292 protein-coding genes, 8 tRNA genes, 4 pseudogenes and 1 riboswitch (1 of these 305 only partly in view) are annotated in these 326465 nt (G+C 71.8%); of the genes and pseudogenes, 214 read left to right on the top strand and 90 right to left on the bottom strand.

Annotation, left to right across the window (positions count from 1 at the left end):
- Window positions 1-962, bottom strand: partial view of a DUF4331 domain-containing protein gene (locus ACTWJ9_RS26985; RefSeq protein WP_279336865.1) — the 5' portion only. It extends 571 nt beyond the left edge of the window; only the first 962 of its 1533 coding nucleotides appear in the window; its start codon is at window positions 960-962; its stop codon lies beyond the left edge, outside the window.
- A gap of 221 nt (window positions 963-1183) precedes the next feature.
- Here ACTWJ9_RS26985 and ACTWJ9_RS26990 point away from each other — a divergent pair, with 221 nt between their 5' ends.
- The 3 genes from ACTWJ9_RS26990 (at window position 1184) to ACTWJ9_RS27000 (ending at window position 2948) form a co-directional block, all read left to right on the top strand.
- Entirely contained in the window at window positions 1184-1729 is a 546-nt protein-coding gene (locus ACTWJ9_RS26990; protein WP_279338111.1) for a sigma-70 family RNA polymerase sigma factor, read from the top strand.
- Window positions 1726-2562: an anti-sigma factor gene (locus ACTWJ9_RS26995; protein WP_279336866.1), complete on the top strand. Its 837-nt coding sequence runs from the start codon at window positions 1726-1728 to the stop codon at window positions 2560-2562. Before ACTWJ9_RS26990 ends, ACTWJ9_RS26995 begins: the two co-directional genes overlap by 4 nt.
- Window positions 2563-2684: 122 nt before the next feature.
- A complete protein-coding gene (locus tag ACTWJ9_RS27000; RefSeq protein ID WP_279336867.1) occupies window positions 2685-2948 on the top strand; it encodes a hypothetical protein in 264 nt (87 codons plus the stop codon).
- 197 nt (window positions 2949-3145) lie between these two features.
- On the opposite strand, the gene ACTWJ9_RS27005 is transcribed toward ACTWJ9_RS27000, so the two are convergent.
- From ACTWJ9_RS27005 to hmgA, 3 genes are read right to left on the bottom strand one after another with little or no spacing between them, the layout of a single operon-like run.
- A complete protein-coding gene (locus tag ACTWJ9_RS27005; protein ID WP_387038798.1) occupies window positions 3146-4411 on the bottom strand; it encodes a type ISP restriction/modification enzyme in 1266 nt (421 codons plus the stop codon).
- 25 nt (window positions 4412-4436) lie between these two features.
- Complete coding sequence (locus ACTWJ9_RS27010) at window positions 4437-5186, bottom strand: GntR family transcriptional regulator (RefSeq protein WP_279336869.1); 750 nt, start codon at window positions 5184-5186, stop codon at window positions 4437-4439.
- A 28-nt stretch (window positions 5187-5214) separates the two neighbouring features.
- Window positions 5215-6567 (bottom strand): homogentisate 1,2-dioxygenase, encoded by a 1353-nt coding sequence (gene hmgA, locus ACTWJ9_RS27015; RefSeq protein ID WP_279336870.1) that lies wholly within the window; start codon window positions 6565-6567, stop codon window positions 5215-5217.
- A gap of 420 nt (window positions 6568-6987) precedes the next feature.
- Here hmgA and ACTWJ9_RS27020 point away from each other — a divergent pair, with 420 nt between their 5' ends.
- Entirely contained in the window at window positions 6988-8376 is a 1389-nt protein-coding gene (locus ACTWJ9_RS27020; protein WP_387038801.1) for an aldehyde dehydrogenase family protein, read from the top strand.
- A gap of 15 nt (window positions 8377-8391) precedes the next feature.
- Complete coding sequence (locus ACTWJ9_RS27025) at window positions 8392-9486, top strand: Zn-dependent alcohol dehydrogenase (protein ID WP_387038803.1); 1095 nt, start codon at window positions 8392-8394, stop codon at window positions 9484-9486.
- A 150-nt stretch (window positions 9487-9636) separates the two neighbouring features.
- Here ACTWJ9_RS27025 and ACTWJ9_RS27030 read toward each other — a convergent pair whose 3' ends face one another.
- Window positions 9637-10275, bottom strand: coding sequence for a TetR/AcrR family transcriptional regulator (locus tag ACTWJ9_RS27030; protein ID WP_279336873.1), 639 nt, complete (start codon window positions 10273-10275; stop codon window positions 9637-9639).
- Window positions 10276-10335: 60 nt separating this feature from the next.
- On the opposite strand from ACTWJ9_RS27030, the gene ACTWJ9_RS27035 reads away from it, so the two are divergent.
- The 3 genes from ACTWJ9_RS27035 (at window position 10336) to ACTWJ9_RS27045 (ending at window position 12575) form a co-directional block, all read left to right on the top strand.
- A complete protein-coding gene (locus tag ACTWJ9_RS27035; RefSeq protein ID WP_279336874.1) occupies window positions 10336-11487 on the top strand; it encodes an acyl-CoA dehydrogenase family protein in 1152 nt (383 codons plus the stop codon).
- 59 nt (window positions 11488-11546) lie between these two features.
- Window positions 11547-11834 (top strand): YiaA/YiaB family inner membrane protein, encoded by a 288-nt coding sequence (locus ACTWJ9_RS27040; RefSeq protein ID WP_279336875.1) that lies wholly within the window; start codon window positions 11547-11549, stop codon window positions 11832-11834.
- A 96-nt stretch (window positions 11835-11930) separates the two neighbouring features.
- The gene (locus ACTWJ9_RS27045) at window positions 11931-12575 is read left to right on the top strand and encodes a TetR/AcrR family transcriptional regulator (RefSeq protein ID WP_279336876.1); all 645 of its coding nucleotides are present in this window, start codon (window positions 11931-11933) and stop codon (window positions 12573-12575) included.
- On the opposite strand, the gene ACTWJ9_RS27050 is transcribed toward ACTWJ9_RS27045, so the two are convergent.
- Window positions 12566-13027 carry a MaoC family dehydratase gene (locus ACTWJ9_RS27050; RefSeq protein WP_279336877.1) on the bottom strand — a complete coding sequence of 154 codons (462 nt, stop codon included), beginning with the start codon at window positions 13025-13027 and terminating at the stop codon, window positions 12566-12568. The two genes, ACTWJ9_RS27045 and ACTWJ9_RS27050, sit on opposite strands and share 10 nt — an antisense overlap.
- A 132-nt stretch (window positions 13028-13159) precedes the next feature.
- On the opposite strand from ACTWJ9_RS27050, the gene soxR reads away from it, so the two are divergent.
- The gene (gene soxR / locus ACTWJ9_RS27055; RefSeq protein ID WP_279336878.1) at window positions 13160-13720 is read left to right on the top strand and encodes a redox-sensitive transcriptional activator SoxR; all 561 of its coding nucleotides are present in this window, start codon (window positions 13160-13162) and stop codon (window positions 13718-13720) included.
- Between the two features lie 39 nt (window positions 13721-13759).
- On the opposite strand, the gene ACTWJ9_RS27060 is transcribed toward soxR, so the two are convergent.
- The gene (locus ACTWJ9_RS27060) at window positions 13760-14362 is read right to left on the bottom strand and encodes a hypothetical protein (protein WP_279336879.1); all 603 of its coding nucleotides are present in this window, start codon (window positions 14360-14362) and stop codon (window positions 13760-13762) included.
- A 627-nt stretch (window positions 14363-14989) separates the two neighbouring features.
- On the bottom strand, window positions 14990-16258 hold the full coding sequence (locus ACTWJ9_RS27065) for an exo-beta-N-acetylmuramidase NamZ family protein (protein WP_279336881.1): 1269 nt from the start codon (window positions 16256-16258) through the stop codon (window positions 14990-14992).
- A 287-nt stretch (window positions 16259-16545) separates the two neighbouring features.
- Here ACTWJ9_RS27065 and ACTWJ9_RS27070 point away from each other — a divergent pair, with 287 nt between their 5' ends.
- Window positions 16546-17319 carry an SDR family oxidoreductase gene (locus ACTWJ9_RS27070; RefSeq protein ID WP_279336882.1) on the top strand — a complete coding sequence of 258 codons (774 nt, stop codon included), beginning with the start codon at window positions 16546-16548 and terminating at the stop codon, window positions 17317-17319.
- Window positions 17320-17593: 274 nt separating this feature from the next.
- Window positions 17594-18187: a TetR/AcrR family transcriptional regulator gene (locus ACTWJ9_RS27075; RefSeq protein ID WP_279336883.1), complete on the top strand. Its 594-nt coding sequence runs from the start codon at window positions 17594-17596 to the stop codon at window positions 18185-18187.
- Between the two features lie 18 nt (window positions 18188-18205).
- On the opposite strand, the gene ACTWJ9_RS27080 is transcribed toward ACTWJ9_RS27075, so the two are convergent.
- Complete coding sequence (locus tag ACTWJ9_RS27080) at window positions 18206-19420, bottom strand: acyl-CoA dehydrogenase family protein (protein WP_279336884.1); 1215 nt, start codon at window positions 19418-19420, stop codon at window positions 18206-18208.
- Between the two features lie 6 nt (window positions 19421-19426).
- Entirely contained in the window at window positions 19427-20452 is a 1026-nt protein-coding gene (locus ACTWJ9_RS27085) for a phosphotransferase family protein (protein WP_279336885.1), read from the bottom strand.
- A 177-nt stretch (window positions 20453-20629) separates the two neighbouring features.
- Between ACTWJ9_RS27085 and ACTWJ9_RS27090 the strand changes: the two genes are divergently transcribed.
- Entirely contained in the window at window positions 20630-21583 is a 954-nt protein-coding gene (locus ACTWJ9_RS27090; RefSeq protein ID WP_443294878.1) for an NADP-dependent oxidoreductase, read from the top strand.
- A gap of 46 nt (window positions 21584-21629) precedes the next feature.
- Here ACTWJ9_RS27090 and ACTWJ9_RS27095 read toward each other — a convergent pair whose 3' ends face one another.
- Genes ACTWJ9_RS27095 through ACTWJ9_RS27105 form a run of 3 tightly spaced genes read right to left on the bottom strand, consistent with a single transcriptional unit; the run spans window position 21630 to window position 23001 of the window.
- Window positions 21630-21971 (bottom strand): DUF202 domain-containing protein, encoded by a 342-nt coding sequence (locus ACTWJ9_RS27095; RefSeq protein ID WP_279336887.1) that lies wholly within the window; start codon window positions 21969-21971, stop codon window positions 21630-21632.
- A complete protein-coding gene (locus tag ACTWJ9_RS27100) occupies window positions 21968-22360 on the bottom strand; it encodes a YidH family protein (protein ID WP_279336888.1) in 393 nt (130 codons plus the stop codon). Before ACTWJ9_RS27100 ends, ACTWJ9_RS27095 begins: the two co-directional genes overlap by 4 nt.
- Before the next feature lie 53 nt (window positions 22361-22413).
- Window positions 22414-23001: an NUDIX domain-containing protein gene (locus ACTWJ9_RS27105; RefSeq protein ID WP_443294879.1), complete on the bottom strand. Its 588-nt coding sequence runs from the start codon at window positions 22999-23001 to the stop codon at window positions 22414-22416.
- Window positions 23002-23655: 654 nt separating this feature from the next.
- Here ACTWJ9_RS27105 and ACTWJ9_RS27110 point away from each other — a divergent pair.
- Window positions 23656-24606 (top strand): hypothetical protein, encoded by a 951-nt coding sequence (locus ACTWJ9_RS27110; protein WP_279336890.1) that lies wholly within the window; start codon window positions 23656-23658, stop codon window positions 24604-24606.
- Window positions 24607-24677: 71 nt separating this feature from the next.
- Window positions 24678-26219: an APC family permease gene (locus tag ACTWJ9_RS27115; RefSeq protein ID WP_279336891.1), complete on the top strand. Its 1542-nt coding sequence runs from the start codon at window positions 24678-24680 to the stop codon at window positions 26217-26219.
- A gap of 99 nt (window positions 26220-26318) precedes the next feature.
- Here the strand turns inward: ACTWJ9_RS27115 and ACTWJ9_RS27120 are convergent, their stop codons facing one another.
- Both ACTWJ9_RS27120 and ACTWJ9_RS27125 read right to left on the bottom strand, forming a co-directional pair.
- Window positions 26319-27716, bottom strand: coding sequence for a GntT/GntP/DsdX family permease (locus tag ACTWJ9_RS27120; RefSeq protein WP_388707147.1), 1398 nt, complete (start codon window positions 27714-27716; stop codon window positions 26319-26321).
- A gap of 184 nt (window positions 27717-27900) precedes the next feature.
- Window positions 27901-28419: a gluconokinase gene (locus ACTWJ9_RS27125; protein ID WP_387041862.1), complete on the bottom strand. Its 519-nt coding sequence runs from the start codon at window positions 28417-28419 to the stop codon at window positions 27901-27903.
- Between the two features lie 138 nt (window positions 28420-28557).
- On the opposite strand from ACTWJ9_RS27125, the gene ACTWJ9_RS27130 reads away from it, so the two are divergent.
- Entirely contained in the window at window positions 28558-29259 is a 702-nt protein-coding gene (locus ACTWJ9_RS27130; RefSeq protein ID WP_279336894.1) for a FadR/GntR family transcriptional regulator, read from the top strand.
- 26 nt (window positions 29260-29285) lie between these two features.
- Here ACTWJ9_RS27130 and ACTWJ9_RS27135 read toward each other — a convergent pair whose 3' ends face one another.
- From ACTWJ9_RS27135 to ACTWJ9_RS27155, 5 genes and pseudogenes are all read right to left on the bottom strand, one after another.
- Window positions 29286-29660, bottom strand: coding sequence for a YchJ family protein (locus ACTWJ9_RS27135; protein ID WP_279336895.1), 375 nt, complete (start codon window positions 29658-29660; stop codon window positions 29286-29288).
- A gap of 632 nt (window positions 29661-30292) precedes the next feature.
- Window positions 30293-30784, bottom strand: a complete 492-nt coding sequence (locus tag ACTWJ9_RS27140; protein ID WP_279336896.1) for an HAD domain-containing protein — start codon at window positions 30782-30784, stop codon at window positions 30293-30295.
- A 29-nt stretch (window positions 30785-30813) separates the two neighbouring features.
- A pseudogene (locus ACTWJ9_RS27145) lies at window positions 30814-31101 on the bottom strand (IS256 family transposase); the annotation flags it as partial.
- A gap of 75 nt (window positions 31102-31176) precedes the next feature.
- Entirely contained in the window at window positions 31177-31890 is a 714-nt protein-coding gene (locus ACTWJ9_RS27150) for a VOC family protein (protein ID WP_279336898.1), read from the bottom strand.
- 167 nt (window positions 31891-32057) lie between these two features.
- Window positions 32058-32145, bottom strand: a tRNA-Leu gene (locus tag ACTWJ9_RS27155).
- A 209-nt stretch (window positions 32146-32354) separates the two neighbouring features.
- Here ACTWJ9_RS27155 and ACTWJ9_RS27160 point away from each other — a divergent pair.
- From ACTWJ9_RS27160 to ACTWJ9_RS27170, 3 genes are all read left to right on the top strand, one after another.
- A complete protein-coding gene (locus ACTWJ9_RS27160; RefSeq protein WP_443294880.1) occupies window positions 32355-33680 on the top strand; it encodes a M20/M25/M40 family metallo-hydrolase in 1326 nt (441 codons plus the stop codon).
- 149 nt (window positions 33681-33829) lie between these two features.
- Window positions 33830-34063 (top strand): chaplin ChpH, encoded by a 234-nt coding sequence (gene chpH / locus ACTWJ9_RS27165; RefSeq protein WP_387041874.1) that lies wholly within the window; start codon window positions 33830-33832, stop codon window positions 34061-34063.
- A gap of 165 nt (window positions 34064-34228) precedes the next feature.
- Window positions 34229-34984: a chaplin gene (locus ACTWJ9_RS27170; RefSeq protein WP_387041876.1), complete on the top strand. Its 756-nt coding sequence runs from the start codon at window positions 34229-34231 to the stop codon at window positions 34982-34984.
- 81 nt (window positions 34985-35065) lie between these two features.
- On the opposite strand, the gene ACTWJ9_RS27175 is transcribed toward ACTWJ9_RS27170, so the two are convergent.
- The gene (locus ACTWJ9_RS27175; RefSeq protein WP_020276814.1) at window positions 35066-35254 is read right to left on the bottom strand and encodes a DUF5703 family protein; all 189 of its coding nucleotides are present in this window, start codon (window positions 35252-35254) and stop codon (window positions 35066-35068) included.
- A 47-nt stretch (window positions 35255-35301) separates the two neighbouring features.
- Between ACTWJ9_RS27175 and ACTWJ9_RS27180 the strand changes: the two genes are divergently transcribed.
- On the top strand, window positions 35302-36006 hold the full coding sequence (locus ACTWJ9_RS27180) for a hypothetical protein (RefSeq protein WP_279336902.1): 705 nt from the start codon (window positions 35302-35304) through the stop codon (window positions 36004-36006).
- A gap of 85 nt (window positions 36007-36091) precedes the next feature.
- Here ACTWJ9_RS27180 and ACTWJ9_RS27185 read toward each other — a convergent pair whose 3' ends face one another.
- Both ACTWJ9_RS27185 and ACTWJ9_RS27190 read right to left on the bottom strand, forming a co-directional pair.
- Complete coding sequence (locus tag ACTWJ9_RS27185) at window positions 36092-38347, bottom strand: helix-hairpin-helix domain-containing protein (protein WP_443294881.1); 2256 nt, start codon at window positions 38345-38347, stop codon at window positions 36092-36094.
- On the bottom strand, window positions 38344-39330 hold the full coding sequence (locus tag ACTWJ9_RS27190) for an aldo/keto reductase (RefSeq protein ID WP_279336904.1): 987 nt from the start codon (window positions 39328-39330) through the stop codon (window positions 38344-38346). The genes ACTWJ9_RS27185 and ACTWJ9_RS27190 overlap by 4 nt, the downstream gene beginning before the upstream one ends.
- A gap of 179 nt (window positions 39331-39509) precedes the next feature.
- Here ACTWJ9_RS27190 and ACTWJ9_RS27195 point away from each other — a divergent pair, with 179 nt between their 5' ends.
- Both ACTWJ9_RS27195 and ACTWJ9_RS27200 read left to right on the top strand, forming a co-directional pair.
- Window positions 39510-40565, top strand: coding sequence for an LLM class F420-dependent oxidoreductase (locus tag ACTWJ9_RS27195; RefSeq protein ID WP_279336905.1), 1056 nt, complete (start codon window positions 39510-39512; stop codon window positions 40563-40565).
- 285 nt (window positions 40566-40850) lie between these two features.
- Window positions 40851-41639 (top strand): ferritin-like domain-containing protein, encoded by a 789-nt coding sequence (locus tag ACTWJ9_RS27200; protein WP_279336906.1) that lies wholly within the window; start codon window positions 40851-40853, stop codon window positions 41637-41639.
- A 32-nt stretch (window positions 41640-41671) separates the two neighbouring features.
- Here the strand turns inward: ACTWJ9_RS27200 and corA are convergent, their stop codons facing one another.
- Complete coding sequence (gene corA, locus ACTWJ9_RS27205; RefSeq protein ID WP_279336907.1) at window positions 41672-42667, bottom strand: magnesium/cobalt transporter CorA; 996 nt, start codon at window positions 42665-42667, stop codon at window positions 41672-41674.
- Between the two features lie 110 nt (window positions 42668-42777).
- Here corA and ACTWJ9_RS27210 point away from each other — a divergent pair, with 110 nt between their 5' ends.
- The 4 genes from ACTWJ9_RS27210 (at window position 42778) to mshC (ending at window position 46408) form a co-directional block, all read left to right on the top strand.
- The gene (locus ACTWJ9_RS27210) at window positions 42778-43464 is read left to right on the top strand and encodes a histidine phosphatase family protein (protein WP_443294882.1); all 687 of its coding nucleotides are present in this window, start codon (window positions 42778-42780) and stop codon (window positions 43462-43464) included.
- A 129-nt stretch (window positions 43465-43593) separates the two neighbouring features.
- Complete coding sequence (locus tag ACTWJ9_RS27215; RefSeq protein WP_279336909.1) at window positions 43594-44184, top strand: DUF3090 domain-containing protein; 591 nt, start codon at window positions 43594-43596, stop codon at window positions 44182-44184.
- Window positions 44148-44981 (top strand): SCO1664 family protein, encoded by an 834-nt coding sequence (locus tag ACTWJ9_RS27220; protein WP_443294883.1) that lies wholly within the window; start codon window positions 44148-44150, stop codon window positions 44979-44981. The genes ACTWJ9_RS27215 and ACTWJ9_RS27220 overlap by 37 nt, the downstream gene beginning before the upstream one ends.
- 197 nt (window positions 44982-45178) lie before the next feature.
- On the top strand, window positions 45179-46408 hold the full coding sequence (gene mshC, locus ACTWJ9_RS27225) for a cysteine--1-D-myo-inosityl 2-amino-2-deoxy-alpha-D-glucopyranoside ligase (protein WP_279336911.1): 1230 nt from the start codon (window positions 45179-45181) through the stop codon (window positions 46406-46408).
- A 78-nt stretch (window positions 46409-46486) separates the two neighbouring features.
- Here the strand turns inward: mshC and ACTWJ9_RS27230 are convergent, their stop codons facing one another.
- The 5 genes from ACTWJ9_RS27230 to ACTWJ9_RS27250 form a co-directional block, all read right to left on the bottom strand.
- Window positions 46487-47473, bottom strand: a complete 987-nt coding sequence (locus tag ACTWJ9_RS27230) for a PAC2 family protein (protein ID WP_279336912.1) — start codon at window positions 47471-47473, stop codon at window positions 46487-46489.
- Window positions 47474-47693: 220 nt separating this feature from the next.
- A complete protein-coding gene (locus ACTWJ9_RS27235; protein ID WP_279336913.1) occupies window positions 47694-49310 on the bottom strand; it encodes a glycerol-3-phosphate dehydrogenase/oxidase in 1617 nt (538 codons plus the stop codon).
- 29 nt (window positions 49311-49339) lie between these two features.
- Window positions 49340-50875: a glycerol kinase GlpK gene (glpK, locus tag ACTWJ9_RS27240; RefSeq protein WP_279338112.1), complete on the bottom strand. Its 1536-nt coding sequence runs from the start codon at window positions 50873-50875 to the stop codon at window positions 49340-49342.
- A gap of 110 nt (window positions 50876-50985) precedes the next feature.
- Entirely contained in the window at window positions 50986-51780 is a 795-nt protein-coding gene (locus tag ACTWJ9_RS27245) for an MIP/aquaporin family protein (RefSeq protein WP_279336914.1), read from the bottom strand.
- Between the two features lie 395 nt (window positions 51781-52175).
- Window positions 52176-52940, bottom strand: coding sequence for an IclR family transcriptional regulator (locus tag ACTWJ9_RS27250; protein WP_279336915.1), 765 nt, complete (start codon window positions 52938-52940; stop codon window positions 52176-52178).
- 291 nt (window positions 52941-53231) lie between these two features.
- On the opposite strand from ACTWJ9_RS27250, the gene metH reads away from it, so the two are divergent.
- The 3 genes from metH (at window position 53232) to ACTWJ9_RS27265 (ending at window position 59660) form a co-directional block, all read left to right on the top strand.
- Complete coding sequence (metH, locus tag ACTWJ9_RS27255; protein WP_279336916.1) at window positions 53232-56753, top strand: methionine synthase; 3522 nt, start codon at window positions 53232-53234, stop codon at window positions 56751-56753.
- A 129-nt stretch (window positions 56754-56882) separates the two neighbouring features.
- On the top strand, window positions 56883-57611 hold the full coding sequence (locus tag ACTWJ9_RS27260) for an HAD family hydrolase (protein WP_279336917.1): 729 nt from the start codon (window positions 56883-56885) through the stop codon (window positions 57609-57611).
- 444 nt (window positions 57612-58055) lie between these two features.
- Entirely contained in the window at window positions 58056-59660 is a 1605-nt protein-coding gene (locus ACTWJ9_RS27265; RefSeq protein ID WP_279336918.1) for an ABC transporter substrate-binding protein, read from the top strand.
- 123 nt (window positions 59661-59783) lie between these two features.
- Here ACTWJ9_RS27265 and ACTWJ9_RS27270 read toward each other — a convergent pair whose 3' ends face one another.
- Both ACTWJ9_RS27270 and ACTWJ9_RS27275 read right to left on the bottom strand, forming a co-directional pair.
- The gene (locus ACTWJ9_RS27270; RefSeq protein WP_279336919.1) at window positions 59784-60455 is read right to left on the bottom strand and encodes a response regulator transcription factor; all 672 of its coding nucleotides are present in this window, start codon (window positions 60453-60455) and stop codon (window positions 59784-59786) included.
- 14 nt (window positions 60456-60469) lie between these two features.
- Window positions 60470-61447 carry a RecB family exonuclease gene (locus ACTWJ9_RS27275; RefSeq protein ID WP_443294884.1) on the bottom strand — a complete coding sequence of 326 codons (978 nt, stop codon included), beginning with the start codon at window positions 61445-61447 and terminating at the stop codon, window positions 60470-60472.
- A gap of 275 nt (window positions 61448-61722) precedes the next feature.
- Here ACTWJ9_RS27275 and ACTWJ9_RS27280 point away from each other — a divergent pair, with 275 nt between their 5' ends.
- The 3 genes from ACTWJ9_RS27280 to ACTWJ9_RS27290 all read left to right on the top strand — a co-directional run bounded on the left by ACTWJ9_RS27280 (window position 61723) and on the right by ACTWJ9_RS27290 (window position 65126).
- Window positions 61723-63363: a site-2 protease family protein gene (locus ACTWJ9_RS27280; RefSeq protein ID WP_279336921.1), complete on the top strand. Its 1641-nt coding sequence runs from the start codon at window positions 61723-61725 to the stop codon at window positions 63361-63363.
- Window positions 63364-63420: 57 nt separating this feature from the next.
- Window positions 63421-64323 carry a tRNA (adenine-N1)-methyltransferase gene (locus ACTWJ9_RS27285; RefSeq protein ID WP_279336922.1) on the top strand — a complete coding sequence of 301 codons (903 nt, stop codon included), beginning with the start codon at window positions 63421-63423 and terminating at the stop codon, window positions 64321-64323.
- Window positions 64324-64538: 215 nt separating this feature from the next.
- Window positions 64539-65126 (top strand): hypothetical protein, encoded by a 588-nt coding sequence (locus ACTWJ9_RS27290; RefSeq protein ID WP_279336923.1) that lies wholly within the window; start codon window positions 64539-64541, stop codon window positions 65124-65126.
- A 71-nt stretch (window positions 65127-65197) separates the two neighbouring features.
- Here ACTWJ9_RS27290 and ACTWJ9_RS27295 read toward each other — a convergent pair whose 3' ends face one another.
- Window positions 65198-65497, bottom strand: coding sequence for a ferredoxin (locus ACTWJ9_RS27295; protein WP_279336924.1), 300 nt, complete (start codon window positions 65495-65497; stop codon window positions 65198-65200).
- A 251-nt stretch (window positions 65498-65748) separates the two neighbouring features.
- Between ACTWJ9_RS27295 and arc the strand changes: the two genes are divergently transcribed.
- The 6 genes and pseudogenes from arc to prcA all read left to right on the top strand — a co-directional run bounded on the left by arc (window position 65749) and on the right by prcA (window position 71613).
- Complete coding sequence (arc, locus tag ACTWJ9_RS27300) at window positions 65749-67515, top strand: proteasome ATPase (RefSeq protein ID WP_279336925.1); 1767 nt, start codon at window positions 65749-65751, stop codon at window positions 67513-67515.
- Window positions 67516-67750: 235 nt separating this feature from the next.
- On the top strand, window positions 67751-69262 hold the full coding sequence (gene dop / locus ACTWJ9_RS27305; RefSeq protein WP_341483702.1) for a depupylase/deamidase Dop: 1512 nt from the start codon (window positions 67751-67753) through the stop codon (window positions 69260-69262).
- Between the two features lie 188 nt (window positions 69263-69450).
- Window positions 69451-69669 (top strand): ubiquitin-like protein Pup, encoded by a 219-nt coding sequence (locus ACTWJ9_RS27310; RefSeq protein WP_109380473.1) that lies wholly within the window; start codon window positions 69451-69453, stop codon window positions 69667-69669.
- Window positions 69670-69792: 123 nt separating this feature from the next.
- Window positions 69793-69984: pseudogene (locus ACTWJ9_RS27315) on the top strand (endonuclease domain-containing protein); the annotation flags it as partial.
- A complete protein-coding gene (gene prcB, locus ACTWJ9_RS27320; protein WP_279336926.1) occupies window positions 69936-70781 on the top strand; it encodes a proteasome subunit beta in 846 nt (281 codons plus the stop codon). The pseudogene ACTWJ9_RS27315 and the gene prcB, both read left to right, overlap by 49 nt.
- A gap of 64 nt (window positions 70782-70845) precedes the next feature.
- Window positions 70846-71613, top strand: coding sequence for a proteasome subunit alpha (prcA, locus tag ACTWJ9_RS27325; protein ID WP_279336927.1), 768 nt, complete (start codon window positions 70846-70848; stop codon window positions 71611-71613).
- 64 nt (window positions 71614-71677) lie between these two features.
- Here prcA and ACTWJ9_RS27330 read toward each other — a convergent pair whose 3' ends face one another.
- On the bottom strand, window positions 71678-72694 hold the full coding sequence (locus ACTWJ9_RS27330; RefSeq protein ID WP_279336928.1) for a LacI family DNA-binding transcriptional regulator: 1017 nt from the start codon (window positions 72692-72694) through the stop codon (window positions 71678-71680).
- A 129-nt stretch (window positions 72695-72823) separates the two neighbouring features.
- Between ACTWJ9_RS27330 and ACTWJ9_RS27335 the strand changes: the two genes are divergently transcribed.
- The 17 genes from ACTWJ9_RS27335 to ACTWJ9_RS27415 all read left to right on the top strand — a co-directional run bounded on the left by ACTWJ9_RS27335 (window position 72824) and on the right by ACTWJ9_RS27415 (window position 90340).
- Window positions 72824-74083 (top strand): MFS transporter, encoded by a 1260-nt coding sequence (locus ACTWJ9_RS27335; protein ID WP_387039171.1) that lies wholly within the window; start codon window positions 72824-72826, stop codon window positions 74081-74083.
- A gap of 9 nt (window positions 74084-74092) precedes the next feature.
- Window positions 74093-75454, top strand: coding sequence for a Pup--protein ligase (pafA, locus tag ACTWJ9_RS27340; RefSeq protein ID WP_279336930.1), 1362 nt, complete (start codon window positions 74093-74095; stop codon window positions 75452-75454).
- A 135-nt stretch (window positions 75455-75589) separates the two neighbouring features.
- Window positions 75590-76591, top strand: a complete 1002-nt coding sequence (locus tag ACTWJ9_RS27345) for an FKBP-type peptidyl-prolyl cis-trans isomerase (RefSeq protein ID WP_279336931.1) — start codon at window positions 75590-75592, stop codon at window positions 76589-76591.
- Window positions 76592-76651: 60 nt separating this feature from the next.
- Window positions 76652-77023 (top strand): FKBP-type peptidyl-prolyl cis-trans isomerase, encoded by a 372-nt coding sequence (locus tag ACTWJ9_RS27350; protein WP_030835713.1) that lies wholly within the window; start codon window positions 76652-76654, stop codon window positions 77021-77023.
- Between the two features lie 162 nt (window positions 77024-77185).
- Entirely contained in the window at window positions 77186-78139 is a 954-nt protein-coding gene (locus ACTWJ9_RS27355; protein WP_279336932.1) for a helix-turn-helix transcriptional regulator, read from the top strand.
- Window positions 78140-78156: 17 nt separating this feature from the next.
- Window positions 78157-79152 carry a helix-turn-helix transcriptional regulator gene (locus ACTWJ9_RS27360; protein WP_279336933.1) on the top strand — a complete coding sequence of 332 codons (996 nt, stop codon included), beginning with the start codon at window positions 78157-78159 and terminating at the stop codon, window positions 79150-79152.
- A gap of 61 nt (window positions 79153-79213) precedes the next feature.
- Entirely contained in the window at window positions 79214-79507 is a 294-nt protein-coding gene (locus ACTWJ9_RS27365) for a hypothetical protein (RefSeq protein WP_109380463.1), read from the top strand.
- A 34-nt stretch (window positions 79508-79541) separates the two neighbouring features.
- Window positions 79542-79736 (top strand): hypothetical protein, encoded by a 195-nt coding sequence (locus tag ACTWJ9_RS27370; RefSeq protein WP_279336934.1) that lies wholly within the window; start codon window positions 79542-79544, stop codon window positions 79734-79736.
- A gap of 253 nt (window positions 79737-79989) precedes the next feature.
- Window positions 79990-80292 (top strand): Sec-independent protein translocase subunit TatA, encoded by a 303-nt coding sequence (gene tatA / locus ACTWJ9_RS27375; protein ID WP_279336935.1) that lies wholly within the window; start codon window positions 79990-79992, stop codon window positions 80290-80292.
- Window positions 80293-80340: 48 nt separating this feature from the next.
- Window positions 80341-81294, top strand: a complete 954-nt coding sequence (tatC, locus tag ACTWJ9_RS27380) for a twin-arginine translocase subunit TatC (RefSeq protein ID WP_279336936.1) — start codon at window positions 80341-80343, stop codon at window positions 81292-81294.
- A gap of 31 nt (window positions 81295-81325) precedes the next feature.
- Window positions 81326-82216 (top strand): diacylglycerol kinase, encoded by an 891-nt coding sequence (locus ACTWJ9_RS27385; RefSeq protein ID WP_279336937.1) that lies wholly within the window; start codon window positions 81326-81328, stop codon window positions 82214-82216.
- A 40-nt stretch (window positions 82217-82256) separates the two neighbouring features.
- On the top strand, window positions 82257-85112 hold the full coding sequence (locus ACTWJ9_RS27390) for a DEAD/DEAH box helicase (RefSeq protein WP_443294886.1): 2856 nt from the start codon (window positions 82257-82259) through the stop codon (window positions 85110-85112).
- Window positions 85113-85647: 535 nt separating this feature from the next.
- Window positions 85648-87276: a sensor histidine kinase gene (locus ACTWJ9_RS27395; protein ID WP_443294887.1), complete on the top strand. Its 1629-nt coding sequence runs from the start codon at window positions 85648-85650 to the stop codon at window positions 87274-87276.
- Entirely contained in the window at window positions 87273-87680 is a 408-nt protein-coding gene (locus ACTWJ9_RS27400; protein WP_202279050.1) for a roadblock/LC7 domain-containing protein, read from the top strand. Before ACTWJ9_RS27395 ends, ACTWJ9_RS27400 begins: the two co-directional genes overlap by 4 nt.
- The gene (locus ACTWJ9_RS27405) at window positions 87677-88081 is read left to right on the top strand and encodes a DUF742 domain-containing protein (RefSeq protein ID WP_279336940.1); all 405 of its coding nucleotides are present in this window, start codon (window positions 87677-87679) and stop codon (window positions 88079-88081) included. Before ACTWJ9_RS27400 ends, ACTWJ9_RS27405 begins: the two co-directional genes overlap by 4 nt.
- Complete coding sequence (locus tag ACTWJ9_RS27410; RefSeq protein WP_279336941.1) at window positions 88062-88682, top strand: GTP-binding protein; 621 nt, start codon at window positions 88062-88064, stop codon at window positions 88680-88682. The genes ACTWJ9_RS27405 and ACTWJ9_RS27410 overlap by 20 nt, the downstream gene beginning before the upstream one ends.
- Window positions 88683-88774: 92 nt before the next feature.
- Window positions 88775-90340, top strand: a complete 1566-nt coding sequence (locus tag ACTWJ9_RS27415; RefSeq protein WP_443294888.1) for a cytochrome P450 — start codon at window positions 88775-88777, stop codon at window positions 90338-90340.
- A gap of 208 nt (window positions 90341-90548) precedes the next feature.
- Here the strand turns inward: ACTWJ9_RS27415 and ACTWJ9_RS27420 are convergent, their stop codons facing one another.
- The 4 genes from ACTWJ9_RS27420 to ACTWJ9_RS27435 all read right to left on the bottom strand — a co-directional run bounded on the left by ACTWJ9_RS27420 (window position 90549) and on the right by ACTWJ9_RS27435 (window position 93848).
- Window positions 90549-91502, bottom strand: a complete 954-nt coding sequence (locus tag ACTWJ9_RS27420) for an RluA family pseudouridine synthase (protein ID WP_387039180.1) — start codon at window positions 91500-91502, stop codon at window positions 90549-90551.
- Between the two features lie 19 nt (window positions 91503-91521).
- Window positions 91522-91809, bottom strand: a complete 288-nt coding sequence (locus ACTWJ9_RS27425) for a hypothetical protein (protein ID WP_387039182.1) — start codon at window positions 91807-91809, stop codon at window positions 91522-91524.
- A gap of 159 nt (window positions 91810-91968) precedes the next feature.
- Complete coding sequence (locus ACTWJ9_RS27430) at window positions 91969-92823, bottom strand: siderophore-interacting protein (RefSeq protein ID WP_387039184.1); 855 nt, start codon at window positions 92821-92823, stop codon at window positions 91969-91971.
- Between the two features lie 95 nt (window positions 92824-92918).
- Window positions 92919-93848 carry a 5'-3' exonuclease gene (locus ACTWJ9_RS27435; protein WP_279338114.1) on the bottom strand — a complete coding sequence of 310 codons (930 nt, stop codon included), beginning with the start codon at window positions 93846-93848 and terminating at the stop codon, window positions 92919-92921.
- A gap of 231 nt (window positions 93849-94079) precedes the next feature.
- On the opposite strand from ACTWJ9_RS27435, the gene ACTWJ9_RS27440 reads away from it, so the two are divergent.
- The 6 genes from ACTWJ9_RS27440 (at window position 94080) to ACTWJ9_RS27465 (ending at window position 101609) form a co-directional block, all read left to right on the top strand.
- Complete coding sequence (locus tag ACTWJ9_RS27440; RefSeq protein ID WP_279336946.1) at window positions 94080-95168, top strand: quaternary amine ABC transporter ATP-binding protein; 1089 nt, start codon at window positions 94080-94082, stop codon at window positions 95166-95168.
- Complete coding sequence (locus ACTWJ9_RS27445; RefSeq protein WP_279336947.1) at window positions 95161-97782, top strand: ABC transporter permease/substrate binding protein; 2622 nt, start codon at window positions 95161-95163, stop codon at window positions 97780-97782. The genes ACTWJ9_RS27440 and ACTWJ9_RS27445 overlap by 8 nt, the downstream gene beginning before the upstream one ends.
- Window positions 97783-98162: 380 nt before the next feature.
- Complete coding sequence (locus ACTWJ9_RS27450) at window positions 98163-98732, top strand: helix-turn-helix domain-containing protein (protein WP_279336949.1); 570 nt, start codon at window positions 98163-98165, stop codon at window positions 98730-98732.
- The gene (locus tag ACTWJ9_RS27455) at window positions 98729-99457 is read left to right on the top strand and encodes a helical backbone metal receptor (RefSeq protein WP_279336950.1); all 729 of its coding nucleotides are present in this window, start codon (window positions 98729-98731) and stop codon (window positions 99455-99457) included. Before ACTWJ9_RS27450 ends, ACTWJ9_RS27455 begins: the two co-directional genes overlap by 4 nt.
- 30 nt (window positions 99458-99487) lie before the next feature.
- Window positions 99488-100426 (top strand): LysR family transcriptional regulator, encoded by a 939-nt coding sequence (locus tag ACTWJ9_RS27460; protein WP_279336951.1) that lies wholly within the window; start codon window positions 99488-99490, stop codon window positions 100424-100426.
- Window positions 100427-100706: 280 nt separating this feature from the next.
- The gene (locus ACTWJ9_RS27465; RefSeq protein WP_279338115.1) at window positions 100707-101609 is read left to right on the top strand and encodes a DUF2510 domain-containing protein; all 903 of its coding nucleotides are present in this window, start codon (window positions 100707-100709) and stop codon (window positions 101607-101609) included.
- Window positions 101610-101646: 37 nt separating this feature from the next.
- On the opposite strand, the gene ACTWJ9_RS27470 is transcribed toward ACTWJ9_RS27465, so the two are convergent.
- Window positions 101647-102849, bottom strand: coding sequence for an amino acid deaminase/aldolase (locus ACTWJ9_RS27470; protein ID WP_279336952.1), 1203 nt, complete (start codon window positions 102847-102849; stop codon window positions 101647-101649).
- A gap of 266 nt (window positions 102850-103115) precedes the next feature.
- On the opposite strand from ACTWJ9_RS27470, the gene ACTWJ9_RS27475 reads away from it, so the two are divergent.
- Window positions 103116-104714 carry a hypothetical protein gene (locus tag ACTWJ9_RS27475; RefSeq protein WP_443294890.1) on the top strand — a complete coding sequence of 533 codons (1599 nt, stop codon included), beginning with the start codon at window positions 103116-103118 and terminating at the stop codon, window positions 104712-104714.
- Window positions 104711-105886 (top strand): type VII secretion-associated serine protease mycosin, encoded by a 1176-nt coding sequence (gene mycP / locus ACTWJ9_RS27480; RefSeq protein WP_279336954.1) that lies wholly within the window; start codon window positions 104711-104713, stop codon window positions 105884-105886. Before ACTWJ9_RS27475 ends, mycP begins: the two co-directional genes overlap by 4 nt.
- Before the next feature lie 70 nt (window positions 105887-105956).
- Here the strand turns inward: mycP and ACTWJ9_RS27485 are convergent, their stop codons facing one another.
- Window positions 105957-106772, bottom strand: a complete 816-nt coding sequence (locus tag ACTWJ9_RS27485; RefSeq protein ID WP_443294891.1) for a serine hydrolase — start codon at window positions 106770-106772, stop codon at window positions 105957-105959.
- A 69-nt stretch (window positions 106773-106841) separates the two neighbouring features.
- Between ACTWJ9_RS27485 and ACTWJ9_RS27490 the strand changes: the two genes are divergently transcribed.
- Complete coding sequence (locus tag ACTWJ9_RS27490) at window positions 106842-107573, top strand: SseB family protein (protein ID WP_279336955.1); 732 nt, start codon at window positions 106842-106844, stop codon at window positions 107571-107573.
- 14 nt (window positions 107574-107587) lie between these two features.
- On the opposite strand, the gene ACTWJ9_RS27495 is transcribed toward ACTWJ9_RS27490, so the two are convergent.
- Window positions 107588-107965 (bottom strand): DUF1844 domain-containing protein, encoded by a 378-nt coding sequence (locus tag ACTWJ9_RS27495; protein ID WP_279336956.1) that lies wholly within the window; start codon window positions 107963-107965, stop codon window positions 107588-107590.
- A gap of 407 nt (window positions 107966-108372) precedes the next feature.
- Here ACTWJ9_RS27495 and infC point away from each other — a divergent pair, with 407 nt between their 5' ends.
- The 10 genes from infC to ACTWJ9_RS27545 all read left to right on the top strand — a co-directional run bounded on the left by infC (window position 108373) and on the right by ACTWJ9_RS27545 (window position 119577).
- Complete coding sequence (gene infC, locus ACTWJ9_RS27500; protein ID WP_279338117.1) at window positions 108373-109062, top strand: translation initiation factor IF-3; 690 nt, start codon at window positions 108373-108375, stop codon at window positions 109060-109062.
- Window positions 109063-109172: 110 nt separating this feature from the next.
- On the top strand, window positions 109173-109367 hold the full coding sequence (gene rpmI, locus ACTWJ9_RS27505; protein WP_109380440.1) for a 50S ribosomal protein L35: 195 nt from the start codon (window positions 109173-109175) through the stop codon (window positions 109365-109367).
- Between the two features lie 101 nt (window positions 109368-109468).
- Window positions 109469-109852 carry a 50S ribosomal protein L20 gene (rplT, locus tag ACTWJ9_RS27510; protein ID WP_065002829.1) on the top strand — a complete coding sequence of 128 codons (384 nt, stop codon included), beginning with the start codon at window positions 109469-109471 and terminating at the stop codon, window positions 109850-109852.
- Between the two features lie 97 nt (window positions 109853-109949).
- Window positions 109950-110840 (top strand): TrmH family RNA methyltransferase, encoded by an 891-nt coding sequence (locus tag ACTWJ9_RS27515; RefSeq protein ID WP_388707211.1) that lies wholly within the window; start codon window positions 109950-109952, stop codon window positions 110838-110840.
- Window positions 110841-110970: 130 nt separating this feature from the next.
- A complete protein-coding gene (locus tag ACTWJ9_RS27520; RefSeq protein ID WP_279336958.1) occupies window positions 110971-112116 on the top strand; it encodes a sensor histidine kinase in 1146 nt (381 codons plus the stop codon).
- 150 nt (window positions 112117-112266) lie between these two features.
- Window positions 112267-113388, top strand: coding sequence for a phenylalanine--tRNA ligase subunit alpha (gene pheS / locus ACTWJ9_RS27525; protein ID WP_279336959.1), 1122 nt, complete (start codon window positions 112267-112269; stop codon window positions 113386-113388).
- Window positions 113388-115934, top strand: a complete 2547-nt coding sequence (pheT, locus tag ACTWJ9_RS27530; protein ID WP_443294892.1) for a phenylalanine--tRNA ligase subunit beta — start codon at window positions 113388-113390, stop codon at window positions 115932-115934. Before pheS ends, pheT begins: the two co-directional genes overlap by 1 nt.
- 248 nt (window positions 115935-116182) lie before the next feature.
- Window positions 116183-117235: a PP2C family protein-serine/threonine phosphatase gene (locus ACTWJ9_RS27535; protein WP_279336961.1), complete on the top strand. Its 1053-nt coding sequence runs from the start codon at window positions 116183-116185 to the stop codon at window positions 117233-117235.
- Window positions 117236-117509: 274 nt separating this feature from the next.
- A complete protein-coding gene (locus ACTWJ9_RS27540) occupies window positions 117510-118850 on the top strand; it encodes a transcriptional regulator (protein ID WP_279336962.1) in 1341 nt (446 codons plus the stop codon).
- 181 nt (window positions 118851-119031) lie between these two features.
- The gene (locus ACTWJ9_RS27545) at window positions 119032-119577 is read left to right on the top strand and encodes an NUDIX hydrolase (RefSeq protein ID WP_279336963.1); all 546 of its coding nucleotides are present in this window, start codon (window positions 119032-119034) and stop codon (window positions 119575-119577) included.
- Between the two features lie 49 nt (window positions 119578-119626).
- Here the strand turns inward: ACTWJ9_RS27545 and ACTWJ9_RS27550 are convergent, their stop codons facing one another.
- Window positions 119627-120487 (bottom strand): 3-hydroxybutyryl-CoA dehydrogenase, encoded by an 861-nt coding sequence (locus ACTWJ9_RS27550; protein ID WP_279336964.1) that lies wholly within the window; start codon window positions 120485-120487, stop codon window positions 119627-119629.
- A gap of 264 nt (window positions 120488-120751) precedes the next feature.
- On the opposite strand from ACTWJ9_RS27550, the gene ACTWJ9_RS27555 reads away from it, so the two are divergent.
- Entirely contained in the window at window positions 120752-122011 is a 1260-nt protein-coding gene (locus ACTWJ9_RS27555; RefSeq protein ID WP_443294893.1) for a glycoside hydrolase family 10 protein, read from the top strand.
- Window positions 122012-122032: 21 nt separating this feature from the next.
- Here ACTWJ9_RS27555 and ACTWJ9_RS27560 read toward each other — a convergent pair whose 3' ends face one another.
- Window positions 122033-122227, bottom strand: coding sequence for a DUF1918 domain-containing protein (locus ACTWJ9_RS27560; protein ID WP_279336966.1), 195 nt, complete (start codon window positions 122225-122227; stop codon window positions 122033-122035).
- 176 nt (window positions 122228-122403) lie between these two features.
- Window positions 122404-123399 (bottom strand): DMT family transporter, encoded by a 996-nt coding sequence (locus tag ACTWJ9_RS27565; RefSeq protein ID WP_387039702.1) that lies wholly within the window; start codon window positions 123397-123399, stop codon window positions 122404-122406.
- Here ACTWJ9_RS27565 and ACTWJ9_RS27570 point away from each other — a divergent pair.
- Both ACTWJ9_RS27570 and ACTWJ9_RS27575 read left to right on the top strand, forming a co-directional pair.
- Complete coding sequence (locus ACTWJ9_RS27570; RefSeq protein ID WP_443294895.1) at window positions 123398-124897, top strand: aminotransferase-like domain-containing protein; 1500 nt, start codon at window positions 123398-123400, stop codon at window positions 124895-124897. The two genes, ACTWJ9_RS27565 and ACTWJ9_RS27570, sit on opposite strands and share 2 nt — an antisense overlap.
- Window positions 124898-125001: 104 nt before the next feature.
- Window positions 125002-125595, top strand: a complete 594-nt coding sequence (locus ACTWJ9_RS27575) for a histidine phosphatase family protein (protein WP_279336969.1) — start codon at window positions 125002-125004, stop codon at window positions 125593-125595.
- Here the strand turns inward: ACTWJ9_RS27575 and ACTWJ9_RS27580 are convergent.
- Together ACTWJ9_RS27580 and ACTWJ9_RS27585 are read right to left on the bottom strand one after the other, a co-directional pair.
- The gene (locus tag ACTWJ9_RS27580; RefSeq protein ID WP_279336970.1) at window positions 125577-126017 is read right to left on the bottom strand and encodes a DUF6314 family protein; all 441 of its coding nucleotides are present in this window, start codon (window positions 126015-126017) and stop codon (window positions 125577-125579) included. The two genes, ACTWJ9_RS27575 and ACTWJ9_RS27580, sit on opposite strands and share 19 nt — an antisense overlap.
- Before the next feature lie 235 nt (window positions 126018-126252).
- Window positions 126253-126807, bottom strand: coding sequence for a DoxX family protein (locus tag ACTWJ9_RS27585; protein ID WP_279336971.1), 555 nt, complete (start codon window positions 126805-126807; stop codon window positions 126253-126255).
- Between the two features lie 204 nt (window positions 126808-127011).
- On the opposite strand from ACTWJ9_RS27585, the gene ACTWJ9_RS27590 reads away from it, so the two are divergent.
- Window positions 127012-127656 (top strand): alpha/beta hydrolase, encoded by a 645-nt coding sequence (locus ACTWJ9_RS27590; protein ID WP_279336972.1) that lies wholly within the window; start codon window positions 127012-127014, stop codon window positions 127654-127656.
- 63 nt (window positions 127657-127719) lie between these two features.
- Here the strand turns inward: ACTWJ9_RS27590 and ACTWJ9_RS27595 are convergent, their stop codons facing one another.
- Both ACTWJ9_RS27595 and ACTWJ9_RS27600 read right to left on the bottom strand, forming a co-directional pair.
- Entirely contained in the window at window positions 127720-128106 is a 387-nt protein-coding gene (locus ACTWJ9_RS27595; protein WP_443294896.1) for a VOC family protein, read from the bottom strand.
- Window positions 128103-128396, bottom strand: coding sequence for an ArsR/SmtB family transcription factor (locus ACTWJ9_RS27600; protein WP_279336974.1), 294 nt, complete (start codon window positions 128394-128396; stop codon window positions 128103-128105). The genes ACTWJ9_RS27595 and ACTWJ9_RS27600 overlap by 4 nt, the downstream gene beginning before the upstream one ends.
- Before the next feature lie 193 nt (window positions 128397-128589).
- Between ACTWJ9_RS27600 and ACTWJ9_RS27605 the strand changes: the two are divergent.
- Window positions 128590-129009 (top strand): annotated as a pseudogene (locus ACTWJ9_RS27605) (Scr1 family TA system antitoxin-like transcriptional regulator); the annotation flags it as partial.
- Window positions 129010-129469: 460 nt separating this feature from the next.
- On the top strand, window positions 129470-130708 hold the full coding sequence (locus ACTWJ9_RS27610; RefSeq protein WP_388707223.1) for an RNA-guided endonuclease InsQ/TnpB family protein: 1239 nt from the start codon (window positions 129470-129472) through the stop codon (window positions 130706-130708).
- Here ACTWJ9_RS27610 and ACTWJ9_RS27615 read toward each other — a convergent pair.
- Entirely contained in the window at window positions 130668-131384 is a 717-nt protein-coding gene (locus ACTWJ9_RS27615; RefSeq protein ID WP_443294897.1) for a glycosyltransferase family 39 protein, read from the bottom strand. The two genes, ACTWJ9_RS27610 and ACTWJ9_RS27615, sit on opposite strands and share 41 nt — an antisense overlap.
- Before the next feature lie 236 nt (window positions 131385-131620).
- Between ACTWJ9_RS27615 and ACTWJ9_RS27620 the strand changes: the two genes are divergently transcribed.
- Window positions 131621-132301 carry a response regulator transcription factor gene (locus ACTWJ9_RS27620; protein ID WP_279336977.1) on the top strand — a complete coding sequence of 227 codons (681 nt, stop codon included), beginning with the start codon at window positions 131621-131623 and terminating at the stop codon, window positions 132299-132301.
- Window positions 132288-133748, top strand: a complete 1461-nt coding sequence (locus ACTWJ9_RS27625; RefSeq protein ID WP_387039690.1) for a sensor histidine kinase — start codon at window positions 132288-132290, stop codon at window positions 133746-133748. The genes ACTWJ9_RS27620 and ACTWJ9_RS27625 overlap by 14 nt, the downstream gene beginning before the upstream one ends.
- Before the next feature lie 86 nt (window positions 133749-133834).
- Here the strand turns inward: ACTWJ9_RS27625 and ACTWJ9_RS27630 are convergent, their stop codons facing one another.
- Window positions 133835-134266, bottom strand: a complete 432-nt coding sequence (locus ACTWJ9_RS27630) for a hypothetical protein (RefSeq protein ID WP_387039689.1) — start codon at window positions 134264-134266, stop codon at window positions 133835-133837.
- Between the two features lie 653 nt (window positions 134267-134919).
- On the opposite strand from ACTWJ9_RS27630, the gene argC reads away from it, so the two are divergent.
- From argC to ACTWJ9_RS27655, 5 genes are all read left to right on the top strand, one after another.
- Window positions 134920-135948, top strand: a complete 1029-nt coding sequence (gene argC / locus ACTWJ9_RS27635; protein WP_443294898.1) for an N-acetyl-gamma-glutamyl-phosphate reductase — start codon at window positions 134920-134922, stop codon at window positions 135946-135948.
- On the top strand, window positions 135945-137096 hold the full coding sequence (argJ, locus tag ACTWJ9_RS27640) for a bifunctional glutamate N-acetyltransferase/amino-acid acetyltransferase ArgJ (protein WP_387039685.1): 1152 nt from the start codon (window positions 135945-135947) through the stop codon (window positions 137094-137096). The genes argC and argJ overlap by 4 nt, the downstream gene beginning before the upstream one ends.
- The gene (argB, locus tag ACTWJ9_RS27645) at window positions 137093-138016 is read left to right on the top strand and encodes an acetylglutamate kinase (protein WP_387039683.1); all 924 of its coding nucleotides are present in this window, start codon (window positions 137093-137095) and stop codon (window positions 138014-138016) included. Before argJ ends, argB begins: the two co-directional genes overlap by 4 nt.
- Window positions 138013-139221, top strand: a complete 1209-nt coding sequence (locus ACTWJ9_RS27650) for an acetylornithine transaminase (protein ID WP_279336983.1) — start codon at window positions 138013-138015, stop codon at window positions 139219-139221. The genes argB and ACTWJ9_RS27650 overlap by 4 nt, the downstream gene beginning before the upstream one ends.
- A gap of 100 nt (window positions 139222-139321) precedes the next feature.
- Window positions 139322-139861, top strand: a complete 540-nt coding sequence (locus ACTWJ9_RS27655) for an arginine repressor (protein WP_279336984.1) — start codon at window positions 139322-139324, stop codon at window positions 139859-139861.
- 46 nt (window positions 139862-139907) lie between these two features.
- Here ACTWJ9_RS27655 and ACTWJ9_RS27660 read toward each other — a convergent pair whose 3' ends face one another.
- The 5 genes from ACTWJ9_RS27660 to ACTWJ9_RS27680 all read right to left on the bottom strand — a co-directional run bounded on the left by ACTWJ9_RS27660 (window position 139908) and on the right by ACTWJ9_RS27680 (window position 144506).
- On the bottom strand, window positions 139908-140645 hold the full coding sequence (locus ACTWJ9_RS27660) for an FAD:protein FMN transferase (protein ID WP_388708612.1): 738 nt from the start codon (window positions 140643-140645) through the stop codon (window positions 139908-139910).
- Window positions 140646-140700: 55 nt separating this feature from the next.
- Window positions 140701-141876 (bottom strand): FMN-binding protein, encoded by a 1176-nt coding sequence (locus ACTWJ9_RS27665; protein ID WP_387041976.1) that lies wholly within the window; start codon window positions 141874-141876, stop codon window positions 140701-140703.
- A 39-nt stretch (window positions 141877-141915) separates the two neighbouring features.
- Entirely contained in the window at window positions 141916-143298 is a 1383-nt protein-coding gene (locus tag ACTWJ9_RS27670; RefSeq protein WP_279336987.1) for a ferredoxin reductase family protein, read from the bottom strand.
- A 136-nt stretch (window positions 143299-143434) separates the two neighbouring features.
- Complete coding sequence (locus ACTWJ9_RS27675; protein ID WP_443295928.1) at window positions 143435-144004, bottom strand: pyridoxamine 5'-phosphate oxidase family protein; 570 nt, start codon at window positions 144002-144004, stop codon at window positions 143435-143437.
- Window positions 144005-144062: 58 nt separating this feature from the next.
- On the bottom strand, window positions 144063-144506 hold the full coding sequence (locus tag ACTWJ9_RS27680) for a hypothetical protein (protein ID WP_443294899.1): 444 nt from the start codon (window positions 144504-144506) through the stop codon (window positions 144063-144065).
- Window positions 144507-144771: 265 nt separating this feature from the next.
- On the opposite strand from ACTWJ9_RS27680, the gene ACTWJ9_RS27685 reads away from it, so the two are divergent.
- The 3 genes from ACTWJ9_RS27685 (at window position 144772) to ACTWJ9_RS27695 (ending at window position 148596) form a co-directional block, all read left to right on the top strand.
- On the top strand, window positions 144772-145965 hold the full coding sequence (locus tag ACTWJ9_RS27685) for an argininosuccinate synthase (protein ID WP_279336989.1): 1194 nt from the start codon (window positions 144772-144774) through the stop codon (window positions 145963-145965).
- Window positions 145966-146121: 156 nt separating this feature from the next.
- The gene (gene argH / locus ACTWJ9_RS27690; protein WP_279336990.1) at window positions 146122-147549 is read left to right on the top strand and encodes an argininosuccinate lyase; all 1428 of its coding nucleotides are present in this window, start codon (window positions 146122-146124) and stop codon (window positions 147547-147549) included.
- Window positions 147550-147624: 75 nt separating this feature from the next.
- The gene (locus ACTWJ9_RS27695) at window positions 147625-148596 is read left to right on the top strand and encodes an aldo/keto reductase (protein WP_279336991.1); all 972 of its coding nucleotides are present in this window, start codon (window positions 147625-147627) and stop codon (window positions 148594-148596) included.
- Window positions 148597-148664: 68 nt separating this feature from the next.
- Here the strand turns inward: ACTWJ9_RS27695 and ACTWJ9_RS27700 are convergent, their stop codons facing one another.
- Window positions 148665-149336: a lysophospholipid acyltransferase family protein gene (locus tag ACTWJ9_RS27700; RefSeq protein WP_279336992.1), complete on the bottom strand. Its 672-nt coding sequence runs from the start codon at window positions 149334-149336 to the stop codon at window positions 148665-148667.
- A 510-nt stretch (window positions 149337-149846) separates the two neighbouring features.
- Between ACTWJ9_RS27700 and ACTWJ9_RS27705 the strand changes: the two genes are divergently transcribed.
- The 3 genes from ACTWJ9_RS27705 to ACTWJ9_RS27715 all read left to right on the top strand — a co-directional run bounded on the left by ACTWJ9_RS27705 (window position 149847) and on the right by ACTWJ9_RS27715 (window position 152189).
- Window positions 149847-151046 carry a glycerophosphodiester phosphodiesterase gene (locus tag ACTWJ9_RS27705; RefSeq protein ID WP_279336993.1) on the top strand — a complete coding sequence of 400 codons (1200 nt, stop codon included), beginning with the start codon at window positions 149847-149849 and terminating at the stop codon, window positions 151044-151046.
- Between the two features lie 75 nt (window positions 151047-151121).
- On the top strand, window positions 151122-151625 hold the full coding sequence (locus ACTWJ9_RS27710; RefSeq protein WP_279336994.1) for a sigma factor: 504 nt from the start codon (window positions 151122-151124) through the stop codon (window positions 151623-151625).
- A gap of 57 nt (window positions 151626-151682) precedes the next feature.
- Entirely contained in the window at window positions 151683-152189 is a 507-nt protein-coding gene (locus ACTWJ9_RS27715; RefSeq protein WP_279338119.1) for a GNAT family N-acetyltransferase, read from the top strand.
- Between the two features lie 11 nt (window positions 152190-152200).
- Here the strand turns inward: ACTWJ9_RS27715 and ACTWJ9_RS27720 are convergent, their stop codons facing one another.
- The gene (locus tag ACTWJ9_RS27720) at window positions 152201-152638 is read right to left on the bottom strand and encodes a hypothetical protein (protein WP_279336995.1); all 438 of its coding nucleotides are present in this window, start codon (window positions 152636-152638) and stop codon (window positions 152201-152203) included.
- Window positions 152619-152978 carry a hypothetical protein gene (locus ACTWJ9_RS27725; protein WP_109379514.1) on the bottom strand — a complete coding sequence of 120 codons (360 nt, stop codon included), beginning with the start codon at window positions 152976-152978 and terminating at the stop codon, window positions 152619-152621. Before ACTWJ9_RS27725 ends, ACTWJ9_RS27720 begins: the two co-directional genes overlap by 20 nt.
- A 69-nt stretch (window positions 152979-153047) precedes the next feature.
- Between ACTWJ9_RS27725 and ACTWJ9_RS27730 the strand changes: the two genes are divergently transcribed.
- The 9 genes from ACTWJ9_RS27730 to ACTWJ9_RS27770 all read left to right on the top strand — a co-directional run bounded on the left by ACTWJ9_RS27730 (window position 153048) and on the right by ACTWJ9_RS27770 (window position 165540).
- The gene (locus ACTWJ9_RS27730) at window positions 153048-153698 is read left to right on the top strand and encodes an HAD-IA family hydrolase (protein WP_387040452.1); all 651 of its coding nucleotides are present in this window, start codon (window positions 153048-153050) and stop codon (window positions 153696-153698) included.
- Between the two features lie 408 nt (window positions 153699-154106).
- Window positions 154107-155180: a methionine ABC transporter ATP-binding protein gene (locus ACTWJ9_RS27735; RefSeq protein ID WP_443294900.1), complete on the top strand. Its 1074-nt coding sequence runs from the start codon at window positions 154107-154109 to the stop codon at window positions 155178-155180.
- A complete protein-coding gene (locus tag ACTWJ9_RS27740; protein WP_388708582.1) occupies window positions 155177-155914 on the top strand; it encodes a methionine ABC transporter permease in 738 nt (245 codons plus the stop codon). Before ACTWJ9_RS27735 ends, ACTWJ9_RS27740 begins: the two co-directional genes overlap by 4 nt.
- A gap of 104 nt (window positions 155915-156018) precedes the next feature.
- Entirely contained in the window at window positions 156019-156846 is an 828-nt protein-coding gene (locus tag ACTWJ9_RS27745) for a MetQ/NlpA family ABC transporter substrate-binding protein (protein WP_387040447.1), read from the top strand.
- A gap of 174 nt (window positions 156847-157020) precedes the next feature.
- Window positions 157021-157662 (top strand): GNAT family N-acetyltransferase, encoded by a 642-nt coding sequence (locus ACTWJ9_RS27750; protein ID WP_279337000.1) that lies wholly within the window; start codon window positions 157021-157023, stop codon window positions 157660-157662.
- Between the two features lie 153 nt (window positions 157663-157815).
- Window positions 157816-159027 carry a precorrin-6y C5,15-methyltransferase (decarboxylating) subunit CbiE gene (cbiE, locus tag ACTWJ9_RS27755; RefSeq protein ID WP_279337001.1) on the top strand — a complete coding sequence of 404 codons (1212 nt, stop codon included), beginning with the start codon at window positions 157816-157818 and terminating at the stop codon, window positions 159025-159027.
- A gap of 381 nt (window positions 159028-159408) precedes the next feature.
- Window positions 159409-163221, top strand: coding sequence for a nicotinate-nucleotide--dimethylbenzimidazole phosphoribosyltransferase (cobT, locus tag ACTWJ9_RS27760; RefSeq protein WP_443294902.1), 3813 nt, complete (start codon window positions 159409-159411; stop codon window positions 163219-163221).
- Window positions 163222-163373: 152 nt separating this feature from the next.
- Window positions 163374-164633, top strand: a complete 1260-nt coding sequence (gene cobA / locus ACTWJ9_RS27765) for a uroporphyrinogen-III C-methyltransferase (RefSeq protein ID WP_279337003.1) — start codon at window positions 163374-163376, stop codon at window positions 164631-164633.
- A gap of 88 nt (window positions 164634-164721) precedes the next feature.
- Complete coding sequence (locus tag ACTWJ9_RS27770; RefSeq protein WP_279337004.1) at window positions 164722-165540, top strand: TrmH family RNA methyltransferase; 819 nt, start codon at window positions 164722-164724, stop codon at window positions 165538-165540.
- Window positions 165541-165602: 62 nt separating this feature from the next.
- Here ACTWJ9_RS27770 and ACTWJ9_RS27775 read toward each other — a convergent pair whose 3' ends face one another.
- Window positions 165603-167057, bottom strand: coding sequence for a serine/threonine-protein kinase (locus ACTWJ9_RS27775; RefSeq protein WP_279337005.1), 1455 nt, complete (start codon window positions 167055-167057; stop codon window positions 165603-165605).
- A gap of 196 nt (window positions 167058-167253) precedes the next feature.
- On the opposite strand from ACTWJ9_RS27775, the gene ACTWJ9_RS27780 reads away from it, so the two are divergent.
- From ACTWJ9_RS27780 to ACTWJ9_RS27795, 4 genes are all read left to right on the top strand, one after another.
- The gene (locus ACTWJ9_RS27780; protein ID WP_443294903.1) at window positions 167254-167484 is read left to right on the top strand and encodes a hypothetical protein; all 231 of its coding nucleotides are present in this window, start codon (window positions 167254-167256) and stop codon (window positions 167482-167484) included.
- Window positions 167485-167770: 286 nt separating this feature from the next.
- Window positions 167771-167980: a hypothetical protein gene (locus tag ACTWJ9_RS27785; RefSeq protein WP_109379504.1), complete on the top strand. Its 210-nt coding sequence runs from the start codon at window positions 167771-167773 to the stop codon at window positions 167978-167980.
- 301 nt (window positions 167981-168281) lie between these two features.
- A complete protein-coding gene (locus ACTWJ9_RS27790) occupies window positions 168282-169214 on the top strand; it encodes a phosphotransferase (RefSeq protein ID WP_387040669.1) in 933 nt (310 codons plus the stop codon).
- Between the two features lie 79 nt (window positions 169215-169293).
- Window positions 169294-169578 carry a TFIIB-type zinc ribbon-containing protein gene (locus tag ACTWJ9_RS27795; RefSeq protein ID WP_279337008.1) on the top strand — a complete coding sequence of 95 codons (285 nt, stop codon included), beginning with the start codon at window positions 169294-169296 and terminating at the stop codon, window positions 169576-169578.
- Between the two features lie 57 nt (window positions 169579-169635).
- Here the strand turns inward: ACTWJ9_RS27795 and ACTWJ9_RS27800 are convergent.
- The 5 genes from ACTWJ9_RS27800 to ACTWJ9_RS27820 form a co-directional block, all read right to left on the bottom strand.
- Window positions 169636-169710, bottom strand: a tRNA-Val gene (locus ACTWJ9_RS27800).
- Between the two features lie 43 nt (window positions 169711-169753).
- Window positions 169754-169825 (bottom strand) — tRNA-Val (locus ACTWJ9_RS27805).
- Window positions 169826-169844: 19 nt separating this feature from the next.
- Window positions 169845-169916: transfer RNA gene (locus tag ACTWJ9_RS27810), tRNA-Val, on the bottom strand.
- Window position 169917: 1 nt separating this feature from the next.
- Window positions 169918-169991, bottom strand: a tRNA-Cys gene (locus ACTWJ9_RS27815).
- Window positions 169992-170027: 36 nt separating this feature from the next.
- A tRNA-Gly gene (locus tag ACTWJ9_RS27820) sits at window positions 170028-170100 on the bottom strand.
- A gap of 155 nt (window positions 170101-170255) precedes the next feature.
- Here ACTWJ9_RS27820 and ACTWJ9_RS27825 point away from each other — a divergent pair.
- From ACTWJ9_RS27825 to ACTWJ9_RS27835, 3 genes are read left to right on the top strand one after another with little or no spacing between them, the layout of a single operon-like run.
- Window positions 170256-171302 (top strand): chorismate-binding protein, encoded by a 1047-nt coding sequence (locus ACTWJ9_RS27825; protein WP_443294905.1) that lies wholly within the window; start codon window positions 170256-170258, stop codon window positions 171300-171302.
- A gap of 2 nt (window positions 171303-171304) precedes the next feature.
- The gene (locus ACTWJ9_RS27830) at window positions 171305-172126 is read left to right on the top strand and encodes an aminotransferase class IV (protein ID WP_443294906.1); all 822 of its coding nucleotides are present in this window, start codon (window positions 171305-171307) and stop codon (window positions 172124-172126) included.
- A gap of 52 nt (window positions 172127-172178) precedes the next feature.
- Window positions 172179-173009, top strand: coding sequence for a GNAT family N-acetyltransferase (locus ACTWJ9_RS27835; protein WP_387040665.1), 831 nt, complete (start codon window positions 172179-172181; stop codon window positions 173007-173009).
- A gap of 58 nt (window positions 173010-173067) precedes the next feature.
- Here ACTWJ9_RS27835 and ACTWJ9_RS27840 read toward each other — a convergent pair whose 3' ends face one another.
- On the bottom strand, window positions 173068-173586 hold the full coding sequence (locus ACTWJ9_RS27840; RefSeq protein WP_279337012.1) for a DsbA family protein: 519 nt from the start codon (window positions 173584-173586) through the stop codon (window positions 173068-173070).
- 253 nt (window positions 173587-173839) lie between these two features.
- Between ACTWJ9_RS27840 and ACTWJ9_RS27845 the strand changes: the two genes are divergently transcribed.
- Together ACTWJ9_RS27845 and ACTWJ9_RS27850 are read left to right on the top strand one after the other, a co-directional pair.
- Entirely contained in the window at window positions 173840-174289 is a 450-nt protein-coding gene (locus ACTWJ9_RS27845) for a hypothetical protein (RefSeq protein ID WP_387040662.1), read from the top strand.
- A gap of 192 nt (window positions 174290-174481) precedes the next feature.
- Window positions 174482-174634, top strand: coding sequence for a hypothetical protein (locus tag ACTWJ9_RS27850; RefSeq protein WP_181383571.1), 153 nt, complete (start codon window positions 174482-174484; stop codon window positions 174632-174634).
- Window positions 174635-174782: 148 nt separating this feature from the next.
- Here the strand turns inward: ACTWJ9_RS27850 and ACTWJ9_RS27855 are convergent, their stop codons facing one another.
- A complete protein-coding gene (locus ACTWJ9_RS27855) occupies window positions 174783-175343 on the bottom strand; it encodes a CGNR zinc finger domain-containing protein (RefSeq protein WP_279337014.1) in 561 nt (186 codons plus the stop codon).
- A 286-nt stretch (window positions 175344-175629) separates the two neighbouring features.
- The gene (locus ACTWJ9_RS27860) at window positions 175630-176043 is read right to left on the bottom strand and encodes an SsgA family sporulation/cell division regulator (RefSeq protein ID WP_279337015.1); all 414 of its coding nucleotides are present in this window, start codon (window positions 176041-176043) and stop codon (window positions 175630-175632) included.
- Between the two features lie 191 nt (window positions 176044-176234).
- On the opposite strand from ACTWJ9_RS27860, the gene ACTWJ9_RS27865 reads away from it, so the two are divergent.
- The 9 genes from ACTWJ9_RS27865 to ACTWJ9_RS27905 all read left to right on the top strand — a co-directional run bounded on the left by ACTWJ9_RS27865 (window position 176235) and on the right by ACTWJ9_RS27905 (window position 184611).
- Complete coding sequence (locus ACTWJ9_RS27865; RefSeq protein WP_279337016.1) at window positions 176235-176696, top strand: TIGR02611 family protein; 462 nt, start codon at window positions 176235-176237, stop codon at window positions 176694-176696.
- Between the two features lie 78 nt (window positions 176697-176774).
- Window positions 176775-176846: transfer RNA gene (locus tag ACTWJ9_RS27870), tRNA-Val, on the top strand.
- Between the two features lie 405 nt (window positions 176847-177251).
- Window positions 177252-178574: an ABC transporter substrate-binding protein gene (locus ACTWJ9_RS27875; RefSeq protein WP_387039707.1), complete on the top strand. Its 1323-nt coding sequence runs from the start codon at window positions 177252-177254 to the stop codon at window positions 178572-178574.
- Window positions 178574-179575 (top strand): carbohydrate ABC transporter permease, encoded by a 1002-nt coding sequence (locus ACTWJ9_RS27880; RefSeq protein WP_387039709.1) that lies wholly within the window; start codon window positions 178574-178576, stop codon window positions 179573-179575. Before ACTWJ9_RS27875 ends, ACTWJ9_RS27880 begins: the two co-directional genes overlap by 1 nt.
- A complete protein-coding gene (locus tag ACTWJ9_RS27885) occupies window positions 179572-180504 on the top strand; it encodes a carbohydrate ABC transporter permease (protein WP_279337019.1) in 933 nt (310 codons plus the stop codon). The genes ACTWJ9_RS27880 and ACTWJ9_RS27885 overlap by 4 nt, the downstream gene beginning before the upstream one ends.
- A 42-nt stretch (window positions 180505-180546) precedes the next feature.
- Window positions 180547-181146, top strand: coding sequence for a hypothetical protein (locus ACTWJ9_RS27890; RefSeq protein ID WP_443295929.1), 600 nt, complete (start codon window positions 180547-180549; stop codon window positions 181144-181146).
- 116 nt (window positions 181147-181262) lie between these two features.
- Window positions 181263-183998 carry an exo-rhamnogalacturonan lyase family protein gene (locus ACTWJ9_RS27895; protein ID WP_443294908.1) on the top strand — a complete coding sequence of 912 codons (2736 nt, stop codon included), beginning with the start codon at window positions 181263-181265 and terminating at the stop codon, window positions 183996-183998.
- A 40-nt stretch (window positions 183999-184038) separates the two neighbouring features.
- Window positions 184039-184500 (top strand): SRPBCC family protein, encoded by a 462-nt coding sequence (locus ACTWJ9_RS27900; protein ID WP_387039711.1) that lies wholly within the window; start codon window positions 184039-184041, stop codon window positions 184498-184500.
- A gap of 39 nt (window positions 184501-184539) precedes the next feature.
- Window positions 184540-184611 (top strand) — tRNA-Val (locus tag ACTWJ9_RS27905).
- 77 nt (window positions 184612-184688) lie between these two features.
- Here ACTWJ9_RS27905 and ACTWJ9_RS27910 read toward each other — a convergent pair.
- Window positions 184689-185414 (bottom strand): exonuclease domain-containing protein, encoded by a 726-nt coding sequence (locus ACTWJ9_RS27910; RefSeq protein ID WP_279337022.1) that lies wholly within the window; start codon window positions 185412-185414, stop codon window positions 184689-184691.
- Between the two features lie 341 nt (window positions 185415-185755).
- On the opposite strand from ACTWJ9_RS27910, the gene thrS reads away from it, so the two are divergent.
- Window positions 185756-187732 carry a threonine--tRNA ligase gene (thrS, locus tag ACTWJ9_RS27915; protein WP_279337023.1) on the top strand — a complete coding sequence of 659 codons (1977 nt, stop codon included), beginning with the start codon at window positions 185756-185758 and terminating at the stop codon, window positions 187730-187732.
- 149 nt (window positions 187733-187881) lie between these two features.
- Complete coding sequence (locus ACTWJ9_RS27920) at window positions 187882-188430, top strand: HIT family protein (RefSeq protein ID WP_279337024.1); 549 nt, start codon at window positions 187882-187884, stop codon at window positions 188428-188430.
- A 57-nt stretch (window positions 188431-188487) separates the two neighbouring features.
- Here the strand turns inward: ACTWJ9_RS27920 and ACTWJ9_RS27925 are convergent, their stop codons facing one another.
- Together ACTWJ9_RS27925 and ACTWJ9_RS27930 are read right to left on the bottom strand one after the other, a co-directional pair.
- Complete coding sequence (locus ACTWJ9_RS27925) at window positions 188488-190143, bottom strand: hypothetical protein (protein ID WP_279337025.1); 1656 nt, start codon at window positions 190141-190143, stop codon at window positions 188488-188490.
- Between the two features lie 265 nt (window positions 190144-190408).
- Entirely contained in the window at window positions 190409-192604 is a 2196-nt protein-coding gene (locus ACTWJ9_RS27930; RefSeq protein ID WP_387039714.1) for an elongation factor G-like protein EF-G2, read from the bottom strand.
- A gap of 460 nt (window positions 192605-193064) precedes the next feature.
- Here ACTWJ9_RS27930 and pgsA point away from each other — a divergent pair, with 460 nt between their 5' ends.
- The 15 genes from pgsA (at window position 193065) to ACTWJ9_RS28005 (ending at window position 208568) form a co-directional block, all read left to right on the top strand.
- A complete protein-coding gene (gene pgsA / locus ACTWJ9_RS27935; protein ID WP_443294909.1) occupies window positions 193065-193796 on the top strand; it encodes a phosphatidylinositol phosphate synthase in 732 nt (243 codons plus the stop codon).
- A complete protein-coding gene (locus ACTWJ9_RS27940) occupies window positions 193793-194704 on the top strand; it encodes a phosphatidylinositol mannoside acyltransferase (protein WP_279337029.1) in 912 nt (303 codons plus the stop codon). Before pgsA ends, ACTWJ9_RS27940 begins: the two co-directional genes overlap by 4 nt.
- On the top strand, window positions 194701-195864 hold the full coding sequence (locus tag ACTWJ9_RS27945; RefSeq protein ID WP_279337030.1) for a glycosyltransferase family 4 protein: 1164 nt from the start codon (window positions 194701-194703) through the stop codon (window positions 195862-195864). The genes ACTWJ9_RS27940 and ACTWJ9_RS27945 overlap by 4 nt, the downstream gene beginning before the upstream one ends.
- A gap of 88 nt (window positions 195865-195952) precedes the next feature.
- Window positions 195953-196495: a hypothetical protein gene (locus ACTWJ9_RS27950; RefSeq protein WP_279337031.1), complete on the top strand. Its 543-nt coding sequence runs from the start codon at window positions 195953-195955 to the stop codon at window positions 196493-196495.
- Window positions 196496-196630: 135 nt separating this feature from the next.
- A complete protein-coding gene (gene pdxS / locus ACTWJ9_RS27955) occupies window positions 196631-197542 on the top strand; it encodes a pyridoxal 5'-phosphate synthase lyase subunit PdxS (protein ID WP_202276752.1) in 912 nt (303 codons plus the stop codon).
- A gap of 2 nt (window positions 197543-197544) precedes the next feature.
- Window positions 197545-198150, top strand: coding sequence for a pyridoxal 5'-phosphate synthase glutaminase subunit PdxT (gene pdxT / locus ACTWJ9_RS27960; protein ID WP_387039721.1), 606 nt, complete (start codon window positions 197545-197547; stop codon window positions 198148-198150).
- A 78-nt stretch (window positions 198151-198228) separates the two neighbouring features.
- The gene (locus ACTWJ9_RS27965) at window positions 198229-198987 is read left to right on the top strand and encodes a YebC/PmpR family DNA-binding transcriptional regulator (RefSeq protein WP_279337033.1); all 759 of its coding nucleotides are present in this window, start codon (window positions 198229-198231) and stop codon (window positions 198985-198987) included.
- A 204-nt stretch (window positions 198988-199191) separates the two neighbouring features.
- Entirely contained in the window at window positions 199192-199749 is a 558-nt protein-coding gene (gene ruvC / locus ACTWJ9_RS27970) for a crossover junction endodeoxyribonuclease RuvC (protein ID WP_279338121.1), read from the top strand.
- Window positions 199746-200354 carry a Holliday junction branch migration protein RuvA gene (ruvA, locus tag ACTWJ9_RS27975; RefSeq protein ID WP_279337034.1) on the top strand — a complete coding sequence of 203 codons (609 nt, stop codon included), beginning with the start codon at window positions 199746-199748 and terminating at the stop codon, window positions 200352-200354. Before ruvC ends, ruvA begins: the two co-directional genes overlap by 4 nt.
- Before the next feature lie 104 nt (window positions 200355-200458).
- Entirely contained in the window at window positions 200459-201526 is a 1068-nt protein-coding gene (gene ruvB, locus ACTWJ9_RS27980; protein ID WP_279337035.1) for a Holliday junction branch migration DNA helicase RuvB, read from the top strand.
- A 162-nt stretch (window positions 201527-201688) separates the two neighbouring features.
- On the top strand, window positions 201689-202198 hold the full coding sequence (gene yajC, locus ACTWJ9_RS27985) for a preprotein translocase subunit YajC (protein ID WP_443294910.1): 510 nt from the start codon (window positions 201689-201691) through the stop codon (window positions 202196-202198).
- A gap of 128 nt (window positions 202199-202326) precedes the next feature.
- Entirely contained in the window at window positions 202327-204129 is a 1803-nt protein-coding gene (gene secD, locus ACTWJ9_RS27990) for a protein translocase subunit SecD (protein ID WP_279337037.1), read from the top strand.
- A 3-nt stretch (window positions 204130-204132) separates the two neighbouring features.
- Window positions 204133-205260 (top strand): protein translocase subunit SecF, encoded by a 1128-nt coding sequence (gene secF, locus ACTWJ9_RS27995; protein WP_279337038.1) that lies wholly within the window; start codon window positions 204133-204135, stop codon window positions 205258-205260.
- Window positions 205257-205805 (top strand): adenine phosphoribosyltransferase, encoded by a 549-nt coding sequence (locus ACTWJ9_RS28000; RefSeq protein WP_279337039.1) that lies wholly within the window; start codon window positions 205257-205259, stop codon window positions 205803-205805. The genes secF and ACTWJ9_RS28000 overlap by 4 nt, the downstream gene beginning before the upstream one ends.
- 195 nt (window positions 205806-206000) lie before the next feature.
- A complete protein-coding gene (locus tag ACTWJ9_RS28005; protein WP_279337040.1) occupies window positions 206001-208568 on the top strand; it encodes a RelA/SpoT family protein in 2568 nt (855 codons plus the stop codon).
- A 144-nt stretch (window positions 208569-208712) separates the two neighbouring features.
- On the opposite strand, the gene ACTWJ9_RS28010 is transcribed toward ACTWJ9_RS28005, so the two are convergent.
- Both ACTWJ9_RS28010 and ACTWJ9_RS28015 read right to left on the bottom strand, forming a co-directional pair.
- Complete coding sequence (locus ACTWJ9_RS28010) at window positions 208713-209942, bottom strand: DUF349 domain-containing protein (protein ID WP_279337041.1); 1230 nt, start codon at window positions 209940-209942, stop codon at window positions 208713-208715.
- A gap of 137 nt (window positions 209943-210079) precedes the next feature.
- Complete coding sequence (locus ACTWJ9_RS28015; RefSeq protein WP_387039989.1) at window positions 210080-210901, bottom strand: peptidylprolyl isomerase; 822 nt, start codon at window positions 210899-210901, stop codon at window positions 210080-210082.
- A gap of 203 nt (window positions 210902-211104) precedes the next feature.
- On the opposite strand from ACTWJ9_RS28015, the gene ACTWJ9_RS28020 reads away from it, so the two are divergent.
- The 18 genes from ACTWJ9_RS28020 (at window position 211105) to nusB (ending at window position 229707) form a co-directional block, all read left to right on the top strand.
- Window positions 211105-211815: an MBL fold metallo-hydrolase gene (locus tag ACTWJ9_RS28020; protein ID WP_279337044.1), complete on the top strand. Its 711-nt coding sequence runs from the start codon at window positions 211105-211107 to the stop codon at window positions 211813-211815.
- 12 nt (window positions 211816-211827) lie between these two features.
- Entirely contained in the window at window positions 211828-213090 is a 1263-nt protein-coding gene (hisS, locus tag ACTWJ9_RS28025; protein WP_443294911.1) for a histidine--tRNA ligase, read from the top strand.
- A 282-nt stretch (window positions 213091-213372) separates the two neighbouring features.
- Complete coding sequence (locus ACTWJ9_RS28030; RefSeq protein WP_279337047.1) at window positions 213373-214029, top strand: vitamin K epoxide reductase family protein; 657 nt, start codon at window positions 213373-213375, stop codon at window positions 214027-214029.
- A gap of 43 nt (window positions 214030-214072) precedes the next feature.
- Window positions 214073-215428 carry a replication-associated recombination protein A gene (locus tag ACTWJ9_RS28035; RefSeq protein ID WP_279337048.1) on the top strand — a complete coding sequence of 452 codons (1356 nt, stop codon included), beginning with the start codon at window positions 214073-214075 and terminating at the stop codon, window positions 215426-215428.
- A 330-nt stretch (window positions 215429-215758) separates the two neighbouring features.
- On the top strand, window positions 215759-216373 hold the full coding sequence (rpsD, locus tag ACTWJ9_RS28040; protein ID WP_279337049.1) for a 30S ribosomal protein S4: 615 nt from the start codon (window positions 215759-215761) through the stop codon (window positions 216371-216373).
- A 277-nt stretch (window positions 216374-216650) separates the two neighbouring features.
- The gene (locus tag ACTWJ9_RS28045; protein ID WP_279337050.1) at window positions 216651-217094 is read left to right on the top strand and encodes a DUF948 domain-containing protein; all 444 of its coding nucleotides are present in this window, start codon (window positions 216651-216653) and stop codon (window positions 217092-217094) included.
- A gap of 7 nt (window positions 217095-217101) precedes the next feature.
- A complete protein-coding gene (locus tag ACTWJ9_RS28050) occupies window positions 217102-217473 on the top strand; it encodes a hypothetical protein (protein ID WP_279337051.1) in 372 nt (123 codons plus the stop codon).
- Window positions 217473-220142, top strand: a complete 2670-nt coding sequence (alaS, locus tag ACTWJ9_RS28055) for an alanine--tRNA ligase (protein WP_279337052.1) — start codon at window positions 217473-217475, stop codon at window positions 220140-220142. The genes ACTWJ9_RS28050 and alaS overlap by 1 nt, the downstream gene beginning before the upstream one ends.
- Window positions 220143-220165: 23 nt before the next feature.
- The gene (gene ruvX, locus ACTWJ9_RS28060) at window positions 220166-220630 is read left to right on the top strand and encodes a Holliday junction resolvase RuvX (RefSeq protein ID WP_279338122.1); all 465 of its coding nucleotides are present in this window, start codon (window positions 220166-220168) and stop codon (window positions 220628-220630) included.
- Between the two features lie 124 nt (window positions 220631-220754).
- Complete coding sequence (mltG, locus tag ACTWJ9_RS28065; protein ID WP_387041717.1) at window positions 220755-222539, top strand: endolytic transglycosylase MltG; 1785 nt, start codon at window positions 220755-220757, stop codon at window positions 222537-222539.
- Window positions 222520-223359: a shikimate dehydrogenase gene (locus ACTWJ9_RS28070; RefSeq protein ID WP_387041715.1), complete on the top strand. Its 840-nt coding sequence runs from the start codon at window positions 222520-222522 to the stop codon at window positions 223357-223359. Before mltG ends, ACTWJ9_RS28070 begins: the two co-directional genes overlap by 20 nt.
- 217 nt (window positions 223360-223576) lie before the next feature.
- Window positions 223577-224761, top strand: coding sequence for a chorismate synthase (aroC, locus tag ACTWJ9_RS28075; RefSeq protein ID WP_279337055.1), 1185 nt, complete (start codon window positions 223577-223579; stop codon window positions 224759-224761).
- A 26-nt stretch (window positions 224762-224787) separates the two neighbouring features.
- On the top strand, window positions 224788-225270 hold the full coding sequence (locus ACTWJ9_RS28080) for a shikimate kinase (RefSeq protein WP_279338123.1): 483 nt from the start codon (window positions 224788-224790) through the stop codon (window positions 225268-225270).
- Window positions 225267-226361 carry a 3-dehydroquinate synthase gene (gene aroB / locus ACTWJ9_RS28085; protein WP_387041712.1) on the top strand — a complete coding sequence of 365 codons (1095 nt, stop codon included), beginning with the start codon at window positions 225267-225269 and terminating at the stop codon, window positions 226359-226361. The genes ACTWJ9_RS28080 and aroB overlap by 4 nt, the downstream gene beginning before the upstream one ends.
- A gap of 213 nt (window positions 226362-226574) precedes the next feature.
- On the top strand, window positions 226575-227447 hold the full coding sequence (locus ACTWJ9_RS28090) for a Pro-rich N-terminal domain-containing protein (protein WP_279337057.1): 873 nt from the start codon (window positions 226575-226577) through the stop codon (window positions 227445-227447).
- A 92-nt stretch (window positions 227448-227539) separates the two neighbouring features.
- Window positions 227540-228646 carry an aminopeptidase P family protein gene (locus tag ACTWJ9_RS28095; protein ID WP_443294912.1) on the top strand — a complete coding sequence of 369 codons (1107 nt, stop codon included), beginning with the start codon at window positions 227540-227542 and terminating at the stop codon, window positions 228644-228646.
- 57 nt (window positions 228647-228703) lie between these two features.
- On the top strand, window positions 228704-229270 hold the full coding sequence (gene efp, locus ACTWJ9_RS28100) for an elongation factor P (protein ID WP_279337059.1): 567 nt from the start codon (window positions 228704-228706) through the stop codon (window positions 229268-229270).
- 2 nt (window positions 229271-229272) lie between these two features.
- Window positions 229273-229707: a transcription antitermination factor NusB gene (nusB, locus tag ACTWJ9_RS28105; RefSeq protein WP_388707752.1), complete on the top strand. Its 435-nt coding sequence runs from the start codon at window positions 229273-229275 to the stop codon at window positions 229705-229707.
- Window positions 229708-229966: 259 nt separating this feature from the next.
- Here nusB and bldD read toward each other — a convergent pair whose 3' ends face one another.
- Window positions 229967-230470, bottom strand: coding sequence for a transcriptional regulator BldD (bldD, locus tag ACTWJ9_RS28110; protein WP_279337061.1), 504 nt, complete (start codon window positions 230468-230470; stop codon window positions 229967-229969).
- 274 nt (window positions 230471-230744) lie between these two features.
- On the opposite strand from bldD, the gene pyrR reads away from it, so the two are divergent.
- The 14 genes from pyrR (at window position 230745) to ACTWJ9_RS28180 (ending at window position 247559) form a co-directional block, all read left to right on the top strand.
- Window positions 230745-231311, top strand: a complete 567-nt coding sequence (gene pyrR, locus ACTWJ9_RS28115; protein ID WP_279337062.1) for a bifunctional pyr operon transcriptional regulator/uracil phosphoribosyltransferase PyrR — start codon at window positions 230745-230747, stop codon at window positions 231309-231311.
- A gap of 108 nt (window positions 231312-231419) precedes the next feature.
- Window positions 231420-232394, top strand: a complete 975-nt coding sequence (locus tag ACTWJ9_RS28120; protein WP_279337063.1) for an aspartate carbamoyltransferase catalytic subunit — start codon at window positions 231420-231422, stop codon at window positions 232392-232394.
- 4 nt (window positions 232395-232398) lie between these two features.
- On the top strand, window positions 232399-233685 hold the full coding sequence (locus ACTWJ9_RS28125) for a dihydroorotase (protein ID WP_388707757.1): 1287 nt from the start codon (window positions 232399-232401) through the stop codon (window positions 233683-233685).
- Window positions 233682-234254: a PH-like domain-containing protein gene (locus ACTWJ9_RS28130; RefSeq protein ID WP_279337065.1), complete on the top strand. Its 573-nt coding sequence runs from the start codon at window positions 233682-233684 to the stop codon at window positions 234252-234254. The genes ACTWJ9_RS28125 and ACTWJ9_RS28130 overlap by 4 nt, the downstream gene beginning before the upstream one ends.
- A complete protein-coding gene (carA, locus tag ACTWJ9_RS28135; protein ID WP_387040339.1) occupies window positions 234251-235432 on the top strand; it encodes a glutamine-hydrolyzing carbamoyl-phosphate synthase small subunit in 1182 nt (393 codons plus the stop codon). The genes ACTWJ9_RS28130 and carA overlap by 4 nt, the downstream gene beginning before the upstream one ends.
- Window positions 235425-238733 carry a carbamoyl-phosphate synthase large subunit gene (gene carB, locus ACTWJ9_RS28140; protein ID WP_279337067.1) on the top strand — a complete coding sequence of 1103 codons (3309 nt, stop codon included), beginning with the start codon at window positions 235425-235427 and terminating at the stop codon, window positions 238731-238733. The genes carA and carB overlap by 8 nt, the downstream gene beginning before the upstream one ends.
- Before the next feature lie 72 nt (window positions 238734-238805).
- A complete protein-coding gene (locus ACTWJ9_RS28145) occupies window positions 238806-239912 on the top strand; it encodes a quinone-dependent dihydroorotate dehydrogenase (protein WP_279337068.1) in 1107 nt (368 codons plus the stop codon).
- Window positions 239909-240754, top strand: coding sequence for an orotidine-5'-phosphate decarboxylase (gene pyrF / locus ACTWJ9_RS28150; RefSeq protein ID WP_279337069.1), 846 nt, complete (start codon window positions 239909-239911; stop codon window positions 240752-240754). Before ACTWJ9_RS28145 ends, pyrF begins: the two co-directional genes overlap by 4 nt.
- Window positions 240755-241011: 257 nt before the next feature.
- On the top strand, window positions 241012-241335 hold the full coding sequence (locus ACTWJ9_RS28155; RefSeq protein WP_279337070.1) for an integration host factor: 324 nt from the start codon (window positions 241012-241014) through the stop codon (window positions 241333-241335).
- Between the two features lie 60 nt (window positions 241336-241395).
- Window positions 241396-241989: a guanylate kinase gene (gene gmk / locus ACTWJ9_RS28160; RefSeq protein ID WP_279337071.1), complete on the top strand. Its 594-nt coding sequence runs from the start codon at window positions 241396-241398 to the stop codon at window positions 241987-241989.
- Between the two features lie 84 nt (window positions 241990-242073).
- The gene (gene rpoZ, locus ACTWJ9_RS28165) at window positions 242074-242346 is read left to right on the top strand and encodes a DNA-directed RNA polymerase subunit omega (RefSeq protein ID WP_006382157.1); all 273 of its coding nucleotides are present in this window, start codon (window positions 242074-242076) and stop codon (window positions 242344-242346) included.
- A 275-nt stretch (window positions 242347-242621) separates the two neighbouring features.
- Window positions 242622-243824 carry a bifunctional phosphopantothenoylcysteine decarboxylase/phosphopantothenate--cysteine ligase CoaBC gene (gene coaBC, locus ACTWJ9_RS28170; RefSeq protein ID WP_388707763.1) on the top strand — a complete coding sequence of 401 codons (1203 nt, stop codon included), beginning with the start codon at window positions 242622-242624 and terminating at the stop codon, window positions 243822-243824.
- 236 nt (window positions 243825-244060) lie between these two features.
- Window positions 244061-245284 (top strand): methionine adenosyltransferase, encoded by a 1224-nt coding sequence (gene metK / locus ACTWJ9_RS28175; RefSeq protein ID WP_279337073.1) that lies wholly within the window; start codon window positions 244061-244063, stop codon window positions 245282-245284.
- A 127-nt stretch (window positions 245285-245411) separates the two neighbouring features.
- Complete coding sequence (locus ACTWJ9_RS28180; RefSeq protein WP_388707766.1) at window positions 245412-247559, top strand: primosomal protein N'; 2148 nt, start codon at window positions 245412-245414, stop codon at window positions 247557-247559.
- A gap of 21 nt (window positions 247560-247580) precedes the next feature.
- Here ACTWJ9_RS28180 and ACTWJ9_RS28185 read toward each other — a convergent pair whose 3' ends face one another.
- Window positions 247581-248150, bottom strand: a complete 570-nt coding sequence (locus tag ACTWJ9_RS28185; RefSeq protein WP_279337075.1) for a hypothetical protein — start codon at window positions 248148-248150, stop codon at window positions 247581-247583.
- 233 nt (window positions 248151-248383) lie between these two features.
- Between ACTWJ9_RS28185 and fmt the strand changes: the two genes are divergently transcribed.
- The 9 genes from fmt (at window position 248384) to ACTWJ9_RS28230 (ending at window position 259448) form a co-directional block, all read left to right on the top strand.
- Entirely contained in the window at window positions 248384-249316 is a 933-nt protein-coding gene (gene fmt, locus ACTWJ9_RS28190) for a methionyl-tRNA formyltransferase (protein WP_279337076.1), read from the top strand.
- A gap of 118 nt (window positions 249317-249434) precedes the next feature.
- The gene (locus ACTWJ9_RS28195; protein WP_443294913.1) at window positions 249435-250853 is read left to right on the top strand and encodes an RsmB/NOP family class I SAM-dependent RNA methyltransferase; all 1419 of its coding nucleotides are present in this window, start codon (window positions 249435-249437) and stop codon (window positions 250851-250853) included.
- 91 nt (window positions 250854-250944) lie between these two features.
- Window positions 250945-251631, top strand: coding sequence for a ribulose-phosphate 3-epimerase (gene rpe, locus ACTWJ9_RS28200; protein ID WP_387041316.1), 687 nt, complete (start codon window positions 250945-250947; stop codon window positions 251629-251631).
- 78 nt (window positions 251632-251709) lie between these two features.
- The gene (locus tag ACTWJ9_RS28205) at window positions 251710-252756 is read left to right on the top strand and encodes a sugar-binding transcriptional regulator (protein ID WP_279337079.1); all 1047 of its coding nucleotides are present in this window, start codon (window positions 251710-251712) and stop codon (window positions 252754-252756) included.
- Between the two features lie 282 nt (window positions 252757-253038).
- Window positions 253039-254481, top strand: a complete 1443-nt coding sequence (locus tag ACTWJ9_RS28210; RefSeq protein ID WP_279338124.1) for a GuaB1 family IMP dehydrogenase-related protein — start codon at window positions 253039-253041, stop codon at window positions 254479-254481.
- Between the two features lie 89 nt (window positions 254482-254570).
- Window positions 254571-255023, top strand: coding sequence for an Lrp/AsnC family transcriptional regulator (locus ACTWJ9_RS28215; protein ID WP_109379437.1), 453 nt, complete (start codon window positions 254571-254573; stop codon window positions 255021-255023).
- Between the two features lie 320 nt (window positions 255024-255343).
- Entirely contained in the window at window positions 255344-256546 is a 1203-nt protein-coding gene (locus tag ACTWJ9_RS28220) for an MFS transporter (RefSeq protein WP_443294914.1), read from the top strand.
- Window positions 256547-256891: 345 nt separating this feature from the next.
- A complete protein-coding gene (locus ACTWJ9_RS28225) occupies window positions 256892-257680 on the top strand; it encodes a carbon-nitrogen hydrolase family protein (RefSeq protein ID WP_443294915.1) in 789 nt (262 codons plus the stop codon).
- Window positions 257681-257735: 55 nt separating this feature from the next.
- Window positions 257736-259448, top strand: coding sequence for a flavin monoamine oxidase family protein (locus tag ACTWJ9_RS28230; protein WP_388707781.1), 1713 nt, complete (start codon window positions 257736-257738; stop codon window positions 259446-259448).
- Window positions 259449-259519: 71 nt separating this feature from the next.
- Here the strand turns inward: ACTWJ9_RS28230 and ACTWJ9_RS28235 are convergent.
- Window positions 259520-260212 (bottom strand): annotated as a pseudogene (locus ACTWJ9_RS28235) (DUF5995 family protein); the annotation flags it as partial.
- Between the two features lie 173 nt (window positions 260213-260385).
- Between ACTWJ9_RS28235 and ACTWJ9_RS28240 the strand changes: the two are divergent.
- Window positions 260386-261519 (top strand): glycoside hydrolase family 6 protein, encoded by a 1134-nt coding sequence (locus tag ACTWJ9_RS28240; protein WP_279338125.1) that lies wholly within the window; start codon window positions 260386-260388, stop codon window positions 261517-261519.
- Here the strand turns inward: ACTWJ9_RS28240 and ACTWJ9_RS28245 are convergent.
- Window positions 261501-262976 carry a uracil-xanthine permease family protein gene (locus tag ACTWJ9_RS28245; protein WP_279337084.1) on the bottom strand — a complete coding sequence of 492 codons (1476 nt, stop codon included), beginning with the start codon at window positions 262974-262976 and terminating at the stop codon, window positions 261501-261503. The two genes, ACTWJ9_RS28240 and ACTWJ9_RS28245, sit on opposite strands and share 19 nt — an antisense overlap.
- Window positions 262977-263151: 175 nt before the next feature.
- On the opposite strand from ACTWJ9_RS28245, the gene ACTWJ9_RS28250 reads away from it, so the two are divergent.
- Complete coding sequence (locus tag ACTWJ9_RS28250) at window positions 263152-263610, top strand: acyl-CoA thioesterase (RefSeq protein ID WP_279337085.1); 459 nt, start codon at window positions 263152-263154, stop codon at window positions 263608-263610.
- Here ACTWJ9_RS28250 and ACTWJ9_RS28255 read toward each other — a convergent pair.
- Window positions 263570-264775, bottom strand: a complete 1206-nt coding sequence (locus tag ACTWJ9_RS28255) for an MFS transporter (protein WP_279337086.1) — start codon at window positions 264773-264775, stop codon at window positions 263570-263572. The two genes, ACTWJ9_RS28250 and ACTWJ9_RS28255, sit on opposite strands and share 41 nt — an antisense overlap.
- 181 nt (window positions 264776-264956) lie before the next feature.
- Here ACTWJ9_RS28255 and ACTWJ9_RS28260 point away from each other — a divergent pair, with 181 nt between their 5' ends.
- Window positions 264957-266156, top strand: a complete 1200-nt coding sequence (locus tag ACTWJ9_RS28260; protein WP_279337087.1) for an ROK family transcriptional regulator — start codon at window positions 264957-264959, stop codon at window positions 266154-266156.
- A gap of 58 nt (window positions 266157-266214) precedes the next feature.
- Here ACTWJ9_RS28260 and ACTWJ9_RS28265 read toward each other — a convergent pair whose 3' ends face one another.
- Window positions 266215-266973: an SDR family oxidoreductase gene (locus ACTWJ9_RS28265; RefSeq protein WP_387038446.1), complete on the bottom strand. Its 759-nt coding sequence runs from the start codon at window positions 266971-266973 to the stop codon at window positions 266215-266217.
- A 448-nt stretch (window positions 266974-267421) separates the two neighbouring features.
- A riboswitch (FMN riboswitch) is annotated at window positions 267422-267552 on the top strand.
- 143 nt (window positions 267553-267695) lie between these two features.
- Here ACTWJ9_RS28265 and ACTWJ9_RS28270 point away from each other — a divergent pair.
- The 9 genes from ACTWJ9_RS28270 (at window position 267696) to ACTWJ9_RS28310 (ending at window position 275345) form a co-directional block, all read left to right on the top strand.
- On the top strand, window positions 267696-268310 hold the full coding sequence (locus tag ACTWJ9_RS28270; RefSeq protein WP_279337089.1) for a riboflavin synthase: 615 nt from the start codon (window positions 267696-267698) through the stop codon (window positions 268308-268310).
- A complete protein-coding gene (locus ACTWJ9_RS28275; RefSeq protein WP_279337090.1) occupies window positions 268307-268951 on the top strand; it encodes a nicotinamide mononucleotide transporter family protein in 645 nt (214 codons plus the stop codon). The genes ACTWJ9_RS28270 and ACTWJ9_RS28275 overlap by 4 nt, the downstream gene beginning before the upstream one ends.
- On the top strand, window positions 268948-270237 hold the full coding sequence (locus tag ACTWJ9_RS28280; RefSeq protein WP_279337091.1) for a bifunctional 3,4-dihydroxy-2-butanone-4-phosphate synthase/GTP cyclohydrolase II: 1290 nt from the start codon (window positions 268948-268950) through the stop codon (window positions 270235-270237). The genes ACTWJ9_RS28275 and ACTWJ9_RS28280 overlap by 4 nt, the downstream gene beginning before the upstream one ends.
- Window positions 270238-270304: 67 nt before the next feature.
- On the top strand, window positions 270305-270790 hold the full coding sequence (ribH, locus tag ACTWJ9_RS28285) for a 6,7-dimethyl-8-ribityllumazine synthase (RefSeq protein WP_279337092.1): 486 nt from the start codon (window positions 270305-270307) through the stop codon (window positions 270788-270790).
- A gap of 34 nt (window positions 270791-270824) precedes the next feature.
- Complete coding sequence (locus ACTWJ9_RS28290) at window positions 270825-271097, top strand: phosphoribosyl-ATP diphosphatase (RefSeq protein ID WP_010046365.1); 273 nt, start codon at window positions 270825-270827, stop codon at window positions 271095-271097.
- A gap of 49 nt (window positions 271098-271146) precedes the next feature.
- The gene (hisG, locus tag ACTWJ9_RS28295) at window positions 271147-272010 is read left to right on the top strand and encodes an ATP phosphoribosyltransferase (protein WP_279337093.1); all 864 of its coding nucleotides are present in this window, start codon (window positions 271147-271149) and stop codon (window positions 272008-272010) included.
- A gap of 25 nt (window positions 272011-272035) precedes the next feature.
- The gene (locus ACTWJ9_RS28300) at window positions 272036-272524 is read left to right on the top strand and encodes a PH domain-containing protein (protein WP_279337094.1); all 489 of its coding nucleotides are present in this window, start codon (window positions 272036-272038) and stop codon (window positions 272522-272524) included.
- Between the two features lie 257 nt (window positions 272525-272781).
- A complete protein-coding gene (locus ACTWJ9_RS28305; protein ID WP_443294916.1) occupies window positions 272782-274146 on the top strand; it encodes a hemolysin family protein in 1365 nt (454 codons plus the stop codon).
- Window positions 274143-275345, top strand: coding sequence for a hemolysin family protein (locus ACTWJ9_RS28310; protein ID WP_279337096.1), 1203 nt, complete (start codon window positions 274143-274145; stop codon window positions 275343-275345). The genes ACTWJ9_RS28305 and ACTWJ9_RS28310 overlap by 4 nt, the downstream gene beginning before the upstream one ends.
- A gap of 27 nt (window positions 275346-275372) precedes the next feature.
- On the opposite strand, the gene ACTWJ9_RS28315 is transcribed toward ACTWJ9_RS28310, so the two are convergent.
- A complete protein-coding gene (locus tag ACTWJ9_RS28315; RefSeq protein WP_279337097.1) occupies window positions 275373-277244 on the bottom strand; it encodes an AAA family ATPase in 1872 nt (623 codons plus the stop codon).
- A gap of 432 nt (window positions 277245-277676) precedes the next feature.
- Window positions 277677-278339 (bottom strand): hypothetical protein, encoded by a 663-nt coding sequence (locus ACTWJ9_RS28320; RefSeq protein WP_279337098.1) that lies wholly within the window; start codon window positions 278337-278339, stop codon window positions 277677-277679.
- A gap of 302 nt (window positions 278340-278641) precedes the next feature.
- Between ACTWJ9_RS28320 and ACTWJ9_RS28325 the strand changes: the two genes are divergently transcribed.
- From ACTWJ9_RS28325 to ACTWJ9_RS28340, 4 genes are all read left to right on the top strand, one after another.
- Window positions 278642-280030: a peptidase C39 family protein gene (locus ACTWJ9_RS28325; RefSeq protein WP_387038436.1), complete on the top strand. Its 1389-nt coding sequence runs from the start codon at window positions 278642-278644 to the stop codon at window positions 280028-280030.
- Between the two features lie 149 nt (window positions 280031-280179).
- Entirely contained in the window at window positions 280180-280338 is a 159-nt protein-coding gene (locus ACTWJ9_RS28330) for an SCO1431 family membrane protein (RefSeq protein WP_279337100.1), read from the top strand.
- 64 nt (window positions 280339-280402) lie between these two features.
- Complete coding sequence (locus tag ACTWJ9_RS28335; RefSeq protein WP_279337101.1) at window positions 280403-281059, top strand: TetR/AcrR family transcriptional regulator; 657 nt, start codon at window positions 280403-280405, stop codon at window positions 281057-281059.
- Window positions 281060-281459: 400 nt separating this feature from the next.
- Window positions 281460-282635: an acyl-CoA dehydrogenase family protein gene (locus ACTWJ9_RS28340; RefSeq protein ID WP_279337102.1), complete on the top strand. Its 1176-nt coding sequence runs from the start codon at window positions 281460-281462 to the stop codon at window positions 282633-282635.
- A 379-nt stretch (window positions 282636-283014) separates the two neighbouring features.
- Here the strand turns inward: ACTWJ9_RS28340 and ACTWJ9_RS28345 are convergent, their stop codons facing one another.
- Window positions 283015-283449, bottom strand: a complete 435-nt coding sequence (locus ACTWJ9_RS28345; protein WP_388707800.1) for a hypothetical protein — start codon at window positions 283447-283449, stop codon at window positions 283015-283017.
- A 267-nt stretch (window positions 283450-283716) separates the two neighbouring features.
- Between ACTWJ9_RS28345 and ACTWJ9_RS28350 the strand changes: the two genes are divergently transcribed.
- The 4 genes from ACTWJ9_RS28350 to fxsA all read left to right on the top strand — a co-directional run bounded on the left by ACTWJ9_RS28350 (window position 283717) and on the right by fxsA (window position 287993).
- Window positions 283717-284157 (top strand): Lrp/AsnC family transcriptional regulator, encoded by a 441-nt coding sequence (locus ACTWJ9_RS28350; protein WP_109379411.1) that lies wholly within the window; start codon window positions 283717-283719, stop codon window positions 284155-284157.
- A 126-nt stretch (window positions 284158-284283) separates the two neighbouring features.
- On the top strand, window positions 284284-285912 hold the full coding sequence (locus tag ACTWJ9_RS28355; protein ID WP_387038429.1) for an amidohydrolase: 1629 nt from the start codon (window positions 284284-284286) through the stop codon (window positions 285910-285912).
- A 550-nt stretch (window positions 285913-286462) separates the two neighbouring features.
- Entirely contained in the window at window positions 286463-287302 is an 840-nt protein-coding gene (locus ACTWJ9_RS28360) for a polyprenol monophosphomannose synthase (RefSeq protein ID WP_279337105.1), read from the top strand.
- A 109-nt stretch (window positions 287303-287411) separates the two neighbouring features.
- Window positions 287412-287993: an FxsA family membrane protein gene (gene fxsA / locus ACTWJ9_RS28365; protein ID WP_279337106.1), complete on the top strand. Its 582-nt coding sequence runs from the start codon at window positions 287412-287414 to the stop codon at window positions 287991-287993.
- A gap of 106 nt (window positions 287994-288099) precedes the next feature.
- Here fxsA and ACTWJ9_RS28370 read toward each other — a convergent pair whose 3' ends face one another.
- The 4 genes from ACTWJ9_RS28370 to yczE form a co-directional block, all read right to left on the bottom strand.
- Window positions 288100-288474 (bottom strand): RNA polymerase-binding protein RbpA, encoded by a 375-nt coding sequence (locus ACTWJ9_RS28370; protein ID WP_003977404.1) that lies wholly within the window; start codon window positions 288472-288474, stop codon window positions 288100-288102.
- Window positions 288475-288740: 266 nt separating this feature from the next.
- Window positions 288741-290093, bottom strand: a complete 1353-nt coding sequence (locus ACTWJ9_RS28375; RefSeq protein WP_443294917.1) for an MFS transporter — start codon at window positions 290091-290093, stop codon at window positions 288741-288743.
- A gap of 47 nt (window positions 290094-290140) precedes the next feature.
- Window positions 290141-290908: a glycerophosphodiester phosphodiesterase gene (locus ACTWJ9_RS28380; RefSeq protein ID WP_279337108.1), complete on the bottom strand. Its 768-nt coding sequence runs from the start codon at window positions 290906-290908 to the stop codon at window positions 290141-290143.
- Window positions 290905-291570, bottom strand: coding sequence for a membrane protein YczE (yczE, locus tag ACTWJ9_RS28385; protein ID WP_384207276.1), 666 nt, complete (start codon window positions 291568-291570; stop codon window positions 290905-290907). Before yczE ends, ACTWJ9_RS28380 begins: the two co-directional genes overlap by 4 nt.
- Before the next feature lie 99 nt (window positions 291571-291669).
- Here yczE and ACTWJ9_RS28390 point away from each other — a divergent pair, with 99 nt between their 5' ends.
- Window positions 291670-293169 (top strand): SCO1417 family MocR-like transcription factor, encoded by a 1500-nt coding sequence (locus ACTWJ9_RS28390; RefSeq protein ID WP_279337109.1) that lies wholly within the window; start codon window positions 291670-291672, stop codon window positions 293167-293169.
- 65 nt (window positions 293170-293234) lie between these two features.
- Here ACTWJ9_RS28390 and ACTWJ9_RS28395 read toward each other — a convergent pair whose 3' ends face one another.
- Both ACTWJ9_RS28395 and ACTWJ9_RS28400 read right to left on the bottom strand, forming a co-directional pair.
- Entirely contained in the window at window positions 293235-294914 is a 1680-nt protein-coding gene (locus tag ACTWJ9_RS28395; protein ID WP_279337110.1) for a hypothetical protein, read from the bottom strand.
- A gap of 49 nt (window positions 294915-294963) precedes the next feature.
- Window positions 294964-295158: a hypothetical protein gene (locus ACTWJ9_RS28400; protein ID WP_279337111.1), complete on the bottom strand. Its 195-nt coding sequence runs from the start codon at window positions 295156-295158 to the stop codon at window positions 294964-294966.
- A gap of 322 nt (window positions 295159-295480) precedes the next feature.
- On the opposite strand from ACTWJ9_RS28400, the gene ACTWJ9_RS28405 reads away from it, so the two are divergent.
- The 8 genes from ACTWJ9_RS28405 (at window position 295481) to ACTWJ9_RS28440 (ending at window position 308646) form a co-directional block, all read left to right on the top strand.
- On the top strand, window positions 295481-295873 hold the full coding sequence (locus ACTWJ9_RS28405) for an ankyrin repeat domain-containing protein (protein ID WP_279337112.1): 393 nt from the start codon (window positions 295481-295483) through the stop codon (window positions 295871-295873).
- Window positions 295874-296301: 428 nt separating this feature from the next.
- Window positions 296302-297720, top strand: a complete 1419-nt coding sequence (locus ACTWJ9_RS28410; RefSeq protein ID WP_279337113.1) for a HEAT repeat domain-containing protein — start codon at window positions 296302-296304, stop codon at window positions 297718-297720.
- Between the two features lie 162 nt (window positions 297721-297882).
- Complete coding sequence (locus ACTWJ9_RS28415) at window positions 297883-299016, top strand: glycosyltransferase family 4 protein (RefSeq protein WP_279337114.1); 1134 nt, start codon at window positions 297883-297885, stop codon at window positions 299014-299016.
- 8 nt (window positions 299017-299024) lie between these two features.
- A complete protein-coding gene (locus tag ACTWJ9_RS28420; protein ID WP_443294918.1) occupies window positions 299025-300299 on the top strand; it encodes a glycosyltransferase in 1275 nt (424 codons plus the stop codon).
- Window positions 300296-301159 (top strand): SGNH/GDSL hydrolase family protein, encoded by an 864-nt coding sequence (locus tag ACTWJ9_RS28425; RefSeq protein WP_279337116.1) that lies wholly within the window; start codon window positions 300296-300298, stop codon window positions 301157-301159. The genes ACTWJ9_RS28420 and ACTWJ9_RS28425 overlap by 4 nt, the downstream gene beginning before the upstream one ends.
- A 200-nt stretch (window positions 301160-301359) precedes the next feature.
- Window positions 301360-302886 carry a hypothetical protein gene (locus tag ACTWJ9_RS28430; protein WP_387040013.1) on the top strand — a complete coding sequence of 509 codons (1527 nt, stop codon included), beginning with the start codon at window positions 301360-301362 and terminating at the stop codon, window positions 302884-302886.
- Window positions 302887-303001: 115 nt separating this feature from the next.
- Window positions 303002-303883, top strand: a complete 882-nt coding sequence (locus ACTWJ9_RS28435; protein WP_279337118.1) for a hypothetical protein — start codon at window positions 303002-303004, stop codon at window positions 303881-303883.
- 128 nt (window positions 303884-304011) lie between these two features.
- On the top strand, window positions 304012-308646 hold the full coding sequence (locus ACTWJ9_RS28440; protein ID WP_443294919.1) for a hypothetical protein: 4635 nt from the start codon (window positions 304012-304014) through the stop codon (window positions 308644-308646).
- A 45-nt stretch (window positions 308647-308691) separates the two neighbouring features.
- On the opposite strand, the gene ACTWJ9_RS28445 is transcribed toward ACTWJ9_RS28440, so the two are convergent.
- Window positions 308692-309282 (bottom strand): hypothetical protein, encoded by a 591-nt coding sequence (locus ACTWJ9_RS28445; RefSeq protein WP_279337120.1) that lies wholly within the window; start codon window positions 309280-309282, stop codon window positions 308692-308694.
- A 417-nt stretch (window positions 309283-309699) separates the two neighbouring features.
- Between ACTWJ9_RS28445 and ACTWJ9_RS28450 the strand changes: the two genes are divergently transcribed.
- The 6 genes from ACTWJ9_RS28450 to ACTWJ9_RS28475 all read left to right on the top strand — a co-directional run bounded on the left by ACTWJ9_RS28450 (window position 309700) and on the right by ACTWJ9_RS28475 (window position 318202).
- Entirely contained in the window at window positions 309700-312396 is a 2697-nt protein-coding gene (locus tag ACTWJ9_RS28450; RefSeq protein ID WP_388707819.1) for a nitrate- and nitrite sensing domain-containing protein, read from the top strand.
- A gap of 13 nt (window positions 312397-312409) precedes the next feature.
- On the top strand, window positions 312410-312844 hold the full coding sequence (locus tag ACTWJ9_RS28455) for a roadblock/LC7 domain-containing protein (protein WP_279337122.1): 435 nt from the start codon (window positions 312410-312412) through the stop codon (window positions 312842-312844).
- A 9-nt stretch (window positions 312845-312853) separates the two neighbouring features.
- Window positions 312854-313249, top strand: coding sequence for a DUF742 domain-containing protein (locus ACTWJ9_RS28460; protein WP_279337123.1), 396 nt, complete (start codon window positions 312854-312856; stop codon window positions 313247-313249).
- A 24-nt stretch (window positions 313250-313273) separates the two neighbouring features.
- Window positions 313274-316960: a hydantoinase B/oxoprolinase family protein gene (locus tag ACTWJ9_RS28465; protein ID WP_279337124.1), complete on the top strand. Its 3687-nt coding sequence runs from the start codon at window positions 313274-313276 to the stop codon at window positions 316958-316960.
- The gene (locus tag ACTWJ9_RS28470) at window positions 316941-317546 is read left to right on the top strand and encodes a GTP-binding protein (RefSeq protein WP_279337125.1); all 606 of its coding nucleotides are present in this window, start codon (window positions 316941-316943) and stop codon (window positions 317544-317546) included. The genes ACTWJ9_RS28465 and ACTWJ9_RS28470 overlap by 20 nt, the downstream gene beginning before the upstream one ends.
- 113 nt (window positions 317547-317659) lie before the next feature.
- Complete coding sequence (locus ACTWJ9_RS28475) at window positions 317660-318202, top strand: NUDIX domain-containing protein (protein ID WP_279337126.1); 543 nt, start codon at window positions 317660-317662, stop codon at window positions 318200-318202.
- Window positions 318203-318224: 22 nt separating this feature from the next.
- Here the strand turns inward: ACTWJ9_RS28475 and ACTWJ9_RS28480 are convergent, their stop codons facing one another.
- Window positions 318225-320585: a glycoside hydrolase family 31 protein gene (locus ACTWJ9_RS28480; RefSeq protein ID WP_443294920.1), complete on the bottom strand. Its 2361-nt coding sequence runs from the start codon at window positions 320583-320585 to the stop codon at window positions 318225-318227.
- Between the two features lie 211 nt (window positions 320586-320796).
- Between ACTWJ9_RS28480 and ACTWJ9_RS28485 the strand changes: the two genes are divergently transcribed.
- Window positions 320797-322773, top strand: coding sequence for an acetoacetate--CoA ligase (locus ACTWJ9_RS28485; protein WP_279337129.1), 1977 nt, complete (start codon window positions 320797-320799; stop codon window positions 322771-322773).
- 126 nt (window positions 322774-322899) lie between these two features.
- On the top strand, window positions 322900-323790 hold the full coding sequence (locus tag ACTWJ9_RS28490) for a hypothetical protein (protein ID WP_279337130.1): 891 nt from the start codon (window positions 322900-322902) through the stop codon (window positions 323788-323790).
- A 120-nt stretch (window positions 323791-323910) separates the two neighbouring features.
- On the opposite strand, the gene ptsP is transcribed toward ACTWJ9_RS28490, so the two are convergent.
- Window positions 323911-325581 (bottom strand): phosphoenolpyruvate--protein phosphotransferase, encoded by a 1671-nt coding sequence (ptsP, locus tag ACTWJ9_RS28495; protein ID WP_279337131.1) that lies wholly within the window; start codon window positions 325579-325581, stop codon window positions 323911-323913.
- A gap of 79 nt (window positions 325582-325660) precedes the next feature.
- Window positions 325661-326110 (bottom strand): PTS sugar transporter subunit IIA, encoded by a 450-nt coding sequence (locus tag ACTWJ9_RS28500; RefSeq protein WP_279337132.1) that lies wholly within the window; start codon window positions 326108-326110, stop codon window positions 325661-325663.
- Window positions 326111-326465 lie beyond the last annotated feature (355 nt).

Raw genomic sequence — 326465 nt, forward strand, 5'->3', positions numbered from 1 at the left:
GGGTGTGTGACGTTCTTCAGGAACCGGGCGTCGTCCCACGGCGCGGACGCGTTGAAGGTGTCCTTGTCCTTCAGGGGGTTGACGACCTCGTTCACCAGCGGGTTCCCCAGCCGTGACACCTGGGTGAACTTCCCCTTGGCGTTCTTGCGCTGAGTCGTGGACCAGAGGCCGACGACCGGCTGGTCCGCCGACTCGGTGATCATGTGCGTAGGGACCTGGAGGGCCAGGGAGTTGACGTTGTAGCCCTTGAGCGTGTCGTTGCCGACCTCGGAGAGGTTCCCGCCGTACAGCAGGTCGAAGACGCGCAGATCCAGGAAGAACGGGTCGTCGGCCTGGCCGGCGAACGTCGTGGCGCCGCCCGCCAGTTCGTGCACGGCCTGCTCACGGAGCGTGCCGTAGTCCGGCATGGACGCCTTGCCGACGTTCGACGGCGCCACAGGGACGTCGTCCGCGATCTTCGTACGGGACACCAGGTGCTGGTCCTTCAGCTTCAGCAGCTCGATGTCGTAGGTCTGGGTGATGTTGAGGTCCGGGTCGTCCAGGCTGGTGACCGGGCCCGTGTTGTAGAGGAACGTCTTCTCGTTCTTCGTGTGCGTCCTGAAGGTGTAACGGAACAGCAGTTCGCCCTGCGCGTCGCCGTTGTTGTCGATGTGGATGTCGTACTGCGCGTCCTCGGCGAACGTGAAGAAGTTCGGTCCGCCGGCCGGCTCCTCGAACGGGATCCAGTTCGCGATGATCGTCGTCGTGTCCGGTTTGTCGGGGCTGACGAACGCGTACAGATCGGTGTTGTCGTACTGCGGGGTGCCCGAGATCAGTGGGGCCTCCCGGTGGCTGGAGGCGGAGGCCGCCCCCGGTTCCAGCGCAGTCGTGCCGACGGCGGCGAGGCCGCCGGCGGCCAGCGCGCCGCAGATCAGTGTTGCGAGGCTCCTGCGTCCCGCGCCGGTCCTGGAGTTAGGTGTCATGCCGTCCGTCCTCAGTGTCAACTTGCCTGACGCACCGGGATTCGGAGCGGAGTCCCGGCCGGATTGGTCGAAACTCGGGACGGGGTGGAACGTCCGTATTATTTTCCGCTGTTCGACCCGCGTTTTCGGGCCGCTGATCCGTAATCCCATCCGGAGGCATGATCATGGTGAACGCCTCGGTGACCAGGTGGCCCCCGCGGGGCTGGGAGAGGGGGTGCGCGTTGGAGGCGGACGAGCTTCTGGTGCGGGTGGCGGGCGGCGACCAGAAGGCATTCGAGACGCTGTACGGGCTGGTGTCCGGACCGGTGTACGGGCTCGTGCACCGGGTGGTGCGTGATCCCGCCCAGTCGGAGGAGGTCGCGCAGGAGGTGCTGCTCGAACTCTGGCGCTCCGCCGCCCGGTTCGACCCCGGGCGGGGCAGCGCACTGTCCTGGGTCCTCACGCTCGCCCACCGCCGGGCCGTCGACCGGGTGCGCAGCGCCCGCGCGGCCGGTGAGCGCGAACGTCGTGAAGCCGCCCGGCACGGCAGCGGGCCCGCTTTCGACCAGGTCGCCGAGGAGGTCGAGGCCGGTCTGGAACGCGAGTGGGTGCGCCGCTGCCTGGACCGCCTCACCGCCCTGCAACGACAGTCGGTCACCCTCGCCTACTACGACGGCTACACCTACCGTGAGGTGGCCGAACGGCTCTCCCTGCCGCTGGGCACGGTCAAGACACGGATGCGCGACGGCCTCACCCGACTGCGCGACTGCCTGGGAAGTGCCGCATGAGCCTCCTGGACCGGTTGTTGCGCCGAGAAGACCTCCACTCCCTGGCCGCCCCCTACGCGCTCGACGCGCTGGAACCCACCGAGCGCGTCCGCTTCGAGAGGCACCTGAGCACCTGCCGCCGCTGCGCCGCCGAGGTGCGCGTCCTGGCCGAGGACGCCGTCCGCCTGGCCTGGTCCACCGCCGCCCCGGCACCGCCCGCCCTGCGCGACCGGGTACTGGCCGCTGTACGGACCACCCCGCAGGACCCCGCACCCGAAGCCGTGCCCGGGTCCCCGGGACGGAACGGCGTGCAGGCCCCGCAACTGCCACCCCACGTATGGGGTGCCGAGCCCGTGCCGCGGGTCCGGGAACGGCGCCGGATGCCGCTGTTCGTCCCCTTCGCGACGGTCACCGCCGCCGCGGCCCTCGTGGTCGCCTCGCTGTTCGCCGTCCAGGCGGGCCGGACCCAGGACGAACTGAACGCCGAACGGGACCGTTCACGTGAGATCGCACACGTTCTCGCGGCCCCGGACGCCCGCGCGAGCAGCGGCCGGGGTGCGGCGGGCGGCACGATCGGAGTGATCGCTTCCGTATCGGCGGGGGGCGCGGTCGTCACCCTCGGCGGATACGGCAACCCGCCGAACGGACGTGTGCGCCAGCTGTGGCTGATGCGCCCGGGCGCCGCACCGCGCTCCCTGGGGCTCTTCGAGGCCGACACGCCCCTGGTCGCCTCCGACCTCGACAGATCCGCGACATCACTCGCCGTGACCGTCGAGCCTGACGGCGGATCACCGCAGCCCACCACCCGGCCTGTCGTCCAACTCGCCCTGAAAGCGGTCGGATTCGGAGAGTAATCGTCGAGTGTTCGTCAACCTCCTTACGGGGAAGGTGAATCCTGAGAGCGCGATACACGAGTGCCCGTACGGGGCGATAGGGTTACCCTGCCCGGGGTGGACTCGTACGGGTGGGGAGTGACATGGAACGGATAACGGTGCACAGCAGGGCCAGGGTCCCTGCGATCACCTGTGGAAGCAGCGCGACCAGTACGCGCTTGGACCGCCACCTCTCGGTGCTGGCGGGACCCGCCGTCCCGCAGCGGGAGACGGCCGAGGCGACGTCGCTGATGCGTGAGCTGACCGCACGCGACCACGGAGCCAGAGGCGCGCGGGCACGGACGAGCCGTGTCTCGCTCTTCGCCCCGCTGCGTCGGCTGCGTCGCTCCCTGTTCGGCAGCCGTTAGACCCGCGCCCGGACGGGCCCACCGTCCTGGCGCGGTACCACGCGCGTCCCTGTCACCCCACGGCACGCGACGCACACCCCGACACCCGGCACGTCGCCCCCCTTCCACACACCTTCCCCGGCCCACGGTTCCGCGATGTCGTCCCCCGGCGCATCCGTCTCGGCCGCCGTCCGGGCGGCACGCCGCCGTCCGGCGCGTCAGAGCAGGGCGAGCTGGCCCTCCGGCCCCTCCTCGCGGGCGTCCAGCACCGAGGCGGGCCGGTACGCGGATCTCGGCGCCGGGAGCACGCCGGCCCGGCGCAGTTCCGCCGACGTGATCGGGTCGGCCGTCGAACGGACCCTCGACGCGACCTGACGCGGGCGCAGTTCGGCCATGAGCGCGAGGATCGTGATCAGCTCCAGGAGCTCCGAGGTCCAGGTCTGCGGCCAGACGGCCGGACGGATCGCGTCCAGAGTGCCCGGCTCGGCCCCGTCGGTGCGGGCCGCGCACCACCGCTCCAGCACCCGGACCCCGGCCACCTCGAACTCCCAGACCGCCGGCGGCACCGGCGAGATGCGGCCCTCGCCGAGGAACAGGGCCTCCTCGTCGGGTTCGTAGCGCACGGTCAGCGGTCGGGAGGGGAGCGGGGCCCGGACGTAGGGGCGGCGTCCGCCCGGGAGCCGGGGGCGCTCCCCGTCGCGCCGCATCAGCCACAGCAGTCGGTGACCCACCTCCACGCCCGTGGCCCACACCTCGGCGTCCCCGGTGAGCGGCACCGTGAGCCCACCGGGCCCGTTGCGCACCACGGTCATCGTCCAGGCCAGCACGTCGACGGCCGGGACCTTCCGGCCGAGCCGTGCCGCGAGGTGCTCGGTCAGGGCCGGGGCCAGGTTCGGTTCCGTGCCTTCGGGCCGGCGGTACAGCGGGCGGACCCGGCCGGGGCGCAGCACCGGCAGCAGGGACGTGGCGAGCAGCAGCGGACCGGCGGGGTCGTCGGCGCCGGCCCCACCGCTCCCGGCGCGTCCCCCCGGCGGGCGGTCGCTCGGCGCGCGTTCCCCCCGTGGGCGGTCGCTCCGTTCCGTGGTGGCCTCGACGACGAAGATCTGCCGCTCGTCGGTCACCCGCCACAGTTCGGGGCGGGCCGCGTCGATCAGCCGCTGGTCGGGGATCAGCCACTGCTCGTCGAAGGGGGAGCACAGCACGCGGACCGGTTCGGGGCACGGGCCCGAGGCGCGCGCCAGCTTCTCCGTGCCGCCCGACCGGCCCGGCAGTTGCCCGACCGCCGTGTGCGCCGTCCGTGAACGCGTCGGCTGGAACAGGGCTTCCCGGTCGGGCCCCACGGCCTTCAGCAGGGCGTTCCAACGGGCTTTCAGCGCCCCCGGGTCGGGGGCCGCCGGCCACCCCCGGCCGAGTCGCGGCGGTGCGACGGACCACGGCATGAGGTCCGCCAGCAGCGGAGCGTCGTCGTGCGTCACGCTGGGCATCGTACGGCCTGAAGGGCCGACCGGATCAGGTGGCTTCCAGGGTCACCGTGAAGGAGAAGCGGTCACCCCGGTAGTTGATGACGGCCACGTCCAGGACCCGGCCGTCGGTGTCGTAGGTGACGCCCGTGTAGTGCAGGATCGGGCTGAGCAGCGGGACCCGGAGCAGCCGGGCCGTCTCCGGGTCCGCGAGCCGGGCCTCCACCGTGTCCGTGATGCGGCTGATGTCCGCCCCGACGGCGTCCCGCAGCACCTTGGTCATCGGCCAGCGCACCAGGTCGTCCAGGTCGATCCGGGCGGCCAGTTCGGGCCGGACGTAGTTGCGGGCGTGGTTGGTCGGCTCGCCCGTCTGCTCGTCGCCGCGCAGTCGGTGGTACGCCGCCGCCTCGGACAGGTCCGGGAAGTGCTCGGCGAGTTCGGCCGGCACCGGCGCCGGACCGTGCTCCAGCAGTTCGGTCGTCATCCCGGACTGCTGGGCCACGATCGCGTCCACCGAGCCCAGCAGGCGCACCGGGGCGCCCCGCCGGGCATCCGGCTCGATGAACGTGCCGCGCCGGCGGTGGCGGGTGATCAGCCCCTCGTCCTCCAGTTCCTTCAGCGCCTGCCGCATGGTCAGCACGCTCACCCCGTAGTGCCCGGCCAGCTGTTCCTCGGTGGGCAGGCGCAGCGGGTCCCGGGGCGAGCGGCCGAGGATCGAGGCGCGCAGCGACTGCGACACCTGGTACCAGAGCGGCAACTTGCGGTTCAGGACGATCGAGTCCGGAGCGAAGGAGGTCACGAGGTTATCCGTACCGGTCGGGGAACGTTCAGTGCAACGGGCGGAAGTGACGCTCGAGGCCCCGCCACACGTCGTCGTAACCCTGCTGCAGGTGCTCCGCCCGGGCCGCCTGGGGGGTCAGGGACAGCGGCCAGCGGGTCTCGAACATGAAGGCCAGGCCGTCGTCGATCTTCTGCGGGCGCAGCTCGGCGGAGCTCGCCCGCTCGAAGGTCTCCCGGTCCGGGCCGTGCGCCGACATCATGTTGTGCAGCGAGCCCCCACCGGGGACGAAGCCCTCCGCCTTCGCGTCGTACGCGCCCTCGATCAGGCCCATGTACTCGCTCATCACGTTCCGGTGGAAGTACGGCGGCCGGAAGGTGTCCTCGCCCACCAGCCAGCGCGGGGCGAAGACCACGAAATCCACCCCGGCCAGCCCCGGGGTGTCGCTCGGCGAGGTCAGCACCGTGAAGATCGACGGATCCGGGTGGTCGTAGGAGAGGGTGCCCATCACATTGAAACGGCGCAGGTCGTAGGCGTACGGCACATGGTTGCCGTGCCAGGCGACGACATCCAGCGGGGAGTGGTCATAGGTGGCCGACCACAGGTTGCCGCAGAACTTGTTCACCACCTCCACCGGCCCCTCGACGTCCTCGTACGCGGCGACCGGGGCACGGAAGTCCCGGGCGTTGGCCAGCCCGTTGGCGCCGATCGGACCGAGGTCGGGGAGCCGGAACGGCGCCCCGTAGTTCTCGCACACATAACCGCGGGCCGAGGAGTCCAGCAGCTCCACGCGGAAGCGCACCCCGCGAGGGATCAGCGCGATGTGTCCCGGCTCCACCTGCAGCAGCCCGAACTCCGTGCGCAGCAGCAGCCCGCCCCGCTCCGGGACGATCAGCAGCTCACCGTCGGCGTCGCTGAACACCCGCTCCATCGAGGCGGTCGCGTGGTAGAGGTGCACCGCCACTCCGGTGCGCCGGGTGACGTCGCCGTTGCCGCCCAGCGTCCACAGACCGGCCAGGAAGTCGGTGCCCTCCGCCGGTGCGGGCAGCGGGTCCCAGCGCAGGCGGTTGGGGTCGGGCACGGTCTGGGTGAAGGGCGCGCTGCGGAGTGCGCCGTTGCCCGTGCGGGTGAACGCCGGGTGCGCGGCCGACGGGCGGATCCGGTACAGCCAGGAGCGGCGGTTCTCGGCCCGCGGCTCGGTGAACGCCGTACCGCTCAGCTGCTCCGCGTACAGCCCGAGCGGCGCGCGCTGAGGCGAGTTGCGTCCCTCGGGCAGGGCGCCCGGGAGCGCCTCGGAGCTGTGCTCGTTGCCGAAACCGGAGAGGTGGTCGAGTCCCTCGGCGGCCTTGCGCGCTCCCCCGCGCTCGAATGCGCTCGCGCGGGCGGTGCCCCCATCGCTCATCTTCACTGCTCCCTTGCGTGTGATTCCTATGCAGCACCGTAGGATTGCGGTTTCCCCGGCGCAAGGGGGCGGCACGATCCCGCCCCTCGTGTCGCGGCCGCGCCCGCTCCAGGGGCACGCGCTCACCCCTTGGCGGACGACGGGAGAACCCGACTCCAGGGGGAATCCGGGAGTCCGCGCCTCGCCGGTCGGCCGGTCCCCGCGCATCGCGATGCCGCGGGTCGTCGTGGCGTCGGGTCCGCCCGTTCCCGTGGTCTCCGCGTCCCGGCCGGCACGGCGAAGGTCGGGCTCGGTGACCGCGGCGGCTCCGCCCCGGAGCGGCAGCTCTGCCCGAACGAGTGACGCGGTCCCTCTGGCGCCAGGAAATTAGCATCGCTAGTTTATGTGGCGGACGTCGACCCCTGCCCCGGAGGAAGCACGATGAAGGCATACGACGGCATGTACATCGACGGCGCCTGGCGCCCCGCAGCCGGCCCGGACGTGATCGAGGTCGTGAACCCGGCCGACGGGCAGGTGATCGCCACCGTCCCCGCGGGCACCGCCGAGGACGTGGACGCCGCCGTACGGGCCGCCCGTGCCGCCCTGCCGGCCTGGGCCGCGACGCCGCCCGCCGAGCGCGCCGCCCGCCTCGCCGCCCTCCGTGACGTGCTGGTGGCCCGGCAGGAGGAGATCGCCCGGACGGTGACGGCCGAACTCGGCGCGCCCCTGAAGCTCTCGCAGACCGTGCACGCGGGCGTGCCCGTGGCGGTGGCGGGCTCGTACGCCGAACTGGCGGCGACGTACCCCTTCGAGGAGAGGACGGGCAACTCGACCGTCCTGCACGAACCGGTCGGTGTGGTCGGTGCGATCACCCCCTGGAACTACCCCCTCCACCAGATCGTCGCGAAGGCCGCCCCGGCGCTCGCCGCCGGCTGCACGATCGTGGTCAAGCCCGCCGAGGACACCCCGCTGGTCGCCCGGCTCTTCGCGGAGGCGGTGCACGAGGCGGGGGTTCCGGCCGGCGTGTTCAACCTGGTCACCGGCCTCGGCCCGGTGGCCGGCCAGGCCCTCGTCGAACACCCGGGCGTCGACCTGGTCTCCTTCACCGGCTCCACCGCCGTCGGCCGCCGGATCGGCGCCGTCGCCGCGGGCGCGGTCAAGAAGGTCGCCCTCGAACTGGGCGGCAAGTCCGCCAACGTGATCCTCCCCGGCGCCGATCTGGCCCGGGCGGTCAACGTCGGGGTCGCCAACGTGATGTCCAACTCCGGCCAGACGTGCAGCGCCTGGACCCGCATGCTGGTCCACCGCGACCAGTACGACGAGGCCGTCGAGCTCGCCGCGGCCGCCGCCGTGAAGTACGGCGACCGCATCGGCCCCCTCGTCAACGCCGCGCAGCAGGAACGCGTACGCGGCTACATCGAGAAGGGCGTCGCCGAGGGCGCGCGCCTGGTCGCCGGAGGCCCCGACGCCCCGCGCGAGAAGGGGTGCTTCGTCAGCCCCACCGTCTTCGCCGACGTCACCCCGGACATGACGATCGCCCAGGAGGAGATCTTCGGGCCCGTCCTGTCCGTCCTGCGCTACGAGGACGAGGAGGACGCCCTGCGCATCGCCAACGGCACCGTCTACGGACTCGCCGGCGCGGTCTGGGCCGGCGACGAGGCCGAGGCGGCGGCGTTCGCCCGCCGCATGGAGACCGGTCAGGTCGACATCAACGGTGGCCGCTTCAACCCCCTCGCGCCGTTCGGCGGTTACAAGCAGTCGGGCGTGGGACGCGAACTCGGCGTGCACGGCCTGACCGAGTACCTCCAGACCAAGTCCCTCCAGTTCTAGGGGAGTCCAGCCGACATGTCCGTCCGCGCCGCCGTACTGTCCGCCGTCGACGCCCCGTTGGAGACCACGGGGATCGACCTGCCCGAGCCCGGCCCCGGTCAGGTCCGGGTCCGGCTCGCCGCCGCCGGTGTCTGCCACTCCGACCTGTCCCTGACCAACGGCACCATGCGCCTTCCGGTCCCGGCCGTGCTCGGCCACGAGGGCGCCGGCACGGTCGTCTCCGTCGGCGAGGGCGTCACCCATGTCGCCCCCGGCGACGGCGTCGTCCTCAACTGGGCGCCCTCCTGCGGCGCCTGCCCCGCCTGCGCACGCGGCGAGGTGTGGCTGTGCGCCGACGCCCTGAGCGGTGCCGCCCGGGTGCACGCCCACCGCGCCGACGACGGCACCCCGCTGCACCCCGGCCTGAACGTCGCCGCCTTCGCCGAGGAGACGGTGGTGCCCGCGTCCTGCGTCCTGCCCGCCCCGGACGGCGTCCCGCTCACCGACGCCGCCCTGCTGGGGTGCGCCGTGCTCACCGGCTACGGCGCCGTCCACCACTGCGCGAGGGTCCGGCCGGGCGAGTCGGTCGCGGTGTTCGGTGCCGGGGGAGTGGGCCTCGCCGCCCTCCAGTCGGCCCGGATCGCCGGCGCGACGACGATCGTCGCGGTCGACGTCTCCCCGGCCAAGGAGGAACTGGCGCGCTCCGCCGGGGCGACCCACTACCTCGTCGCCTCGGACACCACGGCCCGCGAGATCCGCGCCCTCACCGGGAAGCAGGGCGTGGACGCGGCCGTCGAATGCGTCGGCCGCGCCACCACCATCCGCACCGCCTGGGACTCCACCCGGCGCGGCGGCCGCACCGCGGTCGTCGGCATCGGAGGCAAGGACCAGCAGGTCACCTTCAACGCCCTGGAGATCTTCCACTGGGGCAGAACCCTGTCCGGCTGCGTCTACGGCAACTCCGACCCCGCCCGGGACCTCCCCGTCCTCGCCGGACACATCCGGGCGGGCCGTTTCGACCTGGGAGCCCTGGTGACGGAACGGATCACCCTGGACGGCATCCCGGCGGCCTTCGACACCATGTCGGCGGGCAAGGGCGGACGAGCCCTGGTGGTCTTCCAGGGGCCCTGAACACGGGGGGAGTCCGATCGGCTCGCGGCGCCAGCGGTGTCACGGGGGTCTCCCTGCTCGCGGCGTTCGGGGGAGTGCGTGCCGGGCGTCGCGAGCCGGGCTCCCCTTGCGCGCGGATATGTGCGGATGTATGCGGATGCGTGCGGAGCTCTAGGAATCCCGCACCCGCTCGTACTGCTGGGCCAGACCGTCCAGCAGCGCCGTCAGTCCCGTCTCGAAGGCCCGCTCGTCGATCTTCTCCTGTTTCTCGGCGAGCAGATGGGCCTGCCCGAGGTGGGGGTAGTCGGCAGGATCGTAGGCGCCGGCGTCGTCCACGAAGCCGCCGGCGAAGGAGCCGAGCGCCGATCCCATGATGAAGTACCGCATCAGCGCGCCGATGGACGTGGCCTGCGCCGGCGGCCAGCCGGCCTCGACCATCGCGCCGTAGGCCGCGTCGGCGAGCCGCAGGCCGGCCGGGCGGCGGCCGGGGCCGCGCGCCATGACCGGCACGATGTTGGGGTGGGCGCGCAGTGCGGCGCGGTAGGAGACGGCCCAGTCGTGCAGCGCGGTCCGCCAGTCCCGGCCGTCCTCGAACATCGACAGGTCGACCAGCGCGCTCACCGAGTCGGCCACCGCCTCGAGGATCTCGTCCTTGGTGCGGAAGTGGTTGTAGAGCGAGGGTCCGCTGACCCCCAGCCGTGCGGCGAGCCGCCGTGTGGAGACGGCCGCGAGGCCCTCCGCGTCCACGAGCGCACGGGCCGTCTCGACGATCCGGTCGGGGCTGAGCAGGGGCTTGCGCGGTCGGGCCATGGCGCACATAGTAGGGCTGCAACAGAAAACTAGCAGTGCTAATCAATTGGGGTGGCCGTCATGAACCTGGAGCTCAGCGAGGAGCACCGTGCCGTCCGCCGGCTCGCCCAGGACTTCGTGGAGCGGGAGGTCGTCCCCCACGCCACGGCCTGGGACCGGGCCGAGGAGGTCGACCGCGGCATCGTGAGGAAGCTCGGCGAGGTCGGGTTCCTCGGGCTGACGATCGACGAGCGGTACGGGGGCTGCGGCGGCGACCACCTCGCGTACTGCCTGGTCACCGAGGAGCTGGGCCGCGGCGACTCCTCCGTGCGCGGGATCGTCTCCGTGTCCCTGGGGCTGGTGGCCAAGACGGTCGCGGCCTGGGGCGACGAGGAGCAGAAGCGGACCTGGCTTCCCGGGCTCACCTCGGGCGCGTACGTCGGCTGCTTCGGCCTCACCGAGCCGGGCACGGGTTCGGACGCCGGGAACCTCTCCACCCGTGCGGTGCGCGACGGCGAGGACTACGTCATCAACGGCACCAAGATGTTCATCACCAACGGAACCTGGGCCGACGTGGTCCTGCTCTTCGCCCGTTCCACCGACGCCCCCGGCCACCAGGGGATGTCCGCGTTCCTCGTTCCCGCCGACACCCCCGGCCTGACGCGTCGCGCCCTGCACGGCAAGCTCGGTCTGCGCGGTCAGGCCACCGCCGAGCTGGTGCTGGAGGACGTGCGCGTGCCCGCGTCCGCGATGCTGGGCCCCGAGGGCAAGGGTTTCCCGGTCGCCATGTCCGCCCTCGCCAAGGGGCGCATGTCGGTCGCGGCGGGCTGTGTCGGCATAGCCCAGGCCGCGCTCGACGCGGCCGTGCGGTACGCGGGCGAGCGCGAGCAGTTCGGGAAGACCATCGCCCACCACCAACTCGTCCAGGAGCTGCTCAGCGACATCGCCGTGGACGTCGACGCCGCCCGGCTGCTGACCTGGCGGGTCGCGGACCTGGTCGACCGCGGACGGCCGTTCGCCGTGGAGTCCTCCAAGGCCAAGCTCTTCGCCTCGGAGGCGGCCGTCCGCGCCGCGAACAACGCCCTCCAGGTCCACGGCGGTTACGGCTACATCGACGAGTACCCGGCGGGCAAGCTGCTGCGCGACGCCCGCGTCATGACCCTCTACGAGGGCACCAGCCAGATCCAGAAACTGGTCATCGGACGCGCCCTGACCGGGGTCTCGGCGTTCTGAGTACCACCTGAGTATCCGAGCGGATGTGGCCGCGGACGCATCCGCCGATCCTTGTCCCCATGAGCGACACACCGGTCAAGCAGCAGAGCACGGCCGCCTTCTACGGTCAGGCCGTGGCGTCCTTCGGAGTGGCCATGGGAGCCACCGCGGTCGGCATCCTCAACCTCGAGACCGATGTCTGGGTCCGCGCCTTCCTGGGCATCGCGGTCATGTACCTCGTCACCTCCGCCTTCACCCTGGCCAAGGTCATCCGTGACCGCCAGGAGGCCGGGCAGATCGTGAACCGCGTCGACCAGGCCCGGCTGGAGAAGCTCCTCGCCGAACACGACCCGCTGCAGAAGCTCTGACACGGGGCGTGCCGGGGCCCTTCGGGCAGACCGGCCCTAAGCGCCCGCTCACCCTTGCCGGTATGGTGTTACCCCTGTCGGCGAATGAGGTGAGCGATGAGTGCGGCGCAGGACACGGCCGGCGGTGAGGCGCAGCCGTGGGGCGAGGTCACACCCGACGCGGCGCGACGGCTGCTGCTCGCCGCCGTGGAGGCGTTCGCGGAACGCGGCTACCATGCCACGACGACCCGCGACATCGCGGGCCGCGCCGGCATGAGCCCGGCCGCGCTCTACATCCACTACAAGACCAAGGAAGAGCTGCTCCACCGCATCAGCCGGATCGGCCACGAGAAGGCCGTGGACATCCTGCGCACCGCGGCCCGTGCCGAGGGCGGCCCGGCCGAACGGCTCGCCGAGGCGGTGAGCTCCTTCGTCCGCTGGCACGCCGGCGGGCGCACCACCGCGCGGGTCGTGCAGTACGAACTCGACTCGCTCGGTCCCGACGCCCGCGCCGAGATCACCACCCTGCGCCGGCAGGTCGACGCCGAGGTGCGCGGGATCATCGAGGAGGGCGTGCGCACGGGCGAGTTCGACGTCCCCGACGTGCGGGGCACCACCCGCGCCGTGCTCTCCCTCTGCGTCGACGTGGCGCGCTGGTTCACCATCGACGGCGACCGGACCCCCGAGGAGGTCGGCGCCCTCTACGCCGACCTCGTGCTGCGGATGGTCGGCGCCGACCGGACGGGCACCGTTCAGAGGTAGTAGCGGGCCACCGACTCGGCCACGCACACCGGCTTCTCGCCGCCCTCGCGCTCCAGCGTGAAGGCCGTGGTCACCTGGACGCCGCCCGCCACCTCGTCGACGGCGGTGACCTTCGCGGTGGCACGCACCCGCGACCCGACGGGGACGGGCGCGGGGAAACGCACCTTGTTCGTGCCGTAGTTGACGCCCATCTTCACGCCCTCGACGGAGAGCAGCTGCGGGCCGAACAGCGGCAGCAGCGACAGCGTCAGATAGCCGTGCGCGATGGTCGTGCCGAACGGCCCGGCCGCCGCCTTCTCCGGATCGACATGGATCCACTGGTGGTCACCGGTGGCCTCGGCGAACAGGTCGATCCGCTTCTGGTCGACCTCCAGCCAGTCCGTGTACCCCAGTTGCTCGCCCACCGCCGCCTTCAGGTCGTCGACGGAGGTGAAGATCCTCGGCTCTGCCATGTCCCGGCCTTTCGCGTCACGTGATCGCACGCACCCACCCGCGCACGTCTGCCTAAGCGACTGCTTAGCATGGTCGGCCGTGCGGCCCTTGTCAACGGACCCGGGCCGTGCGGGACGGGTAGGCTTCGAGGGGTGCCCCAGATTCCGGAGAAGATCCACGAGCTCACGGTCGGCCAGCTCTCCGCGCGCAGCGGCGCCGCCGTGTCGGCCCTGCACTTCTACGAGTCGAAGGGCCTGATCGGCAGCCGCCGCACCACGGGCAACCAGCGCCGCTACAGCCGTGACACCCTCCGTCGGGTGGCGTTCATCCGGGCCGCCCAGCGCGTCGGCATCCCGCTCGCGACGATCCGCGGGGCGCTCGCCGAGCTCCCCCAGGAACGTACTCCCACCCGGGACGACTGGGCGCATCTCTCCGAGGCCTGGCGCGCCGAACTGGACGAGCGCATCAAGCAGCTCAACCGGCTGCGCGATCACCTCACCGACTGCATCGGCTGCGGCTGCCTCTCGCTGGACACCTGCGTCCTGTCCAACCCGGACGACGTCTTCGGCGGACGCCTGACGGGCTCCCGACTGCTGCCTGGGGCACCCGAGAAACCCGAGAAGCCCAAGAAACCCGAGTGCACCGAGAGCACAGTCGGTGGGCGATCGGGCGACCAGGCGGGCGGGGGCCCGTCCGGGCGGGGATCCGGGTGACAGTGGGGGCGCGGCATCCCCGGCGCGCCCCCACACCCCTCAGGCCGACACCAGCAGTTTCGACCGCCTGGCGTCCGCCAGTGCTTCGGCGGTCAGGACGGGGCGCGGCACCAGGATCCCGCAGTCCGTGCAGACCGGACCCGTCGACGGCTCGTGGTCCAGGTCGTACCGCCACCTGAGCCGTTCCCCCCGGCACACGGGGCAGGCCGAACCCGGCTCTCGCTCCAGCGCGGCGATCAGCCGTCGCAGCACCTCGGCCAGCGGCTCACGCGGATGTACGCGCGGGTCGTCGCACCAGGCCACGCCGAAACCGCCCCAGGTCAGCCGGTGCCAGTCGTCCACGCTGCCCGGCCTGCGCAGGCCGTCGTGCTTCTCCTTCCTGCGGCGCTCGGCGAACTCGACCTCGTAGGACTGCCAGACCGCCCGGGCCTCCTCCAGTTCGTCCAGTGCGGCCACGAGCCGCGCCGGGTCGACGGAGCGGTCCTCGGGGTCGAACCCGGCACGGGAGCACAGATGGTCCCAGGTCGCCCTGTGTCCGTACGGAGCGAATCGCTCAAGGCACTTGCGCAGCGAATAGCGCCGCAGCGCCAGGTCGCACCGTGGATCTCGGACCTGTCTCGCCAGACTTCGGAAACCGGCCATCGTCCTGCACCTCCGTCACACCTGCACCTGTAATCCGGTCACTTCGGCGTCGTCGAACGGACGTCGTCGAGTAGACGTATCGACACGCGGATCGGCTCCATCTTTTTTCGACGGCCCCCGTCGGGCGGTCACGGACCGGCCGTCGGCCGGTCATGGTGAGTCACCGGTCAACTCCCGTGTCCGATGATTCAGTTGTGGTTCCGTGTGGTCATCTTCAGCACCGCCGCAGCGGAAGGTGGCGCGTGTTCACCTTCCGTCGCGGGGACACCGGCGGTAGCCTCCCGCCCCGTCCCCGTCGGGAGGAGCCCCCGTGCCGCGGCGTGCCGCGCACACCCCTCGACAGTCTGAGAACTCCCCGCAGCCTCCACGGGTTCCTGAAGAACGCGACGTTATGCGCACCGATCGCTTCCCTGATCACCCCGCTGTCCCCGGCGGACGCGGCCGAGGCGGCATCGCCGCAGGTGACAGAGGTGAACGACCTGGGGAAGCCGAACGGCGGCGGGCCACTGTCCGGCCCGCCGCCGTTCCTGTCGCTGTAGCCGCCTCAGCCGTCTCAGCCGTCTTAGCCGCCGTAGCCGCCGTACGGCGCGTGCCCGGCGGACTGCCCGCGAGGCGGACGCCCGTGCGTCAGCGGTACAGCAGGTACTCCCGGCGCATCCGACGGAACGCCGCCAGTTCGTCCCGCCAGCCGGCCACGACCTCGTCCGTGTCCGCGCCCGCGTCGATCATCGTGCGCACCCGCGTGGAGCCGGTCAGCTTGTCGATCCAGTGGTCCGGACGCCAGGCGAATCCGCTCCACGCCCGCTTGGCGGTGACCAGCAGCCCCACTCCCGTACGTACCGGATCGAACGCGTCCCGGTCGTGCACGTGGAGCTGCACGCCCCCGACGGTCCTCCCCTGGAACTTGGAGAACGTGGGCGCGAAGTACGCCTCACGGAACCGCACACCCGCCAGGCCGAGCCCGTTCGCCTCGGCCGCCCAGCGCCCGTCGATCCCCTCCGCGCCCAGCAGTTCGAACGGCCGGGTCGTCCCGCGCCCCTCGGACAGGTTGGTGCCCTCGAAGAGGCACGTCCCCGCGTACACCAGGGCCGTCTCGGGCGTCGGCATGTTGGGGCTGGGCGGTACCCACGGCAGCCCCGAGGCGTCGTAGAAGTCGGACCGCCGCCAGCCCGACATCCGTACCGTCTCCAGCCGTACCGGATCGGCCAGGAACTCCGCGTTGAACAGTCGCGCCAGCTCCGCCACCGTCATCCCGTGCGCCTGCGCGATCGGCTGCCGCCCGACGAACGTCGCGAACTCCGGATGCAGCACGGGCCCCAGCGCCGCCCGCCCGGTCATCGGGTTCGGCCGGTCGAGGACGACGAACCGCTTGCCCGCGAGCCGCGCCGCCTCCATGCAGTCGTAGAGCGTCCAGATGTAGGTGTAGAAGCGGGCGCCCACGTCCTGGATGTCGAAGACGACCGTGTCGACGCCGGACGCGGTGAAGACGTCGGCCAGGGGCCGGCCGCTCTTCAGGTACGTGTCGTAGACGGGCAGGCCGGTCGCCGGGTCGTCGTGGCGGCCCTCGGAGCCGCCCGCCTGCGCGGTGCCCCGGAAGCCGTGCTCGGGTCCGAACACGGCGGTCAGGTCCACGCGGTCGTCGGCGTGCATGACGTCGACGATGTGCCGTACGTCCCGGGTGATGCCCGTCGGGTTGGTGACCACGCCGACGCGTCGGCCGTCGAGCAGCGCGTAACCGTCCGCCGCGAGCTGCTCGAAGCCGGTGCGCAGCCTCCGGCCCGCGGCGGGGGCCCGGCCGGGGGCCGCGTGCGCCGGGACGGTGGTGGCGGCGGTGGCCGCAGTGGCCGAGAGGGCAGCCGTGGTGGTGGCGAGCAGGCTCCGTCTGGACAGCTTCATACCGTGACCTCCGTGATCGCTGCGGGTGTCATGCCCACGCACGTTAACGCGCGTGAACCGCGCCGGGGAACGAGCAGGGCCCGGCCGGTTCACGTCTTCTCCTTCCGCCCGGCATACCGACCGGTTAGTCTGGCGTGATGCGGGCGGCGTGACGGCGGCAACGCGGCGCGTCACCGCCGCGGCCGGGCCGAGAGCGCCGAGATCGCCGGGATCACCGGGATCACCGGGATCACCGGGAAACAGAGCCGGCCGGGCAAGCGGTCGGCCGGTCGCGTCGAAGGAGTCCGATGGTGGAAGCCGTGCAGGGTGCGAAGGTGGTCGTCACGGGTGCCGGGGGCGGCATCGGGGCGGCACTCGCCCGTCGCTTCGCCGGCCAGGGGGCCCAGGTCGTCGTCAACGACCTGGACGCCGACCGGGCCGAGGCCGTCGCCGAGGAGATCGGCGGCATCGCTGTCCCGGGCGACGCGTCCCGCGTCGTCCCCGAGGCCCTGGACGCGCTCGGCGGCAGGATCGACGTCTACTGCGCCAACGCGGGCGTCGGCCGTGACGGCGGGGAGCCCGGCGGGCCGCTCGACGAACAGGGCTGGACGCTCTCCTGGGACGTCAACGTCATGGCCCACGTCCGCGCGGCGCACGCGCTGCTCCCCGACTGGCTGGAACGCGGCAGCGGCCGTTTCGTCTCCACCGTCTCCGCCGCCGGACTGCTCACCATGATCGGCACCGCCCCCTACAGCGTCACCAAGCACGGCGCCTACGCCTTCGCCGAATGGCTGTCCCTGACGTACCGCCACCGCGGTGTGAAGGTCCACGCGATCTGCCCGCAGGGGGTGCGCACCGACATGCTCACCGACAGCGGCAGCGCGGGCGAGCTGGTGCTCAGGCCGACCGCGATCGAGCCCGAGGACGTGGCCGAGGCCCTGTTCCGCGGCATCGAGGAGGACCGCTTCCTGATCCTGCCGCACCCCGAGGTCGCCGAGTACTACCAGGCCCGCGCGGCCGACCCGGAGCGCTGGCTCGGTGGCATGAACCGCATCCAGCGGCACTGGGAGGCCACCCGGTGAGCCGCCGGGCCGGTCATGACCGGCCGTGACCGCACGCGAGCCCGCGCGGCAGCCGGAGATCCTGCCCGACGCGCCGCGGACGGCAGGTGGGAGGATCCCCGTCGGGGAACCGTTTTCCCCCGACGCGGGACGGCCGACGGCACCAGCGGCGACGACCGGTGGTGACGACGGCCGGTAGCGGCGACGATCAGCGGCAGCGACCGATGACCAGTGGCCAGTGACAACGATCAGCGACAACGAACAGTGACAACGAAACGGAAGGCAGGTGGCGGCAGTGCCCAGGACGACGGACGGTGACGGGCCCCCGGTGCCGCAGCGGCTCCTGGCCGCCGCCACCCGGCTCTTCGCGGAGCAGGGCTACGACCGCACCTCCGTGCAGGAGATCGTCGAGGCGGCCGGTGTCACCAAGGGCGCGCTCTACCACTACTTCGGCTCCAAGGACGACCTGCTGCACGAGGTCTACGCGCGTGTGCTGCGCGTCCAGCAGGAACGCCTGGACTCCTACGCGAACGCCGACGAGCCGATCGAGAAGCGCCTGCGCGGTGCCGCGGCCGACGTGGTCGTCACGACGATCGAGAACCTGGACGACGCGTCGATCTTCTTCCGCTCCATGCACCATCTGAGCCCGGAGAAGAACAAGCAGGTACGGGCCGAGCGCCGCCGCTACCACGAGCGCTTCCGCGCCCTGGTCGAGGAGGGCCAGGCGGCGGGCGTGTTCTCCACGGCGACCCCGGCCGACCTGGTGGTGGACTACCACTTCGGCTCCGTGCACCACCTGTCGACCTGGTACCGCCCCGACGGGCCGCTCACGCCGCAGCAGGTCGCCGATCACCTCGCCGACCTGCTGCTGCGCGCACTCCGCCCCTGAGCCGCCGGAGCTCCCTGCCTACAGGTACTTCTTCAGCTCCCGGCGCGCCAGCGACCGCTGGTGCACCTCGTCCGGGCCGTCGGCGATCATCAGCGTGCGGGCGCCGGCGTACAGCTCGGCCAGCGGGAAGTCCTGGCTGACCCCGCCGGCCCCGTACAGCTGGATGGCCCGGTCGAGGATGCCGACGACCGTGCGCGGGGTGGCGATCTTGATGGCCTGGATCTCGGTGTGGGCACCTCGGTTGCCCACGGTGTCCATCATCCAGGCCGTCTTCAGCACCAGCAGCCGCAGCTGCTCGACCGCGACCCGCGCGTCCGCGATCCAGTTCTGCACCACGCCCTGCTGGGCCAGTGGCTTGCCGAAGGCGTCACGGGACACGGCCCGCCGGCACATCAGCTCGATCGCCCGCTCGGCCATGCCGATCAACCGCATGCAGTGGTGGATCCGGCCGGGGCCGAGCCGCGCCTGGGCGATGGCGAAACCGCCGCCCTCCTCACCGATCAGGTTCGCCACCGGCACGCGCGCACGGTCGAAGACCACCTCGGCGTGGCCGCCGTGGGAGTGGTCCTCGTAGCCGAACACCTGCATGGCGCGCTCGATCGTGACGCCGGGCGTGTCGCGGGGCACGAGGATCATCGACTGCTGGCGGCGGATGTCCGCCCCGTCCGGGTCGGTCTTGCCCATCACGATGAAGATCCTGCAGTCCGGGTGCATCGCCCCGGAGATGTACCACTTGCGGCCCGTGACGACGTACGAGTCGCCGTCCCGCTCGATGTGCGTGGTGATGTTGGTGGCGTCCGAGGAAGCCACCTCCGGCTCGGTCATCGCGAACGCCGAGCGGATCTCCCCCGTCAGCAGGGGCTCCAGCCACTGCTTCTGCTGCTGCTCGTCGCCGAACTGGGCCAGCACCTCCATGTTCCCGGTGTCGGGCGCCGCGCAGTTGGTGGCGGTGGGCGCCAGCTGCGGGGAGCGGCCCGTGATCTCGGCGAGCGGGGCGTACTGGAGGTTGGTGAGGCCGGCACCGTACGTGGAGTCGGGCAGGAACAGGTTCCACAGCCCCTGCCGGCGGGCCTCGGCCTTGAGGTCCTCCACCACGGGGACGGTGTCCCAGGGCGAGGCCAGCCCGGCGCGCTGCTCGTGGGCGACCTGCTCGGCCGGGTAGACGTACTCGTCCATGAAGGCGAGCAGTCTGGCGCGCAGCTCCTCGGTGCGCGCGTCGAACGCGAAGTCCATGTCCCGTCAGCCTTCCTGAAGAGTGGTCAGACCGTGCTCGATGAAGACGGGGACCAGTTCGCCGATGCGGTCGAAACCGCGGCCGACCGTCTGGCCCAGCGTGTAGCGGTAGTGGATGCCCTCGAGGATCACGGCGAGCTTGAACCAGGCGAACGCCGTGTACCAGGACACCGCGCGGACGTCGCGTCCCGAGCGGGCGGCGTACCGCTCGATCAGCTCGGCGGGCGCCGGATGCCCGGGTGCCTCGGCCGTCGTGGAGACGGGGGAGTCGGGCATGGCCAGCGGCATGCTGTACATCACCAGCAGACCGAGGTCGGTCAGCGGATCGCCGAGCGTGGACATCTCCCAGTCGAGGATCGCCTTGATCTCGTCGTCGTCCTCGCCGATCAGGACGTTGTCCAGGCGGTAGTCACCGTGCACCACGGCCGGAGCGGGGGAGCGGGGCAGCTTCCGCCCCAGCGCGGCGTGCAGTTCGTCGATCCCGGCCAGCTCCCGGTCGCGGGAGGCGTCCAGCTGTTTGCCCCAGCGCCGCAGCTGCCGGTCCAGGAAGCCCTCGGGGCGGCCGAAGTCGGACAGGCCCACCTCGCCGGGGTCCACCGCGTGCAGGTCGACGAGCGTGTCCACCAGGCCGAGCACGGCCCGACGGGTGCGCTCCGGCCCCAGCGGCACCAGCTGGTCCGCCGTCCGGTACGGGACGCCGTCGACGAACTCCATGACGTAGAAGGGTGCCCCGAGCACCTCCTCGTCCTCGCACAGCAGCTCGGTGCGGGGCACCGGCACGGCGGTCGGGTGCAGCGCGCTGACCACCCGGTACTCACGCCGCATGTCGTGCGCGGTGGCCAGTACGTGCCCGAGCGGCGGGCGCCGTACCACCCACCGCGCGGTGCCGTCGGAGAGCGCGTAGGTGAGGTTCGACCTGCCGCCCTCGATCAGCCGGCCGGAGAGCGGGCCGTTCACCAGACCGGGGCGCTCCCGCTCGAGCAGGGCACTCAGCCGGTCGAGATCCAGTCCGGGCGGGTGGTCGGGGCTCATTCTCGCTCCTACGGGCAGGTGACGGTACCCGACACATGATGCCGACCGGTCGGTATGTCGTCCAGGGGGTGGGCGAAACGTGATCGGATCCACGCCCCGTCCACCGCACGCGCACACGACACGCCCGTTCGGCCATTCGGCTTGCGCGGCGGGAGGCGACGCCGGAGGGTCTACCCCATGAAGGCGATCAGTTATGCGCGATACGGCGGTCCCGAGGTGCTCGAGTACGGGGAGGTCGACGATCCCCGGGTCGGCCCGGACTCGGTCCTCGTGAAGGTGCGGGCGGCGGCCGTCAACCCCGTCGACTGGAAGTGCCGCGAGGGTTATCTCGACCCGGTCCTGGCCCCGGTGTTCCCGGTGATCCCCGGCTGGGACGTCTCGGGTGTGGTCGTACGGCCCGGTGTCGCGGTCCCCGAGTTCGCCGCGGGCGACGAGGTCATCGGCTATGTGCGTGAGGACTTCCTCTCCCGCGGCACCTTCGCCGAGTACGTGGCCGCCCCGGTACGGGCCCTCGCGCGCAAGCCGCGCAACCTGTCCTTCGAGGAAGCCGCCGGACTGCCCCTCGCCGGACTCACCGCCTACCAGGTGCTGTACAGGGCCCTCGAGGTGAAACGGGCCGAGACCGTCCTGGTGCACGCCGCGGCCGGCGGCGTCGGCTCCCTCGCCGTCCAGCTCGCCGTGCACCTCGGCGCCCGGGTCATCGGTACGGCCAGTGAGCACCACCACGACTTCGTCCGCGAGCTGGGCGGGGAACCGGTGTCCTACGGCGACGGCCTCGCCGAGCGGGTGCGGGGGCTCGCCCCCGCAGGCGTGGACGCGGTGTTCGACACGGTCGGCGGCGACGCCCTGAAGGTCTCGGCCAACCTCCTGGCCCCCGAGGGCCGGCTCGCGTCGATCGCCGACCACGAGGCGGTGGGCCACGGAGGCCGCTACTGCTTCGTCCGCCCTGATCCACGGGATCTCGGACACCTGTCCGAACTGGCGGAGCAGGGCGCGGTGCGCGTGCACGTCTCGAAGACGTTCCCGCTGGAACGGGCGGCGGACGCCCACCGGCTGAACCAGGAGGGCCGGACCAGGGGCAAGATCGTGGTCACCGTGGGAGGGGAGCCCGGGGAGCCGGAGAACCGGTGAGGCCGCCTTCCGGGAGCCACGCCACCGACCTGTCGGGACGGCGCGGCTAACTCCGGTCCAGCAGGACGAGGGCCGCCCCGGACGCGGCCAGGGCCCCGGTGCAGAGCACCGCCGCGGTGAGCCGCCGGGGGGAGGGCGCGGCCGGGGCGGCCGTGGCCGCGAGGGCGTGGATCCGGCGGTGGGCGACCAGGAGGAACCCCAGCCAGCAGGCGCAGCACAGCGCGCACAGGACCGCCCCGGCGGCCGACAACCCGCCGTGCAGCGCCATGCGCACCGCGAGCACGGACGCGACGGTGCACGCGAGGGTCGTACGCCGCCACGCGAGCCGGGTCCGCTCGGGCTGCAGCCCGGGGTCCCGGGGCGCCGGGGCCCCGGCCGGCCCGCTCACACCTCCCACCCGACGAGCACCACGACGACCATCGCGACGGCGACGACGGCGACGACGAGACTCAGCAGCACCGGGAACCGGGACACCGGCAGGTCCTCGCCGCGCCGCATGGCCCGCTCGCAGCGCACCCAGTGGTCGACCGCGCGCAGTGCGCACAGCACCCCGGCGGCGAGCAGCGTCAGCGCGAGCCCGACCCGCCAGCCCCAGCGCAGGTTCGGCAGGAACTGGTCCACGGCGAAGCCGCCGCCGATCAGTGCGAGGGCGGTGCGCAGCCAGGCCAGGAACGTACGCTCGTTCGCCAGCGAGAACCGGTAGTCGGGCGTGTCCCCCTCCTGCCGCACGTCCTCGGGCGCGAACCAGAGCCGGACGTTCCGTACGAAGTCGATCACGCCGCGACCCTACCGGGACGCCCTGCCCGGACAGCACCTGGCCCGGACGGCACCTACCCCGGACGCTCCGGCTCCCGGGCCCGGGCGGCCCTGAGCCGTTCGTACGCGGCCCGACTGTCCGGTGTCCACGTCCACCCGGTCCGCTCGGTCCGCTCGGTCTGTTCGGTTCCCTTGTTCAGGCGCCGCTCCAGCTCCGCCTCGGTCAGGAAGGCGTGCCAGGCCACCTCCTCGGCCTGGGGACGTACGGGCAGGTCGCAGCGGACCTCGTACACCGCGGACCACCAGCTCCGGCCGGCGCCGTCGTCGTACAGGAACTTGAAGAGGTACTCGGGGCGCGGCAGCCCGGACACGCCCAGTTCCTCCTCGGCCTCACGCAGGGCCGCCTCGTCGTAGCTCTCCCCGGCGCCCACGACCCCGCCGACGAACATGTCGTACAGGGAGGGGAAGACCAGCTTGGTCGCGGTGCGGCGGTGCACGAAGATCCGGCCCTCGGCGTCCCTGACCAGGACGAACGCGCAACGGTGCCGCAGTTTCCGGGCGTAGGCCTCCCCGCGCGGGGACCGGCCGGTCATCCGGTCGTCCTCGTCCACGATGTCGAGGATCTCGTCGGCGGCCCGCGCAGGCCCGTCAGCGGCACTCATGACACCCATCCAAACACCGTTCCTGAAGACTGAGCAGGAGCGAGCCCACTCGGTCGCACGCCCCGAACGGTCTTGGGCGCACTGGTCCCCGGCGTACTCGACCCCGGGGCGGCGACACGCATCCTGTGCGTGGTCCGGGCCCGGGAGGCCGGTTCCCTCACGACCTGGCCATATGGGTGTGGCCAGAGGCGACGGGGAGGCCCCGAACCATCACTCCGGTGGAGCGGGGGCCCCGCACGCTGACGCCACACCCGGCGTCCCAGATCGCACGCTCACGCTAGCCCAGTCGGCCCAGGGCACCACAAGCTCACGAACGAACCATCACACGATCGAGCTAACGCGACCTCGTGCGCACTCCCCGGCGAGCAGTTACCCACCCCTCCAAGCAGGACCGGCCGTCCACGGCGGGTACGACATCCGGGAACCGCCGGCTCCGTCCCGCCGGAAGGACGTGGACCCGGCCACCGGAACCCAAGTGACCTGTCCGTGACGCTGGTTGACGCGTGTAATGACTCGGGCGCCCTTGACGTCAACTGTTGGCTGCCGGTTTGCTGTGCGTGATCAGTCCATGGCTATCGGCAGCCGACCACTGCCGTACCGACCGTGCGTCCGACATGGGCCGAGCCACAAGAAGAGCGCGTGAGGAAGTCCGCGGTGTCTCCACCCCCGCCTCCCCTCGGCCGTGCCCGCAGACGTGCGGCACAGGCCTTCGACGAGGCCCTCGACGACGAGGAGCTCGTCGCCGCGCGGGCCGCGCTGGCGCAAGGCCGGTGGCAGACCGCCCGCTCGCTGCTCGTCCGCACGGGGGACGACTGGGACCGCCGCGGACACCGGATCACCGCGCTCGCCCGGGAGTCCTCCAGTGCCGCCTGGGTCCGCGACTGGCTGCTCGCCGAGCCCGACTCCGAGGACGCGTCGGTCCTGCTCGCCCTGGCCCAGGTGAGGCGCGCCCTGCGCGGAAAGGAGAAGCCGGCCCAGGCGCGCGAGGCCTGCCGCCGGGCGGCCGCGGTGTCGCCCGCCGACCCCACGCCGTGGCTCGGTCTGCTGCTGCTGGAGCGCGCCCAGGGCGCCGAGGGCGACGTGGTGCGGATCTTCGAACAGGTCCGCACCCGGTACGCGGACCACCACCACGCCCACCACCTGGTGGTCGCCTGGCTCGCCGAACGCCGCGTGGAGACGGGCCCGGACCCGCTGCACGAGGTCTACGACTTCGCCAACTGGTCCGCCGAACAGGCACCCGCCGACTCCCCCCTGGCGATGCTGCCGGTCATCGCGCACGCCGAGCGCTACCGCGCACTCGCCGCCGCCGGCCACGAGCGCGCCGATCCGGCTGCCTCCGGCCACTGGGTGGGCCGCCGTGCCCGGCAGGTGATGAAGGCCGCCTTCGACTGGTGGCTGGAGTGGGAGCACGAAGGCCATCCGCGCCGTCTGATCGACCTGAACTTCCTCGCCCACGCCAAGGTCTGCGAGGGCCGGGGCGCCGAGGCCGCCGCCCTGTTCCACCGCATCGGCGACAAGGCCACCCCGGCCCCCTGGTCGTACCCCGACCGCGACCCGCTCACCGCCTTCCGCGCCGCACGGGCCACCGCCCTCGGCACCGGATGACCCCGCACGCGTCCGATCCAGCTCACCGCATCACGCCCGACACCCACTCCCGACCCAAGGACGGTCTTCCGATGACCACGGACAGTTCGAGCCCGAGCAGATCCGCAGCGGACGGCATCAGCACCTTCAAGGGGCAGGAGCGCGCCCTGCGCGCCGACCGCCTCGGCACGGGCGGTCTGCTGCTCTCCGTGCTCGCCGCGACCGCCCCGCTCATGGTGGTCGCAGGTGTCATGCCCACTACATTCGCGGTGATGGGCATCGTCGGCCAGCCCCTGCTCTTCGTGGTCCTCGGCACCGTGCTGGTGCTGTTCAGCCTCGGCTACGCCGAGATGAGCCGGCACGTCCACAACGCCGGCGCCTTCTACGCGTACATCTCCCGCGGCCTCGGCGGCACCGCCGGCGCGGGCGCCGCCATGGTCGCGCTGGTCGCCTACAACGCGCTCCAGGTCGGCATCTACGGCATCTTCGGCTTCGAGGTCTCCGGGCTCTTCGCCACCTACGCCGGCCTGGAGGTCGCCTGGTGGATACCGGCGCTCGCGGCCGCGGCCGCCGTCGGCGTGCTGGGCTGGCTGAAGATCGACGTCAACGCGCGCGTGCTCGGCGTCCTGCTGGTCATCGAGGTGCTCCTGGTCGTCGTCTTCGACGTCGCCGCCATCGCCGACCCCGGCAAGGAAGGGCTGTCCCTGCACGCCTTCAACCCGGACACCCTCACCGGTGCCGGCGTGGGCACCGCCCTGTGCTTCTGCATCGCCGCCTTCCTCGGCTTCGAGCAGGCCCCGGTCTACGCGGAGGAGACCAGCCGGCCGCACATCCTGGTGCCCCGCGTGATGTTCCTCGCGGTCACCGGCGTCGCCGTCTTCTTCGCGATCAGCAGCTGGGCGCTCACCGTGGCCACCGGCCCCGCCGACATCGTCGCCACCTCGCAGGAGCAGAGCGCGGGACTGCTCTTCCACCTGACCGAGGCCCGGCTCGGCGGCACCTTCACGGACGTCCTGCACGTCCTCTTCGTGACCGGCATGTTCGCCGCGCTGCTCAGCTTCCACAACGTCGTCGCCCGGTACGCCTTCGCCATGGGCCGCGAGGGCCTGCTGCCCGGCGCCTTCGGCCGCACCACCGGCACCAGCGGCGCCCCCGGCACCGGTTCGCTGCTCCAGACGGGCATCGCCGTGGTGCTCGTCCTCGCCTTCGCCCTCACCGACGACAAGCCGATCGGCGACCCGACCGCGCCGGTCCTGCACCTGTTCACCTGGGGCGGCAACATCGGCGCCCTCGGCGTGATCGTGCTGATGGCGATCGCCTCGCTGTCCGTCGTCGTCTTCTTCGTCCGCCGCGGGGCCGCCGGCGCCCAGGCCTGGCGGCTGGTCACCTCGGCGCTGGCGGGCCTCGCCCTGGTCGTGATCGCCGGCTACACCGTCAAGGACTTCGACGTGCTCGTCGGCGCCGGCCCCGGCTCCGCGCTGAGCCGGCTGCTGCCCGGCATCATCGGGCTGGCCCTCGTCGCCGGCCTGGTCCAGGGCCTGGTCCTGCGCGCCCGCGCCCCCGAGGTCCACGCCCGCATCGGGCTCGGCAACGAGGCGTTCCAACTGGACAAGGAGGCCGAGCGCGACGCGTAGGCCCGGCCCTTCCGAAAACGGCCTCGGCCGCGGTACCGCACATGCGGTACCGCGGCCGAGGCCGTGTCCGAAGGGCCGACCGGCAGGCCGACCGGTCACCTATATGACCAGCGACAGGAGCAGCACCAGAGCACCGGCGACCACCGAGATGATCGTCTCCATGATCGACCAGGTCTTGATGGTCTGGCCCACGTCCAGCCCGAAGTACTCCTTCACCAGCCAGAAACCGGCGTCGTTGACATGGCTGAAGAAGACCGAACCGGCACCGATGGCGAGCACCAGCAGAGCGGCGTGCGTGGTCGACATGTCAGCCGCGAGCGGCGCCACCAGACCGGCCGCCGAGATGGTCGCGACGGTCGCCGAACCGGTCGCCAGCCGGATCGCCACCGCGATCAGCCAGCCGAGCAGCAGGGCCGGGATCGCCCAGTCCGCGGAGATGTCGAGGATCATCTGACCCACGCCCGAGTCGATCAGCGTCTGCTTGAAGCCGCCGCCCGCGCCGACGATCAGCAGGATGCCGGCGATCGGGGCGAGGCCCTTCTCGACCAGCTGCGAGATCCGGCTCTTGTCGTATCCGGCGGGCAGGACCAGCGTGAAGATGCCGACGAGCACGGACGCGAGCAGGGCGATCATCGGGGAGCCGGCGACGTCGAAGACCCGCTGGACGTTGTTCTCGGGGTCGTCGATGACGATGTCGACCAGTGCCTTGGCCAGCATCAGCACGACCGGCAGCAGGATGGTGAACAGCGTCGGGCCGAACCCGGGGCGCTTCTCCAGGTCCTCGGAGGCGCGCTGCGGGATCATCCGCTCGGGGGCCGGGACGTCCACCCAGCGGGCGGCGTACTTGGAGAAGAGCGGACCGGCGATGATCACCGTCGGGATGGCGACGAGCACACCCAGCGCGAGCGTCACGCCGAGGTTGGCGTCGAGCGCGTCGATCGCGACCAGCGGGCCGGGGTGTGGCGGCACCAGGCCGTGCATCACGGACAGACCGGCGAGCGCCGGGATGCCGATCCGCATCAGGGAGTAGTTGCCGCGCTTGGCGACCATCAGCACGACCGGGATCAGCAGGACGACGCCGACCTCGAAGAACAGCGGCAGACCGATCACCGAGGCGATCAGCACCATCGCCCAGGGCATGGTGCGGCCGTTGGCCCTGGCGAGGATGGTGTCGACGATCGTGTCGCCGCCGCCGGAGTCCGCGAGCATCTTGCCGAGGATCGCCCCGAGGGCGATGAGCACGCCGACACCGGCGACGGTGGAACCGAGTCCGGCGCTGAAACTGGCGATGACCTTGTCCAGCGGTGCCCCGGCGAACGCGCCGAGGGCCAGCGAACCGATCGTCAGGGCCAGGAAGGCGTGCAGCTTGAAGCGGGTGATGAGCAGGACGATGACGGCGATACCCGCCAGGACGGCGATGCCCAGCTGGGTGTGGCCGGCCGAGGTGATCGCCTCGGGTGCGTCCGCTGCCAGCATCTCGACTCTGAGTCTGGTCACGGTGAATCCCTTGTGAGTACGGGGAGAACCCCTGGGAGTACGGGGGAACTACGGGGAACCGGGGCGTGGGGGAACCTCGGGGCGTATGGGGTCCCCGGGGGAGCGGGGACCGGTGGAGACGGCTCAGGGCGGGGACCCGTGAGCCGGCTCGGGGCAGGCCCGGAGCGGGCCTGCGGCAGGGGAACTACGGGGCCGGCTCGGCGAGGGCCGACAGGGCGGTGACCGCCTGTTCGGCGATCTCCTCCGGGCTGCCCGACACGTCGACGGCGACCCCGAACTCGTCCTTGCCCAGCGGTTGGAGCGTGGCGAACTGGGAGTCGAGCAGGGCCGTGGGCATGAAGTGCCCCTCGCGGTGCGACATCCGGTCCTCGATGAGCGCGCGGTCACCGGTGAGATGCACGAAGACCACACCGGGCGCGGCCGCCCGCAGCCGGTCGCGGTACGACCGCTTCAGCGCCGAGCAGCTGACCACCCCGCCGAGACCGGACCGCCCGTGCGCCCAGTCACCGATCGCGTCCAGCCAGGGCAGCCGGTCCTCGTCGGTGAGCGGGGTGCCGGCCGACATCTTGACGATGTTGGATTCCGGGTGGAAGTCGTCGGCCTCGGCGTACGGGACGTCGAACCGGGTCGCGAGCAGGGGACCGATGGTGGTCTTGCCGGTGCCCGCGACGCCCATGACCACTACGACATGGGGGGTGTTCATCGCTGCCTCACAGTCTGTTGTCGCCCTCGACAACCTGATGTCGACCGCAACTGAAACCTATAGGTAAGACAATTTCAAGACTGTGTGACGAATAAGTCTGACCTTTTGCTTCCGTGATCCGCCCCGTACTCTGTGTGGATGAGCACCATGGGCCGGGGTCTGCACGGCCGCGTACTGGACACCCTCGGCCCCGAGATCACCGGAGGCGAGTACCCGCCCGGCAGCGTTCTGCGTACGGACGAGCTCGCGCAGCGTTTCGACGTGTCACGTTCCGTGATGCGTGAGGTCGTGCGCGTCCTGGAGTCCATGCACCTCGTCGAGTCCCGGCGCCGCGTCGGTGTGACGGTCCTCCCGACCCGCGAGTGGAACGTCTACGACCCCCAGGTCATCCGCTGGCGACTGGCCGGCGCGGACCGGCCCCGGCAGCTGCGCTCGCTCACGGTGCTGCGCTCGGCCGTCGAGCCGGTCGCGGCCGGGCTCGCCGCCCGCAACGCCACCGCCGAGCAGTGCGCCGAACTCACCGAGTGCGCTCTCGGCATGGTCGCCAACTCACGCGGACAGCGGCTGGAGGGATACCTCTTCCACGACATCGCCTTCCACCGGGTGATCCTCACCGCGTCCGGCAACGACATGTTCGCGCGCCTCGGTGACGTCGTCGCGGAGGTCCTCACCGGCCGTACCCGCCACGACGTGATGTTCGACGATCCCGACCCGGCCGCGGTCACCCTGCACGTCCAGGTCGCCGAAGCGGTCCGCGAGCGCGACGCCGCCCGCGCGGAGCACCTGACCCGCGAGATCACCGTGGGGGCGCTCCAGGAACTCGACATCCTGGCACCCTGAGGGCGCCGTCAGTCGAGGAAGTCCCCTCAGTCGAGGAAGTCCCCGTCGACGTACACCCACGCCCCGTCCACCCGCTCGAAGCGGCTGCGCTCGTGCAGTGAGCCGCCCCGGTGGGACGCCCGGAAGGTCACCGTCCCGGTGGTGTGGAAGGCGGAGCCGCCGGTCGTGTCCAGGATCTCCAGCCCGGTCCACCGCATCCCGGGATCGAGGTCGACCCGCTCCGGCCGCGTCCGCGGATGCCACGTGCGCAGCAGGTAACCGGCGTCCAGCCGCACGAAGGCGCAGTACCGCGACCGCATGAGCCGCTCGGCGGTCGGCGCGACGGCCGTCCCCGCGTGGAAGCGGCCGCAGCACGCCTCGTAGGTCTCGGGGAGTCCGCAGGGGCAGGAACGCGTGGTCATGTCGGCCATTCTGCCCGGTCCGTTCCGAGTCTTGACGGCGGCCCGTGAGGTGGTGCGGGACCGAGCTCCTGGGACGCACTGTCCCCGCCTGCCCGTCGGATGGTGGCTGGCGGTTGCATCCGCACGAACAGCTCTGTGTCTCATGCGGAGCTGACGTGGAACTGGCTGGTGCGGTGGGGACGTTGATGGTTCGGAGGGGACAGAGTGGTCTGTGATTCTGGACAGGCGGATGGCGGAGTGACGATCGCCGTGTTGCCGGATCATTGATACGAGAGGGTGGGAAACGGTCGATTTTCATGGCCTCGGGGAACGCGGGGGAGACCTCGCGGCAGAAGACTGCGGACATCATGAGGAGGAAGGTAGGCCGGTCGGTGATGCCTGCGGCGCGGCATTGTCGATGGTGACGTGACTTTCACCGAGGTCGGCTCCATGGGCCTCCGCGTCCGTCATGGCGACCACGACCCGTACCTGCCGACGAGTCGGCTCGGCGCGAGTATCGCCGCTTGATGACGCGCATGACCTGCGTCACCGTCGTGATCGCGGCTACCCCACAGGGTGGACACGACCGTCGTGGCCGGCCGCTCAGGCGCGGACCTTGGCGTGCCTGAGCGGGTGGATCACCGCGGTGAGTCTCAAACAGCCCGTAGCCATTGATCGAGGACTGCGAAGTCTTCGTCGGTGAGGCCTCGGGACGACGCGACGGGGTGGAGGAGAGCCGGGGCGGGATGGTGAGTGGATACCCAGTCCCGATCGGCGTCGGTGATCTCGTCGTCGACCCAGACGAACGGACGTCCGTCCGCCCATGCCACCAGGGCTCGGGTCTTCCAGTGGAGCCCGAACCACTGGTCCTCGTGCGCGTCGGAGGGTTCCGGCCAGTTCACGACCGGCAGTTGCGGTAGGCCGAGCCGTGGTGCTAGCTCGGTGTTCGCCTCCTCCTCCCAGGTTGTGGCCCAGACCAGTTCGCACGGCAGCGCCGCGAGCCGAGGACCGACACGTGGGTCGAGCCGTGCCAGGTGCGAATCTGACGCGGTGCCCGATGGCTCGCACTGCGGGCCGTCGCCGAACGGCAGGAGAGGTCCGTCGACGTCCAGGAACAGCAGCGGGCGTTCTTCGCGCTCACTCATGCCACGGTGTCCTGCTCATGCTCGACCGGATGGATGCCGTCGGCCCGCACGTACACGCGTCGGGTGAGGCCGGGGCCTGGTTCTGGGAGGCGGTGTGGTCGTCCTGCCACTGCTCGGTCAGCCGGGTCACGGTCGCCGCTGAGAGCTCGGCGGCCGAGCCGGGTAACTGCTCCATGGCGGGCGCGAAGCCGCCGGAGGACCGGCCGGGCAGGTAGAGCAGGGGCAGGACCTTGCTGATCTCCAGGTACTTCCGGCACCAGGAGGTGAGGATCTTCGACGAGGAACCGCTTGCGCTCGCCCGTCACGCCGTCACCGCGATCGACCCGGCGACGGTGGAGGTGCTGGAAGGTACGGACTCTGCTGCGCAATTCGGCTGGGTGTCGGTTCCGGCTTCACCGGCGCGTGAGCACGCGGAACTCGTTGCCGTCGGGGTCGGCCAGCAGCACCGCGCCGTCCCCTCCACGGGCGGATTCGAGACGCTGCGCCCCGAGGGAGAGCAGGCGCTCGACCTCCGCTTGCTGATCGCCGTCCGGGGCGAGGTCCAAGTGCAGGTCCTTGCCGGGGTCCGGCATCAGCGGCGGACCGCCCCACGTGATCTTCGTACCGCCGTTCGGTGACTGGACGGCGGTCTCCTCGCCCTGGTCCCAGACCAGCGGCCAGCCCAGCGCCTCGCTCCAGAAGTAGCCCACGGCCTGCGAACCATCGCAGGCGAGCGCTCCGATGAGACCGCAGCCGGCCAGGAAATCGTTGTGCGGCTCGAGGACACAGAACTCGTTGCCCTCGGGGTCGGTGAGCACCACATGGGACGCGTCCGGTCCCTGGCCGACGTCGGCGTGCTGCGCGCCGAGGTCGAGCGCTCTGGCCACGGTCTCCTGCTGGTTCTCCAGGGAGGAGCTGGTCAGGTCGAAGTGCAGCCGGTTCTGGGCGACCTTCTGCGCCTGGGAGGGACGGAAGCCGAGGCGGTAGCCGGCGTCATTCCCGGACAGCAGGGCGACGCCGTCGTAAGGATCGTCGGCTCTCTCCAAGCCCAGGACGCCGGACCAGAAATGCGCCAGGCGCTCGGGCTGGTGAGCGTCGAAGAAGACTGCGAAGAGTCGGCTGCTCATTGCGCCACGCATCCTCGGTCCGCTGAGTGCCAACTGTCGGCAGGGCGCCATGTCAGCGCCTCGAACGAGGATCCTCATTCGCATCACCCGAGGATCCCGCGCATGACCTGTCGGTCGGTCGGGCAATGAAGAAGGGCCCTTGGGGATCAAAGGCCCTTCGTTCCTGCTGGTGTCCGAGGGGGGACTTGAACCCCCACGCCCGATAAAGGGCACTAGCACCTCAAGCTAGCGCGTCTGCCATTCCGCCACCCGGACAAGGTGTCTGACGCGCGGGTTTCCCCCGCTGCGACGACGTAAACATTACCAGGCTTTCCGGGGTGGCCGATCACCCCGGTGGGCGCGTTGCCGGGCCTGCTCCGTCCCGGCGTGAACGCCGTGCGACGGGCCGGGTCCGGTCTTGGGGCGGACGCGTTCTGGGGAGAGGATGAGGGGGACCCACCAGCAGTGACAGCGGGAGGAACCACGTGAGCGTGACGGACACGGCCAAGGGCGTCACCGGTGAGGACGAGGTCGTGGACCTCTGCCGCGACCTGATCCGGATCGACACCAGCAACTACGGCGACCACTCGGGCCCCGGCGAGCGCAAGGCGGCCGAGTACGTCGCCGAGAAGCTCGCCGAGGTGGGCCTGGAACCGCAGATCTTCGAGTCCCACAAGGGCAGGGCCTCCACCGTGGCGCGGATCGAGGGGGAGGACCCCTCGCGGCCCGCGCTGCTGATCCACGGCCACACCGACGTCGTACCGGCCAACGCGGCGGACTGGACCCATCACCCCTTCTCCGGCGAGATCGCCGACGGCTGCGTGTGGGGGCGCGGCGCCGTCGACATGAAGGACATGGACGCGATGACGCTGGCCGTCGTCCGCGACCGCATGCGCAGCGGACGCAAGCCCCCGCGCGACGTCGTCCTCGCCTTCCTCGCCGACGAGGAGGCCGGCGGCACCTACGGCGCCAAGCACCTGGTCCACAAGCACCCCGAGCTGTTCGAGGGCGTCACCGAGGCGATCGGCGAGGTCGGCGGGTTCTCCTTCACTGTCAACGAGAAGCTGCGCCTCTACCTCGTCGAGACCGCCGAGAAGGGCATGCACTGGATGCGGCTCACCGTCGACGGCACGGCGGGCCACGGATCGATGACCAACGACGACAACGCGATCACCGAACTCAGCGAGGCGGTGGCCCGGCTCGGCCGGCACCAGTGGCCGGTACGGGTCACCAAGACCGTACGGGCCTTCCTGGACGAGCTCTCCGACGCGCTCGGCACCGAGCTCGACCCGGAGAACATGGAGGAGACCCTCCCCAAGCTCGGCGGCATCGCCCGCATGATCGGCACCACGCTGCGCAACTCGGCGGCGCCCACCATGCTCGGCGCCGGCTACAAGGTCAACGTCATCCCTGGCCAGGCCACCGCCCATGTCGACGGCCGCTTCCTGCCCGGGTACGAGGAGGAGTTCCTGGCCGACCTGGACCGCATCCTCGGCCCGCGGGTGAAGCGGGAGGACGTGCACGCCGACAAGGCGCTGGAGACCGACTTCGACGGCCGGCTGGTCGACGCCATGCAGCTGGCGCTCGGCGCCGAGGACCCGATCGCGCGGGCGGTGCCGTACATGCTCTCCGGCGGCACCGACGCCAAGTCCTTCGACGACCTCGGTATCCGCTGCTTCGGCTTCGCCCCGCTGAAGCTGCCGCCGGAGCTGGACTTCGCCGGCATGTTCCACGGGGTCGACGAGCGGGTGCCGGTGGACGGACTGAAGTTCGGGGTGCGGGTGCTCGACCGGTTCCTGGACGCTTCCTGAGGTAATTCGACGGTTCCAACAATCGTGCAGACGTGCGGAGTTGACCGGGAAGAGTGAATGCGACGATAAGCTCGTAGCCTCATTACTCCTTCCTCGTTACCCATGATGTGATCCGCGACTTGGGATCGCATTGCCAACGAGGAGGAATAATGATCAAGAAGGTCGTCGCTGTCGCCGCCGCCACCGGTGGACTGGTTCTCGCGGGTGCGGGCATGGCCGCCGCCGATTCCGGTGCCCAGGGTGCCGCCACGCACTCCTCGGGCGTCCTCTCGGGCAACGTCGTCCAGGCCCCGGTGCACGTCCCGGTGAACGTCTGCGGCAACACGGTCTCCGTGATCGGGCTGCTGAACCCCGCCGCCGGCAACGTCTGCGTCAACCAGTGACGTTGTGCCTCGCCCCTTAGGGCAAGCACTTTCCAGGGTTTGAGCTCGTCGGCCCCGGAGCGCGCGCCATGCGCTCCGGGGCCGACCGGTCTCGCAGAACGTCGCAACACCGGGAATCCGACGGACGGAATTCCCGGCACAAGGTCGAAGGCAGGGATTTCAGCTATGCGACAGGTCACCCGCAAGGGCCTGATGACCGTGGCCGCCGCCACCGGCGTGATCGCCGCCGCGGGCGGGGTCGCCCACGCCGACTCCGGCGCGCAGGGTGCCGCCGCGGGTTCGCCCGGCGTGCTCTCCGGGAACACGGTGCAGGCGCCGGTGCACGTGCCGGTGAACGTCTGCGGCAACACCGTCGACGTCGTCGGTGTCCTCAACCCGTCCGTGGGCAACTCCTGCGCCAACCAGGGTGGTCCCACCTCGGCCGGCCACGGAGAGTCCGGCCACCACGGAGAATCCGGCCAGCACCGTGACTCCGGCGGCCACCGGAGTCACGGTGGCCACGGCGGTGCGCATGCCGACGGACACACCGCCGGCTCGCCCGGTGTGCTCTCCGGCAACCAGATCCAGGCGCCGGTCCACATCCCGGTGAACGTCTGCGGCAACACCGTCGACGTCATCGGCGCCGGCAACGCCGCCACGGGCAACGACTGCACCAACGGCGCCCCGGACGCTCCGGACGCCCCGGCGGAGCCGCAGGATCCCGGTGGCGAACCGAGCACGCCGTCCGCTCCGCGCGAGGAAACCCCGGCCGGCCCCGCGCAGGACAACCAGCCGGGCCCTCGGTCCGTCGCCGCGCCCCAGGCCGAGGCGCAGCTCGCCCGGACCGGCAGCGAGCTGCCGATGGGTCTCGCCCTGCCGGTCGGCGCGGGCGCGCTGCTCGCCGGAGCGGTCCTCTACCGCAAGGCACGGGCCGCCGCGTGACAGGGGTCACAGGGAGCGGGCCCCGCGACCGCGGGGCCCGCTCCCCGACCGATCTCACGGCTGTCGGCAGGTGGCCCGAGCTCACCAGGTCGCGCGTACCTGGCGGATGATCCGCCGCCGCAGCCGCACCTTGCGGCTGCCGTCGCGCAGCAGGCTCAGACGGTCCAACTCCCAGTGACCGTACTCTGCGTGGTCCGTCAGCAGACGTGCCGCCTCCTTGCGGGAAACCCCGCGCGGTACGTACACGTCGACAAATTCGTATTCCGGCATCGCATCTATTGTGCGTGCTGGGCCCCGGTACGGATAGCGTCTGCACTATGTCTGATGCTGCGCAGCCCACCGCTGCCGAGGTACGCGCCGCCGCCGAGGCGGTCAAGACCGCGCTCGACCGCCACCTGGCCGCGGTCGAGCGCCGGTCGGGTGAGGACGACCCGGCCGTCTACGAGGCGTTCAACGAGCTGGCCGTAGCCGCTGAGGCGTACGACGAACTGCTCTACGACCGCCACGACGAGGTGACGCCCTTCGAGATCCCCGGTGCGGAGGACGCCCTGCCGCCCTACACCGGACCGGAGGAGCCGAACGCGCTGAGCGTGCTGATCCGCCGCGACTACGCCGTCGTGGAGCCGCAGCGGCTGCTGGCGCACGCCCAGCGGATCGAGGCGGCGGACGACGAGGAGGGCTCGGACGCCTCGGACACCGTCCACGGCGCGCTCGGCGTCCTGTTCGGCGAGTTCGAGCCGGACGAGATCGCATCCCGGCACAAGGAGTTCGGCCTGGAGGAGGGGGACTCCACGCTCTGGGTGACGGCATCGGACGAACCGGCGGAGCCCGGTGAATGGCTGGCGGCCCCGTTCGAGCAGGTGGACCCGGCCCGGGTCGTGTGCCGCTTCGACGTCAGCGCGGTCTTCGACGAGGACCTGGACGACGACCTCGACGACGACAGGGACGACGGCCTCGAGGCCGGGCAGGTGCGGATTCCGGACGAGGACGAGGATCTGGAGCCCCTGGACGCGGATCGCTGAGCGGGCCCGGGCCCGGGTCCCGGACGCAGGGTGAGGGCGGTGGCACCGAGGGTGTCACCGCCCTCACCGTTGCGGGCGGCGGCAGTCAGGCGGCGGCTGCCGGAATCTGCGGCGCCAGCAGTACCGGGAGCCGGGTCGTCCGGGGCTTGGCCGCCACCTCCGCCACGGCGCGCGGCAGCGCCTGCTCCACACCGTGCACCACGGACAGATGGCGGTCCGCCCGGCTGAACGCGGTGTACACCCAGGGCCGGCTCAACGCCGGAACGGCATCGCCCGGCAGCACCACGACCACCGCGGGCCACCGGCACCCCGCGGCCTGGTGTGCGGTCAGCGCCCATCCGTGCCGTACGGACTGCTCCACGCGCTCCTGCGGCACCACGAGGGCCTCGCCCGCGCAGGACAGGTGCAGGCCGTCGGCGTCGGCCCGCACCACCCGGCCCGGCACCGTACGCCCCCGGGCGGGGGAGTAGGCGATCCGGTCGCCCGGGTCGAATCCGCCGAAGCGCCCCGGCCCCGGATTGAGCCGCTCCTTCAGCGCGGCGTTCAGCGCGCGCGTGCCCACCGCGCCCCCGTGCCCCGGGGTGATCACCTGCGTCTCCTCGGCCGGCACCCCGATCGCGCGCGGCACCGAGTCCACCACGAGCTGCACGGTCCGGTGCACGGCCTCGCCCGCGTCCCGCACCGGCACGATGACGACCTCCTTGCCGGGCGCCGCCACCTGGCTCAGCTCACCGGCGCCGATACCGGAGACCAGTTCGCCCAGAGGCCCCGGATCCGGCCGCCGGGAGGCGATCTGCGGGCAGACGCGCGCCGCCAGCAGATCGGCGAACACCCGTCCCGGCCCGACGGACCACAGCACCCCCGGATCCCCGGCCAGCACCAGCCGGGCACCGTCCGGCAGCGACTCCGTGACCAGCGCGGCCGCCTCGACGTCCAGCCGGGGAGCGTCCAGGACGACGAGCAGATCCAGCCGCAGCGCCCCGTCGGAGTCACGCCCCGGCCCCTCGGCACCGGACAGCAGCCCGGCGACGGTGGCGGTCCCGGGGCCCTCGGCTCCGGCTTCGTCGGCCGTCCCGGCACCCCCGGCCGCGGCAGCCTCCAGCAGGGCCGCGAACCGGGCGCGCCCGGCCGGATCGTGCGCGGCGGCCCAGGCGCGCAGCCCGAGACCGTGCGCCGCCCGCAGCAGGGCCGCCGGCTCGGCGAGGGACGCCTGCCCACCGGTGTGCAGGACGAGACCGTGGCCGGCGACCGCACGGATCAGCTCACCCCCGGAGCCGCCCGCCGCGGCGGCGGCCCGCTCCCACTCCGCGTCCGGACCGTCCTGCCGGGGAGCGGAGCCGACGAGCCGGGCCAGGCCGTCGGCGAGGCTCTCCTCGGCCATCGCGTACCGCTCCAGCCCCACGAGGACCCGGACGGGCCGCTCCCGGTCCGCTCCGTCCGCTTCCTCCGTACCGTCCTGGCCTTCCCCGGCTCCGGCACCGACCCGCTGCGGTGCGGGAGCGCCCGCCTCCGGCAGCGGGTCCTGGAAGACGAGGACGTCGCCGTCCGAGATCGCGTCCCGCACGGCCCCCTCGGAATCCGGCACTCCCTGTTGCTCGAGGGCGGCGGTCAGCACGGACATTTCCAGCGCGGTGTGCCCGGCCGCCGCGGCCTGCTCCAGCAGCCACCCGGTGACGGCCCGCACCCGCCGCGCGTCGTCCGGCCCGGCGGCGGAGCCGAGCAGCGCACGGGCGAACCCGTCCGCCTGCGGAGGCCGTACACCGGCCACTCGCAGCAGCTGCCACGGATCGGCGCGCAGGGCTTCCGCGGCCCCCTCGCCCAGCACTCCGGCGGTCTGTACGGCGAGCGTCTCGGGTGCCCCGCCCTGGGCCAGTACCGCGCGTACGGCCGCGACCACTTCGGTGGCGGGGGCCGCCTCGACGGTCACCGGCGGCGCCGGTCGCGCCGGTTCGGGAGCGGGTCGCCGCGGCGCGGGCGCCGCCTCCTCGAACACGGCGGTCACCGGCTGCTCGCCGCTCTCCACGGCCCGCACGGCGGCGAGCAGGTCGGCGGCCCGGCCGCTCAGCTTGGCGCCGGCCTCGATCGGCTCCCGCCGCTCCGCCTTCCGCCGCTCGATCCGCTCCCGCTCGGCCCGCTGCGCGAGCAACTCGGCCTCGCTCTCGGACACCTGCCGCCCCTCGGCCGCGTCCCCGCCTTCCTCGGCTGCGTCCCCGCTCTGCTCGGCCGGGCCTCCGCCCTGCTCGGCCGGGTCGGTCTCCGCCCCGGCCGGTTCGGTCCGAGCCGGCTCGTCCGGCGTCCCCGGCTCGACGTCCTCCGCGGTCTCGGACGGCTCCGTGCTCACAGCGTGCTCCAGTCGTGATCGGGATAGCGGTGCACGGGCGCCGACACGTCGTCGAGCGCCCGGCAGATCTCGTCAGGAAGAGTAAGCGCCTCCACTGACAGTGCCGCCGTGAGCTGCCGCGCGTTGCGCGCGCCGACGACGGGAGCGGCCACGCCCGGCCGGTCCCGCACCCACGCGAGGGCGACCTGGAGCGCGGTCACGGCGAGCCCGTCCGCCGCCGTGGTCACGGCGTCCACGATCCTGCTCGCCGTGTCGTCGAGGTACGGCGCGACGAACGGCGCCATGTGCTCGGAGGCGCCCCGCGAGTCCGGCGGCAGGGCGTCGTTCCGGTACTTGCCGGTCAGTACGCCCCGCCCGAGCGGCGAGGACGGCAGGATCCCGATCCCCGTGTCGACGGCCGCCGGCAGCACCTCCCGCTCCACACCCCGCTGGAGCAGCGAGTACTCCATCTGGGTACTCGCCAGCCGGGCCCGCACCCCCGGCGCGGCGAGCTGCCAGGTCGCCGCCTTGGCCAGCTGCCAGCCGCAGAAGTTGGACACCCCGGCATAGCGGGCACGCCCGCTGGCGACGGCGATGTCGAGGGCCTGGAGCGTCTCGTCCAGTGGGGTGGAGGGATCGTAGGCGTGGACGTGCCACACGTCGACGTGATCGGTGCCGAGACGGGCGAGCGAGGCGTCCAGGGCGGAGAGCAGATGACCGCGCGAACCGTCGAATCTGCGCTCCGGGTCCGGTACGCTCCCGGCCTTCGTCGAGATGACGAGGTCCCGGCGCGGCACCAGCCCGCCCATGAGCTGCCCGAGCAGGTACTCGGCCTCCCCGTCGCCGTACACGTCGGCGGTGTCGACGAGGGTCCCGCCCGCTTCCCAGAACGTCTTCAAGAGGTCCGCGGCGTCGTGCTCGTCGGTGTCCCGACCCCAGGTCAGGGTCCCGAGACCGATACGGGACACGCGCAGGCCGGTACGGCCGAGATGCCTCTGCTCCATGAACGCCGAGATTACTGGCCGACACCCGCGGTGTGGGTGCCTGTGGACAACCGTTTTCCCCGAGTCCCCCAGGTCACCCCCGGGCCCGGCCTCCCGCGGCGCGGCACCGCCCCCGGCCCGGCCGACGGCGGTATAAGGTCACCGCAAGCGACGTTACCGATGAGTAAGGGGAGAGGGCCATGCAGCTCGGGATCAACCTCGGCTACTGGGGTGCCGGAATGGACTCGGACAACCTCGCCGTGGCACAGGAGGCCGACCGCCTGGGATACGCGGTCTGCTGGGCCGCCGAGGCCTACGGCTCCGACGCGGCGACCGTGCTCACCTGGGTCGCCGCCCAGACCGAGCGGATCGACGTCGGCTCGGCCATCTTCCAGATCCCGGCCCGCCAGCCCGCGATGACCGCGATGACCGCCGCCACTCTCGACTCCCTCTCCGGCGGCCGGTTCCGCCTCGGTCTCGGCGTGTCCGGCCCGCAGGTCTCCGAGGGCTGGTACGGCGTCAAGTTCGACAAGCCCCTCTCACGGACCCGCGAGTACGTCGAGATCGTCCGCAAGGCCATGACGCGCGAGCGTCTCTCCCACGACGGCGAGCACTGGACCCTGCCCCTGCCCGGCGGTCCGGGCAAGCCCATCAAGCTCACCGTGCACCCGCAGCGCGAGCACATCCCCCTCTACATCGCCGCGATCGGCCCGAAGAACCTCGAGCAGACCGGTGAGATCGCCGACGGCGCGCTGCTGATCTTCCCCTCCGCCGACCACCTGGAGGAGACCGCCGTCAAGCACATCAGGGCGGGCCGCGAGAAGGCGGGCAAGACCCTCGACGGCTTCGACGTCTGCCCCACGCTCCCGCTCGCCGTCGGCGACGACAAGGACGTCGCCGCCCTCGCCGACACCTTCCGTCCCTACACCGCGCTGTACGTCGGGGGCATGGGCAGCCGCAAGCAGAACTTCTACAACCAGCTCGCCGGGCGCATGGGCTACGAGCGGGAAGCCGCCGAGATCCAGGACAAGTACCTGTCGGGCGACAAGCAGGGCGCCGCCGCGGCCGTGCCGCACGACCTGATCGACTCCACGACACTGCTCGGCTCCGTGGACCGCATCGCGGACCGGATGAAGGCCTACGCGGCAGCGGGGGTCACCACCCTCACCCTCGCCCCCGCGGGCTTCACGCTCGACGAGCGCCTCGCCTCCCTGCGCGCCGGCACCGAGGCGCTGGAGCGCTCGGGCCTGGCATAGGCCCTGCCCGGGGCACCGGGCGCCGCACACGAAGTTTCCGCGGCCGTGGCGGGGGCTCGGGGGTCTTCCCCGCCACGGCCGTCACCCACCACAACGCCCGGCGGCCCCCTCCGGTTACGCCCCCGGGCCCCCGCGCCCGTCCTCCTTTCGGCGGAGTCGCCGGGCGCACCTGTTGCCGGGCGCGCCTCCTCGCCATTGACTCGTTCTTCGCGGACCACGGACTTCACGGATCACGGAACCACCGGACCACGGAACGCGCGGAATCGTTGTGGAGAGGGGCCCAGGATGCTGTCGGCCAAGAGTCTGTTCCAGGAGATCCTCGACGACGACGACTCCTTCGCGCTGTTCTGCTCCATCGCCGCCGGCGGCGAGTCGCAGGGCGGCTGGGAGAACGCCCGGATCGCGGCCCTGGTTCCCGAGAGCCAGCGCGGACTCGCCCCCAAGATCACCAGGCACGGCGCCGACGAGGACAAGCACGGCCGCATCTTCGACGCCCTGATGAAGAAGCGCGGTGTGCGACCGGTCCCCGTCCCGCCCGAGACCGACTACACGATCCTCCTCGAGCGGAGCGGCATCGGCCTGGCGCACGACAGGCTCAGGCGCGACGAACCGCTCACCGTCCAGGACATCGTCGTCTACCTCGCGCACAGCCGCGTCACCGAACAGCGCGCCTCCGAGCAGATGGAACTGCTCCGCAAGCACTTCGCCGACCACCCCGGACTCGGCCGCGCCGTCACGATGATCTCCCGCGACGAGGACAACCACCTCGCCTACTGCCACGAGGAACTGCTGCGCCTCGCGTACGCCGGACACGGCCGCGCCATCCAGCGCACCCTGCGCGCGTGCGCGCTCACCGAGATCCGCGTCCACCGCGACGTCAGCCTCGCGGTGATGGCCCGGATGGGAGACATCCTCGGCTGGTCCCGGGCCAGAGGGGCGCTCCTGGCGGCCGGCATCCACGCGGTGTACGCCTACGAGCGCCTGGGCGGCTGGCGCCGCATGGTCTCCCTGCGGATGCCGGAACGCCGCAACGCCCTGGGCGGCCCCGCGAGCAGCGCGCCCGAGTTCGCCTGACCCTCCCCGGGCGGGGCCGTGGCCCCGCCCGGCTACATCCACCCGCGCCGCTTGAACAACCGGTACAGGAACACCTCCAGCGCGGCCATCGCCAGGATCACCACCGGATAGGACCACTCCCACCGCAGTTCCGGCATGTGCTCGAAGTTCATGCCGTAGATCCCCGCGAGCATGGTGGGGATCGCGGCCATGGCCGCCCACGCGGAGATCTTCCGCATGTCGTCGTTCTGGCGGACGCTCACCTGGGCCAGATGCGCCGAGAGGATGTCCGAGACCAGCCGGTCCATCCCCTCCACGGAGTCGTTCACGCGTGTGAGGTGATCGTGCACGTCACGGAAGAAGGGGCGCGCCTCCTTGGACACGAAGGGCACCGCCGCGCCGAACGAGCCCGCCTCCGTCAGCCGCGCCATCGGCGGGGTCAGCGGCCCGGTCGCCCGGCGGAACTCCAGGACCTGCCGCTTGAAGGCGTAGATCCGGGACGCGGTGAGCTGGGTACCGGCGCCCTCCGGTGAGAAGACCTCCGCCTCCAGCTCCTCCAGATCGGTCTGCAGCTCGGCCGCCACGAGGAGGTAGTGGTCGACGGCGGCGTCGGCGATCGCGTACACCACCGACGTCGGCCCGTTGCCCAGCAGCTCCGGTTCGTGCTCCAGCCGGCTGCGTACGGCGTCCAGCGGGAATCCCTCGCCGTGCCGGACGGTCACCACGAACGAGTCACCCAGGAAGATCATGATCTCGCCGGCGGAGACGGTGTCGCCGTCCGGTTCGTACTCGACCGGTTTGAGGACCATGAACAGCGAGTCGTCGTACACCTCCAGCTTGGGCCGCTGATGTGCCTTGAGGGCGTCCTCGACCGCGAGCGGATGAAGGCCGAACTCCTGCGAGACCAGGGCGAACTCGTCCGCCGTCGGCTCGTGCAGCCCGATCCAGACGAAACCCTTCGCCGCCCGCGCGCCCTCCAGCGCGCCGGAGAAGTCCTCGGACCCCTCCGTACGGTGCCCGTCCCGGTAGATGGCACAGTCGACGATCACGGAACGCATTCTCCTCTCACCCGCCGGCCGGCCCACCCGGCGGCACCACCGCGGGCCCACCCGGCACAGCACCTGACGGCACCCACGTGCGTGCGCCTACCCTGGTCCGCATGCCCACATTGCTCCTGGTCCGGCACGGACGATCCACCGCCAACACGGAGGGGCTGCTCGCCGGCTGGTCGCCCGGCGTCGCCCTGGACGGACGCGGGGCCGCGCAGGCCGCCGCGCTGCCCGGACGGCTCGCCGAACTGCCCCTCTCCGAGATCGTCGCCAGCCCTCTCCAGCGCTGCCAGGAGACGATCCGGCCGCTGCTGAAAGCCCGGCCCGGCCTCACCGTCCACACCGACGAACGCATCGGGGAGTGCCACTACGGCGACTGGACCGGCCGCAAGCTCGCCGAACTGAAGGACGAACCCCTCATGGAGGTGGTGCAGGCCCACCCGTCGGCGGCCGCCTTCCCCGGCGGGGAGTCCCTGCGCACCATGCAGACACGCGCCGCCGAGGCGGTGCGCGAGTGGAACGCGCGCGTGGAACGTGATCACGGCCCCGACGCCGTGTACCTCATGTGCTCGCACGGGGACATCATCAAGTCCCTCGTCGCGGACGCACTCGGACTTCACCTCGACCTCTTCCAGCGGATCTCCGTCGAGCCGTGTTCCGTCACCGCGATCCGGTACACACGGCTGCGTCCCTACCTCGTCCGGCTCGGCGACACCGGTGACTTCGCCTCCCTGGTGCCGCGCGAGGAACCGCCCGCCGACGACGCCCCGGTCGGGGGCGGTGCGGGCGCACCGTGATCGTCGGCCGCAGTAGGGTGAAGCGGTCGCAGCAGCGCCGTGTCAGCCGTCGCCGCCGTTGCAGCAGCCGAAGCCGTCGCCACTGCCTCGACTGATACCCGTACCCACCACTCTCAATGGAGACAGGACGTGTCCCGTCAGGTGTTCCTCTACGACCAACCGGAACGTTTCGTGGCCGGTACGGTCGGACTGCCAGGGCGCCGTACGTTCTTCCTCCAGGCCTCAGCCGGCTCCCGGGTGACCAGCGTGGCTCTGGAGAAGACCCAGGTCGCCGCGCTCGCCGAGCGCATGGACGAACTGCTCGACGAGGTCGTACGCCGTAGCGGGGGCAGCGCCGCGGTGCCCGCCGTGGCGCCGACCGAGATCGCCGACACCGCCCCGCTGGACGCCCCGGTGGAGGAGGAGTTCCGGGTCGGCACCATGGCCCTCGCCTGGGACGGCGAGGAGGAGTGCATGATCGTCGAGGCGCAGGCGCTCGTCGAACTGGACGCCGAGTCCGAGGAGGACCTCGCCGAGGCGGAGGAGAGGCTGCTCCAGGACGAGGAGAACGGCCCCCCGATGCTCCGGGTCCGGCTCACCGGGGTCCAGGCCCGTGCCTTCGCCAAGCGCGCCCTCGACGTCGTCAACGCGGGACGGCCGCCGTGCCCGCTGTGCAGCCTCCCCCTCGACCCGGAAGGACATGTATGTCCGCGCCAGAACGGATACCGCCGCGGGGCGTGACCACCGCCGGCCCCGCCGACGCGGTGCTGCTCGCCGAGGGCGAGCTGACCGTGCGCGGACGCCTCCGTGAAGCATCGAACGCGGCGCTGTACTGCACCGTGACCCACGACGGCCGCGAGGCCGCCTGCGTCTACAAGCCCGTCGCGGGGGAGCGCCCCCTGTGGGACTTCCCCGACGGGACGCTCGCCGGGCGCGAGGTCGCGGCGTACCAGGTCTCCGAGGTGACCGGCTGGGGACTGGTGCCGCCCACCGTGCTGCGGGACGGGCCGTACGGCGAGGGCATGTGCCAGCTGTGGATCGACGCCACGCCGGAGGCGGAACTGCTCGCGCTGGTGGACCGGGAGGAGCCCGGACCCGGCTGGAAGGCGGTCGGGCTCGCCGAGGTGGGCGAGGGGCGCACCGCGCTGCTCGTGCACGCCGACGACGTACGGCTGCGGCGGCTGGCCGTGCTCGACGCGGTGATCAACAACGCCGACCGCAAGGGCGGACACCTGCTGCCCACGCGGGACGGCCGGCTCTACGGCATCGACCACGGGGTCGCCTTCAACGCCGAGGACAAGCTGCGCACCCTGCTGTGGGGCTGGGCGGGGGAACCGCTGACCGAGGAGGCACGCGACGTCCTCGAGGCCCTCGGGAAGGCACTCGCCGAAGGCGGCGCGCTGGCCGCCTCGCTGGCCCCGCTGATCACCCGCGCGGAGATCGACGCGACCCGCGAGCGGGTCGCGTCCCTGCTCGCCTCCGGTACCCATCCGCAGCCCGGCGGCCGATGGCCGGCGATCCCCTGGCCACCCGTCTGACCCGACCGTCGGCCCGAGCGCCGACCGTTTGACCCGGGCGCCGGCTGTCCGACCCGGGCGCCCGTCGCCGGCCCGGGCGCCGGCACGCGGCTCCCGCGCGACGGGGCACGTCCGGCGGCGGAGCGCAAGAGCGTCTTCTCGGTCGTCCGAGCCGCTCCGGTTCGTATCGGGGACCGCGGTCCGGTTACGCTCATGAGATGCATGCCTGGCCCGCTTCCGAGGTCCCCGCCCTTCCCGGTCAGGGGCGCGACCTGAGGATCCACGACACCGCGACCGGGGGTCTGACCCCGCTCGACCCCGGCCCCGTCGCCCGTATCTACGTCTGCGGCATCACCCCGTACGACGCCACCCACATCGGACACGCCGCGACGTACAACGCGTTCGACCTCGTGCAGCGCGTGTGGCTCGACAACAAGCGGCAGGTTCACTACGTCCAGAACGTCACCGACATCGACGACCCGCTGCTGGAGCGGGCCGAGCGGGACGGCGTCGACTGGGCCGCGCTCGCCGAGCGGGAGACCCGGCTCTTCCGCGAGGACATGACGGCCCTGCGGATGCTGCCGCCGCAGCAGTACATAGGCGCGGTGGAGGCGATACCCGGCATCGTCCCGCTCGTCGAACGACTGCGCGACCTCGGCGCGGCGTACGAACTCGAGGGCGACGTCTACTTCTCCGTGGAGTCCGACCCGAACTTCGGGCGGGTCTCGAACCTCGACGCGGCCGCCATGCGGCTGCTGTCCGCCGAACGCGGCGGCGACCCGGACCGCCCGGGCAAGAAGAACCCCCTCGACCCGATGCTCTGGATGGCCGCCCGCGAGGGCGAACCCAGCTGGGACGGCGGGTCGCTCGGCAGGGGCCGGCCCGGCTGGCACATCGAGTGCGTGGCCATCGCCCTCGACCATCTGGGCATGGGCTTCGACGTCCAGGGCGGCGGTTCCGACCTGGTCTTCCCGCACCACGAGATGGGCGCCTCGCACGCCCAGGTGCTCACCGGCGAGTTCCCCATGGCCAAGGCGTACGTCCACGCCGGCATGGTCGCCCTGCACGGCGAGAAGATGTCCAAGTCCAAGGGCAACCTGGTCTTCGTGTCCCGGCTGCGGCGCGACGGCGTCGACCCGGCGGCGATCCGGCTGGCGCTGCTCGCCCACCACTACCGTGCCGACTGGGAGTGGACGGACCAGGTCCTCCTGGACGCCGGGACCCGGCTCGAGCACTGGCGGGCCGCCGTCTCCCGCCCCGACGGCCCGCCCGCCGAGGCGCTCGTGGAGGAGATCCGCGAGGCCCTGTCCAACGACCTGGACGCCCCGGCCGCCCTGGCCGCCGTCGACCGCTGGGCCGTGGCCCAGGAGCAGGACGGCGGCACGGACGCGGGCGCGCCCGGCATCGTCTCCCGCGCGGTGGACGCCCTGCTCGGCGTGGCACTGTAGCCGCCGGGCACCACGACAGGCGCGAACGGCCGAAGGGGGCGGCCCCGTCCATGGACGGGGCCGCCCCCTTCGTGCCGGTCAGTCCTCCGAGGAATCCTCGCCGTCCGCGTCCGGCTTCGGCGGATTCGGCGAGCGGGGCCGGCTGCCCGGGCCCTCCCGCCGGAACGACGGGCCGTCCGCGCCGTCGGCCGTGGCGTGCCCACCGGGTTGCGGCGGGCCGGACCCACCGTCGCGGCGGCGCAGATAGCGCTCGAACTCGCGGGCGATCGCCTCGCCGGACGCCTCCGGCAGTTCGGCGGTGTCCCGGGCCTCCTCCAGCGACTGGACGTACTCGGCGACCTCGCTGTCCTCGGCGGCCAGTTGGTCCACTCCCACCTGCCAGGCGCGCGCGTCCTCGGACAGTTCGCCCAGCGGGACGCGCACGTCGATCAGGTCCTCGAGCCGGTTCAGGAGGGCCAGCGTCGCCTTCGGGTTGGGCGGCTGCGACACGTAGTGCGGGACCGCCGCCCACAGCGAGACCGCGGGGACACCGGCGTGCGTGCACGCCTCCTGGAGGATGCCGACGATCCCCGTGGGGCCCTCGTACCTGGTCTCCTCCAGGTCCATACGGCGGGCCAGGTCCGGATCGGACGTGGTCCCGCTGACCGGGACCGGACGGGTGTGCGGGGTGTCGCCGAGCAGGGCGCCCAGGACGACCACCATCTCCACCCCGAGTTCATGGGCGAACCCCAGCAGTTCGTTGCAGAACGAGCGCCAGCGCATGGACGGTTCGATACCGCGGACGAGGACCAGGTCGCGTGGCTTGTCGCCGCCGATCCGGACCACCGACAACCGCGTCGTCGGCCAGGTGACCTTACGGACCCCGCCGTCCATGAACACCGTGGGCCGGTTGACCTGGAAGTCGTAGTAGTCCTCGGCGTCCAGCGCCGCGAACACCTCGCCCTTCCACTCCCTGTCCAGATGCGCGACCGCGGTGGAGGCGGCGTCGCCGGCGTCGTTCCAGCCCTCGAACGCGGCCACCATGACCGGGTCGATCAGCTCGGGAACCCCCTCGAGCTCGATCACCCAGCGCCTCCTTCCGACGTGCCCTCGCGTACGCACCAACCTTACGGCGTGCCCAGCGGACGTACGCAGCCCCCTCGCAGGGGGAACGACCGAACACTGCCCCGGGGGACACCCGGAAACACCCCGCGGTGGCCGGAGCCGTCCGGGAGCGCGAGCGGCCCGGCGCCGGTCCTTCCCGGCACCGGCTCCCGAGGGGGAACCGGTGCCGGGCCCCCTGCCTCTACTTCTCGTCGAGCAGGTCCTGGACACCGGCGCGGACCTCGTCCGTGGCCAGTCCCCGGACGGTCAGGGTCGTACGGCGGCGGAGCACGTCGTCCGTCGTCTCGGCCCACTCGTGGTCCCGGGCCCAGACGACCTGCGCCCAGATCTCCGGGGCATCCGGGTGGACACGCCGGGCCAGCCGCGGGTCGTCATTGGCCAGCCGGGCGATGTCGAAGGCCAGCGAACCGTAGTGGGTCGCCAGGTGGCGGGCGGTGTCCGCCGCCATCCGCGGGCCGGGTGCCGGGTGGTCGACCAGCAGCCGGTGGGCGACCGCGCGCGGATTGGCCACCCCGGGCAGCGGCAGTTTCCTCGGCAGCGACGCGACCGGCTCGAAGTCGTCGCCCAGCGGCCGGCCCGGCAGCTCCTGGAGCTTGCGCATCACCGTACGGCCGATGTGACGGAAGGTGGTCCACTTGCCGCCCGCGACGGACAGCATCCCGCCGCGGCCCTCGCTGACGACCGTCTCCCGCTTGGCCTTCGAGGTGTCCCCGGGGCCGCCCGGAAGCACCCGCAGGCCCGCGAACGAGTACGTGATCAGATCGCGGTCCACCTGCTGGTCGCGGATGGAGAACGCGGCCTCGTCGAGTATCTGGGCGGTGTCCTTCTCGGTGACCGCGACATCCGCCGGATCGCCCTCGAACTCCTCGTCGGTCGTGCCGAGCAGCAGCATGTCCTCCCAGGGCAGGGCGAAGGTGATGCGGTACTTGTCGATCGGCGTGGCCAGGGCGGCCTTCCACGGGGAGGTCCGCTTCAGGACCAGGTGCGCGCCCTTCGACAGCCGGATGGACGGTGCCGCGTTCGGGTCCTCCATCCGGCGCAGGTGGTCGACCCACGGTCCGGTCGCGTTCAGCACGAGGCGGGCGTCGACGCCGAACTCCTCGCCCGACAGCCGGTCGCGCAGCTCGGCGCCGGTCACCCGGCCCCGGGTGAACCGCAGACCGGTCACCTCGGCGTGATTGAGGACGACCGCGCCCGACTCGGCCGCCGCGCGGACCGTCATCAGCGCCATCCGCGCGTCGTTCATCTGGTCGTCGCCGTACACGGCCACGGCCTTGAGGTTGTCGGTGCGCAGCTCCGGCACGTCCCGCGCGGCCCTGGCGGGGGAGAGCAGATGGCCGACGCCGTCGCCGAACGCCGAGAGCGCCGAGTACGCGAGGACACCGGCGCCGAGCTTCGCCGCGCCGTGCGGCCCGCCCTTGTACACGGGGAGGTAGAAGGTGAGCGGGTTCGCCAGGTGGGGGGCCACCCGGCGGGAGACCGCACGGCGCTCGAAGTGGTTCTCCGCCACCAGCTTCACCGCGCCGGTCTGCAGATAGCGCAGGCCGCCGTGGAGGAGCTTGGAGGAGGCGGAGGAGGTGGCGCCGGCGAAGTCGCCGGCGTCCACCAGTGCCACCCTGAGGCCGGACTGCGCGGCGTGCCAGGCGGTGGAGATGCCCAGGATGCCGCCGCCGATCACGAGAAGGTCGTACGACGCCTTGGCGAGCCGCTCCCGGGTCTCGGCCCGGCTCGGGTTCGAGCAGGAGGCCGGGCGCGTCCCCAGGGCAGGCACGGACTGCAGGGTGGACTGAGTGGTCATGTCGGGTTCTTGCTCCTCGTCGGGCGGTGTCAGTCTTCGTCGCCGAGCCAGCCCATGGTCCGCTCGACGGCCTTGAGCCAGCTCTTGTACTCACGGTCGCGGATCTCCGCGTCCATGCGGGGGGTCCACTCGGCGGCCCGGCGCCAGTTGGCGCGCAGGTCGTCGGTGCTGTTCCAGAAGCCGACGGCGAGGCCGGCGGCGTAGGCGGCGCCGAGGCAGGTGGTCTCGGCGACCATGGGGCGCACCACGGGCGCGTCCAGGAAGTCCGAGAGGGTCTGCATCAGCAGGTTGTTGGAGGTCATGCCGCCGTCGACCTTGAGGGCGGTCAGCTCGACGCCGGAGTCCTTGGTCATGGCGTCGGCGATCTCCCGGGTCTGCCAGGCGGTGGCCTCCAGGACGGCGCGCGCCAGGTGCGCCTTGGTGACGTACCGGGTCAGGCCGGCGATCACACCGCGGGCGTCGGAGCGCCAGTACGGGGCGAACAGACCGGAGAAGGCCGGCACGAAGTAGGCGCCGCCGTTGTCCTCGACCGAGAGCGCGAGCGTCTCGATCTCGGCGGCGGTGGAGATCAGGCCCATCTGGTCGCGCATCCACTGCACCAGCGCACCGGTGACCGCGATGGAGCCCTCCAGCGCGTAGACCGGCTTCTGGTCGCCGATCTGGTAGCCGACGGTGGTCAGCAGGCCGCTGTAGGAGTTGATGATCTTGTCGCCGGTGTTCATCACCATGAAGGTGCCGGTGCCGTACGTCGACTTGGTCTCGCCCTCGGCGAAACAGGTCTGGCCGAACAGGGCGGCCTGCTGGTCGCCGAGCGCGGAGGCGACCGGGATGCCGCCGAGCAGCTCGCCCAGGCTGCCGCCCCTGATCTCGCCGTAGACCTCGGCGGAGGAGCGGATCTCGGGCAGCATCTCCGTCGGGACGCCGATGGACTCGGCGATCTTCGCGTCCCACTGCATGGTGTGCAGGTTCATCAGCATGGTGCGGGACGCGTTGGTGACGTCGGTGACGTGCCTGCCGCCGTCCGCACCGCCGGTCAGGTTCCAGATGACCCAGGTGTCCATGGTGCCGAAGAGGATGTCGCCCGCCTCGGCGCGCTCCTTGAGCCCTTCGACGTTGTCGAGCAGCCAGCGGGCCTTGGGGCCGGCGAAGTAGGAGGCGAGGGGGAGACCGGTCTCGCGGCGGAAACGGTCCTGGCCGACGTTGCGGCCGAGCTCGCGGCACAGGGCGTCGGTGCGGGTGTCCTGCCAGACGATGGCGTTGTGGACGGGCTCACCGGTGTTCCTGTCCCACAGGACGGTGGTCTCGCGCTGGTTGGTGATGCCGATGGCCTTGATGTCGTCCCGGGTGATGCCGGCCTTCTCGACGGCACCGGCGACGACCTCCTGGACGTTGGTCCAGATCTCGGTGGCGTCGTGTTCGACCCAGCCCGGCTTGGGGAAGATCTGCTCGTGTTCCTTCTGGTCGACCGCGACGATGCGGCCGTCGCGGTCGAAGACGATGCAGCGGGAGGAGGTCGTGCCCTGGTCGATGGCGGCGATGAACGGGCCGTGGCCGTGGGAGGCGATGCCGGCGGTCTGGTCGTCGGTCACTGTGTGCTCCTGGAGGTTCCTTGATTACGGGACTGTGTGGACGGCGCTTCCACAAGACGCGGGGTCGCGCGGCGGCAGGGTCGCTGTCAGGCGAGGACGATGTTGTAGAAGCCTGCCGCGAGGGCGCCGCCGATCAGCGGACCGACGACCGGAACCCAGGCGTAGGACCAGTCGGAGCCGCCCTTGTTGGGCAGCGGCAGCAGGGCGTGCACGACGCGCGGACCGAGGTCACGGGCCGGGTTGATCGCGTAGCCGGTCGGGCCGCCGAGGGACAGGCCGATGGCGACCACCACGAGCGCCGTGATGAGACCGCCCAGCACCCCGAGACCGTTGCCCTCGGCGTTCAGGCCCTGGGTGAGCACGGCGAGCAGCAGCACCATGGTGCCGATGATCTCCGTGGCGAGGTTCTGCACCGCGTTCCGGATCTCCGGACCGGTGGAGAAGATGCCGAGCACGGGACCGGCGCCCTTCTCCTGTGCCTCCACGGCCTTGGCCGCGGTGGCCTGCGCGCCCGGACCGCCGACGATCTCCTGGTCGGTCAGGTGGGCCTGGAACTGTCCGTAGTACGCCACCCAGACCAGCGCCGCGCCGATCATCGCGCCGAGGAACTCTCCGGCGAAGTAGACCGGGACGTTGCTCCACTCGCCGTCCTTGATGGCGAGCGCCAGGGTCACGGCCGGGTTGAGGTGGGCGCCGGAGAGCGGCCCCGCGATGTACACCGCCGTCATGACGGCGAAGCCCCACCCGAAGGCGATGGCGAGCCAGCCGGCGTTACGGGCCTTCGAGGCCTTCAGCGTCACGGCGGCGCAGACGCCGCCGCCGAGCAGGATGAGTATGGCGGTACCGAGGGTCTCGCCGATGAAGATGTCGGAGCTGGACACCCGCGACTCCTTTGTCCTTCGTCCAGGGAAGCCGACCCCCGGGTCCCGCCGGGGATGGGCGCCCTCGGGGATGAGAGCGATGTCGGCCTTTGGCGTTGTCACACCCTAACGTGTATTGCCGGTAGCTGTTCGACAATGCCGACCGATGGACGGGAGTCTTTCTCCGCCTCGCACGTGCGTCAAGGGTTCGGTTGTCGAAAGTGCGATCGTTATCGATCGCGTCGATTGCGCCGAGTCATCTGCGCCGAGTCATCGATCTTCGCCGGGGATCCGTCACGTCCACCGGTCTCCGACCGGTTCGCCCGGGTCCGGGCACGACGACGACCGGGACGCCCTGCGGCGCCCCGGTCGGCTCTTCGGTGTGTGTGCGTCCCGCCGGTGCCTGTCCGGCCCGCTCAGAACCGCCGGGCGCCCAGGTCCCGCGACACCGCGCGGGCGCAGTCCCGCACCGCCGCGATCAGCTCCGGGCGCAGCTCGCCGTCCTGCCGCAGCCGCTCCACCGCGCCCGTGACACCGACCGCGCCGACCGGCATCCGCCGCCGGTCGTGGACGGGGGCCGCGATCGAGGCCACGCCCTCCCAGGTCTCCTCGACGTCCGCCGCGTACCCGCGCGCGCGGGTGAGGTCGAGGATGTGCTCGAAGGCGTCCGGCTCGCACACCGTGCGGTCGGTGAACGGCTTGCGGTCGGCCTCCAGGGCCTCGCTGTGCGCCACCGGGTCGTAGGCCGACAGCACCTTGCCCAGGGCCGTGGAGTGCAGCGGCTGCATGGCCCCTATCTCCAGGACCTGCCGGCTGTCGTCGGGACGGAACACGTGGTGCACGATCAGCACGCCCTGCTGGTGCAGTACGCCGAGGTAGACGCTCTCGCCGCTGGAGCGGGCCAGGTCGTCGGTCCAGACCAGGGCGCGTGCCCGCAGCTCGTGCACGTCGAGGTACGTGGTGCCCAGGCGCAGCAGTTCGGCGCCCAGCTGGTAGCGCCCGGAGGCGTCGTCCTGCTCGACGAAGCCCTCGTGCTGGAGGGTGCGCAGGATGCCGTGGGCGGTGCCCTTGGCGAGGCCCAGGGACGAGGCGATGTCCGACAGGCCGAGCCGCCGCTCGCCGCCCGCCAGCAGGCGCAGCATCGCCGCCGCCCGTTCGAGCGACTGGATGTTCCGTGCCATCGCCGTGCTGCCTCCGTCCCCTGCGACCAACGCGCGCGGCCGCTGCCACTGTTCGGCAATGCCGAACACTACCGCTCGATGCCGACCTCCCGCCAATGGTCCGCCGCCATCCGTCGTGCCCCCCGCGTGCGTACATACGGGTCCCGGCCATCTTCGTCCGACCAGTGGACGTGCTGAGCGTCGGGGCGCGGTCCCCGATACGCTGGCGGCGTGCCTCTGCCCGGGAGCACCACGAGGGTGCTCTTCGGACAGGCAAAGCCGACAGCCGTCGCATCTGAGGGAGCCCCGTACATGGCCTCGTTGCCGCTGACCCCTTCCGCCGACAGCCGGACCCGTGTGTCCGCTCTCCGAGAGGCGCTCGCCACCCGAGTGGTGGTCGCCGACGGAGCGATGGGCACCATGCTCCAGGCACAGGACCCCACGCTCGAGGACTTCGAGGACCTCGAGGGTTGTAACGAGATCCTGAACCTGACCCGCCCGGACATCGTCCGTTCGGTCCACTCCGCGTACTTCGACGCCGGTGTCGACTGCGTCGAGACCAACACCTTCGGCGCCAACCTCACCGCCCTGGGCGAGTACGACATCGCGGACCGCGTCGTCGAACTGTCCGAGGCGGGTGCGCGCATCGCCCGCGAGGCGGCGGACGAGTTCACGACGCGGGACGGCCGCCCCCGCTGGGTGCTGGGCTCGATGGGCCCCGGCACCAAGCTGCCCACCCTCGGCCACACCACCTTCGCCGCCATCCGGGACGCCTACCAGCAGAACGCCGAGGGCCTGCTCGCGGGCGGCGCGGACGCGCTGCTGGTGGAGACGACCCAGGACCTGCTGCAGACCAAGGCCTCCGTCATCGCCGCCCGCCGTGCGATGGAGACCGCCGGCCACGAGGTCCCGCTGATCGTGTCGGTCACGGTGGAGACGACCGGCACGATGCTGCTGGGCTCCGAGATCGGTGCCGCGCTCACCGCGCTGGAACCGCTGGGCATCGACATGATCGGCCTGAACTGCGCGACCGGCCCGGCCGAGATGAGCGAGCACCTGCGCTACCTGGCCCGCCACTCCCGCATCCAGCTGTCGTGCATGCCGAACGCCGGTCTGCCGGAACTCACCAAGGACGGCGCGCGGTACCCGCTGTCCCCGCAGGAGCTGGCGGACGCACAGGAGAACTTCGTCCGCGACTACGGGCTGTCCCTGGTCGGCGGCTGCTGCGGTACGACGCCCGAGCATCTGCGGCAGCTCGTGGAGCGCGTGCACGGCCTCGCCCCGGCGGAGCGCGACCCGCGCCCGGAACCCGGTGCGGCCTCCCTCTACCAGACCGTTCCCTTCCGTCAGGACACCTCCTACCTGGCGATCGGTGAGCGGACCAACGCCAACGGCTCCAAGAAGTTCCGTGAGGCGATGCTCGAGGGCCGCTGGGACAACTGCGTGGAGATGGCCCGGGAGCAGATCCGCGAGGGCGCGCACATGCTGGACCTGTGCGTGGACTACGTCGGCCGCGACGGCGTCGCCGACATGAAGGAACTGGCCGGCCGGTTCGCCACCGCCTCCACCCTGCCGATCGTGCTGGACTCCACCGAGGTCCCCGTCATCCGGGCCGGTCTGGAGAGGCTCGGCGGCCGGGCGGTCATCAACTCGGTCAACTACGAGGACGGCGACGGCCCCGAGTCCCGCTTCGCGCGCGTCGCGCAGCTGGCCCAGGAGCACGGTGCCGCGCTGATCGCGCTGACCATCGACGAGGTGGGCCAGGCCCGCACCGCCGAGAAGAAGGTCGAGATCGCCGAGCGCCTGATCGCCGACCTGACCGGGAACTGGGGCATCCGCGAGGAGGACATCCTCATCGACTGCCTCACCTTCACCATCTGCACCGGCCAGGAGGAGTCCCGCAAGGACGGCAGCGCCACCATCGAGGGCATCCGCGAGCTGAAGCGGCGCCACCCCAAGGTGCAGACCACCCTGGGACTGTCGAACATCTCCTTCGGCCTCAACCCGGCCGCCCGCATCCTGCTCAACTCCGTCTTCCTCGACGAGTGCGTCAAGGCGGGCCTGGACTCGGCGATCGTGCACGCGTCGAAGATCCTGCCCCTCGCCCGCTTCAGCGAGGAGGAGGTCACCACCGCCCTCGACCTGATCCACGACCGGCGCCGTGAGGGCTACGACCCGCTGCAGAAGCTGATGCAGCTCTTCGAGGGCGCCACCGCCAAGTCCCTGAAGGCCGACAAGGCCGAGGAACTGGCGTCGCTCCCCCTGGACGAGCGGCTCAAGCGGCGGATCATCGACGGCGAGCGCAACGGCCTGGAGACCGACCTCGACCAGGCGCTCGAGACCCGCAAGGCCCTCGACATCGTCAACGACACCCTGCTGGACGGCATGAAGGTGGTCGGCGAGCTGTTCGGCTCGGGCCAGATGCAGCTGCCGTTCGTGCTCCAGTCGGCCGAGGTCATGAAGGCGGCCGTCGCCCACCTCGAACCGCACATGGAGAAGCTCGAGGACGGCGAGGACCTGGGCAAGGGCACCATCGTCCTGGCCACGGTCCGCGGCGACGTCCACGACATCGGCAAGAACCTGGTCGACATCATCCTGTCGAACAACGGCTACAACGTCGTCAACCTCGGCATCAAGCAGCCGGTCTCCGCGATCCTGGACGCCGCCGACGAGCACAAGGCCGACGTCATCGGCATGTCCGGGCTGCTGGTGAAGTCCACGGTGATCATGAAGGAGAACCTGGAGGAGCTCAACCAGCGCGGGCTGGCCGCCGACTACCCGGTCATCCTGGGCGGCGCCGCCCTGACCCGCGCCTACGTCGAGCAGGACCTGCACGAGATCTACCAGGGCGAGGTCCGCTACGCCCGCGACGCCTTCGAGGGCCTGCGCCTGATGGACGCCCTCATCGGCATCAAGCGCGGCGTGCCCGGCGCCAAGCTGCCCGAGCTCCGGCAGCGCCGGGTCCGCGCGGCCACCGTGGAGATCGACGAGCGCCCCGAGGCCGGGCACGTCCGCTCGGACGTCGCCACCGACAACCCGGTCCCCACCCCGCCGTTCCGGGGCACCCGGGTGGTCAAGGGCATCCAGCTCAAGGAGTACGCGAGCTGGCTCGACGAGGGCGCCCTGTTCAAGGGCCAGTGGGGTCTGAAGCAGGCCCGCACGGGCGATGGGCCGACGTACGAGGAGCTGGTGGAGACCGAGGGACGGCCCAGGCTGCGCGGCCTGCTGGACCGGCTCCAGACGGACAACCTGCTGGAGGCGGCCGTCGTGTACGGCTACTTCCCGTGCGTCTCCAAGGACGACGACCTGATCGTCCTGGACGAGGCGGGCAACGAACGCACCCGCTTCACCTTCCCGCGCCAGCGCCGCGGCCGGCGCCTGTGCCTGGCCGACTTCTTCCGCCCGGAGGAGTCGGGACAGACGGACGTCGTCGGCTTCCAGATCGTCACCGTCGGCTCCCGCATCGGCGAGGAGACCGCGCGGATGTTCCAGGCCAACGCCTACCGCGACTACCTCGAACTGCACGGGCTGTCCGTGCAACTGGCCGAGGCACTCGCCGAGTACTGGCACGCGCGGGTCCGCTCCGAGCTCGGGTTCTCCGGTGAGGACCCGAGCGCGATGGAGGACATGTTCGCCCTGAAGTACCGGGGCGCCCGCTTCTCCCTCGGCTACGGCGCCTGCCCCGACCTGGAGGACCGTGCCAAGATCGCGGAGATGCTCCAGCCGGAGCGCATCGGCGTCCACCTGTCCGAGGAGTTCCAGCTGCACCCCGAGCAGTCCACGGACGCCATCGTGATCCACCACCCGGAGGCCAAGTACTTCAACGCCCGCTGACCCCGCCCGGCGGTTCGCCCGGGCGTGTGACAAGCGACTGCGTCGTGCGCGACGTACACTGGTCGGTCCACCGCAGGCCGGTTCCCCTTGTGGGAACCGGCCTGATCGTCCCTTGAAGGAGGTACGTGGATGACCAGTACGGTTCCGGCCACCGCGCTCGGCACTCTCCCCCAGGCCCTCGGCGCCGCCCCGGCCGAAGGCTCCCCCCTGCAGGCCGTGCTCCTGGACATGGACGGCACCCTGGTCGACACCGAGGGCTTCTGGTGGGACGTCGAGGTCGAGGTGTTCGCCTCCCTCGGCCACGCCCTCGACGACTCGTGGCGCCATGTCGTGGTCGGCGGCCCCATGACCCGCAGCGCGGGCTTCCTCATCGAGGCGACCGGGGCCGACATCCCCTTGACCGAACTGACGGTCCTGCTCAACGACGGCTTCGAGGACCGCATCTCCTGTGCCCTGCCGCTGATGCCCGGCGCCGCCCGGCTGCTCGCCGAACTGTCCGAGCACGGCATCCCCACGGCCCTGGTCTCCGCCTCGCACCGACGCATCATCGACCGCGTACTGGGCTCGCTGGGCGCCCACCACTTCGCGCTGTCGGTCGCGGGCGACGAGGTCCCGCGCACCAAACCGCACCCCGACCCGTACCTGACCGCCGCCCTCGGTCTCGGCGTGGACCCGGTGCGGTGCGCCGTCGTCGAGGACACGGCGACCGGCGTGGCCGCCGCCGAGGCCGCGGGCTGTCACGTCGTGGCGGTGCCCTCCGTGGCCCCCATCACGCCGGCCGCCCGGCGGACCGTCGTACCGTCGTTGGAAACGGTCGATCTGACTTTTCTGCGCGGGCTGATGACGGAAATGCGCTAGGCGTTCACCCAGTGTGGAGCGGGTGGGGGGACCGGAATTCCCCAGGGCCCGTGTTCCGGTCGGCGGGTTGTGTGTCCGAAGGAATTCGGAGCGCTACCGGCTGGTGAATTCCGGTACCGCCCGGCCCGGTTCCGCTGTGATGTTCACCACCTTTCGAGGGGTCGGCAGGGGGGTCGGCATGTGGTGTCCGCGTCATTTCTGAGGCGGTCCGCGTTCCCTTGTGTCCCGATTGGTTGAACGCTGCCCCAATCCTTCCCCGTCCACGTTCGCCGGTGCGTTCACACCCGGTTCCACTGCGTGATGGAGGCTCAACTCCGGTCGCCGCGCCCCTCCCTACGGGCGCGGACTAATCTCATCGCGAGAACATCGCCCCATCCCCGTGGACGGCAGTGACAACCCCGTATGCCGCATACACGGAGTCGACAGCTCTGGAGAAACTCGAGCATGAACCGCAAGACTTTGGTGCTGGCGGCCGCGATCGGCCTGCTCGCGCCGGTACTCGCCGGCTGTGGCGACACCGGTGGTGGGAGCGGCGGCGGTGACGCGATCGTCGTCGGCACCACGGACCGGTTCACCGTCTCGGAGGAAGAGCCCGCTCCGGTCGACCCGGCGTACGCCTACGACGTCGGTACCTGGAACATCCTGCGCCAGACGGTGCAGACCCTGCTGGTCCAGCCGCGTGGCGACGGTGAGCCGGTGCCCGAGGCCGCGGAGAGCTGCGGCTTCACCGACACCGGCAACGAGCGGTACAGCTGCACCCTGCGCGAAGGCCTGAAGTTCTCGGACGGCTCGCCCGTCACCGCCGCCGATGTGAAGTTCTCCATCGAACGCGCCCTCGCGATCCAGTCCGACAGCGGTGTGTTCGCACTGCTGTCCACGATCGACACCGTCGAGACCAAGGGCGACCGCGAGGTGATCTTCCACCTCACGTCGGCCGACGCCACCTTCCCCTACAAGCTGTCGACCCCGGTCGCGGGCATCCTCAGCGAGAAGAAGTACGACAAGGGCAAGCTGCGCGAAGGGTTCGACGTCGACGGCTCCGGCCCGTACACCATCGAGACCGAGGTCAAGGACGGCGAACTGGTCCGCGCCACCTATGCCAAGAACCCCTCCTACAAGGGGTCCCTGGAAGTGGCCAACGACAAGGTCGAGGTACGCAGCTTCGAGAGCGCCGAGGCCATGGGCCAGGCGCTCGAGGACGGCGACGTCGACCTCATGACCCGCAGCATGTCGCCGGAGCAGATCCGGGAACTCGCCGGCAACAACGAGGACGCCATCGACCTCGTCGAGTCGCCGGGTCTGGAGATCCGCTACCTGGCCTTCAACACCGAGGCCCCCAGCGTGGAGACCAAGGCCGTCCGCCAGGCCATGGCCCAGATCATCAACCGCAGCGAACTGGTCGCCAAGGTCTACGGCTCCCAGGCCGAGCCGCTGTACTCGCTGGTTCCCGCGACCGTCACCGGCCACTCCAACGCGTTCTTCAACAGGTACGGCGACCCGGACGTCTCCAAGGCCCGCCAGTTGCTGGAGAAGGCCGGTGTCACCACCCCGGTGAAGATGACGCTGCACTACACGACCGACCACTACGGTCCCGCGACCAAGGCGGAGTTCGAGCAGCTCAGCAAGCAGCTCAACGACAGCGGCCTGTTCGAGACCGACATCAAGGGCGCGGCCTGGGAAACCTTCCGTCCGGCCGGCAAGGAGGGCAAGTTCGACGTCTACGGCATGGGCTGGTTCCCCGACTACCCGGACGCCGACAACTTCCTCGCCCCGTTCCTGGACAAGGACAACTTCCTCAACTCGCCGTACGCCAACAGCCGGGTCAGCAAGGAACTCATCCCGGAGTCCCGCCGCCAGGCCGACCGGCTCTCCGCGGTCGGCAGCCTGAACGACATCCAGAACATCGTCGCGGAGGACGTGCCCGTGCTGCCCCTGTGGCAGGGCAAGCAGTACGGCGCCGCACGTGACGACATCACCGGCACCGCCTACATGCTCAACTCCTCCTCCACGCTCCAGCTGTGGGAGCTGGGACGAGGCGTGAGCGGCTGACGCCGCGGAGCCCCTGGCGGGCGCGCACACACCAGAGGGCGCCTCCGACTTCCCGTCTTGCGGAAGCCGGAGGCGCCCTCTGGTGTGTGCGGAGTGGAGCCGGGGTGCGGACCGGAGCGGGAGCTACTGCGCCCCGGGGCGCACCAGACCGCTCTCGTACGCGTACACCGCCGCCTGTACCCGGTCACGCAGCCCCAGCTTCGTCAGGACATGACCGACGTGCGTCTTCACGGTCGTCTCACTGACGAACAGGTCCGCGGCGATCTCCGCGTTGGACAGCCCCCGTGCCACCAGCTTCAGCACCTCGACCTCACGGTCGGTCAGGGTGTGCAGCGTGTCCGGCATCGGCTCGTCACCGGACGGCAGATGCGTGGCGTACTTGTCCAGCAGCCGGCGGGTGATGCTCGGGGCCAGCATCGCCTCACCGGCGGCCACCACCCGGATCGCCTGCACCAGTTCATTGGCCGGGGCGTCCTTCAGGAGGAAGCCGCTGGCACCCGCCCGCAGCGCCTCCACCACGTACTCGTCGAGATCGAACGTCGTGAGCACCAGCACCTTCGCCGGGCCGTCCCGCTCCGGGCCGGTGATCTGCCGGGTGGCCTCCACCCCGTCCATCCGCGGCATGCGGATGTCCATCAGCACCACATCGGGCTGCAGCGCCCGCACCTGGTCCTGGGCCTGGAGGCCGTCTCCGGCCTCACCGACGACCGCGATGTCCTGCTCGGCCTCCAGGATCATCCGGAAGCCCGTACGCAGCAGCGGCTGGTCGTCAACCAGTAGGACGCGGATGGCCACGTGACTCTCCTTCGCTAGTCCGCCCCCATTGTGCCCTGCGTGCCCTGCCCCTCCTGCCTCCGGGGCGCACCGGCCGGAGCCGGCCCGGACGCCCGTACCGGCAGCGGATACGGCGGGGGAGTGCCGCCGAACTCCGGGCAGTGCGCCTGGTGGTCGCACCAGCCGCACAGCTTGGTGGGACGTGGCCGCCAGTCACCCGTCTCCGTGGCCAGCCGGATCGCCTCCCACAGGGCCAGCAACTTGCGCTCCACGCGCTCCAGATCGGCGCGGACCGGGTCGTACGTCAGCACATCACCGCTGCCCAGGTACACGAGTTGCAGCCGGCGCGGGATCACCTGCTTCAGCCGCCACACCACCAGGGCGTAGAACTTCATCTGGAACAGCGCGTCCTCCGCGTACTGAGGCCGGGGCGCCTTGCCCGTCTTGTAGTCGACGAGCCGCACCTCGCCGGTGGGCGCCACATCCACCCGGTCGATGATGCCGCGCAACCTCAGCCCGGAATCCAGCTCGGCCTCGACGAACAGCTCCCGCTCGGCGGGCTCCAGCCGGCTCGGATCCTCCAGGGTGAACCAGCGCTCGACCAGCAGCTCCGCCTCCGCCAGCCAGCGCGCCAGCCGCTCACCCTCCGGGTCCTCGGCGAACAGCTCCGCGACCTCCGGCCTCGACTCCCGCAGCCGGTCCCACTGGCCCGGGACCAGCTGCTTCGCCCGCGGTGCCGTGCGCTCGGCGGCCGGGGCGTCGAAGAGGCGCTCCAGCACCGCGTGCACCAGCGTGCCCCGGGTCGCCGCCTCGCTCGGTTTCTCCGGCAGGCGGTCGATGACCCGGAACCGGTACAGCAGCGGACACTGCATGAAGTCACCGGCACGCGACGGGGACAGCGAGACGGGTGGCGCGGCGGCCACTTCGGGCGGGGCCCCGGCCACCACCGGCGGATCCGCCGCCACGACCGGCATGCTGTCGGGCCGTCCCGCGCCCTCGGTGCTCGTCTCCATGCCCACAGACCTTACGGCCCGGTACTGACAGGGACCCGCACACCAGGGGTGGCCACAGGGAGAAAGGGTGGCCACAGGGGGAAGGGGAAAGGAAGAGAAGAGAGCGAAGGGGGAAAAGGGGGAAAAGGGGCAGGAGAGGAGAGGGCGAGCGGGCGCGGCGCCGGACGGCAAGAGACAGGGGTGCCGGGGCGAGACGTGGGGCGACGGCCGCATACCATCGATACCAGACCCTCCCGTCCGGCAGGCACGGGAAACGCAGCGACGAGGGGACACCGGTGGACGCAAGCGGCGGAGGCGGGCAGCCGCGATCCGGCAACGACGAGCCGGACGAGCGCCACATGAGGGCCACGGAGGGCCGACCCCCCACGGACGGGGGCCGCCTCGACCCGCCCGAAACCGCCCCGAGCACCCCCGACGACCGCACCGACGACCGTGATCCGTCGGCCTCCGGCGACGCTCCGTCACGGACCGGAGGCGCCCCGGCGGAGACCGGGGAGCCCTCGGCCCCGGCGGACACCGACGGGGCCACGCCCCGGAACGGGGAGCAGCCCGCGCGACCTCCTGCCCCGGACACCGACGCCCACCCGCAGAACCCGCGGTCCCCGGACGACGGCTGGTCCGAGCCCCCTGCCCCCGCGGGTGCTCCGTCCGAGAGGGCTCCGCGGGACGACGGTCACCGGTCCGCGCCCTCCGAGCCCCACGGCACCGACCGCACCCTCGCCCACTCCGGATCCGGCAAGGGGCCCGCACCGCGTCCCCCGGAGCAGCAGCGCGGTGGACTGCTGATGGGACGCCCGTTCGGCGTGCCCGTCTACGTCGCCCCCAGCTGGTTCCTCGTCGCCATCCTGATCACCTGGGTGTTCGGCGGCCAGATCGACCGTGTGCTGCCCGAACTCGGCGCCGCCAGCTATCTGGTCTCGCTGTTCTTCGCCGTCGCCTTCTACGCCTCCGTACTCGTCCACGAACTCGCCCACACGCTCGCCGCCCTCCGCTTCAAGCTGCCGGTGCGCCGCATCCAGCTCCAGTTCTTCGGCGGCGTCTCCGAGATCGAGAAGGAGGCGGAGACTCCCGGTCGGGAGTTCGTACTCGCCTTCGTCGGCCCCCTGCTCTCCCTCGTCCTGTCCGGCCTGTTCTACGTCGCCCTGCTCGCCGTCGAACCCAGCTCCGTCCCCGGCGTCCTGCTGGCCGGCCTGATGATCTCCAACCTCATCGTGGCCGTCTTCAACCTCCTGCCCGGCCTCCCCCTCGACGGCGGACGCATGCTCCGCGCGGTCGTCTGGAAACTCACCGGCAAGCCGATGAGCGGCACCATCGCCGCCGCCTGGGTGGGCCGCGTCCTCGCCGTCTCCGTCCTGATCGGCCTTCCCCTGCTCACCCAGTCCGGAGCCCTCGGCTCCGCCGCCGAGGACAGCGTCGGTATGGACACCGTCCTCGACGCGCTGCTCGCCGCCATCCTCGCCGCGATCATCTGGACCGGCGCCGGCAACAGCCTGCGCATGGCCCGCCTGCGCGAACACCTTCCCGAACTGCGCGCCCGCGCCCTCACCCGCCGTGCGGTGCCCGTCGAGACGGACACCCCGCTCTCCGAGGCGCTGCGCCGCGCCAACGCCGCCGGCGCCCGGGCCCTCGTCGTCGTCGACCCCGACGGCACCCCGCTCTCCCTGGTGCGCGAGGCCGCCATCGTCGGCGTACCCGAACACCGCCGCCCCTGGGTCCCGGTCAGCGGGCTCGCCCAGGACCTCACCGACGGCATGCGCGTCTCCGCCGAGCTCGCGGGAGAGGACCTCCTCGAGGCCCTGCGCGCCGCCCCCGCCACCGAGTACCTGGTCGTCGAGACCACCGGCGAGATCTACGGCGTCCTGTCCGCGGCCGACGTGGAACGAGCCTTCGTCAAGGCCATGGCCCGCCCCGCCTGACATCCTCCCCGCCCTCGGGTGGTCAGTGGCCCACGTGGGGACCGGTAGGCTGGTCACATGTCCGAACCGACCGGTGCCGCCCGCCGCCGTGGGCCCTTCAAGGTCGGGGACCAGGTACAGCTGACCGACCCCAAGGGTCGCCACTACACGTTCACGCTCGAGGCCGGGAAGAACTTCCACACCCACAAGGGTTCCTTCCCCCACGACGAACTGATCGGCGCACCCGAGGGCAGCGTTGTCCGCACCACCGGGAACGTCGCCTACCTCGCGCTGCGCCCCCTGCTCCCCGACTACGTCCTGTCCATGCCCCGCGGGGCAGCCGTCGTCTACCCCAAGGACGCGGGGCAGATCCTGGCCTTCGCCGACATCTTCCCCGGCGCCCGCGTCGTGGAGGCAGGCGTGGGCTCCGGCTCGCTCAGCAGCTTCCTGCTGCGCGCCATCGGCGACCAGGGCATGCTGCACAGTTACGAACGCCGCGAGGATTTCGCCGAGATCGCCCAGGCCAACGTGGAGCGCTACTTCGGCGGCCCGCACCCCGCCTGGCAGCTCACCGTCGGCGACCTCCAGGACAATCTGTCCGACACCGAGGTCGACCGCGTCATCCTCGACATGCTCGCCCCCTGGGAATGCCTGGAGGCCGTCTCCAAGGCGCTCGTCCCCGGCGGCATCCTCTGCTGCTACGTCGCGACCACGACCCAGCTCGCCCGGACCGTCGAGTCCATCCGCGAGATCGGCTCCTTCAACGAGCCGACGGCCTGGGAATCCATGATCCGCAACTGGCACATCGAGGGACTGGCCGTCCGCCCGGACCACCGGATGATCGGCCACACCGGCTTCCTGCTCACCGCCCGCCGCCTCGCCGACGGGGTCGAGCCCCCCATGCGCCGACGCCGCCCCGCCAAGGGCGCCTACGGCGAGGACTACTCGGGACCCAACGCCGACGCGGGCGCCGCCCGCTGACCCGTCCCACCACCACGACAACGCACCGACGCCGTGGCGCAGTTCCCGGACCGTACCGGGAACTGCGCCACGGCGCCCTCATGTTGACGCGACGGCGACCGGTGTCTCCCCGGGCCCCGCACCGAAACCGCACACCCCGGCGTTCCCCCGCACTGTGACGTGTGGCACGATGCTGGCCACCCCCACCGGCACAGCCCTCACAGGAGACACTCCTCGTGCAGTCATCCGCCGTCCCGGAACTCGCCCACACGCACACCCGCCCGATCCACTGGGTCGCCACCGCCACGGCCGTCGCCGGAGTCGTGGCGCTCTCCGGCCTGCTGCAGCCCGGAGCCGCGACCGCGGCCCAGACACCCGACCCGCAGACCCCGCGGACCAAAAGCGCACCGGCGCACATCGCCCCGCCGGACCCCGCGGACGTCGAGTTCCCGATCGATTGCGGTCCGGGGCGGGCCGTGGTCAAGAAGGAGGCGGCCGGCGACCTCGACGGCGACGGGCGGCCCGAGACCGTGGCGGTCGTCCACTGCGACGCCTCCATGGGCACCCCGCCCGACGGCATGTACGTCCTGAGCGGGACCGCCGGAGCCGGTGCACCACGCGTGGTGGCCACCCTCGTCGACCCCGGGGACCGCACCAACGTCGACGACTTCGCCGTACGCGACGGCGAGATCACCGCGGCACTCCTCGGCTACTCGTCCTCCGACCTGCCCAGTTGCTGCCCCGACGTGCGCGAGAGCCTGAAGTGGCACTGGGACAACGGCGTGTTCGTCCGGTCCACGCCCTTTGGCGCACGGAGCGTGTGAACCACGCGCGCGTGATGGCGGGAACGGACCTGCGGGAAATCGGGCAGCGGTGACGGAAGGCGTCAAAGCGGTCACCCGGCGTCCGGGCCGTACACCTCCACACCGTCGGCCACGCGTCGCACGTGGATGCACTCGCCCGGGCACTCCTTCGCCGAATCGACCACATCCGTGAGGACCGGCAGCGGCACCCGCGCCGTCGCCCCCTCGGTCTGCAACAACTCGTCGTCCGGGCCCTTCACATAAGCCAGACCGTCGATGTCCAGCTCGAACACCTCGGGCGCGTACTGCGCGCAGATGCCGTCACCGGTACACAGGTCCTGGTCGATCCAGACCTCCAGGGCCTCGGCGTCGACTCCGGCCTCCTGCTGCACGCTCGTCTCCCCTGCCGTCTTTCGCGTCGGACCGAACGGGAATCCGACCAGCTCCGACGGGTGTTGAACACATCGACCCTACCTCCGCCGGGGTTCCCGTCACCCTCGGTGGGTATTCCCCTGGCGTGAGGGAGAGCGCAAGGGTGAAGATCGGACACACCCCGACCGTCTTTGTGATCTAGGGGTTTCAATCGACACCCGCCCAGGTAGGGTCTGGAAGCGTCCAGCTCCCCTTGGAGGAGGTGAGGACCGTGGCAGCCCACGACGACGACATGAACCGCGGCATCCGCCCGGGACGCGGGTCCGACGACCCGGCCGGGCAGATCGCCTATCTCGAGCAGGAGATCGCCGTCCTGCGCCGCAAGCTCGCCGACTCTCCGCGACACACGAGGATTCTCGAAGAGCGGATCGTCGAGCTGCAGACCAACCTGGCCGGCGTGTCCGCCCAGAACGAACGACTCGCCGGAACGCTCCGCGAGGCCCGCGACCAGATCGTGGCCCTCAAGGAGGAAGTGGACCGGCTGGCCCAGCCGCCGGCCGGCTTCGGAGTTTTCCTCCTGGCGAACGAGGACGGCACCGCCGACATCTTCACCGGCGGCAGAAAGCTCCGGGTGAACGTCAGCCCGAGCGTCGACCTCGACGAGCTCCGGCGCGGCCAGGAAGTGATGCTCAACGAAGCGCTCAACGTGGTCGAGGCCATGGAGTTCGAGCGCGTGGGCGACATCGTCACCCTCAAGGAGATCCTCGAGGACGGGGAACGCGCCCTCGTCCTCGGCCACACCGACGAGGAGCGGGTGGTCCGGCTCGCCGAACCCCTGCTGGGCATCACCATCCGCCCCGGTGACGCCCTCCTGCTCGAACCCCGCTCCGGGTACGTCTACGAGATCGTCCCGAAGAGCGAGGTCGAGGAGCTCGTCCTCGAAGAGGTCCCCGACATCGGCTACGAGCAGATCGGCGGCCTCGGCAACCAGATCGAAGCCATCCGCGACGCCGTCGAGCTGCCCTACCTCTACCCGGACCTGTTCAGGGAGCACGAACTGCGCCCGCCCAAGGGCGTACTGCTCTACGGGCCTCCCGGATGCGGCAAGACGCTCATCGCCAAGGCCGTCGCCAACTCGCTGGCCAAGAAGGTCGCCGAGGTCACCGGCCAGGCCGCCGGCAAGAGCTTCTTCCTCAACATCAAGGGCCCCGAGCTGCTGAACAAGTACGTCGGCGAGACCGAGCGGCAGATCCGCCTGGTCTTCCAGCGGGCCCGTGAGAAGGCCAGCGAGGGCACCCCCGTCATCGTCTTCTTCGACGAGATGGAATCCCTCTTCCGCACCCGCGGCTCCGGCGTCAGCTCCGACGTGGAGAACACCATCGTCCCGCAGCTCCTCGCCGAGATCGACGGCGTGGAGGGCCTGGAGAACGTGGTCGTGATCGGTGCCTCCAACCGTGAGGACATGATCGACCCCGCCATCCTGCGGCCCGGCCGGCTCGATGTGAAGATCAAGATCGAACGTCCGGACGCCGAGGCGGCCAAGGACATCTTCGGCAAGTACCTCACCCAGCGCCTCCCGCTGCACGGCGACGACGTCGCCGAGCACGGCGGTGACAGGGGCACGACGGTCCAGAGCATGATCCAGACCGCGGTGGAACAGATGTACGCCGAAAGCGAGGAAAACCGCTTCCTGGAAGTCACGTACGCCAACGGAGACAAGGAAGTCCTCTACTTCAAGGACTTCAACTCCGGCGCCATGATCGAGAACATCGTCGGCCGCGCCAAGAAGATGGCGATCAAGGACTTCCTCGAGAAGAGCCAGAAGGGTCTCCGCGTCTCCCACCTGCTCCAGGCGTGTGTGGACGAGTTCAAGGAGAACGAGGACCTGCCCAACACCACCAACCCCGACGACTGGGCCCGCATCTCCGGTAAGAAGGGTGAGCGGATTGTTTACATCCGTACCCTCATCACCGGAAAGCAGGGTGCGGACACGGGACGCTCCATCGACACGGTGGCAAACACCGGTCAGTACCTGTAAAAAGCAGGGCGGCTGCGGGTGCCCTCGACGGGGTACTCGCAGCCGACTGCTTTCCGGGAAACGACCGGGAACACGGCAAAGAGGCAAATGATCTCCCCACCAGCGCAAAGGCGTTCTAGGCTCTTCGGTACCGCCGAGTCGCGCAGTGCGGGGACGGGCACCGCACACGCACGGAGCGCCAGCGGTACTTGAGCAGCGCCCCCGACCGGGGACGCCGCCGGGCAAGGAGGGCCGCATGACTGTACGGCGAGTAATGGGCATCGAGACGGAGTACGGGATCTCCGTCCCCGGCCATCCCAACGCCAATGCCATGCTCACCTCGTCCCAGATCGTGAACGCCTACGCGGCGGCGATGCACCGGGCCCGCCGGGCCCGCTGGGACTTCGAGGAGGAGAACCCGCTGCGCGACGCGCGAGGCTTCGACCTCGCACGTGAGGCCGCCGACGCCAGCCAGCTCACCGACGAGGACATCGGCCTCGCCAATGTCATCCTCACCAACGGCGCGCGACTCTACGTCGACCACGCGCACCCCGAATACAGCGCTCCGGAGGTCACCAACCCCCGCGACGCCGTCCTCTGGGACAAGGCCGGGGAACGCATCATGGCCGAGGCCGCGGAGCGGGCGGCGGCGCTCCCCGGCGCCCAGCCCATCCACCTGTACAAGAACAACACCGACAACAAGGGCGCCTCCTACGGCACCCACGAGAACTACCTGATGAAGCGGGAGACCCCGTTCTCGGACATCGTCCGCCACCTCACGCCGTTCTTCGTCTCCCGCCAGGTCTTCACCGGCGCGGGCCGCGTCGGCATCGGCCAGGACGGCCACGAGCACGGCTTCCAGCTCAGCCAGCGCGCGGACTACTTCGAGGTCGAGGTCGGCCTCGAGACCACGCTGAAGCGTCCCATCATCAACACCCGCGACGAACCGCACGCCGACGCCGAGAAACACCGCCGGCTCCACGTGATCATCGGTGACGCGAACCTGTCCGAGATCTCCACCTACCTGAAGCTCGGCACGACCGCGCTCGTCCTGTCGATGATCGAGGACGGCTTCATCGCCGTGGACCTCGCGGTCGACCAGCCCGTACGGACGCTGCACCAGGTCTCGCACGACCCGACGCTGAAACGGCTCGTCACCCTCCGCAGCGGCCGCACCCTCACCGCCGTCCAGCTCCAGATGGAGTACTACGAGCTCTCCCGCAAATACATCGAGGAGCGGTACGGGGCCGACGCCGACGACCAGACCAAGGACGTCCTGGCCCGCTGGGAGGACACCCTCAACCGCCTGGAGAACGACCCCATGAGCCTGGCCGGCGAGCTGGACTGGGTCGCCAAGCGGGAACTCATGGAGGGCTACCGGCGCAGGGACGACCTGGACTGGGACGCCGCCCGACTGCACCTCGTCGACCTCCAGTACGCCGATGTGCGCCCCGACAAGGGGCTCTACAACCGTCTGGTCGCCCGCGGCCGCATGAAGCGGCTGCTGGACGAGAAGGAGATCGAGCGGGCCCGGACGAAGCCGCCGGAGGACACCCGCGCCTACTTCCGCGGCCGCTGCCTGGAGCAGTACGCGGACGATGTGGCGGCGGCCTCCTGGGACTCGGTGATCTTCGATCTGCCGGGCCGGGACTCGCTCCAACGCGTCCCAACCCTGGAACCGCTTCGCGGAACGCGTAATCACGTCAAGGAGCTCCTGGACCGCTGCCGCACGGCAGAAGACCTGGTCAGGGTGTTGTCCGGGAACTGAACCACGATCCGGGAACCCGGGAGGGGCCGGCCGGGCAGGGTGGAAGACTCCGGAGCCGGGAATCATCGAGACGGTCCCCGTACGTTGGAGCAAGTACGGGGGCACGGTCGGACCCGGCTTGTAGGGTCTGATCAACACTGATCGGCGCAATGCCGACCATGTCGGGCGAGCTGAGCGGGGTGAGGGTTATGGCAACGAAGGACACCGGCGGCGGGCAGCAGAAGGCCACACGCTCCACGGAGGAGGTCGAGGAGCAGACGCAGGACGCGCAGGCTTCCGAGGACCTCAAGGAGCGCCAGGAGAAACTGAACGACGACGTGGACTCCGTACTCGACGAGATCGACGACGTCCTCGAGGAGAATGCCGAGGACTTCGTGCGGTCCTTCGTCCAGAAGGGCGGCCAGTAGACCGGTTCGACCTTCGATTCGAAGGTCGCGCGTCAGGGTCGTGGGTACGGGGGAGTAGCTGGTGAAGCGCTGCCCGCGGTGCGGTCGGTCCGCACCGCGGGCGGCCTTCGCCAGGGGCGGAATGCCCCGGCCATACATGTGGATCACTGCCGCAGGACGGGTAGGGTCCGTGGCGTACCGTGCATCAACTGCAATTCGGCCATCGGCAAGTTGGGAGACGATCCCGACGCCATCCGTCGGGCTGCCGCCTATCTGGAGGGAACCTCGTGGAAGCCAACACTCCTAGCACCGGGCGGCTGCCGGCCGCTTTCCTGACGCCAGGGTCTTCCTCCTTCATGGACTTCCTCTCCGATCATCAGCCCGAGATGCTGCCGGGGAAGCGGCAGCTGCCGCCCGTTCAGGGCGTGCTCGAGGCGCCGCACGGCACGACGATCGTGGCTGTGGGCTTTCCCGGGGGTGTCGTGCTCGCGGGTGACCGCCGGGCCACCATGGGCAACGTCATCGCGCAGCGGGACATCGAGAAGGTGTTCCCGGCGGACGAGTACTCGGCGGTGGGCATCGCCGGGACGGCGGGGCTCGCCGTGGAGATGGTGAAGCTGTTCCAGCTGGAGCTGGAGCACTTCGAGAAGGTCGAGGGGACGCAGCTGTCCCTGGAGGGCAAGGCGAACCGGCTGTCGACCATGATCCGGTCCAACCTCGCGATGGCGATGCAGGGCCTGGCCGTGGTCCCGCTGTTCGCGGGGTACGACACGGACCGGGAGAAGGGGCGGATCTTCTCCTACGATGTCACGGGCGGGCGCTCGGAGGAACAGGGGTACGCCGCCACCGGTTCCGGGTCCGTCTTCGCGCGCAGCGCCATGAAGAAGCTCTTCCGGGACGACCTGAGCGAGACCGAGGCGACCACACTGGTCGTGCAGGCCCTGTACGACGCGGCGGACGACGACTCGGCGACCGGCGGTCCCGATGTCGCCCGGCGGATCTACCCGATCGTCACGGTGATCACCGAGGACGGCTACCGCAGGCTCTCCGAGGACGAGGCGTCCGGGATCGCCCGGTCCGTGCTGGAGCGGCGGCTGGAGCAGCCGGACGGCCCGCGGGCCTCGCTGCTGTAGGGCGGGCGGTTCGATGCCGAGGGACCTCCATCCAGTGACTTCGACAGAAAGGGACGGTTGACCCGTGTCGACGCCGTTCTATGTCTCACCCCAGCAGGCGATGGCCGACCGGGCGGAGTACGCCCGCAAGGGGATCGCCCGTGGCCGCAGCCTGGTCGTGCTGCAGTACGCCGACGGCATCGTGTTCGTCGGTGAGAACCCGTCCCGTGCGCTGCACAAGTTCAGCGAGATCTACGACCGGATCGGCTTCGCCGCCGCCGGCAAGTACAACGAGTACGAGAACCTGCGGATCGGCGGTGTGCGCTACGCCGATCTGCGGGGTTACACCTATGACCGTGACGACGTGACCGCCCGGGGCCTGGCGAACGTGTACGCGCAGACGCTGGGGACGATCTTCTCGAGTGCGGCGGAGAAGCCGTACGAGGTGGAGCTGGTGGTGGCCGAGGTCGGGGAGACCCCGGAGGGCGACCAGATCTACCGGTTGCCGCACGACGGTTCCATCGTGGACGAGCACGGCTCGGTCGCGGTGGGGGGCAACGCGGAGCAGATCAGCGGGTACCTGGATCAGCGCCACCGGGACGGGATGACGCTGGCCGAGGCGCTGGAGCTGGCGGTGCAGTCGCTGTCGCGGGACACCAACGGCGGTGAGCGGGAGATTCCCGCGGAGCGGCTGGAGGTGGCGGTGCTGGACCGCACGCGGCCGCAGCAGCGGAAGTTCCGGCGGATCACGGGGCGGCAGCTGGCGCGGCTGCTGGAGGCCGGTGGTGCGGAGACGGCGTCCGAGGCGGAGGCCGACGCGGACACGGAGACCGGGGCCGAGAGCGAGGAGTAGGCACGTTCGAGCGGGCCTGCCGGCGACGGGGCGGGGGTCACCCCCGCCCCGTCGCCTGTCTGTCTCAGGGGGGTGCGGTGGCCGGGCCGGTCGATCCCCGGAGCACCAGGTGGACGGGGATGTCCCCGGCCTCGGGGGCGCGGTGGTCCAGGACCGCGAGGAGGGCCTGCATGCCGCGTTCGCCGAAGAGCTCCGCGTCGAGGCGGACCGTGGTGAGTTCCGGGTCGAGGGCCGTGGCCAGGGCCAGGTCGTCGAAGCCGGTGACGGAGAGGTCGTCGGGGACGCGCAGGCCCAGGCGGCGGGCCGCCTTGTAGGTGCCGGCCGCGAGCTGGTCGTCGTCGCAGACGACGGCGGTGGGGCGGTCGGGTCCGGCCAGGGCGGCCAGGGCGGCGGTGACGGCGCCCTGGATGGAGATGGGTGAGCGGGCCGTGCGGAGCGTGGTGCCGGGGGTCGCGGCCAGTCGGGTGGTCAGTTCGCGGGCGCGTACCTCGAAGGTCCAGGAGGGGACGTCGGCGGCCAGGTGCAGGAAGCTGCGGTGGCCCAGGGCCACCAGATGGCGGGTGAGCCGGCGGATGCCGTCGGCGATGTCGAGGTTGACCGTGGCGGCGCCCGGGTTGCTCTCGGGGTCGCTGTCGAGCATGACCAGGGGGAGCTGGTCGCCGCGGATGTCGGTCAGGGCGTCGGCGGCCATGGAGGAGGCGATGACGCCGTCGAGCGCGGCCTGCGCCGAGGCGAAGGGGTTGCGGGCGGGGCCGATGCCCTCGGGTGAGGGGTAGAGGACCACGCCGAAGCCGTGCTGGGCCGCGACGCGGGCGGCTCCGGTGTAGACGCCGGCGAAGAACTCGGTGGTGAGGGCGGGGACGACGAGAAGGACGGTGCGGGTGTGTCCGAGGCGTAGGTTGCGGGCGGCGAGGTTGGGGCGGTAGCCGAGGCGGTGCGCGGCGTCGCGTACGCGTTGTGCGGTGGCCTCCGAGACGCGGCCGCGCCATTTGTCGCCCATGACGAGGGACACGGCGGCCTGGGAGACGCCGGCGGCTCGGGCGACGTCCCTGCTCGTGGGGCGGATCTGGGCTCGGGCCACCGTGGGGCCGCTCCTTCGTCTGGACTGCGTCTGGACTGGTGAACAGCCGACATGGTACGTATGGGAACCTTAGTTATACGTACAACGTCGATGATTCCGGTGGACGCCGGTAGTGAGTGGAGGCGCGGCATGGCCACGGGATACCTGGAGATCCTCCGGGCACGGCACGCCACTCGGCTGCTGGTGGGCACGCTGGTGGGGCGGCTGCCGAACGCGACCGCGGCCATCGCGATCGTGTTGTTCGTCCGCGCGCAGGGCGGTTCGTACAGTCTGGCCGGCGCCCTGGCGGCGGTGTACGGCGTCGCCAACGCGGTCGGCCAGCCGGTGCTGGGGCGCCTGGTGGATCTGCGGGGGCAGCCGCGGGTGCAGCTGCCGGCCGCGGTGCTGTCGGCGCTGGCGATGGCGGTCTTCGCCTTCGTGGGGATCGAGCCGCGGGCCGCGGCCTACGCGTCGGTGGCCGCCGCGGGGCTGTTCACGCCGCCGCTGGAGGGCGGACTGCGGGCCCTGTGGTCCTCGGTGCTGCCCCGGGAGGAGCAGATCCACCGGGCGTACGCGATGGACGCGGTGGCGCAGGAGGTCATGTTCACCGTCGGGCCGCTGCTCGTGACGGTGTGCGCGTCGCTGTGGTCGCCCCAGGTCGCGCTGCTGGTGCTGAACGTGCTGGGGGTGCTGGGCGCCCTGTCCGTGGTCGTGTCGGCGCCCTCGCGCGCGTGGCGGTCGGCGCCGCGTGAGGCGCACTGGCTGGGCGCGCTGCGCTCGCCGGGGCTGCTGGCGCTGCTGGGCGCCTTCCTGTTCATCGGTGTCGCGATGGGGTCCATCACGGTGGCGTCGGTGCCGTACGCGGACGGGCACGGGGGCGACCATGTGTACGGCTGGCTGATGACGGGCCTCGGTTTCGGCGCGCTCATCGGCGGTATGGCGTACGGGGCGCGGCAGTGGGCGGGTGAGCCGGCGCGGCGACTTCAGGTGCTGGTCGCGTTCCTGGCGGTGTGTTACCTGCCGCTGACGCTGATGCCGGGCGCGGTGGCGATGACCTTCCTCACGGTGCTCGCGGGTGTGTTCCTGGCTCCGGTGATCGCCTGTGCCTTCGTGCTGGTGGACCGGCACGCGCCGGCCGGGACGGTCACGGAGGCGTTCTCGTGGCTGGTGACGATGTTCACGGTGGGCGCTTCGGTGGGAACGGGCCTGACGGGCCCGGTGGTCGAGGGGGGCGGCGCGCAGTGGGGGTTCGCGGTTCCGGCCGCCGCGGGAGCCGTGGCTTTGCTGGTTTTGATTTCCACCGGAAGGGTATTGGCGGTCGCCGTTCAGGGGGCGGTCGTTGCGGTCGGTTCGGAAAATGATCCGAACCGTGCCCTCGAACCTCGTTTGGGTTCAGGGGATCGGGCGTAATGTTCAGTCATGGACCGCCGCATTTTCGGGCTGGAGAACGAGTACGGCGTCACGTGCACGTTCAGGGGACAGCGGCGCCTGTCTCCTGACGAGGTGGCGCGGTACCTCTTCCGCCGTGTTGTGTCATGGGGCCGAAGCAGCAATGTTTTTCTGCGCAACGGCGCCCGTCTCTATCTCGACGTGGGGTCGCATCCGGAATACGCCACGCCCGAATGTGACAACGTGACCGAGCTGGTCACGCACGACAAGGCCGGGGAGCGCATTCTCGAAGGACTCCTGGTGGACGCCGAACGACGCCTGCACGAGGAGGGAATCGCGGGCGACGTCTACCTGTTCAAGAACAACACCGACTCGGCGGGCAACTCGTACGGGTGCCACGAGAACTATCTGGTGGCACGGCACGGGGAGTTCTCGCGACTCGCTGACATCCTCATCCCGTTCCTGGTGACCCGCCAGTTGCTGTGCGGTGCCGGGAAGGTGCTGCAGACGCCGCGTGGAGCCGTCTACTGCGTCAGCCAGCGGGCGGAGCACATCTGGGAGGGCGTCTCCTCGGCGACGACCCGTTCCCGGCCGATCATCAACACGCGTGACGAACCGCACGCGGACGCCGAGCGCTATCGTCGGCTGCACGTCATCGTGGGCGACTCGAACATGTCCGAGACGACCATGCTGCTGAAGGTCGGTGCCACCGATCTGGTGCTGCGCATGATCGAGGCGGGCACGGTGATGCGTGACCTCACCCTGGAGAACCCGATCCGGGCGATCCGTGAGGTGAGCCATGACATCACCGGCCGCCGCAAGGTCCGTCTGGCGAGCGGCCGTGAGGCCTCCGCGCTGGAGGTGCAGCGCGAGTACTACGAGAAGGCGCTGGACTTCTGCGAGCGTCGCGGTATCCGCACCGGCACCATCGAGCAGGTGCTCGAACTGTGGGGCCGTACGCTGGACGCGATCGAGGCCGAGGACCTCGACCGCATCGACACCGAGATCGACTGGGTCATGAAGTACAGGCTCATCGAGCGGTACCGGGCCAAGCACAACATGACCATGTCGCATCCGCGGGTCGCGCAGATAGACCTCGCCTACCACGACATCCACCGCCGTCGTGGTCTCTACTACCTGCTGGAGAAGAAGGGGCAGGCCGCCCGGATCTGCAACGATCTGAAGATCTTCGAGGGCAAGTCCGTTCCGCCGCAGACCACCCGGGCGCGGTTGCGCGGTGACTTCATCCGCCGGGCGCAGGAACAGCGGCGGGACTTCACCGTCGACTGGGTCCATCTCAAGCTCAACGACCAGGCGCAGCGGACGGTGTTGTGCAAGGACCCGTTCCGGTCGGTGGACGAGCGGGTGGAGAAGCTGATCGCCGGGATGTGAGACAGGGAGTTCCGCGGATCCGACGAACCGCGGAACGCCACACGGGCGCCGCACGTTACTCAGTGCGGCGCCCTTCCCACGCCGTAGAGTTGCGCGGACGCCACCCACAGGATCAACGATTACGAGGCCCCCACCGTGCGCCGACGCTCACTCCTCATCGCCGTACCCGCCGGACTGGTCACTCTCGCCGCGTGCGGCGACGGTGAGTCCGACTCGAGCAAAGCCAGCGAGAGCGCCTCGCCGTCTGCTCCGGACGGCTCGGCCGCGCCGTCGCCGAAGATCGTCGACGGTCCGCTGCCGGCGATCACCGAGGGTGTGAAGTTCGGCGAGAAGCCCACGGTGGAGAAGGGCAGTGGTGAGCCGTCCAAGGATCTCGCGGTGAAGACGGTCATCGCGGGAAGTGGCAGGACCATCGCCGAGAACGACTTCGTGGTGGCCCACTACCTCGGCCAGGTGTGGGCCACCGCGAAGGTGTTCGACAACTCCTACGACCGCAAGAGCCCGCTGGCGATCCAGCTGGCCCAGGGCAGCATCATCGACGGCTGGCGGTACGCGCTGGCCGGCAAGAAGACCGGCAGCCGGGTCGAGATGGCGGTCCCGCCCACCTGGGGGTACGGCACGCAGGGCAATGAGCAGGCGGGCATCAAGGGCACCGACACGCTGGTGTTCGTGGTGGACGTGCAGGACGCGTTCAACGCCAAGAGCTCCGCCAAGGGCACCGAGGTCGCCCAGGACGACATCGGTCTGCCCAAGGTGGGGACCGACACCGACGGCAAGGCCCCGGACATCGAGGTGCCCGACGCGGCCGCCCCGAAGAAGCTCGTGTCGAGCTACGTCATCGAGGGCGACGGCCCGAAGGTCGGCGCCGAGGACAGCGTGCTCGTGCAGTACAAGGGCGTGTTGTGGGACGGCGGCAAGGAGTTCGACTCGACGTACTCCCGGGAGCAGCTGACCTCGTTCTCGTTGCAGCAGGTCGTCAAGGGCTGGGCGCAGGGGCTCACGGGGAAGAAGGTCGGCAGCCGGGTCCTCATCGTCATTCCGCCGGAGCTGGGCTACGGCGACAACCCGCCGCAGGGCAGCGACATCAAGAAGGACTCCACACTGGTCTTCTCGGTCGACATCCTCGCGAAGTTGTGACCGCGCGTGATGTAAGACTGTGTGTGTTCGCCTTTCCGTAGACAAGCAGGAGCGTTAGACGTGAGCATCGACAAGCCCGAGATCGACTTCCCGGGCGGCGAGCCCCCGGCGGACCTCGAGATCAAGGACATCTGGGAGGGCGACGGGGAGGTGGCGCAGGCGGGTCAGACCGTCACCGTCCACTATGTCGGTGTCGCCTTCAGCACGGGTGAGGAGTTCGACGCCAGCTGGAACCGTGGCACCCCGTTCCGTTTCCCGCTGGGCGGCGGCCGGGTCATCAAGGGCTGGGACCAGGGCGTGCAGGGCATGAAGGTCGGCGGGCGTCGCCAGCTGACCATCCCCGCCCACCTCGCCTACGGCAACCAGAGCCCGACTCCGGCGATCAAGCCCGGCGAGACCCTGATCTTCGTGGTCGACCTGCTCGGCGTGTGATCGTCCGCTCGGTCGCGGCCTGATCGCCGTCGGGCCGGGTGACGACCGGAGTCGATCACTTGGGGTCCATGCCTGCTCGGGCATGGGCCCTCGGCTTTTGCCGTGCCACCACGGGGCGGTACGGTCATCGGACTGAGCACCATAGGGAGGCGAAGGGCGTCGATGGCCATTGCCAAGGCCGAGCGGCTGATGAACCTGGCGCTGTGTCTGCTGGGGACGCGGCGGCCACTGAGCAAGCGTGAGCTGCGCGAGTCCGTCGAGGCCTACCTCGAGGCGGCCTCCGACGACGCCTTCAACCGGATGTTCGAGCGCGACAAGGACGATCTGCGCGAACTCGGGCTCGTCATCGAGACCGTCGAGAACCTCGACGGCGAGGTCGGCTATCTGGCCCGGCGGGACAGCAACCGCCTGCCGCCCATCACCCTCGACGCGGAGGAGGCCGCCGCGCTGGGGCTGGCGGCCAAGGTGTGGCAGCAGGCCAGACTGGCCGGCGCGGCCAGCGGTGCCCTGCAGAAGCTGCGGGCCGCGGGGCTGCCCGAGGACGTCGACCCCTACGGGGCGCACAGTGCGCTCGAACCGCGCATCCCCGTGCACGAGGCCGCCTTCGAACCGCTGATGCTGGCCTGCCGCGACCGCCGGCCGGTCGTCTTCGACTACCGCAAGACCAACGCCGTACAGCCCGAATCCCGCCATGTGGAGCCATGGGCGCTGGAATGCTGGCGGGGCCACTGGTATCTGGCGGGCTGGGACCGTGACCGAGGCGCCGAGCGGGTGTTCCGGTTGTCCCGGATCACCGGCAAGGTGCGCTCACGCGGCACTCGTTACACCACCCCGGTGCCGGACGTCGTCACCGTCCGCGAGACGGTGGCCAGCTGGGCGGGGGAGAGCGCCGACCGCTCCGCGCGCATCCGGCTGCGCTCCGACGCGGGATACCCCCTTCGGGCGAAAGCCACCGCGGTGCGGGAACTCGGTGACGGCTGGGAAGAGTTGGAGATTCCGTACGGGCACGGCCTGGATGCCTGGCTGGTGGAGTTCGGAGCGGACGTGGTGGTCCTGGAGCCCGCCGAGCTGCGGGCCGACGTGGTGGACCGGCTGCGCGCCGTCGCCAAGGGCTGAGGGGGACGGACAAGAACGTGGCAGGCAAACCGGTCAGGCCAGTGAACGCCATCGACCAGACCCGGCGGATGCTCTCCCTGGTGACCTATCTGCGGGAGCGCCCCGGCGCCCGGATCGAGGACGTGGCGCGCGCCTTCGGCATCACCGAGGACGAGCTGGTCTCCGACCTCGACGTGCTGCCCATGTGCGGCACCAGCTTCCGCGGCGGTGATCTGCTGGACATCGACACCGACGGCGAGCGCATCTGGTGGCACAACCCGGCCGCCCTCGGGGCGGAGGCGGCCGAGCCGCTGCGGCTGGCCGCCGACGAGGCCACCGCCCTGCTGGTCGCCGCCCGGGCCGTGGCCACGCTGCCCGGACTGCGGGAGAGCGACCGGCAGGCGCTGCTGCGGGCCACCGCCAAGGTGGAGGCGGCGGCCGGTGAGGCGGCGGGCGCCAGCTCCCGGCTGTCGGTGACCTTCGAGTCCGAGGGCGGCGTGTTCGCGGACGTCGACCGGGCCATCGCCGAGCGCCGCAGACTCTGGATCCGCTACTACTCGCCCGCACGCGACGAGCTCAGCGAGCGTGAGATCGATCCCATCCGCCTGGTCAGCGTCGGGCACACCTATGTCGAGGCCTGGTGCCGTCGCTCCGAGGCGCGGCGCACGTTCCGGCTCGACCGGGTCGCCGAGATCCGCATCCTCGACGAACCGTCCGCGCCGCCCGAGGTCGAACTGCGGGACCTGTCGGAGGGGCTGGTACAGCCGGCCGCGGAGGATCCGGAGGTCGTGGTCGAGGTGGGGCCGGGCGGGCGCTGGGTCGCCGAGTACTACCCGCACGACAGCGCGGACGAGCTGGCCGACGGCGGGCTGCGTATCACCTTGCGGACGCCCGACCCGGCGTCGCTGAGACGGCTGGCGCTGCGGCTCGGGCGGGACGGCCGGATCGTCGCGCCGCGCGATCTCGCCGAGAGTGCCCGGCGGGCGGCCCGTGAGGCGCTGGCGGCGTACGACGGGGCCGGGACGGCCGGATGAGCGGACCGCGCGCCGTACGCGTGGTCCGGGGCGGGCAGGACGACAGGCAGGAGCGAGGACTGTGAGCGAGTCGGCGACCTCTGGTGTTCGGGGCATGACGGTGGCGTCCGCGTTCTCCGGGATGAGAAGCGTGGCGCCGGTCGTGTTCCGGGCGGGCTGCCCGGACTGCCGGGGGCGTTTCGAGCTCGCCGCGAGCGCGCTGCGTCTGGTCATAGGCGCCAGCAGACGGACCACTTTCTACTCGTTCACCTGCCCCGCGTGCGAGACCGCGGTCCGCAAGCCGGCCGGAGAGCGGGTCGTCGAGCTGCTCACCGGCGGCGGGGTCAGCACCCTGCGGCTGCACTCCACCGCGTAGGACCTCCGCGGCGGGACGGTCTAGGCTCGACCCCATGTTCTGGCCGATGTTCGCGGTAGCTGTGGGGTTCCTGGGTCTCGTGGTGCTCGGGGTGTTCGCCGTACGGGTCTTCGTCGAGGCGGAGCGGCTCGGCAGACAGGTCACGGACTCGGCGCGGCGCATCAGCCGGGCCGCGGAGGACCTGGAGCGGGCGGCGACCGGCGCGGCCCGCTCGGCGGAGGCCCTCTGAACCGTTTCCGGACCGTCTTCCCGGCCGCTTCGCCCTGTCACCCTGCCGACCCGGGCGGGTACGCTGGCTGACCGCGGCCCGGAGAACGAGGCGCGGACCGCGAACGGGAGTACGCACGGGGATAGCCTGACGTTCACCCCTGAGCGTTACGATCGTCGGCAACACGATTGTCGGACGTGTGTCTGAACGGTCGTACGGTCGGGCACAGCAGCACCCACCCCCCCCCGCAGCCTCGGTGAGAAGGTAAAGACTTATGTTCGGTGGAAAGATCGGCGCCCCCGAGATGATTCTCATCCTCGTCGTCATCATCCTGTTGTTCGGTGCGAAGAAGCTTCCGGACATGGCGCGGTCCCTCGGCAAGTCCGCCCGCATCCTCAAGAGCGAGGCGAAGGCGATGAAGGAAGACAAGGGGGACAAGGGGGACGGTTCCTCCGCCCCCGCCGACCCGCCGGCCCCCGGCGACGAGTCCGCGGCGCAGCGCACCATCCAGGCCGCTCCCGGCGACGTGACCAGTTCCCGTCCCGTCGCGGAGCCGACGGACACGACCAAGCGCTGACGCAGGGCCGGACGAGCTCCGGCCCGCCGCACGAGATGGGAACGTGGGTTGCCCAAGTCTGCCCGCAAGCAGGAGAGGGATCCCGAGGGACGGATGCCCCTCGCGGAGCATCTTCGTGAACTCCGCAACCGGCTCGCGAAGGCGCTGCTGGCTATCGTCCTGGTGACGATCGGCGCGGCCTTCTTCTACTACGACATCATCAACTTCTTCACCGAACCGGTGCTCAAGTCGGTCGGATGCGGACAGTCCTTCGAGGACCTGGCCCACTCGACGCAGGCCAAGGAGCAGCCGTGCGCGATGATCACGATCAACGGCCTGCTCACGCCGTTCACGCTGGCGCTGAAGGTCTCCCTGACGGCCGGCGTCGTCCTGGCCTCGCCGGTCTGGCTCTACCAGTTGTGGTCCTTCATCGCCCCCGGACTGCACAAGCACGAGAAGAAGTACGCCTACGGGTTCGTCGCCACGGGCTTCCCGCTCTTCCTCAGTGGTGCCTACTTCGCCTACCAGGTGCTGCCGACCACGGCGAAGGTGCTCATCGAGTTCACGCCGTTCGACGTCGACAACCTGCTGCCGCTGGACGACCTGCTCGACCTCGTCACGCGCATGGTGATCGTCTTCGGCCTCTCCTTCGAGCTGCCGCTGCTGCTGGTCATGCTCAACTTCAGCGGAGTGCTGACCGGTAAGCGCATGCTCGGCTGGTGGCGCGGCATGATCATGGGCATCACGCTGTTCGCGGCCATCGCCACGCCGAGCACGGACCCGCTGACCATGATCATGCTTGCCGTGCCGATCTGGGTCCTGTACTTCGGCGCCGTCGGCGTCGCCCTGTTCAACGACCGCCGCAGGCGCCGCCTGGAGGAGATGGGCCCCGCCGACGACGAGGCCTCCGAGCTGGACCTGACCCCCGAGGACATCGGCGAGGTCGAACCCGTCTCGGCCCGGCGCGCCCTGCCCGAGCAGGGGGGAACGGACCGGGTCAACGGTTATGACGACGTGACCTGAGGAGCGGGTCGAACCTCGTAAGGTCACTCCCGTGACCAGCGAGATCACCCTCTTCGTCAACCCCACCGCGGGTCGCGGCCGGGGCGCCCGTGCGGCGCGGCCGGCCGCTTCCGCGTTGCGCGCGGCCGGTTTCTCCGTGCGGACCGTGCTCGGCGAGGACGCGGCGGACGCCCTCGCCCGCGCGCGGGGCGCCGTGGAGGAGGGCACCGGCGCCCTGATCGCCGTCGGCGGTGACGGCATGGTGAACCTGGCCCTGCAGGCCGTCGTCGGCACCGGCACCCCGCTCGGCCTGGTCGCCGTCGGCACCGGCAACGACTTCGCCCGCTCCCTGGGCATGCCCCTGCGGGAACCGGCCGCCGCGGGCCGGATGATCGCCGACGCCCTCAAGTGCGGGCGGGTGCGCGACGTCGACCTGGGGCGGGTCGGCGACCGCTGGTTCGGAGCCGTCCTCGCCTCCGGGTTCGACTCCCGGGTCAACGACCGCGGCAACCGGATGCGGCTGCCGGCGGGGCGCTTCAAGTACGACCTCGCCGTCGTCGCCGAACTCGCGGCGCTGCGCCCGATCCCGTACCGGATCACCCTCGACGACGGCGCCGTCCGCGAGGTCGAGGCGACGCTGGTCGCCGTCGGCAACGGGGCGTCGTACGGCGGCGGCATGCGGATCTGTCCCGGCGCCGACCTCACGGACGGGCTGTTCGACGTCACCGTGGTCGGCGACTGCGGCCGGGCCAGGCTGCTGCGGGTGTTCCCGACGGTGTACCGGGGCACTCACGTCGACCTTCCCGAGGTCAGCGTGTTCCGGGCGTCGAGGGTGGAGCTGGCGGCCGAGGGGGTCACCGGGTACGCGGACGGCGAGCCGGTCGGGCCGCTGCCGCTGACCGCGCACTGTGTCCGTGGCGCGGTACGGGTCGTGGGCCCCTGAGCTGGGCGTACCGCGGGCCCGACGGGAACGGATCCGGATAATGATCGTCCTGTTGTCAGTGCGGCCCGGTACGCTCGAGAGCACGATGACAGAGGACCTCTCACCGGCCGAGCGGTACGCGGCAGCACGCAGGCGCGCTGTCGAGCAGGCCACCGCACTCGCCTCCTTCCGCGAGATGTACGACTTCGGCCTCGACCCCTTCCAGATCGAGGCCTGCCAGGCGCTCGAAGCGGGGAAGGGCGTGCTGGTGGCCGCGCCCACCGGCTCCGGCAAGACGATCGTCGGCGAGTTCGCCGTCCACCTCGCCCTCCAGCAGGGCAAGAAGTGCTTCTACACGACCCCCATCAAGGCGCTGTCGAACCAGAAGTACACCGACCTGTGCCGCCGTTACGGCACCGACAAGGTCGGTCTGCTCACCGGCGACAACAGCATCAACTCCGGCGCCCCCGTGGTCGTGATGACCACCGAGGTGCTGCGGAACATGCTGTACGCGGGCTCGCAGACGCTCCTCGGCCTCGGATACGTGGTCATGGACGAGGTGCACTACCTCTCCGACCGCTTCCGGGGCGCCGTCTGGGAGGAAGTGATCATCCACCTCCCCGAGTCGGTGACCCTGGTGTCACTGTCGGCGACGGTGTCGAACGCCGAGGAGTTCGGCGACTGGCTGGACACCGTCCGCGGCGACACCGAGGTGATCGTCTCCGAGCACCGGCCCGTGCCGTTGTTCCAGCACGTGCTCGCCGGGCGACGGATCTACGACCTGTTCGAGGAGGGCGAGGGCCGCAAGAAGGCCGTGAACCCCGACCTCGTGCGGATGGCCCGGATGGAGGCGACCCGCCCGTCGTGGGGCGACCGGCGCCGCGGCCGCACCATGCGTGAGGCGGACCGGGAGCGTGAGCGCAGACAGCGCTCACGGGTCTGGACACCGGGCCGCCCCGAGGTGATCGAGCGGCTCGACGCCCAGGGCCTGCTGCCCGCCATCACCTTCATCTTCAGCCGTGCCGCCTGCGAGGCCGCCGTCCAGCAGTGCCTGTACGCGGGCCTCAGGCTCAACGACGACCAGGCGAGGGAGCGGGTCCGCTCCCTCGTCGAGGAGCGCACCGCCTCCATTCCGGCCGAGGACCTGCACGTCCTCGGCTACTACGAGTGGCTGGAGGGCCTGGAGCGCGGCATCGCGGCCCACCACGCGGGCATGCTGCCGACGTTCAAGGAGGTCGTCGAGGAACTGTTCGTCCGCGGCCTGGTCAAGGCGGTCTTCGCGACCGAGACCCTCGCCCTCGGCATCAACATGCCCGCACGCTCGGTGGTGCTGGAGAAGCTCGTCAAGTGGAACGGCGAGCAGCACGCCGACATCACCCCCGGCGAGTACACCCAGTTGACCGGCCGGGCCGGCCGGCGCGGCATCGACGTCGAGGGCCACGCGGTCGTGCTGTGGCAGCGCGGCATGAACCCCGAACACCTCGCGGGACTGGCCGGCACGCGTACGTATCCGCTGCGGTCCAGCTTCAAGCCGTCGTACAACATGGCGGTCAACCTGGTCGAGCAGTTCGGCCGGCACCGCTCGCGCGAGCTGCTGGAGACGTCGTTCGCGCAGTTCCAGGCGGACAAGTCGGTGGTCGGCATCTCGCGGCAGGTGCAGCGCAACGAGGAGGGCCTCGAGGGCTACCAGGCCTCCATGACCTGCCACCTCGGTGACTTCGAGGAGTACGCGCGGCTGCGCCGCGACCTCAAGGACCGGGAGACGGAGCTGGCCCGCGAGGGCGTGGCGCAGCGGCGCGCGGAGGCGGCCGTCGCGCTGGAGAAGCTCAAGCCCGGTGACGTCATCCACGTGCCCACCGGCAAGTACGCGGGGCTGGCGCTGGTCCTCGACCCCGGGCTGCCCGCGGGCCGTGCGGGCGGCCACCGCGGCGTCGAGTACCACGACGGTCCGCGCCCCCTGGTGCTGACCGCGGAGCGGCAGGTCAAGCGGCTGGCGTCGATCGACTTCCCGGTGCCCGTCGAGGCGCTGGAGCGGATGCGCATCCCGAAGTCGTTCAACGCGCGCTCACCGCAGTCCCGTCGGGACCTGGCCTCCGCCCTGCGCACCAAGGCCGGGCACATCGTGCCGGAGCGGCACCGCAAGGGGCGTTCCCCGGCGGCCGACGACCGGGAGATCACCCGGCTGCGCAAGGAGATCCGGGCGCATCCGTGCCACGGCTGCGACGACCGGGAGGACCACGCCCGCTGGGCCGAGCGCTACCACCGGCTGCGGCGGGACACCGGGCAGCTGGAGCGGCGCATCGAGGGCCGGACGAACACCATCGCCCGCACCTTCGACCGCATCGTCGCCCTGCTGACCGAGTTGGACTATCTGCGGGGCGACGAGGTCACCGAGCACGGCAAGCGGCTCGCCCGGCTGTACGGCGAACTCGACCTGCTGGCCAGCGAATGCCTGCGCGAGGGCGTCTGGGAGCAACTGGGCCCGGCCGAACTGGCCGCCTGTGTCTCGGCGCTGGTGTACGAGGCCCGGGTCAGCGACGACGCGATGGCGCCCAAGGTGCCCACCGGCAAGGCGAAGGCCGCGCTCGGCGAGATGGTCCGCATCTGGGGGCGCCTCGACGCCCTGGAGGAGGACTTCCGGATCACCCAGACCGAAGGCGTGGGGCAGCGCGAGCCCGACCTCGGTTTTGCCTGGGCGGCCTACATGTGGGCGTCCGGCACGGGCCTCGACGAGGTGCTGCGTGAGGCGGAGATGCCGGCGGGGGACTTCGTGCGCTGGTGCAAGCAGGTCATCGACGTGCTGGGCCAGATCTCGGCCGCGGCACCGGCGGTGGAGGGCTCGACGGTCGCGAAGAACGCCCGCAAGGCGGTGGAGGCGCTGCTGAGGGGAGTGGTGGCCTACTCGTCCGTGGGCTGACCGCCCCCGGCGCTCCACCCCGCCGGCCCGGCCCGCCCGGCCCGGGTCCGCCCCGTCCCGTCCGGTACGCCGTGAAGCCCGGCGCGCTCCGTGCGCGCCGGGCTTCTGCGTCCGGTGCGCCCCTGCCGGGAGCATGACGCGGTGGTTCCATGGGCAGAATCGGGACCCGCACGGCCCCGGGCGCCCCGCCCCTTCTTCGCGGTCCTCGGGTTCCTCGCGCCACCGCGCGGCGCGCACGCCCTTCACCCTTCACGGTGAGTGAATATCGCACGTCCGTACGTGATAACGCAGGGTGTTCGACCGGAATCGCAGCGTGTAAATGGGCTCCAGAGTACTCCTGCCCCAGCGGCCGTTTCCGGCACTTGCTGAATATGACACGGCGATGATCCGGTCGGACTAAGCTCGCCCGCAGCGCACCGAGTTGGGATGGATTCGTGCGTTTGTTCCCCGTTGTGTGGATGTCTTCCGCGGTTTCCTGATCCAGCACATCTCGTATGTCCCCCCGACCGCCAGCCGATTCGTTCCAGAGGCCTACATGGTGAGTGTCCAATCCCCGCCCGTTCGCCGTGAACTTCCCTATGCGCGCGTGCTGTTGCTCCCCGCCGTACTGATGGCCGCGGCAACCGGAGCCGCCGTCGCCCTGGTGACGGAGCCCGCCCGGATCGCCGTCGGCGTGTGCGGTGCCGTCGCCACCCTGCTGGTGACCGCCGCCGCGGCCGAGGCGGTACGCCGCGGCCGTCTCCTGCGGGACGAGCGTGCCGGGCACGATCGTCACCGTGCGTATCTGGAGGCGCGGATCGCCGCCCACGACACGGAGACGCTGCACTTCACGGACGCCGTCGTGCCCGAGGCCCTGGACTTCCTGCACCGCGGAAACACCCCCAGGGAGGTGCTCCTCCACCTCAAGGAGGTCAACCCGGCCTGGCGTGATCTGCCCCGGTACCAGATCGAACTCCTCAAGACGATGCTGAAGATCATCGACGACGAGGAAGCGCTGCGCGACTCCTCCCAGCGCTCCTTCGTCAGCATCGCCCGCCGCGTCCAGGCGATCGTCCATCAGCAGGCCAAGGAACTGAGGGAGATGGAGGAGGACCACGGCCGCAACCCCGAGGTCTTCGACGACCTGCTCCGCATCGACCACGGCACCGCGATGATCGGCCGCCTCGCCGACTCCATCTCCGTACTCGGCGGCGGCCGTCCCGGACGCCAGTGGCCCCAGCCGGTCGCCCTCTACAGCGTGCTGCGCGGCGCCATGTCCCGCATCCTCGAGTACCGCCGCATCGACCTGAAGTCCATCGCCAAGGTCAACATCAAGGGCATCTCCGTCGAGCCCGTCATCCACGCCGTCGCCGAACTCCTCGACAACGCCACGCGGTACTCGCCGCCCCACACCAAGGTCCACGTCACCGCCATCGAGGTGCAGACCGGCGTCGCCATCGAGATCGAGGACGCCGGAGTCAGCCTCGACGAGCAGGCCCGGACCCGGATCGAGACCAAACTGGAGCAGGCCAAGGCCGGTGTCGACCTCCAGGACCTCGGGGTCAGCCCGCGCCTGGGCCTCGCCGTCATCGGCCGGCTCTGCTCCGGCTACGACATGCAGGTCTCACTGCGGGCCTCCGCCTACGGCGGCGTCCGCGCCGTCCTCGTCGTGCCGAGCGACATGATGACCACCGAACCCGGCGTCGGCCTCGCCCACGGCATCGGGGCGACCGCGGTGCCCCTGCAGATCGACGCGCTCCCGGGCCCCCAGCGCGCTCCCAAGAAGCGCCGCCCCACCAGCCCGACCGTCCCCACCACCGTCTCCATGGAGGACGAGGTCCCCGTGGTCACCGAGTGGACCGCGGGCGGCCTGCCGCAGCGCCGCAGCCGGGTGAAGACCCCGCTGTCCCAGCGGTACGCCGAACGGGCCGCCGCCGAACGGGCCGAACGGGAGGCCGCCGAACGGGGCGAGACCGTGCAGTCCCCCTGGGCGACGCCCGAGCCCGCGAAGCCGAAGGACGACCGCGAACCCGGGCTGTGGGTCGACGCGTTCTGGGACGGACTGAAGAAGGACCTCGAACCCGGCGTCCACCCCACCGACTTCACCCGGAACCCGACCGCGTACCTGCATCTGATCAACGAACCGGCCCGTACCGAGGCCGACGACGAGGGGGACCTGAAGTGATCCAGCAACGCGCCAACTTCGACTGGATGCTCAAGGAGCTCGCCGACGGCGTACCCGGCGTCGAGATGATCGTGGTCCTCTCGGCGGACGGCCTGCGCATCGCCCGCTACGGCGGCGAGCCGGACGCCGCCGACCGGGTCGCCGCGGCCTGCGCCGGCGTGCAGAGCCTCGCCGGCGCCGTTGCCGGGGAACTCCCGCGCAGCGACGGCGAGATGAAGATGGTGATCATCGAGATCAACGGCGGCTACTTCTATCTGATGGCCGCCGGCGCCAACGCCTACCTCGCGGTGCTCTCCGACATGACCTGCGAACCCGGGCGGATGGGGGCCATGATGCGCGACCTCGTCGTCCGCATCGGCGCCCACCTCACCAGTCCGCCCCGCCGGAACGGGCAGACCGTATGACGCCTCCACAACGCCAGAGGCACGCCCCCGGGGAGAGCCCCCCTCCGGAACCGGCCCAGGCCAAGGAAGGCGAGCTGCCCAACCCGGAACGGCTGTACGTCGTCGCCGGGGCGGACGGGAACCGCGCGGACCTCGACCTCGTCACGCTGATCGTGGCGCGGGTCGAGGACCCGCCGCCCTCCGCCACACCCGAGCAGGCGGCACTGCTCCGGCTCTGTGCCGCCCCCCTGTCCGTGGCCGAGCTCTCGGCCTACCTCAGCCTGCCGTTCAGCGTGGTGACCGTGCTGCTCACCGAGATGCTGACGGCGGAACTGGTGCAGGAACGCGCCCCGATCGCCCGTCAGGCGCTTCCCGACCGTTCCCTTCTCGAAGCGGTGATGCATGGACTTCAAAGGCTCTGAGACCATCCCGGGCCCACGGACCGAGGATCAGCTGCCGCACACGGCCGAGGCCGCGGCGAAGATCGTCATCGTGGGCGGGTTCGGGGTCGGCAAGACGACCATGGTCGGGTCGGTCAGCGAGATCAAGCCGCTGACCACCGAGGAGACCATGACCCAGGCCGGCGTCGGAGTCGACGACAACTTCGGTTCCGCGACCAAGACGGCCACCACGGTGGCCATGGACTTCGGGCGCATCAAGATCAGCGACCAGCTGGTGCTCTACCTCTTCGGCACCCCGGGCCAGGAGCGGTTCTGGTTCCTGTGGAACGGGCTGTTCGAGGGGGCGCTCGGCGCGGTGGTGCTGGTCGACACGCGGCGCCTCGAAGTCAGCTTCGACGTCATGGGACGGCTGGAGGAACGCGGGGTGCCGTTCGTCGTCGCCGTCAACTCCTTCCCGGGGGCGCCCCGTTACCCGCTGAAGGACCTGCGTACGGCGCTCGATCTGTCCGAGGACGTTCCCATCATGGAGTGCGATGTGCGACGCCGGGCCTCCAGCCGGGACGTCCTGATGACGCTGATGCGGTTCCTGCACTCGCTCGCCATGACGAGGTCGCTCGCCTGACCCCGCCGTCCGGCCCGCCCCGTCGCGCCGTGTGCCCCGAACCGCCTCGTCCCCCCGCCCTCTGCTCTTCCTCCCTTTCCGGAGCGACCACTGTGACGCCTGAATCCCACTCCCCGGCCGGAACGGACGCCCCCCGGCTCGGCCCGCCCCCCGGCTGCCCCGCGCACGGCATGGGTCCCGGAGGGCTGCCCCGGCTGCACGAGTCGGCGGACCTGAAGAAGCTGTACGAGGAACTCCGCGCCGAACACGGCCCCGTGGCCCCGGCGCTGCTCCACGACGACGTGCCCGTGTGGGTGGTCCTCGGTCACGCCGAGAACCTGCACATGGTGCGCACCCCCGCGCAGTACACCAAGGACAGCCGTATCTGGTCCCCGCTCCGGGACGGCCTGGTCAAACCCGACCACCCGCTGATGCCGCACATCGCCTGGCAGCCGATGTGCGCCCACGCCGAGGGCGACGAACACAAGCGGCTGCGCGGCGTGATCGACTTCGCCGTGTCGACCATCGATTTCCGCAGTCTGCGCCGACACATCAACCGCTGCACCCAGCGTCTCGTCAACCGGTTCTGCGAAGTGGGCGAGGCCGAGGTCGTCAGCCAGTTCGCCGAGCACCTGCCGATGGCCGTGATGTGCCACGTCCTGGGCATGCCCGACGAGTACAACGACCGGATGGTCGAGGCGGCCCGTGACATGCTCAGGGGCACCGAGACCGCCATCGCCAGCAACGAGTACATCATGGGCGCCTTGAGCCGGCTCACCGCGCGCCGCAGGGCGGAGCAGCGGGAGGACTTCGCCAGTCATCTCGTCACCCACCCGGCCGGGCTGACCGACGACGAGGTCAGGGAGCACCTGCGGGTGGTGCTCATCGCCGCCTACGAGTCGACGGCCAACCTCCTCGCCAACGTGCTGCGCACGGTGCTGGTCGACCCGCGCTTCCGCGCCCAGCTCAACGGCGGGCAGATGACGGTGCCGGAGGCGGTCGAGCAACTGCTGTGGGACGAACCGCCGTTCAGCACCATCTTCGCCTACTTCGCCAAGCAGGAGACGGAACTCGGCGGCCAGCGCATCCGCAAGGGCGACGGTCTGCTGTTCGCTCCCGCCCCGGCCAACGTGGACCCGCGGGTACGCCCGGACCCCGCCGCCCACATGCAGGGCAACCGCTCCCACCTGGCCTTCGGCGGCGGCCCGCACGAGTGCCCCGGACAGGACATCGGGCGCGCCATCGCCGAGATCGGCGTCGACGCGCTGCTGATGCGGCTGCCCGACCTCGAACTCGACGTCGACGACGAGGACCTGCGCCACGCCGAGTCCATCGCCTCCCGGCATCTCATCGAGCTGCCCGTCCAGTTCATGCCCAGGCCGCCCCAGGAGGTGACCCAGCAGCCGAACCACGACCACCGGCCGTCCCCACGGCCCGACTGGCACATCGGCGCCCCCGAGCCGGAGCGGCAGGCCACGCCGTCGCCCGCCGTCCGCCCCGAGCCGGACGTCCGCCCCGAGCCGTTCGGGCACCACGACGTTCCCGCGCCGCGGTCCCCGGCCCCGCCACAGCCCGCCGGGCCGGTGGCGGAACCGGCGACGACCGCGACCGCGGCCGCCGAACCCGCCCGCCCGGCCGGCGCCTGGCACCGCTTCCTGCGGTGGTGGGGCGGTGACTGAACACGTGCCTGGTGCTCCACTCTGAAGGGCGGGGCACCGGACATCCTCGCCGAGCGGCCCGTAGAGACGCGGTGTCACTGCTGATGTCGCCCCTGTGGAGGTCTTGTAAGACCATCTCCGGGTGGCAAGGGCCTGTGAAGCAGGAACCCGAGGGAGTGCCGCGTGGCGGTGCTGACCGCAATCGCCTGCGTTCAGGCAGGCGAGGGCGTCAACGACCGGCTGCCCACTGCTCGTACGAGGTCCAGGCCGCGAGCGTCCGGCGACTGTGCAGCCGGTGCTCCACGCCCGTCACCGGATCGGTGAACTCCAGCGTCCGTGCCAGCAGTTGCAGCGGGCGCCGGAAATCACCGGCCGGGACGGGCGCGGTCACCTCGGGGTACAGCGGGTCGCCGAGGATCGGCACGCCCAGAGCGCTCATGTGCACCCGCAGCTGATGGGTCTGCCCGGTACCGGGCACCAGCCGGTACCGGGCCGGTCCGTCCGCCCGGTGGCCCAGGAGCTCGACCCGGCTCAGCGCGTTCGGCTCCCCCTCGACCTCGCGGGCGGTCAGCACCCCGCGCTCCTTCACGATCCGGCTGCGCACGGTCCGGGGCAGGGCGAGCGCGGGATCGTGCGGGGCGACGGCCTCGTACTCCTTGTGCACCCGCCGGTCCCGGAACAGCGTCTGGTACGCGCCGCGCTCCTCGGGCCGCACGGTGAACAGCACCAGCCCCGCGGTGAGCCGGTCGAGGCGGTGCGCGGCACCCAGCAGGGGGATGCCGAGCTCGCGGCGCAGCCGCGCCAGCGCGGTCTCGGAGACATGGCTGCCACGCGGTGTGGTGGCCAGGAAGTGGGGCTTGTCGGCGACGACGACGTGCTCGTCCCGGTACACGATCTCCAGCGGGAAGGGCACCGGCACCTCGGCGGGCAGCTCCCGGTGGAACCACACGTACAGCCCCGGCGCGTACGGGGTGTCCGCCGGTACGGGCCGCCCGTCCGCCCCCACGATCAGCCCCGCGTCGAACATGCCGTCGACGGCCCCGGAGCCGATCGGGAGCCGGGTCACCAGATGCTCCCGCACGGTGGCCCCCGGCCCCGCCGCGGGCAGCCTCAGCCGCACCGGGTCCACACCGTCGCGCTGCGGCAGCGGGGAGGGCGGAAGGATCCGGCGTCTGCGTCTCACGAGGGCCAAGGTTACGGCCCTACATGTCCGCCCCGCCCTGCTCCTCGTGCCGTACCGCCTGCTTGACCTCGGCCTCGACCACGTGGCGTGGCTTTCCCTCGGCCCGCGCGAATTCGCTCACCGCCAGCTGGACGTCCCGGGCGAGGTCGCGCCAGGCCCGCCAGGCGGTCTCCCAGGTGCTGGTCTGCTGCCCGCTCCACCTGGTCTGGGTGGGCGGCCCGTAGGTCTCCTGCAGATGGCGTACGCGGACATGCGCCTCGTCCGCCGCGCGCTGCTTGGCCACAAGTTCTTCGAAGGTGTCTGCCACGCGCCCGGATCCTCGGCCAGCGCCCCGGCCCGGTCGGCCTCGCCACGCCGCCCGCCGCGGCACGGGTTCCAGGGTTCACCCGACCGGCGCCGCCACGCACGGCGCCCGTTCCGGCCGGGCGGACCGGACGCCGCCGGTCCGGGTTCCCAGTGCGGAGGGTCAGGAGGCCGCCGCCTGCTGCGGTGTCTGCTCCTGCTCCGCCTCGACCCGGGTGTTCCACTCCTGCTTCGAGGCCTGCCAGCCGTCCTCGTTGTGCCCGAGCCGCCAGTAGCCGGAGATCGAGAGGTCCTCGCGCGGGATCTGCCGCTCGATCCGCAGCAGACGGCGCAGTTCCTTGACGAAGTGCGCCTCGCCGTGGACGAAGGCCTGCACCCGGCCCTCGGGGAACTCCAGGTCCCGCACGGCCTCCACCAGCGCCTCGCCGACCGGGCGGTCCCCGCGGTGCAGCCAGGTGACCGCCACCTCGGAGTCGATCTTCTGCTCCTCCTGGGGGCCGTCGATCTCCACGAAGACATGTGCTCTGGCCCCGCTCGGCATCGCCTCGAGCGACCGGGCGATCGCGGGCAGCGCGCTCTCGTCGCCCGCCAGCAGATGCCAGTCGGCGGCCGGGTCGGGAGCGTAGACGCCGCCGGGTCCGATGAGGAACACGGTCTCGCCCGGCAGGACCCGCAGGGCCCACGGGCCGGCCAGCCCCTCGTCCCCGTGGATCACGAAGTCCAGGGTCAGCTCACGCTGCTCGGCGTCCCAGTGGCGCACGGTGTAGGTCCGGGTCACCGGCCACTGGTCGCGCGGGAACTCCTCACGGATCCGCTTCATGTCGAACGGCTCCGGGTAGGTGACGCCCTCGGCCGGGAACAGCAGCTTCACGTAGTGGTCGGTGGCCGTGTCCGCCGAGAAGTCGGCCAGACCGTCACCGCCCAGCACCACGCGCCGCATGTGCGGGGTCAGCTGCTCGGTGCGGATCACCTGCCCGGAGTGCGGCTTGCGCGGCTGGCGTCCCGGTCGCTCTGCCATGGAGGCTCCCTGTTGCTTGGTTAGGTTTACCTAACCTAACACCTTTGTCCAGGGAATTCCTCCTGCCCGCGGGCCGCCGCCCCCGGTGCGGCCCCCTACCGCCCGAGGGTCGTCAGCAGCCGCTCCAGGGACCCGCCCAGGCCCCAGCGGGCCGCCAGTGCCCGTACGGCCTCCGGGTCGCGAGGCGCCCGCGGCAGCGCCGTGTCGACGTCCGGGAGCGGCACGTCGTCCGCGACCCGGACGACCTTGGGCGCGACCGCCAGGTAGGGCAGCGCCTCGGTGAGGCGCTTGCGCTGGGTCGGGGTGAGCCGGGCCCCCGGATCGTCCACCGCCGCCAGGATCCCGGCCAGGTCGCCGAACTCGGCCAGCAGCTTGGCCGCCGTCTTCTCGCCGACGCCCGGCACGCCGGGCAGGCCGTCGCTCGGGTCGCCGCGCAGCAGCGCCAGATCCGCGTACCCCGCCCCGCCGACCCCGTACTTCTCGCGCAGTACGGCCTCGTCGGTGGCCTGGAGCGTGCCGACGCCCTTCAGCGGATACAGCACCCGCACCCCCCGCGCGTCGTCCACCAGCTGGTACAGGTCGCGGTCGCCGGTGACGATGTCGACCGGACCGCGCGCCCGCGTGGTGAACGTGCCGATGACGTCGTCCGCCTCGTACTCGGCGACCCCCACGCGCGCGATGCCGATGGCGTCCAGGACGGCCTCGATGACCGGCACCTGCGGGGACAGGGTGTCGGGCACCTCCTCCTCGTCGGGGCCCGAGGGGCGTTCCTCGGCGACGCGGTGCGCCTTGTAGGAGGGGATCAGCTCCACCCGCCACTTCGGACGCCAGTCGGCGTCCATGCACGCCACCAGATCGGCCGGCCGGTGGTCCTTGACCAGGCGGTCGATGAAGTCGAGCAGTCCGCGCACGGCGTTCACCGGCGTGCCGTCCGGGGCTCTGACCGAGTCCGGGACGCCGAAGTAGGCGCGGAAGTAGAGGGAGGCGGTGTCGAGGAGCATGAGTCGTCCGGTCACGTTCCGCATCATGCCGTACGCCACCGACAGTGCCCCCGCGGCCGCGTGACGGTGAGCGCGGGATGCGCGACGCGTCGCGTCATGCGCTTCCCCTGTGAAACAGGACACACGTTTGTTCTGGCCGAAACAGGAAAGGCGCCGCCACGGAGCGATGCCGGTTGCAGGTTCAACTGTTCAGAACCGCGTGAGCCTACCGCCGGGCATCGCTCCTGCCCTTGCCGTCGAGACAACGAGGTACGCGTGTCAACCAGGCTAGAAGCCGAACATCTGTACAAGGTGTTCGGCAGGAGACCGGGACAGGCGGTCGAAAGACTGCGCAACGACGAGACCGACCGTGAGGAGTTGCGCGGCCAGGGGACCACGGCCGCCGTCATCGACGCCTCGTTCACCGTGGAGCCGGGCGAGATCTTCGTCGTCATGGGCCTGTCCGGATCCGGCAAGTCCACCCTGCTGCGCATGCTCAACGGCCTGTCGGAGCCGACCGCCGGACAGGTGCGCTTCGACGGCGAGGACCTCACCGCGCTGTCCGACCGGGAACTGCGCGACGTCCGTTCCAAGAAGATAAGCATGGTTTTCCAGCACTTCGCTCTGTTCCCGCACCGCAGCGTTCGCGAGAACGCCGCCTACGGACTGGAAGTGCAGGGCGTGCCCCGCGCCGAGCGCGAACGCCGCGCCGACGAGGCGCTCGCCCTGTGTGGCCTGGCCGGCTGGGAGAAGTCCTGGCCCGACGAGCTGTCCGGCGGTATGCAGCAGCGGGTGGGTCTGGCCCGCGCGCTCGCCACCGACGCCGACCTGCTGCTGATGGACGAGTCCTTCAGCGCGCTCGACCCGCTGATCCGCCGCGACATGCAGGACCAGCTGGTGGAGCTGCAGAAGAAACTGAAGAAGACGATCGTCTTCATCACCCACGACCTCAACGAGGCCATGCGCCTGGGCGACCGCATCGCGGTGATGCGTGACGGACGCATCGTGCAGATCGGCACCGCGCAGGACATCCTGATCCGTCCCGCCAACGACTACGTCGCCTCCTTCACCCAGGACGTCGACCGCTCCCGGGTGCTGACCGCCGGTGCCGTGATGGACCGGGAGGTGCGCGGCGACGAGGCCGACTGCGACTGCGAGACCGCGACGCCCCGGACGCCGTTCACCGAACTGTGCGCGATCAGCGCCCGCGCGGCGCACCCCGTGGCGGTCCTCGACGGCGAGGGCGCGGTCGTCGGGATCGTGCCCCGGCAGCGGCTCGTGGGCTTCATCGGCGACGAGGAGGCCGCCCCCGGTACCTGCGACTCCCAGCGGGGCAAGGGCGAGAAGGTGATGGCCCGTGCCTAGGATTCCGCTCGGCGAATGGGTCAACGGCGGCGTCGACTGGCTGCTCGACAACGTGACCTGGCTGTTCGACTTCTTCAAGGCCGTCTTCACCGGCGCCTACGACGGTGTCAACGCCGTCCTGCAGGCACCCGAACCGCTGATCCTCTGCGGCATCTTCGCGTTGATCGCCTTCTGGCTGCGCGGCGCCCTCGCCGGTGTCCTCACCTTCCTGGGATTCGCCTTCCTCGACTCCATGGAGCTGTGGGCGGACTCGATGGTCACGCTGGCGCTGGTCATCGTCGCCACCGTCATCGCGCTGGTCGTCGCGGTGCCCGTGGGCATCTGGGCGGCACGCTCGGACCGGGTCAGCGCCGTCGTGCGGCCGGTCCTGGACTTCATGCAGACGCTGCCCGCGATGATCTACCTGATCCCGGCGATCCTCTTCTTCGGGACCGGCCCCGCCCCCGGCATCGTCGCCACCCTGATCTTCGCGCTCGCCCCCGGCGTGCGCATGACCGAGCTGGGCATCCGCCAGGTCGACAAGGACCTCGTGGAGGCGGCCGAGGCCTTCGGCACCACGCCCCGCAACACCCTGCTGCGGGTCCAGCTGCCGCTGGCGCTGCCCACCGTGATGGCGGGCGTCAACCAGGTGATCATGCTCGGGCTCTCCATGGCCGCGATCGCCGGCATGGTCGGCACCGGCGGCCTGGGCGGCGCGGTCATCGAGGCCATCGGCCAGCTCAACATCGGTCTGGGCGCAGAGTCCGGCCTCGCCATCGTCATCCTGGCGATCTACCTCGACCGCATGACCAGTGCCCTGGGCACCCAGGTGTCCCCGCTCGGCCGTCGCGCCGCCGCCAAGGCCCGTGCCGCGCAGGGACTCACGATCTGGTCCTACCGGCCGCGTCCGCAGGTCGCCGTGATCGGCGTCGTCGTCCTCGCCCTGGTGGCCGGCGGCATGAGCATCTTCGGCGGCACCACCGGTGACACGGACACCACCGCCGACGGCAAGAACGTCGGCAAGGGCGAGAAGATCTCCATCGGTTACATCCCCTGGGACGAGGGCGTCGCCTCCACCTTCCTGTGGAAGGAGGTCCTGGAGCAGCGGGGCTTCGAGGTCGAGGCCACGCAGTTCGACGCCGGCCCGCTCTACACCGCGCTCGCGCAGGGCAACATCGACTTCCAGACGGACTCGTGGCTGCCCACCACCCACGCCGAGTACTGGAAGAAGTACGGCGACCGGCTCGAGGACCTCGGCTCCTGGTACGACGAGACGTCACTCGAACTCGCCGTGCCCGCCTACATGGAGGACTTCGACTCCCTCGAGGACCTCAAGGGCGAGGCCGGCACCTTCGACGGGAAGATCACCGGCATCGAGTCCAGCGCCGGAATGATGGGCCTGCTGAAGGACAAGGTCGTCAAGGAGTACGGCCTGGACAAGGAGTACAAGGTCGTCGACAGCTCCACGCCGGCGATGCTGGCCGAGCTCAAGCGCGCCTACAGCAAGAAGGAACCGATCGTCGTCACGCTCTGGTCCCCGCACTGGGCGTACAGCGACTTCGACCTGAAGAAGCTGAAGGACCCCAAGGGCACCTGGGGCGAGGGCGACGGCGTGCACTCCCTGGCCCGCAAGGACTTCACCGCCGACCACCCCACCGTCGGCAAGTGGCTGAAGGACTTCTCGATGACCGAGGAGGAACTCACCAGCCTGGAGGCCGAGATCAACAGGGCCGGCAAGGGCAAGCAGCAGAACGCCGTCCGCGCCTGGCTGAAGGACAACCCGGGCGTCGTCGACAAGCTCGCGCCCGTGCAGTCGTCCGGCTCCGGTGACACTCCCGCCGAGGCGAAGCGTCCGCTGGACGTGGCCTGGTTCCCCTGGGAGGAGGACGTCGCGATCACCTACCTGTGGAAGAACGTCCTGGAAAAGCGCGGCTACACGCTGAAGCTGAAGCAGATGGACGTCGGGCCGGTCTACACGGGCCTCTCCACCGGTGATCTCGACCTCAACTTCGACGCCTGGCTGCCGCACTCCCAGAAGAACTTCTACGAGCCGAACAAGGACAGACTCACCGACCTCGGTACCTGGTACGAACCGGTCTCGCTGGAGGTCTCCGTCCCCTCGTACGTCAAGGACGTCACGTCGCTCGAGGACCTCAAGGGCAAGGCCGACCTGTTCGACGGGCGGATCGTCGGCATCGAGCCGGGCACCGGCCAGATGGACCTCCTCAAGAACAAGGTCCTGCCGGCCTACGGCCTGGACAAGGAGTACAAGGTCGTCGACGGCTCCTCGCCGGCGATGCTGGCCGAGCTCAAGCGGGCCTACAGCAAGAAGGAGCCCATCGCGGTCACCCTCTGGTCGCCGCACTGGTCGTACAGCGAGTACGAGCTGACCAAGCTGAAGGACCCCGAGGGCGCCTGGGGCGAGAGCAACACCATCCACACCATCGCGAGCAAGAAGTTCCCCGAGCAGTACCCCGAACTCACGAAGTGGATCAAGGGATTCACGATGAGCGAGGACGAACTCGGCACGCTCGAGAAGGAGATCAAGGACCGGGGCCAGGGCAAGGAGGAGGAAGCCGTCGCCGCCTGGCTGAAGGAACACCCGGACGTGCCGGAGCGCATGACCCCGCAGTGACGGCGACGCCGCCGCGGTGACCACCGCGGCGGCCGCCACCGGCCGCCCCTCGGACACGTCCGGGACACGGTGGGGATCCGGACCGTCACCCACCGCGAGACCCTTCCCGGACCTCGGGGCACCTCCCGGTGACCTCCCGCCCCACTTCGGGCGACAATGGCGGAAACACCTGGCACGCTGCGCACAGCGGACCGAACGGGCCGGCCACCGGCCGGCGTGAACCGGGGGCCGTGCACGCTCGCCCATGACGCCGACGTGACAGGCGTCCGAAACGGTGTGCCGAACATGCGTAGGGTGCAGACAGCTCAAAAGAAGGAGTGCGCCGGACAGCGGCGCACACACCGGGTACGGGACGACGGGCGAAGGAGGGAGCCGGAGCGATGGGCGACCACAAAGAGCAGCCTCTGCGGGTGGGCGCGGCCGTGCGGCGGCGACGCCGGGCGCTGGACCTCACCCTTGCCGTCGTGGCCGAGCGCAGCGGCTTGTCGGTCCCGTTCCTGAGCCAGATCGAGAACGAGCGCGCGCGCCCCAGCCAGAGCTCTCTGGAGAAGGTCGCCGACGCCCTGCGCACCACCGCGGTGGAACTGCTCGCCGCCGCCGACCCGGCGTGCAGCGTCGACGTCGTCCGCGCGGAGGACACCGAGCCGCCGCTCGAACCGCGCGTCCGGTCCCTGGTGCGCGGTCATCACCAGATGCACGCCTCCGAGTTCACCGGCGACCACGACGCCGGGCGCGAATTCCAGTTCCGCAACGACCAGTTGATGTACGTGGCGGACGGCGCCGTGGAGATCGAGGCGGAGGGCCGCGCCTACCGTCTCGGCCGTGGCGACACCCTGTACCTCACCGGAGGCGTCCGGCACCGGTGGCGGGCCACGGTCGCGGAGACCCGGCTGATCGTCGTCGCCGTCGCGGAGCACATCGAGGCGGTCCGGGACAAGCCGCGCCGATGAGTTCCCTGCGGATCGTCTCCCTCGTCCCGTCCCTGACCGAGGTCGTGGCGCTCTCCGCTCCCGGCGCCCTGGTCGGCGCCACCGACTGGTGCACCCACCCGGCCGATCTCGACGCCGTACGGATCGGCGGCACGAAGAACCCGGAGGTGGAGCGGATCGCCGCCCTCGCCCCCGACCTGGTGATCGCCAACGAGGAGGAGAACCGCCCGTCCGACCTCGCCGACCTGCGTGCGGCCGGCCTCGAGGTGCTGGTGACGGAGGTGCGGACACTGCCCCAGGCCTTCGGGGAACTGGCCAGGGTGCTCACGGCGTGCGGCGTGGACGCGCGCCCCCGGTGGCTGGACGACGCCGAAGCCGCCTGGGACGCCGTGGCGCCCCCGAAGACGCGCCGGACCGCGGTCGTGCCCGTCTGGCGGCGGCCCTGGATGGTGCTGGGCCAGGACACCTTCGCCGGCGACCTGCTGTCCCGCCTCGGCGTCGACCACCTGTACGCGGATCACCGGGAACGCTATCCCCGCGTCCCTCTGGACACTCTGCGCGCGGCGGCCCCCGACCTCGTCGTGCTGCCCGACGAGCCCTACCGCTTCACCGCCGACGACGGCCCGGACGCCTTCCCGGGAGTGCCGTGCGCGCTGGTCGGGGGCCGGTATCTCACCTGGTACGGGCCGTCGTTGGCGAAAGCCGCGACGGTGCTGCCCCGGCAACTGCGAGCAGCGCGCCGCTGACACCCCGTCGGCAGGGCATAAGCTGACCTTATGAGTGCGACGGACGACGGCCGTGCGGGATCCAGGTCCGTGACCGCCGGAAACCTGGCCCACCGGGTCCCGGACCTCGGGGCGCTGGAACTGCTGCTGGCGGTGGCACGGATCGGGAGCCTGGGCGGCGCGGCACGCGAACTGGGCATCACCCAGCCCGCGGCCAGCAGCCGGGTCCGGTCCATGGAGCGGCAGCTCGGCGTGGCCCTGGTGGACCGCTCGCCGCGGGGGTCGCGGCTGACCGACGCGGGCGCGCTGGTCACCGACTGGGCCCGGCGGATCGTGGAGGCGGCGGAAGCCTTCGACGCGGGGGCACAGGCACTGCGGGACCGCCGGGACTCACGGCTGCGGGTGGCGGCGAGCATGACGATCGCCGAGTACCTGCTTCCGGGCTGGCTGCTCGCGCTGCGTTCGCAGCGGCCGGACACGGCGGTGTCGCTGCTGGCGGGGAACTCCGCGTCGGTCGCGGAGCGGCTGCTGTCGGACGAGGCGGACGTGGGTTTCGTGGAGGGGGTGACGGTGCCGTCGGGCCTGGACTCCGCGGTGATCGCCCACGACCGGCTGATCGTGGTGACCGCACCGACGCACGCCTGGGCCCGCCGCCGTCGCCCGCTCGCCACCGAGGAGCTGGCGACCACCCCGCTGATCCTGCGCGAGAAGGGCTCCGGCACCCGGCAGGTCCTGGACACCGCCCTGGGCGGTCTGGCCCGCCCGCTGATCGAGCTGTCCTCCACGACCGCGGTGAAGGCCGCGGCGGTGAGCGGTGCCGGCCCGGCCGTCCTCAGCGAGCTGGCCGTCGGCGAGGAACTGGCGATGCGCCGTCTGACCCGCATCCCCGTACACGGCATCGCCCTGGCCCGCGACCTCCGCGCGGTCTGGCCGACCGGCCACCGCCCCACGGGCCCCGCCCGCGACCTGCTGACCCTGACCCGCGGCTGACGGCCGGGCACCTGCCCGCCGTACACCGGGGAGGCCGGGCCGAGGGGCGTGCTCCGGATGCCACTGCACGCCCAGCCACCGGTCGGCGGACGGCAGTCCGCTCGTCACCGCAGACGTATCCGATGCCGAGCAGCGGTCCGGCCACCATGCCGTGCTCCTCCGCGTCCGGAGCTCCTGCCGTCCACGCCACGGTTTCCTCGAGGACGGTGGAACCCCGGGGGCGCACGTCACACCGCACGAGGGGCCGCGACGGCCTTCGCCCTACAGTGCTCGGATGAGCATCACGCCCGCACCAGGCTGGTATCCCGACCCGCACGCCCCGCACCTGGAACGCTGGTGGGACGGCGCGGCCTGGACCGGGCACCGGCGTGCCCCCGACGCCCCCGGCGGGCCGGTGCCCCCGTCTCCCGGCGGCACCGGCCGTGCCCGGGCCGTCGCCCTCACCGCGGCGGCGGCCGTGCTCGTCACCGCGGTCGTCACCGGCGCGGTGCTGCTGGGTGACGACGGCACCGGCCCGGAGACCAGGACCGGCCCCACCGGCACGCTGTCCGCCCCCGCACCGGGCAGCGAGAGCCCCGCACCGCCCGCACCGGAGTCCGCGTCCGACGGCGACCCCACCGTCGTCGAGGACCAGCTCAACGGCGTCACCTTCCCGCTCCTCGACGGCTGGGTCCGGCCGCAGCACGTCAGCCGGCACGACGTCGTCATGACCACCCCCGGCACCCACGACTGCCCCGGCGAGGGCAGTGTCTGCCGCTCCGGCATGGTCGTCTCCCGCACGGTGACCGCGACCGACGAGACGTCCCCCGAACTGCTCGCCGAGGAGGACGTCTCCGAGGCGGCCGAGGACGCCTTCGAGGAGGACGCCCTCGACCAGAGCCCCTACGGCGGCATCGAGTCCCACGAGGTCGTCAAGTCCGGTCCGGTCGCGGTGGCGGGCCGTGCCGGATACCTCGTCCGCTGGCGCGTCACCACCGGCAAGGGGCCCGGCGGCCACGTGCAGTCGATGGTCTTCCCGTCCAGCGTCGGCACCGAGGCGCCGATCGTGGTCCGCTACGTCTTCGAGAGCGGCGAGGGCGCCCCGCCCCTGTCCGACATGGACCGCATCACCCGGGGCATCCGCGCGGTCGGCGACGCGGATCCGGGCGGCGGAGTGGGCAGCAGCGTCGGTACCCGCCCGTGACACGTTCCGTGCCCCGCGCCGGGCCGGGGCTCCGGTGTCAGAGGAACGTCATGCCCTCGCCGCGGTACGTCGGCACGGTCGCCGTCACCTCGCCGCCCTCGATCAGCCGCAGCGCGTCGAACCGCTCGCACAGCTCGCCCGCCTTGGCGTGCCGGAACCACACCTTGTCGCCGATCAGCAGGTCGTCGGCGGGCGGGCCCAGCAGCGGTGTCTGGACCTCGCCGGGTCCCTCCCGCGGGTCGTAGCGCAGCCCCTCGGGCAGCCAGGGCACCGGCAGCCGGTCGGCGCCGGCCGTGCCGGAGGCCGGGTAGCCGCCGCCGAGCACCGTCACCGCACCCACGCCCGGACGCCGTACGACGGGCAGGGCGAAGAGTGCCGCCGGACGCCCGGTGAACGACGTGTAGTTGTCGAACAGCCGCGGCACGTACAGCCCCGAACCCGCCGCGACCTCGGTGACCGCGTCCTCCTCGGCGGTGAACTGCACACTGCCCGTACCACCGCCGTTGACGAACTCCAGCCCGGGCGCGACCTCCCGTACCGCCCGCACCACCGCCGCACGCCGCCCGGCCAGTTCCCGCCGTGCGGCGGCCTGCATCAGCCGCACGGCCCGGGAGCGCAGCGGCTGCCCGGCCACCGCGTCACCGACGCCCGCGACATGGCCCTCGTACGCCATGATCCCCACCAGTTCGAACCCGGGGCGCCGGACCACCGCGCGTGCCGTCTCGGCGACCTGGGCGGGGGAGTGCAGCGGGGAACGCAGCGCCCCGACCCGCACCCGGCCGCCGAGCAGCTTCAGCGAGGTGTCCAACTCCAGGCAGACCCGTACCACTTCACCGCCGCCCGCGCGCGCGGCGTCGATCAGGTCCAGCTGCGCCGGATCGTCGACCATGACGGTGACGGCGGCGGCGGCCTTGGGATCGGCGGTCAACTCGGCGTAGCCCGCGCGGTCGGCGGAGGGATACGCGAGCAGGACGTCGTCGAAACCGGAGCGGGCCAGCCACAGGGACTCGGCGAGAGTGAACGACATGATCCCCGCGAAACCCTCCCGGGCGAGGACCCGTTCGAGCAGGGCGCGGCAGCGCACGGACTTGCTCGCCACCCGGACCGGTTTCCCACCGGCCCGGCGGAGCAGATCGTCCGCGTTGGCGTCGAAGGCGTCCAGATCCACGATCGCGAGCGGGGCGTCGAGATGGGCGGTGGCCTGGTCGTAACGGGCCCGGTCCAAGGCGCGCACAGTCATGAACGAAGCCTGCCAGACAGGATTACCGCAGGGTAGGGGGATGTTCCGGGCAGATGCCGCGGGCCTGCCGACTGGTTCCCGTTCGATCGGGATCACGCCGTAGAGTGACGCGCACGCCCGGCAGAATCACGCCGGACGAAGGCTCGTGCCGGGATGACGCTCCACCCGTACGGGTATCTCTGCCCGGGACGGCCTCGTACCGGGCCCGGCGGCGGAGACCGGCCCGCCGCGAGAAAACGGTCCGGGCACGACGAAACGGGGGGTGCATGAGTACGGAAGCGCAGCGCGCCTCCCGCCCTCCGCGCCCCACGACCCCTCCGCCACCGCCCACGCCGCCGCGCCCGACCCACCCGCCGGGCGGACCGGACGACACCCGGCAGCCGGAAACCGGCGCCGAGGAGACGCCCCCGGAAGCACCCGCCGGAGGACCGGCGAACGACACCGCGCCGGCCCGGCCCAAGGGCAGGACCGCGGGCGGAACGGGCGCGTTCGACATACGCCGGCCGACGGCACCGTCGCCCGCCGCTTCCTCGCCCTTCGGCCCTCCGCGTTCCGGCCCTCCGCGTTCCGGCCCCTCGTCTTCCGACTCCGCGCCGCCCCGGCCCCGGTTCCCGCGCTTCGACACCGGCGGACCGACAGCCGGTGCGCCCGGCCCGGACGGCACACCGCCGCCCCCGCCGCAGGCCTCCGCCCGCTTCCCGGACACGCCGCCGGCCGTCGGCCGGGGGACACCGTCCGCGGGCACCGCCCCGAGCGGCTCGACCGCCGTGCCGCGGCACCCCGCGCCCCGCCCCGCCGTCCGGCACCGGGACACCCCCGCCGAAACCCCGTCGGAGACGACCACCCGCCTGCGCCCGATAGCCGCATCCGCGCCCGCACCCGCCGAACCGGCCCCCCGCACGGTCGCCCCGCCCCGGTCGGCCATGCCGCCGCCCCGCCCGGCACCGGACGACGCCTGGACCCCGGCCCCACGGTCGGGCTCCCCCGACCCCACGCTCTCCTGGAGCGGTCCCATGACACCCGGCGGCGCCTTCGGCCCCCGCCGGCCCGCCGTGTCGCCCGGGCGGCCCGAGGGGTACGACGAGCAGGCCCGGCCACGGCTCCTCGGACAGCGGAACCGGTCCCAGATCGTGGCCGCCGCGGTCTGCCTCGTCCTCGGGGCAGGACTGATAGGCGGCGCGGTCACCGGGAGCTGGCTCGCCGGGGACTCCGGTGAGACGGGTGCCCCCAGCGGCTTCACCGCCGCCAAAAGCCTGTGGCACAGCGTCCCGGTCGACCAGTTGTTCCCGCCCACCGTGCAGGGCAAGGGCGCCGGCCCCGGCGACGCCGACCGGCTCTGGACCCGGATAGCCGTGGCCCCGGACAGCGGCTGCGAGGACGCCTTCGACCCCCTGCTGCGCAAGCTGTTCGCCCCCCTCGGCTGCGAACGCCTGCTGCGCGCCACCTACACCGACGCCACCCAGAGCCACGTCACCACCGTCGGCCTGCTGTTCACCGAGGCCGACGCCGCCGGCACGGCCGCCCTCGCCGACCGTGTCGCCAAGGAACGCCTGGACCGCCGCACCGACCTGGTACCCCTCCCGTATCCCGCGAAGGGCACCGCCGCCGCCGACTTCGGCGCCGGGCAGCGTGCCTCCTGGGCGATCTCCGTCCTCACCGACGCCCCCGTCGTCGTCTACGCCGTCTCCGGCTGGGCCGACGGCCGTGCCGTCGAGACCCCGCAGCCCGCCCAGGACGCCATGGAGTCCGGCGCCACCAGCGCCCCCGCCCAGGCGGGCCTCGGCCACGAGGCACGGGGCCTGGCCGACCGCGTCGAACGCGGCCTGCGCAAGAACGTCGGCACGACCACGGAGCAGCCGTCATGAGGACCGCGACCGCCAGGGCCGCGACCCTGAGCACCCTCCTCGCCGCCACCCTCGCCCTGCTCCCCGTCACCGCCGCGCACGCCGACGGCATCCGCGCCCGGCAGTGGAGCCTGGACGCCCTGCACACCCAGGAGGCCTGGCGCACCACCCAGGGCGACGGCGTCGTCGTCGCCGTCCTGGACACCGGGGTCGACGCCGACCACCCCGACCTCGCCGGCAACGTCCTCGAGGGCAAGGACCTGGTCGGCTTCGGCGCCGAATCCGGCGACCGCGCCTGGGCCCGGCACGGCACCGCCATGGCGGGCATCGTCGCCGGTCACGGACACGGCCCCGGGAACGCCGAGGGTGTCCTGGGTATCGCGCCCGGAGCGAAGATCCTCCCCGTCCGGGTGATCCTGGAGGACGGTGACCCGTCCCGCGCCGAGGCCCGCCGCACCCGCGGCAACGCCCTCGCCGAGGGCATCCGCTGGGCCGCCGACCACGGCGCCGACGTCATCAACCTCTCCCTGGGCGACGACTCGGCCTCCGCGCACCCCGAGTCCGGCGAGGACGAGGCCATCCAGTACGCCCTCCGCAAAGGCGTGGCCGTCGTCGCCTCCGCCGGGAACGGCGGGGAGAAGGGCGACCGCGTCTCCTACCCGGCCGCCTACCCCGGCGTCATCGCCGTCACCGCCGTCGACCGCTACGGCACCCGCGCCCCGTTCTCCACCCGGCGCTGGTACGCCACGGTCAGCGCCCCGGGCGTCGACGTGATCATCGCCGACCCCGACCGCAAGTACTACGAGGGCTGGGGAACCAGCGCCGCCGCGGCGTTCGTCTCCGGCGCCGTCGCCCTGGTCAGGGCGGCCCACCCGGACCTGACCCCGGCCCAGCTCAAGAGCCTGCTGGAGGACACCGCCCGCAACGCCCCCGCCGACGGCCGCGACGACTCCCGCGGCTTCGGCTTCGTCGACCCGGCCGCCGCCATCGAGGCCGCGGCCCGGCTGAAGCCCGAGGGCCTGAAACCGGTGGCCCACGGCGACAAGCACTTCGGCCCCGGCCCCGAGACCGCCGAATCCGACGGCGACACCGCCGACTGGGCCGCACCCCTGGCGGGCGGCGCGGGCGGCGTCCTGCTGGTCGCCACGGTCGTCCTGTGGCGCGGCCGCCGCACGAGCCGAGAGGACGTCTAGACGTCCTCGGACGTGTCCGGGCCCGCCCGTACCCCCGGCTTCCCGAGGACCGAGGCGGCGTCGCCGGGCGTCAGCCGGCGCGGTGCGCGTCGTCCCCCGTGAACACCGACACCGCCGCCCGTGCCGCCGCCTCCACCAGCGCGACGCCCCGAGCCATCGTCGCGTTGCCGTCGGACAGCACGGCCACCAGCAGGTCCCGGACGCCGACCGTGACGCGTCCGACGCTGTTCACGGCCCACAGCCCGGTCGCGTCGCGCGGCACCCAGCCGTTCTTCACCGCCCACCCCGAGCCGTCCCCCGGACCCCTGTCCGCCAGGGAGCCGTCCGCCACGACCGGCACCCCCCACGCCTGGTCCGCGACCACCCCCGCCATCAGCCCCCGCACGTACGCCCGCGAGGCCCCGGTCAGCTCCGAGTCCGCCCTGGCCCCGAACACCTGCCGCAGCAGCAGGAGTTGATCGGCGACGGTGGTCCGGGTCAGCCCCCACCGGGGGCCGTCGCCGCCCGTGGTCCGGGTGAGTCCGAAGCGGGCGTTCGCCGCGTCGAGCCCGGCCGCCCGCCCGATCGAGCGCCACAGCGCCGACGCCGAGTGGTTGTCGCTGCGCTCGATCATCGCGGCGGCGTCCGCACGCTCCTCCCCGGTGAGCTCCCGTCCCGCGTCCTGCGCCCCGAGCAGCAGCGCCGCCAGAATGTCGACCTTCACGATGCTCGCGGTGACGAACGCCCGGTCACCGTGACAGACGCCGACCGCGGCAACCGGGTCCAGGACCCCCACCGACACCTCGGCGCCGTCCTCCCCGGTGAGCACCGACCCCGCCGTCATGGCGGCCGTCAGTCGCCTCCCCAGCCCGTCGGACCTCACCGGCACCTCCCGCGCCTTCCGCACCTTCTGTCCTCCCGCTTCTCGACCGCCCCGGTCCGAGCCCGCCACCGACGGCCGATAGGCTCGAGGACCGTGGCGAACAAGAACATTCCCGACCCGGCCTACAGCGACGACGACGGCTCCGCCGACCCCCGGCTGAGCGCGGCACTCGCCGCGTGGGCCGAGGACGGCAACGCCGTCACCCCGGTACTCGAAGCGCTCAAGGGCACCCGGCTGCTGGTCCCCGTGGTGGCCGTGCTCGGCGAGGTCGAGGAGGACGAGCGGGGGCTGCGCCGCGAGAAGACCAGCGACATGGCCGTCCCCACCCTGAAGGCGGGCCACCGCACCGCGCTGCCCGCGTTCACCTCCACCGACTCGCTCGCCCGCTGGGACCCGCAGGCCCGCCCCGTCGCCGTACCGCTGCACCAGGCCCTGCAGGCCGCCGCGCACGAGAAGGCCGACACGGTCGTACTGGACCTGGCCGGGCCCGTGCCCTTCGAGCTGACCGGGCCGCTGCTGCTCGCGCTCGCCGAGGGGCGTACGACGACCGACCCGCTGGCCGACCCCGCGGTCACCGAAGCCCTGCGCGCGGTCGTCGCCGCGGAGCCCGCCGTGCTGCGCGCCCACCTCGGGCCGGGGCAGGCCGACGGCACCCTCGCCCTGGTTCTCGACCCCGCCGCGCCCGTGGCCGAGGCGGCCAGGTCCGTGGCACGACGCCTCGCCGCCGACGAGACACTGAGGGCCCGCCTGGTGCGCGGCCTCGACCTGGCAGTACTGCCGGCCGAGGCGACGCCGCCGGGCGAGCCCTTCTACGTACGCCCCTGACGGGGCCGGACCTCTCAGACGTAGAGCGGGCCCGTGTACTTCTCGCCCGGGCCCTGCCCCGGCTCGTCCGGGACGAGCGAGGCCTCGCGGAACGCCAGCTGGAGCGACTTCAGGCCGTCACGCAGCGGCGCCGCGTGGAAGGAGCTGATCTCGGTCGCGGACGCGTCCAGGAGGCCGGCCAGCGCGTGCACCAGTTTGCGGGCCTCGTCCAGGTCCTTGTGCTGGTCGCCCTCCTCGGTCAGTCCGAGCTTCACCGCGGCGGCGCTCATCAGGTTGACGGCGACGGTCACGATCACCTCGACCGCCGGGACCTCGGCGATGTCCCGGGTCATGGCGTCGAAGTCGGGGCTGTCGGTGCTCTCGGGGGTGTCCGAGGGGGAGGTCTCACTCATGCCCCACACGATAGGGCCAGGTGCGTGTCCTCTTGACAGCAGGAGGCACAGCGGAGAAGTACGGGACGAACGGTTAGCGCACCCCTACGGAAGCTGCTAACCTTGTGTAACGACCGGTCGGACCCGTCTGCCCACGGCACGCGAGCCCGGCCCACAAGTGGAGGTTTTCGAACTCCCACCTGATCGTCCCTGAGGATGACAGGTCACCGGTCAGGCGGTGCCGTTCAGCGGCGATCCGCCCGAAAGTGCGCCCCGCGGTGACCGCGGCGGTGTTCCGGTAGTTCGAGGAGCCCCGCCTGTGATCGTCCGGGGCATTTTTGTTGCTTCGGCGCGGTTAGGTCTAACGAAATACAGACGTTACGCGGCTGTCCGCCAGACCGTCGTGTAGGTGCTATCGAGGAGGATCCATCAGCGCCGAGCCCCGCATCAACGACCGGATTCGCGTTCCCGAGGTGCGACTTGTCGGTCCCAGTGGCGAGCAGGTGGGCATCGTCCCGCTGGCCAAGGCACTGGAGCTTGCGCAGGAGTACGACCTGGACCTGGTCGAGGTCGCGGCGAACGCCCGCCCGCCCGTGTGCAAGCTCATGGACTACGGGAAGTTCAAGTACGAGTCGGCCATGAAGGCCCGTGAGGCGCGCAAGAACCAGGCGCACACGGTCATCAAGGAGATGAAGCTCCGGCCGAAGATCGACCCGCACGACTACGACACCAAGAAGGGTCACGTCGTCCGGTTCCTCAAGCAGGGCGACAAGGTCAAGATCACGATCATGTTCCGTGGTCGCGAGCAGTCCCGGCCCGAGCTGGGCTACCGACTGCTGCAGCGGCTCGCGGAGGACGTCCAGGACCTCGGGTTCATCGAGTCGAACCCGAAGCAGGACGGCCGGAACATGATCATGGTTCTCGGTCCGCACAAGAAGAAGACCGAGGCGATGGCCGAGGCCCGCCAGGCGCAGGAAGCCCGAAAGGCGGACGCGAAGGCCCACCCCGGCCGCTCGCAGAACGCCGCGGAGGGTGACCACGACGACCACGACGTGGAAACCCACGACGACCACGACGTGGAAACCGAAGCGCCGGCCCAGGCCGCCGCCGAGGCGTGATCCCAGGGGGCCCGCCCCTCAGGACATAACCGAAACAAGTACGACGCTCCACCGTGCCCGGTTTTCGTGACCGGGCATCGGAGCGCCACCGACGAGGAGATAACGGCGCTATGCCGAAGAACAAGACGCACAGCGGTGCCCGCAAGCGCTTCAAGGTCACCGGCTCCGGCAAGGTGCTCCGCGAGCGCGCCGGCAAGCGCCACCTGCTCGAGCACAAGTCGTCCCGTGTGACGCGTCGCCTCACCGGCAACGCCGAGATGGCCCCGGGCGACGCCAAGAAGATCAAGAAGCTTCTCGGCAAGTGACTCCACGGCGCCCAGGCGCCGTAGGCACGTCAGGACCGGGACCCAATCGATTTCGGGCCGTGTGAGTAACAACCGCGGCCCCGCTACAAGGAGTTAAACAAGTGGCACGCGTCAAGCGGGCAGTCAACGCCCACAAGAAGCGCCGGGCGATTCTCGAGCAGGCCTCCGGCTACCGCGGTCAGCGTTCGCGCCTGTACCGCAAGGCCAAGGAGCAGGTCACCCACTCGCTGGTCTACAACTACAACGACCGCAAGAAGCGCAAGGGTGACTTCCGCCAGCTGTGGATCCAGCGCATCAACGCCGCTGCCCGCGCGAACGGCATCACGTACAACCGCTTCATCCAGGGTCTGAAGGCCGCGAACGTCGAGGTCGACCGCAAGATCCTGGCCGAGCTGGCCGTGAACGACGCCACCGCCTTCGCCGCGCTCGTCGAGGTCGCGCAGAAGGCGCTGCCGTCCGACGTGAACGCGCCCAAGGCCGCGTGACGCCGCGCCGGCCCTGATCCGGCGTGACCCGACGGACCCGTAGGCGCTGCCTGCGGGTCCGTCGTCTGTGCGGAAGTTGCGAGCGAAAGTGAACCGAATGCCCCCCGCCACCCCCGAGTTGATCTCCTCCCGCTCGCCCCGCGTGTCCGCCGCGCGGCGGCTGGCCAAGCGGAACTTCCGGGGCAAGGAGCGGCTGTTCCTCGCCGAGGGGCCGCAGGCCGTACGAGAGGCCGCCGTGCACCGGGCCACGGCCGGCCGGGACGGCGTCCACCGGCCCACCGGCGCCGCCACGCTCGTCGAACTGTTCGCCACGCCGGAGGCCGCCGAGCGGTACGCCGACATCATCGGCGCCGCGCGGGACGCCGGCGCCCGCGTCCACCTCGCCCCCGAGCAGGTCATCGCCGACATCTCCACCACGGTCACCCCGCAGGGCCTCGTCGGGGTGTGCCACTTCCTGGACACCCCCTTCGAGGAGATCCTCGCCGCCCGGCCCCGGCTCGTCGCCGTCCTCGCGCACGTGCGCGACCCCGGCAACGCGGGCACCGTACTGCGGTGCGCCGACGCGGCCGGCGCCGAGGCCGTCGTCCTGACCGACGCCTCCGTCGACCTGTACAACCCCAAGGCCGTACGCGCCTCCGTCGGGTCGCTGTTCCACCTGCCCGTCGCCGTGGGCGTCCCCGTCGAGCGAGCCGTGGCCGCCCTCAGGGACACCGGGGTACGGGTGCTGGCGGCGGACGGCGCGGGCGACCGCGACCTCGACGACGAACTCGACCGGCGCACCATGGGCGGGCCGACCGCCTGGCTCTTCGGCAACGAGGCGTGGGGCCTCCCCGAGGAGACCCGCGCGCTCGCCGACGCCGTCGTCCGCGTCCCGATCCACGGAAAGGCCGAGAGTCTGAACCTCGCCACCGCCGCCGCCGTATGTCTCTACGCGTCGGCGCGTGCACAGCGCGCCGCCGGAGGGTGCCGCTCCGTCACCGAGAGCTAGTAGGGTGACCTGCCCGGGGACCCTTCCCCAAGCTTTCGGCCGTACCCCAGGCTCCCGGCTCCGCCCGGACCGGGGCACCCGCCGAAAGCGCGGGGCACCCCGAGGGAGTTCTGAGAGGTGGGGTACGGGGATGACCGTCGGCACGAGCAGCGCACCGGGAGCACCGGAAGCGGCGCACCCGCCCGCGCCCCGGTCCGCCGGCCCCGCCGAGCTCGGCATCGATCCCGACCAGCTGCCCGACGGACTCGTCGTCGCCGACGAGCACGGCAGGGTGATCTGCTTCAACACGGCGGCCGCCCGGATCACCGCCGTCCCCGCCGAGCAGGCCCTCGGGCAACGCCTCGACGCGGCCCTGCCGTTGGAGGACCTGGAGGGTCGGCGCTGGTGGCAGCTGACCGACCCCTACGGCGGTCTCGCCATCCGGGTGAGTCAGCCCGAGCGCAATCTGCTGCTGCCCGGCGGCCGGGAGGTCCTCGTCTCGGCACGCTACGTCCGCACCCGCCCCACCGGCCCGGTCCACCGGGTCGTGGTCTCCCTGCGCGACACCGAGGCCCGGCGCCGCACCGAACGCAGCCACGCCGAACTGATCGCCATCGTCGCCCATGAACTGCGCTCCCCGCTCACCTCCGTCAAGGGGTTCACCGCCACCCTGCTCGCGAAGTGGGAGCGCTTCACCGACGAGCAGAAACAGCTGATGCTGGAGACCGTCGACGCCGACGCCGACCGCGTCACCCGGCTCATTGCCGAACTCCTCGACATCTCCCGCATCGACTCCGGGCGCCTCGAGGTGCGCCGCCAGCCCGTCGACATCGGCACGGCCGTCGGACGGCACATCCAGGCGTACGTCGCCGCCGGACAGCCCGCCGACCGGTTCCTGCTGCGGATCCAGCACCCCCTGCCCGCCCTGTGGGCCGACCCCGACAAGGTCGACCAGGTGCTCAGCAACCTGCTGGAAAATGCCGTGCGCCACGGCGAGGGAACCGTCACCATCGACATCACGCCCTCGGCGTCCCCCCGGGACCGGGAGAACGGCGAGCACGCGGCCACGTCGGTCACCGTGAGCGACGAGGGGCCCGGCATCCCGGAGGAGTCCATGAACCGCGTCTTCACCCGCTTCTGGCGGGGCAGCAAGCGCGGCGGCACCGGCCTCGGGCTCTACATCGTGAAGGGCATCGTCGAGGCCCACGGCGGCACCATCACCGTCGGCCGCGCCCGCGGCGGCGGCGCGGAACTCCGATTTACGTTGCCCGTGGCGGCCCCGGCGTATCTCACCTAGAGCGCACCCAGGGTCCCACGGGCGCATTCGCCCGCCCCCACCCCGTTAGACTCGGCCTCTGGCCACCATTGTGTCCCGCAGACGAGAGACGCTTCGTCCACGAGCCGGTGACGGGGACCATCAGCCAGCTGAACGGAAGTACGGGAAGAGATGTCGGCACCCAATAAGTCGTACGACCCAGTAGAGGTCGAGGCGTTGAAACCGGAAGAGATCGAGCGCATGCGGGACGAGGCGCTCGCCGCCTTCGCCGCCGCGGACTCCCTCGACGCGCTCCACGAGGCCAAGGTCGCCCACACCGGCGCCACCTCCCCGCTGGCTCTCGCCAACCGCGAGATCGGCGCCCTGCCCCCGCACGCCAAGGCCGACGCGGGCAAGCGCGTGGGCCAGGCGCGCGGTGCCGTGAACAAGGCCCTCGCCGGCCGCCAGACCGAGCTCGAGGCCGAGCGCGACGCACGCGTACTGGTGGAGGAGGCAGTGGACGTCACACTGCCCCACGACCGGGTACCGGCCGGCGCCCGGCACCCGCTGACCACGCTGTCCGAGCGCATCGAGGACATCTTCGTGGCCATGGGCTACGAGGTCGCCGAGGGCCCGCAGGTCGAGGCAGAGTGGTTCAACTTCGACGCCCTGAACATCGGCCCGGACCACCCGGCCCGCGGCGAGCACGACACCTTCTTCGTGCAGGGCCCGAAGGGCGGCACCGAGTCCGGCGTCGTGCTGCGCACGCACACCTCGCCCGTGCAGGCCCGCACCCTGCTCGACCGCGAACTGCCGGTCTACGTGATCTGCCCCGGCCGCGTCTACCGCACCGACGAGCTGGACGCGACCCACACCCCCGTCTTCCACCAGGTGGAACTCCTCGCCGTCGACGAGGGCCTGACCATGGCGGACCTCAAGGGCACCCTGGACCACATGGTGCAGTCGCTGTTCGGCGAGAGCATGAAGACCCGGCTGCGGCCGAACTTCTTCCCGTTCACCGAGCCGAGCGCCGAGATGGACATGCTCTGCTACGTCTGCAGGGGCGAGTCCGTCGGCAACCCCGACCGCCCCTGCCGCACCTGCTCCTCCGAGGGCTGGATCGAACTCGGCGGCTGCGGCATGGTCAACCCGCGGGTGCTCACCGCCTGCGGCGTCGACCCCGAGAAGTACAGCGGATTCGCCTTCGGGTTCGGCATCGAGCGGATGCTGATGTTCCGCCACAACGTCGAGGACATGCGAGACATGGTCGAGGGTGACGTCCGGTTCACCCGGCCGTTCGGGATGGAGATCTGATGCGGGTCCCGCTTTCTTGGCTGCGGGAGTACGTCGACCTGCCGGCGACGGAGACCGGCCGCGACGTCCAGGCCAAACTCATTTCGGCCGGCCTCGAGGTCGAGACGGTCGACCACCTCGGAGCCGACCTCAAGGGTCCCCTGGTCGTCGGCCGGGTACTGACCATCGAGGAGCTGGAGGGCTTCAAGAAGCCGATCCGCTTCTGCACCGTCGACGTCGGCCAGGCCAACGGCACCGGTGAGCCCCAGGAGATCGTCTGCGGCGCCCGCAACTTCGCGGCCGGCGACAAGGTCGTCGTGGTCCTGCCCGGGGCCACGCTCCCCGGCGGCTTCGCGATCGCCGCCCGCAAGACCTACGGCAAGGTCTCGCACGGCATGATCTGCTCCAGCGACGAGCTGGGCATGGGCGACGACGGCAGCGAGGGCATCATCGTGCTGCCGCCGGAGACCGAGGTCGGCAAGGACGCGATCGAGCTGCTGGAGCTGGTCGACGAGGTCCTCGACATCGCCGTCACCCCGGACCGCGGCTACTGCCTGTCGATGCGCGGCGTGGCCCGCGAGACCGCCACCGCCTACGGCCTGCCGCTGCGCGACCCGGCCCTGCTCGACGTGCCCGGACCGAACGCCTTCGGCTACCCGGTGAAGGTCTCCGACCCGGCCGGCTGCGACCGCTTCACCGCCCGTACGGTGACCGGCCTGAGCCCCGAGGCGCGCTCCCCGATCTGGCTCCGGCGCCGGCTGCAGAAGGCCGGCATGCGCCCGGTCTCCCTCGCCGTGGACGTCACCAACTACGTGATGCTGGAGCTCGGCCAGCCGCTGCACGCCTACGACCGCTCCCTGGTCCAGGGCACCGTCGGCGTCCGCCGGGCCGAGCCGGGCGAGAAGCTCACCACCCTCGACGGCGTGCAGCGCACCCTCGACGCCGAGGACCTGGTGATCACCGACGAGCGCGGCCCGATCGGGCTCGCCGGCGTCATGGGCGGCGCCAACACGGAGATCGCCGACCTCCCCCGGTCTCGAACAGACTCGACCGGGGGGACCCCCACCGTCGAGCACACCACAACCGACGTGGTGATCGAGGCCGCGCACTTCGACGCGGTGTCGATCGCGCGCACGGCCCGCCGGCACAAGCTGTCCTCCGAGGCGTCCCGGCGCTTCGAGCGGGGAGTCGACCCGCAGGCCACCGCCGCTGCCGCGCAGCGCACGGTCGACCTGCTGATGCTGCTCGCCGGCGGTACCGCCGAAGCCGGGGTCACCGAGGTCATCGCCCCGACCGCGCCGCACACCATCACCATCCCGGCCGACCACCCGGACAAGGTCGCGGGTGTCGCCTACGGCCGCGAGACCGTCGTACGCCGCCTCCAGCAGGTCGGCTGCGACGTCTACGGCCAGGACGAGCTGATCGTCACCGTGCCGTCCTGGCGGCCCGACCTGACCGACCCGAACGACCTGGCCGAGGAGGTCGTCCGGCTCGAGGGCTACGAGAACCTGCCCGCCACGCTGCCCAGGCCGCCCGCCGGCCGCGGGCTGACCTCCCGGCAGCGGCTGCACCGCCGGATCGGCCGGGCCCTGGCGGGTGCCGGATACGTCGAGGCGCCGAACTACCCGTTCGTCAGTGAGCAGGTCTTCGACCAGCTCGGCCTGGACGCCGACGACCCGGCCCGCCGGGTGGTGAGGCTGACCAACCCGCTCAACGACGAGGAGCCCGCGCTGCGGACCTCGCTGCTGCCCGGCCTGCTCGGCGCGCTGCGGCGCAACGACGGACGCGGCTCGCACGACCTGGCCCTGTTCGAGACCGGCCTGGTCTTCTTCCCGCGCGAGGAGCAGCGGACCGCCGCCCGGCTGCCGGTGGACCGGCGGCCCACCGACGAGGAGCTGGCCGGCCTCGACGCGGCGCTGCCGGACCAGCCGCGGCACGTGGCCGCGGTCCTCGCCGGTGCCCGCGAGCAGGCCGGCTGGTGGGGCGCGGGCCGCCCGGCCGACTGGGCCGACGCGATCGAGGCCGCCCGCACCGTCGCCGCCGAGGCGGGCGCCGAACTCGTCGTGCGCAAGGGCCAGTACGGCCCGTGGCACCCGGGCCGCTGCGCCGAGCTGGCGGTCGTCGTCGACGGCACCGAGCGGGTGATCGGGCACGCCGGAGAGCTGCACCCGGGCGTGCTGAAGACCCTGGGCCTGCCCGCGCGCAGCTGCGCGATGGAGCTCGACCTGGACGTCCTGGAGCAGGCCGGCGACGAGACCCCGCAGGCGCCGGGCATCTCCACCTTCCCGGTCGCCACGCAGGACGTCGCGCTGGTCGTCGACGCGTTCGTGCCGGCGTCGGACGTCGAGGCGGCACTGCGTGAGGGCGCCGGCGAACTGCTGGAGTCCATCCGCCTGTTCGACGTGTACGAGAACGCCGGGCAGCTGGGTGAGGGGCGCAAGTCCCTGGCGTACGCGCTGCGGTTCCGCGCGCCCGACCGGACGCTGACGGTCGACGAGGCGTCCGCGGCCCGGGAGACGGCGGTCGCCCTCGCGGGAGAGCGCACCGGGGCGGTCCTTCGCGGCTAGTGGTTCCTCTCAGGGGCCGGCTCTTCGGGGCCGGTCCCTGAGTTCTCGTGGGGTACTCGTGTTTCCGTGCGCCCCTGGAGTCCCTTAGGTCCCGTAGGTCTCTCTCGCATCTGTTACCACCAGTTACCTCACTCGTTCGGGTGACTTTTCGGGCGATACCTCCGGATCGGATCGTGTGGTCGAAAGAATCAGACCGGCCTCTCCGAGGCCGGTCTGCGCTGTCTGGGCCACAATGGGGGGCCATCGGCATGATCCGCTTCAAGGCTGGGCCGCCCCGCACAGGGCGGCCCAGGACCACCTCATGGAATCCCGACCGCTGCCCGCTGCGCCGGGCGCTCGCCCGCGGACTGCCGCCCACCGCCCTGAGCACCATCGGCACCGGACTGGCGCTGCACGTCGGGCAGAGCCTGCTGCGGGAGCTGCGGCGGACCCGCACGATCGCCCGCACCGCGCAGTGGAGGCTGCTGCCGCCGCCGCGCGTCGACGGACTGACGGTCGCCGCCGTCCAGCTGTCCGCCGACCGGATCGCCCGGCTCGGCGGCGATCTGTATGAGGTGCTCGCCACCGAGCACGGCGTACGGGCGGTCATCGGCGACGTCCGCGGACACGGACCCGGTGCCGCTCCCACCGTCACCGCCGTCCTCGGAAGCTTCCGCGCGGCCGCGTACGACGAACCCGACCTGGCCGGAGTGCTGCGCCGACTGGAGCGGGCGATGGACCGGCACCTGCGGGAGCGGGCCCGCGCCGAGCGGCCTGCGCCGGCCGTCGGCGCCGCCGCCGACGGCCATCAGGTCGCCGAGGAGTTCGTCACCGTACTGCTCCTCGAGATCCTCCCGGACGGGCAGGTCCGGGCGCTCAACTGCGGCCACCCCTGGCCCCATCTGCTGAGCGGCACACGGGCCGAACCGCTCGCCCGCGCCGATCCGCACCCGCCGCTGGGCCCGTTCCCGCTGCCCGCCGAGCTCCCCACCGTCCCCTGCGGACGACTGCTGCCCGGTGACATACTCGTCCTGCACACGGACGGAGCCGAGGACGCACGGGACGCCGAAGGCCGCTTCTTCCCGCTGCCGGAGGTGCTCGCCGCGGCCGCGCGCGAGACACCGCGCACACCGCAGGCGGTCCTGCGCACGGTCCTCACGGCACTGACCCGCCACACCGGCGGCTCACCCCAGGACGACATCGCCCTCATGGTCCTCAGGAACGAGCGCCCGCCTCCGCGCGCCCCCTCGACCGCGGCACAATCCCCGCGGCCGGTCACGACGGACCCGCGTGCGGCGAGCCCTCAGCAGTTCCCCGCATAGCCGTGCGTCCCCGCAGCGGACGCGGACGGCCGGCGGGGCCGTCCGCCCCGCCGCGGAGTGTCGGGCAGGCAGCTGGGCGGACGGCGCTGACACGGGCCGCCGCACTGTACGAGGGGGAGCCGGCGGCCCGGCCGGCCTCTTTCGAGGCACCTCAGTCAACCGTCCGGAAACTCTCCGCGACAGCGCGCACACACTGCGGATTCGGGCACTCCGGTCACACCCCGTGTGAACACCCGGCCACTACTCTGTCGACACCGATCCCCCGGGGGACCCCATGCAGCCCAACACCCTGCTCGACGCGGTCCTGGACGAGGCCGGCATCTCGCATGCCGGCCTGGCCGCACACGTCAACCAGGCCGGCCGGGCGCGCGGACTGTCACTCAGGTACGAACACACCGCCGTGGCCCGCTGGTTGAAGGGGCAGCGGCCCCGCGGCCAGGTGCCCGACCTGATCTGCGAGGTCCTGGCCGTCCGGCTGCACCGCCAGGTGACCCTCGACGACATCGGCCTCGGTGTCCCCGGCGGACCGTCCGCCCCGCACTCCGGTTCGCTCTCCGGCTTCGTCGAGCGGGCCACCGCACTGTGGCGCTCCGACCAGCAGCGCCGCCCGCACCTCCTGGGCGCACCCGCGGTCACCGGCACCCCCGCCGTGATGCCCGTCTGGGAGTGGGAGAACCCGCCCGAGGACGTGGACGTCTCACGCGGTGGCCGGCACCGGGTCACGCCGGGCGACCTGGACATGCTGCGCTCCGCCCGCTCCCACTACGAGCAGATGTACCGCAAGGCCGGCGGTGTCGCGACCCGCGCCCGCATCGTCGGCTTCCTCAACACCGAGGCCGCCCCGCTGCTGCGCGGCAGCTACACCGACTCCACCGGCCGCCAACTGCACCGGGCCACGGGCGGGTTGGTGGCGGTCGCGGGGATCTGCGCGTACGACTCCGACGCGCACGGACTCGCCCAGCGCTACTTCCACCAGGCGCTCCGGCTGGCAAAGGCCAGCGGGGACCGCGGGCTCGGCGCGTACGTGATCGCGCTTCTGGTCAACCAGTCGCTGTTCATGCGGGAGCACCGGCAGGCCGTCGCCTTCGCGGAGGCCGCGCTGCGCGCCGCGGGCAAGCACATCACCCCCGCCCTCGCCTCCGACCTGTACGCGATGCAGGCGAAGGCGTACGCACACCTCGGCGACGGCACGAGCGCGCTGTCCTGCATCCGCCGCGCCGAGCAGGCCGCCGAGCGCATCCGGCGCGGCCACGAACCCGATGAGACCGGCTATGTCCAACCCGGCCTGGTCAACGTGCAGGTGGCGGAGGCGCTGCTCAGCCTCGGCGAACTGGCCGCGGCGGGCGAGCACGCGGCCGCCGCCGTCGACACCCCCGCGCACGACCGGGGACGGGTGCACCGGCTCGCCATGCTGAGCACCATCGAACTACGGCAGGGCAACGCCGACAAGGCGGTCGCCATCGCGGTGCAGATGGCCGAGCAGGCCCGTGGAATGGAGTCGCAGCGGCTGCGCGACAGACTGCGCGCCGTCCGCGAACACCTGGTGCGCAACGGCTGCGCCGGCACCGGTGAGGCGGCCGAACTCATCGACGGCGCCCTGCGTGTACCGCTGTAGCCCGCCGCACCTGCCCGGTGGCTCGTCTGTGTGCCCGGTGGTTCCGGTGGCCCGCCGCAGGTGGTCGCGCCGTGCGCCCGCGTCGCGCCGTCCGCTGCGTCGCGGGCGGCCTCCCGTGCGCCTGCTGCCGGACCACTGCTGCTGCGATATTGCCCCTTACTCAGCGGAAGGTGGCATAACCGTGCAGTGGACGAAGCAGAACGAACACATTGTGTACTCGAACCGCTGGTTCAGCGTCAATCTCGCGGATGTCGTACTACCGGACGGCCGGCATCTCGACCACTTCCTCATCCGGCTGCGGCCCGTCGCCGTGGCCACGGTGGTGAACGAGGCCAACGAGGTCCTCCTCCTGTGGCGCCACCGCTTCATCACCGACAGCTGGGGGTGGGAGCTCGCGGCCGGTGTGGTCGAGGACGGCGAGGACGTCGTCCGGGCGGCGGCCCGGGAACTGGAGGAGGAGACCGGCTGGCGGCCCGGCCCCCTGCACCACCTCATGAGCGTGGAACCGTCCAACGGGCTCACCGACGCCCGGCACCACATCTACTGGGCCGACGAGGGCGAGTACGTCGGACACCCGGTGGACGACTTCGAGTCGGACCGCCGGGAGTGGGTGCCGCTGAAGGTGGTCCCCGACCTGGTCGCCCGCGGCGAGGTCCCGGCCGCCAACATGGCGGCCGCGTTACTGCTGCTGCACCACCTCAGGCTCGGCCAGGACGGCAGGCCCTGACGCCGACGGCCCGGCACCCCGACGGGGTGCCGGGCCCACGAAGCGTCCCTCAGCCGTAGCTGTAGAAGCCGGAGCCGCTCTTGCGGCCCAGACGGCCCGCGTCGACCATGCGCTGGAGCAGCGGGGGAGCGGCGTACAGCGGCTCCTTGTACTCCTCGTACATCGAGTGCGCGACCGAGGCCACCGTGTCCAGGCCGATCAGGTCGGACAGCTTCAGCGGGCCCATCGGGTGGGCGCAGCCCATCTCCATGCCGTTGTCGATGTCCTCACGGCTGGCGATACCCGACTCGAACATCCGGATCGCGGAGAGCAGGTACGGGATCAGCAGCGCGTTCACCACGAACCCGGAACGGTCCTGGGCGTGGATCGCGTGCTTGCCCAGCACCTTCTCGGCGAAGATCTGCGCCCGGCTGATCGTGCCCTCGGAGGTGGTGAGCGCGGGGATCAGCTCGACCAGCTGCTGCACGGGGGCCGGGTTGAAGAAGTGGATGCCGATGACGTGGTCGGGCCGCGAGGTGGCGACCGCCAGCCTCACCAGCGGGATGGAGGAGGTGTTGGAGGCCAGGATCGCGTCCGGCCGGGTCACCACCTGATCGAGCACCTGGAAGATCTCCGTCTTGACCTGCTCGTTCTCGACGACGGCCTCGATCACCAGGTCGCGGTCGGCGAACTCGCCGAGGTCCGTGGTGAAGCTCAGCCGGGCCTGGGTGGCCTCCAGCTCCTCCGCCGTGATCTTGCCGCGCTCGGCTGCCTTGGTGAGGGAGTTGTACAGCCGGGTACGGCCGATCTCCAGGGCCTCGCCGGTGGTCTCCGCGACCATCACGTGCAGTCCGGCGCGCGCGCACACCTCGGCGATCCCCGCGCCCATCTGGCCGCAGCCCACCACTCCGACGCGTTCGATGTCGGTCACACCGTCCCCTTCGCTTCCCTGCGCGGTCCGTCTGCGCTGTCACGGCTCTGTTCTACCGCTGTTCTACCGCTGTCCTGCCGCTCTGTTCCACGGCTCGGCCCTGCGACTTCGCTCTGCGGCTCCGGCAGGGCCGCCGGTTCGCGGCGCCCTGCTCCGTTCGTGCACGCTACCCGGAAGTATCGATGATCGATCGTGCGGGTCGGGCATGCTGGGCACGGAACGGTCCGTGACCGGACGGATCGCGGCTTTTGTGACGGGTGTGAAATGGGACGAGTGTCACGCAGGGCGTTCGCGACGGCCGCGCTGTCGGCCGTGACGATGATGACGGCCGCCTCGGCCGGCCAGGCCCGGCCGGGGCCCGGTCCCTCGGGTGCGGCGGGGGGCCGGGGAGCGGCGGCGGGGGAGATGCGGGGCGTGTGGCTGGCGACCGTGGCCAACCGGGACTGGCCGTCGCGTCCGGGACTGAGCGCCGACCGGCAGCGGGCCGAGCTGATCGCCCACCTCGACACCGCCGTCCGCAACCGGCTCAACACCGTGATCCTCCAGGTACGGCCCACGGCCGACGCCCTGTGGCCGTCCCCGTACGAGCCCTGGTCCGCGTACCTCACCGGCACCCAGGGCACGCACCCCGGCTGGGACCCGCTGGGCACCGCCGTCACCGAGGCCCACGCCCGCGGCCTGGAACTGCACGCCTGGTTCAACCCGTACCGGGTCGCCCCGCACACCGACCCCACCCGGCTCGCCGCCACGCACCCGGCCCGCCGGAACCCCGGCTGGGTGGTCCCGTACGGCGGGAAACTCCACTACAACCCCGGGCTGCCCGAGGTCCGCGCCTTCGTCGTGGACGCGATGCTCGACGCGGTACGCCGGTATCCCGTCGACGCGGTCCACTTCGACGACTACTTCTACCCGTACCCCGTGGCGGGGCAGGCCTTCGACGACGCCGCCGCCTACGACACCCACGGCGGCACCTTCCCCGACCGGGCGGCCTGGCGGCGGGACAACATCGACCGGCTGGTGCGCGAGACGGCGGCCCGCATCCGGGAGATCCGGCCCGGCACCCGCTTCGGCATCAGCCCCTTCGGGGTGTGGCGCAACGCGGCGACCGACCCTCTCGGCTCGGACACCCGGGCCGGTGTACAGACCTACGACGACCTGCACGCCGACACCCGCCGGTGGGTGCGGGAGAACTGGATCGACTACATCTGTCCGCAGCTCTACTGGAACATCGGCTTCGCCGCCGCCGACTACGCGAAGCTGCTGGCCTGGTGGTCCGCGGTCGTGGAGGGTTCCGGGACACAGCTGTACGTGGGCGAGGCGCTCTACAAGGCGGGTGACCCGGCGCAGCCCGCCCCCTGGCAGGACCCGGCCGAGCTCTCCCGGCACCTCACCCTCGCCGAGAACCATCCGCAGGTGCGCGGGCACGTCTTCTTCGCCGCCCGGGAGCTGAGCACCGATCCGATCGGCGCGATGGCGCGGGTGGTCGCCGACCACTACGGGCGGCCGGCGACACCTCCACGCTGATCCACCCCGGCGGTCGCCGGGCTATCGCTGACGGTTCCTGTGCCGGATCTCGGAATCGGGGCCGGGTGAGCACACGGCCTCGTGCCCGTCCTCGAAGCGGACCCGATAGGGCGGATCGCCCTTCTGGCCCATCACTTCGACGATCTCGGCCACCTTGTCGTGCTGACCGACCACCCTGCCGTGCTGGACAAGCTGGTCGCCCACGGTTGCGCGCATAGGGGTCTCCTCACCAAGTGCGGGAGCAGCGGTCCGTGGCTCCGAGTCTACGGCCGAGCGGGCCACCCGGCATGCTCCGCGCGGGAGCAGACCGCAGCCTGGCGTCCGTGCGCGAGCGGCCCGCCCACCGGGGCCTGCGCGGCGACGGGCCGAGCGTTCTTGATCCGTACATCCCCTCAGCCGCGCGCCCGCTGGGTGACGGCGATGCACACCAGCACGGCGGCCGCCGTCAGCGGGGCCGCCGCCGTCAGATGCTCGCCCAGGAGCAGCACCGACCACACCAGGGTGAGCAGCGGCTGGGCCAGCTGCAGCTGGCTGGCCCGGGGGATGCCGATCGCCGCCATGCCCCGGTACCAGACGACCAGCCCCAGGAACTGGGAACCCGCCGCCACCCACAACACCCCGGCCACACTGTGCACGGTCAGCCGCACCGGCTCGACGGCCAGTGCGAAGGCGGCGGCGGGCACGGTGAACGGCAGGCACAGCACCAGCGCCCAGCCGATCACCTGCCATCCCGGCATCACCCTGGCCAGCCTGCCGCCCTCCGTGTATCCGGCCGCGCACACCAGCAGCGCCGCGAAGAGGTACAGGTCGGCCGTGGTCAGCGCGCCGCCGCTCTGCCGCACGGTGAAGACCAGCACCGCGACGGCACCCGCCGAAGCGGCCGCCCAGAAGGTGCGCGAGGGGCGGGAGCCGACGCGCAGGGCGGAGAACACGGCGGTGGTGAGCGGGAGCAGCCCGACCACGACGGCCGCGTGCGCGGTGGTCGATGTCTGCAGGGCCAGCGTGGTCAGCAGGGGGAAACCGAGGACGACGCCGACGGCGACCACGGCGAGCCCCGGCCAGTGCCGGCGGGCGGGCAGTGGCACACCTGACCACCGCGCCAGGCCCTTCCGGAGGCGCACAGGAACACCTGCCGCTCCCGCCTCCAGAGCCCCGGCCCGCCTTCCCACCGTGAGCAGGCAGCCGCCCGCGATCAGTCCCGCCAGCACGCAGCGCACGGCCACCAGGGACCAGGGCCCGAATCCCTCCAAACCCCAGGCGGTGGCCGGGAAGGTGAGCGAGAAGGCGATGACGCCGAGGGCGGCCTGCAGGGTCCCGAGGCCGGCGCGGTCCCGGCGCGTACGGACCGCTATCGGGTTCGCGGTAGTAGCGCTACTCTCTGCTCTCATGCATGAGCGTAGCAGCGGTGCTGATCTGGCGGATCGACTGCGGCGAGAGCTGGACCGCTACTCGCCGGGTGGAAAGCTCCCGTCGAGCCGGGCGCTCGTGGAGCGGTTCCGGGTGAGCCCCGTGACCGTCTCGCGGGCACTGGCTCAGCTCGCCGCCGAGGGGCTGGTGGTGACCCGGCCCGGCGCCGGCGCGTTCCGGGCCGCCCGCCCCGCGTCCCCGGCCTCCGCGGCCGGTGACACCTCCTGGCAGGAGGTCGCGCTCAGCGCCGAGGGCGCCGCCGATCTCGTCCCGCGCTCGGTCGACGCCTCCGGCGTCCTGGTCTCGCTCGCCGCCCCGGCGCCCGGCGTGATCGAGTTCAACGGCGGCTATCTGCACCCCTCGCTGCAGCCGGAGCGCGCGATGGCGGCGGCACTGTCCAGGGCCGGGCGCCGGCCGGGAGCCTGGGGGAGACCTCCGGTGGAAGGGCTGGTGGAGCTGCGCGAGTGGTTCGCGCGCAGCGTCGGAGGCGCGGTCACCGCGGCGGGGGTGCTGATCACCGCGGGTGGCCAGTCCGCGCTGACCACCGCCCTGCGCGCGCTCGCCCCGCCCGGCGCCCCCGTCCTCGTGGAGTCACCCACCTACCCCGGCATGCTGGCCGTCGCCCGTGCCGCCGGACTGCGACCGGTGCCCGTGCCCGTGGACGCGGACGGAGTACGACCGGAGCTGCTCGCCGACGCCTTCCGGGCCACCGGCGCCCGGGTCTTCGTCTGCCAGCCCCTGTTCCAGAACCCCACCGGTGCCGTACTCGCCCCCGAACGGCGCGGTGAGGTGCTGCGCATCGCACGCGAGGCGGGCGCGTTCATCGTCGAGGACGACTTCGTCCGGCGCCTGGTCCACGAGGACGCGGGCCCCCTGCCCCGCCCGTTGACCGCCGACGACCCCGACGGTGTCGTCGTCCACGTCTGCTCACTCACCAAGGCGACCTCGCCGAGCTTCCGGGTGAGCGCCCTCGTCGCGCACGGCCCGGTGCTGGAGCGGCTGCGCGCCATCCAGATCGTCGACACCTTCTTCGTCCCCCGGCCCCTCCAGGAGGCCGCGCTGGAACTCGTGGGCTCGCCCGCCTGGCCGCGCCATCTCCGGTCGGTGTCCGCCGAGCTGAGGGCCCGCCGCGACACGATGACCGCCGCGCTCCGGCTCCGCCTGCCCGAACTCGCCCTGCCGCACATCCCGGCCGGCGGCTACCACCTCTGGCTGCGCCTGCCCGACGGCACCGGGGGCACCTCCCAGGCTTTCGGCCCAGGGGGAGAGTCCGCCCTGGCCGCGGCGGCCCTGCGCGCGGGCGTCGCCGTCACTCCCGGCCGCCCGTACTTCAGCGCCGAGCCCCCGGCCGCCCACCTGCGGCTGAGCTTCGCGGCGGTCGCGGGCACCGGGGAGATCGCGGAGGGCGTGCGGCGACTGCGTACCGCATGCGACGAGGTGCTGGGACAGGTGGGGCAGGGGCGTCGGCACTCCGGGTGAGTTGTCCGGCAGGTCCGGATCGAAGTCGTACAACCCGATGGACTCCGGGTAACACCCTGGCCGTACCCCTTGATTTGCACACTTCAGGGACCGACCATCGCCGCATGGCACTTCGGGTCACGTTCGTTGCCGCGGCGGGGAGCTCCTCGCGGCTGAACGAGCGTTTCGAGGACGACCGACCACTCGACCAGGCCGGGTGGAGCGAGGTGCAGCGCGTCGCCCCTGAGCTGCTGCCACTCGCCGCGGCCGACCTGCGCTACTGCTCGCCGAACCCGCGCAGCCGTGCCACCGGGGACGGGCTCGGCTATGCCCCGCTGGTCCAGCTCGCCCTGCGCGACTGCGACATGGGACGCTGGCGCGGGCTGACCCTGGGCGAGGCGATGGCCCGGGAGCCGGAGGCCGTGGACGCCTGGCTCGCCGACCCGCGGGCCACCGTGCACGGCGGGGAATCGCTGCTGGACTTCATCACCCGCGTGGGCGGCTGGCTGGACACCCGGCCGCTGGAGGAGAACTTCCGGGTCGTCGCGGTGGCCGAACCCTCCGTGATCCGCGCCGCGCTGGTGTACGCGCTGAAGGCACCGCCCGCGACCTACTGGAACATCGACGTCCGCGCGCTGTCGCGGGTCAGCGTCACCGGGCAGGCGGGCCGCTGGAGCCTGCGCATCGAAGGTGTCTCCCCTCAGCGCGCACGGATGTAGCCGGTGTCCAGCTCCAGGTCCTTGGCCGGGCCGCGCACCCGCCAGAGGGTCCGCCAGCGGTCCTCGTCGTGGACGGTGAACTCGCCCCGGTAGAGGTCCGCGGCGCAGGGGTGCTCGGCGACGTACCGGCCCGTCGAGAGGTCCAGGTCGTGGAACGGCCGGCCGTCCGCGAACCGCACGTCCACCGTGCCGTCGGGACCGGGGAGGAAGCGCAGGGTGCGTTCGGCGGGCCGGGGGACGCCCTGCCAGGTGAAGGTGCCGGACTCCTGGTGCAGCAGGCCGCCGCCCTCGAGCGGGCTGAAAAGGGTGGTCCCCTCGAACCGCCCCAGGTGGCCGCTCGCGAGGTCCCGCACGGTCCGGGTCACCCGCCAGCGTCCGCCGAGGTAGGTGAGCGCGTGCGGTACTGGCCAGAACTCGTCCATCCCGTTGCGTTCCCCCTCGTGTCCGTCGCCGCACGAACCATTGACGTGCTTCTGCCTTCTCCTGTCTTGCCGTTCGAAACCGGCCTCCGGAGGGAGAAGGGCAAGCGTACGACTTCTCGGGGGCGGGCCCGGTGCGAGGCCGAGGCCCGCACGGTGATCGGCCTCGGTGGCGTGCGGGCCGCCGTCACGGAGACGGCGGCCCGCACCCGACGCCGACCGGGAACCCCCCGCCGGGTCAGTGGCGCAGCAGCAGGGTGACACCGGCCACCACGACGCCGAGCACGACCGCGGCGCCGCCGTACGCGAGGCGGTGCGTGCGCAGCCAGGGCAGCAGCCGGTCCACGGCGATCCGGCCGGGGCCGGTCAGGGCGAGCGCCACCGCGGCCAGGGTGAGGAGCAGCTCGTACTCCACGCCCTCCGGGGCGAAGAAGCCGCCGCCCCACTTCACGGCGATCGCGTTGACCATCGTGCCGGCGACGGCCGCTGCGGCGAGCGGGGTGAACAGACCGAGCGCGAGGCCGAGCCCGCCGAGGGTCTCGGTGAGCCCGGCCACGACGGCGAACGCCTCGGGCGAGGGGTAGCCGAGGGACTCGAAGAACATCCCGGTGCCCTCGACGCCGCCTCCGCCGAACCAGCCGAACAGCTTCTGGGCGCCGTGCACGGCCATGGTCAGGCCGAGCACGAGACGCAGGACCAGCAGGCCGATGTCGTAGGCACGGGCGGGAGCGGCGGGGCCGTCCTGGCCGGTCGTGGCGGCGGCGGGGCGGGACAAGGTGGCGGAACTGGCCATGGGGGGACTCCTCGGAAGGGGACGGCGAAGACGGTGGGGGCGCCGCGCGGCACTGAGCGACGACCCGCCCCGGCAAACTTGAAGCTTCAAGCTAAACCAACCATAGCCCTTGCTTCAACTTTCAAGCAGTGCGGGTACGCTCGACCGTGCTCGGCCCCGAGCCGAAACCCGTGTCCGCCCCACGCCGCCCAAGGAGCCGCCGCCATGCCCCACACCGCCGCCCCCACGGTCAGCTGGTCCGTCGAACCCGACCGCAGGCCCGGCACGCCGCTGGTCGTCGCCCTGCACGGGCGGGGAGCGGACGAGGCGTCGTTCGCACAGCTCGCGCCGTATCTGCCGCAGGAGGCCACGATGGCCTTCGTACGCGCCCCGCTGGCGGAGGGCGGCGGGTACGCGTGGTTCGCCAACCGGGGAATCGGGCGCCCCCTGCCGGACTCCCTCGCGGCCACCGCCGGCTGGCTCTTCGACTGGCTCGACACCGAGGCCGCCGGCCACACGTCGGTCTCACTGCTCGGCTTCTCCGGCGGCATGGCCATGGCAGGCGGCCTGCTGCTCGCCCGCCCGGAGCGGTTCGCCGCCGCCGTCCTCCTGTCCGGCACCCTGCCGTGGGACGCGGGCCTGCCCGAGGAGCAGGGCCGCCTGACCGGGATGCCGGTCTTCTGGGGCCGGGACACCGCGGACCAGGTGATCCCCGCCGACCTCGTCACCCGGACCGGCACCTGGCTCCACGAGGACTCCGGCGCCCGCCTCGAGGAGCGCCGCTACCCGGGCCAGGGTCACGCCATCGCCCTCCCGGAACTGACCGACGCCTCCGCCTTCCTGCGGCGCGCGTGGGAGAGCGAGGGCTGAGGGGCGGGGCCGGGGCCGGGGGCGGTGGAGGGAGAGGGCGCGCCGCCGGCCTTCGCCGGGTCGCTACTTGCTGTGCACGATCTGGATTAGGTTGCCGCAGGTGTCGTCCAGGACCGCAGTGGTGACCTGGCCCATTTCGAGCGGCTCCTGGGTGAACTGCACTCCGAGCCCGCGCAGCCGGTCGAACTCTGCGTGGACGTTGTCCACGGGGAAGGAGACGGCCGGGATGCCGTCCGCGGCCAGTCCCGTCTTGTACGCCGCCACCACGGGATGGCGGGAGGGCTCGAGCAGCAGCTGGGTCCCGTCGGGCTCCTCCGCCGAGACCACGGTCAGCCACCGGTCCTCGCCCAGCGGGACGTCGTGCTTCTTCACGAAGCCCAGCACCTCGGTGTAGAAGCGCAGGGCCTTCTCCTGGTCGTCGACGAAGGCGCTGGTCAGGTGAATCCTCATGGGGTGCTCTCCGGACTGTCGGGCCTGAGCCACCGGGTCACGATGTGCTCAAGGGGTGCGGTGTTCAGATCGTGGAACTTGTAGCGGCCCTGGCGCCGTGAACGGACCAGTCCCGCGGATTCCAGTACGGCCAGGTGCTGGCTGATGGCCTGGCGGGACAACCCCAGGCCGTGCTTGGTCACCAGCCGTGTGCATATTTCGAACAGTGTCTGGCCGTCCCGTTCCGCCAGCTCATCGAGGATGCGCCGACGGGTCGGGTCGGCCAACGCCTTGAAGACGTCCTCCGCCATGACCGACACGATAGGCAAGCGGCTGCTTGCCTATCAAGTCGGATGCGGAAGAGCGCTCGCGCGACGAGGTGAACGGCGCGCACATGCCTGGTCGCTGTACGTGGCTCGTCGGCGCATGTGGGCGGGACGGAGCATGTCGCTTCGACGCGGAGCCACGTTGATGGGAGAGGCGGTGATGCACATGAGCGATCTGATGGGACGGGCTGCCGAAGAGCCCGGTACGGAGGAAGGCGAACGGGACGCGGGAGCAAGCTCCGGCATTCTGCGTCTCTTCGGGCGTCAGCTGAAGCGGTTCCGGGTCCGGGTGGGCCCGGAACGGCCCGAGTTCTGTTCGACGACGGGCTACTCGGCCTCGACGATCGCCGCGTACGAACAGGGCCGCCGGGTCCCGCCGCTGAAGTTCATCGACCAGGCGGACGAACTTTTGGACGCAGGCGGCGTCCTCCAAGAGATGAAGGAGGAGGTCGCGCGGGCGCAGTATCCGGCGTTCTTCCGGGACGCGGCGCGGTTGGAGACGGAAGCGGTCGAACTGCACGTGTACGCGAACCAGGCGGTGCCAGGACTGCTGCAGACGCGGGAGTACGCGCGGGCGGTGTTCGGCATGATGCGTCCGCGCTCGGCGAGGCGGTGAACGGGTTGGGTGGCTACCGGGTTTCATTCGCAGTGCTCCGGCCTTCAGACCGTGGGGGTGAAGCGAATCGTGTGACTGCGGCGCGGAGCGTCGCGGTGGCGTTCCGGCGGAGCCGGACAGTGCGGCCGCCGAGGGTGAGGCGGGGAACGGATGTTCCCGGCGACATCCGGTGTGGAGCGTTCGTACGCTCCTCGCATGCAGCTTCGGTACGCCTTCAGCGGATTCTTGCGAGGAACCCCGGGGCTTCAGCCCCGGGAGGAATCGCATCCTTGTGTCCCGCGGCGCGGAGCGCCGCGGTATCGCTCTGTCTGCCCGGCCGCGCAGCGGCCGGGTCTCGCTCGCGGGCGTGGTGACTCGGGCCAGGGGGCCGGGTCTCACTCGATGGAGTGGCCGGTGGGGAACGCGTGGTGCGGTGTCGCGCGGGTGTCTACGATCGGTGATCGTGAAGCTGGTGGTGCAGATCAGGCTACTGCCGACGCCCGTGCAGGCGGCGGCGCTGGAGGCGACCCTGCGCGCCTGCAACGAGGCCGCCACCTGGGTCGGCGAGGTCGCCTTCGCACACGGAGAGTTCAAGAACTTCGCGCTGCGCAAACTCACCTACGAGCAGGTCAAGTCACGGTGGGGCCTGGGCGCGCAGGCGGCCCAGCACACGATCAAGAAGACCTGCGACGCCTACGCCACCCTGCGGGCGAACCTGACGGCGGGCCGCCTGGGCCGCCCCGGCTCGGTCCGCCACCGCCGGGCCACCCAGAAGCCCGTCGTCTTCCGTCCCCTGGGCGCCCAGCCGTACGACGACCGGATGCTCTCGTGGCAGCTCGCCGAGCGGACGGTGTCGGTGTGGACCACCGGCGGGCGGATGAAAAACGTGGCGTTCACCGCCGCGCCGGAGCAGCTGGCCACCCTCGCCCGGTACCGCAGGGGCGAGTCCGATCTCATCTGCCGGGACGGCAGGTGGTTTTTGAACGCCACCTGCGAGGTCCCCGAGGCACCGCTGAACACCGACCCGGTGGACTTCCTCGGCATCGACCTCGGTGTTGTGAACATCGCCACCACCTCCGACGGCAAGATCATGGCCGGGCGCGGGCTCAACCGGATCCGGGCCCGGGAACGCACGCTGCGGGCCAAGCTGCAGCGGAAGAACACCCCGTCCGCCCGGCGGCGGCTGAAGAAGCGCCGCCGCAAGGAGGCCCGGCGGGCCAAGGACATCAACCACAAGATCGCGAAACATGTGGTGGCCGAGGCGGAACGCACCGGTCGCGGAATCGCCCTGGAAGACCTGACGGGCATCCGCGAGCGGGTACGGCTTCGCAAGCCCCAACGGGCCACCCTGCACTCCTGGTCCTTCCACCAGCTGGGCAGCTTCATCGCGTACAAGGCCCGCCGGGCGGGGGTACCGGTGGTGCACGTCGATCCGGCGTACACCTCCCGTACCTGCGCCGAATGCGGGCACATCGACCAGGCGAACCGGGTCTCGCAGGCCCGGTTAGCGTGCCGGAACTGCGGATTCGTTGATCACGCAGACCGGAACGGCTCCCGCAACATCCGCGCCAGAGCGTGGGAGTTGTGGCGACGCGGGGCCCCGTCAACGGCCCCCGCCCCGCCCCCGCGCCAGCGGGACGGGGCTGGACGCAAACGCAGCATCACCGCCAGTGATGCCCGTTGTGCAAGCCCAGGACTTTAGTCCCGGGTCGTTGACGAAGCCGCACCGGTACGTCGATCCAGGACACCTGCGCGGACTGCTCCGCACTGCGGACCGCCAGCGGCAACAGTCCGGCCACCACGCTTGCGGCAGTCACGCCCCACGCCCTCAGCACCGGTCGCGAAACACGGGAGACGACCAGTGCGACGCCGTGTGCGACCAGGGCGAGAACCGCGAACTCATGGAGCAGGCAGGCCAGTAGCATGGTGCAGCCGTAGACCGCCCACCGCCATCGGGCGTGACGCGTGACGCCGACCACGAGCGCATAGGTGGCCCAGGCGACCAGGGCGCAGACCATGGCGTACGAGCGGCCTTCCTGCGTGTACTTCTGCACCTGAGGAAGGAGCGGAAACACCAGCCCGGCCAGCAGCCCGACACGCGGCCCCGCCAGACGCAGGCCCAGCAGCCCGACTGCGCTCGCCGCCGCGGACATCGCCAGCACGGACGGCAGCCGCAACGACAGCAGTCCTGCGCCGAAGAGACCGAAGATCTCATGCATCACGGCGTAGTGGAGGGCATGGACCAGATCGACATGCTGGGCGGTGAGCCATATCTGCGAAAGGTCGCGGTGCGCGAGCTGGTAGGTGACGGACTCGTCCCCCCACATGGTGTTCTTCCTGCGGATGCCCCAGAGTCCCAGAGCGATGGTCAGCAGCATGGGCGCGAGGACGACAACCGCTCGGGCCGGGCGCGGTGACGGCCGACGGACGGGTGGGGGAGCAGCGACCGTCTCGATCACGGCGGGCGCACGTTCATCAACGGACATCGACGGCAGGGCCTTTCAGCAGTGGCGAAGAAGTTCCGCCAGCGTGCCCGGACCTCGTTGACCGGTTGCTGATCCAACCTGACCGGCCGATCAGGAAGGCGGGCCGGCACTGTGCGAGGCTGCACCGCATGCGCGTATTGGTGGTCGAAGACGAGGTGGACCTTGCCCACACCCTGCGCACCGGCCTGACCGCCGAGGGCTACAGCGTCGACCTCGCCCATGACGGCCGGCAGGGACTGTGGATGGCCCGTACCGGCGAATACGCCTTTGTCGTACTGGACTTGATGCTGCCCGGACTCAACGGCTACAAGGTCTGCGCCCAGCTGCGCCGGGAGGGGAACGCGACCCCCATCCTGGTACTCACCGCCAAGGACGGGGAGTGGGATCAGGCGGAGGCCCTGGACACGGGGGCCGACGACTACCTGGCCAAACCCTTCTCCTACATGGTGCTCGTCGCACGGTTGCGGGCCCTGGTCAGACGAGCCGCCACGGTCGCCCCGCCCGTCCTCGCCGTGGGGGACCTCTCGTTGGACGTCGCTGCCCGGGTCTGCCGCCGGGCCGGGACCCGGGTCGACCTCACGCCCAGGGAGTTCGCCGTGCTGGAGCTGCTGGCCCGCCGGGCGGGCCAGGCGGTCTCCAAAGCGGATCTGCTCTACCACGCGTGGCCCGACGAGGCCGAGGATCCCAATCTGGTGGAGGCGCGTATCAGCTCTCTCCGCAAGAAGATGGACGCCGCATTCCAGCGGCAGTCCCTGCAGACCGTACGAGGAACCGGATACCGGCTGGTGGACGACCGTGAACGCGACTGAACTGCGACGCCGCCGGTGGCCACGTTCGGTGCGAGCCCGCACGGCCCTGGCCGTTGCCTCGACCGCCGCCGTCATCCTGGCCGCCATGGGCTGGTGGGTACACCGCGACGTCTACCGCCAGAGCACGCAGATCGCCACCGAACAGGCCGTGCAACAGCTCTTGGCCCTCAGCGACCAGCTGAGGGAGGGAGTGGTTCCCGCTCGCGCGAGCGCCGTGCCGTACGAAGTCGTCGCGACCGGCCGACGCGCCGCCGTCGCCTACGGCGGAGGCATGGAGGACTTCGATCCCGGCACCCACCACGTGATGCCCGCCGCGACCGGGGAAGGGTCGCCCAACTACGTCCGCATGCCGGTGAACCGTGACTACACCCCCGGGATCAGGGGCGACATGGCCGGCGAGAGGTATCGGGTCCTGGCGGCCGACATCGAAGCCGATGAACTGAGCAGCGACGAGGTCGCCGCTCTGGGCATCGCCGCCGACGCCAGGATGCGGGTCTATGTGGTGGTGCTCCCGAGAGCGGCCGAGGAAATCACCGGGACCATCGACCGCCTGCTGCTGCGCGCCGGCCTCGTCGGCCTCGTGCTGATCGCCGCCATCGCCTACTTCACCGTCCGCATCGCGCTGCGGCCGGTCGAAGCCATCCGCGTCCTCACCGCCTCGGTCACCGCGAGCGACCCCCGCGAACGCGTCACCGTGCCCGCCACGGGACACGAGATCACCGCCCTGGCCACCACCATCAACGCCACCCTTCAACGCCTCGACAACGCCGCCGCCCAGCAACGCCGCTTCGTCGCGGACGCCGCTCATGAACTGCGCAGCCCCCTCACCACACTGCTGGCCAGCCTGGAAGTCGCGCTCGCCTACCCGGAACGCACCGACTGGCCTGCGGCAGTCACCACTGCCGCACGACAGACCCGCCGCCTCCAGGCCCTCGCCGAGGACCTGCTCCTTCTCGCCCGCCTCGACACCCGCACCCCCACAGCCAGCCCCGAAACCGTCGACCTGACAGCCCTCGCCTCCCGGCTGACCGAGGAATACCCCCTCACCGAACGACCGTTGACCCTCACCTGCGACAGCACCGCCCCCGCACACGCACACGGAAACCCCGACGAGTACGAACGGCTGCTGCGCAACCTCATCGACAACGCCGCCCGCCACGCCGCACACCGCATCCAGATCACCATCCGCAACCAGGACGCCTGGGTCGTCCTCACGGTGCACGACGACGGACCGGGCGTGCCCACCGAAGACGCCGAGCGCATCTTCGAACGCTTCGTCCGGCTCGACGACGCCCGCTCCCGCGACCACGGCGGCACCGGCCTGGGCCTCGCCATCGCCCGCGACCTGGCCCACCGCCATCGAGGCACCCTCACCCTCGCTCCCCGGACCCTCGGAGCATGCTTCCAGCTACGCCTTCCCCGGGCCCCCGCCCCGGCCGAGGAGTGACGTGCTTCACCGCGGCAGTCCTTCGGAACCGGAAGGCCACCAGATGACCACGCCTACCGCCACTGCCGCCGAAACGATCATCCACTTCACCCGCCGTCCGGCTGAGCACGGCTGCTGCGGGCCTCCACCGGGGTCAGGTCGGGCCAGACGGTCAGCAGGGCGCGCGGGCCGAGACCGGCGCGCACTGTGTCGAGGTTCTCCAGGGTGAGACGGTGCCGGCGTGCGGCGTTGCGGACGTAGGTCTCCTCGAGGAGCAACGTCTGCCGTGAGGCGAGCAGGGGGCGCACGCGTGTCCAGAAGTCCTCGTCGGCCGGCTCCGTCACTTCCGCCTCGTCGAACTCAGCCGCATAGGGCGAGGCCGTCAGCGGTTCCGGGAAGAGGTCGAGTTCCCGCGTACGGGCCACGGCGTCCGCGCAGAGCCGGTTGCTGCCCACGTACACGTACTGGTCCCACCCGACGTGCACGGTGAACTCGTCCCCCACCTCCAGCCGGCACCAGGCGCCCTGGTCGCGGAGCATGGCCCGCACCAATTCCAGGGCGACCGGAAGGGAGACCTCGCCCCGTCGTGGTAGCCGGTGAGGTCGGGCGGGAAGAGCCCGCCGAGGCCGTGCCCCTCGACCGGCGGCTCCACACCGAAGTGGACGAAGCCGGTGACCGCAGGTTCGCGGATCTCCAGCCGGTCGATGTCCGAGGCATCCGCGAAGGCGGCGATCGCCGCCAGGTACACCGCTTCGACAGGTCCGTGGTCGCCGGCCGTGCCCGTCGCGGTCGGCGGGGTCGTACCTGGTGATCCGGTGGACGAAGGACGGCGGCACGCTGCTCCTTGGACGGGCGGAAGGGGTGCCAGCGTGGTTTCCGGTCCCGATTCCGTGGTCGGGAGGCGGCCGGTCCCGCATCGCAGGGTTCGAGGCCCGCGACCGATCCCCAGCCGGCTCGACAGGCCACCGACTCGGCACGTTCACGAAGGCGGGCGAAGGGGATCGAGGGAGACCATGCACGTCAGCCCGTCCAGGCGCTGCCCCGCGGCCGAGTGGAACGCACACCCGCGACGAGCCCAGTGCTCATCGGACAGCTCCAGTGCACGGTCGCAGCTGTCACCGAGCGCTTCCCGCGTGGCGTTGCATAAACGTGCGGGTATACGTATAGTCATGCCATCGAGGAGGAGGTTTCCGTGAGCGTACGAGTGGCTGTGGCCGGGGCCAGTGGATATGCGGGTGGGGAGCTTCTGCGTCTGCTGCTGGCGTACCCCGGGGTGGAGATCGGCGCGCTGACCGGGAACTCCAACGCCGGGCAGCGGCTCGGGAGCCTGCAGCCGCATCTGGTGCCGCTCGCCGAGCGAGTGCTGGAGGCGACCACGGCCGACGTGCTCGCCGGGCACGACGTCGTCTTCCTCGCCCTGCCGCACGGGCAGTCCGCCGCCGTCGCCGAGCAGCTCGGGCCGGAGGTGCTCGTGGTCGACATGGGCGCCGACCACCGGCTCGCCGACGGCGCCGACTGGGAACGGTTCTACGGCTCCCCGCACGCCGGCACCTGGCCCTACGGCCTGCCCGAACTGCCGGGCGGCCGCGCCGCGCTGGAGGGGTCCAAGCGCATCGCGGTGCCCGGTTGCTACCCGACCGCCGTCTCGCTGGCCCTCGTCCCGGCCTACACGGCGGGCCTCGCCGAGGCCGAGGCGGTGATCGTCGCCGCCTCCGGCACCTCCGGCGCGGGCAAGGCGGCCAAGCCGCACCTGCTGGGCAGCGAGGTCATGGGGTCGATGTCGCCGTACGGCGTCGGCGGCACCCACCGGCACACCCCCGAGATGATCCAGAACCTCAGCGCGGCGGCGGGGGAGCGGGTCTCCGTCTCCTTCACGCCGACCCTCGCGCCGATGCCCCGCGGCATCCTCGCCACGTGCAGCGCCAAGGCCAGGCCCGGGGTCACCGCCGAGTCCGTCCGGGCCGCCTACCAGAAGGCGTTCGCCGACGAACCCTTCGTCCGTCTCCTCCCCGAGGGCCAGTGGCCCGCCACGGCGTCCGTCTGCGGTTCCAACGCCGTTCAGATCCAGGTCGCGTACGACGAGGCCGCGGGGCGGATCATCGCGATCAGCGCCATCGACAACCTCACCAAGGGCACCGCGGGCGGCGCTCTGCAGAGCATGAACATCGCCCTCGGGCTCGACGAGTCCACCGGACTGACGACGATCGGAGTCGCGCCGTGAGTGTGACGGCAGCAAAGGGATTCACGGCGGCGGGCATCGCCGCCGGGATCAAGGAGAACGGCAATCCGGACCTGGCCCTCGTGGTCAACAACGGGCCGCGCCGCGCCGCGGCGGGCGTCTTCACCGCCAACCGCGTCAAGGCCGCACCCGTGCTCTGGTCCGAGCAGGTGCTCAAGGGCGGCCAGGTCTCCGCCGTCGTCCTCAACTCCGGTGGCGCCAACGCCTGTACGGGCCCCAAGGGCTTCCAGGACACCCACGCCACCGCCGAGAAGGCCGCCGAGGTGCTCGGGACCGGCGCGGGCGAGGTGGCCGTCTGCTCCACCGGACTCATCGGCGTCACGCTCCCCATGGACAAGCTGCTGCCGGGGGTCGAAGAGGCCGCCGGCCGGCTGTCCGAGCACGGGGGTGAGAAGGCCGCCATCGCCATCAAGACCACGGACAGTGTGCACAAGACGGCTGTCGTGACCAAGGAGGGCTGGACCGTCGGCGGGATGGCCAAGGGCGCCGGCATGCTCGCCCCCGGCCTCGCCACCATGCTGGTCGTCCTCACCACCGACGCCGACGTCGACGCCGGGACGCTGGACCGGGCCCTGCGCGCCGCCACCCGGGTCACCTTCGACCGCGTCGACTCCGACGGCTGCATGTCCACCAACGACACCGTGCTGCTGCTCGCCTCCGGCGCCACCGGCGTCACCCCCGGGTACGAGGAGTTCGCCGAGGCCGTACGCGCCGTCTGCGACGACCTCGGCCGGCAGCTCATCGGCGATGCCGAGGGCGCCAGCAAGGACATCAAGGTCGAGGTGGTGGGTGCCGCGACCGAGGACGACGCCGTCGAGGTGGGTCGCTCCATCGCCCGCAACAACCTCCTCAAGTGCGCCCTCCACGGCGAGGACCCCAACTGGGGCCGGGTGCTGTCCGCGATCGGCACCACCAAGGCCGCCTTCGAACCCGACGAACTCGACGTCGCCATCAACGGTGTCTGGGTGTGCAAGAACGGCGGTGTCGGCGAGGACCGCGACAAGGTCGACATGCGCTACCGAGAGGTCCACATCGTCGCCGATCTGGGCGCCGGTGACGCGACCGCCACCATCTGGACCAACGACCTCACCGCCGACTACGTCCACGAGAACAGCGCCTATTCCTCATGACCACCACTCGCAAGCACACCGCCCTGCCCAAGGCGCAGATCCTCATCGAGGCGCTGCCCTGGCTGACCCGGCACCACGGCAAGACCGTCGTCATCAAGTTCGGCGGCAACGCCATGGTGGACGAGGAACTGAAGAACGCCTTCGCCCAGGACGTCGTCTTCCTGCGGCACGCCGGCCTCAAGCCGGTCGTCGTGCACGGCGGCGGCCCGCAGATCAGCGCCGCGCTCGACCGGCACGGCATCGTCAGCGAGTTCAAGGCCGGCCTCAGGGTCACCACCGAGGACGCCATGGACGTCGTACGGATGGTGCTGGCCGGACAGGTGCAGCGTGAGCTGGTCGGGCTGCTCAACCGGCACGGCCCGTTCGCCGTCGGCCTCACCGGCGAGGACGCGCACACCCTCACCGCGACCAGGCACCGGCCCGAGATCGACGGGGAGCCGGTCGACATCGGGCGGGTCGGGGAGATCACCGAGATCGACACCGGCGCCATCGAGGCGCTGCTCGCCGACGGCCGTATCCCGGTCGTCTCGTCCATCGCCCGGAGCCAGGACGACCACCATGTCTACAACGTCAATGCTGATACGGCGGCTGCGGCACTCGCTGCTGCGCTGGACGCCGAGACCCTCATGGTCCTCACCGACGTCGAGGGGCTCTACGAGGACTGGCCGCACTCCGACGAGGTGATCAGCCGTCTCACCGCCTCCCAGCTCGAGAAGCTGCTGCCGGAGCTGTCCTCGGGCATGGTGCCGAAGATGGAGGGCTGTCTGCACGCGGTACGCAACGGCGTGACCACGGCCCGCGTCATCGACGGCAGGGTCCAGCACTCGATCCTGCTGGAGATCTTCACCGACGAGGGCATCGGCACCATGGTCGTGCCCGACGGAACACCGCACGGACAGCACGGACAGGGGGAGTCGTGAGCAACGAGGAGCTGAGCGCGCGGTGGCAGGGCGCGCTCATGAACAACTACGGCACGCCGAAGCTGTCCCTGGTCAGCGGCGCGGGCACCACCGTCCGCGACGCCGACGGCAAGGAGTACACCGACTTCGTCGGCGGTATCGCCGTCAACGCGCTCGGCCACGCCCACCCGGCCGTCGTCGAGGCCGTCAGCCGGCAGATCGCCTCCCTGGGCCACGTCTCCAACCTGTACGTCGCCGAGCCGCCCGTCGCGCTCGCCGAACGGCTCCTGCGGCTCTTCGGCCGCGAGGGCCGGGTGTACTTCTGCAACTCGGGTGCCGAGGCCAACGAGGCCGCGTTCAAGATCGGGCGGCTGACCGGGCGGACCCGCATGGTCGCCACCGACGGCGGCTTCCACGGCCGCACCATGGGCGCCCTCGCGCTGACCGGCCAGCCGGGCAAGCGGGAGCCGTTCGCACCGCTGCCCGGGGACGTCACCCATGTCCCCTACGGCGACGCGCAGGCCCTGGCCGCCGCGGTCACCGAGGACACGGCGCTGGTCGTCATCGAGCCGATCCAGGGCGAGAACGGGGTCGTGGTGCCCCCGCCCGGCTATCTGAAGGCCGCCCGCGCCATCACGGCCGCCACGGGCGCGCTGCTCGTCCTGGACGAGGTGCAGACCGGCGTCGGCCGCACCGGCAACTGGTTCGAGTACCAGGCCCACGAAGGCGTCCTGCCCGACGTCGTCACCCTCGCCAAGGGACTCGGCGGCGGGCTGCCGATCGGCGCGGCCGTCGCCTTCGGACGCGCCGCCGAGCTGCTGCACCCCGGCCAGCACGGCACGACCTTCGGGGGCAACCCGGTCGCCTGCGCCGCCGGCCTCGCCGTTCTCGACACCATCGAGAACGAGGGGCTGCTCGCGAACGTCAAGCGGCAGGGCGAGCGGCTCCGCGACGGAATCGAGGCGCTCGACGACCCGTTGATCAGCCATGTCCGGGGCGCCGGCCTGCTCCTGGGTATCGTGCTCACCGAACCGCTCGCGCCCCAGGTGCAACAGGCGGCTCAGGACGCCGGTTTCCTGGTGAACGCGCCCGCCCCCGATGTCGTACGGCTGATGCCGCCGCTGATCCTCGGGGACGACGCGGTGGAGGCTTTCCTCGGGGCACTGCCCGGCGTCCTGGACGCCGCCGGCCGGGCGGCGGACGGGGAAGGGCGAGCCGGACGGTGAGCCGGAGCACGAGCCGGGCGAGACCCGGACGACGAGCAGGGCGATGAACCGGACCACGAGCCGGGGAACGCCCCGAGGATGACCGGAGAATGAGACGACGATGAGCCACGATCAGGACCACGGACAGCCTGTCGGGCCTGCCGTACCGCAGACCCGCACCGCCCGCCACCGCCGGATCGTGGACATCCTCAACCGGCAACCGGTGCGTTCCCAGAGCCAGTTGGCGAAGCTGCTCGCCGACCACGGGCTGTCCGTCACCCAGGCGACGCTCTCCCGGGACCTGGACGAGCTGAACGCGGTGAAGATCCGCGACACCGACGGCGACCTCATCTACGCGGTACCGAGCGAGGGCGGCTTCCGCACCCCGCGCGCACCGCTGGGGGAGTCGGCGAAGGAGGAGCGGATGCGGCGGCTCTCCCAGGAGCTGCTGATCTCCGCGGAGGCCTCCGCCAACCTCGTGGTGCTGCGCACCCCTCCGGGCGCCGCGCAGTTCCTGGCCTCGGCCATCGACCAGGCCGAACTGCACGACATCCTGGGGACCATCGCCGGCGACGACACGCTGATGCTGATCAGCCGTGACCCGGTGGGCGGGCCGGCCCTGGCCGAGCACATGCTGCGGCTGGCCCAGAACGGGCACTGAGCGCGGGCCGGACCGGCCGGGGCACACGGGCGCCCGGGTGGCCCGATCACCCCAGCCGGTCCGCCAGGCCCCCCGTGCAGCGCACCTCGTCGCCCGCCGTGATCAGCAGCGCCTCCACGTCGGGCAGCGTCTCCAGCCAGGCGAGCCCCTCCCGCGACCCCATCGCGAAGGCGGCGGTGGCCCAGCAGTCGGCCCAGACCAGCCGGGGTGCCACCACCGTCACCGAGACCAGGTCGGTGACCGCGGAACGGCCGGTGCGCGGATCGACGATGTGGTCGCCGCGCTCGGCGGTGCCCGAGGTGGCGACGGCCAGTTCGTCCACGCCGGCCGCGGAGACCACGGCCGCGAGACCGCCCGGCCGGAGCGGATCCGCCACGCCCACCCGCCACGGCCGCCCGGCTCCCGGGGAGCCCAGCAACTGGACGTCACCGCCGCCGTTGAGGCTCACGCCGACCGTCCCGGCCTCCGCGAGCCGCCGCGCGGCCCGCTCGGTGGCCCAGCCCTTGACGATGCCGGTCGGGTCGAGCCGGCCCCGGTAGCGCGGGCTGAACCAGCCGTCGCTCACCCGTTCCGCCTCCGCGGCCAGCTCCAGCACCTCGGCGACCTCACGGTCGCACTCCTCGACCGTGAGGTCGCCGCGTGCCAGCCGTGAGATCTGGGAGTCGTCGCGGTACGTGCTGAACACCTCGTCGACGCGGCGCAGCCCGGCGACCGCCTCCTCCAGCGCCGCGTGTACGGCGGCGGGTTCCCCGCCGCGGACGTCGAAGGAGAAGACGGTCCCCATCGTCTCCTCCGTACGACGCACCGCGGCGGGAGCCTGTGCGGACTCGGCCACGGCGTCAGCCACCGGCCTGATCCAGGGCGGACTGCAGCGATTTCTTGTATCCGGCGCTGGTGTAGGTGGCGCCGGACACCGCGTCGATGTCCGCGTTGCCGGCCTCCACGACGGCCTTGTTGAGCCGGGGCACGGACGAGAAGGTGACCTGGTCGCTCTGGCCCCCCTTGGGCGCCTGCACCGCCTCGGCCTTGGTGATCTTCCCGCCCTGGACGGTGATCCGTACCTGCACCGCCCCGTAATCGGTCTGCACCGCGTCACCGGTGACGGTGCCGTCCTTGAGGGTCTGCGCGCCCCCCGAGCCCTGCCCGCTCCCGGCGGACTCCTTTTCGGCGGGCTCCTCGGCGGAGGGCTCCTTGTCAGCGGCCTCCTTCTGCCCGGCGGACCCGTTGCCGGCCGCGGCCGATCCGGCGGCCTTGGCCTGATCCAGGGCGGACTGCAGCGATTTCTTGTACCCGGCGCTGGTGTAGGTGGCGCCGGACACCGCGTCGATGTCCGCGCTGCCGGCCTCCACGACGGCCTGGTTGAGCTTGGGTACGGCGTTGGCGTTGATCTGGTCGCTCTGGCCGCCCTTGGGCGCCTGGACGGCCTCGGCCTTGGTGATCTTCCCGCCCTGGACGGTGATCCGTACCTGCACCGCCCCGTAATCGGTCTGCACCGGGTCACCGGTGGCGGTGCCGTCGCCGAGGGCCTGGGCGTTCTCCGCGCCCTGTCCGTTCCCGGCCGGTGCGGCGGCCTTGGCCTTGTCGAGCGCGGACTGCAGCGACTTCTTGTACCCGGCGCTGGTGTAGGTGGCGCCGGACACCGCGTCGATCTCGCCGCTCTGCGCGGCGACCACGGCCTGGTTGAGCTTGGGTACGGCGTTGGCGTTGATCTGGTCGCTCTGGCCGCCCTTGGGCGACTGGACGGCCTCGGCCTCGGTGATCTTCCCGCCGCTGACCGTCAGACGCACCTGTACCGGCCCGTACTCGGTCTGCGCCGCGTCACCGGTGACGGTGCCGTCGCCGATGGCCTGGGCGCCGCCCTGCGGGGACTGCGCGGCCGCGGACGGGACCGTGCCGCCGGCCACGTCCGCCGAGCCCGGGTCGGAATCCGGCTTCAGCGTCAGCAGCAGCACGATCCCGGAGACGGTGGCGGCGGTGGCCAGCACAGCACGCCGGACGGGGTGACTCTTCCTCATCGCTTCTCAAGCTCCTGATGGGTGTGGATGACCCGTCGCTCACATCTCGAACGACTCGTGGTGGATACGGCGGGCGGGGACCCCGGCGCCGCGCAGTGCGTCGTACACCGACTGGGCGAACCCGGGCGGGCCGCACATGAAGACGTCGTGGTCGTCGATGTCGGGGATCTTCCGCCGCAGGCTGTCCGCCGAGATGTCGGGGCGCTCCCCCTCGGGGCTGTTGACCGCGTACATCAGGCGTGCACCGCGCTCCTCGGCGATCTTGGCCAGCTCGCCCCACAGGGCCAGGTCCTGGGTGGTGTTGGCCCGGTACAGCAGGGTGATGTCCCCGGAGGCGCCGGGCAGCGTCTCGAACAGGGCCCGCATCGGGGTGATCCCCACCCCGCCCGCGACCAGCAGCACCTTGCCGCGGCTGCGGCGCTGGGCGGTCATCGCCCCGTAGGGTCCCTCCGCCCACACCCGGGTGCCGGGCTCCAGCTCGCGCAGCCGGGAGGTGTGGTCGCCGATCGCCTTCACGGTGATCCGCAGCATGTCGGGGCGGGGAGCCGCCGACAGCGAGTACGGGTGGGAGCTGAACCGCATTCCCGGCGCCAGGAACCGCCAGCGGAAGAACTGACCTGCCTCCGCGCCCATCCGGTGCAGCTTGCGCCCGCTGATCAGCACCGAGGTGATGCCCGGTGTCTCCTCGATGACCGCCTCGACCCTCATCCGGTGACGCAGGTTCAGCCGGATCGGGGTGAACACCCGGTACCAGAGGACCAGCGCGGTCACGACGCCGTAGAGCCCGTACCAGAAGGTCTTCGCGGCCGGTTCGACGGCGAACTCGTTGCCGGTGGTGATCTGGTGCCAGAACGTCAGGTACATCGCCGCGTACGTCAGCAGGTGCACGTGGTACCAGCTGTCGTACGGCAGCCGGCGGCGGATCGGGCCGATCGAGATGAGCGCGATCACGAACAGCAGGCCCGTGCCGATGGCGGCCTTGCCCATGTCCGGCAGCTGCTCGACGGAGGTGATCGTCTGCTGGACGATGTCGCCGAGGCCCTTGCCGGCCTGGAGGGCGTACCCCCACATGATGAGGAAGACGTGGGCGACGACCAGGCTGACGGTGTAGCGCCCGCTCATCGCGTGCCAGCGGGCCACCCGGTCCGAACCCACCCGGCGTTCCAGCGCGGGGACCCGGGCCATCTGCAGCACCACGAGGGCCATGAGATAGCCGGCCAGCAGGCCGGTGATGCGGCCGGCGGCGACGATCCTCCCGGTGGTGTCCGAGATGGACGGTGTGTTGTTCCACCACAACCACAGCACGGCCACCGCGCCCGCCCCCACGGCGAGCAGCAGGGGTACGGCGGGGGAGCGGCGCGGACGGATGCGGCGCATCGTCTGACGGCGGGCGGCACGTCCGCCTGCGAGCGTGGTGGTCACGGTTCCTCCGTGGGACTTGACCCTTGGCCCACACATACGTGCCGTGACCCGGGAGCGTTCAGCGAAAAGGCGGGGTGTGCGGAGGAAAAACGCCCCGGGACCTCCCTCGGAGGGCCGGGGCGTCCGGGCGGACGGGTCAGGCCGGGGACGGGGGCAGTGGCAGGGGCAGCCCGAGGAGGCCGTCCAGCCTCGTCGCGACGTATTTCTTCTTGGAGGAGTACGCGTCCAGTGAGGCGTCGTCCTCCCGCGCGAACCGCCTTGCGTGCAGGTCGCGCTCCGCCGCGTAGGCCATGAACGGGACGGCGTGGCCGCAGGTGTCACGGAGAGGCTCGGCGGTCACGACGACGATCGCGCGCAGGCCGTGGACCGTCGGACCGACGTCGGGGAAGCGGGCGAGCGGTTCGGGAAAGCGCGGATCGTCCCGGAAGACGGTCTCACCGCGGCCGTTCTCCCTCAGGTGGGCGATGGTCTCGGCGGTGGACCCGGTGAAGTCGAGGTAGGCCACGGTGAGTTCGTCGAGGACGACGAAGAAGCCCCTGAGGCCCTTGGGCGAGAGGCTGACCGTGCCGTCGGCGGACAGGGGGGCGGTGGCGGTGAAGAAGACCGGCTGCGCCTCGATGAACGTGCGCAGGCGGCCCTCTACGCGCTCATAGGTCTTTCCCCCGGGGACCGATGATGGGCGCGTTTCTTTCGACTGTCTGAGGATTGTCGTCCGTGGCCGCCCCGGCCGGCGTGCGTACGGGGCGGTCACGGCGCCTGTCACGTCACTTGGTGAGCGTGCAGGCGGCCAGCGTGTCCAGTCCGGCGGGGCGTTCGGCGGTGCGGCCGATGGCGGTGGCGATGCGGTTGATGGCGGCGACGCGTTTGTCTTCGAGGGGGCCGAGGATGGCGTTCTGGACGAAGTTGGGTCCGCCCTGGCCGACGGTGTCGGCGAGTCGTTTGTTGGCCTCGGTGATCTGGGTGTCGAGGTCGCCGAGGTTGCGGTCGACCTCGGCCCGGGCGGAGGCGGGGACGGCGGGGAGCCGCGGTGCGACGTCGGGACAGCTGATCGTGCCCGGTTCCGCAAGTGTCCGGGCGCTCGCGGCGCTGTCCTCGGAGGACTCGCCGGCGAGGGCGGATCCGGCGATCACCGCGCCGGACAGTGCCACGGCGGCGGCGCCGATGAGGCCGACGCGACGCTTGTTGTACTTCGGAAGAGCCCTGGACATGCGGATGCCTCACTCGGGTCGAGGGGTGGGGTCGGGTTTCGTCGGTGTCTTGGGGTGTCTCGGTCGTGCCGACGCGGCGCCTGCGTCCTGCGGAGATACGGGAAAGCGGTTTCCCGCGTTCAATCACCCCTGGAACCGCCCTGGGACCGCCCCGGCACCGCACCGAATCGCCCCGGAATCACCCTCCGGGCGGAGGCGGATTGACGAATCATGCGCTCTCCTGCATACTCATGCATATCAGCGAATGCACTGTAAGGAGAATCCCGTGACCGAGCGCGTCGTACTCGCCTACTCGGGCGGTCTGGACACCTCCGTCGCCATCGGCTGGATCGCCGAGGAGACGGGCGCCGAGGTCATCGCCGTTGCGGTCGACGTCGGCCAGGGCGGCGAGGACCTGGACGTCATCCGCAAGCGCGCGCTCGCCTGCGGTGCCGTCGAGGCCGAGGTCGCCGACGCCAAGGACGAGTTCGCCGACGAGTACTGCCTCCCGGCGATCAAGGCCAACGCCCTCTACATGGACCGCTACCCGCTGGTCTCCGCGCTGTCCCGGCCGACGATCGTCAAGCACCTCGTCGCCGCCGCCGAGAAGCACGGCGCCACCACCGTCGCCCACGGCTGCACCGGCAAGGGCAACGACCAGGTCCGCTTCGAGGCCGGCATCGTCGCCCTCGCCCCCGACCTGAAGTGCATCGCCCCGGTCCGCGACTACGCCATGACCCGCGACAAGGCCATCGCCTTCTGCGAGGCCAAGGGCCTGCCGATCGCGACCACGAAGAAGTCGCCGTACTCCATCGACCAGAACGTCTTCGGGCGCGCCGTCGAGACCGGCTTCCTCGAGGACATCTGGAACGCGCCGATCGAGGACGTCTACGAGTACACGCAGAACCCCGCCGTGGCGCGCGAGGCCGACGAGGTCGTCATCACCTTCAAGGAGGGCGTGCCGGTCGCCATCGACGGCAAGCCCGTCACCGTCCTCCAGGCCATCCAGCAGCTCAACGAGCGCGCGGGCGCCCAGGGCGTCGGCCGGATCGACATGGTCGAGGACCGCCTCGTCGGCATCAAGTCCCGCGAGGTGTACGAGGCCCCCGGCGCCATCGCGCTGATCACGGCCCACCAGGAGCTGGAGAACGTCACCGTCGAGCGCGAACTCGCCCGCTACAAGCGGCAGGTCGAGCAGCGCTGGGGCGAACTGGTCTACGACGGCCAGTGGTTCTCCCCGCTCAAGCGCGCCCTGGACGGCTTCATCACCGAAGCCAACCAGCACGTCAACGGAGACATCCGGATGACCCTGCACGGCGGCCGGGCCGTCGTCACCGGCCGGCGCTCCGAGTCGTCGCTGTACGACTTCAACCTCGCCACCTACGACACCGGCGACACCTTCGACCAGGCGGCGGCCAAGGGCTTCATCGACATCTACAGCCTGTCGTCGAAGATCGCCGCCAAGCGCGACCTCGGCTGACCGCCGGACGGGCCCTGCCGGCCTGACCGCCTGACGGTCCGTCACGCACTACTCTGACACCGCCTCCTCACTCCCCTGCGCCTGAGTGAGGAGGCGGTGGCACATCCACGACGTGGCCCGTCCACGACCCGCCTGTCTTCGAGGAGCACAACGCAAGTGAGCAGCAACAGCGGTGACGTACGGCTCTGGGGCGGCCGTTTCGCCGACGGTCCCGCCGAGGCCCTGGCCAAGCTGTCCGCGTCCGTCCACTTCGACTGGCGGCTCGCGCCCTACGACATCGCCGGATCGCGTGCGCACGCGCGCGTGCTGCACGCGGCGGGCCTGCTCACCGAGGACGAACTCACCCGCATGACCGAGGGCCTCGACCGGCTCGAGGCGGACGTCGCCGACGGCTCATTCACCGGCACCGTCGCCGACGAGGACGTGCACACCGCCCTGGAGCGCGGCCTGCTGGAACGCCTCGGCCCCGACCTCGGCGGCAAACTGCGTGCGGGCCGCTCCAGGAACGACCAGGTCGCGACCCTGTTCCGGATGTACCTGCGGGACCACGCCCGGACGCTCGGCGGCCTGATCGCCGAGCTCCAGGACGCCCTCGTCGGCCTCGCCGAGGCCCACCCGGACGTGGCCATGCCCGGCCGCACCCACCTCCAGCACGCCCAGCCGGTGCTCTTCGCCCACCACGTCCTCGCCCACGTCCAGTCGCTGTCCCGGGACGCCGAGCGGCTGCGCCAGTGGGACGAGCGGACCGCGGTGTCGCCGTACGGCTCGGGCGCGCTGGCCGGCAGCAGCCTCGGCCTGGACCCGGAGGCGGTGGCCCGCGACCTCGGCTTCGAGCACGGCAGCGCCGCCAACTCCATCGACGGCACGGCCTCGAGGGACTTCGCCGCCGAGTTCGCCTTCATCACCGCGATGATCGGCGTGAACCTCTCCCGGATCGCCGAGGAGGTCATCATCTGGAACACGAAGGAGTTCTCCTTCGTGACCCTGCACGACGCCTTCTCCACCGGCTCGTCGATCATGCCGCAGAAGAAGAACCCGGACATCGCGGAGCTGGCGCGCGGCAAGTCCGGCCGCCTCATCGGCAACCTGACCGGCCTGATGGCCACCCTCAAGGCGCTCCCGCTCGCGTACAACCGCGACCTCCAGGAGGACAAGGAGCCGGTCTTCGACTCCATCGACCAGCTGGAGATCCTGCTCCCGGCCTTCACCGGCATGATGGCGACCCTCACCGTGCACCGCGAGCGCATGGAGGAGCTGGCCCCGGCCGGGTTCTCGCTGGCCACCGACATCGCCGAGTGGCTGGTCAAGCAGGGCGTGCCGTTCCGGGTCGCGCACGAGGTGGCGGGGGAGTGCGTCAAGGCCGCCGAGGCCGAGGGCAAGGAGCTCGACGCGCTGACCGACGAACAGTTCGCGAAGATCTCCGCCCACCTGACCCCCGAGGTGCGCACCGTCCTCAACGTCCCCGGCGCCCTCGCCTCCCGCAGCGGCCGCGGCGGCACGGCACCGAGCGCGGTCGCCACGCAGCTCGCCGAGGTGAAGGCGGACCTGGTCGCCCAGCACGCGTGGGCGAACGCCAAGAGGTAGTCACTCCGGTGTCGCAGGGGCATCGCGGGTTACGTTGGTCGGGCAGCCGCAAGGAGCCGACCGAACGGAGCCCCGATGCCCTTCGCACGTCTGGCCACAGCCACTACCCCCACCTGCCATATCGGCCTGGGACTCGCCGCCGTCGGACGACCCGGTTACATCAACCTGGACCGCGACGCCGACCTCGGCGGCGACCGCAGCGTCGAGGCCCTGCGCACCCGCACCCACGACCTCCTCGACGCCGCCTACGCCCAGGGCGTCCGCTACTTCGACGCGGCCCGCTCCTACGGCCGGTCCGAGGAGTTCCTCGCCGAATGGCTGCGTGGCCGGCCCGACGCCGCCGACGTCGTCATCGGCAGCAAGTGGGGCTACACGTACACCGCGGACTGGTCCACCGACGCCGAGCGGCACGAGGTCAAGGAACACTCCCTCGCCGCGTACGAGCGCCAGCGCGCCGAGTCCGACGCACTGCTCGGCGACCGGCTCGACCTCTACCAGATCCATTCGGTGACCCCGGACAGCCCCGCCCTCACCGACAAGGACCTCCACGCCCGGCTCGCCGAGGCGGCGGCCCAGGGCCTCACCGTCGGGTTCTCCACCAGCGGCCCGGCCCAGGCGGACGCCATCCGCGCGGCGCTCGCCGTCACGGTCGAGGGCGAACCCCTCTTCCGTACCGTCCAGTCCACGTACAACGCGCTGGAGACGTCCGCCGAGCCCGCGCTGGCCGAGGCCCACGACGCCGGGCTCACGGTGATCGTCAAGGAGGGCATGGCCAACGGCCGGCTGGCCGCGGCCCACGCCCCCGACGCGCTCAGGGCCGTCGCCGCGGAGACCGGACTGGACTGCGACGCCGTCGCCCTCGCGCTCGTGCTGCGCCGGCCCTGGGCCGGTGTCGTCCTCTCCGGTGCCGCCACCGTCGTCCAGCTCGCCTCCAACCTGCGAGCGGCGGCCGTCGACCTCGACGACGACCAGCTCTCCCGCCTCGCCGTGCTGCGCGAGGACCCGCACGCGTACTGGGAACGACGCGGACAGCTGGCCTGGCACTGACACGCCGACGGCGGACCGCTGCTGCAGCGGTCCGCCGTCGGCGTACGTGGTTCTCGCGGTGGGCGGGGTCAGGCGGCCTTCGCCTTGCTGGCGTACATGTCCACGTACTCCTGCCCGGACAGGCGCATGACCTCGGTCATCACCGAGTCGGTCACCGCCCGCAGGACGTAGCGGTCGCGGTCCATGCCCTCGTAGCGGGAGAACTCCATCGCCTCACCGAAGCGGACCGTGACCCTGCCCGGCCGGGGCAGGCCCGCGCCGCCCGGCTGCAGCTTGTCGGTGCCGACCATGGCGAACGGGACGACGGGCGCGCCGGTCATCAGGGTGAGCCGCGCGATACCGGTGCGGCCCCGGTAGAGGCGGCCGTCGGGGGAGCGGGTGCCCTCGGGGTAGATGCCGAAGATCCTGCCCTCCTCCAGCACCCGACGGCCCGTCATCAGTGCCGCGACCCCGCCCCGGCCGCCGTCCCGGTCGACCGGGATCATGCCGACACCGGTGAAGAACCAGGCCATCACCCGGCCCTTGAGGCCCTTGCCGGTGACGTACTCGTCCTTGCCGATGAAGAAGACCTGACGGTCGCAGACGATCGGCAGGACGATCGAGTCGATGAACGTGAGGTGGTTGCCCGCCAGGATGACCGGACCGTCACCCGGGATGTGCTCCGCACCCTCCACCCGTGGGCGGAACATCAGGCGCATGACCGGGCCGAGCACTGCCTTGATGAGCGCGAAGCGGGACAACGGGTCCTCCGGTGTCGGGAATGCGGTATGAGTCTGTGCAGGCAAGGACATTACTCGCGGGCGAGGGGGGCGCGCACGTCGGGTCCACCGACGTGTCACGCCGTGCAGATACATGTTCACCTGTGGTGACGTGGTGTCGTACGGCCGTGACGCGCACGACGTGATGTGAGGCACGTCGCGTCCGCAAGGGACGATCCGCGGCCTCGCCGGTCCGGGGTGCGGACACGGCCGGATCCAAGCACGCGCGCCCCGCGCACTGCGGGAGGCGCGCCGTCGGCGGCATGCCCACGGGTACCCGGTACGACGCCCCCGAAGCCGGCGGACCGTCAGACCCCGCCCGGGGCACCCGTCCGGCACACCAGCCCGACACGCCCGTCCGGAGCCCGACACGCCGGGCCCGGTCCGTACGCCATCCGGTGGCCCCCGCGTGTTCCGGTCGCGGTCTCCCGTTCGTCATGCACGCGCCCCTACGATCACCCCGCACTGACGGTCGACGGCAGGAGGCACCTCATGGGAACGCAGGAGTCGGACGAGCGGACGGGCCAGGCCGCGGGCGGCGGGACCGGGCGGCGGGCCCTCCTGGGCGCGGCGGTGCTCGGCGCGGGCGGCACCGTCCTCGGGCTGGGTGGCACGGCGAGAGCGGCCGAGGCCCGGCACGCCGAGGGCCGCGGCGGCGGCGGACGGGGCGTCAAGGGCCTGCCCGTCCCGACCGTCATCGGCCACCGGGGGGCCAGCGGCTACCGGCCCGAGCACACGTTCGGCGCCTACGAACTGGCCCTCGACATGGGGGCCGACATCGTCGAGGCCGGCGACCTGGTGCCCACCAGGGACGGCCACCTCGTCTGCCGGCACGAGCCGGAGATCGGCGGCACCACGGACGTCGCGAGCCACCCGGAGTTCGCCGACCGCAAGCGCACCAAGCGGCTCGACGGCGTCTTTGTCACCGGCTGGTTCACCGAGGACTTCACCCTCGCCGAACTCAAGACGCTCCGCGCCGTCGAGCGCATCCCCGCCAACCGCCCGCACAACACCCTCTACGACGGCCGCTGGGAGATCCCCACCTTCGAAGAGGTGCTGCGCTGGCAGAACGAGCAGACCCGCAAGCGCGGCAAGCAGGTCTGGATCTACCCCGAGCTCAAGCACCCCACCTACTTCCGCCGGCTGGGCCTGGGCACCGAGGAGCGCCTCGCCCGGCTGCTGCGCAAGCACGGCAAGGACAAGAAGAACTCGCCCGTCATCGTCCAGTCCTTCGAACCCACCAGCATCCAGCGGATGAGCAGGCTCGTCGGCAACCCGCTCGCCGTGCTGCTCTCCGGCGCGAACAGCCGCCCCTGGGACTTCGTCGAGAACGGCGACCCGCGCACGGTGGCCGACCTCATCACGCCGGAGGGCCTGAAGGAGATCGCCTCCTACGCCCAGGGCATCGGCCCCACCCTGGACCTGGTCATCCCCCGGGACGCGGCCGGAAACCTCACCGAGCCCACCGGCCTCGTCCGCGACGCGCACCGGGCCGGACTGATCCTGCACCCGTACACGATGCGCAACGAGAACCCCTTCCTGCCGGCGAACTTCCGCACGGGCGGCGACCCCGACGCCTACGGCGACGTCTTCGGCGCCTTCCGCACCTACTACGCCACCGGCATCGACGGCGTCTTCACCGACCACCCGGACACCGCTCTGCTCGCCCGCGAGGACTTCGTCAACAGCTGAGCGGCTCTGTCCCCTTCAGGGTGATTTCCGGCCGCTCCGGGCAACCGGGCCCGGGGCGGCCGTGTCGTTGGGTGTATGCCCCATGACCTGGTCGCCGCCCTCCGTCCGCTGCTCACCGCGGAAGCCTCCGCCGAGGCGTACGCGTCCGGGGCCGAACCCGCCGACCTGGAACAGGCGGTCTGGCTGCGCCTCCTGGAACGCCTCGACGTCCACGGCCCGCCGCACGACCCGCAGGACTGGCTCCGCAGGGCCGTCCGCACCGAGGCCCGTCGCCGCCGCCGCGCCGTCCGGCACGAGAGGCCGTGCGCCGGTGACCCCGTGGATCCCGGCGACCCCCGCGACCGCGACCCCGAACTCCTCGCCGTCGCCGCCGCCGGCCGCCGCACCCTGCGGGACGCGGTGCGCCGGCTGCCCGGCCGCTGCCCCCGGCTGCTGGAGGCGCTGCTGGCCCCGCATGACCCGACATACCGGGACATCGCAGGGGAGTTGGGTATCTCACAGGGCAGCCTGGGTCCGGAACGTTCCAGATGCCTGGGATGTCTTCGCCGATTGCTCGCGCCGGAGGTTGCGTCGCGTTGAGGACGGGGATAGGAGTGAGGGACCACAGGTGATCAGGTGAGCGGGAGGCGTGCGCACATGGGCATGAGCGTGACCATCTCTGCGGCGGCCGAGCAGGATGCCGAGCAGATCTTCAGGTTGCAGTACCTGTGCTTCCAGAGCGAAGCGGCGCTGTACGGCAATTACCGCATCGACCCGCTGGTCCAGAGTCTGGACTCGGTCCGTGAGGAGGTCGCCGCCGACCTGGTCTTCGTCGCCCGCCTCGGTGACGAGATCGTCGGCTCGGTGCACGGCAGGAGCACCGAGGACGCCGCCGCGGCCATCGGCAAGCTCTGTGTCCACCCCCGCCTCCAGGGGCACGGCATCGGCGCCCGGCTCCTGCGGGTCGCCGAAGCCGCCCTCGCCGACGAACGGGGCGCCAGGACCTTCCGCCTGCACACCGGGCACCGCAGCGAGAGCAATCTCCAGCTGTACAGCCGGGTCGGCTACCAGCGGGTCGGGACGTCCGAGGGAGCGGACGGCGTACCGCAGATCGTCCTGGAGAAGTCGGCCGAGACGGCCGAGACGTACGCTGCCACCGCCTGACCGGGTGGTCGTTACGCCGTGCGTGCCTTGCGCAGCCAGTACATGGCCGTGAGGGGCAGCAGCACGGGAATGAACAGGTACCCCATCCCGTAGTCCGACCACACCGTCGCGTCGGGGAAGGCGGACGGGTCGACCAGGGTCCAGGTGCCGACCGTCAGGACGCCCACCAGCTCGGCGGCGCAGCACACCAGCGCCGCCCTGCGGGCCGCCTCCCCGCCGCGCACCAGGGTGTACGTGATGAATCCGTAGACCACCCCGGCGATCGCCGAGAGCGAGTAGGCGAGCGGCGCCCGGTCGAACTCGGTGGCGATCTGGTACGCGGAGCGCGACACGGCGCCGACGACCATCACCCCGTACAGCCACACCAGCAGCAGTCCGGGCCCGCCGATCAGCCGTGTCCCGGTCGGCTTCTGTTCCGTCACGGCCTTCTCAGCTCCCCCAGATGTCATGGAGCCGCACCTCCAGCACGGCCAGGACGACACCGCTCGCGGCCACCGTGATCGAGCCCCACCGGGTGCGCTCGGCCAGTGACATGAAGCCCGCCGCCGGGACGCACGCGAACGAGCCCAGCAGATACGCGAGGAAGATCGTCGTCCCCTGCTCCGGCTTCTCGCCCCGGGCCAGCTGTACGATCCCGACGATCAGCTGAACCAGCGTCAGCAGCGTGACCACGGCCATGCCGATGAAGTGCCAGTCCTTCGTCGGCTGATCCCGGTAGGCGGCCCAGCCGCACCAGGCGGCGAGCAGCAGCGCGGCGACGCCGGTCGTCAGCGTCAGGACATCAAGCATGTCAGCGACCTTATTACGCCGGAACGGCTCCACCGTGCCCGGCCCTGCCCGCACCGTATGGTCGATGGCATGACCATCCACGCGCAAGCCCTCCTGTTCGACAACGACGGGACGCTCGTCTCCTCCCTCGAATCCGTGCAGCGCTGCTGGACGCGGTGGGCCGTGGAGTACGGGATCACGGCCGAGGAGTTCGGGCGGACCGAGCTGCACGGCCGGCCGGCCGTCGAGATAGCCGCCGACCTGCTGCCCGCCCGCGTCGTGCCGGAGGCCGTCGCGCGGATCGAGGACCTGGAGGTGGAGGACGTGCCGAACGGCGGGGCCGTTCTGCTGCCGGGCACCCGGGACCTCCTCGACGTGCTGCCTGCCGAGCGCTGGGCCGTCGTCACCTCCGCCACCCGGCGGCTGGCCGAGGCCCGCCTCGCCGCGGCCGGCATCCTGCCCAAGACCCTGGTGGCCGCCGACGACGTCACCCGGGGCAAGCCCGACCCCGAGCCCTACCTGCTCGCCGCCCGGACCCTCGGCGTGGACCCCGCGCACTGTGTCGTCTTCGAGGACGCCCCCGCCGGGCTCCAGGCGGGCCGGGCCGCCGGCATGACCACCGTGGCGTTGGCCACAACCCACCAGGCCCACGAGCTGACCGCCGACCTGGTGGTGAAGGACCTGTCGGCGCTGTCCGCACTGGTCACGGACGCGGGGGTGGAGATCTCGGTACGCCCCTGACGTGCGGTCACCCATGTCCACGGCTGTCCAGAATGTGGACAGCGGTGTCCGGTCAGCAGTGAAGGTCTGCTTTACTGGCCGCATGACCACGACGAGCGACCGCAGCCCCGCGACCGAGGTGCATCTGCAGCCCGGTGCCGGTTGTATGTGTCCGCTCCGAATGCGCGCCTTCTAGAGGGCCCCCGCAGCACTTGAGCCTCGCGCCCCGAAGCGAGAGCCGGTTCCCGTCCGCCCGCGTGCCCCATCGGTCCCGCATGCGCGACGGAACCACGCCCCCGCGCACGTCTCCCCACGGCTCACCTCCGCCGCGCTCGGGAGAAGCCGTGCCGCGTACGGGCTGCTTTCGACCCTGAATGCCTCGTGCCGGCGCCACGACGTGTCGCGCACTCGACAGTGACGGATGTTCACGTGATCACCACCTCGGGCCTGAGCAAGGTCTACCGCTCTCGCGGACGCGAGGTCACCGCCCTGGACGGCGTCGACCTGCACGTCCGCGAAGGCGAGGTCTACGGCGTCATCGGCCAGTCCGGCGCCGGCAAGTCCTCGCTCATCCGCTGTGTCAACCTGCTCGAGCGCCCCACCTCGGGCACCGTGACCGTGGCCGGGCAGGACCTCACCGCCCTGGCCGGGCGCGGCCCGCGCGCCGGGCGGGAACTGCGGCAGGCGCGCAGCCGTATCGGCATGGTCTTCCAGCACTTCAACCTGCTCTCCTCGCGCACCGTGCAGGACAACGTCGAACTGCCGCTGGAGATCCTCGGGCAGTCGGGGAAGGAACGTTCCCTCAAGGCGCTGGAACTGCTCGACCTGGTGGGCCTCGCCGACAAGGCCAAGGCCTACCCCGCCCAGCTCTCCGGCGGCCAGAAGCAGCGCGTCGGCATCGCCCGCGCACTGGCCGGCGATCCGAAGGTGCTGCTGTCCGACGAGGCCACCAGCGCGCTCGACCCGGAGACCACCCGCTCGATCCTGGCGCTGCTGCGCGACCTGAACCGCCAGCTCGGCCTGACCGTCCTGCTCATCACGCACGAGATGGACGTCGTGAAGACGATCTGCGACTCGGCCGCGCTGATGGAGAAGGGCCGGATCGTCGAGTCCGGCACGGTCACCGAACTCCTCGCCACCCCCGGCTCCGAACTGGCCTCCGCGCTGTTCCCGGTCGCCGGTGAGGCCTCGGGCGACGACCGCACCGTCCTGGACGTCACCTTCCAGGGCGAGAGCGCGACCCAGCCGGTCATCTCCCAGCTGGCCCGTACCTACAACATCGACATATCGATCCTCGGTGCCGCCATCGACACCGTCGGAGGTCTCCAGGTGGGCAGGATGCGCATCGAACTCCCGGGCCGCTACGAGGACAACGTCGTGCCGATCGGCTTCCTGCGGGAGCAGGGGCTGCAGATCGACGTCGTCGAGCGGGCGGCACAGGCGGCGCAGACCGCGCAGACCGCGCAGACCGCGCGGACCCTCGTGAAGGAGACGGCCAAGTGACCTGGTCCCAGATGCAGCCCCTGCTGGAACAGGCGTGCTGGGAAACACTGGTCATGGTGGGCTGGTCCACCCTGATCTCCGTCGTCGTCGGGCTCCCGATCGGCGTGCTGCTCGTCCTCACCGACAGGGGCGGGCTGCTGCAGAACAGCCTGGTGAACAAGGTCGTCGGCCAGATCGTGAATGTCGGCCGCTCGATGCCGTTCATCATCCTCATGGTCGCCCTGATGAGCTTCACCCGCTGGATCACCGGGACGACCATCGGCAGCGAGGCCGCGATCGTGCCGCTCGCCATCGGCGGCATCCCCTTCTTCGCCCGGCTCGTCGAGACGGCCGTGCGCGAAGTGGACCACGGACTCGTCGAGGCCGTGCAGGCCATGGGCGGCAACACCTGGACGATCGTCCGCAGGGTCCTCGTGCCCGAGGCGCTGCCCTCGCTGATCGCCAGCACCACCACCACGATCATCGCCCTCATCGGCTACTCGGCCATGGCCGGCACCGTGGGCGGCGGCGGACTCGGCGACCTCGCGGTCCGCTACGGCTACCAGCGCTTCGAGACCGGGCTGATGTGGGTCACCGTCGCGATCCTCGCCGTGGCCATCTCCCTCATCCAGTTCGCCGGCGACTACGCGGCCCGCTCCCTGCACCACCGCGGCGGACGCCCGGACGCCGGGCCGAGGCTGCGGCTGCTCAAGACCAGGGAACCGGCGACGGCCGACGCCGGCAAGACCGGGTGACCCCGGCCCGCCTTCAGTCTTCCGTCCCCTAGACCCCCACTTCCCCGAAGGCCCCGCACCACCCCGAGCCGGGGCCGCACCACCCTGAAGGAAAGGCACTTTTCGTGCGTAACACCGTCAAGATCACCACCGCTGTCCTCGCCGTCGGAGCCCTCAGCCTCGGCCTCACCGCCTGCGGCGCGGAGGAGAAGTCCGGATCCGACGCCTCCGGCACGCTGACCGTCGCCGCGAGCCCCGTGCCGCACGCCGAGATCCTCAACTTCGTCAAGGACAACCTGGCCGAGAAGGCCGGGCTCGACCTGGAGGTCAAGGAGGTCACCGACTACGTCACGCCGAACACCTCCACGGAGGACGGCTCGGTGGACGCCAACTACTTCCAGACCCAGGCGTACCTCGACGACTTCAACCAGAAGAACGGCACGCACATCGTGCCCGCCGGCGACGTGCACCTGGAGCCGCTCGGCCTCTACTCCCAGAAGGTCAAGGAAGCCGACGAGCTGAAGAGCGGCGCGACCATCGCCATCCCCAACGACACCATCAACGAGGGACGCGCGCTGCAGCTGCTCGCGGCCAACAAGATCATCACGATCAAGGACGGCGTCGGCTTCGAGGCGACCCCCTCGGACATCACCGAGAACCCGAAGAAGCTCAAGTTCAAGGAGCTGGAGGCGGCCCAGACGCCGCGCGCCCTGGCCGACGTCGACGCCGCGGTCGTCAACGGCAACTACGCCATCGGGGCCGACCTCAAGCCGGCCGAGGACGCCCTCGTCCTCGAGGCCGCCGAGGGCAACCCGCACGCCAACTTCCTCGCCGTCAAGGAGGGCAACGAGGACGACCCGCGCGTGAAGAAGCTCGCCGAGCTCCTCACCTCCGACGAGGTCAAGAAGTTCATCGACGACAAGTACGCCGGTTCGGTCGTCGCCGCCTTCTGATCCGGGGGACGCGCGCACCGCGAGCACCACGCGCTCGACCCGTCCGGCACCCACGGGGGCCACTCCGGTACACGGAGTGGCCCCCGTGGTGCGGTTCGGTGCTTTCATGCTGCATGCTGGGCAGTTCAGCAGGACCTGACGGTCCCGAAGGTCTCGAAGGTTACGGAGCGGCGCATGACGAGCAGCACCTTCCCCAACATCTCCATCAGCACGGAGCGGTTGGTGCTGCGTCCCCTCGACGAGGACGACGTCCCCGCCCTGGCCGAGATGATGAACGACGAACAGGTCGCCGCCTGGACCGACGTTCCCCGGCCCTTCACCGAAACGGCCGTCCGCACCTGGATCACCGAGGAGTCCCCCGCCGAACGGATGGCCGGACGGGGGATCGACCTCGCCGTCACCGAGTTCCTCACCCAGCGCCTGGTCGGCGTCATCCGGCTCACCGGCACCGACTGGCACATCCGGTCCACCGAACTGTCGTACATCGTCGCCCCCTGGGCGCGGGGCGAGGGATACGCCTCCGAGGCCGCGCTCGCCACCGCCCAGTGGCTCTTCGGCGACCAGAAGCTGGAACGCGTCGAGCTGCGCACCGCCGCCGACAACACCGCCTCGCAACAGGTCGCCCAGAAGATCGGCTGCATCAGTGAGGGCGTCCTGCGCAACGCCTGCATAGCCCACGTCCGCACCGAGGACGGCGGCTGGACGGACGTCCGCACCGACTTCATCGTCTGGAGCCTGCTGCCGGAGGACCTCGAGGGCGGGTCCGGACCCCTGGCCGACACCGGCGAGTTCACCACCCTCAGCGACTGGAGCTGACCCTCCGCGAACCCGCGGCCGACGGTATCGTCCACCCACTGCATGGCCGTACCAGGTACTCTCACCAGGCCCGCCCGCGGGCGCGGCGGCCGACGACGGACCCGCGTACACCCCCCCCAGACGACCCGCGCACAACCCAGGAGACTGACGACGATGGCCGACCGGGTCACGGTGATCGGCTGGGACGGTTCGCCGCTGACCGCAGCGGCCCGCGCCGCACTGGGCGCCGCCACCCTGGTGGCGGGCGCCCCGCACCACCTGGAACTCCCCGAGGTACCCGCGGGCGCCGAGCGCGTCCGGCTCGGCAGCGCCGCCCTGGCCGCCCGCCGGGTCGCCGGCCACCGCGGCACGGCGGTGGTCCTCGCCGACGGCGACCCCGGCTTCTTCGGCGTTGTACGGACCCTGCGCGCACCCGAGTTCGGCCTGGAGGTCGAGGTCGTCCCCGCCGTCTCCTCGGTCGCCGCCGCCTTCGCCAGGGCCGGAATGCCCTGGGACGACGCACAGGTGGTCGTCGCACACCGCCGAACCCTGCGACGCGCGGTGAACGTCTGCCGAGCCCACAGCAAAGTGGCGGTCCTCACCTCTCCCGGAGCAGGCCCCGCCGAACTGGGCCTGCTCATGGAGGGCGTCCACCGCACCTTCGTCATCTGTGAGGAACTCGGCACCGCTCGCGAACAGGTCAGCGTCGTCACCTCCGACAAGGCAGCCGACCACACCTGGCGCGACCCCAATGTCGTCATCGTGATCGGTGGCCCGGCCGCCGCCGGCGAGTCCGGCGGCTGGATCGCCGGACGCGACCCCGCCGCGGGCCCGCGCGGCTGGACACTGCCGGCCGAGGCCTACGGCGGTGAACTCGGCGAGGGCGAGCGGGAGCCGCTGCGCGTCTCCCAACTCGCCCGGCTCGGACCGCGGCCGGGCGACCTCGTGTGGGACATCGGCTGCGGCAGCGGTGCCTTCGCCACCGAGGCGGCACGGGCCGGCGCCGGGGTCATCGCCGTCGACGGCGACCCGCGGGCCTGCGCGCGCACCGAGTCCACCGCCCGCCGGTACGGCGTCCAGCTCCAGATCGTGCACGGCACCGCCCCGCACGTCCTGGAGGACCTCCCGGAACCGGACGTCGTCCGGGTCGGCGGCGGGGGAGCGGCGGTGGTCACGGCGGTCGCCGACCGCCGCCCGCAGCGCATCGTCACGCACGCCGCCACCCGCGACGCGGCCGAACGCATCGGCCGGGAGCTGACGGAACACGGCTACACCGTCGAGTGCGCCCTCCTGCAGTCCGTCGAACTCGACACCAGGGCCTGGACGGAGACGGAGCGGAGCGTCGCGTTCCTGCTCAGCGGCGTACTGCCCGCGCGCACCCCCTGATCGCGTCCCCCGGCCCCGATGCCGTCCCCGTGATCGGGTTGTCGTACCGCTCGCGGTAGGCTGGCCGATCGTTGTACCGCAACTCGGACGCTCGCCGACTCGTCGGCCGATGTACCGAAAACACGCCCCTTTCGGGGTGTGTGTGGTACGGCGGAACCCAAGGACGCGCAACGTGGCGCAGTCCACAGCGGAACCGTCGCCGATCAAGCTGACGCGACGGCACTACGGCAGCGACAATGCCAGTGAATGGCTTTGTCTCCTTTTCTCGGCAGGCCGTTCGTGCCGCTGGGGACGCACGCTCGTTCTTCAGTGTGGGGCGGTCGGTGCGCCGTTCCGGGTGAGCTGGTCGTAGGAGCACTAACCGATGGGCGAGGGGTACGCATGACCGACACCGGCCAGGTCCCGGGCGAGGAACTGCCGGAGAACGCAGGCATGGTGGAGCAGCCGGGCGTCCCCGCGCCCGACCCGTACACCTACCTCTCCGAGAGTTCCGCCGAAGACGAAGAGCTGCTGCTGCCCGGTGCCCAGGGCGCCTGGGGCAACGAGGTCGCCCCACCCGCGCCCGAGCCGGTCGTCGAGACCGTGCACGAGCCGGGACCGCACGAGACGGCCGGCCGGGACACCGGCTCGGTCGACCTCGGCGGTGTCCGCCTCCCCGAACCGGAGCGGGCGCAGGCACCCGGCCGCGCGTTCACGCACGAGCCGGCGGTGCCGGCGGTGCCGCGCCGTCCGTTGCACCTCGGCCCGCCCATCCCCAGCGCCACCACCGGCCCGGTCCGCTCGCTCGCCGACCGCGGTCCGGCCGACGTGCCGGTGCGCCAGGTCGGCCCGCCGGTCGTCGGCCCCGAGTACCTCGACGTGCCGCGGCCCCGGGAGGCGGCCCCGCAGACGGCGGAGCCCTGGGTCGCCCCGGCGCCGGTGGGCGCGGGCGCGCCGGCCCAGGCGGAAGCGGTTGCTCCGTCGCCGCAGCCGGTGGGCGCAGCCCAGGCACTCGTCACCCGTGTCCCGACGGAGGCGGGCGCCACCGCTGAGGCGCAGGTCGCGACGGAGGACGTGGTGTCGGCGGTGCCCTCGCAGACACCGGCGGCACCTGAGGCGGAGACCCCTGCGGTGCCGGAGACGCCTGCGCCGGTGGCGGCAGCGGTCGCGGAGGAACAGCAGGGCGCCGAGAGTGCCGAGAGTGCGCCCGTACCGACGGCGGCCGATGCGGGCGGAGCCGGCATGAGTCCTGCCGCTGACGCCGTGCCTCCCGTCGCTCCAGAAGCCGGTCAGGGCGCCGGTCTCCCGGCGACCACGGCGCCGACCGCCGGGGGACCGGCCGCCGAGGCGGCCGACGCCATGGTCGCCGGGGCCGAGGTCACGGGGGCCGAGGTCACGGGGCAGGAGGGGCCCGTACCCGTCGTCGCCATGGCGCCGGGAGTTCCGGACCAGGAACCCGTGGCCGCCCGGACGCCGGAGAGCGTCACCCCCGACGCCGCCCGCCCCGACGCGGACGCGACGGATGCCGCTGCCGCCGAGGCGGGGGCGACGACCGGTGACGCCGCCGTTCCCGCAGCGACCGGCGAGGCGGACGCCGGGGCCCACGATCCCCACGGGCCGGTCACCGGCCAGGCCGTCCCGCACATGGCTGCCGTGACCGCTGCCGCCGCCGTGACCGCTGTGGGTGACGAGGAGGCATCGGCCTCCGTGCCCCCGGCCGCAGTCGACGGCATTCCGGCACCCGGGCACGCCCCCGCAACGGAAACGGAGCAGCCGGTACCCGCGCCCGGCCCGGCGGAGACAGCCGAAGCCCCCGACCCTGCCGCACCCGCGCCCGCACCCGCACCCGCACCTGACGCGGTGCCCGCTCCTGACGCGGTGCCCGCTCCTGACGCGGTGCCCGCTCCTGACGCGGCAGCCGAACCGCTCCTCCCGCAGCCGGAGGCCGAGCCGGTCGCAGAAAGCCCGAACAGCGGGCACCAGCCGGTCATCTCCCCGGTCCAGGGACCGCAGCAGGCCCAGCCCCAGGCTCCGACCGTTCCCTTCGCCCCGCCCGTCCAGGAGGCGTGGGCGCCCCTTCCCGGGTCTCCGGCCGCTTCGGACACCGAGGCCCCCGCCCCGGACGCGGCCCCTGCAGCCGGACCCGGGCCGGCCCCCGACGGCGCCGCTCTCCCGGAGGCCCGGCCGGAGCAGGCGCCGGAGGAGTCCGTCTCCCCGGAGGGGAACGTTCCGGTCACCCCGCACCTCGCGCCGACGCCGCCGCAGCCCCTGACCCTCCCCACCGAGGAACAGCCCGCGCCGGAAGCCGCCGCCCCGGTGCCCGCACCCCACCCGGCCGACGCCACCGGCACCGACGCGCTGCCCCCAGCACCGGCCCGGAACGAGCCGATCCACAACGACCAGGCCCAGAACGAACCCGCGCAGAACCCGGACGACCTGGACACCCAGGGCGCCGGAGTGCCCGACACCGCACCGCCCGCGGGTCCCCCCGCCCCCGGCTACGACGCCGCCGAGCGCGAGGCCGTACTGAAGGTCATGCGGGAGCGCCGGGACATCCGTAACGGCTTCCGCGACGACCCCATCCCGCACGAGGTCCTGCTCCGCGTCCTGGAGGCCGCCCACACGGCGCCTTCCGTGGGCCACTCGCAGCCCTGGGACTTCGTCGTCATCCGTTCCGCCGAGACCCGGCGCGGCATGCACGAACTGGCCACGCGTCAGCGCGACGCCTACGCCAAGACCCTGCCCAAGGGCCGGGCGAAGCAGTTCAAGGAACTGAAGATCGAGGCCATCCTCGACACCCCGGTGAACATCGTCGTCACCGCCGATCCGACCCGTGGCGGCCGGCACACACTGGGGCGGCACACCCAGCCCCAGATGGCGCCGTACTCCTCCGCGCTGGCCGTCGAGAACCTGTGGCTCGCCGCGCGCGCCGAGGGACTCGGAGTCGGCTGGGTCAGCTTCTTCGACGAGCGCGAGATGGTCCGCGCGCTGGGCCTGCCCGAGCACCTCGAGGTCGTCGCCTACCTCTGCGTGGGCTACGTCGACGAGTTCCCGGACGAGCCCGAGCTGATGCAGGCGGGCTGGTCCAAGCGGCGCCCGCTGTCCTGGGTCGTGCACGAGGAGACCTACGGCAGACGTGCGCTGCCCGGCGAGGACCCGCACGACCTGCTCGCGGAGACCGTCGCGCAGATCCGTCCGCTGGACGCCAAGGCGCTCGGCGAGGCGTGGGAGCGGCAGAAGCGCATGACCAAGCCGGCCGGCGCGCTCGGCATGCTGGAGATCATCTCCGCGCAGCTGGCCGGGCTGTCCCGCCAGTGCCCGCCGCCCGTCCCGGAGCCCGCGGCCGTCGCGGTCTTCGCGGGCGACCACGGCGTGCACGCCCAGGGCGTCACCCCGTGGCCGCAGGAGGTCACCGCCCAGATGGTGGCCAACTTCCTCGGCGGGGGAGCGGTCTGCAACGCCTTCGCCACCCAGGTGGGCGCCGAGGTCTGCGTCGTCGACGTGGGGGTGGCCTCCGACCTTCCGGCCACCCCCGGACTGCTGCCGCGCAAGGTCCGGGCCGGAACCTCCGACATGACCGCCGGCCCCGCGATGACCCGCGAGGAGGCCAAGCAGGCCATCGAGGTGGGTATCGAGACCGCCCGCGACCTGGTCGCGGCCGGCAACAAGGCCCTGCTCACCGGTGAGATGGGCATCGCCAACACCACCGCGTCCGCCGCCCTGATCTCGGTCTTCACCGGCGCGGACCCGGCGGAGGTCACCGGCCGGGGCACCGGCATCAACGACGAGACCCTGGTCCGCAAGACCGAGGTCGTGCGCCGCGCCCTCGAACTGCACCGGCCGGACCCGGCCGACCCCCTCGGCGTCCTCGCCGCCGTCGGCGGCTTCGAACACGCGGCCATGGTCGGCCTGCTCCTCGGCGGCGCGTCGCTGCGTACGCCGGTGATCCTGGACGGCGTCAGCGCCGGGGCCGCGGCCCTGGTGGCCCGGGCCATCGCCCCCGAGGTGCTGGCCGCCTGCATCGCCGGACACCGCAGCGCCGAGCCCGGCCATGTGGCCGCCCTCAACAAGCTGGGTCTGCGCCCGCTGGTCGACCTCGACCTGCGCCTCGGTGAGGGCACGGGCGCGCTGCTCGCCCTGCCGATGGTGCAGAGCACGGCGCGTGTCATGCACGAGGTGGCGACGTTCGACTCGGCGGGCGTCACCGAGAAGTAGCAGGTGCCCGGCGGGGGCGGGGCGGCGACCGCCGCCCCGCCCCCGCCGTACGCTGAAGCCCCCATCCGCACACCCCATCCGCACACCGCACGTCAGGGCCGCTCCAGTGCCGTAGCGCCCGCGCACGCCGCCCGTACGAGGAGCCGCACCTCATGGCCGAACACCCCGCCTACCCCGTGGGCCTCCGCCTCGCCGGCCGCCGAGTGGTCGTCCTCGGCGGTGGCCAGGTCGCCCAGCGCCGCCTGCCCGCCCTCATCGCGGCCGGCGGCGACATCCTTCTGGTCTCCCCCGAGGCGACGCCGTCGGTGGAGGCGATGGCGGACGCCGGCGAGATCACCTGGCAGCGGCGCCGGTACACCGAGGGCGACCTCGCGGACGCCTGGTACGCCCTGATCGCCACCGGCGACGACGAGGCCAACACCAGGGCCTCCGCCGAGGCGGAACGCCACCGCGTCTGGTGCGTCCGTTCCGACGACGCGGACCGGGCCACCGCCTGGACCCCGGCCACCGGGCACAGCGAGGGCGTCACCGTCGCCGTCCTCACCACGGACGCCAAGGGCCGCGACCCCCGCCGCACCGCCGCCATCCGTGACGCCGTGGTCGAGGGCCTGCGCGACGGTACCCTCGTCGCCCCGCACCACCGCACCCGGACCCCGGGCGTCGCCCTGGTCGGCGGCGGTCCCGGCGACCCGGACCTGATCACCGTGCGCGGCCGCCGGCTGCTCGCCGAGGCGGACGTCGTCATCGCCGACCGGCTCGGCCCGCGCGACCTGCTGGCCGAACTCCCGCCGCACGTCGAGGTGATCGACGCGGCGAAGATCCCGTACGGCCGGTTCATGGCGCAGGAGGCCATCAACAACGCGCTGATCGAACACGCCCGGCAGGGCAAGTCGGTGGTCCGGCTCAAGGGCGGCGACCCGTATGTCTTCGGCCGTGGAATGGAGGAGCTTCAGGCACTCGCCGAGGCGGGCATCCCGTGCACGGTCGTCCCCGGCATCTCCAGCTCCATCTCGGTGCCGGGCGCTGCCGGGATTCCGGTCACCCACCGCGGTGTGGCCCATGAGTTCACCGTGGTCAGCGGCCATGTCGCGCCCGACGACGAGCGTTCCCTGGCCGACTGGCCGTCCCTGGCGAAGCTGACCGGCACCCTGGTGGTCCTCATGGGCGTCGACAAGATCGGCAGGATCGCCGAGACCCTCGTGGCGCACGGCAGGTCGCCGGACACTCCGGTCGCCCTGGTCCAGGAGGGCACCACGGCCGCGCAGCGACGCGTCGACGCCACCCTCGCCACGGTCGCCGAGACCGTCCGCGCCGAGGAGGTCAGACCGCCGGCGGTGATCGTCATCGGGGAGGTCGTGAACGTCGGCCCCCCGCCCGCACGGGCTCCCGGGTCTTCACGGGCCTCGCGGTGACCCCGGGCGACCCCTCCGGAAGCAACCCTCGGTAACACGGCCGGTCCCGGCCGTCGGCACCCATCCAGGACAAGGCAGTATCACCCCCGTGGCCGATCTCATCACCCTCGAGGACCCCGACGACCCGCGCCTGCACGACTACACGGGCCTGACCGACGTGGAGTTGCGCCGCACCCGCGAACCCGCCGAGGGCCTGTTCATCGCCGAGGGCGAGAAGGTCATCAGACGCGCCAAGGACGCGGGTTACCGGATGCGCTCCATGCTGCTCTCGGCCAAGTGGGTCGACGCGATGCGCGACGTCATCGACGAACTCCCCGCCCCGGTCTACGCCGTGAGCCCGAAACTCGCCGAGCAGGTCACCGGCTACCACGTGCACCGCGGCGCGCTCGCCTCCATGCAGCGCAAGCCGCTGCCCACGGCGGCCGAAATCCTGCGCACCGCCCGCCGGGTGGTGGTCATGGAGTCGGTCAACGACCACACCAACATCGGCGCGATCTTCCGCTCGGCGGCCGCCCTCGGCATGGACGCGGTCCTGCTCTCCCCGGACTGTGCCGACCCGCTCTACCGCCGCAGCGTCAAGGTCTCCATGGGCGCGGTCTTCTCCGTTCCGTACGCCAGGCTGGACAACTGGCCCAAGGGCCTGGAAACGGTCCGCGAGGCGGGCTTCACCCTCCTCGCCCTGACACCCGAGGAGAAGGCCCGGAGCCTCGACGAGGTCGCCCCGCACCGGATGGACCGGGTCGCCCTCATGCTGGGCGCGGAGGGCGACGGGCTGTCCACCCGGGCCCTGGCCGCGGCCGACGAACGGGTCCGCATCCCGATGTCCCACGGCGTCGACTCCCTCAACGTGGGCGCCGCGGCCGCGGTCGCCTTCTACGCGGTGGCGACGGGCCGACCGGCCTTGTGAGGGGTGCCGAAGCGAGTCGAAGACGGGGGCCCCGGTGAGCGCGGGCCCGGATCCCGGCCGGATCAGCCGTCCCGGTCCAGCGTCGACGCGTACCGCTCGGCCATGAGGTCGCCCGGCGCCCGCGGCGCGTAGCCGCCCTGCTCCTGCTGGGTCCGCACACCGGTGCCGCCGTCGCCGAGTCCGTGTGCCGGGCCCTGGCAGCCCTGGATCAGGGCGATGCCGGCCGCGACGACCAACGTCACCACGACGAACACGAACAGCCGCTGCCGGAGCAGCCGCGGATTGGCCGGCCGCAGCCCGCCACCCGCCGTCCGGGGCCCGGGACGGCGGGAGCCGGTGCCCGACCGGGACGGGTTCCGCGACCCCGACGTGGACCGCGGGCCGGACCGGGACGGCGTACCACCGCGCGAGGCGCCTCCGCGTGACGTGCTGCCCCCGCGTGACGCGCCGCCCCCGCGCGCCGCGGGCACCCGCCGGTCGCCGCGCCGCGGCGACGGCCCGCTCCCGGCCGGAGCGGCACCGCGTCCGGCGGACGCCCCGGACGGCGGGGGAGTGGCCCGCCCCCCGGACGTGCCCTGCTGACCCGGGGCCCGACGCTGCACGCGGTCCGGATAGCTGCCGGACTGCCGCCCGGTCGTCCGCTCCGGCTCCGCGCCGCGGGGTGCGGGCGGACGCACGTCGGCGAAGCCCTGGCCCTCCCGCGTGGCGATCTCCTTGAGCCGCAGCGACAACTGGAGGGTGCTGGGCCGCTCCTCGGGGTCCTTCGCCAGACAGGCACGGACGAGCGGCGCCAACGCGTCCGGGACATCGTGCAGATGAGCCTCCTCGTGCACGACGCGGTACAGCATCACCTCGGAACTGCCGTGCCCGAAGGGCGAGTCGCCCATCGACGCGTACGCGAGCGTGGCACCCAGCGAGAACACGTCCGTGGCCGGGGTGACGGCCGCGCCGCGCACCTGTTCCGGGGCGAGGAAGCCGGGGGAGCCGACCGCCGTACCGACGTGGGTGAGCGTCGAGGCGCCGGTGGCCCAGGCGATGCCGAAGTCGATGATCCGCGGCCCCTTCGGGGACAGCAGGATGTTGGACGGCTTCAGGTCCCGGTGCACCACCCCGGCCTCGTGCACGGCGACCAGCCCCTCCGACAGGGCCGCGCCGACCGCGGCGACCTCGGCCGCGCCGAGCGGCCCCCCGTCGGCCACCCGGTCGTGCAGCGACGGGCCGGGCACGTACTGCGTGGCGAACCACGGCCGGTCCGCGTCCAGGTCGGCGGCCACCAGGCGGGCCGTGCAGCCGCCGCGGATCCGGCGGGCGGCGGAGACCTCGCGGGCGAACCGCGAACGGAACTCCTGGTCCTCCGCCAGATCGGGCCGGATGACCTTCAGCGCCACCCGCTGCCCCTTCTTGTCGGAGCCCAGGTAGACGACGCCCATCCCGCCCGCACCGAGCCGTCGGTGAAGTCTGAAAGAGCCGACGACGCGCGGGTCCTCGCGCCTCAGGCGCATCATCGCCATGTTCATCCCCGCTGCCCGGTCCTGTGACGTGCCTCAGCTTACGTTTCCCCGGGCGCCCGTGCGCAGAGGCCGCGCCCTCTCACGACGACGGATTGTCAGTGGCGGGTGGGAGACTCGAAGAGTGGCCGGGAAAGGCGCGAGCAGACCGGGCCCGCGCCCGAGCATGATCCCAACCACTTGACACCGAAGGGGGATTGATCAAGTGAAGGGTGATCGTGTGGAGATAGTCGTGGACGCGGGGGACACGACGCGGACGTACGAGGTGGTGGCGAGCAGGGCGGGCCGCAGGGTGGAGACGGCGGTGTGCCGGGGCGTGGTGGAAGTGAGTGAAGTCACGCGTACGGGCTCGGTGGTGCGGACCGCCCGTTTCATGGCCAACCGGGTGCTCGCGCTGGTCGAGCAGCCGGTGCCGAGGGCGGACGCCTCCGAGTAGGCGAGGGGACGGGCGGGGCGGCCCGCAGCGGCCGCCCCCTCGGGGATGTCCCTGACATGGAGGAGTCCGTCTCCACCCAGGGGAGTACACCGCAGGGCACGGCTCATCCTCCGGGAGGCCCGGTAATCGGTACGAGGGCATGACGTCCGGGCGGCGCCGGGCCCCTAGATTTGAGGTTGAGCAGCGGGTGCGGTACTCGTCCCCCGAGGTCGGACGCCCGCCGCTGTCCAAGGCACACAGAGGCATCTGAAGCAGCATGACAACAGAAACGGTCAGGAGAGGGGTCATGGCCCACACGGCACCGCGGACACTCGTCCGCACGCGGGTACAGCAGGCGGGCACCGCCGCGTTCCGCCCACGCCGCGAGGGCCGTCGCCACCCCGTGGTGGCGACGCTCATGGCCCTCCCCCTGGCGGTCCTGCTCCTCCTCGTCTTCGACGGGTGGGAGACGGTGGCCACACAGGCGTCGTCCGTGGGAGAGATGCTGGGGCGCTGAACGGCGACCCCAGGCCCGGAAGAGCGGTCCGGGCGGGGACATCCACCCATGAAACCCCGTGGGGACGGGGGTGCGGCGGACGGCACAAATGCCGGCGCAGCTGGGGAGCTGCGCCGGCACTTTTGTGTGCCTGAACCGAAGCGCGCGGCTGCCGCCGCCCGCCGGTGCCTCGTCACTGCGGTGAGCCGTGCCGCCGCTGCCTCGCCTGCTCGCTTCCTCCCTCGCGCCACCGGGGCCGACGCCGGTTCGTGCTCCAGCAGCCACCGCGTACCCTCTCCCCAGGCCGCACCCAGGGAGACCCGTGACAGTCACCGCCCTCCTTCCCGAACTCACCGCCCGGGCCGAGGACATCGCCCACACCCGCACCCCCACCTGCCCCTGCGGGGCGACCGGCGCCCTGGCCGACCGCCCGGACGGCACCGTCGTCCGGCACGCGGACACCGTCGCGAAGGCCCACGCCCCGGACACCGATGCCGGTGAGCTGGCCCGGCGCCTCACCGTTTCCGCCGGGCTCCCGGACGTGTTCCTGCCCCCGCTCGGACCGGCACCGGCCGACCTGCACGGACGCCTCGTGACCTTCTGGCCGTACGGCAGCCCGGTCGACCCGGACGATCCCGACGCCGCCCCCTGGGAGGCCGTCGGCACCCTGCTCGCCCTGCTGCACCGCGCACCCCTGCCCGAGGCGGTACCGAAGATGCGCGGCCCCCTCAAGGCGGCCCGTGCCGTCGCCGGGCTCCGCGCCGTCGGCGATCACCCGGCCGCGGCTCCCGTGCTGCGGGCCTGGGCGGCCCTGCCCGCCTGGGCGCGCGCCGAGGCCCCCATGCCGCGGCCGGCCGCCCTGTGCCACGGCGACCTCCACCTGGGCCAGCTGGTACGCCTGCCCGAGGGACCCTGGCGGCTGATAGACATCGACGATCTCGGCGCGGGCACCCCGGCCTGGGACCTCGCACGCCCCGCGGCCTGGTTCGCCTGCGGACTGCTGCCGGGGGAGGAATGGACACGGCTCCTCGACGCCTACCGGGCCGCGGGCGGCACCGCCTTCGGCCCGGGGGACGACCCCTGGACCGTCCTGGACGTCCCGGCCCGCGCCCTCACCGTGCAGACCGCCGCGCGAACGGTCACCAAGGCCGTGACGGAGGGGCGGGACCTGGACGAGCTGGACCGTGCCGTGGTCGACGCCTGTCGGCGAATGGCCGCGATCCCGGGCCAGTTGACGCACAAGTCGACGAAGTAGGGTGCAACCGACCGCAGCCGGACAGAGTCTGTCCTGGCGAAACACGAAGCAGGGCCGACCGGCGAGGAGTTGACCGAACATGCAGTGTCCGAAGTGTCGTGCGCCGATGCACACCTACAACCGCAACGGTATCCAGATCGAGCAGTGCAGCGGCTGTCGAGGCATCTTCCTCGACTACGGCGAACTCGAGTCGCTGACCCGGCTGGAGGCCCAGTGGTCCCAGTCCGCGCCGCCGCCCGTGCCGCCCGCCGCCCCGCAGGCGTACCCGGCGGCACCGCAGCCCGCCTGGGGCGCCCCGCACGGCGGTCACCACTACGGCCACCACCGGAACAAGGGCTTCGGCCGCATGCTGTTCTCGTCCTGACCGCACCCCGAGGACGACGGAACCCCCCGGCCGCTCGGCGGCCGGGGGGTTCCGGGGTGGTGGACGATACTGGGATTGAACCAGTGACCTCTTCCGTGTCAGGGAAGCGCTCTCCCGCTGAGCTAATCGTCCTCGGGACCACGATCGCTCCGAGGAGCGGATCACGGACGGTGCGTGCGCGATACTGGGATTGAACCAGTGACCTCTTCCGTGTCAGGGAAGCGCTCTCCCGCTGAGCTAATCGCGCGGAGGATCCGAAGATCCAGTGGACGATACTGGGATTGAACCAGTGACCTCTTCCGTGTCAGGGAAGCGCTCTCCCGCTGAGCTAATCGTCCATGGAGGTGGAGACGGGATTTGAACCCGTGTAGACGGCTTTGCAGGCCGTTGCCTCGCCTCTCGGCCACTCCACCAGGAGCGTGGGGGCCCGGGAGGCCCCCGTTCCTTCGAGCGGACGACGAGGTTCGAACTCGCGACCTCAACCTTGGCAAGGTTGCGCTCTACCAACTGAGCTACGTCCGCCTGTCGGTCCGGTCGGCTTCCGCGTCCCGGCGACGTGGTGAACTCTAGCGGATTCCGGGGCCAGTACAAAAACCCGTTTGTGCAGCGTGCTGCGCTGCGCCCGCCCACGGACACGGCCAGGCCACCTCGGCGTCCCCCGCCATAGACTCGACGACGTGCTCGATCTCCCGCCCCTCGCCCGTTTCGGCAGCCGCGTGGCCACCGGACTCCTCGACGTCACCGACGATCCCGCGGCACTGGACTCCCGTGGCTTCTGGGCCGTCTGCGCGGACTTCGAGGGCCGTCTGACCTGCGCACGCTTCCGGGACGTCCGCGAGCAGCCGGTGCCCGCGCCGGTGCCCGGCGGCTGGCGGGGGCCCGCCGTCGGCGACTGGACGTCCTCCCTCGACCACGAGGCGTACACGGCCGGCGTCCGGCGGATCCGTGAACACATAGCCGCCGGCGAGGTGTACCAGGCCAACCTCTGCCGGGTGCTCTCCGCTCCCATCCCGGCCGACGCCGACGTGGACGCCCTCACCGCCCTGCTGGCACGCGGCAACCCGGCCCCGTACGCGGGAACGATCCGGCTGCCCGGACACGGTGTGGAGATCGCCACCGCGTCACCCGAGCTCTTCCTGAGCCGCGCGGGGCGGACCGTCGAGTCCGGGCCGATCAAGGGCACCGGGCGCACCGAGGCCGACCTCCTGGACAAGGACCACGCCGAGAACGTGATGATCGTGGACCTCGTCCGCAACGACCTCGGACAGGTCTGCGCCACCGGCAGCGTCACGGTGCCCGACCTGTGCGCCGTCGAGAAGCATCCGGGGCTGGTGCACCTGGTGTCCACGGTGCGGGGCGAACTGCGGCCCGGGGCCGGCTGGCCCGAGCTGTTCGCCGCCGCGTTCCCGCCCGGCTCGGTCACCGGCGCGCCCAAGTCGAGCGCCCTGCGGATCATCGGTGCCCTGGAGCGGACGCCCCGCGGTCCGTACTGCGGCGGCATCGGCTGGGTCGACGCCGACCGGGGCACCGCCGGGCTGGCGGTGGGCATCCGTACCTTCTGGATCGACCGGCGGGCGGACGGCGCCGCCGTGCTCCGGTTCGGCACCGGCGCCGGCATCACCTGGGGATCGGACCCGGAGAGGGAGTGGCGGGAGACCGAACTGAAGGCGTCCCGGCTGCTCGCGGTAGCGTCGGGCGGGTACGAGGTGAGTGAAGGGACCTAGAGGTGAAGATCTGGCTCGACGGCGGGCTGCAGGACACCGAGTCCGCCCGCGTCTCCGTCTTCGACCACGGACTGACCGTGGGCGACGGCATCTTCGAAACGGTGAAGACCGTGAACGGCAGGCCGTTCGCGCTGACCCGGCATCTGGACCGGCTGGCCCGCTCGGCCCGCGGCCTCGGCCTGCCCGAACCCGACGCCGACGAGGTCCGCCACGCCTGCGCGGCCGTCCTCGAGTCCAACCCGGTGCCGCTCGGCCGGCTGCGCGTCACCTACACCGGCGGCCACGGCCCCCTCGGCTCCGACCGTGGCGATCACGGCCCGACCCTCGTCGTCGCCCTCGACGGGACCACCCGCCGCCCCGACTCCACCGCCGTGATCACCGTCCCCTGGACCCGCAACGAACGCGGCGCGCTCACCGGCCTGAAGACCACCTCCTACGCCGAGAACGTGGTCGCCCTCGCCCGCGCCCGCGAACAGGGCGCCTCCGAGGCGCTGTTCGGCAACACGGTCGGCCGGCTCTGCGAGGGCACGGGCTCGAACGTCTTCGTCGTCCTGGACGGCGAGATCCACACCCCGCCGGTCGCCTCCGGCTGCCTCGCGGGCATCACCCGGGCGCTGGCCGTCGAGTGGACCGGCGCCGCCGAGACCGATCTGCCGATGGACGTCCTCCAGCGGGCCGACGAGATCTTCCTCACCTCCACCTTGCGGGACGTGCAGGCCGTGCACCGGGTCGACGACCGTGAACTGCCGGGCGCGCCGGGTCCGGTGACCGCCAAGGCCATGCGGATCTTCGACGAGCACGCCACGGCCGACCTCGATCCGTGAACACTCTGGAATTCGGCTGACCCGACGGGCCGCAGTGGGTAGAACACCGGTGATGACCACGACCCTGCGGCCGGCCGAGCCGCTCCAGCGAAATCCCGACGGCACGCGTTCCCGCCGCTACCAGGTGTGCGTGAACAGCCGTCCCGTCGGGCGCGTACGCCTCGGTACCGAGCCCGTCTCCGGTGGCGCCGTGGCCCGGATCATGAGTCTGCGGATAGAGGAGCCGGACCGCAGACGCGGCCGGGGCACGGTGGCCGCGCTCGCCGCCGAGGAGATCGCGCGGAGCTGGGGCTGCCGCCGCATCGAGGCGAGCGTCCCCGCCGATCCCGGTGCCGACGCAGCCTTCCGCCTCGCCACGGCGCTCGGCTACGTCGTACGCAACTGCGCCATGGAGAAGGTGCTGGGCGACGCCCCGCCCGCCCTGCCGGAGGGCAGCAGGGCGCGGCCGATGACCGATGCCGAGTACGGCCCGTGGTCCGCCGAGAGCGAGGCGGATTACGCGCGGAGCTGGATCGAGCGCGGCGTGCCGGAGGCCGAGGCGCGGGCCAAGGCGGCCGGGGACCACGCCGCCCTGCTGCCCGACGGCCTCAGGACCGAGGGCATGCTCCTCAGCGTCCTCGAACACCGGGGCACACCCGTGGGCACACTGTGGCTCGCGGTGCGCGGGGAGCGCGCGTTCGTGTTCGAGGTCGAGACCGGGGCCGCGCACCGCGGCCAGGGACACGGACGCTCCCTCATGCGGCTCGCCGAGGCCCAGGCGGTCGCCGCCGGGAAACGGGCGATCGGACTCAACGTCTTCACGGGCAACACCCCGGCGGAGCGGCTCTACACGTCACTGGGCTACCGGACGACGCGGTACGCGATGTACAAGCACCTGCTGTGACGGGGCCACGTGGCAGGTGGGGGCCGGCCCGTGCAGGCCGGGCGGCCCCGGTCCGTGCCTACTGCCCGGCCAGCAGCCGGTCCGTGATCTCCTCGATGCGCTCGCGCAGGCCCTCCTGGCTCTTGCCGCCGTCGAGGCGCTCGCCGTCGATGACATAGGTCGGGGTGCCGGTCACCCCGATCGCCTTGCCCTCGGCCTGGTCCGCGTCCACGATCAGGATGTGCCGGCCGTCGATCAGCGCGGTGTCGAACTCCTCGGCGTCCAGTCCGAGTTCCCGGGCGACCTGGACCAGGAAGGGCTCTCCCCCACGGGCCAGCTCCTCGACCCGCCCCAGCACGGCCTCGACGTACGCCCAGCCCTGCCCCTGTTCGACCGCCTCCTCGACGGCCTGCGCGGCGGCGAAGGCGTGCTTGTGCTTCTCCAGCGGGAAATGCCGCAGCCGTACTTCCAGGCGGTCGCCGTAGCGGGCACGCAGGGCGCGCAGATCGTCGAGAGCGCCGCGGCAGTCCGGGCACTGCAGCTCGCACCACACGTCGAGGACGGGGGCGGCGGTACGGTCGGGGGAGGAGTCACTCATGGCCGACAGTCTCCCAGCCCCGCCCCACGGCACCCAATCGGACCTCGGACGATCGTCCGCACCGGGTCCGACGAGGGGGTACGGCGCACCGGCACCTGGGGAGGAGCCGACCCGGAGATGTCCCTGATCTGCGATCGGAGCGTGGCCCGACGAGGGCCGGAAGGTGCAGGATGGAAGGGCACGGAGTGCTTGTTGTCACGTATTTGTCGGCACGTGCCCGTCGCCACCGAACCGACCCTGCCTGGAGGACCGGATGATTGCCGAGACCGTCTGTGCCGCCGTCTCCGCGGCAGGCTTGGGTATCGCGCTGATCACGGCATGGCGCAAGCGCTTCCTCGCCGCGACCCGCATCGCCGCCTACTCCCTCGTTCCCATCGGCCTGGTGATGACCGGCGTCGTCGAGTGGCTGGCCGGCACCGCCTTCAGTCCCACGGCCTGGGCCGGCTTCGGGCTGCTGGGCCTGGCCTGGGTGCTGTTCATGACCACGCGGGCGGTGGAGCGCCGTCGCGGCGGCACCCGCGAGGAGCGGAAGGGACGCAAGGAGCGCCGCTCGGCCGGGGCGGCCGCGCAGCCCGGGGCGGTGGCCCCGAAGGCCTCGGCGCCTTCGCTGGGCCAGGGTTCCCGCCCGGCGTCCCGGCCCGCGGCCGGGGGCGACGACGACTTCAGCGACATCGAGGCGATCCTCAAGAAGCACGGCATATGAAGGTGCCGCTCCGCAGGTGAGAGGAGCGCCGCGGGCTGGATCGGAGGGAAACGGCTGAAACGTCACAGCCGGTCCCGGAACGCCCGTAAACGATCACGATCCGGGCCGTAGGTCACGGAATCGGTGAACTCGCGTTCACTCCCTGAGTGGTGATCGCGTCGGGCGCTTCCGATGCGCCATGATCGCCGCGAGATGCTGGACACGACACAGAGCGAGGCCGCGCCGCCGCAGGAAGAGCCGCGCGGATGCCTCTTCGCCCTTTCCCAGCCACCGCTGATGATCTTCCTTGCGGTGATCGGGTGTCTGCTGCTCACGGCTGCCCTGCACGACCTGCTGTGGCTGTGAGCCGTACCCGCGGTACCCGGCGCCACCCGTCGGGACCGCGTCGGCACGGCATCGATTCCCTTCCCGTCCCCCCACCGGGCCTGCCGGCTTCAACAGGCTCACCCGTGTCCGGGCCCGCTGTGTCCGCCCGGTCCGGGGAGCCCGGCGGTCAGCCCGCCGCCTCCTTGCGCCGCGCGCGGTACGCGGCGACGTGCAGGCGGTTGCCGCAGGTGCGGCTGTCGCAGTAGCGGCGCGAACGGTTGCGGGAGAGGTCGACGAAGGCGTGCCGGCAGTCCGGGGCCTCGCAGCGCCGCAGGCGCTCCCGCTCACCGGCGACCACGAAGAAGGCCAGCGCCATTCCGCAGTCCGCGGCCAGGTGGTCGGTGATCGAGGCGCCGGGGGCGAAGTAGTGCACATGCCAGTCGTAGCCGTCGTGATCGGTGAGCCGGGGCGTGGTGCCCGCGGCCGCGACCAGTTCGTTGATCAGTTTGGCGGCGGCGCGGGCCTCGGGAGCGGCGAAGACCGCCGCGAACCGTCCGCGGAGCCTGCGCACCGCCGACAGGTCGAACTCCGTGAGTACCCCGACCTCGCTGACCTGGTGCGAGTGCACGAAGCTCTCGAGCGCCGCGACGTCCGGAAGTCCGTCCGGTGCCGAGTCGTCCTCCGGTGCGGTGTTCACCAGATCCACCACGGTGTCCAGCGCGCACCGGGTGTCGTGGGTGATCAGCACGATTCGCTCCCTGGCCTGAGGGTCGGGCGGGCGCCCGCCGATGCTGGCCGATGGTAGTGGCTCCCGCGACCCCCGACCGCTGTCCGGCCCGCACATGGCTTCGAAAGGCGCCGCGGGAAAGCCGGTCAGGGCTCCCGGTCACCCGCTCGGCCGGGACGTGGGCGCAACACAACGGCGCCGCCCGCGGTGCCCCGCGGTGTCGGCGCCGGTGTGTGCCGTCGCACGGCTGTCAGGGCCCGCGCCGTCTCCCCGAGTCGACGGCGTCGGGCGGTTCGGTGAACCCTCCCTAGCTTTCCGCCAGGATGTGGGAGAGCTCCTGATCGAGATCGAAGTGCCGGTGTTCCGTGCCGGGAGGCACGGCGGCGTCCGTGCGCCTCAGGAAGGACTCCAGAGCCCGCGCCGGGGCCTCGAGCAAGGCCTCCCCCTCCGGGGAGCTCAGGGCGATACAGACGACGCCCTGACCATGACTGCGCGATGGCCAGACGCGGACGTCGCCGGTGCCCGTGGGGCGGTGAAGTCCCTCGGCGAGGAGGTCGCGGGCGAACACCCACTCGACGGTCTCCTCGGCTCCGGTGTGAAAAGTGGCGTGCACGGCGTAGGGGTCGGCCGTGTCGTACCGCAGGCCTGCGGGGACAGGCAGGGAGGACTCGCTCGACACAACGAGGCGCAGGTGCAGCTCGCAGCTGACCGTGGTGTTCATAAGCGCCAGGGCCTTTCGCTCAGTGTGCGCTCGGGGATTCGCACGTCGGCGAAATCGACATGCCACCTACGGTGCCGTTGTAAACCCCTCTGGGGGTTTTGCATCGGTATACGTAACTCAACCGGCCGAGAGGTCGTTCGCCCGGTGCGCCCGTTCCGGTGACCGGATCGGCTCCGGTAGTGTTCGGCGGTATGAACACGGGGAGTGACTCACCCGGCGAGGCGGCCATGACGGCGGATCGGGCGGGGACGGACGGGGCGGACCAGGTGAAGGACGAGCGTGCGCTGGGCTCGCGGGCGCCGGCGTTCGTCCAGGCGCGGCGCGCCCTGCACGTGAGCTGGCAGGTCGGCGTCTTCATCGTGGGACTCGCGGTGGTGGCGGCCGGTGCCGCCATGCTGGTGCTGCCCGGACCGGGGTGGGTGGTGATCTTCGCCGGCATGGCGATCTGGGCGACGGAGTTCGTCTGGGCCCAGCTGGTGCTCCGGTGGACCAAGCGCAAGGTCACCGAGGCGGCGCAGCGCGCCCTCGATCCACGGGTGCGGCGCCGGAACATCATCCTGACCTCGATCGGCCTGGTGATCGCGGCCGCGTTGACCGGGGCCTATCTGTGGAAGTTCGGCCTTGCGCTGCCCTGGGAGATCGAGAACCAGTGAGCCGGGACGGGGTGCGGCGACCGGCCCCCCGACCGTCACGGGCACTGGCTGACATGGGGTAATGTTCTTCCTGCGTCCGGGCGATTAGCTCAGTGGGAGAGCGCTTCGTTCACACCGAAGAGGTCACTGGTTCGAACCCAGTATCGCCCACCGGATCGCGGTACGGCCCGGCTCGCCATCGGTGAGCCGGGCCGTACCGCGTTTGCGCGGGGCGGCGCGACCGCCCCGTCCGTGTCCGCTGCGTTATCCGTGGTGACGGTGTCGTCGGTGGTGCCGGTGGTGCCGGTGTCGCCCTTCATTCAACCGTGACCTTCCCGGGTCCGTGTCCCGGTGGGCCTTCCGGTGTTCGGTCCGTCGGTCACACCTCCGCAGACCTGGCTTTTTCCGCCCCCGCCCGCGGGGGAGCGAAGGGTCGTCGCCGGCCGCGCCCGATCACCGCGCCCGGCAATTCCTGTCCGAATCATTGACGCGCCCGTGGGCCCTCCGTACCTTGTGCCAGCAAGCGCTTACTTGAAACGATTCATGAGGCGGACGCGACGTCGCGGGGAGACTCGTATGCGGCAGGGCGAGAATGGCGAGACCACGGAGAAGCGGGTCGGGGGGCGGGTCGGGAGGCGGACGGTCCTCAAGGCTGCGGGTGCCTCGCTGGCCGTCGCGGGGCTGGGTGCCACCGCCACCGCCTGCGGTGGCGGCAGCGACTCGGGAGACGGGACGGTGACGCTCCGTTACTCGTGGTGGGGTGCCGAGGACCGGGCCGAGCGCATCAACAGGACCATCGCGCTTTTCGAGAAGAAACACCCGAAGATCAAGATCAAGACCGACTTCCAGCCGTACACCGACTTCTGGAAGAAGTTCAACACGCAGGCCTCCGGGGGGAATCCACCGGACGTGTTCCAGAATGCCATTGGATTTCTGCGTAAATACGACGCGAAGAACGTTCTGCTCGACCTCAGCGGGCAGGTCGAGGCCGGCCACCTCTCCATGGAGGGATTCCGGGCGGGCCTGGAGAAGTTCGGTGAGATCGACGGCAAGCTCCTCGGCGTGCCCGTGGGCTCGAACTCGATGGCCCTGGTCATCGACAAGCCCGTCTTCGCCCGGGCCGGTGTCACAGCCGAACAGGGCTGGACCTGGGACGACTTCGACGAGGCGATGGCGAGGATCCGGGACAGGGCCGGGCGGGCCGGGGACAGCGGCATGTACGGGGTCATGTACCTCTACGACCTGTATCTGCGGCAGAACGGCAAGGCGTTCTTCACCGAGGACGGTCTGGGATTCACCGAGGCGGATCTCACCCGGTGGTGGACCAAGGCCGAGAAGGGCGTCAGGTCCGGCCTGTTCGCCGATCCGAGGAAGGCCGCCCAGATCAAACCCAAGTCGGCGCTCTCCGGCGAACTCGCCGGATCCGAGTTCACCTGGGACAACTTCACCGTCCGCTACACCTCCGAGGGCAAGAGCGAGTACGGTCTCGCGCCCGTCCCGACCACGGACGGCAAGAAGACCGGCCAGTACCTCGGCTCCCTGATGCTGAGCGCCTCCAAGCGCACCCGGCACCCCGAGGAGGTCGCTCGGTTCATCGACTTCATGGTGCACGATCCCGAGGTCGCCAAGATCATGGGATACGACCGCGGTGTGCCCGCCACGCAGGCGCAGTACGACGCGTACCGGCCGACCGACCCGGTCAACAAGGCGATCGCCGCCTACGAGGAGTCCCTCGTCGACGCGGGTGTCCTGGAGCCCATCACCCCGCATCCGAACGGCGCCGACATCTGCGAGGCCGCGTTCCTGCGCATCGCGGAGGAACTGGGCCTGGGCAAGCGCTCCGTGGCGGACGCCGTCAAGCAGTTCTTCACCGAGTCGAAGACGGCTCTCACCGGCTGATGGGAACCGCCGTGACACACGCCCCTGCGACGGAGGCCCCGGCCCGGGACTCCGAGCCGCGGCACGGTCCGGTGAAGTCCCCGCGCCCCGCCGCCCTGAAGCGGCGGAGCCGCCGGGAGAACCTGGCCGGCTACCTCTTCATGTCCCCCTGGATCGCCGGGTTCCTGCTGCTGACGGCAGGCCCGATGATCGCCTCCCTGTACTTCGCGTTCACCGACTACAACCTGTTCGACGCCCCCCGATGGGTCGGCCTGGACAACTTCTCCGAGATGTTCGCCGACCCGCGCTGGCGCCACTCGGTGCAGGTCACGCTCTGGTACGTGGCCGTCGGTACGCCGATCAAGCTGATCGCCGCGCTCGGGGTGGCGTTGCTGCTGGCCCAGAAGCGGCGCGGGCAGGCCTTCTACCGGGCCGCCTTCTACGCGCCGTCGCTGATCGGGGCGAGCGTCTCCGTCGCCATCGTGTGGAAGGCGATCTTCTCCGACGACGCGATCGTCGACCGTACACAGAAGCTCTTCGGCGTCGACGTCGGCGGCTGGACCGGTGACCCGGACCTGATCATCTACAGCCTGGTGGCGCTCACCGTCTGGCAGTTCGGCGCCCCCATGGTCATCTTCCTGGCCGGTCTGAAGCAGGTGCCGCGCGAGCTGTACGAGGCGGCCGACGTCGACGGGGCGGGCAGGCTGCGGCAGTTCTGGAACATCACCCTGCCGATGATCTCCCCGGTGCTCTTCTTCAACGTCCTGCTGGAGACCATCCACTCCTTCCAGATCTTCAGCTCGGCCTACATCGTCGGCGGCGGTGCCGGAGGCAACGCCTGCGGTCCCGCGGACGGCACGATGGTCTACACCTGTTATCTGTACGTCCAGGGCTTCGAGAACAGCCGGATGGGCCTGGCCTCCGCCATGGCGTGGATGCTGCTGGTCGGGGTCGCCCTGGTCACCGCGGTGCTGTTCTGGTCCCAGAAACGCTGGGTGCACTACGAGGAGGGCGGCCGATGAGCTCCCCCGATCTCTCGACTTCGCTCGATCAGGGGGTGCCCCCCTCGACCACCGACGTCACACCGGTCCGCCCCCCGCGGACGACGGCCTTCCGGCGCAGGCTGCCCGGCTCACTGGCCTGGCACCTCGGGTCACTGGCGATCCTCGCGGTGATCCTCTACCCGGTGATCTGGGTCATCGGCGGGTCGTTCAAGAAGAGCGAGGACATCGTCGGCAGCCTGGACCTCTTCCCGGGCGACCCGATCACCTCGAACTACACCAGCCTCGCCGACGGCATCGCGGACATCCCCATCTCCACGTTCTTCTTCAACTCGCTCTTCCTCGCGATCGGTTCGGTGATCGGGATCGTGGTGTCCTGCTCGCTGACCGCCTACGCCTTCGCGAAGATCAGGTTCGCCGGCCGCAATCTGCTCTTCACGCTGATGATCGGCACGCTGCTGCTGCCGTACCACGTGCTGCTCATCCCGCAGTACGTGCTCTTCCGCAACATGGACATGATCAACACGTACACCCCGCTCCTGCTGGGGAAGTACCTGGCCACGGAGGCGTTCTTCGTCTTCCTGATGGTGCAGTTCATGCGCAACCTGCCCAGGGAACTCGACGAGGCGGCACGCCTCGACGGCTGCGGGCACTTCCGCATCTACTGGTCGATCGTGCTCCCGCTGTGCCGTCCCGCGCTGATCACCAGTGCCATCTTCACCTTCATCAACGCCTGGAACGACTTCATGGGCCCGCTGATCTACCTCAACGAGCCCGGCAAGTACACGGTCTCCCTCGGCCTGAAGATGTTCGTCGACCAGGAGGCGCTGGCGAACTACGGCGGCATGATCGCCATGTCCCTCGTCGCGCTCCTGCCGGTACTGGCCTTCTTCCTGGCCTTCCAGCGTTACCTCATCGACGGCATGGCCACGTCCGGCCTGAAGGGCTGAGGTGAACCGGGCATGACTGAACCGGGCATGACTGAACCGCGCATGACCGGGGCGCGGGCCAAGGGCCTCCGGGAACGCGGCGAGTCGCTGTTCACCGGCCGGTTCGCCCTGTTCGCCGAGTGCCTGCTCACCGGAGTGTGGATCGCGCTGGCCTCGCTGCCGCTCGTCACCTACCCCGCCGCGTTCGCGGCCGGTGCGCGGCACCTCGGGCGCCGGCTCGCCCACGAGCGCGGCGGGCTGAGGGAGTTCGCGGCCGACTTCCGGTCGGCGCTGCGCGGCGGGTGGCTCGTCGGACTCGCCGGGTGGGCCGCCCTCGCCGTGGTGTGGGTGGACGTACGGGCCGTACGGGCCGGGCTGCCCGGTGGTGCGCTCGTGGCCGCCGTCGGAGTGTTCGCCCTGATCGCGGCGGTCGTCGCCGGACTGCGCGCGGCGGCCGAGTGGCGGCCCGGCGCCTCCTGGCGGTCGCTGCTCGCGCGAGCCGGCCGCCGCACCGTGCTCGACCCGGCCGGTTCCTTCCTGATCGTCGGCGGGCTGGCCGTGGTGGTCTGCTCCGCCTGGTTCAGCGCGCCGCTCGCGCTCCCCGTGCTGGGGGCCGTCGTGGCGGCGGCCGTCGCCGTGGAGGAGCGCTACCGGCACCGCTGACGCGGGCGGTGCCTTTCGTGCCGGGGCCGACGCCCCGGCGTCGCGCCTCTGCCTGTCATGCCCTTGACATCACGATGCGTCCGCACGGAGACGCATCCGCACGGAAAGGAAAGGCCATGTCCCCCGTCCCCCGCAGGTCCCTCTTGAAGGCAGCCGCCGTCGCAGGCGCCGCCGCCCAGTTCGGCTGGACACTCGGCGCACGCGATGCCACCGCCGCACCGAGAGCCGAAACCTCCGCCGACGACCCCGTGACCCTGGACTGGCTCGAGGACGGCGGCCTCGGCGCGGCACCCGGCTCCACCGTCGGCGTGCCCTGGCCCCGGGGCCTCCACCGGACGGACCGGACCTTCGCACTGGCCGACGCCGACGGCAAGGCCGTACCCGTCCAGTCCTGGCCAATCGCCCACTGGCCCGACGGCTCCCTCAAATGGACCGCACACGCCGTGAGTTCGGGCTCCGGCACACTCACCCTCACCGCCGGCACCCCCGCGGCACCGGAGCAGAGGGCCACCGTCGATAAACGCGGCGGCACCATCGACGTATCGACCGGCGTCATCACCGCGAGGATCGGAAAGTCCGGCGCCACGATCATTAAGTCCGTCACCCGCGGCTCGACCGAGATCGCCAGGAGCGGACGCCTCGTCCTGCTGCGCCAGCCCGAGTTCGAGGACGGCGACCAGACCACCGTCCGGACCGAACGCTTCGACGGCACCATCACCGACGTCACCGTCGAACAGGAAGGACCGGTCCGCGCCGTCGTCCGCATCGACGGCAAGCACCGCAAGGGACAGCGCAGTCGGCTCCCCTTCTCCCTCCGCCTCTACTTCTACGCGGGCGCCGACTCCTTCCGCATGGTGCACACCATCACCTACGACGGACAGCAGGAACCCGGCAGGGCGAGCGGCGACTTCATCCGTGGCATCGGCGTCCGCTTCTCCGTGCCGATGCGCGACGAGGCATACGACCGGCACATCCGCATCGGCGGCGAGGACACCGGCCTGCTGCGCGAAGCCGTCAAGGGCGTCACCGGCCTGCGCCGCGACCCGGGGGCGGCCGTGCAGGCGGCCCAGTACGCGGGTGAGAAGCTGCCCGACCCCGCCACCTGGGACCAACGCGTCACCACCCGCCTGCAGTACATCCCCGAGTGGGGCGACTACACCCTCGCCCAGCTCTCCGCCGACGGCTTCGCCCTGCGCAAGCGCACCAGGAAGGGCTACGGCTGGATCGGGGCCGGCGGCGGCAGACGCGCCTCCGGATTCGGCTACGTCGGCGGGGTCAGCGGCGGGCTCTCCTTCGGCCTGCGCGACTTCTGGCAGAAACACCCCGCCCAGCTCGACGTCCGTGACGCCCACACCGACGAGGCCGAGGTCACCCTCTGGCTCTGGTCGCCCGAGGCGCAGCCCATGGACCTGCGCTTCTACCACGACGGCATGGGCCAGGACACCTTCCCCGAACAGCTCGAAGGCCTCAACATCACCTACGAGGACTACGAACCCGGGTTCGGCACCCCCTACGGCATCGCCCGTACCTCCGAACTCCTCTTCTGGGCCAACGAGTCGACCCCGCCCGCCGAGAAGCTCGCCGAACAGATCGAAGCCGTGCGCGTCCTCCCGCAACTCGCCGCCCCGCCCGGGCAACTGATCGGCGCCGGCGTCTTCGGCAAGGGCCTGTACGCCGAACCCGACCGCTCCACCCCGGCCAAGGCGAAGATCGAGGACCACCTCGACTTCCTCTTCACCTACTACAAGGACCAGGTGGAGATGCGCCGTTGGTACGGCTTCTGGGACTACGGCGACATCATGCACACGTACGACACCGTCCGCCACCAGTGGCGCTACGACGTCGGCGGCTACGCCTGGGACAACTCCGAACTCTCGCCCGACCTCTGGCTCTGGTACGCCTACCTGCGCTCCGGCCGCGCCGACATCTTCCGCTTCGCCGAGGCCATGACCCGCCACACCGGCGAGGTCGACGTCTACCACCTCGGCAAGTGGGCCGGCCTCGGCACCCGGCACGGCGTCCAGCACTTCGCCGACAGCGCCAAACAGCAGCGCATCGCCAACACCACCTACCGGCGGTACTACTACTTCCTCACCGCCGACGAACGCGTCGGTGACCTCATGCACGCCACCGTCGACTCCGACGAGACCTTCCTCGCCCTGGACCCCCTGCGCAAGATCCGCACCGAGCCGTACACCCCCGACCGCCACGCCCTGTCGATCGGCTTCGGCACCGACTGGAGCGGCCTGGTCTCCGCCTGGCTCACCGAGTGGGAACGCCGGGGCCCCCAGTGGAGGAAGGCCAGGGCGCGCGTCCTGTCCACCATGGAGACCATCGCCGCCCAGCCCAACGGATTCGTCCAGGGCAGCGGCCTGTACGACCTGGACACCGGCAGATTCGCGGTGGCCGACACCCCGAAGGTCGAGGTCTCCCACCTGTCGGCCGTCTTCGGCCTGAACGAACTGTGCGCCGAACTCATCGACCTCGTCGACATGCCGGAGTTCAACGAGGCGTACTACGACTACTGCCGCTACTTCAACGCGAGCAAGGCGGAACAGACGGCACGCTACGGCAGCGACTTCGGCAACCTGATCCTCTTCCAGGGCCACTCCCGCCTGGACGCCTACGCCGCCGTGCGGACCGGCGACGGCGAACTAGCCGACCGGGCCTGGGAGAAGTTCTACACCTCCGACGGCTACCGGGAGTCCGCCCCCTGGAGGACCGAGAAGGTCACCGGCCCGACCGCCCTGGTGGCCGGCGGTGAGGCCACCTGGGTGTCCACCAACGACACCGCGCTCTACGGCCTCGCCGCCATCGAGAACCTGGCCCTGCTCGGCCACCGGATGCCGTAGCGAACCGCACGACGCGGGCGCGGGCGGGCACACTCCGTCCATGGACCGGAACCATTACCGCTTCCGCAGTCTGTGGACCCTGCCGGCGCCCGCGCCCGCCGTGTACCGCGCCCTGGAACGCGTCGAGGACTATCCCCGCTGGTGGCCGCAGGTGAAAGAGGTCACCCGGCTCGCCGACACCGCCGGCGGGGGTGCGGGGATCCTCCGGATCCGCTCCGTGCTGCCCTTCTCCCTGGTGGCGACCGTGCGGGAGACGAGGCGCGACCCCGCGGCCGGAATCCTGGAAGTCGCCCTGTCCGGGGACATCGACGGCTGGGCCCGCTGGACCGTCGTCCCCCGGGGATCCGGCACCACCCTCGCCCGCTACGCCCAGGAGGTCGACGTCCGCACACCCCTGCTGCGCCGCCTCGCCCGGCCCGGACGGCCCGTCTTCCGCGCGAACCACGCACTCATGATGCGGGCCGGGCGGCGCGGCCTGGCCGCCCACCTGCAAGCGGTTTGAACCAAGCGCGCCCGGACCTGTATTGTTCAGTCCGTTCCCGGGCGATTAGCTCAGTGGGAGAGCGCTTCGTTCACACCGAAGAGGTCACTGGTTCGAACCCAGTATCGCCCACCGGGAAAGCCGGTCCGCCCCAGGCGGACCGGCTTTTTGTGCGCCCCGACCCGGTGCACACGCTCCCGGCCGGGGCCTCACGCGGCCGTCGGCAGGTCCGGGCGCAGCGGCCAGGCCGGGTCCACCGCCTCCTGCGTGGCGTTACGGGCGAACCAGGAGGTCAGGCCACGGACCTGGCCCGCGTGCCACACCGCCTGCAACGTGTGGAGCTCGCCGGGGGACAGGCGCTCCAGCCGGGACGCGAAGCGGCGGCCCACCGCGCGAGTGACCTCCAGCGCCGCCGCCGCACCCTCCGCCGCGCCGGGCGCGCCCTGTGACGGGACGCCGTAGAGCGCGCACAGGTCGGTGAGCGTGCGGCTGCCCTTGCGGTAGCGGTCCAGATGTCCGTCGAGGACCCGCGGGTCCAGCACCAGCAACGGCGTCCGCTCGAACCAGCGGCTCAGCGGAGTGGCCCGATGACGGCGCAACTCCCGGTCCAGCAGGGTGAGATCGAACGGAGCGTTCATCACCACCAGTGGCCGGCCCGCCCCCGCCTGCTCGGCCAGCGCCTCCGCCACCTCGTACATCACCGGTGCCGGCCAGCGGCCGTTGCGCTGCAGATGCCCGTCCGTCAGCCCGTGTGCCTCCGTCGCCGCGGCCGGCACCGGCACACCCGGGTTGACCAGCCAGTGGCTGACCCGCGGCCGGGTGCCCGGGGAGTCCTGGACGACGACGGCGGCCGACACGATCCGGTCGGTCTCGACGTCCACCCCCGTCGTCTCCGTGTCGAAGGCGGCCAGCGGCCCCTCGTACCAGCACCTCATACCCATCAACCCCTCGCGCGCCACCGGCAGTTGACCTCCAGTCCGCTGCCCGCTCCGGTGATACCCGGTCGGTGCGCGCCGTACGCGGGTACCGGCCGCTCCGTCGCAACCCGCCGCAGCCCGCCGCAGCCCCTCGCCACCCGGCTCCGTGCGGCCGCGGGTGCCCGTGGGAGCCGGGCCGGATGTGCGCCGATCACGCTCAGTGAGGGCCCGTATCGCGCTCGGTGCGGGCCGGCCGCGGGGAATGATTTCGCATCCGACCGGTTCGGGTCGGTACGATCGCACCCGTGCGTGCGCTCAGGTATGGCGCCGCAGTCAAAGCCTTCAGTCAGGAGAGACCGGTGTCAGACGTCCGTGTGATCATCCAACGCGATTCCGAGCGGGACGAGCGCGTGGTGACCACGGGCACCACGGCCGCCGAGCTCTTCGCAGGCGAGCGCTCGATCATCGCGGCGCGGGTGGCCGGTGAGCTCAAGGACCTCGCCTACGAGGTCAAGGACGGCGAGACCGTCGAGGGCGTCGAGATCTCCTCCGAGGACGGCCTGAACATCCTGCGCCACTCCACCGCGCACGTCATGGCGCAGGCAGTGCAGGAACTGTTCCCCGAGGCCAAGCTGGGCATCGGCCCGCCGGTCCGGGACGGCTTCTACTACGACTTCGACGTCGACAAGCCCTTCCACCCCGATGACCTCAAGGCCATCGAGAAGCGCATGCAGGAGATCCAGAAGCGCGGCCAGCGCTTCTCCCGCCGCGTGGTCACCGACGACGAGGCCCGCGAGGAGCTCGCCGACGAGCCGTACAAGCTGGAACTGATCGGCATCAAGGGTTCCGCGTCGCACGACGACGGCGCGGACGTCGAGGTCGGCGCCGGCGAGCTGACGATCTACGACAACCTGGACGCCAAGACCGGCGAACTGTGCTGGCGGGATCTCTGCCGTGGCCCGCACCTGCCGACCACCCGGAACATCCCGGCGTTCAAGCTCATGCGCAACGCCTCGGCGTACTGGCGCGGCAGCGAGAAGAACAAGCAGCTCCAGCGGATCTACGGCACCGCCTGGCCGACCAAGGACGAGCTGAAGGCGCACCTGGAGTTCCTCGCCGAGGCCGAGAAGCGCGACCACCGCAAGCTGGGCTCCGAGCTCGACCTGTTCTCCATCCCCGAGCAGATCGGCTCCGGTCTCGCCGTCTTCCACCCCAAGGGCGGCATCATCCGCCGGGTCATGGAGGACTACTCGCGGCGCAGGCACGAGGAGGAGGGCTACGAGTTCGTCTACACCCCGCACGCGACCAAGGGGAAACTTTTCGAGACCTCGGGCCACCTGGACTGGTACGCCGACGGCATGTACCCGCCCATGCAGCTCGACGAGGGCGTGGACTACTACCTCAAGCCCATGAACTGCCCGATGCACAACCTGATCTTCGACGCGCGCGGCCGGTCGTACCGTGAACTGCCCCTGAGGCTTTTTGAGTTCGGCACGGTCTACCGCTACGAGAAGTCGGGCGTCGTGCACGGTCTGACCCGCGCCCGCGGCTTCACCCAGGACGACGCGCACATCTACTGCACCCGCGAGCAGATGTCCGAGGAGCTCGACAAGACCCTCACCTTCGTCCTGAACCTGCTGCGCGACTACGGTCTGACCGACTTCTACCTGGAGCTGTCCACCAAGGACGAGACGAAGTTCGTCGGCACGGACGAGGCGTGGGAGGAGGCCACCGAGACCCTCCGCCAGGTCGCCGAGAAGCAGGGCCTGCCGCTGGTCCCGGACCCGGGCGGCGCTGCCTTCTACGGACCGAAGATCTCCGTGCAGGCCCGCGATGCCATCGGCCGCACCTGGCAGATGTCGACGATCCAGCTCGACTTCAACCTGCCGGAGCGCTTCGACCTGGAGTACACCGCCGCGGACGGCTCCAAGACCCGCCCGGTCATGATCCACCGCGCGCTGTTCGGCTCCATCGAGCGGTTCTTCGCGGTACTCCTCGAGCACTACGCGGGCGCCTTCCCGGCATGGCTGGCGCCGGTGCAGGCGGTGGGCATCCCGGTGGGCGACGCGCACGTGGAGTACCTGGAGAAGTTCGCCGCGGACGCGAAGAAGCAGGGCCTGAGGGTCGAGGTGGACTCCTCCTCGGACCGTATGCAGAAGAAGATCCGCACGCAGCAGAAGCTCAAGGTGCCGTTCATGATCATCGTCGGTGACGACGACATGAACGCGGGCACGGTGTCGTTCCGCTACCGCGACGGTTCGCAGGAGAACGGCGTTCCGCGTGACGAAGCGCTGGCGAAGCTCGTTGACGTGGTGGAGCGTCGCGTTCAGGTCTGATGCGGTCCCCGCCTGAGCGGGGGTGATCCCGACCTCTGCCGTGGTCCGCACCTGCCGACCACCTGCTCCCCGCCTGCGCGGGGATCGGCCCCCGGGTATTCCCCGGGGGCCTTTGCCGTTCCCCCACGGTGACGCCATATGCTGCACGCATGACGAGTGAGCCGGAGCAGCAGTCGGGAGTGGGTACGCAGGACGCGTTCCAGCGTCTGTGGACGCCCCACCGGATGGCCTACATCCAGGGCGAGAACAAGCCGAGCGGCCCGGGTGCCGACGACGGCTGTCCCTTCTGCTCCATCCCGGCCACGTCCGACGAGGACGGGCTGATCATCAAGCGCGGCGAGCTGGTCTACGCCGTGCTCAACCTCTACCCCTACACGGGCGGCCACCTGATGACGGTGCCGTACCGCCACGTCGCCGACTACACGGACCTGACGACGGGAGAGACGGCGGAGCTCGCCGAGTTCACCCAGCACGCGATGAGTGCCCTGCGCACCGCCTCCGGCGCGCACGGCTTCAACATCGGCATGAACCAGGGCACCGTCGCGGGCGCCGGCATCGCCGGGCACCTGCACCAGCACGTCGTACCCCGCTGGGGCGGCGACACCAATTTCATGCCCGTGATCGGCCACACGAAGGTGCTGCCGCAGCTGCTGGGCGACACCCGCAAGATGCTGGCGGAGGCCTGGCCGACAGACTGATCCGCGGCTGCCGCCCCCGCCGGCGGGCCCGTGGTCTCCGGCCGCACCGCCGGAGACCTACGCGTCGTACACGTCGGCCTTCCTGGGCGCCGCTTCCTGGACGGCTCCGCTCAGGCCCGCCGAGCGGGCGCCGAACTTCTCCGTGTCCACGCCGTTCTCCTTCAGCACCTTGATCGCCGCCGAGTGCACCGCCCGCAGGACCGGTGTGGCGGCGCGCAGCGCGTCGTCGGCCATGAAACGGTGCCGCCACGGCTTGTCGGCCCAGGCGTGCCGCAGGCCGAAGGGCTCGGGCAGTGAGAGCTTGCCGCCCAGCCAGTACAGCAGCGGCGGATACCAGGTCAGCGGCGCCCGGGCGGCCAGGCGCACCACCTCGTCCGCGTCGACCAGGGGGAGCTTCACCGTACGGGTCTCCCAGAACCTGACCGACTTCTGGACCGTCTTCTCCTTGGCCGCCGGCTTGCTGGTGAACAGGGAGTGCACCGGCCCCAGGGCATGCCCGGTGACCTCGATGCGCAGCGTCTCGTGCAGCACCGTCACCGTGATCAGCATGGTGAGGACCAGCTGGCCGTCCCACAGCGTCCACTGCACGCCCAGGTAGTGCCGGTCGCCCGCGCCGAACTGCTGGTTGTTGCAGATCTCCTGTATGGCGTGCTGCTTGATCTGGTACGCCTCGACGTCGGTGCCCCCGGGCCGGGACACCCCGTCCGCGTTCTCCCCGATCGGGGTGACGATCCAGTGCCGTACCGACGGCTTGGTGAAGCCGCCGGTGTGCAGCGGACCACGCTCCAGCATGCGCAGCCGGTCGTGGATGGCCTTGATCACGTCCCAGCTGCGGAACGGGTTGATCTCCCGGTCCGGATCGATCGGTATGAGCTCCTCGGCGAGCTGCCAGCTGCCCCAGCGCGTTCCCATGCCCAGTATCCCCTTGGGGCCGGCGTAGAACACGGAGTTGGACTGCTGTTCGGCGCTGAGCCGGGCCAGCGACTGGCGCAACTGCTCGGCAGCCGTCTCGCCGGGGCTGCTCGGCACCGCTTCGGGTACCTTGGCACCCACGCTGCCGCCGGAGAGCAGGCTGCTCCAGCGCTCCCTGAGGTCCCGCGCCGTGCGCTCGCAGATCCGCTTGGCCCAGAACCAGCCCACCACCGGGGCGACGACCGACGCGCGCGCGTACCAGCCCCAGAACCCGTCGAAGGGCATCCGGAGCAGGAAGATCACCGCGAGCACGCCCACCGCGACCAGGAGCGTGGTGGCGAGCGCGCCGGCCCGCTTGTCCTCGCGTCTGGCGATGGTGGTGCGGATCTGGAAGACCAGCAGCCACACCAGCAGTCCGGGCAGGAACAGCAGGCCGCACAGCACCATCACGGCACTCAGCCAGTTGTCCCGGTCCCGCCGGATGCGGTGCGCCGCGAGGCTGTGCTCCACCACCACCTGGGGGTGGGCGCCGAAGGACTGGATGAGGGGTGCCCGCCCGGAGCCCAGCATCCGGTCGATGATCGCCCGGGAGAACGCCTCGCCCAGGTTCGGCCGGAACAGCGCGATCCTGGGCTTGTCGACGGACGACTTGTGCCACTCGTTGTTGGCCTTGAGTATCTCCTCGGCCTCGTTGTCCCGGTAGGCCGCCGAGGCCAGCGCGAACGTCGGGGTCTGCCCCTCGTCGCCGGTGCGTGGCACCTGCGGACCGAAGAACTCCGCGTAACCGCCCTCAACGGTCATTCCCGCCCCCGATCGCCGCGACTGTCGTCTTGCGGCCTTCCCGACTTCCTTGCCGCGCACACCTGTTGATCTGGACTTCAGAGTATCGGCAGCCACCGGTGTCCGTCGGCGGACGGCCGAAAGCCGCCTGCCGGGCCGGCGGCCGGCGCTCCGAGGGGGTGTCCGGAGGGCTTCTCGGGGCGCATGCGGGCAAAGGCGTACGCGGGCGCCCGCGGGGTTTCCTCACGGGCGCCCGGCGCCGACCGGAGGGGCACCGACGGCGCCGTCAGGCGCTGCGGGCCTCCTCCCGTGCCCGCTCCGCGATCTGCGGCGGCATCGGCTCGTGCCGCACGTACCGGCGGCTGAAGCGCGCGGTGCCGTGCGAGAGCGACCGCAGGTCGACGCTGTACCGGCCGATCTCGATCTCCGGCACCTCGGCCCTGATGAGGGTGCGGCCACCCGCCGACTGCTCGGTGCCGAGCACTCGGCCGCGCCGGCCGGACAGATCGCTCATCACCGTTCCCACGTAGTCGTCGCCGACCAGGACGCTCACCTCGGCCACCGGCTCCAGGAGATTGATCCGCGCGTCCGCGGCCGCCTCCCGCAGCGCCAGCGCGCCGGCCGTCTGGAACGCCGCGTCGGAGGAGTCCACCGAGTGCGCCTTGCCGTCCAGCAGCGTCACCCGTACGTCGATCAGCGGGTGGCCGGCCGCGACGCCCTTGGCGGCCTGGGCCCGTACGCCCTTCTCGACGGAGGGGATGAACTGCCGCGGCACCGAGCCGCCGACCACCTTGTCCACGAACTCGATGCCCGAGCCGCCCGGCAGCGGCTCCACCTCGATCTCGCAGATGGCGAACTGCCCGTGGCCGCCGGACTGTTTGACGTGCCGCCCGCGTCCGGCCGCCCGGTCGCCGAACGTCTCCCGCAACGGCACCCGGTGGGCCACGACGTCCACCTGGACGCCGTACCGGCTGCGCAGCCGCTCCAGGGCCACGTCCGCGTGTGCTTCGCCCAGACACCACAGGACCACCTGATGGGTGTCCTGGTTCTGCTCCAGGCGCATCGTCGGGTCCTCCGCCACGAGGCGGGAGAGCCCCTGCGAGAGTTTGTCCTCGTCGGGTTTGCTGTGCGCCTCGATGGCCAGCGGCAGCAGCGGGTCGGGCATCTCCCAGGCTTCCATGAGCAGCGGGTCGTCCTTGGCGGACAGGGTGTCCCCGGTCTCGGCACGGCCCAGTTTCGCCACGCACGCCAGATCGCCCGCGATGACGTGCGACACCGGTCGCTGCAGCTTGCCGAACGGCGTGGACAGGGCGCCGATCCGCTCGTCGACATCGTGGTCCTCGTGGCCCCGGTCGGTCAGGCCGTGCCCGGAGACATGGACGGTCTGGTCGGCGCGCAGGGTGCCGGAGAAGACGCGGATCAGGGAGATCCGGCCGACGTAGGGGTCGGAGGAGGTCTTGACGACCTCCGCGACCAGCGGGGCGTCGGGGTCGCACGGCTCGAGCTCGCGCGGCCTGCCGTCGATGGAGGTCACGTTCGGGGTGCCGCGCTCCAGCGGGGTCGGGAAGCCGCGGGTGATCAGCTCCAGCAGTTCGACCGTGCCGAGTCCCTGGCGGGCGCCCTCGGCGGCGGGTGCGGCAGCCAGGACGGGGAAGAACACACCGCGCGCGACCGCTCGCTCCAGGTCCTCGACCAGGGTCTTGACATCGACCTGTTCACCGCCCAGATAGCGGTCCATGAGGGTCTCGTCCTCGCTCTCGGCGATGATCCCCTCGATCAGCCGGCCGCGGGCCTCCTCGATGAGGGGCAGATGTCCCGCACCGGGTTCGGACTCCTTGCGCTCGCCGCCGGAGTAGTCGAACAGCTTCTGTGAGAGCAGTCCGATCAGACCGTGCACGGGCGCGTGCCCGTCGGGCCCCGCAGGGCCGTGCAGGGGCAGGTACAGCGGCAGCACGGCGTCGGGGTCGTCCCCGCCGAACGCCTCCGCGCAGACGCGCGTCATCTCCTGGAAGTCCGCGCGCGCCGCTTCCAGGTGCGTGACGACGATGGCCCGGGGCATGCCGACGGCCGCGCACTCGTCCCACACCATCCGGGTCGAGCCGTCCACGCCGTCGGAGGCCGAGACGACGAAGAGGGCCGCGTCCGCCGCTCGCAGACCGGCCCTGAGTTCACCGACGAAATCGGCGTATCCGGGGGTGTCCAGCAGGTTGATCTTGATGCCGTCCCATTCCACGGGCACCAGGGAGAGCTGTACCGAGCGTTGCTGCCGGTGCTCGATGTCGTCGTAGTCGGAGACGGTGCCGCCGTCCTCCACCCGGCCCGCCCGGTTCACCGCCCCCGCGGTCAGTGCGAGAGCCTCCACCAAGGTCGTCTTACCCGATCCGGAGTGGCCGACCAGTACCACATTCCGTACGGACGTGGGGTGGTCGGCCGCCTGTGCCCTTCCGGCGGCTCCGGGGTGTGTGTGCGCCTTGTCGCCCATCGGACCTCTTCCGAGGGAACCACCAGCTTCAGCCGGTGGGGGAATCGAATCCCTGATGTACGTTTCTGGTGTCCCGCAAGGGACCGGTTCGGGCTGGACCGCAACCCTCGGGTGGGAAGCACCCTTCCTTCAGGAGGGGGAGCGGAGTCACGGTCCTGCCTCCCGTGCACGGTGAAGTCACTGTGGGCGCGGATAAGCGGAACCCTGCCCCCGGGCACTCGCCCGGGGGCACCCCGAGCGGTGACGGCTCCGGCGACGCCCGCGCTCCTTCGAGCTTTGCACTCCCGTCACGGTGCGTCCATACGAGGGACGTGATCCCGCCTCCCGGTCCGCCCCCGCGTGCGCCGCCGACCCGCGCCGGACGTTCGGTGCCCGGCCGACGGCGGTACGCACGCGTGACTACGATGGGCCAGCCGGTGGCCAGCAGGGCCACACGGCCACACCGACCGTCGGGAAGGCCATGCTGAACAAGTACGCGCGTGCATTCTTCACGCGTGTCCTCACGCCGTTCGCCGCGTTTCTCATCCGGCGGGGGGTCAGCCCGGACACGGTCACGCTCATCGGCACCGCGGGTGTGGTCGCGGGCGCGCTGGTCTTCTACCCCATGGGCGAGTTCTTCTGGGGCACGGTCGTCATCACGTTGTTCGTGTTCTCCGACCTCGTCGACGGCAACATGGCCCGCCAGCTGGGCCGCTCCAGCCGCTGGGGGGCCTTCCTCGACTCCACCCTCGACCGGGTCGCCGACGGGGCCGTCTTCGCCGGTCTCGCCCTGTGGTACGCGGGCGGGGGCGACGACCTCGTGCTGTGCGCCGTCTCGATCTTCTGCCTGGCCAGCGGCCAGGTGGTGTCGTACACCAAGGCGCGCGGCGAGTCGATCGGACTGCCGGTCGCGGTGAACGGGTTGATCGAGCGGGCCGAGCGGCTGGTGATCTCGCTGGTCGCGGCGGGCCTGGCGGGCCTGCACGCATTCGGTGTGCCCGGCGTCCGGTACCTGCTGCCGGTCGCCCTGTGGATCGTCGCCGTCGGCAGCCTGATCACGCTGATCCAGCGGGTCGTCACCGTCCGCCGGGAGTCCGCCGAGGCCGAGGCCGCGGAACGGGAGCCCGCGGAACGGGAGTCCGGGACGCAGGAGACCGGGGCGCGGAAGTCCGCCGAGGACCGGCAGACCCGGGGGAGCGAGACCGCGAAGTGAGCGTCCAGGAACGGCTGACCGACGCCCTGTACGGCGTCGGCTGGGCCACCGTCAGGAAACTCCCCGAACCCGTCGCCGTACGGCTCGGCCGGAGCATCGCCGACCTGGCCTGGAAGCGCCGGGGCAAGGGCGTGCTGCGGCTGGAGGCCAACTACGCGCGCGTGGTGCCGGGCGCGGGCCCCGAGCGGCTCGCCGAACTGTCCCGCGCGGGCATGCGCTCGTACCTGCGGTACTGGATGGAGTCCTTCCGGCTGCCGGCCTGGAGCCGGGAGCGCATAACGGGCGGTGTGGAGATCAAGGACATCCACCGGCTGACCGACGGCATGGCGGCCGGCAAGGGCGTCGTCCTGGCACTGCCGCACCTCGCCAACTGGGATCTCGCGGGCGCCTGGGCCACCACCGGGCTCGGCATCCCCTTCACCACCGTCGCCGAGCGACTGAAGCCGGAGACGCTGTACGACCGGTTCGTCGCCTACCGCGAGGGCCTCGGCATGGAGGTGCTCCCGCACAGCGGCGGCAGCGCGTTCGGCACGCTGGCCCGGCGGCTGCGCGGCGGGGGACTGGTCTGCCTGGTCGCCGACCGCGATCTGTCGGCCTCCGGCGTGGAGGTCGACTTCTTCGGCGAGAGCGCGCGGATGCCGGCCGGCCCCGCCCTGCTCGCCCAGCAGACCGGTGCGCTGCTGCTGCCGGTGACGCTCTGGTACGACGACTCGCCCGTGATGCGGGGCCGGGTCCATCCGCCGGTCGGGATCCCCGAGTCGGGCACCCGCGCCGAGAAGACGTCCGTGATGACACAGGCGCTGGCCGACGCCTTCGCCACGGGGATCGCCGAGCATCCGGAGGACTGGCACATGCTGCAGCGCTTGTGGCTCAAGGACCTCGATCCCGCGCGGGAGGCGACTCCGTGAGAATCGGCATCGTCTGCCCGTACTCCTGGGACGTACCGGGCGGCGTCCAGTTCCACATCCGTGACCTGGCCGAGTACTTCATCCGGCTCGGCCACGAGGTCTCCGTCCTCGCCCCGGCCGACGACGACACTCCGCTGCCGCCGTACGTCGTCTCGGCCGGCCGCGCGGTGCCGGTGCCGTACAACGGCTCGGTGGCCCGGCTCAACTTCGGTTTCCTGTCGGCGGCCCGGGTGCGGCGCTGGCTGCACGAGGGCGCCTTCGACGTGATCCACATCCACGAGCCGACCTCGCCCTCGCTCGGTCTGCTGGCCTGCTGGGCCGCCGAGGGACCCATCGTGGCCACCTTCCACACGTCCAACCCGCGCTCCAGGGCCATGATCGCCGCCTACTCCATCCTGCAGGCGGCCCTGGAGAAGATCAGCGCGCGGATCGCGGTGAGCGAGTACGCCCGCCGCACGCTCGTCGAACACCTCGGCGGGGACGCCGTGGTGATCCCGAACGGTGTGGACGTCGACTTCTTCGCCCGCGCCGAGGCCGATCCGCGGTGGCAGGGGGAGACGATCGGCTTCATCGGCCGTATCGACGAGCCCCGCAAGGGCCTCCCGGTGCTGATGCGGGCCCTGCCGAAGATCCTCGCCGCCCGCCCGCGGGCGCGGCTGCTGGTCGCGGGACGCGGCGACGAGGAGGAGGCGGTCGAGAGCCTGCCCGCCGAACTCCGTTCCCGGGTGGAGTTCCTCGGCATGGTCAGCGACGAGGACAAGGCCCGGCTCCTGCGCAGCGTCGACCTGTACGTGGCGCCCAACACCGGCGGCGAGAGCTTCGGCATCATCCTGGTCGAGGCGATGTCCGCGGGGGCGCCGGTGCTCGCCTCCGACCTGGACGCCTTCGCCCAGGTCCTCGACCGGGGGGCGGCGGGCGAACTGTTCCCCAACGAGGACGCCGACGCGCTCGCCGACGCCGCGATCGGCCTCCTGGAGGACCCGGAGCGCCGCGCGAAGCTGAGTGAACGGGGCAGCGCCCACGTCCGCCGCTTCGACTGGTCGACCGTCGGCGCGGACATCATGTCCGTCTACGAGACGGTGACCGCCGGCGCGGCCGCGGTGGCGGCGGACGACCGGACGGCGAAACGGTGGACACGATTCGGTCTGACGCGGGACTGAGGGCTCGGAACGGAACGGGAGCCCGGCCCCGCCGGTCGGGCTCCGGCTTGTTCGGGTCCGGATGCGGCTCCCGGTAGCCTTGCCGCCCGTGACCGCAACCCTCATCTGGATCCTTGTCGTCCTCGCCGCGATCGGCCTCTATCTGAGCTGGACGGCGGGGCGGCTGGACCGGCTGCACGCCCGGATCGACGCCGCCCGTGCCGCGCTGGACGCGCAGTTGCTGCGTCGCGCCTCGGTGGCGCAGGAACTGGCCACGTCGGGGGTGCTCGACCCGGCCGCCTCGATCGTGCTCTACGAGGCCGCGCACGCCGCACGGCAGACGGTGGAGGAGCAACGGGAGGTCGCCGAGAGCGAACTGAGCCAGGCGCTGCGTGCCGTCTTCGCCGAGGCGCCGCAGGTGGACGCGGTCAGGGACGCGCCCGGGGGAGAGGAGGCGGCCCTGGAACTCGCCGAGGCGGTGCGCAGGGTGCCCATGGCACGGCGTTTCCACAACGACGCCGTACGGGCCGCACGTGCTCTGCGCCGGCACCGCAAGGTGCGCTGGTTCCGGCTGGCGGGACACGCGCCGTTCCCGATGGCCTTCGAAATGGACGACGAACCACCGGCCTTCCTGATGGAGCGGGCCGCGTAGCGAGGCCCCGCCCGGGAAGACCAGGAGCCCACCCAGAAGGATCCACCGCCTCGTCATTGGCTCTTGCTGTGGACCGGTCCGTTCACGTTTCCTCAGTGCTGCAGAAACCCCCTCTTCGCAACAGTGAGGTCATTCGTGTCCAGCACGCTCTCCGAAAACCAGGCTCCCGAGACCGGCACCGCCCGCGTGAAGCGCGGCATGGCCGAGCAGCTCAAGGGCGGCGTGATCATGGACGTCGTCACGCCGGAGCAGGCGAAGATCGCCGAGGACGCGGGCGCCGTCGCCGTCATGGCCCTGGAGCGCGTGCCCGCCGACATCCGCAAGGACGGCGGCGTGGCACGCATGTCCGACCCGGACATGATCGACGGCATCATCGGGGCCGTCTCCATCCCGGTCATGGCCAAGTCCCGCATCGGCCACTTCGTCGAGGCCCAGGTCCTGCAGTCCCTCGGCGTCGACTACATCGACGAGTCCGAGGTGCTCACCCCGGCCGACGAGGTCAACCACTCCGACAAGTGGTCGTTCACCACCCCCTTCGTCTGCGGTGCCACCAACCTCGGCGAGGCCCTGCGCCGCATCGCCGAGGGTGCCGCGATGATCCGCTCCAAGGGCGAGGCCGGCACCGGCAACGTCGTCGAGGCCGTCCGTCACCTGCGCCAGATCAAGAACGAGATCGCCCGGCTGCGCGGCTTCGACAACCACGAGCTGTACGCCGCCGCCAAGGAGCTGCGTGCCCCGTACGAGCTGGTCAAGGAGGTCGCCGAGCTGGGCAGGCTGCCCGTCGTGCTGTTCTCCGCCGGCGGTGTCGCCACCCCCGCCGACGCCGCGCTGATGCGCCAGCTCGGCGCCGAGGGCGTCTTCGTCGGCTCCGGCATCTTCAAGTCCGGCGACCCGGCCAAGCGCGCCGCCGCCATCGTCAAGGCCACCACCTTCTACGACGACCCGAAGGTGATCGCGGAGGCGTCCCGCAACCTCGGTGAGGCCATGGTCGGCATCAACTGCGACACCCTTCCCGAGGCCGAGCGCTACGCCAACCGCGGCTGGTAGGCATGAGCGACGTCGTGACAGGCGTCCTGGCCCTCCAGGGCGACGTACGGGAACACCTCGTCGCCCTGGCCGCGGCAGGTGCCGTGGCCAGGCCGGTGCGCCTGCCCGACGAACTCGCCGAGGTCGACGGCCTGGTCCTGCCCGGCGGGGAGTCCACCACCATCTCCAGACTGGCCGTCCTGTTCGGACTGATGGAGCCCCTGCGCGCACGGGTGCGGGCCGGCATGCCCGTCTACGGCAGCTGTGCCGGGATGATCCTGCTCGCCGACAGGATCCTCGACCCGCGCTCGGGTCAGGAGACCGTGGGCGGGATCGACATGATCGTGCGCCGCAACGCCTTCGGACGGCAGAACGACTCCTTCGAGGCCGCGGTGGACGTCAAGGGAGTGGTGGGCGGCCCCGTGCACGGTGTCTTCATCCGCGCCCCCTGGGTCGAGTCCGTCGGCGCCGGAGCCGAGGTGGTCGCCGAGCACGACGGCCACATCGTCGCGGTCCGCCAGGGCAATGCCCTGGCCACCTCGTTCCACCCGGAACTGACCGGTGATCACCGCCTGCACGGTCTGTTCGTCGCCATGACACGCGAGTGCCGGGCGGCCGACGCCTTGTAGGATTCCTGGGTACCTCCCGGGCTTTCGAGCCCTGGGGGAGTCTGTTGCAGGGATGGGTTACGCGAAGGAGAGAGTCAGATGGCCGGCCACTCCAAATGGGCCACGACGAAGCACAAGAAGGCCGTCCTCGATGCCAAGCGCGGCAAACTCTTCGCGAAGCTGATCAAGAACATCGAGGTCGCCGCGCGTATGGGCGGTGTCGACCTGGACGGCAACCCGACGCTCTACGACGCCGTTCAGAAGGCCAAGAAGCAGTCGGTGCCGAACAAGAACATCGACTCCGCCATCAAGCGCGGTGGCGGTCTCGAGGCCGGTGGCGCCGACTACGAGACGATCATGTACGAGGGCTACGGCCCGAACGGTGTCGCGGTGCTCATCGAGTGCCTCACCGACAACCGCAACCGCGCCGCCTCGGACGTGCGGGTCGCGATGACCCGCAACGGCGGCTCGATGGCCGACCCCGGCTCGGTGTCGTACCTGTTCCACCGCAAGGGCGTCGTGATCGTCCCCAAGGGTGAGCTGGCCGAGGACGACGTCCTCGCCGCCGTCCTGGACGCGGGCGCCGAGGAGGTCAACGACCTCGGTGAGTCCTTCGAGGTGCTCAGCGAGGCCACCGACCTCGTCGAGGTCCGCACCGCGCTGCAGGGCGCGGGGATCGACTACGACTCCGCCGAGGCCAACTTCGTCCCGACCATGCAGGTCGAGCTGGACGAGGAGGGCGCCAAGAAGATCTTCAAGCTGATCGACGCGCTGGAGGACAGCGACGACGTGCAGAACGTCTTCGCCAACTTCGACGTGAGCGACGAGATCATGGAGAAGGTCGACGTCGACGCGTGACGTGGCCGCGTGCGTGACGATCCCAGCGGGCCGGTGGGGGCATGTCCCCACCGGCCCGCGCTCCTGTCAGTGGCAGCCGATAGCCTGGCGTACGCCAAAGATCACCGTACGCGGACCGTAACCCTCGCTCGAGGAACCCCGGCGGCGATCAGCCAGGTCCGCGAGAGCGGCGGCGGACGAGCCGCAGAGAGAGGGGAGGCCGGTGTGCGGGTGCTGGGGGTCGACCCGGGGTTGACGCGGTGCGGCGTCGGGGTGGTCGAGGGGGTTGCCGGGCGACCGCTCACCATGCTCGGCGTCGGCGTCGTACGCACGCCCGCCGACGCCGATCTCGGACACCGCCTCGTCGCCATCGAGCAGGGCCTGGAACGGTGGCTGGACGAATACCGGCCGGAGTTCGTCGCCGTCGAGCGTGTCTTCAGCCAGCACAACGTCCGGACGGTGATGGGCACCGCCCAGGCGAGCGCCGTCGCCCTGCTGTGCGCCTCGCGCCGCGGCATCCCCGTCGCCCTGCACACGCCCAGCGAGGTCAAGGCCGCCGTGACCGGCTCCGGCCGCGCGGACAAGGCCCAGGTCGGCGCGATGGTCACCCGCCTGCTGCGGCTCGACGCACCCCCGAAGCCCGCCGACGCGGCCGACGCCCTGGCGCTCGCCATCTGCCACATCTGGCGGGCCCCGGCCCAGAACCGGCTGCGTCAGGCGGCCGCCCTGCACGCCTCGCGCACACCCACAGCACCGAACTCACCGAAGGGGCGCTCCGCATGATCGCCTTCGTCAGCGGCACGGTCGCCGCGCTCGCCCCCGACACCGCGGTCGTCGAGGTCGGCGGCGTCGGCATGGCCGTCCGGTGCACGCCCGACACCCTGTCCGGGCTGCGCGTCGGCGCGCCCGCCCGGCTCGCGACGTCCCTGGTGGTGCGCGAGGACTCGCTCACCCTGTACGGCTTCGCGGACGACGACGAGCGGCAGGTCTTCGAGCTGCTGCAGACCGCCAGCGGCGTGGGCCCGCGCCTGGCCCAGGCCATGCTCGCCGTGCACACCCCGGACGCGCTGCGCCGGGCCGTCGCGACCACCGACGAGAAGGCGCTCACCGCCGTGCCCGGCATCGGCAAGAAGGGCGCCCAGAAGCTGTTCCTGGAGCTGAAGGACCGCCTCGGCGCACCGGTGGGCGCGGCGGCGGCCGCGGCCGGTCCCGGCAGCACGGGCTGGCGCGACCAGCTGCACGCCGCGCTGATCGGCCTCGGGTACGCGGCACGTGAGGCCGACGAGGCGGTCGCCGCCGTCACCCCGCAGGCCGAGGCGGCCGAGGGCACCCCCCAGGTGGGCCCGCTGCTGAAGGCGGCTCTGCAGACCCTGAACCGCGCCCGGTAGTCCGGCTCGCGGTCCACGGACCACCACCGCCGGCTGCGGCACCCGGGCCGCAGCTCCCGACCGCACCACCCGCACGCCCGCCCCACCCCGGCTAGGAGACTTCAGTGAACTGGGACGACACGACCGACCCCGCCGCGGAGCGGTTGGTGGGGTCTGTCGCCGACGGGGAGGACCAGGCCGTCGAGGCCGCCCTGCGGCCCAAGGACCTGGACGAGTTCATCGGCCAGGAGAAGGTCCGCGAGCAGCTCGACCTGGTGCTGCGCGCCGCCCGCGCGCGGGGTGCCACCGCCGACCACGTGCTGCTGTCCGGCGCCCCCGGTCTCGGCAAGACCACCCTCTCCATGATCATCGCGGCCGAGATGGAAGCCCCCATCCGCATCACCTCCGGCCCGGCCATCCAGCACGCCGGCGACCTCGCGGCGATCCTGTCCTCCCTCCAGGAGGGTGAGGTGCTCTTCCTCGACGAGATCCACCGGATGTCCCGGCCCGCCGAGGAGATGCTGTACATGGCGATGGAGGACTTCCGCGTCGACGTCATCGTCGGCAAGGGCCCCGGCGCGACCGCCATCCCCCTCGAACTGCCCCCGTTCACCCTGGTCGGCGCCACCACCAGGGCGGGTCTGCTGCCGCCCCCGCTGCGCGACCGCTTCGGCTTCACCGCGCACATGGAGTTCTACGAGCCCACCGAGCTGGAGCGGGTGATCCACCGCTCGGCGGGCCTCCTGGAGGTCGGGATAGAGACCGACGGCGCCGCCGAGATCGCCGGCCGCTCGCGCGGCACCCCCCGCATCGCCAACCGCCTCCTGCGCCGGGTCCGGGACTACGCCCAGGTCAGGGCCGACGGCGTGGTCACCCGCGAGATCGCCACGGCGGCCCTGGCGGTCTACGAGGTCGACGGCCGCGGCCTGGACCGGCTCGACCGGGCGGTGCTGGAGGCCCTGATCAAGCTGTTCGGCGGGGGACCGGTCGGCCTGTCCACGCTCGCGGTCGCGGTGGGGGAGGAACGTGAGACGGTGGAAGAGGTCGCCGAGCCGTTCCTGGTGCGGGAGGGCCTGCTGGCCCGTACCCCGCGGGGCCGGGTCGCGACCCCGGCGGCATGGACACATCTCGGCCTCACCCCGCCCGGCTCCCGCGGAACCGGAAACGGACAAGGGGACCTGTTCGGGGCATGAGAGGCTGCAGCGGCCGGGACCGGAACCCCGGTGTCACGCTGAGCGTTGTTCCCTGCGCGCGGACTCGCCTAGACTCCGCCGGTGCCACCCTTGTAGGCGGTATCACACACCCCCAACCAACAGGCCGTTCACCGTCGCGGTCATGTGAAGGAAGTCCGACCCGTGAGTCTCCTGACCCTCCTCCCTTTCATTGTGCTCATCGGGGCCATGTTCCTGATGACCCGGTCGGCCAAGAAGAAGCAGCAGCAGGCCATTGATATGCGGAACCAGATGCAGCCGGGTTCCGGTGTCCGCACGATCGGGGGCATGTACGCCACGGTCAAGGAGGTCAGTGAGGACACGGTTCTTCTCGACGCCGGCCCCGGCGTGGAACTGCTGTTCGCGAAGAACTCCATCGGTGCCGTCCTGAGCGACGAGGAGTACAACCACATCGTCCACGGCGTCGAGCACGACCTGAAGTCCGATGCCGACATCGTCCCCGACGACGCCTCCTCCCTCACCGAGACCGACGCCTCCTCCGACGCTGCCGCCTCCGACGACACGCCGGTCGATTTCGGTAAGAAGGACGAGAAGGAAACGGCTGACACGGCCGACGAGCCGGCCGACGCCGCCGACAAGGCGAAGACGGACGAGCAGCCGAAGAAGTCCGAAGGCGGTTCCGGGACGAAGTAGTCGAGCCCCAGGGTGCGCGGGCCCGCCCGCGCACCCCGGGACCCGCCCCGCTCGCACGGAATCCCCAGACCAGTCATGGCCGCCTGCCCATCGACCGGGCCCGAGGCGGCCCGAGAGGGAGTACGAAGGTGGCTGCACTCAAAAAGGGAAACAAGGCGAGCGTCACAAGCAAGCCGTGGCGCTCGCTCACCCTGATCCTGATCGCCATCGTGGCGCTCACCGGAGGCATGTTCGCCTCCGGGCACAAAACCCCGCGTCTGGGCATCGACCTGGCCGGCGGCACCAGCATCACGCTGGCGGCGGTCCCCGAGGCCGGCCAGGAATCCGCGATCAACCCGGCCAACATGGCAACCGCGGTCTCCATCATGGAACGTCGCGTCAACGGCCTCGGCGTCTCCGAGGCAGAGGTCCAGACGCAGGGCGACCGTAACATCATCGTCAACATCCCCAAGGGCACCAACTCCGAGCAGGCCCGGAAACAGGTCGGCACCACCGCCAAACTCTACTTCCGCCCGGTCCTCGCGACCGAACTTGCCACCGGCGGGGCCACCCCCACGCCCAGCGCCACCGGTGACGCCTCGAGCCAGGGCGCCGGCGCGGACAAGGCCACCGACAAGGCGAGCGAGAAGGCCACGGACAGGACCACCGACGAGGGGTCCCCGTCCGCCTCCACCAGCCCGTCGGCGAACTCCACCACCCGGGGCCGCGCGGTCACCGACGCCCTGAAGGCCGACGCCACGCCGTCGGCGCCCCCCAGCGGCCCGGCCGAGGACGGGGCCACTCCCTCCCCGTCCGCCACGGGCGGTACCCCGGGCGAGACGGACAGCGGGCTCCAGGCCCAGTACGCCGCGCTCGACTGCACCAAGGCGAGCGCCCGCGCCACCGCCGGAGACGGCGCCAGGTCCACCGACTCGACCGTGGCCTGCGGCCAGAACTCCCAGGGCCAGTGGCAGAAGTACATCCTCGGCCCCGCCGCCGTCGACGGCACGGACGTCGACCAGGCCAAAGCCGTCCTCAACACGCAGTCCGGTGCCGGCTGGACCGTCACCATGGACTTCACGGACAAGGGCAGCAGCAAGTTCGCCGACATCACCGGCAAGCTGGCCCAGAACCCGCCCCCGCAGAACCAGTTCGCCATCGTCCTGGACGGCGAGGTCGTCTCCGACCCCTACGTCAGCCAGGCCCTCACCGGCGGCAACGCGGAGATCTCCGGCAACTTCACGCAGAAGTCGGCCGAGGAACTCGCCAACATGCTGTCCTACGGCGCGCTGCCGCTGACGTTCCGCGAGGACAGCGTCACCACCGTCACCGCCGCGCTCGGCGGTGACCAGCTGCACGCCGGTCTCGTCGCCGGCGCGATCGGCCTCGCCCTGGTCGTCCTGTACCTGCTGGTCTACTACCGCGGTCTGTCCTTCATCGCCGTCGCCTCGCTGCTGGTGTCCGCGTCCCTCACCTACGTGATCATGGCCCTGCTCGGCCCGACCATCGGCTTCGCGCTGAACCTGCCGGCCGTCTGCGGCGCCATCGTCGCGATCGGCATCACGGCGGACTCGTTCATCGTCTACTTCGAACGCGTGCGGGACGAGATCCGTGAGGGCCGCACCCTGCGCCCCGCCGTGGAGCGGGCCTGGCCGCGCGCCCGGCGCACCATCCTGGTCTCCGACTTCGTCTCGTTCCTCGCCGCCGCGGTGCTCTTCGTCGTCACCGTCGGCAAGGTCCAGGGCTTCGCTTTCACGCTCGGCCTGACCACGGTGCTCGACGTCGTGGTGGTGTTCCTGTTCACCAAGCCGCTGCTGACGCTGATGGCCCGCCGGAAGTTCTTCGCGAGCGGCCACAAGTGGTCCGGTCTCGACCCGAAGGCTCTGGGAGCGAAGCCGCCGTTGCGCCGCACCCGCCACCACTCCGCCCCCTCCCACCCGAAGGAGGCGTGAGGGATGTCGAAGCTCGGTAGTCTCGGTGCCCGACTGCACCACGGTGAGGTCGGATACGACTTCATCAAGAGCCGCAAGATCTGGTACGGCATCTCCATCCTGATCACCGTCCTGGCCATCCTCGGCCTGACGGTGCGCGGCCTCCACATGGGCATCGAGTTCCAGGGCGGGGCGGTCTTCACCACCCCGAAGAACATGAGCGCCTCGGTCGCCCAGGCCGAGACCTACGCGGAAGAGGCCTCCGGCCACGACGCCATCGTCCAGAAGCTCGGTGACGGCAGTCTGCGCATCCAGATCGCGGGCATCGACACCGGTGTCTCGGACAAGATCAAGACGGAGCTCTCCCAGGACCTGAAGGTCAATCCCGAGCAGATCAACGCGGACCTGGTCGGTCCCAGCTGGGGCGAGCAGATCGCCAACAAGGCCTGGCTGGGCCTCGGCATCTTCCTGTTCCTGGTCGTGATCTATCTGGCCGTCGCCTTCGAGTGGCGCATGGCCGTCGCCGCGTTTGTCGCGCTGATCCACGACCTCACCATCACCGTCGGCATCTACGCTCTCGTGGGCTTCGAGGTCACCCCGGGCACGGTGATCGGGCTGCTGACCATCCTCGGCTACTCGCTCTACGACACGGTCGTGGTCTTCGACAGCCTCAAGGAACAGACCCGCGACATCACCCAGCAGACCCGCTGGACCTACAGTGAGATCGCCAACCGCTCCATCAACAGCACGCTGGTCCGCTCCGTCAACACCACGGTGGTCGCGCTGCTGCCGGTGGGTGCCCTGCTGTTCATCGGCGGCGGAGTCCTCGGCGCCGGCATGCTGAACGACATCTCGCTGTCGCTGTTCGTCGGTCTCGCCGCCGGTGCGTACTCCTCGATCTTCATCGCCACGCCGCTCGTCGCCGACCTCAAGGAGCGCGAGCCGGCGATGCGGACCCTGAAGAAGCGTGTCCTGGCCAAGCGGGCCCGGGGCACGGAGACGGGCGGGCCGGCCGAGAGCCGGATGCCCGACGACAGCCACGACCACGGACCGACGGACGCCGTTCCCGCCGCGCCCGCCATTGTGGGGCCACACCATCAACCCGCGTCCCGCAGCCGCGGGCGCGGCCGACCCTCAGGAAAACGCAGATGACCGAAACAACCGACGCCGCCGCACTGCTGCTGAGCCGTATCCGGGACGTCGAGGACCACCCGGAGCCGGGGGTGATGTTCAAGGACATCACCCCGCTCCTGGCCGACCCCAAGGCGTTCGCCGTGCTCAGCGACGCCCTCGCCGTGATCGCCGGAGCCACCGGCGCCACCAAGATCGTCGGCCTGGAGGCCCGGGGCTTCATCCTCGGCGCCCCGGTCGCCGTCCAGGCCGGCCTCGGGTTCATCCCCGTGCGCAAGGCGGGCAAGCTCCCCGGAGCCACCCTCAGCCAGGCGTACGACCTGGAGTACGGCTCCGCCGAGATCGAGGTGCACGCCGAGGACCTGACCACCACCGACCGCGTCCTGGTGATCGACGACGTGCTCGCCACCGGCGGCACCGCCGAGGCGTCGGTGCGGCTCATCCGCAGGGCCGGCGCCGAGGTCGTGGGCCTCGCCGTGCTGATGGAACTCGGCTTCCTCGGTGGCCGGGCCAGGGTGGAGTCGGCCCTGGCCGGTGCCCCGCTGGAGGCACTGCTCAGGCTCTGAGCGGCGACGTGTGACGGGCGTGGAGCGCGGTGAACACCGCACGGGGCGGGTACCGTGGGAATCCGGTACCCGCCCCGTGCGTTTCACGGGTGGACGGTCCTCACACCGGTCCGCAGGACAGCCCCCGGCCGGGGATGGCTACCATGGGGGGTCCGGAGCCTGCCGGGGGACCCGGAAAGCGCACGAGGAGTCCTCTTGCCAGACGAGGCCCAGCACCTGACGGCAGACAAGCCCGAGTCCGACTCGGCTGCCGCGGCCAAGCCTGTGCCCAGCACGCCCTACGCGAAGAACGACACGCGCAGGCCGGTCCAGCACGCCCAGGCAGCCGCGGACAAGCCCGAGCAGCCGCGCCCCAAGCCCGTCCCCCCTCTCGGCTCCGCTCGAACGGGGGGATCCTCCTCGCCCGAGCGCTCCGCCCCCATGGTCCGCCCGAACACCGGACAGCCCGCCCGCGCCGGCTCCTCCAACCGCGTCCGCGCCCGGCTGGCCCGACTCGGTGTGCAGCGTGCCAACCCGTACAACCCGGTGCTGGAACCGTTGCTGCGGATAGTCCGCAGCAACGACCCCAAGATCGAGAACGCCACGCTCCGCCAGATCGAGAGCGCCTACCAGGTCGCCGAGCGCTGGCACCGCGGCCAGAAGCGCAAGAGCGGCGACCCGTACATCACGCATCCGCTCGCCGTGACCACGATCCTCGCCGAACTGGGCATGGACCCGGCCACCCTGATGGCCGGCCTGCTGCACGACACGGTGGAGGACACCGAGTACGGCCTGGAGCAGCTCCGCCGTGACTTCGGAGACACCGTCGCGCTGCTGGTCGACGGCGTCACCAAGCTGGACAAGGTCAAGTTCGGCGAGGCCGCGCAGGCCGAGACCGTGCGCAAGATGGTCGTCGCCATGGCCAAGGACCCCCGCGTCCTGGTCATCAAGCTCGCCGACCGCCTGCACAACATGCGCACCATGCGCTACCTCAAGCGCGAGAAGCAGGAGAAGAAGGCACGCGAGACCCTGGAGATCTACGCGCCGCTCGCCCACCGGCTGGGCATGAACACCATCAAGTGGGAACTGGAGGACCTCGCCTTCGCGATCCTCTACCCCAAGATGTACGACGAGATCGTCCGTCTGGTCGCCGAACGCGCCCCCAAGCGCGACGAGTACCTCGCCGTCGTCACCGACGAGGTGCAGCAGGACCTGCGGGCCGCGCGCATCAAGGCCACCGTCACCGGCCGCCCCAAGCACTACTACAGCGTCTACCAGAAGATGATCGTCCGCGGCCGGGACTTCGCGGAGATCTACGACCTGGTGGGCATCCGCGTCCTCGTGGACACCGTCCGCGACTGCTACGCGGCCCTCGGCACGGTGCACGCGCGATGGAACCCGGTCCCCGGCCGGTTCAAGGACTACATCGCGATGCCCAAGTTCAACATGTACCAGTCGCTGCACACGACGGTCATCGGCCCCGGCGGCAAGCCCGTCGAGCTCCAGATCCGCACCTTCGACATGCACCGCCGCGCCGAGTACGGCATCGCCGCGCACTGGAAGTACAAGCAGGAGGCCGTCGCCGGAGCCTCCAAGGTCCGCACGGACGTGCCCAAGGCGGCGGGCAAGGCCGGCAAGGACTCTGCCGCCGTCAACGACATGGCGTGGCTGCGGCAGCTCCTCGACTGGCAGAAGGAGACCGAGGACCCCGGCGAGTTCCTGGAGTCGCTGCGCTTCGACCTGTCCCGCAACGAGGTCTTCGTCTTCACTCCCAAGGGCGACGTCATCGCGCTCCCCGCGGGCGCCACCCCGGTGGACTTCGCCTACGCGGTCCACACCGAGGTCGGCCACCGCACCATCGGGGCGCGGGTCAACGGCCGTCTCGTACCGCTCGAGTCGACCCTGGACAACGGCGATCTGGTGGAGGTCTTCACCTCCAAGGCGGCCGGCGCGGGCCCCTCCCGGGACTGGCTCGGCTTCGTGAAGTCGCCGCGCGCCCGCAACAAGATCCGCGCCTGGTTCTCCAAGGAGCGCCGCGACGAGGCCATCGAGCAGGGCAAGGACGCCATCGTCCGCGCGATGCGCAAGCAGAACCTGCCGATCCAGCGCATCCTCACCGGCGACTCGCTGGTCACGCTGGCGCACGAGATGCGCTACTCGGACATCTCCGCGCTCTACGCGGCGATCGGCGAGGGCCATGTCGCCGCGCAGAACATCGTCCAGAAGCTGGTGCAGGCCCTCGGCGGGGAGGAGGCGGCCACCGAGGAGATCGACGAGTCGGTGCCGCCGGCCCGCGGCCGAGGTCGCAAGCGCCGCACCAGCGCCGACCCCGGCGTGGTCGTCAAGGGCGTCGACGACGTCTGGGTCAAGCTGGCCCGCTGCTGTACGCCGGTCCCCGGTGACCCGATCATCGGTTTCGTGACCCGCGGCAGCGGTGTCTCGGTCCACCGCAGCGACTGCGTGAACGTCGACTCACTGTCCCGGGAGCCCGAGCGCATCCTCGAGGTGGAGTGGGCGCCCACCCAGTCCTCGGTCTTCCTGGTCGCCATCCAGGTCGAGGCGCTGGACCGCTCCAGGCTGCTGTCGGACGTCACGCGCGTGCTGTCCGACCAGCACGTCAACATCCTCTCCGCGGCCGTCCAGACCTCCCGCGACCGTGTCGCCACCTCCCGCTTCACCTTCGAGATGGGCGACCCGAAGCACCTCGGGCACGTCCTGAAGGCGGTACGGGGCGTGGAGGGCGTCTACGACGTGTACCGGGTGACCTCGGCCCGCAACCGGTAGACCCGGCGCGCACGGCACGCAAGCCACGAAGCGCGAGGCACGAAGCACGAAGAACAGCGCACGGAGGCGAGGCACGCAGGACACGCAGGAGGGGCTCCCGCACCACCCGGTACGGGAGCCCCTCTCAGCGTGCGGCGGCCTTCGTCAGCCGCCGAACTCCTGCAGTCCCTTCAGCGCCTGGTCCAGCAGCGCCCGGCGACCCTCCAGCTCCCGCTCGAGCTTCTGGGCCCTGGCCTCGTTGCCCTGCGTCCGCGCCTGCTCGATCTGGCCGCTCAGCTTGTCCACGGCGGCCTGGAGCTGACCGGTCAGGCCCTCGGCACGCGCGCGTGCCTCCGGGTTGGTCCGGCGCCACTCGGCCTCCTCGGCCTCCTGCATGGCCCGCTCCACGGACTGCATCCGGCCCTCGACCTTCGGCCGGGCGTCCCGCGGCACATGGCCGATGGCCTCCCAGCGCTCGTTGAGCGCGCGGAACGCGGCCCGGGCGGCCTTCAGATCCGTGATCGGCAGGAGCTTCTCGGCCTCTTCGGCCAGCTCCTCCTTGAGCTTGAGGTTCTCCGTCTGCTCCGCGTCACGCTCGGCGAAGACCGAACCGCGGGCGGCGAAGAAGACGTCCTGGGCGCCGCGGAAGCGGTTCCACAGGTCATCCTCGTGCTCGCGCTGGGCGCGGCCCGCGGCCTTCCACTCCGCCATCAGGTCCCGGTAACGCGCCGCCGTCGCACCCCAGTCCGTCGAGTTCGACAGCGCCTCCGCCTCGGCGACCAGACGCTCCTTGGTCTTGCGGGCCTCCTCGCGCTGCGCGTCCAGGTGCGCGAAGTGCTGCTTGCGCCGCTTGGAGAACGCCGACCGGGCGTGCGAGAAGCGGTGCCACAGCTCGTCGTCGGACTTGCGGTCCAGCCGGGGCAGCCCCTTCCAGGTGTCCACCAGCGCCCGCAGCCGCTCACCGGCCGCCCGCCACTGGTCCGAGCCCGCCAGCTCCTCCGCCTCGGCGACCAGCGCCTCCTTGGCCTGACGGGCCTCGTCGGACTGCTTCGCCCGCTGCGCCCTGCGCTCCTCGCGCCGCTTGTCCACCAGCTCCACGAGCTTGTCCAGACGCACGCGCAGGGCGGCCAGATCGCCGACCGCGTGATGGGCGTCGACCTGCTCCCGCAGGTGCTCGACCGCCGTCATGGCGTCCTTCGAGGACAGGTCGGTGGTCTTCACTCGCTTCTCGAGGAGGCCGATCTCGACAACCAGGCCCTCGTACTTGCGCTCGAAGTAGGCCAGCGCCTCCTCGGGGGAGCCCGCCTGCCAGGAACCGACGACCTGCTCTCCGTCGGCCGTACGCACGTACACGGTGCCCGTCTCGTCGACGCGGCCCCACGGGTCGCTGCTCACAGCGCCTCCTCCACATGATGCCTGCGGAGGGCTTTGCTACCCCCGGGCATCGTCCACAGTTTTCGTCACGGCCAACATAGGCGACCGACGGGACACCTGTCCGCATCCCGCGCGACCGAAATTCCGCAGTTGGGCGGTCAGGATTCCGTGACGGTCGCCTTGTCGATCACGACCGTCGCGTTGGGCGCGCCGTCACCGGCTCCGGTGCTGTCACCGGCGGCGGCGATCTTCTTCAGGACCTTCATGCCGCCCTCCGAGACGGTGCCGAACGGCGTGTAGCTCGGCGGGAGCGGGCTGTCCTCGTACACCAGGAAGAACTGGCTTCCGCCGCTGTCCTTCTGCCCGGTGTTCGCCATCGCGACGGTGCCCGCCGGGTACGTGTTGTCCTTCAGGCTCTCGTCCTTCAGGTTCTCGTCCGGGATCGTGTAGCCGGGACCGCCGGTGCCGGTGCCCGTCGGGTCACCGCACTGCAGCACGTAGATGCCGTTGGTGGTGATCCGGTGGCACTTGCTGTGGTCGAAGTAGCCCTTGTCGGCGAGGAAGTTGAACGAGTTGACGGTGTGCGGGGCCGCCGACGCCTTGAGCGCCATGTCGATCGTCCCGCAGGTCGTCTCGAGCGTCATCGTGTACGTCGCCGACTCGTCGATGGAGATCGCCGGCTCCTTCTTCCAGGTCTTCGACGCGACCTCGCCCGCGGCCGGCTTCTCGCACGGGTCGGGCGCCTTGCTGGTCGCCTCGGCGCTCGGCGTGACCTCCGCGCTCGCGTTGGCCTTGTCCCCGTCCGATTCGAACGCCCCGGTCGTGTACAGCGCGAGGCTGCCGATCAGGACCACGCCGAGCGCGGAAGCGATCACCGAGTTGCGGATCCGCGACTTGCGCCGTGCCTGGGTGCGCCGCTGCTGCTGCCGCAAGAACTTCTCCCGCGCGAGCTGACGCCGCCGCTGTTCCTGGCTGACCACCGGGTTTACTCCTCATGCGTCTCGTGTGCCGACCGGTACGCGTGCCTGCGGCGGACCGACCGTCTGCGTGTGCCCCGTACCGTATATGGGTTCGCTGTGGAATCGGCAGCGCCGGTAGGCTCTGACGGCGGGCGCGAGCCCGTCGCAAGCCTCCCGTATCGACACAACCGTCGACACGACCCTCGACACAACGAAGGACGATCGTGCTCATTGCCGGGTTCCCCGCCGGGGCCTGGGGGACGAACTGTTATCTCGTCGCCCCCGCCGCCGGTGAGGAGTGCGTGATCATCGACCCCGGCCATCAGGCCGCCCCGGGAGTGGAGGAGGCGGTCCGCAAGCATCGGCTGAAGCCCGTCGCCGTCGTCCTCACCCACGGCCACATCGACCACGTGGCCTCCGTCGTCCCCGTGTGCGGGGCGCACGACGTACCGGCCTGGATCCACCCCGACGACCGGTACATGATGAGCGACCCCGAGAAGGCCCTGGGCCGCTCCATCGGGATGCCGCTGATGGGCGAGCTGACCGTGGGGGAGCCGGACGACGTCAGGGAGCTGGCCGACGGCGTGAAACTCGAACTGGCCGGGCTGGAGCTGACGGTCGCGCACGCGCCGGGGCATACCAAGGGGTCGGTGACCTTCGGCCTGCCCGAGGCGGCGGACATCCCGCCGGTCTTCTTCTCGGGCGACCTGCTGTTCGCCGGCTCCATCGGACGCACCGACCTGCCCGGCGGTGACATGGCCGACCTGCTCGACTCGCTGGCGCGTGTGTGCCTGCCGCTCGACGACTCGACCGTGGTGCTGTCCGGACACGGACCCCAGACGACCATCGGCCAGGAGCGTGCCACCAACCCGTATCTGCGGCAGGTGGCCGTCGGCCAGGGAGCGGATGTGGACGCTCCCCGACGAGGAATGTGACGAGAGACTTCCGTGAGCACCTTCAAGGCCCCCAAGGGCACCTACGACCTGATCCCGCCGGACAGCGCGAAGTACCTCGCCGTCCGTGAGGCCATCGCCGCCCCGCTGCGCGACTCCGGTTACGGCTACATCGAGACGCCCGGCTTCGAGAGCGTCGAGCTGTTCGCGCGCGGCGTCGGAGAGTCCACCGACATCGTCACCAAGGAGATGTACGCCTTCGAGACCAAGGGCGGCGACCGCCTCGCCCTGCGGCCCGAAGGCACGGCCTCCGTGCTGCGCGCGGCCCTGGAGGCCAACCTGCACAAGGCCGGCAACCTCCCGGTCAAGCTCTGGTACTCCGGCTCGTACTACCGCTACGAGCGCCCCCAGAAGGGCCGGTACCGCCACTTCTCCCAGGTGGGCGCGGAGGCGATCGGCGCCGAGGACCCGGCGCTGGACGCCGAACTGATCATCCTGGCGGACCAGGCGTACCGCTCCCTGGGGCTCAGCGACTTCCGCATCCTGCTGAACTCCCTGGGCGACAAGGAATGCCGTCCCGTCTACCGGTCCGCACTGCAGGACTTCCTGCGCGGCCTGGACCTGGACGAGGACACCCTGCGCCGCGCGGAGATCAACCCGCTGCGCGTCCTGGACGACAAGCGCGAGTCGGTCCAGAAGCAGCTGACCGGTGCCCCCCTGCTGCGCGACTACCTGTGCGACGCCTGCAAGACCTACCACGAGGAGGTCCGCGAGCTGATCACGGCCGCGGGCGTCACGTTCGAGGACGCCCCGAGGCTGGTGCGCGGCCTGGACTACTACACGCGCACCACCTTCGAGTTCGTCCACGACGGCCTGGGCTCCCAGTCCGCGGTGGGTGGCGGGGGCCGCTACGACGGTCTCTCCGAGATGATCGGCGGCCCCGCGCTGCCGTCCGTCGGCTGGGCCCTCGGTGTCGACCGCACCGTACTGGCCCTGGAGGCGGAGGGCGTCGAACTCGAACTCCCCGCCACCACCAGCGTGTTCGCCGTCCCGCTCGGCGAGGAGGCCCGCCGGGTGCTGTTCGCCAAGGTCACCGAACTGCGCAAGAACGGCGTCGCCGCCGACTTCTCCTACGGCGGCAAGGGCCTGAAGGCGGCGATGAAGGCGGCCCACCGCTCGGGCGCGCGCTACACCCTGGTGCTCGGCGAGCGCGACCTCGCCGAGGGCGTCGTCCAGCTCAAGGACATGGAGTCCGGCGAGCAGAGCGCGGTCGGCGTGAACGAGATCGTGGCCGAGCTGGAGGCACGGCTCGGCTGATCCCCGTACGCGGCCGTGCGCGGACCACGCGCCACGAAGGCGCCGGTGTGCCCCTGCGGCACCCGGCGCCTTCGGCGTCCCTGCCGAGGGCGCCGGTTCGCTCGAACGGGGAACCCGGTGGGGGCGTGCGTGCGGTCATGGCACAGACGGTGGCCGAAACCGGGCATCCACGGGGATGATTCGTGTGTTCGTATGACTGGTGGGCGATGGATTCACAGGTGAGTGCGGCACAATGGCCCTGCCCGAAGCAGGTCCACATTTCACCGTGACGGAATCGCCGTGATGAGCAAGACGACTGTGAAGGACGTTTCCACCGTGCCCGAGCCTTCGCCGGCACCCGCCGGGCCGCTCCGGGAGGGCGCCGGCCGTGCGTTCGCCCTGCTCCTGGTCATCACCGGCGCGGCCGGCGTACTCGCCGCGTGGGTCATCACGCTGGACAAGTTCAAGCTGCTCGAGGCCAAGGTCAGGGGCGAGACGTTCGTCCCCGGATGCAGTCTCAACCCGGTGGTCTCCTGCGGCAGCATCATGGAGAGCGACCAGGCGTCCGTCTTCGGGTTCCCCAACCCGATGCTGGGCCTGGTCACCTACGGCATCGTCGTCTGCGTCGGCATGAGCCTGCTCGCCGGGGCCCGCTTCCCCCGCTGGTACTGGCTCACCCTCAACGCGGGCACCCTGTTCGGCACCGTTTTCTGCGCCTGGCTGATGTACCAGTCCCTGTACCGGATCAACGCCCTGTGCCTGTGGTGCTCCCTGGCCTGGGCCGCCACGATCATCATGTTCTGGTACGTGACGTCGTTCAACGTCCGCAAGGGCTTCCTGCCCGCCCCCGGCTGGCTGAAGAACTTCTTCGGCGAGTTCACCTGGGTCATGCCGGTGCTGCACATCGGCGCCATCGGCATGCTGATCCTGACCCGCTGGTGGCATTTCTGGACCAGCTGACGGGCCCGCCGCGTTGTCGGCGCGGTCCTTTAGGGTTGCCGACGTGGAGCCCGACCTGTTCACCGCCGCAGCAGAAGAACGCCAGCAGAAGGACCCGACCGGCAGCCCCCTCGCCGTGCGGATGCGTCCGCGCACGCTCGAGGAGGTGGCGGGCCAGCAGCATCTGCTGAAGCCCGGCTCACCCCTGCGCCGACTGGTCGGCGAGGGCGCCTCGGGCCCCGCGGGCCCGTCCTCGGTGTTCCTGTGGGGGCCTCCCGGCACCGGCAAGACGACCCTGGCCTACGTCGTCTCCAAGGCCACCAACAAGCGTTTCGTCGAGCTGTCGGCGATCACCGCGGGCGTCAAGGAGGTCCGCGCGGTCATCGACGGCGCCCGCCGCGCCTCCGGCGGGTACGGCACGGAGACCGTCCTCTTCCTCGACGAGATCCACCGTTTCAGCAAGGCCCAGCAGGACTCCCTGCTCCCCGCGGTCGAGAACCGCTGGGTCACGCTGATCGCCGCGACCACCGAGAACCCCTACTTCTCGGTCATCTCCCCCTTGCTCTCCCGCTCCCTCCTGCTCACCCTCGAACCCCTCACCGACGACGACGTCCGCGGTCTGCTGCACCGTGCGCTCGCCGACGAACGGGGACTGAAGGGCGCCGTCACCCTCCCCGAGGACACCGGGGACCATCTGGTGCGCATCGCCGGCGGGGACGCCCGCCGCGCCCTGACCGCCCTGGAGGCCGCCGCGGGGGCCGCGCTGGACAAGGGCGAGACGGCGATCTCCCTGGCCACCCTGGAGGAGACGGTCGACCGGGCCGCCGTGAAGTACGACCGCTCCGGCGACCAGCACTACGACGTCGCCAGCGCCCTGATCAAGTCCATCCGCGGTTCCGACGTCGACGCCGCCCTGCACTACCTGGCCCGGATGATCGAGGCCGGCGAGGATCCCCGCTTCATCGCCCGCCGTCTGATGATCTCCGCCAGCGAGGACATCGGCCTCGCCGACCCGAACGCGCTGCCGATCGCGGTCGCCGCCGCCCAGGCCGTCGCCATGATCGGCTTCCCCGAGGCCGCCCTCACCCTGAGCCACGCCACCATCGCCCTCGCCCTGGCCCCCAAGTCCAACGCGGCCACCACCGCGATCGGCGCCGCCCTGGCCGACGTGCGCAAGGGGCTGGCCGGGTCCGTGCCGCCGCATCTGCGCGACGGGCACTACAAGGGCGCGGCCGCCCTGGGCCACGCCCAGGGGTACGTGTACCCGCACGACCTGCCCGAGGGCATCGCGCGGCAGCAGTACGCCCCGGACGCCCTGAAGGACCGCGCGTACTACGAGCCCACCCGGCACGGGGCCGAGGCGCGGTACGCCGACGCGGTGGAGTGGACCAGGAAGCACCTCGGTCGGAAGCAGCCGTGAGCACCCTGTAGAATTTCCCGAAGCTGCGTCCCGTGTCCGGCCCCGCAAGGGAGACCGGCATCACCAGAGCGGGACATCCAGCAGGAGGGTCTGCCCCCGGGCAGGCGTCTCCAGGAGCGTCGCGCACCGTCGAACGGTGTCGCGGGCAGCCCACCACCACCCGGAATTCCGGGAGCGGTCGGTGGGCCACTCGCGTGCTGCACGTATGTGCCCAGATCAGGGGAGCGGCTGCCCGGCAGGTCCGACACGGACCCGCGGGGTTTCCCCGGCTGCGGATGCGACCTCCCTTAACCCTGGTGAGCCGGAAACTTTGGAAAAGAGACAGAGACAGTGGCGAACCAGCCCCGCCCCAAGGTCAAGAAGTCGCGTGCCCTCGGTATCGCGCTGACCCCGAAGGCCGTCAAATACTTCGAGGCCCGCCCCTACCCGCCGGGTGAGCACGGCCGCGGCCGCAAGCAGAACTCGGACTACAAGGTCCGTCTGCTGGAGAAGCAGCGCCTGCGCGCCCAGTACGACATCAGCGAGCGCCAGCTCGTCCGCGCGTACGAGCGTGCCGCCAAGACGACGATCAAGACCGGTGACGCCCTCGTCATCGAGCTCGAGCGCCGTCTCGACGCCCTGGTCCTGCGTTCGGGCATCGCCCGCACGATCTACCAGGCCCGTCAGATGGTCACCCACGGCCACATCCAGGTCAACGGCAAGAAGGTCGACAAGCCCTCCTTCCTCCTGCGCCCGGACGACGTCGTGCAGGTCCGTGAGCGCAGCAAGGACAAGACGCTCTTCACGATCGCCCGCGAGGGTGGCTTCGCCCCCGACGGCGAGACCCCGCGCTACCTCCAGGTGAACCTCAAGGCCCTGGCGTTCCGCCTGGACCGTGAGCCGAACCGCAAGGAGATCCCGGTGATCTGCGACGAGCAGCTCGTCGTCGAGTTCTACGCCCGCTGACCCCAGCAGGCAGGCGGTACCCCAGCCCGCCGTCCCTCCGCCCTTCAGGGCGGGCGGGGCGGCGGGCTGCTGCATGGGCGCCCCGCCCGCGACGTGCCGACCCCGCCCGGGCGGTAATCAGGTACGGAGTCCCGCTGCCGGCGCGATAGGCTCGGTGCACGAATTTCTTGACGTTCTCGGTGTTTCTCGAAGTTCTCGGGGTTCTCGGGGTTCCTTCAGGGGTTCTTCGAGGTCCTTCGATGTGGCAGGCGCGTTTCTCAGGGAGCAGGTGCACACAGTGTCCGGTGGAGAGGTGGCCGGAATCCTGGTGGCCGTGTTCTGGGCGATCCTGGTCTCCTTCCTCGCCGTCGCACTGGCGAGGCTGGCCCAGACGCTCCGGGCGACCACCAAGCTCGTGGCGGACGTGACCGACCAGGCCGTCCCGCTGCTGGCGGACGCCTCCTCGGCGGTGCGCTCCGCGCAGACCCAGATCGAACGGGTCGACGCGATCGCCTCCGACGTCCAGGAGGTCACCTCCAACGCCTCCGCGCTGTCGACCACCGTCGCCTCCACCTTCGGCGGCCCGCTGGTCAAGGTCGCCGCCTTCGGCTACGGCGTGCGCCGGGCCGTCAGCGGCCGCAAGGAGGACACGTCCGCCAGGACACCGGGACGCACCGTGATCGTGGGCCGCGCCGTCCCGGGCATGCGGCGGGCGGGGCGCACCCGGGGAAAGAAGGACTGACGCAGCGATGTTCCGCCGTACCTTCTGGTTCAGCACCGGCGTCGCCGCCGGGGTGTGGGCCACCACCAAGGTCAACCGCAAGCTGAAGCAGCTGACCCCCGAGAACCTCGCCGTGACCGCGGCGAACAAGGCGCTCGAGGCGGGCGGCCGGCTCAAGGACCGCGCAGTGGACTTCGCGTTCGACGTCCGCGACAACATGGCCCGGCGCGAGGCCGAACTGACCGACGCCCTCGGCATCGACGCCCCCGCCGACCGGGAACTCCCGGCGGCCCGCCGCCGCGCCGCCATCGAGAACCACAACAGCCCGAAGAACAACCCCCGGTACGTCGAGGGATCGACGTACCTGACGCACCCGTACAACCGGAATGAGGACCACTGATGGAGTCGGCCGAGATCCGCCGCCGCTGGCTGAGCTTCTTCGAGGAGCGCGGGCACACCGTCGTCCCTTCGGCGTCGCTCATCGCGGACGACCCGACTCTGCTGCTCGTCCCGGCCGGCATGGTGCCCTTCAAGCCCTACTTCCTGGGCGAGGTCAAGCCGCCCTTCGAGCGCGCCACCAGCGTCCAGAAGTGCGTCCGCACGCCGGACATCGAAGAGGTCGGCAAGACCACCCGGCACGGCACCTTCTTCCAGATGTGCGGCAACTTCTCCTTCGGCGACTACTTCAAGGAAGGCGCCATCAAGCTCGCCTGGGAGCTGCTCACCAGCTCCCAGGAGCAGGGCGGCTACGGCCTGGACCCCGAGCGTCTGTGGATCACCGTCTACGAGGACGACGACGAGGCCGAGCGGATCTGGCGCGACGTCGTCGGCGTGCCCGAGGAGCGCATCCAGCGCCTGGGCAAGAAGGACAACTACTGGGACATGGGCGTCCCCGGCCCCTGCGGTCCCTGCTCCGAGATCAACTACGACCGCGGCCCCGCGTTCGGCGCCGAGGGCGGCCCCGCCGTCAACGACGAGCGGTACGTGGAGATCTGGAACCTCGTCTTCATGCAGTACGAGCGGGGCGAGGGTCCGGGCAAGGACTACCCGATCCTCGGGGACCTGCCGAGCCAGAACATCGACACGGGCCTCGGCCTGGAGCGGCTCGCCATGATTCTGCAGGACGTGCAGAACATGTACGAGATCGACACCTCCATGGCCGTCATCAAGAAGGCCACCGAGCTGACGGGCGTGGCCTACGGCGACACCCAGGCCTCCGACGTCTCGCTGCGCGTGGTCACCGACCACATGCGCACCTCCGTGATGCTCATCGGCGACGGTGTCACCCCCGGCAACGAGGGCCGCGGCTACGTGCTGCGCCGCATCATGCGCCGCGCCATCCGCACCATGCGCCTGCTCGGCGCCGCCGGCCCGGTCGTCAAGGACCTCATCGACGTCGTGATCGAGATGATGGGGCAGCAGTACCCCGAGCTGCTCACCGACCGCGAGCGGATCGAGAAGGTCGCCGTCGCCGAGGAGAACGCCTTCCTCAAGACGCTGAAGGCCGGCACCAACATCCTCGACACCGCCGTCACCGAGACCAAGCAGTCCGGTGGCACGGTCCTGGCCGGCGACAAGGCCTTCCTGCTCCACGACACCTGGGGCTTCCCGATCGACCTCACCCTGGAGATGGCCGCCGAGCAGGGGCTGTCCGTGGACGAGGACGGCTTCCGACGGCTGATGAAGGAGCAGCGGGAGCGGGCCAAGGCCGACGCCCGGGCCAAGAAGACCGGCCACGCCGACCTCGGCGCCTACCGTGAGATCGCCGACCGGGCCGGCGCCACCGACTTCACCGGCTACACCGACACCGAGGGCGAGTCCACCGTCGTGGGCATCCTCGTCGACGGTGTCTCCTCACCGGCCGCCACCGAGGGCGACGAGGTGGAGATCGTCCTCGACCGCACCCCGTTCTACGCCGAGGGCGGCGGCCAGATCGGCGACACCGGCCGGATCAGGGCCGACTCCGGTGCCGTCATCGAGGTCCGCGACTGCCAGAAGCCGGTTCCGGGCGTGTACGTCCACAAGGGCGTCGTCCAGGTCGGTGAGGTGACCGTCGGCGCCAAGGCCCACGCCTCCATCGACGACCGCCGTCGCAAGGCCATCGCCCGCGCCCACTCCGCCACCCACCTCACCCACCAGGCCCTGCGCGACGCCCTCGGCCCGACGGCCGCCCAGGCCGGTTCCGAGAACCAGCCCGGCCGCTTCCGCTTCGACTTCGGCGCGCCGTCCGCCGTTCCGACGGCCGTGATGACCGACGTCGAGCAGAAGATCAACGAGGTGCTCGCCCGCGACCTCGACGTGCGTGCCGACGTCATGGGGATCGACGAGGCCAGGAAGCAGGGAGCCATCGCCGAGTTCGGCGAGAAGTACGGCGAGCGCGTGCGCGTGGTGACCATCGGCGACTTCTCCAAGGAGCTGTGCGGCGGCACCCACGTGCACAACACCGCCCAGCTCGGCCTGGTCAAGCTGCTCGGCGAGTCCTCCATCGGCTCCGGCGTGCGCCGCATCGAGGCCCTGGTCGGCGTGGACGCCTACCACTTCCTCGCCCGTGAGCACACGGTCGTCGCCCAGCTCCAGGAGCTGATCAAGGGCCGCCCGGAGGAGCTCCCGGAGAAGGTCTCCGCCATGCTCGGCAAGCTCAAGGACGCCGAGAAGGAGATCGAGAAGTTCCGCGCCGAGAAGGTGCTCCAGGCCGCCGGAGGCCTCGCCGAGTCCGCCAAGGACGTCCACGGGGTCGCCCTGGTGACCGGCCAGGTCCCGGACGGCACCGGCGCCGACGACCTGCGCAAGCTGGTGCTGGACGTACGCGGCCGCATCCAGGGGGGCCGGGCCGCCGTCGTCGCCCTGTTCACGGTCAACAACGGCAAGCCCCTCACCGTGATCGCCACCAACGAGGCCGCCCGCGAGCGCGGTCTCAAGGCCGGTGACCTGGTCCGCACGGCCGCCAAGACCCTCGGCGGCGGTGGCGGCGGCAAGCCGGACGTCGCCCAGGGCGGCGGCCAGAACCCGGCCGCCGTAGGGGAAGCCGTCGACGCCGTCGAGCGGCTCGTGGCGGACACGGCCAAGTGAGCGAGCCCGTGGCCGGCCCCGCGATGCGCCGAGGGCGCCGGCTCGCGATCGATGTCGGGGACGCCCGTATCGGGGTCGCCTCGTGCGACCCCGACGGGATCCTCGCCACCCCGGTCGAGACGGTCCCCGGCCGGGACGTCCCGGCGGCTCACCGGCGCCTTCGGCAGCTCGTCGAGGAGTACGAGCCGATCGAGGTCGTCGTCGGACTCCCTCGCTCCCTCAAGGGGGGCGAGGGCCCCGCCGCGGCCAAGGTCCGCGGCTTCACCCAGGAGCTGGCCCGCCGGATCGCGCCGGTTCCGGTGCGGCTCGTGGACGAGCGCATGACCACGGTGTCGGCGAGTCAGGGGCTGCGTGCCTCGGGCGTGAAGTCCAAGAAGGGACGCTCCGTCATCGACCAGGCCGCCGCGGTGATCATCCTCCAGCAGGCACTCGAATCCGAACGGGTGTCGGGCAACCCACCTGGTGAGGGCGTCGAAGTGGTCATCTGATCGCGGTGCGGTAACGTTCCGCGCGATGCGGTGGCGTTCGAACAGCCGCCGCACAGAGAGAGGCGGGACGGGTCCCGGCGCCCCCACAGCCGCGCGACCGCCGCCTCGTGGCTCTAGGGGATCGATGACTGAGTATGGCCGGGGCCAAGGCTCCGAACCGTGGCACCCGGACGACCCGCTGTACGGCGACAGCGGGTGGACCGGGCAGCAGGCCCAGCAGGCCCAGCCGGGTCAGCAGTCCCCCTACGAGGGCCAGGCGCAGCATTACCCGCAGCAGCAGGCGCAGCAGCAGTACGGTGACTGGGGCGGTGCCGGGCAGGGCGGATACGGCCAGCAGCAGTATCCGCAGCAGCACGACCAGCAGCAGTACGGTCAGCAGCAGTACGACCAGCAGCAGTACGACCAGCAGTACGCCCCCCAGCAGATGCAGCAGCCCGGACAGCAGCCGTACGACACCGGCGGCTGGCACACCGGTGCCCAGCCGCAGGACCCGTACGCGGCGGCCGATCCGACGGACCCGTACGGGCAGCAGGGCGGTGCGCACGGCGCCCAGCAGTCCGACCACTACGGCACGCCGGAGGCCTATCCGCCGCCGGAACCCCCGGCCCACCGCAACGCCGAGCCCGAGCGGCGGCCGGAGCGGGAGGCGGACCCGGAGCCGGACACCGACTGGGACCCCGGCCCCGACCAGGGCGAACACGCCTTCTTCTCGGACACCGGCGATGACGCCGACGACGCCGACGACGCCGACGACGATTCCGGCGCTCGCCGCGGCCGTGGCGAGCGCCGCGGCAAGGGTGGCAAGGGCGCCAAGGCCGACAAGGGCAAGAAGCGGCGCAACGGAACCGCCTGCCTCGTGGTGGTGCTGGTCCTCGGCGGCGGTCTGGTCGGTGTGAGCTACTTCGGCTGGCAGTTCTTCCAGGATCGTTTCGGCAGCGCCCCGGACTTCGCGGGCGACGGGAACGGCGAGCAGGTCACCGTGGTGATCCCCAAGGGGGCGGGCGGATACGCCATCGGCCAGGTGCTCAAGAAGGAAGGCGTGGTCAAGAGCGTCGACGCCTTCGTCGCCGCCCAGCAGGGCAACCCGAACGGCGGCACGATCCAGGACGGCGTCTACACGCTCGAGAAGGAGATGTCGGCCGACGCCGCCGTCGAGCTCATGCTCAGCCCGAAGAGCCGCGACAACCTGATCATCGCCGAGGGCCTGCGCAACGGCGCCGTCTACGAACTCATCGACAAACGTCTCAAGCTCGACGAGGGCACCACCGAGAAGGTCGCCGAGAAGGACTGGCAGAAGCTCGGTCTGCCCGACTGGGCGGTGAACGACGGGGACGTCAAGGACCCGCTGGAGGGCTTCCTCTACCCGTCCAGCTACGCGGTGGGCAAGGGCGCGAAGCCCGCGGACGTGCTGAAGGAGATGGTGGGCCGGGCCACCGACAAGTACGAGGGGCTGCAGTTCCCGGAGAAGGCCGAGAGCCTCGGCCTCGAGGGGCCGTGGGAGCTGGTCACGGTCGCGAGTCTGGTGCAGGCCGAGGGCAAGACCCACGACGACTTCCGCAAGATGTCCGAGGTCATCTACAACCGCCTCAAGCCCACCAACACCGAGACCAACCAACTGCTGCAGTTCGACTCGACGTACAACTACCTGCAGAAGCAAAGCAACATCCACATCAGCGAGTCCGCGATCAACAGCAACAAGGACCCGTACAACACCTACACGCGCAAGGGCCTGCCGCCCGGTCCCATCGGCAACCCCGGGGACGACGCGCTGACCGCGGCGCTGAAGCCGACGAAGGACGGCTGGATCTACTTCGTGGCCACCGACGGAATAAGCAAGACCGAGTTCGCGAGGACGCACGACGATTTTCTGAAGCTGAAGGACAAGTTCGATGCCAGCTCGGGCAACTGACCGTCGCCGCGCCGCCGTGCTCGGCTCGCCGATCGCCCATTCCCTCTCCCCGGTGCTGCACCGTGCCGCGTACGCGGAGCTGGGGCTGAGGGAGTGGACGTACGACCGGTTCGAGATCGACGAGCAGGCCCTGCCGGGCTTCTTCGGGACGCTCGGACCCGAGTGGGCGGGGCTGTCGCTGACCATGCCGCTGAAGCGGGCCGTGATCCCGTTGCTGGACGGCATCAGTGAGACCGCCGCGTCCGTCGACGCGGTCAACACCGTCGTGTTCGCGGAGGACGGCCGCCGGACCGGCGACAACACCGACATCCCCGGCATGGTCGCGGCCCTGCGCGAGCACGGCATCGAGAAGGTGGACACCGCGGCCGTCCTCGGCGCCGGAGCCACCGCCTCGTCCGCGCTGGCCGCGCTGGCGCGGATCTGCACGGGCGAGGTCTCCGTCTACGTCCGCAGCGCGGCCCGCGCCGCCGAGATGCGGCAGTGGGCCGAACGGCTCGGCGTCGCGGTGCGCATCGTCGACTGGACCGACGCCGAGCAGGCCCTGCACGCTCCGCTGGTGATCGCCACCACCCCGGCGGGCGTCACCGACACCCTCGCCCACGCCGTACCGGAACGCCCCGCGGCCCTCTTCGACGTGCTCTACGACCCCTGGCCGACCGCCCTCGCGGCCCGCTGGTCGGCGTCCGGCGGCGCCGTGGTCGGCGGGCTCGACCTGCTGGTGCACCAGGCGGTGCTCCAGGTCGAGCAGATGACGGGGCGCTCCCCGGCCCCGGTGGCCGTCATGCGCGAAGCGGGCGAACGCGCCCTCGCGGCCCGATAGGGCCCAGTCCCGGTCCAGCAGGGCCGCGGGGCCGACTTCCCCGGGGCCCGAGCTCCGTCCCGGCCCGTCCGTCTGATGGACCGGCGGCCGGACACACCGCCCGAACGTGGGAGGATCGGAGACGGCGGGCGGGGGCCGCGCACCCCGTCGTGCCGTAGCCGTACGCGAGGACGCGCGTGCGCAGAGCAGACCAGGGCGCGAGTACCGAGGAGCACCGTTGAGCAGGTTGCGCTGGCTGACCGCGGGGGAGTCCCACGGCCCCGCACTCGTCGCGACGCTGGAGGGCCTTCCCGCCGGCGTCCCGATCACCACGGACATGGTGGCGGACCATCTCGCGAGGCGGCGGCTGGGCTACGGTCGCGGTGCCCGGATGAAGTTCGAGCGGGACGAGATCACCTTCCTCGGCGGCGTCCGGCACGGCCTCACCCTCGGTTCCCCGGTCGCGGTCATGGTGGGCAACACCGAGTGGCCGAAGTGGGAGCAGGTCATGGCGGCCGACCCGGTCGACCCCGAGGTGCTGGCCGGCCTCGCCCGCAATGCCCCGCTGACCCGCCCGCGCCCCGGCCACGCAGACCTCGCCGGCATGCAGAAGTACGGCTTCGACGAGGCCCGCCCGATCCTGGAGCGCGCCTCCGCCCGCGAGACCGCGGCCCGGGTGGCGCTGGGCGCGGTGGCCCGCTCGTACCTGAAGGAGACGGCCGGCATCGAGATCGTCTCCCACGTCGTGGAGCTGGCCGCCGCCAAGGCGCCCTACGGGGTGTACCCGACCCCGGCCGACGTGGAGAAGCTGGACGCGGACCCGGTGCGCTGCCTGGACGCGGACGCGTCCCAGGCGATGGTCGCCGAGATCGACCAGGCCCACAAGGACGGCGACACGCTCGGCGGCGTGGTCGAGGTGCTCGCCTACGGCGTCCCCGTCGGGCTGGGCTCGCACGTGCACTGGGACCGGCGTCTCGACGCCCGGCTGGCCGCCGCCCTCATGGGCATCCAGGCGATCAAGGGCGTCGAGGTCGGCGACGGCTTCGACCTGGCCCGGGTGCCCGGCTCCCAGGCGCACGACGAGATCGTCCCCACCGACGGGGGCATCCGGCGCGCCTCGGGCCGCTCCGGCGGCACCGAGGGCGGACTGACCACCGGTGAGCTGCTGCGGGTGCGGGCCGCGATGAAGCCCATCGCGACCGTGCCGCGGGCGCTGAAGACGGTGGACGTGGCCACCGGCGAGGAGGCCGCCGCCCACCACCAGCGCTCCGACGTGTGCGCCGTGCCGGCGGCCGGCATCGTCGCCGAGGCCATGGTGGCACTGGTCCTCGCGGACGCGGTCGCGGAGAAGTTCGGCGGCGACAGCGTGACCGAGACCCGCCGCAATGTGACGTCCTACCTCGAGAACCTGGCCGTGCGGTGACCCCGCTGATCGTGCTGGTCGGCCCGATGGGCGTCGGCAAGTCCACGGTCGGGCAGCTGCTGGCCGAGCGCCTCGGCGTCGGTTACCGGGACACCGACGACGACATCGTCGCCGCGCAGGGCCGCAGCATCGCCGAGATCTTCGTGGACGAGGGCGAGTCCGCCTTCCGTGCGATCGAGAAGCAGGCGGTGCGCGCCGCGCTCGCCGGGCACGAGGGTGTCCTGGCCCTGGGCGGCGGCGCCGTCCTCGACGCCGACACGCGTGTGCTGCTCGCCGGGCAGCGGGTCGTCTATCTGTCGATGGACGTCGAGGAGGCGGTCAGGCGCACCGGCCTCAACGCCGCCCGCCCTCTGCTCGCGGTCAATCCGCGCAAGCAGTGGCGCGAGCTGATGGAGGCCCGGCGCCATCTGTACGAGGAGGTCGCCACGGCCGTCGTGGCCACCGACGGCCGCACGCCGGAAGAAGTCACCCGCTCCGCCCTGGACGCACTGGAGATGAAGCAAGCATGAGCAGCGAGGCAGTGACGCGGATCCCCGTCGGCGGCACCGCGGGCACCGACCCGTACGAGGTCCTGGTGGGCCGTCAGCTCCTGGGCGAACTCGGCGGGTTGATCGGGGACAAGGCCGAGCGGGTCGCGATCGTGCACCCCGAGGCGCTCGCAGAGACCGGCGAGGCGCTCCGCGCCGACCTCGCCGAGCAGGGCTACGAGGCCATCGCCATCCAGGTGCCCAACGCGGAGGAGGCCAAGACGGCCGAGGTCGCCGCGTACTGCTGGAAGGCGCTCGGCCAGTCCGGCTTCACCCGCACCGACGTCATCGTCGGCGTGGGCGGCGGCGCCAGTACCGACCTGGCCGGTTTCGTGGCCGCGACCTGGCTGCGCGGGGTGCGCTGGATCGCGGTCCCGACCACGGTGCTGGCCATGGTGGACGCGGCCGTCGGGGGCAAGACCGGCATCAACACCGCCGAGGGCAAGAACCTGGTGGGTGCCTTCCACCCGCCCGCCGGTGTGCTGTGCGACCTCGCCGCCCTGGACTCCCTCCAGGTCAACGACTACGTCTCCGGGCTGGCGGAGGTCATCAAGGCCGGTTTCATCGCCGACCCGGTGATCCTGGACCTCATCGAGGCCGACCCCCGGGCCGCCCGCACCCCGGCGGGCCCGCACACCGCCGAGCTCATCGAGCGCTCGATCCGGGTCAAGGCCGAGGTCGTCTCCTCCGATCTGAAGGAGGCGGGCCGCCGGGAGATCCTCAACTACGGACACACCCTCGGCCACGCCATCGAGAAGAACGAGCGCTACAAGTGGCGCCACGGCGCGGCGGTGTCGGTGGGCATGCACTTCGCCGCCGAGCTCGGCCGCCTCGCCGGCCGGCTGGACGACGCCACCGCCGACCGGCACCGCGCCGTCCTCGAGTCGGTCGGGCTCCCCCTGCACTACCGCTACGACCAGTGGCCCAAGCTGCTGGAGACCATGAAGGTCGACAAGAAGTCCCGCGGCAACCTGCTGCGCTTCATCGTCCTGGACGGTCTCGCCCGGCCCACCGTGCTGGAGGGCCCGGACCCGGCGGTGCTGCTCGCCGCTTACGGAGAAGTGGGGGAGTAGCTCCCGGACCCGATCGCCGGACCATTGGGTCCGGCGATCGGGCACTCGGCGACACCCTTGGCCGTTCACCCGACAACGGCAGTGGGCCGTACCGTTCGAACGGCCGCCCCGACGCTCTAGGGTGGGGGGAGAGCGGGGGCCCACCCTGCCTTCAGTGCTTGTCGCCTGTGGCGAGTGAACCGAGCCCAGCAGACCGAGACGGAGTGGCACCGGATGCAGCACGCAGTGGGTTCTCCGCTGCCGCCGCCCCACCGACCGGGGCACGGACCGGCCGACGGCTGGTCACCGGCCGCACACCACCCGGGAGCGCACCAGGGGCCCGCCCCGGTGCCCCCACCACCTCCAGTCCCTCCGGCTCCGGGATACCCCGCGCCCCCGCCCGGGCCGGTGCCCCGGCCCGCGGGCGTTCCGCGGGCCGGGCATCCCTCGGTTCCGCCGCCGGAGACCACCGGTCATGTGCGGCTGCCGCCCGGCGGCCCCGTGGCCGTGCCCAGCGTCCCGCAGGCCCCCGCGGCCCCCGACCCGGCCGGTACGACCCTCGCGGTGCTGCTCATAGGCCCGGCGGGGGCGGGGAAGACCAGCGTCGCCAAGTACTGGGCGGACCACCGCCGGGTGCCGACCGCGCACATCAGCCTGGACGACGTACGGGAGTGGGTGAGGTCGGGTTTCGCCGATCCGCAGACCGGGTGGAACGACCACTCGGAGGCGCAGTACCGGCTGGCCCGCCGCACCTGTGGCTTCGCCGCGCGCAACTTCCTCGCCAACGGCATCTCCTGCATCCTCGACGACGCCGTCTTCCCCGACCGCCCCGTCGTCGGCCTCGGTGGCTGGAAACGGCATGTGGGGCCGGGCCTGCTGCCCGTCGTCCTGCTGCCGGGCCTGGACATCGTCCTGGAACGCAACGCGGAGCGGTCCGGCAACCGCCGCCTCGGCGACGAGGAGGTCGCCCGCATCCACGGCCGCATGGCCGGCTGGTACGGCTCCGGCCTCCCGATCATCGACAACTCCCAGCTCGGCATACCGGAGACGGCCGCGGTCCTGGACGACGTCCTGGCCCGGTCCATCGCCAGCCCTCCGGCCTGGTGAACCCCGCCCCACGGCGCCGCCGCCCCCGGGCCGGCCCGCCCACTCGGACCTCTCGACCGGCGGTATCCGGCCATCGCTCATAGGCTCGGGTCATGTCTGAGGTGTACGCGGTCCGCCGGACGCGGCTGAGGGAGTGCTGCAACGCGGGCGGCAGCGCGGCGGCGCTGGTGTCCCGGCCCGCCAACGTCCGCTACCTCGCGGGCGCCGTCCCCGAGGACACCGTGCTGCTGCTGGGCCCGGCCGAGGACCTGCTGGTGTGCGCCGCGCCCCTCGACGACCGCTTCCCGCAGGCCCGGCCCGACGAGGCGCTGCGTGTTCACGTCGTACCGGGGGACGGCGGCGATCCGGCCGCCCTGGCCGCCGGTCTCGCCGCCGCCCAGGGCGCCGACTCCCTGGCCGTCGAGGAGCACCACCTCACCGTGGCCCGGCACCGCGCCCTGGGCTCGGCCGCCCCCCGGCTGCGGCTGGCCGACGTCGGAACAGCGGTCGAGCAGCTCCGGGTGGTCAAGGACGAGGAGGAGATCTCCTGTCTGCGCATCGGCGCGGAGATCGCCGACCAGGCCCTGGGCGAGCTGCTGGAGTCGATCCTCGTCGGCCGCACCGAGCGGCATCTCGCGCTGGAGCTGGAGCGCCGGCTGGTCGACCACGGCGCCGACGGCCCCGCCTTCGCCACCTCCGTCGCCACCGGCCCGAACTCCGGGCGGCCCGGCCACCGGCCCACGGACCGGCGGGTGGAGGAGGGCGACTTCCTCTCCGTCTGTCTCGGCGCCGCCTACCGCGGATACCGCTGCGCGATCGGCCGTACGTTCGTCATCGGCACCGCCCCCGCGGACTGGCAGATCGAGCTGTACGACCTCGTCTTCACCGCTCAGCGGGCCGGACGGGAGTCCCTCGTGCCCGGCGCCGCCTGCCGTGACGTGGACCGCGCGGCCCGCCAGGTGCTGGACGGGGCCGGGTACGCCGAGGCCCTTCCGGCCGTCACCGGACACGGAGTCGGGCTCGAAATCGACGAGGACCCGCGAATGACCCCGGCGGCCATGGGTAAACTGGACGCTTGTGTGCCGGTCACCGTCGAACCAGGGGTTCACCTCCCGGGCCGGGGCGGTGTCCGGATCGATGACACGCTCGTCGTACGCCCCGAGGCGGACGGCGGACCCGAGCTACTCACCATCACGACCAAGGAGCTGCTGGCGCTCTAGCCTCGCGCCGAGCGCCGGCCCCGGGTCGTCTCACGTCAGTCCAGGAGATTCCGCAACGTGGCTTCCACGAACGACCTCAAGAACGGCATGGTGCTCAAGCTCGAAGGCGGCCAGCTCTGGTCCGTAGTCGAGTTCCAGCACGTCAAGCCCGGCAAGGGCCCGGCCTTTGTGCGCACCAAGCTCAAGAACGTGCTCTCCGGCAAGACCGTCGACAAGACCTTCAACGCCGGTGTGAAGGTCGACACGGCCACCGTCGACAAGCGGGACATGCAGTTCTCCTACATGGACGGCGACTACTTCGTCTTCATGGACATGGAGACCTACGACCAGCTGCACATCGACCGCAAGGTCGTCGGCGACGCCGCCCACTTCCTCGTCGAGGGCTTCGAGGCCACCGTCGCCCAGCACGAGGGCGAGGTGCTCTTCGTCGAGCTGCCGGCCGCCGTCGAGCTGACCGTCGCCGAGACCGAGCCGGGCGTCCAGGGTGACCGCTCCACCGGCGGCAACAAGCCGGCCACGCTGGAGACCGGTCACCAGATCCAGGTCCCCCTCTTCATCACCACCGGTGAGAAGATCAAGGTCGACACGCGTACCAGCGACTACCTCGGCCGGGTGAACAGCTAACCGTGGCTGCCCGCAACACGGCCCGCAAGCGCGCCTTCCAGATCCTCTTCGAGGGCGACCAGCGCGGCGCCGACGTTCTGACAGTCCTCGCGGACTGGGTCCGGCACTCCCGGTCCGACACCCGGCAGCCGCCGGTGAGCGAGTACACGATGCAGTTGGTCGAGGGCTACGCGGAGCACGCGAGGCGCATCGACGAGCTGATCGCCCAGTACTCGGTCGGCTGGACGCTGGACCGGATGCCGGTCGTCGACCGCAACCTCCTGCGTCTCGGCGCGTACGAGCTGATCTGGGTCGACGAGACCCCGGACGCCGTCGTCCTCGACGAGATGGTGCAACTGGCGAAGGAGTTCTCCACGGACGAGTCGCCCTCGTTCATCAACGGCCTCCTGGGCCGGCTGAAGGAACTCAAGCCCTCGCTGCGCCGCGACGAGACCTGAGCGGGCACCGCCACCGGGACAGGAACCGGTACAGGCGCCCGGCAGGTCCCCGAGCCGGCACAGACACGCCGGAGGGCCCGCAGCGATCGTGCTGCGGGCCCTCCGGCGTACTCGGTGAGCCCGCCCCCTCCGGTGACGAGGCGTCCGGCCGACGGGAGCGACGGGTCGGCCGGACGAAGACCGCCGGGGTGGCCCGAACCTGACAGGTTCGGGCCACCCCGGCGGTACGTTTCTGCTCAACCCGCAGAGCGCTTCGGAATCAGCTCTCCTCGTGCGAGGCGACCGCACGGCGCGCGTCCGCGTCCAGGACGCCCCAGCTGATCAGCTGCTCGGTGAGGACCGAGGGGGACTGGTCGTAGATCACGGAGAGGGTGCGCAGGTCGTCCTGGCGGATCGAGAGCACCTTGCCGTTGTAGTCGCCGCGCTGGGACTGGATCGTCGCCGCGTACCGCTGCAGCGGGCCCGCCTTCTCCGGCGGCACCGTGGCCAGCCGCTCCAGGTCGAGGACCAGCTTGGGCGGCGGCTCGGCGGCTCCGCCCGGAGTGGTGCCGGGAAGGAGTTCCTGCACCGGAACGCCGTAGAAGTCCGCCAGTTCGGCAAGACGCTGTACGGTCACGGCGCGGTCGCCGCGCTCGTACGAACCGACCACGACCGCCTTCCAGCGGCCCTGGGACTTCTCCTCGACACCGTGGAGGGAAAGGCCCTGCTGGGTGCGGATCGCCCGGAGCTTGGCTCCGAGCTGTTTGGCGTATTCGCTGGACATATAGCTCCCCGGCACTGTGTCGACGCGGCTGGCATGTTTCCAGGCCGCGCGGCTGGTAACTCACTGTGAGGTTACGCAGAGTTACTCTCGCCCGTCAAGCCGAATGGTCCACACCGACTCTTCCGTGCTACCCGGACCGGTTGCGCCAGGGGGGTGAGTGACAGCGGACGAAGGGGTGAAACAGGGGTGTCGCTGCCGACCTGATAGCGTGGGCGACGCAATTCCGACGTCCTTTAAGGTCCGTCCCGTGAGGCGGAGAAGGAGGTCCGTTCACATGGATCAGATGGACACGCACGTCGATGCGCGGCCCGTTCTCGAAGGCCCCGACATCGCGCGGGTACTGACCCGCATCGCCCACGAGATCGTCGAGCGCGCCAAGGGCGCCGACGACGTGGTTCTCCTCGGCATCCCGACCCGGGGCGTCTTCCTCGCCCAGCGGCTCGCCGCCAAGCTCGAGCAGGTCACCGAACGCACGGTCCCGATCGGCTCGCTCGACATCACCATGTACCGCGACGACCTGCGCATGCACCCGCCGCGTGCGCTGGCCCGCACCGAGATCCCCGGTGACGGCATCGACGGCCGGCTGGTCGTCCTCGTCGACGACGTGCTCTTCTCCGGGCGCACCATCCGCGCCGCCCTCGACGCGCTGAACGACATCGGGCGCCCCCGCGCGGTGCAGCTCGCCGTTCTCGTCGACCGCGGCCACCGCGAACTGCCCATCCGTGCCGACTACGTCGGCAAGAACCTCCCCACGTCGTTGCGGGAGACGGTCAAGGTCCTGCTCGCCGAGGAGGACGGTCGCGACACCGTGCTGCTCGGCGCCAAGCGGCCCTCCCCGTAGTGATCCGGGCGCACGTCGTCGGCGTGCGCCGGCCCGGGGCGCCTCCGCGCCTTCGGGTGCCCGGATTCTCCCGTTCTTCCGATTGAACCGTCCTACGGAGCCTGACAGATGCACCGTCATCTCATCTCGGCCGCCGACCTCACCCGTGACGACGCCGTCCTGATCCTCGACACCGCCGAGGAGATGGCCCGGGTCGCCGACCGGCCGATCAAAAAACTGCCGACCCTGCGCGGCCGGACCGTCGTCAACCTCTTCTTCGAGGACTCCACCCGGACCCGGATCTCCTTCGAGGCCGCCGAGAAGCGGCTGTCCGCGGACGTCATCAACTTCACCGCCAAGGGGTCCAGCGTCTCCAAGGGGGAGTCGCTCAAGGACACCGCGCAGACCCTGGAAGCCATGGGGGTCGACGCCGTCGTCATCCGGCACGGCGCCTCGGGGGCCCCGTACCGGCTGGCCACCTCCGGCTGGATCGACGCGCACGTCATCAACGCCGGCGACGGCACCCACCAGCACCCCACCCAGGCCCTGCTCGACGCCTTCACGATGCGGCGCCGGCTCGTCGGCCCGGACGCCGGGATCGGCCATGACCTCGCCGGCCGGCGCATCACGATCGTCGGTGACGTCCTGCACAGCCGGGTGGCCCGCTCCAACGTCGACCTGCTGCACACCCTCGGGGCCGAGGTCACCCTCGTCGCCCCGCCGACCCTGCTGCCGGTCGGCATCGAGTCCTGGCCCTGCGAGGTCTCCTACGACCTCGACCGCACCCTGCCCAAGTCCGACGCCGTGATGATGCTGCGCGTACAGCGCGAGCGCATGAAGGCCGCGTTCTTCCCGACCGAGCGCGAGTACTCACGGCGCTACGGTCTCGACGGCGAACGCATGCGGCGGATGCCCGAGCACGCGATCGTGATGCATCCCGGCCCCATGGTCCGCGGGATGGAGATCACCGCCGAGGTGGCCGACTCCGACCGCTGCACCGTCGTCGAGCAGGTCACCAACGGGGTCTCCATCCGGATGGCCGTCCTGTACCTGCTGCTCGGCGGCAACGAAACCGCCCTCACCCGCACCACGGAGGAGAAGTAACACCATGAGCAAGACCCTGATCCGCGGTGCGAAGGTGCTCGGCGGCGACCCGCAGGACGTGCTGATCGACGGCGGGACCGTCGCGGCCGTCGGCACCGGACTGAGCGCCGAGGGCGCCGAGGTCGTCGAGGCCGCCGGCAAGGTGCTGCTGCCCGGCCTGGTCGACCTGCACACCCATCTGCGCGAGCCGGGCCGCGAGGACTCCGAGACCGTGCTGACCGGCACCCGCGCGGCGGCGAGCGGCGGCTACACCGCCGTGTTCGCCATGGCCAACACCTTCCCGGTCGCCGACACCGCCGGCGTCGTCGAGCAGGTCTGGCGGCTCGGCAAGGAGCACGGCTACTGCGACGTACGGCCCGTCGGCGCCGTCACCGTCGGCCTGGAGGGCAGCACGCTCGCCGAGCTGGGCGCCATGCACGAGTCCGCGGCCGGCGTCACCGTCTTCTCCGACGACGGCAAGTGCGTCCACGACGCCGTGATCATGCGGCGCGCCCTGGAGTACGTGAAGGCCTTCGACGGCGTCGTCGCCCAGCACGCGCAGGAACCCCGGCTGACCGAGGGCGCCCAGATGAACGAGGGCGTCGTCTCCGCCGAGCTGGGCCTGGGCGGCTGGCCGGCCGTCGCCGAGGAGGCGATCATCGCCCGGGACGTCCTGCTCGCCGAGCACGTCGGTTCCCGCGTCCACATCTGCCACCTGTCGACGGCGGGCAGCGTCGAGATCGTGCGCTGGGCCAAGGCCCGCGGCATCCGGGTCACCGCCGAGGTCACCCCGCACCACCTGCTCCTCACCGACGAACTGGTGCGCACCTACGACCCGGTCTACAAGGTCAACCCGCCGCTGCGCACCGAGCGGGACGTCCTGGTGCTGCGCGAGGCGCTCGCCGACGGCACGATCGACATCGTCGCCACCGACCACGCCCCGCACCCGCACGAGGACAAGGACTGCGAGTGGGCGGCCGCGGCCATGGGCATGGTCGGCCTGGAGACCGCGTTGTCGGTGGTCCAGGAGACGATGGTCGACACGGGCCTGCTGGACTGGACCGGCGTGGCCGACCGGATGTCCTTCGCCCCCGCGCGCATCGGACGGGCCGAGGGGCACGGCCGTCCCGTCTCGGTCGGTGAGCCTGCCAACCTCACCCTCGTCGACACGGCATACCGTGGTTCCGTGGACCCCGCGGGCTTCGCCTCGCGCAGCCGCAACACCCCGTACGAGGGCCGTGAGCTGCCGGGCCGTGTCACGCACACCTGGCTCCGGGGCACGGCCACGCTCGTCGACGGGAAACTCACGTGACATCTGTAATCCTGCTGGCCGCCGAGAAACGATCGGCGGAAGTGACCGACTGGGCGGCCAGGATCGGCTGGGTCGTCGGCCTCGCCCTCTTCGTCGCGCTCGTCTACTGGCTGATGCGCGAGGGCTGGAAGTGGCGCGGCACCCTCCAGAGCGACCTCCCCGGGCTGCCCACGACCCCGGACGACCCCGGCCCGGCGAAACTGAGTGCGCGCGGCCGCTACCACGGCTCCACCACCGCCGGTCAGTGGCTCGACCGCATCGTGGCGCACGGTCTGGGCACCCGCAGCAGGGTGGAGCTCACCCTCACCGACGCGGGCCTGGACGTCGTACGCCCCGGAGCCGGCGACTTCTTCGTCCCGGCCGACGCGCTGCGCGGGGCCCGGCTCGACAAGGGCATCGCCGGCAAAGTGCTCACCGAGGGCGGCCTGCTCGTCGTCACCTGGGCACACGGCGAGCGGCTGATCGACTCCGGCTTCCGCTTCGACCACGCGGCCGACCACAACGAGTGGGTCCCGGCCATCGACTCCATGAGCAAGACGAACGTCACGACGGAAGGCGCCGAACGATGACAACCTCCACCAGGGGAACCACCTCTCGCAAGAAGGTGCTTCCCGCCGTACTCGTCCTGGAGGACGGCCGGGTCTTCCGCGGCCGTGCCTACGGGGCGGTGGGGGAGACCTTCGGCGAAGCGGTGTTCTCCACCGGGATGACCGGCTACCAGGAGACCCTCACCGACCCGTCCTACCACCGCCAGGTCGTCGTGATGACCACGCCGCACGTCGGCAACACAGGCGTCAACGACGACGACCCCGAGTCCCAGCGGATCTGGGTCGCCGGCTACGTCGTGCGCGACCCCGCGCGCGTGCCGTCCAACTGGCGCTCCCGCCGCGCCCTGGACGAGGAGCTCGCCGCCCAGGGCGTCGTCGGCATCAGCGGCATCGACACCCGCGCGCTGACCCGGCACCTGCGCGAACGGGGCGCCATGCGCGTCGGCATCTTCAGCGGCGACGCCGTACGGGACGACGCCGCACTGCTGGCCGACGTGCGGGAGGCCCCCGAGATGAAGGGCGCCGACCTCGCCGCCGAGGTCGCCACCACCGAGCCGTACGTCGTCCCCGCCGTCGGCCCCGACGGCGCTGCCCTCCCGGCCGGCACCGCGAAGTTCACCGTCGCCGCGATCGACCTCGGCATCAAGGGCATGACCGCCCAGCGCATGACACAGCGCGGCATCGAGGTGCACGTCCTGCCCGCGAACGCCACCCTCGACGACGTCTACGCCGTCAACCCCGACGGGGTGTTCTTCTCCAACGGCCCCGGCGACCCCGCCACCGCCGACCACCCCGTCTCCGTGATGCGGGGCGTCCTGGAACGCGGCACCCCGCTCTTCGGGATCTGCTTCGGCAACCAGATCCTCGGCCGCGCCCTCGGCTTCGGCACCTACAAGCTGAAGTACGGCCACCGCGGCATCAACCAGCCGGTGCAGGACCGCAGCACCGGCAAGGTCGAAATCACCTCGCACAACCACGGCTTCGCCGTCGACGCCCCGCTCGACAAGGTCTCCGAGACCCCGTTCGGCCGGGTGGAGGTGTCCCACGTCTGCCTCAACGACAACGTGGTGGAGGGGCTCCGCCTGCTCGACCGGCCGGCCTTCAGCGTCCAGTACCACCCGGAGGCGGCGGCGGGCCCGCACGACGCCGCCCACCTGTTCGACCGCTTCGTATCCCTGATGGAGGGCCAGCGTGCCTAAGCGCACCGATATCCAGTCCGTCCTGGTCATCGGCTCCGGCCCGATCGTCATCGGCCAGGCCGCCGAGTTCGACTACTCCGGCACCCAGGCGTGCCGGGTGCTGAAGGCCGAGGGCCTGCGCGTCATCCTGGTCAACTCCAACCCGGCGACGATCATGACCGACCCGGAGATCGCCGACGCCACCTACGTCGAACCGATCACCCCGGAGTTCGTCGAGAAGATCATCGCCAAGGAGCAGCCGGACGCCCTGCTGCCCACCCTGGGCGGCCAGACGGCCCTGAACACCGCGATCTCCCTGCACGAGAACGGCATCCTGGAGAAGTACGGCGTCGAGCTGATCGGCGCCAACGTGGAGGCCATCCACAAGGGCGAGGACCGCGAGCTGTTCAAGGACGTCGTGGAGGAGGTCCGCAAGAAGATCGGGCACGGCGAGTCCGCCCGGTCCTACATCTGCCACTCCATGGACGACGTCCTCAAGGGCGTCGAGGAACTCGGCGGCTACCCCGTGGTCGTCCGCCCGTCCTTCACCATGGGCGGCGCCGGCTCCGGCTTCGCCCACGACGAGGACGAACTGCGCCGCATCGCCGGCCAGGGCCTCACCCTGTCGCCGACCACCGAGGTGCTCCTGGAGGAGTCCATCCTCGGCTGGAAGGAGTACGAGCTGGAGCTGATGCGCGACAAGCACGACAACGTCGTGGTCGTCTGCTCCATCGAGAACTTCGACCCCATGGGCGTGCACACCGGCGACTCGATCACCGTCGCGCCCGCGATGACGCTGACCGACCGCGAGTACCAGATCCTGCGGGACGTCGGCATCGCCGTCATCCGCGAGGTCGGCGTCGACACCGGCGGCTGCAACATCCAGTTCGCGGTGAACCCCGAGGACGGGCGCGTCATCGTCATCGAGATGAACCCGCGGGTGTCGCGCTCCTCGGCCCTGGCCTCCAAGGCGACCGGGTTCCCGATCGCCAAGATCGCCGCGAAGCTCGCCGTGGGCTACACCCTCGACGAGATCCCCAACGACATCACGAAGGAGACCCCGGCCTCCTTCGAGCCGGCCCTCGACTACGTCGTCGTCAAGGCCCCGCGGTTCGCCTTCGAGAAGTTCCCGAGCGCCGACTCCACCCTCACCACCACCATGAAGTCGGTCGGCGAGGCCATGGCGATCGGCCGCAACTTCACCGAGGCCCTGCAGAAGGCGCTGCGCTCGCTGGAGAAGAAGGGCAGCCGGTTCACCTTCGTCGGCGACCCCGGGGACAAGGCGCTCCGCCTCGACGAGGCGATCCGCCCGACCGACGGCCGCATCAACGCGGTCATGCAGGCCATCCGCGCGGGAGCCACCCCCCAGGAGGTCTTCGACGCCACCAAGATCGACCCCTGGTTCGTCGACCAGCTCTTCCTCCTCAAGGAGATCGCCGACGAGATCGCCGAGGCGCCCGAGCTGACCCGGGACCTGCTCGCCGAGGCCAAGCGGCACGGCTTCTCCGACGAGCAGATCAGCGAGATCCGCGGCCTGCGCGCGGACGTGGTCCGCGAGGTCCGGCACGCACTGGGCATCCGCCCGGTCTACAAGACGGTCGACACCTGCGCCGCCGAGTTCGCCGCGGACACGCCGTACTTCTACTCCTCCTACGACGAGGAGACCGAGGTCGCCCCGCGCGAGAAGCCCGCGGTGATCATCCTGGGCTCCGGCCCGAACCGCATCGGCCAGGGCATCGAGTTCGACTACTCCTGCGTCCACGCCTCCTTCGCGCTGAGCGAGGCCGGGTACGAGACCGTGATGGTCAACTGCAACCCGGAGACCGTCTCCACCGACTACGACACCTCCGACCGGCTCTACTTCGAGCCGCTCACCCTGGAGGACGTCCTGGAGATCGTCCACGCGGAGGAGCAGGCCGGACCGGTCGCAGGCGTGATCGTCCAGCTCGGCGGCCAGACCCCGCTGGGCCTGGCCCAGGCGCTGAAGGACAACGGCGTGCCGATCGTCGGCACACCCCCCGAGGCCATCCACGCCGCCGAGGACCGCGGAGCCTTCGGCCGCGTCCTGGCGGAGGCCGGCCTGCCGGCCCCCAAGCACGGCACCGCCACCACCTTCGCCGAGGCCAAGACCATCGCCGACGAGATCGGCTACCCGGTCCTCGTGCGCCCGTCCTACGTGCTCGGCGGACGCGGCATGGAGATCGTCTACGACGAGAACCGGCTGGAGTCGTACATCGCCGAGTCGACCGAGATCAGCCCCTCCCGGCCGGTGCTGGTCGACCGGTTCCTCGACGACGCGGTCGAGATCGACGTCGACGCGCTGTACGACGGCGAGGAGCTCTACCTCGGCGGTGTCATGGAGCACATCGAGGAGGCCGGCATCCACTCCGGCGACTCGGCGTGCGCCCTGCCCCCGATCACGCTCGGTGGCTACGACATCAAGCGGCTGCGCGCCTCCACCGAGGGCATCGCACGCGGGGTCGGGGTGCGCGGCCTGATCAACATCCAGTTCGCGCTCTCCGGCGACATCCTCTACGTCCTGGAGGCCAACCCGCGCGCCTCCCGCACCGTCCCCTTCACCTCGAAGGCGACCGCGGTGCCGCTGGCCAAGGCGGCCGCCCGGATCTCCCTCGGCGCGACCGTCGCCGAACTCCGCGCGGAGGGCCTGCTCCCCGCCCAGGGGGACGGCGGCACGCTGCCCCTGGACGCGCCGATCTCCGTCAAGGAGGCCGTCCTGCCGTGGTCACGCTTCCGCGACATCCACGGCCGCGGCGTCGACACGGTCCTCGGCCCGGAGATGCGCTCCACCGGCGAGGTCATGGGCATCGACTCCGTCTTCGGCACGGCCTACGCCAAGTCGCAGGCCGGCGCCTACGGGCCGCTGCCCACCCGGGGCCGCGCCTTCATCTCGGTCGCCAACCGGGACAAGCGCCTGATGATCTCCCCCGCGCGTGAGCTGGTCGCCCACGGCTTCGAACTGCTCGCCACCTCCGGCACCGCCGAGGTCCTCAAGCGCAACGGCATCAACGCCACCGTGGTGCGCAAGCAGTCCGAGGGCACCGGCCCGAACGGAGAGAAGACCATCGTCCAGCTGATCCACGACGGCGAGGTCGACCTCATCGTCAACACGCCGTACGGCACCGGCGGACGTCTCGACGGCTACGACATCCGCACGGCCGCGGTGGCGCGGTCCGTGCCGTGCCTGACGACGGTCCAGGCACTCGCCGCGGCGGTCCAGGGCATCGACGCCCTCAACCGCGGCGAGGTGGGCGTCCGCTCGCTCCAGGAACACGCGCACCATCTGACCGCGGCCCGCGACTAGGGCCGAGCCGCCGGAGGGGGACACCGATGACGGTGTCCCCCTCTTCATGAGGACCACCTGGGACAGGACACGATGTACACGTACTTCTTCCGTCTGATCTTCCGGCGCATGGACCCGGAGCGGGCCCACCGGCTGGCCTTCCGCTGGATCCGCCGCGTCGCCGGCGTTCCCGTGCTGCGCACCTTCGTCGCCGCCGTGCTCGCCCCCCGCATCGAGGAACTGCGCACCGAGGCGTTCGGGCTGCGGCTGCACAGCCCCTTCGGGCTCGCCGCCGGCTTCGACAAGAACGCCGTCGGCGTCGACGGGATGGCGATGCTCGGCTTCGACCACGTCGAGATCGGCACGGTGACCGGGGAACCGCAGCCCGGGAACCCCGGGAAGCGGCTGTTCCGGCTGACGCCGGACCGGGCGCTGATCAACCGCATGGGATTCAACAACGAGGGCTCGCTGGCCGTCGCCGCCCGTCTGGCCTCCCGCACACCCGTCTTCCGGACCGTGGTGGGCGTCAACATCGGCAAGACCAAGGCGGTACCGGAGGACGAGGCCGTCGCCGACTACGTGAAGTCCGCCGAGCGGCTGGCACCGTACGCCGACTACCTGGTGGTCAACGTCTCCTCCCCGAACACGCCCGGGCTGCGCGACCTCCAGGCCGCGGACCGGCTGCGCCCGCTGCTGGGTGCCGTCCGCGAGGCCGCCGACCGCAGCGCCCCCGGCCGCCGGGTGCCGCTGCTGGTCAAGATCGCCCCCGATCTCGCCGACGAGGACATCGACGCGGTCGCCGACCTCGCCGTGGACCTCGGCCTGGACGGGATCATCGCCACCAACACCACCATCGCGCGCGCGGAGCTCTCCCTGGCCTCCGATCCCGCCCTGGTCGCGGAGACCGGGGGCCTGTCCGGCGCTCCGCTGAAGGCACGCTCCCTGGAGGTGCTGCGCCGCCTGTACGCGCGCGTGGGGGACCGGATCACCCTGATCGGGGTCGGCGGCATCGAGGACGCCGAGGACGCCTGGCAGCGCATCCTGGCCGGCGCCACGCTGGTCCAGGGCTACAGCGCCCTCATCTACGAGGGCCCCTTCTGGAGCCGTGCCGTCCACAAGGGACTCGCCGCGCGGCTGCGCACCAGCCCGTACAGCACGCTCGCCGACGCGGTGGGCGCCGACGTGAGGAAGACGGCATGAGCGGACTCGACCCCTTCGGCACGCGCCTGCGCCGCGCCATGGACGCGCGCGGCCCGCTGTGCGTCGGCATCGACCCGCACGCCTCCCTGCTCGCCGAGTGGGGCCTGAACGACGACGTGGCCGGTCTGGAGCGGTTCAGCCGCACAGTCGTCGAGGCGGTCGCGGACCGGGTCGCCGTGCTCAAGCCGCAGAGCGCCTTCTTCGAGCGCTTCGGCTCACGCGGTGTCGCGGTACTGGAAAAGTCGGTCGCCGAGGCGCGCGAGGCCGGCGCGCTGGTCGTCATGGACGCCAAGCGCGGCGACATCGGCTCGACCATGGCGGCCTACGCCGAGTCCTTCCTGCACCGGGACTCCCCGCTGTTCTCGGACGCGCTGACCGTCTCCCCCTACCTCGGCTACGGCTCGCTGAGCCCGGCGGTGGAGACGGCCCGGGAGAACGGCGCGGGACTGTTCGTCCTGGCGCTGACCTCCAACCCGGAGGGCGGCGAGGTACAGCACGCGGTGCGCCCCGACGGGCGCAGCGTCGCGGCGACCGTGCTCGCCCACCTGGCCGCCGAGAACGCGGGGGAGGCGCCCCTGGGGTCCTTCGGCGCGGTGGTCGGCGCGACGCTCGGCGACCTGTCGTCGTACGACCTGGAGATCAACGGTCCGCTTCTCGCGCCCGGCATCGGTGCCCAGGGGGCCACGGCGGCGGACCTCCCGGCGGTCTTCGGGAAGGCGGTGCGCAATGTCGTGCCGAACGTGAGCCGGGGCGTGTTGCGCCACGGTGCCGACGTGGTCGCGCTGCGTGACGCCGCGGAGCGGTACGCGGAGGAGATCAGGGCGGCCGTGACCCCGGCCTGAGCCGTTGACGAGGGACGCAGGAGCCTGCCGAGGCCTGGATAGGGTGACGAATCCGGGGCGATTTGCCCCAAATGTTCACCCTGATCGAGGCTGACCTGGACTTTTCCTCTGTTCTCGCTGACTCTGGCGGAGTTGGACGCTAGTCTCCGACGGAGAGTGAACGGGTAAGAGTGTGTTGCCCGTGGCTCCCAGGTGTGGGGCGATCAGGTTCCTCACCGGTCCGTATCCGACAGTTCGACATCCGAGGTGACGTAGGCGTGGCTCTTCCGCCCCTTACCCCTGAACAGCGCGCAGCCGCGCTCGAAAAGGCCGCCGCGGCTCGCCGGGAGCGGGCCGAGATCAAGAATCGACTCAAGCACTCCGGTGCCTCCCTCCACGAGGTCATCAAGCAGGGCCAGGAGAACGACGTCGTCGGCAAGATGAAGGTCTCCGCGCTGCTCGAGTCCCTGCCGGGCGTGGGCAAAGTCCGCGCCAAGCAGATCATGGAGCGGCTGGGCATCTCCGAGAGTCGCCGGGTGCGTGGCCTCGGCTCCAACCAGATCGCCTCCCTGGAGCGCGAGTTCGGCAGCACCGGCTCCTGAGTACCGGGCGGCCCGGGACCGGCGTCCCGGGCACCCCTCGATTGCTGGAATAATCGCCGCATGGCTGCAACACCCCGGGGGACGTCCCCCGTACCCCCGGACGCTCGTCCGCGGCTGACCGTGCTCTCCGGCCCCTCAGGGGTCGGCAAGAGCACGGTCGTCGCCCATATGCGCAAGGCACACCCCGAGGTCTGGCTCTCGGTGTCGGCGACGACCCGCAAGCCGCGCCCGGGGGAACAGCACGGGGTCCACTACTTCTTCGTCACCGACGACGAGATGGACAAGCTGATCGCCAACGGTGAGCTGCTGGAGTGGGCCGAGTTCGCGGGCAACCGCTACGGCACCCCCCGCGCGGCGGTGCTGGAGCACCTGGAGTCGGGTCTGCCCGTCCTCCTGGAGATCGACCTCCAGGGTGCCCGGCAGGTCCGTACGTCCATGTCCGAGGCCCAGCTGGTGTTCCTGGCTCCGCCCTCCTGGGAGGAGCTGGTGCGCCGGCTCACGGGCAGGGGCACCGAGTCGCCCGAGGTGGTCGAGCGCCGGCTGGAGGCCGCGAAGATCGAACTGGCCGCCGAGCCGGAGTTCGACACGACCCTGGTCAACACCTCCGTCGAGGACGTGGCCCGCGAGCTGCTAGCCTTGATGAACGTCGTGTGATCGTCAGCGTTTCCTCAGCGGCCGTCCCACGAGCACCGCAGACTTCATCTGCACCCATCTTTCCCATCCATCGGAAGGTAGAGCGTGTCCTCTTCCATCTCCACGCCCGAGGGCATCATCAACCCGCCGATCGACGAGCTTCTCGAGGCCACGGACTCGAAGTACAGCCTCGTGATCTACGCGGCCAAGCGGGCTCGCCAGATCAACGCGTACTACTCGCAGCTCGGTGAAGGTCTCCTCGAGTACGTCGGTCCCCTCGTCGACACCCACGTCCACGAGAAGCCGCTCTCGATCGCCCTGCGTGAGATCAACGCGGGACTGCTGACCTCCGAGGCCGTCGAAGGCCCCGCTCAGTAAGTCGTACCGTCGCACAAGCATTCGGTATCGCGGTCGCAACGTCGTATCAGCGACTCCCCACCGGTTTTTCCACAGGCCCGGCAGCACGGCTGCCGGGCCTGTGATTTTGTCGGGGGTGCGGGGGCCCGTTCCCCGCGGTGGTGCAGCATGAGAAGCGTGCGCCCACCCAGGGCGCGCACGGGAGCCGGGCAACCGGAAAGAGCCGGAAAGAGCCGGAAAGAACCGGGGAGAGACCGGGAAGGGCCCGGGAAGGCCCCGGAAAGGGACGGAGAGACGTGGACAAGCCGAAGGTCGTTCTGGGCGTCACCGGCGGCATCGCCGCGTACAAGGCATGTGAGCTGCTCCGGCGGCTGACCGAGTCGGGGCACGACGTGCGTGTGGTCCCCACCGCCTCCGCGCTGCACTTCGTCGGCGCCGCCACCTGGTCCGCGCTCTCCGGGAACCCGGTCACGACCGAGGTCTGGGACGACGTCCACGAGGTGCCGCACGTCCGCATCGGGCAGCACGCCGACCTGGTGGTCGTCGCCCCGGCCACCGCGGACATCCTGGCGAAGGCGGCGCACGGCCTGGCCGATGACCTCCTCACCAACACCCTGCTCACCGCCCGGTGCCCGGTGGTCTTCGCCCCCGCCATGCACACCGAGATGTGGGAGCACCCGGCCACCCGGGAGAACGTGGCGACCCTGCGCCGGCGCGGTGCCGTCGTCATCGAACCGGCGGTCGGCCGGCTCACCGGCGTGGACACCGGCAAGGGGCGGCTGCCCGACCCCGGCGAGATATCCGAGGTCTGCCGCCGGGTGCTGGCCCGGGGCGCGGCCGAGCCCGACCTCGCGGGACGGCATGTCGTGATCAGCGCCGGCGGCACCCGCGAGCCCCTCGACCCGGTCCGCTTCCTCGGCAACCGCTCCTCCGGCAAGCAGGGCTACGCCCTCGCCCGTACCGCCGCCGCGCGGGGCGCGCGCGTCACGCTGATCGCCGCCAACGCGTCCCTGCCCGACCCCGCGGGGGTCGACGTCGTCCCCGTCGGGACCGCCGTGGAACTGCGTGCGGAAGTACTGCGCGCCGCCGCCGACGCCGACGCGGTGGTCATGGCCGCCGCCGTCGCCGACTTCCGGCCCGCGGCCTACGCGGCCGGCAAGATCAAGAAGAAGGACGGGCAGGAGCCCGAGCCCGTCACCCTGGTGCGCAACCCGGACGTCCTCGCCGAGATCTCCGCCGACCGGGCCCGCCCCGGACAGGTGATCGTGGGCTTCGCCGCGGAGACGGACGACGTACTCGCCAACGGCCGCGCCAAGCTGAAGCGCAAGGGCTGTGACCTGCTCGTGGTCAATGAGGTCGGCGAGCACAGGACGTTCGGCTCGGAGGAGAACGAGGCGGTGGTGCTGGGGTCCGACGGCAGCGAGACGCCCGTGGCCCACGGCCCCAAGGAAGCCCTCGCCGACACGGTCTGGGACCTGGTCGCCGGCCGCCTGGACTGAACCGGAACATCCGGTGCGCGGGCCGGAAACGCAACCCGTCGGGGTGTGGCGCCTCTGGCCAACCCGCCTCGACATGGGCAGAATGCCCGTGCCGCAGGTCACGGCGCTCCCGAGAGGCGAGACAGGGGGCCCCGCGGCGAGGCGCGACAGATAAGCTGTTCCACGGACGGCGTGAGGTGCAGCCCCCGCCGCCCGCCAATGATCAGCCAGCAGCCGCTGCAACCCCAGGGAGCGTTGTGTCCCGTCGTCTCTTCACCTCGGAGTCCGTGACCGAAGGTCACCCCGACAAGATCGCTGACCAGATCAGCGACACCATCCTCGACGCACTGCTCCGCGAGGACCCCACCTCGCGCGTCGCCGTCGAGACCTTGATCACCACCGGCCTGGTGCACGTGGCCGGAGAGGTCACGACCAAGGCCTACGCGCCGATCCCGCAGCTGGTGCGGGAGAAGATCCTGGAGATCGGCTACGACTCCTCGAAGAAGGGCTTCGACGGCGCCTCCTGCGGGGTGTCGGTGTCGATCGGGGCCCAGTCCCCGGACATCGCGCAGGGTGTCGACACCGCGTACGAGTCCCGGGTCGAGGGTGCCGCCGCAGGTGGGGAGACGGACGAGCTCGACAAGCAGGGCGCAGGCGATCAGGGGCTGATGTTCGGCTACGCGTCGGACGAGACGCCGACGCTGATGCCGCTGCCGATCTTCCTCGCGCACCGCCTGTCCAAGCGTCTGTCCGACGTGCGCAAGAACGGCACGATCCCCTACCTGCGCCCGGACGGCAAGACCCAGGTCACCATCGAGTACGACGGCGACAAGGCGGTCCGCCTCGACACCGTGGTCGTCTCCTCCCAGCACGCCTCCGACATCGACCTCGAGTCGCTGCTCACCCCGGACATCCGCGAGTTCGTCGTGGAGCCGGAGCTGAAGGCGCTGCTGGACGAGGGCATCAAGCTGGACACCGAGAAGTACCGGCTGCTGGTCAACCCCACCGGCCGCTTCGAGATCGGCGGCCCGATGGGCGACGCGGGCCTGACCGGCCGCAAGATCATCATCGACACCTACGGCGGTATGGCCCGGCACGGCGGCGGCGCCTTCTCCGGCAAGGACCCCTCCAAGGTGGACCGCTCGGCGGCGTACGCGATGCGCTGGGTCGCCAAGAACGTGGTCGCGGCCGGCCTGGCCGCCCGCTGCGAGGTCCAGGTGGCGTACGCCATCGGCAAGGCCGAGCCGGTCGGTCTGTTCGTGGAGACCTTCGGCACCGCCAAGGTCGGCACCGAGCTGATCGAGCAGGCGATCGACGAGGTGTTCGACCTCCGTCCGGCCGCGATCATCCGCGACCTGGACCTGCTCCGCCCGATCTACTCCCAGACCGCCGCCTACGGCCACTTCGGCCGGGAGCTGCCCGACTTCACCTGGGAGCGCACCGACCGCGTGGACGCGCTGCGCAAGGCGGCGGGCCTGTAGCCCGCCCGCCCGCACCCCTGGCACGTCCGCCGAGGCCCGGCGTCCCTTCGGGGGCGCCGGGCCTCGGCGCGTTCCCGGGGGGCGGTAACGCCGCCGGTTGTCAGTCGCGTTTGGTAAGAATGCAAGCGTGAGCAGTGAGAACGGGCAGGTGGACGGTGGTGCGCGGGGCGCCCCGCCGGAGCAGCTCGCGCTCATCCGCGAGACCGTGCGCAAGGCGGACACCCCCCGGGCCAAGCCGCGGACCTGGCGGGGCGCCGCGCTCGCCGGGCACCTGCCGGTCGCGCGCGTCCTGGTCGACAAGGGCGTGCTGCACCTCGACCGGTACTTCGACTACGCGGTGCCCGAGGAACTCGACGCCGACGCGCAGCCGGGCGTGCGGGTGCGGGTGCGGTTCGGGGCCGGCCGGCACCGGGTGCGCGAGGGACGCCGCGAGGGCGGGGGGCTGATCGACGGGTTCCTCGTCGAGCGGCTCGCCGAGTCCGACTACTCCGGCCCGCTGGCCGCCCTCGCCCAGGTGGTGTCGCCCGAGCCGGTCCTGAGCGAGGAGCTGCTGGGGCTGGCCCGCGCGGTCGCCGACCGGTACGCGGGCAGCCTCGCCGACGTGCTCCAGCTCGCCGTGCCGCCGCGCAACGCCCGCGCCGAGCGGCGCCCCTCGCCCGACCCCGCGCCGCCGCCCCCGGCGCCCGAGCCGGGCTCCTGGGCCCGGTACGACCAGGGGGAGGCCTTCCTCCGGTCGCTGGCCTCCGGCGGCGCTCCGCGCGCCGTGTGGAACGCGCTGCCCGGACCACTGTGGAGCGAGGAGCTGGCCCGTGCCGTCGCGGCGACGCTGGCCTCGGGGCGCGGCGCGCTCGTCGTCCTGCCGGACGGACGGACCGTCGCCCGTGTCGACGCCGCGCTCACCGAGCTCCTCGGCAAGGGACGGCATGCCGTACTGACCGCCGACGCCGGACCCGAGAAGCGGTACGCGCAGTGGCTCGCCGTGCGGCGGGGCTCCGTGCGCGCCGTGATCGGCACCCGGGCGGCGATGTTCGCGCCCGTCCAGGATCTCGGGCTGATCGCGCTCTGGGACGACGGCGACACCAGCCACAGCGAGCAGCACGCCCCGCAGCCGCATGCGCGGGAAGTGCTGCTGCTGCGGGCGGCACAGGACAAGTGCGGCTTCCTGCTGGGGAGCTGGAGCTGCACGGTGGAGGCCGCCCAGCTGGTCGAGACCGGCTGGGCCGGACCCCTGGTCGCCGGAAGGGACCGGATACGGGCCGCCGCGCCGCTGGTGCGGACCGTCGGCGACGGGGACCTCGCGCGGGACGAGGCCGCCCGTGCCGCCCGGCTGCCGACGCTCGCCTGGCAGGCCGTCAGGGAAGGGCTGCGGCACGGGCCGGTGCTCGTACAGGTGCCCCGGCGCGGCTACGTCCCCCGGATGGCGTGCGCCGGCTGCCGTACCCCGGCGCGGTGCCGGCACTGTTCCGGGCCGCTGGAGGCGCACGGTGCCGACGATCTGCGGTGCGGGTGGTGCGGGCGCGAGGAGGCCGGCTGGCACTGCCCGGAGTGCGGGGGGTTCCGGCTGCGGGCCCAGGTGGTGGGGGCCCGCCGGACCGCCGAGGAGCTGGGGCGGGCCTTCCCCGCCGTGCCGGTGCGCACCTCGGGGCGCGAGCACGTGCTGGACACGGTGCCGGGCACGCCCGCGCTGGTGGTGAGCACCCCCGGGGCCGAGCCGGTCGCGGAGGGCGGCTACGCGGCGGCGCTGCTGCTGGACGGCTGGGCGATGCTGGGCCGGCCCGATCTGCGGGCCGCGGAGGACGCGCTGCGCCGGTGGATCGGGGCGGCGGCGCTGGTGCGTCCGCAGGCGGCCGGCGGCACGGTGGTGGTGATCGCCGAGCCGACGCTGCGGCCCGTGCAGGCGCTGGTGCGGTGGGACCCGGTGGGACACGCGGTACGGGAGCTGAGCGAGCGGGCCGAGCTGGGCTTTCCGCCGGTGTCGCGGATGGCGGCCGTGTCGGGACCGGGGGAGGCCGTGGCGGAGTTTCTCCGCGCGGTCGCACTCCCGGGGGAGGCGGAGGTGCTGGGACCCGTCCCGTTGCCCCTCACCCCCGCCGACCGCCCCCGGCGACCAGGCGGTCCGCCGCCCGGGGACCACTGGGAGCGGGCGCTGATCCGGGTACCACCGGGCAGGGGCGCGGCGCTCACCGGCGCACTGAAGTCGGCCCAGGCGGCGCGCATGGCCCGTGGGGGCGACACCCCGGTATGGGTGCGGATCGACCCGCCCGACATCGGCTGAACGGCGCCGCAGGACCGTCGGTCAGCCGTTGCGGGGACCCGGGAAGGTCGGGGGAGCGGGGAACGCCGTGGGGAGGGGATCGTTGCGGAGGGACGAACTGCTCGCTGTGGGCTGGGTCGGCAGGGAACGGGCGGCCGGCACCGTCGGCACGGTGGAGACCCCGGCGCCCACGTTGACCGTGCGGGTCCCCGACGGCTCCGCGGTGTGCTCCGCCTCCACGGCCGGGGCGGTCCGGGCGGCCGCGGCACGGCGGGCGCCGTAGCGGCGGTGCACCGCCTGTTTGGTGACGCCGAGCGCGGAGCCCACCGCGTCCCACGAGAAACCCAGCGAACGGTCGAAGTCGACGGCCGCGGTGACCAGGGTCTCGACGCTGTCCCGCAGCTCCTGGGCGAGGCGGACCGTCGGAGCGGGGGCGCGTCCGTAGACGACGAAGCCCGTGGAGGGGCCGGAGCGGCGCGGGCGGTAGACGTTGCCCAGCTGGGCGGTGAGTGTGCGCAGTGCGTCCACCTGCCGGCGGACCCGCTCGATGTCCCGCACCAGCAAGTGCAGGCTGGCACGAGCCTGGGCGTCGTGGGTTGCGTGGTCGGCCATGGAACAAGCCTCTCGAACCGGCGTTGAATGGAACGGGCCGTGTCCGGGCCCGATGTGGTCAACTCTTTCTTGACCAACGCGGATGCGCCCCATGGGTCACGGGGTGGGGGCGCGGCGACACGGGCGCACGCCCCCGTGCGTGAGCGTGCGCCTCGGCTTCGTCGGAACGTCGTCCCCCCATAGACTGGTGCGCTGCCCGCACCCGCCCCTGCCCGAGAGGCCCGAACCACTCCATGAAGCTGGTCTTCGCCGGCACCCCCGAGGTCGCCGTTCCCGCCCTGGACGCCCTGCTCGCTTCGGAGCGGCACGAGGTGGCCGCCGTCGTCACCCGGCCCGACGCGCCGGCCGGGCGGGGCCGCAGGCTGGTGGCCTCTCCGGTCGCCGAGCGGGCGCGAGAGGCCGGGATCGAGGTGCTCAAGCCCGTGAAGCCCCGGGACCCGGAGTTCCTGGAGCGGCTGCGCGAGATCGCCCCCGACTGCTGCCCCGTCGTCGCCTACGGCGCCCTGCTGCCCCGGGCCGCCCTCGACATCCCGGAACGGGGCTGGGTCAACCTGCACTTCTCGCTGCTGCCCGCCTGGCGCGGTGCGGCGCCCGTGCAGCACGCCGTCATGGCGGGGGACGAGATCACCGGTGCGTCCACCTTCCTCATCGAGGAAGGGCTCGACTCCGGGCCGGTCTACGGCACCGTCACCGAGGAGATCCGCCCCACCGACACCAGCGGCGACCTGCTCACCCGGCTCGCCTTCGCCGGCGCCGGGCTGCTCGCCGCGACCATGGACGGCATCGCGGACGGCACCCTGAAGGCCGTACCGCAGCCCGCCGACGGGGTCACCCTCGCCCCGAAGGTCTCCGTGGAGGACGCCCGCGTCGACTGGAACGCCCCGGCCCTGCGCGTCGGCCGGATCGTGCGCGGCTGCACCCCGGCGCCCGGTGCCTGGACCACCTTCCGGGGCGAGCGGCTCAAGCTCGTCCAGGTGGTCCCCGCCCCCGACCGCACGGACCTCACCCCGGGCCGGGTGTCCGCGGGCAAGAACAACGTGTACGTCGGCACCGGTTCGCACGCCGTGGAGCTGCTGTGGGTGCAGGCCCAGGGCAAGAAGCCGATGCGGGCGGCGGACTGGGCGCGCGGCGCGCGGATCGGCGCGGAGGAGACGGTCGGCACCTGACGCCGCGGGACCCCGGCCCCGCCCCGGCCCCACCTCGGCCCCCTCGGCCCCCCTTGGCCCCCTCTTGACAACGTAAGCTGGACCGCGCACTTCATCCCACATCCGGAGCACCTTTTTCGTGAGCGACCAGCCCCGTCGGCCCCGCAAACCCGGCAAGCCCTACCGTCGGCCCCAGAAGGACCCCGTCCGCATCCTCGCCTTCGAGGCCCTGCGGGCCGTGGACGAGCGGGACGCCTACGCCAACCTCGTCCTGCCGCCGCTGCTGCGCAGGGCCCGAGAGGGCGGTGACTTCGACGCCCGGGACGCGGCGCTCGCCACCGAGCTGGTGTACGGGACGCTGCGCCGCCAGGGCACGTACGACGCGATCGTCGCGGCCTGCGTCGACCGGCCGCTGCGGGAGGTGGACCCGCCCGTGCTGGACGTGCTCGGCCTGGGCGCGCACCAGCTGCTCGGGACCCGGATCCCCACGCACGCCGCGGTCTCCGCCTCCGTCGAACTCGCGCGCGTCGTGCTCGGCGACGGGCGGGCCAAGTTCGTCAACGCCGTGCTGCGCAAGGTCGCGCAGCACGACCTCGACGGCTGGCTGGAGCGGGTCGCGCCGCCCTACGACGAGTACCCCGAGGACCATCTCGCCGTCGTGCACTCGCACCCGCGCTGGATCGTCTCCGCGCTGTGGGACTCCCTCGGCGGTGGCCGTGACGGCATCGAGGAACTGCTGCGGGCGGACAACGAGCGGCCCGAGGTGACCCTGGTCGCCCGCCCCGGGCGCGCCACCACCGAGGAACTGCTCGGCGAGGAGGCCGCCCTCCCGGGACGCTGGTCGCCGTACGCGGTGCGGCTCAGCGAGGGCGGCGAGCCGGGCGCGATCCCGGCCGTGGCGGACGGCCGGGCCGGGGTGCAGGACGAGGGAAGTCAGCTCGTCGCGCTCGCCGTCGCCAACGCCCCGCTGGACGGGCCGGACCGCAGATGGCTGGACGGCTGCGCCGGCCCCGGTGGCAAGGCCGCGCTGCTCGCCGCGCTCGCCGCCGAGCGGGGCGCCGCCCTGCTGGCCTCCGAGAAGCAGCCGCACCGGGCCGGGCTGGTCGCGAAGGCGCTGGCCGGGAACCCCGGGCCGTACCAGGTCGTCGTCGCCGACGGGACCCGGCCGCCGTGGCGGCCCGGCAGCTTCGACCGGGTACTGGTGGATGTGCCGTGCACCGGGCTCGGCGCCCTGCGCCGCCGGCCCGAGGCGCGCTGGCGCCGCAGGCCGGACGACCTGGACGGCTTCGCCCCGCTGCAGCGCGAGCTGCTGCGCGGTGCCCTGGAAGCCGTACGGGTCGGCGGCGTCGTCGGCTACGCCACCTGCTCGCCGCACCTCGCCGAGACCCGGGCCGTCGTCGCCGACCTGCTCAAACAGTTCCCGGACACCGAACTCCTCGACGCCCGGCCGCTGCTGCCCGGAGTCCCGCAGCTGGGCGAGGGCCCCGACGTACAGCTGTGGCCGCATCTGCACGGAACCGACGCCATGTACCTGGCGCTCATCCGACGGACCGGCTGACCCCGTCCCGAAGCGGCGCCCGGTCCGCGCGCGACCGTATCGGAACCCGACCGATGCCGCCGACCCCCGAAGGGCATGGCACGCTTGGTGCATGGCCGCGCAGATCAACCCCAGCATCCTGTCCGCCGACTTCGCCCGCCTCGCGGACGAGGCACGGGCGGTCGAGGGAGCCGACTGGCTCCACGTCGACGTCATGGACAACCACTTCGTCCCGAACCTCACGCTCGGTGTGCCGGTCGTGGAGTCGCTCGCCCGTGCGACGGACACTCCGCTGGACTGCCACCTGATGATCGAGGCCCCCGACCGCTGGGCGCCCCAGTACGTCGAGGCGGGGGCCGGTTCCGTCACCTTCCACGTGGAGGCGGCCGCCGCACCGGTGCGACTGGCCCGCGAGATCCGGGCCAAGGGGGCGCGGGCCTCCATGGCGCTGAAGCCCGCGACCCCCATCGAGCCGTACGAGGACCTGCTCCCCGAGCTCGACATGCTGCTGATCATGACGGTCGAGCCGGGCTTCGGGGGGCAGGCCTTCCTCGACATCATGCTGCCGAAGATCCGCCGCACCCGTGAGCTGATCAGCAAGCACGGCCTGGAGCTCTGGCTGCAGGTCGACGGCGGGGTCTCGGCGTCCACCATCGAGCAGTGCGCCGACGCCGGCGCCGACGTCTTCGTCGCGGGATCCGCCGTGTACGGGGCGGCGGACCCGGCCGAGGCGGTGCGCGCACTGCGCCGACAGGCCGAGGCCGCCGCGGGCAAGGCGTCCTGGGCGTGCGACCACTGAGCCACGAGAACATGAACGGCTTTCAGCAGGGCTGATCGACCGCGCCGGATCTGCGAGGATGAACGGCGAATCCAGAGTGTGAACAGCAGTGAGGAGAACGCCGTGTCGGGTATGTCGGCGGCGGGCCGTTCAGCCATGCGGATGGGACCCGCTGAGCTGGTACAGGCGGCGGCCATGGCCCGCCGCTTCTACCTCGAGGGCAAGTCCAAGATCCAGATCGCCGAGGAGTTCGGCGTCAGCCGCTTCAAGGTGGCCCGGGTCCTGGAGACCGCCCTCGAACGGGATCTCGTGCGCATCGAGATCCGTGTGCCCGCCGAGCTGGACGCGGAGCGCTCCGACGCCCTGCGTGCCCGCTACGGTCTGCGGCACGCCGTCGTGGTGGAGTCCCCGGCCGATGCCGAGGAGACACCCGACCCCGAGAACCTGGGAGAGGTGGCCGCCGACCTGCTCGGCGAACTGGTCGACGAAGGCGATGTGCTGGGCCTGGCCTGGGGCCGGTCCACCATCCACATGGCGGCGGCCCTGGACCGGCTGCCGCCCTGCACGGTCGTGCAGCTGACAGGTGTGTACGACGCCGGGACCGCCGAGCGCGGCTCGGTGGAGGCCGTGCGGCGGGCCGCGCAGGTGTCGGGCGGCGACGCCCACCCCATCTACGCGCCGATGCTGCTGCCGGACGCGGCCACCGCTCAGGCGCTGCGCCACCAGACGGGCATCGCGCGGGCCTTCGAGTACTTCGACAAGGTCACGGTCGCCTGTGTCTCCATCGGATCGTGGGAGCCGGGCATCTCGACGGTGCACGACATGCTCACGGACGAGGAGCGCGCGCACTACGCCTCGCTCGGTGTCGCCGCCGAGATGTCCGCCCATCTCTTCGACTCCGACGGACGCCGGGTCGGCCGTGACCTGGGCGAGCGGTGCATCACGGTCAAGACCGACCAGCTCCGCCGGGTCCCCGAGGTCGTCGCGATCGCTGGCGGGCAGCGCAAGGGCCCCGCCATCGACGCGGTGCTGCGCTCCGGGCTCGTCACCAGCCTGGTGACGGACACCTCGGCCGCGGACTACCTGATGGCGGCGGGGCCGGCCCCCAGGTCCGCCCTCAACCGCTCGGACCCCGACGGCCCCTGACCGGCCCGACGACGCGTGGGCCCGGGACGGGCGGGGCGGCATCGGGCGCACGGCGCCGCGGCTCGTCCGGGCCTTCCCGCCCGCCTGCCTGCTCGGGGTTCTGCGCGCCCCGCCGCTCACCGTGGCCCGGACGCTCGGAGGTTCCTCCCAGTGCCCGGCGGCACGGCCTGGACGATCGGACCGGAGAAGGCGTTCCGGCCGTCATGGGACAATGAAGTACGTGCTCTTCCCCCTGGCTGACCTGTCCGGGGGCCACCTCTGAACCACTGGGATGTGCAGCACGTGCGTTTCCTCAACGACATCCAGCCCCCGTACGACCTGACGTACGACGACGTCTTCATGGTGCCGAACCGGTCCGCCATCGGTTCCCGGCAGAGCGTGGACCTCAGCTCCCCGGACGGCACGGGCACCACCATCCCGCTCGTCGTCGCCAACATGACGGCCATCGCCGGCCGCCGCATGGCCGAGACGGTGGCCCGCCGGGGCGGCCTCGTGGTCATCCCGCAGGACATCCCGATCGAGGTCGTCACCGAGGTCGTCTCCTGGGTCAAGAGCCGCCACCTGGTCCTCGACACCCCCATCGTGCTCGCCCCGCACCAGACCGTCGCCGACGCGCTCGCCCTGCTGCCCAAGCGTGCGCACAACGCGGGCGTCGTCGTGGACGCCGAGCACCGGCCGGTCGGCGTGGTCACCGACACCGACCTGTCCGGTGTGGACCGGTTCACCCAGCTCACCGAGGTCATGTCCCGCGACCTGCTGCTCGTCGACGCCGGCATGGACCCGCGCGAGGCCTTCAACACCCTGGACGGCGCCAACCGGCGCTACGCCCCCGCCGTCGACGAGGACGGCCGCCTCGCCGGCATCCTCACCCGCAAGGGCGCCCTGCGGGCCACCCTGTACACGCCGGCCACCGACGCGCAGGGCAGGCTGCGGATCGCCGCGGCCGTCGGCATCAACGGCGATGTCGCGGGCAAGGCCCAGCAGTTGCTGGAGGCGGGCGTCGACACGCTCGTCATCGACACGGCGCACGGGCACCAGGAGTCGATGATCAGCGCGCTGAAGCTGGTGCGCGACCTCGATCCGCAGGTCCCGGTCGCCGCGGGCAACGTCGTCGCCGCCGCGGGGGTGCGCGATCTGATCGAGGCCGGCGCGGACATCGTCAAGGTCGGTGTCGGCCCCGGCGCCATGTGCACCACCCGCATGATGACCGGCGTCGGCCGGCCGCAGTTCTCCGCGGTGCTGGAGTGCGCGGCGGAGGCGAGGAAGTACGGCAAGCACGTGTGGGCCGACGGTGGTGTCCGCCACCCGCGCGACGTCGCGATGGCGCTCGCGGCCGGCGCGTCCAACGTGATGGTCGGCTCCTGGTTCGCCGGGACCTACGAGTCCCCCGGCGACCTCCAGCACGACGCGGACGGCCGCCCCTACAAGGAGTCCTTCGGCATGGCCTCCGCGCGCGCCGTGCGCAACCGCACCTCGGAGGAGTCGGCCTACGACCGGGCCCGCAAGTCACTGTTCGAGGAGGGCATCTCCACCTCCCGCATGTTCCTCGACACGGCCCGGCCCGGCGTCGAGGACCTGATCGACTCGGTCATCGCGGGCGTCCGCTCCTCCTGCACGTACGCGGGTGCCGGCTCCCTGGAGGAGTTCGCCGAGAAGGCCGTCGTCGGCATCCAGAGCGCCGCCGGCTACGCCGAGGGCAAGCCGCTGCACGCCAGCTGGACCTGACCGCCCCCGGCCGGCCCGGCCGGATTCCGTACCGGCCCGGCCCGCCGATCCCGTTGTGGACCTCCCAGAAGCGAAGTGAACCACCCGCAGTGCTGAACGATCTCGACGAACGCATCGTGCACGCCCTCGCCGAGGACGCCCGCCGTTCCTACGCGGACATCGGGCAGCTCGTCGGCCTGTCCGCGCCCGCGGTGAAGCGGCGCGTGGACCGGCTGCGCGCCACCGGTGCCATCACCGGTTTCACGGTCCGGGTGGACCCCGCCGCCCTCGGCTGGGAGACCGAGGGGTTCGTCGAGATCTACTGCCGCGGCAACACCTCCCCGGAGACCATCCAGCGGGGCCTGGAGCGCTACCAGGAGGTCGTGTCCGCCTCCACCGTCACCGGGGAGGCGGACGCGGTCGCCCAGGTCTTCGCCGCCGACATGCGGCACTTCGAACGGGTCCTGGAACGGATCGCGGGAGAGCCGTTCGTCGAGCGGACCAAGTCCGTGCTGGTGCTGTCCCCCCTGCTGCGCCGCTTCTCGTCGGGGTCGCCCACCTAGGCAAGAACCCCGGCTGAGGCTTCGAACGCCTGCCGGAGGGCGGCCCGGAACATCCCGCACCCGTACCGGACCGGCCAGGGGGGCGATCCCGGCTGCCCCGGCGACGGCTCCGGGGCAACGGCTCCGGGACGGAGGCTCCGGGACGAAGGGCCGGGCGCGCCGGCCGGACACGGAAACGACGGACCGTATCCGGCTCGGGCGTCTACCATCGGTGTCATGAGCCGACGACATTGATCCACCCGTCGTGCCTCCCGTGGGCCGCCCCGGGCGCCGTACGTCCTCCACGTCCGGTGTCCGAACCGCCCTCACGGGATGGCCTCATGACTCTCACGCCCACGCGTGCGCCCGACCCCCGCGTCCGACGGCTGACGACCACGCTGTACGGCTACGCGTTCCTCGAAGACTTCGTGCTGCTCTACCCGGTGTACGCGCTGCTGTTCAGCGACGCCGGTCTCACGGTCTGGCAGATCTCCTCCCTGTTCGCCCTCTGGTCGGTCACCGGCGTCCTGCTGGAGGTCCCCTCCGGTGTCTGGGCGGACGCCGTGTCCCGGCGCCTGCTGCTGTGGCTCGGCCCGCTGCTCACCGCCGCCGGCTTCGCCCTGTGGGTACTGCTGCCCTCCTACGGAGCCTTCGCGGCCGGCTTCGTGCTGTGGGGCGCCGGCGGAGCCCTCGGGTCCGGTGCGCTGGAGGCGCTGGTCCACGACGAACTGGAGCGGCTCGACGCGGCCGACCGCTACGCCCGCGTCATGGGCCGCGCCCGCGCGGCGGGACTGGTCGCCGTGATGGCGGCCATGGGGCTCGCCGGTCCGGTACTGGCCCGGGGCGGCCCCACCGCCGTCGGCGCCGCCAGCGTCCTGGGATGCGTGCTGACCGCGGCCACGGCCCTCCGGTTCCCGGAGCACCGCCGCCCGGCGGCCGGGCACGAGGGCTGGACCGCGCCCCTGCGCGCCGGGCTGGCCGAGGCCCGCACCGACCGGTCGGTGCGCGGGGCGCTGCTGCTCGTACCGGCCGTGGGCGCCGTCTGGGGAGCCCTCGACGAGTACACGCCGCTGCTGGTGCGGGACACCGGCGTCGCGGACGAGACGGTGCCCTGGCTGCTCCTGCTGATCTGGGCCGGTGCCACCGCCGGAAGCCTGCTGGCCGGGGAGGGCGAACGCCTCGGCACGACCGGACTCGCGACCCTGCTCGCGGGCTCCGGGCTGCTCCTGGCCGTCGGCTCCGCCGCGGGCACGACGGCCGGGCTCGTGTTCGTCGCCCTCGCCTTCGGCGGCTTCCAGGCGGCGACCGTACTGGCCGACGCGCGACTCCAGCGGCGGATCGCGGACACCGGGCGGGCCACCCTGACCTCGGTCGCGGGCCTGGGCACCGAGCTGGCCACGGTCGTGGTGTTCGGCGGCTACGCGGTGATCGCCTCACACGGCGGACACAGCACGGCCTTCACCGTGTTCGCGCTGCTGTATCTGGTGACAGCGCTGCTCCTGAAGCTCACGAGGCCGTCGCGCTCGCCGCGCGGCCTCCCGTAGGGCGTGCCGCGCTGCCGGCCGGCGCCACCGGCCGGCAGCCGCTTCGTCCGCCCGGCCACCCGGGCGTCCCGGGGAGGGCCAGGCGCCGGCTGATCGGCCGGCCCACCACGGTCCGCCCGCGTCGTCGCACTCGCGTTCGCTCCGGCGCTCGCCCTGCCCACGCGGCGGCCCCCGGCGTCGGGCCCGGCCCCGGAACGGGGGCGTGCAACGAATCGCCGCCGCCCCCGCGACGGACGCAACAGTTCGCTCATGGGCACGCAACGGCTCCTCCTTGTCCGGCCGAGCCGACCGGACGTAGCGTCTGTGCGACCCCCCGAAACCCCCGTGCACCGATGAGGGAAAAGCATGCGCACCGCCCTGCTCCAGAGCTCCGGACGGCCCGGATCCGTCGCCGAGAACCTCAAGGTCCTCGACGAGGCCGCGGGCCGCGCCGCAGCGGCCGGCGCCGGGCTGCTCGTGACCTCCGAGCTGTTCCTGACGGGGTACGCCATCGGCGACGACGTCACGGTGCTCGCCGAGCCCGCCGACGGCGACGCGGCCGACGCGATCGCCCGGACGGCCACCCGGCACGGACTCGCCATCGCCTACAGCTACCCGGAACGCACCGGCGACACGGTCCACAACTCCCTCCAGCTCGTCTCCGCCGACGGCACCCGCCTCGCGAACTACCGCAAGACCCACCTCTTCGGAGACTTCGAGCACGAGCACTTCACCCCGGGCGACCAGCCGGTCGTCCAGGCCGAACTCGACGGCCTCACCGTCGGCCTGCTGGTCTGCTACGACGTCGAGTTCCCGGAGAACGCGCGCGCCCACGCCCTGGCGGGCACCGACCTCCTCCTGGTGCCCACGGCCCTGATGCACCCGTTCCAGTTCGTCGCCGAATCCGTCGTACCGGTAAGGGCGTTCGAGAACCAGATGTACATCGCGTACGTCAACCGGGTCGGCCAGGAAGGCGAGTCGGAGTTCGCGGGACTGTCCACCCTCGTCGGACCCGACGGAGTCGCCCGTACCCGGGCGGGCCGCGGCGAGGAACTCCTCCTCGCCGACGTGGACCCCGCGTTCCTCGCCGCCTCCCGTGAGACCAACCCGTATCTGAGGGACCGCCGCCCCGGCCTGTACGGGCCCCGCGGCTGAAGCCCGCTTCTCCCCCGACACCTCGAAGTCCGTTCGCGCAAGGAGTCCGCACCCCATGACGTCCACGGTGCCCAACGCCGTCGAGCACGCCGACGAACAGCAGCCGCCGATCACCATGTTCGGCCCGGACTTCCCGTACGCGTACGACGACTTCCTCGCCCACCCCGCGGGCCTCGGTCAGATCCCCGCGACCGAGCACGGCACCGAGGTCGCGGTCGTCGGCGGCGGCCTGTCCGGGATCATCGCCGCCTATGAGCTGATGAAGATGGGCCTCAAGCCCGTGGTGTACGAGGCCGACCGGATCGGCGGCCGGCTGCGCACCGTCGGCTTCGAGGGCTGCGACCCCTCGCTCACCGCCGAGATGGGCGCGATGCGCTTCCCGCCGTCCTCCACCGCCCTCCAGCACTACATCGACCTGGTGGGGCTCGAGACCCGTCCCTTCCCCAACCCCCTTGCCGAGGTGACGCCTTCGACCGTCGTCGACCTCAAGGGCGAGTCGCACTACGCCGAGACGCCCGACGACCTGCCGCAGGTCTACCGGGACGTGGCGGACGCCTGGAACCGCTGCCTGGAGGAGGGCGCCGACTTCTCCGACATGAACCGCGCCCTGCGCGAACGGGACGTCCCGCGCATCCGCGAGATCTGGTCGCGGCTGGTGGAGAAGCTCGACAACCAGACCTTCTACGGTTTCCTCTGCGACTCCGAGGCCTTCACGTCCTTCCGGCACCGCGAGATCTTCGGCCAGGTCGGCTTCGGCACCGGCGGCTGGGACACCGACTTCCCCAACTCCATCCTGGAGATCCTGCGGGTCGTCTACACCGAGGCCGACGACCACCACCGCGGCATCGTCGGTGGCTCCCAGCAACTGCCGCTGCGCCTGTGGGAGCGCGAGCCGGAGAAGCTCGTCCACTGGCCGTACGGCACCTCGCTGAAGTCCCTGCACACCGACGGCGCGCCCCGCCCGGCGGTGACACGGCTGCACCGCACCGCCGGCCGGCACATCACGGTGACGGACGCGAACGGGGACATCCGCACCTACCGGGCGGCCGTCTTCACCGCCCAGTCCTGGATGCTGCTCTCCAAGATCGCCTGCGACGAATCGCTCTTCCCCATCGACCACTGGACCGCCATCGAGCGCACCCACTACATGGAGAGCTCCAAGCTCTTCGTGCCCGTGGACCGGCCCTTCTGGCTGGACGAGGCGGTCGACGAGAACGGGAAACCGACAGGGCGGGACGTCATGTCGATGACGCTCACCGACCGGATGACCCGCGGCACCTACCTGCTCGACGACGGCCCGGACAGGCCCGCCGTCATCTGCCTCTCGTACACCTGGTGCGACGACAGCCTGAAGTGGCTGCCGCTGTCACCGAACGAGCGGATGGAGGTCATGCTGAAGTCGCTGGGCGAGATCTACCCGACGGTCGACATCAGGAAGCACATCATCGGCAACCCGGTGACCGTCTCCTGGGAGAACGAGCCCTACTTCATGGGCGCCTTCAAGGCCAACCTGCCCGGCCACTACCGCTATCAGCGGCGCCTGTTCACGCACTTCATGCAGGACCGGCTGCCCGAGGACAAGCGGGGCGTCTTCCTGGCCGGCGACGACATCTCCTGGACGGCCGGCTGGGCCGAGGGCGCCGTCCAGACCGCGCTGAACGCGGTCTGGGGCGTCATGCACCACTTCGGCGGAGCGACCGACGCGACCAACCCCGGTCCCGGTGACGTCTACGACGAGATCGCGCCGGTGGAACTCTCCGACGACTGAGCCCCGGTAACCCCGGGAACCCCTTGGCCCCCGGAGCCCGCCGGCTCGCGGCCGCCGGACCGTCCGGGCCGGTCGGGCAGGGGCGTGAGCAGCATGCGTCCGGCGAAGCCGACCGCCATGTCCAGCCGCGCGGCGAACTCCTCGGCGACGTCCGGCAGTCCGCGCAGCGCCCACAGCGCGCGGGCCGCCGTCCAGGCGGCGTCCCGGGCGTGGTCCAGGCTCCACGCGGCGAGCAGATGGGTCATCGGGTCGGCGAGCTGGAGCAGGTCGGGACCCGGCATCAGGTCCTCGCGGATGCGCTCCTCCAGCGTGACCAGGAGGTCGCCGACGTGGTCGAACTCGTCCTCCACGTCGGCGGGTTCGCAGCCGAGCGTACGGCAGGTGTCCACGACGGCGAGCGCCAGGTCGTGGCCGATGTGCGCGTTGATGCCCGCCAGCGCGAACTGCAGCGGACGTACGCCCGGATGGTGGCGGAACTGGAACAGCGGACGCCAGCAGGCCGGTGGGCGGCGGCCCTCGGACACCGCCTCGACGGCGGCCAGATAGCGCTCGGCGAACAGCACGTCCAGGGTGACCGCCGCCCGCGTGTCCGCGGGCGGACCCGCGTCGATGCGCCGGTCCACCTCCGTCGTCACCGCGAGGTAGACGCGGTTGAAGACCGCGATCCCGTCCCGGCGGGGCAGGGCGGAACCGAGGGCGCGCATCCGGGAGACGACCGTGTCTACGGGGGTGCAGACTTGACGGGCTTGTTCGCATTGCGCCATGAGCGCAGAGTCGCACCTTTAGTGTGGTGCCGGTGGCGGCGGGCCCGGCGTTTCCCCGGATCGGGGGAACGCGCCCGTCGTGGGGGAGGGGGAGCAGTACTGTGTCAGGCTCGCGTGCCCAACGCCTGGCTGCCCGGCGGTCCGCGCGCAGAGGCGCGGCCCGGCGCGCCGCCATGGTCGCGGCCGCCTCCCTCGTGGTCGCGGTCGGCACCGCCGCCGGGGTGGTCTCCTCGGTGGACGACGGACGCGGCTCGGACGAGGCACGGCCCGAGACGACCGCGTCACCGCGGCTGGAGGCACTGCCCGCCGTGCCGTCGTCGGCGTCCCCGTCGACCGAGGCGCCGTCCCCCTCCGCGTCGGCCTCTCCCGAGCCCCGGGCGGAAAAGACGGGTGCCGCGCCGTCCGTGTCGCCCGGCGCGCGGGAGCAGCGGTCGGCCCCGGTGTCCCCCGGGCTCTACCGCCACCCCGATTCCCAGGTCCTGGACTGGGTGCGGGCCCACCCCGGTGATCCGCGCCGCGCGGTCATAGCGTCCCGCATCGGTGACCGGCCGGCGGCGGTGTGGTTCGCCGACCACTCACCGGACACGATCACCGCGCGAGTGCGCGCGATCACCTCGGCCGGCGCCGCGCGGGGCCGGGTGCCCGTCCTCGTGCCGTACACGATTCCCGACCGCGACTGCGGCGGGCACTCCCGGGGCGGGGCACCCGATCTGGACGCCTACGACGGCTGGATCGACCGGTTCGCCGCCGGACTGGGGTCCGGTGAGGTCATCGTGATCCTGGAGCCGGACTCCCTGGCCCAGGTCGAGTGCCTCTCCGCGGGGCAGCGCGCCGACCGCTTCGCCTCACTGGCCCGCGCCGGACGGGTGCTGAAGGAGGCCGATCCCCGGGCCCGCGTCTACTACGACGCCGGGCACTCCGGCTGGAACGCGCCCGTGCGGCAGGCCGGTTGGCTGCGGCAGGCCGGGGCCGCGTCGGCGGCCTCCTCCGACGGCGTCTTCAGCAACGTCTCCAACTTCCACGACACGGCCGACGAGATCACCCACAACCGGCGGGTGCTCGACGCGCTCGGCGGCCCGCCCGGCCTGGGCGCGGTGATCGACACCAGCCGCAACGGCAACGGAGCCCCGGCCGACGGCGAATGGTGCGACCCCGCGGGCCGCAAGCTCGGCCGGGCCCCGACGCTCCGCACCGGCGAGGCCGGGATCGACGCCTACCTCTGGGTGAAACTGCCGGGGGAGTCGGACGGCTGCAAGGGCGCGCCGGGCACCTTCACCCCGTCGTACGCCTACGACTTGGCGCGCTGAGCGCCCCCGCCGTCCGCCTCGTCCCCGCCGTTTCCGCTGTTCCCGCCGTCCCCGCTGTTCCCACCCCGACCGTCCTCGCTCCCGCTGTTCTCGTCGTAGGCGGAGGTGCCCGCGTCGAGCAGCGGCGGCTGGGTCTTGAGGTGGGCCGGCGCGAAGGCGCGCAGCGCGTGGTACCCGGTGATGACGACGAGGGAGCCGAGCGCGATGCCGCTGAGCGAGAAGGTGTCGGTGAACTCCATGGTGACGTTGCCGACGCCGATGATGATGCCCGCGGCGGCCGGCACCAGGTTCAGCGGATTGCGCAGGTCCACCTTGGCGTTGATCCAGATCTGGGCGCCGAGCAGGCCGATCATGCCGTACAGGATGACGGTGATCCCGCCGAGCACGCCCCCGGGGATCGCGGCTACGACCGCGCCGAACTTCGGGCAGAGGCCGAACAGCAGGGCGAAGCACGCGGCGGCCCAGTACGCGGCGGTCGAGTAGACCCGGGTCGCCGCCATCACGCCGATGTTCTCGGAGTAGGTGGTGTTGGGCGGGCCGCCCACGGCGGTGGACAGCATGGAGCCGACGCCGTCGGCGGAGATGGCCGTGCCCAGCTTGTCGTCGAGGTTGTCGCCGGTCATCTCGCCGACGGCCTTGACGTGCCCGGCGTTCTCGGCGATCAGTGCGATGACGACCGGCAGGGCGACCAGGATCGCCGACCACTCGAAGGACGGGCCGTGCAGGTTCGGCAGACCGATCCAGTCGGCCTGGCCCACACCGGACAGGTCCAGGCGCCAGTGGTCGGTGACCTTGCCGCTCGCGTCCGCGGAGTGGATCCGGCCGAAGACCAGGTCGAGGACCCAGGAGAGCGCGTACCCGAAGACCAGCCCGAGGAAGATCGCGATACGGGACCAGAAGCCCCGCAGGCACACCACCGCCAGGCCGGTGAACAGCATCACGGACAGGGCGGTCCACTGGTCCTGCGGCCAGTACGTGGCGGCGGTCACCGGCGCCAGGTTGAAGCCGATCAGCATCACCACCGCGCCGGTGACGATCGGCGGCATCGTGGCGTGGATGATCCGCGCCCCGAAACGCCGCACCGCGAGCCCCACAAGGAACAGCGCGGCCCCGACCACGAACACCGCGCCGGTCACCGTGGCGCTCGACCCGCCCTGGGCCCGGATGACCGCGGCGACGCCGACGAAGGAGAGCGAGCAGCCCAGATAGCTGGGCACCCGGCCGCGCGTGGCCAGCAGGAAGACGATGGTCGCGACGCCCGACATCATGATCGCGAGGTTGGGGTCCAGGCCCATCAGCACCGGGGCGACGAACGACGCCCCGAACATCGCCACGACGTGCTGGGCGCCGAGTCCCGCGGTACGGGGCCAGGAGAGCCGTTCGTCGGGGCGGACCACCGCGCCGGGAGCCGGGGTGCGTCCGTCTCCGTGCAGTGTCCAGCGGACGCCGAGATCCATGGGGTGTCGCTTTCGTCGTTCGTGCAGCGTGTCCGGACCATTGTCGGGGCTCTCCAGGTGTGCTTCGTACACCTGGAGAGGCCTGCTCCGGCTGTCTGAGCGTCTGCTTAGGATGAGGGCGCGCCGTCGGTTCGTGTAGGCGGCACTCATTCCGTACGCACCAGGAGTTCCGCCCGTGACCGCCGAAGCCCCGACCGCCCCCGCCCTGTCGTACGGCCGGCTGATCCCGGTGACCGTCCACTTCGACGACCTCGACGCGCTGGGGCTGCTGCACAACGCGCGCTATCCGCTGATGGTCGAGCGGGCCTGGGCCGAACTGTGGGAGGAGCACGGCATCCGCTTCGAGGGCGACTGGACGGCGGCCGGCGACGCCTGCAACGCGGTCAGGGAGCTGCGGATCGGCTACGAGGCCCCGGTGACCCGGACCGGCGCGTACGCCGTCCACCTGTGGCTGGAGCGGTTGGGGACGACCGGGCTGACCTACGGTTTCCGCTTCTGCTCGCGGGACGGGGCGGTGACCTACGCGCGGGGCAGCCGGGTGCTGGTACGGCTGGACGCGAAAACCCTGCGCCCGGCGCCCTGGAGCGAGACGCTCAGGGCCGCGGGCCGGGAACTGCTGCGTCCGGGCGGATGACCTTCACACGGTCCCCGGAGCGCAGCACGCCCGCGAGGCCGGCCAGACCGCAGGACAACACCGTGACCAGGACGAACGACACCATCAGACTGGTCGCCTGGGCCAGCAGGCCGATCGCGCTCGGAGCGATCAGGCCCGAGGTGTACGTGATGGTCGCGACGCCCGCGATGGCGAGGCTGGGATGGGTGCCGCTGCGGCCCGCCGCGGCGAAGCACAGCGGCACCACCACCGCGATGCCGAGGCCCATCAGAGCGAACCCGGCCATCGCCGTCGCGGGGTGCGGGGCGAGGACGATCAGCAGTCCGCCGGTGACGGCGACGACGCCGCTCGTGCGCACCGTGCGCACCGCGCCGTAGCGGTCCACCACCCGGTCCCCGGCGAGCCGGGCGATCGCCATGGTGAGCGTGAACCCGGTGGTGCAGGCCGCGGCGAGCCCCGGCGAGGCATCCAGCCGGTCGCGCAGATAGACCGCCGACCAGTCGAGGCTCGCACCCTCCGCGAAGACCGCGCAGAAGCCGATGGCGCCGATCAGCAGCGCGGAGCGGGGCGGCAGCGCGAACCTCGGCGGCGGCTCCTCGTCCTCGGCGGGCTGCAGGTCGAGCACATGGCCCGCGGCGGCGACACCCGCCACGGTCAGGACACCGGCCGCGAGCGCGTGGTGCAGCCGGGCGTCCGTGCCGAGGTGCGCGGCGAGGGTGCCGGCCGCCGAGCCGACCAGGGCACCGACGCTCCACATGCCGTGCAGCCCGGACATGATCGACCGCTCGAGCCGGTTCTCCACCTCCACCCCCAGGGCGTTCATCGCGACGTCGGACACGCCGGCCGTGGCGCCGTAGACGAACAGGACCAGGCAGAGCGTCAGCAGGTTCGGGGCGATCGACGGCAGGACCAGCGCGAGCGTCCACAGGGCGATCAGTCCGCGCAGCGCGGTGCGGGCGCCGAAGCGGTGGCTGACCCGCCCCGCCAGCGGCATCGCGAGGGACGCACCGATCGCGGGGAAGGCGAGCGCGAGCCCCAACTGCCCCGGGCTCACGCCGGCATGATCCTGGATCCAGGGCACGCGCGTGGCGAACGAGCCGGTCACGGCGCCGTGCACGGCGAACACGGCGCCCACGGCGTACCGCGCCCTCCGTACCTTGTGTTGCCCGTACACCTCTGCGGTCATGGTCCCGCCCCTCCCGGCCGCACGTGGCCCTCACGCGCCGCCGTAAACTATCAGGGAGGCTTCCTGATGGATAAGGGGATTTTCGCCAGTCTCCCGGGCCGCGTACCGATCCGGTCCCGCCGTCCACCGCCCGCCGATCACGGGCAGCCGATCACGGCAGCCGATCTGGAAGGATCACGCCATGGCCGCATCCCCCAGCACCGCCAGAGCCATCAACGACCGGAACGCCCTGCGGCTGCTCCAGCAGGAAGGTCCGCTGACGGCAAGGCAGTTGAAGCAGCTGACCGGCCTGTCCCGGCCGACCGTCGCCGACCTCGTCGAGCGGCTGACCGCGGCCGGGCTGATCACGGTGGTCGGGGAGGCCGGGGAGCAGCGGCGCGGACCGAACGCGAAGGTGTACGGGATCGTCGCCGACCGGGCGCACCTGGCGGCGCTCGACGTTCGTACCGAGGGTGTCGCCGTGGTCGTCTCCGACCTCGTCGGTGCGGTGCTGGCCGAGGCCTGGGCGCCGATCGCGGTGGACGCCGGGACCGGCCCGGCCGTGGAGCGGGCGGTGACGCTGGTCGAGCGGACGGTGAAGGAGGCGGGCGCCGACCGGCTGCACACCGTCGGCATCGGTGCCCCCGGGCTGATCGACCCCGCGAGCGGCGAACTGCGGGTGTCCAAGGGGCTGCCGGAATGGCACCGTCTGCTGGTGGCCACGCTGCAGGAGCGGCTGCCCGCGGCACGCGTCAGCCTGGAGAACGAGACCAACCTCGCCGCCCTGGCCGAGCAGCGCGAGGGCACCGCCCGGGGCCGCGACACCTTCGTCCTGCTCTGGCTGGGCCACGGCACCGGCGCGGCCGTGATCCTGAACGGCTCCCTGCGCCGGGGCGCCTCCGGCGGCACGGGCGAGATCGGCTTCCTGCCGGTCCCGGGCACCGCCGGTCTGCCGTCGGCCGCCGACTGCGGCGGCGGCTTCCACTCCCTCGCGGCCGCGGCGGCGATCGCCGAACTGGCGGGGGAGTACGGGGTCGTGGCCGAGCCGGACACGGAACCGGTGGCGGCGGGGGCGGTACGGGCCGCCGCCGCGAGGGCGCGCGAGGAGCCGGCCTCGGCGGACGCGCGCTTCCTCGACGCCCTCGCCGACCGCGTGGCCGTGGGGGTCGCGGCGGTGGCGGCGCTGCTGGACCCCGGATGCGTGGTGCTCGGCGGGGAGATCGGCCAGGCCGGAGGCACGGAACTCGCCGCCCGCGTACAGGACCGGACGGCCCGGATGTCACCGCTGTCCACCGAGGTGCGCGCGAGCCTCCTGGGCGGCGGCGCGGTGCTGCGCGGTGCCCTCCTGACGGCCCGGGACCGCGCCCAGGACGAGCTCTTCGGCCCACCCGCCGCACTTTGACGCCGGGCGCCCCGCTCCGCCACCGGGCGCTCGCCCCGGCCCCCTCCGGCTCGCCCGCCTACTCGCCGACGCGTCCCCGCCCCGGCCGTGCGGCCAGGAACTCCTCGAAGGTGCCCTTGCCCACCGCGCGCTCCGGGGCGAGGTGGCTGCCGGCGCGGAAGGCCCGGTAGGCGGCGCCCCGGAGCGGAACCCTGACCACCGCGCGGCGTCGCCCCGTCGCCCGGAGGTAGGAGCGCGCCAGGGAGTCGAGCGTCCTCACCTCCGGGCCGCCCATGTCCTCGACGCGCCCCGCCGGCCCGCCCCCGGCCAGCTCGGCCAGGCGGTCCGCGACCTCGGTCACCTCGATCGGCTGGTCCTTCACACGGGACGGCAGCAGCAGCACCGGGAGCCTGCCCAGCCCTTCGAACACCGTGAGCAGCAGGTCGTGGAACTGGGTCGTGCGCAGGACGGTCCAGCCGATCCCGGACTCCTCGACCAGCCGTTCCACCGCGAACTTGGTCCGGTAGTAACCGAACGGCACCCGGTCGACACCGACGATCGAGATGTACACGAGGTGCCCCACCCCGGCCCGCCGTGCCGCCGCGAGAAGGTTCTCCGCCGCCTGCTCGTCTCCGCCGCGCGGTGTGCTCGCACAGTGGACGACCGTGTCCACCCCGGTGACGGCCTCGTCCAGCGTGCTGCCGCCCCGGCGCAGGTCGACGGCGTACGGACGGGAGTGCCGGCTGAGCACCCGCACCTCGTGCCCGTCCGTCCGCAACCGTTCGGTCAGGTGCCGGCCGAGGGCTCCGGTACCGCCGGTCACCAGGATCGTGCTCATGCTGTTCAGCCCCTCGGGAGATGCGGTGCTCCCCGCTGGAGCACCCTCGTCCACAGGGACGGATCGGCGGCCCCGGATGTGACACGGGATCACGGACGACCCCGGCGGACGGCGTGGTGAGGCCCGGCGGCGGGCAAGGGCCGTCGTCACCGCCGCCGGGCCGGTCTGTGCGGAGGCCGCATCAGACGCTAAAAGGACTAGACCACTGTGGTCAATGGGTGGGTGCAGGTCGGGAGGGCGCGTTCGACGGCGTTCAAGGGGGCAGGCGGGGCGCGGGTGGGGCTGCTGTGCGCCGGTTGTGCGCCGGTTGTGCGCCGGTGGCGCGTGATGTCCGAGGGCCGGCCGCGGGCGGGCGGCGCGCACGGACGCCTTTTTCTGTGAGGCACCCCACACCCCTCACCTGTATGGGTGGTGGCCGGGCATGGCACACTGGGCCCAGTACCAGCAGCAGCGCACTCCGGGGTCGGTGAAAGTCCGAACCGGCGGTTACAGTCCGCGACCCGGCCGCTTCCAGTGGCCGGTTGACCAGGTGAAATTCCTGGACCGACGGTTAAAGTCCGGATGGGAGGCAGTGCGCGGCGGGCGGGCATTCGTGCGCGCCGCCGTATCGGTTCACCCTCGGGTGAACTCCGTCCGGCGTCGCCCCCGGTGTACTTGCCCGTACCTCTGTCGTCATCGACAGCCCCGGAGTCCGTGCCCGAAGAGGCAGGAGGACCCGGGAAGTGTTCACCGGAATCGTCGAAGAACTGGGCGAGATCACCGCTGTCGAGACTCTCGACGACGCCTGTCGCTTCCGTCTGCGCGGCCCCGTCGTCACCGAGGGCGCCAAGCACGGCGACTCGATCGCCGTCAACGGTGTCTGCCTCACGGTCGTGGACCACGAGGGCGACGAGTTCACCGCCGACGTGATGGCCGAGACCCTGAACCGCTCCAGCCTCGGCGCCCTCGCCGTCGGCTCCCGGGTCAACCTCGAACGCCCCATGGCCCTGGGCGCCCGTCTCGGCGGCCACATCGTGCAGGGGCACGTCGACGGGACCGGCCGGATCCTCGAGCGCAAGCCGTCCGAGAACTGGGAGATCGTGAGGATCTCACTCCCGGCCGAACTCTCCCGCTACGTCGTGGAGAAGGGCTCCGTCACCGTCGACGGCATCAGCCTCACCGTCGTCGACGCCGGCCCCGACTTCTTCACCGTCAGCCTGATCCCCACCACGCTCGCCCTGACCACCCTCGGCCTCAAGCAGAGCGGCGACCCGGTCAACCTGGAGGTGGACGTCATCGCCAAGTACGTCGAGCGGATGATCGGCGACCGGGCCATCGGTGAGGGGGCCACGCGGTGAACTGGCTGAACTCCGAGGCGTTCGTCCTCTTCGACCAGCACATCAAGTGGTCGGACATGATCGGCAACGTGATCGGTCTGATCGCCCTCGCCCTCGGCTGGCAACGCTCCATCTGGACCTGGCCCGCCCAGTTCGTCTCGGGCCTGATCCTCTTCGCGGCCTTCGCCACCGCCCATCTCTCCGGCAGCGCGGGCAAGCAGATCGTCGTCATGCTCGTCGCCGTCTGGGGCTTCCGGCAGTGGAACCGCGGCCGGCAACAGGCGCAGGACGGCTCCATCGCCGTCCGGTTCGCCACCTGGCGCGAACGCGGGATCCTGGCGGGCGCGGCGGCACTCGGCACCCTCGCGGTGGGCGGACTGTTCACGCTGTACCCGTCCCTGTCCTGGGACCCCTGGCCGGACGCGTACATCTTCGTCGGCACCGTCGTCGCCATGTACGCCCAGGCCCGCGGCATGGTCGAGTTCTGGTTCGCCTGGCTGCTGGTCGACCTCGTCGGCGTACCGCTGAACTTCGCCAACGGCTTCGCCTTCTCCGGCTTCGTCTACATCATCTACGGCGCGCTGGTCCTGTGGGGGCTGCGCGACTGGTGGCTGCGCTCCCGCGAGGACGCACGGCCCGCCCTGGAAGGAGCGCCGGCATGAGCACGGCACCGATCCTGTACAGCACCGAGGACGTCGAGGACCTGACGCTCGACCCGGTCGAACAGGCCGTCGCCGACATCGCGGCCGGCCGCCCGGTCGTGGTCGTCGACGACGAGGACCGCGAGAACGAGGGCGATCTCGTCATCGCCGCCGAGAAGGTCACCCCCGAGATCGTCGCCTTCATGATGAGCGAATGCCGCGGCCTGATCTGCGCTCCCCTGGAGAGCGACGAACTGGACCGGCTCCGGCTCCCGCAGATGGTCGAGGACAACACCGAGTCGATGAAGACCGCGTTCACCGTCTCCGTGGACGCCTCCGCCGCCCACGGCGTGAGCACCGGCATCTCGGCCGCCGACCGCGCCACCACCCTCCGACTGCTCGCGAACGGCACCGCCCAGCCGGACGACTTCGTCCGCCCCGGTCACATCTTCCCGCTGCGCGCCCGCTCCGGCGGCGTGCTCGTGCGCGACGGCCACACCGAGGCCGCCGTCGACCTGGCCCGCCTCGCCGGACTGCGCCCGGCCGGTGCCATCGTCGAGATCGCCGGCGAGGACGGGCAGATGCTGCGTCTGCCCGAGCTGATCCCGTTCGCCCGCAAGCACGGCCTGACGATCATCTCCATCGAGGACCTGATCGCCTACCGCCGCAGCTCCGAGCCCACCGTCCGCCGCGAGGCCGAGGTCCGGCTGCCCACCTCGCACGGCACCTTCACCGCCTACGGCTACCGTTCCACCGTCGACGGCGTCGAGCATGTCGCCCTCGTCCACGGCGAGATCGGCGACGGCGCGGACGTCCTCGTGCGCGTCCACTCCGAATGCCTCACCGGCGACGTCTTCGGCTCCCAGCGCTGCGACTGCGGCCCCCAGCTGGACGCCTCCCTGGAGCGCATCCAGAAGGAGGGCCGGGGTGTCGTCGTCTATCTGCGCGGACACGAGGGACGCGGCATCGGCCTGATGTCCAAACTGCGCGCCTACGAACTCCAGGAACGCGGGCGTGACACCCTCGACGCCAACCTCGAGCTGGGCCTGCCCGCCGACGCCCGTGACTACGGCGCCGGCGCGCAGATCCTCGCCGACCTCGGGGTGCGCGGCGTCCGCCTGCTGACCAACAACCCCGACAAGGCCGACGCGCTCGTCCGGCACGGCATCGAGGTCATCGGCCGCGAACCGATGCCCGTCACCGCCGGCGAGCACAACATCCGCTACCTGCGCACCAAGCGCGACCGGATGGGCCACGACCTGCCCTGGCTGGACACGCCGACCGTGCCGGCCTGCGGCAACCAGTAGCCGGCCTGCGGCAACCAGTCAGAGAACCCAGAGAACCCAGAGAACCAAGAGAGCACCGAGGAGAGACGTGAGCGGCAAGGGCGCACCGGAACTGTCCGTACGCGACGTGGGAGACCTCCGCGTCGCCGTGGTCGCGGCACAGTGGCACGAGAAGGTGATGGACGGACTGGTCGACGGCGCCCTGCGCGCCCTGCACGACCTCGGCATCGACGAACCGACCCTGCTGAGGGTCTCCGGCAGCTGGGAACTCCCGGTCGTCGCCAAGGTCCTCGCCGGACGCGGCTACGACGCGGTCGTCGCCCTCGGCGTCGTCATCCGGGGCGGCACGCCCCACTTCGAGTACGTGTGCCAGGGCGTCACCCAGGGCCTCACCCAGGTCAGCGTCGACACCGGGGTGCCCGTCGGTTTCGGCCTGCTCACCTGCGACACCGAGGAACAGGCCCTGGACCGCGCCGGACTGCCCGGCTCCACCGAGGACAAGGGGCACGAGGCGGTCACGGCGGCGGTGGCGACCGCGGCCACGCTGCGTTCAGTATCCGAACCCTGGCGGTGAGCAGGCCCCGACACCGCGTAGGGTAAGGACCACCATGTCCAAGAAGACGTTCGAGGAGCTCTTCACCGAGCTCCAGCACAAGGCCGCGCACGGCGACCCCGCCACCTCCCGCACCGCCGAACTGGTGGAAAAGGGCGTCCATGCCATCGGCAAGAAGGTCGTCGAAGAGGCCGCCGAGGTCTGGATGGCCGCCGAACACGAAGGCAAGGAAGCGGCCGCCGAGGAGATCTCGCAGCTGCTCTACCACGTCCAGGTGATGATGGTCGCCCGCGGCATCTCCCTCGACGACGTCTACGCCCACCTGTGATCGCAGGCACCGCCCCACCACCACCCACACTCCGAAGGAAGCCGACCTCATGCTGCGCATCGCACTCCCCAACAAGGGTTCACTGGCAGGCCCTGCGGCGGAGATGCTGCATGAGGCCGGCTACCAGCAGCGCCGGGAGTCGAAGGAACTGAGGATCGTCGACCCGGTCAACGAGGTCGAGTTCTTCTACCTCCGCCCCCGCGACATCGCGATCTACGTCTCCTCGGGCCGCCTCGACATCGGCATCACCGGCCGGGACCTCCTGGTGGACTCGGGCGCCGAGGCCGAGGAGATCCTGCCCCTCGGTTTCGCCCGCTCCACCTTCCGCTTCGCCGCCAAGCCCGGTGTCGCGCGGAGCGTCACGGACCTCGGCGGCAGGACGGTCGCCACCTCCTACGAGGGGATCGTCGCCCGGCACCTCGCCGAACAGGGCATCGACGCCTCCGTGGTCCACCTCGACGGCGCGGTCGAGACCGCCATCGAGCTGGGCGTCGCCGAGATCATCGCGGACGTCGTCGAGACCGGCACCTCCCTGCGCAACGCGGGCCTGGAGGTGCTCGGCGAGCCGATCATGACCTCGGAGGCGGTCGTCATCCGCCGCACCGGCGCCGCGGCCGAGCCCGACGAGACCGTCGAGCCCAAGGTGGGGCAGTTCCTGCGACGTCTCCAGGGCGTCCTCGTCGCCCGCACCTACGTGATGATGGACTACGACTGCCGGGTCGAGCAGTTGGAGAAGGCCGTCGCGCTGACCCCGGGCCTGGAGTCCCCGACCGTGTCGCCGTTGCACAACGAGGGCTGGGTCGCCGTCCGCGCCATGGTCCCCTCCAAGGAGGCCCAGCGCATCATGGACGACCTCTACGACATCGGTGCCCGCGCCATCCTCACCACGGCCATCCACGCCTGCCGCCTCTGACCCGGACCGATCCCGGAGCCGCACCATGCCGGACACCCCCTCGGACCAGCCGTCCGACAAGCCCGCCCTGCCCGCCCTACCCGTCACCTTCCGCCCCGGCCGCACCCGTGCGGTGCTGCTCGGTGCGGCCGCCGCGCTCTTCGGGGCCCTCTCCCTGATCGCCCTGCTGCTGGAGCAGGTCGACCCGGGCGAGCGGCTCAGTTTCGTGTTCACCGGCGCCCTGCTGGCCGGCGGGCTGGTGCTGCTGGCCCGGCCGAGGGTCGAGGCCGACGAGTCCGGCATCACCGTCGTCAACATCGTCGGCAGGCGCCGCCTCGAATGGGCTCAGATCCTTCAGGTGAACCTCCGTCCGGGTGACCCCTGGGTCTTCCTCGACCTCAGCGACGGCACCAGCATGCCCGTGCTCGGCATCCAGCCGGGCATCGCCAGGGAACGTGCCATCGCCGACGCGCAGGCCCTGCGGGCGCTCGCCGTGGCGCGTTCCGTGGTCGACCCCGATGCGTCACGGGGCTGACCCGGGGCATCTCGGGGAGACATCGGGGCCGTTCCACCTGACGCGGTCGCCCTTGTCCTGATTAGTCTGGTGGGCGACGGCGCGCCGACAGCGCCTTCGCCCCTGCCGCCCCGCCCGGTGGCCCAGGGGCTCCAGCTAACCGAGGAGTGACCCTCTCCGGCGATGGACGGATCGTCCTGCAGTACCTGCGCCGCCCCCTGTCGACAGAGCGCGAACCCGTTCCACGAGGTTCGCGACCGTGCGCAAGCGGCGGCATCATGACCACCCCCCTGCTGCTCCTCGCAGCCGCATTCCTGCTGATTCTCGCCAACGGGTTCTTCGTGGCAGCCGAGTCCGGCCTGGTCACCGTCGAGCGACCGGACGCCGAACGGGCCGCCGCCGACGGCGACCGACGCGCCCACCGGGTCGTCGAGTCACTCAAGGAGCTGCCCTTCCAGCTCTCCGGCACCCAGCTCGGCATCACCCTCACCTCCCTGGTCGTCGGCATGCTCGCCGAACCGGCGCTCGCCGGGCTGCTGCGCGGCCCCTTCACCGGCACGGGTGTCCCCGAGGGAGCCGTCTCCACCCTCGCCGTGGTCGTCGGCGTGCTGCTGGCCTCGGCCGTGCAGACGGTGATCGGCGAGCTCGTGCCCAAGAACTGGGCGGTGTCCCGGCCGCTGCAGGTCGCGCGGTTCGCCGCCGGCCCGCAGCAGGTCTTCGCCCGCCTGTTCCGCCCGGTCATCGCCGGAGTGAACGCCGTGGCCGACCGGGTGGTGCGCACCCTGGGCGTCGAGCCGACCGCGGAGCCGGCCTCCGCCCGCACGCCCGGCGAACTGGTCTTTCTGGTCCGGCACTCCGCGCGGGCCGGCGCCCTGGAACAGGACACGGCGGACCTCTTCGTACGGACCCTGTCCCTGGGGGAGCTGACCGCGCAGCACGTCATGACCCCGCGGGTGAGGGTCAGCGCCCTGCAGTCCTCGGCGACCGTCGAGGACGTGGTGAACCTGACCCGGGCCACCGGCCTGTCCCGGTTCCCCGTCCACACGGAGCGGATCGACGAAGTCGTGGGCATGGCCCATCTCAAGGACGCCCTCGCGGTGCCCCCGCGGGAGCGGCTGCGCACCCCCGTCGGCGACATCGCCCGCCCGGCGCTGCTCGTCCCCGAGACCCTGCCCGTCCGGCCGCTGCTGACGCGGCTGCGCGGCGAGCAGCCCATCGCGGTCGTCGTCGACGAGTACGGCGGCACGGCCGGAGTCGTCACGCTGGAGGACATCGTCGAGGAGATCGTCGGCGAGATCTGGGACGAGCACGACGGGCACGGCGAACGCGGCGAACGCGGCGAACTCTTCGGTAGGGCCACCGAACCCGTCGCCGCTCCGCCGGAGGACGGCCGCCCCGCCTGGGACGTCGACGGCAGCGTCCGCGTCGACACCCTGCTCCGTATCGGCCTCGACGTGCCCGACGGACCCTACGAGACCGTCGCCGGCCTGGTCGCCGACCTGCTCGGCCGGATCCCGGCCGTCGGCGACCACGCGGAACTGCCCGGCTGGCGGCTGTCGGTCCGCCGCGTCGGCCACTACCGTGCCGAGCGCGTCCGCCTGGTCGAGGCGGCCCCGCCGCCACTCGTGGGGGCAGCCCGATGAGCGTGCTGCACCTCCTCTTCGCTGCCCTGCTCGTCCTCGTCAACGGATTCTTCGTGGGTGCCGAGTTCGCGCTGGTCTCCGTGCGCCGCAGCCAGATCGAACCGCTCGGCACCGCCCGTGCCCGTCAGGTCCTGTACGGGCTCGAGCACCTGCCGCGGATGACGGCGGCAGCCCAGTGCGGCATCACCGTCTGCTCGCTGACCCTCGGAGCGATCGCCGAACCGACGGTCGCCCGCTTGCTGGAGCCGGTGTTCGCGTGGATCCGCCTGCCGCACGGCATGATCCATCCGCTCGGCTACGTCGTCGCACTCGCCGCCGTGGTCTTCTTCCACCTCGTCATCGGCGAGATGGTCCCGAAGAACCTCGCGAGGGCCGCCCCCGAGAAGGCCGCGCTGTGGCTGAGTCCCGGCCTGGTCCGGTTCGCCCGGTGGTGCCGGCCCGTCACGACCGCGCTCGGCGCCTGCGCCGAGACCGTCCTGCGGGCCTTCCACGTCGAGCCGAAGGGCGAGGCCGAGGCGGCCTTCACCAGCGAGCAGCTGAACCGGCTGGTGGAGGACGCCGGGAAGGCGGGCCTCCTGGACCCCGAGGAGGCCGAGCGCCTGGAGGACGTCCTGGAGCTGGGCTCCCGCCCGGTGACGGACGTCCTGCTGCCCCGTGAGTCACTGGTGACGGTCGGCCCCGAGGTCACCCCGGCACGGATCGTGGAACTCACCGCCCGCACCGGGTACTCCCGTTTCCCGGTCGCCGCGCAGGGCGGCGCCTTCATGGGCTACCTGCACGTCAAGGACGTGCTCGACCTGGAGGAGACCGACCGGGCCGTGCCGCGGCGGCTCTGGCGGCGCATGCCCACCCTCCGGCCCGAACTCCCGCTGGACGACGCCCTCACCGTGATGCGCCGAGCCGCCACCCACCTGGCCCAGGTGGCCGACGCATCCGGCCGGACACAGGGGCTGGTGGCCCTGGAGGACGTACTGGAGCTGCTGGTCGGCGAGGTACGGGACCCGGCACACCGGGAGGCCCCGGGAGCGCGGCCGGAGACCGGGACACACCTCGGTTCCAGGACCCGTGCCGACTCCGGAACACACCCCGATTCCGGGACGCTTCCGGACGCCGGGGCGGGCATCGGGGCCGGCATCGATGCGGATGCCGGACCGGCCGAGGCCAGGAGCGGCGCCCCGGCGGGAGCGCTCACCCGCTGACCGCCCGCGTCGCGGGATCCGCCGCTGTCAGGGCGCCGGCGGATCCTGTGGGCCCCGCCCGGACAGCACCTCCCCGTACGCCTGCATCAGATCCGGCAGCCGAAGCGTCGCCAGGTCCTCCCGGGTCAGCGTGCCCGGGTACGCCGGGTACGCCGACAGCCGCAGATCCCGGTACGCGCAGCTCTTCTCGTACAGCGTCCGCAGGAACCGCCCGTTGCCCAGCTCGTCGATCCACCCCTGGTCCACCACGTGACCGGCGATGGACCGCAGCTCCTCCAGCGCCTCCTCGTCCCACACGTCGCCGTTCTCCGCGGCCAGCACCTCACCGATCGCGGTGAGTTCGGGTGGCCGGTAGGACGGGAAGTCGACGCGCGTCGTGAAGCGGGAGGACAGCCCCGGGTTGGCGCCGAGCAGACGGTCCATGCCCTCCGGGTAGCCGGCCAGTATGACCACCAGGTGGTCGCGGTTGTCCTCGGCCCGCTTCAGCAGCACCTGGAGCGCCTCGTCACCGTACGCGTCGCCCTTGCCGTACCCGGAGTTGGAGAGAGCGTAGGCCTCGTCGACGAAGAGGACCCCGCCGAGCGCGGAGTCGATCAGCTCATTGGCCTTCACCGCCGTCTGCCCCAGGTACTCGCCGACCAGATCGGCCCGCTGCGCCTCCACGAGATGGTCCCCGCCGAGCAGCCCGAGGGCGTAGAAGACCCGGCCCAGGATGCGGGCCACCGTGGTCTTGCCGGTACCGGACGGGCCGGAGAAGACGAAGTGCCGTTTCGGCGGTTGTACCGGCAGCCCCTGCCCGGCCCGCAGCCGCGCCATGTTCAACTGCGCCGACAGCGCCTTGACCTGGCGTTTCACCGGCTCCAGCCCCACCATGCGCTCCAGCTCGGCGAGCGCTTCCTCCAGTAAAGCGGGGTCGGTGGGACCCGTGGGCAGTGACGGCACCGGGTCGCCGGCCCGCTCGCGCACCGAAGGCCCCGTGGTCGGCCGCGGGGCCGCGGGCTGCGGGTCCGGCTCGGACAGCATCAGATCGCGGCCCTCGGTGCCGAACAGCGGATCGAGTGTGTCCGGACCGTCCAGCAGGTCCGGGCCCGTCCCGCCGAGTGTGAGCGAGCCGAGATCGGTGGGGTCGTCGTAGCCGTCCCCCTCGGCGATGGCGGCGAGCCGGGCCGAGGTGTCCATGAAGGCAGGGTCGACACGGTGCACGGCCCGGTACAGGGGGACCGCGGCGGCACTGCGGCCGGTGCCCTCGTGGGCGCGTGCCAGCCAGTACCGCAGCTCCTTGCGCTGCGGCTGCTCGCTGCGGCAGCGCATCAGGGCCGCCGACAGCAGGGGTTCGGCCTGCCCGTACATCTCCAGGCGCACCCGGGCCATACCGCCGAACAGGCCCGTCTCGATGCCGAGCAGCGGATCGCCGTGCAGCGGGTCGGTGTGCCGGACCAGCTGCTCCCAGTCCTTGACCAGATAGGCGCGGCAGGCGTGCAGGAAGCGGACCTGCGGGTCGGTGTCCACGGGAGGCAGTCCGGCGAGCGCGCGGTCCAGTTCGGGGACGTGGCGGCCGTCCAGCCAGTGGGAGGCGTGCGCGAGCAGCAGATCGCGGGGACTCTCCAGCACCGGCTGAACCCACCAGCCCAGCCAGTACCAGGAGTTGAGGGTACGGCGGTGCCGGGTGCGTTGTTCGCCGAAGCGGTCCCGGTGCCGGAACATGCGCAGCAGCGAGGCCGTCGTGTCGACGCGCAGCGCGTGCAGCCCGAGCCAGCCGTCCGCCATCCCCGGGTCGATCCGCACCGCGGCCCGGAACTCCTCCTCGGCCTGCGGATAGGCGCCCATGGTGTAGGCGTCCACGCCCCGCAGCCAGGCGAGATCGGCCGGGGCCTGCGGGCCCTGCGTGCCGAAGTTCATCACGTCCCCCCACAAACCGTGCCTCGTCGGTATGCCCCACCGGCCCTCGCCCGCCGGCTGCCGTGAGGCGAACCGCTGCGCTGCGGGCCGGAGTTGCACGGTGCGCGAAGCGGCGTCCGTAGGTCGCACCGAAGGCATCGTACCTGCGGCGGCGCCGCCTCCGTAGGGGTGCCGCACCCGCGGGGGGAGCGAGGCGGGCGGGAGGGTTTCGACGGCAGGCCGTGACCGAGGGTGATCGGCATATGCCGCTCGGCAGTCGAAAGGGGCGAAGAAGGCAGAACGAAGCCCCCGATCACGGGGGAACAACCGGGGGCTTCGCGTCTGCGGGCGGCTCCGAACGGCCGCACATTGAGAACGTAAGACCTGTACGGGCCCCTGGTCAAGCGAAGTTGAAGTGCTCCGGCGACTTGTCCGACAAGGCCCTTCGCCTGTTCAGCGCGGTGCGGACGGCCCGTCACCGTCCGTGAGCGGAGAGAGGGGTTCGGCCGTCCCGGCAGGCCCGGCGAGTACCTCGTACCCCTCCTCGCGCTCCCGCACCAGAAGGTCGGCGAAGGGGCGTGACGGGTCCTCGGCGAAGTGCCGGCGTTCCGCCTCGACCCACCCTTCCCAGAACTCCCGCTGCTCCGCCCCGTCCCGTGCCCGCCCCCGCGACCAGGCAGCCTCCGCGGGCAGTTCCATCCACAGCAGCAGCGCCAGATGGGGCCGCAGCGCCCGGCGTCCCGCTCCGACGCCCTCGACGACGACCACCGGGGCGGGCGGCAGCGGGTGTGGCTGTCCGAAGGCGCGGGCCCGCCAGTCGTAGGGGGTGTAGTACGCCTGCTCACCGCGGCCGAGCGGACCGATCACCTGGCTCAGCAGCCGTTTGGTCCAGCCGAACAGCTCCTGGTGGCTGGCGATGTCGTCGAGTCGCAGCACCGGGACGCCGCCCAGTGCTCCGGCCAGCCGGCCGGCGAACGTGGACTTCCCGGAACCGGCGTGCCCGTCGACACCGACGAGCCGGACGGGTCCGCAGGAGGGGGAGAGACCGCGGATGCGGGAGACGAGATCGTGAATGGCTGATTCCTGGGGGAGGGGCGGCATGGGGCGGGGCGGCATACGGAGAGACGGTGACGCGAGCACTCTAGAACCTGACCGGGACCCGGTGGCCAGCGCCCGTGCCCGTGCCCGTGCCCCGGAACGATCCGCCGGTCCTCGGATCCGCAGGCCCCCGATCCGCCGGCATGTGTGTCATTGGTCGAGTCCCATATTGGTCGGCGCGGCACGGTCCCGGGTGCTGGCGGGGCCTGCCCCGGTGTGCTCATAGTGGGCGGACATCCGCTCCACCCGGTGGACGTACGCCGTACGACCCGCCGTGTTCCGGACCTGCACCGACTCCGACACCTGGGGGTCCTCCACCCATGAGCAGAGCCGAACAGCCGTCTCGCAGAACCCTTCTGGCCGCAACGGTCGTCGCCGCCGTGGCGAGCACCGGCCCGGCGTTCGCCGGTACCCCGACCGGCCGGTCCGCCGCAGGCCCGACAGGCGGCTCCACAGACCCCGAACGGACCGCAGGGGCCCGACCCGTGGACAACAGGGCCTGGACCTCCTACAGCGACTGGCGCGGCGGCACCGCCGAGGGCACCCGGGCCGTCGCGGGCGTCCGCCCCGGCCTGGTGATCGCGAAGGCCGCGGGCACCACCGACCACACCGACCCGCACACCGGCGACACCGCCGCCTGGGAGTACGCGGCCTGGACCTCACCCGTCCACCGGCTCACCGTGCCGGCGACGGAGGCGATCGCCTCCTGGAACGCGCACACCCCCGACGGCACCTGGATCCAGGTCGAGTTGCAGGGCACCTACACGGACGGCACCGACACACCCTGGTACGTGATGGGCCGCTGGGCGGCCGGCGACCAGGACATCCGGCGCACCTCGGTGGACGGCCAGAGCGACGGCCGGAGCACGGTGTGGACCGACACCCTCGCCGTCGACGACCCCGCTTCGGGGCTGCGCCTGGTCTCGTACCGGCTGCGGCTGACCCTGCACCGCCGTCCCGGGACGGCACTCACCCCGACCGTCTGGCGGCTCGGCGCGATGGGCTCCGACGTCCCCGACCGCTTCACCGTCCCGGCCTCCACGCCGGGTCCGGCCCGGGAACTGATCGTCCCGCGCTACTCGCAGGAGATCCACAAGGGCCGGTACCCGGAGTACGACAACGGCGGCGAGGCCTGGTGCAGCCCGACCTCCTCACAGATGATCATCGAGTACTGGGGCGGACGGCTCACCGAGGAGCAGTTGGCCTGGGTCGACCCGTCCTACACCGACCCGCAGGTGTGCCACGCGGCCCGCCACACCTACGACCACCAGTACGCCGGCTGCGGCAACTGGCCGTTCAACGCGGCCTACGCGGCCACCTTCGAGGACCTCCAGGGCGTCGTCACCCGGCTCGGCTCGCTGAGCGACCTGGAGACCCTGATCGGGGCGGGCGTCCCGGCCATCACGTCCCAGTCCTTCCGTGAGGAGGAACTGACCGGAGCGGGGTACGGGACGTCCGGGCACCTGATGACCGTGATCGGGTTCACTGAGGACGGCGACGTGATCGCCAACGATCCGGCCTCCCCGGACAACGAGGCCGTCCGGCGCGTCTACCGGCGGCGCGAGTGGGAGAACATCTGGCTCAGGACCAAGCGGTACAACGCCTCGGGCAAGGTCGTCTCCGGCACCGGCGGCGTCTGCTACCTGTACTTTCCGGCGCGTCCCACCTCGCGCATGCGCAAGGCGCTCGCGGCCGTCGGAGTGCGCTGAGCCGGTCCGTGCGGCGGGCCGCCCCCGCCGCACGGGGCCCCGGCCTGTGACCAAGCTCTCGGCCGCAAAAGCCGCCGACGGTGGCAAGGTGGACAACGGCGCGTAAAGGCCCGGCGCGCACCACCGAGATCCGAGATCGGCGAGAAGTCATGACCGCGAACGCAGCCACCGTCACCGCTCCCGTCACCGCCCCCGGTGTGCGCACCGGCGGCCCCCGGGAGGACGGCCCGGACATCCTCGAGCACGTCATGGGATGGGTTCTCGTGGTGGTCGTGGCGATGCTCGTGACCCGGCTCGGAATGCTCTGACCTGACCCGGAAGGCGACCTGACATACTGCGGAGGTCCGCCCCCGCAGGAAACCTGGGTCAAGATTGAACATCAGTCAGCAGCCTGCCGTGCGCCCCGGCGCGCGCAGCACCGAGCGTTCGCTGGCACGCCGTGCCGAACTCATCGCCATCGGGCGAAAACTGTTCGCCGACACGTCGTACGACGCGCTCTCCATGGACGACATCGCACGTCAGGCGCATGTCGCCAAGGGGCTGATCTACTACTACTTCCACTCCAAGCGGGGCTACTACCTGTCCATCATCCAGGACTCGGTGGCCGGCCTGGTCGCCTTCGCGGCGGGCGGCGTCGGACTGCCGCCCGCGGAGCGGGTGCACCGCACCGTCGACAGCTATCTGCGCTACGCCGAGCACAACCAGGCCGCGTACCGCACGATCGTCAGCGGCGGTGTCGGCTTCGACACCGAGGTCCATGCCATCCGGGACGGGGTGCGCGAGGCGATCGTCGAGACCATCGCCGAAGGCGCCTACGGGACCAGTGACATCACGCCGCTGGCGCGGATGGGTCTGCTGTCCTGGGTGTGCAGCGTCGAGGGTGCCACCCTCGAATGGATCGACCGTCCCGAACTGCCCCGCGAGACCATGCGCGAACTGCTGGTGAAGATGCTCGGCGGGGCCATGCGCGCCATCGAGGAGCTGGATCCCGCGCACCCGGCCCCGGAGCCCGCCCGCCGCGACGGCTGACGCGTCGGCGTCCGCGGACGCCGACGCCCGGAGCACCGGCGTCCGCGATCGCGGTGCGGCGCGGTGGGAGTCGCGTCCCGTGCGCCTCTTCGTGGAGGAAGCACGGAAGGCCATTGTCATGGACACGGCGATTTCTCGAGGTGGAGCGGCGGGAGGGCCGGATCGGCGAGGTCAGTGGTGCGGACCGATTTCGACGTCCGGAAAATTCTTGTAGTAAGCGGTCGTTAACAAGTGACGCGCTCGGGCTGATCGGGCATACTCACAGCTCACAGCGGCTGGTCAGCAGCTCCCGAGACCCGGGGGCGACAGTATCGGCCAGGCACCGGAACCACCCGGCGGAGCCGCCCCTACCCAAGGCGCGCATCCGCCGATGTGCCCGAACAGGGAGGAGAGCGTCGCCATGTCCGACCACGCCCCGCAGCCGGTGGACCGGCAACTGCCCACGGACGAGGCACGGGACCTGATCTCGCTCGTCCGCGACATCGCGCAGCGCGAGATCGCCCCGAAGGCGGCCGAGGAGGAGGACGCCGGCCGTTTCCCGCGCGAGGTCTTCACCCTGCTTTCCGAGGCCGGACTGCTCGGACTGCCCTACGACTCGGCGTACGGCGGCGGAGACCAGCCCTACGAGGTCTACCTCCAGGTCCTCGAAGAGCTCTCCACGGCCCGCCTGACCGTCGGCCTCGGCGTCAGCGTGCACACCCTCGCCTCCTACGCGCTCGCCACCCACGGCACCAAGGAGCAGCAGGCCGAGCACCTGCCGGCGATGCTCGGCGGCGGCCTGCTCGGCGCCTACTGCCTCTCCGAGCCGTCCTCCGGGTCGGACGCGGCCTCGCTGCGCACCAAGGCGGTGCGCGAGGCCGGGGGAGGCTGGGCGATCACCGGCACCAAGGCATGGATCACGCACGGCGGCATCGCCGACTTCTACACCGCCATGACCCGCACCGGTGCGGACGGCCCGCGCGGGATCACCGCGTTCCTGGTGCCCGGCGACGCCGAGGGGCTGAGCGCCGCCGCTCCCGAGAAGAAGATGGGCATGAAGGGCTCGCCCACCGCGCAGGTCCACTTCGACGGCGTACGGGTCGGGGACGACCGGCGGATCGGTGAGGAGGGCCAGGGCTTCGCGATAGCCCTGTCCGCGCTGGACGGCGGACGCCTCGGCATCGCGGCCTGCGCGATCGGTCTGGCCCAGGCGGCGCTCGACGAGGCGCTGGGGTACGCGGCCGGGCGGCGGCAGTTCGGGCGGCCCATCGCCGACTTCCAGGGACTGCGGTTCATGCTCGCCGACATGGCCACGCAGATCGAGGCGGGACGCGCGCTGTACCTCGCGGCGGCCCGACTGCGGGATGCCGGGCGGCCGTTCGCCAAGCAGGCGGCCATGGCCAAACTGCACTGCACCGACACGGCGATGCGGGTCACCACCGACGCCGTCCAGATCCTCGGCGGCTACGGCTACACCGCGGACTTCCCGGCCGAGCGCTACATGCGCGAGGCCAAGGTGCTGCAGATCGTCGAGGGGACGAACCAGATCCAGCGCATGGTCATCGCCCGCCATCTCGCGGGGCCGCCGACGAGCTGATCCGGCTTCCTCGCCGGGGTGCCGCGAGCCGGACCCGCTCCGGGGCGTGCCGGCCCGGCAGGGCGCGGCCCTTGTCGGCCCGGCTCCGCATCGGATCGCGGCAGATCGGCGGATCCGGGAGTTGCGGCGGCGGGGAGGCGTGTGCCCGGCGGGCTGCGGTACGGGCGGTGGAGCGAGGGCGCGGCGGTGACGCCCGGTCCTCGAGAGCGTGGGGCCGTCACGCCCGGGCGACGCGGGAGCGACCGGGCAGGTCACCGACCGCCCGAACAGGGCGTACGTTCGCGGACGTCCGGTCCGGCCCGTCCGCGCCGGGTGACGCACCGCGCGCGGAGGTCCCGTCGCGGTGCGCTTGACAGGCCCCGGGCCGGGGCGGGACGGCTCAGGCGGCGTGGCGCCGTATGACGGGCACCCTGATCGGACGCGAAGCCGGACCGCCGACGTGCGAGAAGGGCTGGGTGCGCCAGTCGAGCCCCTGAGGGAGCGTCAACAGCAGGGCGGTGTCCTGTTCCTGGAGCGTGGCGTACTCGTCCGCCGGCCGGGCCTCACCGGCACCGCGGCCGGTGCCGGTGCAGACGGTGAGCCCGAACGGGTTCCACGGCGAGGCGCACAGCGCGTGCTCCGGCAGGACCTCCTCGTCCGCGAGCAGCGCGATCGGCTGCGCGCAGTCCGGGCAGACGACCCGGTACATCTCGAAGGTGTCGTACGCGTCGAGTTCGTCGTCGAGAGCGTCGGGGTCGACGTACTCGGGGACGAGTTCGACGACGGACTGCTGCCGCTTGGGCGTGGTACGACCAGGGCGCTTAAGACTCTGCATGGGTTCTCCCCCTCGGGCTGGGCCGTGAAGGCGCTGCGGCCTCGACCACAGCAAGCACTTCCCGTCCCCCATCGGGGGTAATCACGAGAACATCACGGAGACTGTTCGAAGGGTGTGGTATTCGTCACATGCCGTTCGGGGGCGCCGCCCGCAACCGGTTTCGTCCCCCGCCCGGCTCGGGCCGGATGCCCGGTACATCACGAACCGGGCATGACCTGGACAGCTCAGGTATCCGAGGAGATCGGCGGCACTGTAGGTTCTTGCGCCATGGAGGAGCTGGACCGACAGATCGTGCAGCTGCTCGTCAAGGACGGGCGGATGAGCTACACAGACCTGGGCAAGGCCACGGGCCTGTCCACGTCGGCCGTGCACCAGCGGGTGCGCAGGCTGGAACAGCGTGGCGTCATCCGCGGCTATGCCGCGGTCGTCGACCCGGATGCCGTCGGTCTGCCCATGACCGCCTTCATCTCGGTCAAGCCGTTCGACCCCAGCGCCCCCGACGACATCGCGGACCGCCTCGCGGGCGTGCCCGAGATCGAGGCCTGCCACAGTGTCGCGGGCGACGAGAACTACATCCTCAAGGTGCGGGTGGCCACTCCGCGCCAACTGGAGGAACTGCTCGCCCGCGTGCGCTCGCTGGCGGGCGTCTCCACCCGGACGACGGTGGTCCTGTCCACTCCGTACGAGGCCCGTCCGCCGCGCGTCTGACCCGCACCCGCGCGGGGGTGCGCCGCCGCGACCGGATGTGCGGCGCGCAGGCGCAGCGGTGCGCAGGTGAGGTGAGGAGCGGCCCTGGGTGCGGGCCCGGCCCCGCGAGGGGCGACACTGTGGGTCATGAGTGAACGCACCGCCCCGCCGCACACCGTCCTGCTCCGCCGCGGCGAGGTCCACAGCCCCGCCGACCCCTTCGCCACCGCGATGGTCGTCGAAGGCGGCCAGATCGCCTGGGTCGGCTCCGAGGGCGCCGCCGACTCCTTCGCGGACGGTGTGGACGAGGTGATCGACCTCGACGGGGCGCTGGTCACCCCGGCGTTCACCGACGCGCACGTGCACACCACGGCCACCGGACTGGCCCTCACCGGCCTCGACCTGTCCGACGCCCCCTCCCTGCAGGCCGCGCTGGCCCGGGTGCGGGAGTTCGCCGCGGCCCGCCCGGCCGACCGGGTCCTGCTCGGCCACGGCTGGGACGCGTCCCGCTGGCCGGACGGCCGCCCCCCGACCCGCGCCGAACTCGACGCGGCCACCGGTGGACGCCCTCTCTACCTCAGCCGGATCGACGTCCACTCCGCGGTCGTCACCACCGCGCTGCTCGACCTCGTCAGCGGTGAGAACACCCGCGAGATCGCCCGCGAGGCACCCGGCGGGGCCCGGCCGCTCACCGGTGACGCCCACCACGCCGTACGCGCCGCCGCCCTGGGCGCCGTCACGCCCGCCCAGCGCACCGAGGCGCAGCGTGCCGCCCTGGCCCACGCCGTCTCCCTGGGCATCGGCACCGTCCACGAGTGCGGTGGCCCGGAGATCTCCTCCGAGGACGACTTCACCGGCCTGCTGCGGCTCGCCGCCGAGGGCGGCGGCCCGCGCGCCGTCGGCTACTGGGCCGAGCGGGACGTCGCCAAGGCCCGCGCACTGGGCGCGACCGGCGCCGCGGGCGACCTGTTCGCCGACGGGGCCCTCGGCTCGCACACCGCCTGCCTGCACGAGCCGTACGCCGACGCCGGCCACACGGGCACCGCCCACCTGGACGCCGCCGCCGTCGCCGCCCACGTGGTCGACTGCACCGGGGCGGGCCTGCAGGCGGGCTTCCACGCCATCGGCGACGCCGCCCTCGGCGCGGTGGTCGACGGGATGCGCGCCGCCGCCGAGAAGGTCGGCCTCGCGCGTGTGCGGGCCGCCCGGCACCGGGTCGAGCACGCCGAGATGCTCACTGCCGAGACCGTCGCAGCGTTCGCCGAACTCGGCCTGACCGCCTCCGTCCAGCCCGCCTTCGACGCCCTGTGGGGCGGCGAGGACGGCATGTACGCCCGGCGTCTGGGCGTGGCGCGGGCCCGCTCCCTGAACCCCTTCGCGGCCCTGCTGCGCGCCGGTGTCCCGCTCGCCTTCGGATCGGACAGCCCGGTCACGCCCCTCGATCCGTGGGGCACCGTCCGGGCCGCCGCCTTCCACCGCACGCCCGAGCACCGGGTCTCCGTGCGGGCCGCGTTCACCGCGCACACGCGGGGCGGCTGGCGGGCGATCGGACGTGACGACGCGGGCATCCTGGTGCCGGGAGCCCCTGCCGACTACGCCGTGTGGCACACCGGCGACCTTGTCGTACAGGCACCCGACGACCGGGTGGCGCGCTGGTCCACCGACCCCCGCTCCGGCACCCCCGGGCTGCCGGACCTGACCCCGGGCGGCGACCTGCCCGTCTGTCGGCGCACGGTGGTCGGCGGACGCACGGTCTTCGTACGGCCGGGAGAGTGATCTCCACGGACCGCCCGGCGACGAGCACGTGCCGAGCCCCCGTCTCGCGACCTGCGCATCCTCCCCGCCGGCCGGACACCTGAACCGCATTGCGCAGGTCAAACGTCTGTTGGCGGGAAGCAGCGGGGGGAAAGCTAGGTTCGGCGGGGTCCACCATCGGACGCCCGACCGGGGAAGTTCCGCCCACTCGAGGCAGCGCCGCTGGGTCAGGGACGGTGTGCCGCGCCGGGCACCGTCACCGGGAGCCAGGCTCAGCATCGGCGCGGCGCGAGGGAACGTTCCGGTGGGTCGGGAAGGTGTGGCCCCGGGTGGGGCCGGGCGCTCAGTAGACAACGGCTTCAGGTCGACTCGCAGCCGGCGGGTCCCAGGTCGGACCGAAGGGCGCCGGGCCCCCATCCGCCGTACACCGCCGCCCGGGGCCTTCTCCACGGGGGAAGGCCCGTTCCCACTCGATCTTCGGAAATTAACACCATCATATGAACGTCATGCCATGTCGGTGCAGGCTGTGACCACTATGGTGGGACCCTGAACATGACATGAAGGGGCAGTTGTGGACGACGGCGAGGGGACCCGCGCGGCGGAAGCCCAGGGGAGGACTTTCGGCCCGCTCGGCACGGCCTTGGTGATCATCCCGACCTACAACGAGGCGGAGAACATCAAGGCGATCGTCGGCCGGGTGCGCAAGGCCGTTCCCGAGGCTCACGTTCTCGTGGCCGACGACAACAGCCCCGACGGCACCGGCAGGCTCGCCGACGAGCTGGCCGCCACGGACGACCACGTCCAGGTACTGCACCGCAAGGGCAAGGAGGGCCTGGGCGCCGCGTACCTCGCGGGCTTCCGCTGGGGCGCGGAGCGCGACTACGGCGTACTCGTCGAGATGGACGCGGACGGCTCTCACCAGCCCGAGGAACTGCCCCGTCTGCTGACCGCACTCAAGGGTGCCGACCTGGTGCTCGGTTCGCGCTGGGTGCCCGGCGGCCGGGTGGTCAACTGGCCCAAGTCCCGTGAGTACATCTCGCGCGGGGGCAGCCTCTACTCGCGGGTGGCGCTCGATCTGCCGCTGCGCGACATCACCGGCGGCTTCCGCGCGTTCCGCCGCGAGACCCTGGAGGGCCTGGGTCTGGACGACGTCGCCTCCCAGGGCTACTGCTTCCAGGTCGACCTCGCCCGTCGTGCGGTCAAGGCCGGCTACCACGTCGTCGAGGTGCCCATCACCTTCGTCGAGCGGGAACTCGGCGACTCGAAGATGAGCCGCGACATCGTCGTCGAGGCGTTGTGGCGGGTCACCGCGTGGGGCGTGGGGGACAGGGTCGGCAAGGTCCTGGGACGTGAGGACGCCGGACGGACCGGGCGGTCGCAGCGGGCCGAGGAGACGAAGCAGGGCGGATAGGCGGCAGGGCCCGCCGGGCGGACGGGCGGGCCGCGGGTGCGTTCACCGCCCCGAGGGCCCGCCGGGCCCGCTTATCCCGTGCTGAGCAGGGGCCAGGCACACTGGGAGCATGACGACTGGCGCTCAGACCCCGAACCCCGTCCGGCCCCGGCGCTCCCGGCTGCGCACCGTTCTGCCGCTCGGCGTCGCCGCGTGGCTGGTGCTGGAGATCTGGCTGCTCACGGTCCTCGCCGGAGCGTCGAACGGGCTGGTGGTCTTCCTGGTGCTGCTGGCCGGCCTGGTGCTCGGCTCGGTGGTGATCAAGCGAGCCGGCCGACGCGCCTTCAAGAACCTCACCGAGACGCTGCAGCAGCAACAGGGCGGCGTGCTGCCCGAGCCCCGGCCGAACAGCGAGGGCAACGGCCTGATGATGCTGGGCGGGCTGCTGCTGATCATCCCGGGCCTGGTCTCCGACGCGGCCGGTCTGCTGCTGCTGGTGCCCCCGGTCCAGAAGGCCGTGAGCCGCCACGCCGAGCGCACCTTCGAGCGCAAGCTGCGCGAGGCCGCCCAGGGCTCCCTGGGCGGTGCCTTCCAGCAGGTGCGTATCCACCGGCCCGACGGCAAGGTGGTCCAGGGCGAGGTGATCAGGGACGAGCGCGGTACCCCGCCGGGCGACTTCCCGCAGGAGCCCCGGCCGCCGCTCCCACGCTGAGGACCGAGCCGGACGCACATGGACCGCGGGCGCCGTACCAACTGGTACGGCGCCCGCGGTCCATGTGCTGCTGTGCGCTGTGCTCCCGCACGATCATCCGTCGGGATCAAGCCGACTTTCGGCTGTCCCGGGGGTGAACCGCGATGTTCATCGCACCGGAGCGCAGAACGGCGAGACGCTCCTCGAGGACCTCTTCGAGTTCCTCACGGGTGCGTCGCTCCATCAGCATGTCCCAATGCGTACGTGCGGGCTTGGCCTTCTTCTCCTCGGGGCCGTCGCCGTCCACCAGGAGTGCCTGGGCACCGCAGACCTTGCACTCCCACTCCGGCGGGATCTCCGCCTCGACCGAGAAGGGCATCTCGAAGCGGTGCCCCTTCTCGCATGCGTACTCCACGGCCTGGCGTGGTGCCAGGTCGATGCCGCGGTCCGTCTCGTAGCTGGTCACCACGAGGCGCGTGCCGCGAAGAGCTCGCTCACTCATGAATCGTGCCTCCCGGGCTTGTCGCCCACAGGACAGGTGTCGCTGTCGTCGTCATCCGGTCAACGTCCGGTCGGCGGTAAAGATTCCCGTTCCGGGCCATGTGTCGCCGTCGTAGCCGCAGCCTTGTCAACCAGTGCAGTACCCACCGGCGCCTGGTTTGTCACATCTAATGACAGATGCAACACGGCGTTTCGGCATCTTTGACGCGCAGTAACGGTACACCTGGCAGGCCAAACGCGTACACTACAGCCCTTTCGCGCCGAGTGCTAAATCTTCTCCGGAACGGGGTTCCCCGCGGCGGCGACCGCCCGGCGTACCGGAACCCGCGCGAGCAGCGCGAAACCGAGGACGAAGAAGACCACCAGCGAGATGATCGCGTCCCGGTAGCTGCCCGTCAGCTGGTAGGTGAGTCCGAACAGCAGCGGACCGAGCCAGCTCATCCCGCGATCGCTCAGCTCGTACGCCGAGAAGTACTCGGCCTCCTTGCCGGGCGGTACGAGGTGGGAGAACAGCGACCGGGACAGGGCCTGGCTGCCGCCGAGGACCAGGCCGATCCCGGCGGCCAGGACGAAGAACCACACCGGCTCCCCGGCGGGCAGGAAGTACCCGGCGGCCAGCGTCAGCGTCCAGGCGACCAGTGAGCCGAGGATCGTGCGCTTCGCCCCGTGCATCCGGGCCAGCCGGCCCAGCGCCAGCGCGCCGACCACCGCCAGTACCTGGACCAGCAGCACGGCGACGATGAGTGTGGACTGCCCGAGCCCCAACTCCTTCGAGCCGTAGACCGAGGCCTGCGAGATCACCGTCTGGATGCCGTCGTTGTAGACCAGGTACGCCAGCAGGAAGGCGAGCGTGAGCGGGTGGCGCCGCATGTCGCGGACGGTCGCCGCGAGCTGCCGGAAACCGGACAGGGCGGACGACGCCTCCCGAGCGGGGGCACGGCGGTCGCGCAGCCGCCGCAGCGGCACCAGGGTGAAGGCACCCCACCACAGACCCGCCGACGCCAGGCAGATACGGACCGCCATGCCCTCGGAGAGTCCGAAAGCGTCATGGGCGGAGTAGAGGATCAGGTTGGCGACGAGGACCAGGGCGCCCGCCGCGTAGCCGAAGGCCCAGCCCCGCGAGGAGACCGCGTCGCGTTCCTGGGGAGTGGCGATCTGCGGCAGGTAGGAGTTGTAGAGCATCATCGCCACGGACTGCGCCGCGTTCGCCACGACCAGCAGGGCGCCGCCCAGCAGATAGCGCTCGCCGTCGAGGAGGAACATGCACGCCGTGGCGGCGGCTCCCGTGTAGGCGGCGGCCGCGAGGAGCGGCTTCTTGCGGCCGGTGCGGTCGGCGGCGGCCCCCACCAGCGGCATCACGAGCACCGCCAGGATCACCGACAGGGACACCGAGTACGCGAAGAACGACCCGGCGCGCACCGGAACGCCGAACGGATGCACGAACCCGTCCGCGTCCGCCGCGGCCTCGGCGACCGACGTCAGATAGGGGCCGAGGAACACCGTGAGCACGCTCGTGGAGTACACGGAGCACGCCCAGTCGTAGAAGTACCAGCCGCGCTGCTCGTACCGTCGGCCGGCCGCCTCGTCCGCTGCCGGTGATCGCACGGTGCCGTCGCCCACCCGTGCCCTCGCTTCCCCGTGAACGCGCTCGGTGTTCGGGCGGGGCCTCAGACCCACAGGCCGCGGTCCTCCATGACCGTGCGCAGTATGTCGATGTGATCGGTCATGATGCCATCCACCCCCAGGTCCAGGAGCCGGTGCATCCGCTCGGGTTCGTTGACCGTCCACACGTGCACCTGGAGCCCGTGCGCGTGGGCGGTGCGCACGAAGCGGTGATCCACCACCGGGACGCCGGACTGGGCCTCCGGGACCTGGGCGGCGACGGCCGACCGGCGCACCGCGGCCGGCAGCCCCCACGAGCGCAGCCGCAGACTCAGCACCCCCCGCGTGCCGTACGACGTCGCGAGGCGGGGCCCGGCCAGCCGCTGGGCGCGCACCACGCGGGCCTCGGAGAAGGAGCCGAGGCAGACCCGGTCCCAGGCGTCCGTCCGCTCGATCAGGTCCAGGAAGGGCAGGAGAGCCGGCTCGGCCTTGACGTCGACGTTCCACCGCACCTCGGGGAAGGCGGCCAGCAGTTCCTCGAAGAGGGGCACCGGCTCCCGGCCCGCCACGCGCGCCTGCCGCACGTCCCGCCACGGCAGGTCGGCGATCCGGCCCGCCCCGTCCGTCACCCGGTCCAGGGTCGCGTCGTGGAACGCGACGAGCCGGCCGTCCCGCGTGACATGGACGTCCGTCTCGATGTAGCGGTAACCCGCCTCGACGGCGCACCGGAACTGGCGTGCGGTGTTCTCCAGTCCGTCCGCCGCCCCGCCGCGGTGGGCGAACGCGATCGGGCCGGGATGGTCGAGGTAGGGGTGGCGTATCCGTGAGGTCACGGACGCAGTATCACCCCGTGCGGTTGACCGGTGGCAACGGCCGTGGGGCCGGTGGATGCCGAGGGGACGGCGAACACCCGCAGGAAGAGCTGGGCGAGCGGACCGATCGTCACCGCGTACAGGAGGGTCGCCACGCCCACGGTGCCGCCGAGGGCGAAGCCCGTGGCGACCACCGCGACCTCGATGGCCGTACGCACCAGCCGGACCGACACCCCCGTGCGCTGGTTCAGGCCCGTCATCAGCCCGTCGCGCGGGCCCGGCCCGAAGCGCGCCGCGATGTACAGCCCGGTCGCCGCGCCGTTCAGCACGATCCCGGCCACCGTCATCGGTGCGCGCAGGGCCATGCCGTGTGCCTCGGGCACCACGGCCAGGGTCGCGTCCATGGCGGCGCCGATCACCAGGACGTTGGAGACCGTGCCGAGTCCCGGGCGCTGGCGCAGGGGGATCCACAGCAGCAGCACCGCCGCGCCCAGGGCGGTCACCACCAGGCCCATCGACAGGCCCGTCCGCTCGGACAGGCCCTGGTGCAGCACGTTCCACGGCTCCAGGCCGAGCCCGGACCTGACCAGCAGCGCCGAGCTCGCGCCGTACAGCGCCAGCCCGGTGTAGAGCTGGAACAGGCGCCGTGCGAGATACCTGTGCCGGGGCGATCGGCTGGACAAGGCATGCCCCCCGTAGTGGAAGTGGACTGACCCGTGACACCCTGTGGCGGGAAGGGGGATGCCATCCATGGCCAATTCGAGGAAGGTGGACTGATTCAGATGGTGCAGTGGACCTCGGCGGTGGGTACGGCGCAGCTCGCCCGGCTGCTCCACTCCCAGCAGGACCGGCCGGCCGGCCCCGGCACCCGCCGCCCGCCCGCCTACCGGGCCCTGGCCGACGGGATCCGGCTGCTGGTGCTCGAGGGGCGCGTCCCGGTGGCCGCCCGGCTGCCCGCCGAGCGGGAACTGGCCCTGGCCCTGTCCGTCAGCCGCACCACCGTCGCCGCCGCCTACGAGGCGCTGCGCGGCGAGGGCTTCCTGGGGTCACGGCGCGGCGCCGGCAGCTGGACCGCCGTGCCGGCCGGAAACCCGGTGCCCGCGCGGGGACTGGAACCGCTGCCCCCCGAGGCCCTCGGCTCGATGATCGACCTCGGCTGCGCCGCCCTGCCCGCACCCGAACCCTGGCTCACCCGCGCCGTACAGGGCGCCCTCGAGGAACTGCCGCCCTACGCGCACACCCACGGCGACTATCCGGCCGGACTGCCGGCGCTGCGCTCGACGATCGCCGACCGGTACACCGCGCGGGGCATCCCGACCATGCCCGAGCAGATCATGGTGACGACCGGGGCGATGGGCGCCATCGACGCCATCTGCCACCGCTTCGGAGGCCGCGGCGAGCGCATCGCCGTCGAGTCGCCGTCCTACGCCAACATCCTCCAGCTGATGCGGGAGGCCGGGGCCCGGCTGGTCCCCGTCGCCATGGCGGAGGGGCTGGCCGGCTGGGACCTGGACCGCTGGCGGCAGGTGCTGCGGGACGCGGCACCGCGCGTCGCGTACGTCGTCGCGGACTTCCACAACCCGACCGGCGCGCTCGCCGACGAGGACCAGCGCCGCCGGCTGGTGGACGCGGCGCGCTCGGCGGGAACGGTACTGGTCGCCGACGAGACCATGAGCGAACTCTGGCTCGATCCGGATGTGGAGATGCCGCGCCCCGTCTGCGCCTTCGACCCGGCCGGGTCGACGGTGGTCACGGTCGGCTCGGCGAGCAAGGCGTTCTGGGCCGGGCTGCGGATCGGCTGGGTGCGCGCGGCCCCCGACGTGATCCGCGGTCTCGTCGCCGCGCGCGCGTACGCCGACCTGGGCACGCCCGTACTGGAACAGCTCGCGGTGAACTGGCTGTTCGGCACGGACGGCTGGGAGCGGGCCGTGGAGATCCGGCGCGCGCAGGCCCGGGAGAACCGGGACGCGCTGGTCGGCGCGGTGCGCCGGGAGCTGCCCGACTGGGAGTTCGAGGTCCCGCGCGGCGGGCTCACCCTGTGGGTGCGTACCGGTGGGCTCTCGGGATCGCGGATCGCCGAGGCGGGGGAGCGGGTCGGGGTACGGGCGCCGTCGGGGCCGCGCTTCGGGGTCGACGGGGCGTTCGAGGGATATGTGCGACTGCCGTTCACCGTGGGCGGCGCGGTGGCCGAGGAGGCGGCGGTACGGCTGGCCGCGGCGGCACGGATCGTCGAGACCGGAGGGACGTCGGGGACGGAGGTGCCGCGTTCCTTCGTGGCGTAGCCACGGCGGACGGGCGGCACCTGCGCGCGGTGCCCCGGGGGAGGCCGGCGGTGTGCGGTGGGCGGTCAGGAGGATTCGGCGACGGCCGCCTCCGCGGGCACGGCGGCCTCGGGGTGCCGGTCGGCCGTCGCCGGGGCCGTGTCCGCGGAGGGCTCGTCGGCAGGGGCCTTGGACAGGAGGCCGGGTGCCGGCCGGGTGCGCCCGGGCGCCCGGGCCTTTGGTGCCGCGTCCGCCGTGGTCGTCCTGGCCGGGAGCAGGTCCAGTACCGCCTGCCGGTGGGCATCGCCGGTCGCGTCGTCGTACGGGTTCGGCGTGGCCGGCACCTGGAGCCGGTGGACCGGGCCCGTGCCCAGACGGGCGTAGCCACGGCCCGGGGGGACGTGTTCGACGGGTGTGGTGTGCGGGGGAGCGCCCAGGACGGCCGCCACCTGATCCGGTGTCGCGGGCCCGAGGACGACCCGCGCGCGGGTGTGCTGCCGCACCGCGTCGGTGAGGGCCTCCATGCTGTCGAGCTGATCGGCGACGACCACCGTGACGTTCACCGGGCGGCCGTGCCGTAGCGGGACCTGGAGCAGCGACTGGGGGTCCTCACGGCCGTCCGCGGCGGCCAGGTGCGTGAACGCGCTCGGGCGGTCCAGCAGAATCCAGAGCGGCCGCCTGGTGTCCGCGGGCGGCGGATCGCCCGCCTGGTGGGCCCGGTTGGTGGCGATCAGGCGGCGCTCCGTCTCGTGCGCGGCCCACTGAAGACTCGCCAGAGCTCCCGCCAGGCCGCACTCGACGGAGCGCACACCGTCCCGGCCGGTGAGGCACGCGTACTCACCGGTGCCGCCGCCGTCGATGATCACCACATCGCCGTGGACCAGCGCCTGCAGGGCGACGGAGCGCAGCAGCGTGGAGACACCGCTGCCGGGGTGCCCGGCCGCCAGCAGGTGGGGCTCGGTGGAGCGGACACCGGTGCGCCAGACGACGGGGGGAACGTCGCGCTGCTCCTCGCCGTGGGTGAGCGGCAGGGTCCGCCGCACCCAGGTGGGATCGGTGAAACCGAGGACCGTCTCGCCGGGGGACGTGACGAAGCGCTGGGCGGCGATGTCGGCGGGCAGCGGGGCGAGGACGCGGACCGTGAGCTGGTTGCCCTCCTCGTCCCAGGCGAAGTGGTATTCCCGGCCGCGCCCCGACTTGGCGGCGAGCAGATGCTCGATCCGGGCACGGGACTCCGGTTCGCCGTCGGTGTAGTACGCGGGATAGCTGATCAGTAGGTGGGTGATGCGACCGGTGCCGTCGAACTCGTACGCGGGGAAGGCGTTCTCCCACGCGCCGCCGTGGGTGTAGAGGGGATCGGGGTCCCCGGCGGACGAGAAGTACGGCACCAGGGCGTGGTACAGCGACCTCAGGCGTTTGACCTGCGACTCGTCGGGCCCGCCGGACCCGGCCGGGACGCGGTCCCGGCCCTGCCAGGCCGCCGCCGTCATCAGGGTGATGACGGCGAGCAGCGGACCGTACGGGAGGAGCGCCACGACCAGGACCACCGACGCCACCAGGAAGAGCAGCGCCCCGCGCCGCTCCTTGGGGGTGTCGAGCCACCTGCGCCGTCCGGCCGAGGCGAGCCGGCGCAGTCCGCGCATGATCGTGATGAGCGGATGCAGGACGTCCGTGGCGCTGTCGGCCGCCGTCCGGGCCAGCTCCCGGCTCCGGGCGAGCTGCGCGCCGCCGTTCCTCAGGATGCGGGGGAGGGGGCGCCGGGCCACTGCTGCCTCCAGTGTGTGCGGGTGGGTGAGGACGTGGGTGAGCGGTGGGTCAGAACCTGATTCCGCCGAGGAGGCCGGCCAGGCTTTCGCCACCCGCCTTGATGCTCGGCGCGATGGCCGTACTCGCCAGATAGAAGCCGAACAGCATGGCCACCACGGCGTGCAACGGCCTCAGGCCGTCCTTGCGGCAGAAGATGAAGAGGACGATGCCGAGCAGGACCACGCCTGAGATCGAGAGGATCATGTGAGTTCTCCTGGTTCGCGGGGACAGTCACCATGAGTACTTCCAGGATCACAGAATGTATCTATACGACAAAAGGTGCAACTGGGTTAATCGGCGTATGTTTCGCCCGGTCGGCGGACCGTTGCGGACCGTTTCCGACCCGGCGGACACGGGCTGGCGCATCCGGCTGGGTGCCCCGTGATCTTTACCTCCGACACGTCGGCTCATGTGCCGCGCGAGCCAGTACCCTGGCGATTCACCCGTACGGCTCTGCACCGCTCGCAGACGTACACCCTGTCCCCGATGTGCGGAGTGATCCGTGGTGAGAGGCGGCCCGGCCGACATGACTGAAGCCCCTGACCCCGAGGTCGTGGAGCTGGCGACCAGGATCTTCGATCTGGCCCGGCGCGGCCGGACCGAGGAGCTCGTGGCCTACGTCGACGCGGGTGTGCCTGCCGACCTCACCAATGACCGGGGCGACTCGCTCGTGATGCTCGCCGCCTACCACGGTCATGCCGCGACGGTCCGCGCGCTGCTGGAGCGCGGCGCCGACGCCGACCGGATCAACGACCGGGGGCAGACCCCGCTCGCCGGAGCCGCCTTCAAGGGTGAGACCGAGGTGGTCAAGGCCCTGCTGCACGGTGGTGCCGACCCTGCCGCAGGCGCTCCCTCGGCCGTCGACACGGCCCGGATGTTCGACCGCGCGGAACTGCTCGAACTGTTCGGTGAACACTGAACCGCGCAGAGGGCCGGAGCCGGACCGGGCGCTGAACCGGACGGTGCGCTGAGCGCTACCGGACGGTGCGCTGAGCGCTCCGGCCGGCGAGGACACGGGAACCGCGTAACCGCAGAACCGCGGGCCCGCAGAAACCGCAGAAACCGCGGAAACCACGGGAAACGGAGTAGGCGGTGCGAGGCCGCCGGAATTCGGTCGCGGCAGATGTGACCGCCGGGTCATCATGACGACGTGATTCACGGACGTGATGGCTGGGCAGGTGTTGCCGCACCGCGCGGGCCGTGACGCGGCCCGCTCGGGCCACCGACGAGAGGCAGAGGAAGATGGTCTACAGCAAGCAGGAAACGGCGGGCGCCCCGACGTGTTGGCACGCGGCCAGGTAATGCACGTCCCCGGTTGCGTCGACGCTTGATGTGAGGCTGTTTCCCATGTTCGATCCGGTCATAGCGCCCAGCGGTACGCTGCTCGGCCTGCTTCAGCGTGGCCGCGGCGACGGCACGCTGCACGCGCTCACCGCCCCGCGCTCCGAAACGCTCGCGGCACTGAACCACTGCGTGCTGCACGATCCGCGCCACGACTGGCAGGTGGAGAACCGCTCCCTCTACTACGCCCGCCTCTATCTCGATCTGCACGGCGAACTGGACGCGATCGAGGCGCACCTCTTCGAGGCCGAGGACCTCCTCGACACCGAGGAGTCACGCACCGGGCTCGCCCTCGCGGTCCTCGGGCACCTCGCCTCCTACGGCAGGCGGGACGCGCTCGTCCTGCTGCGCAGGTACGCCGCCCAGGGCTCCAACTGGGCCTGGGCCCTGGACGAACTCGCCCTCCGGGACGACGACGAGGGCCTGCGCGCCCTCGCCGTCCCGGTGCTCGCGCGGTTCAGCACCGACGCCGAGGGCGAGGCCGAACTGGCCGCCACCGTCCGTGACGCCTTCGAGCCGCGGCCCTGGCGCCTGTGGGCCGACGATCCACGCGAGTCCGTCGCCACACGCGTGCGCGGCGCCCAGGAGGCCGGCTGCTTCGACCGCTGGCAGCGGCAGATGCGCCCCACCGGCCCCCGTCCCGGGTGGAGCGTGCGGGCCGTCTTCGAGTGGGCCCAGCAGGGAGTCGAACGGGGCGCCGCCCTGCATGTCCCGGCCGCCCGATGCCTGAGCGCCGTGGCGGGTCCGGAGGACCGGCCCGAGATCGTCCGGGCCGCCGAGGACGGCACCGAGGGGGCCCGCTGCACGGCCCTGCGCTATCTCGCCGACGGCAACGACCCGGACGCCCTCACCCTGATCGAGGGCGCCGTGGCCACCGGGCCGGCGCCCGTCGTGGAGACCGCCGTCGACGCGTTCGAACGCATGCGCAGTCTCGCCGCCGTCGACCGCGCGCGCCGCTGGGCCCACCGGCCCGATGCCCTGGGCGCCGCCGCCGGCCGTGTCCTCGCCCTCCGGGGCGGCGCACAGGACCGGGACCTGGTCCTCGCCGCGCTGCGCGAGGCGGTACGGGGCGAGGGCCCCGACGCGACGGCCCTGTGGACCCTCGTCGACGGCGCCGGACGCCTGGGCATCGCCTGTGCCGCTCCCGTGCTCCGCCACATCTACCGGGAGACCGCCTCCTCCCATTTGCGCGGCCGGGCCGCCCGCGCACTCGCGGCCACCGATCCCTCCTTCGGCAGCGGCTTCGCCGTCGAGTGCCTCTGGGACTGCGAGGAGTCCACTCGCGAGATCGCCGCGCGGCACGCCGAGACCGGCGACGCCCGGGTCTTCGAGCGCCTGCGACGGCTCGCCGTCGACCCGGCCGAGGAGGCGGAGGTGCAGACCGCCGTACGCAGCCGGATCGGGCCCGGGGAGACCGTCGTGTGACCCGCCCGGGGCGCGCGGTGTGAACGCCGGACGACCCGCGGGACAGGAGCGCATGGCCGGCGTTCGACCCCTGTGGGTGTGCGACGCAACGCTCATGGGACGTTCCCCGGCCGGAAAGATCCACGTTGACGTGGCCACGTTCGGCGCGGCGAGAACACCCGTATGCGAGTCGTCATCGTGACCGAATCCTTTCCCCCTGACGTGAACGGCGTGGCTCACTGCGCGCTCCAGACCGCACGGCACCTCGTGGACCGCGGTCACAGCCCTGTTGTCGTCGCCCCCGCCGTCCCCACTGCCGCGGGCGACGAACCCGACGACCGGGCCCCGTGCCCCGTCGTCCGGATCCCCTCCCTCCCGCTCCCGGGCTACCCCCAGGTGCGCGTCGCACTCCCCAGCCGGCGTGTCACCACGGCGATCACCGAGCACCGGGCCGATCTCGTCCATCTGGCCAGCCCCTTCGTGCTCGGTGCGCGCGGCATGGCGGCGGCCTCGCGTCTCGGCCTGCCGGCCGTGGCCGTCTACCAGACCGACCTCGCCGGGTACGCCCGCACGTACATGGGCGCGGGCGAGGCCGCGGCCTGGCGCCGGATCCGGTCCGTGCACTCGGCCGCCGACCTCACCCTCGCCCCGTCCGGCGCCGCGCGGAGCGACCTTCAGGAGCACGGGATCCCCAGGGTCGAACTGTGGCCGCGCGGCGTGGACACCGTCCGTTTCCGGCCCGAACTGCGCAACGAGGCACTGCGCCGGGAACTCGCCCCGAACGGCGAGCTGATCGTCGGCTACGTCGGCCGGCTCGCCCCCGAGAAGCAGGTCGAGCTGCTGGCCGGGACGAGCACCCTGCCGGGAGTGCGGGTCGTCGTCGTGGGCGACGGCCCCAGCCGGGCGGGTCTGGAGCAGGCCATGCCCGGCGCGGTCTTCCTGGGACGGCGCACCGGTGACGAGCTCGCGAGGATCTTCGCCTCGCTGGACGTCTTCGCCCACACGGGACCGTTCGAGACCTTCTGCCAGACCGTGCAGGAGGCCATGGCGAGCGGCGTGCCCGTGGTCGCGCCCGCCGTGGGCGGCCCGCTGGACCTGGTCGCGCACGGGCGCACCGGGTTCCTGGTGCCGCCGTGCGACGCGGCCGCGGTACGGGACGCGGTGTGGTCCCTGGCCGCCGACCCCCGGCTGCGGGCCGCCTACGGGGCAGCGGGGCGCGCGACGGTCGAGGGCCGTACCTGGGCTGCCGTCGGGGACCGGCTGATCGGCTACTACACGGATGTGCTCGCCGGACGCAGAACGGCGGTGGCGGCGTGAACGGGCCGATGACGACGGGAAACCCGTCGGCCGGCGTGCCGGGTGCCGACGGCACGCAGGGCGTCGGGTGCCCGCAGGACGTCGACGGCCCGCTGCGGATCGTGCGGCTCGCGAACTTCGTCGCACCGGCCTCCGGCGGGCTGCGCACCGCGTTGCGGGAACTCGGCAGGGGCTACCGGGCGGCGGGGCACGAGCCCGTGCTCATCGTTCCCGGGGAGCGGGAGAGCGACCGGGAGACCGGGCAGGGGCGGGTGATCACCCTGCCGGGCCCGCTCCTGCCCGGCACCGGCGGCTACCGCGTCCTCACCGACAAGCGGCGGATCGCCGCCCTGCTGGAGGAACTCGCTCCCGACCGGCTCGAGGTGTCCGACCGTACGACCCTGCGCTGGACCGGCAGATGGGCGCGGCGGGCCCGGGTCCCCGCGGTCATGGTCTCCCACGAGACCGCCGACGGCGTGCTGCGCACCTGGGGGCTGCCGGAGGGGGCCGCGCGGCGTACCGCCGACGCCCTCAACGCCCGCACCGCCCACACCTACGCGCGGGTCGTGTGCACCACAGAGTTCGCCGAGCGGGAGTTCGCCAGGATCGGTGCCCGCAACGTCGTACGGGCACCGCTCGGCGTCGACCTGACGCAGAGGCATCCCTCGCTGCACGACCCCGCGCTGCGGGCCCGTCACGCGCGCGGGACGGAAACACTGCTGGTGACGTGTACCCGGCTGTCCGTGGAGAAGCGGCCCGGGACGGCGCTGGACGCGCTGGAGGCGCTGCTGCGGCGCGGGCGGCGGGCGGTACTGGTGGTGGCGGGGGACGGACCGCTGCGGCCGCGGCTCGAACAGCGCGCCCGGGAACGCGGACTGCCGGTCGTCTTCCTGGGCCACGTCCTCGACCGGACGCTCCTCGGGGTGCTCCAGGCATCCGCGGACGTGTGCCTGGCGCCGGGACCCGCGGAGACCTTCGGGCTCGCCGCGCTGGAGGCGATGGCGTGCGGCACCCCCGTGGTGGCGAGCACCTCGTCCGCGCTGCCGGAGGTGATCGGCTCCGCCGGGGCGGTCGCGGGGGACCGGGGGGAGTCGTTCGCGGACGCCGTCGAACTCCTGCTGGGACGGCCGGAGACGGAACGGCGCGCGGCCGCACGCGCGCGTGCGGAGTGCTTCGGGTGGGAAGCGGCCGTGACGGCGTTCCTCGACGCCCACGAGGCCCCGCGGACGGCCGCGCGGGAGGGCGAGCGGGAGGACACGGTGCCGGTCCGGCCCGTGCCCGCGGTACCGGGGGGCCCGAGATGAGACCCGTGCGGTTCGTGGCCCTCGGCGACTCGCTGACCGAGGGCATCGGGGACCGCACCGGTGACGGATGGCGGGGCTGGGCCGCGCTGCTCGCCGGGTCGCTGGGCGAGCAGCCCGTACGGTTCACCAACCTGGCGAGGAGCGGGGCGCAGACGCACGACGTGCTCGAAGACCAACTCCCCGGGGCACTGGCCCTGCGGCCCGACCTCGTGTCGGTCGTCGTCGGGGTCAACGACACCCTGCGCCAGGGCTTCGACATCCACGCCGTGGCCGGACGGCTGGACCAGGTGTACGCGGCCTGCGCGGCCCGGGGCGCCGTGCTGCTCACCGCGTGCCTGCCCGACCCCGGCGGCACCATGGGCCTGCCCGGAGCGCTGGCCAGGCCGCTCGCCCGCCGGCAGCGCGCGGTCAACACCGTCGTCCACGCGCTGTCCGACCGGTACGGCGCGGTGCACCTGCACGCGAGCGACGGTGACTGGGTCGCCGACCGTACGATGTGGAGCGCGGACCGGATGCACCCGGGCGAGCGGGGACACCGCCAACTGGCCGTGAGGTTCCACGCGCTGCTGGCGGAACGCGGTCTCGCCCCCGGACCCGCGCCCTCGCCCGAGCCGGAGTCCGCGGCACCCACCCTGACGGCGAGCCTGTGGTGGCTGGCCACCGCCGGCACCGGATGGGTGGCGCGCCGGTGCACCGACCTGCTGCCCCAGCTCCTCGCGCTCGCCGCCGACGACCTGCGGCACCGCGCGCGGGGGACGAGCGTCCGGCTCGACCTGCGGACCTCCGCCGCGGTGTCGGCGGCACTGGCCGCGCTGACGGCGGGGGAGTCCCCGCGGCTCCGGGGCGGCACACGGCAGTGAGGGGCGCCGTACGGCGCCCCGGAGCCCCTCCGGTGCGGTTCCGGCCGTGGCGCGGCCCGATGCGTACCGCGTCCGGAGCGAACCGGTGGTCAGCGGGCCCCGGCGGTCCCCGTGGGTCCGAACCGGTGTGACAACCGTGACACCGGGGCGCATCTGCGTCGTTTGGGTTGTTGTCAGACCGAGGACCTAGTCTGTGCACCGTGACTTCACCTGCATCGACGGACAGTGCTCCGCCCCAGCTCAGCGCGGGCCCGCGGCCCGCGCCGGGCCCGGCGGCCGACGAGGGGCTGGCCCGGCGGCTGCGCGCCCTCGCCTGCACCGCGCCGCTGCACGACCTGGACGCCCGCAAGGTCAATCTGGCCGGAGAGTACTCGGTTTACGGCATGGCGGAGATCGCCCTGGCGGCCATCGACCTGGTCACGCTGAACATGGACTTCGACACCGGTGCCGACCATGACCAGATAGTCGCCCGGCTCGTCCCGCGCATCGCCGCCCAGGCACCCCGCCGGCCGGTCGCCGAGCACGAGCGGGTGGCCCGCTGGGTCCTGGAGAACCTGATCAACGTCGGCAGCGTCGATCGCGGCTTCCGCGCGGTGTACGGAGTGTTCGGCGCGGACGGCAGCTATGTCCGCCGCGACTACGACTTCAAACTGATCGAGGAGGTCCCCGGCCCCGGCGGCACCGTCTACCTGCGGACCACGGACGAGGCGGTCAACGTCCTGGTCGGCGCCCTGGACACCGATGTCACCAGCGCCCAGATCGCCGCCGAGGTCAAACTCGAGGTGCTGATCAGCCGGGGCAGGCTCGCCGACGCCCAGCTCGCCGCCGAGCAGGCCCGCTACCGGACCGTGCAGTACTCCGAATCGCTGCGCCGCGCCCTGGACGCCACCCGGCGCAACGTACGCGCGGTGGACTGGCTGAGCGCTGTTCCCGACATGATCGCCGAGGCCCTGGACCACGTCGCGGACCGGTACCGCCACGAGAACGCGATCCTCACCAACATCCGCAAGGCCCGTGACGAATCGGAGGACCCCGAGCACAAACGCAGGGCCGCCGAGCTGGTGGACATCGTCAAGGACTGCATCCGTCGGCACACCCAGCTGCAGTCCCGGCTGCTGGAGGCCGGCCCGCTGTTCCGGGCCGAACAGGACCGGCAGGCCTTCGCCACGCCGGCCTCGGCCTCGGGCACCGACCTCTACGGACACCTCCTCTCCCCCCTGCTCCCGCTGCCCCTGGAGCAGGCGGTCCGGGTCACCGACGCCTTCTTCACCCGCGGCACCGGGCTGCGTACACCGGTGTCCGTCCGGGTCGCCGATCTCGTCGACATCCTGCTGACCCCGGCGGTGGAGCGGGAGCACCTGGGCGCCGAGATGCCGGAACCCGACCTGATCGCCACACCCGACGACAGCCGCTTCACCGAGAAGCAGCTGGCGGCCGCGACCACCCTGCTGGAACTGCCGGCCGACGCGCCCCGACGGCTGTCCGGACTGCTCGCCGAGGCTCGCGGCCAGGACCCCGAACTTCCGTACCTGGTGGCCCTGCTGGCGGTCCACGCGGCCAGCCCGCCGGTCGGCACCGCCTACCGTCAGGGCGAGCGGCGCCTGCTCTTCGCGGTGGACGACGGTGTGGAACTGGACGACCCCGAGTTCGGCGGCGCCGATCTCATCGTCGGTACGGCCCTGCTGGACGCGGCGGGAATGGCGGCGGACCGGACGGAGGCGGCCTGATGAGCGCTCCGCCGGACCGCGGGGAGCCGGCGGTGGCCGCAGGCCCCGGGCCGGCCGCCGGTACCGTCGCCGCCCCCGTCACCGTCGTTCGCCAGCGCGAGGAGGAACCGTGTCCGTGAACGAGCATGCCGAGTGGAGCGAGGCGGAACCCTCCACCGCACCGGCCGTTGCCACCGTCACACCCGCCGACGCCGCCGACGCGGCGCGGCTCGTCGCCTTCGGCCTCCAGCCCAAGCTGCAGCCGGCCCGCGACCAGGAGTACGCGGACCTGCTGCGCCGCTACCGTGAGGACCCGCCGTTCGCGCGCCTCGCCGACGCCGTGGCCACCGGCCTCGGCCTGATCGTGCTCGAGGTGTCCCCGCGCGCGGGGATGGCCGTGACCGCCGCCGAGGACTCGGTGTTCGCCGTCCGCATGGGCGACTACGCGCGGCGGACCTCCGCCGACGGTGGCGACCGGTTCCTGCACGGGCTCGCCCACCTCGCCGTCGCCGTCATGGCCTTCCCGCGTCCCGAGGACCTCGCCGACGACGCCTACATCGGGCGGGTGACCGTCAACGGCGTCGACGCCTTCGTACGCCAGGCCTGCCACCGTCTGGAGGAGAGGGCCGCGGAACAGGGCGAGAACACCGACCCGGCCAGCGACGCCCCGGGGCTGGAGACGGCCTGGCGGATCTGGGCGAGACGCAGCGCGACCGGCGCGACCAAGGACGCACGCCGGCTCGCGGGTTCGACCACCGGCATCGTCGCCAAGGCCGTCACCTTCCTCACCGACTCCGGATTCCTGCAGCGCACCGGCGACGACCACGGCGGCACCTACCGCACGACGGCCCGCTACCAGCTCCAGGTGCGAGAGCTGGCGGGCGGTGCGGCCATGGCCGAACTGCTGGAACTGGGCATCGTCCCGGTCACCGACGGCACCCCGACCCTGCTGCCCGCGGACAGCGGTGAGGACCTGGAACTGGTGGCCGGCGCCGGTCTGCCGTTCCATTCCGCCTGAACCGGCCCCCGCCGCACGTCCTCGCCTCCGTCCCCACCCCCGCTCCCCTTCCCGTCCCCGCCTCCGTTCACATTCCCCATTCCTGTCTCCGAACCACCCCGACCTGCCGAAGACTTCGAGAGTCCGCCATGTACGAGCTGTCCCGGGTCCGCCTCTACTCCATCGGGCCCGCCGGCGCGCGTTACGCCGACACCGTGCTCGACCTGCGCGGTGTCGGCGCGACCGTGCCCGAACCCGCGCCGACGCAGGCGGAGTTCTTCGCGGAGGAGCCGGTGGGCCCGCCCCGCCGGCCCGCGCCCGCCGGGGTGCTCTTCCTGGAGAACGGCGGCGGCAAGTCCGTCCTGCTGAAGCTGATCTTCTCCGTGATGCTCCCGGGCCACCGCAACACCCTCGGCGGCGCGAGTTCCGGCGTGCTGCGCAAGTTCCTGCTGGCCGACGACTGCGGACACGTGGCGCTGGAGTGGCAGCACGTGCTGACCGGCGAGTGCGTCGTCGTCGGCAAGGCCAGTGAATGGCGTGGCCGCCAGGTCTCCAACGACCCGAGGAAGTTCGCCGAGGCCTGGTACTCGCTGCGGCCCGGCCCGGGACTCGGCCTGGACAACCTCCCCGTCGCCGAGGCCACCGCCGTACGGCCGCCCGCCGACGGCCAGTCCGGCGCGAGGGGCCGCCGCCGCACCATGAAGGGCTTCCGGGACGCCCTCACCGAGGCAGGCCGGACGTATCCGCACCTGGAGGTGCACTGGGAGGAGACCCACGAGCGCTGGACCGAGCACCTCGGCGACCTGGGACTCGACCCCGAACTCTTCCGCTACCAGCGGGAGATGAACGCCGACGAGGGCGAGGCAGCCGGCCTCTTCGCGGTCAAGAAGGACTCGGACTTCACCGATCTGCTGCTGCGTGCCGTCACGGACACCCGGGACACCGACGGACTCGCCGACCTGGTCGGTGGCTTCGGCAACAAGCTGGGCCGACGCGCCGAGCTGATCGCCGAACGGGACTTCACCGCCGGGTCGGTCGAACTGCTCGGCAGGATCGTCGAAGCCGCCGGCGCCCGTACCCGGTCGCGGGAGATCCACACCGCGGCCGAGCGCCGCACCCGCACTCTGGCCCGCAGGCTCTCCGCGCGCGGCAACCAGGAACGCGTCCGCGCCGCCGACCTCGCGCAGCGCGTCACCGCCGCCGCCCACGCCGTCACCCAGGCCGGAACGGCACGCGAACACAGCGCACTGATCTCGGCGGAGATCGCCTACCGGCACGCCTCCCTGGCGCTCACCGCGGCCGAGAAGTCCGCCGCCGCCCAGAAACGGGAACTCGCCGACGCGCGCACCCTGTACTCGGCGTGGCAGGCCGCCGAGGCGGCGCTGCGCCACCGCGCCGCCGCCGACCGGGCGGCCAGGGTCTCGGCCGCGATCCAGGAGGCCGAGCGGGACGCGGCACCCGCGCTGGCCGCCCGCGCCAAGGCCGCCGTCGACCTCGTACGCGCCCTGCACACCGCCGCGCAGAACGCCGAGAACCTCGCCAACGAGCAGGAGGAGCGGTCCGCCGCCCTCCAGGAGGTCAGCGACGCCGCCCATCGCGACGCCACCGCCGCCGCCACCGGGGCACAGCGGGCCCGCAGCGAGATCGGTCACCTCAGACAGCGCCTCACCGAGGTCGAGCAGGAGACCGCCGAGGCCGTCCGGGCCGGCTGGCTCGACGACAGTGCCCCCGACGCCGACCCGGCCCGCGCCGCCCTCGCGGCCGGCGACGCGGAGAAGACCGCGGTCGCCGCCTGGGACTCGGCCCGCGAGGCGGCCCGCCGGGCGACCGAGCACGCGCGCGAGGCCGCCGCCACCCAGGCGCGCGCGGAACTCACCGCCGCCCGCGCGGCGGACGCGGCCACGGCGGCCGACCGCGCCCACGAGAGCGAACTGCGCACCGCACAGGCCCTGGCCGCCGAGGAACGGCCGGCCGAGCTGCTGGGCCTGACCGCCACCGACGCCCGCTCCTCGGTCCCGTGGCCCCGCCCCGACACGGACGCCGAACCGGGCGGCCGCCCCGCCGAAGGCGCCCTCACCGCCACCGAACTGGACCGCTTCGCCGACGACCTGTGCGAACTGCTCGACGACGCGGTCTCCTCCGCCGAACGCCAGTTGTTCGAGCTGCGCACCGCCGCCGCCGACGACGCCCGCATCCTCGGCGCCCTCGGAGACGGCGGACTGCTGCCGCCCGGCCCGGACGTGCTGGCCACGGTCGAGTACCTCGGTGAGCACGGCATCCCCGCCCTGCCCGGCTGGCGCTATCTCGCCCAGGCCGTGGACCCCGCCGACCACGCACGCGTGCTGGCCGCCCGTCCCGAACTGGTCGACGGTGTCGTCATCACCGACCCGGACTCCCACACCCGCGCCCGCGCGGCCCTGAGGGACGCGGCCCTGCTGCCCCGGTCCACGGTCGCCGTCGGCACGGCCGCCGCCCTGCTCGCGCCGGCCCCGGCGCAGGACGCGGACACCGGGGACGTCTTCCTCGTACCGCCGAACCCGGCCATGCACGACGAACACGCCGCCGACGAGGAGCGGCAGGCGCTGCGCGTCCGGGCGGCCGCGCGGGACGAAGAGATCCGTGCGCTGGCGGCGCGGCTCGCCAAGGACCGGGAGCTGGCCGCGCGGCTCACCTCCTGGCGTACCGGCTGCCCGCCCGGCCGGCTCGACGAACTGGCCCGCGCGGCGCACGATGCCCGCGCCTTCGCGGCGGAGTGCGAGGCGGAACTCGCCGAGGCACGCGCTCTGCGGGCGGAGGCCGAGGAGGCCGCAGCCGAGGCCGCCCGGGTGCGTGACGAGCGACAGGAGACCGCGCAGAAGGCCCGGCGCGCCGCAGACGCCCTCGCGGGACTCGCCTTCCGGCTGCGCGAGCGGGGCGGCTGGCAGACCACACTGCGGGAGCTGGCCGACGACGCCGCCGAGGCGGAGGCCGGCGCCCAGGCCTGCCTGGAGCGCGCGCGGGCCGCCGACGAGGACCGGCGAGGCGCGCAGCGGGCCGCCGACGACGCCCGGCGCACCGCGCGGGCGCTGCGCGCCGAGCGCGCCGAGATCGCCGGCGCCCCCGACGACGTGCCGGAGGACGGCACCGAGGCGCCGCAGATCTCCCTGCCCGCCCTGCGCGAGGCGTACCGGGCCGCCTCCCAGCTCTACGAGAAGGTCGGCGTCGGCGCCGACCTGCGCGCCGAGCAGGCCCGCGCCGAGAGCGACGAGAGCGCGGCACGCGCGGAGCTGGACCGGCTGAGCAACAAGGTCCGCACCCGTGCGGAGCAGTTGCTCCAGTCGCCCGAGGGTTCGGACGGTCCCAGTCGCCAGGCCGCCGCGGCCCGCGCCGAGGAGCTGGTGCAGCTCCTGGAGACCCGCATGTCGAGTGCGAGCGAGCAACTCGGACGGCTGCGCGGCGAGGCGGAGCGGCTCGCGCCCGAGGACGGCGAGGAACACACCGGGCTCCCCGAGGAGTCGGTGCCCCGTGACGCCGAGCACGCACAGGCGCTGCTGCGGACCGCCACGGCCGAACTGGCCTCCCGGACGGAGGAGCTGGGCCGGACCGGGCAGGCCCACGGAGAACTCCTCGACGCGCACCGCGCCGCGGAGGACGCCGCCGGGGGGTTCGACGAGATCGCCGCCATGCTCCGCGACCTGCTGCGTGATCAGGCGTCCGAGGAGGAACCGGAGGGGCCCGAGCCCTACCCGGGCAGCTTGGCGGAGGCCCGCAGCTCCGCCGCGGAAGCCCGCCGGTCACTGCGGGGCTGCGCCGCCGATCTGTCCGCCACCGAGTCCGCGGTGCGCGAGGCGAGCGACATCCTCGTCCGGCACGCCAACTCCACCCGCTACGAGCAGGTCCGCACCCCCGCACGGCAGCAGATCCGCGAACTGCCCGCTTCCGCACTGCCCGAGCACGCCCACAAGTGGGCGGACGCCTTCGCGCCCCGGCTCAGGGTCCTCACCGACGAGCTCGAACAACTGGAACGCAACCGGGACTCGATCGTGGACCGGCTCAGAGGACTCGTCGAGTCGGCGCTCGCCACCCTGCGCTCCGCGCAGCGGCTGTCCCGGCTGCCCGAAGGGCTCGGCGAGTGGTCCGGACAGGAGTTCCTGCGCATCCGCTTCGAGGAACCCGACCAGGCGACCCTCACCGAACGGCTCGGTGAGGTCATCGACGAGGCGACCCGCGCGGCCGTGCGCAAGAACTCCGATCTGCGGCGCGACGGCATGTCCCTGCTGCTGCGCGGAGTCGCAGCCGCCCTCCGGCCCAAGGGCGTCGCCGTCGAGATCCTCAAGCCGGACGCCGTGCTGCGCGCCGAGCGGGTCCCCGTCGGGCAGATGGGCGATGTGTTCTCCGGAGGGCAGCTGCTCACCGCGGCCATCGCCCTGTACTGCACGATGGCCGCGCTGCGCTCCAACGACCGGGGCCGGGAGCGGCACCGGCACGCCGGCACGCTGTTCCTCGACAACCCCATCGGCCGCGCCAACGCCACCTACCTGCTGGAGCTCCAGCGGGCCGTCGCCGACGCGCTCGGTGTGCAGCTCCTCTACACCACCGGCCTGTTCGACACCACGGCACTGGCGGAGTTCCCGCTGGTCATCCGCCTGCGCAACGACGCCGACCTGAGGGCGGGCCTGAAGTACATCAGTGTCGAGGAGCACTTGCGGCCGGGCCTGCCCCAGGAAGCCACGGACGGGGAAGCCGTGCACAGCGAGATCACGGCCACCCGGATGTTCAAACGGCCCACCCCGGCGAACGGCTGACCAGGCCGTCTGAGCGAAGCGTCCGGGCCGTCCGGGCCATCCGGGTCAGGAGTGGGACAGCCGACCGGTCCCGCCCCGGCGGCGTATTCGTGCCTGCGCACGCTGGGCGGACCTCTCCCTGCGACGGGCCCGGCGCCGCTCGCGGCGCCGGGCCCGCGCGGTGCTGCTGGGTGAGGACACCACGCCGTTGCGCTGGTTCCAGACCTGGCGCGTCACCCACACGTCGAGGACCCCCCAGGTCGCCAGGATCGTGCTGACGACGCTGCTGATGACCATGGGGAAGGCCAGCCAGGACCCGGCCAGCGTGCACAGAAGGGCCACCATGGCCTGAATCAGTGTCAGCGCGACGATGAGCACGGCCCGTACGGCCGCCGTGCGCACCGGATCCGGCAGGCGGCGCCGCCGCGCGGGTTCCTCGACCCACAGCGGCCGGTAGTACGGCCGTGGGCGCGCGTCTGCCTCCGAGCGGACGTCCGCACCGGGTGCGCGGGCCGGTTCCCCGGGGCCGGCGCCGACCACCGCGGTCCCGGGCTCCGCCGCGGGGGCGCCGCGGTTCGGCACCTCGGTGTCCGGCCGCTTCGTCATCTGCGCCACCGCGGCGCCCTCGGGCGCCTCGTACCGCTCCGCCGTGCCCATCAACGTGTCAACTCCCCACCGCCGGCAGTCCGCCCGCTCGCGTCCGAAGACCCGGCTCCCCAACGACTGCCCGGCTTGCACTGATTTACGCCGCCCGGATGCGAGGCGCGGCTCCTGCGGCCGATTCCGCCCCCATCTCCCACAGAGAAGGACGAACGGCACGTCGCAAAGATTCCCGGACAAGGAAAGAAATCGGCCAACTGTACCCATCGGGGTCCGCAGGCCGGCACCCGGCCTCCCCTCGATCCGGGATGGAATCTCCCGTAATGCACGGACAACTCGCCATGTCCCGCCGTCGGTACGGAAGTTCGGATTCCGGAGAACTCTTCGAGTCGGCCGCGGCTCGGTAGTAGGCTCGCGCCGTTTGTTGACACACATGTGTGCCCTCGGTCACCCGAGGGCGAGCTGGGGGAGGCCATGCGCTTTCGCGGGAAGTCCGTCCGCCGGAAGATCGTGGCGCTGCTTCTCGTGCCGCTGGTGTCCCTGACCGCGATCTGGGGCTTCGCCACGGTATTCACGGGACGGTCGGTCACTCAGCTGTTCCGGGTCTCCGCCGCGGTCGAGGACATCGGCCACCCGATCGAGAAAACCGTCCGCGTCCTCCAGCAGGAACGCCGCCAGACCCTCGTCCACCTCGCCGATCCGCGGGCCTCGGACACGCTCTCCGCGCTCCGCGCCACCCGCACGGCCACCGACGGCGCCATCGCCGAGGTCCGCAAGAACGCGGGCACCCCCGACGTCCGCGACGGGCTGAGTACGGGCGGCGAGGACCGGATCACCGCTGTCCTGGACGCGTTCGACGGCATCGACTCCCTGCGCGGCAGCGTCGAGCAGGGCACGATGAACCGCGCCGAGGCCCTCCACCAGTACAACCTTCTCGTGGACTCCTGCTACGCCCTCCTGACCTCCCTCGACGGCATCGACAACGTGGAGGTGGACGAGCAGGGCCGCGCCCTGCTCAACCTCAGCCGCGCCCGTGAACTCCTCGCCCGCGAGGACGCCCTGCTCGGCTCGGCCCTCGTCGTCGGCACACTGTCCCGCACAGAGGTACGCGACGTCTCCGACCTCGTGGCCCAGCGCACGCTGCTGTACGACATCGCTCTGCCGCAGTTGCCGGCCGCGGACCGGGGCCGCTACGAGAGCTTCTGGAGGAACGCGGCGTCCGCTCCGCTGCGCGTCGCCGAGGAGGCGGCCGTCTCCTCCGGCACCGGACCGCCTCGCGGAGTCACCGCGAAGAGCTGGGACACCGCCGCCGGCCATGTGCTCGAAGAACTCGGTACCCTCGACGACCAGGCCACCGACCGCTATCAGGACCGCGTCCAGCCGGTCGCCATGAGCGTCATCACCTGGGCCGTCCTCGTCGGCGTCCTCGGACTGGTCGCCGTCCTCGTCTCCCTCGTCCTGTCCGTGCGCATCGGCCGCGGCCTCATCCGTGATCTGCGGCAGTTACGTCTCGAGGCGCATGAGGCCTCCGGCGTGCGACTGCCCAGTGTGATGCGCCGTCTCTCGGCGGGCGAACAGGTCGACATCGAGACCGAGATCCCCCGCCTGGAGTACGACAGGAACGAGATGGGCGAGGTCGGCCAGGCCCTCAACACCCTGCAGCGCGCGGCCGTGGAGGCGGCCGTCAAACAGGCCGAACTGCGCTCCGGGGTCTCGGAGGTGTTCGTCAACCTCGCCCGCCGAAGCCAGGTTCTGCTGCACAAACAGCTCACCCTGCTGGACAGCATGGAGCGCCGGACCGAGGACACCGAGGAACTCGCCGACCTGTTCCGTCTGGACCATCTGACCACCCGCATGCGCCGGCACGCCGAGGGGCTGGTCATCCTCTCCGGGGCCGCGCCCTCCCGGCAGTGGCGCAAACCGGTCCAGCTCATGGACGTCGTGCGCGCCGCCGTCGCCGAGGTCGAGGACTACGAGCGCATCGAGGTCCGCAGACTGCCGCGGGTCGCCGTCACCGGCCCCGCCGTCGCCGACCTCACCCACCTGGTGGCCGAACTCCTGGAGAACGCCACGGTGTTCTCCCCACCGCACACCGCCGTCCAGGTCCTGGGCGAGCGTGTGGCCAACGGCTTCACCCTGGAGATCCACGACCGCGGTCTCGGCATGGCGGCCGAAGCGCTGCTGGATGCCAACCTGCGGCTCGCCGAGACCCCGGAGTTCGAACTCTCCGACACCGACCGGCTCGGACTGTTCGTGGTCAGCCGTCTCGCGCAGCGGCAGAACGTCCGGGTCTCCCTGCAGCCCTCCCCCTACGGCGGCACCACCGCGGTCGTCTTCATCCCGGACGCACTCCTGACGGACGACGTCCCGGACACCAACGGAGCCGGCTTCCGCCTCGACCGGCCCCGGCGCGCCAAGGAGAGGGAACCAGGGGAGAACCGTCGTCCCGCGCTGTCCCAGGTGCCCGTACAACGGCCCGGAGTGTCCGCCTCGCTGCTGGACGGACCGATCGAACTCGAGGGCCCCGTCGACCTGGACGCCCTCGACGACTACCCGGGGGCCCCGGCGGACGAGGACGGCGAACACAGCGGCCTGTTCCGCCCCCGGCGCTCCTCGGGCCGCACCGAGGACGAGCGGCCGGGCCCTCGGCGTGAGCTGCATCAGCGGGCTCCCGAGAACCGCGACGGACCGGACAGGGGCAGGGACAGGGACGGGCAGGCGAACGGCCCCGCTCCGCTGCCCCGCAGGGGAGTCCCCAAGCTGGTCAGTTCCCACGGCCGCCCGGTCGACGACGAGCACGTCCGCCGGGAGCGGACGGACCACGACACCCCCTCTGCCCACCCGGGGCAGGAGCCCGCACCGCCGCCCCTGCCCGCCCGCCGACGGAGCACGGAGTCCCGCCCCGGCAGCACCCCACAGGAGGCAGGCGACCGGCCCGACCTTGGATCGCTGCCCCGACGGGTACGGCAGGCCAGCCTCGTCCCACAGCTCAGACGAAGCACGCGACCACGGAACGAGGAAAGATCCCAGCCCGTCGAACGGGACGCGGAGGAAGTGCGCAGCCGCATGGCCTCGCTCCAGCGCGGCTGGCAGCGCGGCCGCGACGAGAACGCCGAGGCCGACGACGGCCCCGGCGGGACAGCACCACGAGGAACGACCAAGAACGACTGAGGGGGGACGGTCGATGACCGCACCGAACACGACCGGCCACGCCGAAGGCGGCAAGGGGGAGCTGAACTGGCTCCTCGACGACCTGGTGGACCGCGTCGCGAGCATACGGAAGGCCGTCGTGCTCTCCGGCGACGGCCTCGCCACGGGGGCGTCCGGGGGACTGACCCGCGAGGACAGCGAGCACCTCGCCGCCGTGGCCTCCGGGTTCCACAGCCTCGCCAAGGGGGTGGGCCGCCACTTCGAGGCAGGCGGTGTCCGACAGACCGTCGTCGAACTCGACGAGGCCTTCCTGTTCGTCACGGCCGCCGGAGACGGCAGCTGTCTCGCCGTCCTCGCCGACGCCGACTCGGACGTCGGACAGGTCGCCTACGAGATGACCCTTCTGGTGAAGCGGGTCGGCCCGCATCTGGACGCCGAACCACGCACCGATCTGCCTCCGGGTGGGTAGTGGGATGGCATGAGTGCTGACGGCGAGGGAAGAAGCCACTGGTTCGACGAGGAGGCCGGACCGGTCGTCCGTCCGTATGCCATGACGCGGGGCCGCACCTCGAGTGCGGCCCAGCACCGCCTCGACCTGATCGCGGTGGTCGTCGCCGAACCCGAAGCGGACGATCCCGAAGCGGACCCCACCCTCTCCCCGGAACACGTGGACATCGTCGGGCTGTGCCGTGACACGCCGCAGACCGTCGCCGAACTCGCCGCGGAACTCGACCTGCCCGTCGGAGTGGTACGCGTCCTCGTCGGAGATCTCGTCGACCTCGAATCCGTCCACGTGAACCGGCCGGTTCCCCCCGCCGAACTGCCGGACGAGAGTATTCTGCGCGATGTGATCAACGGCCTCCGAGCGCTGTGAGCGGCGCGGAAGCGGGGTACTGACATGGCAGGCTGGCAGTTCTGGGTGGACCGAGGCGGCACCTTCACCGACATCGTCGCGCGCCGCCCGGACGGGTCACTGCTCACCCGCAAACTCCTCTCGGACAACCCGGCCCTCGCGCCCTCCCGGCGTCGCCCCGGCGGGGCGGCCACCGCCACCGACGCGGCGGTCGCGGGCATCCGCGAACTGCTGGCCGGCTCCGGCGAACCCGTCGAATCCGTACGCATGGGTACCACGGTCGCCACCAACGCCCTCCTCGAGCGCACGGGCGAACGCACCCTCCTGGTCGTCACCCGCGGCTTCCGGGACGCCCTGCGCATCGCCTACCAGAACCGCCCCGCCCTCTTCGCCCGTCGCATCGAACTGCCCGAGCTGCTGTACGAACGGGTCCTCGAGGTGGACGAACGCATCGCCGCCGACGGCACCGTCCTGCGGGCCCCGGACCTGGACTCCCTGAGCGGGCCGCTGCGCCGGGCCCACGCCGACGGCATCCGGGCCGTCGCCGTGGTCTGCCTGCACAGCCATCGCCACCCCGCCCACGAGCAGGCGATCGGGGAACTCGCCGCCCGTATCGGCTTCCCGCAGATCTCGCTGTCCAGCGAGGTCAGCCCTCTGATGCGACTCGTCCCGCGCGGGGACACGGCCGTCGTCGACGCCTACCTCTCGCCCGTGCTGCGCCGCTACGTGCAGCACGTGGCCGACGAACTCGACGGGGTACGGCTGATGTTCATGCAGTCCAACGGAGGCCTCGCCGAAGCGGCGCAGTTCCGCGGCAAGGACGCCATCCTGTCCGGTCCGGCCGGCGGCATCGTCGGGATGGCCCGCATGTCGCAGCTCGCCGGCCACGACCGGGTCATCGGCTTCGACATGGGCGGAACCTCCACCGACGTCTCGCACTTCGCGGGGGAGTACGAACGCGTCTTCACCACCCGGATCTCCGGCGTACGGCTGCGCGCGCCCATGCTGGACATCCACACAGTCGCCGCCGGCGGCGGCTCGGTCCTCCACTTCGACGGCTCCCGCTACCGTGTGGGGCCCGACTCGGCGGGCGCCGACCCCGGCCCCGCCTGCTACCGGGCCGGCGGCCCGCTCGCCGTCACCGACGCCAACGTCATGCTCGGCCGCATCCAGCCCGACCACTTCCCGGCGGTCTTCGGCCCGAACGGCGACCAGCCCCTCGACACCGAACTCGTCCGGAACCGCTTCACCACCCTCGCGCGTGAGATCCGCGAACGGACCGGCGACGACCGCACCCCGGAACAGGTCGCCGAGGGCTATCTGCGGATCGCCGTCGCCAACATCGCCGCCGCGGTGAAGCGGATCTCCGTCCAGAAGGGCCACGACATCACCCGCTACGCCCTCACCACCTTCGGCGGTGCGGGCGGACAGCACGCGTGCATGGTCGCCGACTCCCTCGGTATCCGCACCGTCCTCGTGCCACCCGCGGCCGGTGTCCTCTCCGCACTCGGCATCGGCCTCGCCGACACCACGGCCATGCGCGAACGCTCCACCGAAGCACCCCTGGAGCCCGCCGCGATGCCCGGCGTCCACCGGACCGCGGACGACCTCGAAGCGGCGGCCCGCGCCGAACTCCTCGCCGAGGACGTCCCCGAGGACCGGATCGAGGTCACCCGTCGCGCCCAACTCCGCTACGACGGCACCGACACCGCCCTCACCGTCGAACTGACCGACGCCGACACCATGCGCAGCGCCTTCGAAGAACGTCATCGCGCCACGTACTCCTTCACGCTCGACCGCCCGATCGTCGTGGAGTCCCTCTCCGTCGAAGCCACCGGCATCACCGACCCCCCCGATCTCTCCACCCTCGCCCCCTACCGGGGCCGCCCCGCCACCGCGCGACCCGTCCGCCTCCACACCGGCGGCACCTGGCGCGACGTCCCCCTCCACCGCCGGGAGGACCTTCCTCCCGGCGAGACCGTCTCCGGCCCGGCGATCGTCACCGAGGCCGGCTCCACGACCGTCGTCGACGAAGGCTGGCGGGCCTCGCCGACCGAGCACGGGCATCTGGTCATGGAACGCGTCGCGGTGACGCAGAGTTCCGACCTGGACACGGAAGTGGACCCGGTTCTGCTCGAGGTCTTCAACAACCTCTTCATGTCCATCGCCGAACAGATGGGCGCCCGCCTCGAGTCCACCGCCCAGTCCGTCAACATCAAGGAGCGCCTGGACTTCTCCTGCGCCCTCTTCGACCCGGACGGGAACCTGGTGGCCAACGCCCCCCACATCCCCGTCCACCTGGGATCGATGGGCACCGGCGTCAAGGAGGTCATCCGGCGGCGCGGTGCCACCATGCGCCCGGGCGACACCTACGCCGTGAACGACCCGTACCACGGCGGCACTCATCTCCCCGACGTCACCGTGATCACCCCGGTCTTCGACACCGCGCCCCCCGCCACCGTGGACGGTGACCCCACGGAGGGCGACCGGAGGGTCCTCTTCCACGTCGCCTCGCGAGGCCATCACGCAGAGATCGGTGGCATCGCCCCGGGTTCCATGCCCGCCGACAGCCGCACCATCGACGAGGAGGGCGTCCTCTTCGACAACTGGCTCCTCGCCGAGAACGGCCGGTTCCGCGAGCGGGAGACACTCGGCCTCCTGACCGGAGCGCGGTATCCCTCCCGCAACCCGCAGACCAACCTCGCCGACCTGCGCGCCCAGATCGCCGCCAACCGGAAGGGCGTCGACGAGGTCGGCCGCATGATCGAGAACTTCGGCCTCGACGTGGTCCAGGCGTACATGCGGCACGTCCAGGACAACGCCGAGGACGCGGTACGGCGCGTCATCGACGCCCTCGACGACGGCGAGTACACCTACGAAACCGACTCGGGCGCCGCCATCCGCGTGAGCGTGCGCGTCGACCGAGAGAACCGCTCCGCGACCATCGACTTCACCGGCACCACGGCACAGCTCCCCACCAACTTCAACGCACCCTTCTCCGTCGTCAACGCGGCCGTCCTCTACGTCTTCCGGACCCTGGTCGCCGACGACATCCCGCTCAACGACGGCTGCCTGCGCCCGCTGCGCATCATCGTGCCGCCCGGCTCCATGCTGGCGCCCCGGCCCCCGGCAGCCGTCGTCGCGGGCAACGTGGAGACCTCCCAGAGCATCACCGGTGCCCTCTACGCGGCGCTCGGCATCCAGGCCGAGGGCTCCGGCACCATGAACAACGTCACCTTCGGCAATGCCCGCCACCAGTACTACGAGACCGTCGCCTCCGGCTCGGGCGCCGGAGAGGGCTTCCCCGGAGCGTCCGTCGTGCAGACCCACATGACCAACTCGCGGCTCACCGACCCCGAGGTCCTGGAGTGGCGGCTGCCCGTCCGCCTCGAGGAGTTCGCCGTGCGCGCGGGCAGCGGCGGCGAGGGACGGTGGCGCGGCGGGGACGGAGCGGTCCGCCGCATCCGGTTCCTGGAACCCATGACCGTCTCCACGCTGTCCCAGCACCGCAGGGTCCCTCCGTACGGCATGGCGGGCGGTGCGCCCGGTGCGCCCGGTGCCAACCGGGTCGACCACGCGGACGGCAGCGTCACCGAACTCGGCGGAAGCGACTCGGCGGACGTCCGCGCCGGCGACGTACTCGTCATCGAAACCCCCGGCGGCGGAGGATACGGTCCACCGCCCGACCCCCACCGAGCAGGAGAGAAGAACGATGATCTTCGGGCGTTCTGAGCGCGGCAAACCCCCGGTCGAGCCCGTCACGCTCAAGATCCTGGTGGCCGGTGGCTTCGGCGTGGGCAAGACCACGCTCGTCGGAGCGGTCAGCGAGATCAGGCCGCTGCGCACCGAGGAACTGCTCACCGAGGCGGGACGCCCGGTCGACGACCTCAGTGGTGTGGAGGCGAAGAACACCACCACCGTGGCCATGGACTTCGGCCGCATCACGCTCCGCGAGGATCTGGTGCTGTACCTCTTCGGGACTCCCGGCCAGGAGCGGTTCTGGTTCATGTGGGACGAGCTGGCCGAGGGTGCCCTCGGGGCTGTGGTGCTCGCCGACACCCGGCGGCTGGAGGACTGCTTCGCGGCCGTCGACTACTTCGAGCGGCGCTCCATACCGTTCCTCGTCGGCGTCAACTGCTTCGAGGGAGCCCCGCGTCACCCGGTCGAGGACGTCCGACGGGCCCTCGACCTCGACGCGCACGTACCGCTCGTGATGGGCGATGCCCGGGACCGCGAGTCGGTCAAGGAAGTGCTCATCGGTGTCGTCCAGCACGCCATGGCACAGGCGGCCCAGCGCCGCCGGACCGTCACCGTCTGAAGCGCACCCGGACGTGTCCCGTACCTCCCGCACACAGGGGGGACAACGGGCCGACGGGCTGCTCCTCGAGACACTCCGAAGACACCCCCGCCGTGATCGGCTACAGTCCGCCCGTGCCCAGAAACCGAACCCCCGGCCCGGACCTCGCCCCCGTGCCGGACTCCCACTGTTCGAGCTGCGGCACGTCCTTCGGCGCGGGCGTCTCCGGCTGGCCCCGGCGCTGCCCGGCATGCGGTGCCGTCGCCTATCGCAACCCGCTGCCGGTCGCGGTCGCCCTCCAGCCCGTGTACGACGCGAAGGGCACCGCCCTGGTCGTCATCACCCGCTCCATCGCCCCCGCGCGCGGAGGCACGGCCCTGCCCGGCGGGTACATCGACGACCGGGAGGACTGGCGCCAGGCCGTCGTACGCGAACTCCGTGAGGAGACCGGCATCGACGCGACGAGCCGGGAGGTGCGGCTCGCGGACGCCATGAGTGCGCCCGACGGACACCTCCTGCTGTTCGGTCTTCTCCCGGAACGTCCCGCGGAAGGCCTGCCGGCCTTCGCCGCCACGGACGAGACGGAAGGCCGGCACCTGCTGCGCCGCGCGGAGGAGCTCGCCTTCCCGCTGCACACGCGGGCCGCGCGGGCCTGGTTCGAGGGCCGGTACATCTGACGTCGGCCCGCCCCGGCACGGCTCAGCGCGGCCCGAGCCCGCGCACCCGCACCGGGTAGGGCGACTCGCGGGCGCCGCCCTTCCCCTCCCGCTCGACGACGATCCGGGCTCCCGCCCAGCGGACGCCGTACCGCTCGATCTCCGGCTCCTCCCAGCCGTCGCCGACATCCGCGACGACCGTCCCGCCCCCGGTCCGCCCCCGCACGGGCGCCCACACCTCCAGCTCCAGCCCCCCGTCCTGCCCGCGCACGGGAATCACGGCGCCCGCACGGGCGAACACCGGAATGCGGTCCAGGGGCGCGTCGACCAGCACCTGGGCGGGCCCGTCGTACGCCCGTCCCGTAGCCGACTCGTACCAACGCCCGCCGGGCAGCCGCACCGTACGCCGTTCCACCCCCGGCACCAGCACCGGTGCCACCAGCAGACAGTCACCGAGCAGGAAGGTGTCCCCGCAGTCGCGCAACGCGCGCTCCTCCGGCGCCGACCACCACAGCGGCCGCACACAGGGAGCCCCGGTGTGCCGGGCCAGATGGGCCAGCGTCACGAAGTACGGTTGCAGCCGGCGACGCCCGACGAGGGCCGCGCGCGCGTGCCGCACCACCTCGGCACCGAACTCCCACGGCTCCCTGTTCCCCGCCCCCGCGTGCGTGCGGAACAGCGGCAGATGGGCACCCAGCTGGAGCCACCGCAGATACAGCTCTGCGGACGCGTCCCCGTCGACCCCGCCGACGTCCGGCCCCGCATACGGGACACCGCACAACCCGAGCCCCATCACCAGGGCGAGGGAGGCCCGCAGCCCGGGCCAGCCCGTGGCCACCTCCCCCGACCACGTCCCTCCGTAGCGCTGCATCCCGGCCCACCCCGAACGCGAGAACACGAACGGCCGCTCCTGCGGCACCAGCGTCCGCAGCCCCTCGTAGGCCGCCCTGGCCATGCACAGCGCGTACACGTTGTGCGCCTCACGATGATCGCCGCCCCGCCCGTCCAGGGCGTGCCGTGCCGAACGGGGAAGCGTCGGCTCCCCGAACGCGGTGAACGACGTCGGCTCGTTCAGGTCGTGCCAGAAACCCGCGAAACCCTGCTCCAGCCGCTCCGTGTACAGACCGCCCCACCACCGGCGCACGCGCGCGTGGGTGAAGTCCGGGAACACCACGTCTCCGGACCAGGAGACGCCCTGAACGACCTCTCCCGAGGCGCCCCGCACGAACGCCTCCTGCGCCGCACCCGAGTCGTGCACGGCGTCGCCGCCCTCGGCGGCGACCGCCGGGCCGATGGCCGACACCAGCCGGATCCCGTCCCGCCGCAGCTCGTCGGCGAGCGCCGGCAGCCTCGGGAACCGCTCCCGGTCGACGGTGAACACCTGGTGCGCGTCGTGGTGGTCGACGCCCAGATGGACGGCGTCGAGCGGCAACCCGTGCTCCCGGTAGCGGGCGACGGTCCGCCGCACCTCCTGCTCGCCGCCCCGGCCCCACCGCGCGTGATGGTGGCCGAGCGCCCACGCGGGCGGCAGCGCGGGCGCACCGGTCAGCGAACCCCAGGCGAGCAGCACCCGTGCGGGGGTGCCCACCATCACCCAGCAGCGCAGCGGGCCCCCGTCCATCCGCAGCGTGCTCGTCCCGGTCCGGTCGTGCCCGGAGCCGGCGCCCTCCGCGCCCTCCCGCAGGGTCACCGTGCCGTCCCACGAACTGTCGTGGAACGCGAGATGCGTGCCCGCGTCGGCCACCACCAGCTGCACCGGCATCGTGATGGGGCGCGGATCGTCACCGGGCCCGACAGCGCGACCGGGGCCCGTGTTCCACAACCGGTAGGTGCCGTCCCGCAGCCCCGGCCCGAAAGCGCGCCCCCCGAGCCCGAAGAACCGGGCGTCCGCCCGCACCTCCGACCGCTGCATCCAGCGCGCGGTGCCCCCTCCTGTCGGCTCCCACCAGCGCGGCGGCAGATCACGCCGCAGCACCACGCCTCCCGGGGTGAGCACCTCCACCGAGCCGAGCCGTGAGACGGCGACCGTCACCCGCTCGGCGACCACACGCCAGCCGCCGTCCGTGTCCGGCTCCAGCACCGCCCGCGGATCCGGATCGGGACAGCGGCCGGCCAGCGCGTACGACGGCTCGGGAGCCGCCCCGTCCCAGCCCCAGAAGACGGCGCCGTTCACGGCGACGAGGATCCGCAGCTCGGAGCGGCTGAACCGGACGACACCGCCCCCGGGCCCGGGCTCCACCTCCCGCACCTGTCCGGGCGTCCGTGCGCGCTCCGTCCCCCGGGGCGGCAGCCCGGCGGCGTCGGCCTGTCGCCTGCGCCACGCCGCCCGTACGGTACGCAACCCCCGTGCCGCGCCCACCGAACCGACCGATCTCACCGAACGCACCAGGCCACGACCGTCCATGGTGCTCACCCTGCCATTGCGTGCACGTCACACGGGTGTCGTTCAACTGCCGTTCACCCATGATCGGGTCACATCTTCACGACACGGGTCGCGGGGGCGCACCCTGGTTCCGAAGACGATCACATGGCATCGTTCCTGTCAGCCGCGTCACGCGCACACCCCAGCCCGTGCGCGCAGGACGCACACGACGCGCACAGTCCGGGAGCCGACCATGTCGACCGAGAACCCCCAGCCGCTCTGGCAGCCTGATCCACAGCGCATCGCCCGGGCCAGGATCACCACGTTCCAGGCATGGGCCGCCGAGCGGCACGGTGCCCCCGCCGAGGGCGGTTACGCGGCACTGCACCGCTGGTCCGTGGACGAGCCGGAAACCTTCTGGAAGGCCGTCACGGAGTGGTTCGACGTCCGCTTCTCGACCCCCTACGCACGCGTGCTGGGCGACCGCTCGATGCCCGGCGCCCAGTGGTTCCCCGGTGCCACCCTCAACTACGCCGAACACGCCCTCCGCGCGGCGGCCGCCCGCGCGGACGAGCCGGCGCTCCTGCACGTCGACGAGACCCATGACCCCAGGCCCGTCACCTGGGCCGAGCTGCGCCGCCGGGTCGGCTCCCTCGCCGCCGAGCTGCGCGCCCTGGGCGTACGTCCCGGAGACCGCGTCAGCGGCTACCTCCCCAACATCCCGCAGGCCGTCGTCGCCTTCCTGGCCACCGCGGCGGTGGGCGGCGTGTGGACCTCCTGCGCACCCGATTTCGGCGCCCGCAGCGTGCTCGACCGTTTCCAGCAGGTCGAACCGGTCGTCCTGTTCACCGTCGACGGATACCGCTACGGCGGAAAGGAGCACGACCGCCGCGACGTCGTCGCCGAACTCCGCCGTGAACTGCCCACCCTGCGTGCGGTCGTGCACATCCCCCTGCTCGGGACCGACGCCCCCGACGGAGCGCTGGACTGGTCGGCCCTGACCTCCGCGGACACCGAACCGGTCTTCGAGCAGGTGCCTTTCGAGCATCCGTTGTGGGTGCTCTACTCGTCCGGTACCACCGGACTGCCGAAGGCGATCGTCCAGTCCCAGGGCGGCATCCTGGTCGAACACCTCAAGCAGCTCGGACTGCACTGCGACCTGGGTCCGGAGGACCGTTTCTTCTGGTACACGTCGACCGGCTGGATGATGTGGAACTTCCTCGTCTCCGGCCTCCTCACCGGAACGACGATCGTCCTGTACGACGGCAGTCCCGGCTACCCGGACACGGGCGCCCAGTGGCGGATCGCCGAACGCACCGGCGCCACCTTCTACGGCACCTCCGCCGCGTACGTCATGGCCTGCCGCAAGGCCGACGTGCACCCCGCCCGCGACTTCGACCTCTCCGCGGTGCAGTGCGTCGCCACCACCGGCTCCCCCCTGCCGCCCGACGGCTTCCGCTGGCTGCACGACGAGTTCGCCGAGAGCGGGGCCGACCTGTGGATCGCCTCCGTCAGCGGCGGTACGGACGTCTGCTCCTGCTTCGCGGGAGCCGTACCCACCCTCCCCGTGTACATCGGCGAGCTGCAGGCACCCGGTCTGGGCACCGACCTGCAGTCCTGGGACCCGAGCGGCACACCCCTGACCGACGAGGTCGGCGAACTCGTGGTCACCCACCCGATGCCGTCCATGCCGATCCACTTCTGGAACGACCCCGACGGCAGCCGCTACCACGACAGTTACTTCGACACCTACCCCGGCGTGTGGCGGCACGGCGACTGGATCACCCTCACCTCGCGCGGTTCCGTCGTCATCCACGGCCGCTCCGACTCCACGCTCAACCGCCAGGGCGTCCGCATGGGATCGGCGGACATCTACGAGGCCGTCGAACGTCTTCCTCAGATCAAGGAATCCCTCGTCATCGGCGTCGAACAGCCCGACGGCGGCTACTGGATGCCCCTGTTCGTGCACCTGACACCGGGCACCGTGCTCGACGAGGACCTGAAGGGACTCATCCGGCGGACCATCCGTGAGCAACTGTCGCCACGCCACGTCCCGGACGAGATCATCGAGGTCCCCGGGGTGCCGCACACCCTGACCGGCAAGCGCATCGAGGTCCCGGTCAAACGCCTCCTCCAGGGCACGCCGCTGGAGAAGGCGGTCAACCCGGGGTCCGTCGACGACCTGGCCCTGCTCACGTTCTACGAGGACCTGGCCCGCCGACGCACCTGACCCTCCCCGGACGAGGACCGGCCGGTCACCCGGCCGGCCCGTCGCCACCCACCGTCACCGCCGTACGCCGCTGTCAGTGCTCCCGGTTACTGTGAGTGAGTACTGATCGACTGTGCAGGGGGAGACATGACGTACACCGACCACCGAACCGTCCGACGTGTCCTGCGCCGGGAAATCGCGGGCACCATCGGGGTGCTGACGGACGAGCACGACTTCCGTGCCATGCGGCACTACCGAAGCTTCGTCTTCGACGACCACGCCGTGTACCTCGAACAGATGGAGGCCGTCCTCAGGACACGTGCCCTGCAGGGCGACCACACGACACTGGCCCTCTTCGACCCCGAGGAGTACGCGGCATTCTGCGCGCGCTCGGGCCTCGACCCCGACCGCCGCACCAGCCGCACCCGCTTCACCGCCGAACTCGCGGCCACCGGACCCACCGTCCCCTACGAGGGACAGCCGTTGGCCGACCTCCTGCCCGCCCTCGTCGACGAGGCGGTCCGCCGGGCGACCTGGGAGTACGCGACCACCCTCCTCGCCCGCCTCGGCGCCTGCGCCTCGTGTGGTGAGGACCTGGGCCGCGAGGCCTTCGCCCGCGCCTCCCAGCTGATCGTCCGCATCCTCGACACCGCGGGACCCGGCAACCGGCACCTCGTCTGCAGTGTCTCCGGACCGCCCCAGACCTTGGTCGCCGTCCTGCACGCCGACGACAACGACGGACATATGGAGCTGGACGACGCCGAGCTCCTCGAATTCACCACGGTGCTGGCAGTCGGCCTCGCCACCGGCAGCCCGGGCGGACTCGTCATGCGGACCACCGCACCAGGCACCGCCGACCGCATCCACGGCTGGCGGCTGCGCGCCCACGGCCTCGAACCCCTCACCGCGGGAGAGGTCTTCGACGCCTACTGCACCGACGTGGAATCCGGAGACCTCATCTCACCCGAGTCCAACGTCGACTACTGCGAGCCGCCCGACCTCGCGGACGGGAGCCCGGGCCCGACCCACCGCCACTGAACACGAACGGAAAACGCAAAAGGGGATCGGAGGATCGGAGGGAAGGAAAAGGGGCGCCCCAGCACCTGGAGCGCCCCTCACGAAGAGCGGGCCGGCCGATCTACCTGCCTGCCCGGCCGGCTACTCGCCCGACAGCACTGCCTGAGCGGCCCTGCGGGCCTCTTCGGCGCTGTCGGTCGCGCGAGCCGCCGCCGCGGCCCGCTCGCACTGAGCCAGCGTGAACTTCGCCAGCGCCGCACGCACATAAGGGATGGACGCCGCGCCCATGGAGAGGGAGGTGACACCCAGACCGGTCAGCACCGAAGCGAGCAGCGGGTCGGAAGCGGCCTCACCGCAGACACCGCAGCTCTTGCCCTCGGCCTTCGCCGCCTCGGCGGACAGCGCCACCAGGTCGAGCAGCGCGGGCTGCCACGGATCCTGCAGCCGGGACACCGCGCCCACCTGACGGTCCGCGGCGAACGTGTACTGCGCGAGGTCATTCGTCCCCAGGGAAAGGAACTCGACCTCCTGCAGGATCGAGCGCGCACGCAACGCGGCCGACGGAATCTCGACCATCGCACCGAACTTCGCACGCAGGCCCGCCTCACGGCACGCGTCGGCGAAAGCCTTGGCGTCGGTACGGTCCGCCACCATCGGGGCCATCACCTCGAGCTGGACGGACAACCCCTCCGCGGCTTTGGCCAGCGCCGACAGCTGGGTACGCAGTACCTCCGGGTGGTCGAGCAGCGACCGCAGACCACGCACACCCAGTGCCGGGTTCGGCTCATCGGCCGGGGTGAGGAAGTCCAGCGGCTTGTCCGCGCCCGCGTCCAGCACGCGCACCACCACACGGCCCTCGGGGAAGGCCTCGAGCACCTGACGGTAGGCCTCGACCTGCTTCTCCTCGGAGGGGGCGTTCTTGCTGTCGTCCAGGAAGAGGAACTCGGTGCGGAAGAGGCCGACGCCCTCCGCGCCCGCCTCGACCGCGGCCGCCACATCCGCCGGACCGCCGATGTTCGCCAGCAGCGGCACCGTGTGACCGTCGGCGGTCGCACCGGGCCCGGTCGACGCGCTCAGCGACGCCCTGCGCGCGGCCGCCGCAGCCTCGAGCTGCCCCTTCTTCTCCTTGCTCGGGTTCACGAAGATCTCACCGGTGCTGCCGTCCACCGCGATCATCGTCCCCTCGGCGAGCTCACCCGCACCCGGCAGGGCCACCACGGCCGGCACACCGAGCGCCCGCGCCAGGATCGCGCTGTGGCTGGTGGGCCCACCTTCCTCAGTCACAAAGCCGAGCACCAGGGTGGGGTCCAGCAGCGCCGTGTCCGCCGGCGCCAGATCCCGAGCCACCAGGACGTACGGCTCGTCACTGTCCGGGACACCCGGCATCGGTACGCCGAGCAGCCGCGCGACGATCCGGTTCCGAACGTCGTCGAGATCGGCCACACGGCCCGCCAGATACTCACCGGCGGCGGCCAGCAGCTCGCGGTACGCGGCGAACGCGTCGTACACCGCACGCTCGGCAGTGCTGCCCGCAGAGATACGGCGCTCCACGTCCGTCATCAGCTCGGGGTCCTGGGCCATCATGGCCTGAGCCTCGAGGACCGCTTGGGCCTCACCGCCCGCCAGATTGCCGCGCGCCATCAGGTCGGCCGCCACAGCCTCCACGGCCTTGCGGGCGCGTCCCTGTTCACGCTCCGCCTCTTCCGCCTGGATCTGCCTGGCCGGCGGTTCGAGCACGGCCGTTCCCATGTGCCGAACCTCGCCGATCGCCACACCGTGGCTCACGCCGACGCCTCGCAGCGTTGTCTCCATCTCACCCGTCTCCGATAATGCGGCGGCTCACGCCACCGAGTTGGTTGCCCTGCTCGCCGTCAATGGAACGGCACTGACGTCACTTCCAGAAGAAGAGACTGTCGCCGGCCTTCACTTCGCCGTCGTCACGCAGCTCGGAGAGAGCGTCCGCGGTGGCTTCCAGGGCCACGACCGGGCACACCGGGGACTTGCCGGCGGCCTCGACGGCGGCAGGGTCCCAGCGCACGATGCTCTGACCACGGGTCACGGTGTCGCCCTTGTTGACGAGCAGCTCGAAGCCCTCGCCGTTGAGCTGCACGGTGTCGATGCCGAGATGCGTCAGCACACCGTGTCCACTCTCGTCGACGACGACGAACGCATGCGGGTGGAGAGAGACGATGACACCGTCCACGGGGGAGACGGCTGCGGAGGGCTCCCGTACAGGGTCGATCGCTGTACCTGGGCCGACCATGGCCCCGGAGAAGACGGGATCGGGCACGGACTCCAGTCCGATGGCCCGTCCTGCGAGCGGGGACGTCACGGTGGTCATGGGAAGCCTCCCAGAGGCGGAGATCTGTAGGAGCCCGTCACTACTTTCTCGGACGGCGCACTGTGATGCAGGGTATGTCATAGGTAGTACCGGTTCCGTGCGAGAGAACTGATTAGAGGTCTAGACCACATCTCGCAGTGATTTGCGCCCACTCCGCGGCCCCATGTACAGTCGAGCACCTGCCTGAGGGTGAGCGATGCGATCACATGCATCCTGCCTCTCGGCGGCCCAACTCATCAGATCTTATCTCGAGATCACCTTCTGCATGCCTGCAGGACGGTGGTCAGGGGGTCGGAAAAACACTGATAGAGTCGGAAACGCAAGACCGAAGGGAAGCGCCCGGAGGAAAACCCGC

The sequence above is a fragment of the Streptomyces sp. GDS52 genome, assembly GCF_052246875.1.
GTDB lineage: Bacteria > Actinomycetota > Actinomycetes > Streptomycetales > Streptomycetaceae > Streptomyces > Streptomyces cathayae.

Coding starts and splice junctions, on each gene's coding strand:
- carA (WP_387040339.1), top strand. CDS start 234,251: ATGACAACCTCCACCAGGGGAACCACCTCTCGCAAGAAGGTGCTTCCC.
- ruvX (WP_279338122.1), top strand. CDS start 220,166: ATGCGCCGAGGGCGCCGGCTCGCGATCGATGTCGGGGACGCCCGTATC.
- ACTWJ9_RS27865 (WP_279337016.1), top strand. CDS start 176,235: ATGAACACGGGGAGTGACTCACCCGGCGAGGCGGCCATGACGGCGGAT.
- metH (WP_279336916.1), top strand. CDS start 53,232: ATGGCCTCGTTGCCGCTGACCCCTTCCGCCGACAGCCGGACCCGTGTG.
- ACTWJ9_RS28050 (WP_279337051.1), top strand. CDS start 217,102: ATGTTCCGCCGTACCTTCTGGTTCAGCACCGGCGTCGCCGCCGGGGTG.
- ACTWJ9_RS28310 (WP_279337096.1), top strand. CDS start 274,143: ATGAGCGTGCTGCACCTCCTCTTCGCTGCCCTGCTCGTCCTCGTCAAC.
- ACTWJ9_RS27860 (WP_279337015.1), bottom strand. CDS start 176,043: ATGAACACCACGGTCAGCTGCGAGCTGCACCTGCGCCTCGTTGTGTCG.
- ACTWJ9_RS28340 (WP_279337102.1), top strand. CDS start 281,460: ATGTCCGACCACGCCCCGCAGCCGGTGGACCGGCAACTGCCCACGGAC.
- ACTWJ9_RS28460 (WP_279337123.1), top strand. CDS start 312,854: ATGAGTGCTGACGGCGAGGGAAGAAGCCACTGGTTCGACGAGGAGGCC.
- mltG (WP_387041717.1), top strand. CDS start 220,755: ATGACTGAGTATGGCCGGGGCCAAGGCTCCGAACCGTGGCACCCGGAC.
- ACTWJ9_RS28030 (WP_279337047.1), top strand. CDS start 213,373: ATGAGCAAGACGACTGTGAAGGACGTTTCCACCGTGCCCGAGCCTTCG.
- ACTWJ9_RS28120 (WP_279337063.1), top strand. CDS start 231,420: ATGCACCGTCATCTCATCTCGGCCGCCGACCTCACCCGTGACGACGCC.
- hmgA (WP_279336870.1), bottom strand. CDS start 6,567: ATGAGCGATGGGGGCACCGCCCGCGCGAGCGCATTCGAGCGCGGGGGA.
- ACTWJ9_RS27195 (WP_279336905.1), top strand. CDS start 39,510: ATGCAGCTCGGGATCAACCTCGGCTACTGGGGTGCCGGAATGGACTCG.
- ACTWJ9_RS27520 (WP_279336958.1), top strand. CDS start 110,971: ATGACCGTCGGCACGAGCAGCGCACCGGGAGCACCGGAAGCGGCGCAC.
- ACTWJ9_RS27085 (WP_279336885.1), bottom strand. CDS start 20,452: ATGAGCCCCGACCACCCGCCCGGACTGGATCTCGACCGGCTGAGTGCC.
- ACTWJ9_RS27265 (WP_279336918.1), top strand. CDS start 58,056: ATGAACCGCAAGACTTTGGTGCTGGCGGCCGCGATCGGCCTGCTCGCG.
- ACTWJ9_RS27570 (WP_443294895.1), top strand. CDS start 123,398: ATGCATGAGCGTAGCAGCGGTGCTGATCTGGCGGATCGACTGCGGCGA.
- ACTWJ9_RS28090 (WP_279337057.1), top strand. CDS start 226,575: ATGCAGCACGCAGTGGGTTCTCCGCTGCCGCCGCCCCACCGACCGGGG.
- ACTWJ9_RS28455 (WP_279337122.1), top strand. CDS start 312,410: ATGACCGCACCGAACACGACCGGCCACGCCGAAGGCGGCAAGGGGGAG.
- mycP (WP_279336954.1), top strand. CDS start 104,711: ATGAGGACCGCGACCGCCAGGGCCGCGACCCTGAGCACCCTCCTCGCC.
- ACTWJ9_RS27125 (WP_387041862.1), bottom strand. CDS start 28,419: ATGAACACCCCCCATGTCGTAGTGGTCATGGGCGTCGCGGGCACCGGC.
- ACTWJ9_RS27070 (WP_279336882.1), top strand. CDS start 16,546: ATGGTGGAAGCCGTGCAGGGTGCGAAGGTGGTCGTCACGGGTGCCGGG.
- ACTWJ9_RS27565 (WP_387039702.1), bottom strand. CDS start 123,399: ATGAGAGCAGAGAGTAGCGCTACTACCGCGAACCCGATAGCGGTCCGT.
- ACTWJ9_RS27455 (WP_279336950.1), top strand. CDS start 98,729: ATGAGTTCCCTGCGGATCGTCTCCCTCGTCCCGTCCCTGACCGAGGTC.
- ACTWJ9_RS28255 (WP_279337086.1), bottom strand. CDS start 264,775: ATGACCGCAGAGGTGTACGGGCAACACAAGGTACGGAGGGCGCGGTAC.
- ACTWJ9_RS27585 (WP_279336971.1), bottom strand. CDS start 126,807: ATGGCCAGTTCCGCCACCTTGTCCCGCCCCGCCGCCGCCACGACCGGC.
- ACTWJ9_RS27875 (WP_387039707.1), top strand. CDS start 177,252: ATGCGGCAGGGCGAGAATGGCGAGACCACGGAGAAGCGGGTCGGGGGG.
- ACTWJ9_RS27260 (WP_279336917.1), top strand. CDS start 56,883: ATGACCAGTACGGTTCCGGCCACCGCGCTCGGCACTCTCCCCCAGGCC.
- ACTWJ9_RS28390 (WP_279337109.1), top strand. CDS start 291,670: ATGGTGCAGTGGACCTCGGCGGTGGGTACGGCGCAGCTCGCCCGGCTG.
- ACTWJ9_RS27785 (WP_109379504.1), top strand. CDS start 167,771: ATGGCCCACACGGCACCGCGGACACTCGTCCGCACGCGGGTACAGCAG.
- ACTWJ9_RS27515 (WP_388707211.1), top strand. CDS start 109,950: ATGCCCCCCGCCACCCCCGAGTTGATCTCCTCCCGCTCGCCCCGCGTG.
- ACTWJ9_RS27725 (WP_109379514.1), bottom strand. CDS start 152,978: ATGCTTGATGTCCTGACGCTGACGACCGGCGTCGCCGCGCTGCTGCTC.
- ACTWJ9_RS27395 (WP_443294887.1), top strand. CDS start 85,648: ATGGTGAGTGTCCAATCCCCGCCCGTTCGCCGTGAACTTCCCTATGCG.
- ACTWJ9_RS27590 (WP_279336972.1), top strand. CDS start 127,012: ATGCCCCACACCGCCGCCCCCACGGTCAGCTGGTCCGTCGAACCCGAC.
- ACTWJ9_RS27535 (WP_279336961.1), top strand. CDS start 116,183: ATGATCCGCTTCAAGGCTGGGCCGCCCCGCACAGGGCGGCCCAGGACC.
- alaS (WP_279337052.1), top strand. CDS start 217,473: ATGGAGTCGGCCGAGATCCGCCGCCGCTGGCTGAGCTTCTTCGAGGAG.
- ACTWJ9_RS27005 (WP_387038798.1), bottom strand. CDS start 4,411: ATGCCCAGCGTGACGCACGACGACGCTCCGCTGCTGGCGGACCTCATG.
- ACTWJ9_RS27050 (WP_279336877.1), bottom strand. CDS start 13,027: ATGGCAGAGCCGAGGATCTTCACCTCCGTCGACGACCTGAAGGCGGCG.
- ACTWJ9_RS27030 (WP_279336873.1), bottom strand. CDS start 10,275: ATGGCCCGACCGCGCAAGCCCCTGCTCAGCCCCGACCGGATCGTCGAG.
- ACTWJ9_RS27680 (WP_443294899.1), bottom strand. CDS start 144,506: ATGTCCAGGGCTCTTCCGAAGTACAACAAGCGTCGCGTCGGCCTCATC.
- ACTWJ9_RS27835 (WP_387040665.1), top strand. CDS start 172,179: ATGACCACGACCCTGCGGCCGGCCGAGCCGCTCCAGCGAAATCCCGAC.
- ACTWJ9_RS27275 (WP_443294884.1), bottom strand. CDS start 61,447: ATGGAGACGAGCACCGAGGGCGCGGGACGGCCCGACAGCATGCCGGTC.
- ACTWJ9_RS28220 (WP_443294914.1), top strand. CDS start 255,344: ATGACTCTCACGCCCACGCGTGCGCCCGACCCCCGCGTCCGACGGCTG.
- ACTWJ9_RS28490 (WP_279337130.1), top strand. CDS start 322,900: ATGACGTACACCGACCACCGAACCGTCCGACGTGTCCTGCGCCGGGAA.
- ACTWJ9_RS27920 (WP_279337024.1), top strand. CDS start 187,882: ATGACGAGTGAGCCGGAGCAGCAGTCGGGAGTGGGTACGCAGGACGCG.
- ACTWJ9_RS27370 (WP_279336934.1), top strand. CDS start 79,542: ATGTTCTGGCCGATGTTCGCGGTAGCTGTGGGGTTCCTGGGTCTCGTG.
- chpH (WP_387041874.1), top strand. CDS start 33,830: ATGATCAAGAAGGTCGTCGCTGTCGCCGCCGCCACCGGTGGACTGGTT.
- secF (WP_279337038.1), top strand. CDS start 204,133: ATGTCGAAGCTCGGTAGTCTCGGTGCCCGACTGCACCACGGTGAGGTC.
- ACTWJ9_RS27555 (WP_443294893.1), top strand. CDS start 120,752: ATGGGACGAGTGTCACGCAGGGCGTTCGCGACGGCCGCGCTGTCGGCC.
- ACTWJ9_RS27175 (WP_020276814.1), bottom strand. CDS start 35,254: ATGCCGGAATACGAATTTGTCGACGTGTACGTACCGCGCGGGGTTTCC.
- ACTWJ9_RS27840 (WP_279337012.1), bottom strand. CDS start 173,586: ATGAGTGACTCCTCCCCCGACCGTACCGCCGCCCCCGTCCTCGACGTG.
- ACTWJ9_RS27900 (WP_387039711.1), top strand. CDS start 184,039: ATGGACCGGAACCATTACCGCTTCCGCAGTCTGTGGACCCTGCCGGCG.
- ACTWJ9_RS28000 (WP_279337039.1), top strand. CDS start 205,257: ATGACCGAAACAACCGACGCCGCCGCACTGCTGCTGAGCCGTATCCGG.
- ACTWJ9_RS27020 (WP_387038801.1), top strand. CDS start 6,988: ATGAAGGCATACGACGGCATGTACATCGACGGCGCCTGGCGCCCCGCA.
- mshC (WP_279336911.1), top strand. CDS start 45,179: ATGCATGCCTGGCCCGCTTCCGAGGTCCCCGCCCTTCCCGGTCAGGGG.
- ACTWJ9_RS27410 (WP_279336941.1), top strand. CDS start 88,062: ATGGACTTCAAAGGCTCTGAGACCATCCCGGGCCCACGGACCGAGGAT.
- ACTWJ9_RS27660 (WP_388708612.1), bottom strand. CDS start 140,645: ATGGGGACCGTCTTCTCCTTCGACGTCCGCGGCGGGGAACCCGCCGCC.
- dop (WP_341483702.1), top strand. CDS start 67,751: ATGACTGTACGGCGAGTAATGGGCATCGAGACGGAGTACGGGATCTCC.
- ACTWJ9_RS27025 (WP_387038803.1), top strand. CDS start 8,392: ATGTCCGTCCGCGCCGCCGTACTGTCCGCCGTCGACGCCCCGTTGGAG.
- ACTWJ9_RS27600 (WP_279336974.1), bottom strand. CDS start 128,396: ATGGCGGAGGACGTCTTCAAGGCGTTGGCCGACCCGACCCGTCGGCGC.
- ACTWJ9_RS28445 (WP_279337120.1), bottom strand. CDS start 309,282: ATGGGCACGGCGGAGCGGTACGAGGCGCCCGAGGGCGCCGCGGTGGCG.
- ACTWJ9_RS28405 (WP_279337112.1), top strand. CDS start 295,481: ATGACTGAAGCCCCTGACCCCGAGGTCGTGGAGCTGGCGACCAGGATC.
- pheT (WP_443294892.1), top strand. CDS start 113,388: ATGCGGGTCCCGCTTTCTTGGCTGCGGGAGTACGTCGACCTGCCGGCG.
- ACTWJ9_RS27630 (WP_387039689.1), bottom strand. CDS start 134,266: ATGCTCCGCGACCAGGGCGCCTGGTGCCGGCTGGAGGTGGGGGACGAG.
- bldD (WP_279337061.1), bottom strand. CDS start 230,470: ATGTCCAGCGAATACGCCAAACAGCTCGGAGCCAAGCTCCGGGCGATC.
- ptsP (WP_279337131.1), bottom strand. CDS start 325,581: ATGGAGACAACGCTGCGAGGCGTCGGCGTGAGCCACGGTGTGGCGATC.
- ACTWJ9_RS28280 (WP_279337091.1), top strand. CDS start 268,948: ATGAGCACGGCACCGATCCTGTACAGCACCGAGGACGTCGAGGACCTG.
- ACTWJ9_RS27390 (WP_443294886.1), top strand. CDS start 82,257: ATGATCGTCCTGTTGTCAGTGCGGCCCGGTACGCTCGAGAGCACGATG.
- ACTWJ9_RS27580 (WP_279336970.1), bottom strand. CDS start 126,017: ATGGACGAGTTCTGGCCAGTACCGCACGCGCTCACCTACCTCGGCGGA.
- ACTWJ9_RS27885 (WP_279337019.1), top strand. CDS start 179,572: ATGAGCTCCCCCGATCTCTCGACTTCGCTCGATCAGGGGGTGCCCCCC.
- ACTWJ9_RS27065 (WP_279336881.1), bottom strand. CDS start 16,258: ATGAAGCTGTCCAGACGGAGCCTGCTCGCCACCACCACGGCTGCCCTC.
- ACTWJ9_RS27595 (WP_443294896.1), bottom strand. CDS start 128,106: ATGAGGATTCACCTGACCAGCGCCTTCGTCGACGACCAGGAGAAGGCC.
- ACTWJ9_RS28355 (WP_387038429.1), top strand. CDS start 284,284: ATGAGTGAACGCACCGCCCCGCCGCACACCGTCCTGCTCCGCCGCGGC.
- ACTWJ9_RS27105 (WP_443294879.1), bottom strand. CDS start 23,001: ATGAGTGCCGCTGACGGGCCTGCGCGGGCCGCCGACGAGATCCTCGAC.
- ACTWJ9_RS28320 (WP_279337098.1), bottom strand. CDS start 278,339: ATGCCGCCCCGCCCCATGCCGCCCCTCCCCCAGGAATCAGCCATTCAC.
- ACTWJ9_RS28185 (WP_279337075.1), bottom strand. CDS start 248,150: ATGGCCGACCACGCAACCCACGACGCCCAGGCTCGTGCCAGCCTGCAC.
- pdxT (WP_387039721.1), top strand. CDS start 197,545: ATGAGCGACGTCGTGACAGGCGTCCTGGCCCTCCAGGGCGACGTACGG.
- ACTWJ9_RS27715 (WP_279338119.1), top strand. CDS start 151,683: ATGGGCATGAGCGTGACCATCTCTGCGGCGGCCGAGCAGGATGCCGAG.
- ACTWJ9_RS27220 (WP_443294883.1), top strand. CDS start 44,148: ATGTCCGCGCCAGAACGGATACCGCCGCGGGGCGTGACCACCGCCGGC.
- ACTWJ9_RS27170 (WP_387041876.1), top strand. CDS start 34,229: ATGCGACAGGTCACCCGCAAGGGCCTGATGACCGTGGCCGCCGCCACC.
- ACTWJ9_RS27540 (WP_279336962.1), top strand. CDS start 117,510: ATGCAGCCCAACACCCTGCTCGACGCGGTCCTGGACGAGGCCGGCATC.
- ACTWJ9_RS28470 (WP_279337125.1), top strand. CDS start 316,941: ATGATCTTCGGGCGTTCTGAGCGCGGCAAACCCCCGGTCGAGCCCGTC.
- ACTWJ9_RS28410 (WP_279337113.1), top strand. CDS start 296,302: ATGTTCGATCCGGTCATAGCGCCCAGCGGTACGCTGCTCGGCCTGCTT.
- ACTWJ9_RS27880 (WP_387039709.1), top strand. CDS start 178,574: ATGGGAACCGCCGTGACACACGCCCCTGCGACGGAGGCCCCGGCCCGG.
- ACTWJ9_RS27850 (WP_181383571.1), top strand. CDS start 174,482: ATGCTGGACACGACACAGAGCGAGGCCGCGCCGCCGCAGGAAGAGCCG.
- tatA (WP_279336935.1), top strand. CDS start 79,990: ATGTTCGGTGGAAAGATCGGCGCCCCCGAGATGATTCTCATCCTCGTC.
- ACTWJ9_RS28330 (WP_279337100.1), top strand. CDS start 280,180: ATGACCGCGAACGCAGCCACCGTCACCGCTCCCGTCACCGCCCCCGGT.
- cbiE (WP_279337001.1), top strand. CDS start 157,816: ATGGCCGACCGGGTCACGGTGATCGGCTGGGACGGTTCGCCGCTGACC.
- ACTWJ9_RS27135 (WP_279336895.1), bottom strand. CDS start 29,660: ATGACCACGCGTTCCTGCCCCTGCGGACTCCCCGAGACCTACGAGGCG.
- ACTWJ9_RS27930 (WP_387039714.1), bottom strand. CDS start 192,604: ATGGGCGACAAGGCGCACACACACCCCGGAGCCGCCGGAAGGGCACAG.
- ACTWJ9_RS28095 (WP_443294912.1), top strand. CDS start 227,540: ATGTCTGAGGTGTACGCGGTCCGCCGGACGCGGCTGAGGGAGTGCTGC.
- ACTWJ9_RS28465 (WP_279337124.1), top strand. CDS start 313,274: ATGGCAGGCTGGCAGTTCTGGGTGGACCGAGGCGGCACCTTCACCGAC.
- ACTWJ9_RS27235 (WP_279336913.1), bottom strand. CDS start 49,310: ATGACCACTCAGTCCACCCTGCAGTCCGTGCCTGCCCTGGGGACGCGC.
- ACTWJ9_RS27775 (WP_279337005.1), bottom strand. CDS start 167,057: ATGAACATGGCGATGATGCGCCTGAGGCGCGAGGACCCGCGCGTCGTC.
- aroB (WP_387041712.1), top strand. CDS start 225,267: ATGAGCAGCGAGGCAGTGACGCGGATCCCCGTCGGCGGCACCGCGGGC.
- fxsA (WP_279337106.1), top strand. CDS start 287,412: ATGACGACTGGCGCTCAGACCCCGAACCCCGTCCGGCCCCGGCGCTCC.
- pafA (WP_279336930.1), top strand. CDS start 74,093: ATGGACCGCCGCATTTTCGGGCTGGAGAACGAGTACGGCGTCACGTGC.
- ACTWJ9_RS27730 (WP_387040452.1), top strand. CDS start 153,048: ATGACCATCCACGCGCAAGCCCTCCTGTTCGACAACGACGGGACGCTC.
- ACTWJ9_RS28240 (WP_279338125.1), top strand. CDS start 260,386: ATGGTCGCGGCCGCCTCCCTCGTGGTCGCGGTCGGCACCGCCGCCGGG.
- cobA (WP_279337003.1), top strand. CDS start 163,374: ATGGCCGAACACCCCGCCTACCCCGTGGGCCTCCGCCTCGCCGGCCGC.
- ACTWJ9_RS28070 (WP_387041715.1), top strand. CDS start 222,520: ATGCCAGCTCGGGCAACTGACCGTCGCCGCGCCGCCGTGCTCGGCTCG.
- ACTWJ9_RS28260 (WP_279337087.1), top strand. CDS start 264,957: ATGGCCGCATCCCCCAGCACCGCCAGAGCCATCAACGACCGGAACGCC.
- ACTWJ9_RS26995 (WP_279336866.1), top strand. CDS start 1,726: ATGAGCCTCCTGGACCGGTTGTTGCGCCGAGAAGACCTCCACTCCCTG.
- ACTWJ9_RS28300 (WP_279337094.1), top strand. CDS start 272,036: ATGCCGGACACCCCCTCGGACCAGCCGTCCGACAAGCCCGCCCTGCCC.
- pyrR (WP_279337062.1), top strand. CDS start 230,745: ATGGATCAGATGGACACGCACGTCGATGCGCGGCCCGTTCTCGAAGGC.
- ACTWJ9_RS27925 (WP_279337025.1), bottom strand. CDS start 190,143: ATGACCGTTGAGGGCGGTTACGCGGAGTTCTTCGGTCCGCAGGTGCCA.
- ACTWJ9_RS27575 (WP_279336969.1), top strand. CDS start 125,002: ATGGCACTTCGGGTCACGTTCGTTGCCGCGGCGGGGAGCTCCTCGCGG.
- ACTWJ9_RS27210 (WP_443294882.1), top strand. CDS start 42,778: ATGCCCACATTGCTCCTGGTCCGGCACGGACGATCCACCGCCAACACG.
- ACTWJ9_RS28500 (WP_279337132.1), bottom strand. CDS start 326,110: ATGACCACCGTGACGTCCCCGCTCGCAGGACGGGCCATCGGACTGGAG.
- ACTWJ9_RS28265 (WP_387038446.1), bottom strand. CDS start 266,973: ATGAGCACGATCCTGGTGACCGGCGGTACCGGAGCCCTCGGCCGGCAC.
- ACTWJ9_RS27035 (WP_279336874.1), top strand. CDS start 10,336: ATGAACCTGGAGCTCAGCGAGGAGCACCGTGCCGTCCGCCGGCTCGCC.
- ACTWJ9_RS28450 (WP_388707819.1), top strand. CDS start 309,700: ATGCGCTTTCGCGGGAAGTCCGTCCGCCGGAAGATCGTGGCGCTGCTT.
- ACTWJ9_RS27890 (WP_443295929.1), top strand. CDS start 180,547: ATGACCGGGGCGCGGGCCAAGGGCCTCCGGGAACGCGGCGAGTCGCTG.
- ACTWJ9_RS27130 (WP_279336894.1), top strand. CDS start 28,558: ATGAGCACCATGGGCCGGGGTCTGCACGGCCGCGTACTGGACACCCTC.
- ACTWJ9_RS28290 (WP_010046365.1), top strand. CDS start 270,825: ATGTCCAAGAAGACGTTCGAGGAGCTCTTCACCGAGCTCCAGCACAAG.
- ACTWJ9_RS28305 (WP_443294916.1), top strand. CDS start 272,782: ATGACCACCCCCCTGCTGCTCCTCGCAGCCGCATTCCTGCTGATTCTC.
- ACTWJ9_RS27845 (WP_387040662.1), top strand. CDS start 173,840: ATGATTGCCGAGACCGTCTGTGCCGCCGTCTCCGCGGCAGGCTTGGGT.
- ACTWJ9_RS27705 (WP_279336993.1), top strand. CDS start 149,847: ATGGGAACGCAGGAGTCGGACGAGCGGACGGGCCAGGCCGCGGGCGGC.
- ACTWJ9_RS27895 (WP_443294908.1), top strand. CDS start 181,263: ATGTCCCCCGTCCCCCGCAGGTCCCTCTTGAAGGCAGCCGCCGTCGCA.
- ACTWJ9_RS28480 (WP_443294920.1), bottom strand. CDS start 320,585: ATGGACGGTCGTGGCCTGGTGCGTTCGGTGAGATCGGTCGGTTCGGTG.
- ACTWJ9_RS27180 (WP_279336902.1), top strand. CDS start 35,302: ATGTCTGATGCTGCGCAGCCCACCGCTGCCGAGGTACGCGCCGCCGCC.
- ACTWJ9_RS28125 (WP_388707757.1), top strand. CDS start 232,399: ATGAGCAAGACCCTGATCCGCGGTGCGAAGGTGCTCGGCGGCGACCCG.
- ACTWJ9_RS27090 (WP_443294878.1), top strand. CDS start 20,630: ATGAAGGCGATCAGTTATGCGCGATACGGCGGTCCCGAGGTGCTCGAG.
- ACTWJ9_RS28370 (WP_003977404.1), bottom strand. CDS start 288,474: ATGAGTGAGCGAGCTCTTCGCGGCACGCGCCTCGTGGTGACCAGCTAC.
- ACTWJ9_RS28230 (WP_388707781.1), top strand. CDS start 257,736: ATGACGTCCACGGTGCCCAACGCCGTCGAGCACGCCGACGAACAGCAG.
- ACTWJ9_RS27460 (WP_279336951.1), top strand. CDS start 99,488: ATGAGTGCGACGGACGACGGCCGTGCGGGATCCAGGTCCGTGACCGCC.
- ACTWJ9_RS27475 (WP_443294890.1), top strand. CDS start 103,116: ATGAGTACGGAAGCGCAGCGCGCCTCCCGCCCTCCGCGCCCCACGACC.
- ACTWJ9_RS27720 (WP_279336995.1), bottom strand. CDS start 152,638: ATGACATCTGGGGGAGCTGAGAAGGCCGTGACGGAACAGAAGCCGACC.
- ACTWJ9_RS28325 (WP_387038436.1), top strand. CDS start 278,642: ATGAGCAGAGCCGAACAGCCGTCTCGCAGAACCCTTCTGGCCGCAACG.
- ACTWJ9_RS27060 (WP_279336879.1), bottom strand. CDS start 14,362: ATGGCCGGTTTCCGAAGTCTGGCGAGACAGGTCCGAGATCCACGGTGC.
- ACTWJ9_RS27910 (WP_279337022.1), bottom strand. CDS start 185,414: ATGAGGTGCTGGTACGAGGGGCCGCTGGCCGCCTTCGACACGGAGACG.
- hisG (WP_279337093.1), top strand. CDS start 271,147: ATGCTGCGCATCGCACTCCCCAACAAGGGTTCACTGGCAGGCCCTGCG.
- ruvA (WP_279337034.1), top strand. CDS start 199,746: ATGATCGCCTTCGTCAGCGGCACGGTCGCCGCGCTCGCCCCCGACACC.
- ACTWJ9_RS27450 (WP_279336949.1), top strand. CDS start 98,163: ATGGGCGACCACAAAGAGCAGCCTCTGCGGGTGGGCGCGGCCGTGCGG.
- ACTWJ9_RS28315 (WP_279337097.1), bottom strand. CDS start 277,244: ATGAACTTCGGCACGCAGGGCCCGCAGGCCCCGGCCGATCTCGCCTGG.
- ACTWJ9_RS27355 (WP_279336932.1), top strand. CDS start 77,186: ATGGCCATTGCCAAGGCCGAGCGGCTGATGAACCTGGCGCTGTGTCTG.
- gmk (WP_279337071.1), top strand. CDS start 241,396: ATGGCTGCAACACCCCGGGGGACGTCCCCCGTACCCCCGGACGCTCGT.
- ACTWJ9_RS27285 (WP_279336922.1), top strand. CDS start 63,421: ATGTCCGAACCGACCGGTGCCGCCCGCCGCCGTGGGCCCTTCAAGGTC.
- ACTWJ9_RS27470 (WP_279336952.1), bottom strand. CDS start 102,849: ATGACTGTGCGCGCCTTGGACCGGGCCCGTTACGACCAGGCCACCGCC.
- ACTWJ9_RS28225 (WP_443294915.1), top strand. CDS start 256,892: ATGCGCACCGCCCTGCTCCAGAGCTCCGGACGGCCCGGATCCGTCGCC.
- fmt (WP_279337076.1), top strand. CDS start 248,384: ATGAAGCTGGTCTTCGCCGGCACCCCCGAGGTCGCCGTTCCCGCCCTG.
- ACTWJ9_RS27405 (WP_279336940.1), top strand. CDS start 87,677: ATGACGCCTCCACAACGCCAGAGGCACGCCCCCGGGGAGAGCCCCCCT.
- argB (WP_387039683.1), top strand. CDS start 137,093: ATGACCACCACTCGCAAGCACACCGCCCTGCCCAAGGCGCAGATCCTC.
- ACTWJ9_RS27310 (WP_109380473.1), top strand. CDS start 69,451: ATGGCAACGAAGGACACCGGCGGCGGGCAGCAGAAGGCCACACGCTCC.
- ACTWJ9_RS27435 (WP_279338114.1), bottom strand. CDS start 93,848: ATGCGGAACGTGACCGGACGACTCATGCTCCTCGACACCGCCTCCCTC.
- ACTWJ9_RS28425 (WP_279337116.1), top strand. CDS start 300,296: ATGAGACCCGTGCGGTTCGTGGCCCTCGGCGACTCGCTGACCGAGGGC.
- ACTWJ9_RS27560 (WP_279336966.1), bottom strand. CDS start 122,227: ATGCGCGCAACCGTGGGCGACCAGCTTGTCCAGCACGGCAGGGTGGTC.
- ACTWJ9_RS28350 (WP_109379411.1), top strand. CDS start 283,717: ATGGAGGAGCTGGACCGACAGATCGTGCAGCTGCTCGTCAAGGACGGG.
- ACTWJ9_RS28400 (WP_279337111.1), bottom strand. CDS start 295,158: ATGATCCTCTCGATCTCAGGCGTGGTCCTGCTCGGCATCGTCCTCTTC.
- ACTWJ9_RS28145 (WP_279337068.1), top strand. CDS start 238,806: ATGTACACGTACTTCTTCCGTCTGATCTTCCGGCGCATGGACCCGGAG.
- ACTWJ9_RS27250 (WP_279336915.1), bottom strand. CDS start 52,940: ATGGCACGGAACATCCAGTCGCTCGAACGGGCGGCGGCGATGCTGCGC.
- rpe (WP_387041316.1), top strand. CDS start 250,945: ATGGCCGCGCAGATCAACCCCAGCATCCTGTCCGCCGACTTCGCCCGC.
- ACTWJ9_RS28440 (WP_443294919.1), top strand. CDS start 304,012: ATGTACGAGCTGTCCCGGGTCCGCCTCTACTCCATCGGGCCCGCCGGC.
- ACTWJ9_RS27000 (WP_279336867.1), top strand. CDS start 2,685: ATGGAACGGATAACGGTGCACAGCAGGGCCAGGGTCCCTGCGATCACC.
- ACTWJ9_RS27615 (WP_443294897.1), bottom strand. CDS start 131,384: ATGCTGCTGACCATCGCTCTGGGACTCTGGGGCATCCGCAGGAAGAAC.
- ACTWJ9_RS27080 (WP_279336884.1), bottom strand. CDS start 19,420: ATGGACTTCGCGTTCGACGCGCGCACCGAGGAGCTGCGCGCCAGACTG.
- ACTWJ9_RS27150 (WP_279336898.1), bottom strand. CDS start 31,890: ATGAGCAGCCGACTCTTCGCAGTCTTCTTCGACGCTCACCAGCCCGAG.
- ACTWJ9_RS27655 (WP_279336984.1), top strand. CDS start 139,322: ATGAGCCACGATCAGGACCACGGACAGCCTGTCGGGCCTGCCGTACCG.
- ACTWJ9_RS27335 (WP_387039171.1), top strand. CDS start 72,824: ATGGCCACGGGATACCTGGAGATCCTCCGGGCACGGCACGCCACTCGG.
- ACTWJ9_RS28245 (WP_279337084.1), bottom strand. CDS start 262,976: ATGGATCTCGGCGTCCGCTGGACACTGCACGGAGACGGACGCACCCCG.
- ACTWJ9_RS27045 (WP_279336876.1), top strand. CDS start 11,931: ATGAGTGCGGCGCAGGACACGGCCGGCGGTGAGGCGCAGCCGTGGGGC.
- ACTWJ9_RS28415 (WP_279337114.1), top strand. CDS start 297,883: ATGCGAGTCGTCATCGTGACCGAATCCTTTCCCCCTGACGTGAACGGC.
- pyrF (WP_279337069.1), top strand. CDS start 239,909: ATGAGCGGACTCGACCCCTTCGGCACGCGCCTGCGCCGCGCCATGGAC.
- ACTWJ9_RS27495 (WP_279336956.1), bottom strand. CDS start 107,965: ATGAGTGAGACCTCCCCCTCGGACACCCCCGAGAGCACCGACAGCCCC.
- ACTWJ9_RS27795 (WP_279337008.1), top strand. CDS start 169,294: ATGCAGTGTCCGAAGTGTCGTGCGCCGATGCACACCTACAACCGCAAC.
- ACTWJ9_RS27140 (WP_279336896.1), bottom strand. CDS start 30,784: ATGAGTGAGCGCGAAGAACGCCCGCTGCTGTTCCTGGACGTCGACGGA.
- ACTWJ9_RS28080 (WP_279338123.1), top strand. CDS start 224,788: ATGGGCGTCGGCAAGTCCACGGTCGGGCAGCTGCTGGCCGAGCGCCTC.
- ACTWJ9_RS27115 (WP_279336891.1), top strand. CDS start 24,678: ATGACCACGGACAGTTCGAGCCCGAGCAGATCCGCAGCGGACGGCATC.
- ACTWJ9_RS27695 (WP_279336991.1), top strand. CDS start 147,625: ATGCCCTTCGCACGTCTGGCCACAGCCACTACCCCCACCTGCCATATC.
- ACTWJ9_RS28485 (WP_279337129.1), top strand. CDS start 320,797: ATGTCGACCGAGAACCCCCAGCCGCTCTGGCAGCCTGATCCACAGCGC.
- ACTWJ9_RS27620 (WP_279336977.1), top strand. CDS start 131,621: ATGCGCGTATTGGTGGTCGAAGACGAGGTGGACCTTGCCCACACCCTG.
- ACTWJ9_RS27665 (WP_387041976.1), bottom strand. CDS start 141,876: ATGAGGAAGAGTCACCCCGTCCGGCGTGCTGTGCTGGCCACCGCCGCC.
- pheS (WP_279336959.1), top strand. CDS start 112,267: ATGTCGGCACCCAATAAGTCGTACGACCCAGTAGAGGTCGAGGCGTTG.
- pgsA (WP_443294909.1), top strand. CDS start 193,065: ATGCTGAACAAGTACGCGCGTGCATTCTTCACGCGTGTCCTCACGCCG.
- ACTWJ9_RS27200 (WP_279336906.1), top strand. CDS start 40,851: ATGCTGTCGGCCAAGAGTCTGTTCCAGGAGATCCTCGACGACGACGAC.
- ACTWJ9_RS28420 (WP_443294918.1), top strand. CDS start 299,025: ATGACGACGGGAAACCCGTCGGCCGGCGTGCCGGGTGCCGACGGCACG.
- ACTWJ9_RS27750 (WP_279337000.1), top strand. CDS start 157,021: ATGACGAGCAGCACCTTCCCCAACATCTCCATCAGCACGGAGCGGTTG.
- ACTWJ9_RS27430 (WP_387039184.1), bottom strand. CDS start 92,823: ATGGCAGAGCGACCGGGACGCCAGCCGCGCAAGCCGCACTCCGGGCAG.
- ACTWJ9_RS27040 (WP_279336875.1), top strand. CDS start 11,547: ATGAGCGACACACCGGTCAAGCAGCAGAGCACGGCCGCCTTCTACGGT.
- ACTWJ9_RS28345 (WP_388707800.1), bottom strand. CDS start 283,449: ATGCAGAGTCTTAAGCGCCCTGGTCGTACCACGCCCAAGCGGCAGCAG.
- cobT (WP_443294902.1), top strand. CDS start 159,409: ATGACCGACACCGGCCAGGTCCCGGGCGAGGAACTGCCGGAGAACGCA.
- ACTWJ9_RS27965 (WP_279337033.1), top strand. CDS start 198,229: ATGGCCGGCCACTCCAAATGGGCCACGACGAAGCACAAGAAGGCCGTC.
- ACTWJ9_RS27710 (WP_279336994.1), top strand. CDS start 151,122: ATGCCCCATGACCTGGTCGCCGCCCTCCGTCCGCTGCTCACCGCGGAA.
- rpmI (WP_109380440.1), top strand. CDS start 109,173: ATGCCGAAGAACAAGACGCACAGCGGTGCCCGCAAGCGCTTCAAGGTC.
- ACTWJ9_RS27190 (WP_279336904.1), bottom strand. CDS start 39,330: ATGGAGCAGAGGCATCTCGGCCGTACCGGCCTGCGCGTGTCCCGTATC.